Source organism: Acinetobacter schindleri (assembly GCF_010918895.1).
GTDB lineage: Bacteria > Pseudomonadota > Gammaproteobacteria > Pseudomonadales > Moraxellaceae > Acinetobacter > Acinetobacter schindleri.
In genome coordinates, this window is record NZ_CP044483.1 from 1,614,680 (window position 1) to 2,076,052 (window position 461,373).

General features: G+C 41.7%; 424 protein-coding genes, 13 tRNA genes, 1 other RNA gene and 7 pseudogenes (2 of these 445 only partly in view). 166 read left to right on the forward strand and 279 right to left on the reverse strand.

Annotated features, from left to right (window positions below):
• Both prpC and prpB read right to left on the reverse strand, forming a co-directional pair.
• Nucleotides 1-781 carry the 5' portion of a bifunctional 2-methylcitrate synthase/citrate synthase gene (gene prpC, locus FSC11_RS07830; protein WP_163166154.1) on the reverse strand. The gene continues 362 nt to the left of window position 1, outside the view, so only the first 781 of its 1,143 coding nucleotides appear in the window; it begins with the start codon at nt 779-781; its stop codon lies beyond the left edge, outside the window.
• 4 nt (nt 782-785) lie between these two features.
• Nucleotides 786-1,670 carry a methylisocitrate lyase gene (gene prpB / locus FSC11_RS07835; RefSeq protein WP_004810717.1) on the reverse strand — a complete coding sequence of 295 codons (885 nt, stop codon included), beginning with the start codon at nt 1,668-1,670 and terminating at the stop codon, nt 786-788.
• A 232-nt stretch (nt 1,671-1,902) separates the two neighbouring features.
• On the opposite strand from prpB, the gene FSC11_RS07840 reads away from it, so the two are divergent.
• The gene (locus tag FSC11_RS07840) at nt 1,903-2,556 is read left to right on the forward strand and encodes a TetR/AcrR family transcriptional regulator (RefSeq protein ID WP_163166156.1); all 654 of its coding nucleotides are present in this window, start codon (nt 1,903-1,905) and stop codon (nt 2,554-2,556) included.
• A 110-nt stretch (nt 2,557-2,666) separates the two neighbouring features.
• Entirely contained in the window at nt 2,667-3,587 is a 921-nt protein-coding gene (argF, locus tag FSC11_RS07845; protein ID WP_004812788.1) for an ornithine carbamoyltransferase, read from the forward strand.
• Nucleotides 3,588-3,640: 53 nt separating this feature from the next.
• Here the strand turns inward: argF and FSC11_RS07850 are convergent, their stop codons facing one another.
• The gene (locus FSC11_RS07850; protein WP_163166158.1) at nt 3,641-4,933 is read right to left on the reverse strand and encodes an MFS transporter; all 1,293 of its coding nucleotides are present in this window, start codon (nt 4,931-4,933) and stop codon (nt 3,641-3,643) included.
• Nucleotides 4,934-5,272: 339 nt separating this feature from the next.
• Between FSC11_RS07850 and FSC11_RS07855 the strand changes: the two genes are divergently transcribed.
• Entirely contained in the window at nt 5,273-5,749 is a 477-nt protein-coding gene (locus FSC11_RS07855; RefSeq protein WP_048881647.1) for a hypothetical protein, read from the forward strand.
• Between the two features lie 18 nt (nt 5,750-5,767).
• On the opposite strand, the gene FSC11_RS07860 is transcribed toward FSC11_RS07855, so the two are convergent.
• The 10 genes from FSC11_RS07860 to rpiA all read right to left on the reverse strand — a co-directional run bounded on the left by FSC11_RS07860 (nt 5,768) and on the right by rpiA (nt 15,811).
• Nucleotides 5,768-6,121 carry a YnfA family protein gene (locus tag FSC11_RS07860; RefSeq protein WP_163166160.1) on the reverse strand — a complete coding sequence of 118 codons (354 nt, stop codon included), beginning with the start codon at nt 6,119-6,121 and terminating at the stop codon, nt 5,768-5,770.
• Between the two features lie 102 nt (nt 6,122-6,223).
• Nucleotides 6,224-8,500 carry an ATP-dependent Clp protease ATP-binding subunit ClpA gene (gene clpA / locus FSC11_RS07865; protein WP_163166162.1) on the reverse strand — a complete coding sequence of 759 codons (2,277 nt, stop codon included), beginning with the start codon at nt 8,498-8,500 and terminating at the stop codon, nt 6,224-6,226.
• A gap of 9 nt (nt 8,501-8,509) precedes the next feature.
• Nucleotides 8,510-8,923 carry an ATP-dependent Clp protease adapter ClpS gene (gene clpS, locus FSC11_RS07870; protein ID WP_008304704.1) on the reverse strand — a complete coding sequence of 138 codons (414 nt, stop codon included), beginning with the start codon at nt 8,921-8,923 and terminating at the stop codon, nt 8,510-8,512.
• 19 nt (nt 8,924-8,942) lie between these two features.
• Nucleotides 8,943-9,692 (reverse strand): DUF6776 family protein, encoded by a 750-nt coding sequence (locus FSC11_RS07875; protein WP_163166164.1) that lies wholly within the window; start codon nt 9,690-9,692, stop codon nt 8,943-8,945.
• Nucleotides 9,693-9,767: 75 nt separating this feature from the next.
• On the reverse strand, nt 9,768-10,823 hold the full coding sequence (argC, locus tag FSC11_RS07880) for an N-acetyl-gamma-glutamyl-phosphate reductase (protein WP_171521739.1): 1,056 nt from the start codon (nt 10,821-10,823) through the stop codon (nt 9,768-9,770).
• 133 nt (nt 10,824-10,956) lie between these two features.
• Nucleotides 10,957-11,154, reverse strand: a complete 198-nt coding sequence (locus FSC11_RS07885; RefSeq protein WP_227590964.1) for a hypothetical protein — start codon at nt 11,152-11,154, stop codon at nt 10,957-10,959.
• A gap of 296 nt (nt 11,155-11,450) precedes the next feature.
• A complete protein-coding gene (locus FSC11_RS07890) occupies nt 11,451-13,037 on the reverse strand; it encodes a rhodanese-like domain-containing protein (protein WP_163166168.1) in 1,587 nt (528 codons plus the stop codon).
• 74 nt (nt 13,038-13,111) lie between these two features.
• The gene (locus tag FSC11_RS07895; RefSeq protein WP_227590965.1) at nt 13,112-14,053 is read right to left on the reverse strand and encodes an aliphatic sulfonate ABC transporter substrate-binding protein; all 942 of its coding nucleotides are present in this window, start codon (nt 14,051-14,053) and stop codon (nt 13,112-13,114) included.
• Between the two features lie 259 nt (nt 14,054-14,312).
• Nucleotides 14,313-14,999 (reverse strand): YgjP family zinc-dependent metalloprotease, encoded by a 687-nt coding sequence (locus tag FSC11_RS07900; RefSeq protein ID WP_163166170.1) that lies wholly within the window; start codon nt 14,997-14,999, stop codon nt 14,313-14,315.
• A gap of 140 nt (nt 15,000-15,139) precedes the next feature.
• A complete protein-coding gene (gene rpiA, locus FSC11_RS07905; protein ID WP_004894532.1) occupies nt 15,140-15,811 on the reverse strand; it encodes a ribose-5-phosphate isomerase RpiA in 672 nt (223 codons plus the stop codon).
• A 104-nt stretch (nt 15,812-15,915) separates the two neighbouring features.
• Between rpiA and ilvA the strand changes: the two genes are divergently transcribed.
• The 3 genes from ilvA (at nt 15,916) to FSC11_RS07920 (ending at nt 19,632) form a co-directional block, all read left to right on the forward strand.
• Nucleotides 15,916-17,454 carry a threonine ammonia-lyase, biosynthetic gene (ilvA, locus tag FSC11_RS07910; protein ID WP_163166172.1) on the forward strand — a complete coding sequence of 513 codons (1,539 nt, stop codon included), beginning with the start codon at nt 15,916-15,918 and terminating at the stop codon, nt 17,452-17,454.
• 187 nt (nt 17,455-17,641) lie between these two features.
• On the forward strand, nt 17,642-18,298 hold the full coding sequence (locus FSC11_RS07915; protein WP_163166174.1) for a potassium channel family protein: 657 nt from the start codon (nt 17,642-17,644) through the stop codon (nt 18,296-18,298).
• Nucleotides 18,295-19,632, forward strand: a complete 1,338-nt coding sequence (locus tag FSC11_RS07920; RefSeq protein WP_163166175.1) for a TrkH family potassium uptake protein — start codon at nt 18,295-18,297, stop codon at nt 19,630-19,632. Before FSC11_RS07915 ends, FSC11_RS07920 begins: the two co-directional genes overlap by 4 nt.
• A gap of 58 nt (nt 19,633-19,690) precedes the next feature.
• Here FSC11_RS07920 and FSC11_RS07925 read toward each other — a convergent pair whose 3' ends face one another.
• The 3 genes from FSC11_RS07925 to FSC11_RS07935 all read right to left on the reverse strand — a co-directional run bounded on the left by FSC11_RS07925 (nt 19,691) and on the right by FSC11_RS07935 (nt 24,413).
• Nucleotides 19,691-20,839, reverse strand: a complete 1,149-nt coding sequence (locus FSC11_RS07925) for a phospholipase A (protein ID WP_163166176.1) — start codon at nt 20,837-20,839, stop codon at nt 19,691-19,693.
• Between the two features lie 19 nt (nt 20,840-20,858).
• A complete protein-coding gene (locus FSC11_RS07930; RefSeq protein WP_163166177.1) occupies nt 20,859-23,798 on the reverse strand; it encodes an insulinase family protein in 2,940 nt (979 codons plus the stop codon).
• 165 nt (nt 23,799-23,963) lie between these two features.
• Nucleotides 23,964-24,413 carry a GNAT family N-acetyltransferase gene (locus FSC11_RS07935; RefSeq protein WP_163166178.1) on the reverse strand — a complete coding sequence of 150 codons (450 nt, stop codon included), beginning with the start codon at nt 24,411-24,413 and terminating at the stop codon, nt 23,964-23,966.
• Between the two features lie 274 nt (nt 24,414-24,687).
• Here FSC11_RS07935 and FSC11_RS07940 point away from each other — a divergent pair, with 274 nt between their 5' ends.
• The 3 genes from FSC11_RS07940 to FSC11_RS07950 are packed head-to-tail and all read left to right on the forward strand — an operon-like array spanning nt 24,688 to nt 26,656.
• Nucleotides 24,688-25,692 carry an adenosine kinase gene (locus FSC11_RS07940; protein ID WP_163166179.1) on the forward strand — a complete coding sequence of 335 codons (1,005 nt, stop codon included), beginning with the start codon at nt 24,688-24,690 and terminating at the stop codon, nt 25,690-25,692.
• A gap of 14 nt (nt 25,693-25,706) precedes the next feature.
• Complete coding sequence (locus tag FSC11_RS07945; RefSeq protein ID WP_008305220.1) at nt 25,707-26,015, forward strand: Rieske (2Fe-2S) protein; 309 nt, start codon at nt 25,707-25,709, stop codon at nt 26,013-26,015.
• Nucleotides 26,016-26,035: 20 nt separating this feature from the next.
• Nucleotides 26,036-26,656, forward strand: a complete 621-nt coding sequence (locus FSC11_RS07950) for an OB-fold-containig protein (RefSeq protein WP_076753468.1) — start codon at nt 26,036-26,038, stop codon at nt 26,654-26,656.
• Between the two features lie 58 nt (nt 26,657-26,714).
• Here FSC11_RS07950 and FSC11_RS07955 read toward each other — a convergent pair whose 3' ends face one another.
• Together FSC11_RS07955 and FSC11_RS07960 are read right to left on the reverse strand one after the other, a co-directional pair.
• Complete coding sequence (locus FSC11_RS07955; RefSeq protein WP_163166180.1) at nt 26,715-27,407, reverse strand: YidB family protein; 693 nt, start codon at nt 27,405-27,407, stop codon at nt 26,715-26,717.
• 102 nt (nt 27,408-27,509) lie between these two features.
• Nucleotides 27,510-27,980: a DUF6231 family protein gene (locus tag FSC11_RS07960; RefSeq protein ID WP_163166182.1), complete on the reverse strand. Its 471-nt coding sequence runs from the start codon at nt 27,978-27,980 to the stop codon at nt 27,510-27,512.
• A gap of 34 nt (nt 27,981-28,014) precedes the next feature.
• Between FSC11_RS07960 and FSC11_RS07965 the strand changes: the two genes are divergently transcribed.
• A complete protein-coding gene (locus tag FSC11_RS07965; RefSeq protein WP_005221807.1) occupies nt 28,015-28,887 on the forward strand; it encodes a DUF2797 domain-containing protein in 873 nt (290 codons plus the stop codon).
• Between the two features lie 196 nt (nt 28,888-29,083).
• Here the strand turns inward: FSC11_RS07965 and FSC11_RS07970 are convergent, their stop codons facing one another.
• The 3 genes from FSC11_RS07970 to FSC11_RS07980 form a co-directional block, all read right to left on the reverse strand.
• Entirely contained in the window at nt 29,084-30,949 is a 1,866-nt protein-coding gene (locus FSC11_RS07970; protein ID WP_163166184.1) for a SurA N-terminal domain-containing protein, read from the reverse strand.
• 130 nt (nt 30,950-31,079) lie between these two features.
• On the reverse strand, nt 31,080-31,352 hold the full coding sequence (locus FSC11_RS07975; RefSeq protein ID WP_004279807.1) for an HU family DNA-binding protein: 273 nt from the start codon (nt 31,350-31,352) through the stop codon (nt 31,080-31,082).
• Nucleotides 31,353-31,509: 157 nt separating this feature from the next.
• Nucleotides 31,510-31,989 (reverse strand): phasin family protein, encoded by a 480-nt coding sequence (locus tag FSC11_RS07980; RefSeq protein ID WP_163166186.1) that lies wholly within the window; start codon nt 31,987-31,989, stop codon nt 31,510-31,512.
• Between the two features lie 203 nt (nt 31,990-32,192).
• On the opposite strand from FSC11_RS07980, the gene FSC11_RS07985 reads away from it, so the two are divergent.
• The 8 genes from FSC11_RS07985 to fdx all read left to right on the forward strand — a co-directional run bounded on the left by FSC11_RS07985 (nt 32,193) and on the right by fdx (nt 38,399).
• Entirely contained in the window at nt 32,193-32,837 is a 645-nt protein-coding gene (locus FSC11_RS07985; RefSeq protein ID WP_004812747.1) for a hypothetical protein, read from the forward strand.
• Nucleotides 32,838-32,952: 115 nt separating this feature from the next.
• On the forward strand, nt 32,953-33,426 hold the full coding sequence (locus FSC11_RS07990) for an Rrf2 family transcriptional regulator (RefSeq protein ID WP_004812744.1): 474 nt from the start codon (nt 32,953-32,955) through the stop codon (nt 33,424-33,426).
• Between the two features lies 1 nt (nt 33,427).
• Nucleotides 33,428-34,645, forward strand: a complete 1,218-nt coding sequence (locus FSC11_RS07995) for an IscS subfamily cysteine desulfurase (protein ID WP_004812743.1) — start codon at nt 33,428-33,430, stop codon at nt 34,643-34,645.
• Nucleotides 34,646-34,748: 103 nt separating this feature from the next.
• Complete coding sequence (gene iscU, locus FSC11_RS08000; protein WP_004812740.1) at nt 34,749-35,135, forward strand: Fe-S cluster assembly scaffold IscU; 387 nt, start codon at nt 34,749-34,751, stop codon at nt 35,133-35,135.
• Nucleotides 35,136-35,176: 41 nt separating this feature from the next.
• The gene (gene iscA, locus FSC11_RS08005; protein WP_004812739.1) at nt 35,177-35,497 is read left to right on the forward strand and encodes an iron-sulfur cluster assembly protein IscA; all 321 of its coding nucleotides are present in this window, start codon (nt 35,177-35,179) and stop codon (nt 35,495-35,497) included.
• Nucleotides 35,498-35,629: 132 nt separating this feature from the next.
• Nucleotides 35,630-36,145 (forward strand): Fe-S protein assembly co-chaperone HscB, encoded by a 516-nt coding sequence (hscB, locus tag FSC11_RS08010; protein ID WP_163166188.1) that lies wholly within the window; start codon nt 35,630-35,632, stop codon nt 36,143-36,145.
• A gap of 40 nt (nt 36,146-36,185) precedes the next feature.
• On the forward strand, nt 36,186-38,045 hold the full coding sequence (gene hscA / locus FSC11_RS08015; RefSeq protein ID WP_163166190.1) for a Fe-S protein assembly chaperone HscA: 1,860 nt from the start codon (nt 36,186-36,188) through the stop codon (nt 38,043-38,045).
• 15 nt (nt 38,046-38,060) lie between these two features.
• Nucleotides 38,061-38,399, forward strand: coding sequence for an ISC system 2Fe-2S type ferredoxin (gene fdx, locus FSC11_RS08020; protein ID WP_004812732.1), 339 nt, complete (start codon nt 38,061-38,063; stop codon nt 38,397-38,399).
• A 70-nt stretch (nt 38,400-38,469) separates the two neighbouring features.
• On the opposite strand, the gene FSC11_RS08025 is transcribed toward fdx, so the two are convergent.
• From FSC11_RS08025 to aspA, 5 genes are all read right to left on the reverse strand, one after another.
• Nucleotides 38,470-40,017 (reverse strand): adenylate/guanylate cyclase domain-containing protein, encoded by a 1,548-nt coding sequence (locus FSC11_RS08025; RefSeq protein WP_163166192.1) that lies wholly within the window; start codon nt 40,015-40,017, stop codon nt 38,470-38,472.
• Nucleotides 40,018-40,075: 58 nt separating this feature from the next.
• Nucleotides 40,076-40,510 (reverse strand): HIT domain-containing protein, encoded by a 435-nt coding sequence (locus FSC11_RS08030; protein WP_004894486.1) that lies wholly within the window; start codon nt 40,508-40,510, stop codon nt 40,076-40,078.
• A 241-nt stretch (nt 40,511-40,751) separates the two neighbouring features.
• The gene (gene mfd / locus FSC11_RS08035) at nt 40,752-44,210 is read right to left on the reverse strand and encodes a transcription-repair coupling factor (RefSeq protein WP_163166194.1); all 3,459 of its coding nucleotides are present in this window, start codon (nt 44,208-44,210) and stop codon (nt 40,752-40,754) included.
• A gap of 122 nt (nt 44,211-44,332) precedes the next feature.
• Nucleotides 44,333-44,692: a hypothetical protein gene (locus FSC11_RS08040; protein ID WP_163166196.1), complete on the reverse strand. Its 360-nt coding sequence runs from the start codon at nt 44,690-44,692 to the stop codon at nt 44,333-44,335.
• A gap of 130 nt (nt 44,693-44,822) precedes the next feature.
• The gene (aspA, locus tag FSC11_RS08045) at nt 44,823-46,274 is read right to left on the reverse strand and encodes an aspartate ammonia-lyase (protein ID WP_163166198.1); all 1,452 of its coding nucleotides are present in this window, start codon (nt 46,272-46,274) and stop codon (nt 44,823-44,825) included.
• A 409-nt stretch (nt 46,275-46,683) separates the two neighbouring features.
• Here aspA and putP point away from each other — a divergent pair, with 409 nt between their 5' ends.
• Nucleotides 46,684-48,198 carry a sodium/proline symporter PutP gene (putP, locus tag FSC11_RS08050; RefSeq protein WP_005221798.1) on the forward strand — a complete coding sequence of 505 codons (1,515 nt, stop codon included), beginning with the start codon at nt 46,684-46,686 and terminating at the stop codon, nt 48,196-48,198.
• A gap of 56 nt (nt 48,199-48,254) precedes the next feature.
• Here the strand turns inward: putP and FSC11_RS08055 are convergent, their stop codons facing one another.
• A complete protein-coding gene (locus FSC11_RS08055; RefSeq protein ID WP_163166200.1) occupies nt 48,255-48,752 on the reverse strand; it encodes an Lrp/AsnC ligand binding domain-containing protein in 498 nt (165 codons plus the stop codon).
• Between the two features lie 118 nt (nt 48,753-48,870).
• Here FSC11_RS08055 and putA point away from each other — a divergent pair, with 118 nt between their 5' ends.
• From putA to FSC11_RS08075, 4 genes are all read left to right on the forward strand, one after another.
• Nucleotides 48,871-52,623, forward strand: coding sequence for a trifunctional transcriptional regulator/proline dehydrogenase/L-glutamate gamma-semialdehyde dehydrogenase (gene putA / locus FSC11_RS08060; protein WP_163166202.1), 3,753 nt, complete (start codon nt 48,871-48,873; stop codon nt 52,621-52,623).
• Between the two features lie 178 nt (nt 52,624-52,801).
• Nucleotides 52,802-53,884: a tRNA (uridine(54)-C5)-methyltransferase TrmA gene (trmA, locus tag FSC11_RS08065; RefSeq protein WP_163166204.1), complete on the forward strand. Its 1,083-nt coding sequence runs from the start codon at nt 52,802-52,804 to the stop codon at nt 53,882-53,884.
• 242 nt (nt 53,885-54,126) lie between these two features.
• Nucleotides 54,127-54,351, forward strand: a complete 225-nt coding sequence (locus FSC11_RS08070) for a hypothetical protein (RefSeq protein WP_163166206.1) — start codon at nt 54,127-54,129, stop codon at nt 54,349-54,351.
• Nucleotides 54,352-54,654: 303 nt separating this feature from the next.
• Nucleotides 54,655-55,224: a lecithin retinol acyltransferase family protein gene (locus FSC11_RS08075; protein WP_163166208.1), complete on the forward strand. Its 570-nt coding sequence runs from the start codon at nt 54,655-54,657 to the stop codon at nt 55,222-55,224.
• 33 nt (nt 55,225-55,257) lie between these two features.
• Here the strand turns inward: FSC11_RS08075 and FSC11_RS08080 are convergent, their stop codons facing one another.
• Both FSC11_RS08080 and FSC11_RS08085 read right to left on the reverse strand, forming a co-directional pair.
• Complete coding sequence (locus FSC11_RS08080; protein ID WP_163166210.1) at nt 55,258-56,169, reverse strand: bestrophin family protein; 912 nt, start codon at nt 56,167-56,169, stop codon at nt 55,258-55,260.
• A 147-nt stretch (nt 56,170-56,316) separates the two neighbouring features.
• The gene (locus FSC11_RS08085; protein WP_163166212.1) at nt 56,317-58,044 is read right to left on the reverse strand and encodes a glutamine--tRNA ligase/YqeY domain fusion protein; all 1,728 of its coding nucleotides are present in this window, start codon (nt 58,042-58,044) and stop codon (nt 56,317-56,319) included.
• Between the two features lie 477 nt (nt 58,045-58,521).
• Here FSC11_RS08085 and FSC11_RS08090 point away from each other — a divergent pair, with 477 nt between their 5' ends.
• The 3 genes from FSC11_RS08090 (at nt 58,522) to FSC11_RS08100 (ending at nt 60,414) form a co-directional block, all read left to right on the forward strand.
• Nucleotides 58,522-59,031, forward strand: a complete 510-nt coding sequence (locus FSC11_RS08090; RefSeq protein WP_004812701.1) for a peptidylprolyl isomerase — start codon at nt 58,522-58,524, stop codon at nt 59,029-59,031.
• Between the two features lie 110 nt (nt 59,032-59,141).
• Nucleotides 59,142-59,858, forward strand: coding sequence for a UDP-2,3-diacylglucosamine diphosphatase (locus FSC11_RS08095; protein ID WP_163166214.1), 717 nt, complete (start codon nt 59,142-59,144; stop codon nt 59,856-59,858).
• Nucleotides 59,859-59,952: 94 nt separating this feature from the next.
• Nucleotides 59,953-60,414 (forward strand): super-infection exclusion protein B, encoded by a 462-nt coding sequence (locus FSC11_RS08100; protein ID WP_227590966.1) that lies wholly within the window; start codon nt 59,953-59,955, stop codon nt 60,412-60,414.
• 181 nt (nt 60,415-60,595) lie between these two features.
• Here the strand turns inward: FSC11_RS08100 and hpaI are convergent, their stop codons facing one another.
• Nucleotides 60,596-61,390: a 4-hydroxy-2-oxoheptanedioate aldolase gene (gene hpaI / locus FSC11_RS08105; RefSeq protein ID WP_163167744.1), complete on the reverse strand. Its 795-nt coding sequence runs from the start codon at nt 61,388-61,390 to the stop codon at nt 60,596-60,598.
• Between the two features lie 243 nt (nt 61,391-61,633).
• Between hpaI and nfsB the strand changes: the two genes are divergently transcribed.
• Both nfsB and FSC11_RS08115 read left to right on the forward strand, forming a co-directional pair.
• On the forward strand, nt 61,634-62,287 hold the full coding sequence (gene nfsB, locus FSC11_RS08110; protein ID WP_163166216.1) for an oxygen-insensitive NAD(P)H nitroreductase: 654 nt from the start codon (nt 61,634-61,636) through the stop codon (nt 62,285-62,287).
• A gap of 108 nt (nt 62,288-62,395) precedes the next feature.
• The gene (locus FSC11_RS08115) at nt 62,396-62,617 is read left to right on the forward strand and encodes a hypothetical protein (protein ID WP_163166218.1); all 222 of its coding nucleotides are present in this window, start codon (nt 62,396-62,398) and stop codon (nt 62,615-62,617) included.
• Here FSC11_RS08115 and FSC11_RS08120 read toward each other — a convergent pair.
• The 4 genes from FSC11_RS08120 to FSC11_RS08135 all read right to left on the reverse strand — a co-directional run bounded on the left by FSC11_RS08120 (nt 62,586) and on the right by FSC11_RS08135 (nt 66,309).
• The gene (locus FSC11_RS08120; protein WP_163166220.1) at nt 62,586-63,440 is read right to left on the reverse strand and encodes a DMT family transporter; all 855 of its coding nucleotides are present in this window, start codon (nt 63,438-63,440) and stop codon (nt 62,586-62,588) included. The two genes, FSC11_RS08115 and FSC11_RS08120, sit on opposite strands and share 32 nt — an antisense overlap.
• Nucleotides 63,441-63,534: 94 nt before the next feature.
• Nucleotides 63,535-64,569 carry a class II fructose-bisphosphate aldolase gene (fba, locus tag FSC11_RS08125; protein WP_004812686.1) on the reverse strand — a complete coding sequence of 345 codons (1,035 nt, stop codon included), beginning with the start codon at nt 64,567-64,569 and terminating at the stop codon, nt 63,535-63,537.
• Between the two features lie 119 nt (nt 64,570-64,688).
• Nucleotides 64,689-64,967 carry a hypothetical protein gene (locus FSC11_RS08130; protein ID WP_163166222.1) on the reverse strand — a complete coding sequence of 93 codons (279 nt, stop codon included), beginning with the start codon at nt 64,965-64,967 and terminating at the stop codon, nt 64,689-64,691.
• Nucleotides 64,968-65,121: 154 nt separating this feature from the next.
• Nucleotides 65,122-66,309 (reverse strand): phosphoglycerate kinase, encoded by a 1,188-nt coding sequence (locus tag FSC11_RS08135; RefSeq protein WP_163166224.1) that lies wholly within the window; start codon nt 66,307-66,309, stop codon nt 65,122-65,124.
• A gap of 140 nt (nt 66,310-66,449) precedes the next feature.
• Here FSC11_RS08135 and FSC11_RS08140 point away from each other — a divergent pair, with 140 nt between their 5' ends.
• A complete protein-coding gene (locus FSC11_RS08140) occupies nt 66,450-66,833 on the forward strand; it encodes a DUF2237 family protein (protein ID WP_005221773.1) in 384 nt (127 codons plus the stop codon).
• Entirely contained in the window at nt 66,833-67,426 is a 594-nt protein-coding gene (locus FSC11_RS08145) for a Maf family protein (protein WP_163166226.1), read from the forward strand. The genes FSC11_RS08140 and FSC11_RS08145 overlap by 1 nt, the downstream gene beginning before the upstream one ends.
• A 59-nt stretch (nt 67,427-67,485) precedes the next feature.
• Here the strand turns inward: FSC11_RS08145 and FSC11_RS08150 are convergent, their stop codons facing one another.
• Nucleotides 67,486-68,856 carry a BapA/Bap/LapF family prefix-like domain-containing protein gene (locus tag FSC11_RS08150; protein WP_163166228.1) on the reverse strand — a complete coding sequence of 457 codons (1,371 nt, stop codon included), beginning with the start codon at nt 68,854-68,856 and terminating at the stop codon, nt 67,486-67,488.
• Nucleotides 68,857-69,228: 372 nt separating this feature from the next.
• On the opposite strand from FSC11_RS08150, the gene FSC11_RS08155 reads away from it, so the two are divergent.
• Entirely contained in the window at nt 69,229-70,401 is a 1,173-nt protein-coding gene (locus tag FSC11_RS08155) for a ribosomal protein uL16 3-hydroxylase (protein WP_163166230.1), read from the forward strand.
• A gap of 78 nt (nt 70,402-70,479) precedes the next feature.
• Here FSC11_RS08155 and FSC11_RS08160 read toward each other — a convergent pair whose 3' ends face one another.
• From FSC11_RS08160 to FSC11_RS08170, 3 genes are all read right to left on the reverse strand, one after another.
• Complete coding sequence (locus tag FSC11_RS08160) at nt 70,480-71,259, reverse strand: glutathione S-transferase N-terminal domain-containing protein (protein WP_004812679.1); 780 nt, start codon at nt 71,257-71,259, stop codon at nt 70,480-70,482.
• 101 nt (nt 71,260-71,360) lie between these two features.
• Entirely contained in the window at nt 71,361-71,870 is a 510-nt protein-coding gene (rraA, locus tag FSC11_RS08165) for a ribonuclease E activity regulator RraA (protein ID WP_163166232.1), read from the reverse strand.
• Nucleotides 71,871-71,881: 11 nt separating this feature from the next.
• Nucleotides 71,882-72,547, reverse strand: a complete 666-nt coding sequence (locus tag FSC11_RS08170; protein WP_004812676.1) for a Rossmann-fold NAD(P)-binding domain-containing protein — start codon at nt 72,545-72,547, stop codon at nt 71,882-71,884.
• Nucleotides 72,548-72,760: 213 nt separating this feature from the next.
• Here FSC11_RS08170 and rpsT point away from each other — a divergent pair, with 213 nt between their 5' ends.
• Nucleotides 72,761-73,030 carry a 30S ribosomal protein S20 gene (gene rpsT / locus FSC11_RS08175; protein ID WP_004786139.1) on the forward strand — a complete coding sequence of 90 codons (270 nt, stop codon included), beginning with the start codon at nt 72,761-72,763 and terminating at the stop codon, nt 73,028-73,030.
• A 249-nt stretch (nt 73,031-73,279) separates the two neighbouring features.
• On the opposite strand, the gene FSC11_RS16415 is transcribed toward rpsT, so the two are convergent.
• The 3 genes from FSC11_RS16415 to FSC11_RS08185 all read right to left on the reverse strand — a co-directional run bounded on the left by FSC11_RS16415 (nt 73,280) and on the right by FSC11_RS08185 (nt 75,186).
• Entirely contained in the window at nt 73,280-73,405 is a 126-nt protein-coding gene (locus FSC11_RS16415) for a hypothetical protein (protein ID WP_004812675.1), read from the reverse strand.
• Between the two features lie 119 nt (nt 73,406-73,524).
• A complete protein-coding gene (locus tag FSC11_RS08180) occupies nt 73,525-74,274 on the reverse strand; it encodes a histidine phosphatase family protein (RefSeq protein ID WP_163166234.1) in 750 nt (249 codons plus the stop codon).
• Between the two features lie 60 nt (nt 74,275-74,334).
• Entirely contained in the window at nt 74,335-75,186 is an 852-nt protein-coding gene (locus FSC11_RS08185; RefSeq protein ID WP_163166236.1) for a 3'(2'),5'-bisphosphate nucleotidase CysQ family protein, read from the reverse strand.
• 12 nt (nt 75,187-75,198) lie between these two features.
• On the opposite strand from FSC11_RS08185, the gene FSC11_RS08190 reads away from it, so the two are divergent.
• The 4 genes from FSC11_RS08190 (at nt 75,199) to FSC11_RS08205 (ending at nt 78,203) form a co-directional block, all read left to right on the forward strand.
• Nucleotides 75,199-75,885 (forward strand): HAD-IA family hydrolase, encoded by a 687-nt coding sequence (locus FSC11_RS08190; RefSeq protein WP_163166238.1) that lies wholly within the window; start codon nt 75,199-75,201, stop codon nt 75,883-75,885.
• Nucleotides 75,878-76,318, forward strand: a complete 441-nt coding sequence (locus FSC11_RS08195) for an RNA-binding S4 domain-containing protein (protein WP_004812671.1) — start codon at nt 75,878-75,880, stop codon at nt 76,316-76,318. Before FSC11_RS08190 ends, FSC11_RS08195 begins: the two co-directional genes overlap by 8 nt.
• Nucleotides 76,319-76,464: 146 nt before the next feature.
• Entirely contained in the window at nt 76,465-77,508 is a 1,044-nt protein-coding gene (gene recA, locus FSC11_RS08200; RefSeq protein WP_163166240.1) for a recombinase RecA, read from the forward strand.
• 77 nt (nt 77,509-77,585) lie between these two features.
• The gene (locus FSC11_RS08205) at nt 77,586-78,203 is read left to right on the forward strand and encodes a regulatory protein RecX (protein ID WP_163166242.1); all 618 of its coding nucleotides are present in this window, start codon (nt 77,586-77,588) and stop codon (nt 78,201-78,203) included.
• A 210-nt stretch (nt 78,204-78,413) separates the two neighbouring features.
• Here FSC11_RS08205 and ffs read toward each other — a convergent pair.
• Nucleotides 78,414-78,510: signal recognition particle sRNA small type (ffs, locus tag FSC11_RS08210), an RNA gene on the reverse strand.
• A 293-nt stretch (nt 78,511-78,803) separates the two neighbouring features.
• Here ffs and FSC11_RS08215 point away from each other — a divergent pair.
• Entirely contained in the window at nt 78,804-79,625 is an 822-nt protein-coding gene (locus tag FSC11_RS08215) for a YbgF trimerization domain-containing protein (protein ID WP_163166244.1), read from the forward strand.
• A gap of 58 nt (nt 79,626-79,683) precedes the next feature.
• On the opposite strand, the gene lpxA is transcribed toward FSC11_RS08215, so the two are convergent.
• The 12 genes from lpxA to rimO form a co-directional block, all read right to left on the reverse strand.
• Nucleotides 79,684-80,472, reverse strand: a complete 789-nt coding sequence (gene lpxA, locus FSC11_RS08220; protein ID WP_163166246.1) for an acyl-ACP--UDP-N-acetylglucosamine O-acyltransferase — start codon at nt 80,470-80,472, stop codon at nt 79,684-79,686.
• Nucleotides 80,469-80,954, reverse strand: coding sequence for a 3-hydroxyacyl-ACP dehydratase FabZ (fabZ, locus tag FSC11_RS08225; protein WP_026056779.1), 486 nt, complete (start codon nt 80,952-80,954; stop codon nt 80,469-80,471). Before fabZ ends, lpxA begins: the two co-directional genes overlap by 4 nt.
• A gap of 5 nt (nt 80,955-80,959) precedes the next feature.
• Nucleotides 80,960-82,030, reverse strand: coding sequence for a UDP-3-O-(3-hydroxymyristoyl)glucosamine N-acyltransferase (gene lpxD, locus FSC11_RS08230; RefSeq protein ID WP_163166248.1), 1,071 nt, complete (start codon nt 82,028-82,030; stop codon nt 80,960-80,962).
• Between the two features lie 3 nt (nt 82,031-82,033).
• Nucleotides 82,034-82,531 (reverse strand): OmpH/Skp family outer membrane protein, encoded by a 498-nt coding sequence (locus FSC11_RS08235; protein ID WP_163166250.1) that lies wholly within the window; start codon nt 82,529-82,531, stop codon nt 82,034-82,036.
• Between the two features lie 89 nt (nt 82,532-82,620).
• Entirely contained in the window at nt 82,621-85,131 is a 2,511-nt protein-coding gene (gene bamA / locus FSC11_RS08240) for an outer membrane protein assembly factor BamA (protein ID WP_163166252.1), read from the reverse strand.
• A 40-nt stretch (nt 85,132-85,171) separates the two neighbouring features.
• Nucleotides 85,172-86,527, reverse strand: a complete 1,356-nt coding sequence (gene rseP, locus FSC11_RS08245; protein WP_004812654.1) for an RIP metalloprotease RseP — start codon at nt 86,525-86,527, stop codon at nt 85,172-85,174.
• 3 nt (nt 86,528-86,530) lie between these two features.
• The gene (ispC, locus tag FSC11_RS08250) at nt 86,531-87,727 is read right to left on the reverse strand and encodes a 1-deoxy-D-xylulose-5-phosphate reductoisomerase (protein WP_163166254.1); all 1,197 of its coding nucleotides are present in this window, start codon (nt 87,725-87,727) and stop codon (nt 86,531-86,533) included.
• A complete protein-coding gene (locus tag FSC11_RS08255) occupies nt 87,728-88,552 on the reverse strand; it encodes a phosphatidate cytidylyltransferase (RefSeq protein WP_163166256.1) in 825 nt (274 codons plus the stop codon).
• A 3-nt stretch (nt 88,553-88,555) separates the two neighbouring features.
• Nucleotides 88,556-89,308, reverse strand: a complete 753-nt coding sequence (gene uppS, locus FSC11_RS08260) for a polyprenyl diphosphate synthase (protein ID WP_163166258.1) — start codon at nt 89,306-89,308, stop codon at nt 88,556-88,558.
• Between the two features lie 7 nt (nt 89,309-89,315).
• Nucleotides 89,316-89,870 carry a ribosome recycling factor gene (gene frr, locus FSC11_RS08265; protein ID WP_004812648.1) on the reverse strand — a complete coding sequence of 185 codons (555 nt, stop codon included), beginning with the start codon at nt 89,868-89,870 and terminating at the stop codon, nt 89,316-89,318.
• A gap of 77 nt (nt 89,871-89,947) precedes the next feature.
• Nucleotides 89,948-90,676 carry a UMP kinase gene (gene pyrH, locus FSC11_RS08270; protein ID WP_004812647.1) on the reverse strand — a complete coding sequence of 243 codons (729 nt, stop codon included), beginning with the start codon at nt 90,674-90,676 and terminating at the stop codon, nt 89,948-89,950.
• Between the two features lie 40 nt (nt 90,677-90,716).
• Entirely contained in the window at nt 90,717-92,060 is a 1,344-nt protein-coding gene (gene rimO / locus FSC11_RS08275; protein WP_004894397.1) for a 30S ribosomal protein S12 methylthiotransferase RimO, read from the reverse strand.
• 351 nt (nt 92,061-92,411) lie between these two features.
• Here rimO and glnL point away from each other — a divergent pair, with 351 nt between their 5' ends.
• Both glnL and glnG read left to right on the forward strand, forming a co-directional pair.
• Nucleotides 92,412-93,521 carry a nitrogen regulation protein NR(II) gene (gene glnL / locus FSC11_RS08280; protein WP_004812645.1) on the forward strand — a complete coding sequence of 370 codons (1,110 nt, stop codon included), beginning with the start codon at nt 92,412-92,414 and terminating at the stop codon, nt 93,519-93,521.
• A complete protein-coding gene (gene glnG, locus FSC11_RS08285) occupies nt 93,508-94,980 on the forward strand; it encodes a nitrogen regulation protein NR(I) (RefSeq protein WP_004894395.1) in 1,473 nt (490 codons plus the stop codon). Before glnL ends, glnG begins: the two co-directional genes overlap by 14 nt.
• A gap of 60 nt (nt 94,981-95,040) precedes the next feature.
• Here glnG and FSC11_RS08290 read toward each other — a convergent pair whose 3' ends face one another.
• From FSC11_RS08290 to mnmG, 3 genes and pseudogenes are all read right to left on the reverse strand, one after another.
• Nucleotides 95,041-95,367 (reverse strand): hypothetical protein, encoded by a 327-nt coding sequence (locus tag FSC11_RS08290; RefSeq protein ID WP_163166260.1) that lies wholly within the window; start codon nt 95,365-95,367, stop codon nt 95,041-95,043.
• A gap of 128 nt (nt 95,368-95,495) precedes the next feature.
• Nucleotides 95,496-96,706: pseudogene (mhpT, locus tag FSC11_RS08295) on the reverse strand (3-(3-hydroxy-phenyl)propionate transporter MhpT).
• 302 nt (nt 96,707-97,008) lie between these two features.
• On the reverse strand, nt 97,009-98,889 hold the full coding sequence (gene mnmG, locus FSC11_RS08300; protein WP_163166262.1) for a tRNA uridine-5-carboxymethylaminomethyl(34) synthesis enzyme MnmG: 1,881 nt from the start codon (nt 98,887-98,889) through the stop codon (nt 97,009-97,011).
• Between the two features lie 265 nt (nt 98,890-99,154).
• Between mnmG and FSC11_RS08305 the strand changes: the two genes are divergently transcribed.
• The 19 genes from FSC11_RS08305 to FSC11_RS08395 all read left to right on the forward strand — a co-directional run bounded on the left by FSC11_RS08305 (nt 99,155) and on the right by FSC11_RS08395 (nt 122,466).
• The gene (locus tag FSC11_RS08305) at nt 99,155-99,499 is read left to right on the forward strand and encodes a hypothetical protein (protein WP_163166264.1); all 345 of its coding nucleotides are present in this window, start codon (nt 99,155-99,157) and stop codon (nt 99,497-99,499) included.
• Between the two features lie 126 nt (nt 99,500-99,625).
• On the forward strand, nt 99,626-100,516 hold the full coding sequence (locus tag FSC11_RS08310) for a bile acid:sodium symporter family protein (protein ID WP_163166266.1): 891 nt from the start codon (nt 99,626-99,628) through the stop codon (nt 100,514-100,516).
• An 81-nt stretch (nt 100,517-100,597) separates the two neighbouring features.
• Entirely contained in the window at nt 100,598-101,485 is an 888-nt protein-coding gene (locus FSC11_RS08315) for a bile acid:sodium symporter family protein (protein ID WP_005221741.1), read from the forward strand.
• Between the two features lie 134 nt (nt 101,486-101,619).
• A complete protein-coding gene (gene prmA, locus FSC11_RS08320; RefSeq protein WP_048881686.1) occupies nt 101,620-102,522 on the forward strand; it encodes a 50S ribosomal protein L11 methyltransferase in 903 nt (300 codons plus the stop codon).
• Nucleotides 102,523-102,536: 14 nt separating this feature from the next.
• Complete coding sequence (locus FSC11_RS08325) at nt 102,537-103,415, forward strand: DUF3426 domain-containing protein (RefSeq protein WP_163166268.1); 879 nt, start codon at nt 102,537-102,539, stop codon at nt 103,413-103,415.
• A 400-nt stretch (nt 103,416-103,815) separates the two neighbouring features.
• Entirely contained in the window at nt 103,816-104,085 is a 270-nt protein-coding gene (gene fis, locus FSC11_RS08330; RefSeq protein ID WP_001086304.1) for a DNA-binding transcriptional regulator Fis, read from the forward strand.
• A 94-nt stretch (nt 104,086-104,179) separates the two neighbouring features.
• Nucleotides 104,180-105,754: a bifunctional phosphoribosylaminoimidazolecarboxamide formyltransferase/IMP cyclohydrolase gene (gene purH, locus FSC11_RS08335; protein ID WP_005221736.1), complete on the forward strand. Its 1,575-nt coding sequence runs from the start codon at nt 104,180-104,182 to the stop codon at nt 105,752-105,754.
• Nucleotides 105,755-105,881: 127 nt separating this feature from the next.
• The gene (gene purD, locus FSC11_RS08340) at nt 105,882-107,165 is read left to right on the forward strand and encodes a phosphoribosylamine--glycine ligase (RefSeq protein ID WP_163166270.1); all 1,284 of its coding nucleotides are present in this window, start codon (nt 105,882-105,884) and stop codon (nt 107,163-107,165) included.
• Nucleotides 107,166-107,250: 85 nt separating this feature from the next.
• The gene (locus tag FSC11_RS08345; RefSeq protein WP_163166272.1) at nt 107,251-107,913 is read left to right on the forward strand and encodes a TIGR02391 family protein; all 663 of its coding nucleotides are present in this window, start codon (nt 107,251-107,253) and stop codon (nt 107,911-107,913) included.
• A gap of 189 nt (nt 107,914-108,102) precedes the next feature.
• The gene (locus tag FSC11_RS08350) at nt 108,103-108,660 is read left to right on the forward strand and encodes a GNAT family N-acetyltransferase (RefSeq protein ID WP_163166274.1); all 558 of its coding nucleotides are present in this window, start codon (nt 108,103-108,105) and stop codon (nt 108,658-108,660) included.
• 590 nt (nt 108,661-109,250) lie between these two features.
• Nucleotides 109,251-110,126, forward strand: coding sequence for a MetQ/NlpA family ABC transporter substrate-binding protein (locus FSC11_RS08355; protein ID WP_163166276.1), 876 nt, complete (start codon nt 109,251-109,253; stop codon nt 110,124-110,126).
• Between the two features lie 73 nt (nt 110,127-110,199).
• Nucleotides 110,200-111,225 (forward strand): methionine ABC transporter ATP-binding protein, encoded by a 1,026-nt coding sequence (locus tag FSC11_RS08360; RefSeq protein WP_163166278.1) that lies wholly within the window; start codon nt 110,200-110,202, stop codon nt 111,223-111,225.
• Complete coding sequence (locus FSC11_RS08365; protein ID WP_071321091.1) at nt 111,222-111,917, forward strand: methionine ABC transporter permease; 696 nt, start codon at nt 111,222-111,224, stop codon at nt 111,915-111,917. The genes FSC11_RS08360 and FSC11_RS08365 overlap by 4 nt, the downstream gene beginning before the upstream one ends.
• A 595-nt stretch (nt 111,918-112,512) precedes the next feature.
• Nucleotides 112,513-116,085 (forward strand): DNA polymerase III subunit alpha, encoded by a 3,573-nt coding sequence (dnaE, locus tag FSC11_RS08370; protein WP_163166280.1) that lies wholly within the window; start codon nt 112,513-112,515, stop codon nt 116,083-116,085.
• A 35-nt stretch (nt 116,086-116,120) separates the two neighbouring features.
• Nucleotides 116,121-116,969 carry an RNA methyltransferase gene (locus FSC11_RS08375; RefSeq protein ID WP_163166282.1) on the forward strand — a complete coding sequence of 283 codons (849 nt, stop codon included), beginning with the start codon at nt 116,121-116,123 and terminating at the stop codon, nt 116,967-116,969.
• Nucleotides 116,969-117,778, forward strand: a complete 810-nt coding sequence (cysE, locus tag FSC11_RS08380; RefSeq protein ID WP_163166283.1) for a serine O-acetyltransferase — start codon at nt 116,969-116,971, stop codon at nt 117,776-117,778. The genes FSC11_RS08375 and cysE overlap by 1 nt, the downstream gene beginning before the upstream one ends.
• A gap of 105 nt (nt 117,779-117,883) precedes the next feature.
• Nucleotides 117,884-118,792 carry an ABUW_2363 family tetratricopeptide repeat lipoprotein gene (locus FSC11_RS08385; RefSeq protein ID WP_004812606.1) on the forward strand — a complete coding sequence of 303 codons (909 nt, stop codon included), beginning with the start codon at nt 117,884-117,886 and terminating at the stop codon, nt 118,790-118,792.
• Between the two features lie 118 nt (nt 118,793-118,910).
• A complete protein-coding gene (locus tag FSC11_RS08390) occupies nt 118,911-120,932 on the forward strand; it encodes an alpha/beta hydrolase (RefSeq protein WP_163166285.1) in 2,022 nt (673 codons plus the stop codon).
• 295 nt (nt 120,933-121,227) lie between these two features.
• Nucleotides 121,228-122,466 carry a GGDEF domain-containing protein gene (locus tag FSC11_RS08395; RefSeq protein WP_163166287.1) on the forward strand — a complete coding sequence of 413 codons (1,239 nt, stop codon included), beginning with the start codon at nt 121,228-121,230 and terminating at the stop codon, nt 122,464-122,466.
• Nucleotides 122,467-122,842: 376 nt separating this feature from the next.
• On the opposite strand, the gene FSC11_RS08400 is transcribed toward FSC11_RS08395, so the two are convergent.
• The 4 genes from FSC11_RS08400 to FSC11_RS08415 are packed head-to-tail and all read right to left on the reverse strand — an operon-like array spanning nt 122,843 to nt 129,733.
• Nucleotides 122,843-124,843: a DUF262 domain-containing protein gene (locus FSC11_RS08400; protein WP_163166289.1), complete on the reverse strand. Its 2,001-nt coding sequence runs from the start codon at nt 124,841-124,843 to the stop codon at nt 122,843-122,845.
• Nucleotides 124,843-126,258, reverse strand: coding sequence for a DUF262 domain-containing protein (locus FSC11_RS08405; protein ID WP_163166291.1), 1,416 nt, complete (start codon nt 126,256-126,258; stop codon nt 124,843-124,845). The genes FSC11_RS08400 and FSC11_RS08405 overlap by 1 nt, the downstream gene beginning before the upstream one ends.
• The gene (locus FSC11_RS08410; RefSeq protein WP_163166293.1) at nt 126,255-126,821 is read right to left on the reverse strand and encodes a macro domain-containing protein; all 567 of its coding nucleotides are present in this window, start codon (nt 126,819-126,821) and stop codon (nt 126,255-126,257) included. The genes FSC11_RS08405 and FSC11_RS08410 overlap by 4 nt, the downstream gene beginning before the upstream one ends.
• Nucleotides 126,821-129,733: a type I restriction endonuclease subunit R gene (locus FSC11_RS08415; protein WP_163166295.1), complete on the reverse strand. Its 2,913-nt coding sequence runs from the start codon at nt 129,731-129,733 to the stop codon at nt 126,821-126,823. The genes FSC11_RS08410 and FSC11_RS08415 overlap by 1 nt, the downstream gene beginning before the upstream one ends.
• A 101-nt stretch (nt 129,734-129,834) precedes the next feature.
• Here FSC11_RS08415 and FSC11_RS08420 point away from each other — a divergent pair, with 101 nt between their 5' ends.
• The gene (locus tag FSC11_RS08420) at nt 129,835-130,176 is read left to right on the forward strand and encodes a hypothetical protein (protein WP_163166297.1); all 342 of its coding nucleotides are present in this window, start codon (nt 129,835-129,837) and stop codon (nt 130,174-130,176) included.
• A gap of 67 nt (nt 130,177-130,243) precedes the next feature.
• On the opposite strand, the gene FSC11_RS08425 is transcribed toward FSC11_RS08420, so the two are convergent.
• From FSC11_RS08425 to FSC11_RS08470, 11 genes and pseudogenes are all read right to left on the reverse strand, one after another.
• Nucleotides 130,244-130,510: a hypothetical protein gene (locus FSC11_RS08425; RefSeq protein WP_163166299.1), complete on the reverse strand. Its 267-nt coding sequence runs from the start codon at nt 130,508-130,510 to the stop codon at nt 130,244-130,246.
• A gap of 11 nt (nt 130,511-130,521) precedes the next feature.
• Nucleotides 130,522-130,887 carry a hypothetical protein gene (locus tag FSC11_RS08430; RefSeq protein ID WP_171521709.1) on the reverse strand — a complete coding sequence of 122 codons (366 nt, stop codon included), beginning with the start codon at nt 130,885-130,887 and terminating at the stop codon, nt 130,522-130,524.
• 19 nt (nt 130,888-130,906) lie between these two features.
• Nucleotides 130,907-131,785, reverse strand: coding sequence for a hypothetical protein (locus FSC11_RS08435; protein ID WP_163166301.1), 879 nt, complete (start codon nt 131,783-131,785; stop codon nt 130,907-130,909).
• Between the two features lie 11 nt (nt 131,786-131,796).
• On the reverse strand, nt 131,797-132,909 hold the full coding sequence (locus tag FSC11_RS08440; protein WP_163166303.1) for a hypothetical protein: 1,113 nt from the start codon (nt 132,907-132,909) through the stop codon (nt 131,797-131,799).
• Between the two features lie 329 nt (nt 132,910-133,238).
• Complete coding sequence (locus FSC11_RS08445; RefSeq protein ID WP_163166305.1) at nt 133,239-134,090, reverse strand: HNH endonuclease; 852 nt, start codon at nt 134,088-134,090, stop codon at nt 133,239-133,241.
• Between the two features lie 62 nt (nt 134,091-134,152).
• Nucleotides 134,153-134,878: pseudogene (locus tag FSC11_RS16500) on the reverse strand (restriction endonuclease subunit S); the annotation flags it as partial.
• Nucleotides 134,867-135,370, reverse strand: a pseudogene (locus tag FSC11_RS16505) (restriction endonuclease subunit S); the annotation flags it as partial. The pseudogenes FSC11_RS16500 and FSC11_RS16505, both read right to left, overlap by 12 nt.
• Nucleotides 135,370-136,941 (reverse strand): type I restriction-modification system subunit M, encoded by a 1,572-nt coding sequence (locus FSC11_RS08455; RefSeq protein ID WP_163166309.1) that lies wholly within the window; start codon nt 136,939-136,941, stop codon nt 135,370-135,372. The pseudogene FSC11_RS16505 and the gene FSC11_RS08455, both read right to left, overlap by 1 nt.
• A 110-nt stretch (nt 136,942-137,051) precedes the next feature.
• Nucleotides 137,052-138,047 (reverse strand): hypothetical protein, encoded by a 996-nt coding sequence (locus tag FSC11_RS08460; RefSeq protein WP_163166319.1) that lies wholly within the window; start codon nt 138,045-138,047, stop codon nt 137,052-137,054.
• Between the two features lie 45 nt (nt 138,048-138,092).
• The gene (locus tag FSC11_RS08465) at nt 138,093-139,190 is read right to left on the reverse strand and encodes a YagK/YfjJ domain-containing protein (protein WP_163166321.1); all 1,098 of its coding nucleotides are present in this window, start codon (nt 139,188-139,190) and stop codon (nt 138,093-138,095) included.
• A gap of 240 nt (nt 139,191-139,430) precedes the next feature.
• Nucleotides 139,431-139,655: a helix-turn-helix transcriptional regulator gene (locus FSC11_RS08470; RefSeq protein ID WP_140952606.1), complete on the reverse strand. Its 225-nt coding sequence runs from the start codon at nt 139,653-139,655 to the stop codon at nt 139,431-139,433.
• A 103-nt stretch (nt 139,656-139,758) separates the two neighbouring features.
• Between FSC11_RS08470 and FSC11_RS08475 the strand changes: the two genes are divergently transcribed.
• The 6 genes from FSC11_RS08475 to FSC11_RS08500 all read left to right on the forward strand — a co-directional run bounded on the left by FSC11_RS08475 (nt 139,759) and on the right by FSC11_RS08500 (nt 146,435).
• Entirely contained in the window at nt 139,759-141,150 is a 1,392-nt protein-coding gene (locus FSC11_RS08475) for a hypothetical protein (RefSeq protein ID WP_163166323.1), read from the forward strand.
• Between the two features lie 279 nt (nt 141,151-141,429).
• Nucleotides 141,430-142,683, forward strand: a complete 1,254-nt coding sequence (locus FSC11_RS08480) for a hypothetical protein (RefSeq protein WP_163166325.1) — start codon at nt 141,430-141,432, stop codon at nt 142,681-142,683.
• A gap of 118 nt (nt 142,684-142,801) precedes the next feature.
• Nucleotides 142,802-143,089 (forward strand): hypothetical protein, encoded by a 288-nt coding sequence (locus tag FSC11_RS08485; RefSeq protein ID WP_163166327.1) that lies wholly within the window; start codon nt 142,802-142,804, stop codon nt 143,087-143,089.
• A gap of 45 nt (nt 143,090-143,134) precedes the next feature.
• Entirely contained in the window at nt 143,135-144,169 is a 1,035-nt protein-coding gene (locus FSC11_RS08490) for a DUF932 domain-containing protein (protein ID WP_163166329.1), read from the forward strand.
• A gap of 142 nt (nt 144,170-144,311) precedes the next feature.
• Nucleotides 144,312-145,370: a YqaJ viral recombinase family nuclease gene (locus FSC11_RS08495; protein ID WP_163166331.1), complete on the forward strand. Its 1,059-nt coding sequence runs from the start codon at nt 144,312-144,314 to the stop codon at nt 145,368-145,370.
• A 165-nt stretch (nt 145,371-145,535) separates the two neighbouring features.
• Nucleotides 145,536-146,435 (forward strand): recombination directionality factor, encoded by a 900-nt coding sequence (locus FSC11_RS08500; RefSeq protein WP_163166333.1) that lies wholly within the window; start codon nt 145,536-145,538, stop codon nt 146,433-146,435.
• Between the two features lie 48 nt (nt 146,436-146,483).
• Here FSC11_RS08500 and FSC11_RS08505 read toward each other — a convergent pair whose 3' ends face one another.
• The 3 genes from FSC11_RS08505 to FSC11_RS08515 form a co-directional block, all read right to left on the reverse strand.
• Nucleotides 146,484-148,043, reverse strand: a complete 1,560-nt coding sequence (locus FSC11_RS08505) for a hypothetical protein (protein WP_163166336.1) — start codon at nt 148,041-148,043, stop codon at nt 146,484-146,486.
• A complete protein-coding gene (locus FSC11_RS08510) occupies nt 148,040-149,710 on the reverse strand; it encodes a hypothetical protein (protein WP_163166338.1) in 1,671 nt (556 codons plus the stop codon). Before FSC11_RS08510 ends, FSC11_RS08505 begins: the two co-directional genes overlap by 4 nt.
• A 144-nt stretch (nt 149,711-149,854) precedes the next feature.
• Nucleotides 149,855-151,150, reverse strand: coding sequence for a tyrosine-type recombinase/integrase (locus FSC11_RS08515; protein WP_264821156.1), 1,296 nt, complete (start codon nt 151,148-151,150; stop codon nt 149,855-149,857).
• 297 nt (nt 151,151-151,447) lie between these two features.
• On the opposite strand from FSC11_RS08515, the gene mutS reads away from it, so the two are divergent.
• The 4 genes from mutS (at nt 151,448) to FSC11_RS08535 (ending at nt 156,258) form a co-directional block, all read left to right on the forward strand.
• Entirely contained in the window at nt 151,448-154,081 is a 2,634-nt protein-coding gene (gene mutS / locus FSC11_RS08520) for a DNA mismatch repair protein MutS (protein WP_163166343.1), read from the forward strand.
• A gap of 202 nt (nt 154,082-154,283) precedes the next feature.
• Nucleotides 154,284-154,607, forward strand: coding sequence for a ferredoxin FdxA (fdxA, locus tag FSC11_RS08525; protein WP_004812595.1), 324 nt, complete (start codon nt 154,284-154,286; stop codon nt 154,605-154,607).
• Between the two features lie 139 nt (nt 154,608-154,746).
• Nucleotides 154,747-155,460: a D-Ala-D-Ala carboxypeptidase family metallohydrolase gene (locus FSC11_RS08530; protein WP_163166345.1), complete on the forward strand. Its 714-nt coding sequence runs from the start codon at nt 154,747-154,749 to the stop codon at nt 155,458-155,460.
• Nucleotides 155,461-155,592: 132 nt separating this feature from the next.
• Entirely contained in the window at nt 155,593-156,258 is a 666-nt protein-coding gene (locus tag FSC11_RS08535; protein ID WP_004812592.1) for an O-methyltransferase, read from the forward strand.
• A 201-nt stretch (nt 156,259-156,459) separates the two neighbouring features.
• Here FSC11_RS08535 and FSC11_RS08540 read toward each other — a convergent pair whose 3' ends face one another.
• The 15 genes from FSC11_RS08540 to FSC11_RS08610 form a co-directional block, all read right to left on the reverse strand.
• The gene (locus FSC11_RS08540) at nt 156,460-157,302 is read right to left on the reverse strand and encodes a universal stress protein (RefSeq protein WP_071321085.1); all 843 of its coding nucleotides are present in this window, start codon (nt 157,300-157,302) and stop codon (nt 156,460-156,462) included.
• Between the two features lie 187 nt (nt 157,303-157,489).
• Nucleotides 157,490-158,110, reverse strand: coding sequence for an acyltransferase (locus FSC11_RS08545; RefSeq protein ID WP_004894343.1), 621 nt, complete (start codon nt 158,108-158,110; stop codon nt 157,490-157,492).
• Nucleotides 158,103-158,702, reverse strand: a complete 600-nt coding sequence (locus FSC11_RS08550) for an IMPACT family protein (RefSeq protein WP_163166347.1) — start codon at nt 158,700-158,702, stop codon at nt 158,103-158,105. Before FSC11_RS08550 ends, FSC11_RS08545 begins: the two co-directional genes overlap by 8 nt.
• A gap of 107 nt (nt 158,703-158,809) precedes the next feature.
• Nucleotides 158,810-159,997 (reverse strand): beta-barrel domain-containing protein, encoded by a 1,188-nt coding sequence (locus tag FSC11_RS08555; protein WP_004812585.1) that lies wholly within the window; start codon nt 159,995-159,997, stop codon nt 158,810-158,812.
• Nucleotides 159,994-162,132, reverse strand: a complete 2,139-nt coding sequence (locus FSC11_RS08560) for a type I secretion system permease/ATPase (RefSeq protein WP_163166349.1) — start codon at nt 162,130-162,132, stop codon at nt 159,994-159,996. Before FSC11_RS08560 ends, FSC11_RS08555 begins: the two co-directional genes overlap by 4 nt.
• Nucleotides 162,129-163,676, reverse strand: a complete 1,548-nt coding sequence (locus FSC11_RS08565; RefSeq protein ID WP_163166351.1) for a TolC family outer membrane protein — start codon at nt 163,674-163,676, stop codon at nt 162,129-162,131. Before FSC11_RS08565 ends, FSC11_RS08560 begins: the two co-directional genes overlap by 4 nt.
• Nucleotides 163,677-163,816: 140 nt before the next feature.
• The gene (gene lptB / locus FSC11_RS08570; protein ID WP_004812578.1) at nt 163,817-164,557 is read right to left on the reverse strand and encodes an LPS export ABC transporter ATP-binding protein; all 741 of its coding nucleotides are present in this window, start codon (nt 164,555-164,557) and stop codon (nt 163,817-163,819) included.
• On the reverse strand, nt 164,557-165,123 hold the full coding sequence (gene lptA / locus FSC11_RS08575; RefSeq protein ID WP_004812577.1) for a lipopolysaccharide transport periplasmic protein LptA: 567 nt from the start codon (nt 165,121-165,123) through the stop codon (nt 164,557-164,559). The genes lptB and lptA overlap by 1 nt, the downstream gene beginning before the upstream one ends.
• The gene (gene lptC, locus FSC11_RS08580) at nt 165,107-165,655 is read right to left on the reverse strand and encodes an LPS export ABC transporter periplasmic protein LptC (RefSeq protein ID WP_004894330.1); all 549 of its coding nucleotides are present in this window, start codon (nt 165,653-165,655) and stop codon (nt 165,107-165,109) included. The genes lptA and lptC overlap by 17 nt, the downstream gene beginning before the upstream one ends.
• 33 nt (nt 165,656-165,688) lie before the next feature.
• The gene (locus FSC11_RS08585; RefSeq protein WP_163166353.1) at nt 165,689-166,228 is read right to left on the reverse strand and encodes a KdsC family phosphatase; all 540 of its coding nucleotides are present in this window, start codon (nt 166,226-166,228) and stop codon (nt 165,689-165,691) included.
• A 3-nt stretch (nt 166,229-166,231) separates the two neighbouring features.
• Nucleotides 166,232-167,209: a KpsF/GutQ family sugar-phosphate isomerase gene (locus FSC11_RS08590; protein ID WP_163166355.1), complete on the reverse strand. Its 978-nt coding sequence runs from the start codon at nt 167,207-167,209 to the stop codon at nt 166,232-166,234.
• Between the two features lie 275 nt (nt 167,210-167,484).
• Nucleotides 167,485-167,560, reverse strand: a tRNA-Gly gene (locus FSC11_RS08595).
• 65 nt (nt 167,561-167,625) lie between these two features.
• Nucleotides 167,626-169,047: a cysteine--tRNA ligase gene (cysS, locus tag FSC11_RS08600; RefSeq protein WP_163166357.1), complete on the reverse strand. Its 1,422-nt coding sequence runs from the start codon at nt 169,045-169,047 to the stop codon at nt 167,626-167,628.
• 177 nt (nt 169,048-169,224) lie between these two features.
• Nucleotides 169,225-169,635, reverse strand: coding sequence for a hypothetical protein (locus FSC11_RS08605; protein WP_163166359.1), 411 nt, complete (start codon nt 169,633-169,635; stop codon nt 169,225-169,227).
• A gap of 69 nt (nt 169,636-169,704) precedes the next feature.
• Complete coding sequence (locus FSC11_RS08610; protein WP_163166361.1) at nt 169,705-176,352, reverse strand: BapA/Bap/LapF family large adhesin; 6,648 nt, start codon at nt 176,350-176,352, stop codon at nt 169,705-169,707.
• A 485-nt stretch (nt 176,353-176,837) separates the two neighbouring features.
• Between FSC11_RS08610 and FSC11_RS08615 the strand changes: the two genes are divergently transcribed.
• The 3 genes from FSC11_RS08615 to FSC11_RS08625 all read left to right on the forward strand — a co-directional run bounded on the left by FSC11_RS08615 (nt 176,838) and on the right by FSC11_RS08625 (nt 178,973).
• Nucleotides 176,838-177,707, forward strand: a complete 870-nt coding sequence (locus tag FSC11_RS08615; RefSeq protein ID WP_004812568.1) for an SDR family oxidoreductase — start codon at nt 176,838-176,840, stop codon at nt 177,705-177,707.
• A gap of 222 nt (nt 177,708-177,929) precedes the next feature.
• Nucleotides 177,930-178,106: a hypothetical protein gene (locus FSC11_RS08620; RefSeq protein WP_163166362.1), complete on the forward strand. Its 177-nt coding sequence runs from the start codon at nt 177,930-177,932 to the stop codon at nt 178,104-178,106.
• A gap of 189 nt (nt 178,107-178,295) precedes the next feature.
• Nucleotides 178,296-178,973 carry a type 1 glutamine amidotransferase domain-containing protein gene (locus tag FSC11_RS08625; RefSeq protein ID WP_163166364.1) on the forward strand — a complete coding sequence of 226 codons (678 nt, stop codon included), beginning with the start codon at nt 178,296-178,298 and terminating at the stop codon, nt 178,971-178,973.
• Nucleotides 178,974-179,084: 111 nt separating this feature from the next.
• Here FSC11_RS08625 and yfcF read toward each other — a convergent pair whose 3' ends face one another.
• The gene (yfcF, locus tag FSC11_RS08630) at nt 179,085-179,750 is read right to left on the reverse strand and encodes a glutathione transferase (RefSeq protein ID WP_163166366.1); all 666 of its coding nucleotides are present in this window, start codon (nt 179,748-179,750) and stop codon (nt 179,085-179,087) included.
• Nucleotides 179,751-179,983: 233 nt separating this feature from the next.
• Between yfcF and FSC11_RS08635 the strand changes: the two genes are divergently transcribed.
• Complete coding sequence (locus FSC11_RS08635; protein ID WP_163166368.1) at nt 179,984-180,700, forward strand: glutamine amidotransferase; 717 nt, start codon at nt 179,984-179,986, stop codon at nt 180,698-180,700.
• 131 nt (nt 180,701-180,831) lie between these two features.
• Here the strand turns inward: FSC11_RS08635 and FSC11_RS08640 are convergent, their stop codons facing one another.
• From FSC11_RS08640 to tkt, 4 genes are all read right to left on the reverse strand, one after another.
• Nucleotides 180,832-181,419 (reverse strand): YceI family protein, encoded by a 588-nt coding sequence (locus FSC11_RS08640; protein ID WP_004894301.1) that lies wholly within the window; start codon nt 181,417-181,419, stop codon nt 180,832-180,834.
• A 126-nt stretch (nt 181,420-181,545) separates the two neighbouring features.
• Nucleotides 181,546-182,001 (reverse strand): GNAT family N-acetyltransferase, encoded by a 456-nt coding sequence (locus tag FSC11_RS08645; protein WP_163166370.1) that lies wholly within the window; start codon nt 181,999-182,001, stop codon nt 181,546-181,548.
• 176 nt (nt 182,002-182,177) lie between these two features.
• Nucleotides 182,178-182,393, reverse strand: a complete 216-nt coding sequence (locus tag FSC11_RS08650; protein ID WP_004812556.1) for a hypothetical protein — start codon at nt 182,391-182,393, stop codon at nt 182,178-182,180.
• 132 nt (nt 182,394-182,525) lie between these two features.
• The gene (gene tkt / locus FSC11_RS08655; protein ID WP_004894294.1) at nt 182,526-184,514 is read right to left on the reverse strand and encodes a transketolase; all 1,989 of its coding nucleotides are present in this window, start codon (nt 184,512-184,514) and stop codon (nt 182,526-182,528) included.
• Between the two features lie 856 nt (nt 184,515-185,370).
• On the opposite strand from tkt, the gene metK reads away from it, so the two are divergent.
• The 3 genes and pseudogenes from metK (at nt 185,371) to FSC11_RS08670 (ending at nt 188,917) form a co-directional block, all read left to right on the forward strand.
• Nucleotides 185,371-186,537: a methionine adenosyltransferase gene (gene metK, locus FSC11_RS08660; RefSeq protein ID WP_004812553.1), complete on the forward strand. Its 1,167-nt coding sequence runs from the start codon at nt 185,371-185,373 to the stop codon at nt 186,535-186,537.
• 168 nt (nt 186,538-186,705) lie between these two features.
• A complete protein-coding gene (locus FSC11_RS08665) occupies nt 186,706-187,050 on the forward strand; it encodes a hypothetical protein (RefSeq protein WP_004894290.1) in 345 nt (114 codons plus the stop codon).
• Nucleotides 187,051-187,704: 654 nt separating this feature from the next.
• A pseudogene (locus FSC11_RS08670) lies at nt 187,705-188,917 on the forward strand (YeeE/YedE family protein).
• A gap of 66 nt (nt 188,918-188,983) precedes the next feature.
• Here FSC11_RS08670 and FSC11_RS08675 read toward each other — a convergent pair.
• The 3 genes from FSC11_RS08675 to FSC11_RS08685 form a co-directional block, all read right to left on the reverse strand.
• Nucleotides 188,984-189,493, reverse strand: a complete 510-nt coding sequence (locus tag FSC11_RS08675; RefSeq protein ID WP_163166372.1) for a hypothetical protein — start codon at nt 189,491-189,493, stop codon at nt 188,984-188,986.
• 66 nt (nt 189,494-189,559) lie between these two features.
• Nucleotides 189,560-190,339: a TIGR03915 family putative DNA repair protein gene (locus tag FSC11_RS08680; RefSeq protein WP_163166374.1), complete on the reverse strand. Its 780-nt coding sequence runs from the start codon at nt 190,337-190,339 to the stop codon at nt 189,560-189,562.
• Entirely contained in the window at nt 190,339-191,598 is a 1,260-nt protein-coding gene (locus FSC11_RS08685) for a putative DNA modification/repair radical SAM protein (RefSeq protein WP_163166376.1), read from the reverse strand. Before FSC11_RS08685 ends, FSC11_RS08680 begins: the two co-directional genes overlap by 1 nt.
• 205 nt (nt 191,599-191,803) lie before the next feature.
• Here FSC11_RS08685 and FSC11_RS08690 point away from each other — a divergent pair, with 205 nt between their 5' ends.
• On the forward strand, nt 191,804-192,850 hold the full coding sequence (locus FSC11_RS08690; RefSeq protein WP_163166378.1) for an NAD(P)H-dependent flavin oxidoreductase: 1,047 nt from the start codon (nt 191,804-191,806) through the stop codon (nt 192,848-192,850).
• Between the two features lie 71 nt (nt 192,851-192,921).
• Here FSC11_RS08690 and FSC11_RS08695 read toward each other — a convergent pair whose 3' ends face one another.
• From FSC11_RS08695 to dusB, 3 genes are all read right to left on the reverse strand, one after another.
• A complete protein-coding gene (locus FSC11_RS08695; protein ID WP_163166380.1) occupies nt 192,922-193,593 on the reverse strand; it encodes a glycine zipper domain-containing protein in 672 nt (223 codons plus the stop codon).
• A gap of 456 nt (nt 193,594-194,049) precedes the next feature.
• Nucleotides 194,050-194,706: a hypothetical protein gene (locus FSC11_RS08700; protein WP_163166382.1), complete on the reverse strand. Its 657-nt coding sequence runs from the start codon at nt 194,704-194,706 to the stop codon at nt 194,050-194,052.
• 244 nt (nt 194,707-194,950) lie between these two features.
• Nucleotides 194,951-195,928 (reverse strand): tRNA dihydrouridine synthase DusB, encoded by a 978-nt coding sequence (gene dusB / locus FSC11_RS08705; RefSeq protein ID WP_264821051.1) that lies wholly within the window; start codon nt 195,926-195,928, stop codon nt 194,951-194,953.
• A gap of 171 nt (nt 195,929-196,099) precedes the next feature.
• Here dusB and FSC11_RS08710 point away from each other — a divergent pair, with 171 nt between their 5' ends.
• Both FSC11_RS08710 and FSC11_RS08715 read left to right on the forward strand, forming a co-directional pair.
• A complete protein-coding gene (locus FSC11_RS08710) occupies nt 196,100-197,701 on the forward strand; it encodes a tyrosine-type recombinase/integrase (protein ID WP_163166385.1) in 1,602 nt (533 codons plus the stop codon).
• Between the two features lie 43 nt (nt 197,702-197,744).
• Nucleotides 197,745-198,647 (forward strand): hypothetical protein, encoded by a 903-nt coding sequence (locus FSC11_RS08715; protein ID WP_163166386.1) that lies wholly within the window; start codon nt 197,745-197,747, stop codon nt 198,645-198,647.
• 52 nt (nt 198,648-198,699) lie between these two features.
• On the opposite strand, the gene FSC11_RS08720 is transcribed toward FSC11_RS08715, so the two are convergent.
• The 43 genes and pseudogenes from FSC11_RS08720 to FSC11_RS08935 form a co-directional block, all read right to left on the reverse strand.
• On the reverse strand, nt 198,700-199,206 hold the full coding sequence (locus FSC11_RS08720) for an efflux RND transporter periplasmic adaptor subunit (RefSeq protein WP_163166387.1): 507 nt from the start codon (nt 199,204-199,206) through the stop codon (nt 198,700-198,702).
• Nucleotides 199,203-199,751, reverse strand: a complete 549-nt coding sequence (locus tag FSC11_RS08725) for a glycoside hydrolase family protein (RefSeq protein WP_163166388.1) — start codon at nt 199,749-199,751, stop codon at nt 199,203-199,205. The genes FSC11_RS08720 and FSC11_RS08725 overlap by 4 nt, the downstream gene beginning before the upstream one ends.
• Nucleotides 199,735-199,998 carry a phage holin family protein gene (locus FSC11_RS08730; protein ID WP_163166389.1) on the reverse strand — a complete coding sequence of 88 codons (264 nt, stop codon included), beginning with the start codon at nt 199,996-199,998 and terminating at the stop codon, nt 199,735-199,737. The genes FSC11_RS08725 and FSC11_RS08730 overlap by 17 nt, the downstream gene beginning before the upstream one ends.
• Before the next feature lie 61 nt (nt 199,999-200,059).
• Nucleotides 200,060-202,906 carry a phage tail protein gene (locus FSC11_RS08735; protein ID WP_227590970.1) on the reverse strand — a complete coding sequence of 949 codons (2,847 nt, stop codon included), beginning with the start codon at nt 202,904-202,906 and terminating at the stop codon, nt 200,060-200,062.
• Nucleotides 202,907-202,911: 5 nt separating this feature from the next.
• Nucleotides 202,912-203,334: an NlpC/P60 family protein gene (locus tag FSC11_RS08745; RefSeq protein WP_171521710.1), complete on the reverse strand. Its 423-nt coding sequence runs from the start codon at nt 203,332-203,334 to the stop codon at nt 202,912-202,914.
• 69 nt (nt 203,335-203,403) lie between these two features.
• On the reverse strand, nt 203,404-205,323 hold the full coding sequence (locus FSC11_RS08750) for an acyltransferase family protein (protein WP_227590971.1): 1,920 nt from the start codon (nt 205,321-205,323) through the stop codon (nt 203,404-203,406).
• A gap of 134 nt (nt 205,324-205,457) precedes the next feature.
• Nucleotides 205,458-209,117: a hypothetical protein gene (locus tag FSC11_RS08755; protein ID WP_163166390.1), complete on the reverse strand. Its 3,660-nt coding sequence runs from the start codon at nt 209,115-209,117 to the stop codon at nt 205,458-205,460.
• Nucleotides 209,118-209,174: 57 nt separating this feature from the next.
• Nucleotides 209,175-210,032 carry a DUF2163 domain-containing protein gene (locus FSC11_RS08760; RefSeq protein ID WP_163166391.1) on the reverse strand — a complete coding sequence of 286 codons (858 nt, stop codon included), beginning with the start codon at nt 210,030-210,032 and terminating at the stop codon, nt 209,175-209,177.
• Nucleotides 210,029-210,670 (reverse strand): DUF2460 domain-containing protein, encoded by a 642-nt coding sequence (locus FSC11_RS08765; protein ID WP_163166392.1) that lies wholly within the window; start codon nt 210,668-210,670, stop codon nt 210,029-210,031. Before FSC11_RS08765 ends, FSC11_RS08760 begins: the two co-directional genes overlap by 4 nt.
• An 11-nt stretch (nt 210,671-210,681) precedes the next feature.
• Nucleotides 210,682-213,663, reverse strand: a complete 2,982-nt coding sequence (locus FSC11_RS08770; RefSeq protein ID WP_163166393.1) for a cell envelope integrity protein TolA — start codon at nt 213,661-213,663, stop codon at nt 210,682-210,684.
• A 67-nt stretch (nt 213,664-213,730) separates the two neighbouring features.
• Nucleotides 213,731-214,105, reverse strand: coding sequence for a hypothetical protein (locus FSC11_RS08775; RefSeq protein ID WP_163166394.1), 375 nt, complete (start codon nt 214,103-214,105; stop codon nt 213,731-213,733).
• A 71-nt stretch (nt 214,106-214,176) separates the two neighbouring features.
• Nucleotides 214,177-214,413, reverse strand: coding sequence for a hypothetical protein (locus tag FSC11_RS08780; RefSeq protein ID WP_151836709.1), 237 nt, complete (start codon nt 214,411-214,413; stop codon nt 214,177-214,179).
• A gap of 26 nt (nt 214,414-214,439) precedes the next feature.
• Nucleotides 214,440-214,760 carry a hypothetical protein gene (locus FSC11_RS08785; protein ID WP_163166395.1) on the reverse strand — a complete coding sequence of 107 codons (321 nt, stop codon included), beginning with the start codon at nt 214,758-214,760 and terminating at the stop codon, nt 214,440-214,442.
• A 6-nt stretch (nt 214,761-214,766) separates the two neighbouring features.
• Entirely contained in the window at nt 214,767-215,528 is a 762-nt protein-coding gene (locus tag FSC11_RS08790) for a hypothetical protein (protein ID WP_163166396.1), read from the reverse strand.
• A 60-nt stretch (nt 215,529-215,588) separates the two neighbouring features.
• The gene (locus tag FSC11_RS08795) at nt 215,589-216,029 is read right to left on the reverse strand and encodes a hypothetical protein (protein WP_163166397.1); all 441 of its coding nucleotides are present in this window, start codon (nt 216,027-216,029) and stop codon (nt 215,589-215,591) included.
• Nucleotides 216,022-216,504 carry a hypothetical protein gene (locus FSC11_RS08800; protein WP_163166398.1) on the reverse strand — a complete coding sequence of 161 codons (483 nt, stop codon included), beginning with the start codon at nt 216,502-216,504 and terminating at the stop codon, nt 216,022-216,024. The genes FSC11_RS08795 and FSC11_RS08800 overlap by 8 nt, the downstream gene beginning before the upstream one ends.
• A 7-nt stretch (nt 216,505-216,511) precedes the next feature.
• Nucleotides 216,512-216,706 carry a hypothetical protein gene (locus tag FSC11_RS08805; protein WP_163166400.1) on the reverse strand — a complete coding sequence of 65 codons (195 nt, stop codon included), beginning with the start codon at nt 216,704-216,706 and terminating at the stop codon, nt 216,512-216,514.
• Between the two features lie 9 nt (nt 216,707-216,715).
• Nucleotides 216,716-217,099, reverse strand: coding sequence for a DUF4054 domain-containing protein (locus tag FSC11_RS08810; RefSeq protein WP_034703003.1), 384 nt, complete (start codon nt 217,097-217,099; stop codon nt 216,716-216,718).
• Nucleotides 217,100-217,107: 8 nt separating this feature from the next.
• Nucleotides 217,108-217,494 carry a hypothetical protein gene (locus FSC11_RS08815; RefSeq protein WP_163166402.1) on the reverse strand — a complete coding sequence of 129 codons (387 nt, stop codon included), beginning with the start codon at nt 217,492-217,494 and terminating at the stop codon, nt 217,108-217,110.
• Nucleotides 217,495-217,507: 13 nt separating this feature from the next.
• Nucleotides 217,508-218,503 carry a DUF2184 domain-containing protein gene (locus FSC11_RS08820; protein ID WP_163166404.1) on the reverse strand — a complete coding sequence of 332 codons (996 nt, stop codon included), beginning with the start codon at nt 218,501-218,503 and terminating at the stop codon, nt 217,508-217,510.
• 6 nt (nt 218,504-218,509) lie between these two features.
• The gene (locus FSC11_RS08825; protein ID WP_163166406.1) at nt 218,510-218,980 is read right to left on the reverse strand and encodes a structural cement protein Gp24; all 471 of its coding nucleotides are present in this window, start codon (nt 218,978-218,980) and stop codon (nt 218,510-218,512) included.
• A gap of 14 nt (nt 218,981-218,994) precedes the next feature.
• On the reverse strand, nt 218,995-220,179 hold the full coding sequence (locus tag FSC11_RS08830) for a DUF2213 domain-containing protein (protein ID WP_163166408.1): 1,185 nt from the start codon (nt 220,177-220,179) through the stop codon (nt 218,995-218,997).
• A gap of 3 nt (nt 220,180-220,182) precedes the next feature.
• Nucleotides 220,183-220,527, reverse strand: a complete 345-nt coding sequence (locus FSC11_RS08835) for a hypothetical protein (protein ID WP_163166410.1) — start codon at nt 220,525-220,527, stop codon at nt 220,183-220,185.
• Between the two features lie 63 nt (nt 220,528-220,590).
• Nucleotides 220,591-220,899, reverse strand: a complete 309-nt coding sequence (locus tag FSC11_RS08840) for a hypothetical protein (protein ID WP_163166412.1) — start codon at nt 220,897-220,899, stop codon at nt 220,591-220,593.
• An 84-nt stretch (nt 220,900-220,983) separates the two neighbouring features.
• Nucleotides 220,984-221,793, reverse strand: a complete 810-nt coding sequence (locus tag FSC11_RS08845; RefSeq protein ID WP_163166414.1) for a phage head morphogenesis protein — start codon at nt 221,791-221,793, stop codon at nt 220,984-220,986.
• The gene (locus FSC11_RS08850) at nt 221,768-223,126 is read right to left on the reverse strand and encodes a DUF1073 domain-containing protein (RefSeq protein ID WP_227590972.1); all 1,359 of its coding nucleotides are present in this window, start codon (nt 223,124-223,126) and stop codon (nt 221,768-221,770) included. The genes FSC11_RS08845 and FSC11_RS08850 overlap by 26 nt, the downstream gene beginning before the upstream one ends.
• Before the next feature lie 8 nt (nt 223,127-223,134).
• Nucleotides 223,135-224,661 (reverse strand): phage terminase large subunit, encoded by a 1,527-nt coding sequence (gene terL, locus FSC11_RS08855; RefSeq protein ID WP_163166416.1) that lies wholly within the window; start codon nt 224,659-224,661, stop codon nt 223,135-223,137.
• Nucleotides 224,639-225,112, reverse strand: a complete 474-nt coding sequence (locus FSC11_RS08860; protein WP_163166418.1) for a DUF2280 domain-containing protein — start codon at nt 225,110-225,112, stop codon at nt 224,639-224,641. The genes terL and FSC11_RS08860 overlap by 23 nt, the downstream gene beginning before the upstream one ends.
• A 59-nt stretch (nt 225,113-225,171) precedes the next feature.
• Nucleotides 225,172-225,813, reverse strand: coding sequence for a putative metallopeptidase (locus FSC11_RS08865; protein ID WP_163166420.1), 642 nt, complete (start codon nt 225,811-225,813; stop codon nt 225,172-225,174).
• Nucleotides 225,773-226,210 carry a hypothetical protein gene (locus FSC11_RS08870; RefSeq protein ID WP_163166422.1) on the reverse strand — a complete coding sequence of 146 codons (438 nt, stop codon included), beginning with the start codon at nt 226,208-226,210 and terminating at the stop codon, nt 225,773-225,775. The genes FSC11_RS08865 and FSC11_RS08870 overlap by 41 nt, the downstream gene beginning before the upstream one ends.
• Before the next feature lie 59 nt (nt 226,211-226,269).
• Nucleotides 226,270-226,467 (reverse strand): annotated as a pseudogene (locus FSC11_RS08875) (I78 family peptidase inhibitor); the annotation flags it as partial.
• Between the two features lie 304 nt (nt 226,468-226,771).
• On the reverse strand, nt 226,772-227,074 hold the full coding sequence (locus FSC11_RS08880; RefSeq protein ID WP_163166426.1) for an I78 family peptidase inhibitor: 303 nt from the start codon (nt 227,072-227,074) through the stop codon (nt 226,772-226,774).
• Between the two features lie 888 nt (nt 227,075-227,962).
• Nucleotides 227,963-228,250, reverse strand: a complete 288-nt coding sequence (locus FSC11_RS08885) for a hypothetical protein (RefSeq protein WP_163166428.1) — start codon at nt 228,248-228,250, stop codon at nt 227,963-227,965.
• A gap of 210 nt (nt 228,251-228,460) precedes the next feature.
• Nucleotides 228,461-228,985: a hypothetical protein gene (locus FSC11_RS08890; RefSeq protein WP_163166430.1), complete on the reverse strand. Its 525-nt coding sequence runs from the start codon at nt 228,983-228,985 to the stop codon at nt 228,461-228,463.
• Nucleotides 228,982-229,392, reverse strand: a complete 411-nt coding sequence (locus tag FSC11_RS08895) for a DUF559 domain-containing protein (RefSeq protein WP_163166432.1) — start codon at nt 229,390-229,392, stop codon at nt 228,982-228,984. The genes FSC11_RS08890 and FSC11_RS08895 overlap by 4 nt, the downstream gene beginning before the upstream one ends.
• Entirely contained in the window at nt 229,389-229,649 is a 261-nt protein-coding gene (locus FSC11_RS08900) for a Fic family protein (RefSeq protein ID WP_163166434.1), read from the reverse strand. The genes FSC11_RS08895 and FSC11_RS08900 overlap by 4 nt, the downstream gene beginning before the upstream one ends.
• A complete protein-coding gene (locus FSC11_RS08905; RefSeq protein ID WP_163166436.1) occupies nt 229,646-229,945 on the reverse strand; it encodes a hypothetical protein in 300 nt (99 codons plus the stop codon). The genes FSC11_RS08900 and FSC11_RS08905 overlap by 4 nt, the downstream gene beginning before the upstream one ends.
• Nucleotides 229,942-230,139 (reverse strand): hypothetical protein, encoded by a 198-nt coding sequence (locus FSC11_RS08910; protein WP_005266900.1) that lies wholly within the window; start codon nt 230,137-230,139, stop codon nt 229,942-229,944. The genes FSC11_RS08905 and FSC11_RS08910 overlap by 4 nt, the downstream gene beginning before the upstream one ends.
• On the reverse strand, nt 230,136-230,360 hold the full coding sequence (locus FSC11_RS08915) for a hypothetical protein (RefSeq protein WP_017397995.1): 225 nt from the start codon (nt 230,358-230,360) through the stop codon (nt 230,136-230,138). The genes FSC11_RS08910 and FSC11_RS08915 overlap by 4 nt, the downstream gene beginning before the upstream one ends.
• A complete protein-coding gene (locus tag FSC11_RS08920) occupies nt 230,357-231,100 on the reverse strand; it encodes an ATP-binding protein (RefSeq protein WP_163166437.1) in 744 nt (247 codons plus the stop codon). The genes FSC11_RS08915 and FSC11_RS08920 overlap by 4 nt, the downstream gene beginning before the upstream one ends.
• Nucleotides 231,097-231,996, reverse strand: a complete 900-nt coding sequence (locus FSC11_RS08925; RefSeq protein WP_163166440.1) for a replication protein — start codon at nt 231,994-231,996, stop codon at nt 231,097-231,099. The genes FSC11_RS08920 and FSC11_RS08925 overlap by 4 nt, the downstream gene beginning before the upstream one ends.
• Nucleotides 231,997-232,045: 49 nt before the next feature.
• Nucleotides 232,046-232,321 carry a type II toxin-antitoxin system HicB family antitoxin gene (locus FSC11_RS08930; protein WP_163166442.1) on the reverse strand — a complete coding sequence of 92 codons (276 nt, stop codon included), beginning with the start codon at nt 232,319-232,321 and terminating at the stop codon, nt 232,046-232,048.
• A gap of 8 nt (nt 232,322-232,329) precedes the next feature.
• Nucleotides 232,330-232,515 carry a Cro/CI family transcriptional regulator gene (locus tag FSC11_RS08935; protein WP_163166444.1) on the reverse strand — a complete coding sequence of 62 codons (186 nt, stop codon included), beginning with the start codon at nt 232,513-232,515 and terminating at the stop codon, nt 232,330-232,332.
• Nucleotides 232,516-232,618: 103 nt separating this feature from the next.
• On the opposite strand from FSC11_RS08935, the gene FSC11_RS08940 reads away from it, so the two are divergent.
• Nucleotides 232,619-233,266: a LexA family protein gene (locus FSC11_RS08940; RefSeq protein ID WP_163166446.1), complete on the forward strand. Its 648-nt coding sequence runs from the start codon at nt 232,619-232,621 to the stop codon at nt 233,264-233,266.
• 66 nt (nt 233,267-233,332) lie between these two features.
• Here FSC11_RS08940 and FSC11_RS08945 read toward each other — a convergent pair whose 3' ends face one another.
• Nucleotides 233,333-233,536, reverse strand: coding sequence for a hypothetical protein (locus FSC11_RS08945; protein WP_163166448.1), 204 nt, complete (start codon nt 233,534-233,536; stop codon nt 233,333-233,335).
• Between the two features lie 261 nt (nt 233,537-233,797).
• On the opposite strand from FSC11_RS08945, the gene FSC11_RS08950 reads away from it, so the two are divergent.
• The 8 genes from FSC11_RS08950 to FSC11_RS08985 all read left to right on the forward strand — a co-directional run bounded on the left by FSC11_RS08950 (nt 233,798) and on the right by FSC11_RS08985 (nt 238,255).
• Nucleotides 233,798-234,004 (forward strand): hypothetical protein, encoded by a 207-nt coding sequence (locus FSC11_RS08950; protein ID WP_163166450.1) that lies wholly within the window; start codon nt 233,798-233,800, stop codon nt 234,002-234,004.
• 322 nt (nt 234,005-234,326) lie between these two features.
• Complete coding sequence (locus FSC11_RS08955; protein WP_163166452.1) at nt 234,327-234,749, forward strand: hypothetical protein; 423 nt, start codon at nt 234,327-234,329, stop codon at nt 234,747-234,749.
• Between the two features lie 2 nt (nt 234,750-234,751).
• Nucleotides 234,752-235,870: an ATP-binding protein gene (locus FSC11_RS08960; protein WP_163166454.1), complete on the forward strand. Its 1,119-nt coding sequence runs from the start codon at nt 234,752-234,754 to the stop codon at nt 235,868-235,870.
• Nucleotides 235,867-237,051, forward strand: a complete 1,185-nt coding sequence (locus FSC11_RS08965) for a hypothetical protein (protein ID WP_163166456.1) — start codon at nt 235,867-235,869, stop codon at nt 237,049-237,051. Before FSC11_RS08960 ends, FSC11_RS08965 begins: the two co-directional genes overlap by 4 nt.
• A gap of 130 nt (nt 237,052-237,181) precedes the next feature.
• Entirely contained in the window at nt 237,182-237,424 is a 243-nt protein-coding gene (locus tag FSC11_RS08970) for a hypothetical protein (protein WP_163166458.1), read from the forward strand.
• Nucleotides 237,424-237,696, forward strand: a complete 273-nt coding sequence (locus FSC11_RS08975) for a hypothetical protein (RefSeq protein ID WP_163166460.1) — start codon at nt 237,424-237,426, stop codon at nt 237,694-237,696. Before FSC11_RS08970 ends, FSC11_RS08975 begins: the two co-directional genes overlap by 1 nt.
• A complete protein-coding gene (locus FSC11_RS08980) occupies nt 237,696-237,971 on the forward strand; it encodes a hypothetical protein (protein WP_163166462.1) in 276 nt (91 codons plus the stop codon). The genes FSC11_RS08975 and FSC11_RS08980 overlap by 1 nt, the downstream gene beginning before the upstream one ends.
• Nucleotides 237,971-238,255 carry a pyocin activator PrtN family protein gene (locus FSC11_RS08985; protein WP_005104467.1) on the forward strand — a complete coding sequence of 95 codons (285 nt, stop codon included), beginning with the start codon at nt 237,971-237,973 and terminating at the stop codon, nt 238,253-238,255. The genes FSC11_RS08980 and FSC11_RS08985 overlap by 1 nt, the downstream gene beginning before the upstream one ends.
• Nucleotides 238,256-238,356: 101 nt before the next feature.
• Here the strand turns inward: FSC11_RS08985 and FSC11_RS16510 are convergent.
• Nucleotides 238,357-238,422: pseudogene (locus FSC11_RS16510) on the reverse strand (hypothetical protein); the annotation flags it as partial.
• Between the two features lie 81 nt (nt 238,423-238,503).
• Between FSC11_RS16510 and FSC11_RS08990 the strand changes: the two are divergent.
• Nucleotides 238,504-239,709, forward strand: coding sequence for a DUF1615 family protein (locus FSC11_RS08990; protein ID WP_163167754.1), 1,206 nt, complete (start codon nt 238,504-238,506; stop codon nt 239,707-239,709).
• On the forward strand, nt 239,676-240,323 hold the full coding sequence (locus FSC11_RS08995; protein WP_163166464.1) for an HAD-IB family phosphatase: 648 nt from the start codon (nt 239,676-239,678) through the stop codon (nt 240,321-240,323). The genes FSC11_RS08990 and FSC11_RS08995 overlap by 34 nt, the downstream gene beginning before the upstream one ends.
• 72 nt (nt 240,324-240,395) lie before the next feature.
• On the opposite strand, the gene FSC11_RS09000 is transcribed toward FSC11_RS08995, so the two are convergent.
• The 8 genes from FSC11_RS09000 to FSC11_RS09035 form a co-directional block, all read right to left on the reverse strand.
• Complete coding sequence (locus FSC11_RS09000) at nt 240,396-241,550, reverse strand: pilus assembly PilX family protein (protein WP_163166466.1); 1,155 nt, start codon at nt 241,548-241,550, stop codon at nt 240,396-240,398.
• Nucleotides 241,551-241,561: 11 nt separating this feature from the next.
• Nucleotides 241,562-242,677, reverse strand: a complete 1,116-nt coding sequence (locus FSC11_RS09005) for a PilW family protein (protein ID WP_163166468.1) — start codon at nt 242,675-242,677, stop codon at nt 241,562-241,564.
• A gap of 20 nt (nt 242,678-242,697) precedes the next feature.
• Nucleotides 242,698-243,153 (reverse strand): type IV pilus modification PilV family protein, encoded by a 456-nt coding sequence (locus FSC11_RS09010; RefSeq protein ID WP_163166470.1) that lies wholly within the window; start codon nt 243,151-243,153, stop codon nt 242,698-242,700.
• Nucleotides 243,150-243,647 (reverse strand): GspH/FimT family pseudopilin, encoded by a 498-nt coding sequence (locus tag FSC11_RS09015; protein ID WP_163167756.1) that lies wholly within the window; start codon nt 243,645-243,647, stop codon nt 243,150-243,152. The genes FSC11_RS09010 and FSC11_RS09015 overlap by 4 nt, the downstream gene beginning before the upstream one ends.
• Entirely contained in the window at nt 243,644-244,036 is a 393-nt protein-coding gene (locus FSC11_RS09020) for a type IV pilin protein (RefSeq protein WP_205681833.1), read from the reverse strand. The genes FSC11_RS09015 and FSC11_RS09020 overlap by 4 nt, the downstream gene beginning before the upstream one ends.
• A gap of 488 nt (nt 244,037-244,524) precedes the next feature.
• Nucleotides 244,525-245,226, reverse strand: a complete 702-nt coding sequence (locus FSC11_RS09025) for an IS1 family transposase (RefSeq protein WP_004282341.1) — start codon at nt 245,224-245,226, stop codon at nt 244,525-244,527.
• 179 nt (nt 245,227-245,405) lie between these two features.
• Entirely contained in the window at nt 245,406-246,500 is a 1,095-nt protein-coding gene (locus FSC11_RS09030) for a fatty acid desaturase family protein (protein ID WP_163166474.1), read from the reverse strand.
• Nucleotides 246,501-246,514: 14 nt separating this feature from the next.
• Entirely contained in the window at nt 246,515-247,582 is a 1,068-nt protein-coding gene (locus FSC11_RS09035) for a ferredoxin reductase (protein ID WP_171521741.1), read from the reverse strand.
• Between the two features lie 149 nt (nt 247,583-247,731).
• Here FSC11_RS09035 and fabR point away from each other — a divergent pair, with 149 nt between their 5' ends.
• A complete protein-coding gene (gene fabR / locus FSC11_RS09040; RefSeq protein ID WP_004894263.1) occupies nt 247,732-248,412 on the forward strand; it encodes an HTH-type transcriptional repressor FabR in 681 nt (226 codons plus the stop codon).
• 57 nt (nt 248,413-248,469) lie between these two features.
• Here the strand turns inward: fabR and FSC11_RS09045 are convergent, their stop codons facing one another.
• From FSC11_RS09045 to FSC11_RS09065, 5 genes are all read right to left on the reverse strand, one after another.
• Entirely contained in the window at nt 248,470-249,273 is an 804-nt protein-coding gene (locus tag FSC11_RS09045; RefSeq protein ID WP_163167758.1) for an alpha/beta fold hydrolase, read from the reverse strand.
• Between the two features lie 124 nt (nt 249,274-249,397).
• On the reverse strand, nt 249,398-249,664 hold the full coding sequence (locus tag FSC11_RS09050) for a PAAR domain-containing protein (RefSeq protein WP_004894260.1): 267 nt from the start codon (nt 249,662-249,664) through the stop codon (nt 249,398-249,400).
• Between the two features lie 211 nt (nt 249,665-249,875).
• Entirely contained in the window at nt 249,876-252,713 is a 2,838-nt protein-coding gene (gene rapA / locus FSC11_RS09055; RefSeq protein ID WP_163166479.1) for an RNA polymerase-associated protein RapA, read from the reverse strand.
• Between the two features lie 142 nt (nt 252,714-252,855).
• Nucleotides 252,856-253,500 (reverse strand): RluA family pseudouridine synthase, encoded by a 645-nt coding sequence (locus FSC11_RS09060; RefSeq protein ID WP_008304726.1) that lies wholly within the window; start codon nt 253,498-253,500, stop codon nt 252,856-252,858.
• 130 nt (nt 253,501-253,630) lie between these two features.
• A complete protein-coding gene (locus FSC11_RS09065) occupies nt 253,631-254,341 on the reverse strand; it encodes a phosphopantetheine-binding protein (RefSeq protein WP_163166481.1) in 711 nt (236 codons plus the stop codon).
• A gap of 245 nt (nt 254,342-254,586) precedes the next feature.
• Between FSC11_RS09065 and FSC11_RS09070 the strand changes: the two genes are divergently transcribed.
• From FSC11_RS09070 to FSC11_RS09080, 3 genes are read left to right on the forward strand one after another with little or no spacing between them, the layout of a single operon-like run.
• Nucleotides 254,587-255,189 carry a PAAR domain-containing protein gene (locus FSC11_RS09070; protein ID WP_163166483.1) on the forward strand — a complete coding sequence of 201 codons (603 nt, stop codon included), beginning with the start codon at nt 254,587-254,589 and terminating at the stop codon, nt 255,187-255,189.
• Nucleotides 255,190-255,191: 2 nt separating this feature from the next.
• Nucleotides 255,192-255,734: a type VI secretion system amidase effector protein Tae4 gene (locus FSC11_RS09075; protein WP_159123770.1), complete on the forward strand. Its 543-nt coding sequence runs from the start codon at nt 255,192-255,194 to the stop codon at nt 255,732-255,734.
• Complete coding sequence (locus FSC11_RS09080) at nt 255,734-256,108, forward strand: hypothetical protein (RefSeq protein WP_163166485.1); 375 nt, start codon at nt 255,734-255,736, stop codon at nt 256,106-256,108. Before FSC11_RS09075 ends, FSC11_RS09080 begins: the two co-directional genes overlap by 1 nt.
• 53 nt (nt 256,109-256,161) lie before the next feature.
• Here FSC11_RS09080 and FSC11_RS09085 read toward each other — a convergent pair whose 3' ends face one another.
• From FSC11_RS09085 to FSC11_RS09105, 4 genes are all read right to left on the reverse strand, one after another.
• Nucleotides 256,162-256,578 carry a GlcG/HbpS family heme-binding protein gene (locus FSC11_RS09085; RefSeq protein ID WP_163166487.1) on the reverse strand — a complete coding sequence of 139 codons (417 nt, stop codon included), beginning with the start codon at nt 256,576-256,578 and terminating at the stop codon, nt 256,162-256,164.
• A 166-nt stretch (nt 256,579-256,744) separates the two neighbouring features.
• On the reverse strand, nt 256,745-258,046 hold the full coding sequence (hemL, locus tag FSC11_RS09090; RefSeq protein ID WP_163166489.1) for a glutamate-1-semialdehyde 2,1-aminomutase: 1,302 nt from the start codon (nt 258,044-258,046) through the stop codon (nt 256,745-256,747).
• 42 nt (nt 258,047-258,088) lie between these two features.
• A complete protein-coding gene (thiE, locus tag FSC11_RS09095; RefSeq protein ID WP_163167760.1) occupies nt 258,089-258,709 on the reverse strand; it encodes a thiamine phosphate synthase in 621 nt (206 codons plus the stop codon).
• A gap of 495 nt (nt 258,710-259,204) precedes the next feature.
• Nucleotides 259,205-259,588, reverse strand: a complete 384-nt coding sequence (locus tag FSC11_RS09105; protein ID WP_163166491.1) for an Mpo1-like protein — start codon at nt 259,586-259,588, stop codon at nt 259,205-259,207.
• Between the two features lie 334 nt (nt 259,589-259,922).
• On the opposite strand from FSC11_RS09105, the gene FSC11_RS09110 reads away from it, so the two are divergent.
• Entirely contained in the window at nt 259,923-261,380 is a 1,458-nt protein-coding gene (locus FSC11_RS09110) for a CYTH domain-containing protein (RefSeq protein WP_163166493.1), read from the forward strand.
• A 161-nt stretch (nt 261,381-261,541) separates the two neighbouring features.
• The gene (locus FSC11_RS09115; RefSeq protein ID WP_163166495.1) at nt 261,542-262,999 is read left to right on the forward strand and encodes a CYTH and CHAD domain-containing protein; all 1,458 of its coding nucleotides are present in this window, start codon (nt 261,542-261,544) and stop codon (nt 262,997-262,999) included.
• A 12-nt stretch (nt 263,000-263,011) separates the two neighbouring features.
• Here FSC11_RS09115 and FSC11_RS09120 read toward each other — a convergent pair whose 3' ends face one another.
• The gene (locus FSC11_RS09120) at nt 263,012-263,644 is read right to left on the reverse strand and encodes a hypothetical protein (RefSeq protein WP_163166497.1); all 633 of its coding nucleotides are present in this window, start codon (nt 263,642-263,644) and stop codon (nt 263,012-263,014) included.
• Between the two features lie 110 nt (nt 263,645-263,754).
• Here FSC11_RS09120 and FSC11_RS09125 point away from each other — a divergent pair, with 110 nt between their 5' ends.
• Both FSC11_RS09125 and FSC11_RS09130 read left to right on the forward strand, forming a co-directional pair.
• Complete coding sequence (locus FSC11_RS09125) at nt 263,755-264,156, forward strand: DUF3144 domain-containing protein (RefSeq protein WP_071320477.1); 402 nt, start codon at nt 263,755-263,757, stop codon at nt 264,154-264,156.
• Between the two features lie 122 nt (nt 264,157-264,278).
• A complete protein-coding gene (locus FSC11_RS09130) occupies nt 264,279-265,340 on the forward strand; it encodes an amidohydrolase family protein (protein ID WP_163166499.1) in 1,062 nt (353 codons plus the stop codon).
• Between the two features lie 156 nt (nt 265,341-265,496).
• On the opposite strand, the gene FSC11_RS09135 is transcribed toward FSC11_RS09130, so the two are convergent.
• Nucleotides 265,497-268,283 (reverse strand): M16 family metallopeptidase, encoded by a 2,787-nt coding sequence (locus FSC11_RS09135; protein ID WP_163166501.1) that lies wholly within the window; start codon nt 268,281-268,283, stop codon nt 265,497-265,499.
• 126 nt (nt 268,284-268,409) lie between these two features.
• Nucleotides 268,410-269,231: a PhzF family phenazine biosynthesis protein gene (locus FSC11_RS09140; RefSeq protein WP_163166503.1), complete on the reverse strand. Its 822-nt coding sequence runs from the start codon at nt 269,229-269,231 to the stop codon at nt 268,410-268,412.
• A 126-nt stretch (nt 269,232-269,357) separates the two neighbouring features.
• Here FSC11_RS09140 and FSC11_RS09145 point away from each other — a divergent pair, with 126 nt between their 5' ends.
• Together FSC11_RS09145 and gloB are read left to right on the forward strand one after the other, a co-directional pair.
• The gene (locus FSC11_RS09145; RefSeq protein ID WP_163166506.1) at nt 269,358-269,942 is read left to right on the forward strand and encodes a flavin reductase family protein; all 585 of its coding nucleotides are present in this window, start codon (nt 269,358-269,360) and stop codon (nt 269,940-269,942) included.
• 121 nt (nt 269,943-270,063) lie between these two features.
• On the forward strand, nt 270,064-270,798 hold the full coding sequence (gloB, locus tag FSC11_RS09150) for a hydroxyacylglutathione hydrolase (protein WP_163166508.1): 735 nt from the start codon (nt 270,064-270,066) through the stop codon (nt 270,796-270,798).
• An 8-nt stretch (nt 270,799-270,806) separates the two neighbouring features.
• Here the strand turns inward: gloB and FSC11_RS09155 are convergent, their stop codons facing one another.
• Complete coding sequence (locus FSC11_RS09155; protein ID WP_004894218.1) at nt 270,807-271,079, reverse strand: hypothetical protein; 273 nt, start codon at nt 271,077-271,079, stop codon at nt 270,807-270,809.
• A 399-nt stretch (nt 271,080-271,478) separates the two neighbouring features.
• Here FSC11_RS09155 and FSC11_RS09160 point away from each other — a divergent pair, with 399 nt between their 5' ends.
• Complete coding sequence (locus FSC11_RS09160; RefSeq protein ID WP_004812366.1) at nt 271,479-271,682, forward strand: hypothetical protein; 204 nt, start codon at nt 271,479-271,481, stop codon at nt 271,680-271,682.
• A 139-nt stretch (nt 271,683-271,821) separates the two neighbouring features.
• Here FSC11_RS09160 and FSC11_RS09165 read toward each other — a convergent pair.
• The 9 genes from FSC11_RS09165 to FSC11_RS09205 form a co-directional block, all read right to left on the reverse strand.
• Nucleotides 271,822-271,906: transfer RNA gene (locus tag FSC11_RS09165), tRNA-Leu, on the reverse strand.
• Nucleotides 271,907-271,945: 39 nt separating this feature from the next.
• Nucleotides 271,946-272,019, reverse strand: a tRNA-Trp gene (locus tag FSC11_RS09170).
• Nucleotides 272,020-272,054: 35 nt separating this feature from the next.
• A tRNA-Leu gene (locus FSC11_RS09175) sits at nt 272,055-272,139 on the reverse strand.
• 331 nt (nt 272,140-272,470) lie between these two features.
• Nucleotides 272,471-272,556, reverse strand: a tRNA-Leu gene (locus tag FSC11_RS09180).
• Between the two features lie 479 nt (nt 272,557-273,035).
• Nucleotides 273,036-273,120, reverse strand: a tRNA-Leu gene (locus tag FSC11_RS09185).
• A 39-nt stretch (nt 273,121-273,159) separates the two neighbouring features.
• A tRNA-Trp gene (locus tag FSC11_RS09190) sits at nt 273,160-273,233 on the reverse strand.
• Between the two features lie 35 nt (nt 273,234-273,268).
• A tRNA-Leu gene (locus FSC11_RS09195) sits at nt 273,269-273,353 on the reverse strand.
• Between the two features lie 107 nt (nt 273,354-273,460).
• Entirely contained in the window at nt 273,461-274,264 is an 804-nt protein-coding gene (locus FSC11_RS09200) for a protein kinase domain-containing protein (protein WP_227590974.1), read from the reverse strand.
• Nucleotides 274,254-275,771, reverse strand: a complete 1,518-nt coding sequence (locus FSC11_RS09205) for a DUF3336 domain-containing protein (protein ID WP_004812363.1) — start codon at nt 275,769-275,771, stop codon at nt 274,254-274,256. The genes FSC11_RS09200 and FSC11_RS09205 overlap by 11 nt, the downstream gene beginning before the upstream one ends.
• Before the next feature lie 191 nt (nt 275,772-275,962).
• On the opposite strand from FSC11_RS09205, the gene FSC11_RS09210 reads away from it, so the two are divergent.
• Both FSC11_RS09210 and FSC11_RS09215 read left to right on the forward strand, forming a co-directional pair.
• Nucleotides 275,963-276,838: an ATP-binding protein gene (locus FSC11_RS09210; RefSeq protein WP_163166512.1), complete on the forward strand. Its 876-nt coding sequence runs from the start codon at nt 275,963-275,965 to the stop codon at nt 276,836-276,838.
• Between the two features lie 540 nt (nt 276,839-277,378).
• Nucleotides 277,379-278,443: a hypothetical protein gene (locus tag FSC11_RS09215; RefSeq protein WP_163166514.1), complete on the forward strand. Its 1,065-nt coding sequence runs from the start codon at nt 277,379-277,381 to the stop codon at nt 278,441-278,443.
• A gap of 54 nt (nt 278,444-278,497) precedes the next feature.
• On the opposite strand, the pseudogene FSC11_RS09220 reads toward FSC11_RS09215, so the two are convergent.
• Nucleotides 278,498-279,336: pseudogene (locus FSC11_RS09220) on the reverse strand (IS982 family transposase).
• A gap of 157 nt (nt 279,337-279,493) precedes the next feature.
• Entirely contained in the window at nt 279,494-280,219 is a 726-nt protein-coding gene (locus tag FSC11_RS09225; protein WP_163166516.1) for a TetR/AcrR family transcriptional regulator, read from the reverse strand.
• A gap of 281 nt (nt 280,220-280,500) precedes the next feature.
• Between FSC11_RS09225 and FSC11_RS09230 the strand changes: the two genes are divergently transcribed.
• Nucleotides 280,501-281,850, forward strand: a complete 1,350-nt coding sequence (locus FSC11_RS09230) for a spinster family MFS transporter (protein WP_163166518.1) — start codon at nt 280,501-280,503, stop codon at nt 281,848-281,850.
• Between the two features lie 79 nt (nt 281,851-281,929).
• On the opposite strand, the gene tsaD is transcribed toward FSC11_RS09230, so the two are convergent.
• On the reverse strand, nt 281,930-282,946 hold the full coding sequence (gene tsaD, locus FSC11_RS09235; RefSeq protein WP_163166520.1) for a tRNA (adenosine(37)-N6)-threonylcarbamoyltransferase complex transferase subunit TsaD: 1,017 nt from the start codon (nt 282,944-282,946) through the stop codon (nt 281,930-281,932).
• Nucleotides 282,947-283,093: 147 nt separating this feature from the next.
• Here tsaD and rpsU point away from each other — a divergent pair, with 147 nt between their 5' ends.
• Complete coding sequence (gene rpsU / locus FSC11_RS09240; protein ID WP_001136722.1) at nt 283,094-283,309, forward strand: 30S ribosomal protein S21; 216 nt, start codon at nt 283,094-283,096, stop codon at nt 283,307-283,309.
• Nucleotides 283,310-283,343: 34 nt separating this feature from the next.
• Nucleotides 283,344-283,790, forward strand: coding sequence for a GatB/YqeY domain-containing protein (locus tag FSC11_RS09245; RefSeq protein WP_004812350.1), 447 nt, complete (start codon nt 283,344-283,346; stop codon nt 283,788-283,790).
• 89 nt (nt 283,791-283,879) lie between these two features.
• Here the strand turns inward: FSC11_RS09245 and FSC11_RS09250 are convergent, their stop codons facing one another.
• From FSC11_RS09250 to FSC11_RS09310, 13 genes are all read right to left on the reverse strand, one after another.
• Entirely contained in the window at nt 283,880-284,236 is a 357-nt protein-coding gene (locus FSC11_RS09250; RefSeq protein ID WP_004894196.1) for a hypothetical protein, read from the reverse strand.
• 114 nt (nt 284,237-284,350) lie between these two features.
• Entirely contained in the window at nt 284,351-285,793 is a 1,443-nt protein-coding gene (locus FSC11_RS09255) for a M48 family metalloprotease (protein WP_205681835.1), read from the reverse strand.
• An 86-nt stretch (nt 285,794-285,879) separates the two neighbouring features.
• The gene (locus tag FSC11_RS09260) at nt 285,880-286,848 is read right to left on the reverse strand and encodes a 2-hydroxyacid dehydrogenase (protein WP_111810434.1); all 969 of its coding nucleotides are present in this window, start codon (nt 286,846-286,848) and stop codon (nt 285,880-285,882) included.
• Nucleotides 286,849-286,854: 6 nt separating this feature from the next.
• The gene (locus FSC11_RS09265; protein ID WP_163166522.1) at nt 286,855-287,505 is read right to left on the reverse strand and encodes a hypothetical protein; all 651 of its coding nucleotides are present in this window, start codon (nt 287,503-287,505) and stop codon (nt 286,855-286,857) included.
• Between the two features lie 200 nt (nt 287,506-287,705).
• Nucleotides 287,706-289,595 carry a M48 family metalloprotease gene (locus FSC11_RS09270; RefSeq protein ID WP_171521711.1) on the reverse strand — a complete coding sequence of 630 codons (1,890 nt, stop codon included), beginning with the start codon at nt 289,593-289,595 and terminating at the stop codon, nt 287,706-287,708.
• Nucleotides 289,596-289,683: 88 nt separating this feature from the next.
• Entirely contained in the window at nt 289,684-291,219 is a 1,536-nt protein-coding gene (gene purF, locus FSC11_RS09275) for an amidophosphoribosyltransferase (protein WP_163166524.1), read from the reverse strand.
• Nucleotides 291,220-291,243: 24 nt separating this feature from the next.
• Complete coding sequence (locus FSC11_RS09280; RefSeq protein ID WP_004812336.1) at nt 291,244-291,825, reverse strand: CvpA family protein; 582 nt, start codon at nt 291,823-291,825, stop codon at nt 291,244-291,246.
• Nucleotides 291,826-291,830: 5 nt separating this feature from the next.
• On the reverse strand, nt 291,831-292,832 hold the full coding sequence (locus tag FSC11_RS09285) for a quinone-dependent dihydroorotate dehydrogenase (RefSeq protein ID WP_004812335.1): 1,002 nt from the start codon (nt 292,830-292,832) through the stop codon (nt 291,831-291,833).
• A gap of 90 nt (nt 292,833-292,922) precedes the next feature.
• On the reverse strand, nt 292,923-293,402 hold the full coding sequence (gene gspM / locus FSC11_RS09290) for a type II secretion system protein GspM (protein WP_163166526.1): 480 nt from the start codon (nt 293,400-293,402) through the stop codon (nt 292,923-292,925).
• A complete protein-coding gene (gspL, locus tag FSC11_RS09295) occupies nt 293,402-294,541 on the reverse strand; it encodes a type II secretion system protein GspL (RefSeq protein ID WP_163166528.1) in 1,140 nt (379 codons plus the stop codon). Before gspL ends, gspM begins: the two co-directional genes overlap by 1 nt.
• A gap of 29 nt (nt 294,542-294,570) precedes the next feature.
• The gene (locus FSC11_RS09300; protein WP_163166529.1) at nt 294,571-295,026 is read right to left on the reverse strand and encodes a phosphoglycerate mutase family protein; all 456 of its coding nucleotides are present in this window, start codon (nt 295,024-295,026) and stop codon (nt 294,571-294,573) included.
• Nucleotides 295,027-295,105: 79 nt separating this feature from the next.
• The gene (locus tag FSC11_RS09305; RefSeq protein ID WP_004812326.1) at nt 295,106-296,179 is read right to left on the reverse strand and encodes an NAD(P)H-dependent glycerol-3-phosphate dehydrogenase; all 1,074 of its coding nucleotides are present in this window, start codon (nt 296,177-296,179) and stop codon (nt 295,106-295,108) included.
• Between the two features lie 28 nt (nt 296,180-296,207).
• Nucleotides 296,208-296,789: a nitroreductase family protein gene (locus FSC11_RS09310; protein WP_163166531.1), complete on the reverse strand. Its 582-nt coding sequence runs from the start codon at nt 296,787-296,789 to the stop codon at nt 296,208-296,210.
• 259 nt (nt 296,790-297,048) lie between these two features.
• On the opposite strand from FSC11_RS09310, the gene FSC11_RS09315 reads away from it, so the two are divergent.
• The gene (locus FSC11_RS09315) at nt 297,049-297,429 is read left to right on the forward strand and encodes a hypothetical protein (protein ID WP_171521712.1); all 381 of its coding nucleotides are present in this window, start codon (nt 297,049-297,051) and stop codon (nt 297,427-297,429) included.
• A gap of 58 nt (nt 297,430-297,487) precedes the next feature.
• Here FSC11_RS09315 and rhlB read toward each other — a convergent pair whose 3' ends face one another.
• On the reverse strand, nt 297,488-298,639 hold the full coding sequence (rhlB, locus tag FSC11_RS09320; protein ID WP_163166533.1) for an ATP-dependent RNA helicase RhlB: 1,152 nt from the start codon (nt 298,637-298,639) through the stop codon (nt 297,488-297,490).
• A 98-nt stretch (nt 298,640-298,737) separates the two neighbouring features.
• Nucleotides 298,738-298,953 carry a cold-shock protein gene (locus tag FSC11_RS09325; protein WP_004280099.1) on the reverse strand — a complete coding sequence of 72 codons (216 nt, stop codon included), beginning with the start codon at nt 298,951-298,953 and terminating at the stop codon, nt 298,738-298,740.
• Nucleotides 298,954-299,336: 383 nt separating this feature from the next.
• Here FSC11_RS09325 and FSC11_RS09330 point away from each other — a divergent pair, with 383 nt between their 5' ends.
• The 5 genes from FSC11_RS09330 (at nt 299,337) to FSC11_RS09350 (ending at nt 302,093) form a co-directional block, all read left to right on the forward strand.
• Nucleotides 299,337-299,570 (forward strand): sulfurtransferase TusA family protein, encoded by a 234-nt coding sequence (locus tag FSC11_RS09330; protein WP_184104865.1) that lies wholly within the window; start codon nt 299,337-299,339, stop codon nt 299,568-299,570.
• Nucleotides 299,571-299,711: 141 nt separating this feature from the next.
• Complete coding sequence (gene rpoH / locus FSC11_RS09335) at nt 299,712-300,581, forward strand: RNA polymerase sigma factor RpoH (protein ID WP_004894167.1); 870 nt, start codon at nt 299,712-299,714, stop codon at nt 300,579-300,581.
• 123 nt (nt 300,582-300,704) lie between these two features.
• Nucleotides 300,705-301,070 (forward strand): DUF423 domain-containing protein, encoded by a 366-nt coding sequence (locus tag FSC11_RS09340; protein ID WP_163166535.1) that lies wholly within the window; start codon nt 300,705-300,707, stop codon nt 301,068-301,070.
• Nucleotides 301,071-301,098: 28 nt separating this feature from the next.
• The gene (gene thiS / locus FSC11_RS09345; RefSeq protein WP_004812315.1) at nt 301,099-301,296 is read left to right on the forward strand and encodes a sulfur carrier protein ThiS; all 198 of its coding nucleotides are present in this window, start codon (nt 301,099-301,101) and stop codon (nt 301,294-301,296) included.
• Between the two features lie 14 nt (nt 301,297-301,310).
• Nucleotides 301,311-302,093: a thiazole synthase gene (locus FSC11_RS09350; protein ID WP_103800052.1), complete on the forward strand. Its 783-nt coding sequence runs from the start codon at nt 301,311-301,313 to the stop codon at nt 302,091-302,093.
• A 72-nt stretch (nt 302,094-302,165) separates the two neighbouring features.
• On the opposite strand, the gene FSC11_RS09355 is transcribed toward FSC11_RS09350, so the two are convergent.
• A complete protein-coding gene (locus FSC11_RS09355; protein WP_163166537.1) occupies nt 302,166-302,777 on the reverse strand; it encodes a glutathione binding-like protein in 612 nt (203 codons plus the stop codon).
• 218 nt (nt 302,778-302,995) lie between these two features.
• On the opposite strand from FSC11_RS09355, the gene FSC11_RS09360 reads away from it, so the two are divergent.
• A complete protein-coding gene (locus FSC11_RS09360; RefSeq protein ID WP_163166539.1) occupies nt 302,996-304,441 on the forward strand; it encodes a SulP family inorganic anion transporter in 1,446 nt (481 codons plus the stop codon).
• Between the two features lie 158 nt (nt 304,442-304,599).
• A complete protein-coding gene (gene trmB, locus FSC11_RS09365) occupies nt 304,600-305,316 on the forward strand; it encodes a tRNA (guanosine(46)-N7)-methyltransferase TrmB (RefSeq protein ID WP_004894155.1) in 717 nt (238 codons plus the stop codon).
• 166 nt (nt 305,317-305,482) lie between these two features.
• Here the strand turns inward: trmB and FSC11_RS09370 are convergent, their stop codons facing one another.
• The 7 genes from FSC11_RS09370 to FSC11_RS09400 form a co-directional block, all read right to left on the reverse strand.
• Entirely contained in the window at nt 305,483-306,910 is a 1,428-nt protein-coding gene (locus tag FSC11_RS09370) for a coniferyl aldehyde dehydrogenase (protein WP_163166541.1), read from the reverse strand.
• 42 nt (nt 306,911-306,952) lie between these two features.
• Nucleotides 306,953-308,566: a GMC family oxidoreductase gene (locus tag FSC11_RS09375; protein WP_163166543.1), complete on the reverse strand. Its 1,614-nt coding sequence runs from the start codon at nt 308,564-308,566 to the stop codon at nt 306,953-306,955.
• A gap of 137 nt (nt 308,567-308,703) precedes the next feature.
• Nucleotides 308,704-309,483, reverse strand: coding sequence for a Rossmann-like and DUF2520 domain-containing protein (locus tag FSC11_RS09380; RefSeq protein WP_163166545.1), 780 nt, complete (start codon nt 309,481-309,483; stop codon nt 308,704-308,706).
• Between the two features lie 126 nt (nt 309,484-309,609).
• Nucleotides 309,610-311,103 (reverse strand): OmpA family protein, encoded by a 1,494-nt coding sequence (locus tag FSC11_RS09385; protein WP_163166547.1) that lies wholly within the window; start codon nt 311,101-311,103, stop codon nt 309,610-309,612.
• 184 nt (nt 311,104-311,287) lie between these two features.
• Entirely contained in the window at nt 311,288-312,526 is a 1,239-nt protein-coding gene (locus tag FSC11_RS09390) for a dihydroorotase (RefSeq protein ID WP_004812302.1), read from the reverse strand.
• A 10-nt stretch (nt 312,527-312,536) separates the two neighbouring features.
• Nucleotides 312,537-313,553 (reverse strand): aspartate carbamoyltransferase catalytic subunit, encoded by a 1,017-nt coding sequence (locus FSC11_RS09395; RefSeq protein WP_004812299.1) that lies wholly within the window; start codon nt 313,551-313,553, stop codon nt 312,537-312,539.
• A 225-nt stretch (nt 313,554-313,778) separates the two neighbouring features.
• Entirely contained in the window at nt 313,779-314,105 is a 327-nt protein-coding gene (locus FSC11_RS09400) for a hypothetical protein (RefSeq protein ID WP_004894140.1), read from the reverse strand.
• Nucleotides 314,106-314,353: 248 nt separating this feature from the next.
• On the opposite strand from FSC11_RS09400, the gene rlmKL reads away from it, so the two are divergent.
• The gene (rlmKL, locus tag FSC11_RS09405) at nt 314,354-316,558 is read left to right on the forward strand and encodes a bifunctional 23S rRNA (guanine(2069)-N(7))-methyltransferase RlmK/23S rRNA (guanine(2445)-N(2))-methyltransferase RlmL (RefSeq protein WP_163166549.1); all 2,205 of its coding nucleotides are present in this window, start codon (nt 314,354-314,356) and stop codon (nt 316,556-316,558) included.
• Nucleotides 316,559-316,708: 150 nt separating this feature from the next.
• On the opposite strand, the gene clpB is transcribed toward rlmKL, so the two are convergent.
• The 3 genes from clpB to crp all read right to left on the reverse strand — a co-directional run bounded on the left by clpB (nt 316,709) and on the right by crp (nt 321,473).
• On the reverse strand, nt 316,709-319,288 hold the full coding sequence (clpB, locus tag FSC11_RS09410; protein ID WP_163166551.1) for an ATP-dependent chaperone ClpB: 2,580 nt from the start codon (nt 319,286-319,288) through the stop codon (nt 316,709-316,711).
• A gap of 249 nt (nt 319,289-319,537) precedes the next feature.
• The gene (locus FSC11_RS09415; RefSeq protein WP_163166553.1) at nt 319,538-320,587 is read right to left on the reverse strand and encodes an NADP(H)-dependent aldo-keto reductase; all 1,050 of its coding nucleotides are present in this window, start codon (nt 320,585-320,587) and stop codon (nt 319,538-319,540) included.
• A gap of 181 nt (nt 320,588-320,768) precedes the next feature.
• The gene (gene crp / locus FSC11_RS09420; protein ID WP_163166555.1) at nt 320,769-321,473 is read right to left on the reverse strand and encodes a cAMP-activated global transcriptional regulator CRP; all 705 of its coding nucleotides are present in this window, start codon (nt 321,471-321,473) and stop codon (nt 320,769-320,771) included.
• A 147-nt stretch (nt 321,474-321,620) separates the two neighbouring features.
• On the opposite strand from crp, the gene FSC11_RS09425 reads away from it, so the two are divergent.
• Complete coding sequence (locus tag FSC11_RS09425; protein ID WP_004812288.1) at nt 321,621-322,043, forward strand: OsmC family protein; 423 nt, start codon at nt 321,621-321,623, stop codon at nt 322,041-322,043.
• A 79-nt stretch (nt 322,044-322,122) separates the two neighbouring features.
• On the opposite strand, the gene FSC11_RS09430 is transcribed toward FSC11_RS09425, so the two are convergent.
• The 3 genes from FSC11_RS09430 to FSC11_RS09440 form a co-directional block, all read right to left on the reverse strand.
• A complete protein-coding gene (locus FSC11_RS09430; protein WP_163166557.1) occupies nt 322,123-323,154 on the reverse strand; it encodes a metallophosphoesterase in 1,032 nt (343 codons plus the stop codon).
• Between the two features lie 304 nt (nt 323,155-323,458).
• Nucleotides 323,459-325,696: an NADP-dependent isocitrate dehydrogenase gene (locus tag FSC11_RS09435; protein WP_004894125.1), complete on the reverse strand. Its 2,238-nt coding sequence runs from the start codon at nt 325,694-325,696 to the stop codon at nt 323,459-323,461.
• Between the two features lie 989 nt (nt 325,697-326,685).
• On the reverse strand, nt 326,686-327,339 hold the full coding sequence (locus FSC11_RS09440; protein ID WP_071320500.1) for a YitT family protein: 654 nt from the start codon (nt 327,337-327,339) through the stop codon (nt 326,686-326,688).
• A 424-nt stretch (nt 327,340-327,763) separates the two neighbouring features.
• Between FSC11_RS09440 and FSC11_RS09445 the strand changes: the two genes are divergently transcribed.
• The gene (locus FSC11_RS09445) at nt 327,764-327,955 is read left to right on the forward strand and encodes a hypothetical protein (protein WP_163166559.1); all 192 of its coding nucleotides are present in this window, start codon (nt 327,764-327,766) and stop codon (nt 327,953-327,955) included.
• 193 nt (nt 327,956-328,148) lie between these two features.
• Here the strand turns inward: FSC11_RS09445 and FSC11_RS09450 are convergent, their stop codons facing one another.
• The 11 genes from FSC11_RS09450 to efp all read right to left on the reverse strand — a co-directional run bounded on the left by FSC11_RS09450 (nt 328,149) and on the right by efp (nt 341,648).
• The gene (locus FSC11_RS09450) at nt 328,149-328,880 is read right to left on the reverse strand and encodes an ABC transporter ATP-binding protein (protein WP_163166561.1); all 732 of its coding nucleotides are present in this window, start codon (nt 328,878-328,880) and stop codon (nt 328,149-328,151) included.
• Nucleotides 328,873-330,096: an ABC transporter permease gene (locus FSC11_RS09455; protein WP_163166563.1), complete on the reverse strand. Its 1,224-nt coding sequence runs from the start codon at nt 330,094-330,096 to the stop codon at nt 328,873-328,875. Before FSC11_RS09455 ends, FSC11_RS09450 begins: the two co-directional genes overlap by 8 nt.
• Nucleotides 330,093-331,316 (reverse strand): efflux RND transporter periplasmic adaptor subunit, encoded by a 1,224-nt coding sequence (locus FSC11_RS09460; RefSeq protein ID WP_171521742.1) that lies wholly within the window; start codon nt 331,314-331,316, stop codon nt 330,093-330,095. Before FSC11_RS09460 ends, FSC11_RS09455 begins: the two co-directional genes overlap by 4 nt.
• A 311-nt stretch (nt 331,317-331,627) precedes the next feature.
• The gene (locus FSC11_RS09465) at nt 331,628-333,355 is read right to left on the reverse strand and encodes an NAD-dependent malic enzyme (RefSeq protein WP_163166567.1); all 1,728 of its coding nucleotides are present in this window, start codon (nt 333,353-333,355) and stop codon (nt 331,628-331,630) included.
• Nucleotides 333,356-334,030: 675 nt separating this feature from the next.
• Nucleotides 334,031-334,107: transfer RNA gene (locus FSC11_RS09470), tRNA-Val, on the reverse strand.
• A gap of 32 nt (nt 334,108-334,139) precedes the next feature.
• Nucleotides 334,140-336,149, reverse strand: a complete 2,010-nt coding sequence (locus FSC11_RS09475; protein ID WP_163166569.1) for a transglutaminase TgpA family protein — start codon at nt 336,147-336,149, stop codon at nt 334,140-334,142.
• A gap of 10 nt (nt 336,150-336,159) precedes the next feature.
• Nucleotides 336,160-337,065, reverse strand: coding sequence for a DUF58 domain-containing protein (locus tag FSC11_RS09480; protein ID WP_103800397.1), 906 nt, complete (start codon nt 337,063-337,065; stop codon nt 336,160-336,162).
• Nucleotides 337,066-337,075: 10 nt separating this feature from the next.
• The gene (locus tag FSC11_RS09485; RefSeq protein WP_163166571.1) at nt 337,076-338,035 is read right to left on the reverse strand and encodes an AAA family ATPase; all 960 of its coding nucleotides are present in this window, start codon (nt 338,033-338,035) and stop codon (nt 337,076-337,078) included.
• A 460-nt stretch (nt 338,036-338,495) separates the two neighbouring features.
• Nucleotides 338,496-338,798: a YbdD/YjiX family protein gene (locus tag FSC11_RS09490; protein WP_004810433.1), complete on the reverse strand. Its 303-nt coding sequence runs from the start codon at nt 338,796-338,798 to the stop codon at nt 338,496-338,498.
• 10 nt (nt 338,799-338,808) lie between these two features.
• Complete coding sequence (locus FSC11_RS09495) at nt 338,809-340,908, reverse strand: carbon starvation CstA family protein (protein ID WP_004894100.1); 2,100 nt, start codon at nt 340,906-340,908, stop codon at nt 338,809-338,811.
• A gap of 170 nt (nt 340,909-341,078) precedes the next feature.
• A complete protein-coding gene (efp, locus tag FSC11_RS09500; RefSeq protein WP_004810438.1) occupies nt 341,079-341,648 on the reverse strand; it encodes an elongation factor P in 570 nt (189 codons plus the stop codon).
• Nucleotides 341,649-342,026: 378 nt separating this feature from the next.
• On the opposite strand from efp, the gene epmB reads away from it, so the two are divergent.
• Genes epmB through FSC11_RS09515 form a run of 3 tightly spaced genes read left to right on the forward strand, consistent with a single transcriptional unit; the run spans nt 342,027 to nt 346,972 of the window.
• The gene (gene epmB / locus FSC11_RS09505) at nt 342,027-343,043 is read left to right on the forward strand and encodes an EF-P beta-lysylation protein EpmB (RefSeq protein WP_163166573.1); all 1,017 of its coding nucleotides are present in this window, start codon (nt 342,027-342,029) and stop codon (nt 343,041-343,043) included.
• A gap of 12 nt (nt 343,044-343,055) precedes the next feature.
• On the forward strand, nt 343,056-344,801 hold the full coding sequence (locus FSC11_RS09510; protein WP_163166575.1) for a GTPase: 1,746 nt from the start codon (nt 343,056-343,058) through the stop codon (nt 344,799-344,801).
• Nucleotides 344,783-346,972 (forward strand): EAL domain-containing protein, encoded by a 2,190-nt coding sequence (locus FSC11_RS09515; protein ID WP_163166577.1) that lies wholly within the window; start codon nt 344,783-344,785, stop codon nt 346,970-346,972. Before FSC11_RS09510 ends, FSC11_RS09515 begins: the two co-directional genes overlap by 19 nt.
• 87 nt (nt 346,973-347,059) lie before the next feature.
• Here FSC11_RS09515 and rpmE read toward each other — a convergent pair whose 3' ends face one another.
• The 4 genes from rpmE to FSC11_RS09535 all read right to left on the reverse strand — a co-directional run bounded on the left by rpmE (nt 347,060) and on the right by FSC11_RS09535 (nt 351,178).
• Nucleotides 347,060-347,284 (reverse strand): 50S ribosomal protein L31, encoded by a 225-nt coding sequence (rpmE, locus tag FSC11_RS09520; protein ID WP_004782616.1) that lies wholly within the window; start codon nt 347,282-347,284, stop codon nt 347,060-347,062.
• Between the two features lie 200 nt (nt 347,285-347,484).
• Nucleotides 347,485-348,465, reverse strand: a complete 981-nt coding sequence (locus FSC11_RS09525; protein ID WP_163166579.1) for a bile acid:sodium symporter family protein — start codon at nt 348,463-348,465, stop codon at nt 347,485-347,487.
• 147 nt (nt 348,466-348,612) lie between these two features.
• The gene (gloA, locus tag FSC11_RS09530; protein WP_163166581.1) at nt 348,613-349,014 is read right to left on the reverse strand and encodes a lactoylglutathione lyase; all 402 of its coding nucleotides are present in this window, start codon (nt 349,012-349,014) and stop codon (nt 348,613-348,615) included.
• 1 nt (nt 349,015) lies between these two features.
• The gene (locus tag FSC11_RS09535) at nt 349,016-351,178 is read right to left on the reverse strand and encodes an AmpG family muropeptide MFS transporter (protein WP_171521713.1); all 2,163 of its coding nucleotides are present in this window, start codon (nt 351,176-351,178) and stop codon (nt 349,016-349,018) included.
• Between the two features lie 196 nt (nt 351,179-351,374).
• Here FSC11_RS09535 and FSC11_RS09540 point away from each other — a divergent pair, with 196 nt between their 5' ends.
• Entirely contained in the window at nt 351,375-354,056 is a 2,682-nt protein-coding gene (locus FSC11_RS09540; protein ID WP_163166585.1) for a Lon protease family protein, read from the forward strand.
• 93 nt (nt 354,057-354,149) lie between these two features.
• Here FSC11_RS09540 and grxD read toward each other — a convergent pair whose 3' ends face one another.
• Nucleotides 354,150-354,491, reverse strand: coding sequence for a Grx4 family monothiol glutaredoxin (gene grxD, locus FSC11_RS09545; protein ID WP_004810457.1), 342 nt, complete (start codon nt 354,489-354,491; stop codon nt 354,150-354,152).
• Nucleotides 354,492-354,689: 198 nt separating this feature from the next.
• Between grxD and FSC11_RS09550 the strand changes: the two genes are divergently transcribed.
• Nucleotides 354,690-355,901: an aspartate aminotransferase family protein gene (locus FSC11_RS09550; RefSeq protein WP_163166587.1), complete on the forward strand. Its 1,212-nt coding sequence runs from the start codon at nt 354,690-354,692 to the stop codon at nt 355,899-355,901.
• Between the two features lie 60 nt (nt 355,902-355,961).
• On the opposite strand, the gene FSC11_RS09555 is transcribed toward FSC11_RS09550, so the two are convergent.
• From FSC11_RS09555 to surE, 3 genes are all read right to left on the reverse strand, one after another.
• Nucleotides 355,962-356,891, reverse strand: coding sequence for a LysR family transcriptional regulator (locus FSC11_RS09555; protein WP_163166589.1), 930 nt, complete (start codon nt 356,889-356,891; stop codon nt 355,962-355,964).
• 92 nt (nt 356,892-356,983) lie between these two features.
• Complete coding sequence (locus tag FSC11_RS09560; protein WP_163166591.1) at nt 356,984-357,811, reverse strand: peptidoglycan DD-metalloendopeptidase family protein; 828 nt, start codon at nt 357,809-357,811, stop codon at nt 356,984-356,986.
• A 108-nt stretch (nt 357,812-357,919) separates the two neighbouring features.
• The gene (gene surE, locus FSC11_RS09565; protein ID WP_008306600.1) at nt 357,920-358,696 is read right to left on the reverse strand and encodes a 5'/3'-nucleotidase SurE; all 777 of its coding nucleotides are present in this window, start codon (nt 358,694-358,696) and stop codon (nt 357,920-357,922) included.
• Between the two features lie 109 nt (nt 358,697-358,805).
• Between surE and FSC11_RS09570 the strand changes: the two genes are divergently transcribed.
• The 5 genes from FSC11_RS09570 to FSC11_RS09590 all read left to right on the forward strand — a co-directional run bounded on the left by FSC11_RS09570 (nt 358,806) and on the right by FSC11_RS09590 (nt 362,497).
• Entirely contained in the window at nt 358,806-359,180 is a 375-nt protein-coding gene (locus FSC11_RS09570; RefSeq protein ID WP_004894072.1) for an MCR_0457 family protein, read from the forward strand.
• A gap of 158 nt (nt 359,181-359,338) precedes the next feature.
• A complete protein-coding gene (locus tag FSC11_RS09575) occupies nt 359,339-359,722 on the forward strand; it encodes an MCR_0457 family protein (protein ID WP_004810468.1) in 384 nt (127 codons plus the stop codon).
• 127 nt (nt 359,723-359,849) lie between these two features.
• Complete coding sequence (gene dacC / locus FSC11_RS09580; RefSeq protein WP_004810469.1) at nt 359,850-360,998, forward strand: D-alanyl-D-alanine carboxypeptidase PBP5/6; 1,149 nt, start codon at nt 359,850-359,852, stop codon at nt 360,996-360,998.
• 111 nt (nt 360,999-361,109) lie between these two features.
• On the forward strand, nt 361,110-361,640 hold the full coding sequence (locus FSC11_RS09585; RefSeq protein ID WP_005221508.1) for a gamma carbonic anhydrase family protein: 531 nt from the start codon (nt 361,110-361,112) through the stop codon (nt 361,638-361,640).
• Between the two features lie 77 nt (nt 361,641-361,717).
• Complete coding sequence (locus tag FSC11_RS09590) at nt 361,718-362,497, forward strand: DUF4262 domain-containing protein (RefSeq protein WP_163166593.1); 780 nt, start codon at nt 361,718-361,720, stop codon at nt 362,495-362,497.
• A 142-nt stretch (nt 362,498-362,639) separates the two neighbouring features.
• Here FSC11_RS09590 and FSC11_RS09595 read toward each other — a convergent pair whose 3' ends face one another.
• From FSC11_RS09595 to FSC11_RS09605, 3 genes are all read right to left on the reverse strand, one after another.
• Complete coding sequence (locus FSC11_RS09595; RefSeq protein ID WP_163166596.1) at nt 362,640-363,155, reverse strand: DUF1543 domain-containing protein; 516 nt, start codon at nt 363,153-363,155, stop codon at nt 362,640-362,642.
• A gap of 334 nt (nt 363,156-363,489) precedes the next feature.
• Nucleotides 363,490-363,888, reverse strand: coding sequence for a hydroxyisourate hydrolase (uraH, locus tag FSC11_RS09600; RefSeq protein WP_005221501.1), 399 nt, complete (start codon nt 363,886-363,888; stop codon nt 363,490-363,492).
• 30 nt (nt 363,889-363,918) lie between these two features.
• Nucleotides 363,919-364,395 carry a heme-binding protein gene (locus FSC11_RS09605; protein WP_005221499.1) on the reverse strand — a complete coding sequence of 159 codons (477 nt, stop codon included), beginning with the start codon at nt 364,393-364,395 and terminating at the stop codon, nt 363,919-363,921.
• Nucleotides 364,396-364,516: 121 nt separating this feature from the next.
• Here FSC11_RS09605 and FSC11_RS09610 point away from each other — a divergent pair, with 121 nt between their 5' ends.
• From FSC11_RS09610 to FSC11_RS09640, 7 genes are all read left to right on the forward strand, one after another.
• Nucleotides 364,517-365,188 carry a heavy metal response regulator transcription factor gene (locus FSC11_RS09610; protein WP_005221498.1) on the forward strand — a complete coding sequence of 224 codons (672 nt, stop codon included), beginning with the start codon at nt 364,517-364,519 and terminating at the stop codon, nt 365,186-365,188.
• The gene (locus FSC11_RS09615; RefSeq protein ID WP_163166598.1) at nt 365,185-366,567 is read left to right on the forward strand and encodes a heavy metal sensor histidine kinase; all 1,383 of its coding nucleotides are present in this window, start codon (nt 365,185-365,187) and stop codon (nt 366,565-366,567) included. Before FSC11_RS09610 ends, FSC11_RS09615 begins: the two co-directional genes overlap by 4 nt.
• 280 nt (nt 366,568-366,847) lie before the next feature.
• Nucleotides 366,848-367,333 (forward strand): NUDIX hydrolase, encoded by a 486-nt coding sequence (locus FSC11_RS09620; protein ID WP_004894054.1) that lies wholly within the window; start codon nt 366,848-366,850, stop codon nt 367,331-367,333.
• Between the two features lie 4 nt (nt 367,334-367,337).
• Nucleotides 367,338-368,471 (forward strand): tRNA 2-thiouridine(34) synthase MnmA, encoded by a 1,134-nt coding sequence (gene mnmA, locus FSC11_RS09625; protein WP_004894053.1) that lies wholly within the window; start codon nt 367,338-367,340, stop codon nt 368,469-368,471.
• A 13-nt stretch (nt 368,472-368,484) separates the two neighbouring features.
• Nucleotides 368,485-369,216, forward strand: a complete 732-nt coding sequence (hflD, locus tag FSC11_RS09630) for a high frequency lysogenization protein HflD (protein WP_004894049.1) — start codon at nt 368,485-368,487, stop codon at nt 369,214-369,216.
• Nucleotides 369,217-369,272: 56 nt separating this feature from the next.
• Nucleotides 369,273-370,661: an adenylosuccinate lyase gene (gene purB / locus FSC11_RS09635; protein WP_163166600.1), complete on the forward strand. Its 1,389-nt coding sequence runs from the start codon at nt 369,273-369,275 to the stop codon at nt 370,659-370,661.
• 90 nt (nt 370,662-370,751) lie between these two features.
• Nucleotides 370,752-371,393 carry a DUF2238 domain-containing protein gene (locus FSC11_RS09640; protein WP_163166602.1) on the forward strand — a complete coding sequence of 214 codons (642 nt, stop codon included), beginning with the start codon at nt 370,752-370,754 and terminating at the stop codon, nt 371,391-371,393.
• A 64-nt stretch (nt 371,394-371,457) separates the two neighbouring features.
• On the opposite strand, the gene FSC11_RS09645 is transcribed toward FSC11_RS09640, so the two are convergent.
• The 10 genes from FSC11_RS09645 to FSC11_RS09690 form a co-directional block, all read right to left on the reverse strand.
• The gene (locus FSC11_RS09645; RefSeq protein ID WP_163166604.1) at nt 371,458-371,694 is read right to left on the reverse strand and encodes a hypothetical protein; all 237 of its coding nucleotides are present in this window, start codon (nt 371,692-371,694) and stop codon (nt 371,458-371,460) included.
• 27 nt (nt 371,695-371,721) lie between these two features.
• The gene (locus tag FSC11_RS09650) at nt 371,722-372,183 is read right to left on the reverse strand and encodes a hypothetical protein (protein WP_163166606.1); all 462 of its coding nucleotides are present in this window, start codon (nt 372,181-372,183) and stop codon (nt 371,722-371,724) included.
• 108 nt (nt 372,184-372,291) lie between these two features.
• Nucleotides 372,292-373,254 (reverse strand): protease SohB, encoded by a 963-nt coding sequence (gene sohB / locus FSC11_RS09655; protein ID WP_004894036.1) that lies wholly within the window; start codon nt 373,252-373,254, stop codon nt 372,292-372,294.
• Between the two features lie 47 nt (nt 373,255-373,301).
• Nucleotides 373,302-374,015, reverse strand: a complete 714-nt coding sequence (locus tag FSC11_RS09660; protein ID WP_163166608.1) for a hypothetical protein — start codon at nt 374,013-374,015, stop codon at nt 373,302-373,304.
• Between the two features lie 95 nt (nt 374,016-374,110).
• Complete coding sequence (gene pstB, locus FSC11_RS09665; protein ID WP_004810494.1) at nt 374,111-375,025, reverse strand: phosphate ABC transporter ATP-binding protein PstB; 915 nt, start codon at nt 375,023-375,025, stop codon at nt 374,111-374,113.
• A 10-nt stretch (nt 375,026-375,035) separates the two neighbouring features.
• The gene (gene pstA, locus FSC11_RS09670; protein ID WP_163166610.1) at nt 375,036-376,427 is read right to left on the reverse strand and encodes a phosphate ABC transporter permease PstA; all 1,392 of its coding nucleotides are present in this window, start codon (nt 376,425-376,427) and stop codon (nt 375,036-375,038) included.
• A complete protein-coding gene (gene pstC, locus FSC11_RS09675) occupies nt 376,427-377,806 on the reverse strand; it encodes a phosphate ABC transporter permease subunit PstC (RefSeq protein ID WP_004894029.1) in 1,380 nt (459 codons plus the stop codon). The genes pstA and pstC overlap by 1 nt, the downstream gene beginning before the upstream one ends.
• Before the next feature lie 99 nt (nt 377,807-377,905).
• Nucleotides 377,906-378,934: a substrate-binding domain-containing protein gene (locus FSC11_RS09680; RefSeq protein ID WP_163166612.1), complete on the reverse strand. Its 1,029-nt coding sequence runs from the start codon at nt 378,932-378,934 to the stop codon at nt 377,906-377,908.
• A gap of 382 nt (nt 378,935-379,316) precedes the next feature.
• A complete protein-coding gene (locus FSC11_RS09685) occupies nt 379,317-380,849 on the reverse strand; it encodes a pyridoxal phosphate-dependent decarboxylase family protein (RefSeq protein WP_008304863.1) in 1,533 nt (510 codons plus the stop codon).
• Nucleotides 380,850-380,852: 3 nt separating this feature from the next.
• Nucleotides 380,853-382,226: a diaminobutyrate--2-oxoglutarate transaminase gene (locus tag FSC11_RS09690; protein ID WP_004810505.1), complete on the reverse strand. Its 1,374-nt coding sequence runs from the start codon at nt 382,224-382,226 to the stop codon at nt 380,853-380,855.
• 475 nt (nt 382,227-382,701) lie between these two features.
• On the opposite strand from FSC11_RS09690, the gene FSC11_RS09695 reads away from it, so the two are divergent.
• Together FSC11_RS09695 and FSC11_RS09700 are read left to right on the forward strand one after the other, a co-directional pair.
• Nucleotides 382,702-383,406 (forward strand): SIMPL domain-containing protein, encoded by a 705-nt coding sequence (locus FSC11_RS09695; RefSeq protein WP_076753319.1) that lies wholly within the window; start codon nt 382,702-382,704, stop codon nt 383,404-383,406.
• A gap of 164 nt (nt 383,407-383,570) precedes the next feature.
• Nucleotides 383,571-384,167: a phosphatase PAP2 family protein gene (locus FSC11_RS09700; protein ID WP_163166614.1), complete on the forward strand. Its 597-nt coding sequence runs from the start codon at nt 383,571-383,573 to the stop codon at nt 384,165-384,167.
• Nucleotides 384,168-384,228: 61 nt separating this feature from the next.
• Here the strand turns inward: FSC11_RS09700 and proB are convergent, their stop codons facing one another.
• Nucleotides 384,229-385,362: a glutamate 5-kinase gene (gene proB, locus FSC11_RS09705; RefSeq protein ID WP_004810509.1), complete on the reverse strand. Its 1,134-nt coding sequence runs from the start codon at nt 385,360-385,362 to the stop codon at nt 384,229-384,231.
• A gap of 27 nt (nt 385,363-385,389) precedes the next feature.
• Nucleotides 385,390-386,595 carry an Obg family GTPase CgtA gene (gene cgtA, locus FSC11_RS09710; RefSeq protein WP_004894010.1) on the reverse strand — a complete coding sequence of 402 codons (1,206 nt, stop codon included), beginning with the start codon at nt 386,593-386,595 and terminating at the stop codon, nt 385,390-385,392.
• A 273-nt stretch (nt 386,596-386,868) separates the two neighbouring features.
• On the opposite strand from cgtA, the gene FSC11_RS09715 reads away from it, so the two are divergent.
• On the forward strand, nt 386,869-388,053 hold the full coding sequence (locus tag FSC11_RS09715) for an MFS transporter (protein ID WP_163166616.1): 1,185 nt from the start codon (nt 386,869-386,871) through the stop codon (nt 388,051-388,053).
• A 24-nt stretch (nt 388,054-388,077) separates the two neighbouring features.
• On the opposite strand, the gene FSC11_RS09720 is transcribed toward FSC11_RS09715, so the two are convergent.
• The 7 genes from FSC11_RS09720 to uvrB all read right to left on the reverse strand — a co-directional run bounded on the left by FSC11_RS09720 (nt 388,078) and on the right by uvrB (nt 396,536).
• Entirely contained in the window at nt 388,078-388,365 is a 288-nt protein-coding gene (locus tag FSC11_RS09720; protein ID WP_163166618.1) for a hypothetical protein, read from the reverse strand.
• A gap of 185 nt (nt 388,366-388,550) precedes the next feature.
• Nucleotides 388,551-388,919, reverse strand: coding sequence for a winged helix-turn-helix transcriptional regulator (locus FSC11_RS09725; RefSeq protein ID WP_163166620.1), 369 nt, complete (start codon nt 388,917-388,919; stop codon nt 388,551-388,553).
• A 185-nt stretch (nt 388,920-389,104) separates the two neighbouring features.
• Entirely contained in the window at nt 389,105-390,562 is a 1,458-nt protein-coding gene (locus FSC11_RS09730; protein ID WP_163166622.1) for a glyceraldehyde-3-phosphate dehydrogenase, read from the reverse strand.
• A gap of 240 nt (nt 390,563-390,802) precedes the next feature.
• Nucleotides 390,803-392,569: a hypothetical protein gene (locus FSC11_RS09735; RefSeq protein WP_163166624.1), complete on the reverse strand. Its 1,767-nt coding sequence runs from the start codon at nt 392,567-392,569 to the stop codon at nt 390,803-390,805.
• Between the two features lie 109 nt (nt 392,570-392,678).
• Nucleotides 392,679-393,617 carry an EamA family transporter RarD gene (gene rarD / locus FSC11_RS09740; RefSeq protein WP_004893992.1) on the reverse strand — a complete coding sequence of 313 codons (939 nt, stop codon included), beginning with the start codon at nt 393,615-393,617 and terminating at the stop codon, nt 392,679-392,681.
• Nucleotides 393,618-393,774: 157 nt separating this feature from the next.
• A complete protein-coding gene (locus FSC11_RS09745) occupies nt 393,775-394,362 on the reverse strand; it encodes a lipocalin family protein (RefSeq protein WP_004893989.1) in 588 nt (195 codons plus the stop codon).
• A gap of 152 nt (nt 394,363-394,514) precedes the next feature.
• On the reverse strand, nt 394,515-396,536 hold the full coding sequence (gene uvrB / locus FSC11_RS09750; protein ID WP_163166626.1) for an excinuclease ABC subunit UvrB: 2,022 nt from the start codon (nt 396,534-396,536) through the stop codon (nt 394,515-394,517).
• 384 nt (nt 396,537-396,920) lie between these two features.
• On the opposite strand from uvrB, the gene FSC11_RS09755 reads away from it, so the two are divergent.
• Nucleotides 396,921-397,709: an A1S_2505 family phage non-structural protein gene (locus tag FSC11_RS09755; RefSeq protein WP_004893982.1), complete on the forward strand. Its 789-nt coding sequence runs from the start codon at nt 396,921-396,923 to the stop codon at nt 397,707-397,709.
• Between the two features lie 186 nt (nt 397,710-397,895).
• A complete protein-coding gene (locus tag FSC11_RS09760; RefSeq protein ID WP_008304888.1) occupies nt 397,896-399,347 on the forward strand; it encodes a sensor domain-containing diguanylate cyclase in 1,452 nt (483 codons plus the stop codon).
• A gap of 67 nt (nt 399,348-399,414) precedes the next feature.
• Here the strand turns inward: FSC11_RS09760 and FSC11_RS09765 are convergent, their stop codons facing one another.
• The gene (locus tag FSC11_RS09765; protein WP_004810533.1) at nt 399,415-399,594 is read right to left on the reverse strand and encodes a hypothetical protein; all 180 of its coding nucleotides are present in this window, start codon (nt 399,592-399,594) and stop codon (nt 399,415-399,417) included.
• A 250-nt stretch (nt 399,595-399,844) separates the two neighbouring features.
• Here FSC11_RS09765 and FSC11_RS09770 point away from each other — a divergent pair, with 250 nt between their 5' ends.
• The 4 genes from FSC11_RS09770 to FSC11_RS09780 all read left to right on the forward strand — a co-directional run bounded on the left by FSC11_RS09770 (nt 399,845) and on the right by FSC11_RS09780 (nt 403,425).
• Nucleotides 399,845-400,924: an OmpW/AlkL family protein gene (locus FSC11_RS09770; RefSeq protein ID WP_171521714.1), complete on the forward strand. Its 1,080-nt coding sequence runs from the start codon at nt 399,845-399,847 to the stop codon at nt 400,922-400,924.
• A 225-nt stretch (nt 400,925-401,149) separates the two neighbouring features.
• Nucleotides 401,150-402,364, forward strand: a complete 1,215-nt coding sequence (locus FSC11_RS09775) for an MFS transporter (protein WP_163166628.1) — start codon at nt 401,150-401,152, stop codon at nt 402,362-402,364.
• Nucleotides 402,357-402,491, forward strand: a complete 135-nt coding sequence (locus FSC11_RS16420) for a hypothetical protein (protein WP_004810539.1) — start codon at nt 402,357-402,359, stop codon at nt 402,489-402,491. Before FSC11_RS09775 ends, FSC11_RS16420 begins: the two co-directional genes overlap by 8 nt.
• Before the next feature lie 604 nt (nt 402,492-403,095).
• Nucleotides 403,096-403,425 (forward strand): four-helix bundle copper-binding protein, encoded by a 330-nt coding sequence (locus FSC11_RS09780; RefSeq protein WP_004893963.1) that lies wholly within the window; start codon nt 403,096-403,098, stop codon nt 403,423-403,425.
• Nucleotides 403,426-403,555: 130 nt separating this feature from the next.
• Here the strand turns inward: FSC11_RS09780 and sthA are convergent, their stop codons facing one another.
• Nucleotides 403,556-404,971 carry a Si-specific NAD(P)(+) transhydrogenase gene (gene sthA / locus FSC11_RS09785; protein WP_004810544.1) on the reverse strand — a complete coding sequence of 472 codons (1,416 nt, stop codon included), beginning with the start codon at nt 404,969-404,971 and terminating at the stop codon, nt 403,556-403,558.
• Nucleotides 404,972-405,188: 217 nt separating this feature from the next.
• Here sthA and lipA point away from each other — a divergent pair, with 217 nt between their 5' ends.
• From lipA to FSC11_RS09800, 3 genes are all read left to right on the forward strand, one after another.
• Entirely contained in the window at nt 405,189-406,202 is a 1,014-nt protein-coding gene (lipA, locus tag FSC11_RS09790; protein WP_048881541.1) for a lipoyl synthase, read from the forward strand.
• 349 nt (nt 406,203-406,551) lie between these two features.
• Nucleotides 406,552-409,056 (forward strand): acyl-CoA dehydrogenase, encoded by a 2,505-nt coding sequence (locus FSC11_RS09795; protein ID WP_163166630.1) that lies wholly within the window; start codon nt 406,552-406,554, stop codon nt 409,054-409,056.
• Nucleotides 409,057-409,223: 167 nt separating this feature from the next.
• Nucleotides 409,224-409,616: a carboxymuconolactone decarboxylase family protein gene (locus FSC11_RS09800; protein WP_163166632.1), complete on the forward strand. Its 393-nt coding sequence runs from the start codon at nt 409,224-409,226 to the stop codon at nt 409,614-409,616.
• 380 nt (nt 409,617-409,996) lie between these two features.
• Here FSC11_RS09800 and FSC11_RS09805 read toward each other — a convergent pair whose 3' ends face one another.
• The 9 genes from FSC11_RS09805 to FSC11_RS09845 form a co-directional block, all read right to left on the reverse strand.
• Complete coding sequence (locus FSC11_RS09805; protein ID WP_264821157.1) at nt 409,997-410,836, reverse strand: NAD(P)-dependent oxidoreductase; 840 nt, start codon at nt 410,834-410,836, stop codon at nt 409,997-409,999.
• A 51-nt stretch (nt 410,837-410,887) separates the two neighbouring features.
• Entirely contained in the window at nt 410,888-412,249 is a 1,362-nt protein-coding gene (gene rutG, locus FSC11_RS09810) for a pyrimidine utilization transport protein G (protein ID WP_004782746.1), read from the reverse strand.
• Between the two features lie 33 nt (nt 412,250-412,282).
• On the reverse strand, nt 412,283-412,798 hold the full coding sequence (gene rutF / locus FSC11_RS09815) for an NADH-dependent FMN reductase RutF (protein WP_373683632.1): 516 nt from the start codon (nt 412,796-412,798) through the stop codon (nt 412,283-412,285).
• 145 nt (nt 412,799-412,943) lie between these two features.
• The gene (gene rutC / locus FSC11_RS09820) at nt 412,944-413,324 is read right to left on the reverse strand and encodes a pyrimidine utilization protein C (RefSeq protein WP_163166636.1); all 381 of its coding nucleotides are present in this window, start codon (nt 413,322-413,324) and stop codon (nt 412,944-412,946) included.
• Nucleotides 413,325-413,357: 33 nt separating this feature from the next.
• Entirely contained in the window at nt 413,358-414,119 is a 762-nt protein-coding gene (gene rutB / locus FSC11_RS09825) for a pyrimidine utilization protein B (protein ID WP_163166638.1), read from the reverse strand.
• Nucleotides 414,116-415,222: a pyrimidine utilization protein A gene (gene rutA, locus FSC11_RS09830; protein ID WP_163166641.1), complete on the reverse strand. Its 1,107-nt coding sequence runs from the start codon at nt 415,220-415,222 to the stop codon at nt 414,116-414,118. Before rutA ends, rutB begins: the two co-directional genes overlap by 4 nt.
• A 337-nt stretch (nt 415,223-415,559) precedes the next feature.
• Nucleotides 415,560-416,351: a pyrimidine utilization protein D gene (rutD, locus tag FSC11_RS09835; protein ID WP_163166643.1), complete on the reverse strand. Its 792-nt coding sequence runs from the start codon at nt 416,349-416,351 to the stop codon at nt 415,560-415,562.
• 80 nt (nt 416,352-416,431) lie between these two features.
• A complete protein-coding gene (locus tag FSC11_RS09840) occupies nt 416,432-416,689 on the reverse strand; it encodes a hypothetical protein (RefSeq protein WP_163166645.1) in 258 nt (85 codons plus the stop codon).
• 140 nt (nt 416,690-416,829) lie between these two features.
• Complete coding sequence (locus FSC11_RS09845) at nt 416,830-418,011, reverse strand: trypsin-like peptidase domain-containing protein (protein ID WP_004810569.1); 1,182 nt, start codon at nt 418,009-418,011, stop codon at nt 416,830-416,832.
• A 172-nt stretch (nt 418,012-418,183) separates the two neighbouring features.
• Here FSC11_RS09845 and FSC11_RS09850 point away from each other — a divergent pair, with 172 nt between their 5' ends.
• The 7 genes from FSC11_RS09850 to FSC11_RS09880 all read left to right on the forward strand — a co-directional run bounded on the left by FSC11_RS09850 (nt 418,184) and on the right by FSC11_RS09880 (nt 420,976).
• Nucleotides 418,184-418,942, forward strand: coding sequence for a Nif3-like dinuclear metal center hexameric protein (locus FSC11_RS09850; RefSeq protein WP_163166647.1), 759 nt, complete (start codon nt 418,184-418,186; stop codon nt 418,940-418,942).
• 154 nt (nt 418,943-419,096) lie between these two features.
• Entirely contained in the window at nt 419,097-419,723 is a 627-nt protein-coding gene (locus tag FSC11_RS09855; protein ID WP_004810573.1) for a superoxide dismutase, read from the forward strand.
• A 147-nt stretch (nt 419,724-419,870) separates the two neighbouring features.
• Nucleotides 419,871-419,946, forward strand: a tRNA-Asn gene (locus tag FSC11_RS09860).
• Between the two features lie 5 nt (nt 419,947-419,951).
• Nucleotides 419,952-420,027, forward strand: a tRNA-Asn gene (locus FSC11_RS09865).
• Nucleotides 420,028-420,315: 288 nt separating this feature from the next.
• Nucleotides 420,316-420,391: transfer RNA gene (locus tag FSC11_RS09870), tRNA-Asn, on the forward strand.
• Between the two features lie 6 nt (nt 420,392-420,397).
• Nucleotides 420,398-420,473, forward strand: a tRNA-Asn gene (locus tag FSC11_RS09875).
• A 59-nt stretch (nt 420,474-420,532) separates the two neighbouring features.
• Nucleotides 420,533-420,976, forward strand: a complete 444-nt coding sequence (locus FSC11_RS09880) for a DUF2726 domain-containing protein (protein WP_420867671.1) — start codon at nt 420,533-420,535, stop codon at nt 420,974-420,976.
• Nucleotides 420,977-420,994: 18 nt separating this feature from the next.
• On the opposite strand, the gene FSC11_RS09885 is transcribed toward FSC11_RS09880, so the two are convergent.
• The 6 genes from FSC11_RS09885 to glnA all read right to left on the reverse strand — a co-directional run bounded on the left by FSC11_RS09885 (nt 420,995) and on the right by glnA (nt 425,891).
• Nucleotides 420,995-421,261 (reverse strand): hypothetical protein, encoded by a 267-nt coding sequence (locus tag FSC11_RS09885; RefSeq protein WP_005221434.1) that lies wholly within the window; start codon nt 421,259-421,261, stop codon nt 420,995-420,997.
• A 119-nt stretch (nt 421,262-421,380) separates the two neighbouring features.
• Nucleotides 421,381-422,550, reverse strand: a complete 1,170-nt coding sequence (locus FSC11_RS09890; RefSeq protein ID WP_227590975.1) for an alpha/beta hydrolase — start codon at nt 422,548-422,550, stop codon at nt 421,381-421,383.
• A gap of 164 nt (nt 422,551-422,714) precedes the next feature.
• A complete protein-coding gene (gene ubiA, locus FSC11_RS09895) occupies nt 422,715-423,593 on the reverse strand; it encodes a 4-hydroxybenzoate octaprenyltransferase (protein ID WP_004893927.1) in 879 nt (292 codons plus the stop codon).
• 6 nt (nt 423,594-423,599) lie between these two features.
• Nucleotides 423,600-424,121: a chorismate--pyruvate lyase family protein gene (locus tag FSC11_RS09900; protein WP_017401580.1), complete on the reverse strand. Its 522-nt coding sequence runs from the start codon at nt 424,119-424,121 to the stop codon at nt 423,600-423,602.
• A complete protein-coding gene (locus tag FSC11_RS09905; RefSeq protein ID WP_004893922.1) occupies nt 424,114-424,389 on the reverse strand; it encodes a hypothetical protein in 276 nt (91 codons plus the stop codon). The genes FSC11_RS09900 and FSC11_RS09905 overlap by 8 nt, the downstream gene beginning before the upstream one ends.
• 86 nt (nt 424,390-424,475) lie before the next feature.
• A complete protein-coding gene (gene glnA, locus FSC11_RS09910) occupies nt 424,476-425,891 on the reverse strand; it encodes a type I glutamate--ammonia ligase (protein WP_171056638.1) in 1,416 nt (471 codons plus the stop codon).
• An 800-nt stretch (nt 425,892-426,691) separates the two neighbouring features.
• Between glnA and FSC11_RS09915 the strand changes: the two genes are divergently transcribed.
• From FSC11_RS09915 to FSC11_RS09945, 7 genes are all read left to right on the forward strand, one after another.
• Nucleotides 426,692-427,276 carry an anthranilate synthase component II gene (locus FSC11_RS09915; RefSeq protein WP_163166653.1) on the forward strand — a complete coding sequence of 195 codons (585 nt, stop codon included), beginning with the start codon at nt 426,692-426,694 and terminating at the stop codon, nt 427,274-427,276.
• A gap of 6 nt (nt 427,277-427,282) precedes the next feature.
• Nucleotides 427,283-428,329, forward strand: coding sequence for an anthranilate phosphoribosyltransferase (trpD, locus tag FSC11_RS09920; RefSeq protein ID WP_163167768.1), 1,047 nt, complete (start codon nt 427,283-427,285; stop codon nt 428,327-428,329).
• A gap of 20 nt (nt 428,330-428,349) precedes the next feature.
• Nucleotides 428,350-429,156 carry an indole-3-glycerol phosphate synthase TrpC gene (gene trpC, locus FSC11_RS09925; protein WP_163166655.1) on the forward strand — a complete coding sequence of 269 codons (807 nt, stop codon included), beginning with the start codon at nt 428,350-428,352 and terminating at the stop codon, nt 429,154-429,156.
• A 350-nt stretch (nt 429,157-429,506) separates the two neighbouring features.
• Nucleotides 429,507-430,190: a Smr/MutS family protein gene (locus FSC11_RS09930; RefSeq protein WP_005221425.1), complete on the forward strand. Its 684-nt coding sequence runs from the start codon at nt 429,507-429,509 to the stop codon at nt 430,188-430,190.
• Between the two features lie 93 nt (nt 430,191-430,283).
• On the forward strand, nt 430,284-430,832 hold the full coding sequence (gene folE, locus FSC11_RS09935; protein WP_171249847.1) for a GTP cyclohydrolase I FolE: 549 nt from the start codon (nt 430,284-430,286) through the stop codon (nt 430,830-430,832).
• 95 nt (nt 430,833-430,927) lie between these two features.
• Nucleotides 430,928-431,287 (forward strand): cupin domain-containing protein, encoded by a 360-nt coding sequence (locus FSC11_RS09940; RefSeq protein ID WP_111810417.1) that lies wholly within the window; start codon nt 430,928-430,930, stop codon nt 431,285-431,287.
• 255 nt (nt 431,288-431,542) lie between these two features.
• Nucleotides 431,543-432,106 (forward strand): DUF4385 domain-containing protein, encoded by a 564-nt coding sequence (locus FSC11_RS09945; RefSeq protein WP_163166657.1) that lies wholly within the window; start codon nt 431,543-431,545, stop codon nt 432,104-432,106.
• A gap of 1 nt (nt 432,107) precedes the next feature.
• Here FSC11_RS09945 and FSC11_RS09950 read toward each other — a convergent pair whose 3' ends face one another.
• The 5 genes from FSC11_RS09950 to hemE all read right to left on the reverse strand — a co-directional run bounded on the left by FSC11_RS09950 (nt 432,108) and on the right by hemE (nt 438,145).
• Nucleotides 432,108-433,511, reverse strand: coding sequence for a diguanylate cyclase (locus FSC11_RS09950; protein WP_163166659.1), 1,404 nt, complete (start codon nt 433,509-433,511; stop codon nt 432,108-432,110).
• A gap of 178 nt (nt 433,512-433,689) precedes the next feature.
• Nucleotides 433,690-435,576, reverse strand: coding sequence for an Lnb N-terminal periplasmic domain-containing protein (locus tag FSC11_RS09955; protein WP_163166661.1), 1,887 nt, complete (start codon nt 435,574-435,576; stop codon nt 433,690-433,692).
• 72 nt (nt 435,577-435,648) lie between these two features.
• Nucleotides 435,649-436,119, reverse strand: a complete 471-nt coding sequence (locus FSC11_RS09960; protein ID WP_004810609.1) for a DUF3015 family protein — start codon at nt 436,117-436,119, stop codon at nt 435,649-435,651.
• 138 nt (nt 436,120-436,257) lie between these two features.
• Nucleotides 436,258-437,064, reverse strand: coding sequence for a DUF817 family protein (locus tag FSC11_RS09965; protein ID WP_163166663.1), 807 nt, complete (start codon nt 437,062-437,064; stop codon nt 436,258-436,260).
• A gap of 10 nt (nt 437,065-437,074) precedes the next feature.
• Nucleotides 437,075-438,145 (reverse strand): uroporphyrinogen decarboxylase, encoded by a 1,071-nt coding sequence (gene hemE / locus FSC11_RS09970; protein WP_163166665.1) that lies wholly within the window; start codon nt 438,143-438,145, stop codon nt 437,075-437,077.
• 198 nt (nt 438,146-438,343) lie between these two features.
• On the opposite strand from hemE, the gene FSC11_RS09975 reads away from it, so the two are divergent.
• The 3 genes from FSC11_RS09975 (at nt 438,344) to FSC11_RS09985 (ending at nt 441,719) form a co-directional block, all read left to right on the forward strand.
• A complete protein-coding gene (locus tag FSC11_RS09975) occupies nt 438,344-439,567 on the forward strand; it encodes a L,D-transpeptidase family protein (protein ID WP_004893747.1) in 1,224 nt (407 codons plus the stop codon).
• A 163-nt stretch (nt 439,568-439,730) separates the two neighbouring features.
• The gene (locus tag FSC11_RS09980) at nt 439,731-440,429 is read left to right on the forward strand and encodes a pirin family protein (RefSeq protein WP_163166667.1); all 699 of its coding nucleotides are present in this window, start codon (nt 439,731-439,733) and stop codon (nt 440,427-440,429) included.
• A gap of 318 nt (nt 440,430-440,747) precedes the next feature.
• Entirely contained in the window at nt 440,748-441,719 is a 972-nt protein-coding gene (locus tag FSC11_RS09985; protein ID WP_163166669.1) for a methyltransferase, read from the forward strand.
• Nucleotides 441,720-441,881: 162 nt separating this feature from the next.
• Here the strand turns inward: FSC11_RS09985 and FSC11_RS09990 are convergent, their stop codons facing one another.
• On the reverse strand, nt 441,882-453,143 hold the full coding sequence (locus FSC11_RS09990) for an ESPR-type extended signal peptide-containing protein (RefSeq protein ID WP_163166671.1): 11,262 nt from the start codon (nt 453,141-453,143) through the stop codon (nt 441,882-441,884).
• Between the two features lie 602 nt (nt 453,144-453,745).
• On the opposite strand from FSC11_RS09990, the gene FSC11_RS09995 reads away from it, so the two are divergent.
• The gene (locus tag FSC11_RS09995) at nt 453,746-454,420 is read left to right on the forward strand and encodes a response regulator transcription factor (RefSeq protein ID WP_004893735.1); all 675 of its coding nucleotides are present in this window, start codon (nt 453,746-453,748) and stop codon (nt 454,418-454,420) included.
• Nucleotides 454,330-456,249 carry a sensor histidine kinase gene (locus FSC11_RS10000; protein ID WP_227590976.1) on the forward strand — a complete coding sequence of 640 codons (1,920 nt, stop codon included), beginning with the start codon at nt 454,330-454,332 and terminating at the stop codon, nt 456,247-456,249. The genes FSC11_RS09995 and FSC11_RS10000 overlap by 91 nt, the downstream gene beginning before the upstream one ends.
• Nucleotides 456,250-456,451: 202 nt before the next feature.
• On the opposite strand, the gene FSC11_RS10005 is transcribed toward FSC11_RS10000, so the two are convergent.
• The 3 genes from FSC11_RS10005 to FSC11_RS10015 are packed head-to-tail and all read right to left on the reverse strand — an operon-like array spanning nt 456,452 to nt 458,161.
• Entirely contained in the window at nt 456,452-457,324 is an 873-nt protein-coding gene (locus tag FSC11_RS10005; protein ID WP_163166673.1) for an MBL fold metallo-hydrolase, read from the reverse strand.
• A gap of 2 nt (nt 457,325-457,326) precedes the next feature.
• Nucleotides 457,327-457,743 (reverse strand): DUF6691 family protein, encoded by a 417-nt coding sequence (locus FSC11_RS10010; protein ID WP_163166675.1) that lies wholly within the window; start codon nt 457,741-457,743, stop codon nt 457,327-457,329.
• A gap of 1 nt (nt 457,744) precedes the next feature.
• Nucleotides 457,745-458,161: a YeeE/YedE family protein gene (locus tag FSC11_RS10015; RefSeq protein ID WP_004810628.1), complete on the reverse strand. Its 417-nt coding sequence runs from the start codon at nt 458,159-458,161 to the stop codon at nt 457,745-457,747.
• A gap of 120 nt (nt 458,162-458,281) precedes the next feature.
• Here FSC11_RS10015 and FSC11_RS10020 point away from each other — a divergent pair, with 120 nt between their 5' ends.
• The gene (locus FSC11_RS10020) at nt 458,282-458,602 is read left to right on the forward strand and encodes an ArsR/SmtB family transcription factor (RefSeq protein ID WP_004810630.1); all 321 of its coding nucleotides are present in this window, start codon (nt 458,282-458,284) and stop codon (nt 458,600-458,602) included.
• Here the strand turns inward: FSC11_RS10020 and FSC11_RS10025 are convergent.
• The 4 genes from FSC11_RS10025 to dsbD all read right to left on the reverse strand — a co-directional run.
• A complete protein-coding gene (locus FSC11_RS10025) occupies nt 458,599-458,961 on the reverse strand; it encodes a YidH family protein (RefSeq protein WP_163166677.1) in 363 nt (120 codons plus the stop codon). The two genes, FSC11_RS10020 and FSC11_RS10025, sit on opposite strands and share 4 nt — an antisense overlap.
• Before the next feature lie 107 nt (nt 458,962-459,068).
• Nucleotides 459,069-459,809 (reverse strand): thiol:disulfide interchange protein DsbG, encoded by a 741-nt coding sequence (dsbG, locus tag FSC11_RS10030; protein WP_163166679.1) that lies wholly within the window; start codon nt 459,807-459,809, stop codon nt 459,069-459,071.
• Nucleotides 459,810-459,827: 18 nt separating this feature from the next.
• The gene (locus FSC11_RS10035; RefSeq protein ID WP_163166681.1) at nt 459,828-460,676 is read right to left on the reverse strand and encodes a TlpA disulfide reductase family protein; all 849 of its coding nucleotides are present in this window, start codon (nt 460,674-460,676) and stop codon (nt 459,828-459,830) included.
• Nucleotides 460,673-461,373: the final stretch of a protein-disulfide reductase DsbD gene (gene dsbD, locus FSC11_RS10040; RefSeq protein WP_163166683.1), read on the reverse strand. 1,237 nt of this gene lie beyond the right edge of the window; the window shows 701 of its 1,938 coding nt (coding positions 1,238-1,938); the start codon falls outside the window, past its right edge; it ends in the stop codon at nt 460,673-460,675. The genes FSC11_RS10035 and dsbD overlap by 4 nt, the downstream gene beginning before the upstream one ends.

Consider the following 461,373-nt stretch of genomic DNA (forward strand, 5'->3'; position numbering starts at 1 on the left):
GACCGAAGCCCATGATCTTTTCTTTACGTTTCAGCATACCCAGCATTTCACGCTCAGCTTCTTCTGGCGACGTCCAGTTTTCAATCATATCCATCGCGGCTTCATTGGCACCACCATGCAGGGGACCACGTAGTGAGCCAATCGCACCGGTAATACAAGAATGCAAATCAGACAATGTCGATGCACATACGCGTGCGGTGAAAGTTGAAGCATTGAATTCATGCTCTGCATATAGAATCAGTGATACATTCATCACCTGCTCATGCAGCGCATTTGGCTTTTCACCACGCAGTAAGTGCAGGAATTGAGCACCGATTGAATCATCATCGGTATTTTCATCAATACGGATGCCGTCATGGCTATAGCGATACCAGTAACAGATAATCGCGGGTAGCGTTGCCAGAATACGATCCGCTACATCCTGCTGTTCAGCAAAAGACTTTTCTGTTTCCAGATTACCCAGCATGGAGACGCCGGTACGCATCACATCCATTGGATGCGAGTCCGCCGGAATGCGTTCCAGCACTTCTTTCAGTGCTTGCGGAAGGCGACGTAATGACTTTAGTTTTGCCTTATAAGCTGCAAGCTGCTCAGCAGTTGGCAATTCACCAAAGAAAATCAGATAAGCCACTTCTTCAAACTGGCAGTGTTCTGCCAGATCCTGCACATCGTAACCACGATATGTCAGTCCTGCACCGCTTTTGCCTACTGTTGAAAGTGCCGTTTTCCCTGCAACTTGTCCACGCAATCCTGCGCCAGTGAGTACTTTTCCTTCAGCCATTGTTTTAATTCTCCTGCTTAAACAGTTTATCTAATGTGTCTTCGAAGCTGTGATAATCTAAAAATTCGTAGAGTTCTTTTCGTTGCTGCATTTTGTCCAGTACATTTACCTGAGTACCGTTTTGACGGATCGACTGCATCACTTCTAAAGCCGCCTTTTGCATTGCACGGGTAGCTGACAGTGGATATAGCACCATACGAATGCCCTGCTCAGCCAGTTCTTCGGTGGTGTAATACGGTGTATCACCAAATTCGGTGATATTTGCCAAAACAGGTACACCCACCGCATCGCAGACTGTTCTATACATGGTGATGTCCGTCATTGCCTCAGCAAAGATCGCATCCGCACCCGCTTCTACACAGGCGCAAGCACGATCAATCACAGCCTGTAAGCCTTCTTTTTGCAAGGCATCGGTACGTGCCATGACCACAAAGTTAGAATCCGTTTTGGCATCCACTGCCGCCTTGATCCGGTCTACCATTTCCTGTTGCGATACGATTTCTTTATTTGGACGGTGGCCGCAACGCTTTTGTGCTACCTGGTCTTCAATATGTACTGCTGCTGCGCCAGCTGCAATCATCTGCTTAATGCTACGAGCAATATTAAATGCACCACCCCAGCCTGTATCAATATCTACCAGTAATGGCGTATCCACACGTTCAGTAATACGGCGTACATCTTCAAGGACATTATCAAGACTGGTCATGCCCAGGTCAGGCAATCCATAAGAATAATTGGCCACACCGGCACCAGAGACATAAAGGGCTTTATAACCGACCTGTTTCGCCATCATGGCTGCATAGGCATTTACGGTTCCAATGATTTGTAGTGGTTTCTCAGTTTCTAATGCTTCTCTAAACTTTAAACCTGCAGACATTTGTTGTGTCATCTTCCCTTTCCACAGTGTTGGCTATAATTATTGAAGTTCGAGTATACCTATTCAAAATGCTCAATCCATGGCCTGATAGAATAAAAACTCTAAAACTTTAGTCAAATAATGCGGATAGATTTAGCATAAATCTTAGTCAAGATAATAGATACAGCAGTCTCCATGAAATGTGCGCACAACTTTGTTATGATGGCAACTGAAATAATCGAAAAGTGCTGATTTAGTCGTCAATATGCAGGATCTCGTTCAACTGGAACCCTTAGCCAAAGATGTGCCACAGACCAAGCGTAGTCATGAGCGCTGTCTCGCCCTTTTGATCAGTGCAACAGAGCTGTTCCTGGAACATGGTTATGATGCTGTATCACTGGATGATATTGTCAATCATGCCGGTGGCTCCAAGGCATCTATTTATAAATACTTTGGCAATAAAGAATGCCTGTTTAAGTCGATTTGTGATTATCGCCGTACCCAGTTCTTTAAAGATATCTGTCTCCCCTTCTCTTTAGACAGTTCTAAAGATTTTAGAAGCTATTTAATTCAGACCTTGCTGAACTTCTACCAGCATATCAAACAGCCGGAAAATGCTGCATTTATGCGGCTGGTGCTGGAACAAAGTGGACGCAATCTGGATATTGCTCGGCATATTCATGAACAGGGACCAAAACATATCCAGCACTCTATTGCTGAAGTCTTGTCACAGGCACATGCCAAAGGTCTGCTCAGCTGTCCAAATCCATTATTTTCTGCACAATTGTATTTCGGTATTTTAAGAAATATGGAATGGCGCATTTTAATGGGTTTGCCAAGTGATGAAACTGATCAGGAAACTGTCGAATATGTGAATTATTGTGTCGATCGTTTCCTGGACGGTCATCAAAAGGTCTAGTTTTTTTGCAATTTCCTATTCATATAGTATATTAGCCGATTCCGTATTTTTTTAACTAACCAACAACTAATTGTTGAACCAGTTTTTCAGCAATTATTGTGGAGTAACGAATGGCTCTCCGTCACTTTCTGACTTTACGCGATCTATCGACTTTAGAACTTAACCAGATACTGCAACGCGCCATCGAGCTCAAGCGCAAACAGCATAACAATGAAGTTTTCCAACCGTTTGTTGGTAAAGTTATGGGAATGATTTTTGAGAAATCCAGTACCCGCACGCGTGTTTCGTTTGAAGCTGGCATGACCCAATTCGGCGGCAGCGCAATTTTCCTGTCTTCACGTGATACTCAATTGGGCCGTGGCGAACCTATCGAAGATTCTGCACGTGTGATTTCAAGCATGCTTGATGTAGTGATGATCCGTACTTTTGGTCATGACATCGTTGAACGTTTTGCTTCTTATTCAAAAGTACCTGTGATTAATGCTCTGACTGATGATCACCATCCTTGCCAGCTGCTTGCTGACATGCAGACTTACCTGGAACATCGTGGTCCAATCGAAGGTAAAACTGTGGCGTGGATCGGTGATGGCAACAATATGTGTAATTCATATATTGAAGCTGCGCATATGTGGGGCTTTAAGCTGAAAATTGCTGCGCCTAAAGGTTATGAGCCACAAGAAAAATTCCTGTCTGAATTTGCACACTGTGTAGAGCTGGTTGATTCAGCTGAAGATGCGGCAGTCAATGCTGATCTGATCGTAACTGACGTTTGGGCAAGTATGGGACAGGAAGAAGAACAGAAAATCCGTGAAAAAGCATTTGCTGATTATCAGGTCAATGAGCGCTTGATGGATCTGGCTCACCCCGACTGCCTGTTTATGCACTGTTTGCCAGCACACCGTGGCGAAGAAATTTCAGAAAATATGCTGGATCACAAAAATGCCGTGGTTTGGGATGAAGCTGAAAACCGTCTACATGCTCAGAAAGCATTGGTTGAATTTCTGATTAATGAAAATCTGAAAAAAGACTAAATTTTCTTTCAATAAAAAAGCACCAAATCCGGTGCTTTTTTATTACTCAAAGATTAATGATCATCTTTTAAATATTTTGGTTCTTTCGGTAATTGCCAGCTACAGAAGAAACATACAATCAGCATTACAATGACATACACGAAGAAGGTATTTTCAATACCTGCTGATTTAAACTGTAATGCGACCGAAGGTGCTGAACCCCCAAAGACGGCATTCCCCACTGCATAAGAGAAACCTACTCCTAAAGCTCGTACATGTGGTGGGAACATTTCTGCTTTTACGATACCGCCAATCGAGGTATAGAGACTCAGTAACATCATCAGGAAAATCAGCAATAATGCAACGATCACTGGGGTATCACTGAAGACCCGCATACCGACCGCCATGACCGGATAAATCGCAATCGCCATCAACCCACTAAACAGCAGCATACAGAGTCGACGACCAATTCGATCCGATAAAGCACCAAAAACTGGCTGTGCAATCATCAATATAAAGATACAGGCCGTCATAATAAATCCGACAGTCTTTGGATCAATACCGATATTGGTTAAATAGGTTTTTGAATAAACCGTAATCACATAGAAGCTTAGTGAACCCGCTGAAGTATAGCCAACCACCAGCAAGAATGTTTTCCAATGGTTCTTGAACAATTCTTTAAGTGTACCTGAATCTTCCTTATCACTATCTTCCGTAGATAGCGTTTCTTCAAGACGGCTACGTGCCAATAAAGAAACAATTGCCGCAATACCACCAATCACAAACGGGATACGCCAGCCACCATCAAGTAACTGTTGTTCGCTCATAAAGCCCAGGAAAATAACCCCGAGTAAACTTGCCAGCAACTGACCACCGGTCAAGGTCACATATTGGAAAGATGAGAAAAATCCACGCTGACCTTTTAAACCCAGCTCACTCATATAGGTCGCAACAGCGCCATATTCACCACCGACTGATAAGCCCTGTAACAGACGCACCAGCAGCAGCAAGAATGGTGCTGCCATACCCACCTGCTCATAAGTTGGTAAAGCTGCGAATAGGAATGAACTGATGGCCATTAAACAGATCGAAATGACCATGGATTTTTTACGGCCATGTTTATCGGCAATACGACCAAATAGCCAGCTACCTATCGGGCGCATAAAGAAGCTGGCAGCAAATACACCCCAGACATAAATTGCCTGAGTTGAACTGTCCATATTTGGTGCAGTGAGTGCCTTGGTAAAATAAACCGCAAATACAGCATAGATATAAAAATCGAACCATTCGACCAGGTTACCGGAGGCTGCCCCGACGATTCCTTTAATACGACTGTTTTTTTCCTGCTTGGAATAAGCTTGACTCAAAATATGACATCCTTATTTTTAAATCATTGAAGTTTCTTGTTTATAGGCAAATATTTTATGCCTTTAAACTTAGATATTTTTTTTGCATGCACCCTACGTACTTACCGGTATGCTGCGTGGGGAGGTGTAAGACTATAAACCTAGATGAAATCCCATACAAAAAATAAAGTGTAATTATTGATAGATTTTTCACATAAAAAGTCTTTTAAACTTCAATATTTAAAAATAAGCAAAAAGAAGAAATCCGAGGAGGCAGGAGAATTAACCAGGTAGAGTTGCGTACAGATCTTATCCATGCTCTTATAATCCGCAAAACACAGTAATAATTTGTGGCCTTAAATGAAATATAAAATAAATCTATTCACTGCTTTAACCCTTGGCATTAGTTTTCTTAGTAGTCAGGTTAATGCTTCCGAATTTGATCAATACCTGCAACAGCAACAGATCATTGATTCAAAATTTAAAATCAAGAAAAAAGCAGAACTGAATGAAATGCTGGCTGTATTAAGTGCGGAAGATTCTAAAACTTTGCCCCTGCAAATTGATCACAACACAATTATTGAACGACTGAAACTCACTGCTAATAAAACCGAATTAAAAGGTTTAATTATTACTCCCGACTTTGCCCAGTTTGAAAAAGATCTAGGTCCTAAGGAAGTGACTCAGCTTATCCGCAAAAACTTATTACAGAACTGCGGTATTTTCTTTGAGCACCGTTATCAGTTAGAAAATCCCTATAAAGTGATGCTAGAACTGAGTTCCACTACTCGATCTTATGACGTTGAAATATCGCAGAAGGACTGTAAAGGGAACTAAGTTTCTACAGGAAGTAAATCAACGGATTAAACCTTGGGGTTGCATGATAATAATCAGCGCCCCAAATATCACCACTGCACCACCAAGCAAATCCCATCGAGACAGGCTGATCTGATCTACAAAACGCAACCACATCAAAGCAGTAAAGATATAGATACCACCATAAGCTGCATAGATCCGGCCTGAAGCAGCTGGATGCAAAGTTAATAGCCAGACAAAGGCCGCCAAAGCCAGAGCTGTCGGAATCCATAACCAGTGACTTCTTCCCTGATTCAAAATCAGATAGGGAAAATAACAGCCTAGAATTTCCATCACCGCCGTGACCAGGAACAGACAAAAAGTCGTAATAAGTTTAGTGAACTGAAATTCCATATTTTGTTAAATCTAAGCCAAGCAATAAATCTTGATCAGATCATAGCAATAAAGAAATAAAATAACCCGTGCAAGCACGGGTTATTTTACGATGAGTAGAATTTAGGCTGGTTCAGCAGTCTGATCTTCAAACACTTCAAGTTTCAAGCCTACAGCTTTGCCATTTTCTTTCTTCACAGATACAGCAACATTACCGCCATTATCTGCCAGCTCACCAAACAGAATCATTTCTGCCAATGGTTTTTTCAAATGCTCCTGAATCAGACGCTGCATTGGACGCGCGCCCATCAATCGATCGTAACCATTTTCAGCCATCCATTCACGTGCACTCTGATCCACTTCCAGAATAACTTTCTTCTCATCTAGCTGTGCCTGCAATTCGGTTAAGAACTTGTCGACTACATTTTCAATGATCGTACTTGGCAAGGCCTTGAACTGGATCACACCATCGAGACGGTTACGGAATTCAGGTGAGAATGCTTTCTTCATCGCTTCCTGGTTATCATTGCTGTTGTCTTGTTCCATGAAACCGATACTGACACGTGAAATGCTTTCGGCGCCAATATTGGTGGTCAGTACAAGCACCACATTACGGAAGTCTGACTTGCGACCGTTGTTATCGGTCAATGAGCCATGATCCATAATTTGTAGCAACAAGTTAAATACATCCGGATGTGCCTTTTCGATTTCATCCAGTAGCAATACACAGTGTGGATTCTTGTGAATCGCATCGGTCAACAAACCACCTTGGTCAAAACCAACATAGCCTGGAGGTGCACCAATCAGACGGGATACCGCATGACGTTCCATATATTCAGACATATCGAAACGAACCAGCTCCACACCCATCAGTTTTGCTAATTGTTTGGTGACTTCAGTTTTACCAACACCCGTTGGACCAGCAAAGACAAAACTACCGACTGGCTTATCTGGAGATTTCAGACCTGCCCGAGACAGCTTGATTGCGGAACCGAGTGCTTCAATGGCTTCATCCTGACCGAAGACCACACGTTTCAAATCACGCTCAAGATTTTCTAATACAGTCTTGTCATCTTTAGAAACTGTTTTTGGTGGAATACGGGCAATTTTCGACACGATGTCTTCGATATTTTCTACCGTAATCAGGCTATCGTCTTGCTCGGCTTTTAAACGGCGTTGCGCACCCGCTTCATCGATCACATCAATGGCTTTATCTGGCAAGAAACGGTCATTAATAAACTTCGCTGACAGTTCTACCGCTGATACCAAAGCCTGATCTTCATATTGAACATGATGGAAATCTTCAAACTTAGATTTCAGACCACGTAAAATATCAATAGTTTCAGAGATAGAAGGCTCATTCACATCAATTTTCTGGAAACGGCGCGATAAAGCATGATCTTTTTCAAAGACCTGACGGTATTCCTGGAATGTGGTCGAACCTATGCAACGCAATGAACCATTTGCCAGTGCTGGCTTAATCAGGTTCGATGCATCCATGGTGCTGCCCATACTAGAACCTGCACCAATGATCATATGAATCTCATCAATGAACAGCACTGCATCCGGTTTTTTCTTTAAAGCATTGAGAAGTTGTTTCAGACGTTTTTCAAAGTCACCACGGTATTTGGTTCCTGCCACCAGTGCACCGATATCCAGACTATAGATTTCGGCATTTTCTAGTGGTTTAGGGGCTTTACCATTGACAATCAGCCAAGCCAGACCTTCAGCAATCGATGTTTTACCCACACCTGGATCACCGACCAGCAACGGATTATTTTTACGGCGACGACAAAGAATTTGTGCAGCACGCTCAATTTCTTTTTCACGACCAATCAATGGATCAGTTTTACCTTTTTGCGCTTCGTGATTCAGGTTAGTGGTGTACAGATCTAGTGGACCTGAAGCATTGGATGATCCAGTTTCGCCATCCAGTTCCTCAAGTTCTTCTTCGTTCTGCACTTCTTCCTTGCGGGTACCATGCGACAGATATTGAGTCAAGGTTAAACGGTTAATCTGATGACGTTTCAGCAGATACACTGCAAACGAATCACGCTCTGAGTACATCGCAACTAGAATGTCCGCACCTTCTACCGTACGGTCTCCACCACTTGACTGTACATGAAAAATGGCACGCTGCAGAATCCGGTCAAAACTTTCAGTCGGATGAGGTGCCTGATCGTTATTTTCGCCGAGTTTTGGAGTGTGTTGTTCTACGTATTCTTCAAGTTCTTTACGCAGCACAATAATGTCTGCACCGCATGCTTTAAGGGCATTCACGGCAGAATCGTTGTCGAGTAAAGCCAATAACAAATGTTCTACTGTCAGAAACTCATGTCTCTTTTGACGAGCCATGCTAACAGCCAAACGTAGTGATACTTCTAATTGACGACTGAGCATGCAACCCCCTTAATCTTTAGGCTCTATCTGGCAAAGTAAAGGATGACCTTGTGATCGAGCGTAATTATTGACCTGGTTCGCTTTCGTTTCCGCAATGTCTCTTGGATAGACGCCAGCAACACCTTTTCCTTCATAATGTACAGTTAGCATTACTTGCGTAGCTTGGTCAAGATTCATTGCAAAGTATTGTTGTAAAATTTCAATTACAAACTCCATGGGGGTGTAATCGTCATTCATCAATACCACTGCATACATCGGTGGACGCTTCAACTCTGGCGGTGCTGTTTGTACTGCAATATCAGCATCTTCATCATGAAAAGGGTCATTTGCCAAGCGTGGGCTTATGTGCCAGTCAACCACACCGGACTGATTAAAAGAGTTCTTGATTTCACTTAAACAAATATGACGCTTGTTGCTAGGCATAAGATTTACATTTCACACTTTAGTTTGCATTGGCTTCTGTCTGAGGAATCTCTGACAGGAATGCAGATTGATTTTCAATTGCCTCGCCCTTACTCCAGCTAAAACGGCGGGTAACAGGCTTGCTTGTACCAGTCAGGCGAACTTCTATAAATTCTGGTACAAAACCTTTCGGCATCGTCCAACGACCAGTCAGACGTTCATAATTTTCGAAATTGAAGTTTTTATCTGCCAAAGGCACAACTAAAATTTCAGTTCCCCGAATCAGGCGTAATTCAACCGAACCGGAAACACGCCCTTTGCTTGGACTTACCTGAATCAGATCAAGCTGATATTCAAAGGCATTTTCAGGCAGAGGCTTTACTGCCAGATGCTGAACAGATAAAGGCATACCACCACGCTGACGCAGTACTTCACGATATAAGGTCGCTAGGCTTTCTGCCTGCGTATATTCATCACGGGTTTTATTCATCGCGAGATACAGGTCATTGGCATTACTTACGGCCAGATCACGTTCCTGCGTTGCTGTATTCAGGGTTTTATTCAGTGTTTCCAGACTGGCTTTCTGCTTTTGTACGACTTCAACCAGCTGTTCAGCATCCGCCTCAAAACCTACAACGGTCAGACCTTGACGATGACCTACCGAATAGCCAAGTAAACCACTACTCAGTACCAGAATTGCAGCACCTATCGCAAGTGGCGTGTTCCCTTTCAGAAATGGCATTTTCTTCTTGTCATCTGTGGTCAGATCGTGAGGTTCATTATTCGGCATTGTCATCTCTTCTATCTTTTTCAAGACACACATTTAAATCGAAATTCAAATGTGTGTGAAGTTGTAATACGTTTTTTATGGTAATAAAGCAATGTTTTGCAAGCCAGCATTTTCAGCAAAGCCAAACATCAGGTTCATATTCTGTACCGCCTGACCTGCTGCACCTTTCACCAGGTTATCTTGTGCAACCAGAATAACCAGTTTCGTTGGTTGAGGCTTGTACAGTGCAATACGGAGTTTATTGGCACCACGTACTGAACGGGTTTCTGGTGAACTGCCTGATGGCATGACATCAACGAACTGTTCATTGACATAGAACTGTTCATAGAGTGCCTGCAGATCTACTGTCTGGCCTGCTTCAGTCAGGTCAATGTAAATGGTTGACAGCATACCGCGAATCATTGGCACCAGATGCGGTACAAATAAAATATGGTCAAATACACCTTTTTGACCTGAGATATTTTCTAACGCTTCTACAATCTCAGGATGATGACGGTGACCTGCTACGCCATAAGCTTTAAAGTTATCTGCATTTTCAGAATAGATCATGCCGAGGCTGGCTTTACGACCTGCGCCTGAAACTCCTGATTTAGCATCAATAATAATACTTTCAGGTTTCACTAAGGCTTCCGCAGATTTTAATACTGGTGCAAGGCCGAGCTGCACGGTTGTTGGATAACAACCCGGGTTACCAATCACATTCGCCTGTTTGATCTGGTCACGATTCAGTTCAGACAGACCATATACAGAATCTTGTAATATAGATGGACAAGCATGTTGCATGCCATACCATTTTTCAAACTGTGCCAAATTCTGTAAACGGAAATCTGCGGCAAGGTCAATTACCTTGGTATTTGCAGCTAGCAGTTCTTCTGCATGTTTCATAGCAACGCCATGTGGTGTCGCAAAAAATACGACATCACAAGATTTTAATAAATCAAGGCTGAGATCAGAAAATTCAAGATCAGTATGACCACGCAGGCTTGGGAACATATCGTCTACACGGCGGCCTGCTTCGGTACGTGATGTCAGTGCTTTGACGCTAACGTTTGGATGTCGCAGTAATAGACGTAAAAGTTCAACGCCTGTATAACCTGTACCACCCACAATACCCACTGAAATCACGATAATTACCTCTAACTAGATGTTTCCTTTATGCCAGGTAGTATGACAGGAAGTTCACGTTTTCTAAACTCTTTCACTGAGGAATGCTAATTTTTTATATATTTTGAAATGCATGTTTAAAGATAAGATTGAAACACCTTTATGTGTGTTTGGTCGTTACTGGAGTAGACCAACTATAATGACAAAGATAAATTACAAATAAGAAAGCAGGTAATGCCAGAAAGATAATGGCGTCTAGTCGAATCATAAATGGAATTAACCCTAAAATGGCCAATAGTGTTGCACTGGCTGAAAATTTTTTAGGTATTTGACGATGTTTAATCCATAAAATAGCCATATAAAATAGCATTCCCCACGCGAGCACTCCTGTCAGCATAAAAAATTTGACGGTTAAAGGATAATCCATGGGTAAACTTGGGAAAAAAATACTGTATAAAAATAGTCCGTAAAAAAACAGCGCAGGAAGCGAGACTATAAAAATTAAAATTGTGAGGATTAACCGCATCATGAGGAGTTCTAATTTATCGTTATCATTGGTATTATATTATCGAATAAGCATATAAATGCACAGTCAATGCTACATAGATGCTTCAAATCAATAAAGTCGCCGTGGCGACTTTATTGATGTAAGAATTAAATGGTGAAAAATCCATGTGTCCCATCTTTTTTAAGTTGATCGACTAAACCAAACTCCCAATCCAGATAGGCTTGCATTGCTTCATGTGAGTTATCCGTGCCTTCATATGGACGTTTATAACGATCAATTTGCGGTGAAAGTGCTTGTACATTGTCTACAGTTAACGCATAGCCTGCTTTTTCCCAAGCAACATTACCACCATCAAGTACATACACTTTTTTATGAAATGCTTTAATTTCTTCCGCAGTATAATGGGCCAAAACTGAACGACCGCATGTGAGAACTACGGCGTCTTTAGCCTGAAATGCAGCTTGTTGAATTCGTTCAACTGCTTCGGCCTTAAGTAGCCATGCAGCATCCGGAATATGCGCTTTCTTATACAGTGCAAAAGGCTGCACATCCCAAATCGCGATATTTTGAGTTGATTTTAATTCTTGCAATTGCTCTGGACTAATTAATTCAACAGTATTGACTATTGGTAAATTTGGTATCCACGTACCACGTGTGGTTAATATTTCTGAAAAATCTGTTTCTAGCACATAAACCTCCCAGTTCATCTGCCCTAACCAAGATGCAGTCATGTAGGCACGAATCAGTTGATCATCAATGAGTACAATTCGTGCCCCACGGACTGCTGCGTTGTGATCTGTTTCTTGAACCAGTTGTCCACCTGCAACCCAACGCGAACCATCCAGATGACCTTGGATATATTCCTCTTCATCACGGACATCAAATATATAGGTTGTACGTTGAGTTTCAGCTTGTAGTTTTTGAAGCTCCTCAAAAGATATGATTCGAACACGCGCTTTTTGTGCCAGCACTTTGGCATTTTCTAAAAGCTCCGGTTTTAGCTCTGTCTGCACAGCCTTAAATGATCGGGTTTGAGCATGTTCCAAACTTTGACCCGCAAGGGTCCAACCAATTGTGCCATTTCGAAGTGCATAAACCGGATGTGAGATTTTGGCATTAAGCAATGATTGTGTGCCAATAATGCTACGGGTACGTCCTGCACAGTTCACAATAATGGTGGTATTTTCATCTTTCACCAAGTTTGGTGCACGGTAAACCAATTCAGCACCTGGCACGCTTCGACCCGATGGAATACTCATAGTGTTATATTCATCAAAACGACGGGCATCTAAAATGACGATATTTTCGTTCGCATCAATTTTTTCTTGAACCTCTTCGGCACTCAGCGACGGCGTATGTTTATAGTGTTCAACCCATTCACCAAAGGCTTTGGTTGCAGAGTTCACATCGATAAATAATTCACCCCCATCACGTGCCCATGCCTGGGTACCTTCCTTTAATACATGGACCTGACGATATCCATAACGAATTAATTTTTGATAAGCACGTTCTACTCGGCCATCTGCATCATCATAGAGTACGATTGTGGTGTCTAGACGTGGTATACGATTCAAAATTTCGATTTCTAAACGTGAAAGAGAAATATTAGTGCTAAATAAGGGATGAGCTTGTGCATAGATATGTTCTTCACGTAAATCGACAATGGCGATTTCTTCACGCGCAAGTAGTTTTGCTCGAATCTGGGCATAATTCAGTTCTGGAATCTGGAACATGGAAAATCTCCTAGATTTGCTTAGGCTATTTATAAAAATAGGAAAAGCCTCGATAAATGTCGAGGCTCTGGGCATTATTGAGTGTTATAGAGATCAGATGTTTTGGCATCAATCGTATTGGGAATCAGCTTTTCATTGAAGAATGCATCTGAAATTTTTTGCTGCTCTGGCATATCTTCAATAGTTACGGATTTCACGTTATAACTTCGGTTAGCATTGGCTTTTAATACCACTTCCTGAGGTAAGTTACCCCATAATGGTGCCAGGATTTTTGCCGCTTCATTCGGATTGGTTTTTACCCAAGCTGCTTTTTCTTTTAAGGTATCAATCACATCATTCAAGATTGCAGGATTTTCCTGAGCAAATTTATGACCAGTTAAGTAGTAACGTGTATAACTTGCTAACCCTTCACCTGAAGCGAGGACTTTTGCATTTTGTACAACTGTACCACTTGAAACATATGGCTCCCAAGTCACCCAGGCATCTACACCACCATGTTCAAATGCTGCACGGCCATCTGCCGGGCTGAGCCATGCTGGAGTAATATCTGTAAAACTTAAATCTGCCTGATTGAGTGCTGCAATTAACAAGTAATGACTACCCGCAGCTTTGGTTACTGCAATCTTTTTGCCTTTCAAATCCGCAACAGTTTTGATACTGGAATTTTGTGGAATCAAAATTGCCTGTGCATTTGGAGATGCAGTTTCTTTGGCATAGTAAGTCAGATTCGCTTTGGCTGCCTGGGCAAATACGGGAACTGTATCTGCCACATCCGCAGTCACATCAACACTGCCCACATTAAGTGCTTCAGCCAAAGGCTGACCGCTGGTAAATTCATGCCAACTGACTTTGACATTCTTTTCTGCCAGTTTCTTTTCAAGCTCACCCGTTTCTTTTAACAAGGTCATGAGTGTAGAAGAACGCTGGTAACCAATACGCACTGTGTCTGCCGTATAAGCCGTTTTTTCGACTTTTTCTTTTGGTGCTTCTGCCTTATTACATGCAGTTAAAAGCACACTAAAGATTAGCGTGAAAATAAATAATAACCTGGATTGAACCATCCTCATCTACCCCATATGCTGGAAAATACGTTTCTTTGTTTTATGCCGAAAGCAGCTCAGAAACTTTTAATTTTTCAGCATTCTAGAAAAGCAGGTTCTGAATTAAAAATAATCTATTTTCATAAGTGCAGCAGAAATTATTCGAACTCGTATTTATATAAATTTATGATTTAAATATTATTTTTAAACTATTCCTTATTAAATGATTCTTGCATTAATTCTGACTGACCCACCACCATGGCATAAGGGTATTTTTCAGAATTTTGCGATGGTTTGAATAAGCTGGATCATGTTTCGCCACTTCAGTCCAGAAACGCGGGCTATGATCAAAATGCCGGGTATGTGCCAGTTCATGCACGCAGAGATAACGGACGATATTTTCAGGAAACAAAATAATACCGCTATTCAGCATAATGTCATGTCTGGCAGAACAGCTGCCCCAACGGGTTTTCGGCTGGCGGATATTACAGACATTGAAAGATAATCCTGTTTCCAGACTAACCTGTTCAAGATAAATCGGTAACTGTTGTTTGGCATAGGCAATTACAAAAGCTTTTAAGTAGCTTTCAGGATTTCGATTACTGATATAGAGCATATAGTTTGCATAATCCAGAATAAAATTATGCTTCTGGGCCTGGTATTGAACTGATATTGGCTGATTCAGATTAAATAGCTGCAAGCTAGCAGGTAAACTACGATCAACACTTTGTATTTTTTCCTGCTGGGATTGCCAGGTTTTGAGTAACCAGCTTTCGGCATCATTAATAAAATTCTGGATTTGTTTTTTTGTGCAAAATACGGGTGCAGTCAGGCGAATTTGAGTACCATCCACACGAAGCTTTAAACGTGTTGAGCGAATATTTCGGACAATTTGAATTTCAGGTAAGTCGGATAAGGTCATTTTTATTCTTTTTTAATCTCCGCAAACCCCTCTTTCTCAAAGAGGGGCTTTCAAAAATCTCCCTTCTTGCACTTGTTTTAAAGCAGTGCTTTAAAACTTCGCTCAGGGAGATTTAGAGGGATTTTTTCTAGAAAGTTTAATTAAACCGCAGTACGCTCTTCAATACCGTTATCAGTAGCAACCACAGCAATATCAGCTTTATTTAAGGCAAAGATACCGTTACAAACAACACCTGGAATGTCATTCAAAGTTTTTTCTAACTCTAATGCATTCAAAATATTTAAGTTATAAACATCCAAAATTACATTACCGTTATCGGTGACTACACCTTCACGGTACGCAGGGTCCCCCCCTAAAGCAACAATTTTACGTGCGACTGCAGAACGTGCCATTGGAATCACTTCTACAGGAAGCGGAAATTCACGGCCTAACTGTTCCACCCACTTAGAATCATCGACGATACAAACGAATTTTTTCGCAATAGATGCAACAATTTTTTCACGTGTCAGCGCAGCACCGCCACCTTTGATCATGTGCATATGGCGGTCGATTTCATCCGCACCATCTACATAGGCATCCAGACCGCCTACGCTATTCATATCGACAACTTCAATGCCTAATTTTTTAAGACGTTGTGCAGTGGCCTCAGAACTTGCAACTGCTGCTTCCAATTGAAGCTCAGGCAAAAGTTCGATTAAGAAGTTGACAGTACTTCCAGTACCGACGCCTAAAATGCCCCCTTTTGGTAAGTGCTTTAACGCAGCTTTTGCTGCAGCTTGCTTTTTCTCATCTTGGGTTGCATATAGACTCATGACATCACTCAACTATTTTGGACTTTCGCAGTATTTTTAAACCGCAAAGCCGCGTGGTTTGTTACAATAAGTGCTTATTTTAAACTGTTAGATGGAAAATTAACATGCTGTCTCGTTTGGTTCGACAAATTTTACAAGCAACTGTATACGATGTTGCAATCGAAACCCCACTCGAAGCAGCGCCACGAATTAGCGAACGCTTAAATAATAACATTCGCTTTAAACGTGAAGATTTACAACCGGTTTTTTCATTCAAGCTACGCGGTGCTTATAACCGTATTAGTCAATTACCGAAATCACAACTCGAACGTGGCGTTATCACAGCTTCAGCAGGCAACCATGCCCAAGGTGTGGCGCTGTCAGGGAAAAAGCTGGGGATTCGCGCGATTATCGTGATGCCAAAAACTACGCCTGATATTAAGGTTCAGGCGGTAAAACGCTTAGGTGGCGAAGTCGTATTGCACGGTGACTCATTTGACGTTGCCAATAAATATGCCATTCAACGTGCCGAAGAAGATGGCATGACCTTTATTCCACCTTATGACGATGAACTGGTGATGGCCGGTCAAGGCACCATTGCCAATGAAATTTTGCGTCAATGGCGTGATGTAGAATATGTCTTCGTTGCTGTTGGTGGTGGTGGTCTGATTGCCGGTGTTGCAGCATACTTGGGAGATGTTGCTCCGCATGTCAAAGTTATTCCTGTGGAATATGATGAATCCGCGTGCTTAAAAGCAGCCTTAGAAGCCAATGAACGTGTGATTCTTCCATCTGTCGGTTTATTTGCCGATGGTACGGCGGTGGCACAAATTGGTGAAAAACCATTTGAGGTCATCCGTCTGCAAAAATCAGATAATTCTGGTCCAATTGTTGAACCTGATGTGGTACTGGTCAATACTGATGAAGTCTGTGCAGCAATTAAAGATACCTATGACGAATGCCGTAGTATTGTAGAACCATCTGGTGCAATGGCGTTGGCAGGGATTAAAAAATACGTCGCTGAACACGGCATTCAAGGTAAAAATATCGTGTCGATTGTTTGTGGTGCCAACATGAACTTTGACCGTTTACGCTATATTGCGGAACGTACTGAACTCGGTGAGCGTAAAGAAGCCATCTTTGCCGTGACCATTCCTGAACAGAAAGGCGCTTTCCTGAATTTCTGTCGTGCCCTGCAAGGCCGTAACATCACCGAATTTAACTACCGTGCCAGCGATGCAACCGCAGCTCAGGTCTTCGTGGGTATTAGCCTGAAAAATGGCGAAAAAGAACGTCAGGAAATTTATGAAAACCTGAAATTCCAGTATGACGTTGATGATCTGTCTGACGACGAAGTAGCAAAACTGCACATCCGTTATCTGATTGGTGGTCACGCAGACATTGAAAATGAACGTCTGTTCCGTGTCGAATTTCCGGAGCGTCCAGGTGCATTATTGACTTTTCTTGAACGTCTAGGCCCAACTCATAACATCACCCTGTTCCACTACCGTAACCACGGCGCGGCTGAAGGTCGTGTACTGGTCGGTTTGGAAGCTGAAGATGCAAAGCAGAATCCAGACGGTTTGATCGAAACTCTGGAGAGTATCACCTATCCATATGACGAGATTACCAATAACCTGGGTTATCAACGCTTCCTGAAATAATTTCTGATTCTGATATCTAAACTAAAAACCGTCTTTCGAGGCGGTTTTTTGATATAAGCAAATAAGAACGCAGGTCTTTGATAATATTTATGTAAAGCAAATAGCTGAAAAATTAATTAAGCACTAAGATAAGCACGTAAATTAATAGAAAGCGCATGTATAAGCGCAGCAACTTTAGGAAAAATACATGGCACTGTTTGCTGTGATCGGTTTAGGAAGTTTCGGTGCCACTGTTGCCACGCAACTGATGTCACTCAAACATGAAGTAATTGGCATCGACCTGAATAAAAAATATGTTGAAAGCATTTCAGATGAACTCACCCATGCCGTGATTGCAGATGCCACGGATGAACATGTGCTGGACGAACTAAATGTTCAGAACTGTGAAGCGGTGGTGGTGGCGATTGGTGAAGATATTGAAGCCAGTATTCTCTGCGTCCTACATCTCAAGAATATGGGGGTTAAAAAAATCTGGGCCAAATCCAAGTCCAAAGCCCATCATATGATCCTGACCCATCTTGGGGTGGATAAGATTATTCATCCCGAGGAAGATATGGGTGTTCGGATTGCGCAATCCTTAAGTTATCCGATGGTCAGCCGCTATATGGCGCTTGAGGATGATCGTTATTTGGTCAAAATCGAGATTCATGCCGAACAAAGTGGTATCAAACTCAATCAGCTGATGGATCATGCACCAGAAATTAAAACCATTCTGCATAAGCGTGGCCCCGTGGTGCAATATATCCTCGATCCCCATCTTATTCTTAAAGAAGGTGATATTCTGCTTGTTGAGGGTTTGCTGGAACCTTTACGCCGCCTGTCCAAACATTTTAAAAATCTATGAAAATAACTGCTCATAAAAACCGGACCATTAATCTCAGTCCACCCAGCATTATCGCATTGGGATTTCTGGCATTGATTCTGATTGGTTCCATCTTGTTAATACTGCCAGTTTCCCATCATGGTGATATCACCTGGTTTCAGGCTGTCTTTACTGCAACTTCTGCAGTGACTATTACCGGTTTGTCTGTGGTCAATGTCGGAGAAGCTTATACGGTCTTCGGCAAGATCGTGATCATGATTCTCCTGCAATGTGGCGGACTCGGCTTTATGACCTTTGCCATTCTGGCTGCCATGAGTCTGGCGCCCAAAATGGGACTAAGGCACCAGGTTATGGCTCAGGAATCCATTGGTCAGACCAGCCTGAAAAAGATCAGTACTACCATTAAAGGTGTGTTTCTATATTCGCTGTTCTTTGAAGCAATTGGCACAGTAATTCTGACTATTGCCTGGCTGCAGGACTATAACTTTGCCCAGGCTTTTTTCTACGCTTCCTTTTATAGTATTTCTGCCTTTAACAATGGTGGCTTTTCCCTGTTCCCGAATAGTCTAATGAGCTTTGCCGATCAGTATCTTATTACCTTCACCATTAGCATGCTGTATATCATTGGCGGCATTGGCTTTCTGGTGTTGATGGATGTACGACAGCATAAACGCTGGCGCAAACTGAGTACCAACAGTAAGCTGATTTTGAGTACCATTGCTGCACTTAATCTTTCTGCCTTTATCCTGATCTGGATTCTGGAAGCTTCTAATCCTCAAACACTGGCATTGATGAGTGTGGGCGATCAGGCGGTCAATGCCTGGTTCCATGCCACAGTACCGCGTTCTTCAGGTTTTAATAGTCTGCCGATGGATCAGCTGACCAATGCGTCCACCTTAGTTACCATGTTCCTAATGTTTATTGGTGGTGGTTCTTTAAGTACCGCAGGTGGCATTAAGGTCGGAACTTTTATCATTGTAGTGATTAGTGTAATTAGCTTCCTACGGCGTGAAGATGAAATTCGTTTATTCAAGCATTCGATTCCAGAGAAAACTACCTTTAAAGCGTTGGCAGTGGTCTGTATTACTGCCCTCCTGATTGCAACCGGATTTATGAGTCTGCTTATTCTGGAGCCAGATCAGGACTTTCTGGATCTGTTGTTTGAAACGGTTTCTGCCGCATGTACTGTTGGGTTGTCTCGTGGCGTCACTTCTGAATTACAGCCAGCCAGTCTGTTGATTCTGATGCTGTTAATGTTTGCAGGTCGTTTAGGTCCTTTGACCTTGGCCTATTTTATTGCCACACCGAAAAAGAGCCGCCTTAAACATCCACCTTCAGAAATTCAGGTTGGGTAATTTTGATATAAAACAAAAAATCCACGTCAGCGCGTGGATTTTTTGATGATAATGCTTTTTAGAACCAGTTCATTAACGAAACACCCAAGCCGACATACGTCGCCTTATGATTATAGTCGATCAGGCTTTCACCGTAGCCATCAAACAACTGGAAATGTCCACGCAGACGACCACTGATTGGGAATGACCAGTCAAATTGCGCTGCACCACGACTGTCATCACCGCCTTTTAAGGTATGACGCAACATGAGCGAAAAGTCATGATCTTTCCAGCGATAAAATGCAGTCAAATCGCCACGACCGACATAGTCGACGATATCCGGGTTGTTATCATCTGGCAGGTCTTCTTCAAAACGATACCAAGGACGTAGCATCAGGGCAAAGTTATTACGCTCAAAGCCCAGATTCAGCATCACCCGGTTCCAGCTACGTGATAGTGGATCCGAACGACCATTAGACTGATGATTAAAGGTCAGACCTAGCATACGCCAGTCCAGACCAAATAAATCGTAATTGGTTCGGAATACAATACTGGCTTCTGGTTCATAATTGGTTTCACGGAATGGACGTGATTCTTCAGAGTTATATACCTGCCAGCGTGAAGACTGGGTATACGCCAGCCAGATATCACCATTATTACCAAAAATATTTTCTACTGCTTTGGTTTTTAATGAAAGCTGAAACTTGGCTTCCATGGATTTCAGATTCTGATCTTCCGTCACCGTATTACGTTCATTCGGACTTTCAGGAAACTCATTTTTCTCAGAGGTCCAAAATCCTGGTAATACATACACCGGCTGATAAGAACGGATATTCCAAGTACCCAGTTTACTTTCCGGTGAAAGTTCCCAACGGCTGTCCAATAAAGACAGGTTTGGTTTCAGTGGCGAGCCTTCACTGACCGTTACTGTAGAAACAGTTTTATCAATTCTAGCTTTCAGGTTATCGGGTTCAGGCGCAAGTTCAGCAGCTGCGCGGCGTTCAGATACCAGTACCACTCTTTCAGCTTCTAGTACTTTGAACAAAGCATCATAACATGCTAGACGTTCTGCACTGGTTTCTACCGCGGCACAGGCCTCAGCCGTTGCTGGCATCGGACTGCTGGGGATAGTTGTTTGATTTTCTTCTGCATACACCTGCGCCCCACCCATGCAGCCCAGCAAAATGCTCAGCTGCAAAGTTGGGCGCTTAAACGAATTAAGCGCCATTCAATTTTCCTTTTTTCTTTTATTGAACTTGTTGAATCACAAATCCGAGCTGTTCCAGTGCTTCACGTTTTGCTACTGGTGCAACCACTGCACGCGATGGCTGTTGTTCTACCAGATATTGCTGAGCCACACATTTCAGGTCATCCAGCGTCACATTGAGCAGACGTTCACGTAACTGCTTACGGAATGCCGGAGTACGCTGATGCAGGTAAGCATAACAAGCTGTAATTGCCTCACCTGCTGGTGAACCCGGCTTATCCATGCTGGCAATCAGACCCAGAATCGCTTCTTCCAGTTGATGTGGCTGTTGTTCTGCATTTAATAGCCACTGAACACTTGCATCAAAGTCCTTGAAAGTCTCTGCTAAACGTGGATCACGGTAGCTGTAGAAGCGGAATGAACAGGCATTACCATCATAGCTGGCACCGCCACCATAAGCACCGCCTTTTTCGCGGATCGCACTATGCAGGTATCCATTACGCAAATAGCCTGCCAAGACCATCAATGGTGCTGCATCAGGATGAGATACTTCCACTGCCGGATAAGCTGCTGCACAGAACTGAACATTGGCCTGAATCAGCCATGCCTCATCTGCTTCATTCAATACTTTTTCAGTTTGAGCAAGTTGTACCGGATTACGGTCCACAGCAACTTTATCCCAAACATTCTGAACTTCTTCTACCAGATGATCCGCTTGCGGTTCTTCACAGACCAGTAAGAACTGTTTTGGTGCTTGCAGTAAAATACGGTGAATACGTTTCAGCTCTTCAATCATGGCATCGTAAGCAGCTTCATCTTTCTCAATCTGAGCAACCAGACTCATCAGCCAGTTCAATGCACCAAGACCAGTGTTATGATAATCACGGGTCGCTAAAGCACTGTGCTGACGTGAAGCTACCTGCATCGCATAGCTATGGCCTGAGCCCGAAATACGCGAATGCCAGCGTGTTTTACGCTGTTGCAGCAATTCAATAATACGGCCTTTTTCATCAAAACGAAGCTGCTCAAAACCGGTTTTCAGCAACTGAATCGCTTGTAGGTTATTTACCAGAGATTTAGTTGTGAGCGTTAACCAGGCAGAAATCTTATTCTTGTCATCTACTTTTGAACGTAATGAAGCTCCCATACCCAATCCACCGCTAACAGCAGTCTGGATTTGCTGGAATTCAAGATAGTCATAATCGCCCGCACCCACTTCACCGACCAGAATCGACAGCAGGTTAAAATATGGCGATTGCACTACTTCGTCAGGAATCTGTACCAAGACTTGTTGGTAATAAATACCATTGGTACCCGCATAATAAAGGTTTAATGGCGTATCGATGCCATTGGAAATCACTTCACGCAACTGACCCTGTACGATCTGCATTTCAGCAGGCACATCTTCTAGGCCAACCTTAGGTAACAGGTTCAGGTCATCCGGTGTATCCTGGCGGACTTTTAAAGCTTCAGTCTGCGCAACGATTTCAGCTTTTTGTTCTTCAGTCAGTGTCTTGCCAATTTCTGCCAGTCGTGCTTTTTCCGCTTCAGCTTCTTTGGCAGATTTGGTGGCATCTGGAACCAGTGTCAGTTGCACACGGTGCGGGTTATCAATCAGATGTTCTTTGATCAGATTAGACAGCCACATTGGGTCTTTCAGTTCTTCTTTAACTGCGGCAATTGCAGAATCCACATCCCAGACTTCAACCGGATCACGGTGATGAATTGCGCTACCTAAACCATTCAGGATCAGGCTTAAACCATATGGCGTACCATCACCATTGATTTCACGCTGATGCAATTCAATCTGATGCAGAATCGCATCTACTGCCTGCTGATCTACCGGTTTCGCAGCAACATCTTCCAGAATCTTGAATACGCCATTTTTAAATTCTTCAGCATGTTCTGGATTTGAGCCTTGAACTGCGCAATAAAAAGTCATTTCAAAGTTAGAGTCATCAACCCCCATGAACGGGCCTGTTGCATCTGCATAACCACAGGTTTCCAGATAATGACGCAGTGGAGATGCCGAATCTTCTAACAGGATACCTTCTACCAAACGCATACCCAGACGAAGTTTGATTTCGCTTGCTTCCGGTAGTAACCAGGAAATAACGTGATAGGTTTTATCACGTAAATCCTCTGCATCAACTGCATAAGTATCAGTCACCGATACCGGTGCAGACAAACGGGTTTCTGGCGTTGAGTATAAGGTCTCACCCTGTTCAAATTTAGACAGTGCCAAGTTTTCAAACTGTTCTTGCAGTTCATAAGCTGACTTGTTGCCAAAGGTCATGAATACCGCATTACTTGGATGATAATGTGACTTATAGAAATCAACTAACTCCTGGTAAGTCAAATCAGGAATATCTTTAGGATCACCACCAGAGTTGTAGTGATAGGTGGTATCCGGGAACAGGTAATACGCCAGCGTATGATAGAGCTGATCTGAAGGTGAACTCATTGCACCTTTCATTTCATTAAACACAACACCTTTGTAAACCGGTTCACCATTTTCCAGCTCAATACGGATCCCTTCCTGGGCAAAATCCAGCGGATTCAGGTTCGCTGCAAAAGCAGCATCCATATATACTTCTAACAGGTTCTGGAAGTCTTTATCATTCTGGGTGGCAAACGGATAAGCTGTCCAGTCCGCCGCAGTAAAGGCGTTCATGAACGTGTTCAGGGAACGGCGAATCATCAGGAAGAATGGATCACGTACCGGAAATTTTTCTGAACCGCAAAGCGCGGTATGTTCAAGAATATGCGCTTCGCCTTTAGAGTCCATTGGCTGCGTACGGAAAGCCACTAAAAAGACATTTTCATCGTGATTGGTCGCCAGGTGATAATGAATGGCGCCGGTCACATTATGTTTATATTCAGACACTAAAATGTCTAAAGCATCAACATGGTGTTGACGTACCAACTGAAACGCAGGATGTACAGTTTGTGAAATGGTTTCAGTGACATCTACAGTCATGCGATCTCCTAATTTTTAGATAAAAAACAACTGATCGCATTATAGCTTTAGTTTTTGTTATTATTCACGCTGAAAACCAATCATTTTGATCGAATTAAGTAAACTTGGTCATTCAGAAAATGAATCACCAAGTTTATGAACCGTATTTGTTAAATTGAAAATCGGCTAGATCAGATATTTAAAGTAATTGTAATTCGGATGGTTTTCGACAAACACATAATTTTGCTTCTGGTAAAAGCTCGCCGCCAGTTTGGTTTCAGTATGCAGGCAAAGTGCAGAATAATGCGGACGTGCTAACTGTTCCAGATAAGCCAGTAATTGCTTGCCTACTCCATGCTGGCGATATTTCGGATGTACATAGAAACGACGTACACGGCCAATACGCTCTTCCACACCATCTGGTCCCCATTGCTGGTTCAAACTGCCACAAGCAATCAGCTTGTTTCCATCATAAGCCACAGCAAGATATTCATTATCTTTACTGAAGGAGTTTTTTCCTGTGCGATATTCTTCAACTAATTTCTCAATTAAATCATAGCCTTCCTTTTTTGCCAGAGCAGCAAAAGTTTCGATTTGATCTGGTAATTGCTCGGCTTTTACGATTTTAATATCCATATATACACACTGTCAGAAATTGTAGTCTCGGCTCAACCTGCATTTGCATGAATATGCAGTTACAGGTGATATAACACTTATAAATAAAATCCGCTATTTAAATCAATGGCACGACCGCAGGATTACGAAATTTATCTGCTTTAATTCGACCAAAGTGCGAAATGAATGCCTTACAGCATACCCTAAAACTTTTTGAAAATGATTCAACACTCTATAGCAAACCTGAGCATTCGTGTAAACTTATGACTTTCGTTTTTGAATGTGACTCTCTGACATGGCAAATGTTGATCTTTTTGCAATTGGTAATGCGCTAATTGACCAGGAATTTAAAGTATCTGACGACTTTTTAACTGCACACAACCTGCAAAAAGGCACCATGCAACTGACTGATGGTGAAACACAAGCTGCACTGTATGAGAACCTGAAAGCCACGCAAAACTATAAAGGCCAGGCTTCTGGTGGTTCAGCTGCAAACACGACTGTGGCTTTTGCTGCGCTCGGTGGTTCAGCTTTCTATGCCTGCCGTGTCGGGAATGATGATCTGGGTCAAATCTATCTGGATGGTTTAAATGAAGCCGGCATACAAACCACAACCCGTTCAATCAGTGAAGGTGTTACTGGTACCTGTATGGTACTGGTAAGTCCAGATTCAGAACGTACCATGCATACTTATTTGGGGATCACTGCGGAACTGACTGACGTTCAAATTGATTTCGCATCTCTCAAAACTGCAAAATGGCTATATATCGAAGGTTATCTGTCGACTTCAGAGACTGCTCGTCATGCTGTAGAACAGGCACGTACCATTGCTCGTGCCAGTGATGCGAAAATTGCTTTAACCTTATCTGATCCAGCCATGGTGCAATATGCACGTGCCGGCCTGGATGAGATGATTGCAGATGGCGTAGATCTATTGTTCTGTAATGAACAGGAAGCGTTGATGTACACTGAGACAGAAACGATTGAAGCCGCTTTAGTTAAATTGCAAGAAATCAGCCAACACATTGTCATTACATTGTCAGCCAAAGGCGCGTTGATCTGCAATGAAGGTCAAAGCTTTACTGTACCGGGTCGTGCTGTAACTGCAGTTGATACCAATGGTGCTGGTGATGCCTTTGCCGGTGCTTTCCTGTATGCACTGAATGCAGGCCTAGGCTGGAAAGTTGCAGCTGAATTGGCAATTCTGATTTCAAGTCAGGTGGTTTCACAATTTGGCCCACGTCTGGCCATTGCTGACTATGCTGCGTTATTAGAAAACTTCCAAAAGGAATGCGCTTAATGTTTAAAATTTGCATGACCGAAGACATCCCGGAACGTGAAGCACGTTCTTTTGAAACGCCAAATGGCGACACCATTTTCATTACTCAACGCGATGGTATGTTCTATGCTTACCAGAACCTGTGTCCACACTTGCAGGTTGAACTGGAGTTTCTGGAAAACCAGTTCCTGGATCGTGATCAGGAATTTATTGAGTGTTCAACCCATGGTGCTTTATTCCTGGTTGAAACCGGAGAATGTATTTCTGGTCCATGTCAAGGTCAAGCACTTGAAAAAGTAGAGATTAACGTGCATTCTGATGGTGGGATTTACCTCACAGAATAACTCTGAAATTGGACGCTACCATGCCGGCATTTTTCGTAGACTATAACTTGATGCCTTTTCATTTAAGTTTATTCGCTGTGATTTTGCTGGGCGTGGTAGAAACCTTAGGTTATTTATTTAAAATTCGCCCGACGAAATTTTTGAAACAAATTTCCCCTTTCTACTTCCGCAATCTCGACCTGCTTAATGTTAAATTTTCGAAAATTTTAATTGTATTTTTCCTGCTGATGAATTTCAGTGTTGCTGGTTATGTGCTGCAACTGCTGATCTATTCTCAGGAACAGGAATTTCTACCGGCGTATTACCTGATTATTCCTGCGCTGATTATTGCGATTTTCTTTACAGTATTTATGATTCACTGTCTGGATCAGGTGATTCCACCTAAATACAAAAAACATCATGTCAATCTGATTGGTCGTCTGGCAACCATTTCCAGTGGTAATGCCCGTCCCGGATTTTCAGCTCAAGCCCGTGTAAGGGATGAATTTGGTCAGCTACATTATGTGCAGGTCGAGCCGGAATTTGGTGAGCTGGAATTCCAATCTCAGATTATTTTAATACGTCTGCGCAAATCACATTATGTGGCCAAAAAAATCAGCAAATCTAATCGTCTGTTTAGCCTGGATTTGGAACACTCATAATTTATAAAAATACAAAAAACCCAGCATTTATAGCCGGGCTTTTTTAAAGAAATTTCAGTTAACGCTTTAAGAAACCTGAAACCATATTCAGGACATTCTGAATATCATTATTGGCTTCCTGCTTGCTGGTTTGCTCACCCTGCGGAGTTAATGAATCAATAATCTGCGGTAAGACTTTAGAAATGGCACTATATACATCCTGCTTTGGGGCATGCACCTGCTCAGCCACCTGTTCTACTTCCTGATCATCAAATAACAGCTGTAACTGCTGGTTATCCACGGGCGCATTCTCACCAGGACCTGTAGACACCCAGTCATCAACCTGAGTGTTTAAGCCTTGACCTTTAAGCTTATCCAGTGCTCCCTGTAAACCACCCTGCTTTTGAATCCAGGCAAGTACCAATGGCAATACGGCAATAAGTAAGGTCTTGGTTCCACCTGCTCCGAATCCTGATGATCGAGGTTGCTGATGCGTCTGCTGATTTGGCTGCTGCTGTGGCTGACCAACACCACCCAGTTGACCCAGTACAGAACCTAAAATCCCGCCCAAGCCGCCTTGCTGGGATTGACCAGTTTGATGCGTATTACCCGGATTTAACTGTCCAAGTACGGCACCAAGAATTCCACCCAACCCACCTTGTGACTGTTGCGACTGGTTTTGGGATTGATGCTGATTGGTATTCTGCTGTTGCTGACTACCGCCCAAGGCCTGCTTGGCCAGCATCTCTACAATATTACTGAGGTTTGTCATACTGCTTATCCTGTCAATCTTTCTTACAGCATACGTGCTGAACAGAAGGTTGAAATGGATGAATATGTTAATATTTGCAATAAAATTTAGTAGATTTTTTCCTTACCAGCGGAACTTATTCCAATTTTCCGGGTTGGCCCAGAATTTGGAATTAAACCAGTCTGGTACATGCTTATAATTCAGAATATTAAATTGCCATAGGGCAAAGTCGGCCTTATGTGTTGTTTTATCAATAAGTTGGGTTAGTCCTAAAGAACGGAGTAGTTTCTCATCCTGCAAACGGCTTACTACGACCAAACGTTTTGCAAATAAGTCACGCAGCTTGACCAATATCTGACTGATCAATTGATCTGATAACTCACTCGTTTCAGGTGTATCTAGCATCACTACTCCCAGATCATAACGTTGCTGAAAAGGCAGACTTAAAAAGTCAGATACGCTAAAATAATGCCATTGAATGGACTGATTAAACTTGATTTGGGTCAAATCCTGACCAATACAAATCGCAGTTTTTATGGGCTGTTCCTGCGCAAAATCGTCTAGCATCGAAGTGATGACATTCTGTTCAGCCATAACAGCATCCTTATGATTTAAGTGAGTAATTTATATGGAACTTCAAGGCATTTGCCATAAAATGCATGCCGGTCTCAAGAACCTTAGTGTAACTGATCAAGATATACACAGGGCAAATGTTGAATATAAATTCATATTAGATCGTTCAGAAATTGATCTTCCATTTAGTCTGGGTCAAGAAATCGAGATCGAATGGACCGGTAATATCTACTGCGTGTCTTGTGGTACCAAAACATCAAAATCATTTTCTCAAGGTCACTGCTTCAAATGCTTTAAAACCAAAGCATCTTGTGACATGTGTATTATGAAGCCTGAGAGCTGCCATTATCATTTGGGTACTTGCCGTGAAGACACCTTTGCGCATGAAGTATGCTTCCAGCCTCATATTGTATATTTAGCCAATTCCAGTGGACTTAAAGTCGGAATTACCCGTGTCAACCATATGCCAGGACGCTGGCTGGATCAGGGTGCAACGCAAGCCTTACCCATCATGAAAGTAGGTTCTCGTCGTCTTTCAGGTCAAATGGAAGTCATGTTCGGCACCCAGGTTGCCGATAAAACTGATTGGCGCAAACTGCTTAAAGGTGAAGCTGAGCCCCTTAACCTGATTGATATCCGTGATCAGCTTCTGGATGAATTCGAACCGCAAATTACCAGTATTCGTGATGAATTCAGCATGAGTCTGGACTTTAATGAAAATGTCGAAATTCTGGAGCAAGAACGCCCACGCGAGTTTATCTATCCGGTAGAAAGCTATCCTGAAAAGATCAAATCACATAATCTGGATAAAACCCCAGTGATCCGTGGCAAATTACAAGGTATCAAAGGCCAGTACCTGATCCTGGATACCGGTGTTATTAATATCCGTAAATATACCGGCTATGAAATTAAGGTTCGTGCTGAGTAAATCGAACTATTTAAAAAGCGGGATAAAATGTCCCGCTTTTTTATTTACTCATCAGGGAATTTACTACCAAAATTTAAAACACGTTTCAGTATTTCAATGCATCCTTGACTCTAAAGATGGCGCTCTTATAGAGCAAAAACTTTTCCAGAAAATAAAAAAACCAGCTCGAAAGCCGGTTTTTTTAAAGGAAAATCTGTTATTTGATTTTCGCTTGCGATTTCAGATAACGCGTATAATCATCAAATTCTTGCTGACCACGTAACTGGGCATAAAGTTTTGCCAGTTCAGTACGCTGTTCTTCACTTAAGACATCAATCGGATTCTTCTTCACTTCAGATACAGCAACTACTACCAGCTCATTAGGCAAGCTTGCAGTCGTCACAGACCAAAATCCAGCTTTAGGTGCTTTCAGGCTAAATGCTGCACGCTGTACATCACGTTTTAGCAAGCCTTCAGCACGGGTATAGATACCCGCATCTTCAAACACCAGATTACCTTTTGCTACAGAAGCAGCAGGTTTGGTCTTAAACTCATCCAATGATTTCTGAATCTGGGCTTTTGCAAGAGCTCGCGCTTTTTCTTCAATCAGTTCTGCTTTAACACGTGGTTTCGCTTCCGCCAGTGATTGCTCACCTGCTGCATGGTAATCACGCACTTTTACCCAGGCTACATCACCGTTTGCCAACTGTATGCTAGATGATACATTACGGTCACCATTCTTCACATCGTCATTGAACAGCTTCACTTTCACATTGGCATCACTGAGTAATGGATCCCGTGTAGACAATGTCACGCCTTTGGCTGATTGTACGCGAACATCTTTAACTTCTTGTGTTACCACATCCAGTGAGTCACTGCTGACCACCATATCATTCAGGCTATTCACAGTATCAGAGAATGCATTTGATTTTTTAGAAGCCAGCACCTCTTCAGTCAGACGTGCTTTTTGTGATTCAAATGATGGCACAGCTACATCAGGTGCCTGTACAGCAATGATGTGATAACCATAATCTGTTTTCACGGGTGCAGAAACCTGACCAGATTGTAATGAAGCAACAGCTTTATCAAAAGCATTACCGAACACACCCGCTTCATAAACTGCGATTGCACCGCCTTTGGCCTTAGATTCAGGATCTTCTGAATACTGAGCTGCAGCCTGAGCAAATGTTGTACCCGCCTTGATCTTAGCTGCTACATCTGTTGCGAGTTTTTGCGCTTCAGCTTCAGAACGGTTATCCGCAGTGATCAGGATATGTTTCACTTCTGGCTTAGCAGTCGATTTTTGCGCCGCGACAAAACTGTTATAGGCATCTTGTAGTTCGGCATCGGTTACCGTAACAGCAGCGGTATTAATATCACCCGCTTTTAAAACTACGTAATCTACATCCACACTTGTTGGCTGCTTGAATACAGTCTTATGCTTTTCATAGTAAGCTGCAATTTCTGCATCAGTAACTTTAACGTTTTTCTTGTAGTTCTCAAGATTAACACTGGCAATATGCACATGACGCTGTTCAGTCTGCAAGTCAGCAATCTGCTGAATTTCCAGTTTACTAACCAATGGATAGTCAATAAATGTAGATGACAACATTTTAAGAGCATGGTCGGTGCGTAGACTTGCAATCAGCTGCTGGCTATTCATGCCTACAGAGCGCAAATAGTTTTCATAGAGCGCATTTGAAAACTGACCATTTTGCTGGAAACTCGGTTGCTGAGCAATCATTTGCTCAATTTGCTGATCACTGAGACTGATGCCCAAGTTTTCAGCTTGTTGGAGCAAAACTGTACGTGCAACCAGCGTATCCATAGCTTTTTGATCAATGAATGCCTGATTTAATAATGTTTCATCGCCATTGGCATAACTGAGATATTGTTCTTTAAATGATTTTGTCAGAGATTCCAATTCTTTTTTAGAGATATCTGTGCCATTTACCGTCTTGGCTGTATCTTTGTTCCCACCACTAAAATATCCTTCAATACCTACAAGCGCTAAAGGGGTCAAAAACAGAACGAGCAAGACCTTGCCCAGCCAACCCTTAATAACTTTACGAAAAGATTCCATAAGTATTCCAATATTTTATTTGCATGGGATTTTACCCGAAAAAACCCACTGAATGAATGTGTTAATCCTGACTATTTAATTAATCAATAAAAAACGCGCCTAGTGAGGCGCGTTTGGTTGCTGTTGGCGATTAAGCTACAGCGTCTTTCAAGCCTTTACCAGCTTTGAAGCTAGGTACTTTGCTTGCTTTGATTTCTAGCGTAGCACCAGTTTGTGGGTTACGGCCAGTACGTGCAGCGCGTTCTTTAACGCCGAAAGTACCAAAACCAACGAGAGTAACTGTATCACCTGATTTAAGCGCTTCAGTAACAGAAGCAATTGTAGCATCTAAAGCCTTACCAGCGTCAGCCTTAGATAATCCCCCTTTCTCTGCAATTGCATCAATTAATTCTGATTTATTCATGAAAATTACGTCCTCTTAATATCGTTTATTTAAGGTCCAAGAATTTGTTTAAATTGCCATAGCGACTTTATAACAATGGTTTAGGGCTAAACGCAATACTCTTCGACCTCTTTTTTTTAAAAAAATAAGCGAAAAAAACATTGAATAATGAATAAAGTCACTTTCGTTGTGATTTTTTAGACAATTCATCCTGTATTTTCCCCTGTTCTTCCATCAACTGATCGACTTTAGCATGCAGCTGCAGGATCAGTTTTTCTAGATGCTGTACGTCCTTCAGCGTCACTAATCCTATACGATTCAAGGAATGATGAACAGAGTGATCAATTAATTTTTCAACTTTATCTTTGGTATCTGTGACAGACTCTTTGGCCTTTTCTGAGACTTTTTCGACAGTTTGGTCGGCAATGTCAGTCGTTTTGGATTCTAGCTCTTCTCCCACCTTGACCAAAGAGTCGAATAATTTATTGCCTTCTTCTTCGGCGCGAGAGAATGCACCCAGTCCAGCCAGCCAGATTTGTTTGGTATATTTTCGAAAGTCAAGGACCGACTTACGCTCTGATCCTGATCTCAACTTAGCTTTTGATGTTTTTTGTTCTGTTTCCGGAATTGCATCCTGTGCCGCTTCAGATTTGTCCATGTGCACGCCTCCTGATTATTTTCTATGCAAATTTTATATAGAAATCTACAAAATTACAGCATATTAGCAAATTTAATACTTGCCAGTTTTGCTAAACTGTTCTACAAAGCAATTTATTTCATGTTTTAAGTTTAATCCCTGAAATATCAATTAGGCAGGATGCTTTATATTTCAAATTTTTCAGGAAAGGATTGGTTGTATCTATGAGCGAATCGCAGCAAAGTCAAAAGCAGCCGCACTTATTGCTGACAATGACTTTAATTGTTTTAGAAACGATTTTCACTTTTATTCTAAAACATGATCGCGTTGTTGCATTACAAGCTAAAAAGTTTATTGATGAAAATATCGCTATTAAGATTAATAGTTATATTCCTTATTTCGACTTTTATGTGCAGTTTACCGATAAAGGTCTGCTATTTGACCATAAAGCGCCAAATAAGATCATTGACCTTGATGTGCGGACTAATCTGTCCGATCTGATCAAAATCTTTATTTTTGGCAATCGTCGCAGTATTAAGGCTATGCGTATTGATGGCAATCAGATCCTGAAAGACGAATTCCGTGATCTGCTGACCCTGTTTGCCCTGCCGAAACTGCTTGCTGACTGGAAACAGTGGCTGTATGAACCAAGAGACGAGTCTGAAGTCGTTACTTCACGTAATCGTCTGGCCCCACTTCTAGATAAAATTGACCAGCAACGTTCTAAAATTAACACCCTACAAGTAGAAGTTAAGCAGTATGAAAACCGGATTCGACGCATGCAACGTCGTCAGAAGCAAATTAATATAATCTTTGGTCTTATTACCGTAGGTTTAATTACGTTATTAGTATATAATTGGCTTGCTTAATAAAGCCTTCTTTTTGGTACGATTTAACGTTTCATTTTGCATAATAAAAAAACTTGACTATTTTAGTCAGGATTCTTAAAATCGACACATCTAGTCTAACCATGTGTATCGAATCATGCGCTTAACCACTCGCGGTCGCTACGCAGTGACTGCTCTCCTTGATTTAGCTTTGCAGCCAACTGAACAAACGATCACGCTTGCTGAAATTGCAGCTCGTCAAACTATTTCTGTTGCCTATCTTGAGCAGTTATTTGCGAAACTAAAACGTCATGGCTTAGTTTCAAGTGTCCGTGGTGCCAATGGTGGTTATCATCTGGCGCGTAATGCTCAAGACATCACTGTGTTAGAAATCATTGAAGCTGTAAACGAAACCGTTGATGCTACTCGCTGCGACCATAAAGGCAATTGCCAGAATGGTGCGATGTGCTTGACTCACGATTTATGGCAGGAACTCTCCCACCACATTGCCGATTATCTCGCAAAAATCTCGCTTGCTGACCTCGTAGCACGTGACAACGTTCAAACCGTTTCACTACGCCAAAATTCAGCATCTTTTGATTCAGCTCTTTTATCGGTTACAGGTATTTGACATGAAACGTCCGATTTATCTTGACTATGCAGCAACCACTCCTGTAGACCCTCAAGTTGCAGAACGCATGATGGAATGCTTAACTTTCGAAGGTACCTTCGGTAATGCTGCATCTCGTTCACATGCATACGGCTGGCAAGCGGAAGAAAAAGTTGAATACGCACGTGAACAGGTAGCTAACCTTATCAAAGCTGACCCACGTGAAATCGTATGGACTTCTGGTGCGACTGAATCTGACAACCTTGCCCTAAAAGGTGTAGCTCAGTTCTATGCATCTAAAGGTAAACACATTATTACGTCTAAAATTGAACATAAAGCAATTTTGGATACATGCCGTGAGTTAGAGTCTGAAGGCTTTGAAATTACTTATCTGGAACCACAACCAAAAACTGGTTTAATCACCCCAGACATGGTTGAAGCTGCAATTCGTCCAGATACCATTCTTGTCTCCCTGATGATGGTAAACAACGAAATTGGTACCGTAACGGATGTTGCTGCAATTGGTGAAATCACTCGTGCCAAGAAAATTTTCTTCCACGTAGATGCTGCACAGGCTGCAGGTAAAGTTGAAATTGACCTTTCTCAACTGAAAGTCGACCTGATGAGCTTCTCTGCACACAAAATCTATGGTCCTAAAGGCATCGGTGCCCTGTTCGTACGTCGTAGCCCACGTGTACGCCTGAAAGCACAAATGCATGGTGGCGGTCACGAACGTGGCATGCGTTCTGGTACGCTTGCGACTCACCAGATCGTAGGTATGGGTGAAGCATTTGAACTTGCAGGTAAAAACTTGCATTCTGAACAAGCGCGTTTACGTGTACTTCGTGACAAACTTTGGAATGGTTTACGTGACCTTGAACAGGTATTCCTGAATGGCCACGAAACTTATAACGTTGCGAACTACCTGAACGTGAGCTTCAACTTTGTTGAAGGTGAATCACTAATGATGGCTCTGAAAGATGCAGCAGTATCTTCAGGTTCAGCATGTACCTCTGCAACACTAGAACCGTCTTATGTTCTACGTGCATTGGGCCTATCAGACGAATTGGCACACAGCTCAATCCGCTTTAGCTTTGGTAAATACACCACTGAAGAAGATATTGATCATGTACTTGAAGTCACTAAAGCTGCTGTTGAGAAGTTACGTGAACTTTCTCCGCTTTGGGATATGTACAAAGAAGGTATCGACCTTTCTACAGTTGAATGGGCTGAACACTAATCTTGTATCGAAGATAACAGCATTTATGTTGTTATCTCATTGATAAAAGTTTTTTAATCCCCATATTTAATATTAGGCTGACCCCGAGGTTTGGAGAAGCAACATGGCTTATAGCGAAAAAGTAATTGACCATTACGAAAACCCACGTAACGTTGGTGTTTTAGACAAAAATGCAGAAAACGTAGGTACAGGCATGGTGGGTGCACCAGCATGTGGCGACGTGATGCGTCTTCAGATTCAGGTGAATGATGAAGGTGTAATCGAAGAAGCACGTTTTAAAACTTATGGCTGTGGTTCAGCAATTGCATCTAGCTCACTGGTAACCGAGTGGCTAAAAGGCAAAACTCTGGACGAAGCTCAAGCGATCAAGAATATTGATATCGCAACTGAACTTGCTCTTCCTCCAGTAAAAGTACACTGCTCTGTACTTGCTGAAGATGCCATTAAAGCTGCTGTAGAAGATTATCGTAGCAAAAAAGTGAAAGCTTAATTGCTGACGTGTATTTTTGAAGAAAGATTAACGGAGTTTTCATGATCCATTTAACTGAAAATGCTGCAACTCATATCAGCAATTACCTGAAAAATCGTGGTAAGGGTGAAGGCATTCGCGTTGGTGTGAAAACTTCAGGCTGTTCTGGTCTGGCTTATGTGCTTGAATTCGTCGATGACGCTGATACACATGATGAAGTATTTGAACAGTTTGGTGTTAAAGTTTTCGTTGACCCGAAAAGCCTGGTTTATCTCGAAGGTATGGAGATGGACTACGTAAAAAATGGTCTGAACGAAGGCTTCGAATTTAACAACCCGAACAAAAAAGGTGAATGTGGCTGCGGTGAATCCTTCACTGTATAAGGCTTAATCAGCGTACATTTATCCTTGCAGCATTAAAACAGTGTCATCTACACTGTTTTAATTGCATTTAGGCAGTAGTTTTTAGCTGTACATTGCAGTTAATTTGCATATTAATCGTGGATCCAATCTCCCATGAATCATTTTGAGTTGTTCAACCTCCCTGTCGCACTTGATATTGATTCAGCTGCTTTAAAAGCTGAATTTTTAAAGTTACAGCAACAATATCACCCAGATAAAGCTGCAGACAAAGACCAGGCCCTGATCAAATCAAGTGAAATCAATCAGGCATATAAGGTCTTGTCGGCCGTGGATAGTCGCGCTGCTTACTTACTTTCATTGAAAAAACAGGATTATCATCTGGATCAGTCCATCAGTGATTTTGAGTTTCTGCAAGATGCGCTTGAAATTCGTGAGCAGCTTGATGATGCAGCTTCGGCAGAAGACTTATCTTCCCTAAAAGTTGAAGTTCAACAGTGGATTGATGGTCTGGTGCGTGAATTCAAAATAGATTATGAAGAGGAAGACTGGGCTGAGGCTCGCGATACTGTGCGTAAACTGCGCTTCTTTGTCAAAGTCATGGCCGATATCGATAAAGCGGAAGACCGTTTCCTCGATGACGACAGCTTTGACCTCGATGAAGATTTTTAATTTCTCTCTTTAATATTTAACGTGCAAAGGATGTAACACTATGGCTCTCTTGCAGATTGCAGAACCAGGTCAATCAAGTGCACCGCATGAACACCGCATTGCGATTGGTATCGATTTAGGCACCACCCATTCTTTGGTCGCCACGGTTCTTTCAGGTAAAGCCAAAGTACTTAATGATGAACAAGGACGTGTGTTACTTCCTTCTATCGTTCATTATGCAGAGCAAAGCACTCAGTACGGCTATGAAGCTGCACCATTCATAATGACCGACCCAAAAAATACCATCGTTTCTGTAAAGCGTTTCATGGGTCGTTCTCAAGCGGATATTAAATTCCAGCACCCGTATACCTTAGTGGGTGAAGCGAATGAAATGCCAGCGTTTGAAACTGCTCAAGGTCGTAAAACACCCGTCGAAATTTCAGCACAAATTTTAAAACAGCTGAAAGACCGTGCAGAAGCAAGCTTGAAAAATGAGATTAATGGTGCTGTCATTACAGTTCCTGCATATTTTGATGAAGCACAACGTCAGGCAACTCGTGATGCGGCACAACTGGCCGGTTTAAATGTACTTCGTTTATTGAATGAACCTACTGCTGCTGCTGTAGCTTACGGTCTGGATCAGGAAACCAACCTCAGTACAGATCGCAACTATGTGATCTATGACCTAGGTGGTGGTACTTTTGACGTATCTATCCTGCGTTTCTCGCAAGGCGTATTCGAAGTATTAGCGACTGGTGGCCATACTGCTCTGGGTGGTGATGACCTAGATCGTCTGATCCTAAAATGGGCCAAGAAACAGCTGAATATTGAAACCCTTAATGATGCTGAATATGCACATTTCATTACAGCTGCGCGCAAGGCTAAAGAAGCACTCTCTGATGCTGAATCTGTAGAAGTAAGACTGCTGGATCATGTCTTAACATTAGATCGTCCAACGTTTGAAGAAATCATTAAAGTTGCACTGGATAAAACGATTAGCGTTTGTAAACGTGTAATGCGTGATGCCAAACTGGAACTGGATGATATTCAAAACGTGGTTCTGGTAGGTGGTTCTACCCGCTCCTATGCCGTTCAGAAAGCAGTGCGTGAAGTTTTCAACCAAGAACCTCTATGTACGATCAATCCGGATGAAGTAGTTGCAATTGGTGCCTCGATTACTGCGAACCAATTGATTGGTAATTCAACCGACGGTTCATTGTTATTAGACGTAACACCATTGTCTCTAGGTCTTGAAACCATGGGTGGTCTGGTAGAACGTCTAATTTCACGTAATACCGCGATTCCTGTGGCACGCCGTCAAGAATTCACCACCTATCAAGATGGTCAGACCGCGATGTTGATCCATGTAGTTCAGGGTGAACGTGATCTGGTGGAGCATTGCCGTAGCTTGGGCCGCTTCGTGCTGCACGGTATTCCGCCAATGACTGCAGGTCAAGCACGTATTGAAGTGAGTTTCCAGGTGGATGCTGATGGTCTTTTAACCGTAGCTGCGCAAGAAACTACATCTGGTGTAAAAGCACAGATTGATATCAAGCCATCTTATGGTTTATCGAGCGAAGATACAGAGCGTTTACTGCTTGAAGGTTATAAATTTGCTGAAGAAGACAAAAACCTGCGTCATCTTCAGGAAACCAAAGTTGAAGCACAACGTGAACTCGAAGCACTTACTCAGGCCCTGAAAATGGATGTGGCGTTGTTAAGTGAGCAGCAGCTTACTGATCTGCAAGCTGCTCAAGCCAAGCTTGAACAAGAGCTGCAAGGTACAGATATCAAAGCGATTGAATCTGCCGTAGAACAGCTTAAAATACATAGTGATGCATTTGCTGCTGCTCGTATGAACCAGCATATCGATGCAGCACTGAAAGGTACTAAACTCGACGACTGGTCAAACTCAAACTAATTTAAGGTAAAGACTATGCCACGTATTAAAGTTCTTCCACATGCGCAAATTTGCCCTGAAGGTGCTGAGTTTGAAGTTGAACAAGATGCCAATTTATGTGAAAGCCTGCTAAATAACGGGATCAAGATTGAACATGCTTGCGATATGTCATGTGCATGTACCACATGTCACGTGATTGTGCGTCGTGGCTTTGACAGCCTAGAAGAAATGAATGATGTTGAAGCAGATCTGTTAGACCGTGCATGGGGCCTTGAGCCTGATTCACGTTTGTCTTGTCAGGTCAAAGTGGTGGACGAAGATCTGGAAGTTGAAATTCCGAAATACACCATCAACCATGCTTCAGAAAATCACTAAGCGATTTTCATAAAAAACCACGCTTGAGCGTGGTTTTTTTACATCTGATCTTTATGGTGATTGTTTTTTCTTAACTCGCGCGACTGGTCTTTTTTTCTAATTGATCTGACCTGGTTTCATATTCCTGCTTCTCAGTCTCTTTTTCTAATACCACAGGTTCTGCTGTACTCGCTGGTAGATGTTCAATGACTTCATCTTCAAGTTTTAACTTTACAATACCTTGTGAATTGGTCATCTTCTGCTGGGTCTGAATCCGCTTGATCATATTTTCAAGCACATGGACCAGTTTAGGATATTCGTAGTTTTGCACTTCATCCAGATTAAGTAACAGATGGAAACCTTTATATTCGTAATCAAACCAGCGTTGATAATCAATTTTCTCTGAAGTAAATCGCTCCATTACCTGCCAGGTACGTACTGGCTCTTTAATCCCCTTCAGGAATACTGGTTTTTTTCCTGCACAAAGATAGTCATTCTTGATAAGTGTATGGGTATCTTCAGAAATCAGGATTTCATCTACTTCAGCAGCACATTGTAATCGTGCTGCCAGGTTGGCATCCCGTCCCACAATCGTATAAGCCATACGGTGATTAGCGCCATAATTGCCAACGTGACAATAACCCGTCGAAATACCCATACGAATATGTAGCGGTGGATAGCCCATTTTCACCCAGCGTTCACGCAGGATTTTCATCTGCTGACGCATGGCAATCGCCATATCCAGACAGTTTTTGGCATCCTGCTCAACACCATCAGAATGCGGATCACCGAAAAAGATCAGGATCGCATCACCCATGAATTTATCTACCGTGCCTTCATAGTGCTTGGCGATTTCTGTCATGTGACTGAGATAGTCATTCAGCAGGAAGGCCAAATCATCTGGAATCAGCGTTTCAGAGAGTTCCGTGAAACCCTGGATATCGGAAAAAAATACGGTAAGTTTCTTACGTTTATATTCAATCTTGGCTTCAGACTCACCTTTCATAATTGATTGCCATAGCTGCAAGGGTGCATAACGGCTCAGCTGGTTGGCAAATTCCATATAGCGGTTCATCTGATCATAATAATGATTCTTTTTCTGCGCCATATAACGTGCACGCGTGGTTTGATAGTAATTCCCTACACCAAAATAGGTCACCAGACAAAGGAAGCCCAGAACTGTCAACTCATTGCTGGTTGGCTGAAAATATTCACCAAAACCAAAGATAAAAATATTGCAGAAATAAAAAATGGCAATACCGATCAGGCTTGCCAATGAGAACGTCAAAAATGAAATTTTGTTACTGATTGCGGTATACAACAATGCGACCAGTCCCAATAAAGACAGTACCAGACTCATATGCATTGCAGAAAGAATGACTGCAATTACAGCAATGTCGAGCACAAAGAAGACATTACGCTTGATACTAGTATTGTAGCGATAGATGAGCCAGCGCGACAGCTTCGGCAGAGCCAGTATAATCGCAAGAAAGAAAAACGGGATAAAAATCTGGTACTGCGTATCAGGCTCTGTATAGTGAAAAACGACGATGACCAGCGACAGCATGATATATCCCATCAGTCGATGGAAATATTCAAACTGTTTCGGCTCTTTATGTACCCAATCGTCTATTTGCACTCAGTTGCTCCTTGCAGCACTGTATAATTTACAGGCCTGATTGCAGCATGGGATCAGATTAATCCATACGCCAGTCGAATGGCATATCTCCCTGACCACGTAGAGCCAGCATTAACGTCTGACGCATATGAGCAAGAACTTCACTGCTATAAGGAACCGCAGGTGTTCCCCAAACTGGTTTTGGCCAAGCCACATCATTCTGGTAACGAACCACATGATGAAAATGTAGCTGTGGAACCATATTACCTAATGCAGCCACATTCATTTTGTCTGCACGGAATACACGCGCAAGCTGACTAGACAACCAGCTTGATTCACGCAGGAACTGTTCCTGGTCGGCCTGGCTAAGTTCATATAATTCTGTAATGCCCGGCACACGTGGAATCAGGATTAACCACGGAAATTGCATATCATTCATCAAACGACATGTTGATAAAGGAAAGTCGCCTACAAAAAACGTATCTTGAGCAAGTTGAGGATGCAAACTAAACATATCTTTATAAATGATGCAAAATTAGAATGATGGCTAATACTAACATATCCAGTGCTAGCTGAATATTGTGAGCAATGTGTTTAAATACAAATTTGGATGATTTGTTATGAACTCGGTCACAACTCAGACTTTACCGAATCACACAAATTAATCAAGACTTTCTTTCCATTGAGGGGTGACTTCGCCATCGATTTAAAAGAATGGTCAGAATTCCTTTTCTGACCCATTTTTTAAAACCTTTTTAATGCAGCTCTTTCAGCAGGCTATCCAGCAAATCGTTTAAAAACTGAATACGTTTCTGATAGTCTTCGAGCATGACCATGACTTTCAGACGTTGCCCGCCATTCATCCGGAAATAGGTCGGATGTTTCTGCATCATCTGGATAATACTCATGGCCTGCACTGGCGTATCCGGAGCAAATTCGATATGCCCGCCCTGACCGCCAATGTCGATTTTGGTAATGCCCAGCTGTTCTGCTTTCAGACGAAGCTGATGTACTGCAAATAGCTGCTTCACTGGCTGTGGTGGAATACCAAAACGGTCAATCAGCTCCATACGGATATTGTCGAGTTTGTCTTGGGTATCGGTATTACTGATACGTTTATAGAACAGCAGACGCTGATGTACATCCCCCAGATAGTCATCCGGAATCAAGGCTGGCATATGCAGATTAATTTCTGCCGTTAAAGATAATGGTGCATCAAAGTTCGGTGTCTTGCCCTTTTGAATGGCTTTGGTGGCTTTTTCCAGCATTTCCATATACAGGCTATAACCTATCGCCTGCATCGAACCACTTTGCTGTTCACCCAAGAGCTCACCTGCACCCCGGATTTCCAGATCTTCGGTTGCCAGCATAAAACCCGCACCCAGATTTGACGCTCGCTGAATCGCATCCAGGCGTTTTTCAGCATCGCCTTTTAAGCCTTTGATCGATGGAACCAGGAGATAAGCATAAGCCTGGTGATGAGAACGACCAACACGCCCCCGCAACTGGTGCAGCTGGGCCAGACCGAGCTTATCCGCACGTTCAATAATGATAGTATTGGCACTCGGCACATCGATCCCGGTTTCGATAATAGTCGAGCACACCAGAACATTGTATTCCTTGTGATAGAACTGCTGCATGACCTGCTCCAGTTCACGTTCACGCATTTGCCCATGGGCAACAATGACACGCGCTTCTGGTACCAGTTCACGTAGGCTTTCTGCAGCACGGTCAATGGTATCCACTTCGTTATGCAGGAAATAAACCTGACCACCACGCAGCAATTCACGCAGAATCGCCTCTTTAATGGTGTCATTGGTCTGTTCCTGCACAAAGGTTTTTACTGCCAGACGACGTGCTGGTGGTGTCGCGATGATTGAAAGATCACGCATACCACTAAAAGCCATATTTAGGGTACGGGGAATTGGTGTTGCGGTCAGGGTCAACATATCTACATCGGCACGTAGCGCCTTGATGCGTTCTTTGTCCCGCACCCCGAAACGGTGTTCTTCATCGACAATCATCAGGCCAAGATTGTTGAATTGGACATTTTCCTGCAAAATTTTATGCGTACCAATCACAATATCCACTTTGCCTTCTGCCAGGTCATCAATCGTTTTAGTATGTGCCTTAGAAGAACCGAAACGTGACAACACTTCAATGCGTACTGGCCAGTCCGCAAAGCGGTCTTTAAAGGATTCATAGTGCTGTTGTGCTAACAAAGTGGTTGGGACCAGAACTGCGACTTGACGGTTATTCTGCACCGCCACAAAAGCAGCACGCATTGCGACCTCAGTTTTCCCAAAGCCTACATCACCACAAACCAGACGATCCATTGGTTTGGCCTGCTGCATGTCATATAAAGTTGCTTCAATGGCATTGGCTTGATCTAACGTTTCTTCATAGGCAAAACCGCTGGCAAACTGCATATACAGGCTTTGATCCAGCTCAAAACTAATCCCGGGCTTGGATGAACGTCGTGCCTGTATATCTAGTAATTCGGCTGCGACATCGTGAATCTGTTCCAGTGCCTTACGTTTTGCTTTGCTCCAGGCATCTGTTCCGAGCTTATGTAGTGGTGCCAGATCAGGATCACCACCACTATAACGGCTGATCAGATGCAGATTGGTGACTGGTACATAAACCTTGGCATCATCAGCATAATCCAGTTGCAGGAATTCATGGTCCTGATCGTCAATACTCAAGGTAATCAGGCCGGCATAACGCCCTACGCCATAATCAATATGTACAACTGGGGCACCAATGGTCAGCTCGGTCAGACTGCGAATCAGGAATTCTTCGGATACTTCCTGTTGACGCTTGCGACGGCGCTGTACCACCCGATGTTCATAGAGCTGGTTTTCCGAAATCACAGCGATACGATCAGTCAAAACCAGACCACGTTCTAAGGGTGCACTGGTAATGGCAATCGCATGTAATGATGCGACAAAGGCATCAAAATTCTCGACAGTCGGGATATCCCCCAGACTTGGACGCAGTGCATCTTTTAGAGTTTCTCGGCGACCTGCACTTTCAGCCACGAGTAGAACAGGATGATTAGCTGCATCGATATATTTTTTAACTTCGATGAATGGCTTTTCCCGTTTCGAATCGACCGGCAGTCGTGGCGGTGTCTGAGTATCCAGATTTATCACACCCGCTTTTTCATCAAAAACATCTTGAGAGGCAATAATGCGACCAAACTGGTTCAATTGTTCCAGCACAAGATTAGTCTGGGTAAACAGCATTTCCGCAGGCAGAATTGGCTGATCCACATTATGACGGCGATCCTCATAACGACGTACCACTTCAGCCCAAAACTGGTTTAATGACTCTTCCAGACCGCGATCTGTAATGACAATGCCATTCTTTGGTAAGTATGAAGCCAAAGTGCTGTAAGCTTGCATCGCTTCTGCACTAAAGAAAAGTGGCATGTAAAATTCAATACCGGGCGAAGCAATACCATCCATGACATCTTGATACATCGGGTTTTTCTTGGGATTTGCTGTGGGGAACAGCTCACCATAACGGTCCCGGAAAGTGGCGCGCCCTTCTTTCAGTGGAAATTCTTGTGCTGGTAATACGGTAAATTGTTCTAAAGTTTGCGTAGTGCGCTGGGTTTCCGGATCAAAAAATTTCAGCGTTTCAATTTCATCATCAAACAGGTCAATCCGGATCGGTGCATCCTGACCAGAGGCATAAATGTCCATGATGCTGCCGCGGACTGCAAATTCACCATGGTCATATACCGTATCAACCAGATGGTAACCCGCCTGAATCAGTTTTTTCTTTTGCTGTTCCAGATCAAGCTTTTGCCCGACACGAATATCAAAGTGTTCACCCAATACCCATGAGCTTGGTGCTACACGCTGAGCCAGCGTAGAAGCAGATAACAGCAACACCCCGGTTTGCGGCATATTGGAAAGAATTGCCAGACGTTCAGAGACAATGTCCTGATGCGGAGACAGACGGTCATAAGGCAAAATTTCCCAGTCTGGAAATATAGTCGGCTTGATGCCATAAAATTCCAGTTCACTTTCCAGCTGACCAAGGTGCTGATTATTGCGTGCCACAATCACAAATAACTGTTTATGCTGCTTGGCAATTTCCTTCAGCAATAATGCTGTGGATGATCCCTGCAGGTTGCCTAACCAGCGTCGTTCACCAGCTTTGAGTTGTTTTAAATTGAGTTGGGAAATTTCTTGTTGGAACATGTATATAGCTTTAAAGTCTAAACAACATGTCCCTTATACTATCACGATGGTATCTGCGCATTTCGTTATTTTTATGCAGTCTTTGCTATCAGGAAAATAATGGTTTCTTTCCACTTCAAATGCTATTTTTTCTCACGCAGAAAATTTCGGTAATAATCATTCAACTTTTTTACGATTACTTTAAATTGCAGCAAGTTTTCTTCAGTATTGCCCAATCTTGAATTAAAACGTTGATTGGCAATTTCCAGATCAATTTTTTCATTAATGATCATGGCTGTAAAATATAATTCTTTCAGATCATCAAATGTTTTCATGCGTCGGTTAGACAGATATTCTAGTCTTTCACCTAACTCTTGATTCAGGTTAATCCCATCTACGATATAGCCAGTTTCTTCGGTATATTGAATATTATTTTCTTCTAGATAAAGCTGTGCAGGAGAAGGTTTATTTGATTTGAATAAAGTGCTGATTTTATCAAACATGCTATGTTCCGAATTCATCGTGGGATTTATCTAGTCTAGATGAAAATACCCCAAATCCACAGACTGGATTTGGGGTAAATGGTTAAAATCAGCACGATCCTATAAATCGTGATTCAAAGCCTTAAGAGCTTCAGGACACTTGTTCTAACTGATTGATCTCACTAGGTACTTCCGAGACCAGATTTTCAAAGGCAAAGATTTGATCTAACTGAGCCTGACTGAGCAGACCCAGCTCCAGTACGACTTGAGGCACAGTTTTATTTTCACGAATACACTGTTTTCCGATTTCATCACACATGGCATGCCCTAGCAGTGGTTCCAGCAAAGTGATAATGCCGATACTGCGCATCACGGCATTTAAACAGTTCTGCTCATTGGCCTGAATACCGGCAATACATTTTTGCTGTAGCGTCTGCATACCGTGGGTCAGCAATTGAATCGATTCATTTAAAGATACCGCGATGACAGGTTCCATGACATTGAGTTGTAATTGTCCAGCTTCTGCCGCCATGGTCACGGTCAGGTCATTGCCAATTACCCGAAATGCAATCTGATTCACCACTTCCGGAATCACTGGATTCACTTTGGCTGGCATGATCGAAGAACCTGCCTGTAATTCTGGCAAGCGGATTTCTGCCAAACCGGTACGTGGTCCAGAACTTAAGAGACGTAAGTCATTACAGATTTTGGACAACTTGACTGCCAGACGTTTCAGGCTGCTAGACAGAATAATGAATACGCCACAATCACTGGTCGCTTCTACATAATCTTCCGCGCCTTTTAAAGGCAGACCAGTAATGTGTGCCAAAGTTTCTACAGCACGCTTGGCATAACCCGTTGGTGTATTTACACCAGTTCCAATTGCTGTTGCACCCAGATTAACTTCCAGCAATAACTGACGCATCTGCTCAATCAGCTTAAAATCTTCTTTTAATAAAGTCGCAAAAGCGCGGAATTCCTGCTCCATAGTCATAGGAACAGCATCTTGCAATTGAGTACGGCCCATCTTGATCACATACTGAAATTCTGTAGCCTTACTATATAAAGTATCAATCAAAGATTTTTGCACATTGAGCAGTTCATCTAAACGTGTATAAGTCGCCAGGCGCAGTGCCGTGGGATAGACATCATTGGTAGATTGCGATGTATTCACATGATCATTCGGATGCAGAATATGATATTCCCCTTTACGATGCCCCATCAGTTCCAGCGCACGGTTGGCAATCACTTCATTGGCATTCATATTGATGGAAGTCCCGGCTCCGCCCTGATAAGGATCCAGTGGAAAAGCATCCTGCCAGTTTTCCGGATGTTGAATCAGCTCATCACAGGCTTGCTGAATGACTGCACATTGTTGTTCTGAAATTTTCTGAAAATGTAGATTGGTTTGTGCAGACGCTTTTTTAACTTGTGCCAAAGCGCGAATAAAATGTAACTGCTGTCCTACAGTTAAACCTGATATCTGAAAGTTTTCCAGCGCACGTATAGTATGAATTCCATAATAACTATGCTGTGGAATCTGTTTTTTACCCAATAAATCCTGTTCGATTCTGTTCAAGTCAATTTGAAGCATATTGTCCATATTTTTTACTCTTGGCGATGATGCACCTTGATGGTGCTTTTTCACTATGCGCGGAGTGGTGAGAAACAAATAGAAATCTTTTAAGTGATATTTGCAACAAAATATGTCTAGTTCGCATTTGCTGTTAGTTTTGTAACTTTGTGTAATAAAATAACAAAAGTTTAATGATTTTAACTATTTATTAAAAATTAGCTTCTCAGCTCTAAATTAGACTATTCTTGGCTTTATTTAGTCATTTTAAATTCCATACTATTCTATTTAAAAAATCAAATTTACATAAAGCATACATAAAAACTGCTTAACTGTTACAGAGTGTAATTTTTAAACCGTGTTTGAATCACTGCCCTGTGAACGCAGTACAAAAAATCATCCCGGATGATGATGTGCAATATTTAAGGATACTCTGCCTATGAGCTCGCTAAACCCGACACTGATTACTTTTCTGTTTTATATCGTCGCCATGATTGGAATTGGTTTATACGCCTATCGTGCGACGTCCAATTTTGATGAATATATTCTGGGTGGGCGAAGTCTGGGCAGTGTAGTGACTGCACTTTCGGCAGGCGCCTCCGACATGAGCGGCTGGCTGCTGATGGGTCTGCCTGGTGCAATTTATCTGTCTGGCTTGTCTGAAGTCTGGATTGCGATTGGTCTGATTATTGGTGCCTGGCTGAACTGGCTCCTGGTGGCTGGCCGCTTGCGTGCCCACACCGAATACCAGAACAATGCCCTGACATTGCCCGATTATTTTACCAGCCGTTTTTCGGATAAGAAGCGGATTTTACGCTTGCTCTCTGCAATCGTGATTCTGGTGTTCTTTGCGATTTACTGTGCTTCCGGCATGGTTGCAGGTGCACGCTTATTTGAAAGCCTGTTTGGCTGGGACTATACCACTGCACTCTGGCTCGGTGCTGTTGCCACGATTCTGTATGTGTGTATCGGTGGATTTCTGGCGATCAGCTGGACCGATACCTTTCAGGCCGGTTTGATGATTTTCGCCTTGTTAATTACCCCGATCATTACCTATCTGGCATTGGGTGATAATGCTCAACAGGTCGGTACATTGCTTGAAACAGCCCGTCCACATGCATCCAATATGCTGGAAGGTCTGAGTATGGTGGCGATTATTTCAAGTTTGGCATGGGGCTTAGGCTATTTTGGCCAACCGCATATTTTAGTGCGTTTTATGGCGGCAGATTCGGTAAAAACCATTCCTGCTGCACGTCGTATCGGTATGACCTGGATGATCCTGTGTCTGGTGGGTGCAATGTCTGCAGGTTATATCGGAATTGCTTATTTTGCAGCAAATCCTGATTTACCTGCTGCAGCGATCGTGAACCAGAATCCTGAAACAGTCTTTATGGAACTGACTAAAATCCTGTTTAATCCTTGGGTGGCTGGCATCGTTTTGGCTGCAATTCTGGCTGCGATTATGAGTACTTTAAGCTGTCAGCTGCTAGTCTGTTCTACAACTCTTACCGAAGATTTATACAAAGGTTTCCTGCGTAAAAATGCTTCGCAAAAAGAACTTATCTGGGTTGGCCGTGGCATGGTGATTGTGATTTCCCTGATTGCAATTTCCTTGGCAATCAATCCGAACAGCAAAGTTCTTGGTCTAGTGGCTTACGCGTGGGCAGGCTTTGGTGCAGCGTTTGGTCCATTGATCATCTTCTCGCTGTTCTGGAAACGCATGACTCTCAATGGCGCAATTGTGGGCATGGTAGTAGGTGCAGTAACCGTAATTGCCTGGAAAAATTATATGGGCGATACAGGTCTGTACGAGATTATTCCCGGCTTTATTCTGGCAGCGCTTAGCATTGTGATTGTTAGTTTGCTAGATAAAGCTCCAAGTCACGATGTAGTCAATCGTTTTGAACTGGCGAAAGCCGAATATCAAAAAGAAATGGCAGAAATGAAGAAATAGTCTTTCTATTTCAAAAACTAAAAGGGACTTTATGTCCCTTTTGTTTTATCAGCATTTTATACTTTAGCTTTGGCAGGTACTTTCAGCTTGATCTGCTGGGTTTCCTTAATTACTTCCATCACCGGATAACTGCGGGTTTCTTTTACGCCCGGCAACTGCCACAGAATATCTCCGGAAATTTTACGGAATTCATCCATATTCGCACAGCGGATTTTCACTACAAAATCAAAGCCACCACTGATCATATGACATTCCACAATATCCGGAATATGCTGCACTGCTTCAGAAAATTCTTCCAGTACATTCGGTGTAGTTTTATCCAGCAGTATCTCGACAAAAACTACAAAACCGTTATTCAGCTTGACCGGATTCAGACGGGCTTCATAACCGAGAATAAATCCTTCCTTGGTCAATTTCTGCACCCGTGCCAGTACTGCTGTTGGTGACAGGTTCACCATTTCTGCCAGTTTGATATTGGAAATTTTCGATTCAGATTGCAGCAAATCAAGAATACGAATATCTATTCGGTCAAGGCTTACATATGAGCTATTCATTAGAATTATTCTCTAAAAATGATACAAACTATAGTGAGATATTCGTCAATTATTTTGGGATTATAGATTAAAACTCATTCAACTCAAAGAACCGTTTGACGCAGTACAGGAAGTCACTATGTCCACCATCCTACGCCCAAATTCGCACTCGAATGCCATGCAGCAGTCGAATTATATTGCTGAATTTAAGGATAAAAATGAATATGAACAGCGCATTAATTCTGCATGGCGACGTGCAGAATCCGAGTGCGTGGAAACCCTGCTGGAACATAGTGAAATTTCCTCTGAACTGACGGACAAAATCCAAAGCCTGGCTTTTGATCTGGCGCATTCCTTGCGTGAACGTAAAGGTTCAGGTGGCAAGGCCGGCATTGTGCAAGGGCTATTACAGGAATTTTCGCTGTCTTCTCAGGAAGGTATCGCATTGATGTGTCTGGCAGAAGCTTTGCTGCGTATTCCGGATACGGCGACCCGCGACCTGTTAATTCGTGACAAGATCAATCAGGGCAACTGGAAAGAACATCTTGGGCAAAGCCAGCTGATGTTTGTCAATGCTGCGGCCTGGGGACTGATGCTGACCGGAAAGCTGATGGAAACCCCACAACAGAAAAACCTGTCAAGTCTGTTAACTGGCCTTTTGGCACGCAGTGGCCGTGGCATTATCCGCAAGGCGGTCGATGTGGCGATGCGTATGATGGGTGAACAGTTTGTGACTGGCGAAACCATTGATGAAGCCCTGAAAAATGCCGAACGTCTGGAAGAAAAAGGTTTCCAATATTCTTATGACATGCTGGGTGAAGCAGCACTAACCGATCCGGATGCAGAACGTTATTATCAGGATTATCAAAATGCGATTCATGCCATTGGTCAAGCATCAACAGATAAAGATGTTTATAACGGCCCGGGCATTTCCATCAAACTGTCTGCGCTGCACCCACGTTACCAGCGCTCACAGATGGATCGTGTTAATGATGAACTGTATAGCAAAGTACTAAATCTGGCGGTTCTGGCGAAAAAGTACAATATCGGTCTGAATATCGATGCGGAAGAAACCGAACGTCTGGAAATTTCCTTAGAGCTTTTAGAACGCCTGTGTTTTGAACCGACACTCAATGACTGGAAAGGCATTGGTTTCGTGATTCAAGCCTACCAGAAACGCTGCTTCTATGTAGTGGATTATATTATCGATCTGGCTAAACGCAGCCAGAAACGCCTGATGATCCGTCTGGTCAAAGGTGCGTATTGGGACAGCGAGATCAAAAAAGCCCAGATCGAAGGTATGGCGGATTATCCGGTATTTACCCGCAAGGTACATACTGACCTGTCCTATATTGCCTGCGCACGTAAACTGCTGGCAGAACCCGATTATATCTACCCGCAATTTGCCACTCACAATGCACAAACTGTGGCCACCATTTACCAACTCGCCAATCCGGAACGTTACTACGCTGGTCAATATGAATTCCAGTGCCTGCACGGTATGGGTGAACCGCTATATGAAAATGTGGTCGGTGACAAAGCGGCTGGCAAGCTCGGTATTCCATGTCGTATCTATGCCCCAGTCGGCAATCATGAAACCCTATTGGCCTATCTGGTACGCCGTCTGCTGGAAAATGGTGCCAATACTTCTTTCGTGAACCGGATCGCGGACAAGAGCTTAAAAGTTGAAGATCTGATCGAAAATCCTCGTCAGACAATTATAAAGACCGCTCAACAGGAAAATGTATTGGGTGCCAAACATCCTCATATTCCCTATCCTCAAGATCTTTATAGCACACGTATCAATTCATCTGGACTGGATCTGGCCAATGACGCGGAACTCAATGCTTTAAATGAAGTTGCAGCAAGTCTGGCTGATACCCAGTTCCAGGCAGCAGCAATGGGCACAGCTTTTTCAGAACCTGATACAAGTAATACTGTACACGTAATCAATCCAGCCCAGCATCAGGATATCGTCGGTACCGTTTATGAAGCAACGACTGAACAGGCAGAAATTGCCCTGATCCAAGCTGCCAATGCACAACATTTCTGGGCCAATCTGCCAAAGAATGAACGTGCCGCCTGTCTGAATAAAGCCGCCGAGCTGATGCAGCAACGCCTGCTGCCCCTGATGGTTCTGCTATCGCGTGAAGCTGGTAAAACCTATGCCAATGCCATTGCTGAAGTACGTGAAGCGATTGACTTCCTGCGTTATTATGCTGGCCAGATGTCAGATTTACCTGGCAATGTCCATATCCAGCCTTTAGGTACCGTACTGTGTATCAGCCCTTGGAACTTCCCGCTGGCGATTTTCACCGGCCAGATTTCTGCGGCATTAGTAGCGGGCAATACTGTGATTGCCAAACCGGCTGAGCAGACCCCGCTAATTGCTGCCCAAGCTGTACAAATTCTCTGGGAAGCTGGCATTCCACAAGATGTATTGCAACTGTTGCCCGGCCGTGGTGAAACCATTGGTGCCCAGCTGAGCCAAGACTCCCGCATTCAAGGCATCATGTTTACCGGTTCTACCGAAGTAGCAAAAATTCTGCAAAGAACTGTAGCCAAACGGTTAAACCAGTTTGGTGAAAGTGTAACCCTGATTGCCGAAACTGGTGGCCAGAATGCCATGATTGTGGATTCATCTGCATTGACCGAACAGGTAGTGCTGGATGTGGTCAACTCTGCTTATGATAGTGCTGGTCAGCGTTGTTCCGCCCTGCGTGTATTGTGTGTACAGGAAGATAATCTGGACACTGTACGCCATATGTTAAAAGGTGCCATGCAGCAGTTGCGTGTTGGCAATCCAGTTCTGCTCAAAACGGATATCGGACCGGTGATTGATGCCGAAGCACAGCAGAATATCCAGAAACATATTGATCAGATGCGCAGTAAAGGTCATAAAGTCCATCAATTGATGTTTAATCAAGATGCTTCCGATTTGGCTCAAGGGACGTTTATTCCACCAACCTTAATTGAGCTGCCAAACCTGAATGATCTGGAACGTGAAGTCTTTGGTCCAGTGCTGCATCTGATTAGATATAAAGCCGGTGAACTGTCACAGTTATTGGATCAGATCAACAGCAAAGGTTATGGCCTAACCATGGGCCTACATACCCGGATCGATGAAACCATGCAGACCGTGATTTCAAAAGCACATGTCGGCAACCTGTATATCAACCGCAATATTGTCGGTGCTGTGGTGGGTGTACAACCCTTCGGTGGTGAAGGTCTGTCTGGGACTGGTCCGAAAGCTGGTGGTCCACTCTACATCTACCGTTTAATGCATCAGGTGTCAGAGAAAAAGCTGGCTCAGCCTTATGCAATGCAGCCTGCCCAAGTTTCCCTTGAAAATCCAGTAATGCAGGACTTTAAGGCTTGGGTATATAAAACTTTCCCAAGTATTTCCTTAACCACTCCAGCTAAAATCACAACTGGGCACAGCTTTAGCCTGCAAGGTCCAACAGGTGAAGAAAACCAGTACATGATCTTGCCACGTGAAAGTATATTATCTCTGGCAACGAATGATGCTGATCAGATTCAGCAATTACTGGCGATTTTATCGGTGGGTAGTCGCCCGGCTGTACTGGCAGACAATACTTTCATACTTAAACATTTACAAAGTATGCCAGCAAAAGTGGTAAAGGCCATTAAAGTGATTAAAGATATGGAATCTAGTGATTTCGAAGCTGTACTGCATCATGGTGATGCTTCTGCACTGATTGATCTACAGCAGCGTATTGCAACACGTCAAGGTCCAATTGTAGGTATTACTCATCTAAGTTCCGGAAATTATGAGATTCCGGTAGAACGTTTTGTAATTGAACGTGCAATTAGCATTAATACCGCAGCAGCGGGTGGTAATGCCAGTCTGATGACCATGTCAGGCTTATAAACAGCTTTATCACTTATTTTATTTTAATTTCTTTCCTCTTAAGGCCAAATCTCTCCCCTTTGTAGATTTGGCCTTTTTTTAGCAGCTTTTCCAGCCTGTTTCCCTGAATAGTCTTAGGCAGAACAGCAATTTTTTGCTACCATCTTGGCTTTCAAAATATTTGCGATTTTTACTGCATATGACCTCATCTTATCAGCAACAACTGGATGCCAAAGTTGAACGCATTAGCGCGCAATTTGCCGAATATCAACCACCTGCTTTAGAAGTATTCGAATCACCTGAACAGTACTATCGCATGCGTGCTGAGTTTCGGATCTGGCATACTGAAGATGACCTGTTTTATGCCATGTTTGAACGTGATGAGAACAATAATAAAAAAGTCATCCGTATTGATGATTTTCCGGTTGCCGACCGCAGTATTAATGCCTTAATGCCACTCTTATTGGCAGCACTTAAGGCTGAGCCTATTTTATCAAATCGTCTCTTTGAAGCGCATTTTCTTGCCACTTTAAAAGGTGAAATGTTGGTATCACTGGTTTATCGTTGCCCACTGACTGCTGAATGGGAAGCTGCCGCTAAAGCCATATCAGCACAACTCAATATTAAGATTTTTGGTCGTAGTCGTGGGCAGAAAGTCATTTTAACTGATGACTATGTTGTTGAAGAATTGACTGTGTTCGATCGCAAGTATCAATATAAGCAAATTGAAAGCAGTTTTACTCAACCTAATGCGCAAGTCTGCCAGAAAATGCTGGAATGGGCATGCAATGCTGCACAGCAGTCTGATAAAGACCTATTGGAGCTTTACTGTGGTAATGGCAACTTTACCTTACCACTCTCTACCCGCTTCCGTCGTGTATTAGCGACCGAACTGGCGAAATCTTCAGTCTATGCAGCTGAATGGAATATTCAGCAGAACGGTATCGACAATATTCAGGTAGCTCGTCTGTCTGCTGAAGAATTCACCCAAGCCTATAACGGTGAACGTGTGTTCCGTCGTTTGCAAGAAGCCAAAATTGATATTTCAACTTATGACTTCGATACCGTCTTTGTCGACCCACCACGTGCCGGTATTGATTATGAAACACTCAAGTTACTGCAGCGCTTCGAACGTATCCTCTATATTTCTTGCAATCCAGATACATTGCATGACAATCTGAAACAGTTAGCTGAGACGCATAAAATTACTAAATTTGCCCTGTTCGATCAGTTCCCATATACCCATCATGTGGAGTCAGGTGTGCTGCTGGAAAAACGCTAAAAATATTGTTTCAATTTATTTTTTTGTTACATAAATGGAGTTTCTAATAGCTCCATTTTTTGTTTTTAAAATAATGGACTTATACATGAATTCCATTATTTCAACTGAATAATATCGTTTGAAACACCAGCTGCAATCGGAAATTTTGAAGACCGTTTGCTGCTTTTATCACATAGGCCCTATTGCTTTATTTATTTAATTGGCTATATTTCAAGCTATGTTAGATCATGTATGAAGGCTCTATGAGTTTTTGGCAAAAGTTGTTCACTGCTGAACAACAAAATGAACACAAGAATCAAATTGCTTGTGTTGAAAATGACTGCGCTTGTAAGTCAAATGAACAGCTTCTTGAAGCATTGGCAAAAGCAACTGATGAAGACGTGATTGTCGGTATCAAAAAAGTTCTCGCTTCTCGCGGCTATAGCCGTAAGGAACTGAATGAACTGCAGAACTTGCCATTACAGTAGTGGTCAGGCTTTATTTTAAAAAAGCATTTGTGAAAGCAAATGCTTTTTTATTGGCTGGAACTTTTAAATAGAAGCATTATTCAATCTGTATGTTCAGCTCTAGCTCTTGTCTTGGTTGAGTAGTGATCCTCAATAGTGCTTAGGCTATTTTAATCTTAAGCTTTCTACTTTTTTTCATCATTCCATTATTAACACAACTGATCAGTTCGCTGATTTTTCAGACATAAACATCGATAAAATCACAAAAACCCGTTAAACTTGATTTCTTGAAACATTTGTACATCAATTGGCATTCAGTGGCATATGCAACAAACTCAACGTTTTCCCTTAGGTGCTCACCTTATGGTCAAACACTTCGGCTATACCCATCATGGTATTTATGCCGGACGAGGTCGTGTGATCCATTATTCCGGTTTTGCGCACTTATTTAAAAAGCACCCGATTGAAATTACCTCGATTGACAAGTTTAGTCATGGTAAACCAATCCAAGTTCAGGAATATGCACATACCAAATACAAAGGCCGTAAAGTTGTGCGTCGTATGCGTTCACGCATGCATGAAAATAATTATCATCTGATTATCAATAACTGTGAACATCTATGTACCTGGGCGATTACTGGCGTGGAAAGCAGCCCGCAGGTGATCCGCATGATGAACCGTCTGACCACCATTGGTTATATCAGTTCGATGATGAGCTTCATGAACAGTATGTTCCTGACATTAACCACCACTTGCTTTGCATTGGTACTATATATTAAAAAGAAATTACGCGACAAAGCAAAACGACGTTTGCAGCAATACCGTGAGCTACAGGAACAGTTCCAGGAACATACTCAGCAACCTGAAAAAACGCTAATTAAAAGCCCCAAATAAATGGGGCTTTTAATATGGATGAAAATAACTGACTTAACTCAGATGCCCTTTCCAAGGCTTTAAAGGTTCAGGTATTTCCCGTCCTATAGAACTTAAAGTTTCCCGTTCGACCAAGCGCACGATTGAATCAAGCGCCAGGTCATTGTCCTGTAGTCCAAAAGGTTCTTCTAGCTCGGCACTCAACTCATCCAAGCCTAAAAACAGATAGGCAATCAATGCCACTAGGACTGGCGTCCATAATCCCAAGTTGGCTTCCAGGCTGAAAGGCAGAATAAAACAGAAAGAATATACTGCTCGATGCAACAGTACGGAATAAGAAAATGGCAACGGCGTCGACAGAATCCGGTCGCAACCTGCCTGAATATTTCCGAGCTCTACCGTATACTGATTCAGGTTATTATAAATAATATCGGAGATCTGCCCTGATCGATAACATTCTACTAACTGTTTCTGCATCTGTTCCAGTACCCATTGTGCAGGATTAACCTGCTGCTTAAGCTGATTGAAAGCAATTGGATCAAACTGAGTATCAGGCTGGTAATGCTCAATGTTACTCTCTTGCTGACGCAAACGATCGCGCAATAAATGAGTAAACAGCATCATCCGGTATAAGAGCAATTCCCTGTTTTCAGTATCGAGTATGTGAGTATCCCGACTCAGGTGACGCGTGGTGGCGATCAATGCACCCCAAAGCTTACGCCCCTCCCACCAGCGATCATAACAGGCGGTATTCCGAAAACTCAGGAAGATCGAAAGAATTACCCCAAAGATGGTGAAGCCAATTGCAGGCACTGCAGGCAGGCTAAAAAAATGCTCCCGACTCAAATAAACCAGTACCCCAGAAATCAGAATCACTGAAATAAGCGCGGGTAATACCTTGGGCAAAATGGTGCCATGCCAGGCAAACAGCAGGCTAAAACTATTACTTTTATCACGGACGATCATGTTCTTGTTTTACACTCCATAGAAATAGCCCAACCGAAGTTGGGCTATCTAAAGGTTTATTAGAACCAAACTGTTTTGACTCTGCCGAAGCCAATTTGCCTTGGTAGAAGATAGTCAATACAATTTAAATCACTCACCGGATACAACTTATTTACCTGGCTTAAAGCTGTCTTTTAGATCCAGAATACGGTTAAACACTGGCTTTTCGCTTGAGTGATCATATTGATCTGCCACAAAGTAGCCTTCACGTTCAAACTGGAAGCGATCTTCCGGTTTAGCCTCTGCAAGTGCTGGCTCAATCACGGCTTGTACCACTTTCAATGACTCAGGGTTCAAGTTCGCCAGGAAGTCATCACCAGTTTCTGGATCAGATTCAGTGAACAGACGATCATAAATACGAACTTCTGCAGAAATACCTTTGCTTGCAGATACCCAGTGAATCACACCTTTCACTTTGCGGCCTTCAGGGTTTTTACCTAAAGTTTCAGGATCTATTGAACATTTTAGTTCAACGACTTCACCATTTTCATCTTTAATCACCTCATCACACTTGATGACATAAGCATGACGAAGACGCACTTCACCGCCAGGAATCAGACGTTTAAAGCCTTTAGGTGGTTCTTCTTCAAAGTCTTTACGGTCAATGTAAATTTCAGAGGTCAATGGAATCAGACGCTCGCCCATATCCACATTTGGGTGACGAGAATGCGTCAGATCCATATCCGCTGGCAGATTGGTTAAAGTCACTTTTAGTGGATTAAGTACTGCCATACCACGTGCAGCCGCATTTTCCAGAGACTGGCGAATGCAATACTCCAGCATTGCTACATCGACGATACTGCCATCAACCTTAGATACACCTACACGCTTACAGAAGTCACGCAGACCTTCCGGGGTGAAACCACGACGGCGCATACCTACGACAGTTGGCATACGTGGGTCATCCCAACCATTCACATATCCGCCTTCAACCAGTTTACGCAGCTTACGCTTAGAAGTAATGGTGTAGTCGACATTCAGACGGCTTGACTCATACTGACGTGGAACAGCTGGTGATTGAACTTTCTCGATCACCCAGTCATAGAATGGACGGTGATCCTGAAATTCCAGTGTACATAAAGAGTGTGTTACACCTTCAATGGCATCTGATAATGGATGCGCATAGTCGTACATTGGGTAGATTTTCCATTTGTCGCCAGTCTGATGGTGTTCAGAATGCAGGATGCGATACAGAATCGGATCACGCATATGCACGTTTGGAGACGCCATGTCGATCTTGGCACGAAGCACAGCCTGACCTTCCGCAAACTCGCCATTGCGCATTTTCTCAAAACGCTCTAGGTTTTCAGCAACAGTGGCATCACGTTGTGGCGAGTTTTTACCTGGTTCTACAAAGTTACCGCGATTTAACTTGATTTCTTCTGGAGACTGTAAGTCCACATAGGCATCACCCTGTTCGATCAGTTGAATAGCCCATGTATAAAGCTGATCAAAATAGCTCGATGCATAGCGCGGCTCACCATTCCATTCAAAACCTAACCATTTCACATCATTGGCAATACCATCAACATATTCTTGTTCTTCAGCATCCGGGTTGGTATCGTCAAAACGCAGATTACATAAACCATTAAATTCTTGAGCAATACCAAAGTTCAGACAGATCGCTTTTACATGTCCGATATGCAGGTAACCATTTGGCTCAGGTGGGAAACGTGTCACCACTTGTTGAGTACGGCCTGCTTCTAAATCATCAGTGATGACCTGGCGCACAAAGTCTAAGCCCGGTTGTTGTTCCTGCTGCTGCGCTGAATCGACTGCATTCTTGTTTTGGGTCGGGTTCTCGGGCAGAGATGTAACAACATCATTTGGCTTCATGATCAATCATTCACTTCTAAAGTTAAAAATAAGGGTTTTATGTCCTGTTACGGGAGGCTTTAGACATGCCGTAAAACATAAACTAAAGTCCCCTAGTTTAACTTTAGGTGATCAATCTCTCAACTGCTAACTGTGGCATTTGTTTTCTATTCAATCATTTTAAAATGATCAGGCCAGGTCTGCTGTAATTGCATGCAAATTTGGACGAATGATCCGGAGCTTTTTCATAAATATAATCGCATGTCGCTGTTTAAGAAAAGAAACATACTCTTTCAAAAAAATGTGTCATTGTTAATTGGTAAAGCGCAGGCAATTATCTGGATTTACCTGCTGGAACAATGCATAAATAAGATACGATTTTCAGAATTTTATCCGAGAAAAGTATATTTTTGCTTGCCTTGTCGATTACAGTTTGCTTATGCTTCTCTCATTCAAAAAAACCCATGACTTCAAAGGTCATGATCAGGAGATTACACAATGAGTTTTCCTCAAGTCGAATTAAACACCAATAAAGGTCGTATTGTTCTTGAATTAAACGCTGAAAAAGCACCTAAAACAGTGGCAAACTTCTTAGAATATGTACGTGACGGTTTTTATGACGGCGTAATTTTCCACCGCGTTATTGATGGTTTCATGATTCAAGGCGGCGGCATGGACGAAAACTTCAAAGAAAAAGCAACGCGTGACGCGATTGAAAACGAAGCTGACAACGGTCTGAGCAACGACGTTGGTACCATTGCAATGGCACGTACTCAAGCACCTCACTCTGCTTCTGCTCAGTTCTTCATTAACGTGAAAAACAACGCTTTCCTTAACCATACTGGCAAAACTGCACAAGGTTGGGGTTATGCAGTATTTGGTAAAGTTGTTGAAGGCATGGACGTTGTTGACGCAATCAAAGGTGTTCGCACTGGTAACCGTGGCTACCACGCTGACGTTCCACTAGAGAACGTTGTAATCGAATCTGCAAAAATCATTTCTGAATAAAAAACGTCCTCTCCGTTCTTTATGAGTTTTAAAGCGATGCTTTAAAACGGTGTAATGGAAAATCCCTCATATGAATGAGGGATCTAGAGAGGAATAAAAGGAAAAGATTTGTGACCCATCTGTTTATCGCCGATTTACATTTGTCACCTGATCACCCTCGACTCGTTCGGGGGTTTTTAGATTTATTAGATGCCTATAAAGATAAGAATACCCAACTCTATATTCTGGGTGACTGGTTTAATGCCTGGATTGGTGACGACTATACCGCTCCTTGGCTGGATGAAATTATTGAGCATTTAAAACAGTTTACCAAAGCGGGTAATCAGGTTTATTTTCTAGTCGGTAATCGTGACTTCGCTTTGGGCAAAGATTTTCTAAATCAGTTCACAGGACAACTTTTGCCCGATGTTCAGTTCTTAACGATTACTGGCAAAAAGATTCGTATAGAACATGGCGACGAACTCTGCACTGATGACATCAGCTACCAAAGATTCCGTAAAATTATCCGTCATCCCTGGTTAGTCGGCTTTTTAAGAAAAATGCCGTTGTCTTTTCGTGCCCGGTTGGCACAAGGTTTCCGCAAGAAAAGCCATGAAGCGCAGCAATTCAAAAGCTATGAGGTTATGGACGTGAATCAAGATGCTGTTAACACCGCACTACAAGATGTCGATCTGCTGATTCATGGTCATACTCATCGTGCCAATATTCATGATGTAAATAGCAAAAAGCGGATTGTCTTAGGCGACTGGAGAGAAGAATCTGCGCAGATTCTTGAGCTTTCTGGTGATCCTGAGCAAGAAATACAGCTGACGACTTGGTATTACTAAATATAGCGGAATTACGACTAAGAAAATTCACTTGCTCTTTATTAAAATGATCAGTTATCATTCAATTAATTTTATTATTTTTCATACACATAAAATGAAATCCAGTTTTCAAAAAGCTAATAGTATATTTCTTATATTTGTGTCCTTAATATTTGCAGTTTCTACTCTTGAAATTGACCCAAATCTAAGTCAATTTGTTAATAGCTACTTCACATTTTTATTAATTATATTCCTCATAAGTCTCTCATTTTTGATATATGACCTCATTGTTTTTCTAAAACGTCAAAAAGAACAACGAGATTTAATTTCAAAAACACAAAAAGAATTTATCAATTCTTTGACAAAATTATCTTATGAAGAGAAGAATATTCTGTCATTATTTATGGATGGAAAAGTTCAAGAAAAGAGTTTAAATTCTAATGATCAAGCAGTAGCTTGGCTTGAAGCGGTGAAGTTTATTTACAACACTGGAAGGCTAGAAGGTAATAAAAAAATTTATCGCATTGAACCTACTCTTTCAAAATATTTGATGCAAAATCCTAATACACTTTACTAATAAAAAGCCCTGAATTAATCAAGGCTTTTTATTTTAGGTGATTATGTAGGTACATAATGTGAAAAACTGTTTCATCAAGGTCCTGCTGAAGCTAACTTAAAAAACTGAATTACTAAATCTAAGCTAAATAATAGGCAACTGGTTACAGTTGTCTTTCTCATTTCAGGATGTAGAAAGCAGATTAATATCCACCTTCAGATTTCACCACTTCAGTACCCTGCTTATATTTAAATAACAGTTCACGCAAAGAATTCATCAGTACACTGGTATCCACGCCGACCGCAACAAATTCAGCACCCAAATCGAGATATTTTTGAGTAATATCATGTTGTGTCGACAGAATACCAGCCGCTTTACCAGCAGCACGAATCCGCTGAATCGCGTCAATCACGGCTTTTTGAACTTCAGGATGATTTGGATTGCCTTGATACCCCATGGTCGCAGACAGATCCACTGCACCAATAAAAACACCATCAATACCATCGACCTTTAAAATTTCATCCAGATTTTGCAGACCTTTTACCGATTCAATCTGAATCAACAGACAGATATCTTCGTGGGCGGTTTGGTAATAATTCGGAATACTATTCCAGCGAGTAGCACGAGCCAGCGCTGCACCAACACCCCGGATCCCTTCTGGTGGATAACGTACCGCTTTTACCATCAGCTCGGCCTGTTCAACCGTTTCAACCATGGGGATGAGTAAGCTTTGCGCGCCAATATCCAGAAGCTGCTTGATGAGCTGTACACTGCCAATGGGTGGGCGTACCACTGCCTGCGATGGATAGGCTGCAATACTTTGTAGTTGCGATAACGTGGTTCTTAAATCACTAGGTGCATGCTCACCATCAATCAACAGCCAGTCATAGCCGGCATTGGCAGCAATTTCTGTACCGTAAGCATCTGCCAGACCGACCCATAACCCGATTTGCTGTTCAGTTTTGAGTTTTCTTTTGAAGTAATTGGTGTATTGCATACGCCCGCTCGCTTGCATGTTATTGCTTATAAGCTTATTAAACGCCTCTTGGCAAAAAGTGCCAATAGTGAAAAGCTCTTTTATCATTAGCCAAAGCTCTAAGTGCTAACATTATAAATAGTAGATATCTACACAACTTATGCTTTGCCTGAAGGAAATTTATTGTAATAATCCACTTCACTTACAGTATGACTTTACTGTATGCCCCCATCCAAGATCAACAAAGACGAATGGAGTCCAGTTATGGATTTACTTAAGGTTTCTGAATCTCGTTATACGACAAAGGCTTATGATCCATCCAGGAAAATTCCGCAGGAACAGTTTGATCGTTTGACCGAGATTCTTCGCCTGGCTCCCTCTTCAATTAATATCCAGCCCTGGCATTTTTTTATCGCTGATCATGCGGATGCCAAAGCACGTATTGCCAAGGCTTTAGTGGGTACATATGCCTATAATGCACCAAAAGTATTGGATTCTTCGCATACAATTCTTTTCTGCACCAAAGCTGACATTACTGAGCAGCATTTAAATAATCTTCTGGAACGTGATGATGTACTCGGCCGTTTTAAAGATGAAACCGCCAAAGAAGCACAGCGCAATACCCGTACAGGTTATGTTGAATATTACCGTAATGAAAAAGGAGATATTCAGCGTTGGGCGGAAAACCAGACCTTTATTGCACTGGGTCAAATGTTAATTGCTGCAGCAATCGAAGGTGTAGATGCAACGCCCATTGGTGGCTTTGATGAAGGCATTCTTACTGAAGAATTGAACCTCAATGAACAAGGCTTGATTCCATCTGTAATTATGACTTTGGGTTACCGCAGTGAAAATGATTTCAATGCCAAGCTGCCAAAATCCCGTCTGAAAGCTGAAGATGTTTTCACCAAACTGTAAGCATTTTATGTTATAAAAGGGGCGCAAAGCCCCTTTACTTGTCATTATGGGCCTAATTTTTGCTTAACTAAAGAACACTTATAATTCAGAATAACAATAGAGGTATCCATGTCAGTTCTTCCATCCAGACCAATTAAATTTGAATGCAAACACTGCGAAAAAATCTATCTACATCAATATAAGCATGAACAGCATCGTTATCCGCATTGCCCACACTGCCGACAGGCTGGCATGCTTCTGGGCTTGGCTGAAAAAGAAGACCTGATTCGTCTGCCACTAGATTATGCCAGTGCCTATGTCAAGCAGACATGGCATAGGCTAAGCAGATAACACTGGCAAGCCCCAGCACTAACCCGAGACTGCTTGCAGGCTTTAGACGCTCTTTAAAGAAGACCAGGCCTGCAAGTACCCCAAATACCACTACCAGAATATTCATTCCCGCAAACACAATCGCTGGTGTATCTTTTAGCAGCATATGCGCTTTAACATAAAATGCTATATTGGCGAAGTTCAGTCCCCCTAGAACCAGCCCGGCACCAATATGCTTCAAATCACCAAAATGATGATATTTAATCACTAGATAAGTCATTGAGAAAATAAAGGCACAGATGAACATCAGGTTCAGCGTCACAGCGAACTGCAACCCCAAACTGGTGGTGTATTTCAATAACACATCAATCAGTGCGTATCCGACCCACACTAATCCCAGATACAGCATACCTCGAGTTCCTGTGCCAGTATCATTTCGATTGGACAGCAGGATACAAATCACCGCAGTGATCCCGAGACCGATTCCAATGATTTTCAGCTGGCTAAACTGTTCCTGAAAGATGAAGTAAGCTGCTGCAAGAGAAAGTACGATTGATAGACGCTGGGCGATTTCTGTCTTTAGGATCCCCGCTGTTTGCAAAGCCCGAGCCAGTAGCAGAAATACACTTGGCAACAAGATGCCTAAGACAAAAATCAGTAACCACGGCGTATGAGTGACTGATACATGTGCCAGATCGGGTTTAAACCAGAAATAGCAAAGAACACTTGCTGTGGCATAGTTCCATGCAATCAGATGAATGGGATTGAGTCCCCTGTTCCTTCCTGTCTTGAGTAAAATCGAGACCATGACACTGCATAGTGCAGCTGCAAAGATCAGTTCCATTGCATGCTCATCAGTATTTTTAAGTACGCTATTTTAATACAAAAAAAGCCCACAAGATTTTTGTGGGCTTTCAAGCATGATTTCAGGCTAGCAATTAGTAGCGAGAAACCATTTTTTCCAATGAAATTGGACGAATCTTGTCAGCATTACCTGCTGTACCAAATGCTTCGTAACGATCTACACAGATTTGCTTCATTGCTTCAACGGTTGCAGCAAAGAATTTACGTGGATCGAATTCACTTGGTTTTTCAGCCATCATACGACGCATTGCACCAGTTGAAGCTAAACGTAAGTCTGTGTCGATATTGATTTTACGGACACCGTGTTTGATCGCTTCAACCAGTTGCTCAACTGGAACACCATACGTTTCTTTGATGTCGCCGCCATACTGGTTAATTACAGCTAACCATTCTTGTGGCACAGAACTTGAACCGTGCATTACAAGGTGCGTATTTGGCAGTGCTTCGTGAATTTCTTTAATACGGTCGATCGCAAGAATATCACCTGTAGGTGGACGCGTGAATTTATACGCACCGTGAGAAGTACCTACAGCAATTGCTAAAGCATCGACGTTAGTATCAGCAACGAATTGACGCGCTTCTTCAACTGAAGTTAAAAGCTGAGAATGATCTAGTACGCCTTCAGCGCCCACACCATCTTCTTCACCGGCCATACCTGTTTCAAGGCTACCCAGACAACCAATTTCACCTTCAACAGAAACGCCACACGCATGCGCCATTTGTACCGTACGACGAGTGACATCGACGTTGTATTCATATGAAGTTGGTGTTTTACCGTCTTCACCCAAAGAACCATCCATCATCACTGATGAGAAGCCTAACTGGATAGAACGTTGACATACGTCAGGGCTGGTACCGTGGTCTTGATGCATTACCACTGGAATGTGTGGCCATTCTTCGATTGCTGCCAAAATCAGATGACGCAAGAACGGTGCACCTGCGTACTTACGTGCACCCGCAGATGCCTGTACGATTACAGGTGAATTTGTTTGGTCTGCTGCCAACATAATGGCACGCATTTGTTCTAAGTTGTTTACGTTAAATGCTGGTACGCCGTAAGCATGTTCGCCGGCGTGATCCAAGAGCTGGCGCAATGAAATAAGAGCCATAATATCCTCCCAGTGAATGCCACATATTCTACATGCACAAAGGTTTCAATTCAGCAACAAATAACACTATTTAAAAAAAATCCCTGCAAATGCAGGGATTTTGTCTCACATTGACCCAATTAAGGTGCCACAGCTTCCGAAGTTGCTGCGACTGAGTCGTCTGCAGTCGCTGCATCTGCTGGAGCATTCGCAATTTCAGCAGGAATGTCGGTATTTTTTTCATCTAGAACCGGCTGATCAATTGCATCAATCGCTGCTTGCTGTTCTGGCGTTACAGTCTCATCTGCTACGGCTGCCGAAGCTTCTGCTTCAGCTGCTGGGGTATTTTCCTGTTTCGCACATGCAGTCAGTGCCAATGATGCTGCCAATAATGCCGCTAAAGTTAACTGTTTTTTCATCACGTAATCTCATCATTTGGTGATTTAATGTGTGCATCTTATGACAGATTTATTGCATTTTAATGACGAAGCCATGAATGATAAGTTTCCGCTGTCAAAAAAATGACATAAAAAAGCTGGCACTTGGCCAGCTTTTTTAGGCTAAAACATGCAATTAAGCGCGTTCTAGGAGTACCGCAACTGCAGGAAGGGTTTTACCTTCGACAAACTCAAGGAATGCACCCCCACCAGTCGAGATATAACCAATTTTGTCAGCAACGTTGTATTTATCAATCGCAGCAAGCGTGTCACCACCACCTGCAATCGAGAAACCTTCCGATTCAGCAATCGCTAACGATAGAGTTTTCGTGCCTTCACCGAATTGATCTACTTCAAATACGCCCACTGGACCGTTCCAAAGAATCGTTTTAGACGTTTTCAAAATTTCAGCAAATGCTTTTGCAGTTTCTGGACCTACATCAAGGATCATGTCGTTGTCAGCAACATCTTCAACTTTTTTCACAACCGCTTTAGCAACAGCTAATGAGCCCAGGAAGTCATCAAAATTGATTTCAGATGCATCAGCAACCACAACGTCCGTTGGAAGTGGAACAGAAACTTTGGCTGCAATTGCTTTAGCTGTATCGATCAAATCATTTTCACACAGTGATTTACCTACATTGTAGCCAGCAGCTGCAAGGAAAGTATTCGCGATACCACCACCTACGATCAATTGATCACAGATATCAGAAAGTGAAGTCAATACGTCTAGTTTAGTTGAAACCTTGGAACCAGCAACGATTGCAACCATTGGTTTTTCAGGAGTTTTCAACGCGCGACCCAAAGCATCCAATTCTGCTGCAAGTAAAGGACCTGCTGCCGCCACTTTCGCCAGACGAGCCACACCTTCAGTAGATGCTTCTGCACGGTGTGCTGTACCAAATGCATCCATTACAAATACGTCACAAAGTGCTGCATATTTCGCGGCAAGTTCAGGGTTATTTTTCTTTTCACCGATGTTGAAACGACAGTTCTCAAGTAAAACCACTTGACCAGGTTGAACTTCAACGCCATCCAGGTAGTCAGTGAATAACTTTACTTCCTGACCTAATGCTTCAGTCAAATATGCTGCTACAGGTGCAAGTGACTGTTCAGCTTTAGGCTCACCTTCAACTGGACGACCAAGGTGTGAATACACCATAACCGCTGCACCTTTTTCTACGGCAGCTTTAATAGTTGGCAATGCTGCGCGTAAACGTGCATCGCTAGTAATCACGCCATTTTTAACAGGGACGTTTAAATCTTCACGAATAAGAACGCGCTTACCCGCAAGGTCAAGGTCAGTCATACGTTGAAAGTTCATCTAGAGCTCTCTTTATAGATATTAAAAACGAGGCGATTTTAAATGATTATGCAGAAAAAGGTTAGCATCTTTTGCAGAAAAGCTAACGATTGCCAAAGTTTTGTTATGATAGGAAAAAGCATCCATCAGATTCCGTACCCATGTCGATACATCCAGATCCAGATTTAAACCGTTTAAATGTTTTGGGCGAGCCATTGGCGAGCTGCTGTTTTGACCCGATTACCGGCTACTTCCGTAATGGTTTCTGCCATACTTCCCCTAGTGACCTGGGCCAGCATACAGTTTGTGCACAGATGACTTCGGAGTTTTTAAATTTCTCCCAAAAAGTAGGTAATGATCTGATTACGCCTTTACCAGAAGTCGGTTTTCCGGGGCTTCAGCCAGGTGATTTCTGGTGTATTTGCGTGACGCGCTGGGTAGAAGCTTATGAAGCAGGCCAGGCGCCACCAATCAAGCTGCAAGCCTGCCATAAAGCAGTTCTAGCCTATGTCCCTCTGCATGTTTTAGAAGAATACGCTGTCTAATGAATACCGCAAAGATTATTCTGGCCTCTTCCAGCCAGACCCGTAAAGAATTGATGAATCGCTTACGTCTTGACTACGTATCGATCGTCCCGGATATCGATGAATCACCACAAGGTGAAAATCATGCGGATGACTTAGCCAAGCGACTGGCTTTTGAAAAAGCCCGACATGTGGCTGAGCAACACCCAGATGCAATCGTCATTGGCTCTGACCAGGTGGCTTGGCGTGAAGGCGCACCAGATATCTTTATTGGCAAGCCCTTAACTGCTGAAAAAGCAATTCGCCAGTTACAGGCCAATTCAGACAAGATTGTATATTTCAGTACAGCACTGAGCGTGCAACAGAAATCTAGCGGTTTTGAGCAAACTCTGGTTGAGCATTATAAGGTAAAATTCCGCAAGCTATCTCAAGCTGAAATCGAACGTTATATTGACATTGAACAGCCTCTGCACTGCGCTGGCAGCTTTAAATGTGAAAGCTTAGGCATTAGTCTGTTTGAAGAAATGATTGGTCAGGACCAGACGACGTTGATGGGCATGCCGATGATCAAACTATGCAATATCTTGCGTGAGCTGGATATTCTGTTGCCTTAAAAATTAGTAAGAAAGCAGTTTTAGGACTGCTTTTTAGCAACTATCGATCAGGTAAATATTTAACCAATAATCTGTTGCTGCTCAGATAAAAGCTGTTGCAACATGAGATCTGATTGATTTTCCAATATCAACGGATCGCTGGCTTGCGCAACCTCTTCAGCATCAGTTTGAATCATAATTTGATCCCCTTCATTCCCTACTACAATAATATTGTCTACATGACTAGAATCAGAAAGCAGCTCAGCTAATGAAACTGTATCTGATCGCATAAAGTCGATATTCATCAAACTACTTTCTTTTTCTATACCCTCTAACAACAGATTCATCTGATTATTTAAATTTGAAATTGCATCCGCTGTATTTAGTATTTTATAAACTTGCGTATTGCTATCCAAGCCCGAAGAAATGAAATCTATGAGCTGTTTAGCATCAATAATGTCCTCGTTCCTATCTGATGGAATAACATCATGATCAGTATCAACTGCCCCTTGTTGCTCTTCAGAGCTATTCCTCATAAATTCTCGTGATGTTTTAAACCTGCTCACAGCTTCTTGATCAGGAACGGTATATTCATTTTGTTCAACTAGGTTAAGTCGAGCTAGTCGAAGTATTGGATTTGTTGGTTCTGGTTGCCCCGGCTCTGGCTCAGGTTCTACCGGCACTTCTGGTTCCGGCTCTGGTTCTATTGGTACTTCTGGTTCAGGTTCTACTGGTACTTCCGGCTCTGGTTCCGGTTTAGGCTCTACCGGTACTTCTGGTTCAGGTTCTGGCACTTCTGGTTCTACTGGTACTTCTGGTTCTGGTTCTGGCTCTACTGGCACTTCCGGCTCTGGTTCTGGATCTACCGGCACTTCTGGTTCCGGTTCTGGCTCTACCGGAACTTCTGGCTCAGGTTGTATCGGTACTTCCGGCTCAGGTTCAGGTTCTGGCTCTACTGGTATTTCCGGTTCAGGTTCTACTGGCACTTCCGGCCCAGGATCTATTGGCACTGGCTCATTTAGCTCTAACTGTTCATCATCTTCAACCTCACCACTGTCTGTCGCTGCAACTCCACCAATGAGCAATGTACCAATCGCTATCCACTCCCAATTTTCTGCAAGAAACGAGGAAGATGGTAATAATGTATCTGTCCTTGAAATCTGCTTATATTGCTTGGTCACCTCATCAAACCAATACAAAGTACCGCTTTGCTCTTCAATCACAAGACTAGACGTTAAACCTTCATGATTGTTTGCATAAAAATTTTCAACTACCAATCTTTCGCCATTTCTCAATACTAAAATCAGATTTGTACCGTCTTGAGACATCTGGACAATATCTGATTTAGAAATTTTGATTTTTACAATGGAGCTTTGATCAACTCGAACCGTATCAGCATTCATCTGTATTTTTTCTTTTGTTTTTTTATTAATTAATTGAATTTCTTTCATTTTATTTTCCAAATTATTTTTATTCTCCTTACAAAAAATTGTGTCATTTCGTCACTTATGTCAATCAAAGTATGTTTTTCACTATTTTATTTACGTAATTATCACTTTTAATTGAGCTACTCTAATTTGGTTCATATCTTTGTAATTCTTATCCTTCATTCAAAATGCTATTCTTCTTATTCAATTTTTAAGAGCGCTAAAATTTTTTAATAAATTAATTTTTAAATAAAATTCTCATCATTTATTTTATGAAAATAAATATTACTTAGTTTGCTCTCCTGCTATTTATAAAAGCTCTATTTCTCACCATCTCGCTTGCACCATTCAATAACTCAAGGGACAATAAGCAAAATTTATCTTGTAGTTAATCCCATGTCCCAATCTTTAGATGTATTAGGCGGAATTACCGCTGAACAATTCCTTGCTGAATACTGGCAGAAAAAACCTCTCCTAGTACGTAATGCCATGCCTGAAATTGCTGGCCTGCTTGAACCTGACGATGTCATGGAGCTGGCTCTGGATGAAAATGTCACTGCACGCCTGATCAAGCAAAAAGACCGCGACCCGAACCAATGGTCAGTGAAATCTTCACCTTTACTAAAAGCTGATTTCCAGAAGATGCCTAAATTATGGACACTCCTTGTTCAGGCAGTAGATCACTATTCCTTTGATCTATCAGAACTCTGGAAAAAATTTCCATTCATTCCACAATGGCGCCGTGATGACATCATGGTGTCGTATGCGCCTCAGGGTGGTTCTGTAGGCAAGCATTTCGACTTCTATGATGTCTTCCTTGTACAAGGTTATGGTCACCGTCGCTGGCAATTAGGTCAGATGTGTAATGCAGAGACTGAACTTGTTCCGGGTCAGCCATTAAAATTACTTCCAGAAATGGATGTAAACTTTGATGAAGTCCTTGCTCCAGGCGACTTACTGTATGTTCCGCCTGGGCTTTCACACTACGGCGTAGCTGAAGATGACTGTTTAACTTTCTCTTTTGGTTTCCGTATGCCAAATGTCAGTGACATGATGGATCGTGTTGGAGACAAGTTTGCTGAAAATGAAGTCTTACGTAATCCTCTGACCGATATCATTCGTGATCAAATCAGTGCTGCTGGTGAAGTCACAACTAATGAGCTTGAATATCTGAAAAGTAAAATCATGGAGCAGTTACATAACTCCAATGTACTTGAAGATGCCATCATGAGCCTGATGTCTGAACCTAAATACCCAGAAAATATTCCAGAAGCTGAAGAAATTGGTACTGGCGACCTGGAAGAAGCATTAGACCAAGGCTATAGCATTATGCTCGAGCCTGCATCACGCCTGCTTTATACTGAAGAAGATGATAAAATACTATTCTGGGGCAATGGTGAAGGTTTATGTATCTCGGAAGCTTTTGCAGAAAAACTCAAGCTGATCGCCAATGGTGAGTCTGTGATGCTCAATCTGGACTTTGCTGATGAAGATATACTGGAAGATCTGGCAGATTTGCTCAATGAATCCATCCTCATGCTGGTTCCGCCTGCTGAAGAAGAAGAATAAGAAACAAAAAAGAGGATCATTTGATCCTCTTTTTCGTTGGTGACCTAGGAAATTCTTTAATTAAAAAATTTACGAAAATTAAGCGCCATACTGACCTTTTAGATATTTCACAATATCTTTAGATTCGAACATTTTTACATTGGTATTCGGATCGACCAGATAAGGCACCTGGATATTGTTCCCCATCATGGTGAACAGCTGTTCGCGTTTACCGCCTGGCAAGGGCTCGTATTTTCCTGGCTTTAAGCGTAGCTTGGCTGGGCCATAATCTTGCCAGCGTTCTTTCGCCACATTGTGGTAGATATAAGGAATTTCCAGCTCAGACAATACACCACGGACTATACGGGTATACGGGCTGGCTTCAAACCCCCACAGCTCCAGAAGCTGTTCAGGTGCAGGTTTATTTTTCTTTAATGGTTTTGCCATACCACCGCGTAAACCGTTGACCATCGTACCAGCAATTGCAGCCACCGGCACCTTTGGATAATTTGAATATTTCGCCGGCGTCTTACCAGTTTTGCCATAATGCTTAAACAGATGATGAATGATATCCTGAGATTCGTAAAGTTTATCTCCTGTATTTTCATCTACTAAAAATGGGAACTGGAGTTTGCCTCCTTGCTGTTTTACTTCAGGACGGAAGCGTTTACCGCCTCGTGGGCATGGATACACTTCATAATCAAGGTTGAGTAAAGTCATCACTTCACGGACACGGCGACAGAATGGCGAGCCTTCGTACTCATAAAGCTTTAAGGGTTTTTCAGGCTGGTTTGGAAATGGCGTTCCGGAAACTCCTCGTCCACCTTCCAGAAATGCGGATGCCAATGCCTGTGCTACTTTAATCTGATGGCCTAACATATCGTCTGTCCTCTTTATTGTTTTAAAGCCGTGAAAGCAGCAATCTAAACTGACTGACTTTCACGGTATAGCTGATTTTTGTATGTTTTCAATAAACAGGATTAGTCCACCAGTTTTTCTTTAGACAGCACGATCCCGTTATTGTCCGCATAAACGTATTCACCTGATTGAAAAGTCACGCCGCCAAAGTACAGTGGAACATCGACTTCACCAATACCTTTGCGATTGCTCTTTTGAGGAATCGAAGCTAAGGCATGCACACCAAGATCCAGTTCGGCAATCGCATCCACATCACGTACACAACCGTAAATAATTACACCATTCCAGTGATTCTTTACTGCTGATTCAGCAATCAGGTCACCCATCAGTGCACAGCGCATCGAAGCACCACCATCCACCACCAGGACTTTGCCTGTACCATCGGTTGCCAGTAATTCTTTGACACGAGAATTATCTTCAAAGCACTTTACTGTGACAATCTGGCCACCAAAGCTTCTACGTGCCCCATAGCTTTTAAAAAACTTGCCATCCAGGCATGGTGTTACGAATTGCAGGTCTTTATCTGGATTATCATCAAGCAGGTCACAAGTTACAAATGGTACGCTGGACACGATTTTTACCCTCATTTCATTTTTTGTATGGCTAAATTATCATAAATTTCAAATTTCACAGTCTGATTCAGGGCTGCATATACCATAGTATGAGCCACCTGCTCGGCTGTCACTGGCTTGTATTTAAAAGAATCCGGTACCAAATGCGAAAACTTGCCATAGAGTTTCTGTGCAGCATCTTCCAGTAAACGTTGATGACCACGTTCACCCATTAATAAAGATGGCCGGATCAGACTGATTCGTTCCAGCGTTAAGGTCTGGATATAATCTTCCAGCTCGCCTTTGACCCGATTATAGAAAAACCAGGACTCAGCATTCGCCCCCATGGCACTAATCAGCAGATAATGCGCATCCGTCTGTTGAACCAGCTCGGCAAAATGGGCATTGATGGTATAGTCCACATTATAAAAAGCATCTTTGGAACCTGCCTGCTTTAAGGTTGTACCCAGACAGCTGAAAGCATGGGTATGTCCGCTGACATCCTGATCATTCAACATCAGAAAATCCTCAAAGACCAGTTGTTTGACTTTGGGCCATTGCTCAAACTCTGGCTGGTGCTTGCGTACCACGACACTGATACGCTTGCAGCTCGGCTCATTAACCAGCTGTTGTACCAAGCTCTTACCCACAAGACCTGTGGCACCAATGATGATTGGATATGTTATGGTTTTAGTCATTTTTTGTACGATCTCCCTGCCTGAATACTAATCTAACGTTTTCTTTAGAATTTTTCTGCAACTAAAATGTTGTCAAAGCATGTCAAGACTTGACTTAAGCCCTCAGTTTCCTCAAAATATGGCACTTGTTTACGGGCTGGTGATAGTTCTTCTGATGTGGTTTTCAGTTGAGTTTCAGCCCGCCCAGACCAATCTATTTCAAGGAGTGCACGAGTGGCAAACTCTGCTCAAGCAAAAAAACGTGCTCGTCAAAACGTTAAAGCACGCAAACACAACGCAAGCTTGCGTTCTATGGTTCGTACATATCTTAAACGTACAGTAGCTGCTATTGCTGCTGGCGACTATGCTGTTGCTACTGAAGCTTACAAAAAAGCTGTTCCAGTAATCGACCGTATGGCTGACAAAGGTATCATCCATAAAAATAAAGCAGCTCGTCATAAGAGCCGTTTGAACGCGCAAGTTAAAGCATTAGCTTCTAACTAATCGCAAATGAAAAAAGCCCTTTTAGGGCTTTTTTTGTGCCCAAAATTTAGTAAATCAACAAAATGATCTATTCAATAAAAAGATCATTTTTTAATAAATAGACTTTACAAGATTATTTCCACTCAATTCTTCTTCCTTATTTCCCAATATTTTTAAAATATTCTTTAAAACTTATGGAAATCCTATTTCGCACCAAAAATAAGATTGATAAAAGTAAGAACGGCAATATCAGCCAGTTTAATATTTGAATTATTGATCCTTATCCATAGAATGTGGCGTTGTGGTCTTGTCCTGCTCTGGCGAATCCGTATCACGTTTCTGACAGGCGGTTAGACCCACCATAATAACCAAACTTAAAATTGTGATAGTTTTCATTGTTTTTCCTATACTTTGGATATCTGTTTAAATATCAGCATAGTGATTTTTGATGATTATTCTATTTCACTTTCATAAGACAAATGTAAAAGCTCAACCCTCATGATTGAGCTTTTAACTTATTTCCTGGTGTGTAATTCCGCATTCTGAAACTGGGAAATATCCAGTTCATGTACCTTACCGCGCCAGATCCATTTCAGTTTAGACTCCTCAAACACATCGCCTTCAAACCAGACAAACAAACCTTCCATCATTTTCGGCCAGTCTTCCCGACTAACTTCCTGATGACCTGACATGACTGCAATCATAGCTGCCAGAATCGTGTCATGACTTACTGCCAGACTGAGTCCATACGGCGTTTTTGGATGCGTGTTATAGATTAATTCCAGCACATCGACCACCCCATGAATCGGATGCTTCATGCCCGGCAAGGCGTTATTCACAAAGCTATTAATAAAACCTAATGCACCCTGTTTCTTGAAATATGGCCCAGCCTTCTGAATATCTAGTACAAAACTGCCAGGCTCGACCAGTAAGCCTTGTTCGATAATTTCAATGTTATGGGTATGCGATGCCTTATTGGTTGTATCTGCACCCTCAATCATAAGGGCGGCAGTATCGACACAACGCTGAATAGGGCTAGAGATACAATGCTGAATATGACGATCAGTTTGATTGACCAGATAAGCCCCCCACTCCTGCGCCAGATCACGCCCCTGTGATGTTAATTGCAAGTCGTAGCCTGCCAGGCCTTGACCAGCAACTTCTTCACGCAAGGAATGACGCGTAAACAGAGTCACAGGTGTCTTCGTATCAGGCAATAAATCTATTGCGCTGAGCATACTCGGTGGAAGCAGTTTTAATGCCACAATCTTGCCAACTGGTCTATCAACGGAATCAGCTTCACTATAACATGAACACTACACAGCTCAATCACTGCCTTGCATATCAGCCAGTGCCTTAAAGGCCAATATCTTCATCTCTTTGGTCTTATAGGCAATAAAACCACCATTTAATAAGGTCTCACGCTGATTATAACTAAATGGCCGTCCTTTAAAATCTACCAAACCACCGCCAATACGTTCCAGCAAACATTGCCCGGCACTAGTGTCCCATTCACAAGTCGGATGGAAACGCGGATAAATATCCACCTGATCTTCCAGAATCATGCAAAATTTATAAGCACTGCCAGCTTTAAACTCCTCAAACTCAGTAAATTTAGCCAAACTTTCCAGATAAGCCGCATATTTAGGCTTTTTTTGGCTACTTTGACTTAGACCAATATGCACCGTGTCTTGTTGAGATGCTGGAAAATATTCATGCCAGCAATCTTGCTGAATGTCATATTTTAGCGGCATACCTTGTTCTGGACAAAAATAAATAAGCTGTTGTGCCGGAATTGCAAGAATGGCAAAAGTCGTCAGATTATCTTTGACCAGGCTCAGATTAATGGTGAATTCTGGTCGTTGATGCAGAAATTCCTTAGTGCCATCCAGAGGATCGAGCAGCCAGAATGTAGACCATGCCTGACGGTCCTCCTGTTTACCTTCTTCAGAAAGTAACGGTAAATCAGAAATTTCAGCGAGGACCTGAGTCAGAAAAGTATTGACCCGGTAATCGGCTTGCGTCACAGGCGAATCATCCTTTTTCCTTTCAATGTCAAAAGCAGCACCGGAACAATATTGCTGATATTCTTCTCGCAAAATTTCACAAGCCTGTGTCAAAATGGGCACAAACTGCAAAATCATCGGATCTTGTGGTGCTGTTGCTGCTTTAAACATAGAAAACCTTATATGCCGAATTGCTCAGAAAAACCGCCCATTATTTTTGATATGGACGGGACCCTACTTGATCTTGCCTATGACGATTTCATCTGGAATGACCTGCTTCCTGTCCGCTATGCTGAAACGCACCATTGCAGCTTGGAGCAAAGTCGAACAACGCTTTATGCATTCTATCAAGAACATAATCATACCCTAAACTGGTACTCATCGCGCTTCTGGACAGCTAAAGTCGAAGTGGATGTTCTGGCCATGCAAATTGAGCATAAAGATAAAGTTAGCTTACGCCCTTATTGCTTGGAATTACTCGATTATCTTAAAAATAATGGCTATCCGATCTGGCTGGCCACCAATGCCGACTGTGCAGGACTCGCCTTCAAACTGGATCATCTGAATCTCAAAGATTATTTCAATGTCATTGTCAGCTCGGAAAGCATTGGACATGCCAAGGAATTTGTAGAATTCTGGCAAGGTCTGAATGCTTTGCACCCCTTTGATCCTGAGCAGGTCTATTTTATTGATGATACCGAAAAAGTCCTGAATGGTGCCAAAGCCTATGGCATTCAGAATCTGTTCAGTATTAAACAGCCCTCCTCCAGCAAAGTTGCTCGCGAGACTTGCAATTACCCGATGCTGCACCAATTAACAGATTTAATCACATATTTAAATCAGGCTGAGGTTAACAAGCAATATGCGTAAATCGTCTTTACCCGAAGATGCGGTAGGCATGCGTATAGATAAATGGCTGTGGGCGGCACGTTTTTTCAAAACGCGCTCCATTGCCAAGAATGCCATTGAAGGCGGCAAGGTGCATATTGGCGGCGAACGTGTCAAAGTCTCCCGTGAAGTCCGGATCGGCATGGAAATCACGGTCCAACAAGGCATTGACAAGAAAACTGTTGTTGTCAAAGAACTATCTGATGTCCGTGGCCCTGCTCCAGTTGCGCAAACACTTTATGAAGAAACTGAAGTCAGTATTGCCCGACGGGAATTGATTGCATCACAAAGAAAGTTGCATAATCTTGCTCGTCCGGATCACCGACCAAGTAAAAAAGATCGCCGTGACATCAGTAAATTTAGAGACGAAAATAGTCAGCTATTTGACCAACATTGGTCATATAATGATGATTAAATTCAAGCGTCAGCGTATGTCGTACATGCGCTGAATTTTATAGAATATCAGGGAACTTTCTGTCACTATTATACCTGTGGAACAAAGCTCTAATTTAAGACATCCACTTGAGTACTAATTTAGTGACATCGTATTGAGGTTGTAAGATGGATGAGAATAAAAACAAGGCGCTGAATGCTGCCTTAAGCCAGATTGAAAAACAGTTTGGCAAAAACACAGTAATGCGTCTTGGTGACAATACCGTTCAAGCAGTTGAAGCTGTATCTACAGGTTCTTTAACGCTTGATATCGCGCTCGGTATTGGCGGTTTACCAAAAGGCCGTATTGTCGAGATCTATGGTCCTGAATCTTCAGGTAAAACCACAATGACATTACAAGCGATTGCAGAATGTCAAAAAGCTGGTGGTACTTGTGCATTCATCGATGCAGAACATGCGCTTGATCCTCAATATGCACGTAAATTGGGTGTAGATATCGACAACCTGCTGGTATCTCAACCCGACCATGGTGAACAGGCACTTGAAATTGCCGACATGCTGGTACGTTCAGGCGCGATTGACCTGATCGTTGTCGACTCCGTAGCTGCCCTGACCCCTCGTGCTGAGATTGAAGGCGAAATGGGTGACTCACACATGGGTCTGCAAGCACGTTTGATGAGCCAGGCACTGCGTAAAATCACTGGTAATGCCAAGCGTTCAAACTGTATGGTGATCTTCATTAACCAGATCCGTATGAAGATTGGTGTAATGTTCGGTAGCCCAGAAACGACTACTGGTGGTAATGCACTGAAATTCTATGCTTCTGTACGTCTGGATATCCGACGTATTGGTCAGGTAAAAGAAGGCGATGAGATTGTAGGTTCTGAAACCAAAGTCAAAGTTGTGAAGAACAAAATGGCGCCTCCATTTAAGGAAGCCCTATTCCAAATTCTGTATGGTAAAGGTGTAAACCATCTCGGCGAACTGATTGACCTTGCAGTACAGCAGGAAATCGTACAGAAAGCCGGTGCTTGGTACTCTTATCAAGGTGACAAGATTGGCCAAGGCAAGAACAACACTATTCGTTATCTGGAAGAGAACAAAGCACTTGCAGATACCATTGAAAAACTGATTCGTGAGCAGCTTTTGACGACAGGCAATGTGGTTGAAGATAAAGACGAAGAAGAACCAGTAGACTTTCTGGATGCATAATCCTTAAACGTCTTACAGAGCGCCCTACGGGGCGTTTTTGTTATTATGGACAGGTAATATAATGAATTGGATTCACTATGTCTGATGCAAAGTTCACTAAGCTCCTGGATTATGAAACCATCAAGCAACAGTTTGGCGATACTAATGATTCACCCCAGCCAGTAATTCCTCCCCAAGCTGACGCCCTGCCCGAGTTTGATCCTGAAGAAAGCTTATTTGATAACAAGCAGGAAGATAAAAAGAAACCGGGCTTAACCGGCTCCCGTTTGCGCTCCTACGCCTTTGCAGTACTGACCCGAAAGGAATATGCCAAAGCGGAACTGATCGAGAAACTGTGTTTATATGCAGAAAATCGTGATGAAGTACTGGAACTTGTCGATGAACTTTCCCGTGAGAATTACCAAAATGACCAGCGTGTTGCAGAAACTTTGCTTTCCAGCCAAAAGCGCAAAGGTAAAGGTCCGAATCAGATTAAAATGAAGCTGAAAAGCAAGAAGATTGATACAGCTTTAATTATAGATGAACTGAAAGAAACCGATTGGGTTCAGCAAGCTTATGAACTGAAGCTCAAGAAATACGGCCCTGAAGTTACAAAAGATCCCAAAATCAAAGCCAAGCAGATTCGTTTTCTCATGTACCGTGGTTTTGAAATGGATGCCATTATGAAAGCGATTAACCGTAAAGTAGAAGATTGATTACTTTTTCTAAAGGTCTCAATGACTAAAAGTCTTGAACATTGAATTTTAAATAGTATGGTGAACAAGCTTAAATAGAAAATAAAACAACCATTAACTGAGTATTAAAATAATAAGATATACAGCTTGAGCTTATAAATAAAAGATTAGATATGAGAATAGAAAATTCAAATTGGTATTGTTTTTATTATATGAAAAATATGGTGGCAACCCTACCAGCAAAGCTTCGGCACATCGCAGTTCTACTACCGTTGCTACCTTCCGGTCCTGGCGGGGTTCGCAGAGTGCAATTGCGAAGTAACCGGCAGGGCTACCATTGCAAGAACAGAGTATAGAGATTTTTAATGAACTTGCAAGCGAGAATACCAAAAAATCTGGTACAAGCTATCCATTTGATTATTTTAAAAACAATGTAGGATTAATTCAGGATTTTCTGTAAATCCGAGATACAAATTCCTGCCCGGAAAACCCCTTCAACTTTGTAAAAGCATGTTGCAATTCCCGGCAATGCCGTTTTAAATGTGTGGCATATACATTGAATAATTTATTTGATTGACCACCTTGAACGTTGGTCCATTCAAAACAACATGGATAAAATAGATGATGTTTAAAAAACATGTCTTATGCGCGTTCAGCATGCTCTGTACCACTTCGCTCTTTGCTGCAGTTCCAATTGAATCTCGAGGCTTAAGCCAGGGTGGTAACAGTACAGCACCTACCAACACCCTGCCTGCGATTTCCTCAGGAGTAGATACCCCGGTACAGACCAATATGAGCTGGCAATTGCTGCAAAAAAATCAGCAACTGGAAAGTGATATTCGTGGCTTGCGCGGCAAGATTGAAGAACAGGACAACGAAATCCAGTCGCTAAAAAGTGAACTGGCTAACCGCTATGCCGATCTCGATCAACGTCTTGAGTTATTACAGCAAAAGATTGATCCTGAACAAGGCACTGGGGAGGATAATCAACAGGATACTGCACCCAGCTCAGGAGCAGGCAACAGCAAGTTAAGCCAAGCTCAAATATCAACAGCTTCGAGCTCTTCTGCCCAACCCTCCGAGTTAGAAAAAGCTGCATATACAGTAGCCCTGGATGCCTACAAGAATGGCGGTGCCGCAAAAGCGATTGCACCAATGCAGAATTTCATTAAGAATAATCCAAACAGCGTGTATATCAGCAATGCCTACTTCTGGTTAGCAGAGTTTAATCTGTCGATTGATCCCCCGAATTTTACTGAAGCGAAGCGAAATTATGCCATTGTGGCAGACCGCTATCCGAATTCGGCAAAAGCTGCTCGTGCTTTGTATCAATTGTATAATGTCAGCAGTGAAGTAGAGAAAAACAAGACTTTGGCTGCACAATATAAATCTCGCTTGTTGAAAAATTATCCGCAGTCTGAAGAAGCTAAATTCTTTAAATAAAAATATTCAGAAATAAAAAAAGACACCTTTTCAGGTGTCTTTTTTTATAAACAGTCTGTTAACGCACAATACCACGTTTAGACTGCTCCAAAGAATCAAGCAAGCGCTGTGCTTCAGCCACTTCTGGCAGAATCTCTGTACGAATTTTTTCAATTGCTTCTTGTGTGGTTAAACCTGATTTATAGATCAGTTTAAATGCCTCACGTAGGCCATTGATTACATTTTTCGACCAGCCCTTACGACGCATCCCTTCCACATTCATTGCAAATGCATGCGCAGGATTGCCGGAAACCATTACATAAGCAGGCACATCTTTAAGAATCAGTGATGCACCACCAATCATGCTATAAGAATCAATCTTACAGAACTGATGGATACCTGAGTTCCCCCCAATCACCACATAATCACCCACATGGACGTGACCAGCTACACCCACATTATTTGCAAAGATATTGTGATCGCCCACCATGCAGTCATGTGCAATATGCGTATTTACCATTAGCAGGTTATGACTGCCGATTTTGGTAATACTATTGTCCTGAACAGTACCACGGTGCAGACTGCAATGTTCGCGAATTTTGTTATGATCACCAATCTCAAGCCAGGTTTCTTCACCTGCATATTTCAGGTCCTGACAAACTTCTCCCACACTCGCAAACTGGAAAATCTCATTATGTTCGCCAATGCGTGTGTACCCACCCACAACGACGTGTGAATGAAGTTTGGTACCTGCACCAATAGTGACATTTGGCCCAATAATACAGTAAGGACCAATTTGAACATCTGAAGCAATTACTGCAGATGAGTCAATAATGGCAGTTGGATGAATAAGGGAGTTATTGCTCATGCCTGCTCGACTTTCTGATGCGAAACCATAATTTCCGCGGTTGTTGCGACTACGCCATCTACTGTGGCTATACAATTATATTTGTAAATGCCACGTTTTTGCATCACTAATTCAGCTTTTAATACCAATTGGTCGCCTGCAACCACTTGTTTTTTAAATCTAACCTTCTCAGCACCAGCAAAAAGGAACAAAGAGCCCTCTGTTGGAGTCTCATTGTTCATGACGAAACCAAGAATACCTGCTACCTGTGCCAGTGCTTCTACAATTAGCACACCTGGCATGATTGGGTAATTAGGAAAATGGCCCTGTAAAAACTCTTCATTAATTGAAACGTTTTTATAACCCACGATGCCATTATCAGTAATATCTACCACGCGATCCACAAGCAGGAATGGATAGCGATGAGGCAAATACTCACGAATCTTTTGAATGGTCATTGGCAATTCAGGCTTCGTGAATGTAGGCAAATTCGATTCTGTCATCATAATTATTTACGCAACTTAAATGTTGATTCAATGGACTCAATTTGAGACTGCATATGATCAAGGCGTTTCATTATCTGGGTCAATGGCACATCTGCTAATTGTCTAATGCGAACCACTGTGCGCTTCCACTTCTGATTTTCAAACAATCCGATACCTGAAGAATATTTTCCAGCTTCAGAAATATTATTTGTCACCATTGACATTCCGGTCAAAGTCACATTATCCACAATATTCAGGTGTCCTGAAATCGCTGTAGCCCCACCAATGATACAGTTTTTGCCAATACTGGTACTGCCTGCAATCGCTGTTTTTGCTGCAATGGCAGTGTTGGCACCAATTTTAACGTTATGGGCGACTTGCACAAGGTTATCAATAATGACGCCATTTTCCAGAATTGTGTCATCCAGAGCACCACGATCAATACTGCAATTAGAACCAATACGGACATCATGACCAATACGTACCGACCCTAATTGTGCAATGCGGTGCCATTTACCTTGATAAGGAGCAAAGCCAAAACCTTCACTGCCAATGACGCTGTTGGCATGGATACGTACCCGGTCACCAATTTTTGTCGTACCGGTCAAGGTCACATGAGCATCAATAAAACAGTCTTTACCAATTTCTACCTGGTCATCCATCTGCACATGAGACTGAATGACCGTATTTGATCCAACTACACAATTTTCACCGATCACCACATAGTGACCAATATAGGCGTCATCTGCAATTACAGCCGAAGGATGAATCTGTGCCGTACTTTCTATACCACGTTGAGTCTGCTTTTGCTCAAATACATGAGTCAGCATTGCAAAAGCAAGATAAGGATTTGCCACGACAATAAAGTTGTGATGTGAACTTAGCTGTGTTTTAAGCTCAGCTGTCACAATCAGAGCACCTGCCTGGCTTTGAGCTGCCTGTTCCAGATATTTATCAGCAGTAACAAATGCCAGATCCTGTACTGTTGCATGCTCAAGACTTGCCAAGCCTCTTAACTGCAAATCGGACTGACCTATACACTCACCTTGCACCAGACGAGCGAGGTCAGCTAATTGAAGCTGTTGATGATTCATTGATTATTTAATTGCATTAACCTTTTGAATCATTTTATCAGTTAAATCATATTTAGGGTCATAGGCAAGCGCGCTATTTTTATTCAAAACCACATCCAGCTTGTTTTCTTGGCGTAATTGTTCAGCGACTTGCTTCACACGTGCATCAAATACAGTACGAACCTGCTGAATAGAGCTTTGCGCGCTAGTCTGTATAGCTTGCTGTAACTGACCTAACTCTTTAAATTTTGCCTGATATTGTTCTTCGAGCTTTTTCTTATCTGCCGCACTCATTTTAGGGTTTGCCTGGGCACGTTGCTGAATGGCTTCCAATTCCTTATTTAGCTGCTCAATTTTGGCGGTTTGTGGTTTGATAGTCTGCTGGAATGACGTATTTTGCTGTTTTAGATATGTGCTATTTTCTACCAAACGTTCTAGATCAATTACTCCAACACCAGCTGCCTGTACCGTTGAAGTTAAAGTTGCCACAGCGATACCCATCGCCATCATCATTTTTTTCATCTGTATTTCTCTATCTATAAAAATGGCCTTACAAATAGTAATTTCTTACTATTCACAAGGCCAAGTAATATTAACTTTGGTTAATTAAATTAGAAGGTACGACCAATTTCGAATTGAACACTCTTAGTATCGTCACCTTCTTTATCATTCAACGGATATGCATAACTTAATGATAATGGGCCGATCATAGTAATCCAAGTAAAGCCGGCACCCACGCTATAACGCATGTTATCCAGTTCAAAACCGAAGTTGTCTTTACAATATTTTCGCCCATTCACTGAAGAACCATTAACAAAAATATTTTCATTTGAGACATCACACTGTGTATCAAAGACCTGTGCACCCTCAGCAAAAATAACAGGTCTAACCTGACGTGCCCAATCTCCTTTAAATGGAACTGGAAGAGCAAGTTCAGCACCGAATTGCACAAGTGCATTACCTCCTACTTCCTCTGGAGATCTATCTATTTGACCTGTATCAGAGAAATATACACCTGGATATTTAGGTCCTAAGGTACTGTTTTCATAACCTCTTACTGAACCAAAACCACCCGCATAGAAGTTTTTGTAAAATGGAAGATCATTACCATAACCAAGCTTACCATAGCCACGCGCTATAAAATTCTTGCCTAATGGGAAATAAGCTTGCGCATCGTAGGTCAGTTTTTGATATTCAACATCGCTACCTGGTAATGCAATTTCTGCATTAACACGATGTGATGTACCTGTCGTCGGGAAGATTGGACGATTTAAAGTATTATATGACCAACCTAAATTAAGATTATAAGTTAAAAAATCGCCTTTAAATTCTTGTCCATATGAGATTGGATCAGAACAAGGCTCAAAACCTATTACATTTCCATTCTCATCCTCAATTGGCACTAGCGACTCTGCACAATATGTATTAGTTTTAGTTTCCTTACCACCATTTCTTTCTAAATAGTCCGCTACGTAAGTAGAAACGTATGGACCAGTCGTAACATCGGTCTGATCAATATTCAGACCAAAACTAATACTCTGGTTCTCATCGATTGGATAACCAAAGTTAATCCCACCACCAAAACTATCTGTTACATAGTTGTTGACGTTATAGTCATCATCCAGCTTGGTTTTACGGTAGTACAGGTTATAACCGCGACGTACGCCATCGATAGTAAAGTATGGATCGGTTACACTCAGGTTATAGTAATCTTGAGTTTCAGAGCGTGATAGATCTACCGATACACTATTCCCTGTACCCAGGAAGTTGGTTTGACTTAAACCAGCCTGGAAGGTCACACCACCACTTTGCGAGAAACCAACCGCCAAGGTACTTGTCCCAGAATGCTGCTCTTCAACTGCAACATTTAAATCAATCTGATCCGGCGAACCAGGAATACGCGCCGGTTTAATATCAACCGATTTAAAGAAACCGGTACGTTCCAGACGGACCTTAGACAGGTCAATTTTTTCGTTACTCGCCAGTGCGCTTTCCATCTGACGCATTTCACGACGTAATACTTCATCCGCAGTTTTGTTATTACCAGTAAAATTAATGCGACGTACAGTCACCTGCTGACCTGGGTTGATGTAATAATTTAAGTCAACCAGTTTAGTATCTTTATTAATTTCTGGAACAACATTTACTTCAGCGAAATAATAGCCAGCATTACCATATTTACGCAGTAATAACTGTTTAACTGCATTCACTTTTTCCTGTGAATAAATTTCGCCATCTTTGTATAGTTGTAAAACTTTGAGTTCATCTGCTGAATAAAGCGCATCACCCAGGAATTTGGTCTCACCAAATTTGAATTGCTCACCTTCATCTACCGATACTTCAATAAAGACATTTTTCTTATCTTCACTCAGGTTCAGACTTGAGTTATTGATATTGAAGTTGATATAACCACGGTTCAGGTACATAGCACGCAAAGCTTCAAGGCTTGCTGCCATTTTCTCACGTGCATAACGGTCATTACGGGAAATAATCGAATTCCAAGAGCTTTCCTTAATTGCAAAAGCCTGCTTGATCTCATCTTCTTTAAAGACCGTATTCCCAATAATATTAATGTCAAAAACTTTTGCAGCCTTACCTTCCACAAATTCAATCAGAAGATCGACACGGTTATTTGGCTTCGGTGTAGTCTTTACTGTAATGTCTGCATCATAACGACCTTGCTGCATATATTGCTGTTCAAGCTCGGTTTCTACAGTTTGCAGAGCAGATTTTTTTAGAACCTCACCTTCAGCAAGACCCATTTTTTTCAAACCTTCTTCCAAAGCTTCCTTCGGAATCAGCTTGTTGCCTTTTAGTTCAATCTTGGAAATAACCGGGCGTTCAACCACCTGGAATACTAGCGTATTTCCAGCTTGAGTTGCCTTGATATCATCAAACAAGCCTGAGGCATACAGACTCCGGATCGCATTGGCAATAATCGGATCATTGACACGATCACCACTATTGATTGGCACCAGGCCATACACATTTTCGGGAGTGAGACGAACCAGTCCGTCAAATTTTATATCTTGTACTACGAATTCATCTGCTGCATATACTTGTTGTGCAACTGCCATAGCACTAACGAGTGCCAAAGGCATAAATAAATGTGTGTGCTGCATGCCAGTCTTTTCCGCTTGTTAATTTATTCCATCTACGTTGTTATAAACGCATAAAATCATTAAATAGTGCAAGTAGCATCATACTACCCAGCAATACCATACCAATTTTTAAGCCAACCAATTGTATTTGTTCAGAAACAGGTTTACCACGTAATAATTCAATAAAATAGTAAACCAGATGTCCGCCATCAAGCATTGGAATTGGCAGTAAATTTAATATCCCTAAACTTACACTCATTAGCGCCATAAAGGAAATAAAAGTTTGCCATCCCATTTCCGCACTTTGACCTGCCACTTTGGCAATCGTGATTGGACCAGATAAATTATCCAGACCAATCAGACCACGAACCATCTTCACAATCGAGTTCAGAATCATTGAAGACAGTTGCGTCGTTTTGTCAAAAGCCATGACCAGTGCTTCAGTCGGACTATATTGAATTGTCTGTTTATATTCTGCCGGGATTGTGATTTTGCCTGGGTCACTTTGTACACCCAGCATACCCGTCACTTTACCCATGTTGTCACGTTTCGCCTGTGGCATCACCTGTAAATGCACCACTTGGTTATTACGTAACACATCTATTTTTAATAATTTTTCTGGTGATGCCTGGACAACCTGTACCACATCAAACCAGTTTTTCATCGCCACCCCATCAATGGCAATGATCTTGTCACCTTCCTTCATGCCTTGGCGGATTGCAGCGCCATCGTCACTGAGCTTAGATACCACTGCGGGAATTTCTGGACGATACGGTATAAAACCTAAAGTATCCAGTGGAGACTGTGACTGATCTTTCAGAAAACTCTGAATCGGCAATTGGAAACTTTTTATCTGTCCATCACGTTCAGCCTGAATCGTAATCAGCCCGGTTTCACCGACACGATCAACCAAGGCATAATTCAGCTTTTCCCAGGTTGCGACTTCGGTGCCATCCACTGCGGTAATTTTGTCGCCTTGCTGCATTTGTACAGCAGCGGCAGGTGTATTAGGCAGAACTTGACCTACACGGGTATTTAACTGCTCTTGTGCAGGTAAAAATAAAATCCAGAATAGAATCACTGCAAAGAAAAGATTAATTAAAGGACCAGCCGCAACAATCGCGATACGCTTCCATGGATGTTGACGGTTAAATGCTTTCGGTAGATCCTCTTCAGGTACATTACCTTCACGTTCATCCAGCATTTTGACATAGCCGCCAAATGGCAAAGCAGAAAGCTGATACTGGATACCAGATTTTTTTGAAGTCCATTTGATTAGCGTTGGACCAAATCCAATCGAATAAACTAAAACCTTTACGCCAAGTTTTCGAGCTACAAAGTAATGTCCAAATTCATGGATCGCAATCAGGGGACCTAATAACAGAATTGCAGCTGCGATAATAAACAAGGCGTTCATGGCTTAACTTCCTTTATTCACAACGAATTGACGGGCGATATCACGCGCCTGCCGATCAGCCTGAAGAATCACTTCCAGCTGATCTGCTGTCTGATTGTCCATCGAATTCAGCGTATGTTCAACTATCTGAGGTATTTGAGTGAAAGTAATTTTTTCATGCAAAAATGCTGCCACGGCAATTTCATTGGCTGCATTCAGAATAGCAGGCGCAATCCCGCCTTGCTGCATTGCCTGGCGTGCCAGTTTTAATGCAGGAAAACGCTGGGTATCCGGTTGCTGGAAATTCAGTTGTGAATGTACAAATAAATCTAATGGCGCGACATGCGTACTGATCCGCTCTGGCCATGCCAAGGCATGTGCAATCGGGGTACACATATCCGGGTTACCCATTTGCGCCAAAGTTGAACCATCTACGTATTGAACCATGGAGTGAATAATACTCTGTGGATGCACGACAACTGTAACAAATTGTTCTTTTACTGCAAATAAATGACAGGCTTCAATCAGTTCCAAACCTTTATTCATCAAGGTTGCAGAATCTACTGAAATTTTCTGACCCATCGACCAGTTCGGATGCTTGCAGGCTTGTGCTGGTGTGACCGTCTGCAGCTGCTCGAAAGTATGATTTAAGAATGGACCACCAGAGGCAGTTAACAGAATCTGCTGTACACCCAGTTTTGGCTGACCGTTACGCTCAGCATCGAAGTAATTCGCCGGCAAACACTGGAAAATTGCATTGTGCTCTGAGTCCACAGGTAGCAATAAAGCCCCATGATCACGAGCAGCCTGCATCATAATATCACCAGACATCACCAAAGCTTCTTTATTAGCCAACAGGACGCGTTTTCCCGCTTTGACCGCAGCCAATGTCGGCAAAAGGCCAGCTGCACCAACAATCGCCGCCATGACTACATCTACTTCTGGATGTTCAGCAACTGCAATCAAGCCTGCTTCATCTGGTAAAATTTCTATTTCGGATAACTGTTGCTGTTTCAGCAATTGTGCCAGTTCATCTACTTTAGAGGCTGGCACCACAGCGATTTTTGGTCGAAACTGCTTACAGATCTCGACCAGTTCAGCAATACGGCTTTGTGCAGTCACAGCATATACGCTGTAAGCTTCAGGATGTCGCTGCAGGATTTTTAAAGTACTTTGCCCAATAGAACCTGTAGCACCCAGTATACAAACAGCTTGTGACATTTATAAATCTACGCCAATTAGTTTTAAGACATACATGCCTGCAGCAAAAATCGGCGCTGCAGCAAGGAGAGAATCAATACGGTCCAATACACCACCATGTCCTGGCAGAATACGTCCCGAATCTTTAATACCAGCACGACGTTTGATCATCGATTCAAACAGGTCGCCAAGCACAGAACTAAAGACTGTTAATACTGATAAAATCAGGAATAAAAGTAGTTCGGGAATACTGATATCGAGATAAAGTAATGTGACTGTAATGACAATCAACATGGATGTGACGATTCCGCCATACAACCCTTCAACCGATTTGTTTGGACTAACTTTCGGTGCGAGCTTTTTATTGCCAAACTTGCGTCCAATAAAATAGGCACCACTGTCTGCCCCCCAAACCAGCAAAAACAGATACATTAACCACCAAGGTGAATTCTGCCAGACTGAATAGATTGCAGTGACCGCCGCCGAGATCAGGATCACGCCAATGCCATTTAAAGTAACATTGTACCACCCATCATATTCAGGATAGGATTTAACCCAATAGATGCTGAGAATCCAGGTCAAAATCGATGCCGCCCAAAGCAGCATGGAGATGTCTGAAAAATAAAGTGCAAGTGCTGAAAGAACTGCTGTGAGTAAGCCATAACCCCAAGCAAACGGCTTAATTACTTTTTTCCCCTGACGTGGCATGAGTTTAAACCACTCATAACCTGCCACGCCTGCAGCAACGACCATCAACACAAACATTGGGTAATATGCAGCAGTGGCAAACATACAACTGAGTACAACAGCCACCAAAACCAATGCGGTTATAATCCGCTCTAACATGTATTAATTCTCAAGTTTCTCTTGCTGAATCTGTTCTGATGTCTTACCAAACCGACGTTCACGCCCACCAAATACGGCAAAGGCATCGTCAAGTTCTTCCGTGGTAAATTCTGGCCATAAGGTTTCAGTAAAATACAGTTCCGCATAAGCTGCCTGCCAGAGCAGGAAGTTTGACAAGCGGAAATCTCCACCGGTACGGATTAACAGATCCACAGGTGGTAAATCACTAAGACTTACATATTGACCAAAAACATCAGCATTAATTGCATCAAGTTCTAATTTATTTGTTAAAACATCCGCAGCAATTCGCTTCGCAGCCTGCGCCATATCCCACATACCACCATAGCTAATGGCAATAGTGAGCGTCATGCTATCGAACTTAGCAGTCCTTTCCTCAGCATGCAACATTAAAGCTTGCAGCTCTGGAGATAAACGGCTGCAATCACCGATAAAGCGTAAGGCAATATTGAATTTTTCCATGCGCGGTAACTGTTCATGGATGGTGTCTTCGAGCAATCGCATGAGCAGATCCACTTCATACTGCGGACGATTCCAGTTTTCACTCGAAAACGCAAATACAGTTAAAGCCTGGATTTTTCTTTTTCTACAGTGTTCTACAATCGGGTCAAGAACGCTTTTACCTTCCTGGTGTCCTTCACCTTTTTGCATCTGATTTTTTTTGGCAAAACGATTGTTGCCATCCATGATGATGGCAACATGTTTTGGAAGACGGGAACTCTCTTCAAAAACGGTCATTGATGAATTAGACCTTCATCAATTCAGCTTCTTTTGCAGCCAAACGTTTGTCAACTTCAGCAACATATTTATCGGTAATTTTCTGGATTTCGTCAGAAGCACGACGTTCTTCATCTTCAGAAATTTCTTTTTCTTTCAATAAAGCTTTGATATCGCCCAAAACATCACGACGAATGTTACGAATCGCAACTTTAGCGTTTTCAGCTTCGTTACGCGCAACTTTCTGCATGTCACGGCGAGTTTCTTCAGTTAACGCAGCCATTGGTACACGAATTGCGTCAGCAGTAATCGGGTTAAGCCCTAAATCTGATTCACGAATGGCTTTATCAATTGCAGCAACCATTGAACGTTCAAATGGTTGAACCAGCAAGGTACGTGAATCTTCAACACCTACGTTTGCAACCTGGTTCAATGGCACGTCGGAGCCATAGTAAGGAACCATAACACCGTTCAGAATCGATGGATGCGCACGTCCAGTACGAACTTTGGCAAAACCATGCTCCAACGAGTCAAGTGACTTGTTCATACGGTCTTCTGCGTCTTTTTTAAGATCGTTAATCATATGATCTTCCTTACTTAATTCTAAAAAATGTAAAAGCTAAATTTTGACTAGTATAAAGTGCTTCAAGGCTCACGTCATTAATTGGTAACGTGAGTACCCTCTTTTTCACCCATCACAACGGACAATAAAGCACCAGACTTGTTCATATCGAAAACTTGTAGCGGTACGTTATGATCACGGCATAGGCAAATCGCCGTTAAATCCATCACACCCAGTTTTTCATCAAGCACTTGGTCAAAGGTTAAGGTTTCGTATTTAACAGCATCTTCAAATTTGCTTGGATCTTTATTATAGACACCATCAACCTTGGTTGCTTTCAGAATCAGGTCCGCTTCAATTTCAATACCACGCAAGCAAGCTGCTGTATCAGTGGTAAAGAACGGGTTACCTGTCCCCGCAACAAATACGCAGACTTCACCACGCGTCAGGTGACGAATCGCATCACGGCTTGAGTAAGATTCTACAACGGTGCCAATTGGCAATGCTGAAAGTAAACGTGTCTTGATGTTACGGCGTACCAGCGCATCACGTAATGCCAAGCCGTTCATCACAGTTGCCAGCATACCCATCTGGTCACCGGTTACACGACCAACCAGACCATCTTTCTGCAACTGGCTACCACGGTACAAGTTACCACCACCGACAACAATACCGACCTGTACACCCAATCCAACTAGGTGTGCAATCGCCAAAGACATCTGGTCAAGGATTGGTGCATCAATACCCATATCCTTGTTGCCGGCAAGCGCTTCACCTGAAAGTTTCAGCAAAATACGGCCAAAACGCGGCTTTTTAGAATCCAACATCATCAAACTCCAAATTATTTCATTTAATTTTATCTAAGTATTAGGCTGATTTAATCGAAATCAGTTTTGCAAACAGGTCATATTCGTCCGCATCGGTAATTTCGACTTCAAGCAAAGCACCTGTCTTAATCAGGCTCTTGTCGATATCTTCAACAAATACATTCCCATCAATCTCTGGTGCATCGGCGTAAGAACGTGCTACAGCAACCGGGAATTCCTCTTCCAGATCATCGACCAGCACTGTCATTTTCTGACCGATACGCTTTTGCAGCTTGGCTGCTGAGATCGCTTGCTGGACCTGCATGAAACGTTCATAACGTTCTTGCTTGATTTCTTCCGGCACGTGATCTGGCAGATCATTCGCTGCTGCACCTTCAACTGCTGAATAAGTGAAACAACCCACACGATCCAGCTGAGCTTCCTGCAACCAGTCCAACAACATTTGGAAGTCTTCTTCGGTTTCACCCGGGAAGCCCACTACAAATGTCGAACGCAGCACCAATTCAGGACATTTTTCACGCCATACTTTCAAACGTTCTAATGTATTTTCACTGTGCGCCGGGCGTTTCATCAGCTTTAATACTTTAGGACTGGCATGCTGGAATGGAATATCCAGGTATGGCAGAATTTTGCCTTGTGCCATCAGATCAATCACCGCATCCACATGTGGATATGGGTAGACATAGTGCAGACGCACCCAGATGCCTAACTGACCCAGCGCTTCACACATATCATAGAATTTGGTCTTAACTGGCTGACCATTCCAGAAGTCAAGTTTGTACTTGGTATCTACGCCGTAAGCAGAAGTATCCTGGGAGATGACGAGTACTTCTTTTACGCCAGCACGTTTTAGCGCTGCAGCTTCTTCAAGCACAGAACCGACTGGACGCGATACCAGATCACCACGCATGCTTGGGATAATGCAGAAAGTACAACGGTGGTTACAGCCTTCTGAAATTTTCAAGTACGCATAGTGTTTTGGAGTAAGGCGAATGCCTTGCTCAGGAACCAGATCAATAAATGGATTATGTTTTGGCGGTTCAGGGACATATTGATGAACCGCATCCATTACTTCTTCATAAGCCGCAGCACCAGTCACTTTCAGGACATTCGGATGCATTTGGCGAATCTTGTCTTCGTCTTTACCTAGACAGCCCGTCACAATCACGCGACCATTCGCGCTCATCGCTTCACCGATGGCGTCTAGAGACTCTTGTACTGCAGATTCAATAAAACCACAGGTGTTTACCACTACTAAATCAGCACCGTCATAATCCGATGCGACATCATAACCTTCAGTCTTCAACTGAGTTAAAATTCGTTCAGAATCTACCAATGCCTTAGGACAACCTAAAGAAACAAAACCGACTTTGGGGGACTTCATGAATCTGCGCTCCACTAGAATGCGCGTATTGTATGTCTTTTCGAAACATAAAAACAGTTGAAATGGAGACTGATTACATCAAGCACCAAAATAAAGCCATAAAATATTCAATATAATTATACATGCACCAAAATTGAACATTTATGATTTACATGCTGATTTTTATCAGCTATACCATTAACAAATCATGCATCTTCATGACCCCACTTCCATTTCATTGCAATAATTTAGGGATTATTTAAAAAGTTGGCGTGCATTTTGCTTAATGTGCATCAAATGAGAACTTAAGACTTTAAATTTTGCTTTATGAAGATGCCATTGCGCTATTTTAATACAGGAAAACCATCGCTAATGGATCAGCCCCTTTCCATCGACTATCGCCTTTTGGTGGACAACCTGACCACTGCTGTCATGCTGATTGATAGCAACCTGAATATCTATTACTTGAATACTGCCTGCGAGGCCATGTTCGATATCAGCTTGTTACGCGCATTTGGCACACCGGTATTAAATATCCTGCAAGCCCCTACAGATGAGTTCAATACTGAAGAGTCGCTGTATAACACCCTGCATACTGGACAACCTTATACCCGCCGTGAAGCGACCATTATTGTCAATTTTAAAGACATTCATGTGGATTACACGGTTTCGCTACTGAATGCAGGCAAACCACATCACCCCTTATTGCTGATTGAGCTGAATCAGCGTGACCGTATGCTAAAAATCTCGCGTGAAGAAAACTATATTCAGCAACATCAGGTGGCGCGCCAGTTGATCCGTGGTGTAGCACATGAAATCAAGAACCCGCTTGGTGGTATTCGTGGTGCAACACAGCTTCTCGCACGTAGCCTGGATGATCCGAAATACAAAGAATTTACAGATATTATTATCAGTGAAGTGGATCGCCTGAGAAATCTGGCGGATAGTATGCTGGGCTCACGTCAATTGCCAAGCTATGAAATGGTCAACGTGCATGAGCCTTTAGAACGTGTCCGTTCACTAATTGTAAATCAGACCAAAAAGAAAATTAAAATTACCCGGGACTATGACCTGTCCCTGCCAGAAGTTTTAGCAGACCGCGATCAGCTGATTCAGGTCATGCTGAATATCTGTGTGAATGCGGTTCAGGCGATGACTGAAAACAAAGACTTCTTTGTCGAGCATCAGCCTGAACTGATTTTAAGAACCCGTATTCAGCGTCTATATACTATTAATGGTGTGATTCATCGTTCAGTGGTACGCATCGACATTGAAGATAATGGTCCGGGTGTACCAGACGATATTATTGAAGCCGTTTTCTACCCGCTTGTGACCAGCCGTGCCAAAGGAACCGGCCTGGGCCTCAGTATTGCTCAAAATATAATGCACCAACATAACGGAATGATTGAATGCCAGTCAGTTCCAGGAAAAACCGTATTTAGCTTATTTTTACCTTGGGAGTCAGATCATGTCGCGAAATAAAATATGGGTGATTGATGACGATCGTGCCATGCGTTGGGTACTCGAAAAAACATTCAAAGAAGAAGGTTTCGACGTTACCAGTTTTGAAGAAGCCCAGTCAGCACTTGATCAGCTGAGTGTGGATGCACCAGATGTGATCCTGACCGATATCCGAATGCCGGGTATTGATGGCTTAACCTTTTTAGGTAAGGTCAAGAATACTAATCCTGATCTGCCTGTCATAATTATGACGGCGCACTCGGATCTGGAATCTGCAGTATCAAGTTATCAGACCGGTGCCTTCGAGTATCTGCCAAAGCCATTTGATATTGATGAAGCGCTAGCATTGGTGAATCGTGCCATCCTGCACATCACCAAGTTACAGCAACAGGAATCTGCAAAAGCGGCTCCAACAATTCAATCGACTGAAATTATCGGTGAATCTCCTGCAATGCAGGAAGTATTCCGCGCTATTGGCCGTCTATCTCAATCGCATATTACTGTTTTGATTAATGGTGAATCCGGTACAGGTAAAGAATTGGTGGCACATGCTTTGCACCGCCATTCACCACGTAGCAATAAGCCATTTATTGCCCTGAACATGGCAGCGATTCCAAAAGACCTGATTGAGACTGAATTGTTCGGTCATGAAAAAGGTGCGTTTACGGGTGCCAATACCCAACGTCAAGGCCGTTTCGAACAGGCTAACGGCGGTACATTGTTTCTAGACGAAATTGGAGACATGCCATTTGAAACCCAGACCCGTTTACTCCGTGTCCTGGCAGATGGTGAATTTTACCGTGTAGGTGGTCATATTCCAGTTAAGGTCGATGTGCGTATCGTGGCAGCAACTCACCAGGATCTGGAAAAACTGGTACACGATGGCCGTTTCCGTGAAGACTTGTATCACCGTTTGAATGTAATTCGTATTCATATTCCTAAACTGGCACACCGTTCTGAAGATATTCCAATGCTGGCACAGCATTTCCTGGCACGTGCAGGCAAAGAGCTTGGTGTCAATCCGAAGATTCTGCGTCCCGAAACTCAGGAATATATGCAGAAGCTGCCTTGGCAAGGGAACGTGCGTCAGCTGGAAAATACCTGTCGCTGGTTAACGGTGATGATCACAGGTCGTGAAGTTTATCCAGAAGACTTGCCACCTGAGCTGAAACAAATTCCTATCCAGCAGGACAACGGCGCACCAATTCCAAATCTGAATCAGGTTGCTCCGCACCATTGGGATGAACTACTGAACCAATGGGCAATTCAAAAGCTAAAAAATGGTGAGATGAAGATTCTCGACATCGCAACACCAATGTTTGAACGCACGCTGATTAATGCAGCCCTTCAGCAAACGCGTGGCCGTAAACGCCATGCTGCTGAGCTTTTAGGTTGGGGTCGAAATACATTGACGCGCAAACTTAAAGAGCTAGGTATGGACAGTGCAGATGATGATGTTGAAGAAGAAGTTGAAGGTTAATTTTTAAAGTCAGCCACAAAAAAGCGCCAATTGATTTGGCGCTTTTTTTCATTCTGAGATTTAAGCGGTAAGGCCAATATAACGTGAATAACCTTCCACACCCAGATCCGATTTTAAAATTATAAATTCCGGATAAGTACTAGTAGTCAACTCTGTGAACATATTGACCTGATCATCATTAGCATGTAAATCATCCACAGTATGTTGCATGGTCTGCTCAAACTCATCGGTAATGTATTCAAAACCAATATCCATGGCAATAAACAGAGTATGTTCACAAGGCTGGACATATTGCTCTTCTTGCCAGTTAATAATCTGTTGCTGGCAATGTAGGCAGGCAATATTGTCGGTCGCGTCTATATCCAGCTCAATTAACTGATAGCTCATATCTCAATTTCGTTTTTTAGTTCAACTTATATTAACAAAAATTACCTGCGAAATAATCTGTCTAAATATCTTCAAATAAAAAAAAGCCGGCCATCAGACCGACTTTTTTCATAGATAGATTACTTAAATTAGTGCTTGTTTTGTGTCTTATAACGGGACAAAGCAGTGACTGCCACAGCAGAAATCACCACAGCCGGCAAGCTGGCCCACAGAATACCTGTTGTTCCCAAGCCCAATGCCAGAATCTTGCCAGATAATAGTGGACCAGTCATGGCGCCCAAACGCCCGAGTGAAATTGCACTTCCCACTCCCGTAACTTTACCTGCCCCTGAGTAGAAGATTGGAGAAATACCATACAGGATAGATTGGCCACCGGTAGAGAAAATTCCACCCATTAAACCGGCCAAGATCAGCAATGGAATTACTTTACTGGTAAAGAGTAAAATCAATGCAATTGCCAGGCCTACATAAATGATAGCAGCCACTTGCCAGAGTTTCAGGCGATCTAATAAATAACCTAGCCCTAAAGTACCAATTACAGCACCAACCTGGAAGATCAGCATGATACTAAAAGCTTCCTGCTTGGAAAGCCCTTGTTCCATCAGTAAATTTGGTAACCAGCTGATCAGGATATAGTTAATCATTAAGGTAAAGAAAAAGCCGAACCACAATGGCACAGTACGTTTATATTGTTCCTGTTTAAACAGTACTTCAGCCATATTGGGTACTGCGATCTGTTGCTCAGTCGTTTGAACTTTAACAGCACGCGGTTTGTCTTTTAAAATCATAGCCATGAAAGGCAGCAGAACCAAGGGGGTCAAACCACCGATCAGGAATAATGTTTGCCAGCTAATATCCTTAAAATAGATTGCCAGCCCGGCAACAAAAATCGCACCTACAGGCAAACCACAATACATTAAGCTATTCAGCTTACCTCGATTACGTTCAGTCGCCTCATCCCCCACTACTGAAATCATGGTTGGCATCGCAGCCCCTAAGCCCAACCCCGTCAGGAAACGTGCTGCATATAAAATTTCAATACTTGGTGCGATCGCTGTAAGTGCAAAGAACACCCCGAAAATAGCCACCGACAGCATTAAGACTCGTTTCTGACCTAAATAGTCCGCGATACGCCCACCAAAGAAAGCGCCGAATAACATACCAAAAACGCCGAGACTAAATACATAGCCATTTGCACCTGATCAAGTGCAAACGTTTCTGCAATACCTTTGGCTGCAATTCCAGGGGCTTGTAAATCAAAGCCTTCAAAAAATGCGACCCAGAAACACAAAAATATCACCAGAAATTTTTGTATTTTTTCCTTTTGTGTCAACATCATGATTCATCTTCCTCAATTCCAGGCTTTTTTTGGCTTAGCCCACTGCCTAATTATTAATCTAATCCTTTCGAATAAATAGCACTACAATGGTAGGATTTGAAATGTAAGGATTTGCTTTTTCACCTCCAAATAAGACTTAAAAACAATGACAGTGATTCTATTTTTAGATGAAAAATTATTATTATTATTTTTCAATGATTTATTTTATTGGTAGCTTTTAACTATGGAATCATTCATCTAGGTGATTATTAACTTTTATTTATAAAAAAACCCGCATTTTGCGGGTTTTTTAACATCAAATCTTAGGCAGATTTTTTTGTTTGTGCATTCTTGCGAATCGTGATCATCACCAGTTGAACTGCAGCAGGGGTTACACCCGGAATACGGCTTGCTTGTGCAAGCGTTTCAGGACGAACATCTTTTAACTTCAAGGTAATTTCACGAGAAAGACCTGAAACGATGTCATAGTTAAAATCAGCAGGAATCTTGGTTTCTTCCAAACGCTTCATTTGCGCAACATCTTGGTGCTGACGGTTAATATAACCTTCATATTTCACCGCAATCTCAATCTGGTCGCCCACCTGAGCTGACACGTCAGAACCTGTTAATTCTGCAATTTGAGCAAAGGTAATATTTGGACGTTTTAACAAATCAATCGCTGAACATTCTTTAGAAAGGTCTGCACCTGTCATCTCAACGAATTTTTTACCCATTGGGTTGTTTGGCGCTGCCCAAAGATGTTGTAAACGACCTGTTTCACGTTCAACCGCTTCCATTTTCTCGCAGTAAGCCGCCCAACGCTCATCATCCACCAGACCCATTTCACGACCAATTGGTGTTAAACGTTGGTCTGCGTTGTCTTCACGCAGCATCAAACGATATTCCGCACGTGAAGTGAACATACGGTACGGTTCTTTAGTACCTAAAGTGATCAAGTCATCAACCAACACGCCCATGTACGCTTCATCACGTTTCGGGGTCCATTGCTCTTGATCCCACGCACGGCGTGCAGCGTTCAAGCCTGCAAGTAAACCTTGTGCGCCTGCTTCTTCATAACCTGTTGTACCGTTGATTTGACCCGCAAAGTACAAGTTATTAATCGCTTTGGTTTCTAAAGTGAATTTCAACGCTTGTGGGTTGAAATAATCGTATTCGATTGCATAACCCGGGCGAAGAATGTGCGCATTCTCCATACCACGAATTGAGCGAACCAATTCAAATTGCACGTCAAATGGAAGTGAAGTCGAAATACCATTTGGATACAACTCGTGTGTATCTAAACCTTCAGGCTCTAAGAACACTTGGTGTGAGTCTTTATCGGCAAAACGGTGAATCTTGTCTTCAATCGATGGGCAATAACGTGGACCAACACCTTCAATCACACCGGTATACATGGGTGAACGGTCTAAACCACCACGAATAATGTCATGAGTTTTTTCATTTGTATGCGTAATGTAGCAGTTCACTTGCTCAGGGTGCATAGATGCATCACCCATGAATGACATGGTCGGAGATGGGAAATCACCCGGCTGTGGTGTCATTACAGAGAAATCAACTGAACGTGCATCAATACGTGGTGGTGTACCTGTTTTTAAACGACCCACAGGTAAGTTTAATTCACGTAAACGATGCGCCAATGAAATTGATGGTGGATCGCCTGCACGACCACCGCTTGATTTCTCAAGACCGACGTGAATCACACCACCTAAGAATGTACCTGCAGTTAACACCACAGTTTTGGCATCAAAGCGAATACCCATTTGGGTTACTACACCTTTAACGGTATCGCCTTCAACAATCAGGTCATCCGCTGCTTGTTGGAAAATATCAAGATTCGCTTGGTTTTCTAATGTTTCACGAATCGCAGCTTTATAACGTACACGGTCAGCCTGCGCGCGCGTCGCACGAACCGCAGCACCTTTACGTGAGTTTAAAGTTCGGAATTGGATACCGCCTTTGTCAGCAGCAAGTGCCATTGCACCGCCCAAGGCATCAATTTCACGCACCAAGTGCGATTTACCAATACCACCGATGGCTGGGTTACAGCTCATCTGCCCTAAAGTCTCAATATTGTGAGTTAAGAGTAAAGTCTGTCGACCCATACGCGCCGCAGCCAATGCTGCTTCCGTACCTGCGTGACCGCCACCGATCACAATGACATCGTATACTTTAGGATAGTGCATAGTGGTATTTGAGAGATTAAAAAAGGATAGCCGAAGATTATAGCAAAAATTGCAGAATAGTTGACAAATTCAATGGAATTAATTCAAGGTCACCCTATCGTATTTTTATAAACCTTCTTAATTGTCACTTAATCTTTCATTTTTTAGCAAAACACCGATAAATCAATACATAGAGCTTGTATTTGTTACCTGATCGCAATTGTGTGCAGCTGAGTATTTTCTAAGATGTAAATTTGACGCCACACAAAGAAAAAAGGTGAAATAAATGGATAAGAAAATATTATTTTCAATAATGCTCGGTGCACTATCAGTAACAGGTATGGCAACTGCAAATGATAAGGTTGCTAAGGTTTACAATCCAGATTTGTATCAGAAAGTCTGTAAAGGCAAATCAGCTGGTGATGCCGTAACTTTTGCTCATCGTGGCATTATCTGGAACGGAACCTGTGAACCACAGTTTTTTTCCAACTCCAAAACAGCCTTAATGGGTGATGAAGCTGAAATTTACAGTGCTTGCCAGGACGCTTCTGGAAACACCACAACCACTGTTAATGGTCGGGAAATTAGTGGTAAGTGTGCTTTGGGCTTCACCCCTCCTCGACCTAAATAAAACTCTTTGAAGTGATACAAGAATAAATGGGCAAAATTGAGGTTTTGCCCATTTTCTATTGATTATTTAATAATTTACGTTAAACTGAATTTAAAACTGAAGATCCAATAATAAAAAGGACATTCTATGGATTCGGTATTTTTCGTTTTTTTATTGCCGGTGCTGCTGGCAATTTTGATGATGGGGTTAGGACTTGAATTACGCGTGAAGGATTTTATTCGTGTACTCAACTATCCTAAGATCATTTTTATTGCCTTATTTATCCAGCTGATCCTGTTGACCAGTCTGGCTTTTCTGATTTGTATCATATTAGATTTGCCGCCGCTACTGGCTGTGGGTTTAATGCTGCTGGCAGCCTCTCCGGGTGGACCAACTGCCAATCTGTTCAGCTACCTATATAAAGGTGATTTGGCGCTTAACTTCACCCTGACTACAATTAATACTTTTATATCGATCTTCACCCTGCCTTTTATTATTAATTTATCCTTACATTTTTTCCTGGGCAGTGACGATACCATTACCATGCCAGCCATGAAGATGGTTCAGGTATTTTTTATCATATTACTTCCTGTTATCTTCGGTATGGCATTACGGGCTAAATTCCCAAGGCTCACAATCACTGTCAATCGCTCAATGCGTATTTTCGCAATTGGCTTCCTCATTGCATTATTTGTATTTGCAGTCGTACGCGAACGCCATAATCTGATGGAATATTTCAATAGCATCGGAATTGCGACCGTAATTTTTGGCTTTTCCAGCCTGTTTATTGGTTATTGCCTACCTTTACTGCTTGGTATTCCAGACCGTCAGGCACGTGCTTGTACCTTTGAGGTGGGCATTCATAATACCGCTGTTGCCATAACTATCGCTATTACCGTATTAGGCAATAATACTATTGCCATCCCTGCGGGTATCTATACTATTGTCATGTACACTCTTGCCACTTTTTTTGGCATTATCCTGAGCCGTCAACGCATCATTTATCAGAAATCCAAGCATCGTTTATCAGATTTGTAAACACACTATATAAACCATAATTTCCTCTGTATGCTGGACTTAAAAATAGATAAAAAAGACATTTAAATAAGGAGCATACAGATGGATTCTGGCTTTATTACCATATTGTTACCACTGGCTTTAGCGATCATTATGATGGGGCTTGGACTTGAACTTACCCCACGTGACTTTAGCCGAGTGACCCGCCATCCCAAAGCTGTACTCATCGCACTTTTCTGTCAGCTGATTATCCTGGTGGGAATCGCCTTTGTACTATGTAAACTACTAGCTTTACCACCACTGTTATCAGTCGGTTTGATGCTCTTGGCTGCTTCTCCAGGCGGTGCCACAGCCAACCTGTTTAGCTACCTATTCAAAGGTGATCTGGCGCTGAATATTACTTTGACAGCAATCAACTCAGTCATTGCTGCAATTACCCTTCCTTTAATTATTAACTTCTCGATCTTGCACTTCATGCAGGATAGCCAGCAAGTTGGCCTGCAATTTGGCAAAATTCTGCAGGTCTTTGCGATTATTCTGATTCCAGTTGGGATTGGCATGCTGATTCGTCATTATGCACCAGGTGTGACAGCAAAATTGAATCGACCACTGCGGATTTTTGCTATTACTTTTCTGGTTCTTATTATTGTCGCAACCATTGTGAAGGAACGTGCCAATATAAGTGAATATCTGACTCAAGTCGGACTGGCAACTGCCTTATTCTGTATCCTGAGCCTTGGCATCGGCTATCTGGTTCCACGACTCCTTAACATTAATAGCGCTCAAGCCCGCGCCAGTGCTTTTGAAATCGGCATTCATAACAGTACCCTTGCGATGACGATTGCCCTGACCGTGATTGGCAGCTCAGCAGTAGCAATGCCAGCGGCAGTTTATTCTATTTTTATGTATATATTTGCTGCAATTTTTGGCACTTTACTGAATCGACTTGCACCGCTTCAGGTACAAAAACCCCTGACAAATCTAGATTAGATAAAGTCTAAAACCTTCAGAAGGATGTCTTAGGCATCCTTTTTTTATTTACACCTGCACAGCAATCTAGCCGCACAAAAACCGGAACTTCCGTTACAATAGCTTTTTGAAAAGATATACATAAGGTTATTTCTGTGAAGTGGTTACAAATTCATATTACGGTTGATCAGGCTCAGGTTGATTTCACTGAAACATTACTCAGCTCGCTGGGTGCGGTGAGCGTGACGCTGGATGATGCTGAAAATCAGGATTTACTTGAACCACTTCCAGGTGAAACACCGTTGTGGAATAAAGTGATTGTTACCGGTATTTATGCACAAGAAGAAGGCGAAGAAATCGATGTCGATGCACTCGAAACCTTTATTCGTGCACAAATGCCTGAAGCGCCTATCCGTCATGAATTTCTGGAAGATCAAGCTTGGGAACGCACCTGGATGGATGCTTATGAACCAATTCAGATTTCTGACAAGTTCTGGATTGTGCCAGAATGGATGGAACCACCTGAAGCAGATGCAGTAAATATCAAGCTCGATCCTGGTCTAGCTTTTGGTACAGGCAATCATGCTTCTACTTTCCTCTGCCTGCAATGGCTGGGGAAAACAGATCTCAAAGACAAAACCGTCATCGACTATGGCTGTGGTTCAGGCATTTTGGCTGTTGCTGCCCTGCTACTCGGCGCGAAAAAAGCATATGCAACCGATATTGATCCACAAGCAGTCTTGGCCACCCAACAAAATGCCGAACTTAATGGTGTACTTGATCGGCTTTATGTAGGCTTACCGGAAGAATTTAACGAAGAGCTTGGTGCAATAAAGGCAGATGTTTTCGTTGCTAATATCTTGGCAGGTCCACTGATGATGCTTGAACCACATTTTGCAGAATTGGTAAAAGCTGAGGGTGAATTCGCACTTGCGGGTGTTATTGAAGAACAAGTTACTGATGTTACTAGCATTTACTCTAATCATTTTGATATATTAGAAGTAGCGAAGCGTGATGAATACTGGTGTCGAATTTCTGGTAAACGCCATAAGAATTAAATAAGCGTGAATGTATGAGTGATAAACGAACCCTCTGCCCGACTTGTTTCACAATCTACAAAGTAACGGTTGCTCAGTTAACCATTGCTCAGGGTATGGTTTGTTGTCCCAAATGCACCACCTCATTTAATGCACTTTCTCATCTGGTGACCGAACCTCAGCCTTCGGCCACTGGCACCCCCCCTGAAGCTAATGTTGAGTCTCTTAGTCCAGCTCAAGCTACATCACAATTTGATGCAGACTTATATAACAGCAAGATTTCTTCTCGCCTCAACAATCTTCTACATATTTTTGATGAAAAAGTTGAAAACTCGAATATTGATCTCAAAACCTATTTGAATAATCTAAACTATTTTAGTACCGAGCCCATCAGTGCCCTTCCAGCCATGAACTGGGAAGAAGATACAGATGACAGAAGTCAGCGCTCTATCTTGCAATATATTGGCTGGACAGCAATAAATGTATTATTACTCGGCATATTGGTTTTTCAGTTCTTCTGGTTTAATCCACAGTACTTAAAGAATAGTCATGTGATGGGTACAGCGTTTAATGCTGTTTGTGATGTATTCAATTGTTCTAATATGGAAGAACATTACGACCTGATTAATACCAGGAATGTTAAAGTCACGGCATCAGATTCAAAGCAAACCCGGTTCACAGGTGAGCTGATCAATTATCATGACCGCAGCCTGGCCATGCCAGTTTTGCGTCTCGACTTAAAAGATAATGGGGTGATTACTGCTTCCTATACGCTTTCACCTTCAGAATACCTGATTGAAAGTTTAGTGAGCATCCAGCGTATTCCCCAAAATAGTCCTTTTAAATTCGACTTTCAGGTTCCAGTCAAGCGAAAAAGTTTCGATAGCTATAGTTTAGAAATAATTCGTCCTTGATATTGAAAAAAACTATCAAAAAAGACAAAAAAACTAAAAAAAAATGCAGTTTTCTTGCTCACTTTTTTGTAGACAATGGTATTATACGCGCCACGAAAGCTATGTGCTGCCAACTCTTCGCTAATTTTTCACAACAAATACAGTCTTGCTAATGCGCTCTAACACTTATTGCGTATCGTGCAGATTTTTTTGTTTGATTTTTGGTCGGTAACAAAAATTTAACAATTGTTACGCTTATATTTCGACCAACTGGCTGAGATGTGTCAAGCTACATGCTCAATGTAATGACCATGTTTTAGAGCTTCTGTTTTAGGATCTAAAACAGAAGCTCATTTAATTTATAGACCACTTTTATATATCACTTTACCCAAGTGGTATTTGATTTTTCGGATTAATTCGCATGAATAGCAAATCTCCTATTTTTACTGCACAATCTGATGTCGCTCTTCGTATTCACGTAGATCGCGCAGTTCGCCACTATTTTGCACAACTGCAAGGCGAGCAACCTTCTCAGGTGTATGACATGGTGCTGGCAGAAATGGAGAAGCCTCTTCTATCTGTAGTTCTAGAATATACGCGTGGTAACCAGACCCGCGCTGCTGAAATTCTCGGCTTAAACCGCGGTACTTTGCGTAAAAAGTTAAAAGCACACGGTTTAATGAGTGAATAAATGATAAAATGCTTGCGTTAATCGCAGGCATTTTTTTTGACTGTAAATTAGCTATTTAGATTTAATCTGTTCCTTGGTAACTGTGACGAAGATCATGACTATTAAACGCGCTTTAATCTCTGTTTCCGACAAAACCGGTATTGTCGAGTTTGCACAAAACCTTGCTGCTCTAGGGGTAGAAATTTTATCTACTGGCGGTACATATAAATTGTTGAAAGACAATAATGTCGCTGTAGTTGAAGTTTCAGAGCACACTGGTTTCCCAGAGATGATGGACGGCCGTGTTAAAACACTACATCCGAAAATTCATGGCGGCATTCTGGCCCGTCGTGGTCTAGACGAAGCTGTGATGGCTGAACACAACATCGATGCGATCGATCTTGTTGTTGTTAACCTATATCCATTTGCTGCGACTGTAGCAAAACCAAACTGTTCACTTGCTGATGCAATCGAAAACATCGACATCGGTGGTCCGACTATGGTTCGTGCTGCTGCAAAAAACCATGCTTCTGTCGGTATCGTAGTGAATGCATCTGACTACGCAACGGTAATTGCTGAGCTTAAAGCGGAAGGTGCTTTATCTTATGCAACCCGTTTTGACCTGGCGGTTAAAGCATTTGAACATACTGCGCAATACGATGGTATGATCGCATCTTACTTAGGCGCTCGCGTAGGTGTCGAGGAAGGTCAGGCTGACAAATTCGCGCGTACTTTCAATACACAATTGAACAAAGCTCAAGACTTACGTTATGGTGAAAATCCGCATCAGTCTGCTGCATTCTATGTAGATCCAGCTGCAACTGAAGCTTCTGTTTCAACTGCAAAACAGTTACAAGGTAAAGAACTCTCTTATAACAACATTGCGGACACAGACGCTGCACTTGAATGTGTTAAATCATTTGCAAAGCCTGCTTGTGTCATCGTTAAACATGCCAACCCATGTGGCGTTGCAGTATCTTTAGACGGTATCAAAGCTGCTTACGATCTTGCTTATGCAACTGATCCAGAATCTGCATTCGGCGGCATCATTGCATTCAACCGTGAATTAGATGTTGAAACTGCACAAGCAATTGTTGACCGTCAATTCGTTGAAGTAATCATCGCTCCTAGCGTTGCTGAAGGCGTGCTTGAAGTCACTGGTGCGAAGAAAAATGTACGCGTACTAGTATGTGGCGAACTTCCAAAGATTGACGAACGTGCTGCACAACTTGACTACAAACGCGTAAACGGCGGTTTGTTAGTTCAAGATCAAGACTTAGGCATGATTACTAAAGATGATCTTAAAGTTGTGACTAAACGCGCACCAACTGAACAAGAAATTGATGACATGATCTTTGCTTGGAAAGTTGCTAAATACGTTAAATCTAACGCAATTGTTTATGCGAAAAACCGTCAAACGATTGGTGTTGGCGCAGGTCAAATGAGCCGCGTAAACTCTGCTCGTATCGCTGCAATCAAAGCTGAACACGCAGGCTTAGTGGTTGAAGGTGCAGTAATGGCGTCTGATGCATTCTTCCCATTCCGTGATGGTATTGATAACGCTGCAAAAGCAGGTATCAAGTGCATTATTCAGCCGGGTGGTTCTATGCGTGACGAAGAAACGATTGCAGCAGCTGACGAAGCTGGTATTGCAATGGTGTTCACTGGCATGCGCCATTTCCGTCACTAATTGATGGATTAAATTGTAATGACAATGTCATTTACATTAAGAGACATAGATTTCTAATCTTGCATAAAGTCCTCTCCTTTAAAGGTTGAGGACTTTATGTCATTTTCGATTCATGGAGTATGAACCGATGAATATTTTAGTTTTGGGTAGTGGCGGTCGTGAACATGCATTGGCATGGAAAATCGCGCAAGATGAACAAGTTACACAAGTTTTTGTTGCACCGGGAAATGCGGGTACAGCAACTGAACCAAAATGTGAAAATGTCGCACTGAACATTTTAGATAACACCGCAATTATCGACTTTGCTAAAAACAATGCCATTGAGTTGATCATTGTTGGCCCAGAAGCACCACTGGTAAATGGCGTAGTCGATGCATGTCGCGCGGCAGGTGTGAAAATTTGGGGCCCTACCCAATTTGCAGCACAGTTAGAAGGCTCTAAAGCATTTGCCAAGCACTTCTTAAAACGCCATAACATTCCAACTGCTTTCTATGACGTATTCACAGAAGTCGCTGCTGCTAAAGCATTTGTTGAAAAAAATGGCGCGCCGATCGTGATCAAGGCGGACGGTCTTGCTGCGGGTAAAGGTGTGATCGTTGCGATGACCAACGAAGAGGCATTTGCTGCGATTGATGACATGCTTGCAGGCAACAAATTTGGTGATGCCGGTTCTCGTGTGGTGATTGAAGAATTTTTGGCAGGTGAAGAAGCATCATTCATTTGTATGATTGATGGCGACAACATTTTGCCAATGGCAACCTCACAAGACCATAAGCGTATCTGTGAAGGCGACCAAGGTCCAAACACGGGCGGTATGGGTGCTTACTCGCCTGCACCTGTAGTGACTGCAGACGTATTTGAAAAAACTATGAATGAAGTGATGCGTCCTACCGTTGAAGGTATGAAAAAAGACGGTCATGTTTATACTGGTTTCTTATACGCAGGCTTGATGATTGATGAACAAGGTCAACCAAAAGTGATCGAGTTCAACTGTCGTTTTGGTGACCCTGAAACTCAGCCAATCATGATGCGTTTAAAATCATCTTTGGTTGATTTGGTTCAAGCAGGCATCGAAGGTAATTTACCTGCGCAAGCTGAATGGGATGAGCGTAAGACTGTCGGTATCGTGCTTGCATCTAAGGGCTACCCTGAAACCTCTAGCAATGGCGATGTGATTTCAGGTTTAGATACTGTGATGGCAGATGCGAAAGTATTCCATGCAGGTACAAAAGCTCTTGAGAATGGTGACATTGTGACGGCTGGCGGTCGTGTACTTTGTGTAACTGCACTTGGTGATACCATTGGTGAAGCACAAGCCAAAGCTCTCGAGCTTTGTGAAAAAGTAACGTTTGACGGCGTTCAATATCGTAAAGATATTGGTTACCGTGCGATTGCACGTGAAAATGCTTAATTCAGTTTAAGCATTAAAAAAACCCCGCTGAGTGCGGGGTTTTTTATTATAAGATGTACTTAAATCATTTCATCAATAAGAACATATGCTAAATATCTTTAATAGAGCCTCTGATTCAATCCAATATTTAGGCACTCCATATACACAAGACTGCATAGAAGCGCTTGCCCTAGTTCTTCAAATCGAAGAACAAGTTGAAATGGCTCTTATTTTAACAAATAATCATAATCATTGTTTTTTAATTCAAGGATATAGGACTACCTATCTAATTAGATATGGATTTCGATCTGATCATATCTCAGAAGGCTATAAAGGTTTTGTAAAAGCTTTAAAACTTTTGCAACGACATGAAGTTGAAATCAAAGAGCTAGTTATATCATCAAAAGAATTTGAAACCATTCAACAAAATTCCTTAAGTGATAGCAATGTACAATCTTTCTTAAATAGCCCTTATAAACGGACTCATACAATTTATGAGCATATTAGTAATCTAGATTACATGCTTAAAGAACCTTTGAAAATAGATAACTATTACCCAAAAGAATTACCATTAAATTTAATTGACGAAAGAATTTTAGACTTAGCTTTAAGTTTCAAAGAAGATGCTGATGCATCGATAATGAAAGCCTATACTCGATTAGAAGACATTATTCGTAAAAAATTAAATTCACAAAAATTCTCCAGCTCACTCATGGAAGATGCCTTTTGTTCAGATTTAAAGAAAAATAGATTATCTCCTTTTAAATGAGAGACAGAAAATGAGGGGTCATCTACTGCAATTGGAAGACTATTTACAAATACATTTAAAGCTTATCGTAATCCACGAGCGCATAGCGAAGTGAAGAAATCCACCTCTCAACTTCAAAGAGAGTTTTTATTAATAAATGAACTTTATTTACTCGAAAATGAATCAATTCAGCGATAAGTATATATAAATATGACAATCCACCTCCAAACCCCTCGCCTGATCCTCCGCCAATGGCAAGACTCCGACACTGCCCCATTTATCCAAATGTGCGCAGACGATGAAGTCATGCGTTATTTTCTTAAAAAACTCGATGCTTCCGAAACCACTGCATTTATGCAACGCTTAAAGGATGCCATTGAAACACGTGGTTGGGGTTTATATGCAGTAGAGCTTAAAAGCTCTGGCGAATTTATTGGCTTTATTGGGTTACACGTGCATCCGCCTGAGTTTGAAATGGCAGATGCCCCTGAGATTGGGTGGCGCTTGTTACCGCAATACTGGAATCAAGGCTATGCAACTGAAGGAGCCAAAGCAGTACTGAAATATGCCTTTAGAACCCTGCGACTTGAAAAAGTCATTTCTTTTACTGCTCGCATTAACACACCATCCGAACGTGTCATGCAAAATATTGGCTTAGAAAAAGTAGGAGAATTTGACCATCCGCTTGTATCTGCCGATCATATCTTGTGTAGACACGTACTCTATGAAAAACAGCGTTCGGATTATCTGCATATCCCCTTCTGTTAAAACATGCTTGCAGTATCATGAACTAAGAAAACCAAGATCAGATCCTGCATCGCCTAGTGAGCATGAAGGAAAGATTTATCTCGTTAAGATAGAATTTTCTTAATTTCCCAAGAATAAGATATTTTTCTTATATTTATCTATATGCATTTTTATGCTTAATATCGGCAAAAATATTATAAAGACCATCTTTTCATCAAAATGAATATTCAATTCATTTAAAGTAAAAATAATATATTGTAATTACTAATATTTTTATAAATTAGCTATTCACTTAATCAGATAAGTAATCATTTTTTATTCACTATATTGAATAAACAATAATTGGTATGATTGCGTCCATCCAGAGCATCATTTACGACTATATCTTTAAATAATCTCTATTTACTTTCTCCAAATAGAAAAAGTATATAGCGTTTAGTGAACTCTAAACCGATCAAACTAACGTGAACTTATTGCAGTACATTTGCATTTTCCCTGCCAGAGTCAAATGCAATATTGATCTAAAGTCTGAGGAAGAGATCATAAAACTCCTCTTTCACATGACCTTAAAATGCATATACTTTAGGCAACACGAGAATTAGGACATCTTTATGAAAAAGCTACTTGGCGTTTTACTCAGTGCATCAGTATTGACTTTAACTGCATGCGGAAAACAAGAAGCCCCTGCAACGGATGCAGCACAAAACAAAGATTCAGGTGAACTGCAAACAGTGACTATGGCTTCTACAGGTTCAGATGCTGATATCTGGCGCTACATTGCCACTTTACCTGAAACCGAGCAGGCCGGCATCAAGCTGGATGTAAAAAACTTCACCGACTATGTGTCGATGAACACTGCTGTTGCCAATAAAGAAATTGATGTTAACGCATTCCAGTCTTATGCCTATATGGTGGCTTATAATGATGCTAACACACAAAAGATTGCCCCACTTTCTACGACTTATCTTGAGCCAATGGGGATTTACTCAAGCAAAGTAAAAAAAGTAGAAGACTTTAAAACTGGCGCTACCATTGCCATTCCAAATGACGGCGCAAATGAATCACGTGCACTGTTATTATTGCAATCTGCGGGTCTGGTAAAACTTAAACCAAACTTTGATCTGGTTAAAGGTACGCCTGCTGACATCACTGAAAATGCGAAACAGATCGTGATCAAGCCGATTCAAATGGCAACAGCAGTACGTGTAAAAGACGAAGTCGATGCGATTGTATTAGGTAATACCCTAGCAATGGAAGGTGGTCTGAACGTATTGAAAGATGCAATCTACTATGAAGCCATTGATCAAAGCACTAAAATGAACGTGAACGTTTTAGCAGTTGCAGCCGATCGTCAAAATGATCCTGTACTTCAAAAAGTTGGTCAGTTGTATCATACTCCTGCTGTGAAAGCCTATGTTGATGAACACTTTGGCGGTACAAAGGTTGCGGTAAACAAACCGGTAACTTATTTGACCGAAGTAAAGTAATACAATAATCAATACTCAAAACAGGCAAGGATAACTTGCCTGTTTTTTTATTCGTGATGCAGTATTTGACACTATGATTGAATTTAAAGACATCTCCAAACAGTACGAGCTGAAAGGCCTGACCTTACATGCCCTGAACCGGATCAACCTGCAGATTCCGACTGGCAGTATCTTTGGCATTATTGGCTATAGTGGTGCCGGTAAAAGTACCCTGATTCGCCTGATTAACCTGCTGGAACGACCAACTTCGGGCCGGGTAATAATTAATGGTACAGATTTTACTGCTTTGGATGCCAAATCATTGCGTCAGGAACGTAACCAGATTGGCATGATTTTCCAGCATTTTAATTTGATGCAGACCAAAACTGTGGCTTCCAATATTGAAATGCCAATGAAACTGCTTGGCTGGAGTAAAGCTGAACGGGAAAAGCGTCTTGAAGAATTGCTGGACTTTATTGATTTAAAACATAAACGCAATGCTTTTCCAGATGAACTTTCTGGCGGTCAGAAGCAGCGTGTCGGTATTGCCCGTGCCTTAGCAAATCATCCAAAGATCTTGTTATGTGATGAAGCAACCTCAGCACTCGATCCGCAAACGACTAAATCTGTACTGCAACTGCTGAAACGCATTAATCAGGAACAAGGCATTACGATTGTGATGGTCACCCATGAAATGGATGTGATTGAAACTGTGTGTGATTATGTGGCAGTCATGGAAAAAGGTGATGTGATTGAAACTGGCTCTACCTTACAGATTTTCAGTCAGCCTCAGCATCCGACCACGAAAAACTTTATTCAAACCGTACTACAGCAAAACTTGCCCGTAAATATTCTGACGAATCTGGAAAATCAGAATCACCACAGTATTTATTGTTTAAAGTTCCTGGGTAGCTCAGCGCAGGAAACTGTGATTCAGGGCGTGATTAAACAGTTTGATATCAGTTTGAATATCCTGTTTGCCAATATGACTGAAATTAATGGTTCGGTGATTGGACAGATGTTTATCCAGCTTCTCGGTGATCCTGCACAAATTACAGCTGCAATACAATATCTCAGAGATCACGGCGTACAGGTAGATCAGGCAGGAGTACAGGAATGAGAGACTTAATTGTACAGTGGCTTACTACAATCACTGCGCCTTTCTGGAAAAGCTCGCTGTCGATGGACCAGTTCGTGACTGCACTGCAAGAAACTTTCCATATGGTGTTCTTCGCGATGCTGTTTGGTTGTATCTGGGGTTTTATTCAGGCGATTACTCTATTAGTTACTCGTCCAAATGGAATTTTGCCAAACCGTGTGATTTATCATGGTCTAAATCCGATTGTAAATGCACTGCGTTCTCTGCCATTTATTATCTTGCTGATCGCAGTAATTCCACTGACTAAATTTCTGGTTGGAACATCAATTGGTACTTGGGCAGCGATTGTGCCACTGACTATATATGTCGGTCCTTATATTGGTCGTCTGGTAGAAACTTCTCTGCTGGAAGTCAACGAAGGCATTATCGAATCTGCCCAAGCCATGGGCGCAACGCCAATGCAGATTATTTTCAAGTTTATTCTGCCGGAAGCGCGTAGTTCGCTAATTCTGAATCTCACCACTGCCACCATCAGTCTGATTGGCGCAACAGCGATGGCAGGTGCTGTCGGCGCTGGTGGTATTGGCGACTTGGCAATTTCTTATGGTTATCAGCGTTTTGATACCTCAGTGGTGATCATGACCGTGATTGTCTTATTGATCCTGGTACAAATTGTACAAAGTCTTGGTGACTGGTTATCACGGCTTCGTTAAGTTAATTCTCTGAGTAAATAAAGCCCTCTTTTTGAGGGTTTTATTTTCTACCCATAAAATATCTGCATCTTAAACATGGAAGCGAACATTTGATACATGACTTAGCAGCATGGATGCTGCCGTTGATCTGTCTTGCACAAGCTTTAAAGCAATGCTTAAAGCTTGCTCAGGAAGTGCCATCAGATCAACAAAGGGTTTTTTTTACTTTTGGCCCGTCAAAAGTAAAGCATAACTACTCAAAATTTAAATTAAAGTAAAAATAATGAAATTCTAATTTTCAAATAACTTCAGCAATAAGCTTACTGACACTTGAAATTTTTCTTTTACTTTTGAAAGATGAATAGCACTGCTATGCAAGGTAAAAAATCTTCTGTTGGCTTGATGATACTTCCCTGTATCACAAGCCAACGGCGACATCCATGTCGCCTAATACAGATTCAATTTAGGGAGAATAGTTCTATTCCAATACAGTGATGAACCTAGCCTTAAGTCAATTCTCAATTACAATCTAAAAGTTCAGCATTTCCCCTCAATTTCAAACTGAAACAATAAATCCCGTGCTAAACTATCGAGTGGTTTTTGCAGGGACTCATTTATGCACTTTGTTCATCTTGGTATTCATACAGAATTTTCGATTACTGAATCCATCGTACGGATACCAGACCTGGTCAAAGCTGCCGCAAATGACGAGATGCCAGCACTCGCGCTAACCGATTTGTCTAATCTGCATGCCGCGGTCAAATTCTATAAAAAATGCCTGGATAAAGGTATTAAACCAATTCTGGGTTCTGAAATTCGCCTGAATGATGCCGAGCATCGTGTCACCCTGCTTTCCATGACCAATAAAGGCTGGCGCAACCTGACCGAACTGGTCTCTGAAGGTTATATTAGCGGCCAGCAACTGGATATTCCTTGTGTACAAAAAGATTGGATCTTAAGGCAGCACGATGACATGATCGTATTGCTGGGTATGCAATCTGATGTCGGCAAAATGCTGATTACCTCAAATCCCGATAAGGCTGAACCTTTACTACAAGAATGGGTAGAGAAATTTGGTAATCGCGTATATTTAGCGCTTACTCGTACCAGTCGTCCTAATGAAGACCTTTTCATTGAAGAGGCGGTCAAACTCGCCAAAAAATATAATATCGGTGTAGTCGCACATAATGACGTGCACTTTATTGCACGTGAAGATTTTGAAGCACACGAAGCACGTGTCTGTATCGCCGATGGTTATGTGCTGGGTGATAATCGCCGCCCTAAAACCTATAGTCCTGAACAGTATTTTAAAAGTTCAGCAGAAATGGCAGAGCTTTTCTCGGATATTCCAACCGCGATTGAAAATACGTTTCATATCGCAAGACGCTGCAATGTCACCTTGCGTTTAGGCTTTAATGACCTGCCAGACTATCCGATTCCGGAAGGTCATACCATAGGCAGTTATTTTACCCATTTGTGTGAAGTCGGTCTGGAAGAACGCCTAGACTTTCTGTATCCCCCTGAACAACGTGGTGAGGACTGGCCGGAAATCCGTCAACCTTATGATGAACGTCTGGCCTTTGAAATCAAGATTATTCTGGACATGGGCTTCCCGGGTTACTTCCTGATCGTAATGGACTTCATTCAGTGGTCCAAAGGGAATGGTGTGCCGGTAGGTCCGGGCCGTGGTTCAGGTGCCGGTTCTCTTGTAGCCTACAGTTTAAAAATTACTGATCTTGATCCACTGCGTTATGACCTGCTATTCGAACGTTTCTTAAACCCGGAACGTGTTTCAATGCCCGACTTTGACGTCGATTTCTGTATTGCTGGTCGTGACCGCGTAATTGATTATGTCGCACGGACTTATGGTCGTGAAGCAGTCTCCCAGATTGCGACCTTCGGTACCATGGCGGCCAAAGGGGCAATTCGTGACGTGGCACGTGTCCTGGGTAAATCCTACGGTCTGGCTGATCGCATTTCCAAACTGATTCCCACCAAACCTTTGGGCTTAAGCCTGGAAGAGTCTCTGGAAGCCGAGCCACAACTGAAAGACGTCGTTACCAATCCCTCCAATCCGGATTATGACGATGCTTCTGAAATCTGGGAAATGGCGCTCAAGCTTGAAGGTATTACCCGGAATACCGGTAAACATGCCGGTGGTGTAGTAATTGCACCAACCAAGCTGACTGACTACTCAGCTGTGATGTGTGATGCTGATGGTACTGCGCGTGTTGCCCAGTTCGATAAGGACGATGTCGAAGCAGCCGGCCTGGTGAAGTTCGACTTCCTGGGTCTGCGTAACCTGACCGTAATTGAAGATGCGGTTAAGAATATCAATAAGCGTATCCAGAGCGATAAACCGCTAGATATTGCTTATATCCCGCTAGACGACAAAGATGCTTATCTGGTCTTTGCCGAAGCCAATACCACCGCGGTCTTCCAGTTTGAATCCGTGGGCATGAAAAAGATGCTGAAAGAAGCTCGCCCAAGCAAATTTGAAGAGATTATCGCGTTCGTATCGTTGTACCGTCCGGGTCCAATGGACCTGATTCCGGACTTTATCCATCGTATGCACGGCGGTGAGTTTGAATATCTGCATCCCCTGCTTGAAGGCGTATTAGAGCCAACTTACGGGATTATGGTGTATCAGGAACAGGTCATGCAGGCTGCACAGTTCTGTGCCGGCTATACCCTCGGTGGCGCAGACTTGCTGCGTCGTGCCATGGGTAAGAAAAAGCCTGAGGAAATGGTCAAGCAGCGGAAGATCTTCATTGAAGGTGCTGCGAAAAAAGATATTGATGAAGCCACAGCTAACCATATCTTCGACTATATGGAAAAGTTTGCCGGCTATGGTTTTAACAAATCGCATGCGGCAGCTTATGCTCTTGTTGCTTACCAGACGGCGTGGCTGAAAGCCCATTATCCGGCTGAGTTCCTGGCAGCGGTGATGTCTTCGGAAATGCAGAATACAGATAACGTGGTATTCCTGATTGATGACTGCCGCAAGAATAATCTGGAAGTATTACCACCATCCGTCAATATGTCGATCTACCAGTTCCATGCTACTGATGAAAAAACCATTGTCTATGGCCTAGGAGCGATTAAAGGCGTTGGTGAAGCGGCTATGCAGTCGGTAATTGAATCCCGTCAGAAAGAAGGTCCCTATAAAGACCTGTTTGACTTTTGCCACCGTATTGACCTGAAAAAAATCAATAAACGGACTTTGGAAGCCTTGATTCGTGCCGGTGCTTTGGATTGCTTGGGCATCGAGCGTGCTGACCTGATGGCACAACTCCCTGAAGCGGTACAGGCTGCGGATCAGGCTCGCCAAAACCGTGAAACTGGTATTATGGACCTGTTTGGTGAAGTTGAAGAAGTTCAACGCAAACCCTCTAAGCCAGTCAAACCGTGGTCCGATGAAGTCCGCCTTAAAGGCGAAAAAGATACGCTTGGTCTATATCTGACTGGTCACCCGATTGATGTTTACCGTAATGAGCTGAAAGCTTTTGTACCGTGTCAGATCAATGAACTGACCCCAACCCGCCGTGGTGTGACGACGGTATTTGCAGGTCTGGTGGTGGATGTAGCCAACTTCCCGAACCGGATGATGGTGACGCTGGATGATGGTACGGCACGGATTGAAGTCTCCACCAATCATGAACGTTTTAACCGCTTTAAAGACATTGTTCAGGTGGATCAAGTGGTGGTGATTGAAGGCGAAATTTATGAGCGCGAAGGTTTTGACCGTCCAATGGGTCGTCTGACCAAAGCCTTTAGCCTGAACGAAATCCGCCAGAAACGAGCCAATACCATCAAGATCACCCTGCAAGCGGAACATTACAGTAAAACCCTCAGCCGTGATCTGCAACAGATTTTAATACCATATACCAATGTGGATATGAGTACGCATATTCCAGTCATTCTTTATCTGGATTATGACTATGCAACGACTGAGCTGCATCTGGGCCTAAACTGGAAAGTTGCTCCGCTGGATGAACTACTGGTCAAATTACGGGACTACTTTGGTAAAGCTGCCTTGCATATTGAATATCAGGTTAAATCTAAAGCTGCCCGTGCGGTGTCTTATGAAGAAGCCAAGCCGATTGAAGTGCCGCCTCCTCCTGCAGATATGAGTATGGATGATGCCTTGGCGCAATATGAAGCCGAGTCTCAGCCGCAATATTCATAAATTCTGACCTTTAAAATATTTATATTGGAATCATCATGAGTCAAATTGACAATGCTGCTGTTTCAGCACATCTCTCCCATGTGCGTATTGTCATGGTTAATACCACCCTGCCTGCCAATATCGGTAGTGCTTTACGTGCCATGAAAACTATGGGCCTGTCCAAGCTGGTTCTGGTTGCACCAAAAACCTATCCACATCCGGATATTGATGCCTTGGCTGCAGGTGCGACCGATCTGATCGAGCAGATTGAAATCGTCGAGACACTGGAAGACGCGATCAAAGATCGCCAGATCGTTTTTGGAACCAGTGCACGTAGCCGCACGATTCCCTGGCCTCTTCTGGATGTGCGTCCTGCGGCTGAAAAAGCGCTGTCTGCGGTCGTGCAAGAGCAACAGGAAATTGCGATTCTGTTTGGTCGTGAAGACCGTGGCCTGACCAATGAAGAACTGGCAATGGCGAATTATCACCTCACTATTCCAGTGAATACTGACTACGGCGTACTCAATGTCGCACAAGCAATTCAGGTCATCTGCTATGAACTGCGTATGGCTGCATTGGATCAGGTAGAACATCCACGTGATGCTAAAGCCACCATGCAGGTCATTGATGGCATTGAAATGGAATGGGATGAACCGCTGGTGAATCATGAACAGATGGAACAGTTCTATCCTCATCTGGAAAAAATGCTGGCAGAAATTGAGTTTATGGATCCTAAAAATCCACGATTGCTACCTTTACGCTTGCGTCGCCTATTTGGACGTATACAATTAGATCGTATGGAATATCATTTACTCCGTGGTATTTTCAGCCGGGTTCAGGCCTTGAATAATGGCACCTGGAAGAAATCTTCACACACTACCCAACAGGACAAGGATCAAATCTAATGTTTAAACAGCTCAAAGAGGATATACAGGCTGTCTTCGCGCGTGATCCTGCTGCACGCAACACCCTGGAAGTCTTGACCACATATCCTGGTATTCACGCGCTGATGATGCATCGTGTGGCACATGAACTGTGGAACAAAAACTGTAAAGGCACAGCACGTGCTTTATCCTCATTCAGCCGTTTTGCTACAGGAATTGAAATCCATCCGGGTGCCAAGATTGGCCGCCGTTTCTTTATTGACCATGGTATGGGTGTGGTGATTGGTGAGACAGCTGAAATTGGTGATGATGTTACTCTTTATCACGGTGTGACCTTGGGTGGTACGACCTGGAATAAAGGCAAACGTCATCCAACCCTGGAAGATGGTGTGGTTGTGGGCGCTGGCGCAAAAATTCTCGGTCCGTTTACAGTTGGTAAAAATGCCAAGGTCGGTTCTAATGCTGTTGTAACCAAAGCCGTACCGGCCAATACCACAGCGGTCGGTAATCCTGCCCGGTTTATTACCAAAGACCAGCCGAAAGATGAAGCTGAAGCACGTCGACGTGATTATGCAGAAAGTATTGGTTTCCAGCCTTATGCAACGACACAAGATCAGTCTGATCCGATTATTGAAGGTATGCGGGTTCTACTTGACCGTATTCAACAAAATGAAAAACGCATGAATATGCTTTGTAACCGTTTATCTATGCTTGACCCTACTTTCAAGAAAAACCAGCTGAATGAACATCCACTCAGCAAGGAAGATCTAAAGATTCTGGAAGAAGCTCGCCGTGAGTGCGAAGCACAGACTTCTCAGTCTAAGGCCTGATCAAAAACGGTAACACGCCGTAACTTGCATGTTCGCTACAGTTTTCTTAGACTGACGAACATGCAATCTCACAATTTTTCAAAATAACATAAATGGATGTATATCATGACATTTAAGCCTTTGGCACTTGCCTGCTTCGCAGCGCTGGCATTGACCGCATGTTCAACTCCATCTTCAAAGCAAGACACACCTAAAAATGCAATGGTGTTCGCTGAGCCGGAACTGACCCCACCCTTTTATGCATTAAATCCATTCAATTATAACGAACCACCTCCATTTGAAGTGCACTTGCAGAAAGCTGCTGCTGCGCCTGTCACCAAAATGGTGGTGAACCGTGCTGATAACCCATCAGAAAAAATTACCCTTGATGTGAATCGTCTGATCATTCCAACCGTAAACAGCAATACGCGTTCTATGCGTTATGCGACTTTAGCTGGGCCGAATGAAATTGATATCACTGAAATTGATGATTTCTTGCAATTAGTTGAAGGTAAAGCACGACACTATCCACCACGTTTCAGTGACCGTCAGGAACGTAGAGGCTTTGAACTGAAACTGAAACGTGTCACTCAGGAACTCGATACTTTAGCTGCCAACAATAATGCCTCTTTTGATATTTTAATGCGTGCATTTAAAGCCAGCGTTATGGCGCGTAACCTGGACCTAGGTTCAGTCTATACTACTAAATCATTGGCTTATGCACAGCGTATTCTGAAATTGAACCAGGATGATGCTGAAGCCAACTTCTGGTTCGGTTTTGGTCTGTCTGAGGGTGGCGGTCAGCGTGAAGCGATTCCTTATCTGGAAAAAGCCATGAAAGCTGGTGTTCAGGAAGCCTATTTATCTGCGGCAAACAACTACATTGCCATGGAAAATAAAAAGAATGCAGTTCAGGTGCTGAAAAATTACAAGGTGAAATACCCACAAGAAGCACAAGTAGCAGACCAGCTGATTCAGGAAATTGAGAAGCAAGGTCGCTGGAATGTATGGCAAGTGCTGACACCCAAAAATTAAAGTGAAAATGCTCGTGATCTGAGTTACAAAATAGACTGCTTCGGCAGTCTTTTTTCTGATAAAAATAAGTAGAATACAAAACATTATTTCAATATTTAACTGAGCATTCAGATTTCATATGCACTATAAAATGAATAAAGCATTCGTCCTCTGTTCACTCTTATTCACCACAGTCCTGACCGGCTGTCAGGTGGTCAGTGTGAAAGAACAAGCCTTCAATGTCACCATCAGTAATGAACGTGACAGCATTTTAACCAGAGATAAACTGAGTGAAGCCAGCCTGAATGTTCTGTCCATGACTGGGCGTGAAGCACGCATCTGTACTGAACAACCGCAGGAATGCGTAGAGGCACTCAAGGAGATCCCGCAGATTCTGGACGAACAGCTTCTGTCTACTGCCAGTGAGTTGTATCTGGCCAAATCGCTGCAATTGGGTAAAGGTTCAGAATGCAAAAGCAGCGTTCTGACCAAGACCCAATCTGAAGAAAAAAAGCAGCTACAAAAACAGAATATCCAGAAATGCCAAGATCAGCAGCTGGCGATGCTGGATCAAAGTATTCGTTATAGCTATGCCTATCTGTTCAAAACCCAGCGTGCGCCACAAGATCGTATCTTTGACAACCGTCAGGTACAGATTCGTGACTTTTATAACCTGGCGATCTCGCATTTGATCCATGTTTATTCCGAGCGTCATCAGGCCAAAGAAGGCAGCCGCAAGATTCAGGTCGGCAACAGCATTTATACAGTAGATTTCGAAAACTATCCTGAAATTAAGGACCAGCCTTTTGAGAAGCTCATGTCGACCTATAACATGAATTTCTCTGGTTTACGTTCAATTACCCGTCGAGATGGTTTTGGTTCGGAATTTGTAGTGGTCCTTCCCGAAGAAAAACGTATCACACCAAATAAAAAATATATTGTCGACCCACTGAATTTCAAATATGCAGAAGGCAGCAATCCGAATATTCATTCGGCGCGTTATCTGGCCACTACTATTACCGCAGTTCCTAAATCTGCGACCAGTATTGATCAAATTATTAACGGTCCGGAATTCCAGCTCAAACTGCATGATCCTTACAAACATGAAAAAGTAACTGTTGCAGGTAAACAATATGCGCTGGCTGCAAATTTCTCGGCACCCTATGGCCTATGGCTGGCTGAAAATAACTTAGGACGTGCTGCCTATCTGGTGCTGATTGACCGGGATGACAACCTGATTATGCCGCATCTTTATATGCTCGAACCCTACAACCCGAAGAAAAAAGTTATTGTCCTGATCCATGGCTTGGCCAGCAGTCCTGAAGCCTGGATCCGTCTCACCAATGACATCATGGGTGATCCGGTACTGCGGGAAAATTTCCAGGTCTGGCAGGTATTCTATTCAACCAATATGCCAATTCTGGAGAGCCGTTATCAGATCAATGCCCTAATCCAGCAAGGTTTCCAACGCATCAATGCGCAGGATCCTGCCAAGAAAGATGCCGTACTGGTTGGTCATAGTATGGGTGGGGTGATCGCCCGCCTCTTGGTAAGTGATGCCAATCTGATTCCACGTACTGAAGAGCTGATTAATAATAGCCGCCGTATCGAACGGTTCCGCAATAATCCATTATTTAAAGCACGTTTGCAGCTTAAACCGATTCCAAACTTTAGCCGGGGGATTTTTTTGGCTACCCCACATCGCGGAACTGATTATGCAGATCGCTGGTTTACCTTGGCGGCCCGTAAAATTATCCGTTTACCGGGCGCATTTCTGGGCGCATTTGCAGATACCTTACAAGGTGATATTGGACTGGATGATTTCATCAAGGAAGTTGGCCATGACATGATTCAGAACGGTCCAAGCGATTTATCCAAAAATTCGAAATTCAATGCCCTGACCCGTGATGTCGTGCCATACAAAGGCTTTAAGTTCCACAACATTATAGGTAATACGACAGATAGTACCGATAAATCAGTGATGACAGATGATGTGGTTCCCTATCAAAGTGCCGAGCTAAAAGGTGCAATTTCTGAGGAAATTATTAAAGGTGGTCATTCGATTCAGGAAACGCCTGAAGCTGTACTCGAGTTACGTCGTATCTTAAGGTTGCACCTGACTGAACTCGGTTTATATCAGCCGCAAAAAGTACTGAAATAAGTATAAAAAACCGAAGTTAAAACTTCGGTTTTTTTATTTTCTCTCTTGTGAAATAGTTATAAATCTCAAGTTACTTGATTTCAGGTAATGGAAATTGATGAGCATTTCTAAGAGATGATAAAGATAGTAAGACAATCAAATTAATTTCTTGTGATTTATATGAAATATAATTTTTTTATATATAAAAGGATATTTCTTGAGCAGGATACTTTATCTGTGCTATCAATAGTTTAACCGTTCGATACAATACAGTATCAGTAGTTAAATGACTTTATTTGCTTAGTAATGGTACTTTATGAAATTAGCTGGCTCTAAACAGATTAGCCATGAAAAAGTAAATGAGCTGATTGCACATGGACTGAACTATGTGTATTTCAGAAAAGAACTCGAGCCAATCTATCGCCAGCAATACCGTGACGAAGCTGCTTATGAATTTCGTTTTCGGGGCAGCATTATTCTGGTTCTGTATTTTGTGCTCAGTTACGGGATTTTTCAGACCATTTCAATCGATGAAAAACTGATTCATTGGCTTTCTCTGTATGCCTGGGTTGGGGTAATTACCATCGCAGTTTGGTTAATGTCGTTTAGCAAGCCGTTTAATCGTTTCTTTGACCTGTATACCACGTTAGGTGCGACCAGTGCGGTCGCGATTTCTTTTGTGATTATTCCCGTGATTGGCCAGGATATTGATAATGATGCCCTGCTGCACGTGGCCATGATGTATGCAGTCGTCATTAACTATAGCTTTGTCGGTATGCGCTTTTATTCAGCACTCATTGCGGGTTGGGGCGGTGGACTGATTGGTTATCTGGTCACGGTTTCTCTCAACTACAATATTGACTGGACCTTTTTACATCGTACCTATACGTTTAGCAGTCTCCTTGGGATGATTATTGCCTATGCGATTGACCGCCAGCATCGTGAGAACTATTTGCAGAATTGTATTATCGAACTGCATAAAGAGGAACTGACTCAACAGGCACAAGAACTGGAACGGCTGACCCAACTTGATGCGCTCACTGGCCTTGCTAATCGACGCTATTTGACAGAATATCTGGACACGCAATGGCGCCACGCACTACGACATCAAGCGCCTTTAAGTATCATGATGGTGGATATAGATTATTTTAAAAACTATAACGACCATTTTGGACACATTGCCGGTGACGCATGTCTACAATTGGTAGCCCAACAGTTACAAGGCATTTCTTCCCGCAGTATGGAACTGGCAGCACGTTATGGTGGAGAAGAATTTTTACTGGTTTATCCTTATATCGATGAATTAGAAATACAGAAAATTGCCCAGGAGCTGATCCAACGCATCAATGCTTTGCAGCTGTTCCATCCTGCCAGTCAGGTCTCGGGTCATGTCACGGTGAGTATTGGCTGTGCCAGTATCAAGCCTCAGGAAAATGATCGCCTGGCTGATTTTATTGCTCAGGCTGATGAAGCGCTGTATGCTGCAAAAGCAGAGGGTCGTAATCGTTTTAAGATCGCTCCTCGTCAGTCTAAAAACAATGTATATATGATTTAGGCCTGACTCCGATCCATATTTTTCGTGTTTAAAACCGGCAATCTTTCATTAGACTCGACAGAAGTCATCGAATCCATTTCTTTCTAAAAATTAATTTTGCTAGACTTAGCTCAATACACATTTTGCATGGCTGTTTTGATGGTTTCTGCTTGGGCAAATGAATAGCGACTATATTGCCTTCAGCTCATCAGCCTTAACCAGTCTGCCCATTATTTTTTAAAGGATTTCTTCTTAATGACCAGTTCAGAACTCATGGCTGATCTTTCTACCCTAACACCTATGATGCATTAGTATCTTATTATTGATTTTATTATATTTTTTATAACCACTTGAGATTTAGTACACTAAAAGGTATACATAATAAAAAAGCATGCCTCTAAGAGCATGCTTTTCCGTTTAAATCTTCTATCAGTAACTCTATCATATCATGCTGATGTTTTTCTATACTCGCTTCATTCCACTCAGATTCGTTCTTCTCAACAATCTGCATCATCAACTCTAACTTCAAACTGATTGGTACTTTCGTATGCTTCCTTAGCCAATTCGCTTTTTGAATCGGCATATCATTAGTAAGTGAAGAGTTTTCACTTTGATTCACTAAGCCTAAATTACCAAAACTATGTAACACCGATTTATCAGTAAATGCATCGCCTACTTTAGGTTCCTGTGGATAAAAATGCTCAATCGAGTCCTTATAACTAAAGTAAAACTTATTATGACTCCCTTCTTCCTTCTTTAACAAAAGATAATCTAAATAGTTAAAACAGAAGTAAGGAATCTTTCCATAAGTAAACTGCGTTTTTATGTCTTCTGCAGTGACCGCAGGGTTACGATCAAATTCATCGCCATACATGAAACTTTCATAGTCTTGCTTTGTACTTAAGTACCGCTTCTTGATCAAAGTACGTGCCAAATTTTCCACAAATGCAAAATAGGCAGTTAAGCTAATTCCTTTGTCACTATGATCTATGAGCCAATATAAAACACTCAACAACCAGTTCTTACGTGCATGCGTAGGGTAGGAAACATGAAATGCTGATAGAAGCATCACAAGGTTTCTTTGACCGCCTTCTAATGCTAATTCATTTTCCCCTTCCTGTTCAGATTGTGAAAAGGTATTTACATAGCTCACATTACCAGAACTATAGTATTTAGGCTTCTTGAGTGACCAACCTTTATATTGCGGACTATTCTCACGTTTGATGACATACAGATCGAAGAGATATCGTGTTTTCAAAAGGAGGTAGACAAAGTCTTTTGCATGACTTGCATCTACAATCGTGTTTTTAAAGCTGTCTAATAACGTCTTATCATCGAGTGCAATCTTGCTAGCGTCGTCATCTTTCAATTGAGTTTTGACATATATTTTCAAAACCTGCATCAGGAAGTTTGGATAATCAATGATGCTTGCAAAACGTTCACTCGACTCTTCATTTGGCTTCTGACTCACAGGAACAGGATTAAGCTTTAGAATTCCTTCCAAAGTGAGCTTATCCCCATAAGAGCTCTTCCCCTCAGTACTCGCATCTTTCGATGGAGTTTCTCTAGGCAGGCATGACTTAAGGTGTTCATAGTCTTTGACACACCATTCATGATATGAACCACCAAATATTTGCTTTCTATCTGTGGGGCTAAAACCATATGCCACATATTTGTACATATCTTGGCAAGCTGACCATACCTGATGAACAACATGACGATCTTCATTCTCAGCACTTAACAAACTCAGAAAATGAGCCTTAATCACTTCATGGGCTTCTAACTGTTCCCCACGGTTATTCAGTGCATCAAAATAATGTGTCACATCTGCAAGCTCTGGAATCATGGTACGTAAAATTACAACATGATCCAATAAATAGTCTGCAAACTCTGCAAGCCTATCTTCTTGGACAATCTTGAGGCATTCTTCCTGAATAATGCGATAACCTCTGAGAATAGCGTGATCCCCATATTCTGCATTTAATCGTTCTATTTTTTGTTCAATAGATTGATCACTGACAAACTTCCAAAGTGAATTTAGGAGAATTGCTGACTTTTCACGGCTTTCAAAACTTAAATGTATGCCATTAAATTGATCTAGCTTTTTATTTTTAAGTTTAGATTTTAAGAATAAAGCTAAAAGATTTAAGGTTGTGAAACGTTGCTGTCCATCTAATACTTCAAAGTAATGCTCTTTTTTTGCGACCACCAAACTTCCAATATAATAGTTTGCACGACTGGTCTGTGACTTTAGATAATAATCATAAACATCCTGTATCAATGCTCGAATCTGTGGTCGTCCCCAAGCATAATTTCTTTGGTATACAGGAATTTGGTAGTTAATATCTTCGCTCAATAGTTGCAAGATGGTATATGGCTTTGAGGGCGCTTTAGACATTATTCTTGCTCCGCCATGTATTTCATTTCTTTGAACAATTTTTCAACACCTTTAGCTTTGCTTGTTAGGCTAGCTTTAATATAGATATCCAAGGAAAAATTAAAAAAGTCTTTCGGTCGTAATGATTGATCCAAACGCCTAAAGAGATTCTGACCTATCACATGGTTCTCAATACTGGACTCATAAATACTGGATTGCTTAAGGCGTAAACTGTATGCCCAAATAAATCCTATCTCCAAAGCATTAGAAAACTCCGCTTCGCCAAAGCGATCATAGTAAGCCAACAAAAAAGCATTGAGCACTTTTCGGACATAGCCATCACCTGTTCTGTTCTTACCCGTATACTCATAGTCTTTAGGATTGGTACCATTAATGACTGTCCAAATTTTTTTCGACATTGCTGTGGTTAATAATGGCTCCACCCAATCGTCATAATCTCGTAAATTAAGTAATGCTAAAGCTTTGCTTTCATAATGGCTAAACCACTCAAAAAAACGTCGCCCATTGATCATGGTTTGAGTGATTTGAAATGGGTAAGCCAAATGTATGTTATCTACCTTACGGAAGCGATCATTGTTGTACTCATCAACCATACTGTGCAAGATACGATATGATTGGCTCAGTGGAAACTGATCTTCCTGATGCAGTGACAAACCTTTAAAACCTTCCACCTGCTCTTTACCAAAGGTGAATGCCTTTTCCCCTTTCGTCCATTGTCTGATGGGATATAGGAGATGAGAAAATATCCGATGAACTTCCTGCTCATCCCTCTGCTCCCATTGCTTAACAGCTTTCGTTTTCAACTCAGATTCTGATGGATCAAATTCTCTCAGGTGATATGCCTTCAACAAATCATGTGGATGAAGATCTAATCCTCTCGAATTCTGCGAGTCAAAAAATTGGAATGCTTCAGAAAGTTTGCTTAGTTCAACAATCACGAACTCACATTTACTTAGAAGAATATCAATATATTCTTCTAAAGGCTTTGAGCGAGGTTTATCAATCAGCTTTTCAACAACTTCGTAATTGCGACGCAAATTTTCTTGGCTAATACGACATGCAGGAATACCCAAACTGAACTCAGGCAACGCTAGCTTGTTAAGTTGAGCTTTTTTGGCTTTCAAAGCATGCCAAATTAAATAAAAAGTGAGTGTGCGTTGCTGACCATCTACGATATCGCTTTTTGCTTCTATAGAGCCTTTATGTAAAACAATTGTCCCTAGACGATACTTATAACGATCATCATCACGGTTCTTTGCTGTAATACCTGCAACAAAATAATCTAAGTCATCAAACAGTGTTCTGACATGCTTTTCTGTCCACTTATAAGGACGTTGATAATCAGGAATAGTTAAATGCTGTTCGTACAGTTCTTTTAACGAGATCACTCTCGGAGTGAGTGTTGCAGTGGTCATATTTTTTCGATCTTAATTTCTAAATTTTCATCATGCAGATTGCTCAAGATATTCTGATAAATCTTATAAATATCAGCATCTTTAATAACAAAAACCACCTCATCAATCCATGAATAATTTGGCAAGGTAGACAATAATGTTCCTATCGCTATTTCTCCTGCCAATTGCTTTGGAAAGGCATAAACACCAGTAGAGATAGAAGGAAATGAAACTTTTTTAGCACGTACTTCATTCGCTTTGATCAAGGCATTTGAGTATGCACTACATAGTAATTCTGCTTCATTATGCTCACCATCCAACCATCTTGGTCCAACAGCATGGATAAGATATTGTGCTGGTAAATCGCCTGCAATGGTGACTTCTGCCTGCCCTGTAGGACATCCTCCTTTAAGCTTATTCAGCTCTATACAAGCTTGCTTCATTTGCAAGCCTGCTTTTTTATGGATGACATAATCTAGACCACTACCACCTAATAGTGATTTATTCGCAGAATTCACAATTGCGTCCACAGGGTAAGTGGTGATGTCTCCCTGTAACAATGTCACTCGCTTTTTAGTACTCATTACAATTTCAAACTATATCGGCTTAATAATTCAGATGTTTTTACATGTAACTCTGCAAAGTAACGATTACGCTTGAGCAATGGCGGTTTTTGAATCGGGAGTTCTTTAATTTCATGCGACAATGGAAGACGCTCGGTAAAATTAAAGTTATCTGCCACTTTATCAAACTCTGGCTTTTTCAATTGCTCATCACGACAGAAACCCTCATAGGCTTGTGCTCGCTCTGCATCCCAAAATGCTGAGAATGCCTGCTTCACTGTTTGACCTGTGATCATCTTCGGCAATTGTTCATTGATGAATTTTTCAATCAGGTCTTTTTTGTTATACATCTTGGCATCATTGTTCAGCATATCCATCAACTCTTTTTTGCGTTGATCTTTCTGTGCCTGAGTTGATGCTCCTGCAATCAGTCCAAGCAGTGCCATGATGTAATCTTGATTCACTCGATCGTTATGCACCAATTCAAGTTGGAAGTCGATATCATCTAAGACAGAGACTTTGTCCTTAGCATCTGATGGCTGTTTGATGCGGTTATAGAGGTCTTTATATTTCCCTTTATAGTCCTCCAAATCTTGCGGACTAATCGGTGCCTTATTTTTATCAAACTCGGTAAACATATTGAGTAAGTTGCTCAGGCGTAGAACCTCTCTAAATGTTTCCACGAATTTTAACTGTTCAGCTTCAAGCTTTAAGTCATCTACATTCTGACAGTTTGGCGTCAATGTTTTTAACTGTGCTACTGCTGTTTCGTACTGTCCTAAGAAAACACTCATTTCAGGCACAGTGACGATATCAACGGTATTTTTATTTGAGAATAAAGCCAGTGCTTTATCTGTCGCCTGTTTTAAATTGCGATAACACACGACGTTACCGAATGGCTTAGATGGTTTGTATACACGGTTGGTACGCGAGAATGCCTGAATCAAGCCATGATATTTTAAGTTTTTATCGACATAGATTGTATTGAGTGGTTTAGAGTCAAACCCTGTCAGGAACATATTCACCACAAGCAGTAAGTCGATCTGCTCATCTTTTTTATACTTGATGTTATAGAACTTCACACGCTTACCGAGGTTCTGATAATACTCATAGAAGCTGTCTGTGGTGTTGTAGCTTGATCTATAGGTTGCATTGTACTGTGCGATATAACGATCCAATTTGGCTTTACGTGACTCATCTACGCTGTTTGGTGCATCCACAGGCTCTTCAGCAATCATGCCTGCTTCAGTTTCTTCAATGCTTGCTTGCTGATCTTGCTCTTCTGTCGCATATGAAAATATCGTTCTAACGGAGATAGGCTGAAAATAGCTTTCATTGCGTTTCGCCTCTTCCGCCATTTCTGCCTGTACTTTCTCAAAGAGCTCATAGTACTGAATCAAGTTCTCGACTGAACTAACACAGAACATGGCACAGAACTCTCGGTTCTTAGTCTTTTTGTCATGGATACTTAAAATATGACGAACAATTTTTTCCAAACGTTCTGGATTGTCATACAGCTCTTTGGTATCAATTCTTTCAACCTGCTCAGTTGTCCCACTAGCATCCGAACTGCTGTATTTACCCCAATAATCAATTTGAAACGGCAATACGTTTCTGTCCGTGATTGCATCTACAATCAGGTATTCATGTAGTCTTACAGGGAATAGATACTCTGTCGTAAAGGTTTCGCCTGATTTCTTTAAACTGTTGGTTGCAAAGATCGGTGTGCCTGTAAAGCCAAACATCTGTGCATTTTTAAAGAAGCGTTTGATGTTCTGATGTGTTTCACCAAATTGACTACGGTGACATTCATCAAAGATAAAAATGACTTTTTCATCTTGTAGATCCGCCATCTCTTTTTGGTGTCGATCTTTGGTAATTGCATTATTCAGCTTTTGGATGGTGGTGAGAACAAGACGATTATCTAAAGAGCGTAACTGTTTGATAAGATTAGCTGTGTTGTTGGTGCTGTCTACAGAGCCTTCTCGATAGGCATTGAATTCTGTATAGGTTTGCTCATCTAGATCCTTACGGTCAACCACAAAAATGACACGACGAATTTCAGGATTTCTAATCAGCAATTGACTTGCCTTAAACGAAGTTAATGTTTTACCTGAACCCGTTGTATGCCAGATATAAGCATTTTCCTTTGAGGTCTGTACGTGCTGAACCATACGCTCAATCGCATAGATTTGGTATGGGCGCAGAATCATCAGAAATTCATCTGAGTGATGCAAGACAATGTACTGAGACAACATCTTGAAAGCATGTGCAGGATTTAAAAATGCTTTCGTAAATTCTGTAAGATCATTGATGTTTTTATTGTTCTCATCTGCCCAAGGGAAAGCGAACTCAATACTCTGCGTACCATTAGCATAATACAAACAGTTGACGCCGTTGCTAATCACAAAGAATTGGATATAGCCAAATAATCCTTCCCCTGCTTTATAGGCTGTTTTTGCGTATTCGATGGTTTGCTTAAAGGCTTGCTGTATTTCTACGCCACGGCGTTTCAATTCGATTTGAATCAATGGAAAGCCATTCACCAATAAGGTGACATCAAAGCGACTAGTTCTGCCATTTAAAGCAGAATGGTCAGATACAATTTGGTTAGAAACTTGGTAATGGTTGTCTGTTGTAGTTTCACCTAGAAAGCATAGGTGTTTGACTGTGCCATCATCGAATTTCAGTGGGAAGCGGTCACGTAACAGCTGTGCCTTTGCAAACACAGAAGTTTCTTTGGTGAGGTAATGCCAGACCTGTTTCCACTCTTGTTCAGAGAATGGATTTGGGAGTTGATTCAGTTTTTGAATTTGCGTTTTGAGGTTATCAAGCAATGCCTGTTCTGTACGCAAAAACATGCGTTCATAGCCTAGCCCTTCAAGTTGTTGAATAAAGCTATTTTCTAACTCAAGTTCTGCTTGTGTACCCACTCTTTCATCTCTTCTTTAATATTTATAAAGCAATGATTTACATCATTTTAAAATGTTAAAATACCACTTATTCAGTGCATTTCATATACAACGGAAGGTTTATGGCTATTTTTGATGAAAAATTTAGTGATTCTTTTTATTTTCTAACAGTTGATGGAGAAAAACTCTTTCCTGTCATGCAAGAGAATGAGAAGACCAAGGAACTACATTTTAGAATAGGAGCTAGCGGTTCAGCTCGTGTTTTAAACGATGTAGATCCTAAAAAGTGTGCTTTAGAAGTAAGCGAGTTGGAGATGTTTGATGCTGTTGTAAATCAAGGTTTCTTTACACGAATTAAGCTCGTAAAAGGTATGAAAAAGCCTCAGTATAACTATCGCAATAAAAAAAGTCGGGGAGTAAAAGAGCTAGTAATTAATCCTGATTGGTTGCACCTCAAAAAGTAATATACCAATGAACTACATAGCTAAAAAATCAGAGCCCTAAAGCTCTGATTTAATGAATCTCTATAATTTATGACCCAATATAATCTCCTTCTGGAGACCACTTCTTTTCTTCAAATTCCCTATAACTAGGATATTCATACGTATCCTTTTCATAGTAATCATCTCGCTCATAGCGATAAGGCTCATAATCATCTTTTTGATAATCATCGTCTTTATCGTCTGATGAAAAACATGAAACCAACAAAAAGAGGATAAAAGCCAACCCCAAAAGCATTTGGAAGATTTCCCAAGCCTTTGCTAAGACCTGCTTTATTCGAATCCACAACTCAGACACATGAGAACTCACTATTTCATCAAGCGTAAAAATTGAGGATTATTCACCTTCATTTGCAGATTGTTTTTGTATTCTTCAATCGTTCCTCGAGCACAAAAACGCTTGCCCACCATGCCATCAATACGCCCAAAACGCTCTTCAAACCATTTGTAGTTATTGTCCCAAACTAACAACGTAAGTGTTTGATTCGGGTACGTTCTATCAAGATTCAAGTAATGGCGATTGTCAAAGTGTTTGACTTCAGCCAATTGACCACATGCCATCACTGATTTACCGACATGAAATGGTGCTTTAATTGCCTCAATTTTAACTTCCTGAGCTGTAGCACTAACACTTGCTATAGCCAAAATAGACGTCGCTAAAATTTTTTTAAACATGTTCTATCCCCTGATACATTTAATGATGTGAAATTTGATTTTCTATAGAGTTAATAACAATTTGAGGAATACCCTTATAGCTTTCGATTAAGCCAGTGATACAAATATTGCTACCCTCTGATGCTGGCATGATGTTATTTGACCAAATTACCGCACTGAATTTATGTTTTGGATATCTTCCACCAAAATTTATATATGTTGCTTTTGCTGTTTGTGAAATTTGACTGACTTCACCACAGACAGTCATATTTTCCCCAATATATGCATCGGCTTCATAGACTGAAATCTGACTGGATGACGATAAATTTGTATCGTCTTTATTTCCTTCAAATGGATTTGCGACAGTCGGTTCAACAATCTCTCTTAGTTGAGCAACAGGTTGAATTTCAGATGGTGTACTTTCTACCTGTCGTTTATTGGCTACTACTGGAGTAAATCTCTCAGGTAAATTTTGATTTTCCTGACCAATTAATGATTCTTCTTGTGACGGAACAGTAATTTCATCTCCTATTGCAGAAGTACCAAAATCTGCTTCAGACCTCGAATCACTTTTCGAAACTATCAAGTAACCTACTATCAAAACGATGAAAACAATTAGGCAAGCAATCATAGCCTTGTAGTGCTTATTCTTACGCATTTGTTCTTGGTAAATAGGATCAAGCCCAGCTTGCTTTCTCAGCTCTAAGTCTTGTTCAGCTTTCTGTCGCTGTACCTCTAGCTCTTGTTCAGTTTTCTTTCTCTGTGCTTCTAAGGCTAATGCATCTCGTTTTTTCTTTTGCTCAAGATCGTATCGCTCTTTTTCTTTCAGCTCCTGATAAGTCTCTGAAAAGAAATTGCAAATACTTAGAACAATCATGACCGCTACGAAAATTGCAAAACCAATAGCAAATTCAAACATTCCGTTTCTCTTTAAATGATTTGTTCCAATGAGCCAACAATCATCTGCGGTTTGCCCTTGTACTCTTCAATCATCCCTTTCACGCAGAGTGTATTATTTTCTACGTTTTGAAGTTGTTGGCTGACATCCGAATTATTGTTCCAAATAACAACAGTAAAGGTCGGATTAGGATACGGTCGATCAAAATTCAAATAGACTCCTTTAGAGAATTTTTTGTATTGTGCAACTTGACCACACACAACTTTATGCTCACCGACATATTGTGAGCTTTGTGAAGCTTCAATATAGTTCTGAGCAGAACGATGAGCACTTAAGTCATTTTCCTGTTCTGAAAAACCATCAGAAGACTGAAGTGCTAAAATCTCATTGTTTGGAGTTGTTGTTTTTGACTGAACATAGACTACAGCACCGAGTACAATTGACGCCATTACGCCAGCACCCATAAGAACATACTTACGTATTTCTTTTTTGACTGAGCCTAATTGTTCATTTTGTTGAACTTTGATATCCGTTAATTCTTTCCGAACTCTCTCGAGCTCTTTCATATGGTTCTGCTTGAAGGTGTTAAGCCCACTACGGACTTGACCCAGCTCACCTGTTATATCAACTGATTGATCTTGACTGTCTTTGACTTGGAGTCTTTCGTATTCTGCAATTTTTGCTTCATATTCTTGAATGAGGCTTTGAATCTGCTTCTGCTTTGAAGCATCAGTAATTTGTCGATTTACTTGTGCTTTTAAAGCTTGACGTATTTCAGAAATGACTCGTTGCTGTTGGTTAAATGCTTTTTTATTCGTATAACGCAACACAATACCAAACTGTTGGATCAAATCATTTTGGCGTTCGAGGAAATCGTTAAACTTTTCATAACCTTTATTATTGATTTTGGCATAACCATCTAGTTCAATCGGTAGTTTATAACCTTTTGTTTCGTTGATAATCATGAAATCGATATAGCGATTACCTGCATTACTGTCTTTAAATGGAAATTGAGCAACAACATCATCGGGCGTAATTTCTGGGATTTGGCTTAAAATTTCATCGACAAATTTTTCTTCATATCCGACGATATGCTGAATTTTGTATCGATTTTCGTATTTCCATTTTTGCCAATCTAACATCATAGTTACCCAAAATTATTATTTAACCAATTAAAGACTTAGAATAGTCCGTAGAAACCAACAAAAATATATGTCTATAGTGAATACAATGAGACTTTTCTTATTCACTATCGATAAGACTTCATTGCGCTACCATTTTACTTTTCAAGTATTTTTAGGCAAGTCTACGTGAGAACACATCGACTTCAAATGTTCAAATTAAGATCGATATAAACCATCATAAGCACACTTGAAGTTTAAAAATCACAAGTCTTTTTGTGAGTAATTTTGATTAAACAAACATCTGCTGTAACCAGCCTTTTATACCGCACGGATTCTGTATTAAAAATTTTTTATTCATCTTCAAAAGTTTGTCTAAGTGGGTTATTAAGAGAATACTTATAAAAAACTTTTAATTTCTCTATCGTCATTGGAATACCATTTACAGTTTTATGGAGCATGGCATGACAATTTGGGCAAACAGGTCGTAAATCTTCTTTAGGATCTACTTCATATTCTTTGCCAATGTCATGTAACGGCTCGATATGATGTACATGGATAAAATCTTTAGCAAATGAGCCATACATATGTTCAAAGCTCATGCCACAGACATAGCAACGTGTCCCATAATGTGCGATACATTCAGCTCTTGCTTTGGGGCATCTTTCATAACCATTTACAGTGACGGTTATTTTTTTGCCTTCTAAAAATTTAGGACTATCAACACCTGCTTCATCTGGATAATCTGCTTCTACCGTCTCGCCAGCGAACTCACTTGCAATATAATCCAAGAAAATACAAATCGAATCATCTTTAGCTTTATCTCGATCTGTACGTCGCCCCTGAATTGGCGCTTCAGGAATTAATTTTTGTCGAATAAAAGCATCATAAGAAAGCGAAGGCTTATCCAATTTTTTTAATTTTTCAAAAATGGCATATCCCTTAATGCTATCGAGTTGGGTAGTATCTTTCCAAAATGCTTTTTGTGCGAGTGGATACTCCGATCTATCAGCATGTCCAATGACTTTAAACTGATACATGACCTTGGATACAGGTTTTGTGACATACACATATACAATATCGTTAACCTGTAATCCTTTGTCTTGATTCGTTGTAGAGTTTTTCCAATAGATTTTAGGTAAAGCATCAAATGCTTTATCAAGTTCAAAATCGTCGTAATCTACTGTAACTAGCCAATTTGCCATTCTAAAAAATCTCCCCTTACGAAATGGCGTTTCTCATCTCCTAAAAGGAGAGGGAAAATCCTTTAAACAAACATTTGCTGTAACAAGCCTTTTTTCCATTGCTTAGTTTCTTCGATTTGCTGTGCAACCTTATCAATCTTTTGATCGATAGCACTTAAGAAATTAGCGATTTTGGTTTGTTCTTCTAAGCAAGGAAAAAGTTTTTCATACTCAATAAAGTCTTTAAAATGATTCCTTCTCTTTTCAATTAATGAACCTGTTGACATAAGATTATAAAAATCAATCATTGGCTTACTAATAGCAAAACTTGTAAAATAATCTAAGTGAACTATGTCCTCATTGATATAAAAAACATTGTAATATTTTGATATTTTTACTAATTTTTTAATATTACTTTTTGCTATTGCACCAAAACGTAAATTCATCGGATTCATAACGAAGTCATTAAAATGTACTTCTTTGTAAGCATTACTTTCATCTTTAACTAAGAAGTCTCTTGTATAACGTTCAGTCTTTTCAGTAACCCCTTTTTCAATTGTCAAACTACACAATTCAACTTCAGAGTTGCTACAAATTTTACTACGCTCCTCAATAAAAGTTTTAAATTTGAGATTTTTCCACTCTCCAAACTCACTGCCATCATCAGCTTTAAAACGAATCTGCTGACTAAACAGCTTTTGCATCATGCCCTGTTTATATTGGCTCAGCAGTTCGTGTTTTTGCATCAATTGAATAATCTTTTCATCCACGACGGAAAGAAAAGATGCGATTTTGGTTTGTTCCTCTTTCGATGGCATTTCAAAATCAATTGAACGGATTGCCTGAAAATTTAAGCCCTCTCGTCCACCACCTACTTGTTTGGACTGAATATGATTTTGACCATTCTCAGAACTCAAAAATGATTGAACAAAAATAGGATCATCATTCGGTGTACGAATAATACAAACGTGTTGATTTACATTACCTTCTGAAAAGGTTTCAGGTACGACACAACTACGCCCAATAGATGCACCTGTGATATTTAACAAGATATCATTAGGTAAGACCTTACTACCTGACATTTTCGCATGTGTCGATTCAGGTATATACGCAACATCATCCAAGATAAGCTGATTATCGTTAACGTTTTGACTTCGTATAAAAATTATGCCTTCATCAACATAAGCTTCTGATCCACCTCGAGGTGTACTACCACTGCCAACTTTCGTAGAAATATCATTAATGGATTTTAATAACCAATCCCCATCAAACTCTTTAAAGCGTAACTTAGGCGTCGCCATTACTTCACCTCCGCAAATGGTGAATCAATCCCTAACTCTTTACAGAAATTCGCAATCACAGCATCGGTTTTTTGGCTTTCCACTTCCAAAGCTTGAAGCTGTTTCGCAATCACATCTAAATCAATTTCAGCTTCGGCTTCAAAAGTATCGACATAACGAGGAATATTCAAATTGTAATCGTTGTCTTTTACTTCTTTTAAAGACGCTACTTTGGCGTATTTCTCAATATCCTGACGGTTTTCATACGCACCAATAATATTGTCTAAATGCTCAGGCAATAGCTTGTTTTGATTCTTCTGCTTCTCAAACTCATTACTCGCATCAATAAACAGAATATTGTCTTTATGCTCACGGTTTTTCTTCAGTACCAAAATACACGTCGGAATAGTCGTGCCGTAGAAAATATTGGCAGGTAAACCAATAATCGCATCCACCACATTCATCTTTTCAATCAAATGCTGACGAATATGCCCTTCACTTGAACCACGGAATAACACCCCATGTGGTAATACAATCGCAAGCGTACCTACATCATTAAGGTGATACAGCATGTGCTGAACAAATGCCATATCTGCTTTTGAACTTGGTGCAAGTTTGCCATACGACTTAAAGCGCTCATCACTTAAAAATAACGGATCAGCAGACCATTTTGCAGAAAACGGTGGATTCGCCACAATCGCATCGAATTTCATGTCCAAGTGCTGTGGTTTCTTTAAGGTGTCTTCTTGCTTGATATCAAACTTAGAAAAATGAACATCATGCAAAATCATGTTCATTCGTGCCAAGTTGTAGGTGGTACGGTTCATTTCCTGACCGTAGATCGCATCGACATTGTTTCCGACTTCACGCTTCACTCGAAGCAATAAAGAACCTGAACCACACGTTGGGTCATACACGCTACGCAAACGATCTTTGCCAAGCGTCACAATACGTGCAAGCAAAGTAGAAACGGTTTGAGGTGTATAGAACTCACCTGCTTTCTTGCCTGCACCAGAGGCAAACTCACCAATCAGGTACTCGTAAGCATCACCCAGTACATCGGCTTCGGTATTTGAAATATCAAAATCAATCGCATCTAAATGTACAAGGACTTTAGAGATTAGCTCATTTCGATCTGTCGCATTATTGCCAAGCTTGGTCGAAGTAAGATCCATGTCCTCAAACAAGTGTGCAAAGTCTTCAGATGACTCAGCATCAAGCGTACTCTGCTCAATTGCTTTTAGGGTTTGAATCAGTTCATCTAAAATAAATTCGTTATTCTGAGCACGTTCAGCGAGGCTATGGAACAGTTGTGCAGGCTGTAAGAAGAAACCCATGTTCTCAAGGCTTTCTTGCTTAAGTGCTTGTAAGAACTCCTGATGCTCTGCGTTATTGGCATCTAAATCTGTAAACTGTAAGCCTTCATCTTTTAGCTCGTGGTTGGCACTGTTTAACACTTTTTCCGACAAGTACTTATAGAAGATTAATCCCAAAATATAATCACGGAACTCATCTGCCCCCATTTTGCCTCGTAGGTCGTTGGCAATATTCCATAAGCGTTTTTGCAGTTCTTGAAGCTGTACTTGGGTCATGTTAAAAATCAACCAAAATCATTATTTTAGAATGCGGTTACTTTGCCATAAGCCAAATGCGATATAAAGAGTAAAACATGAAAAAGGAGGCTTTCGCCTCCTTCTTATAGTCACTTCACGATGATGATGTCTGGTGAAATTTCTTTCGAGTGATAGTAGAGATATAGATGACTCGATAAGAACTGTTGAAATGACTGCTTGACACATTCTTGATCAAAACCATCTAAGCCATGTATATCAAGTGGATCTGCGTTCACCTTAAACATATACGTAGAGTGTTCTATTGCTGAATTAAACCCTGCACTCTGATTCGGATCTAACAGTATTGAGTTTGTAGTAAAAATTAATTTCCGATCTGTAATCACAAAAATCTGTGTGTAATATGCGCCAGAAAGATCACGGTATGTCCTGTGAAACAAATGAAAAACACCTTGTTCATTTTCATGCAACAATTCACAAACGACTTGCTGTGCTTGAATCGAAATTTTCCTTTCAATCTCATCTTGAGTTAAATGTGCAATGTTCAATGTCAAATGATTGACTGTAACCACCACTAAATTTGCTCTTTGCTCCTTGTTATACACTTTTCTAAACAAAGCCATAACACTCTTGAGTTGATCACTCATCCACAGCTTACGCTCAGCCATATCTTTCATATGCAATGTGCTAGTAGAGAATCGTTTGAATGCATTCAAAATATTTTCTAAGATTGGTGCAATACAGCCGATATAGTTCTGATCCGATAATTGATAAGTATTGATTCGAGTCGGCAATAGCTGAATTGCTGGCTCAAGCACCTCATTCATCTGACGAATATGCTCTGCGAACTTATAATTTTGATTATTAAGCGCATATGCACCTATTGGGATATACATGTTAATCATATTCATGTAATCCAATGTCTTTTCTGATACAGGTACAATGATTTGGGCTCCTGCATATGATTTCTTTAGCTTAAACAGTTTAAAGCTTTTCTGTGTGATTACTGAGAACTGTTGTGAACAATGCTGGACGACTCCCTCACTTGCAATAAACGCATATGGTGATTCAATGGATAGGTCTGTATTTGAGTAAATATATGCTGGTTGAGCGAATGATAGTTTCATGTGTTAATTCCAAAAAATAGAGTTCAATATCGAAAATTGCTTAGGCTAATTTTTAAGGTTGTCCCGAGGTCGACCTGATTGAGACTTTTCAATCTTTCTGGTACTCGTACCAAATACCCGATATTTCTTGAGTGTCTTTTCCATCAAAAATTGATCCGTTTTAGATAGATAAGACATGACAATCTCTAAGTTTTTTCTTGCCTCTTCGTCATCGTGAGAAATGCAACCAATTGCTAGGTTACGATATTTAAACTTACTCGCATTACAGTTGTGGAAGATGCCCTGATCATCTGTAACCTGTTTCCATAGCTCACCTAGCTTTTGAGCATAGTAAGAATCTTTACTATGCTTACTGCCATCCATAAAGAAAATGCAGTGATAGTGATAACCCTTTTGTACTCCGTACTCTAGCTTCCAGATATAGCCTTCAATACCTTCAAGCTCCCCTTTATTCACTAAGATTTTCTTCAAGAACTTGGACATCAACGTCTTCAAATCACTTAGCGATAAATTGGTCTCTGCTTTCAATGCGAAGTCCACTCTCTTAATGAGCAACTTGCATTTGAGTTCAAACAAGTCGTTAATCAGCTTCATCCCTTTTTGAAATTGATTATCGCTACGCTCCAATCTATTTTGTACTGCCTGCTTATAGGCAGGCTGTTGCGTCAACTCAAATATTGCACGTACTAAGTTATTTAAGAAATTGGCTTTTACCATACCAACACGAAGTGAAGTAATTGGAGTGGATTGATGCATTTTCCAAAAGATTGGCTCTTCTGTACTGATCAACATATGAGCTGGAATATGTTTCTTGATCGCTTCGTCTAGAACTTTTAACTCAGGAACATCAAATCGTTCATTCAAAATACTTGGTCTTTCAAGTGAGTTAAACAACTTGTGTAGTGCTGTATTTAAAGGTCTATACTGACCTTTACGATCCATCTCATACAACATATCAATATTATTTTGATCAATGAGTTGAACGATATTGATACCGTTAATTGCATCATGTACTGGCACATCAGCATGAACTTCTAAAGATCCGTCTTCAGTCTGACGCATCACCAATTCGTCATAATTCATAATGACAGATCTTGGGACATCAAAATACTTACGATTGATCTGTTTGGTTTCTGTGTTCATAGATTACTCTATTATATAAATTTTAAGTTGAGCTTCCCTAGCCAATGCCATGTAGAGCATTGGCTGGTATAACTTAGTCAAGTACTTTTAAATATCTAAGATATTGTTTATTAATACTATTAATTAAACATATATCCTAAATTGTGATTGTTCTGCATCTACGAAATATTGGTTGATACCCAATATAGGTAAACCCTATAAAATCGTGTCGTAGACTTAGATGACTGAATGGAAAGTTAATCAGCTAAAACGCTCATTCGCTTTGCTCTCTAACCATTCCAAAACCTCATGTTCTAACCATCCAACAGCATTACGACTCAACTTAAGTTGCTTAGGAAAAGTCTCGTCATAACGACTAGACTTTTCATTTAATTTTTCATATAAAGTTGAGCGACTTAGACCACTAAGCTTGCTGACCTCATTCATTCGAATGATCTGCATTTTATTTCTATCAATTTGTTCCATATGTGCTTTGCACCCTCTTGTTAAGTACAAAGCAATATTGGAATAAAAATATAGGAATTGAATCAAGTACTTTTTTCCTATAGCACTTTTCAAAATCAACATCATGAAAGAAAAAGATAATTTTTTATACGTGTTAGAAGACTCTATGTATTTTCTGACCCAATCTATTCTAATGTTAGAATATGAGAAACTTCACGCTTTAGACAAATGCCCATGCAATTTTGAAAAACTTAAAGAAATAAACGAATACATTTTAGGTAAAATCGACCGACTTCTTGACGAAGAGAAGCTTAAAATTTCAGAATATCATCTAGTATTAGAAAGTGATTGGCAGTGCAAAAAAGACAAATACGAAATTCTTCGATTTGATTTACTACAAGCATTTTGGTCAGAATACCAAAATAATGGCTTCACCTTGTTTCAACTCAGTACTGATTATTTTGAAATCTCATATCAATCATTAAAAGACTTTTTTTTCATGTGGATTCAAGAAGTCTTCAGACAATTCCCAGAACATGTTCAACATCTCAATATTTTAGCTATACAGTACAATTTAAGATCAATGAATAAGCTGTACGCAATCGAAGATTACTTTGTAGAGCTATATGTTAGTTATCATTTTATCTACAAAAGAGTTTTTCAACAGCCCCATGAAATTTATAAAATATTAAATAATATTAATCATATAGCCCCATTTAAAGACCTCACACATGGAGGTAATGATTTTAATGTATTAAAGAAAAAATCTAGCGAAGCTGACTATTTGATTGGACTGCAAGTACCAGTAAAAGCTCAAGGCAATATGATAGATGTACTTCATAAAGTTTTTCTGCAAATGATTAGCATGTTGCTTCTAAACAAAAATAATGATACCCCATCAGAAACTCAATTACGGCAAGCAGTTGAAATTGCAACAAGTTTACTCACACTCCAAAAGCGAAATCACTATCCATTAACACAGCGAAAATCACCTCTCAAAGCTTTAGAAGCGCTACTTTATCAAAGCTATAAAAAAAAGCATCCCACAAAAAACTCAAATGACTTCATGAAATATTTAGAACAATTATTTATAGAGAAAGAGTTCACTACCACTCGCTCTAAATCTAAGACACACGGTTCGGATAGGCAAACTCCAGTAAACACAAATGACTTGACCTTAACTATAAATATTCGGAATTATCCTCCTCTAAATGAACTTAAAAAAAAGCTAGCGTCATGCCCACGTACAGATGAGATCGATAAAATTTTTAAACATATCGAACAACAGAGTGAAATTGAAATCTGCTTTGGTTCAGTACGGAAAAATGCAGTAAATATTTTCACTAGATTCAATGAATACTTTGCCCCAAAGAACAAAGGTGATATTGTAAAAATCTACCAACCAGCATCTAACAAAGCTCAAATTACGACCGTCAGTTTGCAAAATCTTTATGATGCTGAAGCAGGTTACTCTATCGAACAGATGCTTAAAAACATCGAAGAGCGTCGATTATAATTATCATTATATGTCCAAGACTTAGCTCATCTTTCCATTCAAAAAGCCTATCTTTCCAAGCACTAAAATGCACGTTAAATCTCACATTTAGTGCTTGACTGACTTTATATATATGTGAATAATTGCCATCAGTGGTGATATTGACCTTGCTAGCACATGGCAAAAAAAATAATTGAAATACCTATCTGATTTTTTATTCATAGCTGTGATCTTTATGTTGCGCTGTGAGGTAAAAAATGTGCGCCTCATAGAAAAAATGCAACGATTAAAGGTGCAGATATGCCAATTGCAAAACACGTCTCGTTATTAGTTGACCTTCTAAATACACCTGTTTGGTCAGTTCCTGATTCAGAAAAAACTTCTTGGTCGTTTAAGCATTCTCACGGATATGACCTTCTAGCCTGCATGTGCGATCTCAATAAATATGATTTTGAACGCATTGGTTTTGTATCCTCAAGTTTGATGTCATTTGTGCCTACTTATCAGCCTTATTCAGATGACCTCAATCTAGAAGTTTTAAATGCTATTCGGCAAAAAATCAAAGATAAATTAGGCTTCACAGAAGATCAAAAACATACCTTAGATATTATTGTTGATCGTGTTACAAGATATGGTTTCATGATTGACCAAAGTATCGTTAGACATCCCGACCAGCTTACCGCTATGGTTAGAGAATTGTATGAGTCTGAAGAGTCCATTTTAGAGCATCTTGACAACCTCATCGAACTAATTGAAAACTTAACTTATGCCCTAGATCACAAGAAAGGTAAAAAGTTGCAACCTATTCAATATTGGTTATTACACTGGTGTTATGCAACTTTATTCAAACATCAAACTGCGCTAGAAAAACAGATCATTGCGGAAAATAGAATTCCTTCAAAATCTAAAGCGTTATTAAGCGTATATAAGCCTTATTTTGACAATGCTTACCCTGCTCTCAAAAAATATTATCAAATTTGCCTAGAGCTGAAATTTGATCAAGCAATGGAATTACATAACAAATTAAATAGTTTCCTCGGCTCACAATACTATGAAACAACCCATAGTTTTGCCGTAACATCACAGAAGACTGAACCTGAAATCTTCGTTTCGAATGGCATCGGATATCCATACTATGAAAACACTACAAATCTTTTTTATAGAATTACTGAAACTGGATTAGGGCTTGAAAAAGGAAACTCTTTTTACGAAGTATTAGATTCAGGTTTTGATACAGACTTATCTGAGGAAGAGCAAGCCATTTTAACCTACGTAAAACGACTCTTTAGAAAAGATGATGTTGGATATGAGCTTCACTTTGAAGATGGTGGATTTATAGATAAATATACATATTTGTTTTCGGATGATTTCCTGAAGGAGGCTCAAGAGCGTTACAAAGCTATAATGCCTTGGACTTTAAAAAATATTGTAGAAACAAGAGCAAAGGAAATCTATAGCCATATGTATAGACACTACATAAAACATAAAAATTTTGATAGCTATAGCCTTCCCAACATTACTAGAACTGTTGAGCCACTAAAGTATTCTAAATAATTTCAGATATATAACATCCTCATGAGAATCATGAAGCTCTTTAGAGTACACATGAAAAATGAATATCAAGCCTGCCATCGTGCAGGCTTTTTTATGCCCAAAATTTAGGAGTCAAGTCATGAGCTTGAATTGTCCCTTTTGTCATTCAACTGACATCATGCTTGTTGAAGCAAATGCACAACAAGCAAATTCAACATTATCAAATCTTGCATCACCCGCAGCTTTAGGAGCCTTAGGCACAACTGTTGCGAAGTCTTTGAACTTGCCTCCCATCATTGGAGGAATTGCAGGAACTGTACTTGGTGGTTTGTTTAATTCATTTACAGAGCAAAGCACACCTTCGCAGCAAAGCTTGTGCTTCTGTCATAACTGCTACCAAAAGTTCCCCACTCAATATCTGAATTAAAAATAGATCCAATTTTTCAATATGATTTTAAAAAGGAATAAAACTATGGCACATCAACTTGAACAAATGGCTTATGTCGGTGAAACCCCTTGGCATGGACTAGGGAATCAACTAAGTCAAAACCAACCGATTGAAGTTTGGGCACAGCAAGCAGGAATGGATTGGTGTATCGAATCATCTGATGTCAGTTACATGGCTCAGAATGAACGTGGTCAAAGCATCATCATACCATTTGAAGAACAGCGAGTATTGTACCGCTCAGATACCCATGCACCACTGTCCGTAGTGAGTCAGCGTTATCAGGAAGTACAACCAAAAGAGATTTTGGAGTTCTACCGTGATCTGACTGAACAATCAGGCTTCGAGTTGGAAACAGCAGGAGTACTGAAAGGTGGTAAGAAGTTCTGGGCTTTAGCACGTACAGGACAAAGCACAGCATTGAAAGGTAAGGATGTCAGCAATGGCTATGTGCTACTAGCATCAGCATGCGATGGCACATTGGCAACTACAGCACAATTTACGAGTATTCGAGTCGTGTGTAATAACACACTTGCCATTGCACTTAAAGGTGCAACTGCAAGCGCAGGTGTGGTTAAAGTACCACATAGCACCAAGTTCGATGCAGAGAAAGTAAAACAGCAATTAGGTATTTCAGTTCGTGCATGGGATGAGCACATGTATGAGATGAAACAGCTTACTCAGCGTAAAGTCAGTCAACAGGAAGCCAAGGCTTACTTTGATGCCGTGTTCAACAATAGCACCATGTCAATTTCTGATCCTGAAGAGAACATCATTCAATTCTACCGTCAGGTAGCAAGCAATCCACCACAGCAAAACAAGACTGAACCCAATGGCAGAGCCATGACCAAAGCCTTAGAGATGTTTAATGGTCAAGGGCGTGGAGCTGATCTTTCATCTGCTAAAGATACAGCCTATGGCTTGCTATGTTCGATCACCGAATTTGTTGATCATGAACGTCGTGCCATGAGTACAGATCACCGTTTGGACTCAGCATGGTTTGGAGCTGGAGCTAATCTTAAACAACGAGGACTAGAACAAGCCTTATCTTTAATTGCCTGAGTTAATTTAAGTCTGAGGCTTATAGATAGCCCCTGTTTTTAACCACCATCAACATTTATATCGCCATACCAGACTTAAGGTCAGGTATGGCTTTTTAATGCACTTTTTTCTAAAAGTAAAACTTATAAGTAAGGACAAAACTATGAATCAAATTGCACCGATTACAAATCAGCCCATACAGAGAAATCTTCAAACTGTAATCAATCCACTGACTACCGCCAAGCGAGCAACTTCTGCAAAACGATTAGTGAATACCAAAGATATGGCATATCAAGATTGGCTTGAAGTCCGTAAACAAGGTATTGGTAGCAGTGATGCTTCAACGGCGTGTGGCTTAAATCCCTACATGTCGATGCTTGAACTATGGCTGATCAAAACAGGTCGTCAAGCTCAGTCTATTGAAGATGAAAGCTCAGGTGTTGCACCGTTATATTGGGGTAAACAACTTGAGCCTTTAGTCGCTGAGTATTACAGCATGCACACCAACAATAAAGTACGTCGAGTCAATGCTGTTTTACAGCACCCTGATCCCGACAAGTACTTTATGTTGGCAAACTTGGATTACGCTGTTGTAGGTAGTGATGAAGTACAGATACTTGAATGCAAAACTGCAGGAGAACATGGGGCTAAGCTTTGGCGTGATGGTGTGCCTTTGTATGTCTTGTGTCAGGTACAACATCAATTGGCAGTCACTGGAAAACAGTCGGCACATGTCTGTGTATTGCTATGCGGACATGAGACTAAGATTTTCAAAGTAACACGTTCTGAATCTGTGATTCAGCACATCATTAATGCAGAACGTTATTTTTGGGAATGTGTGGAAAAGGATATACCACCATCTGTTGACGCAAGTGAATCTGCATCCAAAGCGATTCAGCAACTCTACCCAACCCATGTACCACTAACAGTTGAAGATCTCTCTCAGAATGAAACAGCCAATCTCATGTTCGATAAGCTAATCAAACTGAAAGAAGAGATTCAGCATAAGCAAGAACGCTTCGATGAGCTAAAACATCAAATCCAAATGATGATGAAAGATGCAGAGCGTGCCACGTTTAGCCGTGGTTCGGTAGTTTGGAAAAAATCCAATGATAGTGTCAGCTTAGACACCAAATCATTATTAAAACATCAGCCTGATCTCATAGCGCAATATCCATTGAGAAGACAAAGCAGTCGTCGATTCAATATCTATCAAGACTAAATAGATCCTTCATTACTTTCACCAAAACGGCAAAAACTCCCCCAACTCGCCAACACTCGAAAGTGTGGCGAGTCCTATTGGAAGTTTTTGCCTTTCATTCTGATCTTTTATCTTTGTCTTACATATCAAAGGGTCAGTAATAAAAAAATACTTGGAGCAGAACTTATGATTAAAGGTTTAGCAATTACTCCACCAATACTAGGGCGGATTAGTATTGGACGAGTTGTAGAGAAGAACGGTAAACGCTTACCTGAAAAAGATGATCAATTTACCATTACCTCACAGATTCAAAATAAAGAAGGCTGGGTAAAACATCCTTTAGATGAACAGCTTCGTTCAAATGCGCCCAATCAAAAGCTTCGTACAATTCCTGTGAGAATGATTTTCAATGATCCCGATCTTAATTTACGAGCAGAGTACACAATGTTTGATCGTCAGACTGGACGACCTGTCTGTGTAGGTGATGGTCAAACTTGTCAGCGTTTGACCAACCAAGGTATAGAACAGTATCCATGTCCTTCTCCTGATTTATGTCCTTTAGCTCAGGGAGGACACTGCAAGCCCTATGGACGTTTGCATGTGAATTTAGATGAGTCGGATGAATTTGGCACATTCATTTTTAGAACAACGGGCTTTAACAGCATACGGACTTTGGCAGCTCGATTGAGCTATTACCATGCAGCATCAAATGGTTTGTTGTCATGCTTACCGTTACAGCTCATTCTCCGTGGCAAAAGTACCACTCAAAGCTATCGACAGCCTGTGTACTACGTTGACTTAACTTTGAGGGATGGAATAGATCTGCAGTCAGCGATTCACACTGCGCGGGAGATTGATCAGCAAAGTAAGCAGTCGGGATTCAATCAAGAAGCCTTAGATCGAACCGCACAGCAGGGTTTGGCTAATGCTCTATTTGAAATAAATTTAGAGGATGGTGCAGATATTGTTGAGGAATTTTATAGCCTTACCAATACCGCATCTCACGTCCACCCACATTCAGAGGATGAGCCTTCAGTTTATGATATACAAATTGGTTTGAAAAATAGTGTCTCGGCATTGAACTAAAAAAATTTAAGACAGAACACAAGCTTCTGAAGGTGTTCTGTCTTAATCTTAATATGGAGATAACTTCAACATTCTATATTCTTTATCTAAATATTCATCCACAGCATCCAAATCTAAATCCCCCTCTCTGAATTTGGCTTGGACTTCTTTCAAAGCTAATAATGAAAATCTAGACCAACCTATAAGATTTGTCCTCAATAAAAACTGTACTGGCTCACCTGCTGATTTAATTCCGGCATCAAGACCATCAATGATACACAAAGCACCATGTGCCACTAGAAGCATTCTTCTTACCTCAGGTACATTTACTAGAGGAATACAATCTAACCAATCTTTATGATGATAAATTTTTTGCTTCAAAGACCACATAAATCTTGTCAATAACTCAGTAATAGCTACAGGGATTGCCATTGCCATACCATGTCTAAAATCATATCCAGCTTCAAAAACTTTAACAGCTAAAGTAGCAAAGCTATGCCTATGTTGACCAAAAGATCCAAAATTAGCAAATTGAAGCAAAGAATAGAACGGAATTGGAATGCCTGACCCCCGACCTAATGCACCTGATGAACCTGCCACATCCGAAAATAAATGTCCTAACCAGTTGATAAAACCACAATATATCTTGGCAATTAAGTTACCACCTTGAAGTTCATTAGTAGCTGTATTAACCCTGATCAACTTGGATGTTTCACCCACCTTAATCCCATGGTCATTAATTACATCAAATATTCCTACAAATGATGCAGTATCATTAAATTGATCTAACAATGAAAAGAATAATCCACACAAATCTGGTGAATGACCAAGACTCTTTATGTGGTGGTTTTGCGTGCTCATTTTAAATAACCCATCAACATCCGCAGAATGCCGATGATCATAGTTAACTTTAAAAGTACGCTCCAAGAAACCAATAGCACTTGATGTAGGATCTTTGCCTTCTTTTGCGCCGTTCCAACCATTCATTTTTGCAAAAAGTTGAACTGCTTGATTTGTTGCACCATCAGTTAAGTTACCTAGAGGGCTCTGTCCAGGCATTCCTACAAATAAGACATCAACTAAGCCACCAATTACTCCACATGTGCCTGCAATCATATAATCGTATTGATCGCAATTTGCATTCTTTAACGAAAACTCTTCTTTGATTCTTTTTTGTAGGGCGATCTTCTGAGAATAGGTCATTAAATCATTAAAAGGATCTTCAGAGACATAAATCCCATTACGTTCCTGAAAATCTTTAAGAGATCTCTGATAGTCCGACCATGAGTCATCTTTCGAGAGAGTTATAGTGTCAAGTAAACTTAAATGTGTATAAGTAGATTCTGGTATTTGGAAAATTTCTTCAACTTCTTTTTCTTCTTCAACAACAAAAATGATTTCTTCATCATGAACAATAGAAAAATCTAGTAGCTCTCTTTCAACATCCCCTACCAAGAATTCAGAGTTAGTCAGTGCATCTTGAGTTTCCAAAAGAATTTTGTCCAAATCAGAATTAAGCTGGTTCATTACACCATCTATCTGCCCAAGCTTAGCTTGAGCAGAAGATAGCTGAAGATCTTGCATAACTAGACTATATGCTTGCTCATCTACAAGATCTTTTTTAATCATGTGAATAAACCTGTGAGCGCTTGTTTTGTTTTGCCTGCAAGTACATCACTCACATTAAAATATCCGATCACATCGAAAGCTTTAGATAGCTGTAAAAACTCAGATTTTTTAGAGTTATCTATAACTAATCTCTTAACTATTTGCTTTTCATTGTTTTTTTCTACAACAACTTCCTCTTCAATATAAAACTCCATAATAAAATCGTAGAATTTTTTCTTCGTTGGTTCTGTTGTTAAAGCCTTTAATTTAGAAATATCTAAAACTAATGGACATTTAAGCTTATTAGAATCTCCCTCAGCTTGATGCACTTTATGATTCAAAATATCTGCCGCACCAGTAATCCCTTTTAGCATAGACATTTGTTGTCTAAGTTTTGCATTTACTTCTAATAATGCTTTGGCATTACCACTAACTTGACTCACTTTCTCAATGGTCTGATTCAATCTAGAAGTAACGTAATTAATATCCCCGACAATAGTCGATATTGTATCTTGCGTTTGCTTAATGACTTCATTAAGCATTAATTGTTTACGCTTATATTTACTTAGCTCATCCGAACCCGTTAGTTTTTTTACACCTGCATACGTACCTACACCAATCAATATAGCAACCCCAATACCTGTTGCCATACTTGAGAAGCCCAATACCCCTCCCATTCCTAGCATAGCCAAACCTGATGTCATACCAGCGGCAGACATCCCAATCACTGAACCTGACAAATATACTGCAGCTAAAGGTGTACCAACAGCAGCTGCTTTTGCTGACAACTCAGAGAAGGCTTTTTTCATTTTATCGTCTGTGAAATCCTCCTCTAACAATTTATAGTCCATTTCCAATGCCTCAATAATGATACTAATATCAGCTTCATTGATTTGAAAAAGTGAACGATTTTGGTTGAAAAACTCGAATTGCAGGAGGTCTCGACTTTGGGTTGAGAAAAAGATGTTTATCAAATCTTTTGCCAAGGAGATATGAACAGTATTGTGTTGACCTTCAACAATATTACTATTCATTTCATCAAATAATTTTTTTGTTTCTAACAACCCTTCATAATTAAAAAGGTATGTTCTTACATCAAATCGGCTTTGTTGCTCCAAGCCAAGACGATTCATTAATAAAAAGATTTCTGCCAGTTCATTTCTATCGATAACTTGATCATTTGCATAAGCCATATTAACGATAATTTTTAAATAAGCGATTTTTAACTCTTCACTCATTTCCTCTAATGGAATTGACTGCCGTTGTTCCTTAAAGTCTTCGAATTGCGTCGATACATGATTCAAAATACGAGTTAATTCACTATAACTACAAGTAGTACTCATATTTTCTAATTTAATTTTTTCTTCTTTTGTAACAACAACTACATGAGGAAATTTAGGGTTAGTTTCTTCAAATCTAACAGCCACTATTTCATTAAACTTAATAGCTACTGGATCGGCAAATGTAGGTTTTACAATCAATTGCTCACCTGTAAAGAGAATACCATCTGCTCCACTACCAAATACTGTAATGTCCAATAGAGCTACGACATTGTCAGGACTACCAGAATATTTAAAAGACTTCACAGCATTGTTAAGTTTCTTATCAGGTATATTGGGTGCAACGTGTACATTGGATTTATGTAATTTTGGTAATTCTTGACGTAAATAGCTATTAATATTAGACATGCTTCCCTCTATTTTTTAAGAAATTTTTTGTTAATTTTCAGGGACAAATTTACATTAATTGTATAATTAATCAACTAATACTTTGGTAATAAAAATGATAAAGCGACAATAATTGTCGCTTTATTTAACTTCTAGATAGTAAGTTTACTCAATCAGAGACTCCATGTGATCAGCCCACTTCTGCAACCACTCAGCACACTCTTTTTCATAAGTATGTAAATCATAAGTTCCCTGTATCCCTTTTTTAGAATGACCCAATACTGCTTCTGCCACCTCTGCCGGACAACCCAAACGTGACAACCCTGTACGTACCGTCCTTCTTAAGTCATGTGGATTCCAATCATCCATGTCATTCAACCACAACTGTTCAGGTCTATATGTTTGTTTATACATCATCTTTTCAGGATGTTTCATTCTCCATTTACATTCTGTAATCGTCTTTTGCAAAAGTGGCTTTCCACTTTTTTCCATTTGAAAAACATATTCCAAATGCTTATTAGGAAGATTTTCAATAAACTCAGCACACTGACGAGATAGTTGAACATAGCGTTCCGAGCCATTTTTACTCTGTCTGATATGCCATGTTCTAGACTCTAAATTTATATCTGCCCATTTAGCTTCGCAGACTTCACCTGTTCGGCATCCTGTCCAAAGTGTGATCATCAAGACTTGTTTATGTTTTGCTGAAAACCCTGAAGTTGGCAACCACTGCAAAACACGCCTTAATTCATCATCACTTAAAACTCTAGTTCCTTTCGTACAAGTCAGCTTTAATCTAGCTTGTTTCGCACTAGCCTTAGCCAACAAAGCTGGGTTAGCAAAATCCTCTTTAAACTTCTCAAGCCCAATAGCGTACTCATAAGCTAAAGTTAATTCAGACAAAACTCTACCTGCTTGGACATTGGCTCCTCTCGCTACTATATCTGACACCAACTGCACGATATCTTTACGAGTAATTTTTTCAGCAGGTAAATGCCCTAAAACTTTTACAGCATCTCCATACAGCGTTCTTCTTGTTTCATCTTGCCCCTTCTTCTTACGAGACCCTCGAATCAATTTCTTTAACCCTGATCTTGGATCATCTACGTACCTATCTTCGATTACGTTTGTAAGATATAACTCGATTAAATCTTTAACTGTAAATTTATAAAGTTCCTCTTTCTCTTTTTCTGCTTGAAGCTTAGTTAGCCTTTCCAATTTTTCTTCTTTTGCATAAGTACTTGGGCAAATGCCTGAACGCCTTTGAGCTTTTAACTTTTGCAACACAATCCTTGCTTCAGCTAAAGATAGTTCAGGAAAAGTGCCTATCTTCATTTTTTTTAACGAGTTATCGATAGGACTACGATAACGATATATAAAAGATGTTAATCCAGTCTTCCCTTTATATACTCGCAAGCCTTCATTTTCACCTATATCAGCTTTATAACTATCATTCTTCATCTTCTCTATCGCTTTAGCAGATAAAGCAACTTTTTTCGTTGCTTGAGTTTCTTTTTCACTCACCTAGAAATCCCCTTAGAAACAAAGCCACAGTTTTTGTTAGAATCCGTTTCAGAAATTCAAAAATCGACTCATCTTATTCTTAGTATTTTAACAACACACCAAGAAAAGGTACACCAAAAGGTATACTTATTCATTGGATTGTTCAGGTTTAGACAAGATTCAATAGGATTCGTCAGGAAAAGTTTTGTATGCAATTATTTGTAAATATTATTAATTTTAAAGGTGTTAAGTGATATGAATACAGAAAATATAGTACCTGACCCATCCACACTAACACCTATGATGCAGCAATATATGTCTGTGAAGATGCAGCATCCGCATTCATTGATGTTCTATCGCATGGGTGATTTCTACGAACTGTTCTTTGAAGATGCCCATAAAGCAGCTAAAATTCTTGGCATTACCCTAACCCATCGCGGTAAGGCCAATGGTCAGCCGATTCCAATGGCAGGTGTGCCTTTCCATGCGGCAGAAGGATATTTGGCCCGTCTGGTAAAAAAAGGCGAAACGGTAGTAATCTGCGAGCAGATTGGAGAGGTCACAGGTAAAAGTCCGGTTGAACGTGGTGTGGTTCGGATTATTACTCCAGGCACATTAACCGATGATGCCCTGCTGGGTGCACATCAAACTTCTAATCTGGTTGCGCTATGCATTCAGCAAAATAAAATTGGTATCGCTCTACTGGATTTAAGCGCCGGTATTTTCAAAGTTCAACAGATTGATTATGACCTGAACCAGCTGGCAATTGAGCTGGCACGTCTGATGCCAAGCGAAATTGTCGTAGATGAGAATCTGCAAGAGCAGGATCTGGTTGAACATTTGAAACGCCAACTGGATGTACCAGTCAGCAAACGCCCAAATGTCGACTTTAACCTGAACAATGCCCAAAAGACTTTATGTGACCAGTTTGCTGTCAGTACACTGGCAGGTTTTGGGATTGATCACCTGCCACTCGCCAAAGCCGCAGCGGCTGCATTGATTCACTATGCCAAAGAAACCCAGAAAACTGCGCTGCCGCATATTCGTAGCATTCAGCTAGAACAAAGTTCAGACTTTATTGCGCTAGATCCGGTTACTCGTCGCAATTTAGAGTTGATTGAACCCTTATTTGAACATGGTACTTCACTGTTCCAGTTAATCAATGATTGTCAAACAGCAATGGGTGGCCGCCTGCTGAGTCGCACCTTGATGCAGCCCTTACGCGATACTGCCATTCTGGATGAGCGTCTGGATGCTACTCAGGTATTATTAGACGGCTTTCATGAATCGCCAGTACGTCTGGTTTTAAAAGAAATCAGTGATATTGAACGTGTATTGAGCCGTATTGCATTGGGCAGTGCACGTCCACGGGATCTGGTTCAGCTGCGTCAGGCCTGTGCTCAGATCCCGTTCCTGCGTCATGCACTACAACCGATGGTCAGCCAGCAGCAGTCCAAATTACTCATTCAACTGAATGAAGAACTTGGTGATTTCCATGGTCTGCATGAACGTTTGATGTCAGCCATTGTGGAAAATCCACCAGTTCTGTTACGTGATGGGAATGTTATTGCCGAAGGTTTCGATGCAGAACTGGATGAGTTACGCAAAATTCGCGATCATGCCGGGCAATTCCTGATTGATCTGGAAATCAAGGAACGTGAGCAGAGCGGCATTCCAACCCTGAAAATCGGCTATAACCGTGTTAGTGGCTACTATATTGAATTGACCCGTGCACAGGCTGAACAGGCACCGGAACATTATATTCGTCGCCAGACTTTAAAGAATGCCGAACGTTACATCACGCCAGAGCTGAAAGCCTTTGAAGATAAAGTCCTTTCCAGCGAATCGCGTGCACTGGCGCGTGAAAAGTTGATCTTTGAAATGCTGCTGGATGAATTACGCGAGGATATTGGCAACCTGCAAATGATGAGCAGTGCCATCGCACAGATCGACCTGCTGTGTAACTTTGCGCATCAGGCACGCCTACGCAACTGGTCACGCCCGAAATATAGTCCGGAAATTGGCTTAAAAATCCAGGCGGGCCGTCATCCTGTTGTGGAAGCTTTAAGCAAAACTGCCTTCACTCCGAATGATACGCAACTCGATTATCAGCATCGGATGGCCATTATCACTGGTCCAAACATGGGCGGTAAATCTACCTTTATGCGTCAGACTGCACTGATTGCCCTGCTGGCCTATTGCGGTAGCTATGTTCCGGCACAGGCTGTAACCTTGGGGCCAATTGACCGCATTTTTACCCGGATCGGTTCGGCAGATGACTTGTCTACAGGTAAATCCACCTTCATGGTAGAAATGACCGAAACTTCGCAGATTCTGCATCATGCGACTAGTCAATCACTCGTGCTGATGGATGAAGTCGGTCGGGGTACCAGCACTTATGATGGTCTGTCCCTAGCTTGGGCATGCGTACTTGATCTCACCCGACGTATTCAATGTTTATGTCTGTTTGCTACGCATTATTTTGAGTTAACTGAACTGGCCAGCGAATCAGGTATTGATAACTATCATGTGACTGCCCGTGAAGTGAATGATAACCTGATTTTGCTGCATAAAGTGCAACAAGGTCCAGCCAGCCAGAGTCATGGCCTACAGGTCGCCAAACTTGCCGGTATTCCAGCAAGCGTAATCCGGGAAGCACAAAACCGACTGCGTATTCTGGAAAAGCAGCACCATACCAAGCCTCAAAGTCCACAACCTGATCTGTTTGCGATTGAACAGGTCGAAACAGTCGTTGAGCGGATTATTGAGGTGGAAAAACCATCGGCTGCACTTGAACTGCTGGAAGACATTGATGTCGACAGTCTCAGTCCGCGTGAAGCCTTACAGCAGCTTTATGCACTGAAAGATCTACTGAAACTACCAGGCTAAACTCTTCAACCGCTTCATTCAGTATGAGGCGGTTTTGTTTTAGGTAGTTATAATCTCTGAATTTGATATCTGTATCGGTTTTTTTGCAAAAATAACAGCCCTATATATAACAAATATCAATAAAAGGAATTGTTAGTTGCTGCGGTTTTTGCCTAAAATACACATTAGTTATTAGAACCATATTTTTTAGGTAGCTGTCGCCATGACCTTCGTTGTCACTGAAAATTGTATTAAATGTAAATATCAAGACTGTGTTGAAGTTTGCCCTGTAGATTGTTTCTATGAAGGTCCGAACTTCCTTGTAATTAACCCGGACGAATGTATCGACTGCGCGTTATGTGAACCAGAATGTCCTGCAAATGCAATTTTCTCTGAAGATGAGTTACCTGAGGGCCAGGAAGTATTCATCGAATTGAATGCTGAGCTGTCTCAAAAATGGCCAAATATCACCCAAATTGGTGATCAGCCAGCTGACCGTGAAGAATGGAATGGTAAGGCAGATAAACTGCAATATCTTGAAAAGTAATTTTCAAACCTCCAAAAAAGATCAGCATAGTCTGGTCTTTTTTTGTACCTGATGCACACATTTCATTGCAATTTATCCTGAATTTCTTCGCAAAAGTGGACTAAAATAGCGCTATTTTATAAATACCTGATTTCTAATAATGAAGCATTTTTACAAGGGATTATTGGGTCTCAGCATGATCCCTTTTGTCATGGTGGGCTGTACCACCGCGACAAAGAAACCAATAACCTTGCCAGATGGAAAACGGATTTACATTCCTCAGGAACAGGTTAAGGTTGACCGTAAGGTGCTGCCTAAGAGTATTCCTTTTGCCTATACCAACTGGGCAGCCGTAGCAAATAACCTCTCTCGTGTACGCGAATATGAAGTATTTTTAGAACGTAATTCGGTAGGCAATATCATTCCAAGTTTTGAATTGATGCGTACCGCACGTGACTGGTCGCGTTGTGGTGGACCGCAGTATATGGTGCCAAGCCGTGAGCTGTGGAGCAATCAGTTGCCAACGTTACGTGTATTTAAATATCTGGTTGCAGCCAATGTCCTCAATGATTTCGAAGTGACCTCAGTTTATCGTGATCTGCCGCTCAATAAATGTGCTGGTGGTGCTAACTCTTCACGTCACCTGTATAACTCTGCGATTGATTTCCGTATTGGCCCGGAATTCCCGCAACCTGAAGATTATGCCTATATTGAGAATACCAAGTTCAAACTCTGCCAGTTCTGGATACAGCATGGTCAAAGCCTGAATATGGGCTTAGGTCTATATGCTTCAGGTCAGATCCATATTGATACCCAAGGTTACCGCACCTGGGGCCCGGATTTAAGCCGTAGATCTTCAATGTGTAATTACTAAGTCATTTCACCTACAATACAGAATCTGTAAATCGTTCTGTATTGTTCATTTTCAAAGCAAATATAAAACAATAAATTGCGCTCCACTGCGAAAGGTTTAAAATGCCTGCATCGCAACAAAGGTGCTCAAGCTATGCAACAAATGTGGACAGATCTCGACAATTATATTGATTCACATTTAATTCCAGATGATCCTATTCTGAAACAGACTCTTGAAAATACAGCTGCGCATGGATTCCCTGATCATCTGGCGGTAGCTGCCAATCAGGGCATGCTGTTACAGATGCTGATTCAGATGAATGGCTGCAAGCGTGTACTTGAACTCGGAACTTTTGCTGCATATAGCACCATGTGGCTGGCACGTGCCCTGCCTGAAGATGGTTATATACTGACCATTGAAGGTCGTGATACGCATGCCGCAATGGGTCAGGAAAATATCGAGCGTGCCAACCTCAAACAAACAGTCGAACTTAAATGTGGCCGTGCAGCAGATATCCTAAAAGCCCTACCGGAAGATACAGAACCATTCGATTTTATCTTTATTGATGCGGATAAACAGAGCTATCCTGAATATCTGGAGCTCAGCCTGAAACTGTCTCGTTCAGGTACAGTGATCTTTTTAGACAACGTGATTCGTGCTGGAGCAATTATTGATTTGGACAATAATAAGCCAAGTATTGAAGGTATTCGCAGCATGTTTGAAGCAATGCAGAATCACCCGCGCCTACTTTCCAGTACCGCTCTACAGACCGTGGGCAGCAAAGGTCATGACGGTTTTGCACTGGCTATTGTCAAATAACAGTCTGAGAGCAAAAAACACCCAATAAAGTATTTTAAATATATAACAATAACTTATGGAATGTAACCACAGAGTTATCCACAATATATGAGGATAACTCTGATTATTTTTAAATCAAACTGTAACAATTTCCAACTTCAAGCTTTTTAATTTCGTGGAATTGTTATTTTAACTTTATAACGCTTTTTCCAATATTTTCCTTTACTTGGCAACCAGAAGCGGTACTTTGGAATTGCGGAAGATGGTGGTTGCGATACTACCCAGGAAGAACTGGTGGATTTTGCTGTGACTGAAGGCACCCAGCACAATCAGCTGAATTCCCTGCTCCTGCTGATAAGACAGAATGTTCTCTGCCACATCACCATAGCGGTATTCAGGAACAACATCCAGTCCGGCTTCTTTCAGATAGTTTAACGGTTCATTCAGAATTTCTGCATGATCTCCGACATACAGCAAATGACACTGTAGCAGTTTCAGCAAATCACTTTCTGCAATGCGTCTCATCATCTGGATACAGGTTGGTGAATATTCGTAGGCAAAGATAAAACGTGTCGGCGGCTTAAAGTTTTCACCCACTGTCATTACCGTACAATTGGCACCACGGATAAAGTTTTCCACATTGGTACCCATCGGCTTATTTTTCTCAGCCGAGCGTTCACCCAAACGTCCAATGACGACAATATCATCGGGTCTGAGTAACTGAAAGCTTTGTTCCAGGAAATCCCCTTTTTCCTGAATATGGATGGTGTTGATATTGTGTTTTTCTTTGATCTGGTCAGAAATGTGTCGCAGCAGATTATTGCTATAGTCTAAAGCCAGTTCACTCTGTTTCTGTTCAAGTTCAGCCAGTTCTTTTAGCAGCATGGCATTGCTTTCAAAACCAATCACACCACTAATTTCCCCCAAATGATAACTTGCAGGGTAATAATCCAAAACTTGCAATAACACCAGCTCACGATGAGTCTGCTTGGCAATCCATGCAGCCGCTTCTGCGAGGGCATTAATGCATGGAGAAGAATCAATGCAGGCAATGACACGTTTCATGTTTAGCCTCTCTCATTATAATAAAAGTTCTTAGATATTTTTAAGTTAGCATAGCCTTCGGCAAATGTGCAGCGAATTCTGTAGCACAGGATTTGAATTATGTTATTTTTTATGTGACGTTCTAGTGGCTTATACATTTTTGAACTACCAGAACCATCCTTGTATCGTCTGAAACTCTAATCACGTATTAATCTCGGTAGCGAATCAGTTTGGCCGGGTTACCTGCAACGATCATGCGTTCATCCAAATCTTTGGTCACCATACTGTTCATACCAACAATGGCCTGATCCGCAATTTTCACTCCGTCTTTAATGCCGACATGAGCACCCAGCCAGACATCACGGCCAATTTCAATCCCTTTGGAACGCACCGGCTGTTTATAAATGGGCTGTTCCAGCTCCATCCCATGATCAAAAGCGTACAGGTGACAATAGGCCGCCATACGCACCTGATCATGTAACTTAATTCCTACCCGTCCACCATCCAGAATACAGTGGTGATTAATCGCGACTTCATTGCCAATTTCTAGTGGCCCATGCAAGGTACAGTCCGCTGCGATAAAGCTATGATCACCAATCACGATTTTTCGGCCCGGTTCAGCGAAGATATGGGCCAGTGGTGAAATAAAGCAGTTCTCACCAATCTCGACTGTTTCCATTTCACGCAGATAGTCCTGATATTCGCGCTGCCACTGTTCTGCCCAGCCCCGGTTTTTAGGTTTGAGTGACCAGTATAGCCACGGCATATAATTAAGACGATGCTTATGCTGCTCGCGGTATTTCAGTAGAGGATCCTGCTGCTCAGTCATCTTGGGGCTCATCTATAATTTTTAAGGCTTCACGTCCGCGGCTGATATCCTGAATCTTCAAAGCAAATGGCTCAATCTGATGTTTCTGCATTTGCGCAATAACCTCGACGCCTTCTGCGGTATAATTTTCCTGATAATCAATCTGTTGCTGATTTAGCTCATACTGAAAAATAGCCCATTCACTAAAATTACAACGAAAGGACACTTTTTTCTTTTCAATTAGTTCAATCTTTTCAGCCAGGACCAGGCATTGCCCCGCACAGCCCCCATAAGCACGAACCAAACCACCCGTACCTAGCTTGATTCCTCCATACCAGCGATTCACCAGCACCAATACATTGGTCAGCTCATTGCCTTCAATGGTCGCTAAAATCGGTCGACCTGCGGTGCCAGAAGGCTCGCCATCATCATTAAAACGCACATTATGTCCAATTTTCCATGCCCAGCACTGATGCGTCGTGGTGGTATCACGATAAGCTTCCAGAAAATCCTTTACATCCTGTTCGGATTCCACCGGCGTAGCAAAGGCCTGAAAGCGGCTCCTCTTGATCTCTTCTTCAAAACTGACAAGGCTGGCAATAGTAAAAGACATTGGATTCAAACAATAACATCACTGTGTTGCAGTATAACGTGTTTGCTAGCACAAACAAAAAAGCCCCTATACATAGAGGCTTGATTTTGTACAACTACTATGAAGGATTAGCGTTCACGTAATGCTTCTTTGGCCTTGTTAAACGGTTTAACCAGATAATCCAGTACGGTTTTTTCACCCGTACGGATATCCACGGTTGCTACCATGCCCGGGGTGATATTAAATTCCTGTCCGGCTTTATTGGTCAGTTTGTCATTTTCGGTACGGATATAAACGCGGTAGTAAAACTGATCCTGCTTGACTTCATCACGTAGAGTATCGGGGGAAATCACAGTAACTTTACCTTTCAGGCCGCCATAAATCGAGTAATCATAAGCGGTGATTTTGACCAGCGCTTCCTGATCCGGACGGATAAAGGCAATATCACGTGGTGAAATACGCGCCTCGACCAGCAATTTTTCATCCAGCGGTACAATCGTCATCAACTTGCCGTTTTGTGGAATGACGCCTCCCAAGGTCATGACATCAATTTCCTTCACCACGCCACGTACTGGCGATTTGAAAATAGTCCGGTTCAGCGTATCGGATTTACCACGTACCACCTGTTGCTGAGTTTCCACATCAGTATTAGCTTTGGCAAGTTCTTCACGCGCTTTCACAAAATACTGATTCTGCACATCATTCATCTGGTTTTGCAGGTCATTGGCTTCACGCTTTAAACGCAGAACTTCCACTTCGCTTGCAGCACCTTTTGCAACTAATGGTTCAGTCATAGCCAGTTCTTGCTGTACCAGTACCAAGGCCTGCTGTAACCCTGCTAAAGATTGTTCCAGATTAGCACGACGCGATTTATATAATGCAGTTTCCTCTGCCACCAGTTTTGGCTCTTTCAGCACCTCTGGCGGGAAGGACAACGGCGCACCAGTGACTTCAGCACGTAAGCGTGCCGCAGTTGCACGCGAAGAAATTAACAGAGAAGCCGATTCACCTACATTGGATTCAAAACGGGTGGGATCCAGCTGTGCCAATACCTGACCCTGCTCGACAATTTCACCTTCTTTGACGTTCAGTTTGGTGAGGATACCACCTTCTAGAGACTGAATAACCTGTTCCTTGGAAGAGGGTATCACTTTACCGGTGCCTGTCGAAACTTCTTCCAGCTTGAACAGCCATGCCCACGTCAGCAGAATCAGTAAGCCTATGCCAATGATCCAGATAATCACACTTGATTTTGGCAAAGGTGGTTCCTGAAAGCTGACTTTGGTTGAACGCTTGATTTCCTGTTGTGCACTCATGCGCTTGCTCCCGTAACACGCTTCGCTCCACCTTGTGATTGGTTCAGGATCTGGTCCCGCGGACCATCCATCACAATCTTGCCGTCATTTACGACAATAATACGATCTACCAGTTCAAGTACCGCACGACGATGTGTAGCCACCACCATGGTTCGGCCAATCAGATAAGTCTTTAAATTATCAATCAGCTGTTTCTCAGAAACATCATCAATGGCAGCAGTCGGTTCATCCAGCAATAAAATTCGTGGTTGGCGAATCAGTAAACGAGAAAGTAACAAGGCTTGACGCTGACCACCAGAGAAGCCCACACCACCTTCCAGAATAATATGGTCCAGGCCTTCTTTCTTTTCCTGAACAAAGCCCAATGCACCTGTGAGTTGCAAAGCTTCCAGGATTTGCTGGTCAGTTGTCAGTGGTGCACCCAGTGTCAGGTTTTCACGAATGCTGCCATAAAATAACTGTGAATTTTGATTCAGTAGGCCCATATCACGGCGCACATCTGCCGGATCAATCAGGTTCAGGTCAATCCCATCAAGTTTAACCTTGCCCTGTAACGGCGTTTGCATACCGGATAACAACTGCAATAAGGTTGATTTACCGGCACCATTACGGCCCAAAATCGCAATCTTCTCACCAGGCTTGATGTCTAGTTTTGGAATGACTAGAGTCGGTTTAGGGTCATCTTCACCATATTTGAATACTGCCCCGCTCAGCTCGTACTGACCTTCTAGCAATGGGCGGTGAATCAGATGAGAATAGTCCGGCTGATCTACCGGCTTTTTCATCAGTTCATCCAAACCGTTTTTCGCGACTTTCGCCTGCTGTAAACGACCCAGGACACCGGTAATTTGGGAAATTGGCGCAAGCATACGCGAAGACAGAATTGAACAGGCAACCAGTGCACCTGTGGTCATTTCACCTTCCATAACGGCAAAACAGCCCACTAACACGACGATGGCAAATGTCAGGCCTTGAATCTTTTGCGTCCAGGCGGTCATCAAACCAACGATTTTACGTTGCTGCATGCTGACATCGGCGGACACTTCATTCATATGGTTCCACTGGTTCTGGAAACGCGATTCAGCACGCAGTAGCTTGATGTCTTCAATTCCTTGTACTGCTTCCACCAGCAATGCATTACGGATTGCAGATTCACGCATGCCCATTTGTGCCAGCTCACCCAGTTTTTTCTGTGCCAGAATCCCCGGTAAAATCATTATGGGCACGACTAACAGCATCACCCAGAACAGGTTTCCGCCAATGAGCCAGAAAATCCCCAGGAACAGGAAGAAAAATGGCAGGTCGGCAATTGCAGTCACCGTAGTAGACGTCACCAGTTCACGGACGCCTTCCAGTTCACGAATCTGTGAAATAAAAGTGCCAGTAGATTTTGAACGCTCTTTATTTTTAATGCGTAAGGCATGACCAAAAACCTGGTCAGAAATACGTAAATCAGCGCGCTTGCCGATAATATCAGACAGATAGATCCGGGAGACGCGTAAGGTAAATTCGAAGATTGCCGCAATCAATACACCGCCTGCCAGTACCCATAAGGTCGGGATAGACTGTGAAGGAATGACCCGGTCATACACGTTCATGGAAAAGACAATGGTCGCCAGTGCGAGGATGTTCGCGATTAAAGAAGCAAACATCACATCGATATAACGCTTCCAGTCATTCAGGACAATTGACCAGAACCAGTTCTTTTCGAAAGGCTTGATATATTCATCGACCCGAGCATCAGGTACTGAAGACTCAGGACGTAAGATATAAAGGCTTTTAGCACCCTGCTTCAGATGGTCCAGGTCAAAGACCTGAGACAGCCCCTGATCGCCACTGAGCTGTACGCTAGCATTGCCTTCACTATCAATGCGCTCGATGACACCCACTTCGCCATTTTCAAATTCCACCAATATTGGCAATTTCCATGGACTGAGCAGACTGGCATCAAACTTGTTTTTACGTACATTTAAACCGATCTGACGCGTGACAACTTTGAGCAGCTCATCAACATCATGATGCTGGTTCCAGTCGAGTTGTAAGCGGATTCTTTCCTCAGATGGCTCGATGCGATAATGCTTGGCGATATTAAGTATCGCCTGAAGCCACGGCTGATAATTTATTGTATTACTCATGGCTGTACTTCAAACCCCTGAATAGAAATACGGTTAAGGTCATAAAGATCGCGTGTACGACCAGTGACCTGAATGTACTGAACAATAGCGGTATAAATATCGTAACGCGCAGTTTCGATTTCTTGGGCTGCGCTGTGAATTGCCTGCTCTGCATTAAGCAGATCGACTACGGTTCGAGTACCGAGTTTATATTGTTCCTGATACAGCTCTCTGGTGCGCACAGTGGTTGCACGGCGCTGTGCCAGAATGTCCATTTGTCGCTGTTTATTTTCAATCTGTTCGCGAATCAAGCGGACCTGATCGACTACATCCAGATAGGCAGTATTGACCTGAGCACGTGCTGCTTCTTCAGCAAAACTGGCTGCACGGGTCTGTGATCTGGTCGCCCCACCTTGATAGAAATTACTGGTGGCTTCAATCATCACAGAGTTATAAAAGCCATCATCTTCATTATTATTCGGATTGCGACCATTAATGGCCTGACTCATACTCCCTTTGATATTAATGGTAGGATAAGTATTTAGCTTGGCCTGCTCTTTTTGCGAACGTGCCACTTCCACGCCAGCATGTGCCAACATCAACGTCGGAATACTGGTAAATTCAGGCTCCTGGTAAAGTCCGGCCTGTTGAATCAGACTATCTGGAATTTCCCACTCTACATTGGATATATCAAAGCCGAGTAAAGTGCGCAGTTTTTGTTGATACTGACGTAACTGGGTTTGTTGCACAATCAGGTTATTCTCTGCAGCTTCCAGATTGGATTGGGCCTGAATCGGATCGGCCTGACTGCTGATCCCGGCTTTGGCTCGCAGATTGGCAATTTCCGCAATTCGTGCAATCCCTTGTTTCTGCTGCTCGGCAATCTTGGTGATTTCCTGATAGCGCTTGATATTGACAATGGCATCTGTCACTTCAAGTGCAATCTGATCCAGACTGACTAAAACCCGTGCCTGCGCTTCGGTAAGCTTGGCTTCTTCAGTGGTTACGCTGGATTTTACCTTGCCAAAATCATATAGCATTTGGGTCGCATTCAGAGAAACTACCTGACGACCGCGCTCACCCTTGGTTAAATCTGCTGTTCCAAATCCACCCGAAATCTGTGGATAATATTGTGCCTTTGCGACATCAATATTGGCAGCCTGAGAGGACAGCGAAGATATACTTTGTGAAATCTCGGGACGACGCTGAACTGCTGTAAGTACAGCATCCTTGAGATCAATGCGTCTGGGAATGCCCATGGCTGGAATACTATTCTGGGAACGAGTACCATTCTGAAAGCCGCCTACTTGGGGCAACTCCTGAACACGTGAGGTATCCAGCTGATAATTACTCAAATCCCGCAGATCAACCGTATGTGAGGATTTCACAGGTTCAGGGGAGAATAGTTTACTGACCCCTTGTTTGAATCCCTGAAAATATCCCTTTTCCGTATCTGCCGCATAAACCTGAGACATTTGCAAGGGCAATAAAAGGGCGATAAATACCCTTTTTTTTCCCTGTAAATTACCCCGAAGTTTATTAATTTTTTTTGCTTGCAATAGCATGATTATTGGTGTCGTTTTTAAACTAACTATATACCAAAAATATTTTAAAATTGATGATACTAAAATATTTTCGACGAAAAAATCCCACACAACAACGCTAAAGTTGACTGTGTGGGCTTGATTAAGGTAATAAAGCCGAATTACACGGTAAAGTCATCACCCAGATACACTTTTCTAACAGTTTCATTATTCAGGATTTCTTGTGGTGTACCTTCTGCAATCACTGCACCTTCACTGACAATATACGCATGCTCACAGATTGCCAAAGTTTCACGCACATTATGATCAGTAATTAATACCCCAATACCACGATCTTTCAAGGTTGTGATAATGTCTTTAATATCTCCGACAGAAATCGGATCGACCCCGGCAAAAGGTTCATCAAGTAACATGAATTTTGGATCAGCTGCCAGCGCACGGGCAATTTCCGCACGACGACGCTCACCACCAGAGACACTCATGCCCAGAGAATCTTTGATATGGGTAATCTTAAAGTCTGCCAGCAATTCTGCCAGGCGCTGCTGACGCTGGGCTTTGGTCAATTCCTTACGGGTTTCAAGAATCGCCATGATATTTTCAGCAATGGTCAACTTCCGGAAAATAGAAGCTTCCTGCGGCAGATAACCAATCCCTTTACGGGCACGTTCATGCATAGCCAAATCTGAGAGATCCAGATCATCCAGATATATTTCACCTTTATCCATACGCACCAGACCAACCACCATATAGAAGCTGGTGGTCTTACCTGCACCATTCGGACCAAGTAAACCAACGATCTGACCACTTTCCATGCTGAAGGATACATCCTTCACCACCCAACGTTTACTATAGTTTTTCGCCAGATGTTTAATGGTTAAGGTTTGAACCTTTGATTCAGCCATTAGTCACGTGCTCCCGGGAAGGATTTAGAACTGGATGGTGGAATCACAATCTGTACACGACCTGAAGAGGAACCGGTTTTATTTGGCGTACCGACAGCTTCAATATCCCCCTTATTCATACTATATCGAAGCGTATTACCACGGATACTGGCTCCATCCTGTTCCAGGAAGGCATTACCTGTCAGGGTAATAATACCGGTATCAGCATTGTAGACAATCTTCTGTGCCTGACCTTTCGCGATTCCTTTAGCAGCATCGATTTGTTGCTGGAAACGTGCAGGACTGCCATTTGCTGTAATCGTGCTGATTTGCTTCTTGCTGTTCAGGTTTGCCACAATTGAGTTTGCCTGAAGTTTCATAGTCCCTTGCTCAATAATGACATTACCAGTATAAGTCGTGATACCGGTACGCTCATTAAAAGTTGCACGGTCAGCTACCAGCGAAATAGGCTGCTGACGGTCTGAAGGAATTGCAAGCGCTGCGAGTGAAGTAAACCCGAGCACAGCAGCAAGCGCAGTACGCTTCAGGAAAGTAGTCGTCATTTTAGGTTTAAGAATTTGGTTCATACTTTCCTCGAATATTAAAAAATTCGTATTGACCGTCATTTAGATTTGCCTTCAAGCCCTGACTGATAAACTCAGCTTGTGGAGTCGTTACTTCTACAGCTTTATCCGTTTCAATTTCTCGTGTTTTAGGGAAACCTGTTAACTCTTCTGTCTTGAACTGAAGCTGACCATCTTGCAGAATCTTGGTTGCTACCACCTGCTGAGAAAGGATCACTTTAGTATTATCCTCGTACCCATTCACAAGTTTGGCATAAAAAGTAGAATCTACTTTGCCATCTTTGTACATAGAAGCATTCATATTTTCCAGCTTCGAGGTTTTTTTCTGCATATCCTGCTCGAGTCGATCGACTTGAGCACGAACAGCCAGCTCACCTTTTTCATCGGTTTGTGTCAAATTAATATTTTCAGCTGTGGATTTCATACTGCGTGCAGCATCTACCTGAAGCTTATTGCCACTTCCACTGAAATAATAATAACCACCACTTATGGCTGCGAGAATAATCGCGGTTACGTATAAAACTTTAGTATCCATAAGCGGTGTACTTAATCCAGAACGTATAGTTGATTAATATGGCGCACGAGTAAACTTTTCAAGTAATTCTTGGTAAACACCTTTAGACATTAAAAGCATGTCACAGATCTCACGCACCGCACCACGGCCACCCATCGCCTGAGTCACCAGATCGGCACGACGACGTACTTCGACATGACCATTTGGAACTGTCACTTTCATGCCAGCAATGGCAAAAGCTGACAGGTCAGGCCAGTCATCGCCCATATACAGGCAATCTTCAGGATCGATATTCAACTGAGCGCAAGCTTCTTTGAGGGCAACGCCTTTGTCTTCACGTCCCTGATAGACTAGGTCTACACCTAAATCAGACATACGTTTTTGTACAATATTACTTTGACGTCCAGTGATGATAATCACTTTAATTCCAGCTAGCTGAACCAGTTTCATACCCAGACCGTCACGAATATCAAAGGATTTGATCTCATCACCCGTATTGGTCAGCGTGACAAAACCGTCACTTAGAATCCCATCTACATCAAGCACCAGTGCTGCAATATGACGTGCCTGCTCTAATAATACATAAGATGCCATCTATTAATTTACCCCAGCCTGAATCAGGTCATGCATACTAATTACACCAATGACTTTATTGGCATCATCAACAACTACAAATTGATTAATTTTACGTTCATTCATACGTTCTAGCGCTGCTACAGCACGTGCTTCCTGAGAAATCGTCAGGGGATTTTTGATCATCACTTCTTGAATCGGCAGATTGACATCAAAACCTTGCTGCTTATCAATCAATCGGCGCAAGTCCCCATCCGTGAAAATACCCAGCAAAACATCATTTTGATCGACAATTGTGGTTAAACCTAGGCGTTTATTTGAAATTTCGTATAAAACTTGATTCATCGGTGTATCTGGTGACACTTTTGGCAATTCCGAACCTGTATGCATGAGATGTTTTACATGCAGCAATAAGCGTTTACCCAAGGCACCCGCTGGATGTGAAAGGGCAAAATCGTCAGCAGTAAAACCACGTGCATCCAGCAGTGCTACAGCCAGGGCATCGCCTAACACCAGAGTCGCTGTAGTACTTGAAGTTGGCGCCAGACCAAGCGGACAAGCCTCTTGAAGATTACCCAAAGTTAAAGCGACATCGGCATTTTGTGGCATAGGGCCTTTGTCGTCACCACTAATGGTAATTAAAGGAATTTCCAGACGCTTGATCAAAGGCATCAGCATCATGATTTCATCACTCTTGCCTGAGTTTGAAATGGCAATCAGTACATCACCCGGCACCAGCATGCCGAGATCTCCATGTCCCGCCTCACCTGGATGCATAAAGAATGAAGGCGTACCTGTAGAGGCAAAAGTCGCGGCCATTTTGCGGCCAATATGCCCGGATTTCCCCATCCCGGTAATCACCAGACGCCCCTTACACTGCAGGATAATTTCACATGCCTGACTAAAACGCTCATCGATTTGGGCAGCTAAAATCTGTAATGCTTGTTCTTCGATACGCAGTGTTTCAAGTGCAACTTTCTGGAAGTCTATTTGATTTGGCATATTTGGTGGGTTCAAAGTAGGTTTACCTTAACTCTATATACAGAGTTGACTCAGTCTAGCAACAATAATTTTCGCAATTTTATCATATCTATGCAAATTACAGGTTTCAAAATGTATGGCTTTTCATAAAACTTAAACTGAATGTTTTGAAATTTGCCTGACTAAAAGCCCCTCATTATTCAAAATTTAATCATATAAAATCAGTTCTGATTTTCCTTTTTATTTTGCACAGACAATAAAAAACCCCAATCTTCCGATTAGGGTTTTTTGAATTTTGGAGCGGGAAACGAGACTCGAACTCGCGACCCCAACCTTGGCAAGGTTGTGCTCTACCAACTGAGCTATTCCCGCAATATGGGAGTGGATTATAAAGAGTTTCTGCTAACTGTCAACTCTCTATCGTTTCAACTGTCGAATTAATCAGCACGACGCCATACCGTACCTTGACGGGTATCTTCCAGTACCACTCCTTGGTCTAATAAAGACTGGCGGATTTCATCGGCACGAGCAAAATTTTTCTCTTTTTTGGCATCCTTACGTTGCTGGATCAGGTCTTCAATCTGCGCTTCAGACAAGCCTAACGCTTCTTGACCAATATCAGACTTCAAGAATTCATCGACATTGTGCTGCACCAGACCTAGAATATTGGTGAGATGACGCAAAGTAGAATAATAAACAGCGGCCTGTTCCTGATTCTGATCTTTTACCGCACGGTTTAGCTCTTTGTTAAGTTCAAACAATACAGCAATGGCTTCTGGAGTATTAAAGTCATCACGCATGGCTGCATTGAAACGCTCAACAAAACTTTGATTGAATGTATCAACAACTTGCTCGCCATATACCGCTTGATAAGCTTTAAAGGAATGATAGAAACGCATCAGCGTATTTTTCGCTTCTTTTAATGCTACATCAGAGTAGTTCACTGGGCTGCGATAGTGTGAAGACACGATAAAGTAACGCACCACTTCTGGATGGAATTTTTCAATTACATCACGGATGGTGAAAAAGTTACCCAAGGACTTCGACATTTTTTCGCCATCAACATTAATGAAACCGGCATGCATCCAGTAATTCACATACTGCTCACCTGTCGCTGCTTCAGATTGTGCAATCTCGTTTTCATGATGCGGGAAGCTTAGGTCAGCACCACCGCCATGAATATCAAAGTGATTGCCCAGGCAGCAGGTTGACATCGCAGAACATTCAATATGCCAGCCTGGACGACCATTGCCCCAAGGAGATGGCCAAGAAGGTTCATTTTCTTTGGCGTGTTTCCAAAGTACAAAGTCAAAAGGATGTTTTTTCTCAACTTCCACATCTACACGTTCAGAAGCACCTGCTTGCATATCTTCCAGTTTACGGCCTGAAAGACGGCCATATTTGGCAAATTTTTCAACTTCGAAATACACATCCCCATTATTTGCTGGATATGCAGTACCTTTTTCCACCAACGTACCAATCATATTTTGCATTTGATTGATGTAATCGGTGGCTTTTGGTGCTTCATCCGGTGCAAGACAGCCTAACTTGGCAAAGTCTTCATTCATCGCATCAATAAAACGACTGGTGAGTGATGAAATGCTTTCCCCATTTTCATTGGCACGTTTAATAATCTTGTCGTCAATGTCGGTGATATTGCGTACATATTTTACTTTCCAGCCCTGACTGCGCAGGAAACGGATAATATAGTCAAATGCAACCACGGTACGTGCATGTCCAATATGACAGTAGTCATAGACCGTCATCCCACAGACATACAGATCAATCTGACCTTCTTTACGAGGTACAAATTCTACTTTTTTACGTTGCTCTGAGTTATATAGAACAAATGGTTGCATAGGTCTTCTAGAATGCTTTTACAAATGATGGCTCATCTTAACCTAAGCATTATTTTTCATAAAGTTTTAAGATATGTTTTTATAAAATTAGCAAATTCATTAATGAATTTAAGAGTTAAAAAAAAGACCAGTATCTAACTAGTCTTTTTTCACTCGTAGTTTTAGTGAGTTTTAGAACTAAGTTTCACTTTTGCATTGGACCAGTGCTTCTTTAGTTTTTGGACCAAAATGATTTACGATGCCCGTGCTACGTACGTTGATCCAGTTCTGTTCATCTTTCTTATAAAAGTCGACATCAAAACCTGTGTATGCAACCGTAAATTGATACTGCGAACTATCACTTGCTTTTCTGAGCTGACGTACAAATTTCTTTTCAAATGCACCCAACTTTTTCTTCGCAGAAATCAAACGCAAAATGCTTTTATCTCCGATTACATAAGATAAGTTGTTGGCTTTCTGCACTGAACAATCAAGGGCGTATCGACCTTGAAAATCACCTAAATTTGCTGATTTTTTTGTTTCCGTATTTGCATTTGCTAGAGTGAATGATGCTGTAAGGAGTAATACAGACAATAATGATTTTTTCATGTTTGACTCGATATTTGTAAATGACAGTTCATCAGGAGAAAGCGATTCCACTTTCTCCTAATCGATGAATTAACCAATAAGTTGTTGATTTGCGATTAATTGATTGAGTAAATCCAGCTGGGCTTGCTGTGTATCAACAGTTTGATTCTCTAGTATCAATAGATCGGTTTTTTGGAACTCATCTGCCTTACCATCACGGTCAATTTGAACGATAGCTTTACCATCTGCAGTTTTTCCGATCGAGACAAATTCTTTCAGATCATCACCTTGCTCATAACCTACTAACAAGGAACTTACATCGATTTTGTCGGCATTTTCATCTGTTAATGATGTTGTTAAGTGGAAGTCAGTCCAAGTATCTATGCCGTTACCACCATTATTATGAGACAAATCTAAAACATCAAAAATTACAGTGTCAGAGCCTGAGCTTAAAGTATATATATCATTAGAAGCTGAACTTTCAACTAGATTATTAAATTCATTCCCTTGAATAACTTTAGCAACACTAAATTCTATCGCTGCTTTATCAGACTCGCCTGTTGGAGAAATAATTTCATAGTCGAAATACTCTCTACCACCACCAAGACCGTTTGGCGTGAATACGTAACTACCATCTGATTTTACTACAAGATCACCATAACTACCGTAAACTGTGATTTCTTGAACTTCATTAGAACCTAAATAAAGATATTTATTTCCAAATTTCACGATAGCTTGATCTTTTAGACCAAGCGCGAATTTATCGTTAGAAAGGAAATTACCTATAACCTGGCCAGCTAGATAATCGGCATCTTTGCCAGTAGAGGTCCATGAATCATGGTAGTTATATGTTTGAGAGAAATTGAAACCATAATCCATTCCTGTACCATTATGGCCATCGATGGAATATTTCACTGTATAAGTACCAGATTTTAAATTCTCCCAAGTATGTGAGAGCGTATCTTTTTGCACATCTTTAAGTGAAATTGTATCTCCTACTTTAGAATACGTAACCTCTCCAGTTTGGGCATTTTTAACAATTTTATATAGCTCAAAATGCAAACCTGTCTTGTAAAGACCTTTAATATCCAAATCAACATTTAATGAGAATGTTAAATCTGTCGTCATATATGGCGTATTTACAATCTCAATAACTTTTGATTCCTTGTCCTTAATTTCATCCCATATTGGTAAACGGAGTCCTGTCTTTTCATCAATAATGACTTGTTCGACTTTATTCACCATTGGTGCAGCAATATCAATTTCCTTTTTTTCTGAATCAAATTGCTTATCTTGATTTGCATCAACAGTAGATAATTTGACATTTAGGATTGAAGATACAACTTCACCATTCGCTTCTTTATACGAATAGCTAAATGTATCGATCATGCCAAACTGCGGTATTTGATAAGTAGCATCGACGAAATACTCATAAGTACCATCTGCATGGTACGTTAATGTTCCATATGTGCCCTTCACTACAGTCGATTCCAGACTTTCGACTTTTTTTCCATTTAAAGTATAGATTTTTCCATCAACTGGAATATCTAACTGACCTGAAACCTCACCTTTATATACGATTGGATTATTATAATCTTCTATAGTAATCTCTTTAACTTCCAAAGTCGTACCGCCAAGAGCACCAATTCCCGCAGTGCTCTTTAACAATGCTACATACTCCCCTTCAGGGAAATCAAGATTGATCGGATCTCCGATATGAATACCGCCTAAAGGAATAAGTACCGTGACAGGAAGAATCACATAGTTTGGTTTAGAGTAGAATAATTCAAGCTGGCCATTATCAAGTTTCTTATAAACTTGGAAATCAAATATACTCGCGACTGAAACAGCCTCATATGCACTTGCATGGAACTTAATATTTGCCAACTCACCCGCTTTGACGCTAATGTCAATACTATTATCCGATGAGATCACACCTGCATCTACAACATCACCCAGTGAAATTTCAGCAACACTAAATGCTGTGGCATCAATTTTACCCTTGGTTATCGTATTGAGATTGAGATCTTTAAGCTCAGATTCTTTAACCAAAGTCTCAACTGTTGGCTCAATCTCTAATAATGCAACTACAGTTGATAAGTCATTCTCTGTATTTGAGAAGTCTAAAGTAATTTTAAGTTGTGCATTATCAGATTGGCCAGAAATTGGGTCATAAATCGTATATGTAAATTCTTCTACATCACCATAGTTAAAGTTTTTACTGTTAAAGGCTTCATAACTATAAGTACCATCTGCTGAAATGGTTAACTGGCCATATTTACCTTGAACTGTCACTGCATCAGTGATTTGATCAGTTTTAACTGATACCACAACGCCTTTAGCATCTATCACCTGCGTAATAAATGAACTCTCAATATTTGGCCCTACATCCTGTCCTTTTGCTTGTAAATCAATGTCATTAATTAAGTTACCTTTAGCAATACCTGAAACAGAGATTGGGTTAGCATAGTTCAACACTTTATTCTGTGTTGCTTCAAGCGTATAGCCATATAGTGCATTTACACCGCTTGTAGGCTCTAAAACTGCATAATATTGGCCCTCTTCAAACGTATACGTAACAGGTTGTTTAGAAGCACCACCTAAGAGTGCTACGCCAAACCAGTTCTCTTTTAACTCGACTAATTCCAATTTATTCGTTTTTTCATTTAATTTATAAACATACAAATTGTAATTAGTGAGAACCTGAACACCTCCAGATTTTCCGTTAAAAGTAATGACCTGTTCCGTTAACGGATCAACTTTAAACTGCAGTGAATTTTTAGGTGTTAAAGCCCCAAGATCAAGTACACTGCCTAAACCAATATAGGCAACGTTCACTGTTGTTTTAGAATAGTGCTCTTGAAGTTCATCCTTCGTCATGAATTTTTCAGAAGGAGCTACATTTAGATTTAGATCAACATTATTGTCTATAGCAAGTAACTCTTGAGTTGCCTTTGAAAGATTGATTGTTAATGTTTCAGAACCAACGTTATTAACAGTATATTTAAAGGTCTCAATCAAGCCAGAATTTGCAAACTCTGGACTAACTGTATATTCATATTCTCCATTTGGCTGAATAATCAATTTACCGTATTTACCATTAATTACTGTAGAACCATTAATTACTGTAGAACCATTAATTACTGTAGAACCATTAACTTCCGTTACTACAGATTCACTATCTTCATTTGATGATGACTTATCTGTTGTAACCTCAACTTCTTTCACGACAATATTATCTAAAGCATCATTTTTAATAACGTTGCCTACCACCTTATAGAAGCTTGTTGAAGGACTTACAGTGACTGTCGTTTCTTGTAGAACGCTGACTAAGTTATTCACAAGATTACCGACAACAATATCAATTGCTTCGTCAAGGGCTGACACAAGTGGTTTCAGTAAAGATGTACCAATTACTTTATCGACTAATGCTGATATCGGGAATGTGATGAGATTAACTGTATTTAAAATAGCAGTTAAATAATCAATTAAAGTTGCACCTGCTACCGAGTCTTTACCTAAAATCAGTTTCAATTCTTTAATTAAGGCATCTTGATTATCTTTACCTAGTAAATACCCCCCCTGACCCAAATTAGCCAACTCGATATCACTGATCAATTTTTTCAGTTCACTCTGGTCTGCATATGTTGCGATTCGATACTGACCTGGCTCCAAACCACTAAATGTGACAGAAGCGCTATTGTTATCAATCGCTCCTAACGCATATTGAGTTCCTAATGATGCAACAACACCATTTTGACCCATTGGTGCAGAAATGATATTAACCCACTCACCTGTTTCAACATTCTTTTGCTGTAAAACAACGCCATATGCCTTTGCAACAGATAATAATGAACTAGTATCTAAACTTACCTTAACTGAATGATTACCTGCATATTCATCAGCTTCAAAGTTAAATACTGTTCCTGCCTTAATCTCATTTTGCGTGCTATTCGTCACATTGAATAAATTAAGAAAATCACGTCCTGAAGCAACTAAAGTGTCTTGATTAACAGATGTTGGCACACCTGAAATATTATTAAAATCAGACACCAATCCACTCAATAACGAGTCATTAGATAAAATACCAGTATTAAATTCTGAACTACCATTGCCAGCATCATCTTGAATCGCATTTTTATCTTTCAAGTCTTTATCTACATAAGAAACCTGAACTTTATCGGATTGATAAATCGGCTTCACAGTTGTGATAACAACTTGCTGATCAACGATTTCAACCCCTTGAATCTCAACAACCTCATCCGTATTTTTGATAATCACAAAGGAGTCGAATGTAGGAGGATTATCGTTATCAAGCAATTCATCAAATTCTAGAACGATCTTTCCATCCTCATTAATATAACTATTCGTATATTTAGGAGCTTTTAAATCTATAGCATATGGAGCATTTGCTGTTTTATTCGATTCATTACCCGCTTTATCTTTGAATGTTACTTCAGCAACAACCTCACCCGCCACATCTCCAAATGACGAACCTGATAATACCGCAGTCCACGTACCTGATTGTGCATCTATAATCGCATTAACTGTTTCATTACCCACTGTAACTTGAATTATAGTTTCAATGCTATCAGCAGGAATTGAATTTAATTTACCAACAATCGTAACTTTATCTTGAGATTCTGCAATATTCACAATGCCATCTTGTGCAACAGTTTCGATTGTGAAGATCACGCCGTCCAACGCTGGTGGGATGATATCAGATTCAAATCCACCATTGGCTTTATCCAAGACTTTCTCTGAACCCGGGTTACCCGCAAGATCAGTATAAGAGCCTTCTTTAAGTATAAGACTTGGTTGATCTGTACCTTCTTGTACAAATTCTAAAGTCCATACCGTTTTGTCTGTTGCAGATTGTTGAAGGTTATTAACACTACCACCTACTGCGACAAAATCATTAATGTCGAGGCCTTTAACTTCTTCACTAAATTTAATGGTAATGGTTACTTTTTCACCCTCAGCTAAAAGCGTATCCGATGCTGTGATACTCTCAATTTTCGGTGCAGTTGTATCTACCTGGTAGTTCGCAATAGTTGAGATTGTTGAACTATTACCGGCAGCATTTTTTAAAGTAGCTTCAGCAAAAATCTGAATGCCTTTTAAGAAGTGCTCACCCGCAATATTTGCTGTCCATTCACCAGTCTCTAAGTTAACAATTTGTGCTTCAACAACTTGACCACCTACTGTAACTTTAATTGCTGTAAGCGTACTGTCTGATGGAATTAAGCTTAACTTACCAACAATAGGAACATTTAAAGACGTTGATTCTACGGCATTGACAATACCGTCAGTAGCAATACTTACAATGTTGAAAATTACATCACCTAATGCTGGTGGTGTGATGTCCGATTCAAATCCACCATTGGCTTTATCCAAGACTTTCTCTGAACCCGGGTTGCCTGCAAGGTCTGTATACGACCCTTCCTTTAGTTTAAGACTTGGTTGATCTGTACCTGCCTGTTTAAAGCTTAAAGTCCAGACTGTTTTATCATCTGCAGACCGTTGAAGACCTGAAATCAAGCCACCTTTCGCTTCGAAGTCAGAAAGTTCAAGGCCCTTAATCTCTTCATTAAAGGTAATCGTAATTGTGACAACTTCATCTTTAGCCAGAACTTTATCTGCAGGCTCAATACTTTTAACTTCAGGCTTACTTAGGTCTACTTCATAATTTGAAGCTGTACTCTTGGTGGAAGTATTACCCGCTTGATCCTTAAAGGTTACTGTCGCATTAACTTCACCAGCTACATTACCAAATGATGCCCCTTGAAGTTGTGCCGACCAAATACCATTTTTAAAATCAAAAATAATGGCATCAACAGTCTCTTCACCTACCGTAACTTGAATCTTAGTTGCGATGCTATCTTTAGGTATCGAGGTCAATTGACCAATTACAATAACTTTGTCGTTTGATTCCTCAATATTAATTACACCATCTTGCGCAATTCTATCAATTTTAAGGATCACATCATCTACTATCGGCGGGGTGAGATCTATAATCGCTGACTCTGTAACACTGTCAGAAACATTGCCTGCTTTATCTTTAATTTCTACAGTAACATCAAATTTACCTTCAGTTTTTCCCTCTAAAGGTACATTAACTACAATTTTACCTGCTTCAACATCTTCTTGTGTAAGTGCATGCTCTTCACCATTTACGATCACTTTATCCTGATCTGTTAAGCCTGTAGGTAAGTCTATAGTGACTTCAACCTTATCATCTTGAACTTCTTCTTTATTGATAAATGAATCACCATTACCGATGATAACATCCTGAGGCTTTTTCACTTTTGTTACTGCTTCTGATGATCCGCCACCCCCACTACCTCCTGCCGCACCCGCAATTAGACCAATTCCACCAAGCGCTAAACCAACAAATGGCCAAACACTTACAAATGAACTTTCTGACTGCCCATATAATAATGGTTCAATCTTATCTATAGGGTTATAAGTAACTGTTTTAAAATCAAATAAAAACAATTCTGCTTGCTCATTTCTAAAAACTAGCGAGCTTTCTTCTATATTAAAATTATCAACTGCTATTTTTTCACCGTTCTTTAAAGTGATTACTGCCTGATTATTTAAATATTCAATCTTTTCTATATCTTCAACTTTTACATCTATTAAGACAATGGAGCTATCAGTTAATTTAATTTTATGTAAATAATTTTTTATTAAACTATTACTACCATTTTCTTTTGCAATAACTTGAACCTGCATAGGAGCCCCTAAAAAAACCAACCAAAATAATCAGAATTAATTAAACGTTTATTTTGTTTATTTTTCAAGTATTTAATTTTTCCAAAATTATCTTACAAATTAAATTAATAATCCCAATTGATTTAACTTAACAACATGAAATCATTATGATTTTATCCATTCCAATTTTACTAAATTATAAAAATTAATAATTATTATCTTTTATTTATATAAAGATCTTTATTTTAATAAAATAATAGACTTAAGTCTAAATCCATTTATTATCTTAAGATAATCTTAAAATTTAATTCAATATAGTAAATTAAACATTAAAATATTTAATTTACCTTAAATATATTTATGTAAATCTTCAAATGTAAACCTAATTCAACAAATGCAATCTCCTGCATAGATTCTGTTATGAAATGTCAGGTCTTAGCCTATTTCTGGAAAATCTCCCTAATATATTTTTCTGTCATTACACTAAACAATGGACCTGAAAATATATGAATAATTATCCTGAAACCCCAAATTCAACCGAAACACAAGACCATCAGCCTGGTGTTCAGACTGCAATGAACCCAGAGCCAGAGATCATTAAACCTCACTATAAAGGTAGCGAGAAATTAAAAGGCAAAGTTGCTCTCATTACCGGTGGAGATAGTGGGATTGGCCGTTCGGTATCTGTCCTGTTTGCCCGTGAAGGAGCGGATATCGCGATTTGCTATCTGGACGAAGATCAGGATGCAAAAGATACAAAGAAAATGGTTGAAGCAGAAGGACAGCGCTGTCTACTGATCAAATGTGACTTGCAGCAACCAGAAGAAATTCAAGATCTGGTGAAACAGACTATTCAGGAATTCAAGACAATTAATATTCTGGTAAATAATGCAGGAGTACAATATCCGCAGAAAAGTATTACCGATATCTCTCCTGAACAGCTATATAAAACTTTTAACACCAATATTCTGAGTATGTTTCATTTAACTCAGGCGGTTCTCCCCCATATGCAGGCAGGTGACAGTATTATTAATACTACCAGTATTACCAGCTATCACGGACACGATGAACTGATCGACTACTCCAGCACTAAGGGTGCAATTACCACGTTTACCCGTAGTCTTTCGACCAATTTGCTGAAAAACAAGACAGGTATTCGTGTTAACGGGGTTGCACCCGGCCCGATCTGGACCCCACTTATTCCAAGTAGTTTTGACGAAGAAACCTTAAAAGAGTTTGGTAAACAGACACCGATGGGCCGTATGGGACAGCCAAGTGAAGTCGCTCCAGCCTATTTATTTCTGGCTAGTGAAGAAGCCAGCTATATCTCGGGTCAGGTGATCCACGTAAATGGTGGCAGCATTGTTAATGGCTAAATAAAAGCTTTAGGATAATGGCTCTAGGGTCATTATCCTTTTCAAACTTAAGATTTTAAAATTGACTTCATCTTTAGACCTAAAAATAAGACAGATATAAATGTTCCCGTCATTTAATGACCTATAAAACAATTCAAACAAATCCTGACAGAAGCTTACTTTGCCTAAATCAAGTCCTTGTTATAGTCATTCCCATATTAGACCGCATGTGAGGAGCAGACTATGTCTAGAGGTGATAAATCTGCCTATACGGAAAAACAGAAACGGCAAGCTAAACATATTGAAGAAAGTGAGAAAGAACAAGGACGTTCTGAAAAAGAGGCTGAACGTATTGCTTGGTCTACAGTCAATAAACAGGATGGTGGCGGAAAGAAAAAGAAAAGTTCTGATCAATCGTAATGATGTTTTCTAAAACATTTCATATATGTAGGTGTTTAAAACGTTTGTTTTAAGGATTACCACAAAATATCAAATCCAAGTTGTTTTAAATTTAAGTTTCCAGTTTAACGATGGCAATTTTTCTCCTATCCATCTATCCAATAATTTTACTTATTAAATTTTAAATCTGACATAATCTTAGGTAAACATATGAAAATTTTGATTGTTCTGACCTCCCATGATCAACTTGGTGACACAGGCGAAAAAACCGGTTTCTGGCTAGAGGAACTGGCTGCCCCATATTATCGATTCATTGATGCGGGAGCCGAAATCACTTTAGCCTCCCCCCAAGGTGGTCACCCGCCGCTTGATCCTAAAAGCAGTGCTGAAGATGCCCAAACTGAAGCAACCAGACGTTTTGAAGCAGATGAAACTGCCATGCGTGCTTTAGCTAATACCCATAAATTAAGCGAAGTAAATGCAGATGAGTTTGATGCCGTATTCTATCCAGGTGGGCATGGTCCGTTATGGGATTTAGCCAATGACTACACTTCAATCCATTTAATTGAAGAAACCTTGCAATCCAATAAGCCTGTCGCACTGGTCTGTCATGCGCCAGGAGTACTGAAAAAGGTAAAAGATAGTGAAGGCCACTCAATTGTGTCAGGCAAATCAGTAACTGGTTTTAGTAATACCGAAGAAGAGGGAGTCGGCCTGACCAATATTGTTCCATTCCTGGTCGAAGATATGCTGAAGGAAAATGGCGGTCACTATTCCAAAGCTGATGATTGGCAAGTTCATGTGCAGCAGGATGGCTTACTGATTACCGGACAAAATCCAGCATCATCTGCAGCAACGGCGGATGCCCTGTTAGATTTATTAAAATAATATCCTGAAGATGCCCATGAATAAATAACTCCTGATTTCTGCTCAATTCAGGAGTTATTTAAACAATTAAATCATGACTTAAATCCATCAACCCTGAAAGCCTTTCTCAACTCACGGTACATCAAATGGTGATGGATCCCATGTACCTCGTTCAAGTTCTCTTAATTTAAACCAGACATGCACAGATTCGCGCTGAAAATTCCGCATGACATAGCTATAAAGTCTTTCAGAAATAGGAACTTTAAAACTCAATAATCGATGTAGCATGAAGGCTAAATCAAAATCTGCAATACTCCATTGTGAACTTAACCATTGATCAACAATCAAAGCCTCACTTACTCTGGTTAACCGATCAATTTCTACCTGAGTATGCCGGTCTGGAACATAAGGTTCTGGTAATGGCTGAAAGATACCCGTGGAAGGCATATTTTGACATATCAGACTAAAATCAGATTTAAGCAATGCCTGAACCGCCCGACATTTAGCACGCGCCCGAATATCTGCCGGATAAAGAGCCGGATAGTCAGGTGCTGGAAAAAGCTCATCCAGAAATTCAGTAATTGCCATGGATTCAAAAATTGACCAGCCATCCACAGATAAGCAGGGAATTTTTCCAGTTTTACAGATTCTTAGATAGGTATCTGATTTATTTTCATCCTTATCCAGATCGATTTTAATCTCTTTAAAATCGACATGTTTTTCTCTAAGGGCCACAAAAACCGACATGGCATAGGGACTTAATCTTTTACGATCAATATAAAGGCTTAGATTTTGCATAGCATGGCTCCCCTAATGGAGTTGTTATCAGTATATAAAACTATGGGATTGCATACGGTCATCAAGTTCCAAGTTATACCCAAACTGAAGTGAACAATAGCGGAGTATCTTTACAGAGTTTAAGCAATTGCAACCAATCCACTGCTAAATGGAGGAGCTCATTGAGCTGCATTCAGCTTTCCAAGTCATATGATTCACGTTAAATTAAATCATTTCTTTGATCAGTCACCATCATGCTTAATTTTGACGAATTTCCAGACACGGTCTATGCCATCCAGCATCTTGCCTTTGAAGACCTTGGCACGTGGGAAGATACTTTCTATCAGCTCGGCCTACGCGTACGTTATTTTGAAGCAGGGGTCGATGACCTGACCCAGGCATTTGAACATACAGGTCTGACGGTGATTTTAGGTGGTCCAATCGGCGTTTATGAAACTGAAGACTATCCTTTCTTACAACAGGAAATAGACTTACTGAAAGTTCGTTTGCAGCAAAATTTGCCGACTTTAGGAATTTGTTTAGGTGCACAGCTTATTGCGCATGTATTAGGAGCAAAAGTGTATGCAGGTCATAGCAAAGAGATTGGTTGGTCCAAGCTTAGCCTTACATCTGTAGAGAATAATCCACTAAAAAATCTGGAAAATCTTGAAGTATTACATTGGCATGGTGATACGTTCGACCTGCCCACAGAGGCTGAGCTTCTGGCAAGTTCTGCGGTCTATCCAAATCAGGCTTTCCGGATTGGCAGCAATATTCTGGCACTGCAATTTCATGCTGAAGTGGAAGCTGAGCGTCTGGAGAAATGGCTGATTGGCCATACCTGTGAGCTGCGTCACGCGAATATCGACATTGCAGCCTTACGTGCCGACAATCAGCAATATGCTGCTGCTTTAGAAGCTGTATCGGTATCCATCCTTCAAAAATTTCTCAAGCACATTCAAACCAGCTAATTTTTATTCTTCAAATTAAGTGGATGATAAAAGCATATTCTTTCAGATTAGCTATCTACTAATTTCTAGCAAAGCTTAATTTTCATCCATAAAAAAGCACCCTACAGGGTGCTTTTTAAATTTGTCTTTTCTTATTTTTTCGCAGCGGGTACAGATGCTTCAGTGGTAATGTTTACAGTAATTTTATCACCGACATTTGGCACATAAGCGCCAACATTGAAAGCTGAACGGTTAAATGACGTGGTCGCATTGAAGCCAATTGTTTGCAGTTTTGTCATTGGATGAACGGCCTGTTTATTTAATACTGCATCCAGCACAACTGGCTTGGTTACACCTTTTATAGTCAAATCACCGGTGATTTTATATTTGTTTTTACCTAAAGCCTGAACCTTGGTACTTTTAAACGTGATGTTTGGATATTTCTCTACATCAAAGAATTCTGCTTTTTGAATATGCTCATCCAGTGCTTTAACATTGGTATTAATACTCGATACCGGAATAGTTACATTTACTGATGAGTTAGCAGGCTTTTCATTATCAACCGTAATCGTGCCCTGAATATCACTAAAGTTCGCAGATGGTGTCGAAAAACCAAAGTGACTCCAGCTAAATACAGTCGCGGTATGGCCTGGATCAATGGTATACGCAACCGGCTTCGCCATAGAAAATGTTGCTACTGAAGCCAAAGTCAGGCCCAAAGCCAATGTCTTGAATTTCATATCATAACCCTCTGTTTTGAATAGGTTCTAATCTAGCTTAATTAGAATTATTTGCACCGCTAAAGATAGAACGATTTGTTGCATGCATGGAACGGTAAAATTGTAAGCATGATGACTTTGTCGATATTAAGTCATCTTATATTGAATAAAACCGGTTTTCTTGGCAACCTGATCATAGAGCTGCTGTGCTTGTCGATTGCTCTCATGAGTTAACCAATACACTCGATCACATCCACGCTGTTTGGCATCTATATATACTTTCTCAATCAAGGCTCGTGCCACACCCCGCCCTCGAAAATCAATATGCGTATAAAGATCTTGCAAATAGGCATACGGCGTTAAAGTCCAGCAGCTGTCATGTTGAATAACATGTACAATGCCAACGACCTGCTGATTCAGAATCGCTGCGAATCCATACATATTGCCGAATGCAAGATTAGTAAGCCTTTGCCAGGTATGCTGATTTACCTCTTCACTGAGCTGAGTCTGATAAAAATTCTGGTAATCCAACCATAATGGTAGCCACTCCTGCTGTGTAATATTTTCTAGAGACTCAATTTGAATCTGGTCTTGTATCATCATTTTTATACGATTCTTCTATTTCAAATAGATTCAATTAGCTTAGGCTATTTTGATGATTAAGATAAGATATGTTTTTATTTTACTCACGCCAATTTTTTAAAATATATCTATGACTCATACAGATGATTATTTTTGTACAAAAAAAGCCCCATGTGGGGCTATTTAAGTCTTCAATTTTAAAGCTTTTCCACCAAAATACGGTCAATCTGCTTTAAACCAGAATGTTTTTCATGGTTCTTACGACGTACTTTAATGATTTTTTCAGCCGCCAGATCCTGAAGTAACAGCTCAACTGCCATCATTGCTTCAAGAGGCAGATCCTGCCCGATCCATTTCTGTTCGCCTGCATCCATTAAAGTAATTTCATCGTTAATTTGTTCATACAAGCTCATGTTCATCTCACTCTTTCATTTCGACTATGGGAGAACTTTTTAGCGGTTGCCACATGAAAACAACACTAAAAAGTGAAAAACAAAAGACGCCCCAAAACTGGGGCGTCCTTTAAAAACTGTTTAATCAGTTGATTAAGCAGTAATCTCTTTTACAGCTGCTACAACTGCTTCAGTGGTAATACCGAAGAACTGGAACAGATCTTTCGCAGGTGCAGATTCACCATAAGTGGTCATACCAATCACACGACCGTCAAGACCTACAAATTTCCACCAGTAATCCACATGTGCAGCTTCCACCGCTACACGTGCGCGAATCGCTGCAGGTAGAACTGCTTCACGGTAAGCAGCATCTTGCTTCATGAATTCTTCAGCACATGGCATAGAGACGACACGTACACCTTCAAGTTGTGCATACGCTTCCATTGCCAGAGATACTTCTGAACCCGTTGCAATAATGATCGCTTTCAATTCGCCTTTTTCTTCAGCCAGTACATAACCACCTTTCGCAGCGTTCTCGATTTGTGCTTGAGTACGGGTCTGGAATGGCAAGTTTTGACGAGAGAAGATTAATGCCGTTGGGCCTTCTGAACGCATTAAAGCTGATTTCCAGGAAATCGCTGCTTCAACGGTGTCACATGGACGCCATGTATTCAGGTTTGGTGTACCACGTAAAGATGCGATTTGTTCAACCGGTTGGTGCGTTGGGCCATCTTCACCCAGACCGATTGAGTCATGCGTATAAACATGAATTACGCGCTGTTTCATCAGAGCAGACATACGCACTGCATTACGTGCATATTCCATAAACATCAGGAATGTTGCTACATACGGAATGAAACCACCGTGTAGTGCTACACCATTGGCAATTGCAGTCATACCAAACTCACGTACGCCATAGTGTACGTAGTTACCTGCCGGATTGTCCTGTACGCCTTGCGCACCTTTCCATAAAGTCAGGTTAGAGCCTGCAAGGTCAGCAGAACCGCCAAGCACTTCAGGCAAAGAAGGCACAAGTGCTTGCAACGTATTTTGGCTTGCTTTACGTGTCGCAATCGTTTCTTCTTTTGCATTTACTTCAGCAATGTAAGCATCTGCTTTTGCAACAAAGTCAGCTGGAAGATCACCAGAAATACGGCGTTTTAATTCAGCTGCTTCAGTTGGGTATTTTGCTGCATAAGCGGCAAAAGTTTCATTCCAGGCTGCTTCAGCTTGTGAACCTTTTTCTTTGGCATCCCATGCTGCATAAACTTCAGCAGGAATAACAAATGCTTCGTCTGACCAGCCAAGCGCTTCACGAGTCAATACGATTTCATCATTACCTAAAGGTGCACCATGACAGTCTTCTTTACCCTGTTTGTTTGGTGAACCTAAACCAATCACTGTTTTACACATGATGATAGTTGGTTTGTTCGCTTCAGCTTTCGCTTCTACAGTCGCTTGACGGATTGCATCTGCATCATGACCATCAACTTTGATGACCTGCCAGCCATAAGATTTGAAACGTTGCTCTGTATCGTCAGAGAACCAGCCTTCAACTTCGCCATCAATCGAGATGCCATTGTCGTCATAGTAAGCGATCAGCTTGCCTAGACCCAAAGTACCCGCTAATGAACATGCTTCGTGAGAAACACCTTCCATCAAGCAGCCATCGCCCAGGAAGCAGTAAGTAAAGTGATCAACAACTTGAATATCGTCTTTGTTGAATTGCGCAGCAAGCGTTTTTTCAGCCAGTGCAAAACCTACGGCATTGGCAATACCCTGGCCTAATGGACCAGTAGTGGTTTCAATACCAGGTGCATAGCCCAATTCCGGATGACCTGGAGTTTTAGAATGCAATTGACGGAATGATTTCAAATCTTCGATTGAAAGATCATAGCCCGTTAAATGAAGAAGTGCATATTGCAGCATTGAGCCGTGACCGTTCGACAATACAAAACGGTCGCGGTTCGCCCAATTCGGGTTAGTTGGGTTATGGCTTAAAAATTCGCGCCAAACCACATCAGCGATGTCTGCCATCCCCATTGGAGCACCTGGATGTCCTGAGTTTGCTTTTTGCACAGCATCCATTGCCAATACACGAATTGCGTTTGCAACACGACGTTCATTAAGCGGGGTTGTCATAAATCAGTGTCCAAATAATTCAGAAATAGAAAATGATGAAAAGACTTTCAAAACTGCTGCATATTGTCTTAAAAAAACAGCGAGGGGTAAAGACCAGCCTACAATATTTATCACTTTATTGTTGTTTAGATTGGTCAACGTACATTTAATCTACACTTTTAAGTACAGGCATCGATTAATACTCAATTTTCATCACAATAAAAACCCTAATTTTCTTATGTTTTACAAGCGAGTTCCCTTCTATCAAATTTTTATTATTCTCTTAAAAAGGTCAGCCACTTAAATATACATATATGACTTTTATTGATTCAAATTATTTCCCTCATGGGCAGGACTAAAAATAAACTAAAGCTCGCTGCTGTATTTTACCTTTTGCCCTCTTCTTCATTTTCAGTAAATAAGGCCTAGTCTTTAGGTTTACATCCAATGAAGTTTTATAAATTTTAGATCAAAGTCTTGATGCAATTCTTCTATATATTATATGCCGATCAGATTAATAAAGTTTTTAGCTCATTAACCTTAGCTTAAATCATCACGATTGATGGAGTTGTTTGCGACAGTAAAATGCATTTTCAAACAATAAGATTGCTGCTTTTTTGGAAAAATTAATCTAAGGCATAAGAGGCCTAGCTCTGCAGCTACAAAAAATGACCAAAAAAAGCTGCCATATTTTTATTGAGCAAAACATAAGCAAAAGCCACTGATATAAGCGGTATATCAGTTTTTCAAATACTAATATTCAAATAAAAACAAATTAAATTGAAACAATTTCAGCCAATTTTACCGTTCAAACCTAGTCCTTCGACGCAACACGATGTAACATATCGGGTCTTTAAATTTAACTGTGATAGGACTTATGCGCGAGTACGCTGTATTTACCTCGGAATCTGTAAGCGAAGGCCATCCAGATAAAATGGCTGACCAAATCAGTGATGCCATTTTGGATGCAATCTTAAAAGAAGACCCATATGCGCGGGTTGCTTGTGAAACGCTTGTAAAAACGGGTGCGGTTGTACTTGCCGGTGAAATCACAACAACTGCAAACGTCGACTTTGAAGCGATCGTACGTCAAACCGTAAATGGCATTGGTTATCATCATTCTGATCTTGGCTTTGATGGTTCAACCTGTGCCGTGATCAACATGATCGGTAAACAATCCCCTGAAATTGCCCAGGGTGTAGACCGTCAAAAGCCAGAAGATCAAGGTGCCGGTGACCAGGGCCTGATGTTTGGTTATGCCAGCCGTGAAACTGACGTATTAATGCCTGCGCCAATTTCTTATGCACACCGCCTAATGGAAAAGCAGGCTGAATTACGTCGTAATGGCTCATTGCCATGGTTACGCCCAGATGCGAAAAGCCAGGTAACTTTCGCTTATGAAAATGGCATGCCGGTACGTTTAGATGCAGTGGTCCTTTCAACTCAACATGATCCTGAAATTTCACAAGCGAACCTAAAAGAAGCTGTGATTGAAGAAATCGTGAAGAAAATCATTCCAGCTGAAATGTTCCATGCAGAAACCAAATTCCACATCAACCCGACCGGTATGTTCGTAATCGGTGGTCCTGTAGGTGACTGTGGTCTGACTGGCCGTAAAATTATTGTAGATACTTACGGTGGTATGGCGCGTCATGGTGGTGGTGCATTCTCTGGTAAAGATCCATCGAAAGTTGACCGTTCTGCTGCTTATGCAGGTCGTTATGTAGCGAAAAATATCGTTGCTGCTGGACTTGCTGATAAATGTGAAATTCAGGTGTCTTATGCAATTGGTGTGGCTGAGCCAACTTCTATTTCAATCAATACCTTTAATACCGGTAAAGTATCTGACGAGTTGATCGTTCAATTGGTTCGTGAGCACTTCGATCTGCGTCCATATGGTATTACCCGTATGCTAAACCTGATCCAGCCAATGTATAAGCAAACAGCAGCTTATGGTCACTTCGGTCGTGAAGGTTCAGATACTGCATTTACCTGGGAAAAAACAGATAAGGTTGAAGCATTACGTGCTTCTGCTGGTCTGTAATTTTTCTTGCTTAAAAAGCCTGCCTTCGAGCAGGCTTTTTTGTTTTCAATAGTTTATAAAATGGTTGACAACATTTACACGAACGCCACATTTTGTAGCATTCTGAAGCACGTGATTCCGATAATATTTTTATATCAGTGATCTATGACAACAAAAGGATATAACACAATGAATAAACTTCTTATTGCTTTAGGTTTGGCGACAACTGTGGCACTTGTAGGCTGTAGCAAGGAAAAACAACCTGAAACTGGCGCAAGTACAGGTGAGCACCTGGAGAATGCTGCGGAACAGGCAGGTCATGATATGGAAGATGCGAGCCGCGAAGCTGCAGCTGAAACCGACCAAGCTCTGGATAATGCAGCGGCAAATACGGCGGAAGCAACAGATAGAGCAGCTGCAAGTGCTGAAGCTGCAGCCCAACGTGCTAAAGAAGCAGCCAAAGATGCAACAGCCTCTGTTGCAGGTTCAGTTGAAGAAGGCGCAGCAAAAGTACGCCAAGAAGCTGAAAATTAATTCTGGTTAATTAATTCTTTTTCAAGGCTCCAGTGCCTTAAAAAGCCTGCATTTTGCAGGCTTTTTTATTCTCTCATCTATCTTTTCAGATTTGATACCTGGAAAAGTGAATCCTGCAGCCGGACTCAGCCAATTGATCTGGATTTATATTATGTGTGATTACTCAAGAACTGGCGTGAATTTGCAATATAGCTGGACTATTATGCATTGAAGCCCCGGGCTATGCTTAGGATAAGATTAGTATTCATGTCAATATTTTCGCTAAGTCTTTAGAGGCTAGCAGATCAGCTCCCCTTGTCTTTTCTCTAAGAACATTATTTCCCACGTCTTAAATCTTGCTCAGGCTTAAGCAACTGATCTCAGCTGCCGCAATAATTGTAGGTATGTTTTCACTGACAATTTTAGACGCGATTACCAGCTTATTTTACCAAGACGTCAAAGCTAAGTGCCAGTTAATATATTCCCTTTGTTCGTATCGCTGCCATGTTGTTCCTTTACTGGAATATCTCGCTCTTTCACATCAATCTGATTTAATATAAATTAAATTGATATGAAGAATCAGATATTGGAATGTAAATTCTAGGTTTTGGACTCGCTTTGAAAAAACAGGCCTGTAAAATGACACACTTTATTTTTTGATATTTTATCTCTCCTATGTCAGTGATTGCTGCATCCTCAAACCGCTCTAATATATCAGTTTGGGTATCATTTATTTTACTTGCTTTAGGTACAGTCGGTGCCTATCAAATCGTAGGGCTGAATCAGGCGCTTTTATTCCTGGTCGGTGGTGCCTTGGGCATGACCCTGTACCATGCCTCTTTTGGTTTCACTTCTAGCTGGCGTGTGTTTATCAAGGAACGTCGCGGTCGTGGGTTACGCGCGCAAATGATTATGCTCGCTCTGGCAGTATTGCTTTTCTTTCCCGCCCTTGGTGCTGGTGAGCTGTTCGGTAATCCTGTCAAAGGTAATGTTAATCCCGTTTCCATGTCAGTCATGATTGGTGCCTTTATTTTCGGTATTGGTATGCAGCTCGGTGGCGGCTGTGCATCAGGTACGCTCTATACCGTTGGTGGTGGTAGTGCGCGTATGCTGGTAACTCTGTTCTTCTTCTGTGCAGGTTCGCTGATTGCAACGTCTCATCTCGACTGGTGGTTTAATCTGCCACATCTGGCACCAATTTCGATTGTGAAAAGCTTCGGGGTAGTGCCTGCACTGTTACTCAGCTTTCTAGTATTTGCAGTTATTGCCGCTGCGACTGTGTTTCTCGAAAAGAAACGCCATGGCAGTCTGGAAGCTGAACCACAAAGCCAGTATCAAGGTTGGAAACGCTTTCTTCGTGGTCCATGGCCATTGATCTGGGGCGGTATCATTTTAACCCTGCTTAACTTTGCGACTTTGGCACTGGCTGGACGTCCATGGGGGGGTAACTTCTGCCCTTGCCGTTTGGGCAGCGAAATCGGCAAGTTTCGTAGGTGTAGATGCTGCTTCTTGGGCATATTGGCAGCAACCAGGCAATGCTAAAGCATTATCAGAATCACTATGGTTTGACATCACGTCGATGATGAACTTTGGCATCATGCTTGGCGCCCTGCTTGCTGCAAGTCTGGCAGGTAAATTTGCACCGAATTTCAATATTCCAAAACGTTCATTACTGGCAGCTGTCATTGGTGGCTTGATGCTTGGCTACGGCGCACGTTTGGCTTATGGCTGTAACATTGGCGCATACTTCAGTGGTATTGCTTCAGGCAGTGTACATGGTTGGTTATGGCTGGTATTTGCCTTTGTGGGGAATGGTATTGGGGTAAAACTCCGTCCGATTTTCTTCCCGGGCGAAAAACCTCAGCCAGAAAAACTAACCGGCTGTTAATACTCCAACATAAAAGAAGCCCATCTGATGATGGGCTTCTTTTATGCACTGAATAATTTTAAAAATTTATAGTGCCACTTTTAGATTACAACCATAGTTCATGGTTTGTTGTACCTGACGATAGCTGGTATAGCGATCCAGAATAAAGGTATAGAACTGATCAGCCGTTGAGAAATTCGCTTTAAGATCTTCTTTTTCTGTATTTGGCAGCTGAATATCATTCACTAAATTAAGATTGTAATGCCCCAGTCGATACATCTCGGCAAAATAGCCATTCATCATATCGCAATAGGCCATTTTACTGGACTTAAGTGCTGTGCTTGCGACCAGATGCTGATTCAAGGTTCTCAGGTTATTTACATCTAAAGGGAACTGATGCGCAAAGGCAATACTTTCGACTTTCTTAAACTGGCTAAAGTCAGTTGCCAGTTTTTGATTGAGGGTATCAAAGCGTTGCTGTAATTCCTGAGCATTTTTAACCTGATACTGAGCGGGGTCGACCTCAACCTTTTCGGGTTCTTGCGAACATGCAGTCAACGTCAAGCCTAGCGCCAATGTACTCAGCCATACCTTCATAAACACATCACTCAATCAAAAAACAATAACGTTCTGATTATGCCTGAAAATGCTAAAGCATGTGTTTCAAAGTGCTTTTTCATTCATATATCGCCAATAGCGTTTAGGCACATATTGAATATGCAGCTTCATATTCTTACGTGCCTGAATATTCACACTATGAAAATAGTCTTTCCAAAGCTGGTCATAGAGTAATTCCTCATCATCCAGTTCAACGCTGAAAGACTGACTATGTCCAAGCCGGACTTGTGGATCTATCTGTACGGCATTCATTTCTACCTGATGTAATTTTTTTAAATCATAGTAGATACCATATTTGCGCTGTTCATCATAAATCAGCCAGGTCTGATCCTGGTAACGTTCCTTGAAGTGTTTGCTAATAATCGGTAGCACATTAAAATCTGGCTTGATCAAACTTAAGAACAAACCATCCTGACATTTTTTGAAACGCACAAAAGCTTCCATCCGGTGCTTTTCACGTCCCACCTGTTTTGCCCATTGTGACATGCCCAATACCGCAGCATGACCATAGTCTTGATCCACTGGCCGCTGACTCTGAAAAACATATACTGCAAAGTCAAACAGGACCTGGAAAGCCTGTTCTTGCTCCGCCAAAAAGGTATAGTAAAAAGCCCTCAAGCTGCCTGAACCAACTTTCTGTTTTAAGCCTTGCCAGACACGCTGGCCATGCGCATCATTGGACGCCACATGAATAAAATCATCAAACAGACCATTTTGTGCATGCGGATTGGCAGTAATTCTGACCTCAAATTCACGAAATTCAAAAGCACGAAATACGCAGCTCAATAGTCCTGTCATTGTGCCATCAAAATAGTAACAGGCCATCAGAACCCTAATCCCAGTTGAGGTGAAAGTTGCTGCTGATATTTTGAATAACCCGACTGCAATATCTGCTGCCGAATCTGTTGTGATTGCTGTTCTTTTTTAAATTTTGGTGTATCGGCGCAGTGGATAAAATGCTGCGCACGGTTATAAGCTACCCCCATACGTTTCAGCTGATCAATATGAATCTGACCAAAACGGCGCGCCTGAACGATTTTTTTGGCTGAACGCACTCCGATTCCCGGTACTCGCAGAATCATTTTATATTCGGCTCGGTTAATATCGACTGGAAAGGCTTCCGGATGACGTAATGCCCAGCTGAGCTTCGGATCAATATCCAGTTCCAGATTCGGATGCTGATCATCGACAATTTCTTCAGCATCAAAACCATAAAAACGCATTAACCAGTCAGATTGATACAGCCGGTTTTCACGTAATAATGGTGGCGCTGAACCCACGGCCGGTAGTGCTTTTTCTTCAGCATTAATCGGGATATAACCGGAAAAATACACACGCTTTAGCTTAAATTCCTTGTAATGCCGATCCGCCATCAAAATGACATCACGATCCGTTTCACTATGCGCCCCAACCACCATTTGTGTAGTCTGGCCTGCCGGTACAAATTTGGGTACAGCCTTGATAATTTTACTTTCGTCTTTAATCTGAATCAGACGATCACGCACAATGCCCAGATCTTTTTGTACTTCAGCATGAGTTTTCTCTGGGGCAAATTTTCGTAATCCATCTTCTGTGGGCATTTCCAGATTGATACTCATCCGGTCCACATACAGACCTGCTTCAGTAATAATTTCCTGCGAAGCTCCCGGAATGGTCTTAAGGTGAATATAACCATTAAAGTTTTCTTCCAGCCGCAGTTTCTTGACTACCTGCAGCATACGCTCCATGGTGTAATCGGCAGACTTAAAGATACCTGAACTCAAGAACAGCCCTTCAATATAATTACGACGATAGAAGTTCATGGTCAGATCAACCACTTCCTGCACGGTAAAAGCGGCCCGTTTTACATCATTGGAACGGCGTGAAACGCAATACGAGCAGTCATAAATACAGACATTGGAAAACAGGATTTTTAGCAAGGAAACACAACGGCCATCTTCAGTATAGCTATGACAGATCCCGTTGCCGGTATTGCCTAGACCTTTATCTTTATTCTTTCGATTACTGCCGCTAGATGAACAGGACACATCATATTTGGCAGCATCAGCGAGAATCTGTAGTTTTTCACGTATACGATCAGACATGAGTTCAGGAAAATTTAACTAAAACAGCATTATAAAACTGCAGAATTTCACCTACTATGCAATCGATCAGTACAGCGACAATGAGTGTCGCCGCAAATGTAATGCTTATGTAACTATAGTCGAATATTTCAAAATAAAATAACCAATATGATTTGCTTAATTTTTAAGGCGAAGGCACAGTAAGGTGATAACAAGGAGCAAAGCCATGTCTTTATTGGAAAAATTAGGCATTAAACACCCAATTCTGTTAGCACCCATGGCCGGTGTCTCCACACCTGAGCTGGCCGCTGAAGTCTCTAATCAATGTGCTTTGGGTTCATTAGGATTAGGTGCCAGTAGCGTACAGTCTGCGCGTGAACAGATTCTTAAAACTCAGGAGCTAACCGATCAGCCTTTTCAAGTCAATTTTTTCTGCCATAAAACTGAAAACTTAGATGACACTGTCGCTCAAGCCTGGATTGATCAGTTCAAGGATAAATTTGCCCAGTTTGGTATAGAACCACCCAAAACCTTGAAATGCATTTATCCAAGCTTTAGGGACAATGATGATTTCCTGAATCTGGTTCTGGAAACACGTCCAAAAGCGGTGAGTTTTCACTTCGGTATTCCGCATTCGCATCAGGTTCAAGCACTTAAAGAGGCTGGAATTATCACCATGGTTTCTGCGACCAATCTGGCTGAAGCACGTGCGATCGAGGCTGCTGGCATTGATGTGGTGATTGCTCAAGGTATTGAAGCAGGTGGGCACCGTGGAATTTTCAGCACCAAATTTGATGCCTCAGTCAAAACTTCGAATTTAATCAAGCTGATTAAACAGTATTGCTCCTTGCCTATTGTAGCCGCTGGGGGCATTATGGACGGCTATCAGGCACGACAGATGCTGGAGTTTGGTGCTGAAGCCGTTCAGCTGGGAACGGCATTTGTACAGTGCAAAACCTCTAATGCCAATGAAGCCTATCGTAAAGCCTTGTTATCTAAACCATTGACTCAAGTGACTGCAAGCATTTCTGGTCGTCCTGCGCGTGGCATTATCAATCATTGGCATACTGATATCGACACCCCGGATCGTCTAGATGTACCAGCCTATCCATATACTTATGACCTGGCCAAGCAATTACATGCAGCAGCCGTTCAACATGGCGATCATGGCTATGGTGCTTTCTGGGCTGGCTCAAACGCCGCACAAACACGCGAAATGGAAGCTTCGGACCTGGTTAACCAGCTGGTTCTGGAGATTAAACATCGAGAATAAGCAGTTTTTCTTCTCATTAAAATAAAAAAAACCTCTCAATATTGAGAGGTTTTTTTTATGAGTAATAGAAGTTAGCGAGTCGCACGATGCCATGCATCTTTCACTGCAAACTTGGCTTCTTCCCAATTGAGACGGGAGTCACCTTTAACCTGTTCCCATTTGGTACGCAAATCAGGCTCAGCTTCATTAAATTCTTTACCGTCATAATGCGCACGATTTTCATAACCGAGGCGATATGCGCCACGATAATCCCGATCATAGTCTAGATCACCATAGACATTACGGCTTTCACTATAATAAGGCGTCTGATGATGCTGTTCACGCCAGTAGTGATCATCGTCCTGTAAATTTTCTGAACCTGAAAGTGCAATACCTTCTGGTGTATCTAGCGTAGGTCGTGCTGATTCTGCCATTTCATTTCCAGCTAGACCACCTACTACTCCCCCAACAAGGCCGCCGACGACTGCGCCTGCAGGACCACCGACTGCTCCAATCGCCGCACCAGCTGCAGCGCCACCTAAGGTTCCAGCACTGGTAGCCACAGGATGATCACCTGCTTCATTCATATCGGGAACACGATGGCTTTCGGTATCTGGTAAATTTAAATCTGGGCGTGCACTGCCTGAAATGGTCGGGCTGCTTTTCAATGCTTCATCATCTCTTAATACATCAGTCCGTTCTTGAGACAAATCACGATGTGAAGCTGGGTTAATATCTGAAACTGGTCGATTGGTATTTGTCATTCTAAATCTCCCTTGATCTTTTATAGCCAAGATGGAAATCTCATCTTGTCTTTGATTTATTTATAATAGAGAAAATTCAGGTTAACACTGTCCAAGTCCTGTCCCGTTTCAGTGAATATATACTACGCTATGTACCTGTAGACTACGGATGTAACAGGCATGTCTAAATTGCATGAATAAACATCAAATAAGTATAGTTTTTATAACGAGGTAATTATAATTTTTCGAAATCCTCAATTTTGTATTTATTCATGAATAGTCGTTTTAAATACATTATCCACTTGCCCATTTTCAATGATGACTGTCAGATGCCTCGGATATAATAGACGTATTAAAAATAGCTAGTCTTAATCTGAAGGATTTAGACTACTGTAAAGCAAATAAAGGTTAGATTTGTATTTATAGAACAATAAAAAAACCTCTCCGAAGTAGAGAGGTTTTATCTAAAGATGTGGTTTAGCGAGTTGTGCGATCCCATGCATCTTTGACTGCATATTTAGCCTGTTCCCAGGTCAAACGAGATTCACCTTTGAATTGCTCCCATTTGCTTCGCAAGTCAGGTTCAGCTTCATTAAATTCTTTACCATTGTAATGTTCACGATTTTCATAACCGAGTTGGTAAGCCCCGCGATAATCACGATCATAGTCCAGATCCCCATGCACATTGCGGCTTTCACTATAATAGGGTCTGCTTTGATACTCTTCGCGCCAGTACTTGTCATGGTCTCCTAATAGACTCGAATTTTCAATACCATGGTCTGGATGATCTGGTGTTGAAATATCCTTACCTGCGATTCCGCCAAGTACGCCGCCAACAACTCCGCCAATCAAGGAGCCTCCTGGTCCACCCACCATACCAAGTGTTGCGCCAATGGCCGCTCCACCCACACTTCCGGCACCGGTTGCCAATGCCTGATCTCCAGTTTCAGCCTTTTTCTCATCTGGATCAAGGGTTCTTGTAGTATCTGCTGGATTTAAATTAGGATCAGTACCTTGTGCGATTGAAGGATCCATTTTCACAACTTCTTCATGTTTTATTGCGTTATTGTCCTCAACCAGATCGGTTTGAGTAGTTGGATTAATCTCTGAAACTGGACGATTAATATTTGTCATTCTGATTCTCCCTTGATTTTATTTAGACAAAATTGAAATTCATCTTGCACATGTCCTTTATCATAGAGAAAATTCAGGTTAATACTGTCCAAGTCCTGTCCGGTTTTAGTGAAGTTAGTACTTAACTCTGTACAGGTATTTCCATCATGTAAACGCCTGCTGTATTGCATAACATAGATATAAAAAAGGTACTGTTTAAACGACAGTACCTTAAGAAGGAATTCATTTCAGGTAATGCGGAAAATCAGGTTGTTTCCAGAAGATTCACCTGTTCGACCTGCACATCACTCATGATCTGACCATGCTCCAGCAGATTATTGAAGTAGGCTTCTACCACTTTATATTGATCTGCGGTACTTTCCACCTTATACATATTCTGACGAAACTCATTGCTGGAACGGAGACCTTTGGTATACCAAGCAATATGCTTACGGGAAATTCGGCAGCCAGAATATTCACCGTAAAATTCATACAGTTCAGCCAAGTGACCCAGTAAAACCTCTTTAACTTCGGCAATACTTGGTGCAGCCAGCTGTTCTCCAGTCTTTAAATAATGTGCGATTTCACGAAAAATCCATGGACGTCCCTGCGCTGCACGTCCAATCATCACCGCATCGGCACCGGTATAATCCAGTACATATTTGGCCTTTTCTGGACTGTCGATATCTCCGTTTGCAATCACGGGAATATTCAATATCTCCTTCACATCTTTAATCAGTGAATAGCGCGCTGTGTTTAAATACATATCTTCGCGGGTACGGCCATGTAATGCCAAGGCCGCAATACCGGCTTCTTCTGCCCGCTTGGCCACACGCATGATATTTTCCTGACCATTTAAATAACCCAGACGGGTTTTTAAAGTCACGGGGACATCAACTGCAGCAACAACGGCATCCAGAATACGTGCAACCAGATCTTCATCTTGCAGTAATGCCGAACCAGCCAGCTTGTTACAGACTTTTTTAGCTGGGCAACCCATATTAATATCAACAATTTGTGCGCCGTTCGCAACCTGATACCGTGCCGCTTCTGCCAGATCACGCGGATCTGAACCGGCAATTTGTGCAGAAATTGGTGCCAGTTCGCCATCGAAATTAGCACGGTACAAACTTTTCTTACTCATGCGCAGGGTTTTGTCTGAAGTCATCATTTCACTAACAGCATGACCTGCACCAAAATATTTGCATAGTGTACGGAACGGACGGTCTGTCACGCCTGCCATGGGAGCCACCCAAAGTTTCTTATCTATTGATCTTCCAAACAATTCTTCAATTACATTGTTTTTACTCAAAATCTTTAACCTCGTTTAACTTCGTTTAGTCGCTCCGTATTGACTTCTTAGGCACTTTAGTTGCACCCTACTTGCACCACAACATTTTTATGGTGCAAATTCATGGGTACGGTCACTAAGCGACAAACAAAAGACGGTACAACTCGGTATAGAGCTCAGGTCCGTGTACAACGTCAAGGCTATCCTGAATTCAAGCAATCCAAGACTTTCAGCAAGAAATCACTAGCTGAGGATTGGATTAAACGCACAGAAGCAGAAATTGAATTGCACCCTGAAAAAATGTTGAACCCTGAGGTGCAACTTAAGCACAAAACTCTGAGAGAATTCATCAATCAGTATTTAGATGAAGCGGACAGCTTTGCTCGAACTAAAACAGCAGCTCTACAGCATATCGCTAGTTTAGATATTTCTGAAAAGAATATCTATTCCTTAACACGACAAGACTTTTCCGATTACGCAATTATGCGCCGTAGAGGTGATCCAGTTAAAGGTACCGACGGCGTTGCACCAGCCACAGTGTTAAAGGACCTTAGTCATATTAAAGCTGTGATCGTGCATGCTGAATTTGTTTGGGGTGAGCCTTTAGAAAATGTCTTAGTCGAGTTTGAAAAAGCCATGATCGGTTTGCAAAAGTCTCGTATCGTGACCAGATCCAAACAGCGTGATCGTTTGCCTACGGCTGAAGAACTTCAAATGCTGACCAACTATTTCTATAAAAGTTGGAAGCGTGTCAAAAACTCTACCCCCATGCACCTGATCATGTGGTTTGCTGTATACACCGCACGCCGCGAAGATGAATTGTGCTCATTGCGTCTGGATGACTTTGACGACCTGAATAGCCAATGGCTCGTGCGAGATGCTAAGAATCCAAACGGATCTTTGGGCAATCATAAATATGCTCACATGGAACCAAGGGCCATCCATATGATTGATGAGTTCATGAAGCCAGATGTCCGTGAACGTATGCTTGCCTTAGGTTATGACAAAAACATTTTAATACCGGTGAATACTGCAACTGTTTCGACTTACTTCACCCGGGCGTGTAATGCATGCGGTATCACTGACTTAAGATTCCATGACTTGCGCCATGAAGCTGCTACTCGCTATGCAGAAGATGGTTTTACCATTCCTCAGTTACAGACCATTACTCTGCATGAGTCTTGGAATACCTTAAAGCGGTACGTGAACCTAAAAAAACGTGGTACACGATTGGAGTTTGAGGAAGCGATCCGTGTTGCTGAAGAAAACTATAATAGTTATTACAAGGAATGGAGTAAGAAACAACGCTACATGGCATTGGTTGATAAAAACGATGCTTTTGAAGATGACGGCGTAATTAATGTTGATTTTGATTTCATTAAAAAGCATTTGGATGTATTCATTGAGATTCACCAGAACAATAAATATTTTAAACGCCTGCATGTGAATAAGCTGAATAGCAACAATCCATTTGCTTGGGATAATGAAAATAATCGTTTTGTGGCTGATGATATCCAATTAGCTTGGGAAGATTGGTTTATTGAGAATGGAAAAGTAGACTGGAATGAACTGCCCGAAGGAAGTACGCATTTTGCGGTTAAAGACCTCACGATTGTGAAGAAATTAAAGACACGTACATATTTATGGGATAATTCTATTCAAGGTTGGATGGATAGCTTTGGGCAGTATTCTATTAATGAAAAGCAGACCTTAAAAAGGTTTTAAAAAATTGATCTCAACCATTATATAACTGGAATCAACCTAACTTATGAAGAACTTAAATAAACTTGCGGAAAGAAAAAAGGTTCAGGATGTTTTATTTAAAATTTATAATAATACATTTTCATCATTAGATATTGATTTTCTTTTAATAAAATTAAGAGAACATTCTAAATACGGAAGTATTTTTCAGGAAATTGCACATTTTGCTGCTCACAATGAATACCGTGATAAGGGCCAAACATTTTTCCATATGAATGGTTTTTTTAGCAGTATTATATTTCTTATTAAGCACTGTTTAGATCAGAAAGATCCTTTAGATTTTAATAAACCTATACCAGCCTATGTTATTAATAAAATAAAATTCAATGCAACCTTGGAAAAGGATCATTTTAATAATAAATTTAAATGCTCATATACGCAATTTGAAAGTAAATTTAATAATGCATTTCAAAAGATTAAAGGTACAGATACATATAAATTAAAAGGAACTTTAAAAGGCACCTTAAAAGCCATTGTAGATCATATGCTTTTGATGCTAATGGTTGAGCCTGCATTCACAGGGGATCAAATAATAAATGAGATGATGTCTACTTTAAGAGAAAATAAATTTGAGGTAGATGACGCTCTTTTTATGGAAAGATCAAGTAAAATAATTCTCTGTGTTTTACTATTAATGAATGGAACTGAGTATCGAATAGATGAAAATTTTAATTCTTTTTCTTTTATAAAAATTTTAAAGGAAAATGATCAAGATTATATTCAGTTAGCCTCGCATATAACATATCTTTACAACAATAAAGATATGACTTTTATATTCCCTTTAATATCAACAACTATTAAACCTTCTGAATATTTATCAAATCATCTTTTATTAACCGACTTAAATACCTTAAATCCTCATAATTTATTTATAAATAATGATGGAAAGTTAGATCTGATAGGCAGATAGATTTTTATAAAAATCCATAAAAAGTCCCTCTATTTTATAGAGGGACTTTTTATTATGGCCATGCGTCACTTAATTGTTTTGCATCAGCTGCGTGTTCATCAGCTCGTTGCGCCACTGTTCGATATTCATTGACGCATTTTTCGAGTACGACACCGCTGGCACTGGCGTACTCAATGATGGTTTCTCGGGTAGCTGTGGACATACGACTTGAGGCAGTATCGATTTGCTTTGACAGCCGATCAATAGCGGACTTAGCGCTATTGCTATCAGCAATAATTTGTTTGATATCTTCACGATGTTGAATCTCCGCTTTGAATAGCTTTTCAGACCATTGTTTTTCTTTGGCGATTGCTTCAGCTTTCGCTTTTTCGGTTAATGCCTCAGCCTTGGCCAGATCAGTTTGATATTTTGAGTCAAGTAGTGCGTAGTCATCTTGCCAGCTGGAAACTCGCCATGTCTGAATTCCAAAGCCAATGAGCGCAAGTAATAAAAAAGCCGCCAATGCAATGATGACGGCTTCATAAAACTTTGTGATAAATCCTGTTATTATTTCTTTCATTGTGCCCCCATACATTTACTATGACGTTCAAGTTGTCGAGTCCAAACGCCATAACAGTTATTTGAACGAATCGAACAGTCACGCTTTGCAACGTATTTCCATTTGAGTAATGAATCACAGGCAGCTTTATATTTTTTGGCTTTAAGGTTGCGCAACATCGATGAGCTGGACCAGTTTGCGGTACCATATTGATATGTGAAATCTAAATATAGATCGTATTCATCCTGTGAAATTGGTACGTTCAAAATGGTTTTATTGAACCGTTGCGCATCTTTATCCATGTGAAGCTTCAAATATTGAAGCGCGGTCTTACGATCAATCGCAGGATCTGTCATCTTGACTCGCACACCGTTTGGATAGACAGTGGTACCGTGGCCAATTGTTGGCACATCCCCTTTCACTGGAATAACGGGTTTTGCTGTATACCCTTCTTTTTGTGCTGTCGCTTGAACTTGCTGTTCACTAGGACCAGTTATAAAAATGCCGCTTAATAAAGCGGCAGCAACTGTTGAACCAGCGACAAATAATTTAGTCTTGTTTTGCATCACATTGCCCTCGCAATTTTGCAATTTTCAGTTCATGTTCTTCTTGTTCACGTTGATCTTTACGTTTTTGAAATTGCTTATTTGATAAGTAATTTGCAAAACTGATTCCAAGACCAGCTAAACCAATCAAAACACCAATCAAAAAACCCCAGTCCCAAGTCGCAAGCCAGGAAATAATTGTGATGCCTGTGCCTGCTGTCGTCGCTACAGGCCCTGAAGCATCCACCATTTGTGTCGCATTCGACATTGTGCCCCCTATTTTTTTGGCAATAAAAAAGCACCCGAAGGTGCCCTGATTTTGGTTTGTATTATCCATCAGCCGTGACTTGAGTAAGCTCTGCTGAGTAGTTCCATGACGTCTGTTTCCACACGTCACGTGCAGCCACACGAATATAGTAAATTGTGGTCGAACTTAGACCGGTGATCATGCAAGCATTCTCGGTACCAGTCCAACGTGCAGCAGTCGTTTCAGGATCAAATCCTTGTGTCGTACTAATCCAGACTTGATAGTCTTTTAAGTCTGGTACTTCACTTGGAATCCACGTCACTGTGATTGATGTCTCTGCCGCCGAGGTATAAACACTGGTCAAAGCAGGTGGCGCTGCATTGCTGATATTTAACTCACTAAAGCCACTAATAAGCGAACCATTCTTACTTGCAACGCGAACTGTGTAGGCACGTTGAATGCCGTCAATCTTCGCCTCTTCCATGCTGTATGAATAGTCTGTATTCGTGGTTTGAACTTCACGCAGTAATACACCACCTGAACGGATTTGAACCACATATCCAGTTGCACCAGCTGTCGCTTGCCACTGAACCTTAAAGCTAGTACTCACGAAAGCAGATTGAAGAGATAAACCTTTCACGGATGGCGGTGTACCACCCGTTACGGTGTAATCGTAAGCTGCTACTTCATCCAGAGTTTCTTCTTTTTGTTCTAATCCATTGAAACTCGTAAACTTCAGATAAATCTGCTTACCAATCATGTTTGGATTAAATTCATACTCAAAGATCGCACGATCGATACGAACAAAAGGTTCACCAGCGTTATGCGCTATAGCTTGGCCATAGCGACCACGCAATGCACTACTTAATGTATATAAACCCGAACCATCAAGGTTGGCATTCACATAACTAAAGAACTCTTCACCGACTCGGCAAAGTGTTGCATCCACTTGTGCCTCTTCCAATGTTCCGCTGAATAACTGACTAGAGGTATTCAGTTGAACTTGCATTGAAGATGCGCTAGCATTGATTGCAGATACCAAAGTACCGTAACGCGCTGATCCATAGATCGTACCTATGGCTTCATAAGTCTCGTTGTCTAAACTTACCCATACGGTACAACCGCCCCAATTCAAGCCACCAGATGCCGCAATCCAAAGCTGATTTTTACCCCCAGTGAGGTCAAGCGGTGGTTCAAAAATGACAGGTGCATTCACATTACCTGGTTCTTCATTACCACCCTGATAACCATTCGAAGATTGAAGATCGTACTCAACTGCGGAGCGTGAACCGACTGCCAGCTCTTCAGCTGTAATCGTCAGCAATCCGTCTTCATCTTCCTCTACACGTGTAATACGTACAGGGAATTGATCCAGACCAAGTGATTCATCAGTAATGGTCACAATGTCCATGGGTTCAAGCAAACAGTATTTCCAACCAAGCTGGAACTCATATTCATTACGAACATACAAACGGCGCTGTAACAGCAACTGAGCTGCATGACGTGCGATATTAGGCTCACAGAAAAAGTCATACTTGACTGGATCCTGAGTGCGTAGACCAAACATTTCGATATTTGCTTGGTCTTTCGCTTCTACTGTCTCAACATTGTACTGATTAAAGCGGTTGGCATATTCGATCTGTACATGATTAAACGCATCAGTATCACGACTACGGCGCACCAGTACCGGTTCATCCCGACTCATAAAATCATCATCGGTTAAGTGATAAACCGGTGTTAAATTGGGTACATAGGTTGAACCATTACCAGTGACTGCACTATCACCAAAAGAACGGATCTTTAAGCCTTCTGGACTTGGTACCACGGCGCAATTTACAGCTTCCACGATCTCTGCAATGGTTTCATGTGCTGGGCGTTGTTCAGTAAAAACTGGACTAATCAATAAGCCTGTCGCAGCACAATAATCACGAAACTCAGTCAAATTGACCATATCTAGGTTAGGTGCAGCACCATAACGTGGATTGGTCACGTAGTCTTCAATCACATCTGCTGGATTTGCATCAGGCTTTGATCCTGAATAGCTTGAATAGCTGGTTGCAACTTCACCCTTTTCAAACTGAATGTTTGAATAATCCATACTGCTCGATTGATACAGATCAAATACGACATATTTGGCACCTGCAGGCACAGTAATCGTCAGAGGCATTGATGAATTGGTTGCCAATGTACTCGAGATAACAGCCGAATCCTGCGCATCACTAAAAAACGCATAGTAATAACGTGTTCGACGTCCACTCAGCGTGTATTTTTTACCTGGTATAACTGGCAGAAAGTTTGTACACCCATGACCGGTATATGAAATCACACCGTTGGCTGCAACAGTTTTGTTGTGGCGCACCGCATCACTTTTGAACAGGTTTTTAGATTGAAACGTAATATCGCTGATTACTTCAAAATTGTGATTCGATAATGCTGCGCTGGCTCCCAACTCATAATTAGCACATGCAACATATCCTAAATAAGGATAATGCAATGCCTGATTTGGATGCTTAGAGACTAAATAACCCCATACAGGATTATAGTCGCCATCGAACAATTCAAAGCCCAGCTGATCAATCGGCTTGATCTGAATACCATTAATTGCTTTTGTGACGATCTGCTCTTTGTCACGCCAGATCGTGCCAATATCTCGAATCTTGTTTTCACAAAGTCCAAGCATCATTGAAGCACTGTATGTGTAAGTAGTAGTTTTTGTTTTAACTGACCCACCACCTTTACCACCTGATTTTTTTGTTGTGGTATGCGCCGTTGCCAGGAAGTCACCATACCAGAACATATTAGCAGCTACACGATTTTTACCATATACCAAAGGCTGACAAAGACCGTACGCTGACTGTTGAATCCGCATCGAGTTAATACGTTTGTCTGTAACACTGACCGTGCTACTACCCCCAAAAACTCCACCCATAGTGTTTACTCTTTTAGTCGCTTCATACGAAAAAACCCGGCAATTCGCCGGGCTAAACTTCCTTTTGTGCCATCCTGCAGGATGACGCCGTGGTTGATATAAGAGTGAATGATTGTTGGCCACTCTATGACAATTGCGCCATGACTGATGCATTTTCCAAAATGATAAAGAACAATGTCACCAGGCTGTGGATCATCAACTTCAAAGCACACTGATTTGACGTGCTCTAAATATTTTTGCCCCATTTGATGAAGATGCCAATCGGGAGGATATGGACGTGGATCTAAGTGATCCATTAAGCCCACTTTCTCGTAGACTTCACAAATCAAAGTTCCACAATCTACACCTACACCTTTGACACGACCTTGGTGATGGTATGGTGTGCCAAGCCAAGTCATCGCTTCTGCAACAGCTTTGAGGTTTTTCATAATTGATCCAATAAAAAACCCCAATCTAATTAAAGATCAGGGTTGGTGGTGGTTTTGGTTTGTAGGGTGTTATTTAAATTGATTACTCAGGTATTGAAACTTAGGAGTCATCTCAAAATAACTAGCAGAAGCTTTTGACCCTAGAATGCTTATATGCACCCCATCTAAACTATACGGATACCCTGCTTCTGTTAGATGTGTTTTAGAGTACAAATCTGCTCTTTCTAAAAAAATGACATTAGAGTATTTACTAGCCATTTTTTTTACTATCTCATTTGCCTCTGCAGACCTAAGATCATAATCATCATCACTCTCTAATTTAAAATCATTTCCAAGCCAGATAGCTTTTTTGTAGTCTTTAGCTATATTTTTATTAAAAGAATAAGGTGAAGGCATAATAATAATCGGGATACTTAACTTATTAGCCTGAACCAGCAGATTCTCGAAACTATTTAATTGATTTCTATCTATTACATTTTTCCAAAATCCAGCAAAAATCAAATAATCATACTTTTGTAGATTTTCTGACAAAAATTTTCTATTGATCCTGCATTGCTCAAAAGCTCTTAAAGCCATTAGGTCTGGAAAATCATCACTTATGGATGGATAACACCAGTTTGTACTCACCGCATGTACTTGGGTATTGAGCTTTTTGCCTACCTCATCCCAAAATGGAATATTATGACCGGCAAATGAATCACCAAAAAGCAAAGCCTTATTATTACTATTTTTAATTTCCCCTACTTTACAATTCAATCCAGAATCACCTATTTGCAAGGAATTAATATTACTTACATCATAAAAACACCATCCATTATTTGGAGAAGGCATAGCCAGCTCTTTTGTTTCTTCTAAATAACTATAACTTGCTCTTTGTGGGATTCCATTTTTAAGGAATATCAATGCGAAGATAGAACTTAGAATTAATGTAATCGATATCAGAATAAAGGCACTTTTTAATAATGAAGTTTTATTCAAATATATCCGTGAGGGTGTTTCTATGAATCTATAACCCAACCAACCTAAAATTAAGGAAAGTAAGATAGCTATAATAATCATTAAATTATCATTTTGATATCCTAAATACCCTAAAAAAAACACTATTGGCCAATGCCACAAATAAATTGAGTATGATGCATCACCAGTCAACTGAAATATCTTGGGTTTTGTTAAGAAAGAATTTTGATTATTTGCCACTAGTATCAGCATCGAGCCAAAAACTGGCAATAGAGCATTTACGCTCGGCCATAATGTAGTTTTTTCAAAAATAATAAGGCTTGTGATGATTAGTCCAAAACCTAAAATTTCAATACTTTTTCTTAAGAAATTAGATAGTGCAATTTGGCTAAAATAGGCATATACCAAACCACCGGAAAGCATCTCCCAAGCACGAGTTGGAATCATATAAAATGCCGTACTTTGGCTAGACTGACTAATTTTGTACGACAGAAAAATAGAAATAAAAAATCCAATTACAATCGCACTATTTAAAATTGTACGATTTTTCTTAATCTTTCCAATTATTAGTAAAACTATCGGAAGTATTATATAAAACTGCCACTCCACAGAAAGAGACCAAGTGTGGAGTAGTATTTTTTCATGTGCAGCTGTAGAGAAATAATCACTAGACTCCCTTAAATATGCAATGTTTGATAAAAAAGTAATACTGGAAGCTGCATGTTTTCCGTAGGTTTTATAATCCTCAGGTATTAGTAAGAACCAACCAGCAATCGCAATTACTGTTGTTAAAGCTAAAAGAGCTGGCAAAATTCTTATGCCGCGTGCTAAATAGAATTTCCATATTGAGAATCTATCTTGCATCAACTGATCGATTATAATCTTTGTCATCAGATAGCCCGAGATAACAAAGAATACATCTACCCCGATAAAACCAGAAGAAAATCCTGGAATTTGAAAATGGAAAAGAACCACCAAAGCAACGGCATAGGCTCTTAAACCGTTAATATCGTATCTAAATTTTGATTGCATTATAAATTGATGTGTTTAACTGTAAAAAATTCACAGTAGTATATTGCTTAACCGTCTAATTTAGGTGAAAGATATATAAACTTTATTTCATTAATGGGATACAGCATACCTGAAAGGCTGTATCCCATTAAACATTAATTCAATACAGAATTTGGCAGAGTTGCCGCAACCCCTTTAAATTCTAAGCTCCCTCCATTTCTAGCGTTTAAATGAGCAACAACATAGATTTCATCATCGTAAGTTACATCTAGAGCATTAGTAACTTCAATTAATGATCTAGCACAGGGTACTAAATTGAACTTCACAGATTTTGTTGCCTGACTAATTGACGCAATGATAACGTCTACATACGCATCTTCTACAGCAGTCGTGGCTCGCACTTCCATATCCGCAAGGCTGCTAAATTCTGTCACCAACGTAACCGGTAGTTTGACATAATGGTAAAGTCTCTCAGGGTTCACTGAGTTGTATGGGACTTGCGGTTTATATGGATGGGGTATAGATGTATGGACCTGTAAGCTATAGGCCATTTTTACTTTACCATCGTGCCCAACAGTTAAAGTTGGCTTATATAAATCACTGCTCATCCCTTGCCAAAAAAATCTTTGCGGTAGAACTGTAAAATTGACCCCGTCGGTTGACGTTGCTAAATAACCGTTGAACACACAATAAAATTTCCCGTTGTTATAGTGCATCCCAAAGTGCCATAAGACACCGCCAAAATTATTAGTCTTAGATAATATTTCAGGACTATCCCAGTTGAAAACATAAGGGTTACTTCCTCTGTAACGAACCGTTGATAGGGAGTATCCAGAAGTTGGTACAGAATTTAAATTGGTACGTACATACATATACCACTCTGAATCACTAACTTTGACAATTTGCGGCGCGTATGCTCGACTAGAACCTGCCCCACCAGACCCATAATAATATTTAATATGATTACGAATGCCGTTGGTCTTAGTAAATAACAACTTTGAGTTGGCTTCGTTATATGGCATTGTTGAACCATCTTCCCTCACGATTTCCCAATCTTTTCCGTTATTAGTACGCAAACATATAATATATTTGTGATCTCTGGTCGATGACCCCAATCCAAAGTTATACAACACATACATATTCACATAACCATTATGATATGAAATAGCCGGGTCATGTGCTAAATAAGTGCTAGTTACATCGCTAACCTCTGTAACAGTCTCTTTAGCAAATTCAAACGATCCTGAAATAGGTATCGGCATGAAACCAGTTTTATGATTAGAGTTCCAGTAAACTTCAGGTAATTTAAAAGCAATGCCGCCTGATTCGAGTTCAGTAAATCCGCGCACACGCATCCATTCGATACCATCGTTGCTTACAAACACTTCAGGGTCTTCAAACTGCTCATTAGCGTTAGGCCATACTGAATTAATCATCCAATATTTATATCCACCGACAGGCTGACTGCAATAACAAATGTCGGGATGGATATATTGAGAACTTAATGTTTTACCCATAACATCCGTATTTTGTTGGGCAATCGGTGCAATGGCTAAGTTATAGTCAACTGAACTTGGCGCTCTCAATAAAGAAATTTTGGGATTGTTCGGATAATTTGATTTAGAGTCAACATAAATATTTGCTTTACCTGCAAATCCTGCGGTTTTAGAAGCAATCATTGCCATCTGTTGATATTCTTCACCCTTAGAACCAACAACATTTTGAGACACCACACCGTTTAGCATGCTCATAGTCACCGCAACAGGCTTAGGGTCCGGTTGACTTTGATTAGATACAGTCTTAGCAACGCCGACTTGTTGAAATTGTGTAAACTGAACACCATTATTCACACCTTTGATTTTTTCAGATTTGGTAATAACCTTCGGATGTATTTCGCCGTTCTCAAATAAAAAATCTATATTCCCATTTGGTATATATGTTGAATCTATTGTAACCCTTAGTTTGAAATAGTCCGCAATCCTAGTGCTTACCCACTCTATATCCACCAGTCCATCCTCATTTGGTTGAACTATGATATTCGTTCCTAAATCGGGACTAACCATTACACCTTTTTCATTCTCGAAAGTTACCTGAATATACACCCCACCCGTTGAAGCTTGCTTACCAATACGGGTTATTGAAAAACGTCTGTAAGAACCATCGGGTTTGCGTAAATCCTGCTTCCCTTTTTGGAACTCAACCTTTTTAACGAAATGAGCAATGTGAAGCCCATTACTAGCTTTGGCGGTTTCTTTGAAGTAAGGGCTAATTAACTGATCACCAGTGGGGGTTTTATCTATGATAAGACTTTGGTGCTCCCCATATTTGAAATTCTCAAACCCGTCATGATTTTTTAAATTTGTCACAATAGGTTTGGAATTATCAGGGAAATAAGTTAAATATTTCTTTGCAATGTCCCAGTTGCCGGCACCGTTTGTCACTTGTGTTGATGTGTTATATGCTTCTAAAGTAATGCCGATATATTTAGCATCAGCGGGTATAGTACGCGATACAACGTTTACAAAACCACCGACATACGTACCAGAGATTGTTTCACCTACCGCGTTCAAAAAACCGAAACCAAGGTTTGTAAAAGGCTGTAATTGAGATACGACCGATAGCTTGTTTTCAACCCCGTCTGTATAGGTTCGGTGAATTGGTATAATCGCAGACCTGTTTAGCGGATGTTCTGAAGAAAGCACTCCAGACCCGCCAATTGTAAAACCCTCATAAAGCATACGATCGTCCACATGGTTGATTTTACCCTCAGCGATTGTGTTTGTTGGTCTTAACCATAGACGTTGTATGTTCCAATTCGATATTTTATCGTTAATGAAAGTAAGTTTTTCTACTTCATTATATGTGATAGTTAGATTTTGCTTGCGAAGTTTCACCGGAACAGCCGCTATCGCCTCGGCTCTAGTCAGATTGTAGTTATTCAAGAAAGCAGACGAATCAAACTCGCTCAATGGGTCGATTACATATTCCTTTATGTTTTCAGTTGTAAACGCGTTTGATTTCGCTATAGCTAATTCCTCACTGGCTAATAATGAATCAGCGATTTTGCTGACAATTTCTTCACCTGGGATATAACTAGATGAGAAGCTGCCCGCATGCACAGCCCAGTTAATCGTATCTGAAACATACCTAGTATTTAAAATTAAATACTTAGCGCCCATTGGAACTGTCGTTTTTCTATATGAAATGCCCGTTAACACATCGATCTCGGGCGTTACTATCGATTCAATTCTTGCTTGAACTCTGTTAGTGTTTGGATTATCCGCATAAAAGGCGAAGGTATAATTTTTAGTGGGTACGTTGAAATCTTGCTTATCGTTCATTATAAACAAGACAATGCCCTCGCGCACAGGGATTACTACTGAGTCATAATTTACTGAACTAGACAAGGCATAAATAGCATTGATACCTAAATTAACATATCTCGCCGATTTATCCCCAATTTTATTGCCATTAACATATTCATAAGAGTAATTAGTCCGATTATCAGTATACTCTTTAGCTTGTGTTAATGGATCATAATTACTCTTTGTTAGTGTTGCTGCGCCAGACGTAGCCTTGTAATACTCACCACCATTTTCAGCACTCATTACTTTTACAGATACGCCCATTGGAATATTGGCAATATCAGCATTAGCAGCAGCAAGCGTTGCATAAGACTTATAGTAACCATTTCCAATCGCAGCTTGGCGCTTATCCAATTCATCAGTAAAACCAAGCAGTTTTTCCATCGCCTGCTGAAATTTACGTTGAGTAATATTTGTACCAATAAACTCTAATATATTTGGTAAAGGCATTTTCCCACCCCATAAAAAAACCCAGCTATTGCTGGGTATGGACTAATACAAGTTAAGTTAAACCGCTGTTTCTGGTACCGGTATAAATGGCGCACCACGGAAGTGTTCTTTATTACTAAAACGATTAATACACGTTTCAAGTCGCTTATCACATCCAGGATAAACTTTAATACGCTGTCCTGATTGCGGTGTTTCAAGCAGTGGCAAGGTCAGCAACAAAGCACCTGATTCATGCAACCGCACGGTACGCTTTAAGCCAGCATTCCCTCCATCAAGGAATTCAATCACACCCTGAGTAAACCATCCTTGAGGCTGACTTAAGCTGCATAGAATTCGTGCTGTCGTGCTTCCTGACTCAATCACTGTATTCACTAGGTAGTTTTCACGGCGTAAAGCACATGCACTATCAAACAGCGTGTTATTACAGCTCGGCTGGTACAAGTTGCGTGGCATTTGAACAGCTAAGTCATCCAAATCAGAAGCCACACTCACATCAATTCGATTACGATCAAATTTAGGCTCAATCAAACGCCCTTCAAAAAGTACTACGGCGCCAGCACTGGTATCAGTCGGACGACTAAGACTTAAGAAAATCCGTTCAAGTTTGAAGCGTGCGCCATCCATTTGGCCGTTATGGAATGCCTGAACTACACGTATACCCTCAAAGGTTTGTTCATTCGTCACTTCAATGGTCACACTTAGATTATCGACCTCAACTCCAAGCGATAAGCTGATACCTTCACGTGAAATAACAGGACCTTTCGAACTGTAGTTATAACCACCAACACTTAAATCAAAATCATAGTTGGTGTATCGGTACACATCACCTTGTACAGTAGTGATGGCGTACAGATCTGCCATAACAAACTGATCTTCATTTAACATAGCAATGAGCTGTGGAGATGCTGTTCTCATACCTTATTTCCCAATGAGCCAATCATTTCAACCTTATTGGCTTTCCATAACTTGCTCATAAAGTTGGTGTATTGCTGTTCATCGTCAGCAAATCGACAACGATAGTAATACGTGCCTGATACCGTTAGCGTATCGCCTTCTGCCAGTGGTACTGGCAATGTTATAAAGCCATTTTTACTGATGCTGTATTGGGTTTCCCACATGCGCTCATCCAAATCAGTCCACATTGGTTGATCTAAATCATCTGCCCACATCAGTGGATCTTCTGACTCAAATTCTTGTGTATGTGCTAATGGTATCTGGGATATATACATCTGCTTATGTAGCTGAAAATTGGTAGTTTCGCCATCACCAATAAAAGTGCATTTAAACTCGCAATCCTCAGGCATCTTGAAAAGAAAGGAATCGAATGCACCACGGCGCTCATGAAAAAAACTTTCGAGCTGTTGTAGTTCATTACGTCCTTTCGATTCACGCAGAAAGCCGAATGACAAAGATATTTCATACTTAGGAACGGCCTGGTAACTTGCTCGAAGCTCCCGACCATTCACTGATTCCATAATCTTTGTATTGAAAATGGGTTTTTTGCTGAGATCCCATTCCAGTCCTGGCAATTCAGGAAACAATACATCAGACACGACTTTCTCCCTTATCGACCAAAATTACGGTTATAGCCTTTCAAGCCACCTGCCAATTCACGTCCATGCTTTTCTAGGAATCGACGTACATCTTTGGAATCCCAAGCCTGAATCGTGAAATTATTAAATGTTTGCGCTGAACCACCTTGCCCACCACCTACTCCTCCATCGGAGGTTAAGCTTTTACCCAGGGCACGGATCGTATTGGCATGCTGTTTAGGCAAGACCATTTCCTCTTCGTGCAATTGAGTTACTGGATTCACACCTGCAGGAATGTCGTAACCTCCTCGAGCAGATTTGATTTTGCCAGCAAGACCACCGACCAATGCCAATGCAGAAGCACCAGCCGCCACAGCAAGCACTGGACCAATGTAAGGAATGGATACCATAGCTTTAAATGCACCCGCCATGGCTTCCCAGGCATACATCATGATGGACTTAATCGCTTCACCCGCTTTGATGGCTAAACGTGCTAAGGCACCTGTACTGGTTGCCATGGTTTTGGTGGTTTCACCAGCCACTACGGCGCCAGTCTGTGCAGCTTGACCTGCTACTTCAGCAGCGGTTTCAGTTTTGATGAATCCAAGCTTTACAGCCAATCGAGTGGCTAAACTTGCAGCATACTTTTTCATTGGCGCCGTGATCATGCTTTGAATAAACGCCCCTGCCAGTTCTGTAAAAATGGCATTCATGGCATTTTTCCAAGTCAGCGTTCCATTCATCATGGACTGAATGCCCTTGTCCCATAGACCAGACATTCGTGACGTTAGACCACCAAACTTATCCTCAAAGTCTTTCATTTGGGCATCTGAAAGAACTCCAACTTGCTTGGTATCGGAAACCTTTTGATCAGTATCCAAATCAGAAATATTGTTCATAATCTGATTCTGATTACCCTGTTTTCCTGAAATACCAGACATTTGATTTTCTAAGTCAAGGCGCTCTTGCAAGCCATTACGCTTGATAGCTCTGAGCTGATCCTCTAACTCTTTTTCAAGCCGTGCTTTTTGAACATTTGAAATTTTCTTAGCATCGAATTCAGCTTGGATATTAGCCTTTTCAATCTCATAGATTCGCTGAGCTTGTTGCTGCTTGTTTTGAATTTCAGCTTCGCGAATAGCTTTAATTTTTTCAAACTGTTCAGCATTTAATGCAGTAATCTTGTCACTGGCATCCTTTTCAGCACGTACCTTAAAAGCAGCCTTTTCAGCATCAGTGATTTTGGCTTTTTCAATTTCTTTAAGTGCTTTTTCAAGATCCAGCTTTATTTTCTGTTCTTGAGTAGCATACTTATACCGAATATCAGCAATTGCTTTAGCTTCTTGCTCAGCAGCTCTTTCCTTTGCTTTTGCATCAGCATCAGATTTAGCTTTTGCCGAACTTCCTTTAGAGTCTTTGACCCCTGTGCCAATACCCTTATTTGAGTTAAATGTTGGTGATGGTGTAGGTCGTGGTGCAGTTCCGACTACAGTAGGATTTTTTAAGAACAGATTCTGGAGTCTTTGCCCACCTGTTGTTGCAGAATTGACAATAGCCGAACCTGCTGTGCCCCAAGCATTAGCTGTGTTGCTTACACCAGTATTCCAACTTGTTTTTAGATTGGTTAGACGCGACTGCATCTGACCTGTATAGCGATCAGTAATTGAACCTAATTGTGATAGACCACTTTCCCATGATGCTTTGGCAGCTGAGAAGTTAAAGTTCAAAACATTGCTAACAATATTACCAAAGGTCTGAAACTTGATAGACAAGACATCAAGGCCGTATTGAATCGTATCTCGGAAACCTCCAAACACATTCATTACAGTATTCACTGAAATGTTGATTGCTTGGCACACTGTAGCAACGACCGCACGAATAGCAGCAAAAGCAATTTCGATACTAACTTTTAGCCCAACAGCTACGGCTGCAAATCCATTCATCGCACCAGCGACTAGATCCATAAACCCTACTTGTTGAATAGATCCATCACCAATATCAGCAGTTAAATCACTCCAAATACCGCCTATCGTACTAAATACACTTTGAACAATATCGAGGAGGCTCTCGAATGTCGTGATTATCGCCGTGACTGCACTATCAATACCCTCTCTGGATCTTGATGCAAAACCAAGGAAATCATTTGCTAAGTTTGTCAGCGCCGGTGCTGCTTGAGCTGCCAGTCTTGTAAATACGCCGTCGATTGTCTGCTGAATTGTACTTAACGCAGTATTAAATTCCTTAGTCTTCGCAATTGCATCCTGATCCATAATCAAGCCAAGCTCATGCGCTTGATTTGAATATTGCTTTAACTTTTCTGCATTATTCTCGAGCAATGGAGCCAATAGCGTTGCATCATTAGCGATTGACTCCATGTAAAAAGTCATCTCAGCTTGGGATACATTTGCTTTCTCTAAAGTTTGATAATACTTTTCGAGGATTTGTGGGCCAGTAAGACCTTGGAACTCTTTGGCGGTTACACCTACCTTTGGCGCAATTTTTTCGAAGAAATCAGCCATTTCTCCGCCACCAGTTTGCATAAAGTCACCAAATTTATCATTCACATCTTTCATGATGTCAGATAGCTTGTCTTGTTCAACCATGACGGATTTAGAGGCAAATGCCCACTCTTGGAATTCTTTTGTGGTTGTATTAGCCAAGCGTGCTTGAATTTCCAATTCCTTAGATGCTCGACCAACTTCAGACGTTAATGATGCCAATCCAGTAACCGCTGTCCCAACAGAAGCTGCTATACCAACTCCGATCGCGGCAAAGCTTTTAGTCAGGTTTCCTGAAATTGATTTGCCAATATCTTCAAATCTATTGTTGATATTCTTTGTTATGTCATCCAAACCAGTTTTAATGCTTGAGAAATCCAGCTTAAATTTTACTTTACTCCCTGTATCCTCAATTCGTTTGGCGCCGTCGCTAACGATCTTTTCAGCATCATCCATGCCCTTTTTAAGGTCAGAAGTCTTCGCACCAACGTGCACTTCCACTCGATTGTTGCTCATACTTTCCTCTTTAAATAGGCATAAAAAAACCGCCTTATGGCGGTTTATTGAATTCAATAAGTGATATTTAAAATTTTAAGGCGGTTAATTTTGTATACGTCTTGCTGTCAGTAGTAGCTAACATTTTTCTTCCATCTACAAACTTCATCACAAAGGTGACCTCTTTACCTTTACCACCTAATAATAATCCAGCCAAAAGTCCTACGGGTCCTAAGATAGCAGCTCCAGCTACCCCCCACCCAACCGTGCCGCCAATTTTCTTCACATTTTCTTCGGAAGCTAATGCCAGCTCTTCAACCTCTACTGAAGAAAATGTATGTGATTTAGCAAAAAAACCGTCTCCATTTCCCCAAGCAGGCGTAATCGTAACTATACCCATCATAATTGTGATGGATCCTTTTCCTTTATTAAAATCACCCGCATGTATCTGTAATGTTGCCACAATAAATTCCGATTAATTTGTTATTGAATCAACTTTAACCAACTCAAAAGCTTTAATCAATTCGGGCAGCCTTAGCCACCCTGAGGAAAATTTTGCAGATCAGCGAATAGATCATCTTCATCATCGCTTTGCGTATCATCTGAACCTGTACTGTCTTCAATCCCCATAAATGCTTCAAGGATCCGACACAGACGCTGAATACCAACATGGCTGGGAGGACACTGCTTGTGATACGCATTCAATGCTTTGACTCTTGGGAAATCCAATTCATTACGCACGTAGTCGTAATCCTTGCCCAATGTAAGCACCAAATGCGTGTACAGCTCCTCCCAGTCTATTCCCCCGAATCAGTGGCCTGCTCGTCTTCCCCTGTATAAACCAGACCAGAAGCCCCCATGACCGTCTCAAATACGGCGTTAACGTGACCAACATCAAGCAGTTCATCAGCAATGAAGTCGCGGGTAATGTCAGGATAGTTACGCTTTAAAGAGCTATGTGCAACATCTGCCACTAAAGCAAAGTCACTTGGATCAAAGGTTTTCAGCTTTGGCATCAGCTTTTCAGCAGCACCTAAGGACAACGGCGCAAAAATCCAAAACTGGCCATTAATTTTAAGCGGGTTACCACGTGGGTTTTCGATCTGGTTAAATTGCATCTAGTATTACTCCGAAGTAGTCCATTTGAAGACACGGCCTAAATCATCGGCCATTGGTTGGAATTCAAACTCAGGTAGATCGTAATCATCCTGTTTTGAACTGAACGCAAGCTTATTGCTAACACAGCGGAAGAATTCCATACCAAAGAATTTACCTTTGTAGTCCCGGAATAGATCAACACTGAATTCAGGTGTATAACCCATATCCAAGTTGCTTACGACACCAGACTTGGCACCTGCCACCGTCGCCGTGTATTTGAAGCTGATAAATACCGTTTTACCGACATCAGCTGCTGCAAAGGTATAAACACCTGTCGCTTCATCCACACTGTATTGACCTGCAACCGGTGCACTTGCTACACGCTTTAAAGGAACTGCTTTGGCATCTGTCACACCCAAGTCTTTCAAGAATGTGCCGCTGTTCGGAACGACTGGTGTTACTGACGCTGCAACGACTTCACCATTGATGGTTTGTGCTACTGCAGTAATACCACCTTCAGTGACCACGCCACCAAAGAAAATGGAATTCAACAATGCGCCGTTGATGCGACCCATTGTTGCTTTACACTTAATTGAACCTTTACCGCGTGCCGCATCCACGGCGAACTGACCACGGCCATAGAGTTCTTTTAAGTCATAGCTGATATCAACTGACGTTGACTGTAGTACGCCCACTTCAACTGGTGTGCCGTTGGTGATTGGATTACCGTGCACATCCTGTAATGGTGTGGCAAAGATTTTACCGGCACCAAATAAATATTGAGCCATATCGACCTCTTAAAAATGAGAAAACCGCCGTAGTGGCGGTCATGGAATTTATAAATTGCTTTAGGTAGTGGTGAGGATCCGGATCGGAATAATCGAAATCCCTTGGTCATCAAGCATGTTTTCCACTGCTTCAAAAACTTCGATCGTACCCTCGATCCAACAATGCTCGACCAGTCCACCTAAGGTTTGGTATTCGCAGATGTCAGGATGATCAGGTGCAAGCTTGGCACGCACTTGATCAATCATCTGATTTAACTGTATCGACGGCGGTATCGTTGGATCTGATTCATGAATGTAAACGTACACTTCTGCTTCAAGTTCAACCTTGGCATCCAAACCCTTGATAGGCACTTCAGTTTGATTGCCTTGCGTCACGAATAAAGCTGGACGCTCTTCAGGTGCAACATGATTGAAATGCTTTAAACGGCGACTTGTGGTTTTAATCCCCTCGATGCCTGACAAGCGATTAAACAATGCCTGGTAAATGGCTTCACTATTCACTGCTTAATCCCCTTTCAATTGCAGCATCAATATTCTTAGGTACGATCTTCGCTATCTCATCCAATGAATCACGCATGAAACGGCGCTCTTTCATATCCACTTTACGTGAATGGGCTTTGATCATGATTTGACGTGGTGTGATCGGCTGACCAAAGACTTTCTTAATCATCCGAAGATGCGCCTTAATCCCCATCGCACCTTTAAGCCCAAATTCATGAGCAAAGGCATACGGTACCAAAGCACCACCCGCACCGACTGTCCCCTCGATCCAGTCCTTATCCTCTTCCACCTTAGATGAAACGGATCCTCTTAAACGTCCAGACTGCACATTCAAACGCTGACCTGTCAGCATGTCTTCTTGAATGGTGCGCTGAAGTTTAAGTGTGAGTGCATTTACCGTGCGCCGTATTTCAGCACGTACACGTTCATTGACCTCGTTAAAATCAACATCAGCATCAACACGGTAATCACTCATACATCACCTACTTTGCAGCTGCAGTTTCCTTTTTAGGTTCTGCTTTGGTTTCAGGTACTGCACGTTTAAAACCATGCGGTGCCAAGATGTGTGCAATGTCGGCATCCGACTCGATCACACTATCTTTAACCTTGTATGTGGTGCCTGCAATTTCAAGCGAAGTCGCTTTAAAGTTTTCAGGCGCTTTATACTTAAATGACATGCCTTGCTCCTAAACAACGAAAGCACCAACGCCCAAACGATTGGGATTGGTACCATCATTGCCAATTGGAATTGAATTTTTTAATGCCAGGTAACGCTGGCCATAAATGCTTTGGTTGTAAAACGCATCTGTACCCGAACGTGAAAAGCTCACGCTCTGCCCTGCAATGGTCATACTCGACGCATCTGAAAAGCTGTTGCCTGACTTTGATTTGAGTGCAACCTTGAGAATGTGTGCTGCATATAGACCCACAGCACGTTCTTTCAGATCACCAAATTCAAGTGACTTCACAACGAGATCCGCTTCCTCTAATGCGTCTGCAATTTCTGCATCGGGTAGATTCATCAGCGCCGTGTCGTACTTAAACTTCAACTTAAAAGCTTGTGGGTCCATAGCTCACCTTATTCAGTGGCTTGAGCAAGTTTTTCTTGTAGCTGCTCAAGGGTTTCATCTTCAGCAAAGGTGATTTCAAGATCGGTCAGTGCTTTACGCACGTCATCAATCGTGAGCTCAGCAGGTTTGGATTCATCCTTACCCTTACCGTCATCTTTGCCCGATTGAGCACCTTTACCACGACCACCTGAAGCAGGTTTTAAATCACCAGCTTCCGCAATTTCTTCCACAGTAAGCTCACCTGCATCAAGCAGATGCTTGGCAAACTTGTTCTTTTGAAGTGCTTTGTGCTGATCGGCTTCGAGCGCTACGGCGATACCTGTGGGCAAGGTTGCCACACCCGCAAAAACAAAAGCGGCATTAGAGCCGCTGTATGTGTATGAATGTTTAGCCATGTGGTTTTAGTCCTTATGCATGGTCAAGGTAACGAAGCGAATCAACACGCTTCAGCCAAACGCCCTGGTATTTGTAGTGACCAGGTACAAGCACATCTAAGCCTTTCGGTTGCGCCGTCAAGAACTCAACGCTGTTACCTTTAAACTGAATGCATGATGGATCACGGCGGTAGATGATCGAGCGGTCAGCACCTGCGGTACCTTTACCATTGCCACGACCAGAACCACGGATGGTCAATGGCTTGCCTTGAGTAGCGAAAATGTTCTTTTCAGTTACCCAATCAAGGAACGTTTTACCACCTGAATCAGCCACAATACGGTTGGCAAGATTCGAATATTGATTCGATGCCAGGATGTATGTGTCAGGCTCAATCGATGCATCACCATCAAACTGATTCGTTGCATCTGCAAGTGATTTATTGAAGTCTGAAAGGACTTGTTCAATCGTTGCAGTACCCCAGTTATATTGCGCTGTCACGACTGTCACACCAGTCTGATTCAGGAAGCCATTGACCTGAGTGAGCTGACCGCTTGCATTCGCTGTGGTGTAGCCATACCAAGCCACATTCGACATGTGTTTTTCAGCAGCCAAATTCGCAGCCTGAACTTTGTCAGCTTCCAATGTAAGGTTCATTGCCTGAGCGGTTGCCAACTCTACAATTGAATATTGGTAACCGATCGTGCCGACTTTTACAGGCAATTGCACAGTGTCGTATTCCACTTCTGCAAGCGGGATATCATCACCAGTACCAGAATGATCTTTACCGATACCCACGCCTTTTTTACGTGACAAGATTTCACCACCGCCGTATGCAGCCTGCACATTGGTCACTGGAATGAATTTGGCATAGTCCAGCACTTGTTGAAGCTGTGGAGTGATTTCATTTTGCTCTTCAAGCTTAATGAAAAGCTGTGCCAATGCATCCATATTGAATGCATCACCCACCTGTGCCTGAATGGCGTATGAAATCGGCGTTAAACGCGCTTTCATTTTTACTAATTTGCTCATGTTCTATTAAGCTCCACGAAGATTAAGAAGGGCTAAACCATCGGCACCAGTCACAGATTCCCATACTGCCCCTGGTAATTCGGTACCATCTATTGAAGATGAGGAAAGAGAACCTAACGGCGCTATAGTCGTACCATTTGCAGTTTTCACGTAAACGGCTGAGGTAATGTCAGTGATTGGCGCTGTAGGCTTGACCCAGATCGCTCCTTCAAACATCACAGGGACCATATCAGCGGCTTTATAGGCTTCTTTGCCAGCCGCCGTTTTGCCTGATTTACCAACGCCGTGGCGTACCACGACACCAAAACGTGTAGGTGTAGCACCTGCCACAGCAGTTACTGATTTGCCATCAGTCGTGCGGACAACCACATCACCGTCATTGACTAAAGTCAGACCTGAAAGTGGTAATGACAGTACAACCTCTTTGGCAGTTAAACGGCCACGCTGACCGACCACCGCATTTAATTGCTGAACCATGATTCAAGTTCCCCTTAAATTGTTTTGTATGCAGCAGACTTGTCATAACCCTTATTTTCTTTAGGGTCTTGAGCTTGGTTTTGCTGTTGTTGCTGTTGATGTAATGCATCACCGACTGCATTGCCTGGTGTGGTCGATTTCACTGCTGACAGTGCACGGAAGACCGTGTCGATCTGTTCAGGTTTAGCATCACCGACGGCGACACCACCGAGTACAGCGGTCACCAATGTGTCACCTGCTTTGGCTGCAATCACATCACGTTTAATTTGTTCACATGAACAGCCTTCAGTTTTGATACCTGGTACCAATGCCACGGCGTCCGCAACCACTGACGCACGTTCAGCTACGACCTGATCAAGCTTTTCAGGAGTGATTTGGTTTTTCTCGAGATCACCCACTTTTTGCTTAAGTTCTGCGTTTTCAGTCTGCAAGGTATCAACCACTGCTTGTACAGCTGGTAATTCATCACCGATGGCAAATTGTTTGTCACCGACTTTGAGTTTTGCTGCTTTTAAGTTTTCAATCTGGTCTTCTTGTTGCTTTACAGCATCAGCTAGCGCTTGATTGTCACCAATCTCAAAGCGAATACCGTTTACTTTAATTTCCATCTTTTTCCCCTTTGGGTTTGGTTTATGGTCACCGACGCGACAATCACCGCCACAGCGACCGTATTTCACCAGCGCCACGTGATTGCCTTTAAAATTGATAAATTTGGCTTGATACGGCGTACCATCTGGCGCCGTGCCTTGTTCAAGGACAAGATCAGCTGCATAGCCCAATGAGATCTCAACGCGCTCATTGTTTTGGATTAAACCGATACTGTTCTGATCTTTAATAATCAGATCACCGACCAAGAAATCGCCCTCTTGACGCACGTTGAAGCATTCGCCAATGTGGTATTCCTTCCAGTTGGAAGCATTGATTTCATTTTTAGGTGGGTGATAGTCCGTTGCATCTACACCTTGAAGGCTATTGATGACTTCAGGCTTGAATAGGTCCTCAGCTGCCACATAGACATTGATGACCTGATCCGCTGAATAGCCTTCCAAATTTGGAAATTCATAAGCGTAGTACTGACGGACTTGAGGTGCTTTAGCCAAGCGCACATTGATACATTTCAGATACCCTTCTTGAGTAAATGAGCGTGTACTTTCGCTTGGTGCAAAGTCACCAATTTTGAGTTGGTAAATGAGTTTCATGAGTTAATGACTCAGCTTTTGTAAGATTCCGCATAAGAGAAGTGCACAGGCCACAATTGCCGCCATGTGTAAAAAGCACCAACCAAACAGTCCTGAATCGTTTTCTGGCTCAGATGCTCCAATCTTTTGCAATGGTGGAGGTGGCACAAATTCAGGTTTAGGCTCCAGCTGTTTTGCTGAATTTTGGGCATTAAAAAAGAGCCCATCGGCTCTTAATTTTTTCATTACTCGACTCACATCCTGGTGATTCAATGCTTCAATATGAAAATTACAGCTGGTCACCCTATTTTTGTTTTGAGCTTCCAGACGGCGATAAAAACGCTCCTTGGAAAATTTCTTTTTACGCATGACATCACCTTTCTGTGGGCAATAAAAAACCCACCGACTGGTGGGTTGTAGAAATAGTAAAAATTAGGTAGCAGGCAAAGGAGCACTTCCAGGATTATCATTAGTGTCTTGAATTAAAGCATTGACTTGTTGCTGTGTAATTGGAACACCGACACGAGTATCAGCCGCTAGTTTTTGGAATGCTTCAATATCACGCACTTCATATTGTTGCTGAGTAGGACTCTGCTTTGTCATTTGAAGCGCTTGCACTTCTGCATCAACACCACCTTTAGTCATATTCTCTACACGCTTGATTGTCCTGCCTGCGCGAGTCGAAGCAGATGAAATGCTATCATCGAACTCCGACAATTTTTCTTTAATTGTTTTTGCCATTTTTTTTTGACGCCTTTTTTACCTAGGTTCAACTAACCTATCATTGAAGGAATCAACATAAAATATCCTAAATTGTTACTAAATCTACTCAATCAGAATATCCTCATAATTCGGCAACGCCGTGCATCGACATCGAACTGGTTGACCTGGATGACCGCCTGAAGGTGGTTCATCCCAACGGAATGTTTGACCATTTTTAATCCGATGATCTGTTCGTACACGCTCATCTTTTGCTGACTGCCATACATAAGTTTCAACACCCATGGATTCCTGACGCTTCTTATTGATAGCACCGTTGATCTTGCCCATCTGATCAGAAGCAATTAAGCGTGCACGAAAGTCCGTACTATGACCGAGCTTTTTAATTTCCTGAGCCAGTTCTTGGTTAGTTTGCCCTGTTTGCAAGGCATTCATCACTAAGGCTTCAAGCTTATCAGTGTACTGACTTGGAATAGACTTAATCAGAGAAACGTTTGCAGCAATCTGATTATCGATTTCATCCTGAATATCGGCACCACGGAAAAACGGCGTAAGGTCCACACCAAGAATGGTCTTGGTATGACTGGCAATCTGCTTGTCTACTTCCTTACTGGTATCCATCACCACCTTAGTGGCCAAAGATACCGACACTTCAATGGTGTACTTCACCATCTTTTCACGTAACGCCGTGAATAGATCCGTCACCCAGCTATCACCAATGTTTTGACCTATCGTAGGTAAAACAAAATCCTTGGTTTGTTCCTGGCAATATTTGGATATTTCTAAAAGCTGACGTGTATAGAACAACTCAACACGGCGATTGACCTTAACAGCCTTAGGCTTAGCCTTACGACCTTTTTTGCGTTTCTTGATCTGCTGAAGCTGAGGCTTAAGGATCTGTATGATCGTCGTCATTGGCTGTCACCATAGTTTCCAGCAATTTGATGTGATCTTCACTAATCACAGAGTAAACGCCGTCGATATTAAGCTGACGTGCGATCTGTGGTTCAGTGATGATGCCCATATTGAGATACTTTTCATCACGCTCAGCATTCGCTTTTTCCACTTCCGCACGGACTTTCGCATCCAATTGCCAGAGTGGATTAAACACCACATTAAGTTCAGGAATTTGACGCCCAAAGGTAGACTGACAGATCACAGTGAGGAACTTCATCAAGATTGGCTTAAGGTCCCATTCCTGTTTCGTTGCAATCGAGTCGTAATAATTACGAGTGTCATGCTCACCAGTGGCATTCATTCCTGCAGGTGATTGGCCAAACAGAATCGTATAGGGAATATCTGCCGCGCCAGCTGTCTGAATCGAGAATTCACGCATCATGTCAGGCAAGCCAGCGAAGTTATATGTCTTGGAACTGTATTCTTCCTCAGCATCAAGGACCAGCATGCCATTCAAGCTTTTCATCAAGCCCACAGACATAAAGCGCTCCATGACTCCTTTCATATCCTCTTTGATCTTGTCGACTAGGTTAGGTGTTTGAATGACATCAATCTTCGATTCATGAATCAGGCTGGCGGATCCACGCTTAACACTGGCATGATCAAGTAGATCCTCATAGACTTCCTGCAAGATACTTTGAGGTTCTTCATTCACCACATCAGCATGCGCAATACGAATCAAGCGTGAATGGTGAATGCGCTTTTTCGCCTCATTGCCCATTTTCATCTCGTAAAATTCAGGCTGTTTTAGCAATCCACAGCATGCCGACGGCGGTAAATAACTGTTTTTATCCGCCGTGATGTATTTCTTTTTCACGACCGTGAAGAATTCCAAACGGCCTTGACCAAGTTTAGAAATATCTAAAGGTTGATCTAAGGCAGCACCGTCAGCCGTTCCAAGCAGGATGTATACAACGCCGTAGAGGCGAGAAAGAATCAGGCCTGATAAAAGCACATGCTCTAAATGAAACGCCTTACACGCTTCCTCAAGCCGTTTTAAATCATCACCCTGAATCCCTTCATAGAACCATCCAGCACGAAGCATGTCTGACGCAGGTCGATTGACGATACGGCGTGCGAGCCAGTTTTGGTAAACCGCTTCAAGCTGATCATCGTCAATGTCTTTCCGTACGAACTTACCATGCGAAGCCTTGTCACGCTCGGTACCAATATTCGATACCAAGTTTGTATATGCGCCAGCATCACCAATGGTGTTGATTGCCTGTTTTACTGCATCAGCTACAAGCGTTTTAATTTTACCGCCTGTATCCGACTTTTTATCTTTAGCCATAAATACCTCTAATCAAATACAGTCGGCTTTTTCGCAAGAGAATCATTAATCGCATCAATCGTTGGATCCCATTGGTCATCATGCTCATGGGTGAAATCAGCTTTTAAGCCCTCAATTTCCTCAATGTAGTTCAGTAACCATGGTGCGCTCACTGGCAGGACCACACGGCGATCTTCAACATAGAACACCACGTCCATCGTTCGAGTCAGTTTGTCTGTATCACGCTGAATCGCTTTGATTGGCAATGTCGTTTCACGAGAGATGTTCTGGATCAGCATCGTTCCAGACGCTTTGTCCTCGATAGCCATGTAACGAAGTTTGCCGATCTTGGTATTGCTTTCCTTGTGCTTATTGATGAAAGCCTTGGCTTCCTTAATCAGCTCAGGTGCTTCCCATTTGCCACGGCGCACATCAATGATGTAAAGCCGGTTGTCATACCCAAGGCCTGCACATAAGAAAACTGAGTAGTCGTTATGTTCTTTAATCTTCTGTGCTGTATCTGCCCAGATCGCACGCCATTTCAAAACTGGTAACTCAAGGTATCGATCAAACCATTCAGCCTTGACCAGATCTCCACCGAGCTTTTTCGGTGTCTGCTGATACTGACTGCTGAATGTATACCGAGATACCGTAGCGCCGTCTTTGTCTTGGCCACCTTTCTCCAGCTGCAGTAACGACAGTAAAGATTCTTTTAATGGCCAGTAGCTTTGACGGCCTTTTTCGTCACGTTCGACATCTCGCGGCACTTTTTTTCGAATGTGCTCAGGCAATGAATTGATGTAATCATCATCAATCAGGGCTGGTATCGAAATCTGATGCCAATTGCCCGGGACGTTACCCGTCATCACAAAGTTAGTCGGATCCTCAACGTGTAAACGCTGCATGATCAGAATAATTGGTGTGGAGGACTTGGCCTTACGTGAGTTGACCGTGTTCAGAATCTTACGATTTGCTTTGTTACGTGCCGTCTTACTGAATGCATCCTCAGGCTTGAGCGGATCGTCCAGGATAATCGCACCGGTAAATCCATTATCAGCCAATGTACCTGCACGGCGGCCCGTAACCTGACCACCCATTGAAGCAGAATAAACGTGCCCTGCCTCATAGCCGTCTACAGTCGTTTTCCAGCTTGCCTTAGCATCGGTACTGGTCGAGATCTTAACTGGCCATAAGCCCTGAAAATCTGCCGATTTAACGATGTTTCGCGCCGTGGATGAAACATCCTCTACAAGTGACTGTGAGAATGACAAATACAAGAATCGTGAGCGCTGGTTTCGGGCGATACCACGTGCAATCAGATTAGTCAGTAATTCAGTCTTACCTGAACCAGGTGGAACGTTAATAACTAAATTTTCGATTCGTCCGGCAATGACTTCATCAATGGCCCAAGCTATGTATTCATGGTGCCAATTGACCGAAAACTTAAAGCCCATGCGAGGCAGAAAAAAACGGCGCGTAAAGAATAAATGTTCTTTCTCGCACCGTTCCTGTTCGATCTGCATTTCCAACAAGCTAGTATTTACTTTCGAGTTCATCCATCACCTGCCTTACCAATTCTTTTGAGGCAGTTACATAGGTTGTGTTTTCATTCTGCAAAGGACCGCCGTCTGGACCAGTTATTTCCTGCTTGGTTGTACGTGCGTCCGTTTCCTGATAAGCCAATTTCAACAGATTCTGTTTGGATGCTTTGTTCTTTCCAGCATCCTCATACATTTTCTGAATTTCTTTCAGTCGAAATGCCTGGTTTGCGATCGGAATATCAAAAATATTCTTTCGGAAATCCTCACGTGTCTTATCAAACAGATCCTTTAATTTCTTGCTGAGATTTCTGCCTGCATACTTGGTCGGGTCGTAATTTTCACACTGCCGACGATCAATTTCGATGTTAAATCTTTGCATGACAGCATCTGCTACTTGTTGAGGTGTTTCAAAGCAAGCAAGAGACTGAACTATAAAGATTTTTACAGGCTCTTTTAGTGCCGCCATAATTACCCCTTTGTCATGCTACGTCATGCAAGATAGACAAAAAAAAGAGCCTTTCAGCTCTAACCAATCACACAATTCCCACAACACGCGGCAATACTCGTTTCAGATACAAACGGCGCATTCTTGGCAATTTCCAAAAGTCGTTTTACAGACTCGTCTGCACCCCATCGTTTAACTTCACCAAAGAACACTTCAACATCATGGCCAGCCAGGTAATGCTTAGGCAGTCCGGTCATATCGCTATAAATGATTTCACCATCTTCATCACGTTCTACACCGATGTGATAAAGCTCATGCTCAATCAGGCGACAAAACTCACGATCCGAAGCCTGTTCACAGAATGCTGCATCAACAGTAATTAAATATTGAGGTACAAAGCCAAACCAGTCCCGCATCTGTTGTTCCTGACGTGCTTTTTTCCAGCCACCCTGGTTAAACATGACCTTTTCACATTGTCCCAGCACCATACGTTTTTTTGCTACGGCGGCAGATGAAGCCCAGGCAAATGCAAGAAACTCCTCATTGTCGTGAAGTAGCTCAGCAATATGATCATGATCGGGGTTATGTAGTTCACCACCGAGAGTAAGCCAGTTATTCACGACCCATTCTTTAAGCTCTGGTGCCGGTGCCAAGCGAATGGCTTCTTCTTCCTCGGCCTGATCAATCAGATCCGTCGGTGGGAATGGTCTGAACTGTTCCATCTTCTAATCTCTCTAACTGACTTCGAATCCAGTTAATTGCATAACCCGATTCAATTTGATGGGGTTCAAGACGCACAAATATATAACCTTGATCTTCAGCAAGATCATACTTATTAAATGAATTCGCTATCTTTCTTCCGCCGCGACCAACCGCCCATGGACTGCCCGCAATTTCTATAAGAAGATTCAACTTCACAATATAAAAATCAAACCGCCAATTTTTGGTTGATTCAAATTGAAACTTCCGTCTGTAGCCAATTCGGTATTCTTCTAATTCTTGAAATAAGGTTTCTTCAGCTTCTAAATATTTTTCTCTAGCCTTAGGTAGAGGTTTATTGCGGAGTTTGGTTTTGATTGGGCCTTTGGCGGTTAAGCATTTATAGAGGTCTGGATCCATGAATATTACCCAATAAAAAACCATCCGAAGATGGTTTTTTATTATTCAGTCTTGAGCTATTAGCCACAAGATGCTTGAACGATAATTTTAGTTTGTGGGTCAGTTACTACCGTAACTCTCTCTAAACGGTAATCTAAAGTTACCGGTTGGCCAGGTGCTACCATACGTACAATTTCAGCATTAGTCTTGGCTTTAATTGCTGCTTCAGATAAACCAGTTTGTCCAACAAGTTTGGTTGCTTCCTCTGCTACACAGCTAGTCATCGTATTTGGTTGATGAGAAGGCATCTGTTCAGGATTATTTGCACACGCCGTCAATGTAACTGCTACTAGAATTAAAGATAAATTCTGGATAATTTTCATAAGTTTCTGTCTTGTTGGAATAAAAAATTAATCATACCGAATAAGAAAGTATCGGTTGCAGGCTTAACAACAGTCTATATATTCTGCTTAATCAGAAAAATAATGAACTGTCGCAATAGTTATCTAGTGCATTCCCCAGACTTTTAACAGTGATAACGGGAAAACCTCCCAAAGGAGGTTCTATGCATAGATTTAAATTTTAACCACAAAATGCCTTAAGAATAGTTTGGGTTTGTGGATCAGCAATTACAGTAACTCGTCCTGGATGATAATCTTTAGTTATAGGTTGGCCCGGTGCAACCAGTCTAACAACCTCAGAATTTGTTTTTGATTTGATATCAGCCTCGCTCGATAATGTCGTACGTGCTAATTTTGCTGCACTTTCAGGCACGCATTTTTTCATCATCTCAGGCTTGTGAACAATTTCTGTATCAGGAGTACCTGCACAAGCAGTCAAAGTCACTGCTGCAATAATAAGTGACACATTATAAATAATTTTCATAAGCTTCTATCTTTCACATATAAAAGCAGGATGATACCTAGGTCGGCTTGAGCAAGCCTAGCCATATCAACAATGTTAATACACTTCTTTAAATATTGAAATTTAAAAAAACCCACTTAACTCTCCCAAATTAAGCAGGCTCATGTCAGGTCAACAATCTCTTTCATTGTTTTTATACACCTGTATCTTAGCAAATAATTTATCTAACTAAATATAATTATTTGCTTCTTTAGACCAAGGGATAATCACCCAACCTCTTTCAAGCAATCACGGCACTCTTTCTGGTTATCACTGATCTCAGTTACACCGTGAAGACCAAATAAGCAGAATATAAATTGGAGCATACTTTTCTCCAGACAAAAAAATACCTCCTTTATAGGGAAAGGAGGCAGAAACTTAATAGAAACTACAGCCATAGAATCTGGCCCGAATTATATACATAATAATATTATATACAAGGCTTATTAAAATCTTGGTAAGACAGCCCTCTTCGCGGGGCCAGACGCTACTCACAATCACACACACCTAACATGCACGGTCTGCTTTACTTGCTTTCAATCCTCTTTAGGTCGGGGCGCTACTCCCTAGTCTAGATTCCCGAAGGAAGTTTACTCGAAGGCATGTTCCACTGGTCAGCACTCCAGTAGGCTTAGGTCGCCTTTTTACAGACAATAAAAAGCCCACTTACTCGTCAAAATAAGTGGGCCAGTGCTGTAGTCACTTTCTTCGTATTACGTCTTCTTCTTATCGCAAAGAAAATATAACACCAAGGCTTCGATCAGAAAGTATAGAGAATATTAAGAAACTGTTTTCAAATGTTTAACTTAAGTTAATTTTCTTTTCAGGTAATAAATTCTAAGCATTAAAAAAGCCCACCTTTCGATGAGCCTATAGCTTACTTAAGTGGCTAGACATATATGCCAGATATTGTTTCTTATCTTCAAAATCAGGTATTTCAAAAACCCAAAATACATAATTCTTAGATCTAAACTTAAATTTTATATTCGCAGCTTTAACTTCAACAATTGCATCCTCATCCCGTATTTCAGCAAATAGCTCTAAAATTGAGGCAAGGAATCTGAGTTTATTAACTGCTTCATATTTCGATGGTCTATATAGTTTTAGTGCTTCAGCATATATAAGCTCACACCATCCATACTCATCTTCATCATCCATTCGCTCTCATTTGATTATTTAAAATAGATAACGGAGTCGACTTATAGCATAGTGGATACTATTAAACTGCTTTTTAGCTAAATATAAAAATAGCAATCCTTTAAATAACAAAAAGCCCACCATTTGGCGAGCTTTCTTTAATAACAACAGTGCAATTTACTTACACTTCGTCGACTGTAGCACAAATATGCCATACCCCGTATATACACGTCAAGCACAATTTCTGCCCAGCTCTTCAACCCCACCTATTTGCTTTTTAGTGAATTTTTCAAACTTAAGGTTTGGGTAACGTGATTTAATGAATGCCAATCCACATTTAATATCTTGCTGAATTTGAGAAACGTAAGTGTCGTTACTTAGTGCAATATCACGAATTGATTTATTCATCACATAATGCGACCAAATAGCACCAATCCACTCCTGAACTATCTCATCATCAATAGATTGAATATCTAAAAACAGTTTATGAATTGCACGTGCTTCATTATTATCAATCTGACAGCATGTGCCAGTACGCTTTACGCGTAGTCGATCCACTAAGCTTTCATTGTTCATATACATTGCAAGCAAAGTTTCACGCTGTTCTTGAGTGATACGCTTAGTTGGCATTGTCTTCACAACCATTACCAGCCGTTCATTATCACCATTGATCCAAGCTCCTAGCTGACGTGACCACTCTTCAAAACTATACTTAGCCCAATTTGTTGCTTGCATAATTGTAAGCGCTGCATTCATCCCCAATCCCCTATCATTTTCTCTATTTGCTGGATCGCATGACCTGACTTCACTTGATCCGTACTAAACCGTATTACCTGATAACCCATCATCGTTGCTGCGTTATATTTTTTCATGTCACCTATATACCCCCTACCCCTTGTATGACGTCCACCACTCCAGATCCCACCCTCAACCTCTACCAATATCTTTTTGCCTATTAAGTGAAAATCTGCTCTCCATTTCCGCTCAGGATGAAAATAAAACTCCTGCTCAAAATCTATTTTTAAAGTCTTTAATTCCCTGGCCAGTTTCGCTTCAAACTCATTCGGTATTTTTTCGCCTTTGACCTTAGGACGCTTGGAACGCCCTTTCGACCCGATGGCTTTAACCATTTTCTTGTATTCAGCGATTGAATAGCTGGTCATGTATCACCAAATAACTGTTTGGCCTTACCTGTCAGGTAGTATCTGTACTCTTCACCATTTTTGACTTTGGTATATAAGAGGCCAATCTGAACAAAGTTTTTTAAATATCGCTGTACCGCACGCTTCGTCACATTTGGCATAACTTGCTGCTGAATTTCGGATGCCGTTGCTACTGGAGTGTTTTTAACAGCCAGTAGGACATCAATTCCGCGATCTAGAACGGCAGCGCTATTGAGCTTTGAAAGTGATTGGTTCATGCGGCACCTCTCACATCCAAGCGAGCACCGATACGATCAGCCTCACGCTTAAATTCTTCCAGCATGTCGCTTAGCCCAAACTGATTGCCACGACTCACAAGTTCTTTAATGAACTCATCACGAACTTCTTGCATTTCTTCATCGTGATTGCATTGATGTTCTTCACACTCATGCGTTTCGCATTCAAGGCATTCAAATTCATATCCCTGCTCTTGCATCTCATCTGCCATATCACTCAGGTCAGACGGTGAAGCTGAAGCAATAAATGCAAGTACATCTTCAAGCGTTATATTCATGCCGCCACCTGCTTAACTTTTGCCTTAAGAGCAGCACGCTGATTACTGATCGCTTTAGCTTCCTTGCAGAACTCACAGCGGCATTTATGTTTGTTGTATGCGTAAACAGTGCCGTGATTGATTACTGGCGCATATGCAAGGCCTTCCAGTTCTTCGCACCAATCCATTGTTTTTTGATCTCTTATATTTTTCATTTCACATCTCCAATACGGCACATGAATACGATGTTCATTCCACCCCATGACGGGCGATTAAAATTTTTAAGTTCTTTTCTCAAAGACGATTCAATGCTTGCTCTGGTTTCAGTTTTGTATGGCATTGGGCTTTTGAAGATGCGCCTTGCATCCTGATAAGCCTCTACGGTTACTGTTCGCGCTTGACGATCAATTGCAGTCACTTGGACTTCGACACTCACACCCCACCCCCTACACGCTGATCTGCCCAATTGCATTCCACCAAGGTTAGGCCACCTTGCTGAAAGCGCGACCATAGACGGTCACCCAAGTCTTTTTTTAGCTCCTCAAGGGTTAAGTTTGAAATCAGCATGGTTGGCTTCATACGGTCATAACGTGCATACAAAACCTTGTGAACCAACTCCCGGCGCTTATCACGGTCATGCAGTCCATATTCATCCAGGATCAGCAAGTCGTACTGCGTAAAGTCATAGATCACTGATTTTTCAGTTGCATCTGGTGCATCCCATGCGTTCATGATTCGCTGTGCCAGATCTTCACTAGTGATGTAGCGTGCGTACTTGCCCTTGTTGAGCAGTGTTCTTGCAGTTGCGCAGCTCAGATGGGTTTTACCTGTACCTGTAGGCCCTACCATCACGAAGTTATTTTTGTCGCCGTTGATCATGTTCTTTGCAAATGCGACAACCTGATTCAATGCGTTTTGGTGTCCAGCGTGTTGAACGTTGTAATTTTTAAAACCTGACTGAGCATGGCGCTCTGGAAGTTGAGCACCTGAAAAATGCTTTTCACGTACCTGACGATCTACTTCAGCTTGTGCTTTAGCCAGTTGTTCTTCGTGATACTCTACGGCGCATTTAGGGCACTTGTGATATGGACCTGCTTGAACCATAGCGACCTGATGCTTGTCACAAAACTCCTGAACTGGTTTCAAAGCAAAAGAAATCGATTGCATTGCGTTCATACGAAGTCCTCCGGAATTTCAACAGTTGAATTCACCGGAGCATGGTGCGGTGCTGGTTGGTTGTTCCAGGCAGCATTCACGTTTAAGCCTGAATTTTGTTTTTCAGAGAAGGCTGGTGCTTTTGGCGTGAATTTGCGTTTGATCCACTTCACAAAGTTTGAATACATCTGGGTGTCTGTAATCAAGCCTGCATTCAAACGTGGTTCGTAATGGGCATTCACTTCAAGCAAAATCTGATTCACCAGCTCTTGAGTCATCGGAGTTTCCCCTGATCGTTGTAACCAGGAATTCAGAGAATGTAAGTCTGGTGTCCAGAGATTCAATACCTGATCAACTGAATTTTCTTGCGCGTTTTTCTCTTTAAAGTTTTCTTTAAATGTTTCTTTAAGTGTTTCTTTAATAGTGCCCCGTTCAACGGTACTAGTCCCGTCACCTTTCGCGGTACTAGTCCCGTCCCGTTTGGTGGTACTAGTCCCATCACCTTTAAGGGTACTACCATCATTCGGTACTAGTCCCCTTTCGCGGTACTGGTCAGGAGTGAATAAATATTCATTCAAACAGCCTGTTGTTCTCTCAACTTTGATTAAACCCAACTCTTCCAGATCACGAATACATGCCATAACTGTATCGCGTTTTTTGATACCGCAATATTTTTGAAATTGAGTGATAGCAATTGGATGTGAGGCGCGATCAAACCCTATGGTTTGACGCATGACAAACATTAAACACTTAAACGCCTTATCGTTTAACTGAGCCATAATCTGGCTATCAATTAACGTGTTAGGCATCTTGGTGTAGCGCTCTTCTTTATTCGACATAGCTTTGCGCTCATTTTTTGGGAAATGAACTACTTGCCCTTGAGGTAGCGGTGGTTCATGTGCTAAATTTGATTTCATATTTAAAGCTCTCCAAGCGTTTTGAATACAAAAAGCCTGACCTTCCACGTCAGGCTTTTTCTTTGCCTAAATCCCCGTGAATCCCTTCCAATCCCTCTCCAAAGCTAACGTCTGTAGACAGATCCCTTACTAAAGCTGTTAATCCCAAGCGCTCGAATGATTTTGCTTGTAAATTAAGTACATGCCACTCACCGACGATTTCTTTCTCTAGGAGATACGCCAGGTATTGGGCAAGGTCTTTACCCTTAATTTCGGCAAGTAGTTTTGCCCGCTCATGGATTTCAGGAGATAAACGAACATGTGTAGATTTCTTTTCAAGACTCATAAATTCACCTATGCAACTTTTTTGCTGTGTTTGATTGGCTGCTTGCCATTAGCTAGATCTCTAATTTGGTACTCACGCGCCAGCGGTATCTTTGATTCATCCCACTGGCTTATAGCGTTGTGGGTAATTCCTAGCTGCTCAGCAAGCTGGGTTATTGAGCAGTCCAGGAGCCTCAATGCTTCTGACTTGGTCATATGAGAATTCTCTTAAAAAGTAACTTAACTTACCTTATTAAACAGCATAAAACTTACCTAGTCAAATGGTAAGATTTCTTACATAGTAAAATGGCTTAAAATTATGGAAACATTAGGCTCAAGACTTAAAACCTTAAGAAAAAAGATAAAGCTCACCCAGCAACAAATTGCTGATGTAATTGGTGTTTCCAAAACTTCAGTTATTTATTGGGAAAAAGATGACAACATCCCAAAGCATGAAAGCTTAACGGCTTTAGCTGAAGTATTAGGGGTTACTACTGACTACCTTCTTTATGGGAAAGGTAGTGCTGTTTTAGATACCAATATCTCCTCTCCAATCCCTTTAGTAGGTCGCTTAATACCAGTTATCTCCTGGGTGCAAGCCGGCAACTGGACTTCCGTTGAGTCCGTTCCTGAGGGAACGCAATTTGAAGAATGGCTACCGCCAAACCCTAGATGTGGGAAGAATGGTTATGGTTTGGAGGTTGTAGGTGAATCAATGCTTCCAAAGTTCATGCCTGGTGACAAAATTTATGTAAATCCCGACTTTCAGCCAGATAATTTAAAAACGGGTGATTTGGTTATTGTTTCTTGTGAGGGTGATGCAGAAGCAACATTTAAAAAGCTAATTTTGGAAGGGGGCAGTATTTACCTTCAGCCTCTAAATCCTAGCTGGCCTGAACAAACAATCCCTTTGATAGATGGTTGTAAGTTAATTGGCAAGGTTGTTGGATTGTACAGAGATGTTTAAAGAGTAAGTCACCGCTGACTATGTGGAAATAAAAGCCGCTATATGCGGCTTAGGTATTCGGGACCATCAATCCTGAATTGCGGATTGATACTCCGCTAAAGGTGATGTGAATTGCAGTATTGTTTGAGTGTAAATGGTTTCGCCCATCCAACCTTGTGGGTAAATAAGCGAAGGCACGATCGACAATAAAGCAGTAATCTGAGCTGAACGCCCCTCCGGTGTGGCCACACCTTCAGGGCAAGCGCCCGGCATGGCGCTATATAAATACACGCACCAATATAAATATTGGTGGGCGCCCGCCAGTGAATTACAAGGTACATGCCATGTTTTCATTGACGTTGCGGACCAAGAAGGGATTGAGAGTATCAGTAAAGATAAATCTTTATGCGGTACTCGCATTCCTGACTTGGTTTGCATAAAACCGAGGGGGTGTGATAAGCACCCCCTCACCTATATTTTAAAATACATAAAATTAAATCAAAAAACAAATGCCGCATACCCGAGCGGCTCTTGGATCGGGTGGAGAAAATAATGACAGAAGTGGTTCAAATGAAAGACAATTCAGAAGATCGTGTTGCTTATGATCTCATGGTTTTGATTGCAAATCATGAGAGAGGTGTGGGCGCAAATAAAAACATCACTATATCTGATGCTCAGAAGAACCGAGACTATTGGCTAAAGCTTTACTATCAATCACGTAAAATTGTTCAGGGGGTAAAGCCTGAAAATCTTCTTTAACAACCCTTAAAACATTTCGTATTAATAGCTTGTATAAATTTCTCAATATCTTCTGGTTCAACAATTCCTCTTGAGATTAGAGTTAGTATTAGCTGAAATGTTTGTTCTTGATTCATGTGCGTAAACTCCAAACAACCCACCCCAGCGGTGGGTTTTCTTTTGTCTATTAAAACACAAAATAATAATTAAGTAACTTTTATTACTTTTAGTATTGACTTATAAAGTAAGTTATCTTACCTTTATCTCACAGACAACAAAAAGCCCCAGCGTAGCGCGAACTACCTGAGGCCCAACCCACTCTCTCTCAGTGAGTAAATAAATTATGAACGTAAAATCAAATCCTTTCAACTCTGCAAAAGTGTTTCTTGCTTCTTCAGCATTAACACTTGCTGCCTTAGCTCTAATTGCTAAACCGGAAGCAACTGAATACAAGCCAAGCTATAGCAATTCCCAGCCTTCTGAATACGGCGTGCAAACTCTTAAAATCGATGGTGAAACTGGTGTTGCTGTTATAAAGCTTGATGGCTTCCGTGTACAGGTTAGTTTTGACTTTGAGTCCTATAAAGACAGCTACGGCGTTCCAGGCTCTGACTTTACAGCGGTTGAAATCACCAATTTAGCCGTTGACCAGATCACGGATGCCAATGGCAATCCATATAACGACTTCACTGATTACAACGACCACCGCAATATCAATTTATTGCTCTCCACTTTCATTGAAAAAAATAACTTGGTGGAGGTGTAATCATGGCACTACCTATCATTCCAGCTGATCAGCCTTTACTAGTTTCAGCAATTATTACTTACCTGTATGCCGATCCAGGCTTAGGGAAAACATCTATTGGCTTTACAGGTGACAAGGCTATTTCTTTTGACTTTGACAAAGGCGCGCACCGTACCGGTGAACTTCGTCGCGGTGCAGTTGTCCAGGTGAATCAATGGGCCGATGTTGCGAACCTTACACCTCAAGACCTGGCACCTTATAACACCGTGGTTATTGATACTGTGGGCGCAATGCTGGAAAGCATCAAGACTCATCTAATGCTAAACAGTACCAATAAGCAGAAAGATGGCTCACTGAAACTTAAAGCCCAGGGACTGGCCAATAACATCTTTAAGCAATACGTGAACACGCTGATTTCTGCCGGTAAGGATGTTGTGTTCATTGCACATGCATCAGAAGACCAGAACGGCGACCAGGTAATCTATCGTCCTGATCTGGGTGGTAAGAACCGTAATGAGCTTTACCGTATTGCAGACATCATGGGTTACCTAACCACGGTTACCACTGGTGAAGGTAAACATGCCCGAGTAATCAGCTTTAAGCCTTGCCCTACCCATCACGCTAAGAATGCCGGTGGCCTTGGCGGTGAAACTGGTGAAGTGTGGGTGCCAGATTTAAAGGCCAGTCCTACGTTTCTGGCTGACTTAATCAAGCAGGCCAAAGATCACATTAACACCATGACACCAGAGCAACTTGCAGCAATCAAAGCTCAAGAAGATTTGGAAAATTACATTCAAAGCTGTGCTGAAGCGCAATACGCAAGTGACTTAAATCAGCTCACTGAATCTATTGATAAGAATCACACGTATTACAAGCAAATGCGCGCAGCTCTGAAAACACGTGCTGAAGAAATGGGATGTCAATTTGATAAAGAACGTGGTGCATGGTGTGAACCTGCTGAGTTTTTTGGGCTTTCAGATCAACAATTAGCTGAATTTCAAGACTTCATTGATGCACGTGGCCTGGATGCAAAAACAGTATGTGAGCACCTGGGTATTGACGCACTGAACCAAATTGAAGCCAGCAAACTGGCAGCGGTACAACAGGAAATTGAACAATTAGCAAAGGAATCAATGGCATGAAAATTTTAAATAGCAAAGAAGCTTTTGAGGCAATGATGGCTAGCCGAAAAATTATGTGCCGCGCCGTTGGTGAATTGATGGATTTCGATGATCTGGATCGTTTCCCGGCAACTATCTTTGCAATGCCAGGCTATGAGTTCTCTATCAAAGTTGAAACTATGGAGTTGGCTGGCATTACCTTCACTAAGCCTTTAACTCTTGATGACGTCGTGGAAGATCAGGAAATCTTTCTAGTTTACCCTAATCACATTGCACACACTCAATTCACTTCACTGTCTGGCAAGTATGTTGAATGTGTAAAAAATGGTTTTGCCCAGATGGATCAGGAGAATGCTGAATTACAGCTACAAGCAATTGGTAAACTCCTTGGACGAACTATTGCTTACCCTTTGACGATAGAAAGTCATTACAAGCCTGAAAAGAAGCGTCGCAGCCGAAAAGCCAAGGAAGATACTGAACAGGTTGGCATACCAGCTGGTCCAGGTAATTCCATACCAAATATCGAGAAGCAGCCTGAACTAGAAGTGATTCAGCCCGTTGAGGCTATAGCACAAGAAAACACATTTGGAAGTCAGTCTAATATTCAAATTACCGAGCAAGGTTCGATTGCTATAGCAGAAGACGGCTTGATCGATGATTTGATTGAAACTGACCCCGTAAAACTTATTGAGAAGTTCACAGCACAAATTGACCAGTTTACTAATCCTGATGACGTTCTTTCCTTCCGCCACGTATTTCTGGCCAATGGACACTTAGATCAAAAAGATCAACAGCACTTGTGCAAACTGACTGAAGATAAATTGCTTGAACTGGATCCTGAGCAATACACGCCTAAGGTTGAACCTGAATCAATCGCAGATGAGGTCATTGAAGTCGTGCAACCAAGTTTGATTGATGAAATTGATCAACAAGCCACTAAGGTTGTTAAGGACAAAATCTGTAAAGACATGATGTCAGGTAGCGGTCAATCAAGCTATCCAGTTGATATGCTTTATACACAAAAGAAAAAGATGCTGATTAACCGCATTCAGGAAATGGATTCGATTGAAGCTTTAGAACGACTGGCGCCAGCAATACCAGCTGCAAAATTCAATCCAGAAGATCACCAGGAACTATTGCAAATTTACGCTGAGCGTAAAACTGCAATGCAACATGCTGATTACAACAGCGAGGCATCATGAGTTACCAGTATTCATCAATGACCCGCGTGCTGCTTGTGCAGTACAAGGGTCGGGTTAAGACCTACAGGAATGTCAATCTGTTTGGAATTGAAGATTGCATTAGAGACTTTGTGAATAGCTGGGGATATCGATGATTTTCCGAATTAAACAAAAGCATGAGCTTGGCTTTAAGTTATGGCTCGAAAAGCTTGGATACACCAAGAAAGAACTTGCAGATGGTAGCTCAACATTTTCAGGCAAAGGCACACGTAAAGCATTGAGCTATGTGTTTTTAAAGAAAGATTTAACAGGCAATGCGGCATGTCAGGTGTTATTTGATGAATATGAGATGCACTTGCGTTGCCCAATGTATTTAGATGTGGAGATGGCGTGATGGAAGATAACAAATTATGGGCAGTCAATATTCCCGAAGAACCTGATTCAGAAGAAATTTTATACCCTGTTCCATCAAAAGAATTGGGTGAGCAAGTTGTTCAACGTTTGCGTAGAGAGGCTATTGAAGCATTTGAAACAGTTGGTGAGTGCATTGCTGAAGCGGTCACTCTTGAGGAATGGAATCTTTCCGCTGATGAACATTCTAAATATTTGGAAGAAAACCCTAATTGGTGGGATGAAACTACCTTTTTAGATGGTGAGCTGGCGTGATGACTAATATCCAAGTGGCCAACTTTATTATTGGTGAACTACATAAAGAATTGCCTTTTGACCTGGTATTAAACCAGGCAGAAACAGAAGCATTTTTGACATTTGCTGAAGGTTTTAAGGGAGATTTACGACTTCCGATGACCTGTAAGAATGAATCAACCATCATTCAAATCAATAAAGAAAATGTAGATGCAATCTACCTCATGCTTTCAACCCATACCGAACAGCATGAATTGCCGGAGACGGTAAAACAAAGTTTAAAGGAGATTTCATAATGGGAGCAGCTATGAAAATTGATGATCCAGTTGATATCAGTTTTATGTTACTCATGAAGTATCGTAAACCTGTAATCAAACTCGAAGAACTCTTGCCGGATTACTTGCCTCATCTTACAATTGAACAGGCAAATAAGCGTGCAAATAAATGTACACTTCCATTTCCTGCATTTAAATCAGATGGAAGAAACTCACCTTTTTATGTTCATTTAAGTGATGTGGCTTTCTGGCTCGAATCAATACAAAAAGAGTCTAAGAAAGACTGGGTCGCAATGAACCACTAATGGTAAATTCTTCAAAATATCCCGCATGGATGCACCTATTTTGCACCTTGCACCATGCGGATACACACTAAACATATAATAATTATAATTTTTTAATTTAAATCTATCCCACCTGCCATGGGAGCAACAATCAAATTATTTGATAGTTGATACGGACCAATATACATATAAATTCATCACTTTGTTGATGAGCATAGTATACTGCATCTGCCTTGATCGCTCATCTGCTGGAATCTGATTTAGACAACATGAACAACACACTTCACCGAATTTTTACTGTTAAATCGTGGTCTGTCCTTGCTTTATCCCTAAGTCTTGCTGGCTGTGGCAATGGTTCCTGGTGGTCTTCTGATGAGCCAACTATGGAAGCTGACCAGATACCTAAAGCGATTCCATCACGTGTCAGCAATCGTGATTCATGGGCTAAAGATATCTATGATATTACCGAACAACTGGGTATTCCCCAGACTAAACAGAATATCTGTACCATTGTCGCAGTGGTGGATCAGGAATCTAATTTCCACGCAAATCCAACTGTTGCTGGTCTGGGCGAAAAAGCAGTAAAAGAAGTTCAAGGCCGTCTGGAAGAAAAATTTACTGAGAAACTTGGTGAAAGTATCGGTGGAACAGTTGCAGGATATTTCCAGGATGTTCTGAAGAATCATCCCACTCCGGATAACAACTATCTCAGCCAGATGCGTAAGGTTAAAACTGAACGTGAACTGGATGAACTGTATCGTGAAATATTTGACTATATGGCCAAACATTATCACGTGAGTGCGCTGACGGGTGCAGCCAAACTCTTTGGTCAAAACATCGGCGAAAAGCTTAATCCGATTACGACTTTAGGTTCGATGCAAGTGCATATTAGCTATGCCAAGGAGCATAAGCGTCAAGGTGGCAATATCGCTGAACTGCGTACCGATCTGTATAGTCAGTATGGCGGTCTGTATTATGGTATTCATCGTCTGATGATGTATCCGGCAGATTATGATAAACCGATCTATCGTTTTGCCGACTATAATTCAGGCATGTATTCCAGTCGTAATGCTGCCTTCCAGAGCATGCTCAATGATCTGACTGAAGCCGAACTGGATCTGGATGGCGATCTCTTGCTATATAGCAAGGATGGCAGTATCCGCTCTCAGAAAAGTCAGTCTGAACGTGAATTAATCAATGTATTTGCCAAGCATAATTTCATTATTACTGAACGTCAGATCCGGGCTGATTTAAAGAAAGAAAAAGAGAAAGATTTTGAAGACACCATGACCTATCGTGGCGTTAGCAAGCTTTATCAGGAAACAACCGGTAAAGACCCTATCTATGCCATCATGCCTGAAGTGGTCATTTCCGGACCAAAATTAAGTCGTGATTATAATACCAACTGGTTTGCTACCCGCGTCGATGGTCGATATCAAACATGCATGCGCAAAATCAAGAATCTAAAACTCTAGCCTTATTTGATTTTGATGGAACCCTGTATCTGCATGACAGTTTTACCGGGTTCATTTTTTATGCCTTGAGAAAACGGCATATTGTGAAACGTGGCATGCAAATTTTGCCATGGATTCAGGCCTATTATTTAAATTTCTATCCGGCACACCGCATGCGTCCTAAATTGTATGCTAGCATGTTTAAAGACAGTGATGCCGAGGAAATTCTGCAATTGGCTCAGGACTATGCGCAAAAACTGCTACTTAAATTAAATCCCAAACTGTTAGAGCAGCTTAGGCAACATCAAGAATTAGGCCATGAAGTGGTGCTTGTTTCTGCATCTCTGGATTTATATTTAAAACCGCTCTGCACATATTTAAATATCGATTTACTCTGTAGCGAAGTTGAAATCCAAGCCTGGAAAATAACAGGGTTTTATCAGACTCCCGACTGTAGTAATGCGCAGAAGAAAATCAGGATTTTAGAAAAATATCATTTAGATAATTATGTCGCGGTTTATGCTTATGGCAATAGTCTTGAAGATAAGGAAATGCTGGAGCTAGCTGATCATGCTTATATGGTGGGTGTCGATAATTCTTTGCCTGAAATTAGCACTTATCAAAAATTGGCTTAAATATCATTCCCAAAATAAAGCCTCAAAAACAGTTAATGAAATTGAGGCCAACTACAAACCTAACTCAATAAGTTACAATACATCATTCCAAGAAAGAATTTTGGTACTTGTCGGTTGCGTATCTGTAAATTCAGTATTTGAATTATTTCCAAAATATTTACTATTATACTGAATCATAAAATTACCACCGCCATTAATAATAGAAGATTGTGTTCCAAATTGAAATTTAGGTGTTTCAGTAGTTCCTACATTTTCAATATGACCTGCAAAAACAGCCCCATCAATATTCATTCCACCAGAACCATTTACATCAAATTTCTCACCTAGGGCTAAAATTATACCTTGGAATTTTTTACTACACTGATTGAATGCATTACCACTAATTGTTAAGTTTTTATATGCAATGATGATGCCTGAACATGGTAATTTACCTGCATAGTTCTCTCTATAAACCGTTGCTTCTTTTAAAGATGCCAATTGATCGGCAAGGTTCTTTACCTTTTCAGCATTGCCCCAATCTTTTAGATCCGTAACGGATACACATGGCGTTGAACAATCTTTACCTGAGTAATTATCTTCGTTTTTCTTTTTTATATCTGCAATTATTTTATCTTGTGCATTAGCATTTCCTGTAGCAACTGCTAATTTATCTCCACCGTTAATTGAAGCACCTGAACTTGGAGCTGTAAATCCATTTAAAATTCCTGCAAATGTTAACGCTGCTGGTAACTCTGGCAGTGAAAAAGGCTTACCTCCTCCCAAAGTCGCCAACTTGATTTTATAAATGCTTTCTCCCAATATTGCTGAACTATCACCCTTATCTTTAACAAGATTTCCTGTAATATACACAGTAACCGTTTTATTAACATTATCCCAGCAAGGATTTGTACCACATGGATTTATATAATTCGGATCAATCCAATAATATCCATTGTCCCCAAAATTAGCTTCCAATTTACCCATGTTACTGTAAGGTAGATCATTTTTCCAAGCACTCTTCGCTGATTCATCTGTAGGCCAACCATGCTCTTTTAAGCGTTTTTCAAACCAGCTTAAAAAAACTGATGCACCCTGTTCCGCAGCATTGGTCGTAATGGTTTTATTATAAATATTTGCGGTCATTTTATCCTGCATAATGGTACTACGCATAGCATACAAACCCAAGATCGCTGCAACGAGAAGCAAAATGATAGTAAAAACCAATACAAAACCTTGCTGTTTTTTCATAAAAAATATCTCTAATTATCTTTTGACATAAAGTTAAGCTCTTTAATACTGCAAGATGCAACACAGCTGATTGGGGTTATTTTAATGTAAAATTTAGTATTCTTCTCGCCTAGTGCATTAAAAGATAAAATTGATGTTTTGCTACTTACACCCTCTGCTGGTAGTGTTACACTAGCTGGTGTCTGACCATCTATCCCCCAAGAAATTTTCCAATCACTTAAATCATTATTATTCTTTTCTAAGTAGATTTTGATATTAGTACCTAATTTAATATTTTGATTTCCATTCGTTGAAAATTTAGATAATAATGTTTCACTCTCACTACCAATCTGAATTGTAAGTAAAGATAAAACGTCTGTAAGATTTGATATACTCGTTGGCTTATCTTTTACTTCCTTTTCCTTTGCTTCTTCTTTTGCCTTTAGTTCATCCTCTGCTTTTTTGTCTGCCTTTGCTTCTTCCTCGAGCAATTTTTTCAATTCTTCTTCAGTTAATTGAGACTTACCACCACTAGATAAGTTAGCTGTACTACTTTTCTGATGAGAGGTTGCAATAAATTCAAGTACGGGTTGCTTGGCTAAACCATCCTGCACAATACTGATTTTTGTTTGAACACTCGTAATATCATTCCATACATATTCCACAACTGTATCGACACTAGCATCACTCTTAAAATATGGTGTATAGGCCACAACACCCGATTTCTGAATACCGTAAGAAAATTGTAAGTTACCTATATTTTTAGCCAACACATAGAATTTATCTGGATCATTATTCCGAATACAAAGCAACTGATTATTTTCTAACTTAAGCTTGTTGGTCGATGACACACTAGAAACCCCCAAACAATCTCTTTGACTACTGTCAAAATTAATTACCAACTCATTATTCGAAGCAGGGACTGAAAAAGAATTTGCTTGACGAACTAAACGGGTAATAGTTGTGATGGCGAAACGAAACTCTTCCTGGGTACGGTCCAATCTACCTTTTTCCAGCAGCATTTTTTGGTTGCCAAACAAAATTGCCATAGCTCCACCAGTCACAACCAACCCGACTGTCAGACCTATCATTAATTCAACTAATGTCACACCGGCCTGAGCATGCTTGAAAGAAGACATTTTTTTCATTGATCAAATCCGAATAATGATTAGGTGGTACATACTGGAAGCGTAAAATTATAAGTAAAACTTTGTTGGGTGACTGCAGTTCCAGCAGCAGCTTTATCATTAACCCACGAAATTACAACTTCATAGCGTTGTTTAGTTGTATCTGGCTGTGTAACTGTTCCCTGCCAACTTTTTAAAATTTGGTGCATCGCCATTTGGTTCGTATCTAGGGTTCCAGCTTGAGCAGGATTCCAGCGATTTTGCCAACTGCTTTTAATATTTCCATACTGTGTAGAAAGGGAACACCTGTTTGCCCACATCCTATCGACCAGATCATTCGCCTGAATATTTGCAATAGTCCGTTGCATAGCTAATTGACTTTGTTGTACAGACTTAATATGTAAAATTCCAAGACCCAATATTGCCCCTGCTGTCAGAAACATGGCAATAAGTGCTTCCAATAAAGTAAAGCCCTGCTGAGCATTGAAATTTTTCATGGGCATGTAATTCCTTTGATTTTTTCAGCTCGACCGGAAACAGAAATACAAACAGAATACTTATCTTGGTCTGTCATACTCACTTCAATTCGAGGTGTTCCCGTTGTTGCACCAACACTATTAAATACAACACGACTATCAGTATTATTTGGGCCGGTAATCTCGAGATTTGGATCATCAAATTTTAAAACAGAATAAATAACAGAAGCATCTGGATTGGTAATTTGCATCACCAATCCAACATTCCATTGATTTTTACTCGTGTTAACACAGGTTGAAGCATTTGAACTAGCACAAATCGTTACTGGACGGCCAGTACGAATAGCTTCGCTGCGTGCTTGCTGCATAAAATCAACAATCGCACTGGAGGCTGTTTTTATTTTGCTTGATTTGATTAAGTTCACCATGGAAGGTGCTGCAATCATTGCTAAAATTGCCAAGATAGCCACAGTGACAATCAGCTCAAATAAGGTAAAACCTTTATTTGATTTCATTTCCAGCAACCACTTGTGGTCGGAGTTTTCGCTCCCTGTTCATTCAACGTCAGTGTTCCACATTGAGTATCATTTTGTCTGGCGGTGGGTGTTGCTGTAATCTTGAAACTTTGCTCTGAAGTGGCATCATCATCAAAATCAAAAGTGTAGTAATCACTAATATTTGTAGGTGACATCAAACTACTCGGAATGTTACTTTCGGCAGGGTAGCTAAAACTTGCATTATATTGGCTCTCCATATACTGAGCCAAATTCAGCATTGCTGCCTGCGCATCTGTGCGGTGTGCTCTTACAACATAGTTACTATAATTAGGTAGAACAATTGCTGCCAGAATCGCAATAATCGCAACCGTGATCATTAATTCAATTAGAGTGAAACCCGCCTGCATAGATCGACGACTACCATCTCTATTTCTATACATTTTGTTACACTCTTCACCATTTACATACAATTGATGAAAATTACCACAATTTCAAAAATCTAAAGTTAGCAAAAATGCTCATTATTTTTAAGTGATAGCTCATTTAATTTATAAAATAATAATTATTATCATTAATATTCAATAATTCATAATAGTTTAACTTATTTTCAATATAATTTATAAAACATATTAAAATCAATTTATTATAAATATACGTTCATATTTATTTACTTTAATGAATTTTAAAAAATCGCTATACATATTAATTAAAAATACTCTATAAGAATATATAAAAATCAATTTACTTTTCTTTTAAATTAACAATTGTCAAAAGTGCTCAAAATAAAAGTTTAAATAAAAATATTTCCTATCAAAACTTAACAAAAAATAACCATTTTTAAATTTACCCTATTAAAACTATAATTTTTGGTGGTGTTTCAAAAAGTATGCTGGCATTAAACGAATCCATTATTGATATAAAAGAACACTAAATCAAAGGCTTTGAAATGATTTTCAAGCTTTTTGGAGAAGTTGCAGCTTCTCCTAAAGCCTCGCCTGATTCGATGCCGTAATCGACAATTATTGCCTTCTATACCCACAGTGAAAAATTTACCAATCAACTGTTTGCATTCTTTAAAGGTCGTAACAAAGCTATCCCAATGGTCACTTGATATACATGTATAGCTTACACCTAACTGCTTCAATTTTAATTTAAGTCGTTTTGCAGTGGCTAAATCTCGGTTACCCCATACATAAGCAACAATTTCACCTGTTTCTCGATGATAGGCATAAATTAGCCATTGTTTATTTTGCTTATGACCAACAAAAGTCCAAAACTCATCTACTTCAAGGGTTTCATAATGACTTTGCTGTGCTCGAAGTTGATATTTTGATTGGCTAAGTGTCCGTAGAACTTTACCGATACTTACTCTTTCAATTTCTGCTATATCCCTGACACCACTGCCTCGCACCATGAGGTGTAATATTTTGGTTTTGATACCTGAGTGACAGCCTTGATAACTGAGAGCATGATCACCAATAAATTGACGTCTGCATATTTTACATTGGTAATTTTGCTTACCATCTACTTTTGTGCCATTTTTCTTTATACTGTCACTTAGGCAGGCTGGACACTTGATTTCTAGAGTTATTCGCATTTCTCTATTTTATCAAAATCCAACCTGCTTTTTTTCAGCATACTTTTTGAAACACCACCTAATTTTTATTAAGTATATGTTCTGCCTTTATTTTTAATATAGAATTAATTTTATCTATACAAAGATTACCAATAAAAAACCACTTCAATTGAAGTGGTTTTTTATTAAATTATAGAAACTTATTTTCTAAACGGAAATGCATACTTCACAATACGCTTAATCACACTGCCGTACTGTTTCACCAGACTGGCATTGTTATAGTTCAGACCATATTTTTCACAGACTGCCTGAACTTTTGGCGCCATTTGACGATAACGACGTGCCGGCACATCTGGGTATAAATGGTGCTCAATCTGATGGCTCAAGTGACCAGTCAGAATATGAAACGCTTCAGAGCCTGTCAGATTCGATGAACCACGGATCTGTCGCATATACCAGTGACCACGGCTTTCATTTTCCAGTACTGATTTCGGGAATACTTCAACATCCTTAGTAAAGTGGCCACAGAAAATAATACTAAATGTCCAAACGTTACGGATACCATTTGCCACCATATTACCAGCAAACACCGGCAATGCAGCAGGACCTGCAATCAACGGGAAGAAGACATAGTCCTTAAACAGCTGTTTGGTAATTTTACGCTGCATTGGTTTCCATTCTTCTTTGGTCTGTTCCTTGGTTTTACGACCCTTGAAGTATTTACCCAGTTCAAGGTTTTGAATCGCTACGCCCCATTGGAACAACAGGCAGAATGGAATGCTGTAAATCGGTTGTAATAAATAAGATGGCTTCCAGCGTTGTTCAGGGAACAGACGAACCAGACCATAGCCGATATCATCATCCATACCTTTAATATTGGTATAGGTATGATGTTTAAAGTTATGGGTTTGACGCCAGTTATCAGAAGTACCCACAATGTCCCATTCATAGGTCTGGCCATTCATCTTAGGATCATTCATCCAGTCGTACTGACCGTGCATGACATTATGACCCAACTCCATATTTTCCATGATTTTGGCAAAACCAAGCAGACCTGTACCTAAAATCCATGCTGGTGGGAACCAGCCTGCGAACAATAACGCACGACCCGCGATAGAAGAGTAACGAATTGCAGAATAGACACGACGGATGTATTTCGCGTCTTTCTCACCCAAGTCATCTAGCACTTCCTGCTTGATCGCATCAAGTTCACGCGCAAGTTCGTCCAATTCTGTCTGTGTCAGTTCACGGTTTTTTGGATTTTTAAAATACTGAAATTTTACTGGCATATTCATAGTGATCAACTCGCTTATAGGTCGATGACAAGGTCAGTCTGCGCTGAATTCACACAAATTTTCAGGAGGTTTCCTGGTTCTTTATTTTGTGCGCCATTGACTAAATTTTTGGTAGAACCTTCAACTTTATTGCAAGCGCATTTATTACAAATACCCATACGACAGCCATGGTTCGGTTTAATATTTTGCTGTTCCAGACTCGCCAGAATAGACTGACCTTTTGGAATGCTAACAACTTTATTAGATTGCGTCAGTGTGACATTCACAAAGCCTGTTTCAGTGTTATCGTCCAGACTCATGCTGAAAGCTTCAGACTTAAATACTTTGGCATGAGCAAACAGTATTTCTGCCTGAGCGACAAAACCTGATGGACCGCAAGCATAGACTGTTGTCTGATCAATATTTTGAAGATCGGCCAGATGACTTTGATTCAAGCGTTCTGCAACTGGTTGTTCCTGAGTCGCGAATACTTTAAAGCTAAAGTTTGGATACTGCGCAGCAAATTCTTCAAAACGTGATTTGAATGCGACATCTTGATAATGCTTTACCCAGTACAGAAGCTGTACTGGCTGTTGACTCAGCTTGCCAGTCTTGCTTAATGCTTCGAGCAAACTCAGCATAGGTGTAATACCACTACCCGCTGCCAACAACAGCATTGGTGTTGCTTCAACAGCTAAAGTCATATCGCCAAATGGCAAACCGAATTCAATAATGTCACCAACTTGAGCTATATTTGCCGCCCAATGACTTACCTTGCCATCTTCAACTTTCTTGATGGTCAGTAACACATGTTGCTGATCCAGCTGAGTCAGACTATAGCTACGCTCGTAACGAATACCATTTACCACAACGTAAACTGGATGATGCTGGCCCGCTTCGCCAAATTTGAACAAGCGATTGACCAGAATTTTCAGGCTGACCATATCCTGGGCAGCATTTTCTTTATGCACAATCTTGCCCAATGGCTGGTTCAACGACCAGAGTGGGTTAAATTTCTGCATCCAGAAATTAATCGCATGCTGATCAATCACGCTTTCTTTAAAGAAATCGATCGGCGATTTACGTTTTGCGAGTACCTGCATCTTCATAGCAATCTTGTTGGGTTTTGAATTATTATACACATGTATATATATTTGTATATATACATGTATTGTTTCTATTCATTTCACAAGTTTGCTGGGCTTCGCTATAATACTGGAATGCCTCATATCCAATACATGACGAGTCTTCAATGAAAATAAGCAGTGACGCTTCCCTACTCAAAACAAAGAACATTGATGAACCGATCATTGTACGCAGCGTGGGGCGTAAGGCGACCATTACCAAAGAAGAACTGTTTCAGGCAGCCTTGAATCTGATTGGCCCACAAAAAAGTATTGCCTCTTTAAGCCTGCGTGAAGTAGCACGCGAAGCCGGTATTGCACCGAACAGCTTTTATCGTCACTTTAAAGATATCGATGAACTGGCAATTGAACTGATTGACCGTGCCGGTCTGGTTTTGCGTAAGATTCTGAATGAATCGCGTTTAAAGGCATCGAAACAGAACAGTATTATCCGTAGTTCAGTAGAAGTATTTATTGCCCAGTTAGATGCTGATGAAGGCAACCTGAGTTTGTTACTCCGTGAAGGCTATACCGGTTCACAATCATATAAACAGGCGGTAGAACGTCAACTCCAGTATTTTCAGCAGGAATTACAGGAAGACCTAGTACGTCTGGAAAGACTAAATAAAAGCCGTCTGCTCTATCCGGATATTGCTGCCAAAGCGATTACCCAGCTGGTATTTAACATGGGTGCCAAAGTGATAGATATGCCAGCTGATGAACGTCAGGAAATTGCTGAACAGACCATGATCATGATCCGCATGATTTTGGAAGGTGCTCGACATCTCGATCAGTCTCAAATCCGTTAATCTTGATGAATACAAGCTAAATAAAAAGAGATACCGATCATCTCTTTTTATTCGATATTATCCCAAAGTTTTCAGTTTGGCTTTTACATATTCAGCTACCTGTTTTGGCTGTTCCAGTGGAAACATATGTCCACCTGGCAAGACTGAATAATCAATTTGATAAATTTTCTTTAAGCCTTGCGGCAGACCCTGTTGATAGAACTGGCTCTGTTCTGCAGTGATGAGGTGAATGGGAACTTGCGGTGCTTTACGCGGAGTACGCCACCACCAGGCCGGAACTGTCCGAAAGATTTCTGCTTCAACCTGTTTTGGAATTTTTAAAGTTACACCACCGCGCTGTTGATCTTCAACAATTCCACTGTCGATATAGTCCTGAAAACACTGTTCATCAAAATGCTTAAACAGACGATTCGATCTCAGCGCCTCTACCGCGTCCAGCTGAGATGACCAGTGGTCTTTACGCTTTAAAGTAATACCTGCCGGAGTAAAGCGATCAATACTTTTTAAATTGAACTTTTTCACCAATTCAAATAACGCACTGTTTTTCCCAATCACAAAAGGCGGATCCATAATGATGAGCTTAGAAAATAAAGCTGGTTTTTTATAAGCTGCCATCATCGTAACCAAACCGCCAAAAGAGTGTCCAAGTCCAATCACTGGCTGTCCTGAAAATTGCTGTTCAATATCGGCAATCACCTCATCCACCAAATAACGCCAGTCTGTGGTAATTGGATAATCTGGATTCATGCCGATCAAAGGAATACTTTTAACCGTATATTCATCCTGAAAACCGTTCAGGAACTTCCGATAAGTCGCTGATGGAATGCCATTGGCATGGGTAAAATGTAAGGCTGGCTTCATGCGGTTATATAGTTTTTCAATCCATGATGTCTGCAAGCTTAACCTTAAAGATGACTAAAAATGAGCACATATTCTTCCTAAGCATGACCTTGAAGTCACCGAATGAAGAATAAAAGCAGCTGGATTATTTTTGCGAAACTGTCAGATGCTGATTTGCCAGAAACTGGGCGCCACAACTGGCTTTGTCACCTGCGACAATCACCGCCCGCCCTAAAACAGTAATGGATTGATTTTTAGCAATGGCGGTCACTACGCTATTGCACTTGGGACAGTAATGCTTCATGCCTTGCAAATGCACAGCGATGCCGTGAATTAATACAGAATTTTCCGCTTCGGCAACTACACCACCATGTGAAGTTTGCGAGCCTAAAGTAATAAACGCCTGAGACATTATTTTGATTTCTTGTTATGATTTTTTACTATTTTAACCGAAGATGATTTTTAACAACAACTATTTACTGACAGCTTATATCTTCAAACAAATATTCTTATCTAAATGAAATAGTTTTAATCATATAAATCCTCATAATTTCAATCCAGATTTCTTGTAGAAAAATAGCCATAAAAAAACAGCCCGAAGGCTGCCTTTTCTTAGATGATTGTTATGGTTTAACCACCACCATCACCTGAATTGCTTCTGGGGTTACAGACAGACCATCCAGTAAGCTTAAACCTTCTTTCTGCAGTTTTTGCAGACGAGAAATTTCATCTTCACGGATGCTTGGGTTGAACTGTTTCAGGTAAGTCAGACGGTCAATTTCATATTGCCATTTGCTGCCATATACTTCCTTCGCCTGTTGCTTGAATTGCGGCAAAGCAGCTCGAGCCAGTTCCAGTGCCTGTTGATAACGTGCTTCAATTACTTCACGACGCGCTTTCACGACCTGACGGCAGCTATTGCCATCCAGATGATGTAAATATGGTTTCAGAATTTCTGGCGCAATTTTTTGCGACAGATCCTGACCTTTTTCACTGAGCAATACACGAACCAATTGTTGTGGCAAGCTTGATGGCAAGTTCAATGCTTTCGGTGCCACGACATCCACTTTAAACCAGACTTCAAGCAATACTGAACCTTGTGGCAATGCAGCAGACTTCAACACCGCAACATTGGTACTACCAAATCCTTGTGTATTGATCATTTCCATCACACTTTCAGTGAATGGATGTTCAAGCGTCAAGTATTGAGCATCTTCACGGATTTGTGCCTGATCACGATAGAAAGTTGCAGTCATGCCCTCTTCATCCAGAGTCAGACCTTGCACCTGCATTTGATCGGTTGGCTTGATAATCACCGTACCATTACTTTGCTCATCAAAATCAATGTTGGTCGATGCCATAAAGCGCTTCATGAACATTGGCAAAGTCGTATTATCGTCATAGTCTTCAAGCGCAGTGACGATTTCCTGTGCCACCATTGGACGGCAAGAGTTGTATTCCAACAGACGGTCACGGCCTTCTTGCAGTTCTGCTTCCAGCGCCTGACGTTGTACGGTCACTTCCTCTAGCAGGTCTTCAAAAGCCTGACCTTTATCAGCAAGTAAACAGTCTTTTAATTCAATAATGAAGTTTTCTTGCAATGTTTGCGCAGTTGGCGAAATATTGCTGAAAATATTCAGTGCTTCGTTATACCAGCGGAACATACGCTCTTGTGCAGTACCGACCAGATAAGGCACATGAATCTGGATACGATTTTCCTGACCGATACGATCCAGACGACCGATACGTTGCTCAAGCACATCTGGATTTGCTGGCAAGTCAAATAGGATCAGGTCAGAAGCAAACTGGAAGTTACGGCCTTCAGAACCAATTTCTGAACACAGCAAAATCTGCGCGCCATAAGACTCTTCAGCGAAATAAGCTGCTGCCTGGTCACGTTCCAGCAGGCTCATGCCTTCATGGAACATCGCAGTACGGATACCAGCATGAAGACGTAGCACATTTTCCAGTGCTTCTACTACTGGACCACTACGCGCAATCAAAAGCACTTTTTTGTGTTTGAGATCAGTGCGGAGTTTTTCCATCAACCACATTACTCGTGGGTCTGATTCCATCCAGGAACCATCAAGCTGTGATTCTTCGGGCCACATTTGTTCACGTAGCTTGCCATTTTTAGACCAGTTTTCAGGTGCTGGTAATGGTGCTGGCTGGCAGTCCCGCCCCGGGAAGCCCTGAATGGCTTCACGGGTATTACGGAACAGGATACGGCCAGTACCATGGCGGTCCAGCAGTTCGTGAATCGCACGGAAACGTTGCTCAGGGTTATCTTCAATACGATGACCAAGCAGACCTTCAAGTGCTGCCAGATGCCCTTCTTCAAGTGGCATATCTGACATTAGCACTTCAGCAATTTTTGCAGTCTGCTGATATTGTGCTTCTTCATCCAGGAAACGGTCTAATGAACTGAAACGTTGTGGATCCAGCAAACGTAAACGCGCAAAGTGCGATTCCACACCCAGCTGTTCAGGTGTTGCCGTTAACAATAATACGCCTGGTGTTTTTTCAGATAGTTCTTCAACCAGATCGTAACGGTCGTTACCACCCTCTTCTTCACTCCACATCAGGTGATGGGCTTCATCGACAACAAGAAGATCGAAACCAGCTTCAAGCGCCTGCTCACGCAGGTCTTCGTGATCAATCATTAGGTCAATAGAAGCAATAATGCGCTGTTCAGTCAGGAACGGATTTAGATCAGGATCGTGTTCTTTGATCGATGCAGTACGGGTTAAATCAAATAGTGAGAATTCCAGATTGAAACGACGGCGCATTTCAATCATCCACTGATATTGCAGTGAATCTGGTACCAGAATCAGAATACGTTCAGAACGGCCAGTTTTTAACTGTTGGTGAATGATCAAACCGGCTTCAATGGTTTTACCCAGACCTACTTCATCCGCCAGCAATACACGCGGTGCAAAACGTTTACCGACTTCGTGTGCGATATACAGCTGATGCGGAATCAAGCCTACACGTGAGCCAACCAGACCACGTAACGGGCTGCTTTGCATATTGGCTTGCATGAGCATAGCTTCAATACGCAGATCATACCATTCTTTATAATCAATTTGGCTAGCCAGCAAACGGTCTAATGGCTTAGACAGTTGAATGGTTGCACCAATACGGGTTTCATTCAGAGCTTTACGTTCCTCAGTACCATCACTTAAAGTACGTACAACCTGATAGCGCACCACGCCGTTGCGATCTTCAAAAGATTCAACTGTCCAGGTATTGCCTTCCTGGTCTTGCAGTTCATCATTTACATTAAAAATGATACGAGACAAAGGCGCATTGCTACGTGCATAGACACGGGTTTCGTCGCTTTTCGGGAATAAAATACTGACCGATCGCTCATCAACATCAATGAGAACCCCCAGACCGAGTTCTGTTTCAGTATCTGATAACCAACGTTGACCAATAGCAAACTGCTGCAATTTTTCCACCCTTATCTTAAGTACAAGACTGTAAAGATTATGCTCAAAAATAGCACATCATTTGAGCAAAATTTCACACCTTTAAGCAATATATTTTGACACAAAGCCCACCAAAAGTGGGCATCAATAACGACGATTAAACGAGTATTTCCTAGAATGGTGCCGGGCAATGAAACTCGACTTTTTCTGCATTTTTAGGATGAATAAAACTGAGCTGTTCTGCATGCAGGCACAGGCGTGGCATCAACTGTTGCTGTTGCACTGTAGCATATAAAGTATCGCCAATAATTGGATGACCGAGATACTGCATGTGTACACGGAGCTGATGTGAACGGCCGGTAATGGGTGTCAGTTTGACGCGAGTAACGGGCTGTCCCTGAATTTCAAAATGCTCGACTGCCTGCCAGTGGGTCAATGCGGGCTTATTATGATTTGGTTCAGCAACATGTAATGGTGGACGGCTTGGATCATAGATCACCGGTATATCGACAGTACCTTCACCGTCTAATGTTCCGGCTACAATAGCTTGATAGGTTTTATCGGTTTGGCGTTCCTGAAACTGGCGCGAAATAGATTTTTGTCCTTCACGGCTTAAGGCAAAGACCAGAATTCCAGAAGTATCCCGATCGAGACGATGAATAAGTAGTGTTTTTGGTTCTAATTCTACTAATCTGTTAATCAGGCAATCTTGCAAATCTTCTGTTTTACCGGGTACCGTGAGTAAACCTGCCGGTTTATGAATGACCATAAAATCGTCATCACGATGAATCAGATGTTCGGTTAGAAAATTGCTCAAAGTTCAATCCCTGGCTGATCGCGCAAAACAAGGCGGCAATGATAGAAAGCTTGGCACAGAATTACAATGTCGTTTTCTGTAATTGCCGATGAAATTTCCGATTATATTAAGAAAATTGCCCAATTCGTGATTATCTGCGTGCTGATTGCAGAACAAAACTCACCAGTTCTTCTAGTGAAGGATATTCATAAACATCTTCATAACGGATATTTGCACCATTAGCGCGCCACACACCAACCAGGCTTACTACAGCGATCGAGTCCAGTCCGTATTGTCTTAAATCTACATATGGATCAATATCTAGTGCATCCATATCCAGCTGTTCTGCTACTGCTAACATAATACCTTTGCTCGACAACACATATTCTGCTGGCGCACTCAGATTCCATAATCGAGTCAACCTATAACTATTCATATGATGCAAGCCTTGTGCCGAAATATTATCGATCCACTGAATGTGCTGTTCCTGATTTGGCAATAGGATCGCATCATCAATCACGCAAATTTGCTCAGTCACACTTTGTAAATGTGGCAGGATTTGTTTCAACATTGGGGTGATTGTGCCTGCAAAGATTAACTGTGGATGGGTTGAGGCATATTCACCGAGTTGCTGCATACCTTGAATCAGATCATCACCGTACAGATCAACAATGGGAATATCGAGTGCTTTGGCTTTGTTGCTGATTTGAATCAGGTTGTGCATAAGCACACTGTCTTGAATGCCCTGTATCATGCGTAGATTTTGTAAGCCTACAAGAACTAAAACAGATTGTGCTGATGCCAATTGCCATTTGGCTTGAGATGGTGCGAGTTGGATTTTTTTAGGCATTGGGTACAGCATAGAATTCTCTTTGGGCTTAAGACAGTTAGCATTTATGGTGAAGGTATATGCTAACTGAGTTTGAAAGGTACTCAATACTTAAAAAGTCAGCAGGATAAGATTTAAACAAAGTAAAAAGGACTTATATCTACACTCAGCCATTATAGTAGTTATATGCAAACTGATTAGATGATTTTTAAACCAAACCTTTGATTTTATATGGTTATGTTATTATTAATTTTATAAAAGATTAATAAAAAATAACAATGAAAGCATTAATAACAGTTGGTTGTAAAACTGATCATGGCGGAATCATTACTCTTGGCGATCCTTCTTTTTTGGTAGCTGGGAAAGCAGTGCATTTGGATGGAATGGTACATTATTGTCCTAAATGTAATGTCCTATCCAAAGCACTTGCTTCTAATCGGGGTTTTATGGTTGTGCTCGGTAGAAGTATTGTTGCAGTAGGAGACAGGTCAACTTGTGGTTCAAAATTCCTGAAAATTTCTGATTTGGCTGTCATGAATAATGGTATGGTCTCAAGTAAAAGTGATCAATCAACACCCTATATAGCTGATAAATATATTGAAGAAAAAAAAGTAAAGACTATCAATAATATTTATTGGAGCTATGGAGACAATTTTATTCTTTTAGAAAAAAAGTCCAGATTTTTTGATGACTTAAATTTGCATATTGAAACTTCCGGTTATGCACAAGGCGATATTATTACTATCGAAATAAAACCAGAACCTTCCGAAATAAACGCATTTAACCCTTTTACTATTTCACTTGATATTGATGCTGAAGGTAAGGGGCTACTTAAAAATATTTTTCAAGGAAAAACAATAATAATTGATACGGAATACTAAATATGGTGAGTATAACTGCAACGGCTGGTGGGCGTTCTTCAACCATACAAGCAAAAAGACCTTTATTTTCCGAATTATGGAAATATTATCCCGTAAAGATGCCAGCAAGTGATGTGTATTCTATGGTGGGAGGCCAGGCGATCGCTTTATATCAAGAAAATCCTACCGGGTATGCAAATGCCTGTGCTTTAAGATTAAGTAGATCCTTCAACTACGGTGGAATGCCAATTAAACAGTCAACGAGAGGTTATAAAGTCAGAGGAGCTGATCATAAACCTTATTTACTGAGGGTTCGCGAAATGATCACCTTTGTTGAACAAAATTTAGGAAATGCGGATCTCTCCTTCAAGCCTCAAAATAACCAAGATTTATCATCACAATTAAAAGGAAAAAAAGGAATTATTGTTTTTAAAGTCTCTGGTTGGGGAGATGCTTCTGGACATGTCACTTTATGGAATGGAAATGATTGTGGAGATAGCTGTTACTTTATTCATAATACACCTAGCATAAAAACCACAGATATTCTGTTTTGGAATTTAAGATAATGAAAATTATTGCCATATTTTTTAGTTTTCTAGTGATGAGTGCATGTTATGCAAACGATTTAAATAAATCCATATCAAATGCAGATGAGCTCAATATCAAAAATTTTGGATTTAGTTATTGTATGACGATGACTCAAGATCAAGCTCTTAGTTCGGAGGCAGCTCTAGCGATGGGCGGATATTTCCAACATGGCTCGTATGAAGAACCTGCCTATAAAAATTTAAAAAAATATATAAATCAATACATGAAAACTAAAACTAAGGTATATAAAAGTAACGCAATGCCTGCGATATTAATGCATTGTTTAGATCTGTATAATTCGACAGAATATAAGGAAATGATTAAACAGCAGCATCACTATCTCATCCGATAGTGATTTTTATACTCGACTTGAGAATGTCAGCACCATTCTCAAGTGCCTAATGTCTAGCTCTGCTGCGCCAAAAACTTCTCAATCGCCACCTGTGCAATCTCCGCATCTTCAAATGACTTTACACCAGATACACCCATCGCACCCACCAACTGCCCTTGATACAGAATCGGCTCACCACCTTCCAACATACCCGAGAAGGTATCCATTGTCAGAAAGCCCATCTGGCCGCCTTTAATAATATCTTCAAACAGCTTGGATGGACGGCGACTCATGGCAGAACACTTGGCTTTTTCCAGACATAAATTGGCGGTCATAGGTGAAGCACCATCCATACGTTTCATCGCCAGCAAATTACCCGTTTCATCAACTACAGCGATACTGACATTAAAGTTATTCTGAATCGCATATTGATGGGCTTGGTCTAATAAAAATTCCGCATCGCTTAAAGTCAAATAATGTTTGGTTTGCATTTTGATCTCAAATTAACTGAAGCTTCCCTCTCCTTTTAGGAAAGGGTTAGGGAGAGGTGTGATTTTTATTTACAACGATGAATACCCTCTCCTGAGCGAATATTAAAAGCATTGCTTATAAAATGAAGCCCAAGAGAAGGTTAGGGAGGATTCTAAAAAAGCAAATTTACTCTTTCATTTCTGCAAAAGTTTCTTTAGCAGCCTGGATCGTGAATTCGATATCTTCATCGCTGTGTGCAGCAGAAATAAAGCCGGCTTCAAATGCAGAAGGTGCAAGGTTCACACCACGTTTCAACATACCGTGGAAGAATTTACGGAAAGCATCGACATCGCATTTCAACATTGAATCGAAGCTGGTGATATCTTCCTGATCGGTAAAGTATAGACCAAACATACCACCAACTTGTTGGGTCTTGAATGGAATACCAGCTTCATCCGCAGCTGCTTGTAAGCCAACCAGCAGTTTCTCAAGCTGCGCAGTTAATTTCTCATAGAAGCCCGGTTCACGCAGATGTTTAAACATCGCGATACCAGCACGCATTGCCAGTGGGTTACCTGATAAAGTACCTGCTTGATACACCTTACCAAGCGGTGCGATGCATTCCATCACTTCACGTTTGCCTCCGAATGCACCCACTGGCAGACCCGCACCGATGATTTTACCCAAAGTGGTTAAGTCAGGAGTTACGCCGTAATGTGCCTGAGCACCGCCAAGACCAACACGGAAACCTGTCATTACTTCATCAATAATGAAAACTGAACCATGCTCATCACAGACATCACGAATGGCTTGAAGAAACCCGTCAATCGGTTTCACCAGGTTCATGTTACCTGCCACAGGCTCAACAATCACACCCGCAATTTCAGAACCGAACTTGGCAAAGCATTCTTTTAAGGTAGCGATGTCATTATATGGAAGTGTTAAGGTATGTTTGGCAAAGTCCGCTGGTACGCCCGCAGAAGTCGCTTCGCCCTCGCCTTTGGTCAACAGGCCTGAACCTGCTTTTACAAGAAGTGAATCCGAGTGACCGTGGTAACAACCTTCAAACTTCACGATCTTATCACGGCCAGTATAACCACGTGCCAGACGGATCGCAGTCATCGTTGCTTCAGTACCTGAGTTGGTCATACGAACCAGTTCAATTGATGGCATGATATCGCAAATGATATCCGCCAAAGTCGTTTCATGAACCGTCGGTGCACCAAAGCTTAAGCCATCTACCGCAGCATCCTGAACAGCTTTAATAATCGCTGGATGCGCATGACCCAGAATCATCGGGCCCCATGAACCAACATAGTCCACATAACGTTTACCATCAACATCGTATAGATAAGCACCTTGTGCCTTTTCGATAAAGACTGGCGTACCGCCTACGCCGTTAAAAGCACGTACAGGTGAGTTTACGCCACCTGGAATATGTTTATTGGCTTGTTTAAATAGTTGTTCTTGCTTTGGAGATAAACTCATGAGAATCACTCAACTCAAAAAAATAAGGTAAGAAATAAAAAATTAAGCTTGTTCAGCAAATAGTTCTGACCAGTCATACACACGTTGACCAACAGTAGACATTGAACGACCTAAAACATCGCTAATAACCGCACAAAGATCCGCACCTGCCTCAATCACCTCTTTCGAGTTTTCAACAGTTAAGCCACCAATTGCACAGATGGGTACATTTAATTTTTGCTTGGCCAGTTTTAAGGTTTCCAAGCCAATATTGCCCGCTTCAGGTTTGCTATCAGTGGCATAGATCGCGCCAAATGCCACATAATTTGCACCATCTGCAATGGCTTGCTCAGCCAGCTCAAGTGAGTTGTTGCAACTACGACCAATCAAAACATTTTTAGGTAAACGTTCAACAGCTTCCTGAATTGAGCCATCACCCTGCCCCAAATGCACACCTATGCCATATTTCACCGCAGTTTCTAAATCATCATTAATCACAAATGGAACTTTATATTGTTCACACATTTGTTTCATATATTCGATTTCATAAGCCTGATTTTCTTTCGCAACTTTTTTACGACGATACTGAAGCACTGCAACTTCATAAGTTGCCATCGCACCTTCAAGTTTCGCGAGAAGAAGTTCAATTGGATCATCATTGGTAATTAAATACAAACCGCGCATGACTGCCGCCATTCAAAATACATCAGCTATTATAGGCATAACCAGGAGCATGATGACACCATGCAAACTTATATAACGACATATTTTCAGTAAATAAATACAAGGAATGCAGTATCAAAATAACCAGTTCATTTAATGTGGAAAATTAATAATTTCAGGGATAATTCATATCTGCTATTTGACTTAAATAAATCACATAAAAATAATCATCAGTTATGAATCACTCATTTGATACCCTGATTTTTATGCACCCAACTTGTAGGAACATTGCAGAATGTCAGATAATAATTTTACCCTGCCAGATTTTGGACATAAAAAAAGCCCGGAGAAGGTCACTCCAGGCATGGAAAACTGTGTAATTTCTGTGCTGTATCTTTTGGTAAAATATTACCTTTAGACAACGCCTTAATTATTAGAACATTAACTCTAAGCTTGCAAGCGTTTTCATGTAATTCTGATGACCCATCAATACATTTTTTTATTTTTTAATCAATTCTAACTTGGAATCTTGTCCTGATCACGATTAATCAGGCTGATATTGCCACGCAAAACATCAGCAAACATACGCCAATCCGAGACAAAACTATACAGCGGCTGCTTAAAACTGGCAGGCTTGTTTTTCTCAAAAATAAAATGTCCGATCCAGGCACAGGCATAACCCGATGCCAGTCCATAAAGAAAATATTTTGGTTTACGCTGTATGATCGCCTTGCCAAAGAAATACAGCCCGATACTACTTCCTGCTACATGCAGACGGCGACTCATGATATTGCGGTGTTCAGTCAGATAAAATCGATAAAATTCATGATAATCACGGATCGGCATTGGCTGGCTAACTGCTAGCGTCAGATCCGCTTTAGGTTCTACTTGTGCATTCATGGCATCATCCTGATATTTTTAATTTCACATTAGCGGATTATTTAAACATTTAAAAGTGCGATCTCATGCAGTGAGATTTCTCAGCTATGTTTAATTTTCCTTGAATCTAGCATGCTTTCAACTGCTTAGGTATGAATAAATTCTATTAATTTAAACAGGTTCATGATTTTTTTAGCCTGGTCAAGTCTTACTAAAAAAATGATTTTAGTTACAATCTTCGACTTAAAAATTAAAAACATGATTGCAGTGTGTATGTGCTCACATCCACAGCATATACAAAGCATCATCAGCTCTGTCTATCACCTTTATAGACAGTACAAACAGGATATTTATCATGGTTGAAGTTGAACTTAAATTTCAGATTCCTGCAGCACGCCGCTCTGCGCTGTTAAAGGCACTTGATCCGAAGAAGTCCGAACAGATTCAACTGCAAGCCAAATACTATGACACCGAAGACCGTCTGCTTTCAAAAAGTGGCGTAGCCCTGCGTCAGCGTCTGGAAGGCACTCGTTGGGTACAAACCTTAAAAGCAGCCGGTAAAAGCCATATTCAACGTTTTGAACATAATCATGACCTGGGTGAACTGGAACGGGCACCTGAACTGGATCTGAATATTTATGCCACTGCACCAGAAGCGCAACAAATTTTAAATAACGCGCTGGGGGATCAGATCAGCCAGCTCAAGCTGCAGTTTGAAACAGATATTACCCGTACCTTGCGTGTCATTGAATATGAAAGCACTGAAATTGAAGTTGCTCTGGATATCGGTACGATCCGTACTCTGGAAGCCGAGCAGGAAGTACATGAGGTTGAATTTGAACTAAAAAGCGGCTCAGTTGAACAGTTATTGGCTTTCAGCTTTGAATGGGTCAAGAAATATCATCTATGGCTCGATGTGCGCAGCAAGGCAGAGATCGGTAACCTGCTTGCAACTCAGCAAAAAGTCAGTCCGGCAACCCAGGTAAAAGAATTCCAGCTCAGCAAAAAAGATAGTGCAGCCAAAGCTTTATGTAGTCTGATTGCTCAGCAAATGCAGCATTTACTGCCCAATATCGCAGCGATCTCGGCACAGGTCGCAGAACAGGATCATATCGATCAGGCTCAGCAAGCGCTAGAGCATTTGTATCTAAGTGTTCTGTTATTTAAAAACTGGCATTCTGGCATTTCGGATAAATGGGCACATCAGCTGGAAGCTTTTAAGAAACAGTTTGAACACTTGCAGCATTTACAGCATATGCAAAGCACATTAGCCGCCTTTTTACAGAATCCGACCACTGCAGAAAACCTGAGTAAAGATATTCTATATACTAAGGAAAAACTGGGTAATCTGGTGAAGTCGACACAGAATGTGCATCACTATCTGGAACTGCTGATCTTTAGCCTGAAAGAAGATGTCAAAAGCACACAGGATTTAAAAACCGTAGCGCAGGCAACTTTGCAACAGCAATATAAAGCTTTACAAGAGCAGATGAACCAGACTGAAATCCATGATTTTGAACAACTGGATCTACTTGCGGTGCATATTCAGGAACTGAAGTTCAGCTTTCCAATTCTAACTTCAATTTATGATGTGAAAAATCTACAGAAATACAGCAAGGCGCTGAATGATGCACAGCTGGCAGCAACCGAATACCAGACTCTAGCTTCCTCAGCAGTCTATATTCAGCAGACTGAGCTTGAAGCCAGTGACTGGTTTATCCTAGGCTGGCTGACTGCAAAGCAGGAAGTTTATGCACAAAAACTGCTAGAGGCCACAGAACAGTTTCTGGTGAGCCGCAAGTTTTTAAAATAAAGTCGCTTTATCAAGTTTTATTGCAGTTGTAGAAAATCCATCCTAAAGCACTTCAATCGCAGAGGTGCTTTTTTGTTGCATTTGCAGCTTATCTTTTCCAAACGCTTTGGGCTATATTCACTATTATAATTATTAGACGCCGTATCGAGGAGGAGCACCCGATGGCAGAAATCGAACTCAAATTTCAAGTTCCCTCCCACATGCACGCACAGCTGCAACAAGACTTCATCAGTTTAACGCTAGTGCGTAATCATCTCTGGGCTCGTTATTTTGATACGACTGAGTTACAGCTGCGTGAACGTGGTATTGCTTTACGGCAGCGCCTGGAAAATGAAATCTGGCTACAGACCCTTAAAGCTCCCGGGAAACAGCCTTTTGAGCGTCTAGAAGTAGAATTTGAGTTAGGAAAAGAACAGCCTGAACAATGTGACCTTAAACACTATAAAAATTATCCTGAAGTCAGTGAACTGCTCAAAGAAGCATTAGGGTCACTAAAAATTCCTTTACATCTGCAATTTGAAACTGAAGTGCAACGTTCTATTCATGTAGAAAACTATAAAAACAGTGTGATTGAAATTGCTTTTGATCAAGGTGAAATCCGGCATGGTTCAGAATTTATTGCTATTTATGAGCTGGAATTTGAACTCAAACAGGGACAGCTGAGTGAACTGATCGAATTTGTACAACCCTGGATCCAACGTTATGACTTATGGCTAGACAGCCGTAGCAAGTCAGATCGTGGCTATGCTTTGCTTGAAGGCAGCAGCATTACACCTGCTCAACATCAACTGCCGCTGGTATTAGGCAAGGATGATAACTTACATGGTATGTTGCAGAAAATTATTAGAAATACCTTGCAGCACCTACTTCCTAATGCAACGGCGCTATCTACTGAATATTATAATAGTGAACATATCCATCAAGCTCGGGTCGCTATCCGTCGTCTGCGCAGTGCCTTACGCTTTTTTAATGTCGATGAGCTAGAAATTCCTCCTATTTGGGTGGAGCAACTGACTGAGCTTTTTCAGCAACTCGGTGCAGCACGTGATCGCGATGCCTTGGCAGAAAGCTTATTGCCACAACTTGAAGCTGCCGGATCACCGATTCTGAGCTTACCACCGGCAACAGAAGAAAATGTCCATGTAGAACAGGTGTTCCGGGAACCAGAAACCAATTATCTGATACTGGACTTACTCCGTTATAGTGAAGCAGAACCTAAACAGGTCACCACAGATATTCGTGTACTGTATAAGCGTCTAAGTAAATTACATCAGCAGATTTGTGCCGATGCTGAACAGTTTTGTGAGCTGGCAATTGAGGATCAGCATCGTACCCGTAAACGGGTAAAGCGTTTACGCTATAACATCGAATTTCTGCAAAACCTGTTTCCAGCCAAACAGGTGAAAAATTATCTCAAAGCGTTAAAACCGCTACAGGAAAGCCTGGGTCAATATAATGACCTGCATGTTGCAGAAAGCCTATATCAGCCTTATGTAAAACGAAAGCCTAAAGCATGGTTTGTGCTAGGCTGGTTACATGCGGAGCAACAGCGGCTGCAAAAGGAAATTCAGGCAGAGTTACAGCAATTTGCCCAGGTACAACCTTTCTGGAAAAAATAGATCAGTAAATACTTAGCGATATTTACCGTAAACTTTCCAGGTATTGTTGTCGGCAAGCGGATCGTTATAACTGTCACTGCGCTGTTTACGTGGCTTATCTCGTGCATCTACCAGTTCGAAATGCTGCTCTACGCTCAGGACAATACCATTCACATAGAATCGAGTGCGAGTATATTCACTTTGCCCATGCTGGAACACATAAGTGCGCAAATCGACAAATTCGCGATGTGCTACCAGTGCTGCTGTCTCATCACTATCTAGCCAGCGTTGCATCGCCTGAATCTGCTCTGGCTCAAATTGACCGCATTTTTCTACTAGACTGGCAATACCACGAAAAGTTTTTGATTCTTTGGCACGGGTTTTATTGATCCGGATACGATCGACGTGAAAATAGAATAATGGCAGATTTAAATGGCTCGGCAGATGAACCGCATCCAGTACTTCATCTTCCATAAAAGGCTGAAACAGATCCTGCGCCCTTTCAATCAGACCCGTCCACTGATGATAATATTCTTCCACCTGCGACTTGCTGCCATAATAAATTGGTAGTCCTTCAACATTGGTCAGATTGACTGGTGGCCAGATATTTTGGCGTAATAAGGCAATGTCACTTTTCAGGCTTTGTACAGCGATTGCATCTTGCATGGGAATCACATTTTTATGCTTAGGCTATTTTTAGATTAAGGCAAAGGTTTAGTTTCTGCAAGGCTTTGCCTATAATAAGTCGATTAAGATTTTAGTGTCAGGAAAAATTCATGGTTCAAAAGATTGAAGCGACCGATGTAACCGAAGAAGAAGCGTTAAATGCTGCATTCTTTGAACGTGCTGATGAATTTATCAAGCAAGCCAATGAGTTTAGCCGCGTAGAAAAAGGCTCTCAGGAAAATCCTGCAGAAAAGCGTGGTCAGGTCAGCGCTTCGATGCTGTTTGCGACTGCCCGTTTTAATACCTGGGTGGCAGCCAACAATTTCAAAGACGGCAATGAAATGCGTGATGCCAAAGATCAGGTGATGTCTTACATTCTTCAGCAGTTCCAGATGATGCTGGAAGACAATTATGATGAATACTGCGAGCAGTTCGAAAACTATTTGCGCTTCCGTCATAACGAAGAATTCCATGCTAACAAGCATAAACATGATCATGACCACGATCATTAATGCTCAGCCCTTCGGGGCTTTTTTTATACCTGGCATTTTTAGATCAACTTTTTGCATTGACGCCTGTGTGATTTTACTTCTATATAGCTATAAGAATAATTCCAATAACAACAAGGAAAGTCATGCAGCTTAACTTCCCCATCATCGACCCACATATCCATCAATGGGATCCCTATCATACCCCTCATGCAGCTGCGCTGGCAGTCAAACTCTTTGGTAAGCATCCTCGCCTGCTGGACCGTATGGTGCGCCTCCTGAATCCCAAACCAATTATTGAAACGATAGGCCTGACTGAACACATTACCGCACCTTATTTACCTACCCATTACAAACAGGATATTGCTCATTATCAGGTCGAACAGGTGGTACATATTGAAGCAGGCTGGCATGAACACAAAGGCACAGGTGTCGTGAATGAAACCCGATTTGTAGCTAGTCTGCCTTTTCAGGCACACGATCTGGCATTGGGTGCAATCGTGGCTACGGCGGATCCACGCAGGAAAGACTTTAAAAAGTTACTGCAACTCCATCAGGAAGCTTCGCCCAAGTTTCGTGGGATCCGTAAAATGGCTTCCGTGCATCCAGATAAAGGCGTGCATGCCTGGGCTGATGAACCACATTTGTATCTTAATAAAAAATTCCTGAAAGGGTTTGAACATCTGGCCAAATCCGGGCTGAGTTTTGATGCCTGGGTCTATTCCACTCAGATTTCTGATGTGATTCATCTTGCCAAGACTTTCCCTGAAACACCGATTGTTCTGGATCATCTCGGCACGCCTGTTGGACTATTTGGCACAGTGGGTAAAGGTACCGGAAAAACTGCACAGGAAAGGCAACGGATTCTAGAAAACTGGCAAACAGATCTGGCCAAACTGGCAGAGTGCCCGAATGTCATGACCAAAATCTCTGCGCTATTTATGCCAGTGCTGGGTCATCATTTTCATCAGCAGCGCCAATTAGCTTCCAAAGCGCAGCTGATTGAACTTGCGACGCCTCTGATTCAGCATGCCCTAAAATGCTTTGGATCGGATCGTGCCATGTTTGCCTCCAATTTTCCAATGGATCGGGTCAGTGCAAATCTAGTTGATATCATTGATGCCTTTAGCGATATCGTACATAGCCATGATAAAAATGCTTTAAAATCTGTTTTTTATGACAATGCTAAAGGTTTTTACCGGCTTTAAAGGTTGAGAAAATGGCCAGAAATTATGGAATATCTATTACCTCTCACCTATGGAAGATATTTACTACTATTAAAGAATAAACATTTCCCTTCCTTATAAAAAAACCTCCTGTTTGGGGAGGTTTTTTAGTCAGTTATCTATCAGAATTAGACAGATTTAACGTTTCGTAAGCGTTGCCTGATTTACTGGCTGCCCATATTGATCCGACATCACTTCTACCAGCTGATCAGTATTCAGATACTTCTGAATCACTGCATCGATATCTGCTTTGGTTAAGGCTGCCACCGCGCGGTCACGTTTCTGACGATAGTTCAGGTCACGGTTTCGTTCCAGCTGAGGCACCAGCATGCTATGAATACGGCGATCATCTTCCAGTGCTGTGACACGTTTTTTCAGAATACTGGCTTTTGCAGCTTCGACTTCTTGTGCAGTGACACCTTTGCTACGTAGCTCAGCAATCACTTTACGTATTGAATCCGATACTTGGCCAGAGCGTCCTGCGGTATAGTTTGCGCCAAAGGCCAAGGCACCGGCATTGTCCCATTCAGCGAAATCTACATTGGCACTAAAGCCATAGACCAGGGCATTCTTTTCACGTAATTCCTGTGCCAGACGAGAAGACAATTGTGAATCACCCAAAATGTGTCTTAATACCAGTAATGCAGGTACATCTGGATGATCTGAACCCACCGGAATTGAAATGGCGGCGACATAGCTGCCAAACTCACGCTGTTCCGATAGTGCATGTACCTTTTCAGCAGTACGCGCGACATATTCAGACTTGAGGCGGGCATAAGGCTCATTGCTCTTCCAGCCCTCAAACTCCTGCTTGATCAGCGTCTGCATCGCCTTAGGTTTAAATTCACCAGTGACCGCAACGCGGGCATGATGGGTTTTAAAGAAACGTTGATACAGTTGCTGGACCTGTTCACGCGTCGCTGCGTTGATCTGCTGTTTAGCCAAGTCAGGCTCAAAATGATAACGTAAATCTCCCGGCTCATAACGCTCGAGCAGACGCGCAAAGGTCAGACTAGTCACCGTATCCGGTTCTGTATAAGGACGATCCAGCCTGGACAAGGACTGAGACTTGATCAGGTCAAACTGGCTCTGTTCGAAAGTTGGATTCTTCAACACGTCCAGAATATATTTAAAATATTCCTCAAAATGTTCCTTCTTGGCTGAAATCGAAATATTCAGGCCATTGCCTGCAGCACTGACATTTGCCGAGCCACTCACTTCAATGGTCTTGTCTGAAATCTGTTGCAGGCTCTGAGTCTCAGAGGCACGCATGATCAAGTAAGCCATCAGATCCAGCAATTCACTTTTATGTTTGAGTGTTTCAGCCGTACCAAAATCCAAGGCAATCGTCGAGTAGACTTTGTCATCGCGAGTCTGGGTTGGGAACAAAGCATACTGAATACCATTTTGCAGTTTGCCACGCTGGATCTGCTTTTCTTTGCTGGTCAGTAGCTTTTTAGACTCCTTCACATACTGTTTCACTTCCGCCTGGTAAACCGAAACATCTTTTAATGGTTCTTCAGTGACAGGTTTTAGATCCAGGGTTGGTTTGGCTTCTGCAAGCTGCTCTTGCTGTTTGGCTTTTTTCTGATCTTCAGCCGTAGGTACAATATTGCCCTGAATGCGGTATTGCGCCTTAAAGAAATCTTTATAGATGGTGTTGGCATCAGCTACAGTCAGGTTTTGAATTGCATTCAGGTCCTTAAAATATTTGCTCCAGTCCCCATTGGAAGAGGCAATATAATCACTCAGGCGTGAACCTAGCGCTGCTGCATTATTTTTAATGTTTTCAGCGGCATTACGGCTCATATTTTTGACGCGGTTCAGCTCAGTTTCATTAAAACCTTTGCCTTGCTCGACACCAGCCTGTAATGCCTGTTCCACCTTTTTCGCATCATGATTTGGCGCATAGACTGCCCCCATGAAGACCATATTAAAGTCCTTATCTAGCCAGGTAGCAGACTGTACAGCTGTCGCTGTTCCCTGCTCAACCACACCCTGATACAGATGCCCGCTTGGCTGTAAGGTATAGAGCGTTGGTGTTACCGATAATGCGTTCTGCTTAGCTACTTCTGAACGGTTCAGATAGATATTGAATTTGGCAAAATCACTACCCTTGGCCACAGTAAACTCACGCTGTTTAATCTTTTCAGGACTTAACTCCGGCACTTTCGGCTGTTCTGGTACAGAACGTGCCTTGATTGGACTAAAATGCTGGTCAATATATTTCAGTACCTGTTTCTTGTCGAACTTGCCTGAAATTACCATATAGGCATTATTTGGTGCATACCAGGTCCGGTAGAATTGATTCAGTTCCTGCATATTGATCGATTGCAGCTCGTTTAAATCGCCAATTGGCAGACGACCGAGATGCTGGTTGCCATAAGCCGATTTAAAGATTTGATCCATCAATACTGAAAATGGCTGATCCAGACGGATTTCACGTTCACGTTTAACAATATCAATTTCAGTTGGTACATATTTTTCTTGTAGTACCAGCTTATCCATCCGTTCTGCTTCAAGCTGAATTACCGCAGCCAGTGCAGTGCTTTCAGGGCGAACCAGATTGGTATATTTGGTAGAATAATAATCCGTACTGGCATTCGATGAGAGTGTGTACTGATCCAGACGACGCTGAAATTCATCGCCTTTAATATTTTCAGTCCCTTTAAAGGCTAAATGTTCTAATAGATGTGCCAGACCACCTTTCCCCTGCGGATCGTTCAATGAACCGGTGAAATAGACCGTATTCATAAAAGTCTTATTTTCTTTGTCATTTGGTGCAAGGACAATTCTTAAACCATTATCCAGTTTATATTCTTCAATATTTTGTTCTGTTTTTACCAATACTGGTTGAGCAAAACTGAGCGTCGCTGCGCCCATTAAAAACATGGAAAGTGTTAATTTTTTAAAACGTAGTGACATTCTGGATCCAGCAAATTTAAACATGAACTTTTTATTCAGTGAACATCATAGAGAATGACTCTCTTGTTGTGAGTTGTATTTTTATAAAAGCTGCTGTTCACAGCAGCTTTTAGATATTCTATCTGATTAAAGCAGAATTTCAGCTTTCATATACAGCTTGCCATAACCTGAAATTTCAATCCGGTCATTATCCTGCATCTCGCAATACAGCACACCACCCCGGCTTGATCCCTGATAAACAACCAGCTGCTGTTTTCCGAGTTTTTCTGCCCAGATCGGTACGATTCCGGTATGAATTGAACCTGTCACCGGATCTTCATTAATGCCATTACTTGGCGCGAAATAACGCGATACACAGTCATACTGTTCTGCACCCGCCGTTAAGGCGACATCCAGCAAGGCGCCAGTCGCTGTAATCGCGGTACGGCGGTCATTGACCTGTTTCAGTAATTCAAAATCCGGAGTCTCATCCAGCACATCCTGTACCGACTCATATTCGATAATATAGGCCTGTTCATTTAAATAGACATTTTTAAAAGATTTGGTCAAAGCTCCACGCAACATAGCAGGATATTCATCGACCAAAACTGCCCGACGGATCGGGAAGTTCATACGGATTTTTCCATCTTCATCTTGACTAACTGTAAAAATACCGAGATTTTTTACATGAAATCGAATGGTTTTATGCGAGGTATAATCCAGAAATAATACAAAGCTGCTGGCCAGGGTCGCATGCCCACAGAAATCAACTTCTTTCGTTGGCGTAAACCAGCGAATTTCATAGTTTTCTGCATCAATGGTCTTCACAAAGGCAGTTTCAGATAAATTATTTTCCAGCGCAATGTTTTGCATCAGGCTCTCATCCAGCCACTCATCCTGCACAATCACCGCAGCGGGATTGCCCTTGAACAGCTCCGTAGTGAACGCATCCACTTGATACATTTTCATTGCTTAAACTCCTTTTGTTTAGCGCTTTAGTTTAAAAGCTTTTTTCGCCAAAAAAATTTATATATGTTAATAAGCCAATAAGTGCATAATTTTTAGCACGTACATTTGTTTATTTTAAGGTTTGCAATGTCTAATCCCCATCTGAAAGCTGTACCCTTGGAAAAATCCTATCGTTTGCTCAATCATGGTCCAACGGTGCTGGTCTCTGCCAGAGATCAGGAAAATACGGATGTTATGGCCGCAGCCTGGGCTTGTGCACTAGAATTCCAACCAGCTAAAGTCACTGTAGTTTTAGATAAAAGTACCAAAACCAGCAAAATTATTGAAAATTCTGGCTACTTTGCTTTGCAAGTTCCCACGCTTAAACAGCTGAACATGGTGCAAGCTGTTGGAACGATCAGCATGCATGATCAACCTGATAAGTTAGAACAATGTGGTGTGGAACTGTTCCAGTTTGATCAGTCAGACATTCCGGTTGTAAGTGGTTGTGCAGCCTGGCTGCTGTGTGAACTGATTCCTGAACCCCATAATCAGCAAACTCATGACCTGTTTATTGGCAAGGTCATTGCGGCTTATGCTGACGAGCGCGTGTTCCGTGATGGACACTGGTATTATCAGGACGTGGAGCGTGAATGGCGCAGCATTCACCATATTGCAGGGGGGCATTTTTATAGCATTGGTGATCCGGTTTCAGCGGATGATATAGACTGATCACCCAACCTATACACTCTTAAAATCAGATACATGAATCATCCATAAACATCGATCCAGCATCTGCATATGCCGGGTAATTATGCTAATTTACTAAATAACTTCGAACGGTTTAACTGAAATGATGCCTTTCAAAATTCACTGTATAGACGTCAAAAATAACTTACAGAATTATATCTGGCTGCTGGAACATACAGACTCCAAACAGGCCGTGGCTGTTGATCCCACAGAAGCCGGACTGGTACAGGAATATTGCCAGCAGCATGGGCTTGAACTGGCACAAATCTGGTTAACCCACTGGCATAAAGACCATATTGGCGGTGTACCCGAACTGATTCAGGATAAAAACATTCCGGTATATGGTCCTCGTGAGGAATTGAGTAAGATTCCATTCATCAGCCATCCTCTGGATCATGATGATGAATTCGCTTTTCATGGTATCGATGTCAGCATCATCAGTGTACCGGGACACACTTTAGGCCACATTGTCTACTTTATTGATGTGCTAGATGTGCTGTTCTGCGGTGATACCCTGTTTGCGATGGGCTGTGGCCGGGTGTTTGAAGGTACTTTTGAACAGATGTACCACTCTCTATCCCGTCTGGCTGCATTCCCCCCGCGCACCAAGGTGTACTGTACACATGAATATACACTTTCCAATGCCCAGTTTGCACTGCATGCAGAACCAGATAATCTGGAAATTCAGGAGCGCCATGAACAGGTCGAACGTCTGAGAATGCTAGGTCAATGCACCTTACCCAGCACGATTGAAATTGAACTTAAAACCAATCCTTTCTTGCGTGCAGACAGCGTTGAAGAATTTGCCCGTTTAAGAACCTTGAAAGACAATTTCTAATTAGGATTTTAGAGAATCTGATTGCTTTGCGCGTAGGCATCCAGCTCTGCTTGGGTCGCAACGCGTAAAGCATGCATTTCATCCACCCGAACCAGTAATAAACCGCCCAGTGCTGGCTGATAACGTCTTGCGCTCCCGAATGGCGTATATGCCACTTGAGACTGTACGGTAAATTCAATCCAGTCCTCATGTCCCAACATGACAGCAACCGGTGTCTGATCCTCTTGCTGCATACGTTCAATGCAATCCTTTACATATTGTTCAATATTTACTTGTGTCATATTCAGACTCACTATTTTTTGCAAGTATAAATTATTCTACACATTGATCGAGGACCACTTATTGCAAAAAAATGGTCAATCAGATGATTGCTGCAATCTTTACCCAAATTGAAATGAATAACAATTCGATCAGTTGTAGACTCCCCCTAGCTGCAACATACTCAAAACTTTATTATGCTTAAATTTTAGTCAATCAGAGTGCGATTTCTAATATTTAGTTACAACATCCAAAAGCATTCATAAATCATAAATTTAGCTATTTATTAGTGAAAGTTCATCCAATTATTTGTCTATAAAAAAAGCATTTTCAGGAAATTTAAAGAATTTTTAAAATTTCCCCCTTTAAAAATTTTTTATTCACCCTAATTTATTAAGGAACAGTGATGAAGGAGTTATCTCGTGAAAAAAGTGGTGAAAGCAAAAAATCTTCTGGCATTCCGTCTATGGCTTGAAAAATTGGGGTATTCCGTACGTACCTTGGCAGACAACCGTGGTTTTACATTTAGTTTTAAAAAAGAATATGGTCTGGTGACCTGTGATCTCTCTGGTAATACCCTTGCAATGCAATTGGGTGAAGAATTCGAAGACCATTTGAAAGCTTAATTTGCGTCACTTTTTAACGCGAAAGATCAATTCAAACATCTTAAGTTAACGCCAAGCTAGCCCATTTCGATGGGCTTTTTTTTATAGCTATAAAATTTCAGGCGAAAAAAAACAAGGCATCAACCTTGTCTCTTTTGAGTGGTGGGGACGGAGAGACTCGAACTCTCACACCTCGCGGCGCTGGAACCTAAATCCAGTGCGTCTACCAATTTCGCCACGTCCCCATCGGCTACCAACTTATCGCTGGATTTCTCAAACTTTAATGGCAGAGGATCAAGGATTCGAACCTTGACGAACGGTTTTGGAGACCGTCATGCTACCATTACACCAATCCTCTACTCGACCATCTCTACTTATTCTCATAAGTAAATTTGGTGGGGACGGAGAGACTCGAACTCTCACACCTCGCGGCGCTGGAACCTAAATCCAGTGCGTCTACCAATTTCGCCACGTCCCCGATGGCTGTGTATATTATAGAGATCATTTCCCTTTGACAAGCCACTTTACATGCAATTAGAGTCTAATCTGCTATAAATTAAGCAGTTAAATCTATTTTTTTATTTTTCATCAAATTAATAAAGAGAAATGCATCATTTTTATTCTTTTTCTATAAATCGATTCATTGCAATCATTTTTCTGTCTCCTCTGCTCGTTTACTTAAATATAGTGAATCAAAGGTTTCCTTATAGTTTCAATTCCAATCACTTGGTCTAATAAAGACTCATTCATCTACTCTGCCAAATTTCAGGCAAAAAAAAACAAGGTATTCAACCTTGTTTTTTTAAATTTGGTGGGGATAGAGAGACTCGAACTCTCACGCCCAGAAGGCGCTGCGACCTGAACACAGTGCGTCTACCAATTCCGCCATATCCCCGCTGAACTGTATATTATAGAGATCAAGCTTTATTGACAAGCGCTTAAATAAGCAATAAAGCCTTATTTAATCAAAAATTAAGCAATTAACTCATCCAAGCATTTTGATAGTCAAATTTTAAAAATTAAAAACAATTTGATCCAAAAACTTTTATTCATTCAGATTTTTTCAATTGCCCCATTTTGAGTGCGCTTACATAAGTAATAATACAGATGGTTAATCATTATTAATTTAAAAAACACAATAAATCTTGGCTCTTTTTACCAACTGGATTCTTTATAAAAACTGGCTACCCTTTTCTATCTGCAAGTGAGCAAGAGTATCTTTTTATGCATTAAACTCTTTGGCTTTTTTCTGGATAATCGATATAGAGTTTAAAAGAACCGTATGTTTTTTTTCAAAAACTGAATCAGAGATAAAAAGCTTGCCATTAAATTTCAGGCGAAAAAAAACAAGGCATCAACCTTGTCTCTTTTGAGTGGTGGGGACGGAGAGACTCGAACTCTCACACCTCGCGGCGCTGGAACCTAAATCCAGTGCGTCTACCAATTTCGCCACGTCCCCATCGGGTACCAACTTATCGCTGGATTTCTCAAACTTTAATGGCAGAGGATCAAGGATTCGAACCTTGACGAACGGTTTTGGAGACCGTCATGCTACCATTACACCAATCCTCTACTCGACCATCTCTACTTATTCTCATAAGTAAATTTGGTGGGGACGGAGAGACTCGAACTCTCACACCTCGCGGCGCTGGAACCTAAATCCAGTGCGTCTACCAATTTCGCCACGTCCCCGATGGCTGTGTATATTATAGAGATCATTTTAGCCTGACAAGAACTTTTTCATAAAACGCTTATCATTTGATTAAATAAAAAACAAAGTATTGATTTTTGTATTTTTATCAGTCGATTACAATTAACAAAGCAGCTTTAATCTCTTCAAAATCAGCAACCCTAGCCGACTTATGCCGAGCAAGCATACCTTTTAACACAGTTTGAAAAGACCTAAATTTTTTTGGAAGATTAATTTCCAATCGTTGACAGTGTAGATAAGCCCAATCCTCATAATTTCCAGCACTAAGTCGTGTCTGACTTAACCATTCCAGCCAGATGATTCCTAATGCATAAATATCCGATTGAATCGTTTTTGCTTCGGCGTGAAATAATTCTGGCGCCATATAACGTGGTGTTGCATCTAATGTTCGAGGTGATTCATCCGAGATTCGATGTGCCTGTTCAAAATCAATCAAACAGACCCGCCCGTTGCACTGGACAAAATGTTCTGCTTTTAAATCATGATGTAGATAACCATATTGATATAACTGCATCACAGCATCCAAGGCTGCAAGCAAATGTTTCTGAATCTCAGACACGCTTAAATCAGCCGGATCAATCGCAAAATGAGAAGGACAATCCTGTAGCAAGATGCCCTGCTGAAAAGTTTCACCCCCAATAGTGATGTCTGAATTAATCAGTAAATGCGGCGCCAGAAATTTGGCTAGTGAATTATTATATAAATGCTGATAAAAACCGAATTCATTTTTAAAACCATGCTGACTATATACAGTTGAGTTTTTCGCTTGCACCTTAAGCCAGTAAATTTCTCCATCCAAACTGCCTTTATAGAGCCGACGGCCAAAAGCCAGACTTCGCGGCTTTGTGTTGAGTTCAAATTTTATCTGGTTTAAGTCATGACTAGATATCAACTGGAATATATTCTTCTTTCTGCTGTTCAGGTGCATGTTGATAGGTTAAAAGTTCCAGACAATGCTGTATGGTTTTCCCTACCCGCTCCTGGGTTTCAATCATGGAAATTTTCGGCCAGGTGGCACGTTCGCCTTCACGTTGCAGGATTTTAAACAGGTGTGGCCGCGGGTTTTGCAACATATAAGTATAATGACGCAGACCATATTTGCCGACAATATTCACATCACCATAATAACGCTGATCGACTACACCATAACCATGGTCCAGCAAACGGCGTACAGGCGGTACACTTCCCACCCGCTCACGGGTAAAGTCCATCATGCCTTTGGCAAACACCTTACCTTGGCGTCGTGCAATTCGTTGTGGCCAGCTCAGCATATCCTTACGGAATCGAGCTGCATCGTCCTGCATGAAAGGCACAATGTGCGGGTTCACCTGACTGGCGATGGTATAGTTAATATTGTACAGCCGTGCCATTTTCTCCTGTGGGAAATCACTGCGTACACTACCATCGACCCAACGTGTCGAGGACATATAGGGTGTGAATTTGCCATCATTCCGCTTACTGGTCAGGCGCACAGGTGGAAATAGAATCGGTACAGCACAGGATGCGAGTACTGCACTCCAGACCAATAGATCCGGTGCAGTATAAGCATTCATAATCCGTGCATCTTGAGTCGCATCATAAGGTGCAACGGCAACATTAATATGTAAGCCTGATTTTTTAAGGGCTTCATCAAAAGTGAGATTACCTAAATTTTCAATCAGGAATTTTTTTAGGTATTTCACATCTGCCAGACCGCCATTACCCTTCATCAACTCACGGAAATTCCGAAAATGAAAGGCCTCATTAAAGAAATTGTGTCCCTGAAGAATATCTGGATATTCAGATGGCTTGGATACCCCCAACATGGCTGTCATGATGGCACCAGCACTCGAGCCCGATACCACTTTCGGCATCAAATCCTGTTCCATTAACGCCTTACACACACCAGTATGAAATAGTCCCAGCGTTGAACCGCCAGAAAACATCAGTGCTGGCTGACCATAAGCACGCTGGCAACGTTCAAAATATTCTATTTTTTCTTCGAGCGTCAGACATTCACATTCTTGCGAAGCGATATAAGCCAGTCCTTTACTTACTTCTTCAACATAATCTTCAATAATTTTTTTAGTGCCAACATACGTTTCTATAAATAATAAAGGATGCGCGATATTGGCAATGTCATAACTGAGCCCTTCTCGCAAGATATGCATCAAATCACGAGTACGCTTTTGCAGACGGTATCGTCGAAGTTTACCCAAACGATGAGAGATCACTTCTGCATCAAAATAATCGGAAGAATTATCAAGCTTCCATTCCTGCGCACCTGATTCTTCATCCAGTTTTAACGCAATGCATTTCCACTCCTCATAAGTTTCCGCAGTCTGCAATTGTTGCTTTAATTTCTTGATGCGATAAGCCTGATGAGGATTAATCTGATGAGTAAAATCTGTTAACAACATGCTATGCGTGATCCTTATGTTTATTTTTGCTGCTACAAGATCTGTCACATACTTAAATTAAGCAGATCATACGTGCGGGACAATAGCGAAAAATCTCCTTTCTTGGGCAAATTATAACATTTTTCTAGCTTTGACTGCTTTTTTTGCAGTGGTAGTATCATGAGCATAATTTAAATGCGTAATCTGAGATCATGGCTACAATTGATTTACCCGACCATATTTTAAATGCCCTTTCTACTGTCCTTCAGCAGCTTCAGCAAAGCCTGCCGGAAGTTAAAACCGTACCGGATTTCTCTGCTTATGCCTACAAATGGCAAGATGGCCAACTCAAACCAATTTATAAACTGAGAGCGATTCAACTGGCTGATTTGAAAGGAATTGAAAAGCAAAAAGAGAAAGTGATTCAGAATACCTTACAATTTCTAAATAACCTGCCTGCCAATGATGTACTGCTCACCGGTTCGCGTGGTACGGGTAAGTCCTCTATTGTTCGTGCCCTGCTCACTGAATATGCTGATCAAGGCTTACGTCTGATTGAAATTGAACGTGATGATTTATCAGATTTGCCCGAAATCCAGAAACTCATTGCCGACCGTCCGGAAAAGTTCATTGTTTATTGTGATGACCTGGCCTTTAATGCCGAAGATGAAAATTACCGTAGTTTAAAAAGTGTATTAGATGGTTCATTGCAATCCGGTTCTAGTAATTTTGTGATTTATGCAACCAGTAACCGTCGTCATTTACTGCCAGAGTTTATGCATGAAAATACGCCCGTTACTAAAGTAGATGTTCCACAATATACCGAATTACATCCCCAAGAAGCGATCGAAGAGAAAATTTCTTTATCAGACCGTTTTGGTATGTGGCTATCTTTTTACCCGATGGATCAAAATCTTTATCTGGAAATTGTAGAGCATTACCTTGAGAAGGCGGAAATGGAATTGACTATAGAAGCCCGTGCTGAAGCTTTGCGTTGGTGCCAGGGTCGAGGTCAACGTTCAGGTCGTTCCGCTTATCAGTTTTCGAAGCACTGGATTGGTTCGCAGCAGCTTAAAACTTTAAATTAATTGACTTAATTAAAAAAATATCAGCTCGGTTTTGTTTCACTATGTAAATATTTTCAACAAAACTGAGCTTTAAAATAAGCATAAAAATCCTTAAATTATTCAAATATAAAATAATTTTATGATTTTTTATCTTATAAACACACTTTATAAACTTACATACTAAAACAAATAAATACAAAAGAAATACATTGAATTTTACCATTATTTCTCCACTAACTTTTTCAAATTATTAATAAATTCATCTTAATTCTAAAGTTCATATGAGCACTTAGGTAATTGTTTATTAAAAATATTTAGAGTATTTACTCTAAATAAAAAAATTATTTCATCAAGTTGATCTTATTAATAATCAAAAGATTAACTCTTTTTATCCTAATTACCTAAAATTGTAAACCTACAATAATCATGCATAATTTCCATGAATTTAAGATGTAGTGATTACTTTAGAACTTAAAAAACCACTATGTCTTAAAAGTGATATATCAAGAAAAATACCATCTATTTACATAAATTTAAAAAATAGATATTGAGGGAATAATCATGACACTTCGATTCAAAGTGGGTGGCGTAGCACTGTTAAGTACTCTATTAATTGCATGCGGCGGCGGTGGAAGCAGTAGTAACAAGACGCCAGCAACCAACTTGCCAGAAAATTTACCAGAAGCAATTTCACCAGAAATACCTGATGACTTTGTTCCTTTTACTGAATATGACTTGCTTGATAAAATCAAAGATAAACTTACCGGCCAGGAAGGTACCAGCGAACTTGCACATAACTATAATGAAGCCTTAGCCCATATGGTGGGAGAAATTTTTGCTGATTATCCCCTTGGTCGTACAGGACGTGCTGTGCAGATTTATAATCTTGGAGTAAACAGCATAAAGATTGGTAATTTAACGTGTGCTGAAGTTACAACAAATGGTAATACCAAGACACTAACCTTAAAGTCAAGTAAAGAAACTTGTATTGTTCTGGACAAGACATTTTTAGCAGGTTCTAAAATCACACAAATTACTAATGGCAATACAACCACCGTTTTTTTTGACAATGTACGCTATGGACATAACTTGGATTTTAGCTTGAAAGATCAATACTTGATCTCTGGCTCGATTCAATATACGTCTTCTAAATCAGACATAGGTCGAGAGCGTAATTATGATATTTCCAACCTGAGCTTCCAGCGTGTAAAAACAGATAGCAATAAATTGCCAGAAGGTGATGTTTATAATGCTGAAAGCCGAGAATACCTACAATTAAAAGATTATTCCTTTAGTTTAGTTGATGACTTTGGCAACGATAGTCATGGTATACGAACCTTAAATTCAAAGGGTACTGTGATCGGTCAACCTTTAGATGCCACTTTCAGATATACCTTTAGTTTCGATACAGGTTCTACTCCATTTATCATGAAGGAAATAGTGGCAAATAATTATCGTCATTTGCCTGAGCAAGGTAGTGTCAGCATAACGCATCAAAAAGGCTTATTTAACTCGCAGCTAATCACCAGGATTAGCCAAGACTCCCCGCAGTCATTGAAAGCTGGAGTGTATCTCGCTAATGAAAAAGTAGATGATATTCTTTGGTCCAATATTATTGGTAAATAATCCAACTCCTATTTAAGCCGATGATTCCATAATTTGAATTGTCGGCTTATTTTATCAAGTAATTTGCAGCTTATTTTGATGAGTTAATTGGTAGGCACATAATGATGCATAAATCCCACTCAAAAAACCTGAAATACTTCTTGTTCTGCTTGTCACCAAATTGTATTGACCTTTCAATAGACTGAATAAGGTTTCTATTTTATTACGCCGTTGTAAGGGATATTCAGCTGATTCGCAAAGCTGTATAGACTGCATATTTTTTCGAGGATAGGTAATTAAATCAATACCCTGGTCTTTTAATCTATTCTTCAATTCTTGGCTGATGTAGCCACGATCTCCATACAACTTTGCTTCCCTCTCTTTAACCAGTTTTTCAACTATTTTGATGTCAGCAACACACCCACTGAATGAAGCAGAACAAGCGATTTCACCAAATTGATTCATCGCAATATGTAATTTGCAGCTATAAAACTATCCCATTGAGCTTTTACCACGAGAAGCAATTCTAGCTAATGATTTATAACGTTGAATCCGTTGATTTTTATAGACATCTAAATTGGTTGAATCAATCTGAAAATATTGGCTATATTGATTTTTCGTTAAAGCTACATGTAAAGCATGCAGGGCCAATTGATATTGATCAGATGACTCACCTTTTGGCAACAAGGTAAACTTTTAAATAAATGTCTTTTATCCTGTTTCCGTCATGAGAGAAATGCTTTGAAATGAAAGTATTTATACCAAATAGCAATAAAGATGATTTCTGAAATACTCAAGTGAGCTGTTCTGATTCTTGATAACCACTGGCTTTACTTAAGGAATTGCCAATAAATTGCTTCGAATTTAAGAAAGAAATTATCAATTAGACAGAATAATTCGGTACTATTAAACATTAGGACTAGAGCATAGGTTTGGTGTGGTAACTTAACTGATGGCTCTACTCCTTCTTTTTTCAGGTTAATTTCTTATCCACAATTCGGGTTATTTCTCCTGAAATATTTGGCTCAATTTCAATATATGAGGGTGAGCTACCCCAGGATACATCAGGGCTTAAATTAATTTTTCTAAATGTTGTTTTGCCCAATCATTCAATCCTAATGTTGAAAAAATCACATAACAAACATGATGGTGGACATTTTCAGTGCTTTGCTCCTGCCCTTGGATTATCCATTGCCTAATATAAGAAAAAATACCCTCTATCACAATTTTAAAAACATCTTGTGGCAATACAGGTCGACTAATTTGGCTCGGCAGAATAGAAAACCAATACACCAATAAACTCACATAATGTGCTTTAACGACATTTAACTCTGCCACTACGCTCAAAGTACTATAAGGAGCCAAAGCAAAAAAAGCGCTGGCATAAATTTTATTTACTGTAAGTTGTTGTATGAATGCCAATGTCGAGACTTCAAATGCCCGCCGAAAGTCTGTTTGATGATCACTATAAGTCTGGACAAGTAATTTTAAGTGTAAAGAGCTGAGCTTTTTAAAACAGTAAAAATAACAGGCTTCTTTGTCGGTAAATAATTTATAAAATGTTGTCCGCGATACACTCGCCTGCTGAATAATATCTTTGACACTGGTCGCAGCATATCCTTTTTGATGAATACACAATGCAACAGCTTCAATCAAACGTTCTTTTTGTGACTGTAAAACCAGTTCGGGTGGAAGATGATTGGTTCCTCTTGGCAACTTGCGACGAAGTTGGAGTGAATTCTCTTCAAATTCTCCGCCTTTCTTTAACCAGTTCTGCTCATACAGATTCAATTCCATCGTATAGATATTCCGTCAAGTTAATCATATTGATTTTATTATTTAAATATATAGAAACATCGTAATCTAAATTTTCTAAAAAAATTCATTGTACTGCTCATTTTCCAAAAAACATAAAAGTAAAAAATACTTGTCTCTATAAGTACGTTTGTGTTTATATGAAAAATATAGGATTAAACAATTAATATATCGTTTAAAAAAACCTAAAAACAACAAGATATCCAATTATTGATCAGCAACACAAAAAAATGCTTAAAGCAACATCATGAGGATGTAATGAGATGAGTAAGGAACACTTTATTGATACGGTCAAAGCCGTATCGCCAAACCCCGCCAATGCCGTAACTTATAACAAGTGGAAAATTTTATTGTTATTATTTCTGGCCAACATGCTGAATTTTTTTGATCGCACAATTCCTGCCATCATTATCGAACCACTGCGTTTTGAATTTAATCTAAGTGACTTACAACTGGGCTTTGTTGCAGCATCATTTACTTTAGTTTATGCAATTGCAGGACTACCCTTTGGTCGATTAGCCGATAAAGGCTCGCGTAAAAAAATTATCGGATGGGGCTTAATGGCATGGAGTGGTTTTACTGCTCTTAATGCTGCCGCATGGAATTTCGTGTCTTTCTTCTTGGTACGAATGGGGGTCGGAATTGGTGAAGCAAGTTATGCACCTGCAGCCAACTCCCTCATCGGTGATTTGTTCCCGGCCGAAAAACGCGCACGTGCCATGGGCATTTTTATGTTGGGATTACCTTTAGGTTTAATCTTAGCCTTTTTTACAGTCGGTGCAATTGCAGAGGCATTTGACAGTTGGCGTGCACCCTTTATTGTTGCCGCAATACCTGGTTTTTTACTGGCTATTTTCTTCTTCATAATCAAAGAACCACCACGCGGTGCGAGTGAAGGTGAACACTATGTTGCAAAAACCGTTCATCAACCTATTCGTACACTTTTGAAAATTAAAACCCTACGCTGGATTATTTTATCTGGTCTCAGCGTCAATTTTGCAGTGTATGCAGGCAACTCATTTTTTGTACCCTTATTTCAGCGTTACTTTGGTTTAAGCCTGACTCAGTCAGCCGTTACCACGGGGTGTATTGTCGGAATTACTGGACTCATAGGTTTAACTGTAGGGGGTGTAATTGCCGATAAAATTCATCAGCGTTTCGCACGTGGTCGCCTGGTATTTGGTGCTATCTGTTTATTAATTTCAGCCATTAGTATTGCAATTGCTCTATATCTTGGCAACGAATCCCTTACTGCTGTTGTCATCTTACTCAGCATAGGTTGGTTGGCTTCATATAACTATTACACGACCGTTTACCCTGCAATTCAGGATGTCGTCGAACCTAATTTACGCGCAACAGCCATGGCGCTCTATTTTGCCTGCATGTATATTTTAGGCGGTGCTTTCGGTCCAATCGTCGTGGGCGCATTGTCTGACCACTTTTCTCAAGCTGCAATGTTGGCGTCAAATACAATGATTATGACTGAACATTTTAAAGCTATAGGTTTACATAGCGCATTATTTGTTATCCCTGTTGCGTTCTTCTTTACAGCAATTTTCATATATTTGAGTTCACGTACCTTTATCAAAGATGCTCAACGTAGCAATAGCTGAAGTTTATTTAAGATAGATTATTGAATACTTAAACAATGCTTAAAAAAATGCCAATCTTAATGATTGGCATTTTTTTAACTTAAACTTGAGCTGGATCCGTCAACTCGGTCATCGGCCAACGTGGTGTCGTAGTGACAGCCAATCCATCCTGCTGCCCTGCTTTCAGACGTTGATAACCGGCAAAGGCAATCATGGCACCGTTGTCGGTACATAAAGCCGGTTCTGCATAGTACACAGTTGCTTTTATTTTCGCCAAGTCAGCCTCTAGGCGTTCACGTAAACGCTTGTTAGCACTGACACCACCCGCAATCACCAGACGTTTTAAACCGGTTTGTTTAAGAGCTTTAACTGATTTTTTTACCAAGGTATCGACAATCGCTTCCTGGAAACTGGCAGCAATATCGGCATCACGATTTTCATCACCTAATTTCTTCATTTGCACAGAAACTGCAGTTTTCAAACCACTGAATGAAAACTCTAAACCTTGATGCAGCATTGGACGTGGAAAAGCAAATGCATTCGGATCGCCCTGTTCAGCCAGTTTGGAAATATTCGGACCACCTGGATATGGCAAGCCCATCATTTTCGCGACTTTATCAAAAGCTTCACCAGCCGCATCATCAATCGACTCGCCAAGGAGCTCATATTGACCAATGCCATAAGCGGCCATCAATTGCGAGTGGCCACCTGACACCAAAAGAGCCACGAACGGAAATTCCGGTGGCGTTGCCGAAAGTAATGGTGCCAGCATATGACCTTCCATATGATGTACACCAATGGCTGGTTTATTCAACGCAAAAGCCAAGGTACGGCCAAACAAAGCACCGGTCATTAACGCACCCATCAGCCCCGGTCCACGGGTATATGCCACTGCATCAATTTCAGATTTTTTCACACCACTCTGTTCAAGCAGCTGATTCATGAGCGGAATTAACTTACGCACATGGTCACGCGAAGCCAGTTCAGGAACTACACCACCATACTCGGCATGCAGTTTAATCTGGCTGTGCAGAACCTGGCCGCGTAAACCCAGTTCGCTATCATAAAGCGCGAGTCCTGTCTCATCACACGATGTTTCTAAGCCTAAAACGATCATTAAACTGCCTATAACCTGTATCAAATCAATTGCGACAACTATTATAGACTTGTGATATGAGATGTAAATGAGTAAAATACTGACCTTCACTTGTGATTGAGGGCAATTCAGCCCGAGATCTTACCCTAACTGATATGAGGATTCTTCATGCCACAAGTTAAATTGAAAGAAGGCGAACCAGTAGACGTAGCTATCCGTCGTTTCAAACGTTCATGCGAAAAAGCAGGTGTTCTTGCTGACGTACGTAAGCGTGAATTCTACGAGAAACCAACTCAAGAACGTAAGCGCAAAAAAGCTGCTGCTGTTAAACGCTACCAAAAGAAATTGGCGCGTGAATCAGTACGTACGACTCGCCTTTACTAAGATTAATTTGTGATTGACTGCCTGGACTAAATAAATGACTACTTTAAAAAACCAAATAACTGAAGTTTTGAAAGCAACAATGCGTGCTAAAGAAATGGCTAAGTTAACGGTAATTCGTAGTCTTCAGGCAGCAATTAAGCAAATCGAAGTCGATGAGCGCAAAGAACTTGACGACGCTCAGGTTCTTGCGGTCATTGAAAAGCAAATTAAACAACGTAAAGAATCGATCAAAGCCTTTGAAGGTGCTGGTCGAGAAGATTTAGCTAGTAAGGAACAAGCCGAAGTTGAGGTTCTATCTCAATTTCTACCAGAAGCTATGACTGAGGAAGAACTTGATTCCATCATTGCGCAAGCGATTACAGCGCAAGAAGCTACTAGCATGAAAGATATGGGTAAGGTGATGAATTCTCTGCGTCCGCTCATAGCCGGGCGCGCCGATCCTGCACAAGTTTCAGCTAAAATCAAAGCTAAACTGGCATAATCCCCTGCTTTAAATCTCTATTTGCGTTGAACTGACTTAATTACTAGCCAGTTCTTAGCAATCCAAATTTCTTTTTTAATTTTAATAAATCACAAATTACAATTTACATTTTTGCTTTGCAGTAATTGCATCATTTTTGAAGATTTCACCTGATCCACAATATCTTGCCGTGTCAGTTTTTGTAGCTGAAAGTCTAGTGCATCACGATTTTTATCAGTTGCCTGATAAAGCTGATCTACATAACGCCTGACGATCCCACAAAATTCCACCTGTTGTGCTGCAGTTAAATTCTGTTGTTGTGGATTTAAACTGCGCAGAAAATCTCGTGACTGCTGGTGATATTCATCGCTGATACGCTCTACTGCCCGCACATAATCCTTAGTGCTCGCTGCATAACTATGTGATATTCCCCAAACCAGAAACAGGCACAACAATGTTCTTTTCATTCATGCTTTCTCATGTGCTTTCATTTGCAACTCAGCATAGTACAAGGCAAACTTGAAATAAAGCACAGAGGTTGATGTAGTTCACAGCTTTAATAAGTAATTTTTATGAGAAGATTAAATCTTGTATTTTCTTTCCTGCTGCATCTGTTTTAAACGTTGTGAAATACTTGCAGACAATGACTGATTCTTCTTACTAACTCGCTGTGCATGTAGTAAGGATTTAATAGCTGCCTCCTCATTTCCCGTCCAATATTCTACTTCAGAACGGTAACGCAGCACATTAATCGTTTTAATCTCAGATACAGGCTCGGCATTGGTTGCTGACAGCATTAAGCGCCAGGCACTTAAATCACGTGAATTAGCATTCAGGAAACGTTGCACGATCATCTTGGCTTGATCGGTTTGCTTCATACGGATCAATACTTCTGCATATTTATAATTGAGTGCCCGGTTTTCCGGCATAATGGATGCTGCAGAACGCACACTACGCAGAGCTGGCTCCAGCTGATTTTTCCCGAGATAAATATCGGTCTGAAACAGCACCAGCAAAGGATGAATCTGATTATGCTTTTTTGCCTGGTCTAATGCCTGTTGTGCATTATCCTCATCACCTTGTTGCAGATAATAAGCAGTGAGTGCCAATTGCCCTGCAAAACTGTTTTGTCCTGCTAAAATTTTTAATTGCTGCTCAGTCGTCTGACGGGACAGTACTTTGCTATACCAACGAATAATCTCAAAATTCTGGTCTATCAGCTTTGGTTTAACTTTCGGCATCTGATTGGCGCGTAAACGCGCCTCACTCATACGCTCAGTCGTTAAGGGATGAGTAAACCAGAAATCTGGCAGAAAGCTTAAACGGCTGGTTGAACGATGCATCACCTCAAAGAAATCAGCCATGCTCTGCGGGTTATAGCCCGAAGCATACATATACTGCATACCGATCCGATCTGCTTCACGTTCCTGATTACGACTATAAGAAAGCTGCTGATCCATTAAAGCTGCTTGTGAGCCCATCATTACGGCTGCACCCGCATCACCATCTGCTTGCGATGCCACTAAGGCTCCGACCAGGATTCCCGCGAGTGCTAATAATCCCTGTCCTTTAAATGCTTCTTGGGATCGACTGTAATGACGTTGTGTGACATGTGCAATTTCATGCGCCATCACACCGGCCACTTCATCCATATTACGCGCTGAATTGAGTAATCCCATATTTAAGGCAAATAAGCCACCAGGCACAGCAAAAGCATTAATCTGGGGATCATTAACCACAACCAGGCCAATTGGTTGCTGTAATTGAGTCTGGCTGAGAATATGTGAAAACACTGAAAATAACTGGTCTTCCATCCAGGGATTTTGCACCACAGGTAATTGTTTCTGTACTTGACGATAAACCTTTTCACCAATCATGCGCTCTTTTTGCTGATCTATCAGCCCTACACCTGCTCCAATTTCTGGAACAGTAAACTGACTAGACTGGGTGTTAAAAGTATCGGAAGCGGTATGCCCTATCACCATACATGCGCTTAATCCACAAGCCAAAACCAAACGTTTCAATGAATAAATCTCTAAGCCTGATTACGAAACCTGCTTGAATATACCATTGAAAAAAGGGCATAAACGCAAGGAAATGTTATTTAATATTATTTAAAATGCGGGTTAACTACATAGCGTGGTACACGTCCTTGCAAAGCATCCACCAGGTTGTGATATGCCAGTTCTGCCATACGCTGACGTGTTTGCGCAGTTGCCGAACCTACGTGCGGCAAGGTAATCACATTATCAAGTTTAAATAGCTCTGATTCTTGCAATGGCTCTTTTTGATAGACATCCAGCCCTGCGGCAAAAATCTGACGATTTTTTAAAGCCTGAATCAGTGCCTGCTCATCGACAACTGAACCACGGGAAATATTCACAAAGACTGCATGCCGCTGCATCAATGCCAGTTCTTCTGCACCAAAAAGTGCTTTGGAATCTGCATTTAAATCCACTGCGACTACCACAAAATCAGAACGCTGTAATAAGGATTTTAAATCACAATATTCTGCATTTAAGCCTTGCGCCAGCTCCAGCTTTTCACGACGGTTATGATAAAGCACATTCATATTAAAGCCATGAAAGCCACGTCGCGCGATTGCTGCGCCAATATGACCTAATCCAATAATTCCTAAAGTCTTGCCAAAAATATCTACCCCGAACTCTGCTTCGCTGGCGGTACGCTGCCACTGTCCTTGCTTGGTCCATTGATCTAAATAAGTTACTTTACGCGCTGCGGCCATGAGTAAAGTAAATGCAAGATCAGCTGTGGTTTCAGTGAGCACATGTGGTGTATGAGTGAGATAAATTTTCTTTTCATTTAAATATTCAAGATCGTAATTATCGTAGCCAACACTGACACTGGAGATGATTTTTAGTTTAGTCGCAGTTTCCAGATTATTTCGATTGAGCAGTCGTCCTGCGCCAATCATGCCATCTGCATCTTGTGCATGCTGCAAAATCTGTTGATTGACATCACCCAGCTTGGGCTGGATATATACCACATTATATTGTTGTTCGAGTTTGGCTTGAATCTCTGGAGGAATTTGACTAAATACAACAACTTTTTGCTTCATGCTTATTTATTCCATGCTGACAGGCCTACTTTGCATAAACTGCCAGAGTCGCTTTTTAAGGATTGGCCGATCCAGCATCTCCTGCAGGGAGGCCAACTGGGTAATTTTACTGTTTGAAAGATGTGCAACAGTACCAAGAAAAATAATATTTTTATCGTGACTCATGCCATCCAGAAAACCCTGGATATAAGACTCCACGCCGCGTCCATCCTGCACATTATCCCAAGGAAATGGCCAGTTCAGCTCTGCAAACTCACCCAACATTGCACGTTGGATATTCGACCACAGTAATTGCTGATCTTCAGTTAAGCTCGTGGCATCAATGACAATAATACAGTGTGCAAGACTTAATGCCTGCAGGCTAAAAGGCGCGACCTCAACAATTTCGCGAAGCTCATGTACCAGTTCTGGCTGCGGCTGTATTTCCATTGTTGGCATTATAACGACTGGCGCAGGCACTTCTACAGGTGCAGATACGACAGAACGTTCAATCACTGAGGCTTCAGCTTTAAGCTCAGGAAGGATGATTTCACTCAGGACTTCAGGTTGTGACTGGTCACGCCAAAGCGCCGGCTGGTGCGATTGACACGGCTCCGCCCGAGGAATCCAGATATCAATTCCTAGTGTCGCCAGTATGTCACGCTGATGCCCTATCATCTTGTCTTCATCACCTATTTCAGGCTGAATATTTTAGCGGGAATCCACTTCCTTTGCCGAACTTTTTCGGATTTTTCACTGTACATTACAATTGATTTGTAGCAAATTTGATTTTAGTCATTCTCTTCGGGTTGTTTACATGCAGGTTCAAACATTATTTAAAGATCATGCGTGAGTTAATAAATACTTTCAAGTCTGAATTAAATAATCATGATGCTGTTCTTTTTCTGCATCTGATCCACAATTTCATCTACTTCAAAACCCAAACGCCAATACAGTAATTCCATCACGTCAAATTCATCCTGAGTGATGATCCGATCATTCCAGAGACAGATTTCCGCAATGCCCAATATACTCAGTCGATCACGCAGTAACAGGCCAGAAATATCATTCAGAATTTCAGCCAGATCAATCGGCTCATCTGAAATTTCGGTATACATTTCCAGTTCTTTTTGAGTCAGAATACGTTTTAAAATACGCTCGCGAACATCCAGCTGATTATCACTATTGATCTGCTGTACATGCAGCAATGCATCAATCAGGCGTACGATTTGTGGTTTAACTTCTTCCAGTGCCGTCGGGGTATGTAGGGGGAGTAGATTCAGCTCATATTTCACACATTCAAGCAACAAGGCATCTAGCAGACCAATTTCACCATCTTCCTGAATAATCCGTGCCAGTTTCATCACGAATTGTCGTGCTACCGTGGTCGGCATGCCACCAATATTTTTGCAGGCTTGCTGAAAAATCGAGATATGCACACGCCCGTCCAGATTTAACAATGAATCTACAATGGCCCGGCTGACTTCAGCATCGGTGGGAATAAATTCCCGATATTGCCGGATCATCAGAATTGCAACCATGACCTCTCGTGACCCAGTTGCAGTTTGCAATGCGCGTTCAATCAGTTCTGGTCGTGGTGTATTGGCACGATTCTCCGGATTCAGTGGTTTAACTGCATCCTTGATCGCAAAGCTGATCGGCGACAGACGTAGTAAAGGCAATGGCTGTGGCGAACTCCAGGAAGCTGCACTTGTGACCGCCATTTCTTCGAGTGACCGAAACAGACTAAATAAAGGCTGATTTTGTAGTTTTTTTAGGTTTTCAAGCTGCAGATCCTGAATCAAGGAGGGATTCATTTCATAGATTCGCTGCTCAATACTGGGATGAATATTCAGCCAGTTCTGCTGACTGAGGGAGTTAGCAAAACACATATGTGAAATCGACTCTGCATATTCACTATGAATCTGTGAACCGGAATGATGCACATAAATCCGCAGCAAAGTCTGTACATTGGCATCATTTTGAATCAGGCGACGGGTTTTCTGATCATTCTTGAAAGTTCTGCCACCGAGCGAAATATATTTAATGAAACGGGTAATCAGCACGCCTAGGCTACCAATCAGCCAGATCACCGCTCCAATACCGACAAACAGTGTCTCAAACTTGTTTTCTGCCGGCATACCATTCCGATAGAATCCCCGTTTGGCAATCTTACTGCCCCATTGACTAAAAATGGTCAGGCTGCTATAGAGAATCTTGAGCCGGGTATTTTCTGCCGCTTCCCCAGAAAGAATCTTGTTAAACTCATGGCTTAATAAACCATACAGTTCAATTTCATCCAGATTTTGCAATGCCCCCCAAGTCAGAATAATGGCAGTATTTCCCGGGTTAAAACCGGCAGTCAGTGCATTGACTCCAACTTCATCAGGCAAAACATACACCGCAGGAGGCTCAATCAGAAAAGTATCTGCCAATTGTTCAGCAATCTTCAGAGCGACGCTTTCTTCCGGTACGCTTTCAATCAGACTCAGGCGACGCGCACCCATCTGCCGTGCCAAGGAATAACCACCGGCACGAAAGACATAAAATTCATAGAGTACTGACACCACCATGATCGAACCGACCAGAGCTATCAGATAAGGACTCAGCACATGCCAATAAATAGATTGAGCAGGATCAAAATAATAGACCAGCAAACCAACGACAGTATTAATAATTGCTATCGTCAATAGCACAGCAATCAGACAGACACTGGCTGGCCATAGCATATTTTTATTCTTGATAAACGCATATCCTACGCTTTTCAATGCTTCACCCTGATCACATTGTTCTAGCTTTGCCCAATCATAAATGAAAAAAGCGGGAAATTCCCGCTTTTTTCATGATTTTAAAGACTTAGACTTCGCGCACGCCAGTCAGGTCTACTGATGCTGCATCGATATTTACATCAATAAACTTGTCACCTTTTTTGGCGCCATCATTACGCTTTTGCTGTAACTGGTCAAGGTATGCTTCATCAATACCACCAGCCACATATACGCCGTCAAATACAGAACAGTCGAATTCACGCAGGTTCGGTACAATCTTGGTACGTACTGCATCTTTCAGATCTTCCAGATCTTGGAAAATCAGACGGTCAGCACCAATAATTTCACGAATTTCCTCAACACTACGTTCAGATGCAATCAGTTCAGATTTTGCTGGCATATCGATGCCGTACACGTTTGGATATTTTACCATTGGTGCAGCAGACGCAAAGAATACTTTTTTCGCACCAGAATCACGCGCCATCTGAATGATTTCATTACACGTGGTACCACGAACAATTGAGTCATCGACCAATAGAACGTTTTTACCCTGGAATTCCAGCCCAACCGGGTTCAGCTTCTGACGTACTGATTTTTTACGCAGTTGCTGACCAGGCATAATGAAGGTACGACCGATATAACGGTTCTTCATGAAACCTTCACGGAATTTCACGCCCAGCGTATTTGCCAGTTCAAGCGCAGAAGTACGTGATGTATCTGGAATTGGAATTACCACATCGATATCATGTTCATCCCCCCACTCGCGCAGGATTTTATGGGCCAGTTTCTCACCCATTTTCAGACGGGCTTTATACACTGAAATACCATCAATGATCGCATCTGGACGCGCAAAGTACACATATTCAAAGATACATGGACGGTATTCTGGCTTTGCAGCACATTGCTTGGTAAAGAAGTTCCCTTCAGAGTCAATGAAAACAGCTTCACCTGGCTCGATATCACGTTCAACTTTAAAGCCCAACGCTGTAATCGCTACAGATTCAGAAGCGATGATATATTCCATACCGTTTTCAGTTTCACGCGAACCGTAAATCAATGGACGGATACCATTAGGATCACGGAAACCAACCACTCCTTGACCTGTAATCATGGCAACAACTGCATAACCACCTTTGCAGCGCTCATGCACGCGTGTTACGGCATGGAAGATATCTTCAGAGGTCGGTACCAGTTTGCCACGCTTCTGCAATTCGTGCGCAAATACGTTGAGCAGAACTTCTGAATCAGAATCGGTGTTCATATGACGTAAGTCAGTCTTGAACAGGTCATCATGAATTTCTTCAGCATTGGTCAGGTTACCGTTATGTGCCAGCGTAATCCCGTAAGGAGAGTTCACATAAAACGGCTGCGCTTCAGCACTACTTGAGGTACCCGCAGTTGGATAACGCACATGGCCAATACCGTAATTACCTTGTAATGCACGCATATGACGGGTATGGAATACATCACGCACCATACCAACATCTTTACGAAGGAACAGGCGACCTTCATGACAAGTTACAATCCCAGCTGCATCCTGTCCACGATGTTGTAACATCGTTAATGCATCAAACAACATTTGGTTAACAGCTGATTTACCAGCAATACCAACCACTCCACACATAGCAACCTCGCAGACAAGCTAGGATTAATAAAAAGGATTATTCGTAGACTCAGCCGATGATTTGCTTTTTACAGCAGGCTCAGCTGATACATCTGAAGATTTTCTGGAATCTTCCGACTTGATATGTTGTAGGGCTTCGTTTGCAGCATCTTTGGACATCTGAGTCGCCCATGGCGCATAAGGAAGCAAAGTCTGAATTACTTTGGACTGTTTCCAGTGTGGTGAGCTTTCTACCCACGGCCCGATTCCCTGCATGGTGATCAGGACAATCAGCAGCCCTTTCAGGCTGCCAAACACCCCACCTGCAAGACGGTTTAAAGGTCCCAGTTTCAGGGTTTTCATCACACGATTGAGCAAGAAGGTTACTATCCAGGTCAGAACCACAATCATGAGGACGATGAAAGCAAATGCTGCAATTTTTTGTACCACTGGATCTGTACTGAGAGCAGTCATGGAAGGCGCAAGTAGTGTTGAATATTTCGCTGCTACAATGAGCGCAAAAATCCAGCCAGCTAAGTTCGCAAAGGCTTTAATAAATCCTTGACGCAAACCGTTTAGCCCTCCAATGAGCAGTATAAACAGTAAAAAGATGTCAATGGCAGTCATAGAATTCAGAATGCTTCAACACAGTCTTTTACAAGTGTCGGACCTGTATATATGAGGCCACTATAAACTTGTACAAGGCTGGCACCAGCTTGCTTTTTGGCAGCGGCATCGGCACCCGAAAGAATACCACCCACACCAATCAATGGAATTTGTCCTTGCAACACATCTGCAAAGGCTTTTAAACATGCCGTACTTTTCTCAAAGACCGGCGCGCCCGACAAACCGCCTGCTTCTTCAGCATGCTCCAGACCTTCAACACCTTCACGAGACAAGGTCGTATTGGTCACAATCAAACCATCAATCTTGAATTGCAGCAATTGCTGGGCAATAAATGCAATATCTTCAGCTTCAAGGTCTGGTGCAACCTTCAGAACCAGCGGTACATAATGCTGGTTTTCTTGAGCAAGCTCAAGCTGACGGTTTTTTAGCGTTTCCAGCAGCTCGGTGAGCGCATCACCACTTTGCAGGCTACGCAGGTTTTTTGTGTTGGGAGAGGAAATATTAACAGTAATGTAGGAAGCGTAATTATATACCTTTTCCAGACAGATTAAATAATCATCAACTGCATTTTCAACCGGAGTTACAGCATTCTTGCCAATATTAATCCCCAGAACACCTTTGAATTTTGCAGCTTTAACATTTTCAATCAGTTTGTCCACGCCTTCATTATTAAAACCCATACGGTTAATAATGGCTTTCGCTTTTGGCAGACGGAACAGTCGGGGTTCCGGATTACCGGGCTGAGGACGCGGGGTAATAGTACCGATTTCAATAAAACCAAAGCCTTGACTTGCAAGAGCATCGATATAGGCACCATTTTTGTCCAACCCTGCCGCCAGACCTACCGGATTCGGAAATTCGATTCCCATACAGGTCACTGGTTTAGAAGCAACGTTTTGACGCATCATCCCCATGGCATGGGAGGATTTCAACAGTGATAGTGTCAGCTCATGTGCACGCTCTGGTGCTAAAGAAAACAACAAAGGGCGGGCTAGAGAATACAACATATCCAGAAAAGTCTACTGCTTTTTAAGTCGGCATATTATAGTCACAGCCCGGTAAAAAAACCATGCTTTGCAAATCTTTATTTTTACCGTTTATAGGACAGTCGCTGTTAATTTAATCTGTCCGGCATCACTGATAAGTTCCATTTTTTCAACAGTTAAGCCACTCTGGGCCAGCTGGGTCAGAAAATTAGCCAGTACAGAATAATTTTCATGACTGACATTGAGTAAAATTTTACCTTCCTGCTGCTGGGATGAAACCGACAACCGCTGCTGCTGGGCAGCACGCTGCACTTTTTCTGAGGCATCTAATTGCAGATCGCCTGCTGGCTTCATGGTCGCTGCATTACTCTGCATCCACACTAAAGTATCTTTTAAGGTATTCAGGCGCTTTTGCTGGGTATCCGCAGCTCTGTGCATATAAAATAGTGCCGAACCGACTGCAGCCACAATGACAAAGATTGTAGTAAAGATCACCATATAGCGTTCACGGGCGCTCAAGCTATCCAGATAATCTGTAATGCGTTCAATGCGCTGGTCCAGCCGGATTTGAATATTGTCGAGCATTTTCATTATTGTATTCTCACCGATCCGATCGCACCTGCACCATTGGCCTGTACATTACCCAGTTCAACTTTAAAACCCTGCTGTGTCAGCTGACGGGTCAAAGTGCTTAATGCATCAGAAGAGTTCGCCTGCAGATCCATATTCAGGCTTGAAGTATCATAACTGACCCGCTGCGCAATAATCTGGTTTTGCATTAATACCGGCCCCACCCGACTAATCAGATCAAAAGCCTGAGTATTCGCCACCTGACTTAAACGCATCTGCCCTTCAAACTGGCTTTTGATATTCTGCTCGTTTACAGGATAGTTCTGACCAAACCAGTATTTGAACTGATCAATCGCTTGAGAAGCAGTCTGATTGGCAATCTTTTTATATTGATACCAACGCACAGCATCATAACTAAACTGCAGCACCAAAATACCCAAAAACACAGCAGCACAGGCTTTCCAGTAACCGGAAACCGGTGTATCTGACTTGGCTTTAGGCAAGACATTAAAAGGATGCTGTTTGGCTTTTTTCAGCTGGGGAAGGCTGTACTGGAACGACTCAACCTGATCATGGGTAACAACGGCTTCCAGACTACGCAGCTGAGCGTCATTCAGGTTACTCACCTTGTAATTTACATCTTTAGGCTGATAATCCAGATAAAGACTCAGATCATCCACCGAATGACCCACATATTCCGATTCGCGAACCAGTAGTCGCCCAGCAAGTTCCGCCAATACACGTTGATTTTCTTCAGGAACAGGCAGGACCAGAAAATCTGGCAATAATGCCGTGACCTTGACCGGAAGAAGGTTCAATACATGCTGCATGGTTTCTACAGTTGAATTGGCAATTCCCAATACACTGAGCTGATCGGGCTGCTGAAAATGATGAAGCACCTTCATCGCATCAACCGGTAGAATGACATATTCCTCCAGCAAATACTTGATTGCCTCCTGCCCCATTTTCTTATATTGGACTTTGGACATGCTCTGCTGCAAAATCTGCACATGACGACTCGGGAAAAAGACCGTTGCCTCTACCCCATGTTGCCCTTGGATTTCCTGAATCAGTTGCTCAAGTGTATCTGCACTTTTCCAGAATCCCCCATCTGACCATTGCCAAACCCCATTGGCTTCTGGCATCCATAAATACAACATCGATTGTGTTCTGCCGTTTTAATAGTTTTTTATACTGTTGGAATAAAGCTTTTTAACTGTGTCGACAAACCTGCTGCAATCACTGCCTGATCATAAATGCGAGCTTCTGACAAATGAAAAGGATGGAAAGACTCCTCTGTCAGAATGGAAGCAATATGTGCCACCACATTCATATGGCAGACCACGACAATTGATTCATACGGCAACTGAGACAACCATTCCACAGCCACTTTGGCATCATCATCCGGCTTAATGGTATTACAGATCACCACTGGTACATCTTTATAGAAAGCCTGCAAATGTGCCAGAGTTTCCTGAGCACGAAGCAAAGGACTCACTACAAAGACTTCAGGTTTAACGACATCTTTCAGGTATTGAGCAGTCTGTTCTGCCTGTAGATGTCCACGTTCGGTCAAAGGACGCTTGGTGTCGTTACCATTTACCGGTGGAGCTGCTTCGCCATGACGTACGAGTGTCAGTTGCATACCATTTCCCTATTCGTTCATTCAAGCTGCTGATCAGGTCATAATATGAGACTGATCATACAGTTCCATCACTTATAAATCAGACTTGATGATGTGGCAAGACAAATTCCACATCACTGCGATGACCATTTTTCATTAAAGACACTGCAATACTCATCGGCGGTGCACCTTCAAAGATCACAGCATACAAGGCACAGGTAATTGGCATGTATACATCCAGTTCTTCTGAACGTGCTTTTACCTGTACAATAGTATTAATCCCTTCCGCCGTCTGACCCAGTTCAGTAGTTGCCTGTTCCAGAGTTTTACCTTTACCCAGCGCATAACCAACCTGATAGTTTCGGCTTAACGGACTATTACAGGTAGCGAATAAATCACCTACACCCGACAGCCCCAGGAAGGTTAATGGATTCGCACCAAGCTTCACCGCAAAACGGCTCATTTCTGCCAAGGCACGGGTCAGAATCATACTCTTGGTATTTTCACCGACGTTATAGGCGGCTGCCATACCCATTGCGACTGCATAGATATTTTTCAGCGCACCACCAAGCTCTACACCATGCACATCATCGCTGGCAAAGACACGGAATAAAGCACTGTGCAAAGCTTGCTGTACTGCATAACGCACCAGTTCAGAATCACTTGCAATCACAGTCCCTGCTGGCTGGCCCGCCACAATTTCCTTCGCCAGGTTCGGGCCTGAAAGGACCCCATAAGGCACTTCAGGTAATTCTTCCCGGATGATATCACTCATAAAACTAAAGGTTTTCGCTTCAATACCTTTGGTCAGTGAAATCACGGCCTGAGAGCTAATAAAAGGCTTAATCTGCTTCAGTACATCACGGAAGGAATGGCTTGGAATTGCCACCAGAATAATATCACGATCACGTACTGCTTTTTCTAAGTCTGAAACTGCCAGCAATGCAGGCTCGAGCTGAAAATCTGGCAGGTAACGCTTGTTCATATGCGTGGCATTAATATCCGCAGCCGTGGCTTCATCACGAATCCAGATCATGGTGTCACAGCCATTGCGTACTGCAGTATTCGCCATTGCTGTACCAAAACTACCACCACCCAACACTGTAATTCGCAACGCAGTCTTACGATCAATTTCTACAGGTTCAACCAGATCTGAAAATTTTAATTCTGACATGTGTTTCTAATATCCTTATCTAGCCAAATTAACGTGATGGATTCCACTGGCTGACAAATGCTTCTGTATGGATTTCTGCACGTGGCGCAATAGTTTTTGCCGCCGTTCCAATATAAATGATGCCTGAAACCAGATCATCACCTGAAATTCCTAAAGCCTGTTTAAAGTATAGCGATTCTACTACAGCACCACTACGCCACATGGTCGAAAAACCTTGAGCTTGCAGGGACAATAAGAAATTCTGAATTGCGGCACCAGAGCTCAGAATCTGCTCAAAATGCGGCACCTTGGGATGATCTTTTAAACGGGTCAAAGCCAGAACCAGTAAAGGTGCACGGAAAGGATGATGTTTTACCCGCTCAATCTGAGCAGCTTCAGTTTGACCCAGATCGATTAATGCCTGGGACAATAACTCACCAAAAGCTTCACGCTTATCATCTGGAATAACTACAAATTCAGTAGGTTTTAAACGGTGATGATCTGGTGCAGTCAGTGCAGCCTGAAAGGCTATTTCCAGCTGTTCAGCATTGGGTGCCGGGGCAATCAGCTGACCAATAGATTGACGTTGATGAATATTCTGATGAACGATTTCGATCGTTGATTCGGTCATTGCCTTGTATTTCTATACTTAAAAACTGTATTCAAGATTAGCATATTCATCTTGGGATTCTCTATATCCTTCATTTTTATTCTTCTTGCTCAGATACATTTAGCTCACTGTTTTCGTTTCTGATAAAAATCATTAAATAGCGTTTATGAGAATGACATGGCTAATACTGAAAATTTCCAAATTTATACATGCTGTACAAACTCTAAAGATTATTATGTGATTAATTATACGATTATCTGATCTTGACGGGTTTTTAGACATGACAAAAATATTAACAATGGGTGCAGCTATTGCCACTGCACTCGCTCTGACTGCGTGTAGTACTAATCCAACCACCACAACTGCAATCCGCAAAGAAAATAATCAATTTGAAGTCACCGGATTAGGTAAGACCCAAGTCATTGCCAAAAATAATGCCGTGAACGCCGCCTCTAAAACTTGTGGTTCACGATCAACAGCTATTATTGTAGATGAACAGTCCACCTATGATGGCGCACTGAAAGGCGTGGTAGATGAGCAGACTGGGCAGATTATTCAGGCTGCTGCCACAGTACTTGGTAATATTGCAGGTACAGGCAATAGCATTAATTCAGATGATGATTACCAAACTACCCTGACTTTCCGTTGCCAGTCTAACTAAAGCATTTTTAGCTAGATAAAAAAACCGCTCAATGAGCGGTTTTTTTACGAACTGGAAATTAGCAATAGCCTTCCAGGCGGGTCAATGGTAATTTTTGACCAATCGCTTTTTCAATTTCTGGAAGATAGAACGCATCGTCTTCCGACAGGAAACTGATACTGACACCACGAGTCCCGGCCCGTCCCGTACGACCAATACGGTGTACATAATCATCAGACTGTTCTGGCAGGGTAAAGTTCACTACATGCGATACACCATCGACATGAATACCACGACCTGCTACATCAGTTGCGATCATGATATTGTGTTTTCCATTTTTAAACTGGTCCAGCATTTTTAAGCGCTTGTCTTGGGCAATTTCACCAGACAGCATCACCACTTTATAGTTGTCACGTTTCAGATGATCATAGAGTTTACGCACCTGATCACGACGGTTGGCAAAAATCATGACCTTCTCAATCGGTTCATCACGTAAAATGTCTTGTAGCAGTTTATATTTATCTGCCTTGGCAACCATATATACACGTTGTTCAACATCCGCATTGGTTTTCTTTTCTGGCTCAATTTCAACCGTTACGGGTTCAAATAACCACTGTTGTGCCAGATTCAATACGTCATAGCTAAAAGTTGCTGAGAACATCAGAGTCTGGCGCTGTTCCTTGCGTGGCGAGAAACGTACGATACGTTTCACTGAAGGGATAAAGCCCATATCCAGCAGGCGGTCTGCTTCATCAATCACCAGGAATTCAATCTGATCTAACCAGACTTCTTTTTGTTCAACAAAGTCAATCAAGCGACCTGGAGTAGCAACCATGATGTCCACAGGTGCCTTATCGAGCTGTGCTTTTTGCTTGTCAAAATCCACACCACCAAGCAGCGTCACGACACTCAGGTCAGTAAACTTGGTCAGCTCATGCGCGTCACTTTCAATTTGTAGTGCAAGTTCGCGAGTCGGTGCCAGAATCAGTGCACGTGGCTCACCACGGTAACGCTGTTCCTGAACAGGATTATTTAATAGATCATTGATGATACTCACCAGGAAGGCCGCTGTTTTGCCTGTACCCGTTTGCGCACGACCAATTGCATCGTGACCTGCCAATGTGAATTTTAAAACCTTCTCCTGAATAGGCGTCATATAAGAAAAGCCTAAAGCATCAATCGCTTGTTTTAGATTAGGATGTAAATTTAAGGTTTCAAAACCAGATGACATAAAGCGGTGCTCTAAATAGATAATCACTAAGATACAGACAGTATAAACAAAAAACGCCCCAATTTATATTGGGGCGTTTTATTAGCTTAATCCGAAGATTAGTCTAATGGTTGAACTTCTTCAGCCTGGAAGCCTTTTTGGCCTTTTACAACACTGAATTCAACACGTTGGCCATCACGAAGTGAACGGTGACCGTCACCTTGGATTGCACGGAAATGAACGAATACGTCATCACCACCATTGCGTTGAATAAAGCCGAAGCCTTTAGTATCGTTAAACCACTTAACTACACCTTGTTCGCGAGCAGCTGTCATAAGTTAATCCTCATTGTACCGAAAAGAAGGACCACCCGGTGTTGCAAACAGCAGAGCAAACAAGTTTGAAAATATTATTTTTAAGCTTGTAATCATTCTGTAAAACTATTAACAAAATCCCGGTTACATCCATTTATTTGCAGGACGAAAAACAATCAATTTGTTTATCTAAAATCCCACTAACTCATCGAGCTTAACATGGGTTTATAACAATTAATAGCCTTTTTTTAGGTTTGTTCTAATTGATTTCGCTATTTTTTTCAGAAATTTGCATAAGGTCTTTTTAATTATTATTTCGTTTATATTTTTTTAAAAAAGTTGGGATTTGGCATCCTATTTGCTAATATTTAAACCCCTTTTAAAGTCGAATGAATATTACGGAAATGATTGACAACGCAGATCAGATTCGCACCGTCGATGCCATGGGTAAACCATGCCCTATGCCGTTATTGATGTTAAAGCGTGCCCTGAAAAGCCATCCCGGCGAAACCTTTCTGCTGAAATCATCAGATCCACACAGCCAGATTGATGTTTCGCGTTACTGTGAGTTAAATCAGCTGAAGTATGATATGCAACGAATTTCCGACGTGGAGTTTCACTACATAATTGAATCTTAAAAATTTTCAATTAAACTATTTATCTCCACATTCGTATAAAAGTTTACATATCTCTACCCAAAAATCCATCATTTGACTGGAGATTGGATTAACATAAATCTTAGATTTGGGAATGATCCCGTTATTCCTCAAGGAGAACACATGAGTGACAGCAGCAATCAATTGATGCCCCTGTCATTATCGGCGCCAGGTGTCAATCTCGGTGCTTATATTAGTACTGTCAATCAGATTCCTATTTTAACTGCCGAACAAGAAAAAGAGTTGGCAGACCGATATTTCTATGACCAGGATCTGGACGCAGCAAAAATGCTGGTGATGTCCCACCTGCGTTTTGTAGTCCATATTGCACGTAGTTATGCAGGTTATGGCCTGCCTCAAGGTGACCTGATTCAGGAAGGTAACCTTGGCTTAATGAAAGCGGTTAAACGCTTTGACCCGAATATGGGTGTTCGTCTTGTTTCCTTTGCCGTGCACTGGATTAAGGCTGAAATTCACGAATATGTAATCCGTAACTGGCGTATTGTCAAAATTGCGACAACTAAAGCCCAGCGCAAACTGTTCTTTAACCTGCGTAGTTTGAAAAAGTCATCTAAAAAGCTGACCTTAGATGAAGCTCGATCAATTGCCAATGACCTGAATGTGACCCCCGAACAGGTTCTGGAAATGGAAGGTCGATTGACTGCCTATGATGCAGCATTTGAAGCTTCAGGTGATGATGACGATGAAGGTTCAGGTCATGTCGCTCCAGCGCTGTATCTGGAAGATAATCGTTATGATCCGGCACGTTTGATTGAAAATGAAGACTATGAAGAACAAAGTACAGCCGCCCTGCACGATGCCATGGAACAACTAGATGACCGTTCACGTAACATCTTGCAGCGTCGCTGGCTGGATGATGAAAAATCTACCCTGCATGAGCTTGCCGCAGAATATAATGTTTCTGCAGAACGTATTCGTCAGCTGGAAAAGAATGCCATGGAAAAAATTAAAGTTGCGATGTCTTCTAACTAGGTTTCATGTATTGTATATAGAAAAGCCTTCAGATCTGAAGGCTTTTTTGTCTTTTAATACGGTGTTTCAGTCCGTACTTTTATGCTAAGGTTAAGCGCAAAATTTACAGGAAGATCAGTTCAGATGTGGATTGCAATTTCAGCGATTAACCTGGCTCTTGCCGTAATGCTGGGTGCTTTTGGTGCGCATGGCTTGAAAGCACGTGCAACTGAAGCACAGCTTGGCTGGTGGCAGACTGCAACCGATTACTTTTTCTATCATGCGCTCGGCTTGTTGCTGTTAGGCATTCTGGCAAAAGTGATTCCACAGTTGCCGATTAAACCAAGTTTTATTTTGATTCAATTGGGCATTTTACTGTTCAGTGGTTCACTTTATATTATGGCACTTGGTTTACCGCGTGGTTTAGGTGCAATTACCCCAATCGGAGGCGCACTGATGATTGCAGGCTGGCTGATCCTGGCCTGGAATGCATTTAAATACATCAAGTAAGAACTGATCACATTCAGAGGGTGCCAAAATGAACATCTATATCAATGGCGAACAACAACAGACTGACTGCACCACCTTAATGGAACTGGTTCAGCACCTTGCGCTTGAAGGTAAGCGCTATGCCGTTGAAGTCAATGAAATGATCGTTCCCAAAAGTAGACTGGCAGCAACGCCAATCTGTGAGGCAGACAAAATCGAAATTATTCACGCTGTCGGTGGCGGCTAAGGTTCGGAAATACTATGCAAGATTTACTTCAAATTGGCTCACGCCAGTTCCAGTCACGTCTGTTAGTTGGTACAGGAAAATATAAAGACTTACAGGAAACAGATCAGGCAATTCAGGCGAGTGGTGCTGAAATTGTTACGGTTGCAATCCGTCGCGTGAATATCGGCCAGCATCCAGACCAGCCGAATCTGTTATCCGTGATTCCACCCGAAAAATATACCATTCTGCCCAACACCGCTGGCTGTTTTGATGCTAACAGTGCTATACGCACCTGTATGCTGGCACGTGAACTGCTGGATGGTCATAACCTGGTAAAACTGGAAGTTCTGGGTGATGAAAAAACCTTATATCCAAATATCACTGAAACTTTAAAAGCAGCACGCACCCTGATTGATGATGGTTTTGAAATTATGGTGTATACATCAGATGATCCAATCGTGGCACAGGAACTGGAAAGCATGGGTTGTGTTGCGATCATGCCTTTAGGAAGTCTGATCGGCTCAGGTCTGGGAATTCTGAATCCTCATACCATTTCTATCATTAAGGAAAATGCCAAAGTGCCTGTACTGGTCGATGCTGGTGTCGGCACAGCCAGTGATGCAGCAATTGCCATGGAACTCGGTTGTGATGGCGTGTTGATGAATACAGCCATTGCAGCAGCACAGAATCCAGTCTTAATGGCATCTGCCATGCGTAAAGCAGTAGAAGCTGGTCGTGAAGCATTCTTAGCGGGTCGCATGCCACGTAAGCGTATGGCCAATGCCAGCTCGCCTGAGACAGGTTATTTCTTTAAATAAATTCGTTGATAAGAAAATTAAGTGCAAAAATAAAGGACTCAATCGAGTCCTTTATTGATTTGCTGTGGTGTATTAAGGAATCAGTCCTTCATCACGCATAGCGATCTGTACTGACTGACGCTCTGCGACTTTATTACGAATTTGAATGATATTTTTATAAGGTGTCAAATCGTGTTCGATATGATTTGACCAGTTAGTAAGTACAAACAGATAAGCATCTGCTGGTCCAAAGTTATCATCCACCAGGTAATCATTGTCTGATTCACCAATGGCTTTATCAATGTAACTTAATAAGCGGTCAATTTCTGCATACGCCTTTTTCTTGGCTTCCTCATCCATTGGCGCACCAAAGAACACCGCATAAGCATCATGTAATTCTGAGTTTAGGTAACCTAACCATTCCAGGACTTTGGCACGTCCCATACCTGATGGAGGAATTAAATCTTGTTTTGGATCGTGTTGTGCCAGAAATGGAAGAATCGCAACGTTCTCAGTCAGAATCAGGCCCGGGTTAATTTCCAGTGCTGGAACATAGCCTTTTGGATTGATCTCGTAATAATCTGTGCCTTTCTCAGTTTTATGCGTTTTTAAATCAACACGTTCCAAATCAAAATCAACATTAATTTCATTTAAAATAATATGTGCTGCCAACGAGCATGCACCAGGTGCATAGTAAAGCTTCATTTCTGATCCTTGTTATCTACTTCTCAATGTTTTAAATCGCTTCTAACAAACTTTCAAGTGATCAAACCTGTAAATTGCAAAAAAGCGTAACTGCCGCCAAAAGACATTTACTCCTTCAATATTGAGTATATTCCAGACATTTTCAAGTCATTCTTGTGTGGATTTTTATACTAGGACGATTAAGATACGCGGGGTTAAAAGTGAAATGATGAAATTCTGTGATAAGTCTGAAAAAAGAAGAATGGTTTTCCAATATCCGGACTGATGTCCTGGCTGGCCTGGTGGTCGGATTAGCCCTCATTCCAGAATCGATTGCGTTTTCTGCCATTGCTGGCGTCGATCCCCAAGTCGGTTTGTACGCATCTTTCTGTATCGCGGTATCTATTGCCTTCTTCGGTGGTCGCCCAGCAATGATCTCGGCAGCAACTGGTGCGATGGCGCTCCTTATGATTACTTTGGTCAAGGAGCATGGTCTGCAATACTTACTGGCTGCCACTGTATTAACCGGGATTATTCAGGTAATTGCCGGTTCATTTAAAGTTGCCAAATTGATGCGCTTTGTTTCGCAATCAGTGGTCTATGGCTTCTTGAATGCCTTGGCGATTCTGATTTTTGTTGCGCAAATCCCGGAAATGCAAAAAATGGATGCAATCGGTTATCTGTTTGTTGCAATCGGTTTGGCAATTATCTATTTATTTCCTTTTCTTCCGAAAATTGGTAAAGCCATCCCTTCTCCACTGATCTGTATTATCGTTCTCAGCGGTCTGGCTCTTTTCCTCGGATCAGATATGCGTACCGTGAGTGACTTAGGGAATTTTCCAGATACCTTACCAGTTTTCTTGATTCCAGAAATTCCGCTGAACTTTGAAACACTACAAATTATTTTTCCCTATTCAGCGACTTTGGCCACTGTCGGTTTACTTGAGACTATGATGACCACCACTGTAGTCGATGAAGTCACCGATTCTGAAAGTGACCGCCATCAGGAATGCCGTGGTCAGGGTATGGCCAATATCGTCAGCGGTTTTATGGGTGGAATGGCCGGTTGTGCCATGATTGGACAGTCGATCATCAATGTCTCGTCTGGTGCACGTACTCGTCTGTCTACGCTTGTGGCAGGCGTCTTCTTACTTTGCCTAGTGGTATTTCTAAAAGATTGGCTGGTTTATATCCCGATGGCAGCACTGGTAGCCATTATGATCATGGTGTCATTTACCACCTTCCAGTGGGGTGCTATCCAGCAGTTTAACAAGCATCCGCTTGCTTTTAATGTGGTGATGATTACTGTTGTGCTGGTAGTTTTGGTGACCCATAACTTGGCATTAGGCGTATTAATCGGCGTGGTATTGTCTGCCCTGTTCTTTATCAACAAACTGGAAAATACGGTTCACGTATATACTCATTTGATAGATGAACGTTCTCGTCGTTATGTGATTTCCGGGCAGATCTTTTTTAGCAGTTCAGACCGTTTCTATCAGCTCTTTGACTTTAAGGAAAATCTGGCAGTTGTTGAACTGGATCTGACCCATGCCCATATTTGGGATGTCACTTCTGTGAATATGTTCAATAACGTCGTACAGAAATTTAAAGCGCAAGGAGTTGATGTTCAGGTGACTGGACTGAATGAAGCCAGCAGTACTTTGGTCGACCGTTATCAAACCTGATCATCATTCATATGATTTAAAAGGGCCAATTATTCCTTTTATTTTTCTGAGGAATAAGCTCAATGCCAGTTTTTAGTAGTGAATTCCCGAGAAAAGTTTGACTTGCTCCGCTCAGGACTTAAAATACCGCATTCTGAATTTTTAGATTTGCCAAAGTTATGTCGAACGATCAATTAGACCAGCAAGTCGTGGAGCTGGACAATTTAAGCGAGCACCGTGAAATTGTGACGTTTATGCGCCGCTCAGCGCCATTAAATACCTCTCAACGTACTGCGCTTGAACAATATGGTCACTTAATTTTGGAATATCCGGTGGGTGATTTGCGCCAGCATTTTGAGCACCCTGAACGTCCGCTGACTGTAGAAATCGGCTTCGGTATGGGTCGTTCACTGGTATTAATGGCCAAAGCCAATCCTGAACGTAATTTTGTCGGTATTGAAGTGCACGTACCCGGCATCGCACAATGTGTGTATGAAGCAGGTATGGAAGGCTTAACCAACTTGCGTGTCCTGGATGCCGATGCAATTCAAGTCCTGCGTGAAATGCCGGATAACAGTATCAACACGGTGCAGTTGTACTTCCCTGATCCATGGCAGAAAAAACGTCACTTCAAACGCCGTTTCGTATCGCATGACCGTATGCCATTGGTTGAACAAAAGTTAGAGCTCGGCGGTACATTCCACGCTGCGACTGACTGGGAACCGTATGCTGAATGGATGCTGGAAGTTCTTGAAGAGCGTCCACGTTTGGAAAACCTAGCAGGTAAAGGCAACAGTTATCCTCGTCCTGACTGGCGTCCTCAAACTAAATTCGAGCGTCGTGGTATTGAAGCCGGTCACAAGATTAATGACTTTATCTTTAAGAAAATCTCTTAATCCAAGATGAATCCAAAAAAGCGCTGATGATTCAGCGCTTTTTTTATAAAAAAAATTTATCTTTGAATTAATGAATGATCGCGATCAGAATACCTGAAATCAATTTTAGAAAGAAAAATAGATTGATCATCTTTATACCTGGCAATTTTCCTAGGCATCATTCACTTTAACGCAAGAAGATACGATAAATCAGTTTCAAAATCGAACTGCCATACGGTGGATAAATCAGCTTCATCAAACTGAATTTTGGACGGCTAAATACCGACTTGGCATGACTAAAGGTCTTAAAGCCTTCATGTCCGTGATAATGCCCCATTCCAGATGGGCCAATCCCGCCAAAGGGCATATCCTCCATACCTGCCGTCATCAAGGTTTCATTGAGACAAACTCCACCACTGTGTGTCGTATGCAGGACTTTTTGTTGCTCAGCTTTGTTATAGCCAAAATAATATAGCGCCAATGGCCGGTCATGCTGGTTGATGTAGTTAATTACTTCATCCATCTGCTCATAGCCAATGACGGGCAGAAGTGGACCAAAGATTTCATTCTGCATGATCAGCATATCGTCACGGACATTGGTCAAGACCAGGTGCGGCAAACGGCGCCCATCTACTCCCTGTTCAATCTGATGCAACTGTGCACCTTTGGCCTGAGCATCCTCAATATATTGCTGTAATCGAGCAAGCTGCCGATCATTAATGATGGTTGTATAATCCGGATTGCTTAAAATACTATTTGGATAGAATTGTCGAATAGCATCGAAGTAAGCTTCAATAAAAGCTTGGATTTGTGACTGATGCACAAATGTATAATCTGGTGCTACACAGGTCTGCCCGGCATTCATGGTTTTGCCAAAAGCCAGACGGCGTGCGCTTTCCTGTAAATCAGCATCTTTCGCGACTATAACAGGTGACTTACCGCCGAGCTCCAGTGTGACTGGGGTCAGATTCTCCGCCGCCGCATGCATCACATGACGTGCAATTGAAGTCGCGCCAGTAAAGAGCAAATGATCAAATGGCAAATTAGTAAATTGCTGCGCGACTTGTGCATCCCCCGTAACTACAACAATCTGGTCAGCTGGGAAATAACGGGCAATCAGCTGTTGAAACAGACTGGAAAATTCCGGGGTATATTCACTCATTTTCAGCATGACCCGGTTACCCGCAGCCAAGGCCTGGCCCAAAGGACCTATGGCGAGGAAAAGCGGATAATTCCACGGCACCACAATACCAACCACGCCTACCGGCTGATACATCACATAACCCGTGGCTGGCTGAAACAGAATACCAACCTGACGTTTACTCGGCTTCATCCATTTTTTCAGATGTTTCAAGCTGTGTTTCAGTCCATTCAAACTGGTCAGCACTTCAAACAGCTTGGTTTCGTCAAGACTCCGGTTCGAGAAATCCCGACTAATAGCAGCAGCCATCTCATGCTGATGCTCCACCACCATTTGATATAGTGTTTTAAGTTGCTGTTGACGCTGCTCATAGTCTGGATATGCTGCTTGCAAACATGCCTGGCGCTGCTGCTGGAAAATATCCTGCATGTATTTGGTAATATCTAGGTTTGCACCTTGTTCCCATGACGTCATATACGGTCCCTATTTATTCCGTAAAAAGAAATTCTCATATTTTTAAGCAACTTTCGATGTTTGCTGTCTTGCCTGGATCAGATCCACAGCTTTTTCTGCAATCATAATTGTTGGTGCATTGGTATTGCCATTCACGACCGATGGCATGACTGAAGCATCAATCACCCGCAGATTTTGAATGCCATAGACACATAATTCAGGATCGACTACAGACATATCATCAACGCCCATCTTGCAACTACCGACTGGGTGATACACCGTATCTACCCGATTGCGTAGGATTTCCCGAATATCCTCATCATTTTTTACCTGCGCAGTAAATAAATCCTGCTTATACAGACTGGAAAGCGATGGTGACTGCATCAATTTTTGTGTCAGTTTAAAGCCTTGGACCAGATCATCCAAATCGCGTTCATCGTTCAAGAAATTTGGATCAATCAATAGCGGATCATGAATATTTGGCCCGCTCAGTTTAATTGAACCACGGCTGCGTGGATTTAATAAACAGACATGACAGGAAATACCGTGGCTTCTGCGGAACTTACGTGCATGGTCATCCACTAATGCCACCACGAAATGCAGTTGCAGATTGGGAATTTTCAGTGCTGGCGAGCTTTTAATGAATCCTCCACATTCAGCAAAATTAGACGCAATCATGCCGCGGCGCTCACTGCGATATCGCCCAATCTGCTTAAACATATCCAGTGAACCTGACATGGATATCCCGAAAGTTCCGGCAAATTCCTTGACGCTATAGCCGAAAATAAAATCGGGGTGATCATGAAAATTCTTTCCAACCCCTGGCAAGTGGTGCTTGAGCTCGATACCGTGTTGTTTCAGTTCTTCAGCATCACCAATTCCGGATAGCATCAATAGGTGTGGAGATTGCATGGCACCGGCCGAGAGCAACACTTCCTGTCGCGCTCGTAACGTTTTTAATTGGCCGGCATGTTGCACCTGCACCCCAACTGCCGATTTTTGTTCGATTATAATTTTATGCGTGGTGGCTTTAGTCCATATGGTCAAATTCGGACGATTCAAATGTGGAAACAGATAAGCTCGAGCTGCGCTACAGCGCTCACCATTATCATGAGTCACCTGATAAATCCCTAAGCCTTCCTGCTCTGCACCATTAAAATCATCCAGCACTGGATAGCCCTGCTCACGTGCTGCCTGTAAATATCGCTCATGGAAAATACTGTCTGTTTGCACATCGGATACATGTAAAGGGCCTGCATTACCATGATATTCATTCTGAATGCGATGGTTATTCTCAGATCGGATAAAATATGGCAGTACTTCATCATAAGACCAGCCAGTACAGCCTTGTGCTGCCCAATCATCATAATCGGCACGATTGCCACGGATATAAATCATGGCATTAATTGCTGAGGAACCCCCCAGACATTTACCACGTGGCTGATAACCTTTACGTCCATTCAATCCTTTTTGTGGAACGGTTTCAAAAGCCCAGTTGTTAATTTTGGTTGGTAAACTCATGACACAGGCTGCCGGAATATTTACTGTCCAGGCATTGCCATGCCCACCTGCTTCCAAAAGACAGACAGAAATAGTGGGATCTTCACTGAGACGGCTGGCCAGTACGCATCCCGCGCTCCCTCCCCCAATAATGATGTAGTCAAAGTCCTGTTGCATTGTTATTGTTCCATTTTCATTATTATCTTCTCAACTTAAGATATTTTCTGAAAATAGAACAATTGATATTCAGAATTAAACTCGATGCTTGATCGAGAAATCTGCATGCAATTCAGTTACCTATATGTTTTTTAGGTTTAGGAAGCTTGATGTCGTTGCAAGATCTGCTGACTCATCAAGGCATATACTTCTGCCAGATCATTACGTTGTGACTGTTCCAACATGGATTGGTGCATATTCAGAATATTCTGATCTCCCCGCATAGCAGGACCTGTCTGCATCTGGCGTGGATCATTCTGTGTCGCTTTATTTGCTGTTTCCAGAATTAATGGATAAAGCAGACCAAAATCCACTTGCTGTGCATCGACTACCTGTTTGGCCATGTCATAACAATAGTTACTAAAATTACATGCAAAGACTGCAGCTAAATGCAGACTTAGGCGTTGCTCTGAACTATACGAATAGACTCTACTGCTTAGGCTATTTGCTAAATTTTGAAGGATATTTTGGTCTTCGCGATCATGTGCTTCGATAAATAAAGGTGTATTTTCCCAGTTAATCTCACGTTCCAGACTAAAGGTTTGTAATGGATAGAATACACCAGCACGTACATGGATTTGTTTCAGCACATCTAAATGAGTACTGCCGGAAGTATGTACGATCAGGTTATTCGGTAAATATGGATGAATCTGTTCAATAACCATGGCAATTGACTGGTCACTAACCGCAATAATGGCCAGATCCACACGATTATCCAGTTGCTCAGGCTTTTCAATTGCCTGTGCCTGGAATTGATCTGCCAGTTGCTGGGCCTTTTCCAAGGTCCGGCTATAAATCTGCACAATCTCATGCTGTACTGACAATACATGAGCAAGATGATAAGCCACTCGCCCTGCCCCAATGATAGTAATCCGCATTTACTCATATTCCTGAACAATTGCGCACAGCATGCCAATAAAAAAAGGACGAAGCAATTCGTCCTTTTCATTTTGATCAATCTAGTTAAATAGGCTATTTAAATAAACCGTTCTTTAGTCTTAAATTTACACCTTCTGTTTTACACCTTGGTCATCGACCGCACGTACAGTCCCAGTGTTGGTATTCATGACTTCAAAGGCAATACGACGGTTTTTATAACGGTCTACATCTTTAGCATTTGATGCATTGGGTTGAGCTGGCCCCATGCCTATCGCATTCAACTGGGCAGGATCGACCCCCTGTTTCACCAGATAGTTAACAATCGCCTGAGCACGCTGTAAAGAAAGTTGTTTATTTAGTTCTTCATCGCCTTGAGCATCTGTGTGACCAATCACTCGTAAATGAACTTGTGGCGCACGTTTCATTAAAGCTGCTGTCTGATCCAGAATCGACTGATTGATGGTCGGGATTTCAGTTGAACCTGGAGCAAAGTTGATTGCTTGCAGATTTAAAGCTGTCGCAACATCTAAAGCTTGGATTTGTTCTATAGGCATACTTGCCAAGACTTTTTCAGCTTCATTGCTCGGCGTATTAATCGCCTTTGCAGTACTAATAGGTTTTTGGGTAATGACCGTCATATTTTTTGCCAGCTGGCGAATTTCACCTGCGATACGTTCAGCATCGGCTGAATTCCCCGCTTGTACAGAAACCTGTTTTCCTTCCCAATGCAAACTGACATTTGGCACACCCTGCATTGCTTTTAGTACAGATGGAATCGTATCCTGATCGGTGAATTCAGAATGGTAATTATCATTACTTTCTGAACCGCAACCGATATTATAATTAAAAATCTGTTTGATCTCGTTTTGTAAAATTTCCATATACTGAGGATCATTAATCTGTACCTGACAGCTAGTAATCTGCCCCTCACTTCCAGTACTTAATTTTAGAAATGCAGTTTCAGTTGCGACTGCTTTAGATGCATTTTGCATATCCCGGATATCATCTGGATCATCATCACGTGTACAGCCTCGGAAGAAGAACATAATTAAAGCAGCCACGATAATAAAGGCAATGATCGGAATTAAAAAACGTGATCTTCTTTCTTTTTGAATCGCCGGTTCAACAGGTTCAGGGTCAATCCCCGGTACAGGTGTTGGATGATGGCCAACCAGTGGCGATGCACCTATAGCAAGTAACAGCTGTGATGCCCAGGTCGGCAACGCTTTTTGAATTGAATCATTATTGGTTTCAATTACATAATTAATTGCATCAGGATTAGATGCATCAGCTTCTGTTTTTAGATACTCAATAGTTGGTTTAATCGAACGGTTTAAGGTCTGTTCAAGCTGCTCTTGTGGCACGCTATCGGACAGGCTGGCCAGATGCTCGAGCAGACGTTGTTTGATTTCAGGTTTTTCTGTGAACAATTCACTAATCTTTGGATTTAATTGCTGACTGAGAGTTTCTGCCTGTTCCGGATGCACACGCAATATACTCAGGAAAATAGGATAAAATTGCGCCAGCGCCTGCTCTTTGGCAGCAACATATTCTGTTTCGCCTTGCAGCACCGTCGGAGTAACATGATATTTTAATCGTTGAATCAGGTCGTCATTCATAAAGTCACCATTCTTTTGATTTTTTAATGATTAATATTTATTCAGTTTAAGACCCGATCTTTTTAGAAAATGTAAATAGTTGTATGAAAATCATAACATTTCAATAGTACTAGTTAATGATATGTTTACCAAAATAAAAAAAGTCAGCCGAAGCTGACTTTAATAAAAACAATCAGGAACTGATTTATGCTGGCACAAAGCTTTGTAAAACTTTTCCTTTAACCTTTTGATTGATCAATGGTGTATTTTTACCTTGTGACACAATGCTCTCTTTCGTCAAAGTCCATTCTATTTCAGGATCAAGCAACACCCAACCTGCCTCATTCATCCAGCGCTCTTGCATTTTAGCGACCTTGGCAGGTGCAATCGTCACTTTCTCTACCCATTCCAATGGACTAAACAGACCTTCTTTGATCAGTTGCAAACCAAATGGAAGGAAGGTATCAAATGCAGTAAAGCCAGGCTGAGTTTCTGCAAACGGCGCCATTTTTGCAGAGCTGCTGAGTGGTTCGTGATGGGTACAGATCGCATCAATCACTCCAGACTTCACGCCTTGACGCAGTAACTCTTTATCTGATTCAGAACGTAATGGCGGACGAACATGAGCCAGTGAGTTAAAGCCGTCAATCAGTGCATCAGTTAAATGTAACTGATGCATCGCCACATCACATGTTACTGGGAGACCTTTTTCTTTGGCAATGCGGATCAGCTCAACCGAAGCACCACAAGATAACAAACCAAAGTGTGCATGCACTTTAGTCGCTTCAATCATCAGCAGATATTTAGCAATCGCGACAGTCTCTGCCAGTGCCGGAATCATTGGTAAACCTTGACGTGATGCAATAAAACCCTCATGCACACAGCCATCTTTGGCAATTTGCGGTTCTTCTGCATAGAACACTACAGTCAGGTTAAGACCTGCTGCATATTCTAGGGTACGCAGGACTACATCATCATTGGCAAACGGCGCGCTGGCATTGGATACAGCACTACAACCACCTTTTTTCAGACCCGCCATATTTGCCGGCTGTTGTCCATTTAAACCTTGTGTCTGCGCACCAATCACTTCCAGATAGATGCCGCCATCCAGCATGGCTTTTTCAACCAGACCATGAATCAAGGCACCATTGTCCTGTACGATTGGCTTTGAATCAGGTGGCGTAAACACATGCAGAATACCGTTTTCACGTGCTGCCTTGCCTTCAGATTTCAAGGTACCATGCTGTTGCTGACCAGGTTCACGTAAACGTGCACACAGATCGACCATAGTAGGCATCAGCCATTTACCTTGACCATTAATCGTTTCTGACACATTTGCAGTTTCAGCAATACGCTTACCATTTTCCAGATAAACTGTTTGTACACTGTCAGTTTTTTCGATTGGGTCTAGAACTCGAACATTCTCAATTTTAACAATAGACATGACTTATTCCTTATACCGCAATCGCTTCAATCAAACCTTGTTCCTGGAGCTGGCCCTGCATTGAAAGTGCCAACACCGCCATACGTACTGCAATCCCGTTGGTCACCTGATTCAGAATCACTGACTGTGGACCATCTGCGATACTGGAATCAATCTCTACACCACGGTTCATTGGACCCGGATGCATCACGATACAATCGGGTTTCGCCATGGCAAGACGTTCTTTATTCAGGCCATACATTTTGTAGAATTCAGCCTGTGAAGATAGCGCTGGTGAATCAATCCGCTCGTTCTGAATACGTAAGGTAATGATCACGTCGCAGTCTTTAATGCCGTCTTCCATATTATTGAACAAACGAACTTCTGGACCGTAATCATCGAAGCCATAAGGAAGTAAAGTATTGGGTGCAATAACACGAATATCTTTACAGCCCAAGGTTTGCAAAGCTGCGACATCCGAACGCGCTACACGTGAATGCTTGATGTCACCAATGATGGCAATTGAAATATCTTCAAAATTCTTTTTGGTCTCACGGCGAATCGTGAGCATATCCAGCATGGCTTGAGTTGGATGGGCATGACGGCCATCCCCCGCATTAATGATGGCCAGATTCGGACAGACATCTTTGGCAATAAAATGCGCTGCACCAGAAGATGAATGACGTACCACGAAAATGTCCGCTGCCATTGCTTCAAGGTTCCACAAGGTATCGCGCAGCGTTTCGCCTTTAGAGGTACTTGAACGTGCGATATCGATATTAAGAACGTTAGCAGAAAGACGCTTTGCAGCTGCTTCAAAAGTGGTACGGGTACGGGTAGAGTTTTCGAAGAAGAGGTTCATTACCGTTCGCCCTTCGAGCAAATTATTGGTAATGAGCTGATTTTGGTCATTAAAAAAGGACGCCGCAGTGTCCAGTATTTTTGTAAGAGTTTCTTTAGAAAGACCTTCGATAGTCAAGAAGTGTTTTAGATTGCCTTCTTTATTGAGTTGAATCTGGCTCGGTGTATGCAATGCAGCCAAGTGCATGAGAGATTCCTTATACGTTAAGTCAACGTATTATACAGAGATTCACTTCTGTTCGCACTTGGGAAATCGGCTACTTGTACAAAAACCGACTTGATAATAAAAATTGATTTTGAAATTCCTATGTATTTTTTCAATAAGATAATTTAACCTTTTTCTCAGATTGCTATTTTTTTGCATGCAAAAAAATGAGTGCATCAGTCTGGTGCATCTGCACTCATAACCAGCTTAGCGCAATGCGCCAATATAACGATGGGCAACCTGGGCGCGATGAATATCTTCTTGTGTCGGTTCCACAACAATCCAGTCATCCTGAACATGCTGAGTTGTATCTGTTAGAGATTCATCCTGATCCATAGACAGATCGAAAACCTGTCTTAATTTTTCTACCAGTCGTGATAACTCCTCATCTTGAGTTGCTATAGCCAGCTCAATCACATGCTTTGCATAGTCTTTATTTTCAGACAGGTAGATTGCATCAATTACACGACCGGAAATACGTCTTAAACGCGCATAAATTAAAGTTGCAATTGAAAAGCTATCCCCATTTACCATTTTAAACCCCCAATTATTTAAAAAATGAGACTGTAGCCCCTCCCCAGTGGCTACAGTCTCATTTTGTATAAGGAGCAATTTCCATACCAATTTGATTCACTTATCATGTATTTAATATTTATTTCATTGTAGCGGGCTTGTTCAGGTGAAATTTCAAAGCCAATCGAAATAATTTCAAAAGCTTTAAAAGGCAAAATACGGTAAACTGAGCACAGTTTTTATTTATTCTTTTCCGGTCTCTCTATTTTATGAATACCTCTTCACGTTTAAGCAATTATTGGGTCACCTGTGCCGATGGTCTGGAAACCTTATTAGAAGAAGAAATCAAAGGTTTAGGTGTTCAGGATATTGAACGTTTCCCGGGTCGTCTGACCTTTAAAGGTACACTGGAAAATGCGTACTGCATCTGTATGTGGTCGCGTCTGGCTTCACGTGTCCTGATGCCAATCCACACACATGAAATTGAATTCTCCCATGATGCGCGTGATGTGGCTGAAGAGCTTTATGAAGGTGCAATCAGCTTTGACTGGTCACTAATTTTTGCACCACAAAGTACCTTCGCAATTCGTCTGCATGTCGAACGTGATATCAAGGTCAATACCCAGTTTGCCACTTTGCGTGCTAAAGATGGTGTTGTGGATTCATTCATGGAAGCCGTGGGTAAACGTCCAAGTATTGATACCAAACAGCCAGAAATCACCATGTATATTCTGGCTGGTAAAAAAGCTCATACCTACTGCCTGGACCTTTCTGGTGATTCTCTGCATAAACGTGGCTATCGTCGCTTTATGACTGAAGCACCAATCAAAGAAAACCTGGCAGCAGCGATCCTGCAAAAAGGTGGCCTGAAAGACATCAACCCGGATATCGTGGTTGATCCTATGTGTGGTTCAGGTACCTTTATTATTGAATCTTTAATGATTCTGACTGATCGTGCACCAGGCCTGGTACGTCGTTTCGGCTTTAACGGCTGGAATGGTCATGATCATGAACTGTGGATGGGTATTAAAGCCGAAGCTGCTGAACGTCATAAAGCTGCGCTGGAAAATCCATTACCAAAATTTTATGCCTTCGATGCTGACTGGGAAGCGGTAAAAGCCACCAAGCAAAATATCATTGCGGCAGGTTTTGAATCAGCGCTTGACCAGATTATGATCGAAGAACGTACCTTAAATGACTGGCCTGATTTCCAGGCCGAAGGCAAGAAAGTATTCTTCGTGACCAACCCGCCTTATGGTGAGCGTTTAGGTGACAAGGCTTCTAACCGTGCGTTGTACTTAGGTTTGTCTAATCTGCTGCAAAAGAATTTCCCCAATCAAAAAGCAGCAGTGATTGCGTCACAAGTTGAACAGGCGGATGTCTTGGCGTTCAATGATCCGCAAATTCTACGCCTGATGAACGGTAAATTACCGATCTATATTCGTTTTGGTACAATTAAACCGGCTGCAGTGGTACGTCCATTCCTGGAAAGCTGGCAGCCACAGCAATTCGAGCCAATCGAAGGTGCGATGGAATTTGCCAACCGTCTGACCAAGAATATGCAAACTCTGAAAAAATGGGCGGTGAAAGAAAATATTCATTGTCTACGTTTGTATGATGCAGACTTACCTGATTTTAATATCGCAGTAGACCTGTATGGTGAGCGTCTGCACGTTCAGGAATATGCCCCACCGAAAAAAATTGATCCTGAAAAAGCTAAAAAACGTTTTAACCTGGCTTTGCAGGCGATTCGTACTGTGACTGGTTTAGGTCGTGATGCGATCTTTATCAAGACCCGTGCCCGTCAGGAAGGCAAAAACCAGTACACCAAACAAAGCACGGCGTCTAAACGTTTTATTGTGCAGGAAGGTCAAGCCAAGATTCTGGTCAACCTGACCGATTATCTGGATACCGGTCTGTTCCTGGATCACCGTCAGATGCGTTTACGCATTGCCCGTGAAGCTAAAGGCAAACACTTCCTGAACCTGTACAGCTATACCTCTACGGCAAGTTTACATGCAGCACTGGGTGGTGCAGCCAGTACGACGAGCGTGGATTTGTCCAATACCTATTTGAACTGGTCAAAAGAAAACTTCGTCTTGAACGGCCTGACTGTAGATCATGCTGATGAGCAACATCAGTTCTTTGCATCTGACTGTTTCGAATGGCTGAAAGAAGGTCATGAGCAATATGAACTGATCTTTATCGATCCACCAACATTCTCTAACTCGAAGAAATTCTACGGTACTTTTGACGTACAACGTGACCATTTGTCTTTGATTAAACGTGCTATGAACCGTTTAACCACTGAAGGTACACTCTACTTCTCAAATAATTATCGTGGCTTTGAAATGGATGCAGAAATCTTGGCATTCTTTGATGTGGAAGAAATCACCCATGAAACCATCGGTCCTGATTTCAAGCGTAATCAGAAGATTCACCGTGCATGGAAAATCACCCATCCAAAAATGTAATTTGATAGTGAATTAATTTCTTTCATCAGGATTTACACCCTCTTTCTTTTTCTCGCAGAGGGAGAAATGAAAAGTGGTGCGATGGAAGAAGTAAGTACCATAAAGAAAAACCCAGCCTAGGCTGGGTTTTTCTTTTCCGATCAGTTTAGATTAGTTGAGCTTCATTTTATCAAAGACCAGTTCACCATTTTCAGCGCTAACCACAATGGTATCGCCTGGGTTGAATTTACCTTCAAGAATGTTTTGCGCCAAGCCATTTTCTATACGTTGCTGAATCGCACGTTTCAATGGTCGCGCACCATATAGAGGATCAAAGCCTACATCGATCAACTGGTCAAAAGCACTGTCTTCCACGGATAAGCGCAAGTCGCGCTCTGCCAGACGTTGACGTAAACGGTTCAACTGGATATCAGCAATACCACGAATCTGGGCTTTTTCCAGTGAATGGAACACCACAATCTCATCGATACGATTAATGAACTCAGGACGGAAGTGTTCCGACACTGCATTCATCACCACACTACGTACCTCATCTCGGGTCGCACCACCACCCAGTTCACGCACATCACTTGAACCCAAGTTAGAAGTCATCACGATCACGGTATTTTTAAAGTCCACCACACGGCCTTGTGAATCCGTTAAGCGGCCATCATCCAGTACCTGTAATAAAATATTAAATACATCCGGATGCGCTTTCTCAACTTCATCAAACAGCACCACGCTATAGGGTTTACGACGTACCGCTTCAGTCAGCACACCACCTTCTTCATAACCGACATAGCCCGGAGGCGCACCAACCAGACGGCTGACAGAATGTTTTTCCATAAATTCCGACATGTCGATACGGATCATTGCATCATCACTGTCAAACAGGAAGTTCGCCAAAGCTTTGGTCAACTCAGTCTTACCCACCCCGGTTGGCCCCAAGAACAGGAATGAACCACTAGGACGGTTTGGATCAGACAATCCGGCACGTGAACGGCGTACTGCATTCGACACTGCCACGACAGCTTCTTCCTGACCGACGACACGTTTATGCAGGAATTCTTCCATATGTAGCAGTTTGTCACGCTCACCTTGCAACATTTTTGCCACTGGAATACCAGTTGCAGCACTGACCACTTCAGCAATCTCATTGTCAGTGACTTTGTCACGCAATAGTTTTGGTGCTTCACTTTCTTCAGCTGCTTCAATACGTTCCAATTGCTTCTGTAACTCAGGAATTACGCCATACTGATAACGTGCCGCTTCTGCCAGATCACCCTCACGCTGCGCTTTCTCTAACGCAATGCGGGCTTGATCCAGCTTCACCTGAATGTCTTTATTGCCCGCAACCAGCGCTTTGTCTGCACGCCAGATTTCTTCCAGCTCGCTATACTCTTTCTCAACTGTAGCAATCTGATCTTCCAGATATTTCACTTCAGACTTGGCACCCGAATCCTCATCTTTTTTCACCGCTTCCAATTGCATTTTCAGCTGAATTAAACGGCGTTCAAGTTTATCCAAAGCTTCTGGCTTAGAGTCCAGCTCCATTTTGATACGAGATGCTGCTTCATCAATCAGGTCAATCGCTTTGTCTGGCAACTGACGGTCAGTGATGTAACGATGTGACATTTTAGCTGCAGCGATAATCGCAGAATCCAGAATCTGTACACCATGGTGAGTCGCATAACGGTCTTTCAGACCACGTAAAATTGCAATGGTATCTTCTACACTTGGTTCATCCACCAATACTTTCTGGAAACGACGTTCCAAGGCTGCATCTTTTTCGATGTACTGGCGGTATTCATCCAGGGTCGTTGCGCCCACACAACGCAGTTCACCACGTGCCAATGCTGGTTTCAGCATGTTACCGGCATCCATGGCACCATCGCCCTTACCTGCGCCCACCAGGGTATGCAGCTCGTCGATGAACAGAATAATTTCGCCTTCATGTTTGGCCAGGTCTTTCAGAACAGCTTTTAGACGTTCTTCAAATTCACCACGATATTTGGCACCAGCCAGCAATGAACCTAAATCTAGTGACAGAACGCGTTTACCTTTCAGACCTTCTGGAACCTCCCCATTCACGATACGCTGTGCCAGACCTTCTACAATCGCAGTTTTACCGACACCAGGCTCACCGATCAGTACCGGGTTATTTTTGGTACGGCGTGACAAAACCTGAATGGTACGGCGAATTTCATCATCACGACCAATCACTGGATCCAGCTTGCCTTGTAATGCGCGTTCAGTCAGGTCAATGGTGTATTTATTTAAAGAGTCACGCTGATCTTCATGATTATTGCTCATGACTTTTTCATTGCCTCGAATTTGATGAATGACTTGTTTTAAGGTCTCGGCTTTAACACCTACTTCACTTAAAAGTGATTTGGTTTTGCCTGTTTCCGCTAATGCTAACAATACCCAGTCAGTAGAAAGGAATTCATCCCCTGCTTTTTGGGCAAAACTATCTGCCAGATGCAGAACTTTCGCTGCTTCAGGACTAAGGTTAATATCGCCGGTGGACTGGCTTAAAGTCGGTGCATTACTCAGCGCGGTTTGCAGTTTAGTCTGCAAATCACGTAAGTTCGCACCTGCCTGTTGCAGCAGACTGATATTGGATGATTCATCTAACAAGGTTGCCAGAATGTGAATACCGTCGATAGAAGCATGGTCCTTACCCATTGCCAAGGATTGTGCATCTGAAAGGGTTTGCTGCAGACGATTTGTAAATTTTTCAAAGCGCATTATTGTTATTCCTCACAACAAATTTTTAACTTAATTCATATATGGGAGCACGCACACAAATTTCAAATAAATTTATATATATTTTTCAAAAACTTAAAATAAATATCGGCAGTCTTTAATAATAATATTGGTATAGTCAAATCATATTTCAAGTGAACAAAGAAGAATTTTTATTCAGCCACAAACTTAATCATGTGAAATAAAAAAGCCTTTATCAATAAAGGCTTTTCCGGAATAAAATTATAAAAATTATGGTGCCGGATTCGGCTGCTGACGATGAATCGCTTCAATGCCTTTCAGTATTTCCTCAGGCAGGTTGACTTCAAAAGCCTGAATATTTTCTTTTAGCTGATCCAGATTAGTTGCACCAATAATCGTGCTGGTTACAAAGAACTGCTGTTTAATAAATGCCAATGCCAATTGAGTCAGGGTCAGACCATGCTGCTCTGCCAGTTGTGCATATTGCTCCACTGCCCATTCACTTTCCGGATTGCTATAACGGCTAAAACGCGAGAATAAGGTGACACGAGCCTTGGCTGGACGCGCACCATTGCGGAATTTACCCGTCAGATATCCGAATGCCAGAGGTGAATAAGCCAGTAAGCCTACACCTTCATATTTGGCAATTTCTGACATACCGATTTCATAGGTACGATTCAGCAGGTTATATGGATTCTGTACGCTGACAAATTTTGATAATCCCAGTTTCTCGGCCAGATGCAGGAACTTCATCGTCCCCCATGGGGTCTCATTCGACAGACCGATATAACGGATACGGCCATTTTTAATTTCATATTGCAAGGCAGTCAGGGTTTCTTCGAGATCCGTCACTGCGCGGTCTTCAGCCGCTTCAGCATTGCCATAACCGAGTTTACCAAAGAAATTCGTTGGGCGTTGCGGCCAGTGCAACTGGTATAAGTCAATATAATCGGTTTGCAGACGTGACAATGACTGGTCTATGGCCGCTGAAATTTCATCTGCCCCAAAACGGGTCTGTCCATCACGGATATGACTACCACCTTGTGATGGACCAGCGATTTTGGATGCTAAAAACAGTTTGTCACGACCGCCACGTGATGCAATCCAGTTCCCGATAATGCGTTCTGTCGCACCTTGGGTTTCCGGTTTTGGTGGTACCGGGTACATTTCTGCGGTATCCCAGAAATACAGTCCTTGATCCAGTGCATAATCGAGCTGCTCAAAAGCTTCTTCCTGGGTATTTTGTTCACCAAAGGTCATGGTGCCTAAACAGATTTCTGGAAGTAAAATACCGGTATCTGCAAGTGGTTTGAATTGCATGAATAATTCCCTGTCTATTCTAGGTTTGACTTATCATAATAAAGTACACCTAGAGTATAGAAGGAAAGCGACGGGCTGAAATCATCTTTTCTAAGAAGTTTGTTCTTATTTGTGATGTTGGATTTTCCGCAGCTATAAAAAAAGCAAACCCGAAGGTTTGCCCTTTTCTCAAAATTACAGCTTATTCATCTGAATCATCTTCAGCTGGTAATTCATTCTGTTCCAGTGAGGCATCAAAGATCAGAATTGCTTTACCATCCGTTTCGATCATGCCTTGCTCTTCAAGGGTTTTCAGCACACGACCGACCATTTCACGGGAACAACCTACAATACGGCCAATTTCCTGACGGGTAATACGGATCTGACGGCCATTTGGCAAGATCATCGCTTCAGGCTGAGCTGAAAGATCGATCAGACAACGCGCGATACGACCAGAAACATCAATAAATGCCAGGTCGGTTACTTTACGTGTCGTATTCTTCAGACGGCGAACCAGTTGCGCAAATACCGCATAACTCAAATCAGGATATTGTTTGCTCAGTTCATGGAAGTTCTCGTAGCTAATCTCTGCAATTTCACAAACGTCACGCGTACGCACTTCTGCAGTACGTTGTGGATTTGCTTCGAATAAGCCCATTTCCCCAAAAAAGTCACCCGCGTTCAAATACGCCACGACAATTTCACGCTCATCATCTTCACGAAGAATGATCGATACAGACCCCTTCAGAATCAAATATAAAGATTTAGATTCTGTTCCTGCATCAACGATCGTTGTACGTTTTGGGTAACGGTTGATATATGCACGTTTTAATAATGCCTTCACGGATTCTGGCAATTGCCCCGGAGAAAGTGCATCTGTGCTTAATTGTGAAAAGTTTGAAGTCATGCTAGCAGTTCCAAATAAGGATAATTTTTAGATCGCACAAGACCTAATGTGAACTTGTCACACAGTGGGAATGAAATTCCTTATCAACCCAATTTATGTTAGTGTACAGTTACTTCGTAAATTTATAGCTTTTTTTAGGTAGTTGCAATGCAAACAAGCGTTCATTGGTTAGAGAATGTTGCTTTTGAAGCAAAAACGCAAAGTGGTCACAGCATCGTCATGGACGGCTCGCCAGAATATGGTGGTGAGAACCGTGGCCCTCGTCCAATGGAACTTCTATTAACCGGTTTGGGTGGTTGTGCTTCGTTTGATATTGTCACCATTTTAAAGAAGGCACGTCAGGATATTACCGATGTTCGTTGTGAACTCAATGCGGAACGTGCCGATACTATTCCTGCGGTATTTACGAAGATTCACCTGCATTTTGTGGTGACAGGTAAAGGCATTAAAGAGAAACAAGTGGCTAAGGCTGTCGAGCTTTCTGCCGAAAAATACTGCTCAGCCAGCAAAATGCTGTCTGATGGCGGTGTGGAAATTACGCACGATTTTGAAATTATTGAAGCTGAATAATCCGGCTGATCTAGTTATAAAAGCGGTCACTTAGACCGCTTTTTCTTTATCTGTTATTTGATATCAGACCAACACCATTTTAAGAAGTCAAATAAGTTGAACCATCCTCAAAAATCACCTGCTTTTCAGGCCATCTAAGAGCCGCTAATTTGCTTGAAAATTCTCGTTGCTGCTGCCGATCCAGATAGCGTTTCCCGACTGAATAATCCACACAGAACACATTTTGCTTATGCCCAAACCACTGTAGCGGATCAATCTGCTGAAACAGGCCAGCTTTCACTTCAGCCAAGTCAAATTTACGCCAGTAATGACCAATAATGACGGGAATATCCTCCTGATAATCCTCCCACCAAGGCAGACGGTCTTTCATGCGCCACTTGCCTCCGGCATAAATGGGCTTGTCTGTCATATATTCGGCACCAGAGGTCAACACTTTGATTGGATTATACATCTGCTCAATCCATTCCTTTTGTGCCAGATATTTCAGCCAGGGAATATCGCTATTCGGATCAGTGAGCGCTTCACGAAACTGATCTGCTTCCTGGAATGCCTGTTCTGTAATACCTGCATCAGTAATATGTTGCTGGGTCTGCTGGACAAAATGTTCATAGGCTTCAAGTAAATGCAGCTTGTCCAGTGCTTTTAGTTGTTGAATGGAGTGTGTATCCCAGCAGGCATGCACAACCCGGATTTGATCTGATTCCAGTGCAATGGGCAAAGTTTGCAGAAATTGTAGAATCCACAGCTGGTCTTCTGGTGTAGCAGATACAGAGTAAAAAGATTTATGGTCATCCATATGCGGTGATCCAAAATACCAGCCATTGCCTTCACGATAGGATTGATTTAGCAGGTTCAGCTCATGGTTGCCCAGCACACAGTAGGCATGGCCCCGCTCCATTAGAATCTTCACTTGCTGAATTACCGCGACGCTGTTTTGCCCACGGTCACAAAGATCACCCACAAAGATCAGCTTACGCTGTTCTGGATGCTCACCTTTAAGATTATAGCCCATGACATGTAAGAGACTGTTTAAGGCGTCGATCTCACCATGAATATCACCCACAATGTCGAACCGATCTCCCTGAATAGGCTGAATGAACTGATATGACATTCAGACACCTCCTCGACATTTGAGTCCTGCAATTACTCAGACTGAGTATTAATCTAATTCTTTCAATATATTCATTATATTGTCTATACCTTTAATCGGGTGTTCAAGCTAAATTTTTGGGCGTTCAAAACGAATCTTCCTCTTATTTATATGAAATGGCTGTTTATTCATTTCACCTATAGCCCTAAAGGGATGCTTCGTCAATAAAGCATCCCTTTAGTTTTCATCATGGTAAATAAAAACCGGTGCCTAAGCACCGGTTTTTATTTCACTTCACTAAGCTGATAGTCAGGCCAGCTTCTAATTAAGCCTGTAGTGATTCAATGATCTGGTTCAATGTCGCACTTGGACGCATTACAGCATTTACTTTCGCAGGATCAACTGCGTAGTAACCACCGATGTCTACTGTTTTACCTTGAACAGTATTCAGCTCTTCAACGATTTTCGCTTCGTTTTCAGCCAGGGCTTGTGCGATAGGCGCGAATTTCGCTTTCAATTCTGCATCTTGGTCTTGTGTAGCAAGCTCTTCAGCCCAGAATTTAGCCAGGTAGAAGTGGCTACCACGGTTGTCTAACTCGCCAGTACGACGTGATGGAGACTTGTCATTGTCAAGCAATTTACCAGTCGCAGCATCAAGTGTGTTTGCAAGTAGTTTCGCACGTGGATTATTTTCTTTAATGCCCATTTCTTCTAGAGAAACAGCAAGTGCCAGGAACTCACCTAGAGAATCCCAACGTAAGTGGTTTTCTTCTACCAGCTGTTGTACGTGTTTAGGTGCAGAACCGCCCGCACCAGTTTCGTACATGCCGCCACCCGCCATTAATGGCACGATAGAAAGCATTTTCGCAGAAGTACCCAGTTCCATGATCGGGAACAAGTCAGTCAGGTAGTCACGCAGGATGTTACCAGTTACTGAAATAGTATCTAGGCCACGAGCAACACGTTCAAGTGTATAACGCATCGCACGTACTTGAGACATGATCTGGATGTCTAGACCGTCAGTGTCATGATCTTTCAAATAAGTTTGAACTTTCTTGATCAGTTCGTTTTCGTGTGGACGGTACGGGTCAAGCCAGAAGATTGCAGGCATGCCAGAGTTACGTGCACGCGTTACAGCAAGTTTTACCCAGTCGCGGATCGGTGCGTCTTTCACCTGACACATACGCCAGATATCACCTTCTTCCACGTTTTGAGACATCAACACTTCACCTGTTTCCAGGTCAGTGATGTTCGCAATACCTGCTTCAGGAATTTCGAAAGTCTTGTCGTGTGAACCGTATTCTTCAGCTTTTTGCGCCATCAAACCAACGTTAGGTACAGTACCCATTGTACGTGGATCGAAGTTACCATTCCATTTACAGAAGTTGATCATTTCCTGGTAAATACGTGCGAAAGTAGATTCAGGCATTACCGCTTTACAGTCGTAAGGTTTGCCGTCAGCACCCCACATTTTACCACCACCACGAATCATTGCAGGCATAGAAGCATCTACAATTACGTCGTTTGGAGAATGGAAGTTAGTGATACCTTTCGCAGAATCAACCATTGCAAGCGCTGGACGGTGTTCTTGACAAGCGTGTAAGTCACGGATGATTTCTTCACGTAAAGAAGTCGGAAGTGTTTCAATCTTCTCGTAAAGGCCAGCCATACCGTTGTTTACGTTAATGCCTAGCTCATCAAACAGTTTACCGTGTTTCTCAAACGCTTCTTTGTAGTAAATGCGCACACAGTGACCGAATACGATCGGGTGTGACACTTTCATCATGGTCGCTTTAACGTGTAGAGAAAACAGGATGCCTGCTTCTTTACAGTCATCTAATTCTTTTTCATAGAAGTCGCAAAGCGCTTTTTTGCTCATGAACATTGAGTCGATGATTTCGCCGTCTTGAAGCGCAACTTTTGGCTTAAGAACAATGGTTTCACCAGACTTAGTGATTAATTCCATTTTCACGTTACGTGCGCGGTCTAAAGTCATCGACTTTTCACCGTGGTAGAAGTCACCTTCGTCCATATGTGAAACGTGAGTTTGTGACCACTGTTTCCACTCGCTCATAGAGTGCGGGTGTTTTTTCGCGTAGTTTTTAACGGCAGTTGGGGCACGACGGTCAGAGTTACCTTCACGTAATACCGGGTTTACAGCAGAACCGAGGCATTTACCGAAACGTGCTTTAAGTGCTTTTTCTTCTTCAGTAGTTGGGTTTTCTGGATAATCAGGAATTGCATAGCCCTTAGACTGAAGCTCTTTAATACATGCTGTTAACTGAGCTACAGAAGCACTGATATTAGGTAGTTTAATAATATTTGTGCTTGGATCTTGTGTAAGACGGCCTAGCTCAGCAAGGTTGTCAGCTACTTTCTGTTCTTCAGTCAGGTAGTCTGAGAATTCTGCGAGCACGCGTGCTGCAACAGAGATGTCAGTTTTGACAATCTCAACGCCAGCAGGCTTAGTAAAGGTCTCAATGATCGGCAGTAGCGAGTAGGTCGCCAACAATGGCGCCTCGTCGGTCAGTGTGTAAATGATTGTTGACTTTCCACCAGCCATATATAGCCCCTTGCGTTTGATAGAGTTTTGAGGATCAAGCTTTTGACTCAGACCCTGTGAACCGATATGTTTGCATTAAACCTTGAGAGTATCGTATCTCCTTGCTTTACAGTCAACGAAATATCATTTCAAGTTGTGATTTTGCTGAAAAATTATACAATTTGTTGCAATTTTCTATTGATTATAATCCAATCAATTTACTCATCTTTCATATACAAAAAATCTATTATTCTTATTCTGCCTATTTTTAAAGAATATTTAGCAGTTTTTCTAATATATAGTTTTTTTAGAGCTGTTAATTTCTAATGAATCCTTAAGTTTACTTAGTTTATTCACCGTATAGAAAATAGCTTTTTTATAAGTACCTATACTTTAAAAAGTCAAATGGATTATTCATCATCATCATTTTTAGCACTATTTCAGGGCAATTAAAGCTTTTAACTATTAAAAGAGACAAAAAAACGATGAGTGGTTTTATTCAATGTTGGACTTAATGACAGACTACTTGAAACATCTTGGTCAATTTAAAGAAAATCTGAATATGTTAGCGAAAATGATGATTTTACTGTTTTTAATTTTATTCTGATTATAGTGTTTTAGATGAATAAATTGGCAAATTTAAGCTAAAAAATATACTTTTTTATTTATCAGTAATCTACTCCAGGATTGTAATTTTGAGATGTTCATAAGTGGCATTGCTTTACTATTAACACAATAAATTATTGTAGATATTTGTTATAAAAAAGCCTTCAGCTATAAAACTGAAGGCGAAAAAAAGTCACGTAAAAGAAAGTCATTTAGATAGCAAATTAAAGTGATTCAAGTAAAGTTAAATATAGTTAGCTATCAGTACACATCCTAGCGATCATATTCTGATGGACGTAGTTTGATTCAATATTAAAGAGCAACAGGCCTTGTTGTTCATTGCTCTTTTCTAGATTTATGAATCAGTATTAATGCTTAGGCTATTTTCCAATCCTGTCTTTTATTCAATGCCCTTTATAGCGTCCCGGTCGATGATTAATCGCCAGAAAACTTCCCATGATCACTGCTGCCAGAATTGACCAAAGCACTTTATCAAATGGCACAATCCAGAGTGCAAGTAGCACCACAATACAGTCAATTACCATCTGTACATTGCCTGCTTTCATACCCCACTTTTCCTGTGCATATAGGGAAATGATGGTTGCACCACCGAGACTGGATTTATGTCGGGCCAAGAACAGCACACCGGTTCCCATCAGAAAGCCACCTGCAATCGCGGCAAAAGCTGGATGCAGATAATCAATATGCAAATACCGAGGTGCAATAAAGGTAATCAGTGAGAGTAAAGCGACAGAAATAAAAGTCTTGAGCGTAAATTCCCTGCCAATATATTTCCAGGCGAACCAGTAAAAAGGGATATTGATCACAAAATAGATTAGACTGAAAGACCAGCCTGTGGCGTAATGCAGCACAAAGGCAAGCCCTGCGGTACTGCCGGTCAATAAGCCCGCCTGAGCAAACATGGTCATACAGATACTGACAAACAGAGAACCTGAGAATAAGGCCTGTAGGTCTTCAAACGCAGTATGTTTTCTGGTCTCCTGCGGTGCAGGATGACGCGTCGGGTAAATCACCCGAGGATTAGATTGAATTGCCATATACGCTAACCTTTAAAACTCTTTTTCGCTTGTGGCGAAGCTGAGGGTTTAATTTAGGCTCTGCACTTCTGGCACAGAACCTGACGGTATGTTGTTATTGCAATTTGCTTGCCAGCAACAGGCACCAAAAACTGATTTTTATATGAAATTTATCATTCTCTATGTCATAAGATATTTGGCACTAGGCTTAGATTAATACATTGATCTCTCCAGAAGAAAAAGAAATTGTGAACTAATGCTTCTAAACAAGTATTAACATTTATAAAGCACTTATTAGGATTATTAGCGAATCATTAAAACCATTTACATCGACAACAATTTTTTAAATCAGCCGAGCTATAAATACAACAGACTTGGGATGTTTGGTTTTTATAATAGAAAAAACATCCAATAACGTGATTCATGAAGAACTAGGTAAACTCTTATGGCAAATCCAGATGAAAACAAAGAACTTGAGGAAGCATTGAACGAAGAATTTCCTGAGGAGGAATTAGACCCGCAAGAAAAGCAGGATCGGGAAATTCAACGTGGTCAATTAGGTGTGGATAAAGATCCCCAAATCAAACGCGACCAGATCCGTCAAAGACATGAGGATGAAGAAGATGAGAATCCCTAGCCAATCATCTTTATGGTATTGCAGGCGTTTAGCATTATATTTGGCTTGAACTACCCTACCCCCTGAAAAATCCTGAAAATACAGGGCTGTCCTTCTGCTTTTGATACTTTTTGAAAAACTCATCCTATTGTAGAACATGAGCGACATGATCAAAATCAGAATAGTTTTGTTCTTATAATGATGAATGAATAAGTCATTCCTTCGGTTCTTTCTCAACCCTTTGCGTTCTGGTATCACTTTGAATCAAGCCATCGACCAGATTGATGGTACGATCACAGGTGGCTGATAAACGCGGATCATGGGTGACTAAAAGTACGGCACAATCCCGTTCCTGATGCACCTTACGAAATAGCGCAAACATTTCTTCCGCAGTTTGCGTATCCAGATTTCCGGTGGGTTCATCCGCCAGTAATAAAGCTGGATTGGTAATTAATGCACGGGCAATCGCAACACGCTGTTGCTGTCCACCAGACAGCTCATTCGGTTTACGATCAGCAAACTTTTCCAGTCCAACTGCTGCCAATAATTCACGTGCCTGATCAATTGACTGTTGATCTGGTCTGCCGTGGGTCAACATTAATGGCATTAAAATATTATTGAGGGCAGTAAATGCCTGAATCAGATGGTGAAACTGGAAAACAAAGCCAATACTGTTGCCTCGCAGTGCAGTCCGTTGTGTATCTGTCATTTTACTGGTTGGCTGACCAAGCAGATATAATTCACCACTGCTCGGCTGATCCAGTAATCCCAGAATATTCAATAAGGTACTTTTTCCTGAACCTGAAGGACCAATCAGTGCAGCAAAATCCTGACGCTCAATACATAGGTCAATACCGTGCAAAACTTCCACTTCATTTGGTTGACCGATGTTATAGGATTTTCGCAGCGCCTCTAAACGCAAAACTTCCTGAAACTGCTCAGACATGACGTATGGCCTCCACTGGGTCCAAGGCTGCTGCACGACGTGCTGGTATAGCGGCTGCCAGTACACCGGTCAAAGTTGCCAATAACAGCGCGAGAAGTACCAGTTCAATAGGTACCGGAATATAAAATAGGCCTGGGCCAAAATTATTAAAAATCCATACCAGACCATAGCTGGCAGAGCTTCCAATTGCCGAACCGATAAGCCCAAAAATCGCCCCCTGAAATAGAAATACTCTTAAAATTTGTGTTTGGGTTGCACCGGTCGCGCGTAAGATTCCAATTTCCCGGGTTCGTTGCACCACGCTAACCGACATGACACTGGCAATACCAAAAGCGACTGAAACGGCGACGAAAATAATAATCATATTGGTCGAGAGACTTTGTGAGGAAATCGCATTCATCAACTGCGCATTGGTTTCAATCCAGCTTTCAGCCTGCAAGGACGTCAGACGTCCTACCTGATCCGCAATCTGGTCTGCCTGAAAAAGGTCTGTTACCCGCAGATCAATTACCGTCACCCCACCCGGCAACAGCAACAAAGACTGTGCCTGTTTCAAATCCAGATAGATATAGCGTGCATCCAGCTCACGCACCCCTAACTCAAAAATCCCGGCAATATTTACCAAGGTACTTTCTTGCTGCCCGGTATCCAGCCGTAATTTACTCCCTACCTGCACACCAAGATCTTTAGCCAATTCACTGCCAATCACGACATCATCCGCACCAATCCTTAACTGACCGCTCTGTAAGTATTCTTTTAAAGGAATAATCTGCTGATAACGTTCCAGATCAATCCCAACCAGTGCAACAGATTCGATCGCATCCCCACGCTGGACCAGAGCCGGTCCAGAAACAACAGGTGATACTGCAGTCAGAACGGGCAATTGATCCAGTGTCGTTACAATTTGCTGCCAGTTATTAATGGAACGTAAACGTTGTGCGCGCTTATCTTCCAATACAAGCTGAATAATACCTTCTTTGGTCGGTGCGACCTGATTGACTTCATCTGGAGACAATAAACGGATATGTGCCTGGGTCCCTAAAGTCCGGTCAATCAGATTGGATTGTAGACCTTGAATCAATGCTGTAATAAATACAATCACAGCCACGCCCACTGCAACTCCGACAGTGATCATGATGGATTGTGATCGTCCTTCACGTAAGAAACTGACCGCAATTGTCCATTCGGTCCATAGCCGTCCGAAAAAGTTTTTCAATCGAGTTTCACCGGTATTTCGTTTTTAGTATTGCTTTGATTGGCAGGATTTTCAGTTAGGATATTTTGCGGTTTTATCCGTACTCGCGCACCATCTTCTAAAGAAGCGTCTGGATTAGCCAGTACCTGATCACCCTCCTTCAAACCTGAAATTACTTCAGCACGATCCAGACCACGCAAGCCTAATGTGACTTGTTGACGTTGAACCTTACCATTGCGTACCAGTAGTACTGTCGCTTTATCTCCTTTAAGACCGGTAAGCGCATCATTAGGTATGGCTAAAGCTCGCTCGCGGCGACCCGTTTCGACATTGACTGAAACCGTCATATCCTGACGTAGAAAATCAGGTACCGGGTCTACAGTAAGTTTAAGCTCAACTGTTCCACGTTGCGGATCGATACTTGGGGCAATAAAGCTAATCCATGCAGGGAAAGTGTACTCTGGATAGGCATCAGCAATCACCGTTGCTTTTTGCTGTAAAGCCAGTCGCGATAAATTACGTTCATCCAATGGAACGCGAATTTCAGTATTACCATTAATGGCAATAGTAAATAAGGTCTGTCCCGGCTGAACCAGATCACCCGGCTCTACATCGTGAGTCAGTACTGTGCCTGCGACCGTCGCACGAATTTTGGTTTTGTCCAGTTGAACCTGAGCAACTGCAAGCTGCTCACGCAATGAGGCTTCTTCAACCTGTCCTTGTGCCAGTGCAGCAGCTTTGAGTCGTGCGGTTTCGAAGTTATTGCGTGCGACCCTTTCCGCTTCGACAGCCTGTTCAATTTCTTCAGCCGAAAGAATGCCTGGCTCGGCATTACGTCGACGGTTGGCTTCACGGCTGGCCTGCTCAAGTTGAGCTTTGGCCGAGGCTAATTCTGCTGCGGCCTGTGGACGTCGACTTGTGGCTAATTCGGTCAGTGCAACTTCTGCTTGCCGCACCTGGGCAGCCAATTCATCTGATTTCAATACGACCAGCAGATCGCCTGGTTTAACTTGATCACCTTCCTGAACGCGTCGTTCCAGCACAACACCAGCAAGCTCACTGCCAATGTCAGCACGAGATACCGTTGCCACACGTCCTGTTGCTACCACATTTTGTACTAATGGCATCGCCTTTAAGGTATAGCTCGGCAATTCCGGTCCTTTCCACCAGCGAAAAAGTACAAAACCCACTATCAGGACCAGTAATATAACAATCAGAATTTTATAGCGGGCAGCACGCACATGGACATCTCCGAGGATTTTTAACTGCATATTCAATTAAAAAGGTGTAGAAGTATTTAGTTGTTTCGTAATCTTTAATTTATAACAAGTTTTTATGATGATTTCATATACCAGTTTATTCAACCCTCTTTAGTTTCAATTAAACTGTAAAATTATTCTTTTTGAATCTGCCCAGATTCATTTTTTGTATCAGACATTATGAATCAAGAAAATATTGCTCATGAAGATCATCGTCTTAGCTACTCAAAAAAGGGTTTATAAGTATATTACTTATAAACCCTTGCACCTAGTTCCTGTAATCTGATCACTTATTAAAATGTAACCCGCTCATATCGACGATATTCAGGCTTCCAGAAATTCGCTTCAATTGCTTCTTTCAACGTTTCTATAGTTGCCTGAGGTGCCACCCCATCTTGTATTGCTGCTTGCGCAACTCTTAATGCAATCACCTTGGAAATCTGCTGAATCTGATCCAATTCAGGCAACAAATCCGCTTTCGGATCTTTCAATTTCGGTGAGCATTCAGCTAATGCATTGCTTGAGGCCATTAACATATTATTGGTCACGCGCTTCGCTCCAGATGCAATTACCCCCAATCCAATCCCAGGGAAAATATAGGAGTTATTACATTGCGAAATGTTATAAATCTCTCCCTGATAATTGACGGGTGTAAATGGACTACCTGTGGCAATTAATGCTTTCCCATCTGTCCACTGGATAATATCTGAAGGAACCGCTTCCACTTTGGAAGTTGGATTAGACAATGGGAAAATAATCGGATGCTCACAGTGCTCAGCCATCGCTGTAATGACATCTTTACTGAATAAGCCCGGCTGTCCAGATACACCAATAAGAACTGTAGGTTTCGCAAATTTCACCACATCAAGTAATGAAATCGTACTCTCCGCATCTGCCCATTTGGCGATATTTTTTGGATCCTGAGCTAATTTTCGCTGGAAATCTAAAAGATTTGGCTGATTTTCAGTAATCAGACCAAAACGATCCACCATGAAAATACGTTTACGTGCCTGAGCATCCGTTAATCCTTCCGCCACCATCTGGGCAACAATCTGCTCCGCAATACCACATCCTGCAGAACCTGCTCCGAGGAAAGCTACGGTTTGGTCTTTCAGTTGTTTATTAGAAGCATGTGATGCTGCAATCAGGCTACCTACTGCAACTGCAGCTGTTCCTTGAATATCATCATTAAAACAGCATGCTTGATCACGATATTTTTCTAATAATGGCATCGCATGATGTTGAGCAAAATCTTCAAATTGAATCAGGACATTTGGCCATCTTTTTTGAACGGCATGAATGACCTGATCAACAAAATTGAAATACTCATCGCCACTAATACGCGGTTTACGCCAGCCCATATAGATCGGATCATTTAAGAGCTGTTGATTATTGGTTCCTACATCCAGCGTAATTGGCAATGTATAAGCCGGACTGATTCCCCCACATGCGGTATATAAGGCTAATTTTCCAATCGGAATACCCATTCCTCCGATCCCTTGGTCACCCAGACCTAAAATCCGCTCACCATCTGTAATCACTACGACTTTGACATTTCTGCGATTAACGTTATGTAAAATCTGATCAATGCCCTCACGGTCAGCATAGGAAATAAATATCCCACGATGCCGGCGATAGATATCTGAAAAGCGCTGACACGCCTCACCTACCGTTGGGGTATAAATGATGGGCATCATTTCACTTAAATGATTTTCAATTAAATGATAAAACAGCGTTTCATTGGTATCTTGAATGTTACGCAGGTAGATGTGCTTATTAATATCATCATTAAAAGAACAGTATTGCTGATAAGAGCGCTGACTTTGTTCTTCAATAGACTCAATGACATGCGGGATAAGTCCATGTAAATTAAAACTCTTTCTTTCTTCTTCGGTAAAAGCAGAACCTTTGTTTAGAAGAGGCAGCTCAAGTAACGTATATCCTGCGTATGGCACATAAAGAGGACGTTTCTCTATCTGATTTTTAGTCACTTTAATTGACTCACTTCTGGAATTTGACATAACTCTCTAAAAATAGCTGAATAAGTTCTATATTTTTATCTTATCGCTATTTCTAATATTTTAGATATTTTAATAATTAATACTAACAAAACGAGTATTTAGTAAATTAATGTCTTACAAAAAATATCAGCAAACAAATTATTTTTTATGCATACTTTAAAAGATCCTATTTTTTTCTTTTTTAAAATTAGGTAATATCAAAAAATACTCAAGCTTATAAACCAATAAAATCAGTTACATAAACCAATTTAATAAGTTAAAAACAGATTCAAATCAAATAGAAATTTTGCGCTAATGACTATATATTAACCAGTTTTATTTTTAATGCATTATTATGCTAAATTTCATAGATTCTTATATTTTTAATCATTACGTTAAATTTATAAATTCGCCTTAATTAAATAGCGAAAAATTATTATTTTTAAGAAAATCTCAAAAAAACAGGAAATTATAATTAAGGATAAAATAAGTTATCGTTACTAATAAGCAAGGAATTAGTAATAATTTATAATTTGTTAAAGATTTTATCTAAAAAATAATCATAAAAAAACCTAATACCTAGAGAGGAAATAGCAAAATCAGAATAATAAAAGAAGAATTTATATATGGCTAAATTAGATTATATAAAAAGGCTTAAATTAAAAAATGTTATAGTATTTAGAGATTTTAAAATCTTGGTAGGTATATCCAGACTCGAACTGGAGACCTCTACGATGTCAACGTAGCGCTCTAACCAACTGAGCTATACACCTAGAATGTTACGCATATTATAAATTTTTGAATCTTAAGACAAGTTTTTTCCTTTATTTTTCAGTGTATATGCACATTTTTTAAGCAAGTATCTGAATTTATTAATATCCTTTTGGTCAGGCTTATAAGCTGAAAATTGATTTCTCTCATAGATTTGTATAGCTTCATAAAAAGACGTAACCTGATCTGAGCTTAAGGAAGCTGATATTCGAAGCATCCACTGTTTAAATGTTTCAGCCGGCTGCTTACGCATCTGAATAAGCAGGGAACGATTAAGCTGCTCTATGGCTAGCTCGAATGGTGAATTCTGTCTTCGCTTTTGAATATAAATCCATAAGAAATAAGATGCGATCAAAGATGCAATACCTATTATAAGTATCCACACAGCTGCATAAGCAGAGTTCAAGCCAAGTTTAGACATCCAGCTGCGTTGTGAATCTGCATTATAACCTACCACCTTACTTTGCCACTGATAACTGGCATAGTCACTCCATATCCTCAACTTGGTCATAAACTGATATTGCTGTGTTGTCCATGTTCTACCCTCACCTAAAACTGCTGAATTTTCAGACATCAAGTTTTGCATACCATTATCAATACGTTGTGGAGCAATAATGGCAGTAGGATCAATTCGCTGCCAGTGCTGGTTCACCCAGACTTCAGTCCAGGCATGCGCATCCATCTGGCGCACTTCCCAACTCTTGCCATCAGGTGCGAGTGAACCACCTTGATACCCCGTGACCACACGTGCTGGTATTCCTGCATAACGCATTAGCATGACAAAACTGGATGCGTAGTGCTCACAGAAACCACGGCGCGCATTAAACAGAAATTCATCCACCCGGTTTTGGCCTAATGTTCCTGGAGTTAAGGTATATACAAAATTATTCGCCCGGTACCAGTTCAACACATTTTGAATATAGCGCTGTTGACTACCCTCGCTCTGTTTAACTAAATTTGCTGCCAGTGCCTGAGTTTGAGAATCATATTGAGCAGGCGTTCGGGTATTCATATATTGCAGATAGTTAGCATTTAAATGAGGCTGCTCTACTTCTGTTCCCACCCAGCGTAGCTGAATCGGTTCCACTCGCTGAGTTAAACGGCGCGGCACAATTCCCCAATCATAACGGTTATAATAACGACGCTCTAAAGGGACTGATTTATCCAATCCCATCACCCAGAGTACGGATGGATCTGAAGCCAGATACTGATAATCCCAGCCCGATGCCAATGAGGCAGAATCATTCTGTTGGCGGATTTGTGGCTGCTGATTGACTGCACTACTGGTCCAGGTTTGACCATCATATTCATCTAATACCAAGGCACGCCAGTATAATTCTGCACGCGGAGGTAGCTTGCTTACATCGCCTATAATTCGGAACGCTAATGTACTCGACTGAGATAACTGTGCAATATCCCCCGGAGACATCCTGTCACTAATTCCGGTGACCCCTTTATTTTCAGGAATGGGGATATGCCACATCGGTGGCAAACGTGGAAAAAAGATAAAGAGTAAAATAAAAAATGGCAGTGCATAGAGTACAAATTTGCCGACATGTTTAACATCTTGTTTTAATGTGTTCTCCTGAGCCTGTAAATCCTGCTTAAATTCACCTACCTGAATACGATATAAGCCAATGAAACAGCTTAGTAAGCAAAGCAGAATCCCAAAAGCCATGATAAAAGACTGGCTATACAGGAAAGTACTCGCCGCCACAAACAGGGCAAAGTTAAATAAAATAATCAGGTCACGTTTAGTACGGGTTTCAAAAGCCTTGGCAAATAAGAAAGTGGAAAGCACAGCAACACCCGCGTCTACACCCAAAAAGCTTTGATGTGTAAAATAAATAACTGCAAGTGCTATGACTGTCAGCAACAGGGTCCATTTTTTAGGAAAAGTCTTTTGCTTTCTCAGATTCAGCCAGAGTAATACCAGCATCAGGGCAAAGATGATGCTGAGTCCTGCAGGCAGATAACTCACCTGTACAGCCAGAATTAAACTGAGACTGAGCAAAATGGCTGTGCGGATATTTGCATTCATCATGTCTATCCTCTTAAGCCTGCGCCAATAAAAGTTTGGCCTGATGCATCTGTTCAGCGCCATAACCTGAAGCCAGTTCTGCATGGGGCAAATGCAGGCTATAGGCCAATTGCTGTTGTTCACATTGTTCGACCAGCCCCATCATCCATTCCAGCTTTTCTTCATGCGATGGGCTTGGCATATGTGCATAATGAATCTCTATACTGTGCTGGTTCTGATATTGTTCAAAGACCTTAATATATAAACCCTGCCCACGCGCTACCTGTTTCCAGGAAACAGCCTGCAATGATTCCCCTGTCTGATAACTTCGTAGTTCTCGAAACTCATCCATTTCTGGCTCAAAACTTGGCAAATGCTGCTTATTTTCAGCAGTCGAATACTGGGCTTTCGGTGCTACCCATGCAAAGCGCTGGTGATAAAGATAGGTCCAAGCTCTTACCAGTCCAAAAGGATAGACCGAATATATCTGAATGGCCGGATAGACAAATTTTCCACGCTGTTCAGCATAAAAGGAAAGGCTAAATTTTTGCCTGGTCTGATTGACCAATACCTTATAAAGCTGTTCACCTGCCTGAATATACAGATATCGTGATTGTGCGAATGGTTGCTGAAAATGGAAATGCAGATTCAGGTCGTGTCCCACCTGCCCGATTTCATCTGTAAGCAGCTCGATACTTAACCCATGCAGCTGCTTAAAAGTCAGATAAAAACTGATACACAGTACGGCACTGATCAGAAAGCAAAAACCTAGAATCAGGTTATTGGCATAATTTACACCTGCAATAAAGGTGATGAAAATAAGTACCAGATACAGATAGCCCTGCTGATAGATAAAGACTAGCACATCACGTTGTGAGAGCTGTTTTTGCTGTGCAAACTGAAAACGTTTACTTAACCAGTTCTGCCAAAACTTTCCCAAGATCTGGCTCCTAGCTTATCGCCACTTGCTGCATGAGATTTAAGGTTTCTGCCTCACTCAACCCTAAACGATGCGAAGCCACTGCCACAAACACAGCCTGTACATCATCTGGTGTAACGAAAGCACGATTCTCAATCAAAGCATGTGCCTGAGCTGCCCGTTTTAATGCCAATAAGCCACGTGTTGATAATCCATAACGGTTTTTTCGGGTTTCTTCAGCCAGATCCAGCAAATATTCCTGTATAGGTTCGCTGATATAGATCTGATTGACCAGTTGCTGCAGCTCTAAAATCTGCTCTTCACGGAACACATGGGCCAAGGTTGCAATTAGGGCAAAGCGGGATTCTTGCTGCAATAACAGTTTTTCTGCATGTCGGGATGGATAACCTAAAGATAAACGCATCAAGAACCGATCTAGCTGGGATTCTGGCAAAGCATACGTTCCGCTCTGGAATAATGGATTCTGTGTTGCAATCACCCAAAATGGTTTAGGCAAGGCATAACGTACTCCATCGACTGTCGCATAACCTTCTTCCATCGCTTCCAGCAAAGCACTTTGGGTTTTGGGGCTGCAACGGTTAATTTCATCTGCCAGAAGAATCTGGGTAAAGATTGGACCCTGCTTAAACTCAAATTGATGTTCTTTCTGATTAAACATGTTGATGCCAATTACATCGCTGGCCAGCATGTCATTGGTAAACTGAATCCGTTGAAACTTTAAGCCGGCAAGATGAGATAGACTGCTTGCCAATGTGGTTTTACCTAAACCCGGCAAATCTTCAAACAGAACGTGTCCACCAGCAATCAGGCAACACAATGCCAGCCGGGTTTGTGCCTGTTTATCCAGCACAATTGCATTAATTTCTTTAAGGAATTTTTCAATGCTGGGAGCATAGCTGGCAATTTGCTGTTCAAGCTGAGTATTTATGTGCGCTATATCATGATTTGCTTTTTGCTTTACGCCCCACATCACAAATTTTCTCATTAAAATAGATACTTGTGATTAACATACACTGAATTTAAACCACACTAAAGACCAATAATATATCTTTACACTGAGTCATTTACCTAATCATCAGAAATATCCAATAAAAACGGTTTATTTAAATATTTTAATCTTGCCTATTAACTTCTCTAAAGTTAGAAGCTGCTTAAAATATATTCCAATCCTTCAGTAAAGATAAATTGCCTCAAATTATCTAATTGGGTTTCTCTACATTTCCAAAGTCACGAAACGAATTTATCATTCTCATTTTTACAGGTATAAAAGCCATATCTTAAAAGTATATTTTTAAGTTATTTGTATAAAGTTTAAACTTGATGATAAATATAAATCAGCGCATAGACTTGTATAACCATCTAATATTTAATCTCTCTAGCTTTCGTAAAATGTAAAAAGTGCCCCGAAAGGCACTTTTTTTATTCATTCATTAACATGGACATTTTTTCATGCCACCGCCAGCAGAGGGATAACGTGCATCCACACAATGACGATAGAAAGTTTTAGCATCCATCGCTTCCAAATCTGGATGATGTTTTTTCATATGTTCCAGATAGGTCTGATAATCAGGCACTCCGACCATCAAACGGAAACTCTGCTGCAAACGTTGCCACAGGGTCGCAATACGTGACCAGTTTTTCGGGTTCAGGATTAAATCCTTTTGCGACATGACGGTCATTTTAATGATCTTGTAGATCACCGCTTTTCCGCCTTTGGCAAATTTCAGATTCATACCAGTCTCCTTAGTGATGTGCTGTAGGTTTGATCTCAGCAGGATCGCGATAAATCGCTTCAGCTTCATGTACAGTTGGTTCCGGATTTGCCAAAGCACGGCGAATCACACCAATTGCAGCAAACAGCATGACGAAAGCAACAATCATAAAGAAAGCACATAGACCCGCATTGATCTGATTCGATAATGCCACTGTGTGCATCTCAGCCACGGTTTTTGCTGGTGCCAGAATTTCATTATTGGCAATTGCCGTGTTAAAACGATCCGCTTGTGCCAAGAAACCAATCTTCGGATTTTCATGGAAAATCTTCTGCCAGCCTGCAGTCATTGAGGTAATGAACAGGAATACAGTTGGAATAATCGTCACCCAAACGTATTTCTGTTTTTTCATCTTAAACAGGATGACGGTACCCAGAATGAGTGCCATTGCAGCTAGAATCTGGTTACCGATACCAAACAGTGGCCATAAACTGTTAATCCCACCGAGTGGATCGACCACGCCTTGATAAACGAAGAAGCCCCAACCAGCGACAGCGACAGCTGTACCTAATAAATTACCAAAGAAATTATGTGACTGTTTTACTGCAGGAATCACGATACCTACGGTATCTTGAACCATAAAGCGACAGGCACGAGTACCGGCGTCAACAGCAGTCAGGATGAATAATGCTTCAAACAGAATCGCAAAGTGATACCAGAATGCCATCATTTCACGGCTATTGAAGATTTCGGTAATGATATGTGCCATACCAATCGCGAAAGTCGGTGCACCACCAGTACGCGACAGAATCGAGTTTTCACCGACTTCCTGCGCCAGCAAAGTCAAGGCTTCAGGGGTTACTACGAAACCAAGGGTTCGTACTGCTTCTGCTGCACTTTCTGCCGTAGTACCAAGTAATGCGACTGGCGAGTTAATCGCGAAGTAAATGCCTGGATCCAGAATCGCAGCACAGATCAAGGCCATGATCGCCACAAAAGATTCCATTAACATACCGCCATAACCGATCATACGGATATCGCGTTCGTTGTTGACCAGCTTTGGTGTGGTTCCTGATGAAACCAGTGCATGGAAACCGGAAATCGCACCACAGGCAATGGTAATAAACAGGAATGGGAACATGGAACCTGCAAATACAGGACCAGTACCATCAATAAATTTGGTAATTGCTGGCAGTTTCATTTCTGGCATCGCGAACAGAATACCAATCGCCAGACCCGCAATCACGCCAATTTTCAGGAAGGTAGATAAGTAATCACGCGGTGCAAGTAACAACCATACCGGCAATACGGAAGCAATGAAACCGTAGATAATCAATGCCCAAGTCAGTTCAGTACCTGACAAAGTAAAGAATGGACCCCAGTATGGATGTTGAGCAATAGTTTCACCGTAGATAATGCCGAGCATCATCAACACGAAACCAATAATGGAGACTTCTGCGATTCGTCCTGGTCGGATAAAGCGCATGTAAATACCCATAAATATTGCAATCGGAATCGTCGCAGCAATACTGAATACACCCCATGGGCTGTTGGTTAAAGCTTTGACAACGACTAGCGCCAATACCGCCAAGATGATAATCATCACGCCTAAGGCACCGAGCATGACAATAATACCGGCAAAAGTACCTAGTTCCTGTTTGGCCATTTCACCAAGTGAACGACCATCGCGACGAGTTGAAATAAACAGTACCAGAAAATCCTGAACTGCACCGGCAAGTACCACACCGACTAATAGCCAGATCGTGCCCGGCAAATAACCCATTTGTGCTGCCAGAATTGGCCCCACCAGTGGACCTGCACCGGCAATCGCGGCAAAGTGGTGACCGAAAAGCACCCCTTTATTGGTGGGTACATAGTCCAAACCATCAGCCAGACGATGGGCAGGCGTTAAACGGCGCTCATTCAGTTCAAAAACTTTATTGGCAATAAATAAACTGTAAAAACGGTAAGCGATGCTATATACACAGGCAGCTGCCAGCACCAGCCAGACTGCATTGACATGCTCTCCACGGCTAAGTGCAAGAATCCCAAAGGATACTGCCCCGACAATGGCTACAAGGAGCCACATAATTTTCGAAGTCATGCTCGACTTCTGTTGTAAAGTTTCCATTCAATCCCTCATATCTGTTGCATTTAAATCAGCGTGATTCTTTTTGTTCGAGGTACTGCTGTTTTCCCTTGCGACTTTACGCCTGTTCTTTTTTGTTGCCTCTAAGACTTTGGCATAAAAAAGGGGATGATTTTCATCATCCCCTTTGATAATAGTCTATTTTCAGACCATTATGCACGTTCTAGGTATTCACCTGTACGTGTATCAACACGAACTTTATCTTCTTGCTGAACAAATAATGGAACACGTACTACCGCACCTGTTTCCAGTTTCGCTGGCTTACCGCCACCGCCAGAAGTATCACCACGTACACCTGGATCAGTCTCAACGATTTGCAATACCACAAAGTTTGGTGCATTCACTGTTAAAGGAACGCCATTCCAAAGCATGATGGTACATTTTTCATTGGAGTCATCTTTTAACCATTTTGCTGCATCGCCCATCGCGATTTTATCTGCTGCAATCTGTTCAAAAGATACTGGATCCATGAAGTTCCACATTTCGCCATCGTTGTACAAGTATTCCATTTCTACTTCTACGATGTCAGCAGCTTCTAGTGAGTCACCAGATTTAAATGTTTTTTCTAACACTTTACCTGATTTAAGGTTACGTAATTTTACGCGGTTGAAGGCCTGGCCTTTACCTGGTTTTACGTATTCGTTTTCCATGATTGAACATGGGTTACCATCAAGCATAACCTTAAGGCCTGACTTGAAATCATTCGTAGAATAATAGGCCATGACTGGCGCACTCCAAACTTACTAACTTTAATCTATTGATGCTATGGGCTGTTGCAATGTCATTTAGCAAGTCTGACACGAACATGTAGTTGCCACATGCACATTCATTTAATGTTGCGTATTCTAAATGACCAATACACCATGCCGCAACGAAAAATTCCTATTTAACAGACCTTCACTGACTAAGTTACAGTCAGACATACCATCGAACAAATTATTCAGTTCCTACCATCTGCTGATCATTAAGACAAAGCTTTATATAATCTGCTCAACTAATACATCAAACTTTATCCAATACAGGCACATTCATACTATATATAAACTGTTAAACTAATCGCTTCAGCTTCATCGCTTCCACTTTTACTTTATTCTTCCCACATGACAGACTTTTTCTATCAGGAACAAAACTGGCAGTCACAACTGAGTGACTTGATCACAAATCCGCAGGAATTATTACAACAACTGAAACTCTCACCTGAGCAGCTACTTTCTGGCGCAATTCTGGCATCAGAACAATTCAAGTTACGGGTACCACGTGCTTTTGTTGGCAAAATGCAGATTGGCAATCCACTTGACCCCCTGTTACTGCAAGTCCTGCCACATCATCTGGAACTGGAAGAGCATCCGGGTTTTGTTACTGATCCTTTGGGTGAAGAACAGGCTAACCAGCAGCCAGGCGTCCTACATAAATATAAGTCACGTTTTCTGCTGACCCTGACCGGAGCCTGTGCCGTACATTGCCGATATTGCTTTAGACGTCACTTTCCTTATCAAGAAAATTTACCTAAAAATGAAGACTGGGAAAATATTAAAAGCTATCTGCTAAGCCAGCCAGATATTAATGAAGTGATCCTGAGTGGTGGTGATCCACTCACTCTTTCTAACCGGAAATTAAAACTCTGGATTGAACGTCTGGAAACTTTAACTCAACTTAAATTCTTAAGAATACATTCACGAGTTCCGATTGTAATCCCAAGCCGAATCGATGACGAGCTGACAAGCATGTTAAAAAACAGTAGGCTACGTATTATTCTGGTGGTACACTCAAATCATGCATCTGAGCTGGATGATTACACCTGTAGCAAACTGAATCAGTTGGTTCAGCAACAGATTACCGTATTTAATCAGGCAGTGTTACTCAAAGGAGTAAATGATACTGCACCAGTTTTGGTCGATTTAAGTTATCGCTTGTTTGAAGCCGGAGTGATGCCGTATTATTTACATGTACTTGATAAAGTAAAAGGGGCGCATCATTTTGATTTGTCACCTAAGCATATAAACGAGATTTATACAGAAGTTTTAGCGAACTTACCCGGGTATTTGGTACCTAAACTTGTTCGGGAAATTGCGGGCGAAAAAAATAAGACACCGCTTTTTGGGGTTTCAACATTTTGAGTTAAATAATAAATGAGTAAACATAATTCAGATATTTTTCAAACGCCGACGGAACTTAAACTGGATCAACTGAGCTTTTGTCCAGCCAATGTAAAAGCCTTGCAGGAATGGGTTGCAGGAATTTCGATCCTGCAACTGGGGACATCCTCCAAGTCACTGTTCAGTGCCCTACTGGAAATCTCTGAACTGAAGTGCTCTGAAACCCTGCGTTTTGACCTGATTCAGGTACTGCATCCGACTCTTGAAAATGTACTGACCAGCCTGGAAAAACACTTCGTCAATCAAGGCCTGATTACTACTGACCGTAATGACCAGATTATTGAACTGGCAATGCTGCTGCGTAGTCATTTTGCCAAGGCCTATATTGATATTGCCAAGCGCTGTAATCATGAGCTGAATCACAGCAGTTTTTCTTTATTTAAACTGGGAAAAAAGAAAAGTCTGACCACGGCACGTATGGTTTCGATTTACTATGCCTTACAACAGCTCAGCCTGCTGCTGTATCAACAGCATATGCTGTATGGCAAGCCAGTGATGGGCCAATGGCTTGCAGCTCATCAGCTGCTTGAAATTGCAATGCAAAATAATTTCCATCAGAGCAATATCAATCAGGTCCTGGGTACTCAGCATGAGCTACAGAATATTTCGAATGCGTATGCACAGCTGATCCTGCTGGAAATCTTTAATACTCATCAAATCCGACCGGCAGAAATTCAGGGACTTTATCTTTGCAGTTTTGACTGGGCCAAACTGGTTCAGGTTTTACCTAAAGAGACTACCCTGTCCCGCTATGCAGTCGATAGCAGCAAAGACTTGCCACCAGTATATAACTCGCGTCTGAATGATCATTTCAAGCCGAGCATATTTATTGCCACTCAAAACCTGATGGAACATCTGGCGGGTACACAAACCAAAAATGCCCAGTATCTGTCGCGTAATGAAAAATTGTTCCTCACCCCAGCGCTGCATTTCCATATCTATAACCTGTTGACCACGACCATGGAACGTCGTCATGAACGTTATGAATACTCAGCGCATATCAATATCTGTTTTGGTTTGTCGGCTGCACATTTCTACCTGTCTCAGGGCAAAAACTTCCATGAAACCCTAGATGTTGAAGGCAGCTACAACTTCCAGAGTGAAAGTAGCTTTGTCAGCGCATCAGAAAATGCTGTACCAGGTTCGTTTAGTCATATCAAAGCCTTAGATCGTGAAGCCAAGCAGATTCACCATGCCGAAGTGCTGGACATCAGCGTCAATGGTTACCGGATTAAGTGGACCGGCTTTACTCCATCGAATCTGAAAACCGGCGAATTTATTCTGGTTCAGGAAAATGCCCAAAGCCAATGGCGTGGTGGTGTGATCCGCTGGATCAAACAGTCAACAGAAAAAAGTCTGGAACTAGGCTTGGAAATTCTGGCGCAAGACCTGTTCCCATGTGCAGTTTATGCACGGACCGACCGTCATCTGAAAAGTTATCAGCCAGCTTTACTGGTACAGATAACCCAACTAGATCAGATTTCGAATAGTGTTATTGTGTCAGGTGTACAGATGTTTAGGGAAAAACAGACGATTCACCTGCGTGTTGATGGTCGTGAACTAAAAATCTATCTGACCAAAGCACAGCTGATCACACAAAGCTTTATTCGATTTGACTATGAATTATTGAATGATCAGGAAGAACAGATCATTAAAGGCTTTATTCACAAGCAAATGAATGAAATCAATAATCACGACTTATGGGAAGCATTGAAGTGAGAAATCCATTATTGTCTAAAAAGTTAAAACGTACGGAAACACGTTTACTGATTATTGATGATAATCAAATTAGATTTAACCAGATTCGTGATCTGTTGACCGCCAATGAATATCAGGTGGATGCAGTTCTACTAGATGACCTGCAGAACTTTGAAAAGCAGTTAAATTTCAACTGGGACCTGATCATCTTTGGCCGTGCGTATGACCTGAAATATGAACAGGCACTCAGTCTGGTACGCTTATCGAAACAGCCAAACTTACCGATTCTGCTGCTTAAACCTGATGACTATCAGGCTAATCAATATACCGGTTATATCCAGAAAGGTGTGTATGACATTTTGAATCTGGAATATCCAGAACGTTTTTACCTCGGTCTGGTACGTGCCCTGTCGTTCAGCCGACTGACCCAATCGCAGCAACATTTAATAGAAGAGCTGGAAACAGCACAAACTCAGGCACAATTACTGGTTGAGGACAGTAACAAAGCGGTAGCCACCATCCAGGAAGGCATTCACATTCAGGCCAATGAAGATTACCTGAAACTGTTTGGCCTGAATTCTGAAGATGACATTATCGGTTTGCCTTTACTGGATCTGTTACAGCCACAAGATCTAAACGAATTTAAGACCCGTTTTAAGAAAATTTCCCAAGGTCAGTTCGAGCTGGGTGGTTTTGAAATTCATTCAACCAATCCAAAGATTGCTGCAGTCAACCCCCTCAAGCTTGAGTTCCTGGCTTCTACCAGTGAAGAAGATGCTCTACAGCTAACGATTGATACTGCTAAAACTCAATCTGCTACAACAACTGAAAAAGCAGCAGTCAGACCAAGTACTTTACAATTACTAAAACGCGAGCTGAACCGCGAGCCTGCCAATGCCAATGCATTGATCACCTTCTCTCTTGCTGCTTATGAGCCTCAAATTCTCAATGCAGATTGGGCGATCTACACAGGCTATTTCCATGAAGTTAAGAACTTCCTGAAAGAACAGGTTCGTGTATTGCTGTTTAAACTGGAACATGATGTCCTGGTCGGTGTCATTCAGGCAGATTCTCAGGAAATTCTGGAATCTAAACTGATTGGGTTAGCTGCATTAACCAAACCGCAGTTGATTACAGTCAATCAGCAGACCTGCTCTCTGAACTTACGCATCGGTTATACCAAACTCGACGGTGAACTACATGATGAGGCACAGCTGGATCAGCATATTGCTCGTGCCTTCTCTACACCATTACCTCAAGCACAACAGTCTTCCGAATTTGTGCTGGATATTCCATCGGATATGCTTGCACCTGCAGAAGCTGTTCCAAGTCTGGAGTTCAGTATTGCCGAATCAGCTGCAGCCCAGTCAGCCTCTAGTCCAGTATCTGCACCAGTTCCAACGCCTGTAACACCAGCTACAGCCGCAGCACCTGTAGCGATGCCAGGTTCAATCCTGCATGCACTGCGTCAATGCTTGGAGCGTGGCGAAATCCATCTGAAATATCAGCAGCTGTATGACAAGGAAGATAGCAATCTGTATACCTATGAGGTTACGAGCGGTTTTATTTTTGAAAATAAATGGCAGGATATTTCCAAGCTGCTGGAACTGCGTGAAGATGATGAACTTTCAATCAAGCTAGATCGCTGGATTCTGGTTGAGTCTTGCAAGCAACTGCATAACTTTATCACCCAATATCCTGAAGCCCGCTTGATCGTAAACCTGAATCGTGCCGTGCTCTTCAAAGACCGTAGTTTTCCTGAGTTTATCTCCAAGCTGATTACGATTATTCGCAGTAAATTAAAGCATCCTCTCACTTTACAATTTGCTGAAGAGGATCTGATTCTGAACCGCGAGGATGCGCAGAAATATATCCGTATTCTGCGTGACCATGGCGCAGAGATTGCGATTCGTGAATTCGGCAATTCGATGTATAGTGAAACCTTGCTCCGTGAAATGGATGTAAATGCCTTAACGATCCATCCACAGTTAACTGCACAATTGAATTCCAACACCGAGGAACTTCAGGAAAAAATCACTGGATACCTGGAAATCAAACCGGTTTATCTCCTGTTACGTGAACTGAATGATATGACTTCTTTTGCTAATGCTTGGAATATCGATGCACGCTTCATTCAAGGTGATTACTTCCAGAAAAAACTGGATCATTTGATTGATGTACAGGAGCGCTAAGCTCCTGTACAAAGCTTGAATACTGTAAATTCACAAATTTCAGGCACAAAAAAACGGGCAAATTGCCCGTTTTTTTCATTTTGGGTATTAACGTTTAACAGAACGTGACATACCAGCAAAACGTTGTTTGAACTTGTCGATACGACCGCCAGTGTCAACGTTCTTTTGCTTACCAGTGTAGAATGGGTGGCAAGCTGAACATACGTCTAGGTAAAGCGTTTCTTTACCAACAGCTGAACGAGTTTCGATTACGTTACCACATGAACAAGTAGCAACTAGTTTTTCATATTTTGGGTGAATATCGGCGCGCATGGTCGATTCTCCATAAAGATCAAGAAGGTTTTGCTGTCATCGCAATTGATCACTCTCAGAAACTGAGGAAAGGCCAGAATCAAATTCAGGCAGATCAACACCACAACAGACCATTCTTTTGGCCCACCGAGACGGATACCGTCAGAGCTAAGCACAACAAGTTGGGCAATATTATACGTGAAACAGATTTAATATGCGAATTATTCTTCAGTTTTAACTTCAACCTGTTTGGACCACATATTGGCAACAATGCCGCAAACCATCAGCTGAATCTGATGGAAAATCATGATTGGCAATACAATCATGCCAATTGGCTGACCAATAAACAGAATTTGTGCCATCGGCACGCCGCTGGCTAAAGTTTTCTTGGAACCACAGAAAAAAATAGTTTTTTGATCCGCTTTATCAAAACCAATCCAGCGCGGCACAAACAGGGCCAGCAGCATCACCACAGTCAGCAAGACTGAACAGGCAATAATGAGCAGTAATAAGGTCGTTAAGCTTACCTGATGCCACAGCCCTGCCACAACGGCACTACTGAATGCGCCGTAAACCACCATGAGAATCGAACCCTGATCAAAAAACTTAACGATTTCTGGCATTTTCTTCATTTGTGGAAATACCCAAGGACGCAGAATTTGTCCAAGGATAAATGGCACCAGAAGCAGTAAAGTGATCTGCACAATAGATGAGGTGGGATCAAAACCATGTTGTGACTGACCCAAAATAAAAAAGGCTACTAATATTGGGGTAATAAACATACCAACAATATTGGAAAATGAGGCACTACACACTGCACCGGCGACATTACCCTGTGCCACTGAAGTAAAGGCAATCGAAGACTGTACTGTTGATGGCAGGAAGCACATAAACAGGAAGCCCCAGTACAGTTCCTGACCCAATAACGGAACCAGGACCGGCTTGGCCAACAGACCAATTATAGGAAACAGTGCAAAAGTAAATGCGAACACCAAGGTATGCAGCTTCCAGTGCATCAATCCTTCAACTACGGCCTCACGTGATAACTTGGCACCATGCAGAAAGAATAAGATAGCAATCGCAATCGTGGTAATAGATGAAAAGATTTCAGCCGCCTGTCCTGATACCGGAACAAAACTGGCAAGTATCACCATTATAAAAAGCAGTATAGTAAAACGGTCCAATGCCAATAACTTAAGCATATCCCTTCATCCCTTAAATTTTATTGTTTGATATAAAAATGCCCGGCTATCTTAACAGATACCGGGCCCAGGCTATGCACTCAGATTGATGTAATCTTTTCATCTCTACATGAATACATTTCACATATCATGCTATCTAATTAACACTTAGTTGTTACGTGCGTTATGGTCCTGCTGAATCAGTTCAATTTTATAACCATCTGGATCTTCAACAAAGGCAATTACAGTCACGCCACCTTTCATGGGGCCAGCTTCACGAACTACCCTGCCGCCACGTGCCTTGATTTCTTCACAGGCTTTATAAGCATCATCGACTGCAATCGCGATATGACCATAAGCATTGCCAAGTTCATAACTGTCTGTATCCCAGTTATGTGTCAGCTCGAGCACGGTATGGTTTTCTTCATCACCATAACCTACAAATGCCAGAGTGAAACGACCTTCTTCATAATCACGCTTACGAAGTAAAGTCATACCAAGCACTTCAGTATAGAACTTTAATGACTGTTCCAGATTGCCTACACGTAACATGGTATGCAGCATGCGCATATTATTCATCCTTATTGCCAGATTGTTTTTGGTGTTCACCGAGTAATTTTCCAACCCAGACCACTAAAATGAGAATCGGAATCCCGATCAATGTAGTCATTAGGAAGAAGTTCGGATAACCGATATTGGTGACTATAGTACCCGAATATCCCCCTAAAATCTTAGGGGTTAGTGTCATAAGTGAGCTAAAAATCGCATATTGGACTGCAGTAAAAGATACGCTGGTCAAGCTGGATAAGAAGGCAATAAATGCTGCACCTGCCAGACCGGCAGCCAAGTTGTCGACGATAATCGCAAAATACAGCCAGGCATCGCTATATGGCTTGATCACCTTGCCTGTCACTTCAATATCAGTATTACGATTCACATCCACAGGAACCAGTGGCTGGATATCTACATCAAGCCTCTTGGTATTTTTAGCATCATTGCTCGTCTGATAGACATGTGTCACTTGCTGAACAGCTCGCTCATCCTCCATCAGTACCGCACTGATTAAATGCGCTGGCGCAGATTTCAGTTTTTCTGCTGAAATAGCTGTACTAAACACCCCCTGTTCTTCCAGCTTGGCTTCAAAACGCTCACCATTCAGTTCATAAATGATCTTCTGATTATCTTGTAAAGCTTCACCGACATATTGACCACGAACCACAATACTTCCTTCTTCATTAGCATGAAGGGTATTGTCGCTGGTAATTGGTAAAACCTGCAGCTGTGCATTACCTGAAGTCTGCAGCAAATATGGCATGGACAGGCTAACTGTACTATCAGTCGTATTAGCATTGGCATAAGCCGCCTGAACCTGAATCTGCTTGGCATCAGCGAGTACCTGTACTGGTACTTTCACTTTCCAATAACCAACTTCATCCGTGTCTGCCTGATAGCGTTGCTGTCCAACCTGAATATCTACCGGATTTAGCTGTTGCCCGGATTTAACCAAACCAATAAAGATCAGATTGGTAGAACAGGCCAGAATGGCACCGACAAACATCAGCTTCATGATATTCATCTTCTGGGCCAATAATCCTCCCAGGAAACCACCTAAGAGGGAAAAGATTACCCCATAAACCTTCACTGCTTCAGCAATCTGCTCCTTGCTAAAGTTCATGTCCTGATAGAACACATTGGAAATCACACCAGCAATAATGTCTGAAACACGATAAAAACCAATCAGCAATAACAGGACCAAAGCCAGTTTTAGGCCATAGCGCTTGAAGAAATCCGCAACCGGATTGACCCAGGTTTCATAGGCCATTTCCCGATTCACCGCACCTAGCTTCACCAAGGCGGTACCCACACCGAATGCGACTGCACCAGATCCGATAAAACGCAAAGATTCAAAAGTAAATAATGCAAAGGTATCCTGAATGGCAAACTGTTCGGTCAACATGCTCACCAGGTTACCTGAATATACATAGCTCACTACAAAGCTGATGACCGCGACAAAAAACACCCCCACCAGGCGGAAATAATCACTGCGCACATAGTGTTTACGCACACGATCGACCTGTGGTTCGCGGATTGACAACGTCGTGATAATCCCCACCAGCATCACAGCCGCCATCGCCAGATAGGTCCACTTCCAGGCATCATAAATATAGTTACCTTTTGCGGTACCTAGGTAAGCAGCAAGGAACAATGCGCCCGCACCAGCGACAATCATACCAATACGGTAGCCTGCGTTATAAGTTGCAGCCAGCACGGTCTGCATCTGGGTTTCTGCCAGTTCAATACGGTAGGCATCAATCACAATATCCTGAGTTGCTGCGGAAAAGCCAAGCAAGACTGCACCAAGCGCCATCTGCTGAAGATGTAGTTGTCCTAAAGCCGGATCTGAAAAAGCCATAATACAGATCGCGCAGACAATCAGAATTTGTGCGATCAGCAACCAGGCACGACGTCGACCTAAAGCCCTAGTCAGGAATGGCACTGGTAGTTCATCAATCAGTGGTGCCCAGACAAACTTAAAGGAATAACCCAAGGCAGCCCAGCTAAAGAAAGTTACTGCACTTTTACTAATACCCGCTTCACCGAGCCAGAGAGACAGACTTGAAAAGATCAGAAGAATCGGGACACCCGCTGAAAAACCCAGAAACAGCATGATCAGCGCACGCCGATCCAAGAAAGCTGTAAAGGCGGATTTCCAACCCGTCGTTTGTGTTGTCATTGCTTTATTATTTTCCGCAAAAAACCAGTAGCTGCTATTCAATCCTTTAATACAGGATCTTTCAACAAGATTTACCATTTTCTCTGCATAGATCATTTTATTTTTTTACGTCAAAAGCGACATGTTGGCTTGAATTTTCCGGCTAATTCTGTATACCTTAAATCATTAATGCACTATTTCGTTTTGGACATCAACAGTGACCCAGAGACTCGATCAAATTCATTCTTCAATAACCGCCAATACGATTAACACTACCCTAACTGCACAACAAAACCATGCTGAACTATTAAAGACAGCATTTGAACAAAGCGAAATACAACCTACTCTTGAAAAAACCCGCTTGCAGCCCACGCAACTGACACATATTCCAAAACTGGATAAAATTCCGGCGTCGACCAAGCGTATTAAACCACTCAATAATTTTCTTGGTCAGGATCGTGCACGTGCCTCAGTTGAAGCCGGGATTGCCCTGCCATATTCAGGCTATAACATTTTTGCTGTCGGAACCGCAGGTCTTGGCAAGCGCACCATGGTCAAACGTCTGCTACAGCAACATGCCAAAACAGTAGCAACACCAAATGACTGGGTTTATGTTAATAATTTCCAGAATTCCCGCCAGCCGATTGCATTGCAGTTTCCTGCAGGTCAAGGTCCTAAATTCCAGGCAATGCTGCATCAAAGCTGGCAAACCATTCTTAAACAGCTGGAACGTCGTTTTACTGCGGAAACCTATTACAACCGTATTGAGATGATCCGTCAGCAAACCGGTGATGAACAGCAGCAAGCGCTGATTGAACTGACCCGTGAAGGTGAAGAATTCGATCTAAAACTGATTTCTCGCAATGATGAGCACTGCTTCGTACCGGTTCATCTCAAAGATGACAAGTTACAGGAAATGACACAAGATGATCTGAATGCACTGAGCAATAAAGATCGTGCTGAAATTGCCTCCAACATGCGTTACATGGATAAAAAACTGGAACGCCTGGGCCTGCACCTCGGTGATCTGGAAGATGATGCCCGTGACCGTGTACAGGTACTCAACCGTGAGATTGCCAAACAGGTGGTTGTACCGCGTGTTGAACAGATGCTGGCTAAATTTAAAGATGTAGAAGGCCTGGATAAATATCTGAAATTCTATGCGGAAGACATCATTAATAATGTCGAGATTGTGCTGGAACAGGAAGAAGATGACTTTACTCCTGGCCTGTTCAGTCGTGTGCCGTCCCGTTATCAGGCCAATGTCATTGTGACATATAAGCCAAACAGCGGTGCGCCGGTAATCTTTGAAGATTTCCCAACCCATTACAACCTGCTCGGTCATGTAGAACAGTTAACCCAGAACGGTACGATTACCACTGACTTCACCTTGATCCGTCCAGGCTCAATGCATCGTGCCAATGGCGGCTTCCTGATGATTGAAGCCGAGCAACTCTTAGAACAACCGTATGCATGGCAAGGCCTAAAACGTGCATTGAAATCTGGTCAGCTGAAACTGTCTTCTTTAGAACATATGCTAACGTTAACTGGCAGTATTTCAATTGAGCCAGCGGCAATTCCACTTGATATCAAGATCGTGTTACTAGCTGAACCAGAGATCTATTATGAAATTCTGGAGCTCGAACCTGAGCTGGGCAGTATTTTTAAAATCCGTGCTGACTTTACAGATACATTACAACGTAATGACGAAAATGAGCAGGCCTATATGCAGCTCATTGCTGATTACGTTCAGGCAGACAAACTGTTGCCTTTTGACCGTTCTGCTTTGGCTGCCTTATTGACTGATTCAAGCCGTCAGGCTGAAGACCAAAGCTCCTTGTCATTACATGCGCTGACTTTGGGGGATTTGATTCGTGAAGCGCATCATCATGCCTTTAAAGCTGATGACAAAATAGTTTCAGAAAAACACATCAACACTGCCCTGGATCATCGCAAATATCGCTTAGGCTATTTACGTGAGCTATATTGGCAAGATCTGTCTCGTGGTACCCAGTTGATTGAAACACGTGGCCATCGTCTTGGTCAGATCAATGCCCTGTCCGTTATTCACTATGCGGACGTGGAATTTGGTTTACCATCACGCCTGACTGCCTCAGTGTATCAAGGTGGTGGTGACATTCTGGATATCGAACGCAGCGTGGAACTCGGTGGTTCACTACATGCTAAAGGCGTATTGCTAATGGCGTCTTTCCTGAAAGCGCATTTCGGTCGTGAACAAACCCTGCACTTCTCTGCAGCTCTGGCGTTTGAACAAAGTTACGGCCAGGTGGATGGTGACAGTGCTACTGTGGCTGAACTTTCTGCATTGATCTCAGCCATTAGCCAGTTGCCAATTGACCAGTCTTGGGCAATTACCGGTTCCATGAACCAGCTCGGTCAGGTACAGCCAATTGGTGGGGTAAATGCCAAGATTGAAGGCTTCTTCGATGCCTGCAAATTGCAAGGCTTGACTGGCAAGCAAGGTGTAATCATTCCGCGTCAAAACATGCAGCATCTGATGCTGCGTAAAGATGTAATTGCAGCAGTTGAAGCAGATCAGTTCCATATCCATGCAATTGATACCATTGATCAGGCACTGGAAATTCTAATGGCACGTCCGGTTGGCACCCTGGACAAGAAAGGCCGTTACAGCAAGCATTCGATTTATGCTGCGGTGATGGAGCAACTGGATTACTGGCAAGCTATTGAAGATGGTGCCGAGCTTGAAGAAGAAGAGCCAAAGAAAAAGAAAAAAAAGAAAAAAAAGAAGAAAAAGAAAAAAGACAAAGCACCAGTAAAGGATATTCAGGCAGATCCAGATGCGCTTGCAGCAGCACTTGCGGCTGAATCAAAAGAACTGGAAAAATCTGAAACCTCTGAGAATAAGGCAGAAAACTAATCCTGCCCCTTTCCATTTTAAGTGTTAAATTTCAGTCATAAAAAAGCGCTTCTCTGGAAGCGCTTTTTAACATCTGCAAGTCTAATAAAACTATTAAGCTTCAGGTGCCGGGCTGTATTGTTCAACTAAAGACTTCAATTCACCTTTCTGGAACATATCGAGCATGATATCGCTACCACCGATCAATTCACCATTGATCCACAATTGTGGGAAAGTCGGCCAGTTCGCAATAACTGGAAGAGTTGCGCGAATGTCTGGGTTTTCCAGAATATTCACATAAGCAAATGGACGACCAATTTGACTGAGTGCTTCAACCGCACGAGCAGAGAAACCACATTGTGGGAATTGTGGTGTGCCTTTCATATAAAGAAGTACTGCGTGTTTGGCAATTTGGTCACGAATTAACGCTTCTGTATCGCGTGCTTGTTCAGTCATTGATATATCCTCAATAAATCTGCTTCGCATTATACTCAAAATGAACTAAAACAGTATGTCTAAAACAATATTTCATGTTTTATTTACAATTCAGCTTTTATTCTGTTTGAGATTTTGCTTATATAGGTCCTGTCGTTATGTCTATATATGGCATCTATGACTTCAATTTTCAATCCACCTAACAGATAAGAGTTAGTCATGAAGAACATTACCCTTGCTCCTGTGCAAACTGATCAACCTTCACACTTGATGCCGGTATTTGGCCGTCAGCCGATCAGTTTTGTCCGAGGACAAGGTGCTTATCTTTATACTGAAGATGGTACTGAGTATCTAGATGCTCTGACCGGTATTGCAGTATGTGGGCTGGGGCATGCCCACCCGGTACTTGCTGAAGCAATTGCTGAACAGGCCGCAACCCTGATTCACACCAGCAACCTGTTTGAAGTACCATGGCAGACTGCTGCTGCACAAAAACTGGCTGAAGTTTCAGGCATGGAAGAAATTTTCTTCTCGAATAGCGGTGCAGAATCCAATGAAGGTGCAATCAAGATTGCACGTAAATTTGGCCATATGCAAGGCATCGCTACACCAAAAATCATTGTGGCTGACCACTCTTTCCACGGTCGTACTTTGGCGACCCTCTCGGCGACAGGTAACAAAAAAGTTCAGGAAGGTTTTGGACCGCTGGTTGAAGGCTTTATCCGCGTACCATTTGGTGATATCGAAGCGATTCAGGAAGCAGCAATTAATCACCCTGACATCGTAGCTGTTTTCGTTGAACCGATTCAAGGTGAAGGCGGTGTCAATACTGCACCACAAGGCTTCAGCTACCTGGAAGAAATCCGTCAACTGTGCAACCAGCATAACTGGCTGATGATGCTGGATGAAGTTCAGACAGGTAATGGCCGTACCGGTAAATACTTTGCATATCAGCATACCAATATTGTTCCAGATGTACTGACCACTGCCAAAGGTCTGGGTAATGGTTTTCCGATTGGTGCGGTGATGACCCAAGGACGTGGTGTTGGTGTTTTAACTGCCGGGAACCATGGTTCGACTTACAGCGGTACAGCATTAGGTTCACGCATTGTTTATACCATCCTTGATATTATGCAAAAAGAAAATATCGTGGCGAATGCAGCTGAAAAAGGTGCTTATATCGTTGAGCAACTCCGTAGCCAGCTTAATGATCAGAATATCACTGTTCGTGGTTTTGGTCTGATGATCGGTATTGAATTGCCAAAAGCATGTGGCGAACTGGTAGATATCGCGCGTGATGAATATAAAACCATTATCAACGTAACTGCAGGCAATGTGGTACGTCTGCTGCCTACCCTGAACATTACTCAGGAACAGGCCGATCAACTGATTGAACGTCTGGTTAAAATGATTGAAGCATATCTGGCTTAATTTCTTAAAAGCCAGAAACATAAAAAGCCGCATCAAGCGGCTTTTTTAATTCTTTGCAGTTTATGATGCGATTTGCAACAAACGTCCGCCAGACAACTGGCCAAAATATTGTTTCAAGGTATCAAGACAACGGAGAATTTTTATAGGTTGTTGTTCACGTTTTGGCATGACTGCATATAGCGTAAATGGTTGTAATTTCCATTCAGGCAGGACTTCAATCAAAGAGCCGTTTATTAAATCTTTTTGTACATCCAGATATGACATGCGGGCAATGGTATTGCCATGCAGACACATCGACTTCGCCACAATACTGTTATTGGTGTTTAGTCGTGAGCTCAGTTCAAGTTCAACTTTTTGGGCTGTATTGACATGCTGGAAATAAAATTGTTGATGATTGTTCAAATGACTGAGTGACAAAATGTCATGTTGCTTCAGATCATCCGGCTGTGTAATTAAAACAGATTGATTGATGTAACTCGGAGCTGTTACCAGAATCTGTTCAATCTGAATAAGTGGAACGACTTCAATATTGCTATCGTCGATGACTTGATCAAGGCGCAGTTCAATATCAACACGACCATCCTTCAGGTCAAGCGGTTGATCTTGTGTTTCAAACTGCACTGTCAAACCACGGTGCGCAGCCATCCAGTGCGACAATGCCGGAATCACATGCATTGAACACAGTTCTGCAGTTGCGACGATACGCAGGTCACCAACCAGATCATCACGTAGCTCATTGATACGGACTTTGCCACGTTCAGCAGCGGATAACATTTCCTGACAGCTATAGAAAAAAGCCTGGCCTGCTTCAGTCAAACTCAATTTTCGTGTAGAACGGTTCAGGAGAATCACTTCCATGTCCTGCTCCAGCGATCGAATCTGCTGGCTTACGGCACTGGTGGTAATACCCAGTTCACGTGCAGCACCGCTAAACGAGTTTTTCTCTACAACACAAGCAAATACGCCCATTGCTCGAAGTTGATCTAACATAAATTCCCCTCTAAACTTATGAGGTGCTTCATCCTTTGATAAAAGCAACTCATTGTATTATACGGTGAAATTTAGCATTTGCACCTTTTTATTCAACTATTCGGTAAAACGGATGCAGGATTCACCGGTTTTCCATCCAGACGTACCTGGAATTCAAGCATGGTACGGGTTGTACCACTTGAACCCATTTCTGCAATCTTCTGGCCTACGGTTACATTTTGACCACTTTTCACGTTAAGTTTACTGTTATGTGCATACGCAGTGATGTAGCCATTAATATGTTTGACCAGCACCAGATTGCCGTATTCTTTCAGACCATCAGCGGCATACACCACCTGACCATCAGCAGCGGCAAATACCGGATCACCAACATTACCTGCGTAACGTATGCCCTTAATATTTGAAGCCAGATTGTATTGCTGCAATACTGCACCATTCGATGGTTTTACCCAACGTAATCCGGATGACGGTACAGTTGTCACAGGAGCAGGTGTAGTGACTTTTGGTGTTACTGATGTTGTCGTTTTAACAGTGGTCTGCGCTGGAGTCGGCGTTGGAGCCACGACAGTTTTACGCTGGATAGGTGCTGAAGTATCAACGACTTGAGTAGTCGTACTGCGTTTGGTATTTTTTAAACGGATCGATTGACCGACATAAATACGATATGGCTCCGGAATGTCATTCATTTCCGCAACACTGATATAGCTCAGACCATAGCGTGCTGCAATGCCACTTAGGGTGTCACCTGAACGAACCGTATAAAAATCAGGTGCTGCAGCATAACGTGCGGAATTATTAATATAAGGTTTGGTTGCACACCCAGTTACGATAACTGCTGAAACCACTGCTGTTGTGAGTACTAACGTTTTAATCAGGCCTGTAGGCAAAGCAATAAAGCGTTTCGGTGACACCAGGAACATTATCTTCCTCTCTAACATCTATACGGTTTAAAAAACTCGATTAGATTAGCAAAAAAACACAGCAAATAAGGTTGCAATGTCCATCTATTCACAAAGTTATAACATTAGTTAGATTTTATTTAAAATCTGACCCTGTAATTCGTGAAGTACGTCATAGTTTGTAGCATCCATCTGGATTGGCGTCACACTGACATAACCATTGGCGATAGCAAAAAAGTCTGACTCAATTTCAGTTCCTTGATGCTTTGGCATTGCAACTGCTTCACCAGATAGACCAATCCAGTAAACCTGACGGCCACGTGGATCCACATGACTGCTAATGGGTTTAGACTGGCTACGGCGACCTTGGAAGGTCACTTTGGTTCCTTTTAGCTCAGCGATATCCGGAATATTGACATTAAAAATCTGACGCTCAGGCAATGCTGGCAAACCTGCTGCAATAAAGTCATGAACCCATTGCGCTGCAACACGATAATCTTCTGGTGAGGTATAAGCACGCACGTTTTGCCCACACAAAGAAATAGCCAGTGCAGGATGTTTTGCTAGACGACCTTCAAATGCTGCCCCCACTGTGCCTGAATACAATACATCATCCCCCAGATTGGCACCGCTATTAATGCCACTCACCACAAGATCGAATTCGACATCAAACAAACCATTCATGGCCAGATAGACACAGTCTGCCGGAGTACCATTTACTGCCCAAACATCTGGAGCAATCTGAATCGGTCGCAGTGGACGGTCAAGGGTCAATGCACTGGAAAATCCGCTACGTTCGCTTTCAGGTGCAACAACCACTACACGGCCTAAGGCTTTTAAGCTCTGCGCTAGTGCCTGTATGCCCGGAGCAAATACGCCATCATCATTTGATATCAATATATTCACAGCAAAATCCCGTTCGTCCCAAAAAATGACTGGTTGGGACATTTGTTTGTATTAGCCACGGAATTATATATATTTATCGTTCAACATCCATCTTTAATATATGTGGTTCATGATGATTAAAAATACGGTTGCTGTAGCCGCACTGGCTTTTGCTCTGACTGCTGGCCTGAGCTCTCCTGCTTTTTCAGCTGAAAATTTATCTGCTGAGGTAGATTTGACTATTAAGGAAGACCTGGCTTCAGTCCAAGTGCTCACTGAAGTTTGTCCGGGGATTGTGGGTAAAAATGCCAAATTTGAGCAGAACACTCAACAGCTGATTAAACAATACTTATCCGATTATTCTGATAAATCGATGACTTATGACAAGATCCAGCAGGACAAGGAATATCAGTCAGCACTTCAAGAAGCACGCCAGGAAGCCAAGCAAACCGCTAAAGATGAACATCAGGCAGTGTGTAATGACCTGATCACTCAACAAATCTAATTCAGACTTTCTGACAGGATGATGCAGCGCCATCATCCTGTTTATATAACGATTTTCTCCATTATTTTACTGCTTCCTTACATTTTTAATCTTTTCATTCCTTCAAAATTAGTTAATCTAAACCCATCTTAATTTCTAATTTGAGCTTTTGATTTTCAATGAAAAATTTATTCATTAAAGCCTTTGGCATTTTTACTCTTTCAACTTTCAGCATTTTGACTACACAAAGTTTTGCAGCCGATACCAATATTGAAGTCACTCCAATTCAAGAAGTGACTCAGCATGAGCTTGCGGCCATTTATGTACTTTCAGAAATCTGCCCAGGTATGGTGAAAGACCAGAATAAATTTAAAGCGGGTTATAGTCAGCTGGTCAGTGAATATATGCCTGGTCAAAAGAACCCAGTAGAAGCCTTGAATCAGCTTAGCAAAAACACAAAATTCCAGCCGATCCTGAAAGAAGCACAACAGGATGCGCAGAAAGCAGGTCAGCAGAAAAATCAAGCGATTTGTACAGAACTCACCACTTATAGCAAATCCTGATTTTTTTCTGCCGCCATGCTTACAATACTTTTGAAATAAGCCGCTGCAAACCGTAGAAGTCCGCCTAGCTTTGTCCTAAAATGCTAGGCTCTTCGTGCTTACATCAAGATATTGGAACCTACTAGAAATGACCCAAAAAACTGCTCTTGCTGCATTATTATTAATTCCTAGTTTTAGCTTTGCAGCAACTGTCCTATCTGCACCACCAGAATTGAATAATAAATCTTATGTGCTAATGGACTACGAAACAGGGCAAATTCTCGCATCTAAAAATGAAAATGAAAAACTAGCCCCTGCTTCAATGACTAAAATGATGACCAGCTACATTATTGAACAAAAGTTATTAAGCGGTGAACTGACTGAAGATGAACAGGTTCGTATGAACGAATCGGCATGGTGTCGCGGTAGTAGTTCTGAATCATGTATGTATGTTCCGCTAAACGGCACGGCAACAGCACTTGAGATGCTGCGCGGTATCATCATCCAGTCAGGTAACGATGCTTCCAAAGCAATGGCAGAACATATTGCAGGTAACGAGGGTACCTTCGCACATATGATGAACCAGGAAGCAAAACGTATCGGCATGACCAATACCAGCTTTGTAAACTCAACCGGTATGCCTGCGGAAGGTCACTATTCGACTGCCAAAGATATGGCCATGCTGGCACAGCACATCATTAAAGACAGTTCAAAGTACTACCCGATTTATTCTGAAAAAGAATTTACTTTTAACGGAATCAAGCAAGGCAACCGTAATGCCCTGCTGTATACAGATCCAAGTGTGGATGGTTTGAAAACCGGTCATACCAATGAAGCGGGTTACTGCTTAACGACTTCTGCAAAACGTGGTCCAATGCGTTTGATCTCTGTGATCTTCGGTGCGCCATCTATGCAGGATCGTGCAACACATACACGTGAACTTTTGGCATGGGGTTTTGCAAACTACGAAACTAAAAATGTTCAGGCCGGCAGACAAGTCTTAGCCAAGTCTAAGGTGTGGTTTGGTAAGGAAAATGAAGTTCAAATCGGCCTTGCTGAAAACTTCAATGTGACCATGCCAAAAGGCAAAGCGAATGAGATTAAAACGCAAATCGTGGTTCAGCCTAAATTGACTGCACCTTTAAAACAAGGTCAAGTGGTAGGTAAATACGTTGCTTCTCTTGACGGTAAAGTGATTGCTGAAAAACCGCTTGTTGCACTAAAAGCTGTAGAAGAAGCTGGTTTCTTTGCGCGTATGCTGGATCATATCAAACAGTTCTTCAGTAACTTATTTTAAGTTTAAACAGACTGTTTTAGCCTTAGACTAAGACCAAAGCACTCATTCAGATGGGTGCTTTTTATTTTATACTCTATACATGACGTTTAAACTTTTAATGAATAGACCACTATGAGCCAAAACATACGTTCTTATTTAGACATGATCCCACAGATTGATGAATCTTGTTATATCGATCCTATGGGGATTGTGGTTGGCGATGTGGTTTTGGCTGAGAATGTCTCGGTTTGGCCTTTTGCCGTAATTCGTGGTGATGTCAATCATATCCGGATTGGCAAGAATTCCAATGTGCAGGATCATGCCATGTTGCATGTCAGTCATAAGAAAGCCGATAAGCCAGAAGGTTCGCCACTGATCATTGGTGAAGATGTCACCATTGGTCATCATGTAAAATTACACGGCTGCACCATTGGCAATCGCGTTTTGGTCGGTATTGGCACGATTATTTTAGATGATGTGATTGTTGAAGATGATGTGATGATTGGTGCAGGTTCACTTGTTCCGCCAAATAAAGTTTTGGAAAGTGGTTACTTGTATGTAGGAAGCCCTGTGAAAAAAGTGCGTCCACTTACCGACAAAGAAAAAGCTTTTTTGCCGTATTCAGCACAGAATTATGTGAAGGTTTCAGTTAACTATAAATAAACTTTAGACAATTTCATTTGTCGAAAGCTTAAATCTTCTGTATGTTCATTTAAAAAATAATTCAAAGAATAAAAATCATGAAACATACAGAAGATCATCATTGCCCGGATCGCAATGAACTATTAAATCAGACCAGAATTAATATTCGACAGTACGGCGTACAAATCATTTCGATCACTCATACTGACTATTCCCCGCCTTTTAGCTATAGCATTGGCTTATATGAAAGGTTCCAGCATCCAGAAATTATCTGTTTTGGACTCACTGCTAAACTTAGTCAGACTATTCTGAATCATGTGACTGAGGTCGTTCAAAAAGGTCAACGCATCCAGCTCAGTAACACGTATCCGAATGTATTTTTTAAAGAAAGCCGCTGTAAGTTTCTAAAAGTTGATCGTCGAAATATCGGTGACTATTTTGGGATTGCGCAAAGTTATTACCAAGATGAAGCGTTTCCAGCCTTACAATTAGTCTGGACAGATCGGAATGATAAATTTCCTTGGGAAGATGGCTTCGAGGAAGTTTTTGAATTTGATCAGCCCCTGCTGGATCGCAATGCCGAGTTTAAATTCCGCGAACCACGGAATTTAGGCATTTATACGACTAGGCAATGGCTGGAACTGGAGCAGCCAATTGTTACCGTATTGCATGAACGCGATGGTGACTGGCAATTTTTGACAGCAGAACCCTTGGCTGAGGAGGATTGTATACTGGTTGGATTAGAGCACATCCTCCAACACGATCCAACCTTAAATGAAGTATTCGACCTGCAATATGGACAGGCAGCTGACCGGAAATTTATCGGAGATGAATGGGTGATTACAGCGCTAGAGGATAATGATCAACTCGCTGGTTGAAATAGTAATTTTAAGATGATATTCAACTCTCTTTAAACACCTAATATTTCATTTAAAAAAAATTAAATACCGGGAGTTTTATAGCAATATCATTTCATGAATATCAGAATGGCCACTTCATTTCGATTAGCCATTTTTTAAATTACGGAATAATCAGATAATCGTTCTTAAAGCTGTTCGCTTCAAATTCCCCTTCGATCAAATGTATAAATTTCTGATCAATCTGGTTTAACTCTAAACAGTCATCGACATCAATCACTGCATCGGTATGTGGTTTAAACCAACCTTTTTCCATTGCCATTTTGCCCTGTGCCTTGGCTTCTGTCTTGTTTTTGGCAGCCACTACCAAATATTTATGTATTTCCCCAAACTGGTCCGGAAGATATGCACCCAGATTAATCAGGAACAGTTTTAAACGGGTATTTACAGGCAGATCACTAATCTGGACCTGATAATTTACTCCTTGATAACTCACTCCATTGATTTTCATCCAGCCATCGACATGTAGCCCCTTTTGCAAACCAAACCATTGTTGTTTTAAATAAGGATACGCAGATTCAATATCTGAACTAATCACAGGAATTACATCATGTACTTCTACATTGGCTTTTTCATGTTTACCGCCCAGTAAGGTGATGTAGAAGTGCAGTTCAGACATAGGAGATTCCTTTAAATAGTAGAATAATAAAGTAAAGATCCATAGTTTAAATTAATTCGATTTCATTAGTTAAGAAGTATTCTCTACTCCGACTTACGAATAAAATGATATTTTTCCTTATTTTATAAAGTTTTAGGTAAATATTTTTAGGAGATATCAATAGAGTTCTATTTCGTATAACAGCGATTATATTAAATGGATTCACTTTTGATGTTATACAATTACCTAGATTTGAAAATAAGTACTATACATGTTGTAGTATTAGTTTAGATCCAAACATAGTATAAGACGTTATTGTATAACATCAGTTAACTTGATAAATCCTTTAATGGACTCAGTTACCTCGATATGTCGAATAACCATACGGACTGAGTAATAAAGGAATATGGTAGTGATTTACCGAACCATCTGTTTGGAAAATCACAGGAACTTCGGGAAAGAAGGTTTTCTTATTATGTTTATTAAACCATTCACCCGTTTTGAAAGTCACTTTATAAGTAGTGTTTTTAAATTTCTGATTCTCTGGAAATAATTCGGTTATACGTCCTTGTTCATTGGTTTTAGCTTGTGAAATTTGCACCCATTTTCCATTTTTTTGCTCTTCTAAGGTTACATTCACCTCAGGTGATGGTAAACCATTTTCCAGGTTAAGCACATGCACGCTTAAAGGATTTTGTGCCATGCTCCATGTTGAAAATAATACTGAGCCTGCAAATAAGCATAATTTTTTCATAACAGTTTTCCTCTATAAAATGATATTGTCTTAAAATAATTTAAGGGTGTTATCTATCCCTTGCTGCGCGCATTGGTCATCTTGTAATGACCCTCCTGCACCTGCCACACCAACTGAACCCAGCAACTGCTTTTTATAAAAGACTGGTACGCCTCCGCCTAAAAGCAACAATTCGGGTAAGCTGGTTAAATTCTGTGAATCGCTATTCTTCTGAGCATTACGCATAAATTCTAAGGTCGTAACCTTGGTTGAGTATGCGGTAAAAGCTTTCCTTTCTGCTGCGATGAGATTATGAATACCCACTGTTTCATGACGCTGACTTGCCAAAACATTGCCACCTTGGTCAAGGATGACCACCGCCGCAGGTTTTGCCATATCGGTGCAAGCTTGCATAATGTTTGTCGCAAGTTGATTCGCAACCTTTAAGTCCATCACATAACTGGTTGATGGAGCAGCATATGCAAGTGAGCTACATAGAATGACCGGAACACATAGAAGTTTTTTCATGAGTTCTATTAAGCTAAATGAAGAGATGACTTAGCTTAGTCAAAATAAAGCCGTTACTGCATGACAATGAAATTACAGATTTGTAATGTTGAGGCAGAGAAATTGATATAATATTTTTGAAATGCATATACTTATTGTTGAAGACGAAACTAAAATTGCTGAATTTTTAGCAAAGGGCTTAAATGAATCTGGTTATTTATCCAGTATTGCTCATGATGGATTAACAGCCCTTACATCCTTACAAGAAAAAAATTATGATTTAGTCATTTTGGATGTCATGTTGCCTGAAATTGACGGTTGGCAAGTATTAAAGACGTTAAGAACTTTCTCGCAGATCCCTGTACTCATGCTGACTGCAAAAGATCATGTTTTGGATCGAGTTAAAGGCTTAGAGTTAGGGGCAGATGACTACTTGATTAAACCCTTCTCCTATATTGAACTGTTAGCACGAGTCAAAAGCTTATTGAGACGTAGTGTAAAAACAGACGCCGAATACTATCAAGTAGCGGATCTGATTTTATATCGACTGGAACATACAGTTTATCGAAACCAACAAAAAATTGAGTTAAGCGCTAAAGAGTTTTCGCTCTTGCAATTCTTAATGCGGCATCAAGGGGAGTTATTAACCCGATCGCAAATTGCATCTGAAGTATGGAACATTAATTTTGATACGGACACCAATGTGGTCGATGTGGCAATTCGTCGATTACGCGCCAAAATTGACGACCATTTTCAGCCTAAATTAATTCATACTGTTCGAGGTATGGGTTATCGCTTAAGTGCCAATCCATGAAAAGTCAGCTACAACACTTGAGTTTAACCACACGCTTAAGTATTTCCTTTAGTATTATTTGTTGTACTGTATTTTTGGGTATTGGTTTACTGTCGTATTACAACATGCAACAGTTGTTAGCGAAGCAACGTGATCAAAATTTAACGGCACGTATGGAGCGTATTGAAATTTTTCTTAAAGATAAAGAAAGTTTTCAAATCCTAGTTCAGTACCCTCGTCTGTATGAAAATATGCTAGGAAAAGAAGATAATCTTTTAATCTTAAAAAACCAACAACAGACCTTAATTGAGATTAATCCGCTTAACGTCCATATTCCTGCTATGGCGGAATCAACAAAAATTACCTTTTTAGATAATCAAGATGAGTTCGCTACAACTCGTTTAGCCTATAAAACGGTTGTTTTTAATCATCAATATTATCAACTCATTGCTGGTACACAATTCGATGAAGCCCAAGCGACTTTAGATCAATATTTATGGAAATTGATTCTCTATAGTCTACTGGGCATTATTATCGCCAGCTTGCTTGGACGCTGGGTCGGCTTATATTTATTGCAATCTTTAAATCATCTGATTGAGCAAACCCGTCAAATTCAGGGGACTCGACCACATCAACGAATCGAAGCTCAAAGTACCACAATTGAAGTTGAGCACCTCCGTTCAGCCATGAATGCGATGTTAGAAAAAATTCAACTAAACTATGAACAATTGGCACGATTTTCTGAAGATATTGCACATGAACTGAGAACCCCCTTAAATAATTTAATGGGTCAGACACAAATCATGCTCATGCAATCTCGCTCACAACAAGAACTGGAACAGCTTTTATATTCTCATCTTGAAGAATATGAGCGCCTTAGTAAAATGATCGATAATATGCTGTTCATCGCCCGTTCTGAACACAATGATTATATTATCGACAAAAAAATCATTAATTTATCTACACTGATTTTAGAACTGGTGAATTACTTTGAATTCTTGGCTGAAGATAAAAAAATGGTTTTTAGTCTGGAATTAGAACAAGAAATTCAAATATATGGGAATTCAGATTTACTCAAAAGAGCGCTATCCAATCTGATCATTAACGCCATTGATTATGGTCTTGAAGGTCAAGACATCATTATTTCAACAAAGTTAATAGACAATGTTTGTCGTATTGAAGTATTAACCAAAAATATTTTTATAGATGAGCATCATTTGAAGCATTTATTTGAACGTTTTTATCAAATTGATAGTAGTCGACATTCCAAAGCAAAAACGGGCGGTTTGGGGCTATCAATCGTGAAATCTATTATGATGTTACATGATGGGGAAGCATATGCGTATAACACCCAGCAAGGCATTGTATTTGGTTTAAGCTTAGACCTGAATGTTGTTTAAAGTTTATGCTTAATATTTCTCAATTAACATGATGCACGTTATAAGAAATTATTTTTTATAATTCATAGTTTTGTTATACACATAAAAGCTTAATGCTGTTGAATTGAGCTTTTTTAGTGATTTTCAGTGTTTCACGCTTAAAATAGAGGCAATATTTCATAAAATTGCTTATTTATTTAAAACTAATAATTTTTTAGTAGCTAAAGAAATCCCCTCTCAACATAGCCACACACCACAAAATTTTATACAATAGTGCATCATTTTCCATGGTGCTGTTTCTATGACTGCTTGGACTGCTCACGTCACTGTCGCAACCGTTGTCGAAAAAGACGGAAAATTCCTTTTTGTAGAAGAACATACAGAAGGTGTGACACACACAGTATTTAATCAGCCAGCAGGTCATGTAGAATGCGGTGAAACCATTGTCGAGGCCGCAATTCGTGAAACCATGGAAGAAACCGGACATACGGTTGAAGTGACCCATCTTTTAGGCATGTATACCTATACCCCGCCGATGTTCCCAGACCGTACTTATTTTCGCTTCTGTTTTTTAGCCAAATCGGTTGATTATGACCCACATGCAACTTTAGATACGGACATTGTCGGTGCAGTCTGGATGACTTTAGATGAACTGCAAGAGTCAGCTCGTGCGCGTAGTCCGCTGGTGATTAAAGCCGTACGGGATGCGCTTTCTGGTCAAAAATACCCTTTATCGCTCATTTACGAGCACCAAAACTCTCCCTTAATTTCAAATTTGGATGCCTAATCCTATGCAACAACGTGTCATCGTCGGAATGTCTGGTGGTGTAGATTCATCTGTGTCTGCAGCACTCCTACTTCAACAAGGTTATCAGGTTGAAGGTCTTTTCATGAAAAACTGGGAAGAAGATGACGGCACAGAATACTGTACGGCAATGGATGACCTTGCCGATGCTCAGGCCGTTTGTGACAAGATCGGGATTAAACTGCATACTGCCAACTTCGCAATGGAATACTGGGATCGCGTATTCGAGCATTTCCTGGCTGAATATGCGGCCGGCCGTACCCCAAACCCGGATATCTTATGTAATAAAGAAATTAAATTCCGTGCCTTCCTGGATCATGCGATCAACCTGGGTGCAGATTTTATTGCGACGGGTCACTATTGTCGTCGTGGTGAAACCATGACGAACTCTAAAGGTGATCAATATGCACCTTTATTGCGTGGCGTAGACAACAATAAAGACCAGACTTACTTCCTGCATGCCGTTCATGGTCGTGAAATTAACAAGACCCTGTTTCCGGTTGGTGAAATTGAAAAGCCGCAAGTGCGTAAAATTGCAGAAGAATTAGGTCTTGCTACAGCGAAGAAGAAAGACTCGACAGGCATCTGTTTTATTGGTGAACGCCGCTTTAATGACTTCTTGAAGCAATATTTACCGGCTCAACCCGGAAAAATCGTGCTAGAAGACGGTAAAGAGGTTGGTGAACATCACGGCTTAATGTACTATACGCTCGGTCAACGCGGCGGGATCGGTATTGGCGGTATGAAAGGCGCTGAAGAAGGTGCCTGGTTTGTACTGCACAAAGATATCGAGGGTAACCGTCTCGTGGTTGGTCAGGGCCATGAACATCCACTAATGCAAAGCACCATGCTTTGGAGTGAAGCGATTGACTGGGTAGCTGGTGAGCAGGAGATCTCTGAATCAGGTTTCCGCTGCACGGCAAAAACCCGCTATCGTCAGCCTGATCAAGCGTGTACCATTTATAAGGATCCAGAAACACCCCAAGGTGTTCGGGTAGAATTTGATGAGCCACAACGAGCTGTGACCCCAGGTCAAAGTGTGGTGTTCTACTCAGGTGAAGTATGTTTGGGTGGTGGTGTGATTCATCATACCAATGCACCTAAACCTGATTTTATATAAGGATGAGGTCGGCATGACGAAATTACCTTTTCAACAGGCCACAGCGTTGAATGTTCGTCAAAACCGTGCTTTGGCGTTAGCGGGTGTGTTTCAGGCCACCCAGCTGACCCATATGACTGCTTTAACCGGTCAGCAAAGCATTGGGGAAAGTGGTAATTTCTATTTTGAACAGCTGATTAAAGCCAGTTTAAATATCCGACCAAGCGGCTCGCTCAATGTCCAGACTCTGGATTTGTTTAATCAGCTGGCTGATATTTCTCTCGGATTAAAGACCTTAGAAAGTTCCATTACTCAACCCTTCGATACCAGCCCAAAATCCAGACTTCCAAAACTCTCCTCTACCAAGCTGCCAATGTCCTATGCGATGGCACTTCTTCAGTTAGAAAAGAAGGTCTATAGCAATCCTAAATTTGTTGAAATTATTGAACAATCCCAGCAAAAAATTCTAAGACAGCTCTCCTTTTTCGACAATAACTACATGCACCCCAGCATCATTGCCAATCTCGCACAAACCTATGTGGATACTGCCGGACAGATTAATCCGCGCATTATGGTGCGTGGTAATGCTGAAGCCTTTAAAGATGCCGGTCACACCAACCGTATTCGTGCTTCATTGTTTACTGGCCTGCAGATGGCGCATCTATGGCGTCAACTCGGCGGCAGTTCCTGGGGTATGGTTTTTGGCAAGCGCAAGCTGCTACAGGATATCCAAAATCTCGCGCGCTTACAGTTTCAGGCAGTTTAACTGATGCTGTACGTGTATCTCGTTTTTCGTTTAATTCCAAAATTTAGGGAATCGATATGAACGCTTTAACTGCACTTTCTCCATTAGATGGACGCTACGCTAGCAAATGTGATGCGCTGCGCCCTTTTCTTTCTGAGTTTGGTCTGATCCATGCTCGTGTGACTGTTGAAGTGCGTTGGTTACAAGCGCTTGCCAACCGTCCTGAAATCACTGAAGTGCCAGCTTTCTCATCTGAAACAAATGCAGCACTTGATGCGATCGTTGCAAATTTCTCTGAAGAAGATGCAAACCGCATTAAAGAGATTGAACGTACGACTAACCATGACGTAAAAGCGGTTGAGTATTTCCTTAAAGAAAAAATTGCAGGCATTGAAGAACTGAAAAATGCAGGCGAATTCATTCACTTTGCATGTACTTCTGAAGACATCAATAACCTGTCTCATGCATTAATGCTGAAAAGTGGTCGTGATGTACTGGTTGAGTCTATGCAACAAATCATTGATTCAATTGTTGCTTTAGCTGAGAAACACGCTGACCAACCAATGTTGTCTCGTACACATGGTCAAACAGCGAGCCCAACCACTTTGGGTAAAGAAATGGCGAACGTGGCTTACCGTCTTGCCCGTCAAATCAAACAGTTCAAACAAGTTGAGCTACTGGGCAAAATTAATGGTGCAGTGGGTAACTACAATGCGCATCTTTCAGCTTACCCAGACATCAACTGGCCTGCACATTCACAAGCATTTGTTGAATCTTTAGGTTTGACTTTTAACCCGTACACCACTCAGATCGAGCCACATGACTACATGGCGGAACTGTTTGATGCGCTGCGTCGTTTCAATACTATCCTGATCGATTTTAACCGTGACGTTTGGGGTTATATCTCGCTTGGTTTCTTCAAGCAAAAACTAAAAGAAGGCGAAGTTGGTTCTTCAACTATGCCGCACAAAGTTAACCCGATTGATTTCGAAAACTCAGAAGGTAACTTGGGTATTGCCAATGCAGTTCTTGCGCATCTAGGTGAAAAACTGCCTATTTCTCGCTGGCAGCGCGACCTGACTGACTCAACTGTTCTTCGTAACATGGGTGTAGGTTTTGCGCAAAGCTTGATCGCGTTTGAAGCTTGCTTAAAAGGCGTGGGTAAACTTGAACTGAATGCTGCACGTATTGATGAAGACTTAGACAATGCTCAAGAAGTCTTGGCTGAACCAATTCAAACGGTTATGCGTCGTTATAACGTTGAAAAACCATATGAAAAATTAAAAGCATTGACTCGTGGTCAGGCAATGACTCGTGACATGATGGTTGATTTCGTAAACGGTAACGAATTAGAAACTGTTCCTGCAGCGGATCGTGCTCGTTTGGCTGAAATGACACCTGCAACCTATACAGGTAATGCATCTGAACAAGCAAAACAAATTAAAGACTTAATCGCTAAAATCTAATTTAGACAATTAAGACCAAAAGCGAAGCTCCGGCTTCGCTTTTTTTATTTATAATCATGTCTAACTTTAAGAAAAATGATATAGAAATAGATGATGGATCATCGATTAAGCAGCAAACATTTTGTTAGTTTAGGGATTTTGGCAATTGCGATTATCTTTGCCAGTATTCAGCCTTTAGAAATGGAATCTTATCTGCTCCATCAAACAGGTACGGTTTGTATGATCGTTATGTTGATCTTTTGCCTGTATAAAATCGGATTGAGCTTTTTCAGTTTCAACCTTTATCTGGCTTTTCTGCTGATTCATGTGATTGCTGCACATTATCTGTATTCTTATGTACCTTATAATGAATGGACTCAGACACTCTTTGGCTTTGACCTGAATGCTGCCATGGGCTGGTCGCGCAACATGTTTGACCGTTTTGTGCACCTAGCTTTTGGCCTTCTACTCTACCCGGTATTTTACCGGCTGTTTCAGGTCTGGCTGCCGCAGCAAAAACCATTCACAGTTTTCTTGTTAGTCATTCAATTTGTCATGGCAACCAGTCTGATTTATGAATGGATCGAATGGCTGATTGCGATTGGCTTATCCCCTGAACAGGCAGAAAGTTATAATGGTCAGCAAGGCGACATGTGGGATGCACATAAAGATATGTTTTTAGCAACAGTTGGGTCGATGTTTACGGGTGCACTGATGCTGATTTCACAAAATAAAAAAAGCTCATTAAAGTGAGCTTTTTAGATCATCATGAATTAAAGTTTTGAATCGTGGATTTAATTACCTTCCTATTTTTCAATTATGGAAGTGGGCAATATCGCTTCCAATCATCTTTCATTTTTTGCAATTCACTCCCCGTCAATATCTCGCTGTAATAAATATAATAATTTTTATCAGGATATTGGATTGTATGGAGGAACATCATGCCTCGTAGCGATACAGACAGTTCTTCTGGAAAATCATTCAGGTTTAATTCTTCGAACTCATAGTCAAAATAACAGTTTTGCGTTGCAAGATATGCTTCAGCGACAGCCATGTTTCTGCTCTAACAATAAAATATGCTTTATTTTATCTGATTCGCTTCAGGACTGGTCTGCATTTCAGTCGGTTTAATCCATTTAACCAGCTTAGATTTTGACAAGTGTGGGTGTTTAAACTTATCTAAATACTCAAAACAGACCCTTTGCCCTTTCGGCAGTTTCTCAGAATCCTTATCGAAATATAAATAACGACTATACTTGGCACCATTGAAGCGAATGATTACGCTTTCATGCTGAGTTCCACCTCGAGTTTTATATACCTGATAAGACTGCACCACACCACATTCTTTCGATGGAGTAACGGGTGGATTATTTGGCTTTAAAACACCATATAATAGAAAAATACATGTACCAGGTAGAAAGCTCAGCCAAAACAGAATCTTCTTCGAATCATTATTTATGAGTTTGGCTTCAGCATAGAGCATACATAACATCGGAATAAACACGATGCTAAAGAATCCCAATAATAAAATAAACGTGAGCATATGAGCCTAGACTCAATCAAAGTACTTCACTTATATCATAATGATTTGATTTCAAAAATGAAAAAGCCCACCGAAGTGAGCTTTCCATATCATTTTCAGAGCAATAAATTAAAGTTTCGGATCACGCATCTGAACCAGATTTGAATTGGCTTTCGTCAGCGTGTCGACTACTTTGTTCATTACAGCAGGAATTAGAGAGTCAGCAATTTGTGCTGCTTGCAACCCCAGTTTTTCACCTAAAGTTGGTTTCTTACGCGTATTGATCGTATATACATCATGCTGAGGCAATAAACCCAACACGTACTCATCCGATGTTTGCAACTTATCCACCAGATTTAGATCCAGCGCATCCTGACCATACCAGTGCTCACCTGTTGCCACTTTTTCAACATTGAGTTGCGGACGATACTTTTCCACAAAATGCTTAAACAGCGCATGCGTTTGCTGAATTTCTTCTTCAAACTTGGCTTTACCTTCTTCAGTATTTTCACCGAACATGGTTACGGTACGTTTGTACTCACCTGCCGTAAACAGTTCAAAGTCAATCTTGTTGTCTTTCAACAGACGGTTAAAGTTCGGCACTTGAGCAACTACACCAATTGAACCCACAATCGCAAACGGGGCAGAAATAATTTCGCTGGCAATACATGCCATCATATAGCCACCGCTAGCAGCGACTTTATCGACGCAAATCGTCAAATGGAATCCTGCTTCACGTAATCGCACCAGTTGGGCAGCTGCCAGACCATAGCCGTGCACCATACCACCTGGACTTTCCAAGCGTACGATTACACGGTCGCGTCCAGCTTTTGCTGTTGCCAGAATCAGGGTAATTTCTTCACGTAGCTGTTCAACTGCAGAAGCAGCAGTATCTCCTTTAAAATCGAGCACGTAGATTTTTTCATTAGTTTTTTTACGGGCACGTGCTTCTTTTGCCAGTTGCTGACTTAACTGCAACAGCTCCAGTTTAGAGGCAGTGGTTTGCGCAATTTTTTTTCGTTGTTCATTAATACGCGCATTCAGGTGACTGATACGGATTTCAGCCGGTAGTTTCGGAGTATGAAATAACATATAAAATCTATTCTCAGTTTAATTCGGGCTATAAACCTTAGATTAGGTCAATTTGGTATTTTTTCAACCATATTATTGACTGAATTCTCTCGCACTGCTCTTAGTTGCAAAATTCCATATTGTTCTTGTATTTTTGCAATTGATAACCACCGTAGCATTAACGGAAATTGTATATAGTAAAGCATCCCGATAATAACAGCATTAATCGGCCACCATGCGAGAATCCAGAAGCTCGATCCTCGGCTACTCGTGAATGGTGTGACCCAAATATACATTGCAATACAACCATAAATCACCACACCAATCATTAAATATTGAAACCATGGATGTTTCAAAAAATGCCGAGTCATTGAGTCACTTAACTTTTGCTGACCAGACCTGTCATTATCTACACTTTCTACCACTTGTTTTAATTTGAACTGATACTGCGCATAAGCTCGAATGTATGCATTCCATTTTCTTCGGAAAGCGACAGAGCCTTCGAGTTGCTTAAAACGCAGATAGATTAGAGGTACAATGAATATGGAAACCGTCACATAAACATCATATAACCAACGATGATAATTGCTCATACCTTGACTTTGTGAAGTGGGAAACCACCCCTCATGCAGAACCAAAGTCGCCATAAAAAGACTAATACCAACCAGAAAGATGCTTAGATTTCTTGGAAAATTCACTGAGCCGAATAATGCTCGATAGAGCGCTTGCTGTGTTTCAGCAACGACCTTGCCTTCTTTTTTGGTCAAATTATAATTACGCATCTCAATTTAATTTTATAATTTTAAAAAATCACATACAGCATAACAAAAAAAACAGAATCCTAAGATTCTGTTTTAAAATATTTTTTAAACGCGTATTAACCAAAACGACCAGTAATGTATGCTTCTGTCAATTGATGATCCGGCTGGCTAAAGACTTTTTCTGTCGAATTCACTTCAATTAAATCACCTAAATGGAAGTATGCAGTTCGATCTGACACTCGTGCCGCCTGCTGCATTGAGTGAGTCACAATAGCAATCGTATATTGGGTAGAAAGTTCGGAAATCAGCTCTTCCACTTTTGCTGTAGCAATAGGATCCAGCGCTGAACATGGTTCATCCATCAGGATGACATCCGGGCTTACCGCAATGGTTCGCGCGATGCAGAGACGTTGCTGCTGACCACCAGATAAAGTTGTTCCCGGCTGATTCAGTCGGTCCTTTACTTCATTCCACAATCCGGCCTTACGTAAACTATTCTCGACAATTTCTTCCAGATCATATCTATCGCGAGCCAGACCATGCAGTTTTGGACCATAGGCCACATTGTCAAAAATAGATTTTGGAAATGGGTTTGGTTTCTGAAATACCATGCCAACCTGCGCACGTAGTAATACTACATCCAGATTAGGATCATAAATATCTTGATGATCCAGCAAAACTTTACCTGTCATACGGCAACCATCAATGGTGTCGTTCATCCGGTTAAGAGCGCGCAGGAAAGTCGATTTACCGCAACCCGATGGACCAATAAAGGCGATCACTTCATTTTCATAAATGTTCAGGTCAATACCTTTGATCGCTTCGAGTTCACCATAGTAAACATGTACATCCTGCGCGCTCAGCTTGACATTACCCGTCTTGTCTTTTTTCTTATTTTCAGCTTGGGTCTCGAACTGAGAATTATATGAAATCAGGGGCTTGGTTGCAGCGGCATCTGCAATAAATTTATTTTGCTGGAGGTTCATGGATAGATCCTTTTTTAAATAGTTTGAAATATTCATTGTTTTCATTATTTTCTCCTTACCAACGGACTTCAAACTTCTTGCGTAACCAGATGGCTAAGCTGTTTAAGCCAATCATCATGACAAGGAGAACAATAATGGCGGCAGCAGTACGACCTTCGAAGAAGTTACGCAATTCATTACCCTGCCACAGGAAAATCTGTACAGGCAAAGCAGTCGATTGATCTAGTGGCGTTGCCGGTACGCTAGCAACAAAGGCGCTCATCCCGATCAATAACAGTGGTGCGGTTTCGCCAAGTGCCTGTGCGACACCAATAATCGCTCCGGTCAAAATACCTGGTAGTGCGAGTGGTAAAATATGATGGAATACAGTCTGTAAACGTGAGGCACCCAAGCCTAAGGCTGCCTGACGAATTGATGGTGGCACAGCTTTTAGAGAAGCTCGTGTGGTAATAATCACGGTTGGCAAAGTCATCAGACTAAGTACCAGACCACCGACTAATGGCGCTGAAAGTGGTAAATGCATCCAGCCGATGAAGATTGCTGCACCAAGTAGACCGAAAACAATAGACGGAACGGCTGCCAAGTTATTGATGTTGACTTCAATGACATCGGTGATCCAGTTTTTTGGTGCAAACTCTTCCAGATAGATGGCTGAAGCTACACCGATTGGAATCGAGATAAAGATCACGATCAACATCATGAACAGCGAGCCCATGAATGCACCTGCCAAACCAGAGGTTGCAGGCGAACTACGAGAGTCCGGATTGGTAAAGATATTGGTATTGAAGCTGTTTTCGATCACGCCTGAAGCTTTCATGTCATCAGCAATCTGGCGGACTTCAGGACTTAGCTGTTGCTGCTCATCTGGCAGGTCACGGTCAATATTACCTGCAAGCCATACATCAACATTGGCGTCGGCCAAAATTTTAACTTCCTGGGTTTTCCCGACTAGACTTGGATTGTTCAGCACCATGTCACGCAGACGATAGGCTTCTGAACTGGTATATAAATAACCCAGTTCATCACGCTGGTTTTCCAGCTTGCTGTCTTTGGCAATCATACCGTTAATGATCAGGGCATCCCAGTCGACCATGCCAGCCTGCATCTGCCAATCCACCATACGCTGTTCAAACTGTGCAGGAGACTCGCCGGCAGTCTGTTTGGGTTGTGGACCAATATTGACAATTGCCGGATCGAAATGGATAGGCAGGCTCATACTGCTTTGCCAGAATGCCGGCAAGCCTTTGGCCAAGATACTACCGAACAGCAATACGACAAAGAACAGACCCGCCAATACTGCAGAAAAACCAAGCATACGAAAGGTTTTTTCTTTGCGATGGCGCCGTGCAAGAGAGCTTTGAATGGTCTTTTTACGCTCTTCACGCAGCTCAGCATTAACAGATGGATCAATACGCTGATCTAAAGGTGTGGTATTTGAAGTACTCATTAGTCGTATTGCTCACGATATTTACGCACGATGTACAGTGCGACAATGTTCAAACCTAAGGTAATAACAAAAAGAGTCAGACCCAATGCAAACGCAACCAGTGCTTGTGGACTGGCAAAGTCAGTATCGCCAGTTAACTGGTTCACAATGGTAATGGTTACAGTTGATACCGCTTCCAGTGGATTAGCATGTAACAGCGGGCTATTACCTGCTGCCAGTACTACAATCATGGTCTCACCAATCGCACGGGATGCTGCTAGCAAGAAGGCACCGATAATGCCCGGCAAAGCGGCTGGTAGTACCACCTGGCGGATCGTTTCAGATTTGGTTGCGCCTAGACCCAGTGAACCGTCTCGTAAGGCACGTGGTACCTGGGTAATAATGTCATCTGATAAAGAAGATACAAATGGAATGATCATGATGCCCATAACAAAGCCGGCAGTTAAGGCACTGGTCGCATTAATATCAACACCGACCATAGCACCGAGCGTTTTAATAAATGGGCCCAGAATCATCAAGGCAAACACACCGTAAACGATGGTTGGAATACCAGCCAGAACCTCAATAGTCGGTTTTGCCCATGAACGGAATTTTGGTGAGGCATATTCGGACAGATAGATCGCAATCATCAGACCCAATGGAACTGCTACCAACAGGGCGATTCCACTGACCATCAAGGTGCCCCACAATAAAGGCAACAGGCCATAACTTCCTTCAGCATTGCCTGAAGTGCTAAAACCAGGGTTCCATTGTGTGCCAAAGAAAAAATCAATTGGGCTGACGAAGCTAAAGAAGCGCATTGCTTCACCAAACATCGACATAACAATGCCGAGTGTGGTCAGGATGGCAACACCAGAACAGAGTGCCAAGCTGATATTGATAACTTTTTCAACCTGATAACGTGCACGTAACTGATTACTGATACGTTTTTTGGCCCAAACCAGTCCAGCAACAGCAACAGAGATCACCACCACCAGCTTGGCATAACTGCTGATGCTCATGATACGTGCCACCTGCTCTGCTGCAGCCAGTTCATAAGCCTGTGGTGTATCACTAACGCCAAAACCGGAAGCCAGTGCCTGCACCCGATCCACGATCACACTTAGAGCTGCAGAATCCATGCCTGCGACCATCTGTTGTGGCAGGTGTTTCAGCACCAGCTGTTCCAGGAGCACAGGTTCAACCAGATTCCAGATCATGAAGATTAAAAATGCAGGAATACCACACCATAAAGCCACCATGGCGCCATAGTAGCCGGGACGCGAATTCAGCATTGCTGTGTTTTTGCCTTGGCCTGCCAATTTCTGGCTTCGACTTAATCCGATCTGATAGGCAACGGCGATAATCGCCAGTAACACACCCAGGAGTAGCAGATTCATGTATGCTCCACTGTTTTTTCAATCTTCATATTTTTAGAAAACCTATCTATGACTAAAAGCCGGTGACCGTTTCCAGCCACCAGCTATTTCAATATTTGCTTACTTCACTACAACTACTTTAGCTGCCTTAAAGTTAGCAAGTACTGCTGCACGTTCCTTATCAGACATTGAAATCAAACCTGCTTTTTCCAGTTTCGATCCTTTACCAGATACTTTCTTGCTCAGGAAGTATTCAGTGAACTGTGGCAAACCTTTGATTGGTTTCAGGTGTTCGCCTTTCACATAGAAGAACAATGGGCGAGATACCGGATAAGAACCATTCAGGATGGTCTGCTCAGATGGTGCAACGTTGTTAACTGTTGCAACACGCAGCTTGTCACGGTTCTGGTCATAGAAACCTAGACCAAATACACCAACTGCACTTGGAGAGGTTTTCAGACGTGCCAGTGTTTCGGTGTAGTCACCTGAAATTTCAATAACACGACCATCTTTACGGAAAGTGGTACAGGCTTTCTTTTTGGCATCTTTATCTAAAGACTTAATTGCAGCATATGTTTCACAACCTGCATCCACCATCTTCTCCTGGAAGACTTCGCGTGTTCCATGATTCGAAGCAGGGATTACCAGTGTGATCGGCTCATTAGGAAGTGACTTGTCAATCTGGTTCCAGCGTGTATACGGGTTAGCTACCATTTTGCCGTTGGCTGGTAACTGTGCTGCCAAGGCTGCAAAAACATGTTGTGGACGAAGTTTATAAGCTGCTTTTTTGGCATTCGATGCAAAGACAATACCGTCATAACCGATTTTGATTTCTAGCACCTGGTTAACGCCATTCTTTTTACATTCTGCCAATTCGGAACTTTTGATCTGGCGAGATGCGTTTGCGATATCGATGGTATTATCACCCACACCATTACAGAATTGTTTCAAACCACCTGACGAACCGCCTGAGCCGACAACTGGAGTTTTAAACTGCGGGAAAGTGTTGCCAAATTCTTCAGCTACAATACTTGCATATGGAAGCACAGTTGAAGAACCTGCGATTTGAATTGTGTCGCGTGCTGCATTCGCTGCAGTCATGCCTAGCCCCATCACTGCAAGTGCAAGTGTAATTTTTGTAAAGCGCATTCTGTATCTCTCACAATCATTTAAATTTGGAGTACGCCACTTTTTTTGTCGTGTTGTACTTGTTTCGATACAAGTATTTTGATTTTTAAATATGACAGGCGGGTTACAGATTTATGAAGATTTTATGATAAGTCTTACAGCTCCAAATAAATTAAAAATATTTATTATTTTCAATGTATTATAAATTATTTAAGAATTTTTTCGACATTTTTATAGCAACTAAATATGTAAAAAATTTTGTATTTCTTACAAAGAATTTCTTTTTTTACCACAATTTTGATGCATGAATAACCACTATTTAAATTCGATCTAGAAACAAATAATCTTTGTTGAAATATAAAAAAAGGAGACCAATAGGCCTCCTTTTTCACACCACAATCACTTATGCAATTGGTGGTGTATAAGTACCGTCAGCGATGGAATCCTTGATTCGATCCGCTTCTGCAAGCACCAGTGCCAGCAGGTTCTTCACGTTTTCAAGTGTTGCCACCGGACTTAAAGTCGTCATTTTCAGAGATTGAACCTGACCGACTTTAGTTACACCAATGTTCGCTTCACCACGCGCAAACAGCTCATCTGCTACATTCTGGTTCAGGGCATCCACAAACTCAGCTGGATAACCTGCTGGAACCACACGGAACAATACTGATGCAAACTGTGGCTCAACCAGAAGTTCCAGACCATCAGTTGCCTTGATGTAGTCTGCCACTTCACGTGTCAATTTCACGCCATGATCAATCATTGAACCGTAAAGCTCTTCACCCAAGGCTTCAACCGTCATCCACAACTTCAACGCATCGAAACGACGTGTCGTTTGCAGTGACTTCGATACCAGGTTCGGAACACCGTGCTCTTCATCATAAGCAGAGTTTAAATACTCTGCTTCATAATGCATGAAACGATAGTTCGCTTCATCTTTGAGCAAGAATGCACCACATGAAATCGTTTGGAAATAATGCTTGTGGAAATCCAGTGTGATCGAATCAGATAACTCAATCCCATCCAGCATAGAACGATAGTCATTGGATAGAATCAGTGCGCCACCCCATGCCGCATCGATATGCATCCACGCGCCATATTTATTGGTGATTTCACGAATTGCTTTCAATGGATCAATCGCGCCCGCATCGGTTGTACCTGCGGTTGCTACCACACATGCGACGATTTTGCCTTCAGACTGAAGATGCGCCATGGTTTTTTCCAGAGCATCAACATCCATCTGTGCATTTTCATTTACAGGAACAGTAACTACTGACTGGAAGCCCATACCCATCATTGCCATGTTCTTTTGCACAGAGAAGTGCGCATTTTCAGAACAGATGACTTTGACGTTACGCATCGCGTCCGCAGGAATACCATCACGCTGAACCGACCATGGATTACCGTTTTCGTCTTTCCAGTTTTTCGCGATGCAGGCATCACGCGCCAGCAATACACCCATCAGGTTCGACTGTGTACCACCTGAAGTGAATACACCCGCCTGACCTGAACCATAGCCCACTTTTTGACGTAGCCAGTCAATTAACTGCACTTCCATCAATGAACCCGCCGGACTTTGATCCCATGAATCCATGGATTGGTTAGTCGCATTGATCAGCACTTCCGCAACCTGGCTTGCCACCATGGTTGGACAGTGCAAATGCGCTAGAGAATGAGGGTGATGTACTTTCAAGCTTTTGTTAAGGAATAGCTCAACCATACGCTCCAAAGATTTTTGAAGACCCAAACCATCTTTAGAAGGGTTGAAAGAAATTGCGCTACGCAATTCCTTGATGCTGCCACCCGTGTACATTTTGTCATTTTGCAACCATGCTGCAACCGCTTCGGTCGCTTGGTCCATCGCTGACTCATAGTCAGCGATAGATGCAGCATCATTGCAGAGTAACGCTTTACGATGTTCTGCAAAATCTACCATAAATTAAGCGCCTCGAACTGCGACTAAAGCTTCAGCAACCGCTTTCTTGAAGCGAACCAGAACTTCTTCACACTCTGCCTGAGTAATAATCAACGGGCAAAGTAAACGAATTACTGTACCGTTACGACCACCTTTTTCAAGCAACAGTTTGTTGTTGAAACAAGCAGTCTGGATCGCTGCAGCCAATTGACCATCAGCAGGTAAAGAACCCATATGATCAGCAGGTTTACGTTCGTCTACGATTTCAACACCGATCATTAAGCCACGACCACGCACGTTACCGATACATGGGAATTCAGCAGCTAGCTTTTTCAGTTCAGCTTGCAGGAAATCACCACGTTCTTGTGCGTTTTGCGCAAGGTTTTGCTCTTTAATGGTATTGATCGTTGCAAGACCTGTACCCATTGCTAGCTGGTTACCACGGAATGTACCGGTATGGCCAGCAGGTTGCCATGCGTCGAACTTACGTTTAATACCCAGTACCGCAAGTGGCAGGCTACCACCCACGGCTTTAGACATCACCACCACATCAGGTTCGATACCCGCGTGTTCAAATGCAAACATTTTGCCTGAACGTGCAAAGCCCGCTTGAACTTCATCAAGAATCAATACGATGTTGTGCTTTTCAGTCACTTCACGGATTTTCTGTAACCATTTTACTGGCGCAGTCACCACACCGCCTTCACCTTGAATTGCTTCAAGGATTACAGCTGCTGGCTTGGTTACACCGCTTTCAACGTCTTCAATGAAGTTTTCAAAGAAGTAAGTTAAAGCATCAACACCCGCTTCACCACCTAGACCCAATGGGCAACGGTATTCATGCGGATACGGCATAAACTGAACGCCTGGCATTAAACCATTTACTGCATTCTTCGCCGACAGGTTACCTGTCATGGCAAGAGAACCGTGTGTCATACCGTGATAGCCACCAGAGAAGCTGATCACTGAACTACGACCGGTAAAGGTTTTGGCAAGTTTAATCGCTGCTTCTGTTGCATCTGCACCAGATGGGCCACAGAACTGTAAGCAATATTCTTCTTTACCACCTGGAAGGTAGGAAAGAAGAGCTTCAGTGAAAGCATCTTTTAAAGGAGTGGTTAGATCCAGGGTATGCAGTGGGAGACCGCTTGCAAGCGTATCCTGGATACTTTGAATCACTGCAGGATGATTATGGCCCAAAGCCAATGTCCCTGCCCCAGCTAAACAATCAAGGTACTCAGTACCTTCAACATCGGTAACCCAGCAACCTTGTGCTTTCGCTATCGCTAACGGTAATTTACGTGGATAACTACGCACATTCGATTCCATCTGACTTTGGCGAGTCAAGTAGTATTCGTTTGTGGAATTGGTGGCAGGGTTTACAGAAGTAACGCTCATATCGAATTACCATCTCTGATATGGGTTGAAAGAAATAAGTCTGGTGACGTTTGGTCCTTTGACTCGGTGCTTTATAAGATTTTAGTTAGCCATAATCTTAGTTAACTAACTTAGGAGGCGGATGATACCGAATTTTTCAGGAAAATAAATAACTTTCAACTCAATTTACCTGAAAATTTATCGAAAAAAAATATCATGCCTGTCTAAGCTCTAAATTATCATCTTAACGTGTGACAAAGGAAAGAAAAGCAGCTTCTTTTATACTTTTTTGTAGCCTTTCAGAAAAGTTTGCAATGATTTTAATAATGCATTAATAAATATATAATTTTTAAAATAATTAAACTTTAAAACTACAGAAAAAATAATCAAAAACTTAACACTCTTACCACAAATATTTCGCAAAAAGAGCACAATTGAGATTTAATATCTGAGGATCAGCCAAGATGGCTAATTTTAAGAAAAACAGGAAGAAAATATGCGCCTCCTAGCATTGTCCAGCCTTATACTTGCAGGCACCTTGGCGAGTACTGCATTTGCAGACCAAAATGAGCCACTGAATTATAATATTATTAATATTTCAGCAGAGGCCAGCCGCGATATTTCCAATGACCTGATGCATGCCAATTTATATGTAGAAAAATCCAATAAACAGCCTGCTGAGCTTGCAGCGCAAATTAATCAACTCATGAACCAGGCCATCAATGCCGCAAAGAAATATCCGAGTGTGAAAATTGAAACCGGTTCACAACACACTTATCCAGTCTATGACAATGACAACCGTAAACTCAGAGAGTGGAGAGCTCGTGCTCAGGTGCGTATTGAATCGACTGACTTCAAAGCGGCTTCACAGCTAATTGCCGAATTACAGCAAAACTTCCAGACTGAATCAATTAACTTTACAGTATCTGAAGCAAAACGTAAGAAAATTGAAAATGAGCTGATGCTGGAAGCATCCAAAAACTTCCAGCAACGTGCACAAAGCCTGGCTCAGGCTTGGAACAAAGCTGGATATCAACTGGTAAATATGAATATTAACACCAATAATTCAGGCTACCCACCGGTTCCACGTATGGCAATGGCCAAAGCGGCTTATGCAGAAGCAGCTATTCCAGATCAGGAAATGGCAGCGGGTGAATCTAAAATGACCGTGAGTGCCAATGGTTCGATTCAGTTTAAATAAGTGTTAATAAAAGCACTCTGATTTTAAGAACCACCCTTTTGGGTGGTTTTTTATCACTTGAGTTTGCTTTAAAAAATCAATGCTACAAATTCATACATACTTCGGTATAAATACCACTTTAATCGGTTTAGAGTAACCGGCATTCATATTAATCCTCTCACTTTATGTCCCTTGATCAACTAAACCTGTATCTGTTTCATCTTCTCAATGTACCTGACCAAGCCTCGATCTGGATGATTAACTATGCCAGTCTGATAGCGCATGATCTGGTGTATTTATTTCTGCTGATCTTTGCCATAGCTTGGCTACGTGGCAATCGTGAAGTGAAAACCGTGATTATCAAAGCCTTTATCTTCACTGCGATTACCTTATTCATAAGTGAAGTTTTATCTGCTGTGTTGAATACGCCTCGTCCATTTGTCATGGAAATTGGTCATACCTTAATTGAGCATGAAGCCACAGGTTCTTTTCCCAGCAACCATATGAGTATTTTTAGCGGGATTGCTCTCGCCTATTATTTTTCACCACAACGGGACTTGGGGCGACTTCTGCTCTGGACTGCCTGGCTGGTAGCTTGGTCGCGGATCTATGTCGGTGTACATTTTCCAATTGATATGGCGGGAGCTTTCCTAATTGCACTTGTTGTAAATCTGGCTGGCTTATCACTCTGGTGGAAATATCAGGAAAAACTGATGGATTTTATCCTGAGCATTTATCAGTTCCTGTTTGCGCCTTTAATCCGGATGGGCTGGATTAAATAAATCTAATGAAAATGCCATAAAAAATCCCGCTCGAAAGCGGGATTTTTTACATTTCTTTAACTTAATAGATCGACATATGATTGCGGTGAATCATTTCCAGTGAACGGGCTTCACCAAGGACTTGATGCACTTTGTCTGATGCTAGACCTTTGACGATCTCAGCTGAACGTGAACTAAAGTTCACACGTCCGACCGCAATACGGTGACCTTGTGTATCGACACATTCCACCACATCACCACGCTCGAAATGACCTTCAACTGCTTTAACGCCTACCGGTAACAGACTGCGGTGATTTTCTTTAATGGCCTTAACAGCACCATCATCAATCACCAGACGACCTGCCGTTTGCAAATGCGCTGCCAGCCATTGCTGATGTGCAGTAACACGATCATCATCAGTGATGAATAAAGTGCCCAACATTTCGCCCGTCATAAGACGTGATAAAACGCAGTCACTGTCACCACTAGCAATCAGCGTTGGACAACCCGACTTCGCAGCCAGACGTGCAGCGCGGACTTTGGTCAGCATGCCGCCACGACCAAATTTGCCACCACCGCCAGCCATATCAAATAGACTCTCATCCATCGCACGTACGGTATGGAACAGTTTGGCATCCGGATTAGAACGTGGGTCCGAATCAAACATGCCTTCCTGATCGGTCAGGATAATCAGCAGATCCGCATGCACCTGACCTGCTACCATGGCAGCCAAGGTATCATTATCACCAAAGCGGATTTCATCGGTCGAAACAGTGTCATTTTCATTAATCACCGGAATCACACGCCATTCAATCAGGTGCTGCAAGGCATCACATGAATTGAGATAGCGGCGACGATCTGCCAGGTCATCATGGGTTAACAGTACCTGAGCAGTCTGGATCTGGTGTTTATCCAGCACGCTTGACCAGGTATGAATAAGCCCCATCTGACCAATGGCAGCGCAAGCCTGAAGACTGGGTAGATCGGTGGGTCGATTCTCTAGTTTCATTCGAACCATACCTTCAGCCACAGCACCTGATGACACCAGAATAATCTCGTGTCCTGCATTGTGTAGATCTGCGATTTGTCCCGCCCAGTGCGAGATGGCATCTAAATCTAAACCTTGCCCGTTTGCTGTGAGTAAAGATGATCCGATTTTAACAACGATTCGTTTACAACCCTTGAGCTGACGTTGCCCATCTACCACTTCTATCATCTTGTCCTCAGACTTATCTTTAAAAGATTAACGTACGTAATATACTTCTACGTCGCTGTCGTCATCATCTTCATCATCAAAGTCATCGCCACCCAGACGTTGAGCGCGACGCATTTCACGATAAGCTTCTTTCGCAGCAATCGTTTGTTCACGTGTTTCAGCTTCCAGCTGATCACGGAATGCTTTCATTTCTGCTGCATATTCTGGATCTTCAACTTCACGTTCGCGTTGCTGTTCGATTTGATCCATCAGGTAGTACACAACGTCTTTCGTCCCTTCTGCCGTTAAGCCAGAAGTTTTAAAGACAGGGCCTTCCCACTGTAATTCTTCAAGAATATGGTTACACCATTCGTCACGTGTTTCTTCTGCTAACTGGTCAACCTTGTTCAGAACCAATACCACAGGCAATTTAGAAAGCGTTGGCGAGAATTTCTCGAGCTCTGCGATAATTGCTTTGGCATTGTAAGCAGGATCTGAACCATCAATCGGTTGTACATCGACAATGTGTAGCAAAATGCGTGTACGTGCCAGGTGTTTCAGGAAGCGAATACCCAGACCCGCACCTTCAGCAGCACCTTCGATCAGACCTGGAATATCAGCCATCACAAATGAACGGTAACGATCCGCATCCACAACGCCCAGATTTGGCATCATTGTGGTAAATGGATAATCTGCCACTTTCGGTTTTGCAGCAGATACTGCACGAATAAAGGTTGATTTACCTGCATTAGGCATACCCAGTAAACCAACATCTGCAAGCACTTTTAGCTCCAGACGGATTTCACGGAATTCACCTTTAACACCATGGGTACACTTACGTGGAGAACGGTTAGTCGACGATTTGAAGTGAGTATTACCCAAGCCGCCATCACCACCTTGAGCAACCAATACCTTTTGACCGTCTTCGATCAGGTCACCAATAATGTCGCCAGATTCACTATCTACAATAGTTGTTCCTACAGGAACTTTTAAAATAACTGATTCGCCACCACGACCAGCACAGTTTGCGCCAGCACCGTTCTTACCACGTTCAGCGCGAAATCTACGGGTATAACGATAATCTACAAGGGTACTCGTGTCGTCGTCAGCCTGAACATAAATGCTGCCGCCACGACCACCATCACCACCATCTGGACCACCAAATGGTACGAACTTTTCACGGCGAAAACTGGCTACGCCATTGCCACCGTCGCCAGCCTCTACGGTAATGACTGCTTCATCAACAAAGCGCATATTGCCAATCCTCTAAAAACTTTAAAACCGCCTATTCTGCCATATTTTAAAGCATTTCTCGACTACATTTATGCACTATTCCATGAAGATCGCTCATTTCAAGGGTAATTTCATTCAGCTTGTCTCAAAATACAAAACAGTCTGAAAAATATTCAGACCTATAAAAATTCAAAATATAGTTTTTAAAGCTTAATTGATCGTTTTTTATTATTTCTGATTTGGCATCGAGCTGCCTATAGTGCTCAACGTCGAAAAAGAGTCTATGGTATAGCTATGACCACAGAAAAGAATTCTGTCAGCCCATTGTCATCACAATTTGTATTACTTATGGCAATGGCATGTGGTCTCTGTGCAGGATCAGCTTATTTTAATCAGCCCTTGATCTATTCAATCAAGGAAAGTTTAGGAATTACAACCAGTCAGGCTGGCTTAACAGTAGTGATCGCCCAGATTGGATACGTACTGGGCTTAATGCTGTTAGTACCATTGGGAGATTTCCTGAATAAACGCAAGCTGATTCTCAGTCTGATGGTCTTTGCAGCTATTTCACAGATTCTGCTTTCATTCAGTACGACTTTATCAACGCTTTATGTGTTTACCTTATGTGCGACATTTGGCGCAATCTCGGCGCAGGTTTTAATTCCTTTTGCTTCTACGATTAGTCCACCTGAATCCAGTGCTACCATTGTCGGTAAACTGATGAGTGGCTTGGTGATGGGCATCATCCTGTCGCGGACTTTTGCTGGCTTTGTTTCGACCTACTGGTCTTGGGAAGGTGTTTACTTATCTAGTGGAATCATTACCCTGCTTTTTGCTACTCTCATGTGGAGAAAACTAGCGGATACTCAACCGCAGGCGGGTTTGACCATTGGCAGTATTTATCGCTCTTTATTTGTCATCGCTAAGCAGAACCCGCATCTGATTCGTCGTGCCTGCGCAGGTGCTTTAGGCTTCGGTATTCTATCTATGGTCTTTACTTCAATGACCTTCGTACTAGGTAGCGCACCTTATCATTTCACTGATTTCGAAATTGGCCTGTTCGGCTTACTCGGTGTGATTGGAATTTATTCATCAAGCTGGTCAGGCAAAACCGTAGGACAAGGCAGAGAAAATCTGGTCGCCAAGCTATGTATTGCTTTAATGCTCGGCTCTACACTGCCCTTATATTTTGCCCAGCAGAATATTGTGATCTATGCAATTGGCGTATTGATGGCTTATTTTGGTCTGACCGCATTCCATGTATTAAATCAGAATCTGGTTTATCGGATTGACCTGAAATCACGTTCACGGATTAATGCAGTATATATGACCATTTATTTTAGTGGTGCAGCTTTAGGCTCACTCGGTGCGGTTTATACCTGGGAGCACTTTGAATGGGTTGGTTGTGTGGTACTTGGCCTTGTTTTCTCGATTGGGATTTTGCTGATTGACCGGTGGGATTTTAGGAAGATGGAATAATTTTATATTTAATAGATAATAAATTCATTTTTGGTGTTTTAAATATGCCATAAGCAAGAATTTAGGTTCTTTAATTACCACACGCATTACCTCAATTATGAAAGGAAAATTATTATCTAGAATGATATTGTTAAACTCAGCTCCTTCAAATTTTTCTAGTGTTTTATATACTCTTATAATTTCATCTTTTAACTCTAATAGTTCATCATGCTTATTGAAGGTAAGTTCATAAAAAAACTGCGCTTTCGATCTTATTTTTAAAGCTATATTCTTAAGATTTTCGAGTTCTACTATGGCTCTTCTTTGGTTCATAATTACACTATGAACTTCTAAGCATTGATTATCATAATCATTATTAACATTAATAATGATTGAGCTTCATTAGCTATTACTTCACTATTTTTCTGAGTCTTCCATTCCTTTGAAATCAGCCATGCAACCCCAGCTGCTATAAGCGTGGCCGTTGCCCCTCAATCCCAATTAGATATATCCATTTATTATATACGCTCTTTATTTTCTAAAATCTCCGGCAGACTACGCTCTAACCAGCCAATCAGATAATTTATTTTTTCTGCGGCCTGTGAACCGGTAATGGTCAACTGATATTCCACTTTCGGTGGTACGACCGGATAGACTGTTCTTAAAATGAAACCATCCCGCTCCAGCATTTTTAAAGTCTGTGCTAGCATCTTTTCACTCACCCCTTCAATTCGCTGTTTCAACTCGCTGAAGCGATGAACGCCATCACTTAAACAATGCAACACCAGAATCGACCATTTATTGGCTAAGTGTTCCAGTATTTCACGTGAAGGACATTCCGTTGATAAAACCTGACCCAGCAATTTACTGGTTTCATAAGCTGACATAATATTTCTCTTAATTTATAAACTTACTTTTCAGCATGTACTTTCATTTAGAAAGTTATCAGATCAAGAATTCATCAGCAAGGTAATATTCAAATTAATATTCCATTTCAATCCAAAAATTAAACCTAAAAAATATGCAATAAAAAAGAGCCTCAAATGAGGCCCTTTTTTCAGCTCAATACTAATTATGCATTAGTTTCAGCAGGAACTTTTGGATAGCTTACGCCGCCCATTTGTTCAGCAATACGTAATACCTGGCAGCTATAACCTACTTCGTTATCGTACCAAACATAAGCAGTTAAGCGGTTGCCTGAAGTGATAGTCGCTTGCGCGTCGAATACACCTGCAGTACGTGAACCGATAAAGTCAGAAGATACCACTTCAGTCGAGTTGGTATAACCAATTTGACCTTGAAGGTTAGAATTGATAGAGATTTGGCGAATATATTCATTCACTTCATCACGATCAACTTCTTGACCCAAAGTCAGGTTAAGAATCGCAAGAGATACGTTTGGTGTAGGTACACGTACAGAGTTACCTGTCAGTTTACCTTGAAGTACTGGAAGCGCTTTTGCAACGGCCTTAGCAGCACCAGTTTCAGTAATTACCATGTTCAGTGTAGCAGCACGGCCACGACGATCAGCTTTGTGGTAATTGTCGATCAGGTTCTGGTCGTTCGTGAACGAGTGAACTGTTTCAACATGACCATTGATCACTGTGTACTTGTCGTTTAACACTTTCAGTGTTGGCGTGATCGCGTTCGTTGTACAGCTTGCTGCAGAGATGATTTTGTCTTCATCAAGGATGTCAGCCTGGTTTACGCCATATACAACGTTCTTCATTTCACCTTTACCAGGTGCAGTCAGAATGACACGCGCAGCGCCCGGGCATTTCAGGTGTTGAGCAAGACCTTCCGCATCACGCCATTTACCCGTGTTGTCGATTACTAGTGCATTTTCGATACCGTATGCAGTGTAATCCACTTCAGATGGATTAGATGCATAGATCACTTTGATGAACTGACCGTTTGCAATGATTGCTTCGTTTTCTTCATCTACAGAGATCGTACCCGCGAATGGACCATGGATGGAGTCACGACGCAATAAAGACGCACGTTTTTCAAGGTCACCGTCAGATGATTTACGAACTACGATTGCTTTCAGGTTCAAGCCACGGCCTAGACCTGACTGGCTGATCATCAAACGTGCAAGAATACGGCCGATACGACCAAAACCGTAAAGTACAACGTCCTTACCTTCAACTGAAGTTGCATTGCCTTCAAGAGATTTCACAGCGTCAGCAACGAATGCGTTAACATCACCACCTTTTGCTTTGAATTCAACAGCAAGTTTGCCTAGATCAATTTCAGCAGTACCGATGTTGTCAATTTTCGCCAATGCTTCAAGGATTGGGAAAGTGTCTACAACAGAAAGCTCAACGTCCAATACACGAGTACGACGATGCGCTTTAAGGATCTGGATTACAGAACGGTTAATTAAAGAGCGACCGTAAACTGTAGCTACAATATTTTTTTCACGATATAACTGACCTACTAGGGCAATCATACGCTCCGCGAGTTCTTCACGGTTTTTCCAGCGACCTTGGTGCTCTGCATGGAGGGCAACGATAGTGTCTTTGCTCACAGATACGTCCTCTAATTAATTGTAAATCTAAGCATAAATTTCAAAACCCCATAATTGTAATGGAATTAGCCGCAAGTTTGAATCAAAAGCTGCCAAAGTCCTGAGGAAAAAGGCCTATATTCACTATAAATTTTGAAAATAGTTGTAATTAGTCAGATGATTTTGCATTTAAAAATCGAAAAATAACATTTTTCAAGCTCTAAACCAGATTTTTGTTAAATGTTGTTTATTCACATAAATCTAAATCTCGAAGTTAACTGCATTTTCATGATCCAGTTGCAGCCTGCTGCCTGCTGAAAAATTCATATCCAGACTCATAGAAGCATTAAAGTTTTCTACATCAAAATCATAATAAGTTTCTGGCAAATGAATCAGTACAGGTAAACGGGTGAGACCATTATCCCCACAAGGAAAGGCATAGTGACGCTCAACTTTCTGAAAACTTTGCAAACTTTCAAATTCTAGAAATACACTGCTGTTTTCATGGGTTCTTGGCACCTGAATAATTTCCAGGAACATACTACGTTTTAACTGCTGCAATTTATTCAGTGCTATTTCTATTGCCTCATCTGAATTATCTTTACGCCAAAGCTTTTTCAGCATGGATTTTTTTTCATATTCGGCTTTCTGACGGTTCAACGTATTGATATATTTTTTCAGATCCCGATATTGCTGCACATTATCGGCAATCGTAGTTTGAATATCTTTAATCGGCTGCTGGGAACGCTGATGCATTACCTGCCATTCATTCCGGTTCATCGGAATAAAGGTTTCACCCTTACGCTTTTCCAGCAAACGGATAAATGCCAATAACTTATATTCGAAATTCTGGATATAGGAATTAAACATAAATCCTGGCTGAGCTTTGAAGTCCCGGTAATAGGCTAAAATTTCAGTAAAGATTTTATGTACATGCAAATAGAGATAAGCAAACTCTTCAATATGCGATAAATGATCACGAATCGCATCCCGCATTGGCAGCAGCAATTCCCGCGTCAGAATTTCCTCCAACTGCTTCAAATGGCGTTGCGCCACAACATCGGCATTCTTTTCAACCACCTGAACCGGTTCGACCAGCAGAGGCAATAACTTTAGTTCAGAGACCTGCTCCAGATTATGCACAATGTCCCTGACGTCCAGATGGATCTGGCTTTGCAAGGTTACCATTCGCTGCAGCTGGGATTTCAGGGTCTCCACTACCTCTTCATTCATATCCTCTTTCAGATCCAGAACCAGAATATTCAGATAGACTTGACCTTCTAATGCACCTTTTTCTTCTATGAGGAAGCGACGAATAGAATACGGGTTTTGCTGTACATCCATCACAGGCGCAACGATAAATAAAAACTGTGAAGTGCGGACAATATCAAAATGACGGATTTGCTGTTCTTTAATCAGAAAATAACGGAATAGCGGATGTTGCATTTCCGCAGTCTGTTTTTTTAATAAAGGTTTATACCAGTAGCCCAACAACTGTTGCTTGATAAACACTTCAATAATGAAGCATTTAACCTGCTGTTCAGTGAGCTTACGTACGCCCTCAACCGGCTGTAATTGAAGACCACGAATAATTTCAGCAGCATTCAACAAGAAAGTACGACGTAGTTCCAGCTTTTCACGCTGCATCTGGAAGTTTTCATTGACTTCAATTTTATCAATCTGCTCGAGTACGTTTTCCAGGTAGTCTGCAACTTGCAAGCTGTCATTTAACCCGAGCAGGCTTTTCAAAGAGAGACCGAACGTGCTGGCATAATAACGCATCTGGTCATTCAGAAATTTTTGGCTTAGAGCTTCTACCGAATGATGAGCCTGATAACGGTATTGATTGGTTTCCTGATCCCAGAGAATTCTTTTTGGCTTTAAAATCTGAAAATCGATACTTTCCTTGAGCTCAGGTGAGATATCTGCCAGAACGGCTTTAAGCTCCCGCTCCCATTCTAAATCGAGGCTCGGCTCCAGTTGGGATAAACGTGCACGTAACTGATATGGAATCGCAATCTGTGACATGTTTATCCCCTTTAAATATAACGAACATTCTTTTAAACAAAATGGTACATGAATTAGATAACATTTACGTCAAAATTATCTGACGAATATCACACTTATGCAAATAGCATTATTCATTATTTTTTTTGAGTTTTTCCATTTTTTCAGCTTTTTTTTCAAGTTCATCTTTTTTCAACTGCTGCTGTTTTAAATGCAATATTCCTTCCACAATCAGCACCATCACCGCTAGCCAAATCGGGATATAGGTCAGCCATTCTCCAGATTCTACCCGTTCCCCAAGTGCCATCGAGGCAAAAGCCAGTAACACTGGCTCCAGATAGCTCAGCAGACCAAAAATTACGAAAGGCAGATAACGGCTTGCCAGAATATAACTACCTAAGCCTAAAGCACTTAAGAAACCCAAACCCAACACTGCCAAGATGAGATGAGGGAAACTGACCATCAGCTTGAGAGAATCGCTATGTACAAAGCCCAGATAAAAAGCCACTGGCAGAATCAGACATAAGTCCCACCAGAATCCACCCAAGTGATCCGTACCAAAGCGACGGCGCAGGAAAAAATACAGTGGATAAGCCAAAGCTACATAGACCGTTTCCCAGGCAATAAAACCAATCCGCCAGATTTCATGTCCCACGCCTATTACCGCACAAACCACCGCCGCCATCTGCCAGGCAGACAGTTTTTCTTTATAGAGCACACAGCCAACCAGGACCATCACCAAAGGCAACAGGAAATAACCCAGCGACACTTGCAGGCCGCGACCATTAATCGGCCCCCATAAAAATAACCAGAGTTGGGTTGTACAAAGTAAAGAGCTGATAATTAACCAGATCAAAAACGTCGGCTGTTGTAGAATTCGCTTAAAAATACTGCTGATATGATTGAGATCACCTGACCACCACATAAACGCCGTCAGAAATGGGAGGGTCGCCAACATACGCCATGCAAAGGTTTGCTCACTGTCTAGTGGCTGCAAAAAAGGCGTGAAAATATAAAGCACACCAAAAACCAGTGACGCCAGCACTGACAGCGCAATCCCTTTATACATTCACTACCCCAAAATCTCTTTGCGCGCATTATATCGGGATGTCTTCAAGAATACTTGTCTCTATTCTTTGATCGAATGATAAATTTTCAATGTGTAGCTTCTGATTGTATAAATATAAAAAAACCATGCCGAAGCATGGTTTGAGGATAAACTGAGTTTAGCGTGCAGTTTGTTTGGTATGAATCACATCACTCAGGTCATAACCGACTGACTGAGCATATTGTAAATATTCATTCACTACATTTTTATCCAACTGCGGATCACGTGAGAGTATCCACATATATTTACGTTTAGGCTCACCGACCAGAACGGTTTGATAGTTTTCATCCAGTTTCAAAACCCAATAATCACCACGCCCGACAGGAATCCAGCGAATAAAGTCTGGCAAGAAACTGACTTTTAATTTGGTATTTTGGGGTGGATTCTGCACAAATGCCTCACCCACTGACTGGGTTTGTTCACCATCTTTTTTAATACAGCGGTTATCAACCACGATATTGCCATTTTCATTCAAAGTATACGTTGCTGTGACATCACGGTCACACTTATTCTGAAAATATAAAGGCTTACGCGCCACTTCGTACCATGTACCCAAATAACGGTCCAGTTCAACTTTTTCCACGGTCGGTAATGACTCTTTTTGCGCATATGCCATGGTCGTAGCGCCCAAACCCAGAAGAACAGCACTACCAACCGCAATTTTGGCAATTTTTAGACTTGCCTGAGAAAAATTCTTAGTTGTCATAAAGTATCCTTTCATTCACACAGATGAGTGAACCACATGTTTTTGTAAAATTTTATCTGTAACAACAATAACGTCATCGTGTGAATGATTGTGTATCGATATGTAAGATTTATGATTAGTTTTGCACAACTAATCATAGGCAGATCAGATGCTTAACTCAGCATCTGAGCCTTCAAGCGCAGAATTTCATCACGCAAACGCGCTGCCTGTTCAAACTGCAGTTCTTTAGAAGCTTTCAGCATCTCTTTTTCAAGCTTAGTCATATGCTTTGCAAACAGTTTCGGATCTGCCAGCAGATGCCGTTCATCCGCACTTAAAGCTTTAGCCTGATCTGAGATACGTTCATCAATTTGATCATCATCGAGCACCTCTCCAGTATCGATTTCCTTGATCACCTGACGTACGGCACTGCGTGGGACAATACCATGCTCTTCATTAAACTGAATTTGTTTGGTACGACGACGATCCGTTTCGTCAATTGCTTTTTGCATGGAGTCCGTAATCCGGTCCGCATAAAGAATTGCTTTACCTTTCAAGTTACGTGCAGCACGACCAATGGTCTGAATCAGGGAACGTTCGGAACGCAGGAAACCTTCTTTATCTGCATCCAGAATCGCAACCAAGGACACTTCTGGCATATCCAGACCTTCACGTAACAGGTTAATCCCGACCAGCACATCGTAAATACCGGTACGCAATTCATGAATAATTTTTACCCGCTCTACAGTATCGATATCTGAATGCAAGTAGGCTACCTTTACGCCATATTCTTTCAAATACGAAGTCAGGTCTTCTGCCATACGTTTGGTTAATGTCGTCACCAGTACACGTTCATTCAGATCTTTGCGGATATTAATTTCGGACAATACATCATCGACTTGGGTCAGCACTGGACGGATTTCAATTTCAGGATCGACCAATCCTGTGGGACGCACCACCTGCTCTACAATCTGTTCTGACTTTTCCAGTTCATATCGTGCTGGCGTTGCACTGACATAAACCGTGGTTGGAATAATACGTTCCCATTCCTCAAATTTCATTGGACGGTTATCCAGTGCGCTCGGCAAACGGAAACCATAATTCACCAGATTTTCCTTACGTGAACGGTCACCCTTATACATTGCACCAATCTGTGGAACTGTTACATGTGATTCATCAATAATCAGCAAGGCATCATCAGGTACATAATCAAACAGTGTTGGCGGTGCTTCACCTGAGGGACGGCCAGATAAATGCCGTGAATAGTTTTCGATGCCATTGGTATAGCCCAGTTGCTGCATCATTTCTAAATCATAACGGGTACGCTGTTCGATACGCTGTGCTTCCAATAATTTGTCATTTTCACGGAAAAACACCAGACGCTCTTTTAACTCTTCCCGGATGGTTTCAATGGCACGGGTCAGATTATCCTTTGGTGTAACATAATGACTTTTTGGATAAATTGTCACACGCGGTACTTTGCGGATCATTTTGCCAGTCAATGGATCAAACCAGCGGATCGAATCTACCTCATCATCAAACAGTTCGATACGGATCGCATTCTGATCCGATTCGGCAGGGAAAATATCAATAATTTCACCGCGAATACGATAGGTACCACGCAGAAACTCCAGTTCATTACGAGTATATTGCATCTCGACCAGACGGCGAATAATGTCATCCCGACCAATACGATCCCCTTCCACCACATGCAGCAACATGCTCATGTAGGCATTCGGATCACCCAAACCGTAGATTGCAGAAACTGAAGCAACAATAATGGCATCACGGCGTTCTAATAAAGCACGTGTTGCGGATAACCGCATCTGGTCAATATGATCATTAATTGCTGAATCTTTCTCGATAAAAGTATCGGAAGATGGCACATAGGCTTCAGGCTGATAATAATCATAGTAACTAACGAAATATTCCACCGCATTATTCGGGAAGAATGCCTTAAATTCGCCATAGAGCTGTGCTGCCAAGGTTTTGTTATGTGCCATGACAATGGTCGGGCGTTGCGTCCGCGCAATTACATTGGCCATAGTGTAGGTCTTACCGGACCCTGTCACGCCTAGCAATAGCTGATTCTTATAGCCCCGTTCAATTCCCTGAACCAGTTTTTCAATGGCTTGTGGCTGATCGCCAGCAGGTTGATAGCTGGTCACTAAATCGAAAGGGGTTTTATCAGACATAATTTGCGGCAATTCACTGGCAATATTTTGTTGTTCTAATTATGGGGTTAAATCTGAATTACTCAATGCCTAAACAGGTGTCTATTTGGTAAAAATTGAAGTCTATAAGTAACTTAATAGAATGATTACAAAACAGTTCCATCTCATCTTATCCGCTTTGAATATTTTATTAAATTTCAAAAATATTTATTTAAAAATTAGCTAATAATATTTAAGAACTCAAGCAAGTGGCACTTTAAACATCTCTATGAAGATAGGTAAAATTCAGTTACATAAAGTTCTAATTTCTCTTGAGACTTTTGCTTTCTTATAGACACAATTTGCCTTGACCCCTAGCGATTTCAAAGGCAACATGAAACCAATAAGGATATCGAATCAAAAGCCATGACTTACCAATACCATGATGAAAGCATCGTCAAATCCTTGCCAGAAAATACTGTATTTGTATTTGGCAGCAATATGGCAGGGCTGCATGCAGGCGGTGCCGCAAGAACAGCGCTTGAGCACTTTGGTGCTGTAGAAGGGGTTGGTCGTGGCTGGTCTGGTCAAAGCTATGCTATTCCTACAATGAATGAGCATTTGCAACAAATGCCATTGTCACAGATTCAGCATTATATCGATGACTTTAAAATTTATACCAAGAATCATCCGAAAAATAAGTATTTCCTGACCTCGGTCGGCTGCGGCATTGCAGGTTATAAAGTAGAAGAAATTGCGCCTATGTTTAAGGGGATTTCACATAATGTGATTTTCCCGCAATCTTTTCGCCCGTTTGTAGAAAAACCGCTTCCGAAATTGAATGAAAAATTCCTTAAAACCATTTTCCGTGACTCTATCATTTTTGCTGACCCCACCGATGAACTGATCGAAGTGCTTGCAGTGACCGATAGTGAAAAAAGCCTGGCTAAAATTTTACTGAATACCCAAATGTATCCAACAGATAGTAATGGCCGTGATCGTGTTTTTGAGATTCAGGACATTTTGCATAATTTGAATGGCAAGGTTTTCGATTTCCAGAACAATTCTGAAGGTCCTATGGTCTTTGGTGGTGTGATTCTGGCACTGCTTGAACTGTATAATATTAATGAACAGGATTTTTCAGATGTCTGGCATGGTAAGCGTGAAATTGCGCCACCAAAGCCTGAAAATAAAGCACGTAGAAGCCTTCTCTAATTTCAGACTTAGTATCAATCAAAGCCAATTCCTGAATTGGCTTTTTTATTGTGAAATATAAAAGGTGATCTAATAAAAATAGCATTCAATTTCAAGATAAATATTTAATTATCACATTATTCTAAAATCATTTTTTTGGTCTTATACTTGCCTCATTAAATTAAATAATAAAATTGAGCTGCTTGAATGAACATGCTGGATTCTCCAATTTTTGAATTATCTCCTATTGCCATGTGGCTTGAAGATTTTAGTGAAGTAAAAAAACAATTTGATCTCTGGCGTGCTCAAGGGGTGCAGGATTTACTCACTTTTTTGCAAGAAGACGAATCACGTATTTTAAAATGTGCGAAAAAAATTAAACTGCTTAAGGTCAATCCTAAAACACTAGAGCTTTATCAGGCAGATGACTTTAACCATCTAAGTCAAAATTTGGATCTTGTGTTCAAAGAGGATATGAGCAAATCCCACATCCAGGAACTCGTCGCTCTATGGAATGGAGACACCCAATTTTCCCATTTAGCAGTAAACTATACCTTGACTGGTCAGCGTCTGGATATTCAGCTGAAAGGAATTGTCCTGCCACAACATGAGCATGATCTCTCCCTACTCTTGATTACTACTGAAGACATCACTGCTTATACACAAGCTCGTCGTTTAGAAGAACAAAATCGCCATCTGGCTGAAGCTCGTTTTATTTATTCACCGGCTTCATTATGGATCGAGGATTTTAGCCATATTAAAATTAAACTAGATCATTTACGTGATTTAGGAATTGAAGATTTTCAGACTTTTCTGGATGTACATCATGATTTTATTTATGAATGCATTAGAGAGATTAGAATCATTGATGTCAATCAGGCCACTCTCGATCTGTTCGGCGCCTCAACCAAAGATGCTCTATTAAAGAATGTACATAAAGTCTTTGCTAAAGAAATGGTACAGACCTTTAAAGAACAACTTATTGAGCTTTGGAATGGTAATCTGCATCATCAGCGTGAAGCCGTAAACTATGCACTGGATGGCAGTATCCGTCATGTCCTGCTTCAATTCACAGTATTCCCTGATTACCTCCATGACTGGAGTATTGTTCAAATTGCCCTGACAGATATTACCGCACGTAAAAAAGCTGAACATTATCTGGAATATTTAGGCAGACATGATGTCTTGACCCAACTATGTAACCGTTCATTTTACATGCAGGAACTAAACCGTCTGGAGCGTAATTTACTACGTCCAGTATCCTGTATTTTTATGGATCTCAATGGACTCAAAGAATTAAATGACTGCCTTGGACACGATGCTGGAGACAACCAGTTACGTCGCGTGGGTAATATCCTGAATCAACTTATTCAACATACGCCCTATTCTGCCTCTCGAATTGGTGGAGATGAATTTGTAGTCCTTTTACCTGGTGCGGATCAAACTGCTTTGCAAAATTGTCTCAATAGTTTGCATGAACTTTTAGTGGTTGATAACCAGTTTTACTCACATCAGCCAATCAGCCTATCGATCGGACATGCAACCAGCTATGCAGATGAGCGTCTTGAAGACATGCTAAAACGTGCCGATCAAGATATGTATCATCAGAAAAGAAGTCATTATCAAAATAATGACCGCAGAATGCCAGCTTCTCAGTAAGTGGAATGATTTAAATAGCAATAAATAAAAAAGCCATGGTTAAACCATGGCTTTTTTATTAGAAAACTTATCGTTTTCCCATTGAACGACGGGTGCCACGTGGTGGCATCCAGGTTCGATCAGCATAACGTTGTGGCTTGGGACGAAGATCCTCTAAGATCTCATCTGTTGCACCTTGATCAGCTTGCTTCAATGGAAACGGCAAATTAACTAAAGGCTTTTTCTTGGGAGTATTTGGGGAGCTCATCAGCTTGACTCAATAATAACTCAGTCTATTGTACAAAAAAAAAGAGCGAGATGTAAAAACAAGTCTTTTTATTGTGTTATCAAACGATGTTTCATTTAATGTTGCTACCATTTTTTGATTAAAAAAACAACGTCTCAAGTATTCCATTTATCTTAATTTAAGCAATTTTAGAGTAGAGTAAATACTCTATAATTATCCAAATTGAGCTTATAACAATCCGTCATTTAAACTTCATGGAGTGAACTTTAAGATGAAAAAATCAACTTTTATATGTATGGCTACCGGACTTATTGGAATTACTTCCACCACTCAGGCGGCCGACTATTCAAAATATTTCAGTATGGAAGCCGAGGGCTTTAAGCGTTTTTCAGTCTCAGTGGGGGCTTTACATGTCATGCCACAAGGTAAAGCACAGCCCGTTCGTGTAAATACTGCTATTAATGAAGGCTATCAATCCAAAGTTGGAAATATTCAGGCACAAACCGTCATAGATAACCTTGATCCCGACCGTAGACCAAATCGTTTTGTTGAAGGATTAGTCAGACTCATTGGTGCATTTGGGGGGCAAGTATCTAGTGGCCTTTCTGGAGATTCTTATGTATATGGTCTTTCAGAATGGGATAACCCGGGAACAGGTCTTGAAGCAGATGATGTCACTACGCTTGGCATCATGACCAATTATTTCTTCACTGATAACGTTTCATTTGAAATGAAGGCTGGTATTCCCCCCAAAGTAGATATCAAAGGTAAAGGTACAATTTATGCCCCATTTGCTGCTGTGGCAACGCCTTTGGGTGGAATTGCAGGCAATTTAAATCTTGCCAATGATATTAGAATTACAGACTTGGCGCAGTCTAGCAAAGCCGCTGAAGCTCGTGCATGGACGCCTGCTTTTGAATTCCAATATCATTTTGGTAAGACAGGAGTAAATAAATTCCGCCCCTATGTAGGAGTAGGGTTAATGTATGCCTACTTCAATGAACTTGAAATGGATAAAGGCATTGAAGCTGATCTGGTTGCTGCAGGTCATATGATCCAGAATATTATTAATCAGAATGCTGGTGCTTCTCTTGAAATGAAGGACAGTAATGGCAGAATGAAAGTGGATCTCGAAGCTACCGATGCTTTTGCTCCTGTGGTGACTGCCGGCTTTACTTATGATTTCAATGAGAAATGGTTTGCAGTTGGCTCAGTGTCTTATGCCCATTTGCAAAACGAATCTAAGATTACTGTAATCAATGAAAATACCGGGCAAACCTTAATCAACTCTAAAGCCGATGTAGAAATTAATCCGATCCTAGCTTATGCAGGTATTGGTATGCGATTCTAAGACAGTTCAATTTTAAAAGCAGAGCTTAGCTCTGCTTTTTTAAGTTCGGAATTCACCAAATCAGCCAAGACTCTGCCCAATCTCCAGATTCTACTCTGGACCTATCTATTCTCCATAAACATTGAATCTATAAAAAAAATTTATCTTTTAAGTAATTATTATTCTATCGCGACAACAAGTCGAATCGACTAACATAGATTGCGATACTCATCGTACAGATTTCTTATGACCCACAGCCAGTTTTCCAAGCCACTTATTTATATGCTTATTGGTTCAGCAGTGATTCTGGCATTGTCTTTAGGTGTCCGTCATGCATTTGGCCTATATCTGGTGCCGATGAGCGAAGAGTTTGGCTGGGGTCATAATGTTTTTAGCTTGGCTATTGCCATGCAAAACCTGATCTGGGGTGCAGTACAACCGATTACCGGGGCATTTGCCGATAAATATGGTAGCAAAATTGTGGTGGCTGTAGGCGGAGCCTTATATGCAATCGGTCTACTCTTGATGGCAGTCAGCTCAACCGGCTTACTGTTAAATCTGAGTGTGGGTCTGATTCTGGGTCTAGCGCTATCTGCAACTTCTTTTCCGGTGTTATTGTCTGCAGTCGGACGTGCAGCACCACCAGAAAAACGCAGTCTAGCCATGGGCATTGCCAGTGCAGCCGGATCTTTTGGTCAGTTTATCATGCTGCCCTCGACCCTGCTGCTGTTACAGAATGTCGGATGGTCAGCCGCACTGATGGTCAGTGCCATTTTAATCGCACTGATTGTACCCCTCGCCTGGATGCTGAAAGCACCGATGTATGTTGCTGCTAATGCCATTCCTACACCCAATAAAGCATCACTCAGTTTTAAACAGATTCTAGTGGTGGTTAAAAACCATAAACCTTTCTGGTTTCTGGCACTGGGCTTCTTTGTCTGCGGGTTCCAGGTAGTCTTTATCGGAATTCATCTGCCTGGCTATCTGATTGATCACGGGTTTAATGCCACTACTGGAACAATTTTCCTGGCTCTGGTCGGTTTGTTTAATGTGGTCGGCACCTATACCGCTGGCTGGCTTGGTGGGAAATACTCTAAACCGCACTTATTGATGGGTTTATATGGCCTACGCGGCATTGCTATTATTGCATTTTTACTGCTGCCACTCAGCACATGGACAGTTTATGCCTTTGGTGTCATCATGGGTTTATTATGGTTGTCTACCGTACCACTGACCAACGGTATTGTCGCCAATATGTTCGGGGTTAAGTATCTGACCATGCTGAGTGGTATTGTATTTTTCACCCATCAGGTTGGCTCATTCTTTGGTGGATGGCTTGGTGGTGTTAACCATGATATAGCAGGCAATTACAATGCAGTATGGATGCTATCAATTGTATTAAGCATATTTGGCGTACTGGTACATTTCTGGGTTAATGAGGAGCAAATTGTCCATGACTGATTCTCTGCTGAAACTCAAAATCTCGATTGCTGTGGCAATCCTGCTTTTACTCACATTGTCGATTGCACTATGGTTGCAAACCCCTGAACTGTTTGAATACTTTAATCAGGCTTTCTGCGCGCATTAAACTGCTGAAATAGCATCAGTAAATTTCACTATGTTTCAGCACAAAAACTAAAAGTAGTAAAACCCAACAATTACTATATTTCTTTATTATTTCAAAATTTTAGAATTCATAATAATTTTGCGCTGTCTGGGTTTAAGTTTTTTCATATGTTTTGATTATCATAAATAAAGTTGAGGCCTCGTAATAACAAATTTATCCCAGTGATCACGAGCAAAGTATTAGTTAGAATTGTATTCCGAGACAATCAGGTCATTCCATCTTCCCGGCACTCTTTCCAACTGATCATTACCCTTTCTTGAAACGCTATAGCCTGGCGGATTTCCGTCCATTTTAATAAAAAATGAGAATAACGAGAAAGGTAGCCTAAACCTTTGATAAGAATGACTCTGCATATAGATTGTCTACCATTAAGACTGTAACCGCATCAAAAATCTTTTATTTTCAAGCAAAAAGTTAACTCTGAATATTAGGTTTGATCTAATCGATCTTTAACAAAACCAAGCAGCTGTTTACTTTTTCTCACTTAATCTGTCTGGTGTATTTTCCTTTTTCTGCTTAGCGTATTAGAAAATCAGGATTCAGCATATAAATAGAGGAAAAGACCATGAATGAGCTTCAATTTTCAGATTGTGTTCGGGCCTGTATGAGCTGTTCACTCGCATGTGCCAACTGTGCTAGCGCCTGTCTTAAAGAAGAAGATCTGGAGATGATGCGGGAATGTATTCAACGCTGTCTGGATTGTGCAGATATTTGCCAGCTTTGCGCCCGTATGGAACAGAAACAGTCTCCTTTCATGCATGAGATGTGTGAACTCTGCGCCAAAGCGTGTGACTACTGTGCAGAAGAATGTGGTCAACATCAAGACGATCATTGCCTGCAGTGTGCCGAAGCATGCCGTCGTTGTGCTGAAGAATGCCGAAAAATGGCGGCTTAAAAAATTAATTTGATAATCCTGTTCTTCATTTCAAATGGCATAGGTTAATAGTTGTATGCTCAAACCATTCCAATAAAAAAACCCGCAAGCAAATACTTACGGGTTTTTGATCTAACTTGAATTAATCAAATTAAAATAAACGGTTCATACCATTCAGTGTCGCTACACGATATGCTTCCGCCATGGTTGGGTAGTTAAACGTGGTTTCCACGAAATACTTGATGGTATTGTTCGGGCTGTTCATTACCGCCTGACCAATGTGGATAATTTCAGAAGCATTGTTACCAAAACAATGAACGCCTAAAACTTCTAATGTTTCACGATGGAACAGGATCTTCAATTCACCTACCGTATCACCGGTAATCTGGGCACGTGCCAGATGACGGAATGAAGCTTGGCCAACTTCATACGGAATTTTTTCTTCAGTCAACTGCTGTTCAGTTTTACCAATTGAAGAAATTTCTGGAATGGTATAAATACCTGTCGGAATATCTGTCACTGGTGCAACATCTTTCTCTCCACTCATGTTTGCACCTGCACAACGACCTTGGTCATAGGCAGCAGAAGCAAGAGATGGCCAGCCAATCACATCACCCGCAGCGTAGATATTTTCGACTTCGGTTTGATATTGATCATTTACAGTCAATTGACCACGGCTGTTCGGTTTCAAGCCAACATTTTCCAGACCTAAACCATCAGTATTCCCTGAACGACCATTACACCAAAGGATGGCATCTGCTTTAATTTTCTTGCCACTTTGTGTATGTAGAACCACATAATCATCAGATGTTTCAAGGTAATCAATCTGCTCATTGTGACGGATTAACACGCCCTGCTCACGCAAGTGATAAGACAAGGCATCGGAAATTTCATCATCCAGATAGCTAAGTAGCTTCGGTTGCGTATTGATCAGGTCAACTTTATGGCCCAGACCAATAAAGATCGATGCGTACTCACAACCAATCACACCTGCACCATAAATAATGATTTTTTGGATTGAATAATCCAGATCCAGAATTTTGTCTGAATCAAATACACGTGGGTGATTAAAGTCTAGGATTTCCGGACGATAAGGACGAGAACCTGTCGCAATTACTAATTGTTTAAACTGAATCGTTTCCTTAATGCCATCTGGAGTAAATACAAAAATGGTATTTTCATCCTGAACATAGGCACGGCCATGGAAGATATCAATTTTATTACGGTCGTAAAAACGTGAATGTGTTTCAACCTGCTGTTGAATCACTTTATGCGCATTACGAAGCACTTGCTTCATAGTGAACTGTTTCCATTCACCGACTTTCTGGAACATTGGATCACGTTGATAACGGATGATGCTTGATACCGTTTGACGCAATGCTTTACTTGGAATCGTACCAACATGCGTACAGTTACCACCAAGTTGTTCACGCATATCAACGATTGCAACGCGCTTACCCGATTTGGCAAGTTTCATTGCCGCGCCTTCGCCCGCAGGGCCTGAACCTAGAACTACCGCATCGTACTTAACGAAAGTCCCACTAACGACCTCTTTCTTACGTGGCATTCAACGCTCCTTTATAAATTAAATTCATCTGCAATATCTGTTTGCCATATTATGACGTAAATCATGTCATTTTGGTGTATTTAACTGACATATATTATGTGATGAGAACATTTTTTAAATGAATAGTCCTTTTTGCCCCATTTGTAGCTAAGTCCGTTATAATAAAAACGCTATCTTTGATTATCTCCTCCCTTCAAAAACAGTGGAAAAGTTAAATATGTCTGAAAACCGTAAACCTGAACAGGGTGTCAAACTTCGCGGCGCGGAAAAGGTCGCCCGTATTCCTGTAAAAGTTGTACCTACGGTTGAAACACCACGGAAGCCGGACTGGATTCGCGTCAAAATGGCCGCACCTGAAGAAGTACAACGTATTAAAACTACACTTCGTCAGCAAAAATTACATACCGTATGTGAAGAAGCCGCCTGTCCTAACCTGCCTGAATGTTTTGGCGGTGGTACAGCAACCTTTATGATTATGGGTGATATCTGTACCCGTCGCTGTCCGTTCTGTGATGTGGCACATGGCCGTCCAAATGCACTAGATCCAGATGAACCGCGCCATATGGCAGAAACGATTGCTAACTTAGGTTTGAAATATGCGGTAATCACTTCGGTAGACCGTGATGATTTACTGGATGGCGGTGCACAGCATTTTGTCGATTGTATTAAAGAAGCACGTGAACTGAGTCCAAAAACTTTATTAGAAATCCTGGTTCCTGACTTCCGCGGTCGTATGGATATTGCGCTACGTATCATGACTGAATGTCCACCAGACGTGTTTAACCACAATATTGAAACTGTGCCACGTCTGTATAAAGCGATGCGTCCGGGTTCTGATTATCAGCACTCTTTAAACCTGCTGAAAATGTTTAAAGAATACTGCCCGGATATTCCAACCAAATGTGGTTTGATGGTCGGCATTGGTGAAACTGAAGAAGAAGTTATTGCGCTGCTGGATGACCTGAAAGCACATGAGGTCGATTATGTAACGATTGGTCAGTACTTGCAGCCTTCTAAACAGCATGCGCCAATTGACCGCTTTGTAACACCAGAAGAATTCGAGCGCTACGCAGAACATGGCCGTAAGCTTGGCTTTAAGAATATATGGTCGGCTCCAATGGTACGTTCAAGCTACTTTGCCGATCGTCAATACTACGGCGAACCGGTTCCAGCAGTACGTCGTAAAGTTGATCCGGCAAAAAAAATCACTGTTCAGACGATTGAAGCTTAAAAATCGCTTCAGCCCAAGCCCTCTTAAATAGAGGGCTTTTTTATAGCTTATGAGTTTAAATTTAATTTAATCTTTAATAATTTTTTTCTCGTCTTCATTCATTAAGTTATTACTTATCTTCACATTTCTTTGCGTGTTCTCACTTGAATACTGCTTACTTTTCAAACAATCTCAAAAATAGTTAAAACACTTTAATATGTCGTTGAAATATTTAATAACGATAGTTCTCACAAGAACAGCTGTGAACTTGCCTAATTCTTAAATGATGCAAAAATATCGTCAAGTTTTAAGAAAACACATTATTAATACTGGCAGCGGCACAGTTGTATAACCCTGGAGAAATATAACAATGCTATTTATTTTTGCCGTGCTTCTTCTACTTGCCAGTTTATGGGCGATTTTCTTCTTTCAATTTTCCCGTACCACTGGTGCGATTACCCTGATGATCATGTCAGTGGTCTGTGCATTCATCAGCCCTTGGTCGCTATTACTCGGTATTCCCCTAATTCTGATTAGTCTGGTCGTGCTAATTGATCCTCTGCGTATGTCTTTTATTTCCAGGCCAGCTTATAAGGCTTTAGCAGATGCCATGCCAAGCATTAGCCCGACAGAACGTGAAGCGCTGGATTCCGGTACCAGCTGGTGGGAAAAAGAACTTTTTATGGGAGCGCCCAACTGGGAAACCTTTAATAATTATCCTTATCCAAAATTATCGGTCGAGGAGCAGGCATTTCTGGATAACGAAGTTGAAACGCTATGTAGCATGTTAGATGAATGGGAAATCCATGAGAAAAAAATGCTGCCTGAACATATCTGGCAGTATATTAAAGATAATGGTTTCCTCGGTTTGATTATTCCCAAAGAATATGGCGGTCGTGCCTTTAGTTCCTTTGCTCAAAGCCGGGTCATGAGCAAGATTTCTTCGCGTTCTCTCACTGCTGCAGTCAGCTGTATGGTACCTAACTCTCTCGGTCCGGGTGAGCTGTTGCTCCATTACGGTACCGAAGAGCAGAAAAACCGTTATCTGCCAGGGCTGGCACGCGGCGAAGAAATTCCCTGTTTCGGTTTGACCAGTCCAGAGGCAGGTTCAGATGCCGGCGCCATTCCAGATACCGGCGTGGTCTGCTATGGCCAGTTTGAAGGTCAGGAAGTGCTTGGTCTGAGGATGAATTTTTCCAAACGCTGGATTACTTTGGCGCCGATTGCAACAGTAGTAGGCCTGGCCTTTAAAATGTATGATCCGGATCATCTATTGGGGGATAAAACTGACTATGGGATTACCTGCGCCCTGTTACCTGCCGATCACCAAGGCGTCATCGTTGGTCCACGGCACCATCCTGGCTCACCGTTTATGAATGGTACCGTTGAAGGCAAGGATGTATTTATTCCTCTTGACTGGATTATCGGTGGCGTAAAAAATGCAGGTAAAGGTTGGCGCATGTTGATGGAATGTCTGGCTGTCGGCCGTGGTATTTCTCTGCCAGCTTTATCTACCTCTAGTGCCGAGATGACTTATTTGAATGTCAGTGCATTTTCACGGATTCGCCAGCAATTTAAAATTTCAGTGGGTAAATTTGAAGGGGTGCAGGAAGCCAATAGTGAAATCGCCAGTGATGCCTATATGCTGGAAGCTTTTCGCTATTTAGTGACCTGTGGTCTAAATCAAGGCGGGAAACCGGCAGTGATGACGGCGATTGCCAAGTACTATGCCACTGAAACTATGCGTAAAATTGTTAACCATGGTATGGATGTTGTCGGTGGTCGTGCCATTCAAATGGGGCCTCGTAACTTTTTGGCCTTAAACTATCAAGCGATTCCAGTATCAATTACAGTCGAAGGTGCTAATATTCTGAGCCGTTCCCTGATGATTTTTGGTCAAGGTTCGATGCGCTGCCACCCTTATTTATATGAAGAATTACAGCTTCTGCAAGCTGAAGATCCGAAAGCAGCTCTTGATCCCTTCGATAATTTATTATTTAAACATTTAGGTTATACCTTTAACCGGACGGCCCGTTCATTTGCCTATGCCTTTAGTGGCGGTTCAAATTCAGCACCACAAAGTGCGGTTGACTTTACCCGACCTTATTATAAGATCATTAACCGGCTCAGTGCTAACTTTGCCCTGACCGCAGATATGTGTTTAGGTCTGTTGGCGGGGGATATTAAACGTAAGGAAATGCTTTCGGGTCGTCTGGCCGACATTCATGCTCACCTGTTTATTGCATCGGCAATTCTCAAGTTTTTTGAGCATAGCAAAAAAACAGAAGCTGAATGTCTGCATGCCCAACTGGCGATTGAAAAATCTTTATATACCGCTCAGGAAGCGTTTTATGACTTATTTGCGAATTTCCCGGTAGGTGTTGCAGCTGGCATGGTCAAATTCATCTGTTTCCCATTTGGCCGTTCATTGAAAAAGCCGTCAGATCAGCTGAAACAGCAGGTCGCCAATAGCATGATGGAAGACAATGCGTTCCGCCAAGTGCTCAAAAAACATGTCTATTACAATACTCATGAAAATGATGTCACTGGCCGTATGGAATCAACTTTCAATCTGCTACTGGAGATTGAAAAGCTTTGGGATCGCTTTAAAAAAGCTGAAAATAAAGGACAATTTAAAGGACTCAGTTTTGCCGACCATGTAGCCGATGCACAGCTACAAGGCTTTATTAATGATCAGGAAGCAGAAAAACTCTTGCACTATAATGCGCGACGTTATGACAGCATGTTGACCGATGTATTTGATCTGCATTTGAATGAGGTATTAGAGCTTGAAAATCCGTATCTCATGAAAGCGGATGCCAAAGGAACGGATACTTCAGTGCAAACTGATCCTTCACACTCAGTATCACCTTAAATAAAACTTGAATTTAAGGTGTAATAAATTCCAGAGTGAAGTCATTTTATTACTTTACTCTGGAAGCTTCACAAGTGGCTTTTCAGCCACTTTTTTACGACTATTGCACGATGGTATTTCAGATTAAAAGTACTAAGCTAGCCCTATAAGAAAATTGAGGATAAAGCATGTCACAACAAGATTATGAAAATGGCTTGAAAGTTCGTACCGAAGTAATGGGCGAAAGCTTTGTGCAGCGTGCTCAGGAAAATACCGTGCCTTTTACCCAGCCTCTACAGGACTGGATTAATGAACATGCCTGGGGTTCGACCTGGCAACGTGAAGGTGTATTACCGCGTAAGTATCGTTCTTTAATTACCATTGCCTTCCTGACCGCGCAAAAAAGTCCCACTGAACTGAAAGGCCATGTGCGAGGTGCGCTGAATAATGGCGCAACGGTTGAGGAAATTCAGGAAGTGCTGCTGCATAGTTTGCCTTACTGCGGCGCACCGGCAACCCAGGAAGCTTTTCGTGCTGCACTTGAAGTGATTCAGGAATATGAAGCGAATCGAGAGAAATAAATATAAGTGTATTAAAGCTCTTTCATAAATAATTCTTAATGATTAAAGATTATTTATGAAATTCCCTCTCCTCATAAGAGAGGTTCTTTATAAAAAATTTCTCATCCTCTTGCGGAGCATGCTCCTCATCCCTAAGGGAGAAGGAACATTAAATATTAATGAACAATCATTTTCTAATTTATAAAAGAAATCTATTTATTTAAATTGCTCAAATATCAGTTAAATTGAAAAATTGCTTAGGCTATTTAAAATAATGATCAATAAGAAAGCCGAGAGTTATTAAATTCCCGGCTTTTCATATTTTTGCTAGTAAATCTGTCGTTATGGATTTAATTCAAAATTAATAGGTTCTCTATGAATAGCAATTTATAAGAAAGTCTTTAACCCCTTAATTCAATTCGTGTACGTTGTTCCAACCCTTGTACCGCAGCGGAAAAATCCAGCTGACTAGCCTGAGGTCTGGCAATCTGCTGGAACTGTTGTTGCACCAATGACATGACTGATAAATCCAGTTGCTGCTGTTGCACCAGTTCTAAAGCAATACCAATATCTTTCTGCAATAGATCCAGCGCAAAGGTTTTATGAAACTCACGGCTCAGTACACGCTGCGCCATGATATTTTCCGACATGCTGCTTTTACCGCTAGAATGATTAATACAGTTTAGTGCACTGCTTAAATCAACTCCCTGTCCTTTCAGCACAGTCAGCCCTTCAGCCAATGCCCATAAGTGAGTCGCCATTAAGGTATTATTCACGGCTTTCACCGCAAAACCAGAACCGCTTTCTCCCACATATTCAATCAAACCTGCAAAGGCATCAATGATCGGCTTGACTTGTTCAAAGGCTTGTTCATTGCCTCCGACCATCACAGTTAAAGTACCGCGTTCCGCTCCAATGGTTTGGCCAGAAACCGGTGCATCCAGATAAAAACTGCTTTGTTGCTCCAAGAGCTTCGCCAGTTTCTGTGCTGATTCCGGTACACCACTGGTACAGTCAATCCAGATTGCACCTTGTTTGGGTGGATGAGCTGCAATTAATGCTTCTACATCCTGACTGGTCGGTAAACAGGAAAAGATAAAATCTGCCTGAACCGCCTGCTCAATACCAACTGCCTGCGTTACAAAAGTTTCGGCATGCGCTACAGCTTTCTGTTCAGTACGGTTCCAGACCCACACCTGATGTCCGAGTTTTGGCAAATGGGAGGCCATATGCCAGCCCATTGCCCCGAGTCCTAAAAATGCAATTGTATGACTCAAAAAATGCTCCTCATTTTAAACGACTGGCTTAGCCTCAACTTCGGTTACAGTTTCAGCTGGTTCAGATGCTGGTAATTCTTTATCTTCACCACGGTTCAGGAATAGATTCAATAGAATTGCGGCTAAGGTTGCGGTACCAATACCACCCAGATCAAAACCACCGATCTGCAAGCTATAGTTCCCTGTACCCATGATCAGACACACGGCACCAATAATCAGCGTACTGTTCTTGGTGAAATCAACACGGTTATCTACCCAAATTTTCGCGCCAGCCACCGTAATCAGACCAAATACGACAATCGATGCACCACCCAATAAAGCCACTGGAATGGTACTGATCACTGCGCCAAATTTAGGCGAAAGTCCGAGTAAAATTGCGAAGATACCAGCAAAGACAAATACAGTGGTTGCATAAACTCTGGTGACTGCCATTACACCGATATTTTCGGCATAAGTGGTCATGCCTGTACCACCGACAGAAGCTGACAATGAAGTACACACCCCATCAGCAAAGAAACCGCGTCCCATATACGGTGACAGGTTTTTACCGGTCATCGCAGAGACTGCCTTAAAGTGCCCCAGATTTTCTGCAACCAGGATAATTGCCACTGGTGCAATCATCAGCATGGCATTCATTTCAAAGACCGGACTCTGGAAATTTGGCAAACCAAACCATGCTGCTTCACTGACTTTGGTAAAATCAATCGCAGGTCCGAAGCCCATCACATTGGTGAAAAGGAAATAAATCAGGTAGGAAGATAATAAGCCCAATAACAATAATAGACGGCGTACCATTCCTCGGGTAAACACAGCAATCACACTGATACAGATAATGGTGATTAAAGCCATCCACGAATCAAACTGGTTCGCTGAAACACTCTTAATCGCCACGGGCGCCAAGTTCAAACCGATGATCATCACGATCACGCCTGTCACTACAGGTGGCATCAGTTTTTCAATCCAGTTGGTACCGGTTTTCATGACCAGCAGTCCAATTAAGGCATAAACGATACCGCAAGCAATGGTGCCGCCAAGGGCCAGTCCGATATTTGGATTCGCTCCAACTCCAGAATATCCCGTCACTGCGACGACCGCACCAATAAAGGCGAAACTTGATCCCAGATAACTAGGCAATCGACCGCCCGTGATCAGGAAAAATAAAATGGTTCCAATCCCGGTAATAAAAATCGTAAGATTAGGATCAAACCCCATTAATAAGGGTGCCAGCACGGTTGCCCCAAACATGGCAAACACATGCTGTAACCCGAGAATAATACTTTTCCCAGCAGGTAGATATTCATCTGTTTGCACGGGTGTGGTATCGAGATTGCCTTGATAAGGCTTAAATTTTGGAAACCACGTTTCTTTTTCTTGCATCGGCTTCCCCTCCTTGATTAGGATTGAATTGAATTAGCACATTTTGTGTGGCTCACAGTAAGAACGATTGAAATACATCAGCGCATTGCCTTGACTCTGGCACATGGCTTTCACTTCACAGAACAGCACGTCATGACTGCCTACAGATAAACATTGGACCACCTCGCAGTCAAAACTGACTAAGGCATCCTCAAGTACAGGCGACTGGGTCACCAAGGTTTTCCAGTTCCCCTGACTGAAACGCTCTGCCATTGGTGTTTTTCCACCAAACAGATTGGAGAGATGTTGTTGATGTGATGCCAATGTATTCACACACAACACCTGATTCTTTTTAAAGGTTTCATAGACTGAAGCAGAACGGTTCAGACACACCAACAACGTTGGTGGTGTATCCGTCACGCTACATACGGCTGAGGCAGTAAATCCTGCCTGTCCTGCCTCACCTTGCGTGGTAATGACATTGACTGCAGCCCCGAGATTGGACATGCCTTGACGGAAAATCTGCTGATCAACTTGGGTAAAGATGTCATCTGATGCGTTAGTCGCCAAAACCTTATTTAATGCGTTATTTTCTGCAACTGTTTCTGTGATGATTTTAGATAGTTTGGCATTCATGCTGTTCTCCCGCCCCCAAGTCAATATTCAGTTTCAGACCTGGGGCATCTAGTAATGAGATTGAATCAGGTGGATCGACTTATACATGGGCAATCGAAGCAATTTCGACCAGCGCATCAGGTTTGACCAAACCTGTCTGTACGCAATACCGGGCCGGCTTATCTCCCGGGAAATACTCTGCATACACTGCATTAATCGCGGCATAATCTGCCCAGTCTTTGACAAGCACATGGTTAAAGGTTACGTCATCCATGCTGCCACCGGCTTCTTCAATCACACGCTTGATGGTTTCCAGAATATGACGGGTCTGTGCTGCGGCATCACCGACATGCACCACATTATTATTTTCATCAAAAGCTAATGTACCGGATACATACACAATATTGTCTGCCTTGGTTGCCGGTACATAAGGTGCTAATGGTTTCGAGGTTCCTGCTGGAATAATGATTTCTTTAGGCATACTATTTTTTCCTTAATTCTGATCTTTAATTCTTTATGCGCTTACAGCTAATTTAGTTTCTTTTAGTGACTCACTTTCTTTTTGAAAGGTATCTACAAAATTTGCAGTATCTGACACCCAACCAAAGAAGGTCTTGATGTTATACAGACTGGCTTCATGAGCTTCGGCTGGGCCTGCCTGATGGCAGGCATCAGCAAGTGCGACACCGAAATACTCCAGGAAGAAGCCGTCACGTAGCGTTGACTCCACACACACATTAGTGGCAATTCCGACAAAGACCAGATTGCGAATACCTCGGACACGCAACATGCTGTCCAACGCGGTATTAAAGAAACCGCTATAACGTGGCTTTTCGATCACCAAGTCTTGTGGCAGTGGCTTTAACTCATCAATCAGTTCAAAATCCCAACCACCTTTTGCTAACAATTGCCCCTGTAATTCAGGCCGTTTACGCATGGTTTTTAAGGCATTGGATTTATGGAAATTTGGAGAATCCGTACCGCCCGCTTCCTTGTATTCTACATCCCATCCATTTTTGAAATAAATCACCTGAATACCGGCTGCATGTGCGGCATCAACAGCCTTTTTAATATTTTCCACTACTGGCTTGGTTTTTGAGACATCAAAGCCCGCCAGATCCAGATAGCCACCCTGAGAGGTATAAGCATTTTGCATATCAATCACAATCAAGGCTGTCTGTTCTGGTGCAAGACAGATCGCTTCTGGTTCAGCTTTAAGCGTTTTTCCTGTGCCGAGTTTTTCAGTAAAACCGGCTGTTACCACTGACTCACTCATGCACTTTTCTCCAAAACTGGTGCTTCACCTTCAATGACAATATGCTCACGGCATTTCATCAGTGGCTGGATTTTTTGACCGAAATCTTCAACGCCTTGAATAAAATCATCAAAAGTCAGTAACACACCTTCAGTACCCTTGATCTCGCCAATTTCATCCAACATTCGTGCCACATTTTCATAAGAACCCACCAGCGTACCCATATTGATATTGACTGGAGATACGCTAGAAGCCATTTGACGGATATTGGTATCTGTCCCGGAAGTAGTATCTTTACCACCCTGATTCATCAGCCAGTTAATCGCTTCCATGTCGGCACCGTCGTTATAGTGCTGCCATTTGGCTTGCGCTTCTTCATCGGTTTCTGCAGCAATCACCATAAACAGCACATAAGTCTGTACATCACGGCCAGTCACATCTGTTTTTTCTTTGAGGCGGTCATTAATTTCTGCATAAGCTGTTGGAGTATTCAGGCCTTTACCAAACACGAAGTTATAGTCAGCATATTGTGCAGAAAACTCTAAACCTGCATCAGATTGACCTGCACAGATAATCTTCATGTCGGCTTGTGGACGTGGGCTAACACGGCAATCTTCCATCTGGAAATGTTCGCCTTTAAAGTCTGATTTACCAGTCGCCCAAAGTTCACGCAGAATTTGTACATATTCAGACAGATATTCATAGCGTTTGCCAAAATAGTCATTACCTGGCCACATACCCATTTGGGTATATTCAGGTGGCTGCCAGCCAGTTACGACATTCAGACCAAAACGGCCATTTGAAATCGAATCAATGGTTGATGCCATGCGCGCGACAATTGCAGGTGGCATCACCAGAGTTGCGGCAGTTGCGAAAATTTTAATTTTGCTGGTGACAGCAGCAAGACCTGCCATTAGGGTGAAAGTTTCCAGGTTATGTTCCCAGAATTCAGTCCTGCCACCAAAGCCACGCAGCTTGATCATGGAAAGTGCGAAATCGAAACCATAGTGCTCAGCACGCTGTACGATTTGTTTGTTTAACTCAAAAGTCGGCATGTACTGCGGTGCATTTTCAGAGAGTAACCAGCCATTATTTCCGATTGGACAGAAGACACCTATTTTCATTTTCACACCTCATTATTTTTAACACTTATTCAAAATTCTGATTCCACTTCGGGGAATTTTATTTACAAGATAAACATTGCAAAGCGTGTGCCAACTATATTTAATTTATAAATATCATAAACTTAATATTTTATTTTTTGAATTTTTAGTAAAATATCTATTTTTACCTATGAGTCAATTTTGAACATACTGTTTCATTCAAGTGCACTCGTAGCAATTTGTGCATTTGCAGTTCATGCATCAATTCGAAGTAAAAACCATGCTGATGCTACAAAAATGATTGATTAGAAAAAATAAAAAACCAGACACTAGGTCTGGCTTTTAAAAAATCATCCAATTAAGGGGAAATCAGGAAGGAAAGGATCAATTGATTCACCTGATCTGTCTCGGTCACAGTAGATGCATGTGCACCTGTATCAAGCAAAATGAGGTGACTATGCGGCAGGTATTGTTGTAATTGCTGTGAACGTTGATAAGGCACCAGAAAATCATCCTGATTAGCAAGCAGATGCACACGAACATCTTTGAGTGCTTGCTGATGCTCTTCGTTTAGTTTAAAGGCCTGTACAGCTTGTAAGCGTGCTAGAACATTTGAAATTGGAGGAAAATCTAAAAGCTGCTTATTTTCTGCTTCAGTTAACTGATCAATATGAGTCGAGATCCATTGCGGCGGATAAAGAAATAAAGCCTGTGCTTTCACATAAGCCTCTGCCCCACTATTCAGCAATAAAGAAGTCCTTGCCTGAAAACATTTTTGGGTATGTGAGTCCAGTTCTCCCCAGGCATTCAACATGGTCAAACTCAGCAACCTAAATTTTTTCTCCGCCTGATAGGTTGCGAGCTGCATACCAATATGCCCACCCAACGCATGTCCAATAAAATGAAATTCGTGGATATCATGACTGATCAATAAATCTAGGATCTGCCGAGCCATATGATCTACGGAATAAGGCATGGGCAAGAGTTCAGAATCCGCATGACAACCTTCCTGATCATAGGTCACCACATGAAAATTTTGCTGTAAGGCTTTAATTTGAGGATTCCAGAAGCTGGCATGTCCGCCCAAGCCGGAGGAAAGCACTATATAAGGCGCATGTGCCTGTGCTGCAGAGTGAATAAACAAAGACATAAAACTCTCATATTTGAACTATGAGATGAATACAGCAAAATATATGCCTGAATAAGACTATTTTTGAACAATTGATAAAATTATAGCCAGTAGACATTAAAGCTATAATAAAATTCCTGCACCTCAAAACGTACGTTATAGCCCAGTTCAGTCAATTCTGCCGAAAGACCACGAATCTCTTCTAAAGGCAAATGTTTTGGAAATACTGTCAATACAGCAGTATTGCCTTGTCGGGCATTATCCTCAATTAATTGAGCCAAACGGGGCTTATACATTTCAATATTCAAGTTGACTACATTCGATAAAACTTTGGCCTGGTCCGCAGTCATAAAACTCATTGTTTTTACTCTTTTTTGATTTTATTCAATGAAATTAAATGATTTAAATCACATAAAATATTCGTGTTTTGTAAACCAAAAATAAAAATTAGTCATAAAAAAATCCCTCACCAGGAGAGATTTTTTAAGCGATTTAAATTTTATTCTGGTAAAGGAATATATTGCGATGATGTATTTTGCTGCTGTTTACGTTCACCCACCACAACCTCCAGATCCTGTTTTTTACCTTCACGTTCCACTTCAATCCTAATTTTACTACCTGGAGCTTGCAGAGCTACGTAGTTAATCAGATGTGAGGCTGAAGTAATCTGTTCGTCATTGACCATGATGATCTTATCGCCACGCTGAATACCTGCTTGGGCGGAAGGACCATTTGGCAATACTTCTGCCACAGTCACACCCTGTTCAGATGGTTTCATTACATCATTTCGTTGTGGCGGCAACAAGCTAATACCTAACCAGCCACGCACTACACGGCCGTCTTTCAAAATGGCATTCATGATCTGCTGACAGACTTTGGCTGGAATTGCAAAACCAATGCCTAATGAACCGCCAGACTGAGAGAAAATTGCCGTATTCACCCCAATCAGATTCCCTGAAACATCAATCAGGGCACCACCTGAGTTTCCTGGATTAATTGCTGCATCCGTCTGGATAAAGTCTTCATAGGTATTGATACCCAGATCAGAACGACCCGTCGCAGAAATAATCCCCTGCGTCACGGTTTGACCCACACCGAACGGATTACCAATCGCCAGAACGACATCACCGACTTCATTACCACTCAGTTTAAATGGCAATACCGGTAATTTATCCAGTTCAATCTTGATCACTGCCAGGTCAGTATCTGGATCAGTCCCAATCACTTCTGCTTCAGCACGGCGGCCATCATTTAAGGCGACAATGATCTGGTCAGCCTGCGCAATCACATGATTATTCGTCAGAATATAACCATCTGCACGCACAATTACGCCTGAGCCCAAGCTGTTTTCATTTGGCCCCTGAGAGAACTGTTCTGGCAACTGATCACCGAAAAACTCACGGAACACAGGATCATTCAGTAAAGGATTATCCTGTCTCTTTACTTTTTGTGTGGTAAAGATATTCACTACAGCCGGTGCAGCCACTTTCACCGCAGCGCTGTAGGAAACCACCCCACCAGCACGTGAAGTATCCAGTAATGGTTCAACTTTTTCAGCAGGCATTTTGACGCCATCTGGCGCAACAGGTGCTTTTGGCTTTTGCAACTGTTGCCAACCTAGAAAGACGATGATCACTAAGATCAGCAACACCCAAGGTAACCATGTAAAGGTCCGACGCACTTTATTATCCTCTGACAATATTTTTAATTTATTGATGACTAAGCAATTTGTGCTCTATTGTAAAGCTAAACACAAAACTAAACATAAAAAAAGCAAAAGAGATTTGTGCTGCTTTAGTTACAATTCAAAATATGTTTTGATGATAACAATTGAAAGGTTTAGAGAGAAATTTATGGTCAGATTGCAGGACATTATTCAATGGTGCGACCAAACGCTGATTGCACATGAATTCAAGGACTATGCCCCAAATGGTTTGCAAATTGAAGGTAAGTCTGAGGTCAATAGAATTCTGTGTGCTGTAACTGCTTCTCAAGGAGCCATTGAAGCCGCAATTGCTCAGGGTGCGGATCTCCTACTGGTACATCATGGCTATTTCTGGAAGGGTGAACCCTACCAGATTACTGGCATGCGCGGTAAACGGATTAAGACGCTAATTCAACATGATATCTCACTGGTTGGCTATCACCTGCCTTTAGACAGTCATCCGACTTTGGGAAATAATGCGGCAATTGCCGACCTATTGGAACTGGAAAATCTGGAACAATTAGATCCAAATGAACGTCGTCCAATTGGCAATATTGGCTATTTAAAACAGGCCATGACACCCGAGCAATTTAAGTCTTACGTTTCTGAAAAATTGGGCTTTGATGCGATTCATTTACCAGCAGGCAAAACTGAAATTCGTAAAGTTGGTTTCTGTACTGGAGGTGCGCAGGATTATATTCAAAAAGCTGCAGCACAGAACTGTGATGCCTATATTTCTGGTGAAGTGTCTGAACGGACCTTCTATGAAGCTCAGGAACTGGATGTGCATTATTATGCCTGTGGTCACCATGCAACCGAGAAATATGGTGTTCAACGCCTTGCAAAAGCTATTTCCCAGCAGTTCAATATTGAGTATAGTTATTTCGAATTAAACAATCCGATTTAATTTCACCTGATGGTATTTGACAGCGGCTTTATACGTATAATTTCAGGCTTTATTCTGTATTCTTATTTATCTGCAATGCGCATTTCTGCCTGTTTTTCTATTACAATAAAGCCACTTATTGTCAAAACCCAGCAAAATGCAAGGAATTGAAAACATGACAACCATTACTTTACCAGCATTACCTTACGGCTACGAAGATCTTGCTCCACACATCAGCAAAGAAACTTTAGAATACCATCACGACAAACACCACAATACTTACGTGGTTAACCTGAACAACCTGATCGCTGGTACTGAGCTTGAAGGCAAAACTCTAGAAGAAATCATCCTGGCTTCTGCTGGCGATTCATCTAAAGCAGGTATCTTCAATAACGCGGCTCAAGTTTGGAACCACACGTTCTACTGGAACTGTATGGCAAAAAATGGCGGTGGTGCTGCAACTGGCCCATTAGCTGCAAAAATTGATGAAGCTTTCGGCTCTTACGAAAAATTCGCTGAAGAATTTGCCAATGCTGCTGCAACTCAATTCGGTTCAGGTTGGGCTTGGTTAGTTGCTGACGAAGTTAACGGCAACCTTTCTATTCTTAAAACGTCTAATGCTGATACTCCAATGGCACACGGTAAAATTGCTGTGTTGACAATTGACGTTTGGGAACACGCTTACTACATCGACTACCGCAATGCTCGTCCTAAATACATCTCTACTTTCCTAGAAAGCCTGGTGAACTGGGACTACGCAAACGCGAAATATGCAGGTCAAGCTGCTGGTGTTGAGAAATAATTCTTTATTTCCAGTCTAAAAAATCACCCCTCGTGGGTGATTTTTTTATTTTTAAGTTATAAACGCATATTTATAAAGCAAACATTTCATTTCTTTCGATTAATTGGTTGACGGCTTTTCTTTTCCTGCCTAAAATGCGCATCAGATTCTCCAATAGCTCAGTCGGTAGAGCGACGGACTGTTAATCCGCAGGTCCCTGGTTCGAGCCCAGGTTGGAGAGCCATCTATTCTTCCATAGCTCAGTCGGTAGAGCGACGGACTGTTAATCCGCAGGTCCCTGGTTCGAGCCCAGGTGGAAGAGCCAAGATTCCAGAAAGCCCACTCATTGCGAAGTGGGCTTTTTTTATATCTATATTTTTAGATTGAAATCATATTGATCTACATGCGCTGTGCCACATCATTTCCGATGTTTCAGATCATTTACAAGAATTAAGGCTTATTAAAATCTGACTGCTGGCCTGTTTTACCTAAATATAACAGTTTGAACTAAAAACCTTTTCGACTATTTTTAAAACACTTGATTCAATTTCTACAGCTTTTTTCTAAAAGTGCCTTGACCCCTTTTTAAATCTCTCTATAATCGCTTTCAGATTCTCCAATAGCTCAGTCGGTAGAGCGACGGACTGTTAATCCGCAGGTCCCTGGTTCGAGCCCAGGTTGGAGAGCCAATCTATTCTCCCATAGCTCAGTCGGTAGAGCGACGGACTGTTAATCCGCAGGTCCCTGGTTCGAGCCCAGGTGGGAGAGCCAAGATTCTCGAAGAACCCACTCATTATGAAGTGGGTTTTTTATTTGCCCTAAGTTCTGCTGTGTTTCATTTGAATCAGATTATTTTTTTTGTGATTGGCTGTCTGGCAAGTTTCGCCTTATTTTGCCTGCTCTTCCCGCACCTGTTTACCCGCCAGCAAAAATTTTACCCCAAACGTGTCATTACTGCCTTTGAAAGCAGGATGTTTATTCGTCTGAAAGATGCTTTTCCTCATCATCATATTTTGGCACAAGTTGCTTTTAGTGCCTTGATTACTCATGACCAGATGAATATGCGAAGCAAATTTAACCGCAAGGTGACCGACTTTGTAGTGATGGACCGGGAATATAATGTCGTTGCAATTGTAGAGCTCGATGATCCGAGTCATTTTGGCAAAGAAAAGGAAGATGCAGAACGCGATGCCATGCTGATTGCAGCAGGCTATACCGTTGTCCGATACACGGAAATACCGAGCATCAGACAACTACAACGGGATTTAAGATAATAAATTTATATAAAATACTTATTGCTGAATATTGGCCTCTGAGGCTGCCTGCACATCTGTTTCAGCATTTTCTTGCTGTTCCACTGCCTGCTTTTTCTCAGCTGCCTCTCGTGCTTCAATTCGGGCGATCATTTCAGTCTGCTGCTGTTTATACTTTTCCTGATTTTTGGCATCACTATTTACAGCCAGAAATGCCATCGTGACCAAAAAAATTGGAATACATAAAGCCAGGGTTCCAAAAATAACCAGTTTCTTGACACTGCGGGGTTTTGTCTGTTGCGACATAACAAACCTATACTCTTGACCTAAAATCTTGAGCCACTATAACAAACTCAGATGATTGCTCAAGACTTAGCAAGATAACAAATAAAAAAGGAGCCGAAGCTCCTTGCAACATTCTATTTCTATTGATTCATAAACTCGTCTACTTTGTCTACAATAGCAGAAATATTCTGCGTCATAATCGTTTGATGATTAGCATCTGGATCAAGAAATAAATCATCATTATCCATTTCTTCTGCAACCTCTAAAAGTTTCGGAAACAATAATGTTGTAGTTATATAAGCAGGCACAGTTGTATCTTGTTCACCCTGGAATACATATACAGGTTTAGGAATTGGATTTTGTCCTGGCAAGTTTTCCTCTAAATAAGTACTCACATCATCATCCAGGATAAAGTTGGGTTGCAAAGCCTGATAAGTAGCGTACGTTCCACCATTATCAATATAAGACTGAATATCATTCCTAAAACCTTCAGCAACTCGTGGTGAACATTCAACTTCCGCAATTTGTGCAAGAGGAACTTTAGTTTCCAGGAAAGCCTGACTGTATTGGAAAGCTGGTCTTTCTGCCTTAATTCCTGAACTTACAATTGCCGCATAACCATATAAGGTTCCAGCAATCTGTTTTGCCGCCTGGATAGCTTCCGGTGTACCGGGATCTGCAACAGTAGCAGCAACAGCCAATCCATAATTTAAAGTTTCTGCCAGATAAGACGCTGGAGCAATTGCTACTGCACCCTTGTAATCAAAGTTAGTTAGCACACTACTAAATTCTGAAGCAGCAAGCGCTGCATGCCCACCTTGTGACCACCCTACCACGCTCCACTCATCAGCTAAAACATTGCCATAATATTTTTTAGCTTCGCTAATAGCAGAAAGAATAGAATTGGCTGCACTTTCAAGATTTAAATAAGGATGTGGTTCATTATTATTACCCAGACCCTCATAGTCTGGTGCAATGACCGCATAACCTCGCTCTACCAATTCCATGACCAGATCTTTTTCCTCTCCAGTTAATGGAAGACGTGAAGGAGCACATTTGTCTGCCGCTCCGGTCGTGCCATGCGCCCAAACCACAATCGGCCAACCACCTGCAGGTGGTGTACCTTTAGGTGTAAAGACCAAGGTTGTAGCACGAATATTTTTATCTTGAACGCTCTGCATGCTATAGCTGAAAATATCATGACGGTCGACCATTGCCTTTACTTCATCATCCACTGCATAGATTTGTACTGGATTAAATCCGATAAATTCATCATCACCGTCATTACATGCTGTTATTAACAGTGTCATTGAACATATGACTGCCAAAGAAGTTTTTTTGAAACCGTTTTTCATTATGCTATTCATATTCTAATCCCTTATTGTTGTTAATCTTTTTCATGGAGCAGATTTGAATTAATCATAAAAAAAAGCACCCTTATAGGATGCTTTTGTTATGAATTGACAGTATGCAGTTACAGAAGTGCAGCAAAGATTCCCAGGAAAATCATCAGGCCAACCCAACGGTTATGCCTAAAAGCCCAGAAACAGCGCTGCGGATCTTTGTCTCTGGTTTTTAACCACTGGTAAGCAAAATCGATTGCTACCGCAATTAAACCAATCAAGCCAAATGGAACGAGTAAGCCTTCGACCCATAAGGCTGTGCCAATCAAAACAAGACTAATGACCTGCAGTACACTGATGATTTGAATATCATATTGACCAAATAAAATGGCAGTCGATTTCACGCCAATTTTCAAGTCATATTCACGATCGGTAATTGCATATTGGGTGTCATATGCTACAGTCCAGGCCAGATTACCAAAATACAGCAACCAGCAGGTTAAATCCGGAGTCTGCCCTACTGCGGTATAAGCCATGGGAATGGACCATGAAAATGCCGCACCCAAGAATACCTGCGGTAAATGCGTATAGCGTTTCATAAAAGGATAAATGAAAGCTAGAAATAAAGCCCCAAATGACCAATAGAACGTTTCAATCGGTAAGAAGAACAGTAAGCAGGCACTAGCAGCCACCAGCACCAGGAACACCATCACTGCTTCTTTACCACTAATGATTCCAGTTGCCAGTGGACGTGTTTTGGTTCGCTCCACATGTGCATCCACCTTTCGGTCGGCAAAGTCATTAATGGCACAACCTGCTGCACGCATAAGGATGACACCAAGAATCATCAGCATCAGAATACTCAGATCAGGTATTCCCTTTGCAGCCACCCAAAGTGCCCACATGGTGGGCCAAAAAACCAGTTCTGTGCCAATAGGCTTATCAAAACGACAAAGATAATAATAGGCGCTCAGACGTTCACGCCAGCTAATTGCTTGTGCAGTTGCCATATCAAGTTAAGCCTGTTGATTTTCTATATATTGCTGGAAAGCCGGTAAAAATGTTTCTTGTACGATAAATTTACAGCCATGCCAAGTATAACAGCTCTGGCGGGTCCACCCATCTTCAAGATAGATCACACGACGCTCACAATACGGATTGGTACGCTGGAATAACAGCCAGCCAATCGGCTTCGATCCAATATGCTGAAAAATCCGTGCCCGTTTTTGCAGGCTTAAAATCGGGAAAATACTTTTAGCCTTCACCCAAGGTTGTTCATCACAACCATATAAATAGCTTTCCCGCACCCAAGAGGTATGCTGATGTGGCATCCTCATCCAACTGGCATTTTCAAAGCTTAATCGCTGAAAATGTTCTTTTAACGGCCGCACCCTAAATTGCCCATCTGCCAAATCAGTTAGTTGCTGGGTCAATGATCCTGATGCATATAGCCATTCCCGAAATACAGCTGGTATCTGCTGTCTAGGCTGATTCTTAAATTTTAAACTCACAACATTCCCAACTTCATGATCAGGCATTATCTGTCTTGGCGATAACTTCATATTTGCCACTTGGCAGTTTTTTCAGAATTATTCCATCTGTGGTGATATAAAAGCTTTGCGGATAGTCATAATCCAAAGCCAATTCAGGATTTCGCAATGCAATGAATTCCACCTGCTTATAACCTTCAGGTGTACGTCCGACTTCTATATAGGTCACTTCAGAAAAATTCAGTTTAAAACCTTTACTGTGATCTTGCGGATCAATCCAGGGAAAAAAGCCAGTATGTTTTTTACGTGCTGCCATAATCATTTATCTTTAATCAATAACAGCATCATACAAAAAAACCCGCACAAAGGCGGGTCTTTTTTACAGTGAAATTCTTGGAAGAATTACAGGCTGTAGTACATATCGAATTCAACTGGGTGAGTAGTCGTGTTCAGACGACGTACTTCTTCAGTTTTAAGCTCGATGTAGGCATCAAGCATTTCTTTAGTGAACACACCACCTTTAAGCAGGTAATCCTGGTCCGCTTGAAGCGCTTCAAGAGCCATTTCAAGGCTGTGTGCCACTGTAGGGATTTTAGCTTCTTCTTCTGGAGGAAGATCGTACAAGTTCTTGTCTGCAGCTTCACCTGGGTGGATCTTGTTCTGGATACCGTCAAGACCAGCCATCAACAATGCAGCGAAACCTAGGTACGGGTTCATCATTGGATCAGGGAAACGTGCTTCGATACGTTTGCCTTTAGGGCTAGAAACGTATGGAATACGGATAGAAGCAGAACGGTTACGCGCAGAGTAAGCCAACATAATTGGTGCTTCGAAGTGCGGTACCAGACGCTTGTATGAGTTTGTAGACGGGTTAGTGATCGCATTCAATGAACGCGCGTGTTTGATCACACCACCGATGAAGTAAAGTGCAGTTTCAGAAAGACCTGCATATTCATCACCAGCAAACAGGTTCTTGCCATCTTTAGAGATTGACATGTGAACGTGCATACCAGAACCGTTGTCGCCTACCATTGGTTTAGGCATGAAAGTCGCAGTTTTCGCGTATTGGTGCGCAACGTTCCAAACAGCATATTTAAACTGTTGTACTTCGTCTGCTTTACGAACCATTGTGTTGAAGCTTACACCGATTTCAAGCTGGCAAGATGCAACTTCGTGGTGATGTACTTCTACACGGCCTGGGCCCATGATCTCTTCGATTTTTGCACACATGTCTGCACGCATATCGTGGTGAGAATCTACAGGAGGAACTGGGAAGTAACCGCCTTTAACACGTGGACGGTGACCAGAGTTACCTGATTCGTAGTCTTTGCCAGTTGACCATGCAGCCTCTTCAGCGATCAATGTATGGCGAGCGCCAGACATGTCGATTTCCCATTTTACTTCGTCAAATACGAAGAATTCTGGTTCAGGACCGAAGAATGCAGTATCACCAATACCAGTAGATTTTAGGTATTCTTCTGCACGGCGAGCAATTGAACGAGGGTCACGGTCATAACCTTGACCAGTTGAAGGTTCAATGACATCACAAGTCACAACAACTGTAGGCTCAGCGAAGAACGGGTCGATAAAACCTGTTTCAGCATCTGGGCGTAAAATCATGTCTGACGCTTCAATACCTTTCCAGCCAGAGATTGAAGAACCATCGAACATTTTACCGTCTTCAAATGTATCTTCATCAATAGTGTCTGCTGGGTAAGTCACGTGTTGCTCTTTACCTTTAGTGTCTGTAAAACGGAAGTCTACCCATTTTGCGCCACTTTCTTGGATGAGTTGAAGGACCTTGTTCGCCATGCTCAATTTGCTCCGATGTTTTTTTGTTGCACTTACGAAGTGCGTGTTAGTAGTTGGTAGTTATTAAGCAATTACCGTACCAACTTTTAAAAGTATAGCTAAAATCTTGAAATCCTTATGAGAATACGTGGATTGAAAGAAATACTTTCGGCCTATTATACTGTCTGTATAATTAAATGCACTATATTCAAGCATTCTCTGTGATTTTTGTTTCGTTAGATTTCACACTGCACCTTAACAGTGCGGTAAAATCACTATAGATGTTATTTCTGGTAAATAATGATGAGCTTATGTAGCTTTTATAAACTTTAGGTGAGTTTTTAATCGATTTAAAAGGTATTTTTGTATTATACTGCGAATATTCAGTTTTTCTTAAAGACTAAGGTTAAGAAAATACTCACCAAATTGAGTCACTTTAGATAAATAAACGATAAGAATACTGTTCCGTTTTCTCCGCCTGCTAATCAACTGTTGTTTTTTAAAGCAACTCATAAAAAAATTAAAACATCAAAATTATGTATACATATTTTTTGACCTTAACTTACTTTTAGTTATTTACTATATTTTGGTTATATCCCCGTGTGTGTTGAGCCTTATCAACCCTGTTCATTTGGCTAAGCAGAAAAATTGGGCAAATTGTTGCGCCGTAGTTTCAGATTATTTGCTATGATGATTGTCGCTTTATTTTCACACAATGAAATCAACAGTTTAATCAGCTTTTCTAGCTAGCTAAAAAACTGCTAATAAAGCACGCTCTGAATTACTCAAGCACAATTTAAGTGCATTAATTTCAATAGGTTAAGCTCATGCTTTTAATGATCGACAACTATGACTCCTTTACTTACAACATCGTCCAGTACTTTGGCGAGCTGAATCAAGAAGTAAAAGTAGTCCGTAATGATGCCGTGACTTTAGAAGATATTGAGCGATGGCAACCTAAATATCTGGTCATTGGCCCTGGTCCATGTTCTCCAAGTGAAGCCGGTATTTCTATTCCTGCGATTCAGCACTTTTCTGGCAAGATTCCGCTATTAGGCGTATGTCTCGGCCATCAAAGTATTGGTCAGGCATTTGGCGGTGACATTGTGCGCGCTAAACGTGTCATGCACGGCCGTCTATCCGACATGTATCACAGTGACGAAGGGATTTTCAGCAACCTGCCTTCTCCATTTTCTGCGACGCGCTATCACTCACTGGTGATTGATCAGGCGACCTTGCCGGAATGTCTGGAAGTGACCTGCTGGACCAATGAAGCAGATGGCTCAATGGAAGAAATCATGGGCGTAAAACATAAGACATTACCTGTTGAAGGTGTGCAGTTCCATCCGGAGTCCATCCTAAGCCAGCATGGCCATCAAATCTTTAAAAACTTCCTAGAAATTTATGCGTAAATAATGATGAATATTCAACAAGCTTTAAACCATATTACAAAAAACATTCACCTGACTCAGCCACAAATGGAAGATGTGATGCGTTGCATCATGTCGGGTGAAGCCACCGATGCGCAAATTGGCGCCCTGATGATGGGTCTACGCTTAAAAGGCGAAAGCATCGATGAAATTACTGCTGCAGCACGTGTAATGCGTGAATTGGCACTGAAAATTGATGTCAGCGATTTGCCATATTTGGTCGACATTGTCGGTACAGGTGGTGATGGTCAGAATTTATTTAACGTCTCTACTGCTTCAAGTTTTGTGATTGCGGCTGCAGGCGGAACTGTTGCTAAACATGGCGGTCGTGGTGTATCTGGTAAATCCGGTTCATCCGATGTCCTAGAGCAAGCAGGTATTCGCCTTGATCTGAGTCTTGAGCAGAGTGAACGTTGCATTCGTGAAATTGGTGTAGGGTTTTTATTCGCCCCAAATCACCACAAAGCCATGAAATATGCCGCTACGCCACGTAAAGAATTGGGTTTCCGTAGTATTTTTAACTTACTCGGCCCGCTTACGAATCCGGCTGGAGTAAAACGCTTTGTCATTGGTGTCTTCTCGCATGAATTGTGCCGCCCAATGGCTGAAGTGCTTAAGCAACTCGGTGCTGAACATGTCATGGTGGTGCATTCACAAGATGGTTTAGATGAAATCAGTTTAGCATCTAAAACTTATGTGGCTGAACTCAAGAATGATGAAATCACTGAATGGGAAATCATTCCTGAACAGGTCGATATTGCCTCTCAAACCTTAACAGGTCTAACCATTGACAGTGCTGCCGACAGCTTAAAACTGATTAAAGACGCGTTAAGCAAAAAGAAATCTGAAATTGGTGAGAAAGCCGCAAATATGGTGGCGCTTAATGCTGGTGCAGGTATCTATGTAGCTGGTTTAACCACCAGCTATAAACAAGGTGTTGCTCTTGCCCATGACATTATTTATGGGGGGCAAGCTCTAGAAAAAATGGGCATTTTGGCAGAATTTGGAAATACGCTCAAAGAATACGACATCTAAGACAGCAGGAATTTTTAATCATGGTAGATATCGCAAATACGATTCTAGGTAAGATCGTAGACCGGAAAAAAGAAGAATTTGCTGCACGTCTGAAGCAAAAAAGTTATAAGGATGTTGAAGAGCTGGCTCAAGCTGGCACACCTGTACGTGGCTTTGCTCAATCATTGCTGGCTAAGCGCCCGGGGGTGATTGCTGAAATCAAGAAAGCATCTCCATCCAAAGGCATTATCCGTGAAAACTTTAATCCAGCGGAAATTGCCGCACAGTATCAGGATGCAGGCGCTGCATGTTTATCCGTATTGACCGATGTGGATTTCTTCCAGGGTGCTGATGAGAATATTCAGATTGCACGTTCGCATTGCGATTTGCCAGCCCTACGTAAAGATTTCCTGATTGATCCTTATGGGGTGATTGAAGCGCGAGCTTTACATGCAGACTGCATCTTGCTGATTGTGGCTTGCCTGTCTGATCAGCAACTGGAAGAAATGTCAAAGACTGCTTTTGAGCATAATCTGGATGTTTTAGTCGAAGTGCATGATGAGGCCGAACTCGAACGTGCGTTTAAACTTTCAGATCGCTGCCTGTTGGGTGTAAATAATCGTAACTTGAAGACCTTTGATGTCGATTTAAATACCTCACTGCGTTTAAAACAGTTACTCGATCCATCTCGCCTGTTGGTGACTGAAAGTGGTATCGCAACACCTGCGGATGTCGCGATGATGCAGGAACATGATATTCATGCCTTTCTGGTTGGTGAAAGCTTTATGAAACAGCCGCGTCCGGATCATGCATTCCGCGAACTGTTTGGTGAACCAGAAGCTGTATAAAAATTTTCAATTCAGGGCAAAATTCGTTTTGCCCTGATTCTTCCTACTCCCTGAATCAACTTTTAGACCTTCTAATTTATCTGTTTTTCTGTTCTGCCCCAGCTTGAAATCTCTCTCTAAAATTCAGCCTATCAACCTGGATATAATCAAATACATTCTGCTTATATGAACAGTAAGACCTAAAAAATCAAATAATAAACGTGAGCTCTTATTGTATATTCACGTTTAAATTTCATTTAAATATTCACTTGAACAGAATACCTAAACAGTATGAGCGCAATGCAGTTCTCATTTTCTTGAATCAGGACTATAATTTATCAATATTTTCGCATCTTGCATGTTTTTTGATTATGAGCAAACACGATTCTTCGCTTTCCAAAGATCAGTTTAATTTGCTGAAGCAATTTAAAAAACAGATCAGCAATCCACAGCCACGCGTTGAAGTTGAAGCACCTGCGGTGAAAACACCTGAACAGGAACAAGCTGATGAGCTGGAATTGTTTCGTAAACAGATGCAGGGTGTACAAAAAATCGATAATAGCAATATCGCAAAAATCGAAAAAGCCGGCAAGAAAAAACCGGATGCACAGACACTAGCCAAACGTGCTGCTGCTGAAGGTCCGATGCAGACTGATGAAACTGCCCTTTCAGATACCCAAGCCATGCTGAATCCAGTCGGAAGTCAGGCTGCGCTGAGCTATCGCATTGCGACCTTACAGCATAAAGTCTTTGAAGATCTGAAAGCCGGCAATCTGCGCTGGTATGAAGCAGTCGATCTGCACGGCTGTACCGTGGAAGAAGCACGTGTTGCAGTATTGCAAATTATCCAGATGGCGAAAGATGAAAACCAGAACGTGATTAAGATCGTGCATGGTAAAGGTCCGGAAGCCATTTTAAAGACCTACGTAAATGGCTGGCTGCGTCAGCACCGTGATGTTTTGGCCTTTGTCAGCGCACCTGAAAACCAGGGCGGTACTGGCGCTGTGCTGGTTCTGCTCAAGCGTGCGGAAAAGAATCCAAAGTTCAAACAGTAATCGGAATTAACTCCAAATTAAGGCAATGTAATAGTTTTCTGCTACAATGCCGTCCTTGTTCTATCTCAGTGTAAGTGAATACGTCATATGACTATGCAGCAATCCTACGCAAACATTCTTACTGCCGTTGGTGAAGATTTAAATCGCCCTGGTCTCAAAGATACGCCTGTGCGTGCTGCGAAAGCGTTTTCGTATTTAACTTCCGGCTATAGCCAGACTCTGGAAGAAGTGACCAATAATGCGGTATTCCCGTCTGATAACCATGAGATGGTTTTGGTCAAAAATATCGAATTCTATTCGCTGTGTGAACACCATTTATTGCCATTTTATGGTCGTGTGCACATTGCTTATTTGCCAGAAGGCCGTGTTTTAGGTCTGTCTAAATTTGCCCGTATTACTGAAATGTTTGCACGTCGCTTACAGATTCAGGAAAATCTGACCCAGCAAATTGCAGAAGCAGTGGCTGAAGTGACTGGCGCACGTGGTGTGGCTGTGGTGATTGATTCTGCGCATATGTGCATGATGATGCGTGGTGTGGGCAAGCAGGAATCAACGACACGTACTGTTTCTTTTGTGGGTGATTTTAAAACCAATAAAGAAGAACGTCGTGAATTCCTGAGCGCAGTACCTGAAGCTTACTAATCGTTTTGATTTCAAAAGCCTCGACACTTGTTGAGGCTTTTTTATATGTGCTTTAATTTGTTCAATTTCAGATAACTTTAGCTTGAGGATTCACTATGTCATCAATTTGGTTAGCAGGTCACGGTTTAACCCAGAGTGAAACCACAATTGATTATCCCCGTCCTGATCGCCTGGTCGCTGGCAATCCTAAACGTTCTACACAAAGCTTGTATGATCATCCCAATATGAATTGTGGTATCTGGGAATGCGAAGTCGGTGCATGGAATATTGTGTTTGCTGAGAATAAACAGGAATTCTTTACGGTCATTGAAGGTACAGTTCGCCTGCATGATGCCAACAAAAAAAGTTATGTAGAAATCAAAGCGGGGGATGCAGGTATTATTCCGCCAGGCTTCGTCGGTACTTTTGAAGTAGTAGAAGCAGTCAAAAAATACTTTGTCGTCGTTGAAGCCTAAAACCTGCTTTTGCAGGTTTTTCTTTTTTTAAAATTATAAATAAATTCGACTTCTACAATTCATTACAGCATCACTACCCGCTTTAGCACTCTTTCAGCCTACATTATTGCTGATCATCTATTCAGTTATGCAGATTGATCTGCTTGTCTATTGCACTTAATAAAAAATACACACATTTTAAGAAAGCTCATGGACTTCAAAAATACAGACAGGCATTCATGGTTATAGGGAAATATAGATACATAAGGAGAAAATATGACGATTAAAAAATCTTCAAAAAATGTTCCCCGTAAAACCTCGCGGGTAGTTTCGACCAGTTTTGATTACTCGCTGGATTTTGAAAAAATTGATTTTAGAAAACGGCCTGAATTGTACCGGATTGGACGTGGTGAACAGGGCGTTCTTTCAGTTGAACCGTATAAATCGGAAATTTTGCCACATTGGCGTTTTGCCGATGAAGAGAAGGCCCAAGCGAGCAGTACTAAGATTTATGCCATGTTTCTGGATTATCTGGAAAAGGAAGATTTTATTGGTGCGGATATGGCACGTAAATTCTTGCAGATGGGCTATACCCGTGCCCGCCGCTATGCCAATCATAAAGGGGGTAAAAAATATGACGGTCCGGTGCCAGATGACAAAAAAGGATTGAGCGGCGCTCACGGCAGAGACGAATTGCCTCGTCAGCGAGAAGATCCCGTTAAAGCTGCCGCAGCACGTATCTTTAAACAAAAATGGGATGAAGCCAAACTGCATCCCGAGTACATTAAGCAAAAACAGAAATTTAAAGACTGGATTGAATCGCTGCAATCCCATCAATAATTTAGGTCATTGATGGCGTATTCAATACTCGTGTATCCGGGTCATTTTTTGCCAGATACACCCGATTACGACCAGTATTTTTTGCTGCATATAAAGCTGTATCGGCAGTATCCAGGAACTTCTGGTAATCCGGATGACCATCATAAATCACACAGCCAATACTCACGGTAAACTTGAACTGCATACCCTGTGCAGTCGTAATTATGCCTTCTTCAATAAATTTACGGATATTTTCTGCAATATTCATGGCACGGCGTTGATCGGTATCGACCAGTAACAGCAAGAATTCTTCACCACCCACACGAAAAGCATAGTCACTGCCCTGACTGTATTTCTGTAATCCATCCGCAATAAATTTCAGGGCCAGATCACCCGCCGCATGACCAAATTTGTCGTTAATGGTTTTAAAGAAATCGGCATCCAGCGCCAATAAGGCAAGCGGTGTCTGGTTCTGACGTGAATAAGTAATTTCGCGGGAAATAATGGTATTTAGATAGCGACGATTGAGTAATTGAGTCAGGGAATCATTTCCCGATTCAATATATTCTGCCACCTGAAATAGCTGATCAATCAGATGCTGAATCTCACGATTCAGCTCACGAATCTGCTGAATCAGGTTCAGTTTTTTTGTTTTGTCCTGACATTCTAAAATGATCTGATTTAGCGTATCGACCTGATGAATGCGTTCAATAATTAGCTGAACCTGATCTGAGCCGGTAAATGCATACGAGGCTTTATGAATAAACCATAGGCCAAATTCAGATTTGGACAGTAGTGGATGACGTAGGGTTTCCTGACCTGAGAACACTTTGTACATCAGCTCATTTTCCCAGTCGAGTAAGCAACTACGCTGCTTATCTTTTTGTACTGCAACATCCTGCATGGCAGAGAACAGACGATAACTGTGCTTGATTTCCTGATTTTTGGCAGTTTTTGCCTCATAGGAACGACACATAATTTCAGTGGCAAAGCTCATAACCTGTACCAGATAGCTACAGGTCGTCAGCGTCAGCAACTGTTCATCTTCTTCTAACAGCTCAAATATCTTGCGTTCAATTTCACGTACACCACGCATAATCAGCCAAGACGGAATACCTACCCGGGCATGGACATGACCTACGGTATGCTGTTTCTGTACAGCCTGTAAATAGTGCTTATTAATACCGACACTAAAACTTTCTAACAGCCATTGATGCAAGGTGTTGCGCAGGCGCTGCTGAATCAAATCGTCAGAAAAGAACTCTGCCGACTCTTTTTCCACCAGCATATTTTTATAAAACTCTTCCACCAGTATCAGGGCATTATCCTTTATAAACTGGAAGGCATGGACTAAATCATCTGATGAATAATTTTGGCATATATGCTGCCACTGTCCCGCTAGCATATCCATACATTCATTGTCCATACTCAAACACCCCAATAAATTAGGTGAACAATATATCAAATTTATAAGCTATCGTTACCCCATGCATCCATAATTTTGATGAAACGACATCTAAACTAGCTACAAAATCCTTATATTTTTGTAACTTCTATTTTTTATTTAAATCAGTAACTTTTAGGGATTTTACTCGAAAATTCACTTAAAAATAACGAATATAGTGTAAATGCAATGCCTGCCAGTCCAGACTCCCCTGCTGCTGGTATTGCCATCCAATCCGAATGGCATTTTGCATATTTAGGCTATATTGCAGTTCTGTATTCAGGTTGAGCATCCATTGCTGACTGTCATGCCAATAAGGGAGCTCTATCTGTACCAGACTGTTAATTCGGTCCGTCCAGATATTCTGACAGCCTGCGGTTGGCCCCAGACCTGCACGCCAGCCCTCATCAAGTGCTTTACCAGCCTGCACATGTGTTTGTAATTGCACATAACATAGATGTTCACGTTCGGCATTAGCCCAGCTATAGCCACCCTGTACCTGAAAATTGGCTACACCATGCTGCTGCTCAGTACTGAACCCTCCTTCTCGGTCAAGAGCTTCCTGTTTCCAGCCCAGATTAAAGCCCCAAGACAACGGAACCTTAAATGCATGAATCGGGTTATAAGAATTAACTGTTAACAGGTCCAGATGTTCCAGTTTGATACGATCATCACGGTATTGCAGTGCACCATCGAGGAATAATAATTGAGTGCCTGTGCGTAATCCGCCTTGTGGATCCATCAGATCATGATAAGCCTGACGGAAACCTAACTGAATCGCAGTTTGATCCTGTACCTGTCCAGCCTTAAATACAAAATTACGTGCATGATGGCTTTGTGTTGGATCTATTTTTGGAGTTTCTGGCTGCTGACGCTGTTTCTCTATGGCCAGCTGGCTTCTTAATCCCAATAACTTGCGAAAGCGTGGTTGGGCAAATGCTTCATCTACTTCCTGACGCAGAAAATCCAGATATAAATGATCATAAGCCATTTCCAGTATCTTGGCCTGATCTTCAGCAGGATAGTTGTGCAAGATCTCAGACATCTTAGCAGTTTCTGCATAAGCAACCTGATGTGCAGTTTTTGCCAGAATTTTACCATGCTGGCGAGATTGAGCCAGCAACTGGGTTTCGAGGGCTGGTCGATAGATTTTTTCCCGAATCAGCCCCTGCTGCTCTACAACTTTTAGGGTTTCTACCGGAATAGCGGTTGTACCGAACTGTTTTTGCAGATTCAGTCCAGGTCGGACTAAGTCGAGCAGACCTAAGAGACGATATGAACAATTATCATTAATAAAATAATAAGGGAAATTGACCTGTTGCATTTCCCACAGATGCTGTACCAGAAAAGTGGTTTCTTCAGGCGTCAAATTAAGTTCATATTCCCATAAATCCCGGCTTTCAAAATCGCCATATTCTTTGACCTTACGATAATAAGGCATCAGTGAATATTCACCCGGATATTCTCCGGTTAGGCCTTTCCAGGCAAAGGACCAGTTATCATTACTGTCTACGGTCGCTGCATAATTGACTGCATAAGAAATCAGCTTCAGTTCCTGCTGGTCTTTAGGGTCCAGACGCAGCAAAGTATGCCCAAACATTGAGCTCGGATTCCCCATAAAATCTGTCGCATAAATCAGGGTAGCTTTATAAGGCTTCACCTCCCCAATCCAGCGTTCAAGATCAGGGCAACTTAGCTCAGGCAATTGCTGCTCAGAGATATTTAACTGCTGCATGAGCCAGTGACTACGTGCGGGAAACTTGCAGCGCACGGACTGGTTGGGGGCAGCTGCTAAAAATAATGCCTGTATATTCTGCTGCATTTCCTGTTGCAGGTTACTTCCTCCCTGCTCTGCCAGAAAATAACCAGAGTAGCTGACCTCACTCTGACCTTTGCTATTGGCATACATTAAACGCTGCCAGGTTTCCGCCTTAAACAGCTGCTTCTGTACCGCCTGATCAAGATAAGGCTGAATATTTGGGGAAATGGTCGTAGCAAAACTTACGGGACTCGATAGCAAAGCTATGAGTAAAAAGGCATGTTTCATTCAGTCAACGTATTCTTGGGTTTTTATAATCATAATAAAACCCTGCCGGTAGCAGGGTTTTTTAAGGATCCGTTAGATGTAAGATTTTAACACTTCATCTTTAGCCATCACGTTTTGTAATGAGCTCAAAACCTGTAAAGTATTTTGATTTTCTTCTGAATAGATTTCAGAGAAATTCTGCTTGGATAAAGTAAAGAAGCGTGCTTTATCTTCAGATTTAATATTCAGCAATTCTGCAAGTACATTCAGGCTTTCACCTTCACCAACAGCCATATCGCGTGCCAATGCTTCCGCATTTTCATTGGTAAACGTCACAACTTGTGCAGTGACTGTTCCTCCCTGACTACAACCCAAGGTACCGAAAGTAATCCCTAGCCATTGGTTAGTAAACAGAACGTTTGTAGTACCAGCAAGCAGTTTAGGAATAATGCCTGACTGACCTGCCCACACCTGACTACCGACACCACAACCAACATCATTGTCAGCCATCGCCAGGCTCGAACCAGTCGCTAATACTGCTGCGAGCATAATTTTTTTCAACATACTTATTCTCCGGTTATTCTCTGCATCTTTGTTATTGATATAATTATGTAATTTATATTACACATTAAGCAGATTAGCTGGAAGCTGATCGATACGCAATGTCAAAAACGTCCATGTTAACCAAAGAAAACATTAATTTTATGAAGAAGCTTTCAACTGCCAATTTCCTCTAGAATCACGCACCCCTAAAATCTTCATAACCAGCACCAGACTGAGCAATAATAACAAGTACCAGGAACCTAATTTTGCCCAGCCAACCATATGCCATTTTTCTACCTGACTTGGATAGAGCCAGATCTGGTAAAAGGTACTGATATTCTCCGCAATCCAGATAATAAAGGCCAGTAAAGCCAGGACCGGTAACATCGGCAACTGAAAGGAATGCCGGTTCAGCTGAAAGCGGATTTGAGTTTTCCAGAAGATCAGCGCGCTCCAGATAAAAAGAAGAATACGATAATCTGGAATAAAGAACTTGCTCATGAAGTTAATATAGGACAACACAGCCAGTGCCATCATATTGGCAAAACCAGGCAAGTGATTAAAAGAGACCTGAAACAGACGTAATGAACGCGCAAAAAAACTGCCTACAGCTGAATACATAAAGCCTGCAAACAACGGGACGGTTAAGATCTTGAAAATGGCGGGTTGTGGATAATGCCAAGAAGCAATCGCTGGATGAGTCAGAAAAATTTCCATCACCATCGCCAGAATATGAAATAGCGCAATGACTCTGGCTTCTGCCCAGGATTCTAATTTGGCATACAATAGAATGACCTGAATCACCAGAGCATAAAATAGAAGATAGTCATAACGGTAGAAGCCGTAAAACAGTTCACTCCCCATTGAAGCGCTAAAAGCAAAAGCCAGCAGGAGTAAGATCCCAAATAAGGCAGCCGATGCTGCCTTATAAGAAAATTCAAACCCTGATTTGAGTAGGTTGATCAAGGTTTACATCCTAAAGATATTTAGCGCTGTACTCATGCACGGTATCAATAAACGCTTTAGGATGGGCTGGATCTACCCATTGTGTAATGCCATGTCCAAGATTTGCCACATAACCGGTCTTTTCACCATTGGCATATGCATCGTCCAGCATCAGCCGGGTAGCTTTAGCAATTGCCTCTGGAGAACCATATAAGGTTGCAGGATCAAGGTTACCTTGTAGTGCTGCACGACCAGCAACAGTCTGACGGGCAACATTCAACGGCGTAGTCCAGTCCAGTCCAAAAGCATCTGCACCTGTTGCTACCATTGACTCAAGCCACTGGCCACCACCTTTGGTGAACAGGATCACAGGGATCTTGCGGCCATCTTTTTCACGCTGCAAACCTGCGACAATTTTCTGCATATAATTAAGTGAAAATTCGATATATTCACGATGCGCTAGTGCACCACCCCAACTATCAAAAATCTGCACCGCCTGAGCACCTGCATCAATCTGGGCATTCAGGTAATCCGTTACTGCATCTGCCAGACGTGTAAGTAATGCATGCAGCACTTCAGGCTGTGCATACATCATTTGTTTGGTAAAGCGGAAATCCTTGCTGGAACCACCTTCAACCATATAAGTCGCCAGTGTCCATGGACTGCCCGAGAAGCCAATTAAGGGAACTTGTCCACCTAATGCTGAACGGATCGTAGTAACCGCATTCATGACATAGTCTAGATCTGCTTTGGCATTAAATGCTGGCAGATTTGCTACATCCTGCTCGGTACGTACGGTTTTATGAAACTTAGGACCTTCACCGGCTTCAAAATACAGACCCAGACCTAATGCATCCGGCACAGTCAAAATGTCCGAAAATAGAATGGCTGCATCAAGTTCATAACGGCGCAGCGGCTGCAAGGTCACTTCACAGGCAAATTCGGTATTCTTGCAAAGAGACAGGAAATCCCCTGCCTTAGCGCGTGTTTCACGGTATTCTGGTAAATAACGGCCTGCCTGGCGCATCATCCATACGGGTGTGGTATCTACAGGTTCACGCAACAATGCACGCAGAAAACGATCATTTTTTAAGGTCGTCATTCACATTACCATCAATCTTTGACATTCAAGACATCATAGCAAAAAGCCTCCATTTTTAATAACTTCACATTACTTTAAAAATCGATCATCATAAGTGAAGAATTAAGGGTGTCACAAAACAACTACTGCATCTCCATAGTTTTTCTGTAATACTTATTACGTTATTTAAATAGTTTATGAATAATTAGGTTGAATTACATGTTCGTTCGCACAATGCTCGCAATGAGTTTAAGTTGCATTATTGCAGGTACTGCCTTCGCTGCTTCTGCTACTGAACAGCCATTAAATCCCAAAAAAGTAGCGACCGATGTTACGGTTCAAGACCCGATCGATCCGCTTGCTACAGAAGCATCAGCAGCCAAATCTACAGATACTCCTATTTCAGCTCAGGAACAAAGCGATCTTACTCAGGCTTCTGAGACCCTGGATGGCCTGCAGGCAGCTGAAGATCAAAATGCGGATATCGGTGCTGCCCCAACAGCAGCCGCTAAAAGCACGTCTGCTCATGCCAATAAAGCCTCTTGGACGCTAGATGGTCTGAATAATGCTGAATGGTATGAAGACATCGGTAAAGGTCAGTTTCCTGTATATGCACGTGCACATGTCATGTTGAACAATGCTCATGCTTCGCCAGGTGCAATTGATGGAACCAGTGGTAAAAATACCCTGAAAGCGCTGGCCTCTTTCCAGCAAATGAATGGTATCAAGCCGACCGGTACATTGACCAAAGAAACCTGGGATAAGCTGATAGAGTTGCAAGCGTCTAAGCCTGCATTTGTCGAATACACCATTTCAGCAGAAGATCTGAAAGTACCTTTGGCAAAATCAATTCCATCTGATTATGCGCTACAGGCTAAAATGCCTGGTCTGTACTACACCAGCATGTCGGAAATGCTTGCTGAAAAATTCCACATGGATGAAGCGTTCCTGAAACAGCTCAATCCGGGAGCAAACTTCAGCAAAGCAGGCCAAAAACTTCTGGTTGCCAATGTCCGTAACAACCTGCCAGAAGACATTCATTTAATTGTAGCGCACAAAGGTGCCAAACAGCTGTATCTGTTTAACAGCAAAAATAAAATGATTGCCTCTTTCCCGGCAAGTATTGGTAATACCAGCACGCCTTCTCCAACGGGTACTTATAAAGTAACAGGTGTAGCGCGTAACCCGTATTATAGCTATTCACCTTCTAACTTTGTTCAAGGTAATAACACCAAACCGCTTTCCTTACCACCTGGCCCAAATGGACCAGTCGGTAATATCTGGATTGGTCTGAGCAAGAAATCATTTGGTATTCATGGTACGCCAAATCCATCGATGATTTCCAAGTCTTATTCACACGGTTGTATCCGTTTGACCAACTGGGATGCCAATGATCTTGGCCGTAAAGTGAAGTCAGGTGTAACTGTCCGCTTCCTGGAATAATCAGTTCTATATAAAAAATGCCCGCTTTCGAGTGGGCTTTTTTATGCTTCAATAAAATTCAGATCGTTGCAAAACTGCAATGATCTGTCGCATGGATAGGCTTTTTATAAAATAAATACAACGCTAAGATAGGATCATGTTAAAAAAATAGATGAGATGAAAAATGGATGCTTTCCTGCATAAAAGCGAAAACCGTGGTCATGTCAAAATGGGCTGGCTGGAATCTAAACACAGCTTTTCATTTGGTAACTGGTATAACCCTAAATATATGGGTATCAGCGCACTGCGTGTGATTAATGACGACTTGATCGATGGTCACCAAGGCTTTGGTCAACACCCACACGACAATATGGAAATCCTGACCTGTGTACTTAAAGGTACGATTACCCATCAGGACAGCATGGGCAATCACGGCGGGATTTCTGCGGGTGAGTGGCAACTGATGAGTGCCGGTACAGGTGTTCGCCATAGTGAAATGAACCAGGGTGATGAACAGGTCCATTTGCTACAAATCTGGATCATTCCAAACGAACATGATGCACAACCGAACTATCAGCAAATTAAGCTGGATCCACGTGAACAACCTAACCAGTGGCATCTCATTTGTGGACCAAATGATAACGCACCGATGCATATTCGCCAGAATGCTGAAGTGAAAACCGCAGTGATTAAAAAAGATCAGGCTTTAGCAATCAAAGCCTCTCAGCATATTAACTATGTGCATGTGATTTCAGGTGCAGTACAGATTGCCGAATACACCTTAAATGCAGGTGATGCAATCGCTTTCCTGGATGAAGTAGATATGAGAGCTCTGGATGATGCTCAAGTAATTTGGTTTGATTTGCCGGAAGTCAAAGACTAAGATTTTTATCAATTTTAGTTCTAAAAGGCTATTCATCTCATCTGCAAGGTGGATAGCCTTTATTTTTTATATCGTGAACTTATTTCTCTCTATGCAAGCTTGCAGATAAAAATAAATAATACCAATCCACAGCACTTCTTTACCTAAGAGTTTCCCATTTTCAGCGATGATTAAGCTTATTCATTTTAAACAACCGTCTATTTATAACGTACGAAGAAACTTAACCAATTCTTATGGCAATCCTTCGAGTCATTTTTTATTATGAGCACAACAGAATGATTACTTGATATTTTCTAAGAATCAGAAGAGAAAATCCTTATGAACCAGATCTTAGATATAAAAACCAGCCAACAGCAGGCCTTACTTTATTTATTGAATTTCTTAAAACAGCAAGACTATCAATTTACTGCAATTACCCCACTTTCTCATCAACGGATTCTGGATCGTAAACAAAATGATTTAAATAAAGAAATTACGCTCAAGGATATATTTGGCTGGAATCTTGGATTTAAAAAAACAGATCTTGATCCTGCGCTTTTTTCCATACTTGAAGAACATCAGCTTCTTAAATTTCAGGAAAACTTATATTTAAGTCAGGTACGGGTAGCTTCTCTCAACAATGCGTTATTTATTCACTCTGCCTTTCCGACCATAGAACAAGATGCAGTATTTTTTGGCCCAGATACTTATCGTTTTGCCTATCACTTGAAGCAACATTTAGCGAGCCGATCTGATCCATTGAAACGCGCAGTTGAACTATGTTGTGGTACTTCGGCAGCTGCCGTCAGTATCGCAAAATATTTTCCAGATTATGATGAGCTGATTGTCGCGGATCTTAATCCGAAAGCCCTGTTATATAGTCAAATGAATATCGACTTTGCTGGTTTAAAAAAAATCCATCCGGTACAGAGTGATTTATTTGCAAATCTGCAAGGTCAGTTTGACCTGATTTTTGCCAATCCCCCCTATTTAATCGACCCGTATCAACGTCAATACCGGCATGGCGGTGATGAGCTAGATGGCAATGCTCTCTCTTTTCGCATCATTAAAGAAGGTATCCAGCATCTTTCTCCACGGGGATGTATATTCTTATATACAGGCGTTACCGTCACTCAGGATGGCAATCGTTTTTTAGCGCATTTAGAAAACTTAATGAGTCAGTATAAAAATATCAGCTGGTCTTATGAAGAGATTGACCCGGACATCTTTGGAGAAGAATTAGAACAACCGGCTTATCAGCATGTGGACAGGATTGCTTTGGCGTTAGTGAAAATTGAAGTCAAACAATAATATTGTCGTCATTAAAAGTTCTTTATTTAATGGGTAAATACTCAGAAAATTTATAAATTTTTATGAAAAATCTATAAAAAATATCCCAGTAATTTATTGATATTTTAAAGGTTTATCTTTAATAAAAAACCGGCCTAAGCCGGTTTTTTATTAACTCATCTATTACCAGTTCAGCTCTAAACCGATACTTCCGCCTTGATCACTCGAACTTGATGAAGCGTACTTTCCATAGTACTGACCAAAAATTGACAGATTGGTAATCGAGGTCATTTTAAAGCCCACATTCATATCAAAACTATTACGTTGTGGTTCACCACCTTGTGTCCTAAAGACATAACCTGGTGCAGAAACAAAACTTGCATCCATTTCTCGTTTGCTAGACAACTCATGGCTGAATGCAAAACGGGCATATGGCTGAATCACGCCTTCGCTAAAGACAAAGTTTTTGTCAAACTGCGCACCGATGAATAACGGCGCACTATAGACACTCGTTTTTTCATACTGTAAAGCCAATGGATCTGTACTTTCTAACGCCGATTCGCGGAATGCTTTTGTATCTAGTTGGCTATACTGCGCTCCGATAAACGGGGTCACATTTACAGCATCTAATTCAAACAGACGCCCCGTTTCTAAACGCAGACTGTAGGCATCTGCCTTAGCTTCACCAGTCAGATTATTTTCAACACCTGCCACCTGAACTATTGGATCTAGAGCAGGATCAATGAATGCATAACGATTTACTTCGGTTGAAACTTGGTCATATCCAATCAAAGCTTTTACGTATGCGTCCTGAATACGATGTGAAGCAAATATATTCACTCCTTCAAAGTCCATTAAACCTGTAGTCAAACGGTCCTGAACTTCATACTGGGTCTTGCCATTGCTATATGCCACACCAACCAGCGTATTTGGCGATAGCGCATAGTCCAGTCCGACCATGGTACGATAACTATCGCTATTGACATTTGCCATGCCTGAAGATGTTTTGCCACGTTGCTCCTGCTCGCCATTGTGACCTGCGATCCATAAGCTCCATTTATTATCTTCCAGACAGTTTTTCACATCTGTACGTGCAGAACCGGCTTCATTTTCAGCTGAACAACTTACTGTAGCAAATCCATTATTTTGGGCATGTGCCGATTTCGAACGCCAAAAATCGATATGCATCGAAAGGTCTGACATCACACCTGCATTTTGGGTGAAGTACAATTGTTGGCTAGCCACACTCCCTTCACCACTCAATAGATTATACGTTTCCTGTAAAGCCTCTAAATTAGGTCGGTAGAATAGTGGTGCTGCAACAGGTCTAAATGTTGCAATTTCTGCTAACTGGATTTGATTAATCACTTCACCCAAACTTGCAGCATTTTGACTTAAGCCAGTAGGTGCAAAATTAATATTTGAAACAATCGCACCGTTACCATTCATCAAGCTGCGATTATAGGTCGCAATAGCAGAAGCAACTGCATCTAGTTTTAAAGCACTGATATCAACTGTATTCGCATTGATAAAATTAAGTGCAAAATCACCAGGTTTAACATAGCCTGAATCCATAATATTAATAGATAGCACGCCATCGACCACTGCATTACCACTAACATTTAAGACATCGTAATTTGGTGTTGCCGCAGCCAAAGCTCGGGCATTTATACCGGCTGAAGATGCTGCAGATTTAAAGTTCCAGTCCCAGAATAAAGTTCCCGATTGCTCCTGACTGAAGTCCCCAATCAAGTCAGTTTGACCAACCAGATTTACCCCCGATACCGCCCAGTTCGCTTCATTACGGGCCACCCCATTAATCACTTGTGATTGACCTGAAATAATCCAGCCATCACCTCTATTATTCAATGCATTTGTACCTGAACCTAAATCCAGATTTCCTGTGATAAAACCAGTGTTGTTAATCGTGTCTTCGGCATTACCGGCCAATACGGCATTTGCATTTAACAGACCAATATCAATCAAATCATGTTGACCTGATAAATATTGACCAAAGACGTTATCAGATGCGGATCCGGTCAAGATACCTGCGTTATGAATAGCGTTGTCACGTCCATCAATCAGACGAATCGCAGCACCCTCTGCTGATCCACCACGAATCAGTGCATCTGCAGTGTTGTTAATGATAATCGTGCCCGCATTAAAGCCTGTACTTTGTGCCAAAATCCCTACAGAGCCAACCCCTGTCGTATAGATATTGTCATGCTGATCCACATTCACATTACCTGCATTACCGCTCACTAATGCACTCTGAGCAACTGTCTGGTAACCAGTAACATTACCTGAAGCATCAACGTTATTGCTATACCCCCCACCATTTGAAATGGATTGAGCAATAATACCGTGGGCATAATTACCGAATGTGGTAATCCCTTTAGATGGAGTGGTATCAGTACCAGATGCTGCAAGTTTTCTTGTCAATAAGGTTCCATTAGTCACGCTTACGTCAGCACCGTCTCCCATACCATTGCCTGCACTTACATTACCATTGACGACACCCGCAGCAAAACCGCCACCACCACCAATGGATTGCGCAACAATTGCAGACGAACCATCTGTGGTTGTTTCAATATATCCATTATTACTTACGGTAACATCTTCTGCATGACTGTCAGCATTATCTGCTCCACCCAAAACCAACTGATGACTGAGTGCTGTAGCCCCACCACCCCCAGAGATAGATTGAGCAATAATCCCTTGAGATAATTTATCTTTGGTAAATAAAACACCCGAGTTACTAACACTCACTGTATTGGCTAAGCCTGTAGCGCCTTCTGCACCTAACTGGGCAAATTGACTAATTTGATCAATGCCACTGCTTAGTCCCCCACCGCCGCCAATCGATTGAGCAACGATCACACTTGAATTTTGTCCAAAGGTAAAAGCTTCACCTGCATGATCAACTTGTACAGTACCAGAGATACCGTTCGCACCAGCTGATGCACCCGCGACAAGTAGGCCAGCTGTACTACCCGTCGAACCACCACCGCCAGCAATAGACTGTGCAACTATGGCCTCTGAAGCATGACCTGATGTCTGAACGGCACTATCCGGACCAAGGCTTAATCTGACTGTTCCTGCATCACCACCTTTAAGAGATCCTGACATTAAATATTCTTTAATATACGGCGTCACCCAACCAGACATCTTTTCAATCACAGTATCTGCAAGGTCTAATGGCTTCATTAATATTTTATTGACACCGCTTCCTAAACCTATGGATTCAATTTCATCGCGAATTTCATCCGTTGAGAAACCTTTGGTACTACCTGCAACACCACCACCACCACCAATGGATTGCAGCAATATACCTTTAGAGTTATTGCCTAAGGTTTGGATTTGGGCATCATGTTTTACAGTTAAATCGTTACCATTACCACCTGCAGAACCGTTCCCCCCTACAGATAACATTGCACTCTTGGTTTCGTTGTTTTTATTGCCGCCATCACTGTTTCCGCCAACACCACCCCCACCGCCAATGGATTGAGCTAAAATTGCGGATGAGTCATGTCCTAAAGTCTGTAGATTTGAGAGGTTATCAATGGATACAACACCGCCATCACCACCTGCGGCTCCCGCTCCACCAACAGCTACAGTTCCGCTAGCATGACCACCTACACCACCGCCACCACCAATAGACTGTGCAAGTATTGCTGATGAGAGATTTCCTTGAGTTGCAATCGTAGTCAGTTTAGCTTTACTTCCACTCAGAACTTTCACTAACCCGCCGTCTTGCCCATTATTAACAGGTAAATTAGCTCCAAAACCATTTAGTAAAGTCGTGAGTGTTCCGCCACCTAATGCAATGGTTGCCTGTTCCACACTGCCACCAGCACCACCACCGCCTCCAATGGACTGCGCCAATATACCTTCTGACATTGTGCTTTGTGTATAAATAGAGCCTTGGTTATTAACAGAAACCTCACCACCTTTACCCGCCATGGATCCTGAACCACCAATACCGATGGTTGATTTTCCATCTGAATCTCCACCTGCACCACCACCACCACCAACGGATTGGGCAAAAATACCACGTGAGGATTTGTTCCGAGTATACAAATCGAGTTCGTTATTGACAGTTACAACACCGCCATCACCACCCGCACCGCCATCGCCACCGAGTGCAAATAAACCCCCATCTGCTTTCTTAATAGTCTGTTTAACTGTCTTCGGAGCATATATATCATTACCGTACTCATCTTTTTCACCAGTAGGTAAATTGACCTCAATTTCGAAAGCAATTTCAGGTGTCCCCCCTTCGACAGTACCACCTATACCACCACCACCACCAACTGATTGAGCAAAGATCGCGTCGGAGAATTGACCTTGAGTCATGATGAAATTCTTGAGCGTAAATGTAGTCTGATCCGCTCGAGTGAATTCAATTTCTCCAGCTTCCGCATCGAGTCGAGTATTTACGATGACATCACCACCATCACCAGCAGCACCATCTGTTAAACGGGGCAAAATTTTTGCAAGTTCATCTGCACCTAAGTTAGATAATGATTCTTTGAGTTTGTCGAGCAAGTGACTCATCTCATCTTGGAATGCTCCACCACCGACACCAATTTTGGAACCCGAAGTATCACCACCATTGCCACCGCCGCCGCCAATAGATTCAGCTAAAATACCTTTTGAATTATAGCCATTGGTCATGATTGAATTGGCATGTGTGACACTCACATCCCCACCATGACCACCTGAACCATAATAACCGCCAATTCCTACAGAAAAATTAGATGAACCTGCCTTTTGGGCACCAGTGATTGTCGTAGAGTTCGCAAATGTGCTACCACCGTCGCCCCCACCACCACCAATGGATTGTGCGTAGATACCGTTCGAACTATTTCCTTGAGTTTGAATTAAGCCTTTGGTATTGACGGTAACAGTATTAGCATCATTTCCAATCCCACCTAAGCCACCAATACTGGTAGAAATCGATGTTGATGGAGGTGAAGATAAGTTTTCATTTTTTAGTTGATCCGCACATACTTCATCGCATTGCATATTCACTGCGAGTGTTGAGGCATTACCACCATTACCCCCACCACCTCCAATGGATTGTGCTTGTACTGCGCTTGAACGATCACCTTCGGTATAGATATCGCCCGTATGCTGAACATCCACTTCGCCTGATTTATTCCCTTCACCAGCGAAACCACCTAGTGCAAAAGTAAATGACGTTGTTTTCCCTTGAGGTCCTACAGATGGTGCCATTAAAGTACCTGAATAGGCATTACCACCATCACCTCCACCGCCGCCAATCGACTGCGCTAAGATGGCTTGAGCGCTATCACCTCGTGTTATCAACAGCCCATCATTCTTCACTGTGACTTTATCGGAGAAGCCTCCATCACCGCCCCAACCACCTACTGCAGCTGTAATAACAAAATTACTTTTTATATTAATGCCTTTGGCATCAAATGCAGCTGAAGTACCACCATTACCACCGCCACCACCAATCGACTGTGCCTTAATTGCTTGTGATTTAAAGCCTTTTGTCAGAATGGTTCCAACATTATCTATGTTGACCTTGCTACCAGCATGTCCATCACCACCAGCCCCACCCAAAGTAAAACCAAGTTGGTAGGAGTCAGCTTTAGCTAAATTTGCAGTGATTGCCATACCGCCATCACCACCGCCACCTCCAATAGACTGTGCAAAAATACCCACCGCCTCTGTACCATGCGTATAAATATCGCCCATGCGGTTCACAGTCACCAAATCAGCGCTGTTTCCATTACCCCCGAAACCACCTACACTCGCATTTGCTTGAAATGTTGCAACATTACTAGACAGCGATCCTGTTACAGCAAAACCACCATCACCACCACCACCGCCTAGAGATTTCGCATATACTGCATGCGAATAATCTCCTTCTGTAATAATTAAACCTTCTGAATCAACCTGAACTTGGCCCGCTAAACTCCCTGAACCACCTTTTCCGCCCAGTGTAACGCCTAAATCAATTCCTGTTCCTTCGGTGGCATTGATATTCACATCGAGTGCTTTACCGCCACTACCACCACCTCCACCAATGGATTCAGCCTTAATACCTATCGCATTTATACCTTTGGTGACAATATTGTCTGTGCTATCCACATAAACATCACCCGCACGGTTGCCTGTACCACCACCGCCACCAATCGTTACACTTGCAGATAATGAACTACTTTGAGGCTGAGGCGTACCTGGTATACCTTTATTATTGCCATAATTTAAGCTAAAGTTCCCCGCAAATCCGCCTTGACCACCGCCACCGCCAATGGACTTAGCCGCAATACCATGAGACAGATCCCCTAGGGTCGAAATGGTTGCAATATCTTCTAAGGTTTCAGCATCTTTTAATGAAGCCTGATTATTCGAAATAACAGTTACATCACCCGCCTCATTACCTATACCACCCCCACCTCCAACACTTGCAGTAAGTGAAGCTGCTTGTACTTTGGCATTGGTTAAACTCGCAGAAATGGACGTACCACCTTTACCGCCATTACCACCAATCGATTCCGCGAGAATAGCACTTGAGTTTTTACCCGTCGTTTCAATCAGAGTGTTCTGATTATTAACCAAGACATCCCCAGCTACACCACCATCACCACCGCCACCACCAACGGCAACAGCCAAGTTGGTTGCAGACCGGCCTGAACTTAATATGCCATTAATGCTAAGACCACCTGTGCCACCATTACCACCTATAGACTGGGCAACAATGGCATCAGCATTCATTCCCGAGGTTTGAATCACTTTAATGTCATCAGTATGGGTGAATTGTTTTCCAACGTTCACAGTGACATGATTGAGATTGCGCTCTCGCTCTAGTTTTTCAGTCAAAATGGCCGCTAAATAGTTTTTCCAGTCCCCGTTGTATTGATCTACAGTTGTCAAAACTCGTTTAGCTTCAAAATCACTCATTTGAGGAATATTTGAGAGATCAATACTTCCCCATTGGCTCTGATCAATGTGAATAACATTTTTTTGACTATCTATTTCTTCTGTTCCATCAGCTTTAACCTTGTTACCGACCTCATTCACATTACCCTGAGCTGTAACAATGTAACCTTCTGATGTCACCTCATAACCTTGATCGTTATACCGCTTTCCATCAACTAGATAGTTACCATTCTGATCTCGCTCACGCCCTTCGGCATCTACAATTTTGTTATCATCTAAGATGAAATGACCATGAGCAGTAACACGATACCCCTCACTATTAACAATCTTTCCTGCACTATCAAGTAAACGCCCTTCTTCGTCGACCTTTTTACCACTTAAGTTTCGATAAGTCCCATTTACATTTAAACGGCCATACTGATCTTTCAGATCATTACCATCTTTATCTTTAAAGGTAGCCACGCCGCCACCTTCTCCACCAATAGAAACTGATGCAGTTGTAGCAGGACCATTGGATAAAGACACAGATGCATTTATGGCGTTACCACCGCTACCGCCATTACCATTAATTGACTGTGCAAGAATCGCATGTGAAAAATCACCAGCCGTATTGATATTGCTCTGGCTATTTACTTCAACACTTTTCGCTGTACCACCATTTCCCCCATCTCCACCAACACTTGCACCTAAGCTCAATGCAGCAGATGAGCCCGCTGCGGCAGAAACTGCCAAAGACATTCCACCTTTACCACCTGTACCACCGATTGACTGTGCATAGATAGCAGATGAATTGTGCCCCTCAGTCGCAATATCAGCAAAAGAATCGATATTCACTGTGCCTGCCTGACCACCATCACCGCCAGTTCCGCCCACAGCGACACTGGCTGCAATAGCACCTACTTTTGATGCGCTTAGGCTAAATGCACCTGAAAAACCACCACTACCACCGCCACCACCAAGTGATTGAGCAAGTATGGCATTGGAGTTATTACCTTTTGTGCCAATAACATTATGGCTGGTCAGCTCTACAGATTTTGCAATGCCTCCACTACCACCTTTACCCCCAACTGCCGCACTTAAAGCTACAGATGGGAGACCGCCTGCATTTACAATACCAGCCAATGACCCAGTCGCAGCGATACCCAATGCCATGCCACCATTACCACCATCGCCACCCATAGATTGAGCCGTCAATCCAGTTGAATTTTCACCTTCTGTAAATATTGCATGATGTGAGGTTAAGGTCACAGCTTCGGCTGAACCTCCCTTGCCACCAGTCCCACCAAGTGCAACACCTGCACTCAAACCACCAGCGACATTTACATTGGCAGCGGCTCCAATAGCATATCCGCCATTACCTCCAGAACCACCGATCGACTGCGCCAAAACTGCACCTGAGTTAAGACCTTGTGTTATAACCACGCCTTCCAATGCAGTGGTTTCATCACCAATAACCACTTCGACAGCACCAGCTTTTCCACCAGTCCCACCTGTACCGCCAACGCCAATACCAGCTCCTGCCAAGGCTGAGCCAGACACACCAATTGCATTGCCGCCATTACCCCCATCTCCACCGATAGATTGGGCAATAATTGCCGTGGCGTTATCACCTTTTGTTATTATTCTTTCTGCAAGTGAATGTATTTTAGAAAGTTTTGCAGTACCACCTGCACGAGATTGACCACCTAAAGAAAGTCCGGCGCTTATGTTACCCAATGCACCAGTAATTGCTGTTCCTGCATTACCACCGCTGCCCCCAATAGACTGACTTAAAATGGCAGATGAACTCGCTCCTTGAGTCATAATATCCGCGCTATTGATGACGGTAACAGAATTACTAACACCTCCGGCACCACCTGTACCCCCCAGTCCAACTGCGCCAGCGTACATTCCTCCTGAGAAGCTATATACGGCTCCTCCTGCACCGCCATCACCACCGATCGACTGCGCAACAATAGCTGACGAATCAGCTCCTTGGGTATGGATTAAGCTATTATTGTTGACTTCGACAGTTCCCGCTGTACCTCCATGTCCACCTTCTCCACCCAAGCTTAAGCCAAGGCTAAAACCAACTGATACACTGCCAGCTCCAGCAACACCACCATCACCACCTGCACCGCCAATGGACTGTGCAACAATAGCAGCTGAACGATCCCCTTGAGTAAGAAGCTCCCCACTTAAAGTATCAATCTGCACATCACCAGATGTACCTCCAGCACCACCATCTTTAGCCATCGCTAAGCTAAAGCTAAATCCGCCGCCAACACTATTAGATACTGCATAACCCGCATTACCACCACCACCGCCAATCGACTGTGCTTTAATTGCGTTAGATTGATTTGCTTTTGTTGAAATCCTCGGCTCAGAACCATCAGTACCACCATGACGAACCTGGACATTACCTGAGTCACCTCCAGCTCCACCTTTGCCGCCCAGCGCTAAACTGACAAAAGCCCCTGTTGCAACTGAATTACCACCATTACCACCACCACCGCCAATCGATTGGGCCAAGATACCAATGGAACCAACTTGCTGTTCTTTTTCTATTTGTCGTTCACTATCATTATTTGCTGTAGATAAATAATTTGTTGTTATATTTGCATTATTATTGACAGTAACCGTAGTACCGTGACCACCTTTACCGCCATTGGCACCGAAAGAGACTAAACCTGTGCTTAGGCCTGCATTACCACCACCGCCACCAATGGACTGTGCAATCACCGCATGTGCACCATCACCGAGGGTTGCAATATCTCCACCAATGGTATTATTTACTCTAACTACACCTGCATTACCGCCACCAGCACTACTTTCTGTCTGCTTTCCACCCAATGCCACCATGCCAGCAGTTAAACCAGTATTACCACCACCACCACCAATAGATTGGGCAACAATACCGTGTGATGACTGTCCCTCAACTGTCAGTTGATTACTATTCGTGACATCAACAATTGAACTATTACCACCTGCACCATTCATAGAGCCTAGTGTAACCAGTCCAAATCCACTACCGCCATTACCACCACCACCGCCAACCGATTGCGCAGTAATCGCATTGGATTGTGTTCCTTTAATTACTATCTCAGCTTCATTTATAATTTTTACATTATTGGCATTTCCACCATGACCGCCTTGCCCACCCATCGATACAATACCGATACTGGCACCGGAGGAACCGCCTGCTCCCCCCACCGATTGTGCTAAAAGACCATTACCATGTGATCCAATAATTTCTATTCGGCTTTGGCTATCTGTATAAATTTCAACTTCGCCAGCTTGTCCAGCGTTATTTCCTTTACCACCAGATGAGACAATACCTCCAGCTTTACCACCATTACCACCATCACCCGCTGCACTGATCGCAACCACGCCTGATGAATAATCATCATTAATCATGATGTGAGTATTGAATATATTTGCAGATGCTTTTTTGCCTTCTCCGCCTACATTCCCTTTTCCGCCCCCAGCGTCAATCGTATAAGAACCACCACCATCACCACCATCACCGCCCTGAGACTTCACTAAGACGCCGGTACTGCCTTTACCTACCCCTGTTGCTCGCGTTGACGCAACAATAGCAATGTCTAGATCATGTAAGTTTAGAACCGAATTTGAAGCATCCCCACCTACACCGCCCGGTTTTCCTTTTCCACCTAAAATATATTGCCCGCCATTTCCGCCATCACCACCGCGACTGCTTAATTCCACAGCGGTCGCTGTTTTAGTAAAGTTGAGCGTCTGATTTTCCCCATGAACGGAATAGTTCAGTTCAGCATTAAGATGTTGACCTGATGTACTGGTCTGGTCTCTATCTTCTAAATCTATATTCAAATCATAATGTGGAATTTGAACACTTTTTAGATATGTTTCTTGACCAGTATTTGAATCGACATTGAATTCTAAAGTGACATTTACCGTAGTAGTGTTTTTTGCTGAAGCCACACCACTCGATGAATAGTTAACGGTATCGACCTGATACCTAGGATTGACTTCATCTAAAAAAATGTCATTTCCATCTACATCATGTGGAGTGAATGTAGCCTGCATATATTCACCGCTTGGCACACCTCCACCATTAAACGCCCCATCATTATGGTAAATGACAACAATTGGATCTAAGCCGTTTGTTTCAGATATATCAGAGTTCACAACATAGCTATATTCCCAGCTCGTACCAACATCTCCACCTGGTTTACCCGCTTTGGGCTTAACAAATAATGCACCTGTACGGCCATTACTACCATCATCAGCTCTTGCTGTAATCGAGATTGCTTGATCGGTATATGCTTGTGCAGGGCTTTGTTTTAATACAACAGAATCAAATAAATTGGTAAATGACTTACAAACCTCATCTGGCATACAAAGTTCATTTTTAGCGAATGCGGGAATATGTATCAAACTGATGAGTGTTGTAACGGAAAGAGCAGCTAATTTTAATGATGATCTTTTCCCTTTTCTTTTTACATTCTCTGCAACTGCAACCCATGCCCCTAAAGTTTCATTCCAGATAATACGGTAGATGTGGTTCATGACTTTCTATCTCATGCAACGACTCTCATCTCAATGTCAATTAAAAAAATAAATAAAAACATATATTTAAATTATTAAAATTGACGAGATTAAAATGCAGTCCTAGTTAACTCAATCCAAACACCTGTTACAAAAGTGCATGGTTCTCCTATCATGAATTACATCAATGAAAAGAAACTTTACATATCCCTGAAAATTGGTATTTTCCAAAATTATTCATCTGATTTAGGTCATGTTTAGAAAACTAAATGCTCCATAAATCTCCCGTTAAAATCATAAAAATTTTCGGTCAACTAAAAAAATGGCATTTGTTCATTTCGATTTTTCCTAGTATTTATTCTTCTTATAACGAAACGAAAAAGGTTAGAGGTGTATTGAACGTATGGAATAGAACAGAAAAATTTGATATTTGTTATAGGAAATAATGCATAAATTGTAAGTTAAAAATATCCGCTCTAAAGTATTAAAAATATTTGTAATATATATAAAATTTAGGCTACATTAATAAAGCACCACAACGACTGAATTATAAATAGCGTCCTTTCCTGCAGGCGCATGCTCTTTCATAAAATGCACTTTGATTTGAGGGAGACATCAATCTGATGCTGACGTACGAAATGGAATTACCTGCCCCCATATTAGTTTTAGAAGATGATATTTTCATGCAACAACGGACTGAAAAACTGTTGCGAGAACTGGGCTATACTTCCGACGTCATTTATTATGCGCAGTCAGTTAAACAGGCGCATACCTTCATTGATCAATATTCTTTTGCACTTGCCTTGATCGATCTCGGCTTACCTGATGGCTCAGGACTAGAGGTCATTCAAACCCTACATCATCTGAATGCAGAACTCCCGATTCTGGTCATTTCGACCTGCTGCACACAGAACATTATCCTTCAGGCCATCCATACCGGGGCAACAGGTTATTTTTTAAAAGAACGTGATGACTTTGAAATATTACTCTCCATACGTAATGTCATTCGGGGAGGTGCACCAATCGATCCTTTTATTGCGCAGCAAATTCTGAAAAATATTTCTTTTGAATCAATAGAAAAGCATTCAAACCTAGAGAAAAATGATTTACTCTCTAAACGTGAATATGAAATTTTAAATCTGGTCGCTCAGGGGATGAGTAATAGAGAGATTGCCGAAGCATTGTTTCTATCAAAATATACAATCGAATGTCATATCAAAAATATTTATCGCAAACTTTGCGTGAGCAACAGGTCGAAAGCTATCCATACTGCACGCACTATGGGGTTAATCTCTTAATTTTATGCCTGCTGTTTTTCTTCGCCTGTCAATTGCATGCCCAATCACCAGAGTCTTCCTCAACCTCCTGTAAAGCATACATTACAGAAAGTTTTATCGCCAAAGCAATTCCTAATAACCCTGTTGAACGACCAACAACAGGCTGGGCAAAAGTCGAGCACTTTCCTGATTTCATCAATTCACACTGGAAAGATTATAAAGGTAATGCTTGGTATAAAATTCACTGGACCTATGACTGTAAAAATAAGCCTGACCACCCACTGAGTCTTGTTATTAGTCATATTAATATGGCTGGAAAAGTCTATTTAAACGATGATTTACTTTGGAAAGATCAATCTTTAACTGAACCACTATCACGAAGTTGGAATATTCCACGTAGCTGGCAAATTCCCATCTCTGCTCTTAAGACAAAAGAAAATACGATCTGGATATATGTAGCAAGCGCATCAATTCAGGAAGGAAATTTAGGTCATGTCCATATTGGACCTTATAACCAGCTACTGCCACTTTATCAAGAGTATCAATTCAAGCAAAAGACTTTGATTTCAATTGGTTTTTTAATCAATGTAATTGTTGGTATTTTTTACTTTATGGTATGGGTTATATACCGTAAGGAATCAGCATATCTCTGGATCAGTGCGAGTGTCTTGTTTTGGCTCGGCTATTCCCTGTTCTTTCTGCTGTATTCAACCCCACTCAGCAGTATTCAGGTCGACAGGTTGCTCGCCTGGTTATTTTCAACCTATACCTTGGTCTCCTGTGTTTCTATCTGGCGCTTTGCCAATCTGAAATTTCCTCGCATTGAAAAACTGCTTTTGTTTATATTTTTTCTTGCCACTGCTGTACTCGCAGTTATTCCAGATGAATATTTAAAACAAACTATTCATTTCTTTTTCATCCTTAATATGATTATTTTCTTATTAGAAAATTCTACTTATCCATTTTTAACTTATAAATCTAAACAAATTGAAGTGTATTTAATGGCAGGATTACATGCATTTTTTGTTCCGGTTGCGATTCATGATGCTTATCAAATCCTGACTTATCAAAATGAATTCTGGTCACCTTTTATTTCGCCATTTAGTGCTTTATTCTTAGGGCTTTTACTAGGTCTGCGTTTATATCGTAACAATAAGGTGATTTCACGATTTAATAAAACTTTAAAAGACGAAATTGATAATGTGACTCAAAAACTCAGTTCTTCTTTAAATTCTCAGTACCAATTAGCTTTAGAAAATATTCGCCTTCAAGAACGCGTTAATTTATCTCGTGATTTGCATGATGGTATTGGTGGTTCAATTGTTCGTTCAATCGAACTGGTGAGCCGCAATAATCATTTAGAAAAAGAAAAATTTTTATCGATTTTAAAATTATTAAGTAATGATTTACGCCAGATTATTGATCATGGTTCAAGTCTGGATGTAAAAATACCTGATAGTCCAATATTATGGGCAGCGCCAACCCGCCATCGCTTTATGGAAATTTTTGATGAGCTGCACATTGCTGCACATTGGCAAATACCAGATAAATGGAACAAGTCGCCCACACCTCTGCAATGTTTAACCCTGACACGTATTCTTGAAGAAGCACTGACCAATATTATTAAACATAGTCAGGCAAGCGAGATTAGTATCGGACTTGAACAGACAGAGCATGCATTAATCCTGAATATTCGGGATAATGGCGTCGGTTTTGATCCTGAATGTATTATAGAAGCCAAGCATATAGGGCTACAAAGTATGAAAATACGTGCTCAACGTGCGAATGGTACACTGAATATCCTGTCTTCAGGTCGGGGAACTCATATTCAGGTCATGTTAAGTTTTTAAAATTATTTAGGATAGTTAAATACTTATTTTAATTTATCAAGACTAAGCTGCTTTTTTCCTCCGATGCTTAAATGTAGTGTGGCACAGAATGAGGTGAAGCATAGGAAGGAAATAAAATGAGCTGGCATTTCCCTTTTATAATCAAGTCTTATAAACAACAAAGCCCTGTATCTACAGGGCTTACAGAAACAGTAGCTCAAAATTACTTAAAATAATTCAATGGCAATTTCAAATAAGACACACCATTGGCTTCAGGCTCAGGGAACTGCCCTGCTTTCATATTGATCTGAATTGCCGGCAGAATCAGTTTTGGCATATTTAAAGTAGCATCACGCTGATGTCGCATTTCGACAAACTCTGCTTTACTGGTGCCTTCGTGGATATGAATATTTTGGGTCTTTTGTGTCTGCACATCAGTTTCACAGACATAGTCATGACGCGTTTCAGGCAGATAATCATGGCACAAAAACATCCGAGTTTCAGGCGAAAGCCGATACAGTGACTGTACCGAATCGAATAAGGTCGATGCACTGCCACGCGGGAAGTCACAACGCGCCGTACCGTAGTCCGGCATAAACAGGGTATCACCCACAAATACCGCATCCCCGATCACATAGCTGAGGCAGGCCGGTGTATGCCCTGGCGTAGGAATATTATAGGCATCCAGTTCACCAATCTTGAAATGCTCATGATCCTCAAACAGGTAGTTAAATGGTTGCAGGGCATTAAACTGTTTCATGTCCAGATGATAAATCGCACCAAAGGTTTCCTGTACCACAGAAATCTTCTGGCTCATGGCAATTTTTCCACCCAGTTCTGCCTTGAGATATTGTGCTGCTGTCAGATGATCTGCATGAACATGGGTTTCCAGAATCCACTCGACAGTTAAATTTTGTGCCTTAACATAGGCAATAATAAGATCTGCATGTGCAGTCGATGTACTGGCCGAGGCCACATCATAATCCAGGACACTGTCAATAATGGCACAATGTCCGGTTGCAGGATCACTCACCACATAACTAAAGGTATTGGTATTTTCGTGAAAAAAATCTTTTACTATAGGTAAGTTTGACATCATTAAGCTCCTGACCATTTACGGTGAATCCATACACCCACCAGCATTGCTACAACAAAATAGAACACTTGATAGTGGCCTAAACCGATCAAGGTGAAACTTGGTGCCGGACAGATGCCCGCAATCCCCCAACCTGCACCAAATAAAACCGCACCAGTAATCAGTTTCTTATCTATCTGATTATTTTTAGGCAAATCAATAGGCTCATTAAATACTGTTTTCGGTTGCGCCGTACGTAATGCTTTCTGGAAGGGAATAAAGGCTACCGCAATCGCGCCCATCATGACAAAGGCCAGACTGGCATCCCAATCACCAAACAGATCCAAGAAATCGAGTACTTTTTCCGGATTAGACATGCCTGACACCATCAGACCCACAGAGAACAGAGCACCAAATAAAAAGGCAAACACATTTTTCATTTTAGAATGCTCCTGTGATATGACGGATAATATAAACGGTGACAAAACCTGCAAACATAAAAGTCATCGTCGCGACAATAGAACGCTTAGACAGCCGACTAATGCCACAAATTCCGTGACCACTGGTACAGCCCGAACCCAAACGTGTCCCAAAGCCTACCAGCAGACCTGCCACAATCATCATCAATGGGCTGGCATTCAATTCGATTTCAGGTTGTACAAACAGACCATAAATAAACGGTGTGATGATCAAGCCTGATAAGAACCAGATCGCAGGCGTTTTAAATACGGTTTTTGGGTTTAATACCTGCCCAACCAAACCACTGATTCCTGCAATACGGCCATTGACGTAAAGATAGCCGACCACTGAAAGTCCGAGCATTAAACCGCCAATAAATGCGATGAGGAAGTCATGCATGATGAATCAATCCCTATACAATATACTTTTTTATATTATATAATAAAAAATAATAATCAAGCAGTTTTATGGTAAATTGTGTAAACTGCACGGGCTACATCAAAGGTTTCGAGGACATCTATGGATATGATTGCTGCAAATGCCAAAATTGATTTTTCACAGGTCGATTTCGTCAGCCAATGCCTAAAAGTTTTAGCCAATCCTGATCGTCTGAAAATCTTATGTATCTTAGTCGACGGGGAAATGAATGTTCAGGAAATTGAAGAATCTACCGATATTCATCAACCTACACTTTCACAACAGCTGACTGTACTGCGTAAGGCCGACATGGTTGGCACCCGACGTGAGGGCAAACAGATTTTCTATCGTCTGAGTGATCCCAAGGTCTTGAGCCTGATGCAAAAGCTGTACGAGCTGTATTGCGCCCAGCCCTCTTCTTAGTGCAGCCAAAAAGAAATGATCAGAAGCAGTCCGCTAAAAGCAGTAAACAGATTTAGCCATACGGGATACTGGGTGTAATAACCTTCAATAAATTCCAGCGGTCGCAGTGATGTCGACCCCCGTCGATATTGCAGGATTGAGGCGAAATTCACCAACATACCAAATACAATCACCGCAATTCCCAACCATTGTGAATAAGCTATTTTCTGTGCATAAGTGTCTGGGTCCACCAGTTGCACTAGCAGGTTGGATTTTTCAATCACAAAACCAAAAGCAATTAATGCCAAACCACTCCGGTTCCACGCCAGAGCGGTTCGTTCCAAAGCAAGCAGTACCCGTGGATCATCCAAATTTGACATTTCCTATCTGCTCTTCATGCTTAGCCTATACACCAATGTAAATCTGGATCTCAATCATGTATAGATGTTTTAAGTAAAAATTACTTTTCTATCATGCAGTTAAAATATTATTGTTCAAAAATTTCCTTGACATCCATCGCCAGGCCTTGAGTAGATTTAAATTCACCCTGATTGTTTTTCCAGGCCATCGACGGTGTGGAGAAAAAGCCGTATTTCCCCATTAGGGCCTGGTTGGCATCAATTTTTGCAGCAATTCCGGCAGGAATCTTTTCCATTTTCTTGAGCTGCTTTTTGCCTTTATTCTTGTTCATATCGTTAAAAACTGCCGCTGGATCTTTCGACATTAACAATGTTGCCACCTGACCACGGCTTTCTTCACGGATCACACCGACCTGAATATGACGCAGCTGTACCTTGCCTGATTCGACCCAAGGCCGAGCCGCCTGCCAGAATTTATAGCAATATGGGCAATTGGGATCGGAAAAGACATAAACCACCCGTGGTGCATCTGGCTTGCCGTCCTGGATCCAGGTCGATTTTTCCAGGGTTTTCCAGACATCGTCCAATACCGCTTTTTTCATATGTTTTTCAATCTGCTCATTGGACAGGCTTTTCCCTTGCGCATCAAACAGTTCGCCCTTGATATAGTATTTATCATCATTGGAGATAAATAGCGTATTGGAGTATTGGTCTTCATGCCCCACCCAGCCGGTCATTCCTTGCGGTGCCGGAATCTGTTTTATAAATACAAAACCCTGTTTTTCAATATTCTGTTTAATATTTGCCTGCGTGTGCATGCTCATGATCAGGAACATACCTACACCAAGCATCTGGTAAATTTTGTTCATACTAAGTTCTTCCGTTTTTTAAGGTTGATCTGAAATTCTGTTTAAATATTGCTGCAGCATGGCCGGACTGAGTTCTCCCATATGCCGCTTGACCAGCTGGCCTTGAGCATTAAAAAACAGCGTCGTTGGCAGGCCAAAACTATTCAACTGCTGAGGTAGTTCACCATATGGATCCAGCAGGACATGTTTAAATTGAAACTGATGTTTTTTTAAATAGGCATTTACAGTTTCAACCTCCTCACCCTGATTGAGCATGACAAAATTCACTTGAGGATGTTGCTTGGCTGCTTTGGCTAACACCGGCATTTCGCAGTGACACGGCGGACACCAACTCGCCCACAAATTAATTACCGTGGGCTGGCCAATGAACTGGCTAAGTGGAATCTTGTCTGTACCCAGACGCTCCTGTTCTAGTCCAGCAAAGGCGAGATCAGGAAACGCTGCTTCAGTTTTTAGGCTGGATTTTAACGCGAGCCCAAGCCCGATCCAGAGTACAAAGATGATCAACAAGATGGCTTTGAATCGGGTCTGCAGCTGTCTGTTTCGAATGACATACCACAAAGCACCAAGCAGCACCCCTCCCCATAAATGGAAACCTTTGTCCTGGATTTTCAGTATGTCGATGGGTGCTGCAAAATACAGCTCGGCATTAAGCAGGACGAAAACAAGACGCGCACCCAGCATTCCAACCAAAAAACTGCTCCAGAGCAAATCCTGACTTTGCCCAAGCTGCTGTTTAGACCATGAATACTTTCTGGCTAATCCAAACAGGATGGCAGATAACAGCATCAAGCCAGTGGCAACAATAATAAGTGCCCAGGGCAACATCAAAGGTCCCAGATGCAGTGCATCACTGGAAATCATCATGGTTGCTCTCCTTGCAGTTGCTGCAATGTGCCTAGTAAATGTGTCGCGCTAAAGCTTCCGGTTAAACGCAAGTCTCGCTGTTCCTGATGCGCTGCATTTAGAAATATGAAGGTGGGTGGTCCGAGGATTTGCCATTCTTTTAGCAGCTCATCCTGACTTGGATGATAGTGGGTCAGGTCTAATTTGATACGAACCACATTTTGTAAAGCCGTCTGGACATCACTACGTGGAATCACATCCTTTTCAATCGGTTGACAGGCCACACACCAGTCTGCATAGACATCAATCACCACCGGGTGTGCAGGATGTTTAACTAAAACCTGTCGCAATTGTGCGGCTGTACTGACCTTCTGCCATTCAAGCCGTGATTCTACATGGGCCACCTGTACCTGACTCCAGACATGGTAGAGCTGCATGCCTCCTGCATAGACCAGTAAACCACTGAGCAGCATCAGGCCTATTTTCGCTACAGACCGATGCACATGAGGCAGCATCTTGAACAAGAAGTAGCCTGAACAGGTGATCAGTACCACACCCAAAAGGCTCAGGTATAAAATGCCGGGCAATAGTGGACGGGCGAAATACAAGGCCAGCGCCAGCATGACAAAGCCAAAACTAAACTTCAGGCGATCCATCCAGATACCAGGCTTGGGTAAAAGATGGGACCCAAATACGGCAGCAATAAATAGTGGCAAGC

Bases quoted from the DNA above. Each gene is read 5' to 3' on its own strand.
- FSC11_RS09930 (WP_005221425.1), top strand. From the start codon at position 429,507: ATGAGCAAACACGATTCTTCGCTTTCCAAAGATCAGTTTAATTTGCTG.
- yfcF (WP_163166366.1), bottom strand. From the start codon at position 179,750: ATGCAAAATCTAAGCCTTTATATTGATCGTAAAAGATTAAGTCCCTAT.
- FSC11_RS08040 (WP_163166196.1), bottom strand. From the start codon at position 44,692: ATGTTTGATAAAATCAGCACTTTATTCAAATCAAATAAACCTTCTCCT.
- gspM (WP_163166526.1), bottom strand. From the start codon at position 293,402: ATGAAAATGCTCGACAATATTCAAATCCGGCTGGACCAGCGCATTGAA.
- recA (WP_163166240.1), top strand. From the start codon at position 76,465: ATGGATGAGAATAAAAACAAGGCGCTGAATGCTGCCTTAAGCCAGATT.
- FSC11_RS09330 (WP_184104865.1), top strand. From the start codon at position 299,337: ATGATTGACAACGCAGATCAGATTCGCACCGTCGATGCCATGGGTAAA.
- ilvA (WP_163166172.1), top strand. From the start codon at position 15,916: ATGCTGTCTCGTTTGGTTCGACAAATTTTACAAGCAACTGTATACGAT.
- proB (WP_004810509.1), bottom strand. From the start codon at position 385,362: ATGATAGAAGTGGTAGATGGGCAACGTCAGCTCAAGGGTTGTAAACGA.
- FSC11_RS07990 (WP_004812744.1), top strand. From the start codon at position 32,953: ATGCGCTTAACCACTCGCGGTCGCTACGCAGTGACTGCTCTCCTTGAT.
- FSC11_RS08515 (WP_264821156.1), bottom strand. From the start codon at position 151,150: ATGAAGAATGATAGTTATAAAGCTGATATAGGTGAAAATGAAGGCTTG.
- FSC11_RS08560 (WP_163166349.1), bottom strand. From the start codon at position 162,132: ATGAGTAATACAATAAATTATCAGCCGTGGCTTCAGGCGATACTTAAT.
- frr (WP_004812648.1), bottom strand. From the start codon at position 89,870: ATGATTAACGATCTTAAAAAAGACGCAGAAGACCGTATGAACAAGTCA.
- FSC11_RS07955 (WP_163166180.1), bottom strand. From the start codon at position 27,407: ATGACAAACCTCAGTAATATTGTAGAGATGCTGGCCAAGCAGGCCTTG.
- FSC11_RS08615 (WP_004812568.1), top strand. From the start codon at position 176,838: ATGAATAATTATCCTGAAACCCCAAATTCAACCGAAACACAAGACCAT.
- FSC11_RS08840 (WP_163166412.1), bottom strand. From the start codon at position 220,899: ATGGCAAAAACAATTAAAGAAAAATTGTCGGAGTTCGATGATAGCATT.
- FSC11_RS08770 (WP_163166393.1), bottom strand. From the start codon at position 213,663: ATGAGCAACAATCGAGTGGAAGTGCACGTTGGTGCGAAGACTTCTGAC.
- iscU (WP_004812740.1), top strand. From the start codon at position 34,749: ATGGCTTATAGCGAAAAAGTAATTGACCATTACGAAAACCCACGTAAC.
- FSC11_RS08905 (WP_163166436.1), bottom strand. From the start codon at position 229,945: ATGAATATAACGCTTGAAGATGTACTTGCATTTATTGCTTCAGCTTCA.
- FSC11_RS09065 (WP_163166481.1), bottom strand. From the start codon at position 254,341: ATGCTGTACCCAATGCCTAAAAAAATCCAACTCGCACCATCTCAAGCC.
- FSC11_RS08120 (WP_163166220.1), bottom strand. From the start codon at position 63,440: ATGGAACTGATCTTTGCAGCTGCACTATGCAGTGTCATGGTCTCGATT.
- FSC11_RS07970 (WP_163166184.1), bottom strand. From the start codon at position 30,949: ATGGAATCTTTTCGTAAAGTTATTAAGGGTTGGCTGGGCAAGGTCTTG.
- FSC11_RS08530 (WP_163166345.1), top strand. From the start codon at position 154,747: ATGAAGCATTTTTACAAGGGATTATTGGGTCTCAGCATGATCCCTTTT.
- FSC11_RS08305 (WP_163166264.1), top strand. From the start codon at position 99,155: ATGGATAAGAAAATATTATTTTCAATAATGCTCGGTGCACTATCAGTA.
- FSC11_RS08995 (WP_163166464.1), top strand. From the start codon at position 239,676: ATGCATGCGCAAAATCAAGAATCTAAAACTCTAGCCTTATTTGATTTT.
- FSC11_RS09525 (WP_163166579.1), bottom strand. From the start codon at position 348,465: ATGCTTAAGTTATTGGCATTGGACCGTTTTACTATACTGCTTTTTATA.
- FSC11_RS08810 (WP_034703003.1), bottom strand. From the start codon at position 217,099: ATGGACCCACAAGCTTTTAAGTTGAAGTTTAAGTACGACACGGCGCTG.
- FSC11_RS09995 (WP_004893735.1), top strand. From the start codon at position 453,746: ATGCTGACGTACGAAATGGAATTACCTGCCCCCATATTAGTTTTAGAA.
- FSC11_RS08150 (WP_163166228.1), bottom strand. From the start codon at position 68,856: ATGAAAGAAATTCAATTAATTAATAAAAAAACAAAAGAAAAAATACAG.
- gspL (WP_163166528.1), bottom strand. From the start codon at position 294,541: ATGTTGTATTTATGGATGCCAGAAGCCAATGGGGTTTGGCAATGGTCA.
- FSC11_RS08545 (WP_004894343.1), bottom strand. From the start codon at position 158,110: ATGACTGAGCAGCAGGATCCTCTACTGAAATACCGCGAGCAGCATAAG.
- fabR (WP_004894263.1), top strand. From the start codon at position 247,732: ATGAAAATAAGCAGTGACGCTTCCCTACTCAAAACAAAGAACATTGAT.
- FSC11_RS08700 (WP_163166382.1), bottom strand. From the start codon at position 194,706: ATGACAAATATTAATCGTCCAGTTTCAGAGATTAATCCAACTACTCAA.
- FSC11_RS16420 (WP_004810539.1), top strand. From the start codon at position 402,357: ATGACTGATTCTCTGCTGAAACTCAAAATCTCGATTGCTGTGGCAATC.
- FSC11_RS09280 (WP_004812336.1), bottom strand. From the start codon at position 291,825: ATGACTGCCATTGACATCTTTTTACTGTTTATACTGCTCATTGGAGGG.
- FSC11_RS08690 (WP_163166378.1), top strand. From the start codon at position 191,804: ATGTCTTTATTGGAAAAATTAGGCATTAAACACCCAATTCTGTTAGCA.
- FSC11_RS08325 (WP_163166268.1), top strand. From the start codon at position 102,537: ATGAGTGATAAACGAACCCTCTGCCCGACTTGTTTCACAATCTACAAA.
- FSC11_RS08745 (WP_171521710.1), bottom strand. From the start codon at position 203,334: ATGAAAAACCTCAAAGCTGTTGCAGAAGCGATGACTTGGCTTGGCACA.
- FSC11_RS08350 (WP_163166274.1), top strand. From the start codon at position 108,103: ATGACAATCCACCTCCAAACCCCTCGCCTGATCCTCCGCCAATGGCAA.
- rpsU (WP_001136722.1), top strand. From the start codon at position 283,094: ATGCCACAAGTTAAATTGAAAGAAGGCGAACCAGTAGACGTAGCTATC.
- FSC11_RS09015 (WP_163167756.1), bottom strand. From the start codon at position 243,647: ATGAAATCAAATAAAGGTTTTACCTTATTTGAGCTGATTGTCACTGTG.
- rutA (WP_163166641.1), bottom strand. From the start codon at position 415,222: ATGAAAATAGGTGTCTTCTGTCCAATCGGAAATAATGGCTGGTTACTC.
- prpB (WP_004810717.1), bottom strand. From the start codon at position 1,670: ATGACACAACAAATGTCTGCAGGTTTAAAGTTTAGAGAAGCATTAGAA.
- cysE (WP_163166283.1), top strand. From the start codon at position 116,969: ATGTTTAAACAGCTCAAAGAGGATATACAGGCTGTCTTCGCGCGTGAT.
- pyrH (WP_004812647.1), bottom strand. From the start codon at position 90,676: ATGTTGGATTCTAAAAAGCCGCGTTTTGGCCGTATTTTGCTGAAACTT.
- FSC11_RS08490 (WP_163166329.1), top strand. From the start codon at position 143,135: ATGGCACATCAACTTGAACAAATGGCTTATGTCGGTGAAACCCCTTGG.
- FSC11_RS08890 (WP_163166430.1), bottom strand. From the start codon at position 228,985: ATGAATGCAGCGCTTACAATTATGCAAGCAACAAATTGGGCTAAGTAT.
- FSC11_RS09035 (WP_171521741.1), bottom strand. From the start codon at position 247,582: ATGCAGGTACTCGCAAAACGTAAATCGCCGATCGATTTCTTTAAAGAA.
- dacC (WP_004810469.1), top strand. From the start codon at position 359,850: ATGACCCAAAAAACTGCTCTTGCTGCATTATTATTAATTCCTAGTTTT.
- FSC11_RS09300 (WP_163166529.1), bottom strand. From the start codon at position 295,026: ATGCAACTGACACTCGTACGTCATGGCGAAGCAGCTCCACCGGTAAAT.
- clpA (WP_163166162.1), bottom strand. From the start codon at position 8,500: ATGCTCAGTCGTCAATTAGAAGTATCACTACGTTTGGCTGTTAGCATG.
- FSC11_RS10000 (WP_227590976.1), top strand. From the start codon at position 454,330: ATGTCATATCAAAAATATTTATCGCAAACTTTGCGTGAGCAACAGGTC.
- FSC11_RS09145 (WP_163166506.1), top strand. From the start codon at position 269,358: ATGTCTAATCCCCATCTGAAAGCTGTACCCTTGGAAAAATCCTATCGT.
- rarD (WP_004893992.1), bottom strand. From the start codon at position 393,617: ATGTATAAAGGGATTGCGCTGTCAGTGCTGGCGTCACTGGTTTTTGGT.
- FSC11_RS09125 (WP_071320477.1), top strand. From the start codon at position 263,755: ATGGTTCAAAAGATTGAAGCGACCGATGTAACCGAAGAAGAAGCGTTA.
- cysS (WP_163166357.1), bottom strand. From the start codon at position 169,047: ATGCAACCATTTGTTCTATATAACTCAGAGCAACGTAAAAAAGTAGAA.
- FSC11_RS09945 (WP_163166657.1), top strand. From the start codon at position 431,543: ATGACGATTAAAAAATCTTCAAAAAATGTTCCCCGTAAAACCTCGCGG.
- FSC11_RS10010 (WP_163166675.1), bottom strand. From the start codon at position 457,743: ATGAAAAATGTGTTTGCCTTTTTATTTGGTGCTCTGTTCTCTGTGGGT.
- FSC11_RS16415 (WP_004812675.1), bottom strand. From the start codon at position 73,405: ATGAAAACTATCACAATTTTAAGTTTGGTTATTATGGTGGGTCTAACC.
- FSC11_RS08090 (WP_004812701.1), top strand. From the start codon at position 58,522: ATGAGTTTTCCTCAAGTCGAATTAAACACCAATAAAGGTCGTATTGTT.
- FSC11_RS08290 (WP_163166260.1), bottom strand. From the start codon at position 95,367: ATGAGCTATCAGTTAATTGAGCTGGATATAGACGCGACCGACAATATT.
- FSC11_RS08535 (WP_004812592.1), top strand. From the start codon at position 155,593: ATGCAACAAATGTGGACAGATCTCGACAATTATATTGATTCACATTTA.
- FSC11_RS09660 (WP_163166608.1), bottom strand. From the start codon at position 374,015: ATGCGTAATTATAATTTGACCAAAAAAGAAGGCAAGGTCGTTGCTGAA.
- FSC11_RS07925 (WP_163166176.1), bottom strand. From the start codon at position 20,839: ATGGCGCTTAATTCGTTTAAGCGCCCAACTTTGCAGCTGAGCATTTTG.
- FSC11_RS08055 (WP_163166200.1), bottom strand. From the start codon at position 48,752: ATGAATAGCTCATATGTAAGCCTTGACCGAATAGATATTCGTATTCTT.
- FSC11_RS08405 (WP_163166291.1), bottom strand. From the start codon at position 126,258: ATGACCACTGCAACACTCACTCCGAGAGTGATCTCGTTAAAAGAACTG.
- FSC11_RS09340 (WP_163166535.1), top strand. From the start codon at position 300,705: ATGTGGATTGCAATTTCAGCGATTAACCTGGCTCTTGCCGTAATGCTG.
- rpiA (WP_004894532.1), bottom strand. From the start codon at position 15,811: ATGAGTCTATATGCAACCCAAGATGAGAAAAAGCAAGCTGCAGCAAAA.
- FSC11_RS09010 (WP_163166470.1), bottom strand. From the start codon at position 243,153: ATGAAAAATTTCAATGCTCAGCAGGGCTTTACTTTATTGGAAGCACTT.
- trpD (WP_163167768.1), top strand. From the start codon at position 427,283: ATGAATATTCAACAAGCTTTAAACCATATTACAAAAAACATTCACCTG.
- FSC11_RS08640 (WP_004894301.1), bottom strand. From the start codon at position 181,419: ATGAAATTCAAGACATTGGCTTTGGGCCTGACTTTGGCTTCAGTAGCA.
- FSC11_RS09215 (WP_163166514.1), top strand. From the start codon at position 277,379: ATGACACTTCGATTCAAAGTGGGTGGCGTAGCACTGTTAAGTACTCTA.
- FSC11_RS08510 (WP_163166338.1), bottom strand. From the start codon at position 149,710: ATGTCTAATATTAATAGCTATTTACGTCAAGAATTACCAAAATTACAT.
- bamA (WP_163166252.1), bottom strand. From the start codon at position 85,131: ATGCAGCACACACATTTATTTATGCCTTTGGCACTCGTTAGTGCTATG.
- FSC11_RS09755 (WP_004893982.1), top strand. From the start codon at position 396,921: ATGACTTACCAATACCATGATGAAAGCATCGTCAAATCCTTGCCAGAA.
- tkt (WP_004894294.1), bottom strand. From the start codon at position 184,514: ATGACAACCCCGCTTAATGAACGTCGTGTTGCAAACGCAATTCGTGTA.
- epmB (WP_163166573.1), top strand. From the start codon at position 342,027: ATGACAGACTTTTTCTATCAGGAACAAAACTGGCAGTCACAACTGAGT.
- FSC11_RS09855 (WP_004810573.1), top strand. From the start codon at position 419,097: ATGACAACCATTACTTTACCAGCATTACCTTACGGCTACGAAGATCTT.
- FSC11_RS08860 (WP_163166418.1), bottom strand. From the start codon at position 225,112: ATGGCGGCACTAAAAGAGCCTGTAAAAATCTTTATAGTTCAGTCTCTT.
- lptB (WP_004812578.1), bottom strand. From the start codon at position 164,557: ATGGCTGAATCAAAGGTTCAAACCTTAACCATTAAACATCTGGCGAAA.
- FSC11_RS09595 (WP_163166596.1), bottom strand. From the start codon at position 363,155: ATGTCTGAACTGCACTTCTACATCACCTTACTGGGCGGTAAACATGAA.
- FSC11_RS09715 (WP_163166616.1), top strand. From the start codon at position 386,869: ATGACCACAGAAAAGAATTCTGTCAGCCCATTGTCATCACAATTTGTA.
- FSC11_RS09105 (WP_163166491.1), bottom strand. From the start codon at position 259,588: ATGAATGCACAAGTAGAACCTAAAGCGGATCTGACGCTAGCAGTTAGC.
- FSC11_RS08500 (WP_163166333.1), top strand. From the start codon at position 145,536: ATGATTAAAGGTTTAGCAATTACTCCACCAATACTAGGGCGGATTAGT.
- pstB (WP_004810494.1), bottom strand. From the start codon at position 375,025: ATGAAAACAATGAATATTTCAAACTATTTAAAAAAGGATCTATCCATG.
- FSC11_RS08725 (WP_163166388.1), bottom strand. From the start codon at position 199,751: ATGCAAAACAAGACTAAATTATTTGTCGCTGGTTCAACAGTTGCTGCC.
- FSC11_RS09605 (WP_005221499.1), bottom strand. From the start codon at position 364,395: ATGAAAAAACTTCTATGTGTTCCGGTCATTCTATGTAGCTCACTTGCA.
- ubiA (WP_004893927.1), bottom strand. From the start codon at position 423,593: ATGGCAACTGCACAAGCAATTAGCTGGCGTGAACGTCTGAGCGCCTAT.
- FSC11_RS08360 (WP_163166278.1), top strand. From the start codon at position 110,200: ATGATTGAATTTAAAGACATCTCCAAACAGTACGAGCTGAAAGGCCTG.
- FSC11_RS09955 (WP_163166661.1), bottom strand. From the start codon at position 435,576: ATGAAACATGCCTTTTTACTCATAGCTTTGCTATCGAGTCCCGTAAGT.
- FSC11_RS09700 (WP_163166614.1), top strand. From the start codon at position 383,571: ATGTCCCTTGATCAACTAAACCTGTATCTGTTTCATCTTCTCAATGTA.
- FSC11_RS07995 (WP_004812743.1), top strand. From the start codon at position 33,428: ATGAAACGTCCGATTTATCTTGACTATGCAGCAACCACTCCTGTAGAC.
- FSC11_RS08920 (WP_163166437.1), bottom strand. From the start codon at position 231,100: ATGAACGCAATGCAATCGATTTCTTTTGCTTTGAAACCAGTTCAGGAG.
- FSC11_RS09535 (WP_171521713.1), bottom strand. From the start codon at position 351,178: ATGACAACACAAACGACGGGTTGGAAATCCGCCTTTACAGCTTTCTTG.
- FSC11_RS08485 (WP_163166327.1), top strand. From the start codon at position 142,802: ATGAGCTTGAATTGTCCCTTTTGTCATTCAACTGACATCATGCTTGTT.
- FSC11_RS08470 (WP_140952606.1), bottom strand. From the start codon at position 139,655: ATGGAACAAATTGATAGAAATAAAATGCAGATCATTCGAATGAATGAG.
- mnmG (WP_163166262.1), bottom strand. From the start codon at position 98,889: ATGCACTATCCTAAAGTATACGATGTCATTGTGATCGGTGGCGGTCAC.
- gloA (WP_163166581.1), bottom strand. From the start codon at position 349,014: ATGCGCATGCTGCATACCATGTTACGTGTAGGCAATCTGGAACAGTCA.
- purF (WP_163166524.1), bottom strand. From the start codon at position 291,219: ATGTGTGGAGTGGTTGGTATTGCTGGTAAATCAGCTGTTAACCAAATG.
- FSC11_RS08695 (WP_163166380.1), bottom strand. From the start codon at position 193,593: ATGACAAATACCAATCGACCAGTTTCAGATATTAACCCAGCTTCACAT.
- FSC11_RS08145 (WP_163166226.1), top strand. From the start codon at position 66,833: ATGAATACCGCAAAGATTATTCTGGCCTCTTCCAGCCAGACCCGTAAA.
- FSC11_RS08190 (WP_163166238.1), top strand. From the start codon at position 75,199: ATGCCGAATTGCTCAGAAAAACCGCCCATTATTTTTGATATGGACGGG.
- purD (WP_163166270.1), top strand. From the start codon at position 105,882: ATGAATATTTTAGTTTTGGGTAGTGGCGGTCGTGAACATGCATTGGCA.
- FSC11_RS09515 (WP_163166577.1), top strand. From the start codon at position 344,783: ATGGGAAGCATTGAAGTGAGAAATCCATTATTGTCTAAAAAGTTAAAA.
- clpB (WP_163166551.1), bottom strand. From the start codon at position 319,288: ATGCGCTTTGAAAAATTTACAAATCGTCTGCAGCAAACCCTTTCAGAT.
- FSC11_RS08960 (WP_163166454.1), top strand. From the start codon at position 234,752: ATGGCACTACCTATCATTCCAGCTGATCAGCCTTTACTAGTTTCAGCA.
- FSC11_RS09075 (WP_159123770.1), top strand. From the start codon at position 255,192: ATGGTGAGTATAACTGCAACGGCTGGTGGGCGTTCTTCAACCATACAA.
- efp (WP_004810438.1), bottom strand. From the start codon at position 341,648: ATGGCCTATTATTCTACGAATGATTTCAAGTCAGGCCTTAAGGTTATG.
- fabZ (WP_026056779.1), bottom strand. From the start codon at position 80,954: ATGACAGAATCGAATTTGCCTACATTCACGAAGCCTGAATTGCCAATG.
- FSC11_RS08475 (WP_163166323.1), top strand. From the start codon at position 139,759: ATGAAAGAAAAAGATAATTTTTTATACGTGTTAGAAGACTCTATGTAT.
- FSC11_RS09210 (WP_163166512.1), top strand. From the start codon at position 275,963: ATGGCTACAATTGATTTACCCGACCATATTTTAAATGCCCTTTCTACT.
- sohB (WP_004894036.1), bottom strand. From the start codon at position 373,254: ATGTTATTTCATACTCCGAAACTACCGGCTGAAATCCGTATCAGTCAC.
- FSC11_RS09640 (WP_163166602.1), top strand. From the start codon at position 370,752: ATGATGGATCATCGATTAAGCAGCAAACATTTTGTTAGTTTAGGGATT.
- FSC11_RS07915 (WP_163166174.1), top strand. From the start codon at position 17,642: ATGGCACTGTTTGCTGTGATCGGTTTAGGAAGTTTCGGTGCCACTGTT.
- FSC11_RS08720 (WP_163166387.1), bottom strand. From the start codon at position 199,206: ATGAAAGAAATAATAACAGGATTTATCACAAAGTTTTATGAAGCCGTC.
- FSC11_RS07945 (WP_008305220.1), top strand. From the start codon at position 25,707: ATGACCGAAGACATCCCGGAACGTGAAGCACGTTCTTTTGAAACGCCA.
- uppS (WP_163166258.1), bottom strand. From the start codon at position 89,308: ATGACCGTTTTTGAAGAGAGTTCCCGTCTTCCAAAACATGTTGCCATC.
- FSC11_RS09260 (WP_111810434.1), bottom strand. From the start codon at position 286,848: ATGAAGCAAAAAGTTGTTGTATTTAGTCAAATTCCTCCAGAGATTCAA.
- FSC11_RS07890 (WP_163166168.1), bottom strand. From the start codon at position 13,037: ATGTTCCAGATTCCAGAACTGAATTATGCCCAGATTCGAGCAAAACTA.
- fis (WP_001086304.1), top strand. From the start codon at position 103,816: ATGAATAGCAAATCTCCTATTTTTACTGCACAATCTGATGTCGCTCTT.
- tsaD (WP_163166520.1), bottom strand. From the start codon at position 282,946: ATGATCGTTTTAGGCTTAGAAACATCGTGTGATGAGACAGGACTCGCG.
- FSC11_RS07885 (WP_227590964.1), bottom strand. From the start codon at position 11,154: ATGGCTATTTTATGGATTAAACATCGTCAAATACCTAAAAAATTTTCA.
- hflD (WP_004894049.1), top strand. From the start codon at position 368,485: ATGACGAAATTACCTTTTCAACAGGCCACAGCGTTGAATGTTCGTCAA.
- FSC11_RS08375 (WP_163166282.1), top strand. From the start codon at position 116,121: ATGAGTCAAATTGACAATGCTGCTGTTTCAGCACATCTCTCCCATGTG.
- FSC11_RS08850 (WP_227590972.1), bottom strand. From the start codon at position 223,126: ATGGCTAAAGATAAAAAGTCGGATACAGGCGGTAAAATTAAAACGCTT.
- FSC11_RS08685 (WP_163166376.1), bottom strand. From the start codon at position 191,598: ATGTCTGATCGTATACGTGAAAAACTACAGATTCTCGCTGATGCTGCC.
- FSC11_RS08910 (WP_005266900.1), bottom strand. From the start codon at position 230,139: ATGAAAAATATAAGAGATCAAAAAACAATGGATTGGTGCGAAGAACTG.
- FSC11_RS08410 (WP_163166293.1), bottom strand. From the start codon at position 126,821: ATGAGTACTAAAAAGCGAGTGACATTGTTACAGGGAGACATCACCACT.
- purB (WP_163166600.1), top strand. From the start codon at position 369,273: ATGAACGCTTTAACTGCACTTTCTCCATTAGATGGACGCTACGCTAGC.
- hemE (WP_163166665.1), bottom strand. From the start codon at position 438,145: ATGACGACCTTAAAAAATGATCGTTTTCTGCGTGCATTGTTGCGTGAA.
- lpxA (WP_163166246.1), bottom strand. From the start codon at position 80,472: ATGAGCAATAACTCCCTTATTCATCCAACTGCCATTATTGACTCATCT.
- fba (WP_004812686.1), bottom strand. From the start codon at position 64,569: ATGGCTCTTATTTCATTGCGCCAGCTCTTGGATCACGCCGGCGAACAT.
- purH (WP_005221736.1), top strand. From the start codon at position 104,180: ATGACTATTAAACGCGCTTTAATCTCTGTTTCCGACAAAACCGGTATT.
- rlmKL (WP_163166549.1), top strand. From the start codon at position 314,354: ATGAATACCTCTTCACGTTTAAGCAATTATTGGGTCACCTGTGCCGAT.
- FSC11_RS09350 (WP_103800052.1), top strand. From the start codon at position 301,311: ATGCAAGATTTACTTCAAATTGGCTCACGCCAGTTCCAGTCACGTCTG.
- FSC11_RS09890 (WP_227590975.1), bottom strand. From the start codon at position 422,550: ATGACACTGTTAATAACAGCATGTAATGACGGTGATGATGAATTTATC.
- thiE (WP_163167760.1), bottom strand. From the start codon at position 258,709: ATGCGCGGTTTGTATTTAATTACCAATGATGATCCAATTGAACTTCTT.
- FSC11_RS08505 (WP_163166336.1), bottom strand. From the start codon at position 148,043: ATGATTAAAAAAGATCTTGTAGATGAGCAAGCATATAGTCTAGTTATG.
- FSC11_RS08255 (WP_163166256.1), bottom strand. From the start codon at position 88,552: ATGTTAGAGCGGATTATAACCGCATTGGTTTTGGTGGCTGTTGTACTC.
- hscA (WP_163166190.1), top strand. From the start codon at position 36,186: ATGGCTCTCTTGCAGATTGCAGAACCAGGTCAATCAAGTGCACCGCAT.
- FSC11_RS09020 (WP_205681833.1), bottom strand. From the start codon at position 244,036: ATGCAGGCGGGTTTCACTCTAATTGAATTAATGATCACGGTTGCGATT.
- mutS (WP_163166343.1), top strand. From the start codon at position 151,448: ATGAATACAGAAAATATAGTACCTGACCCATCCACACTAACACCTATG.
- FSC11_RS07975 (WP_004279807.1), bottom strand. From the start codon at position 31,352: ATGAATAAATCAGAATTAATTGATGCAATTGCAGAGAAAGGGGGATTA.
- FSC11_RS08460 (WP_163166319.1), bottom strand. From the start codon at position 138,047: ATGAAACTATCATTCGCTCAACCAGCATATATTTACTCAAATACAGAC.
- FSC11_RS08075 (WP_163166208.1), top strand. From the start codon at position 54,655: ATGCAACAAACTCAACGTTTTCCCTTAGGTGCTCACCTTATGGTCAAA.
- trpC (WP_163166655.1), top strand. From the start codon at position 428,350: ATGGTAGATATCGCAAATACGATTCTAGGTAAGATCGTAGACCGGAAA.
- gloB (WP_163166508.1), top strand. From the start codon at position 270,064: ATGATGCCTTTCAAAATTCACTGTATAGACGTCAAAAATAACTTACAG.
- FSC11_RS08830 (WP_163166408.1), bottom strand. From the start codon at position 220,179: ATGAAACTCATTTACCAACTCAAAATTGGTGACTTTGCACCAAGCGAA.
- FSC11_RS09695 (WP_076753319.1), top strand. From the start codon at position 382,702: ATGCGCCTCCTAGCATTGTCCAGCCTTATACTTGCAGGCACCTTGGCG.
- FSC11_RS09390 (WP_004812302.1), bottom strand. From the start codon at position 312,526: ATGTCTATTGTTAAAATTGAGAATGTTCGAGTTCTAGACCCAATCGAA.
- FSC11_RS08215 (WP_163166244.1), top strand. From the start codon at position 78,804: ATGATGTTTAAAAAACATGTCTTATGCGCGTTCAGCATGCTCTGTACC.
- FSC11_RS08865 (WP_163166420.1), bottom strand. From the start codon at position 225,813: ATGGAACAGTTCAGACCATTCCCACCGACGGATCTGATTGATCAGGCC.
- FSC11_RS09780 (WP_004893963.1), top strand. From the start codon at position 403,096: ATGAATGAGCTTCAATTTTCAGATTGTGTTCGGGCCTGTATGAGCTGT.
- FSC11_RS08940 (WP_163166446.1), top strand. From the start codon at position 232,619: ATGGAAACATTAGGCTCAAGACTTAAAACCTTAAGAAAAAAGATAAAG.
- FSC11_RS09135 (WP_163166501.1), bottom strand. From the start codon at position 268,283: ATGTCACTACGTTTTAAAAAATTAACACTTTCCATGTTTTTAATGGGC.
- FSC11_RS09745 (WP_004893989.1), bottom strand. From the start codon at position 394,362: ATGACAACTAAGAATTTTTCTCAGGCAAGTCTAAAAATTGCCAAAATT.
- FSC11_RS07920 (WP_163166175.1), top strand. From the start codon at position 18,295: ATGAAAATAACTGCTCATAAAAACCGGACCATTAATCTCAGTCCACCC.
- FSC11_RS08675 (WP_163166372.1), bottom strand. From the start codon at position 189,493: ATGAAGGTATGGCTGAGTACATTGGCGCTAGGCTTGACGTTGACTGCA.
- cgtA (WP_004894010.1), bottom strand. From the start codon at position 386,595: ATGCGCTTTGTTGATGAAGCAGTCATTACCGTAGAGGCTGGCGACGGT.
- FSC11_RS08100 (WP_227590966.1), top strand. From the start codon at position 59,953: ATGAAATCCAGTTTTCAAAAAGCTAATAGTATATTTCTTATATTTGTG.
- FSC11_RS08730 (WP_163166389.1), bottom strand. From the start codon at position 199,998: ATGTCGAATGCGACACAAATGGTGGATGCTTCAGGGCCTGTAGCGACG.
- FSC11_RS09960 (WP_004810609.1), bottom strand. From the start codon at position 436,119: ATGTTGAAAAAAATTATGCTCGCAGCAGTATTAGCGACTGGTTCGAGC.
- thiS (WP_004812315.1), top strand. From the start codon at position 301,099: ATGAACATCTATATCAATGGCGAACAACAACAGACTGACTGCACCACC.
- FSC11_RS09650 (WP_163166606.1), bottom strand. From the start codon at position 372,183: ATGCTCACGTTTATTTTATTATTGGGATTCTTTAGCATCGTGTTTATT.
- iscA (WP_004812739.1), top strand. From the start codon at position 35,177: ATGATCCATTTAACTGAAAATGCTGCAACTCATATCAGCAATTACCTG.
- FSC11_RS08445 (WP_163166305.1), bottom strand. From the start codon at position 134,090: ATGGCAAATTGGCTAGTTACAGTAGATTACGACGATTTTGAACTTGAT.
- FSC11_RS09475 (WP_163166569.1), bottom strand. From the start codon at position 336,149: ATGATGAATGCAAATATCCGCACAGCCATTTTGCTCAGTCTCAGTTTA.
- terL (WP_163166416.1), bottom strand. From the start codon at position 224,661: ATGAACTCGAAAGTAAATACTAGCTTGTTGGAAATGCAGATCGAACAG.
- rhlB (WP_163166533.1), bottom strand. From the start codon at position 298,639: ATGTCATCTGGTTTTGAAACCTTAAATTTACATCCTAATCTAAAACAA.
- lptC (WP_004894330.1), bottom strand. From the start codon at position 165,655: ATGGATACTAAAGTTTTATACGTAACCGCGATTATTCTCGCAGCCATA.
- FSC11_RS09720 (WP_163166618.1), bottom strand. From the start codon at position 388,365: ATGAACCAAAGAAGAGCCATAGTAGAACTCGAAAATCTTAAGAATATA.
- FSC11_RS08590 (WP_163166355.1), bottom strand. From the start codon at position 167,209: ATGCCAAATCAAATAGACTTCCAGAAAGTTGCACTTGAAACACTGCGT.
- rutG (WP_004782746.1), bottom strand. From the start codon at position 412,249: ATGCAAGAAAAAGAAACGTGGTTTCCAAAATTTAAGCCTTATCAAGGC.
- FSC11_RS09400 (WP_004894140.1), bottom strand. From the start codon at position 314,105: ATGGTAAATGGGGATAGCTTTTCAATTGCAACTTTAATTTATGCGCGT.
- FSC11_RS08715 (WP_163166386.1), top strand. From the start codon at position 197,745: ATGAAGAACTTAAATAAACTTGCGGAAAGAAAAAAGGTTCAGGATGTT.
- FSC11_RS08585 (WP_163166353.1), bottom strand. From the start codon at position 166,228: ATGGCATCTTATGTATTATTAGAGCAGGCACGTCATATTGCAGCACTG.
- FSC11_RS07860 (WP_163166160.1), bottom strand. From the start codon at position 6,121: ATGGAATTTCAGTTCACTAAACTTATTACGACTTTTTGTCTGTTCCTG.
- ispC (WP_163166254.1), bottom strand. From the start codon at position 87,727: ATGTCACAAGCTGTTTGTATACTGGGTGCTACAGGTTCTATTGGGCAA.
- FSC11_RS09805 (WP_264821157.1), bottom strand. From the start codon at position 410,836: ATGGGCTGGCATATGGCCTCCCATTTGCCAAAACTCGGACATCAGGTG.
- FSC11_RS09585 (WP_005221508.1), top strand. From the start codon at position 361,110: ATGAGCCAAAACATACGTTCTTATTTAGACATGATCCCACAGATTGAT.
- FSC11_RS08800 (WP_163166398.1), bottom strand. From the start codon at position 216,504: ATGAGTGATTACCGTGTTGATGCTGATGTTGATTTTAACGAGGTCAAT.
- FSC11_RS09575 (WP_004810468.1), top strand. From the start codon at position 359,339: ATGAAAAATTTATTCATTAAAGCCTTTGGCATTTTTACTCTTTCAACT.
- FSC11_RS09690 (WP_004810505.1), bottom strand. From the start codon at position 382,226: ATGAGCGTTACTTCTGTAAACCCTGCCACCAATTCCACAAACGAATAC.
- rutB (WP_163166638.1), bottom strand. From the start codon at position 414,119: ATGAGTGAGTCAGTGGTAACAGCCGGTTTTACTGAAAAACTCGGCACA.
- FSC11_RS08635 (WP_163166368.1), top strand. From the start codon at position 179,984: ATGCTTAATTTTGACGAATTTCCAGACACGGTCTATGCCATCCAGCAT.
- FSC11_RS09450 (WP_163166561.1), bottom strand. From the start codon at position 328,880: ATGTCTGAGCAGTTTCAGGAAGTTTTGCGTTTAGAGGCGCTGCGAAAA.
- FSC11_RS09560 (WP_163166591.1), bottom strand. From the start codon at position 357,811: ATGTTCCTGGTGTCACCGAAACGCTTTATTGCTTTGCCTACAGGCCTG.
- FSC11_RS08465 (WP_163166321.1), bottom strand. From the start codon at position 139,190: ATGAACACAGAAACCAAACAGATCAATCGTAAGTATTTTGATGTCCCA.
- FSC11_RS08935 (WP_163166444.1), bottom strand. From the start codon at position 232,515: ATGACCAAGTCAGAAGCATTGAGGCTCCTGGACTGCTCAATAACCCAG.
- FSC11_RS08235 (WP_163166250.1), bottom strand. From the start codon at position 82,531: ATGAAAAAAATGATGATGGCGATGGGTATCGCTGTGGCAACTTTAACT.
- FSC11_RS09775 (WP_163166628.1), top strand. From the start codon at position 401,150: ATGACCCACAGCCAGTTTTCCAAGCCACTTATTTATATGCTTATTGGT.
- FSC11_RS09985 (WP_163166669.1), top strand. From the start codon at position 440,748: ATGAACCAGATCTTAGATATAAAAACCAGCCAACAGCAGGCCTTACTT.
- lipA (WP_048881541.1), top strand. From the start codon at position 405,189: ATGTCTGAAAACCGTAAACCTGAACAGGGTGTCAAACTTCGCGGCGCG.
- FSC11_RS09495 (WP_004894100.1), bottom strand. From the start codon at position 340,908: ATGGAAACTTTACAACAGAAGTCGAGCATGACTTCGAAAATTATGTGG.
- FSC11_RS08650 (WP_004812556.1), bottom strand. From the start codon at position 182,393: ATGAGCTTGTATGAACAAATTAACGATGAAATTACTTTAATGGATGCA.
- FSC11_RS08750 (WP_227590971.1), bottom strand. From the start codon at position 205,323: ATGCAATCAAAATTTAGATACGATATTAACGGTTTAAGAGCCTATGCC.
- argF (WP_004812788.1), top strand. From the start codon at position 2,667: ATGGCTCTCCGTCACTTTCTGACTTTACGCGATCTATCGACTTTAGAA.
- FSC11_RS09620 (WP_004894054.1), top strand. From the start codon at position 366,848: ATGACTGCTTGGACTGCTCACGTCACTGTCGCAACCGTTGTCGAAAAA.
- FSC11_RS09085 (WP_163166487.1), bottom strand. From the start codon at position 256,578: ATGCAAACCAAACATTATTTGACTTTAAGCGATGCGGAATTTTTATTA.
- FSC11_RS08965 (WP_163166456.1), top strand. From the start codon at position 235,867: ATGAAAATTTTAAATAGCAAAGAAGCTTTTGAGGCAATGATGGCTAGC.
- mfd (WP_163166194.1), bottom strand. From the start codon at position 44,210: ATGTTCCAACAAGAAATTTCCCAACTCAATTTAAAACAACTCAAAGCT.
- FSC11_RS08845 (WP_163166414.1), bottom strand. From the start codon at position 221,793: ATGACGACGATCATACAGATCCTTAAGCCTCAGCTTCAGCAGATCAAG.
- FSC11_RS07960 (WP_163166182.1), bottom strand. From the start codon at position 27,980: ATGGCTGAACAGAATGTCATCACTTCGATGCTAGACGATTTTGCGCAG.
- nfsB (WP_163166216.1), top strand. From the start codon at position 61,634: ATGGATTTACTTAAGGTTTCTGAATCTCGTTATACGACAAAGGCTTAT.
- rpmE (WP_004782616.1), bottom strand. From the start codon at position 347,284: ATGCGCGCCGATATTCACCCAAAATATGAAAAACTAGTTGCTACTTGT.
- FSC11_RS08455 (WP_163166309.1), bottom strand. From the start codon at position 136,941: ATGACCCAAGTACAGCTTCAAGAACTGCAAAAACGCTTATGGAATATT.
- aspA (WP_163166198.1), bottom strand. From the start codon at position 46,274: ATGGACAATATGCTTCAAATTGACTTGAACAGAATCGAACAGGATTTA.
- FSC11_RS09250 (WP_004894196.1), bottom strand. From the start codon at position 284,236: ATGAAAAGAACATTGTTGTGCCTGTTTCTGGTTTGGGGAATATCACAT.
- FSC11_RS09205 (WP_004812363.1), bottom strand. From the start codon at position 275,771: ATGTTGTTAACAGATTTTACTCATCAGATTAATCCTCATCAGGCTTAT.
- rimO (WP_004894397.1), bottom strand. From the start codon at position 92,060: ATGAAGTCCCCCAAAGTCGGTTTTGTTTCTTTAGGTTGTCCTAAGGCA.
- FSC11_RS07985 (WP_004812747.1), top strand. From the start codon at position 32,193: ATGAGCGAATCGCAGCAAAGTCAAAAGCAGCCGCACTTATTGCTGACA.
- FSC11_RS08155 (WP_163166230.1), top strand. From the start codon at position 69,229: ATGTCCCAATCTTTAGATGTATTAGGCGGAATTACCGCTGAACAATTC.
- FSC11_RS09940 (WP_111810417.1), top strand. From the start codon at position 430,928: ATGTCATCAATTTGGTTAGCAGGTCACGGTTTAACCCAGAGTGAAACC.
- FSC11_RS08480 (WP_163166325.1), top strand. From the start codon at position 141,430: ATGCCAATTGCAAAACACGTCTCGTTATTAGTTGACCTTCTAAATACA.
- FSC11_RS08925 (WP_163166440.1), bottom strand. From the start codon at position 231,996: ATGAAATCAAATTTAGCACATGAACCACCGCTACCTCAAGGGCAAGTA.
- FSC11_RS08160 (WP_004812679.1), bottom strand. From the start codon at position 71,259: ATGTTAGGCCATCAGATTAAAGTAGCACAGGCATTGGCATCCGCATTT.
- rseP (WP_004812654.1), bottom strand. From the start codon at position 86,527: ATGAACGCCTTGTTTATTATCGCAGCTGCAATTCTGTTATTAGGTCCC.
- hpaI (WP_163167744.1), bottom strand. From the start codon at position 61,390: ATGCAATACACCAATTACTTCAAAAGAAAACTCAAAACTGAACAGCAA.
- FSC11_RS08540 (WP_071321085.1), bottom strand. From the start codon at position 157,302: ATGAAACGTGTCATTGCCTGCATTGATTCTTCTCCATGCATTAATGCC.
- FSC11_RS07930 (WP_163166177.1), bottom strand. From the start codon at position 23,798: ATGACTGTAGATGTCACTGAAACCATTTCACAAACTGTACATCCTGCG.
- FSC11_RS08680 (WP_163166374.1), bottom strand. From the start codon at position 190,339: ATGGCCTGTTACTATTTTGATGGCACAATGACAGGACTATTGAGCTGC.
- folE (WP_171249847.1), top strand. From the start codon at position 430,284: ATGCAGCAATCCTACGCAAACATTCTTACTGCCGTTGGTGAAGATTTA.
- FSC11_RS08955 (WP_163166452.1), top strand. From the start codon at position 234,327: ATGAACGTAAAATCAAATCCTTTCAACTCTGCAAAAGTGTTTCTTGCT.
- FSC11_RS09370 (WP_163166541.1), bottom strand. From the start codon at position 306,910: ATGACGTCATGGGAACAAGGTGCAAACCTAGATATTACCAAATACATG.
- dusB (WP_264821051.1), bottom strand. From the start codon at position 195,928: ATGGCAGGCGTGACAGACCGTCCGTTCCGTACACTATGCAAATATTTT.
- sthA (WP_004810544.1), bottom strand. From the start codon at position 404,971: ATGCCACGTAAGAAAGAGGTCGTTAGTGGGACTTTCGTTAAGTACGAT.
- FSC11_RS08390 (WP_163166285.1), top strand. From the start codon at position 118,911: ATGCACTATAAAATGAATAAAGCATTCGTCCTCTGTTCACTCTTATTC.
- FSC11_RS09380 (WP_163166545.1), bottom strand. From the start codon at position 309,483: ATGCGGATTACTATCATTGGGGCAGGGCGAGTGGCTTATCATCTTGCT.
- FSC11_RS08365 (WP_071321091.1), top strand. From the start codon at position 111,222: ATGAGAGACTTAATTGTACAGTGGCTTACTACAATCACTGCGCCTTTC.
- pstA (WP_163166610.1), bottom strand. From the start codon at position 376,427: ATGAGTACTTCAAATACCACACCTTTAGATCAGCGTATTGATCCATCT.
- FSC11_RS09905 (WP_004893922.1), bottom strand. From the start codon at position 424,389: ATGGCAGCACGTAAAAAACATACTGGCTTTTTTCCCTGGATTGATCCG.
- FSC11_RS09735 (WP_163166624.1), bottom strand. From the start codon at position 392,569: ATGTCACAGATTGCGATTCCATATCAGTTACGTGCACGTTTATCCCAA.
- FSC11_RS10015 (WP_004810628.1), bottom strand. From the start codon at position 458,161: ATGCATGACTTCCTCATCGCATTTATTGGCGGTTTAATGCTCGGACTT.
- FSC11_RS09025 (WP_004282341.1), bottom strand. From the start codon at position 245,226: ATGCGAATAACTCTAGAAATCAAGTGTCCAGCCTGCCTAAGTGACAGT.
- FSC11_RS08620 (WP_163166362.1), top strand. From the start codon at position 177,930: ATGTCTAGAGGTGATAAATCTGCCTATACGGAAAAACAGAAACGGCAA.
- FSC11_RS09265 (WP_163166522.1), bottom strand. From the start codon at position 287,505: ATGATAGGGCATCAGCGTGACATACTGGCGACACTAGGAATTGATATC.
- hscB (WP_163166188.1), top strand. From the start codon at position 35,630: ATGAATCATTTTGAGTTGTTCAACCTCCCTGTCGCACTTGATATTGAT.
- FSC11_RS08080 (WP_163166210.1), bottom strand. From the start codon at position 56,169: ATGATCGTCCGTGATAAAAGTAATAGTTTTAGCCTGCTGTTTGCCTGG.
- FSC11_RS09115 (WP_163166495.1), top strand. From the start codon at position 261,542: ATGGCAGAAATCGAACTCAAATTTCAAGTTCCCTCCCACATGCACGCA.
- FSC11_RS08070 (WP_163166206.1), top strand. From the start codon at position 54,127: ATGAGTTTTTGGCAAAAGTTGTTCACTGCTGAACAACAAAATGAACAC.
- FSC11_RS08885 (WP_163166428.1), bottom strand. From the start codon at position 228,250: ATGGATGATGAAGATGAGTATGGATGGTGTGAGCTTATATATGCTGAA.
- FSC11_RS08990 (WP_163167754.1), top strand. From the start codon at position 238,504: ATGAACAACACACTTCACCGAATTTTTACTGTTAAATCGTGGTCTGTC.
- FSC11_RS08805 (WP_163166400.1), bottom strand. From the start codon at position 216,706: ATGTCATTTAAGTATAAAGCGCCTGAAAACTTTAAAGCGACTTCGCTT.
- FSC11_RS08880 (WP_163166426.1), bottom strand. From the start codon at position 227,074: ATGAAAATTATTTATAATGTGTCACTTATTATTGCAGCAGTGACTTTG.
- FSC11_RS08980 (WP_163166462.1), top strand. From the start codon at position 237,696: ATGACTAATATCCAAGTGGCCAACTTTATTATTGGTGAACTACATAAA.
- FSC11_RS09005 (WP_163166468.1), bottom strand. From the start codon at position 242,677: ATGAAAAAAATGTCTTCTTTCAAGCATGCTCAGGCCGGTGTGACATTA.
- FSC11_RS09435 (WP_004894125.1), bottom strand. From the start codon at position 325,696: ATGGCTGGTGGAAAGTCAACAATCATTTACACACTGACCGACGAGGCG.
- trmA (WP_163166204.1), top strand. From the start codon at position 52,802: ATGACCTCATCTTATCAGCAACAACTGGATGCCAAAGTTGAACGCATT.
- FSC11_RS09465 (WP_163166567.1), bottom strand. From the start codon at position 333,355: ATGTCAAATTCCAGAAGTGAGTCAATTAAAGTGACTAAAAATCAGATA.
- putP (WP_005221798.1), top strand. From the start codon at position 46,684: ATGAGCTCGCTAAACCCGACACTGATTACTTTTCTGTTTTATATCGTC.
- FSC11_RS09375 (WP_163166543.1), bottom strand. From the start codon at position 308,566: ATGCAACAGGACTTTGACTACATCATTATTGGGGGAGGGAGCGCGGGA.
- FSC11_RS09315 (WP_171521712.1), top strand. From the start codon at position 297,049: ATGACAAAAATATTAACAATGGGTGCAGCTATTGCCACTGCACTCGCT.
- FSC11_RS09230 (WP_163166518.1), top strand. From the start codon at position 280,501: ATGAGTAAGGAACACTTTATTGATACGGTCAAAGCCGTATCGCCAAAC.
- FSC11_RS08115 (WP_163166218.1), top strand. From the start codon at position 62,396: ATGTCAGTTCTTCCATCCAGACCAATTAAATTTGAATGCAAACACTGC.
- FSC11_RS09770 (WP_171521714.1), top strand. From the start codon at position 399,845: ATGAAAAAATCAACTTTTATATGTATGGCTACCGGACTTATTGGAATT.
- FSC11_RS07855 (WP_048881647.1), top strand. From the start codon at position 5,273: ATGAAATATAAAATAAATCTATTCACTGCTTTAACCCTTGGCATTAGT.
- mnmA (WP_004894053.1), top strand. From the start codon at position 367,338: ATGCAACAACGTGTCATCGTCGGAATGTCTGGTGGTGTAGATTCATCT.
- FSC11_RS08970 (WP_163166458.1), top strand. From the start codon at position 237,182: ATGATTTTCCGAATTAAACAAAAGCATGAGCTTGGCTTTAAGTTATGG.
- FSC11_RS09990 (WP_163166671.1), bottom strand. From the start codon at position 453,143: ATGAACCACATCTACCGTATTATCTGGAATGAAACTTTAGGGGCATGG.
- FSC11_RS09610 (WP_005221498.1), top strand. From the start codon at position 364,517: ATGCATATACTTATTGTTGAAGACGAAACTAAAATTGCTGAATTTTTA.
- FSC11_RS07840 (WP_163166156.1), top strand. From the start codon at position 1,903: ATGCAGGATCTCGTTCAACTGGAACCCTTAGCCAAAGATGTGCCACAG.
- FSC11_RS09325 (WP_004280099.1), bottom strand. From the start codon at position 298,953: ATGACAGCTGCTCGCGAACAAGGTGTAGTTAAGTGGTTTAACGATACT.
- FSC11_RS08790 (WP_163166396.1), bottom strand. From the start codon at position 215,528: ATGGCTCAATATTTATTTGGTGCCGGTAAAATCTTTGCCACACCATTA.
- FSC11_RS08185 (WP_163166236.1), bottom strand. From the start codon at position 75,186: ATGTTTAAAGCAGCAACAGCACCACAAGATCCGATGATTTTGCAGTTT.
- FSC11_RS09120 (WP_163166497.1), bottom strand. From the start codon at position 263,644: ATGCAAGATGCAATCGCTGTACAAAGCCTGAAAAGTGACATTGCCTTA.
- FSC11_RS09570 (WP_004894072.1), top strand. From the start codon at position 358,806: ATGATGATTAAAAATACGGTTGCTGTAGCCGCACTGGCTTTTGCTCTG.
- FSC11_RS08195 (WP_004812671.1), top strand. From the start codon at position 75,878: ATGCGTAAATCGTCTTTACCCGAAGATGCGGTAGGCATGCGTATAGAT.
- FSC11_RS09140 (WP_163166503.1), bottom strand. From the start codon at position 269,231: ATGAAAATGTATCAAGTGGATGCGTTCACTACGGAGCTGTTCAAGGGC.
- uraH (WP_005221501.1), bottom strand. From the start codon at position 363,888: ATGAAAAAATTATGCTTATTTGCAGGCTCAGTATTATTTTCAACATGG.
- FSC11_RS08030 (WP_004894486.1), bottom strand. From the start codon at position 40,510: ATGTTTAGTTTGCATCCTCAACTTGCTCAAGATACGTTTTTTGTAGGC.
- rutC (WP_163166636.1), bottom strand. From the start codon at position 413,324: ATGCCTAAAGAAATCATTATTCCAGCAGGAACCTCGAAACCATTAGCA.
- FSC11_RS09395 (WP_004812299.1), bottom strand. From the start codon at position 313,553: ATGCACTTGGCTGCATTGCATACACCGAGCCAGATTCAACTCAATAAA.
- rutD (WP_163166643.1), bottom strand. From the start codon at position 416,351: ATGTCTTTGTTTATTCACTCTGCAGCACAGGCACATGCGCCTTATATA.
- putA (WP_163166202.1), top strand. From the start codon at position 48,871: ATGTCCACCATCCTACGCCCAAATTCGCACTCGAATGCCATGCAGCAG.
- FSC11_RS09550 (WP_163166587.1), top strand. From the start codon at position 354,690: ATGAAGAACATTACCCTTGCTCCTGTGCAAACTGATCAACCTTCACAC.
- FSC11_RS08645 (WP_163166370.1), bottom strand. From the start codon at position 182,001: ATGATGATACAAGACCAGATTCAAATTGAGTCTCTAGAAAATATTACA.
- FSC11_RS09975 (WP_004893747.1), top strand. From the start codon at position 438,344: ATGTTCGTTCGCACAATGCTCGCAATGAGTTTAAGTTGCATTATTGCA.
- FSC11_RS08900 (WP_163166434.1), bottom strand. From the start codon at position 229,649: ATGAACCAATCACTTTCAAAGCTCAATAGCGCTGCCGTTCTAGATCGC.
- FSC11_RS09000 (WP_163166466.1), bottom strand. From the start codon at position 241,550: ATGAAAAAACAGCAAGGTTTTGTATTGGTTTTTACTATCATTTTGCTT.
- FSC11_RS10035 (WP_163166681.1), bottom strand. From the start codon at position 460,676: ATGATGATTTCCAGTGATGCACTGCATCTGGGACCTTTGATGTTGCCC.
- FSC11_RS09070 (WP_163166483.1), top strand. From the start codon at position 254,587: ATGAAAGCATTAATAACAGTTGGTTGTAAAACTGATCATGGCGGAATC.
- FSC11_RS08735 (WP_227590970.1), bottom strand. From the start codon at position 202,906: ATGGGTGGAGTTTTTGGGGGTAGTAGCACGGTCAGTGTTACAGACAAA.
- FSC11_RS09685 (WP_008304863.1), bottom strand. From the start codon at position 380,849: ATGGTAGATTTTGCAGAACATCGTAAAGCGTTACTCTGCAATGATGCT.
- FSC11_RS08815 (WP_163166402.1), bottom strand. From the start codon at position 217,494: ATGGCTAAACATTCATACACATACAGCGGCTCTAATGCCGCTTTTGTT.
- FSC11_RS09425 (WP_004812288.1), top strand. From the start codon at position 321,621: ATGCAAACAAGCGTTCATTGGTTAGAGAATGTTGCTTTTGAAGCAAAA.
- FSC11_RS08550 (WP_163166347.1), bottom strand. From the start codon at position 158,702: ATGTCTTTTACTATTGCCAGCCTTGTCAGTTTTGAAGAAGAGATCAAG.
- FSC11_RS09645 (WP_163166604.1), bottom strand. From the start codon at position 371,694: ATGGCTGTCGCTGAAGCATATCTTGCAACGCAAAACTGTTATTTTGAC.
- FSC11_RS08820 (WP_163166404.1), bottom strand. From the start codon at position 218,503: ATGAGCAAATTAGTAAAAATGAAAGCGCGTTTAACGCCGATTTCATAC.
- FSC11_RS08565 (WP_163166351.1), bottom strand. From the start codon at position 163,676: ATGCTATTGCAAGCAAAAAAAATTAATAAACTTCGGGGTAATTTACAG.
- FSC11_RS09840 (WP_163166645.1), bottom strand. From the start codon at position 416,689: ATGAGTTTTATGACTGCGGACCAGGCCAAAGTTTTATCGAATGTAGTC.
- FSC11_RS09155 (WP_004894218.1), bottom strand. From the start codon at position 271,079: ATGACACAAGTAAATATTGAACAATATGTAAAGGATTGCATTGAACGT.
- glnL (WP_004812645.1), top strand. From the start codon at position 92,412: ATGGATCAGCCCCTTTCCATCGACTATCGCCTTTTGGTGGACAACCTG.
- grxD (WP_004810457.1), bottom strand. From the start codon at position 354,491: ATGACTGAACAAGCACGCGATACAGAAGCGTTAATTCGTGACCAAATT.
- FSC11_RS08400 (WP_163166289.1), bottom strand. From the start codon at position 124,843: ATGTCTAAAGCGCCCTCAAAGCCATATACCATCTTGCAACTATTGAGC.
- FSC11_RS09885 (WP_005221434.1), bottom strand. From the start codon at position 421,261: ATGTCGCAACAGACAAAACCCCGCAGTGTCAAGAAACTGGTTATTTTT.
- FSC11_RS08495 (WP_163166331.1), top strand. From the start codon at position 144,312: ATGAATCAAATTGCACCGATTACAAATCAGCCCATACAGAGAAATCTT.
- FSC11_RS08825 (WP_163166406.1), bottom strand. From the start codon at position 218,980: ATGGTTCAGCAATTAAATGCGGTGGTCGGTCAGCGTGGCCGTTTAACT.
- FSC11_RS08130 (WP_163166222.1), bottom strand. From the start codon at position 64,967: ATGAAAAAACAGTTAACTTTAGCGGCATTATTGGCAGCATCATTGGCA.
- FSC11_RS08760 (WP_163166391.1), bottom strand. From the start codon at position 210,032: ATGAGAACAGCATCTCCACAGCTCATTGCTATGTTAAATGAAGATCAG.
- FSC11_RS07875 (WP_163166164.1), bottom strand. From the start codon at position 9,692: ATGCCGAATAATGAACCTCACGATCTGACCACAGATGACAAGAAGAAA.
- FSC11_RS09795 (WP_163166630.1), top strand. From the start codon at position 406,552: ATGCTATTTATTTTTGCCGTGCTTCTTCTACTTGCCAGTTTATGGGCG.
- FSC11_RS09485 (WP_163166571.1), bottom strand. From the start codon at position 338,035: ATGTGGGGCGTAAAGCAAAAAGCAAATCATGATATAGCGCACATAAAT.
- FSC11_RS10005 (WP_163166673.1), bottom strand. From the start codon at position 457,324: ATGTCAAACTTACCTATAGTAAAAGATTTTTTTCACGAAAATACCAAT.
- FSC11_RS08665 (WP_004894290.1), top strand. From the start codon at position 186,706: ATGAATAAACTTCTTATTGCTTTAGGTTTGGCGACAACTGTGGCACTT.
- FSC11_RS09915 (WP_163166653.1), top strand. From the start codon at position 426,692: ATGCTTTTAATGATCGACAACTATGACTCCTTTACTTACAACATCGTC.
- FSC11_RS09800 (WP_163166632.1), top strand. From the start codon at position 409,224: ATGTCACAACAAGATTATGAAAATGGCTTGAAAGTTCGTACCGAAGTA.
- FSC11_RS07900 (WP_163166170.1), bottom strand. From the start codon at position 14,999: ATGACCTTATCCGACTTACCTGAAATTCAAATTGTCCGAAATATTCGC.
- dnaE (WP_163166280.1), top strand. From the start codon at position 112,513: ATGCACTTTGTTCATCTTGGTATTCATACAGAATTTTCGATTACTGAA.
- FSC11_RS09555 (WP_163166589.1), bottom strand. From the start codon at position 356,891: ATGTTAGATCAACTTCGAGCAATGGGCGTATTTGCTTGTGTTGTAGAG.
- FSC11_RS08170 (WP_004812676.1), bottom strand. From the start codon at position 72,547: ATGACTAAAACCATAACATATCCAATCATCATTGGTGCCACAGGTCTT.
- FSC11_RS07950 (WP_076753468.1), top strand. From the start codon at position 26,036: ATGCCGGCATTTTTCGTAGACTATAACTTGATGCCTTTTCATTTAAGT.
- rpoH (WP_004894167.1), top strand. From the start codon at position 299,712: ATGAGTGACAGCAGCAATCAATTGATGCCCCTGTCATTATCGGCGCCA.
- FSC11_RS09590 (WP_163166593.1), top strand. From the start codon at position 361,718: ATGAAACATACAGAAGATCATCATTGCCCGGATCGCAATGAACTATTA.
- FSC11_RS09445 (WP_163166559.1), top strand. From the start codon at position 327,764: ATGGCAAATCCAGATGAAAACAAAGAACTTGAGGAAGCATTGAACGAA.
- FSC11_RS09510 (WP_163166575.1), top strand. From the start codon at position 343,056: ATGAGTAAACATAATTCAGATATTTTTCAAACGCCGACGGAACTTAAA.
- FSC11_RS08205 (WP_163166242.1), top strand. From the start codon at position 77,586: ATGTCTGATGCAAAGTTCACTAAGCTCCTGGATTATGAAACCATCAAG.
- FSC11_RS09050 (WP_004894260.1), bottom strand. From the start codon at position 249,664: ATGTCTCAGGCGTTTATTACTTTAGGCTCGCAAACTTCACATGGTGGT.
- FSC11_RS09440 (WP_071320500.1), bottom strand. From the start codon at position 327,339: ATGGCAATTCAATCTAATCCTCGGGTGATTTACCCGACGCGTCATCCT.
- FSC11_RS08420 (WP_163166297.1), top strand. From the start codon at position 129,835: ATGGCTATTTTTGATGAAAAATTTAGTGATTCTTTTTATTTTCTAACA.
- FSC11_RS08785 (WP_163166395.1), bottom strand. From the start codon at position 214,760: ATGCAATTTAACCAGATCGAAAACCCACGTGGTAACCCGCTTAAAATT.
- crp (WP_163166555.1), bottom strand. From the start codon at position 321,473: ATGACTTCAAACTTTTCACAATTAAGCACAGATGCACTTTCTCCGGGG.
- FSC11_RS09430 (WP_163166557.1), bottom strand. From the start codon at position 323,154: ATGTCATATCAGTTCATTCAGCCTATTCAGGGAGATCGGTTCGACATT.
- glnG (WP_004894395.1), top strand. From the start codon at position 93,508: ATGTCGCGAAATAAAATATGGGTGATTGATGACGATCGTGCCATGCGT.
- lpxD (WP_163166248.1), bottom strand. From the start codon at position 82,030: ATGAATCATCAACAGCTTCAATTAGCTGACCTCGCTCGTCTGGTGCAA.
- FSC11_RS09130 (WP_163166499.1), top strand. From the start codon at position 264,279: ATGCAGCTTAACTTCCCCATCATCGACCCACATATCCATCAATGGGAT.
- FSC11_RS08395 (WP_163166287.1), top strand. From the start codon at position 121,228: ATGAAATTAGCTGGCTCTAAACAGATTAGCCATGAAAAAGTAAATGAG.
- FSC11_RS08710 (WP_163166385.1), top strand. From the start codon at position 196,100: ATGGGTACGGTCACTAAGCGACAAACAAAAGACGGTACAACTCGGTAT.
- FSC11_RS08355 (WP_163166276.1), top strand. From the start codon at position 109,251: ATGAAAAAGCTACTTGGCGTTTTACTCAGTGCATCAGTATTGACTTTA.
- FSC11_RS08135 (WP_163166224.1), bottom strand. From the start codon at position 66,309: ATGAACTTTCAACGTATGACTGACCTTGACCTTGCGGGTAAGCGCGTT.
- hemL (WP_163166489.1), bottom strand. From the start codon at position 258,046: ATGAGTTTATCTCCAAAGCAAGAACAACTATTTAAACAAGCCAATAAA.
- FSC11_RS09950 (WP_163166659.1), bottom strand. From the start codon at position 433,511: ATGGACAATGAATGTATGGATATGCTAGCGGGACAGTGGCAGCATATA.
- FSC11_RS08870 (WP_163166422.1), bottom strand. From the start codon at position 226,210: ATGGATCCAGACCTCTATAAATGCTTAACCGCCAAAGGCCCAATCAAA.
- FSC11_RS07940 (WP_163166179.1), top strand. From the start codon at position 24,688: ATGGCAAATGTTGATCTTTTTGCAATTGGTAATGCGCTAATTGACCAG.
- FSC11_RS08975 (WP_163166460.1), top strand. From the start codon at position 237,424: ATGGAAGATAACAAATTATGGGCAGTCAATATTCCCGAAGAACCTGAT.
- lptA (WP_004812577.1), bottom strand. From the start codon at position 165,123: ATGAACCAAATTCTTAAACCTAAAATGACGACTACTTTCCTGAAGCGT.
- FSC11_RS09490 (WP_004810433.1), bottom strand. From the start codon at position 338,798: ATGAATCTGAAATTTGCCAAAGGCGGAAAAGCGGTGATCTACAAGATC.
- FSC11_RS08605 (WP_163166359.1), bottom strand. From the start codon at position 169,635: ATGAAAAAATCATTATTGTCTGTATTACTCCTTACAGCATCATTCACT.
- FSC11_RS09725 (WP_163166620.1), bottom strand. From the start codon at position 388,919: ATGTCAGCTTATGAAACCAGTAAATTGCTGGGTCAGGTTTTATCAACG.
- FSC11_RS08985 (WP_005104467.1), top strand. From the start codon at position 237,971: ATGGGAGCAGCTATGAAAATTGATGATCCAGTTGATATCAGTTTTATG.
- FSC11_RS09850 (WP_163166647.1), top strand. From the start codon at position 418,184: ATGGTCAGATTGCAGGACATTATTCAATGGTGCGACCAAACGCTGATT.
- FSC11_RS08625 (WP_163166364.1), top strand. From the start codon at position 178,296: ATGAAAATTTTGATTGTTCTGACCTCCCATGATCAACTTGGTGACACA.
- FSC11_RS09030 (WP_163166474.1), bottom strand. From the start codon at position 246,500: ATGAATATGCCAGTAAAATTTCAGTATTTTAAAAATCCAAAAAACCGT.
- FSC11_RS08430 (WP_171521709.1), bottom strand. From the start codon at position 130,887: ATGTTTAAAAAAATTTTAGCGACGTCTATTTTGGCTATAGCAAGTGTT.
- FSC11_RS08950 (WP_163166450.1), top strand. From the start codon at position 233,798: ATGACAGAAGTGGTTCAAATGAAAGACAATTCAGAAGATCGTGTTGCT.
- uvrB (WP_163166626.1), bottom strand. From the start codon at position 396,536: ATGTCTGATAAAACCCCTTTCGATTTAGTGACCAGCTATCAACCTGCT.
- FSC11_RS09245 (WP_004812350.1), top strand. From the start codon at position 283,344: ATGACTACTTTAAAAAACCAAATAACTGAAGTTTTGAAAGCAACAATG.
- FSC11_RS10025 (WP_163166677.1), bottom strand. From the start codon at position 458,961: ATGTCAAATTTGGATGATCCACGGGTACTGCTTGCTTTGGAACGAACC.
- FSC11_RS09110 (WP_163166493.1), top strand. From the start codon at position 259,923: ATGGTTGAAGTTGAACTTAAATTTCAGATTCCTGCAGCACGCCGCTCT.
- FSC11_RS09285 (WP_004812335.1), bottom strand. From the start codon at position 292,832: ATGTTGTATTCTCTAGCCCGCCCTTTGTTGTTTTCTTTAGCACCAGAG.
- FSC11_RS09900 (WP_017401580.1), bottom strand. From the start codon at position 424,121: ATGCCTGATCATGAAGTTGGGAATGTTGTGAGTTTAAAATTTAAGAAT.
- FSC11_RS09080 (WP_163166485.1), top strand. From the start codon at position 255,734: ATGAAAATTATTGCCATATTTTTTAGTTTTCTAGTGATGAGTGCATGT.
- FSC11_RS08315 (WP_005221741.1), top strand. From the start codon at position 100,598: ATGGATTCTGGCTTTATTACCATATTGTTACCACTGGCTTTAGCGATC.
- FSC11_RS09045 (WP_163167758.1), bottom strand. From the start codon at position 249,273: ATGAAGCCAGCCTTACATTTTACCCATGCCAATGGCATTCCATCAGCG.
- FSC11_RS07980 (WP_163166186.1), bottom strand. From the start codon at position 31,989: ATGGACAAATCTGAAGCGGCACAGGATGCAATTCCGGAAACAGAACAA.
- metK (WP_004812553.1), top strand. From the start codon at position 185,371: ATGCGCGAGTACGCTGTATTTACCTCGGAATCTGTAAGCGAAGGCCAT.
- FSC11_RS09385 (WP_163166547.1), bottom strand. From the start codon at position 311,103: ATGAATGACGACCTGATTCAACGATTAAAATATCATGTTACTCCGACG.
- FSC11_RS08140 (WP_005221773.1), top strand. From the start codon at position 66,450: ATGTCGATACATCCAGATCCAGATTTAAACCGTTTAAATGTTTTGGGC.
- FSC11_RS07965 (WP_005221807.1), top strand. From the start codon at position 28,015: ATGGAACTTCAAGGCATTTGCCATAAAATGCATGCCGGTCTCAAGAAC.
- clpS (WP_008304704.1), bottom strand. From the start codon at position 8,923: ATGCCTAGCAACAAGCGTCATATTTGTTTAAGTGAAATCAAGAACTCT.
- FSC11_RS08895 (WP_163166432.1), bottom strand. From the start codon at position 229,392: ATGACCAGCTATTCAATCGCTGAATACAAGAAAATGGTTAAAGCCATC.
- FSC11_RS08440 (WP_163166303.1), bottom strand. From the start codon at position 132,909: ATGATGTTAGATTGGCAAAAATGGAAATACGAAAATCGATACAAAATT.
- fdxA (WP_004812595.1), top strand. From the start codon at position 154,284: ATGACCTTCGTTGTCACTGAAAATTGTATTAAATGTAAATATCAAGAC.
- fdx (WP_004812732.1), top strand. From the start codon at position 38,061: ATGCCACGTATTAAAGTTCTTCCACATGCGCAAATTTGCCCTGAAGGT.
- FSC11_RS09310 (WP_163166531.1), bottom strand. From the start codon at position 296,789: ATGACCGAATCAACGATCGAAATCGTTCATCAGAATATTCATCAACGT.
- FSC11_RS08385 (WP_004812606.1), top strand. From the start codon at position 117,884: ATGACATTTAAGCCTTTGGCACTTGCCTGCTTCGCAGCGCTGGCATTG.
- FSC11_RS08085 (WP_163166212.1), bottom strand. From the start codon at position 58,044: ATGAAGCCAAATGATGTTGTTACATCTCTGCCCGAGAACCCGACCCAA.
- pstC (WP_004894029.1), bottom strand. From the start codon at position 377,806: ATGAATCTGCTACTCCTGGGTGTGTTACTGGCGATTATCGCCGTTGCC.
- FSC11_RS10020 (WP_004810630.1), top strand. From the start codon at position 458,282: ATGGATATGATTGCTGCAAATGCCAAAATTGATTTTTCACAGGTCGAT.
- FSC11_RS08835 (WP_163166410.1), bottom strand. From the start codon at position 220,527: ATGCGTAAAAAGAAATTTTCCAAGGAGCGTTTTTATCGCCGTCTGGAA.
- FSC11_RS09680 (WP_163166612.1), bottom strand. From the start codon at position 378,934: ATGCGCTTTACAAAAATTACACTTGCACTTGCAGTGATGGGGCTAGGC.
- FSC11_RS09355 (WP_163166537.1), bottom strand. From the start codon at position 302,777: ATGAAGCTTTACTATGCACCTGGTGCATGCTCGTTGGCAGCACATATT.
- FSC11_RS09415 (WP_163166553.1), bottom strand. From the start codon at position 320,587: ATGCAATTCAAACCACTTGCAGATACCGGTATTTTACTTCCAGAAATC.
- FSC11_RS07935 (WP_163166178.1), bottom strand. From the start codon at position 24,413: ATGGATATTAAAATCGTAAAAGCCGAGCAATTACCAGATCAAATCGAA.
- FSC11_RS08610 (WP_163166361.1), bottom strand. From the start codon at position 176,352: ATGCAGGTTCAAGTTATTGCAAAAGAAAATGGTAGTAATAGTTTAATA.
- FSC11_RS09765 (WP_004810533.1), bottom strand. From the start codon at position 399,594: ATGAGCTCCCCAAATACTCCCAAGAAAAAGCCTTTAGTTAATTTGCCG.
- FSC11_RS09760 (WP_008304888.1), top strand. From the start codon at position 397,896: ATGAACATGCTGGATTCTCCAATTTTTGAATTATCTCCTATTGCCATG.
- FSC11_RS09980 (WP_163166667.1), top strand. From the start codon at position 439,731: ATGGATGCTTTCCTGCATAAAAGCGAAAACCGTGGTCATGTCAAAATG.
- FSC11_RS09225 (WP_163166516.1), bottom strand. From the start codon at position 280,219: ATGGAATTGAATCTGTATGAGCAGAACTGGTTAAAGAAAGGCGGAGAA.
- FSC11_RS08755 (WP_163166390.1), bottom strand. From the start codon at position 209,117: ATGCCTTTACCAAATATATTAGAGTTTATTGGTACAAATATTACTCAA.
- FSC11_RS09615 (WP_163166598.1), top strand. From the start codon at position 365,185: ATGAAAAGTCAGCTACAACACTTGAGTTTAACCACACGCTTAAGTATT.
- FSC11_RS08930 (WP_163166442.1), bottom strand. From the start codon at position 232,321: ATGAGTCTTGAAAAGAAATCTACACATGTTCGTTTATCTCCTGAAATC.
- FSC11_RS08310 (WP_163166266.1), top strand. From the start codon at position 99,626: ATGGATTCGGTATTTTTCGTTTTTTTATTGCCGGTGCTGCTGGCAATT.
- FSC11_RS08345 (WP_163166272.1), top strand. From the start codon at position 107,251: ATGCTAAATATCTTTAATAGAGCCTCTGATTCAATCCAATATTTAGGC.
- trmB (WP_004894155.1), top strand. From the start codon at position 304,600: ATGTCGAACGATCAATTAGACCAGCAAGTCGTGGAGCTGGACAATTTA.
- FSC11_RS08555 (WP_004812585.1), bottom strand. From the start codon at position 159,997: ATGAGTGCACAACAGGAAATCAAGCGTTCAACCAAAGTCAGCTTTCAG.
- FSC11_RS09305 (WP_004812326.1), bottom strand. From the start codon at position 296,179: ATGTCAGAATTAAAATTTTCAGATCTGGTTGAACCTGTAGAAATTGAT.
- FSC11_RS08435 (WP_163166301.1), bottom strand. From the start codon at position 131,785: ATGTTTGAATTTGCTATTGGTTTTGCAATTTTCGTAGCGGTCATGATT.
- dsbG (WP_163166679.1), bottom strand. From the start codon at position 459,809: ATGAACAAAATTTACCAGATGCTTGGTGTAGGTATGTTCCTGATCATG.